389 protein-coding genes, 22 tRNA genes, 3 rRNA genes, 5 pseudogenes, 5 riboswitches and 6 other annotated features (1 of these 430 cut by a window edge) are annotated in these 461,373 nt (G+C 33.2%); of the genes and pseudogenes, 292 read left to right on the top strand and 127 right to left on the bottom strand.

Annotated elements, in window-relative coordinates; translation table 11 throughout:
- Positions 1-26: 26 nt before the first annotated feature.
- Positions 27-377 carry a PH domain-containing protein gene (locus MY490_RS01960; protein ID WP_248267752.1) on the bottom strand — a complete coding sequence of 117 codons (351 nt, stop codon included), beginning with the start codon at positions 375-377 and terminating at the stop codon, positions 27-29.
- 297 nt (positions 378-674) lie between these two features.
- Between MY490_RS01960 and MY490_RS01965 the strand changes: the two genes are divergently transcribed.
- Positions 675-1,220 carry a hypothetical protein gene (locus MY490_RS01965; RefSeq protein WP_248267753.1) on the top strand — a complete coding sequence of 182 codons (546 nt, stop codon included), beginning with the start codon at positions 675-677 and terminating at the stop codon, positions 1,218-1,220.
- 143 nt (positions 1,221-1,363) lie between these two features.
- Here MY490_RS01965 and MY490_RS01970 read toward each other — a convergent pair whose 3' ends face one another.
- Positions 1,364-2,413: an NAD(P)/FAD-dependent oxidoreductase gene (locus tag MY490_RS01970; RefSeq protein WP_248267754.1), complete on the bottom strand. Its 1,050-nt coding sequence runs from the start codon at positions 2,411-2,413 to the stop codon at positions 1,364-1,366.
- Positions 2,414-2,536: 123 nt separating this feature from the next.
- On the opposite strand from MY490_RS01970, the pseudogene MY490_RS01975 reads away from it, so the two are divergent.
- Positions 2,537-2,908 (top strand): annotated as a pseudogene (locus tag MY490_RS01975) (iron chelate uptake ABC transporter family permease subunit); the annotation flags it as partial.
- A 59-nt stretch (positions 2,909-2,967) separates the two neighbouring features.
- Here MY490_RS01975 and MY490_RS01980 read toward each other — a convergent pair.
- The 3 genes from MY490_RS01980 to MY490_RS01990 all read right to left on the bottom strand — a co-directional run bounded on the left by MY490_RS01980 (position 2,968) and on the right by MY490_RS01990 (position 5,858).
- Positions 2,968-3,555 carry a xanthine phosphoribosyltransferase gene (locus MY490_RS01980; protein ID WP_248267755.1) on the bottom strand — a complete coding sequence of 196 codons (588 nt, stop codon included), beginning with the start codon at positions 3,553-3,555 and terminating at the stop codon, positions 2,968-2,970.
- Between the two features lie 100 nt (positions 3,556-3,655).
- Positions 3,656-3,757: riboswitch (purine riboswitch) on the bottom strand.
- Positions 3,758-3,830: 73 nt separating this feature from the next.
- The gene (locus MY490_RS01985) at positions 3,831-4,397 is read right to left on the bottom strand and encodes an HD-GYP domain-containing protein (protein WP_248267756.1); all 567 of its coding nucleotides are present in this window, start codon (positions 4,395-4,397) and stop codon (positions 3,831-3,833) included.
- Between the two features lie 27 nt (positions 4,398-4,424).
- Positions 4,425-5,858 (bottom strand): BglG family transcription antiterminator, encoded by a 1,434-nt coding sequence (locus MY490_RS01990; protein WP_248267757.1) that lies wholly within the window; start codon positions 5,856-5,858, stop codon positions 4,425-4,427.
- A gap of 381 nt (positions 5,859-6,239) precedes the next feature.
- Between MY490_RS01990 and MY490_RS01995 the strand changes: the two genes are divergently transcribed.
- The 6 genes and pseudogenes from MY490_RS01995 to MY490_RS02020 all read left to right on the top strand — a co-directional run bounded on the left by MY490_RS01995 (position 6,240) and on the right by MY490_RS02020 (position 14,822).
- Entirely contained in the window at positions 6,240-6,722 is a 483-nt protein-coding gene (locus MY490_RS01995) for a hypothetical protein (protein WP_248267758.1), read from the top strand.
- A gap of 737 nt (positions 6,723-7,459) precedes the next feature.
- Positions 7,460-7,681 (top strand): heterocycloanthracin/sonorensin family bacteriocin, encoded by a 222-nt coding sequence (locus MY490_RS02000; protein ID WP_248267759.1) that lies wholly within the window; start codon positions 7,460-7,462, stop codon positions 7,679-7,681.
- A 207-nt stretch (positions 7,682-7,888) separates the two neighbouring features.
- The gene (locus MY490_RS02005) at positions 7,889-9,835 is read left to right on the top strand and encodes a putative thiazole-containing bacteriocin maturation protein (protein WP_248267760.1); all 1,947 of its coding nucleotides are present in this window, start codon (positions 7,889-7,891) and stop codon (positions 9,833-9,835) included.
- A pseudogene (locus MY490_RS02010) lies at positions 9,832-11,774 on the top strand (TOMM precursor leader peptide-binding protein). The gene MY490_RS02005 and the pseudogene MY490_RS02010 overlap by 4 nt, the downstream one beginning before the upstream one ends.
- A 23-nt stretch (positions 11,775-11,797) precedes the next feature.
- Positions 11,798-13,372: a SagB family peptide dehydrogenase gene (locus tag MY490_RS02015; protein ID WP_248267761.1), complete on the top strand. Its 1,575-nt coding sequence runs from the start codon at positions 11,798-11,800 to the stop codon at positions 13,370-13,372.
- Positions 13,373-14,015: 643 nt separating this feature from the next.
- Positions 14,016-14,822 (top strand): M15 family metallopeptidase, encoded by an 807-nt coding sequence (locus MY490_RS02020; protein ID WP_248267762.1) that lies wholly within the window; start codon positions 14,016-14,018, stop codon positions 14,820-14,822.
- 423 nt (positions 14,823-15,245) lie between these two features.
- On the opposite strand, the gene MY490_RS02025 is transcribed toward MY490_RS02020, so the two are convergent.
- On the bottom strand, positions 15,246-16,466 hold the full coding sequence (locus MY490_RS02025) for a helix-turn-helix domain-containing protein (protein ID WP_248267763.1): 1,221 nt from the start codon (positions 16,464-16,466) through the stop codon (positions 15,246-15,248).
- 423 nt (positions 16,467-16,889) lie between these two features.
- Here MY490_RS02025 and MY490_RS22040 point away from each other — a divergent pair, with 423 nt between their 5' ends.
- Positions 16,890-21,044 (top strand): S8 family serine peptidase, encoded by a 4,155-nt coding sequence (locus MY490_RS22040; protein WP_282439833.1) that lies wholly within the window; start codon positions 16,890-16,892, stop codon positions 21,042-21,044.
- A gap of 158 nt (positions 21,045-21,202) precedes the next feature.
- On the opposite strand, the gene MY490_RS02040 is transcribed toward MY490_RS22040, so the two are convergent.
- From MY490_RS02040 to MY490_RS02055, 4 genes are all read right to left on the bottom strand, one after another.
- A complete protein-coding gene (locus MY490_RS02040) occupies positions 21,203-23,233 on the bottom strand; it encodes an acyltransferase family protein (protein WP_248267764.1) in 2,031 nt (676 codons plus the stop codon).
- Between the two features lie 248 nt (positions 23,234-23,481).
- Positions 23,482-24,351 (bottom strand): anti-sigma-V factor RsiV, encoded by an 870-nt coding sequence (locus MY490_RS02045; RefSeq protein WP_248267765.1) that lies wholly within the window; start codon positions 24,349-24,351, stop codon positions 23,482-23,484.
- A gap of 24 nt (positions 24,352-24,375) precedes the next feature.
- Positions 24,376-24,861: an RNA polymerase sigma factor SigV gene (locus MY490_RS02050; protein WP_029715399.1), complete on the bottom strand. Its 486-nt coding sequence runs from the start codon at positions 24,859-24,861 to the stop codon at positions 24,376-24,378.
- A 556-nt stretch (positions 24,862-25,417) separates the two neighbouring features.
- On the bottom strand, positions 25,418-26,716 hold the full coding sequence (locus MY490_RS02055; RefSeq protein WP_248267766.1) for a polysaccharide deacetylase family protein: 1,299 nt from the start codon (positions 26,714-26,716) through the stop codon (positions 25,418-25,420).
- A 571-nt stretch (positions 26,717-27,287) separates the two neighbouring features.
- Here MY490_RS02055 and MY490_RS02060 point away from each other — a divergent pair.
- The 5 genes from MY490_RS02060 to MY490_RS02080 all read left to right on the top strand — a co-directional run bounded on the left by MY490_RS02060 (position 27,288) and on the right by MY490_RS02080 (position 31,577).
- Positions 27,288-28,043: a DUF2087 domain-containing protein gene (locus MY490_RS02060; RefSeq protein ID WP_248267767.1), complete on the top strand. Its 756-nt coding sequence runs from the start codon at positions 27,288-27,290 to the stop codon at positions 28,041-28,043.
- 19 nt (positions 28,044-28,062) lie between these two features.
- On the top strand, positions 28,063-28,431 hold the full coding sequence (locus MY490_RS02065; RefSeq protein ID WP_248267768.1) for a GIY-YIG nuclease family protein: 369 nt from the start codon (positions 28,063-28,065) through the stop codon (positions 28,429-28,431).
- 61 nt (positions 28,432-28,492) lie between these two features.
- Complete coding sequence (locus MY490_RS02070) at positions 28,493-28,891, top strand: MATE family efflux transporter (protein ID WP_348983790.1); 399 nt, start codon at positions 28,493-28,495, stop codon at positions 28,889-28,891.
- A gap of 233 nt (positions 28,892-29,124) precedes the next feature.
- Complete coding sequence (locus tag MY490_RS02075) at positions 29,125-30,456, top strand: cytochrome ubiquinol oxidase subunit I (RefSeq protein WP_248267770.1); 1,332 nt, start codon at positions 29,125-29,127, stop codon at positions 30,454-30,456.
- Between the two features lie 104 nt (positions 30,457-30,560).
- Positions 30,561-31,577 carry a cytochrome d ubiquinol oxidase subunit II gene (locus MY490_RS02080; RefSeq protein ID WP_248267771.1) on the top strand — a complete coding sequence of 339 codons (1,017 nt, stop codon included), beginning with the start codon at positions 30,561-30,563 and terminating at the stop codon, positions 31,575-31,577.
- Between the two features lie 396 nt (positions 31,578-31,973).
- Here MY490_RS02080 and MY490_RS02085 read toward each other — a convergent pair whose 3' ends face one another.
- Genes MY490_RS02085 through MY490_RS02095 form a run of 3 tightly spaced genes read right to left on the bottom strand, consistent with a single transcriptional unit; the run spans position 31,974 to position 34,075 of the window.
- Positions 31,974-32,627 carry an amino acid ABC transporter ATP-binding protein gene (locus tag MY490_RS02085; protein WP_248267772.1) on the bottom strand — a complete coding sequence of 218 codons (654 nt, stop codon included), beginning with the start codon at positions 32,625-32,627 and terminating at the stop codon, positions 31,974-31,976.
- 13 nt (positions 32,628-32,640) lie between these two features.
- Positions 32,641-33,282, bottom strand: a complete 642-nt coding sequence (locus MY490_RS02090; protein ID WP_248267773.1) for an amino acid ABC transporter permease — start codon at positions 33,280-33,282, stop codon at positions 32,641-32,643.
- Positions 33,283-33,298: 16 nt separating this feature from the next.
- Positions 33,299-34,075: an amino acid ABC transporter substrate-binding protein gene (locus MY490_RS02095; protein WP_248267774.1), complete on the bottom strand. Its 777-nt coding sequence runs from the start codon at positions 34,073-34,075 to the stop codon at positions 33,299-33,301.
- 66 nt (positions 34,076-34,141) lie between these two features.
- Positions 34,142-34,401 (bottom strand) — a binding site (T-box leader).
- Between the two features lie 1,030 nt (positions 34,402-35,431).
- Here MY490_RS02095 and MY490_RS02100 point away from each other — a divergent pair.
- The 3 genes from MY490_RS02100 (at position 35,432) to MY490_RS02110 (ending at position 37,853) form a co-directional block, all read left to right on the top strand.
- Positions 35,432-36,313 carry a radical SAM/SPASM domain-containing protein gene (locus MY490_RS02100; protein ID WP_091022907.1) on the top strand — a complete coding sequence of 294 codons (882 nt, stop codon included), beginning with the start codon at positions 35,432-35,434 and terminating at the stop codon, positions 36,311-36,313.
- Positions 36,314-36,446: 133 nt separating this feature from the next.
- On the top strand, positions 36,447-37,061 hold the full coding sequence (locus MY490_RS02105) for an acetate uptake transporter (RefSeq protein WP_248267775.1): 615 nt from the start codon (positions 36,447-36,449) through the stop codon (positions 37,059-37,061).
- 156 nt (positions 37,062-37,217) lie between these two features.
- A complete protein-coding gene (locus MY490_RS02110) occupies positions 37,218-37,853 on the top strand; it encodes an FMN-dependent NADH-azoreductase (RefSeq protein ID WP_248267776.1) in 636 nt (211 codons plus the stop codon).
- Positions 37,854-37,972: 119 nt separating this feature from the next.
- Here MY490_RS02110 and MY490_RS02115 read toward each other — a convergent pair whose 3' ends face one another.
- Positions 37,973-39,199: a sensor histidine kinase gene (locus tag MY490_RS02115; protein WP_248267777.1), complete on the bottom strand. Its 1,227-nt coding sequence runs from the start codon at positions 39,197-39,199 to the stop codon at positions 37,973-37,975.
- 199 nt (positions 39,200-39,398) lie between these two features.
- Positions 39,399-40,544 (bottom strand): metallophosphoesterase, encoded by a 1,146-nt coding sequence (locus MY490_RS02120; RefSeq protein ID WP_248267778.1) that lies wholly within the window; start codon positions 40,542-40,544, stop codon positions 39,399-39,401.
- 232 nt (positions 40,545-40,776) lie between these two features.
- Here MY490_RS02120 and MY490_RS02125 point away from each other — a divergent pair, with 232 nt between their 5' ends.
- Positions 40,777-42,051, top strand: coding sequence for an ATP-binding protein (locus tag MY490_RS02125; RefSeq protein WP_248267779.1), 1,275 nt, complete (start codon positions 40,777-40,779; stop codon positions 42,049-42,051).
- Positions 42,052-42,161: 110 nt separating this feature from the next.
- On the opposite strand, the gene MY490_RS02130 is transcribed toward MY490_RS02125, so the two are convergent.
- On the bottom strand, positions 42,162-42,938 hold the full coding sequence (locus MY490_RS02130; protein WP_248267780.1) for a class I SAM-dependent methyltransferase: 777 nt from the start codon (positions 42,936-42,938) through the stop codon (positions 42,162-42,164).
- Positions 42,939-43,084: 146 nt separating this feature from the next.
- On the opposite strand from MY490_RS02130, the gene MY490_RS02135 reads away from it, so the two are divergent.
- Together MY490_RS02135 and MY490_RS02140 are read left to right on the top strand one after the other, a co-directional pair.
- A complete protein-coding gene (locus tag MY490_RS02135) occupies positions 43,085-43,405 on the top strand; it encodes a hypothetical protein (RefSeq protein ID WP_248267781.1) in 321 nt (106 codons plus the stop codon).
- A 77-nt stretch (positions 43,406-43,482) separates the two neighbouring features.
- Positions 43,483-44,160 (top strand): Dph6-related ATP pyrophosphatase, encoded by a 678-nt coding sequence (locus MY490_RS02140; RefSeq protein ID WP_248267782.1) that lies wholly within the window; start codon positions 43,483-43,485, stop codon positions 44,158-44,160.
- Between the two features lie 143 nt (positions 44,161-44,303).
- Here the strand turns inward: MY490_RS02140 and MY490_RS02145 are convergent, their stop codons facing one another.
- Together MY490_RS02145 and MY490_RS02150 are read right to left on the bottom strand one after the other, a co-directional pair.
- A complete protein-coding gene (locus MY490_RS02145; RefSeq protein WP_248267783.1) occupies positions 44,304-45,308 on the bottom strand; it encodes an NAD-dependent epimerase/dehydratase family protein in 1,005 nt (334 codons plus the stop codon).
- A gap of 20 nt (positions 45,309-45,328) precedes the next feature.
- The gene (locus MY490_RS02150; protein ID WP_248267784.1) at positions 45,329-45,700 is read right to left on the bottom strand and encodes a DUF2500 domain-containing protein; all 372 of its coding nucleotides are present in this window, start codon (positions 45,698-45,700) and stop codon (positions 45,329-45,331) included.
- A gap of 653 nt (positions 45,701-46,353) precedes the next feature.
- Here MY490_RS02150 and MY490_RS02155 point away from each other — a divergent pair.
- The 3 genes from MY490_RS02155 (at position 46,354) to pheA (ending at position 48,989) form a co-directional block, all read left to right on the top strand.
- Positions 46,354-46,791 carry a galactokinase gene (locus MY490_RS02155; RefSeq protein ID WP_248267785.1) on the top strand — a complete coding sequence of 146 codons (438 nt, stop codon included), beginning with the start codon at positions 46,354-46,356 and terminating at the stop codon, positions 46,789-46,791.
- A gap of 259 nt (positions 46,792-47,050) precedes the next feature.
- Complete coding sequence (locus MY490_RS02160; RefSeq protein WP_248267786.1) at positions 47,051-48,037, top strand: LacI family DNA-binding transcriptional regulator; 987 nt, start codon at positions 47,051-47,053, stop codon at positions 48,035-48,037.
- 103 nt (positions 48,038-48,140) lie between these two features.
- The gene (gene pheA / locus MY490_RS02165) at positions 48,141-48,989 is read left to right on the top strand and encodes a prephenate dehydratase (protein ID WP_248267787.1); all 849 of its coding nucleotides are present in this window, start codon (positions 48,141-48,143) and stop codon (positions 48,987-48,989) included.
- A 49-nt stretch (positions 48,990-49,038) separates the two neighbouring features.
- On the opposite strand, the gene MY490_RS02170 is transcribed toward pheA, so the two are convergent.
- Both MY490_RS02170 and MY490_RS02175 read right to left on the bottom strand, forming a co-directional pair.
- Positions 49,039-49,335 (bottom strand): hypothetical protein, encoded by a 297-nt coding sequence (locus tag MY490_RS02170; protein ID WP_248267788.1) that lies wholly within the window; start codon positions 49,333-49,335, stop codon positions 49,039-49,041.
- A 137-nt stretch (positions 49,336-49,472) separates the two neighbouring features.
- Positions 49,473-50,894 (bottom strand): sigma-54 interaction domain-containing protein, encoded by a 1,422-nt coding sequence (locus MY490_RS02175; protein WP_248267789.1) that lies wholly within the window; start codon positions 50,892-50,894, stop codon positions 49,473-49,475.
- Positions 50,895-51,223: 329 nt separating this feature from the next.
- Between MY490_RS02175 and MY490_RS02180 the strand changes: the two genes are divergently transcribed.
- The 3 genes from MY490_RS02180 to MY490_RS02190 all read left to right on the top strand — a co-directional run bounded on the left by MY490_RS02180 (position 51,224) and on the right by MY490_RS02190 (position 55,409).
- Positions 51,224-52,435, top strand: a complete 1,212-nt coding sequence (locus MY490_RS02180; RefSeq protein ID WP_248267790.1) for an ornithine--oxo-acid transaminase — start codon at positions 51,224-51,226, stop codon at positions 52,433-52,435.
- Positions 52,436-52,449: 14 nt separating this feature from the next.
- Positions 52,450-53,736 carry a Glu/Leu/Phe/Val family dehydrogenase gene (locus tag MY490_RS02185; protein WP_248267791.1) on the top strand — a complete coding sequence of 429 codons (1,287 nt, stop codon included), beginning with the start codon at positions 52,450-52,452 and terminating at the stop codon, positions 53,734-53,736.
- A gap of 266 nt (positions 53,737-54,002) precedes the next feature.
- Entirely contained in the window at positions 54,003-55,409 is a 1,407-nt protein-coding gene (locus MY490_RS02190; protein ID WP_248267792.1) for an amino acid permease, read from the top strand.
- Between the two features lie 414 nt (positions 55,410-55,823).
- Here the strand turns inward: MY490_RS02190 and opp4A are convergent, their stop codons facing one another.
- The 7 genes from opp4A to MY490_RS02225 form a co-directional block, all read right to left on the bottom strand.
- Positions 55,824-57,602: an oligopeptide ABC transporter substrate-binding protein gene (opp4A, locus tag MY490_RS02195; protein WP_248267793.1), complete on the bottom strand. Its 1,779-nt coding sequence runs from the start codon at positions 57,600-57,602 to the stop codon at positions 55,824-55,826.
- Positions 57,603-57,626: 24 nt separating this feature from the next.
- Positions 57,627-58,532 carry an ABC transporter permease gene (locus tag MY490_RS02200; RefSeq protein WP_248267794.1) on the bottom strand — a complete coding sequence of 302 codons (906 nt, stop codon included), beginning with the start codon at positions 58,530-58,532 and terminating at the stop codon, positions 57,627-57,629.
- Positions 58,533-58,546: 14 nt separating this feature from the next.
- On the bottom strand, positions 58,547-59,512 hold the full coding sequence (opp4B, locus tag MY490_RS02205) for an oligopeptide ABC transporter permease (protein WP_248267795.1): 966 nt from the start codon (positions 59,510-59,512) through the stop codon (positions 58,547-58,549).
- A 15-nt stretch (positions 59,513-59,527) separates the two neighbouring features.
- Positions 59,528-60,454, bottom strand: coding sequence for an ABC transporter ATP-binding protein (locus MY490_RS02210; protein ID WP_248267796.1), 927 nt, complete (start codon positions 60,452-60,454; stop codon positions 59,528-59,530).
- The gene (locus tag MY490_RS02215; RefSeq protein ID WP_248267797.1) at positions 60,435-61,460 is read right to left on the bottom strand and encodes an ABC transporter ATP-binding protein; all 1,026 of its coding nucleotides are present in this window, start codon (positions 61,458-61,460) and stop codon (positions 60,435-60,437) included. Before MY490_RS02215 ends, MY490_RS02210 begins: the two co-directional genes overlap by 20 nt.
- 555 nt (positions 61,461-62,015) lie before the next feature.
- Positions 62,016-62,453, bottom strand: a complete 438-nt coding sequence (locus MY490_RS02220) for a Dps family protein (protein ID WP_432707057.1) — start codon at positions 62,451-62,453, stop codon at positions 62,016-62,018.
- Between the two features lie 373 nt (positions 62,454-62,826).
- Complete coding sequence (locus MY490_RS02225) at positions 62,827-62,982, bottom strand: hypothetical protein (RefSeq protein ID WP_248267799.1); 156 nt, start codon at positions 62,980-62,982, stop codon at positions 62,827-62,829.
- 485 nt (positions 62,983-63,467) lie between these two features.
- Between MY490_RS02225 and MY490_RS02230 the strand changes: the two genes are divergently transcribed.
- Both MY490_RS02230 and MY490_RS02235 read left to right on the top strand, forming a co-directional pair.
- Complete coding sequence (locus MY490_RS02230) at positions 63,468-64,451, top strand: WxLIP family cell surface protein (protein ID WP_248267800.1); 984 nt, start codon at positions 63,468-63,470, stop codon at positions 64,449-64,451.
- A 44-nt stretch (positions 64,452-64,495) separates the two neighbouring features.
- On the top strand, positions 64,496-66,571 hold the full coding sequence (locus MY490_RS02235; RefSeq protein WP_248267801.1) for a WxL domain-containing protein: 2,076 nt from the start codon (positions 64,496-64,498) through the stop codon (positions 66,569-66,571).
- A gap of 121 nt (positions 66,572-66,692) precedes the next feature.
- On the opposite strand, the gene thiT is transcribed toward MY490_RS02235, so the two are convergent.
- Positions 66,693-67,274, bottom strand: a complete 582-nt coding sequence (thiT, locus tag MY490_RS02240) for an energy-coupled thiamine transporter ThiT (RefSeq protein WP_248267802.1) — start codon at positions 67,272-67,274, stop codon at positions 66,693-66,695.
- Between the two features lie 226 nt (positions 67,275-67,500).
- Positions 67,501-67,605: riboswitch (TPP riboswitch) on the bottom strand.
- A gap of 350 nt (positions 67,606-67,955) precedes the next feature.
- Between thiT and MY490_RS02245 the strand changes: the two genes are divergently transcribed.
- From MY490_RS02245 to MY490_RS02255, 3 genes are read left to right on the top strand one after another with little or no spacing between them, the layout of a single operon-like run.
- Positions 67,956-68,432: a low molecular weight protein-tyrosine-phosphatase gene (locus tag MY490_RS02245; protein ID WP_248267803.1), complete on the top strand. Its 477-nt coding sequence runs from the start codon at positions 67,956-67,958 to the stop codon at positions 68,430-68,432.
- Positions 68,433-68,445: 13 nt separating this feature from the next.
- A complete protein-coding gene (locus MY490_RS02250; protein ID WP_248267804.1) occupies positions 68,446-68,985 on the top strand; it encodes a hypothetical protein in 540 nt (179 codons plus the stop codon).
- 17 nt (positions 68,986-69,002) lie between these two features.
- Entirely contained in the window at positions 69,003-69,884 is an 882-nt protein-coding gene (locus MY490_RS02255; RefSeq protein WP_248267805.1) for a YihY/virulence factor BrkB family protein, read from the top strand.
- A 312-nt stretch (positions 69,885-70,196) separates the two neighbouring features.
- Here the strand turns inward: MY490_RS02255 and MY490_RS02260 are convergent, their stop codons facing one another.
- Positions 70,197-72,116, bottom strand: coding sequence for a heavy metal translocating P-type ATPase (locus MY490_RS02260; protein WP_348983780.1), 1,920 nt, complete (start codon positions 72,114-72,116; stop codon positions 70,197-70,199).
- 491 nt (positions 72,117-72,607) lie between these two features.
- Between MY490_RS02260 and MY490_RS02265 the strand changes: the two genes are divergently transcribed.
- The 7 genes from MY490_RS02265 to MY490_RS02295 all read left to right on the top strand — a co-directional run bounded on the left by MY490_RS02265 (position 72,608) and on the right by MY490_RS02295 (position 79,791).
- The gene (locus MY490_RS02265) at positions 72,608-73,759 is read left to right on the top strand and encodes a C40 family peptidase (RefSeq protein ID WP_248267806.1); all 1,152 of its coding nucleotides are present in this window, start codon (positions 72,608-72,610) and stop codon (positions 73,757-73,759) included.
- Between the two features lie 135 nt (positions 73,760-73,894).
- Positions 73,895-74,839 carry a DMT family transporter gene (locus tag MY490_RS02270; RefSeq protein WP_248267807.1) on the top strand — a complete coding sequence of 315 codons (945 nt, stop codon included), beginning with the start codon at positions 73,895-73,897 and terminating at the stop codon, positions 74,837-74,839.
- A gap of 118 nt (positions 74,840-74,957) precedes the next feature.
- Positions 74,958-75,890 carry a carbohydrate ABC transporter permease gene (locus MY490_RS02275; RefSeq protein ID WP_248269304.1) on the top strand — a complete coding sequence of 311 codons (933 nt, stop codon included), beginning with the start codon at positions 74,958-74,960 and terminating at the stop codon, positions 75,888-75,890.
- On the top strand, positions 75,890-76,720 hold the full coding sequence (locus MY490_RS02280) for a carbohydrate ABC transporter permease (RefSeq protein WP_248267808.1): 831 nt from the start codon (positions 75,890-75,892) through the stop codon (positions 76,718-76,720). Before MY490_RS02275 ends, MY490_RS02280 begins: the two co-directional genes overlap by 1 nt.
- Before the next feature lie 15 nt (positions 76,721-76,735).
- Positions 76,736-78,010, top strand: a complete 1,275-nt coding sequence (locus MY490_RS02285) for an ABC transporter substrate-binding protein (RefSeq protein ID WP_248267809.1) — start codon at positions 76,736-76,738, stop codon at positions 78,008-78,010.
- 229 nt (positions 78,011-78,239) lie between these two features.
- Entirely contained in the window at positions 78,240-79,286 is a 1,047-nt protein-coding gene (locus MY490_RS02290) for a LysM peptidoglycan-binding domain-containing protein (RefSeq protein ID WP_248267810.1), read from the top strand.
- A gap of 163 nt (positions 79,287-79,449) precedes the next feature.
- On the top strand, positions 79,450-79,791 hold the full coding sequence (locus MY490_RS02295; protein ID WP_248267811.1) for a DUF805 domain-containing protein: 342 nt from the start codon (positions 79,450-79,452) through the stop codon (positions 79,789-79,791).
- Positions 79,792-79,833: 42 nt separating this feature from the next.
- Here the strand turns inward: MY490_RS02295 and MY490_RS02300 are convergent, their stop codons facing one another.
- Positions 79,834-80,232 carry a VanZ family protein gene (locus MY490_RS02300; protein WP_248267812.1) on the bottom strand — a complete coding sequence of 133 codons (399 nt, stop codon included), beginning with the start codon at positions 80,230-80,232 and terminating at the stop codon, positions 79,834-79,836.
- Positions 80,233-80,491: 259 nt separating this feature from the next.
- Between MY490_RS02300 and MY490_RS02305 the strand changes: the two genes are divergently transcribed.
- Positions 80,492-80,836 carry a DUF805 domain-containing protein gene (locus MY490_RS02305; RefSeq protein ID WP_248267813.1) on the top strand — a complete coding sequence of 115 codons (345 nt, stop codon included), beginning with the start codon at positions 80,492-80,494 and terminating at the stop codon, positions 80,834-80,836.
- Between the two features lie 235 nt (positions 80,837-81,071).
- On the opposite strand, the gene MY490_RS02310 is transcribed toward MY490_RS02305, so the two are convergent.
- On the bottom strand, positions 81,072-81,299 hold the full coding sequence (locus MY490_RS02310) for a hypothetical protein (RefSeq protein ID WP_248267814.1): 228 nt from the start codon (positions 81,297-81,299) through the stop codon (positions 81,072-81,074).
- A 282-nt stretch (positions 81,300-81,581) separates the two neighbouring features.
- Between MY490_RS02310 and MY490_RS02315 the strand changes: the two genes are divergently transcribed.
- The 9 genes from MY490_RS02315 to MY490_RS02350 all read left to right on the top strand — a co-directional run bounded on the left by MY490_RS02315 (position 81,582) and on the right by MY490_RS02350 (position 91,788).
- The gene (locus tag MY490_RS02315; protein WP_248267815.1) at positions 81,582-82,517 is read left to right on the top strand and encodes a carbohydrate ABC transporter permease; all 936 of its coding nucleotides are present in this window, start codon (positions 81,582-81,584) and stop codon (positions 82,515-82,517) included.
- Positions 82,517-83,347, top strand: coding sequence for a carbohydrate ABC transporter permease (locus tag MY490_RS02320; protein WP_248267816.1), 831 nt, complete (start codon positions 82,517-82,519; stop codon positions 83,345-83,347). Before MY490_RS02315 ends, MY490_RS02320 begins: the two co-directional genes overlap by 1 nt.
- A 129-nt stretch (positions 83,348-83,476) precedes the next feature.
- Complete coding sequence (locus MY490_RS02325; RefSeq protein WP_248267817.1) at positions 83,477-84,748, top strand: ABC transporter substrate-binding protein; 1,272 nt, start codon at positions 83,477-83,479, stop codon at positions 84,746-84,748.
- 212 nt (positions 84,749-84,960) lie between these two features.
- Positions 84,961-86,790: a sensor histidine kinase gene (locus tag MY490_RS02330; RefSeq protein ID WP_248267818.1), complete on the top strand. Its 1,830-nt coding sequence runs from the start codon at positions 84,961-84,963 to the stop codon at positions 86,788-86,790.
- Complete coding sequence (locus MY490_RS02335) at positions 86,768-88,321, top strand: response regulator transcription factor (protein ID WP_248267819.1); 1,554 nt, start codon at positions 86,768-86,770, stop codon at positions 88,319-88,321. Before MY490_RS02330 ends, MY490_RS02335 begins: the two co-directional genes overlap by 23 nt.
- A gap of 104 nt (positions 88,322-88,425) precedes the next feature.
- Complete coding sequence (locus MY490_RS02340; RefSeq protein WP_248267820.1) at positions 88,426-89,391, top strand: phosphotransferase enzyme family protein; 966 nt, start codon at positions 88,426-88,428, stop codon at positions 89,389-89,391.
- A 116-nt stretch (positions 89,392-89,507) separates the two neighbouring features.
- A complete protein-coding gene (locus tag MY490_RS22275) occupies positions 89,508-89,819 on the top strand; it encodes a transposase (protein ID WP_432707032.1) in 312 nt (103 codons plus the stop codon).
- Positions 89,780-90,688, top strand: a complete 909-nt coding sequence (locus tag MY490_RS02345; RefSeq protein WP_432707058.1) for an IS3 family transposase — start codon at positions 89,780-89,782, stop codon at positions 90,686-90,688. Before MY490_RS22275 ends, MY490_RS02345 begins: the two co-directional genes overlap by 40 nt.
- Positions 90,689-91,101: 413 nt before the next feature.
- Positions 91,102-91,788 carry a winged helix-turn-helix domain-containing protein gene (locus tag MY490_RS02350; RefSeq protein ID WP_248267821.1) on the top strand — a complete coding sequence of 229 codons (687 nt, stop codon included), beginning with the start codon at positions 91,102-91,104 and terminating at the stop codon, positions 91,786-91,788.
- Positions 91,789-92,231: 443 nt separating this feature from the next.
- Here MY490_RS02350 and MY490_RS02355 read toward each other — a convergent pair whose 3' ends face one another.
- Positions 92,232-92,354 (bottom strand): transporter, encoded by a 123-nt coding sequence (locus MY490_RS02355; RefSeq protein ID WP_248267822.1) that lies wholly within the window; start codon positions 92,352-92,354, stop codon positions 92,232-92,234.
- A 922-nt stretch (positions 92,355-93,276) separates the two neighbouring features.
- On the opposite strand from MY490_RS02355, the gene galU (MY490_RS02360) reads away from it, so the two are divergent.
- The 3 genes from galU (MY490_RS02360) to MY490_RS02370 all read left to right on the top strand — a co-directional run bounded on the left by galU (MY490_RS02360) (position 93,277) and on the right by MY490_RS02370 (position 98,412).
- Positions 93,277-94,152 carry a UTP--glucose-1-phosphate uridylyltransferase GalU gene (gene galU, locus MY490_RS02360; protein ID WP_248267823.1) on the top strand — a complete coding sequence of 292 codons (876 nt, stop codon included), beginning with the start codon at positions 93,277-93,279 and terminating at the stop codon, positions 94,150-94,152.
- A 381-nt stretch (positions 94,153-94,533) separates the two neighbouring features.
- Entirely contained in the window at positions 94,534-96,831 is a 2,298-nt protein-coding gene (locus MY490_RS02365) for a glycosyltransferase family 2 protein (protein ID WP_248267824.1), read from the top strand.
- A gap of 63 nt (positions 96,832-96,894) precedes the next feature.
- Positions 96,895-98,412: a chitinase gene (locus MY490_RS02370; RefSeq protein WP_248267825.1), complete on the top strand. Its 1,518-nt coding sequence runs from the start codon at positions 96,895-96,897 to the stop codon at positions 98,410-98,412.
- Between the two features lie 773 nt (positions 98,413-99,185).
- On the opposite strand, the gene MY490_RS02375 is transcribed toward MY490_RS02370, so the two are convergent.
- On the bottom strand, positions 99,186-99,335 hold the full coding sequence (locus MY490_RS02375; protein ID WP_175403455.1) for a BH0509 family protein: 150 nt from the start codon (positions 99,333-99,335) through the stop codon (positions 99,186-99,188).
- A 437-nt stretch (positions 99,336-99,772) separates the two neighbouring features.
- On the opposite strand from MY490_RS02375, the gene MY490_RS02380 reads away from it, so the two are divergent.
- From MY490_RS02380 to galU (MY490_RS02495), 24 genes are all read left to right on the top strand, one after another.
- The gene (locus MY490_RS02380; protein ID WP_248267826.1) at positions 99,773-100,492 is read left to right on the top strand and encodes a YveK family protein; all 720 of its coding nucleotides are present in this window, start codon (positions 99,773-99,775) and stop codon (positions 100,490-100,492) included.
- Between the two features lies 1 nt (position 100,493).
- On the top strand, positions 100,494-101,189 hold the full coding sequence (locus MY490_RS02385) for a CpsD/CapB family tyrosine-protein kinase (RefSeq protein WP_248267827.1): 696 nt from the start codon (positions 100,494-100,496) through the stop codon (positions 101,187-101,189).
- Positions 101,186-101,959: a tyrosine-protein phosphatase gene (locus MY490_RS02390; protein ID WP_248267828.1), complete on the top strand. Its 774-nt coding sequence runs from the start codon at positions 101,186-101,188 to the stop codon at positions 101,957-101,959. The genes MY490_RS02385 and MY490_RS02390 overlap by 4 nt, the downstream gene beginning before the upstream one ends.
- 341 nt (positions 101,960-102,300) lie before the next feature.
- Positions 102,301-103,182 (top strand): UTP--glucose-1-phosphate uridylyltransferase GalU, encoded by an 882-nt coding sequence (gene galU / locus MY490_RS02395; RefSeq protein WP_248267829.1) that lies wholly within the window; start codon positions 102,301-102,303, stop codon positions 103,180-103,182.
- A gap of 67 nt (positions 103,183-103,249) precedes the next feature.
- Positions 103,250-105,061, top strand: a complete 1,812-nt coding sequence (locus MY490_RS02400) for a polysaccharide biosynthesis protein (protein ID WP_248267830.1) — start codon at positions 103,250-103,252, stop codon at positions 105,059-105,061.
- Positions 105,062-105,216: 155 nt separating this feature from the next.
- On the top strand, positions 105,217-105,753 hold the full coding sequence (locus MY490_RS02405; RefSeq protein WP_248267831.1) for a PglD-related sugar-binding protein: 537 nt from the start codon (positions 105,217-105,219) through the stop codon (positions 105,751-105,753).
- Between the two features lie 5 nt (positions 105,754-105,758).
- Positions 105,759-106,382 carry a sugar transferase gene (locus tag MY490_RS02410; protein WP_248267832.1) on the top strand — a complete coding sequence of 208 codons (624 nt, stop codon included), beginning with the start codon at positions 105,759-105,761 and terminating at the stop codon, positions 106,380-106,382.
- 39 nt (positions 106,383-106,421) lie between these two features.
- Positions 106,422-107,375, top strand: a complete 954-nt coding sequence (locus tag MY490_RS02415) for a glycosyltransferase family 2 protein (protein ID WP_248267833.1) — start codon at positions 106,422-106,424, stop codon at positions 107,373-107,375.
- Between the two features lie 9 nt (positions 107,376-107,384).
- Positions 107,385-108,170 (top strand): glycosyltransferase family A protein, encoded by a 786-nt coding sequence (locus MY490_RS02420; RefSeq protein ID WP_248267834.1) that lies wholly within the window; start codon positions 107,385-107,387, stop codon positions 108,168-108,170.
- Between the two features lie 219 nt (positions 108,171-108,389).
- On the top strand, positions 108,390-109,583 hold the full coding sequence (locus MY490_RS02425) for a glycosyltransferase (RefSeq protein WP_248267835.1): 1,194 nt from the start codon (positions 108,390-108,392) through the stop codon (positions 109,581-109,583).
- A gap of 5 nt (positions 109,584-109,588) precedes the next feature.
- Positions 109,589-110,908 carry a hypothetical protein gene (locus tag MY490_RS02430; RefSeq protein ID WP_248267836.1) on the top strand — a complete coding sequence of 440 codons (1,320 nt, stop codon included), beginning with the start codon at positions 109,589-109,591 and terminating at the stop codon, positions 110,906-110,908.
- An 88-nt stretch (positions 110,909-110,996) separates the two neighbouring features.
- Positions 110,997-112,145 carry a CDP-glycerol glycerophosphotransferase family protein gene (locus MY490_RS02435; protein ID WP_248267837.1) on the top strand — a complete coding sequence of 383 codons (1,149 nt, stop codon included), beginning with the start codon at positions 110,997-110,999 and terminating at the stop codon, positions 112,143-112,145.
- 37 nt (positions 112,146-112,182) lie between these two features.
- On the top strand, positions 112,183-113,715 hold the full coding sequence (locus MY490_RS02440) for a lipopolysaccharide biosynthesis protein (RefSeq protein ID WP_248267838.1): 1,533 nt from the start codon (positions 112,183-112,185) through the stop codon (positions 113,713-113,715).
- 255 nt (positions 113,716-113,970) lie between these two features.
- Positions 113,971-115,002, top strand: a complete 1,032-nt coding sequence (gene galE / locus MY490_RS02445) for a UDP-glucose 4-epimerase GalE (protein ID WP_248267839.1) — start codon at positions 113,971-113,973, stop codon at positions 115,000-115,002.
- Positions 115,003-115,392: 390 nt separating this feature from the next.
- Positions 115,393-116,313: a polyisoprenyl-teichoic acid--peptidoglycan teichoic acid transferase TagU gene (locus tag MY490_RS02450; protein ID WP_248269305.1), complete on the top strand. Its 921-nt coding sequence runs from the start codon at positions 115,393-115,395 to the stop codon at positions 116,311-116,313.
- Between the two features lie 214 nt (positions 116,314-116,527).
- Positions 116,528-117,406: a glucose-1-phosphate thymidylyltransferase RfbA gene (gene rfbA, locus MY490_RS02455; protein WP_248269306.1), complete on the top strand. Its 879-nt coding sequence runs from the start codon at positions 116,528-116,530 to the stop codon at positions 117,404-117,406.
- 18 nt (positions 117,407-117,424) lie between these two features.
- Positions 117,425-117,985 (top strand): dTDP-4-dehydrorhamnose 3,5-epimerase, encoded by a 561-nt coding sequence (gene rfbC / locus MY490_RS02460; RefSeq protein ID WP_248267840.1) that lies wholly within the window; start codon positions 117,425-117,427, stop codon positions 117,983-117,985.
- A 5-nt stretch (positions 117,986-117,990) separates the two neighbouring features.
- The gene (gene rfbD, locus MY490_RS02465) at positions 117,991-118,851 is read left to right on the top strand and encodes a dTDP-4-dehydrorhamnose reductase (protein ID WP_248267841.1); all 861 of its coding nucleotides are present in this window, start codon (positions 117,991-117,993) and stop codon (positions 118,849-118,851) included.
- 3 nt (positions 118,852-118,854) lie between these two features.
- Positions 118,855-119,865, top strand: a complete 1,011-nt coding sequence (gene rfbB / locus MY490_RS02470; protein ID WP_248267842.1) for a dTDP-glucose 4,6-dehydratase — start codon at positions 118,855-118,857, stop codon at positions 119,863-119,865.
- 230 nt (positions 119,866-120,095) lie between these two features.
- Entirely contained in the window at positions 120,096-120,512 is a 417-nt protein-coding gene (locus MY490_RS02475; RefSeq protein ID WP_248267843.1) for a hypothetical protein, read from the top strand.
- A gap of 10 nt (positions 120,513-120,522) precedes the next feature.
- The gene (locus MY490_RS02480) at positions 120,523-122,637 is read left to right on the top strand and encodes a CgeB family protein (RefSeq protein WP_248267844.1); all 2,115 of its coding nucleotides are present in this window, start codon (positions 120,523-120,525) and stop codon (positions 122,635-122,637) included.
- Between the two features lie 12 nt (positions 122,638-122,649).
- Complete coding sequence (locus tag MY490_RS02485) at positions 122,650-123,633, top strand: glycosyltransferase (RefSeq protein WP_248267845.1); 984 nt, start codon at positions 122,650-122,652, stop codon at positions 123,631-123,633.
- Positions 123,634-123,940: 307 nt separating this feature from the next.
- Positions 123,941-125,044 carry a non-hydrolyzing UDP-N-acetylglucosamine 2-epimerase gene (wecB, locus tag MY490_RS02490; protein WP_432707059.1) on the top strand — a complete coding sequence of 368 codons (1,104 nt, stop codon included), beginning with the start codon at positions 123,941-123,943 and terminating at the stop codon, positions 125,042-125,044.
- A 201-nt stretch (positions 125,045-125,245) separates the two neighbouring features.
- Complete coding sequence (galU, locus tag MY490_RS02495; RefSeq protein WP_248267847.1) at positions 125,246-126,124, top strand: UTP--glucose-1-phosphate uridylyltransferase GalU; 879 nt, start codon at positions 125,246-125,248, stop codon at positions 126,122-126,124.
- 85 nt (positions 126,125-126,209) lie between these two features.
- On the opposite strand, the gene MY490_RS02500 is transcribed toward galU (MY490_RS02495), so the two are convergent.
- The 5 genes from MY490_RS02500 to MY490_RS02520 all read right to left on the bottom strand — a co-directional run bounded on the left by MY490_RS02500 (position 126,210) and on the right by MY490_RS02520 (position 133,911).
- The gene (locus tag MY490_RS02500; protein WP_248267848.1) at positions 126,210-127,154 is read right to left on the bottom strand and encodes a GDP-mannose 4,6-dehydratase; all 945 of its coding nucleotides are present in this window, start codon (positions 127,152-127,154) and stop codon (positions 126,210-126,212) included.
- A 129-nt stretch (positions 127,155-127,283) separates the two neighbouring features.
- Positions 127,284-129,596: a bifunctional glycosyltransferase/CDP-glycerol:glycerophosphate glycerophosphotransferase gene (locus MY490_RS02505; protein WP_248267849.1), complete on the bottom strand. Its 2,313-nt coding sequence runs from the start codon at positions 129,594-129,596 to the stop codon at positions 127,284-127,286.
- A 174-nt stretch (positions 129,597-129,770) separates the two neighbouring features.
- A complete protein-coding gene (locus MY490_RS02510; protein WP_248267850.1) occupies positions 129,771-132,083 on the bottom strand; it encodes a bifunctional glycosyltransferase/CDP-glycerol:glycerophosphate glycerophosphotransferase in 2,313 nt (770 codons plus the stop codon).
- Positions 132,084-132,172: 89 nt separating this feature from the next.
- Positions 132,173-133,198 (bottom strand): ribitol-5-phosphate dehydrogenase, encoded by a 1,026-nt coding sequence (locus MY490_RS02515; protein ID WP_248267851.1) that lies wholly within the window; start codon positions 133,196-133,198, stop codon positions 132,173-132,175.
- Complete coding sequence (locus MY490_RS02520; protein WP_248267852.1) at positions 133,195-133,911, bottom strand: IspD/TarI family cytidylyltransferase; 717 nt, start codon at positions 133,909-133,911, stop codon at positions 133,195-133,197. The genes MY490_RS02515 and MY490_RS02520 overlap by 4 nt, the downstream gene beginning before the upstream one ends.
- A 302-nt stretch (positions 133,912-134,213) precedes the next feature.
- Between MY490_RS02520 and MY490_RS02525 the strand changes: the two genes are divergently transcribed.
- The 7 genes and pseudogenes from MY490_RS02525 to MY490_RS02555 all read left to right on the top strand — a co-directional run bounded on the left by MY490_RS02525 (position 134,214) and on the right by MY490_RS02555 (position 141,692).
- Positions 134,214-135,428 (top strand): glycosyltransferase family 4 protein, encoded by a 1,215-nt coding sequence (locus tag MY490_RS02525; protein WP_248267853.1) that lies wholly within the window; start codon positions 134,214-134,216, stop codon positions 135,426-135,428.
- Entirely contained in the window at positions 135,421-136,743 is a 1,323-nt protein-coding gene (locus MY490_RS02530; protein ID WP_248267854.1) for a glycosyltransferase, read from the top strand. Before MY490_RS02525 ends, MY490_RS02530 begins: the two co-directional genes overlap by 8 nt.
- A 98-nt stretch (positions 136,744-136,841) precedes the next feature.
- Complete coding sequence (locus MY490_RS02535; protein WP_248267855.1) at positions 136,842-137,912, top strand: glycosyltransferase family 2 protein; 1,071 nt, start codon at positions 136,842-136,844, stop codon at positions 137,910-137,912.
- Positions 137,913-138,202: 290 nt separating this feature from the next.
- Positions 138,203-139,486, top strand: coding sequence for a nucleotide sugar dehydrogenase (locus tag MY490_RS02540; protein ID WP_248267856.1), 1,284 nt, complete (start codon positions 138,203-138,205; stop codon positions 139,484-139,486).
- On the top strand, positions 139,483-140,283 hold the full coding sequence (locus MY490_RS02545) for an ABC transporter permease (RefSeq protein WP_248267857.1): 801 nt from the start codon (positions 139,483-139,485) through the stop codon (positions 140,281-140,283). The genes MY490_RS02540 and MY490_RS02545 overlap by 4 nt, the downstream gene beginning before the upstream one ends.
- 12 nt (positions 140,284-140,295) lie before the next feature.
- A pseudogene (tagH, locus tag MY490_RS02550) lies at positions 140,296-141,066 on the top strand (teichoic acids export ABC transporter ATP-binding subunit TagH); the annotation flags it as partial.
- A gap of 110 nt (positions 141,067-141,176) precedes the next feature.
- On the top strand, positions 141,177-141,692 hold the full coding sequence (locus MY490_RS02555) for a VanZ family protein (RefSeq protein ID WP_248267858.1): 516 nt from the start codon (positions 141,177-141,179) through the stop codon (positions 141,690-141,692).
- 69 nt (positions 141,693-141,761) lie between these two features.
- Here the strand turns inward: MY490_RS02555 and MY490_RS02560 are convergent, their stop codons facing one another.
- Positions 141,762-142,172, bottom strand: a complete 411-nt coding sequence (locus MY490_RS02560; protein ID WP_248267859.1) for a pyridoxamine 5'-phosphate oxidase family protein — start codon at positions 142,170-142,172, stop codon at positions 141,762-141,764.
- A gap of 257 nt (positions 142,173-142,429) precedes the next feature.
- Here MY490_RS02560 and cax point away from each other — a divergent pair, with 257 nt between their 5' ends.
- The 3 genes from cax to MY490_RS02575 all read left to right on the top strand — a co-directional run bounded on the left by cax (position 142,430) and on the right by MY490_RS02575 (position 145,016).
- Positions 142,430-143,488: a calcium/proton exchanger gene (cax, locus tag MY490_RS02565; protein ID WP_248267860.1), complete on the top strand. Its 1,059-nt coding sequence runs from the start codon at positions 142,430-142,432 to the stop codon at positions 143,486-143,488.
- A gap of 25 nt (positions 143,489-143,513) precedes the next feature.
- The gene (locus MY490_RS02570) at positions 143,514-144,122 is read left to right on the top strand and encodes a YczE/YyaS/YitT family protein (protein ID WP_248267861.1); all 609 of its coding nucleotides are present in this window, start codon (positions 143,514-143,516) and stop codon (positions 144,120-144,122) included.
- A 90-nt stretch (positions 144,123-144,212) separates the two neighbouring features.
- Positions 144,213-145,016: a YfkD famly protein gene (locus tag MY490_RS02575; RefSeq protein ID WP_248267862.1), complete on the top strand. Its 804-nt coding sequence runs from the start codon at positions 144,213-144,215 to the stop codon at positions 145,014-145,016.
- A 119-nt stretch (positions 145,017-145,135) separates the two neighbouring features.
- On the opposite strand, the gene yfkAB is transcribed toward MY490_RS02575, so the two are convergent.
- A complete protein-coding gene (gene yfkAB / locus MY490_RS02580; RefSeq protein WP_248267863.1) occupies positions 145,136-146,263 on the bottom strand; it encodes a radical SAM/CxCxxxxC motif protein YfkAB in 1,128 nt (375 codons plus the stop codon).
- Positions 146,264-146,462: 199 nt separating this feature from the next.
- Here yfkAB and MY490_RS02585 point away from each other — a divergent pair, with 199 nt between their 5' ends.
- The 3 genes from MY490_RS02585 (at position 146,463) to pdaA (ending at position 149,586) form a co-directional block, all read left to right on the top strand.
- On the top strand, positions 146,463-146,630 hold the full coding sequence (locus MY490_RS02585) for an SE1561 family protein (protein ID WP_097973332.1): 168 nt from the start codon (positions 146,463-146,465) through the stop codon (positions 146,628-146,630).
- A 179-nt stretch (positions 146,631-146,809) separates the two neighbouring features.
- A complete protein-coding gene (locus tag MY490_RS02590) occupies positions 146,810-148,333 on the top strand; it encodes a fumarate hydratase (protein ID WP_248267864.1) in 1,524 nt (507 codons plus the stop codon).
- 452 nt (positions 148,334-148,785) lie between these two features.
- Positions 148,786-149,586: a delta-lactam-biosynthetic de-N-acetylase gene (gene pdaA, locus MY490_RS02595; RefSeq protein WP_248267865.1), complete on the top strand. Its 801-nt coding sequence runs from the start codon at positions 148,786-148,788 to the stop codon at positions 149,584-149,586.
- 135 nt (positions 149,587-149,721) lie between these two features.
- Here the strand turns inward: pdaA and MY490_RS02600 are convergent, their stop codons facing one another.
- Complete coding sequence (locus MY490_RS02600) at positions 149,722-152,451, bottom strand: bifunctional glycosyltransferase/CDP-glycerol:glycerophosphate glycerophosphotransferase (RefSeq protein WP_248267866.1); 2,730 nt, start codon at positions 152,449-152,451, stop codon at positions 149,722-149,724.
- Between the two features lie 563 nt (positions 152,452-153,014).
- Between MY490_RS02600 and MY490_RS02605 the strand changes: the two genes are divergently transcribed.
- Complete coding sequence (locus tag MY490_RS02605; protein ID WP_248267867.1) at positions 153,015-153,875, top strand: DNA-3-methyladenine glycosylase family protein; 861 nt, start codon at positions 153,015-153,017, stop codon at positions 153,873-153,875.
- Between the two features lie 13 nt (positions 153,876-153,888).
- Positions 153,889-155,268 (top strand): 23S rRNA (uracil(1939)-C(5))-methyltransferase RlmD, encoded by a 1,380-nt coding sequence (rlmD, locus tag MY490_RS02610; RefSeq protein WP_248267868.1) that lies wholly within the window; start codon positions 153,889-153,891, stop codon positions 155,266-155,268.
- Between the two features lie 116 nt (positions 155,269-155,384).
- On the opposite strand, the gene MY490_RS02615 is transcribed toward rlmD, so the two are convergent.
- Positions 155,385-155,852, bottom strand: a complete 468-nt coding sequence (locus MY490_RS02615) for a hypothetical protein (protein WP_248267869.1) — start codon at positions 155,850-155,852, stop codon at positions 155,385-155,387.
- Positions 155,853-156,685: 833 nt separating this feature from the next.
- On the opposite strand from MY490_RS02615, the gene MY490_RS02620 reads away from it, so the two are divergent.
- The gene (locus MY490_RS02620; protein WP_248267870.1) at positions 156,686-157,546 is read left to right on the top strand and encodes an amidohydrolase family protein; all 861 of its coding nucleotides are present in this window, start codon (positions 156,686-156,688) and stop codon (positions 157,544-157,546) included.
- A 404-nt stretch (positions 157,547-157,950) separates the two neighbouring features.
- Complete coding sequence (locus MY490_RS02625; protein WP_248267871.1) at positions 157,951-159,228, top strand: beta strand repeat-containing protein; 1,278 nt, start codon at positions 157,951-157,953, stop codon at positions 159,226-159,228.
- Positions 159,229-159,404: 176 nt separating this feature from the next.
- Here MY490_RS02625 and MY490_RS02630 read toward each other — a convergent pair whose 3' ends face one another.
- Positions 159,405-163,823, bottom strand: coding sequence for a pullulanase X25 domain-containing protein (locus MY490_RS02630; protein WP_248267872.1), 4,419 nt, complete (start codon positions 163,821-163,823; stop codon positions 159,405-159,407).
- A gap of 549 nt (positions 163,824-164,372) precedes the next feature.
- Here MY490_RS02630 and MY490_RS02635 point away from each other — a divergent pair.
- From MY490_RS02635 to pstA, 5 genes are all read left to right on the top strand, one after another.
- Complete coding sequence (locus MY490_RS02635; protein WP_248267873.1) at positions 164,373-165,599, top strand: Zn-dependent hydrolase; 1,227 nt, start codon at positions 164,373-164,375, stop codon at positions 165,597-165,599.
- Positions 165,600-165,831: 232 nt separating this feature from the next.
- Positions 165,832-166,728: a phosphate ABC transporter substrate-binding protein PstS family protein gene (locus MY490_RS02640; protein ID WP_248267874.1), complete on the top strand. Its 897-nt coding sequence runs from the start codon at positions 165,832-165,834 to the stop codon at positions 166,726-166,728.
- Between the two features lie 363 nt (positions 166,729-167,091).
- On the top strand, positions 167,092-167,991 hold the full coding sequence (locus tag MY490_RS02645; protein ID WP_248269307.1) for a phosphate ABC transporter substrate-binding protein PstS family protein: 900 nt from the start codon (positions 167,092-167,094) through the stop codon (positions 167,989-167,991).
- A gap of 69 nt (positions 167,992-168,060) precedes the next feature.
- Positions 168,061-168,957, top strand: coding sequence for a phosphate ABC transporter permease subunit PstC (gene pstC / locus MY490_RS02650; RefSeq protein ID WP_248267875.1), 897 nt, complete (start codon positions 168,061-168,063; stop codon positions 168,955-168,957).
- A complete protein-coding gene (gene pstA / locus MY490_RS02655; RefSeq protein WP_248267876.1) occupies positions 168,954-169,841 on the top strand; it encodes a phosphate ABC transporter permease PstA in 888 nt (295 codons plus the stop codon). The genes pstC and pstA overlap by 4 nt, the downstream gene beginning before the upstream one ends.
- Positions 169,842-169,971: 130 nt before the next feature.
- Here the strand turns inward: pstA and MY490_RS02660 are convergent, their stop codons facing one another.
- Entirely contained in the window at positions 169,972-170,214 is a 243-nt protein-coding gene (locus MY490_RS02660; RefSeq protein ID WP_248267877.1) for a hypothetical protein, read from the bottom strand.
- Positions 170,215-170,513: 299 nt separating this feature from the next.
- Positions 170,514-170,749: a binding site (T-box leader), on the top strand.
- A 65-nt stretch (positions 170,750-170,814) separates the two neighbouring features.
- On the opposite strand from MY490_RS02660, the gene MY490_RS02665 reads away from it, so the two are divergent.
- The 12 genes from MY490_RS02665 to MY490_RS02725 all read left to right on the top strand — a co-directional run bounded on the left by MY490_RS02665 (position 170,815) and on the right by MY490_RS02725 (position 183,601).
- Positions 170,815-172,167, top strand: coding sequence for an amino acid permease (locus MY490_RS02665; protein ID WP_248267878.1), 1,353 nt, complete (start codon positions 170,815-170,817; stop codon positions 172,165-172,167).
- A 621-nt stretch (positions 172,168-172,788) separates the two neighbouring features.
- The gene (locus MY490_RS02675; protein ID WP_248267879.1) at positions 172,789-173,781 is read left to right on the top strand and encodes a sugar-binding protein; all 993 of its coding nucleotides are present in this window, start codon (positions 172,789-172,791) and stop codon (positions 173,779-173,781) included.
- Positions 173,771-175,192 (top strand): sensor histidine kinase, encoded by a 1,422-nt coding sequence (locus MY490_RS02680; RefSeq protein ID WP_248267880.1) that lies wholly within the window; start codon positions 173,771-173,773, stop codon positions 175,190-175,192. The genes MY490_RS02675 and MY490_RS02680 overlap by 11 nt, the downstream gene beginning before the upstream one ends.
- A gap of 17 nt (positions 175,193-175,209) precedes the next feature.
- Complete coding sequence (locus MY490_RS02685; RefSeq protein WP_248267881.1) at positions 175,210-176,751, top strand: response regulator; 1,542 nt, start codon at positions 175,210-175,212, stop codon at positions 176,749-176,751.
- A 342-nt stretch (positions 176,752-177,093) separates the two neighbouring features.
- Entirely contained in the window at positions 177,094-178,242 is a 1,149-nt protein-coding gene (locus tag MY490_RS02690) for a sugar ABC transporter substrate-binding protein (RefSeq protein ID WP_248267882.1), read from the top strand.
- Positions 178,243-178,353: 111 nt separating this feature from the next.
- Positions 178,354-179,868 (top strand): sugar ABC transporter ATP-binding protein, encoded by a 1,515-nt coding sequence (locus tag MY490_RS02695; RefSeq protein WP_248267883.1) that lies wholly within the window; start codon positions 178,354-178,356, stop codon positions 179,866-179,868.
- 15 nt (positions 179,869-179,883) lie between these two features.
- Positions 179,884-181,056 carry a sugar ABC transporter permease gene (locus MY490_RS02700; RefSeq protein WP_248267884.1) on the top strand — a complete coding sequence of 391 codons (1,173 nt, stop codon included), beginning with the start codon at positions 179,884-179,886 and terminating at the stop codon, positions 181,054-181,056.
- A gap of 233 nt (positions 181,057-181,289) precedes the next feature.
- Entirely contained in the window at positions 181,290-181,547 is a 258-nt protein-coding gene (locus MY490_RS02705) for a hypothetical protein (RefSeq protein ID WP_248267885.1), read from the top strand.
- 142 nt (positions 181,548-181,689) lie between these two features.
- Positions 181,690-182,118, top strand: a complete 429-nt coding sequence (locus MY490_RS02710) for an SMI1/KNR4 family protein (protein WP_248267886.1) — start codon at positions 181,690-181,692, stop codon at positions 182,116-182,118.
- Between the two features lie 35 nt (positions 182,119-182,153).
- On the top strand, positions 182,154-182,633 hold the full coding sequence (locus MY490_RS02715) for a hypothetical protein (protein WP_248267887.1): 480 nt from the start codon (positions 182,154-182,156) through the stop codon (positions 182,631-182,633).
- 94 nt (positions 182,634-182,727) lie between these two features.
- On the top strand, positions 182,728-182,961 hold the full coding sequence (locus tag MY490_RS02720; RefSeq protein ID WP_248267888.1) for a hypothetical protein: 234 nt from the start codon (positions 182,728-182,730) through the stop codon (positions 182,959-182,961).
- A gap of 148 nt (positions 182,962-183,109) precedes the next feature.
- Positions 183,110-183,601 (top strand): hypothetical protein, encoded by a 492-nt coding sequence (locus MY490_RS02725; RefSeq protein WP_248267889.1) that lies wholly within the window; start codon positions 183,110-183,112, stop codon positions 183,599-183,601.
- A gap of 234 nt (positions 183,602-183,835) precedes the next feature.
- Here MY490_RS02725 and MY490_RS02730 read toward each other — a convergent pair whose 3' ends face one another.
- Complete coding sequence (locus tag MY490_RS02730) at positions 183,836-184,291, bottom strand: DinB family protein (RefSeq protein ID WP_248267890.1); 456 nt, start codon at positions 184,289-184,291, stop codon at positions 183,836-183,838.
- Between the two features lie 465 nt (positions 184,292-184,756).
- Here MY490_RS02730 and MY490_RS02735 point away from each other — a divergent pair, with 465 nt between their 5' ends.
- From MY490_RS02735 to MY490_RS22280, 6 genes and pseudogenes are all read left to right on the top strand, one after another.
- A complete protein-coding gene (locus MY490_RS02735; protein ID WP_248267891.1) occupies positions 184,757-185,206 on the top strand; it encodes a hypothetical protein in 450 nt (149 codons plus the stop codon).
- 223 nt (positions 185,207-185,429) lie between these two features.
- The gene (locus MY490_RS02740) at positions 185,430-186,020 is read left to right on the top strand and encodes a hypothetical protein (protein WP_248267892.1); all 591 of its coding nucleotides are present in this window, start codon (positions 185,430-185,432) and stop codon (positions 186,018-186,020) included.
- Between the two features lie 352 nt (positions 186,021-186,372).
- Positions 186,373-186,633: a binding site (T-box leader), on the top strand.
- A 69-nt stretch (positions 186,634-186,702) separates the two neighbouring features.
- Positions 186,703-187,686 carry an aspartate--ammonia ligase gene (gene asnA, locus MY490_RS02745; RefSeq protein ID WP_248267893.1) on the top strand — a complete coding sequence of 328 codons (984 nt, stop codon included), beginning with the start codon at positions 186,703-186,705 and terminating at the stop codon, positions 187,684-187,686.
- Positions 187,687-187,706: 20 nt separating this feature from the next.
- A pseudogene (locus tag MY490_RS02750) lies at positions 187,707-187,784 on the top strand (IS3 family transposase); the annotation flags it as partial.
- A gap of 214 nt (positions 187,785-187,998) precedes the next feature.
- A complete protein-coding gene (locus tag MY490_RS02755) occupies positions 187,999-189,330 on the top strand; it encodes a cytochrome P450 (RefSeq protein ID WP_248267894.1) in 1,332 nt (443 codons plus the stop codon).
- A gap of 202 nt (positions 189,331-189,532) precedes the next feature.
- Positions 189,533-189,607, top strand: coding sequence for a hypothetical protein (locus MY490_RS22280; protein WP_432707060.1), 75 nt, complete (start codon positions 189,533-189,535; stop codon positions 189,605-189,607).
- A 94-nt stretch (positions 189,608-189,701) separates the two neighbouring features.
- Here MY490_RS22280 and MY490_RS02760 read toward each other — a convergent pair whose 3' ends face one another.
- Positions 189,702-189,899 carry a hypothetical protein gene (locus tag MY490_RS02760; protein WP_248267895.1) on the bottom strand — a complete coding sequence of 66 codons (198 nt, stop codon included), beginning with the start codon at positions 189,897-189,899 and terminating at the stop codon, positions 189,702-189,704.
- Between the two features lie 171 nt (positions 189,900-190,070).
- On the opposite strand from MY490_RS02760, the gene rpiA reads away from it, so the two are divergent.
- The 4 genes from rpiA (at position 190,071) to MY490_RS02780 (ending at position 193,104) form a co-directional block, all read left to right on the top strand.
- The gene (gene rpiA, locus MY490_RS02765; RefSeq protein WP_248267896.1) at positions 190,071-190,745 is read left to right on the top strand and encodes a ribose-5-phosphate isomerase RpiA; all 675 of its coding nucleotides are present in this window, start codon (positions 190,071-190,073) and stop codon (positions 190,743-190,745) included.
- Positions 190,746-190,857: 112 nt separating this feature from the next.
- The gene (locus tag MY490_RS02770) at positions 190,858-191,712 is read left to right on the top strand and encodes a carbon-nitrogen hydrolase family protein (RefSeq protein WP_248267897.1); all 855 of its coding nucleotides are present in this window, start codon (positions 190,858-190,860) and stop codon (positions 191,710-191,712) included.
- 34 nt (positions 191,713-191,746) lie between these two features.
- Positions 191,747-192,418, top strand: coding sequence for a GNAT family N-acetyltransferase (locus MY490_RS02775; RefSeq protein WP_248267898.1), 672 nt, complete (start codon positions 191,747-191,749; stop codon positions 192,416-192,418).
- A 14-nt stretch (positions 192,419-192,432) separates the two neighbouring features.
- Positions 192,433-193,104 (top strand): GNAT family N-acetyltransferase, encoded by a 672-nt coding sequence (locus MY490_RS02780; protein ID WP_248267899.1) that lies wholly within the window; start codon positions 192,433-192,435, stop codon positions 193,102-193,104.
- A gap of 113 nt (positions 193,105-193,217) precedes the next feature.
- Here MY490_RS02780 and MY490_RS02785 read toward each other — a convergent pair whose 3' ends face one another.
- Positions 193,218-193,949: a hypothetical protein gene (locus MY490_RS02785; RefSeq protein ID WP_248267900.1), complete on the bottom strand. Its 732-nt coding sequence runs from the start codon at positions 193,947-193,949 to the stop codon at positions 193,218-193,220.
- A gap of 358 nt (positions 193,950-194,307) precedes the next feature.
- On the opposite strand from MY490_RS02785, the gene MY490_RS02790 reads away from it, so the two are divergent.
- The 6 genes from MY490_RS02790 (at position 194,308) to MY490_RS02815 (ending at position 200,613) form a co-directional block, all read left to right on the top strand.
- Positions 194,308-194,604 (top strand): hypothetical protein, encoded by a 297-nt coding sequence (locus tag MY490_RS02790; protein ID WP_069035332.1) that lies wholly within the window; start codon positions 194,308-194,310, stop codon positions 194,602-194,604.
- A 214-nt stretch (positions 194,605-194,818) separates the two neighbouring features.
- Complete coding sequence (locus MY490_RS02795; protein WP_248267901.1) at positions 194,819-196,546, top strand: AAA family ATPase; 1,728 nt, start codon at positions 194,819-194,821, stop codon at positions 196,544-196,546.
- 205 nt (positions 196,547-196,751) lie between these two features.
- On the top strand, positions 196,752-197,084 hold the full coding sequence (locus MY490_RS02800) for a VanZ family protein (RefSeq protein WP_248267902.1): 333 nt from the start codon (positions 196,752-196,754) through the stop codon (positions 197,082-197,084).
- A 543-nt stretch (positions 197,085-197,627) separates the two neighbouring features.
- Positions 197,628-198,440 carry a DUF5995 family protein gene (locus tag MY490_RS02805; RefSeq protein WP_248267903.1) on the top strand — a complete coding sequence of 271 codons (813 nt, stop codon included), beginning with the start codon at positions 197,628-197,630 and terminating at the stop codon, positions 198,438-198,440.
- Between the two features lie 158 nt (positions 198,441-198,598).
- Complete coding sequence (locus tag MY490_RS02810; RefSeq protein WP_248267904.1) at positions 198,599-199,780, top strand: cytochrome P450; 1,182 nt, start codon at positions 198,599-198,601, stop codon at positions 199,778-199,780.
- 125 nt (positions 199,781-199,905) lie between these two features.
- Positions 199,906-200,613: a M48 family metallopeptidase gene (locus MY490_RS02815; protein ID WP_248267905.1), complete on the top strand. Its 708-nt coding sequence runs from the start codon at positions 199,906-199,908 to the stop codon at positions 200,611-200,613.
- Between the two features lie 194 nt (positions 200,614-200,807).
- Here MY490_RS02815 and MY490_RS02820 read toward each other — a convergent pair whose 3' ends face one another.
- On the bottom strand, positions 200,808-201,302 hold the full coding sequence (locus MY490_RS02820; protein ID WP_248267906.1) for an acyl-CoA thioesterase: 495 nt from the start codon (positions 201,300-201,302) through the stop codon (positions 200,808-200,810).
- A 365-nt stretch (positions 201,303-201,667) separates the two neighbouring features.
- On the opposite strand from MY490_RS02820, the gene MY490_RS02825 reads away from it, so the two are divergent.
- The 19 genes from MY490_RS02825 (at position 201,668) to MY490_RS02915 (ending at position 223,807) form a co-directional block, all read left to right on the top strand.
- Positions 201,668-204,199 carry a vitamin B12-dependent ribonucleotide reductase gene (locus MY490_RS02825; RefSeq protein ID WP_248267907.1) on the top strand — a complete coding sequence of 844 codons (2,532 nt, stop codon included), beginning with the start codon at positions 201,668-201,670 and terminating at the stop codon, positions 204,197-204,199.
- Positions 204,200-204,508: 309 nt separating this feature from the next.
- Entirely contained in the window at positions 204,509-205,207 is a 699-nt protein-coding gene (vanR, locus tag MY490_RS02830; protein ID WP_248267908.1) for a vancomycin resistance response regulator transcription factor, VanR-F/VanR-M family, read from the top strand.
- Entirely contained in the window at positions 205,200-206,312 is a 1,113-nt protein-coding gene (locus tag MY490_RS02835; RefSeq protein WP_248267909.1) for a HAMP domain-containing sensor histidine kinase, read from the top strand. Before vanR ends, MY490_RS02835 begins: the two co-directional genes overlap by 8 nt.
- Before the next feature lie 101 nt (positions 206,313-206,413).
- The gene (vanY, locus tag MY490_RS02840; RefSeq protein WP_248267910.1) at positions 206,414-207,334 is read left to right on the top strand and encodes a VanY-A/VanY-F/VanY-M family D-Ala-D-Ala carboxypeptidase; all 921 of its coding nucleotides are present in this window, start codon (positions 206,414-206,416) and stop codon (positions 207,332-207,334) included.
- Entirely contained in the window at positions 207,331-207,882 is a 552-nt protein-coding gene (locus tag MY490_RS02845; protein ID WP_248267911.1) for a VanZ family protein, read from the top strand. Before vanY ends, MY490_RS02845 begins: the two co-directional genes overlap by 4 nt.
- A 257-nt stretch (positions 207,883-208,139) precedes the next feature.
- Positions 208,140-209,618: a protein adenylyltransferase SelO gene (locus MY490_RS02850; RefSeq protein WP_248267912.1), complete on the top strand. Its 1,479-nt coding sequence runs from the start codon at positions 208,140-208,142 to the stop codon at positions 209,616-209,618.
- A 221-nt stretch (positions 209,619-209,839) separates the two neighbouring features.
- Entirely contained in the window at positions 209,840-210,760 is a 921-nt protein-coding gene (locus MY490_RS02855; protein ID WP_248267913.1) for a DMT family transporter, read from the top strand.
- Positions 210,761-210,917: 157 nt separating this feature from the next.
- Positions 210,918-211,256 carry a hypothetical protein gene (locus MY490_RS02860; RefSeq protein WP_248267914.1) on the top strand — a complete coding sequence of 113 codons (339 nt, stop codon included), beginning with the start codon at positions 210,918-210,920 and terminating at the stop codon, positions 211,254-211,256.
- Between the two features lie 7 nt (positions 211,257-211,263).
- Positions 211,264-213,516, top strand: a complete 2,253-nt coding sequence (locus MY490_RS02865) for a glycosyltransferase (protein ID WP_248267915.1) — start codon at positions 211,264-211,266, stop codon at positions 213,514-213,516.
- Between the two features lie 209 nt (positions 213,517-213,725).
- Positions 213,726-215,333 (top strand): LTA synthase family protein, encoded by a 1,608-nt coding sequence (locus MY490_RS02870; RefSeq protein ID WP_248269308.1) that lies wholly within the window; start codon positions 213,726-213,728, stop codon positions 215,331-215,333.
- Between the two features lie 140 nt (positions 215,334-215,473).
- A complete protein-coding gene (gene sleB / locus MY490_RS02875; protein ID WP_432707033.1) occupies positions 215,474-216,190 on the top strand; it encodes a spore cortex-lytic enzyme in 717 nt (238 codons plus the stop codon).
- A 16-nt stretch (positions 216,191-216,206) separates the two neighbouring features.
- A complete protein-coding gene (gene ypeB, locus MY490_RS02880; RefSeq protein ID WP_248267917.1) occupies positions 216,207-217,547 on the top strand; it encodes a germination protein YpeB in 1,341 nt (446 codons plus the stop codon).
- Between the two features lie 487 nt (positions 217,548-218,034).
- Entirely contained in the window at positions 218,035-218,340 is a 306-nt protein-coding gene (locus MY490_RS02885) for a PTS sugar transporter subunit IIB (protein ID WP_069035316.1), read from the top strand.
- A gap of 22 nt (positions 218,341-218,362) precedes the next feature.
- Entirely contained in the window at positions 218,363-219,679 is a 1,317-nt protein-coding gene (gene celB, locus MY490_RS02890) for a PTS cellobiose transporter subunit IIC (RefSeq protein WP_248267918.1), read from the top strand.
- A 180-nt stretch (positions 219,680-219,859) separates the two neighbouring features.
- Positions 219,860-220,180 (top strand): PTS sugar transporter subunit IIA, encoded by a 321-nt coding sequence (locus MY490_RS02895; RefSeq protein ID WP_098233187.1) that lies wholly within the window; start codon positions 219,860-219,862, stop codon positions 220,178-220,180.
- Positions 220,181-220,196: 16 nt separating this feature from the next.
- Positions 220,197-221,528, top strand: a complete 1,332-nt coding sequence (locus tag MY490_RS02900; RefSeq protein ID WP_248267919.1) for a 6-phospho-beta-glucosidase — start codon at positions 220,197-220,199, stop codon at positions 221,526-221,528.
- Positions 221,525-222,232, top strand: a complete 708-nt coding sequence (gene chbG, locus MY490_RS02905) for a chitin disaccharide deacetylase (RefSeq protein WP_248267920.1) — start codon at positions 221,525-221,527, stop codon at positions 222,230-222,232. Before MY490_RS02900 ends, chbG begins: the two co-directional genes overlap by 4 nt.
- Positions 222,233-222,398: 166 nt before the next feature.
- Complete coding sequence (locus tag MY490_RS02910) at positions 222,399-223,658, top strand: helix-turn-helix transcriptional regulator (RefSeq protein ID WP_248267921.1); 1,260 nt, start codon at positions 222,399-222,401, stop codon at positions 223,656-223,658.
- The gene (locus tag MY490_RS02915; protein WP_248267922.1) at positions 223,655-223,807 is read left to right on the top strand and encodes a hypothetical protein; all 153 of its coding nucleotides are present in this window, start codon (positions 223,655-223,657) and stop codon (positions 223,805-223,807) included. The genes MY490_RS02910 and MY490_RS02915 overlap by 4 nt, the downstream gene beginning before the upstream one ends.
- Positions 223,808-223,953: 146 nt before the next feature.
- On the opposite strand, the gene MY490_RS02920 is transcribed toward MY490_RS02915, so the two are convergent.
- Positions 223,954-226,980: an efflux RND transporter permease subunit gene (locus MY490_RS02920; RefSeq protein WP_248267923.1), complete on the bottom strand. Its 3,027-nt coding sequence runs from the start codon at positions 226,978-226,980 to the stop codon at positions 223,954-223,956.
- A gap of 327 nt (positions 226,981-227,307) precedes the next feature.
- Here MY490_RS02920 and MY490_RS02925 point away from each other — a divergent pair, with 327 nt between their 5' ends.
- Both MY490_RS02925 and MY490_RS02930 read left to right on the top strand, forming a co-directional pair.
- Positions 227,308-229,020, top strand: coding sequence for an ABC transporter ATP-binding protein (locus tag MY490_RS02925; protein WP_248267924.1), 1,713 nt, complete (start codon positions 227,308-227,310; stop codon positions 229,018-229,020).
- Between the two features lie 220 nt (positions 229,021-229,240).
- Positions 229,241-229,450, top strand: coding sequence for a hypothetical protein (locus tag MY490_RS02930; RefSeq protein ID WP_248267925.1), 210 nt, complete (start codon positions 229,241-229,243; stop codon positions 229,448-229,450).
- 236 nt (positions 229,451-229,686) lie between these two features.
- On the opposite strand, the gene MY490_RS02935 is transcribed toward MY490_RS02930, so the two are convergent.
- Both MY490_RS02935 and MY490_RS02940 read right to left on the bottom strand, forming a co-directional pair.
- Positions 229,687-230,067: a hypothetical protein gene (locus MY490_RS02935; protein ID WP_248267926.1), complete on the bottom strand. Its 381-nt coding sequence runs from the start codon at positions 230,065-230,067 to the stop codon at positions 229,687-229,689.
- Positions 230,068-230,101: 34 nt separating this feature from the next.
- Complete coding sequence (locus MY490_RS02940; protein WP_248267927.1) at positions 230,102-231,010, bottom strand: bifunctional helix-turn-helix transcriptional regulator/GNAT family N-acetyltransferase; 909 nt, start codon at positions 231,008-231,010, stop codon at positions 230,102-230,104.
- Positions 231,011-231,223: 213 nt separating this feature from the next.
- On the opposite strand from MY490_RS02940, the gene MY490_RS02945 reads away from it, so the two are divergent.
- Complete coding sequence (locus MY490_RS02945; protein ID WP_248267928.1) at positions 231,224-231,970, top strand: TerC family protein; 747 nt, start codon at positions 231,224-231,226, stop codon at positions 231,968-231,970.
- Positions 231,971-232,062: 92 nt separating this feature from the next.
- Here MY490_RS02945 and MY490_RS02950 read toward each other — a convergent pair whose 3' ends face one another.
- The 3 genes from MY490_RS02950 to MY490_RS02960 all read right to left on the bottom strand — a co-directional run bounded on the left by MY490_RS02950 (position 232,063) and on the right by MY490_RS02960 (position 234,327).
- Positions 232,063-232,698, bottom strand: coding sequence for a FusB/FusC family EF-G-binding protein (locus MY490_RS02950; protein ID WP_248267929.1), 636 nt, complete (start codon positions 232,696-232,698; stop codon positions 232,063-232,065).
- A 155-nt stretch (positions 232,699-232,853) separates the two neighbouring features.
- Positions 232,854-233,117, bottom strand: a complete 264-nt coding sequence (locus MY490_RS02955) for a CD3324 family protein (protein WP_248267930.1) — start codon at positions 233,115-233,117, stop codon at positions 232,854-232,856.
- A 307-nt stretch (positions 233,118-233,424) separates the two neighbouring features.
- A complete protein-coding gene (locus MY490_RS02960) occupies positions 233,425-234,327 on the bottom strand; it encodes a LysR family transcriptional regulator (RefSeq protein ID WP_248267931.1) in 903 nt (300 codons plus the stop codon).
- A 536-nt stretch (positions 234,328-234,863) separates the two neighbouring features.
- Between MY490_RS02960 and MY490_RS02965 the strand changes: the two genes are divergently transcribed.
- Positions 234,864-235,550 (top strand): response regulator transcription factor, encoded by a 687-nt coding sequence (locus tag MY490_RS02965; RefSeq protein WP_098230774.1) that lies wholly within the window; start codon positions 234,864-234,866, stop codon positions 235,548-235,550.
- Positions 235,551-235,626: 76 nt separating this feature from the next.
- Here MY490_RS02965 and MY490_RS02970 read toward each other — a convergent pair whose 3' ends face one another.
- Complete coding sequence (locus MY490_RS02970) at positions 235,627-236,391, bottom strand: DUF2935 domain-containing protein (RefSeq protein ID WP_248267932.1); 765 nt, start codon at positions 236,389-236,391, stop codon at positions 235,627-235,629.
- Between the two features lie 768 nt (positions 236,392-237,159).
- Positions 237,160-238,353, bottom strand: a complete 1,194-nt coding sequence (locus tag MY490_RS02975; RefSeq protein WP_248267933.1) for a M20 metallopeptidase family protein — start codon at positions 238,351-238,353, stop codon at positions 237,160-237,162.
- A 443-nt stretch (positions 238,354-238,796) separates the two neighbouring features.
- Between MY490_RS02975 and anmK the strand changes: the two genes are divergently transcribed.
- From anmK to MY490_RS03035, 12 genes are all read left to right on the top strand, one after another.
- A complete protein-coding gene (gene anmK / locus MY490_RS02980; RefSeq protein ID WP_248269309.1) occupies positions 238,797-239,924 on the top strand; it encodes an anhydro-N-acetylmuramic acid kinase AnmK in 1,128 nt (375 codons plus the stop codon).
- A gap of 11 nt (positions 239,925-239,935) precedes the next feature.
- Entirely contained in the window at positions 239,936-241,030 is a 1,095-nt protein-coding gene (locus MY490_RS02985) for a DUF871 domain-containing protein (protein WP_248267934.1), read from the top strand.
- 175 nt (positions 241,031-241,205) lie between these two features.
- On the top strand, positions 241,206-241,514 hold the full coding sequence (locus tag MY490_RS02990) for a PTS sugar transporter subunit IIB (protein WP_248267935.1): 309 nt from the start codon (positions 241,206-241,208) through the stop codon (positions 241,512-241,514).
- A gap of 37 nt (positions 241,515-241,551) precedes the next feature.
- Complete coding sequence (locus MY490_RS02995; RefSeq protein WP_248267936.1) at positions 241,552-242,841, top strand: PTS sugar transporter subunit IIC; 1,290 nt, start codon at positions 241,552-241,554, stop codon at positions 242,839-242,841.
- Between the two features lie 71 nt (positions 242,842-242,912).
- A complete protein-coding gene (locus MY490_RS03000; RefSeq protein ID WP_248267937.1) occupies positions 242,913-243,200 on the top strand; it encodes a hypothetical protein in 288 nt (95 codons plus the stop codon).
- A gap of 48 nt (positions 243,201-243,248) precedes the next feature.
- Positions 243,249-244,586, top strand: coding sequence for a 6-phospho-beta-glucosidase (locus tag MY490_RS03005; RefSeq protein WP_248267938.1), 1,338 nt, complete (start codon positions 243,249-243,251; stop codon positions 244,584-244,586).
- Positions 244,587-244,629: 43 nt separating this feature from the next.
- Positions 244,630-244,941: a PTS lactose/cellobiose transporter subunit IIA gene (locus MY490_RS03010; RefSeq protein WP_248269310.1), complete on the top strand. Its 312-nt coding sequence runs from the start codon at positions 244,630-244,632 to the stop codon at positions 244,939-244,941.
- 50 nt (positions 244,942-244,991) lie between these two features.
- Positions 244,992-245,900, top strand: coding sequence for an N-acetylglucosamine kinase (locus MY490_RS03015; RefSeq protein ID WP_248267939.1), 909 nt, complete (start codon positions 244,992-244,994; stop codon positions 245,898-245,900).
- Positions 245,901-245,974: 74 nt separating this feature from the next.
- Positions 245,975-246,865, top strand: coding sequence for an N-acetylmuramic acid 6-phosphate etherase (gene murQ / locus MY490_RS03020; RefSeq protein WP_248267940.1), 891 nt, complete (start codon positions 245,975-245,977; stop codon positions 246,863-246,865).
- A 194-nt stretch (positions 246,866-247,059) separates the two neighbouring features.
- Positions 247,060-247,914, top strand: a complete 855-nt coding sequence (locus MY490_RS03025; protein ID WP_248267941.1) for a MurR/RpiR family transcriptional regulator — start codon at positions 247,060-247,062, stop codon at positions 247,912-247,914.
- A gap of 235 nt (positions 247,915-248,149) precedes the next feature.
- Positions 248,150-248,521, top strand: coding sequence for a cysteine-rich CWC family protein (locus tag MY490_RS03030; protein ID WP_248267942.1), 372 nt, complete (start codon positions 248,150-248,152; stop codon positions 248,519-248,521).
- Between the two features lie 536 nt (positions 248,522-249,057).
- On the top strand, positions 249,058-250,455 hold the full coding sequence (locus MY490_RS03035; protein WP_248267943.1) for an Ig-like domain-containing protein: 1,398 nt from the start codon (positions 249,058-249,060) through the stop codon (positions 250,453-250,455).
- A gap of 99 nt (positions 250,456-250,554) precedes the next feature.
- Here MY490_RS03035 and MY490_RS03040 read toward each other — a convergent pair whose 3' ends face one another.
- The 3 genes from MY490_RS03040 to MY490_RS03050 form a co-directional block, all read right to left on the bottom strand.
- Positions 250,555-251,889, bottom strand: a complete 1,335-nt coding sequence (locus MY490_RS03040) for a (Fe-S)-binding protein (protein WP_248267944.1) — start codon at positions 251,887-251,889, stop codon at positions 250,555-250,557.
- Positions 251,886-253,298: a glycolate oxidase subunit GlcD gene (gene glcD / locus MY490_RS03045; protein ID WP_248267945.1), complete on the bottom strand. Its 1,413-nt coding sequence runs from the start codon at positions 253,296-253,298 to the stop codon at positions 251,886-251,888. Before glcD ends, MY490_RS03040 begins: the two co-directional genes overlap by 4 nt.
- Positions 253,299-253,385: 87 nt before the next feature.
- A complete protein-coding gene (locus MY490_RS03050) occupies positions 253,386-254,504 on the bottom strand; it encodes a CdaR family transcriptional regulator (protein WP_248267946.1) in 1,119 nt (372 codons plus the stop codon).
- 210 nt (positions 254,505-254,714) lie between these two features.
- Here MY490_RS03050 and truA point away from each other — a divergent pair, with 210 nt between their 5' ends.
- Positions 254,715-255,458, top strand: a complete 744-nt coding sequence (truA, locus tag MY490_RS03055; protein WP_248267947.1) for a tRNA pseudouridine(38-40) synthase TruA — start codon at positions 254,715-254,717, stop codon at positions 255,456-255,458.
- 45 nt (positions 255,459-255,503) lie between these two features.
- Here the strand turns inward: truA and MY490_RS03060 are convergent, their stop codons facing one another.
- The 5 genes from MY490_RS03060 to MY490_RS03080 all read right to left on the bottom strand — a co-directional run bounded on the left by MY490_RS03060 (position 255,504) and on the right by MY490_RS03080 (position 261,269).
- A complete protein-coding gene (locus MY490_RS03060) occupies positions 255,504-256,736 on the bottom strand; it encodes an MFS transporter (protein ID WP_248267948.1) in 1,233 nt (410 codons plus the stop codon).
- 183 nt (positions 256,737-256,919) lie between these two features.
- Complete coding sequence (locus MY490_RS03065) at positions 256,920-258,110, bottom strand: MalY/PatB family protein (protein WP_248267949.1); 1,191 nt, start codon at positions 258,108-258,110, stop codon at positions 256,920-256,922.
- 20 nt (positions 258,111-258,130) lie between these two features.
- On the bottom strand, positions 258,131-259,693 hold the full coding sequence (gene malX / locus MY490_RS03070) for a maltose/glucose-specific PTS transporter subunit IIBC (RefSeq protein WP_248267950.1): 1,563 nt from the start codon (positions 259,691-259,693) through the stop codon (positions 258,131-258,133).
- A gap of 194 nt (positions 259,694-259,887) precedes the next feature.
- A complete protein-coding gene (locus MY490_RS03075; protein WP_248267951.1) occupies positions 259,888-260,658 on the bottom strand; it encodes a MurR/RpiR family transcriptional regulator in 771 nt (256 codons plus the stop codon).
- Positions 260,659-260,846: 188 nt separating this feature from the next.
- Positions 260,847-261,269, bottom strand: coding sequence for a VOC family protein (locus tag MY490_RS03080; RefSeq protein WP_098428016.1), 423 nt, complete (start codon positions 261,267-261,269; stop codon positions 260,847-260,849).
- Between the two features lie 885 nt (positions 261,270-262,154).
- Here MY490_RS03080 and MY490_RS22045 point away from each other — a divergent pair.
- From MY490_RS22045 to MY490_RS03125, 8 genes are all read left to right on the top strand, one after another.
- Positions 262,155-265,661: a S8 family serine peptidase gene (locus MY490_RS22045; protein WP_282439834.1), complete on the top strand. Its 3,507-nt coding sequence runs from the start codon at positions 262,155-262,157 to the stop codon at positions 265,659-265,661.
- 186 nt (positions 265,662-265,847) lie between these two features.
- Positions 265,848-266,702: a MurR/RpiR family transcriptional regulator gene (locus tag MY490_RS03095; RefSeq protein ID WP_248267952.1), complete on the top strand. Its 855-nt coding sequence runs from the start codon at positions 265,848-265,850 to the stop codon at positions 266,700-266,702.
- A gap of 404 nt (positions 266,703-267,106) precedes the next feature.
- On the top strand, positions 267,107-269,485 hold the full coding sequence (locus MY490_RS03100; RefSeq protein ID WP_248267953.1) for an immune inhibitor A domain-containing protein: 2,379 nt from the start codon (positions 267,107-267,109) through the stop codon (positions 269,483-269,485).
- Positions 269,486-269,694: 209 nt separating this feature from the next.
- Entirely contained in the window at positions 269,695-270,759 is a 1,065-nt protein-coding gene (locus MY490_RS03105) for a DUF871 domain-containing protein (RefSeq protein WP_248267954.1), read from the top strand.
- A gap of 593 nt (positions 270,760-271,352) precedes the next feature.
- The gene (locus MY490_RS03110; RefSeq protein ID WP_248267955.1) at positions 271,353-271,961 is read left to right on the top strand and encodes a methyltransferase domain-containing protein; all 609 of its coding nucleotides are present in this window, start codon (positions 271,353-271,355) and stop codon (positions 271,959-271,961) included.
- 89 nt (positions 271,962-272,050) lie between these two features.
- Positions 272,051-273,142 (top strand): threonine aldolase family protein, encoded by a 1,092-nt coding sequence (locus tag MY490_RS03115; RefSeq protein ID WP_248267956.1) that lies wholly within the window; start codon positions 272,051-272,053, stop codon positions 273,140-273,142.
- Between the two features lie 57 nt (positions 273,143-273,199).
- Positions 273,200-273,601 (top strand): VOC family protein, encoded by a 402-nt coding sequence (locus MY490_RS03120; protein ID WP_248267957.1) that lies wholly within the window; start codon positions 273,200-273,202, stop codon positions 273,599-273,601.
- A gap of 169 nt (positions 273,602-273,770) precedes the next feature.
- Positions 273,771-275,993 (top strand): glycoside hydrolase family 65 protein, encoded by a 2,223-nt coding sequence (locus MY490_RS03125; RefSeq protein WP_248267958.1) that lies wholly within the window; start codon positions 273,771-273,773, stop codon positions 275,991-275,993.
- A gap of 64 nt (positions 275,994-276,057) precedes the next feature.
- Here the strand turns inward: MY490_RS03125 and gloA2 are convergent, their stop codons facing one another.
- Together gloA2 and MY490_RS03135 are read right to left on the bottom strand one after the other, a co-directional pair.
- Entirely contained in the window at positions 276,058-276,444 is a 387-nt protein-coding gene (gloA2, locus tag MY490_RS03130; protein WP_248267959.1) for an SMU1112c/YaeR family gloxylase I-like metalloprotein, read from the bottom strand.
- Between the two features lie 197 nt (positions 276,445-276,641).
- Positions 276,642-276,860: a hypothetical protein gene (locus MY490_RS03135; protein WP_056468254.1), complete on the bottom strand. Its 219-nt coding sequence runs from the start codon at positions 276,858-276,860 to the stop codon at positions 276,642-276,644.
- Positions 276,861-277,082: 222 nt separating this feature from the next.
- Between MY490_RS03135 and MY490_RS03140 the strand changes: the two genes are divergently transcribed.
- Both MY490_RS03140 and MY490_RS03145 read left to right on the top strand, forming a co-directional pair.
- On the top strand, positions 277,083-278,117 hold the full coding sequence (locus tag MY490_RS03140; protein WP_248267960.1) for a DUF3048 domain-containing protein: 1,035 nt from the start codon (positions 277,083-277,085) through the stop codon (positions 278,115-278,117).
- 185 nt (positions 278,118-278,302) lie between these two features.
- Positions 278,303-279,163: a pentapeptide repeat-containing protein gene (locus MY490_RS03145; RefSeq protein ID WP_248267961.1), complete on the top strand. Its 861-nt coding sequence runs from the start codon at positions 278,303-278,305 to the stop codon at positions 279,161-279,163.
- A gap of 27 nt (positions 279,164-279,190) precedes the next feature.
- Here MY490_RS03145 and MY490_RS03150 read toward each other — a convergent pair whose 3' ends face one another.
- Together MY490_RS03150 and MY490_RS03155 are read right to left on the bottom strand one after the other, a co-directional pair.
- Positions 279,191-279,961, bottom strand: coding sequence for an FtsW/RodA/SpoVE family cell cycle protein (locus MY490_RS03150; protein ID WP_248267962.1), 771 nt, complete (start codon positions 279,959-279,961; stop codon positions 279,191-279,193).
- 107 nt (positions 279,962-280,068) lie between these two features.
- Positions 280,069-281,502, bottom strand: a complete 1,434-nt coding sequence (locus tag MY490_RS03155) for a MocR-like pyridoxine biosynthesis transcription factor PdxR (RefSeq protein WP_248267963.1) — start codon at positions 281,500-281,502, stop codon at positions 280,069-280,071.
- A 139-nt stretch (positions 281,503-281,641) separates the two neighbouring features.
- Here MY490_RS03155 and MY490_RS03160 point away from each other — a divergent pair, with 139 nt between their 5' ends.
- Positions 281,642-282,571 carry a DMT family transporter gene (locus tag MY490_RS03160; RefSeq protein ID WP_248267964.1) on the top strand — a complete coding sequence of 310 codons (930 nt, stop codon included), beginning with the start codon at positions 281,642-281,644 and terminating at the stop codon, positions 282,569-282,571.
- 104 nt (positions 282,572-282,675) lie between these two features.
- Here MY490_RS03160 and MY490_RS03165 read toward each other — a convergent pair whose 3' ends face one another.
- Positions 282,676-283,038 carry a VOC family protein gene (locus tag MY490_RS03165; protein ID WP_248267965.1) on the bottom strand — a complete coding sequence of 121 codons (363 nt, stop codon included), beginning with the start codon at positions 283,036-283,038 and terminating at the stop codon, positions 282,676-282,678.
- Between the two features lie 422 nt (positions 283,039-283,460).
- Between MY490_RS03165 and MY490_RS03170 the strand changes: the two genes are divergently transcribed.
- The 7 genes from MY490_RS03170 to MY490_RS03200 all read left to right on the top strand — a co-directional run bounded on the left by MY490_RS03170 (position 283,461) and on the right by MY490_RS03200 (position 291,685).
- A complete protein-coding gene (locus MY490_RS03170) occupies positions 283,461-284,771 on the top strand; it encodes a helix-turn-helix domain-containing protein (protein ID WP_248267966.1) in 1,311 nt (436 codons plus the stop codon).
- Between the two features lie 1,072 nt (positions 284,772-285,843).
- Complete coding sequence (locus MY490_RS03175) at positions 285,844-287,844, top strand: DEAD/DEAH box helicase (protein WP_248267967.1); 2,001 nt, start codon at positions 285,844-285,846, stop codon at positions 287,842-287,844.
- A 102-nt stretch (positions 287,845-287,946) separates the two neighbouring features.
- Positions 287,947-288,903, top strand: a complete 957-nt coding sequence (glsA, locus tag MY490_RS03180) for a glutaminase A (protein ID WP_248267968.1) — start codon at positions 287,947-287,949, stop codon at positions 288,901-288,903.
- Positions 288,904-289,347: 444 nt separating this feature from the next.
- A complete protein-coding gene (locus MY490_RS03185) occupies positions 289,348-290,097 on the top strand; it encodes a sulfite exporter TauE/SafE family protein (RefSeq protein WP_248267969.1) in 750 nt (249 codons plus the stop codon).
- A gap of 109 nt (positions 290,098-290,206) precedes the next feature.
- Positions 290,207-290,698 carry a DinB family protein gene (locus MY490_RS03190; protein WP_248267970.1) on the top strand — a complete coding sequence of 164 codons (492 nt, stop codon included), beginning with the start codon at positions 290,207-290,209 and terminating at the stop codon, positions 290,696-290,698.
- Between the two features lie 11 nt (positions 290,699-290,709).
- A complete protein-coding gene (locus MY490_RS03195) occupies positions 290,710-291,186 on the top strand; it encodes a GNAT family N-acetyltransferase (protein WP_248267971.1) in 477 nt (158 codons plus the stop codon).
- A gap of 16 nt (positions 291,187-291,202) precedes the next feature.
- Entirely contained in the window at positions 291,203-291,685 is a 483-nt protein-coding gene (locus MY490_RS03200; protein ID WP_248267972.1) for a methylated-DNA--[protein]-cysteine S-methyltransferase, read from the top strand.
- Positions 291,686-291,754: 69 nt separating this feature from the next.
- On the opposite strand, the gene MY490_RS03205 is transcribed toward MY490_RS03200, so the two are convergent.
- From MY490_RS03205 to MY490_RS03220, 4 genes are all read right to left on the bottom strand, one after another.
- Positions 291,755-292,906, bottom strand: coding sequence for an AI-2E family transporter (locus MY490_RS03205; protein WP_432707034.1), 1,152 nt, complete (start codon positions 292,904-292,906; stop codon positions 291,755-291,757).
- A 144-nt stretch (positions 292,907-293,050) separates the two neighbouring features.
- Complete coding sequence (locus MY490_RS03210; protein WP_248267973.1) at positions 293,051-294,973, bottom strand: LTA synthase family protein; 1,923 nt, start codon at positions 294,971-294,973, stop codon at positions 293,051-293,053.
- Positions 294,974-295,369: 396 nt separating this feature from the next.
- Positions 295,370-297,247 (bottom strand): vWA domain-containing protein, encoded by a 1,878-nt coding sequence (locus tag MY490_RS03215; RefSeq protein WP_248267974.1) that lies wholly within the window; start codon positions 297,245-297,247, stop codon positions 295,370-295,372.
- Positions 297,248-297,266: 19 nt separating this feature from the next.
- Positions 297,267-298,160: an ATP-binding protein gene (locus tag MY490_RS03220; protein WP_248267975.1), complete on the bottom strand. Its 894-nt coding sequence runs from the start codon at positions 298,158-298,160 to the stop codon at positions 297,267-297,269.
- A gap of 385 nt (positions 298,161-298,545) precedes the next feature.
- Here MY490_RS03220 and pflB point away from each other — a divergent pair, with 385 nt between their 5' ends.
- From pflB to MY490_RS03235, 3 genes are all read left to right on the top strand, one after another.
- Positions 298,546-300,771: a formate C-acetyltransferase gene (pflB, locus tag MY490_RS03225; RefSeq protein WP_432707035.1), complete on the top strand. Its 2,226-nt coding sequence runs from the start codon at positions 298,546-298,548 to the stop codon at positions 300,769-300,771.
- Positions 300,772-300,866: 95 nt separating this feature from the next.
- Positions 300,867-301,616 (top strand): pyruvate formate-lyase-activating protein, encoded by a 750-nt coding sequence (gene pflA, locus MY490_RS03230; protein ID WP_248267977.1) that lies wholly within the window; start codon positions 300,867-300,869, stop codon positions 301,614-301,616.
- A gap of 303 nt (positions 301,617-301,919) precedes the next feature.
- Positions 301,920-302,099, top strand: coding sequence for a hypothetical protein (locus MY490_RS03235; RefSeq protein ID WP_091023201.1), 180 nt, complete (start codon positions 301,920-301,922; stop codon positions 302,097-302,099).
- Between the two features lie 105 nt (positions 302,100-302,204).
- On the opposite strand, the gene MY490_RS03240 is transcribed toward MY490_RS03235, so the two are convergent.
- The 4 genes from MY490_RS03240 to MY490_RS03255 form a co-directional block, all read right to left on the bottom strand.
- Positions 302,205-302,330, bottom strand: a complete 126-nt coding sequence (locus MY490_RS03240; RefSeq protein WP_069035250.1) for a YfhE family protein — start codon at positions 302,328-302,330, stop codon at positions 302,205-302,207.
- Positions 302,331-302,398: 68 nt separating this feature from the next.
- Positions 302,399-302,959, bottom strand: a complete 561-nt coding sequence (locus MY490_RS03245; RefSeq protein ID WP_025671591.1) for a GNAT family N-acetyltransferase — start codon at positions 302,957-302,959, stop codon at positions 302,399-302,401.
- Positions 302,960-303,266: 307 nt separating this feature from the next.
- Positions 303,267-304,397, bottom strand: coding sequence for an amidohydrolase (locus MY490_RS03250; protein ID WP_025671592.1), 1,131 nt, complete (start codon positions 304,395-304,397; stop codon positions 303,267-303,269).
- A gap of 18 nt (positions 304,398-304,415) precedes the next feature.
- A complete protein-coding gene (locus MY490_RS03255) occupies positions 304,416-305,312 on the bottom strand; it encodes a TIGR01777 family oxidoreductase (RefSeq protein WP_248267978.1) in 897 nt (298 codons plus the stop codon).
- Positions 305,313-305,391: 79 nt separating this feature from the next.
- Here MY490_RS03255 and recX point away from each other — a divergent pair, with 79 nt between their 5' ends.
- Positions 305,392-306,210 (top strand): recombination regulator RecX, encoded by an 819-nt coding sequence (gene recX / locus MY490_RS03260; RefSeq protein WP_248267979.1) that lies wholly within the window; start codon positions 305,392-305,394, stop codon positions 306,208-306,210.
- A gap of 62 nt (positions 306,211-306,272) precedes the next feature.
- A complete protein-coding gene (locus tag MY490_RS03265; protein ID WP_248267980.1) occupies positions 306,273-306,599 on the top strand; it encodes a YfhH family protein in 327 nt (108 codons plus the stop codon).
- Between the two features lie 114 nt (positions 306,600-306,713).
- Here the strand turns inward: MY490_RS03265 and MY490_RS03270 are convergent, their stop codons facing one another.
- Positions 306,714-306,872 carry a small, acid-soluble spore protein K gene (locus MY490_RS03270; protein WP_248267981.1) on the bottom strand — a complete coding sequence of 53 codons (159 nt, stop codon included), beginning with the start codon at positions 306,870-306,872 and terminating at the stop codon, positions 306,714-306,716.
- A 118-nt stretch (positions 306,873-306,990) separates the two neighbouring features.
- Between MY490_RS03270 and MY490_RS03275 the strand changes: the two genes are divergently transcribed.
- Entirely contained in the window at positions 306,991-307,269 is a 279-nt protein-coding gene (locus tag MY490_RS03275) for a YfhJ family protein (protein WP_248267982.1), read from the top strand.
- A 48-nt stretch (positions 307,270-307,317) separates the two neighbouring features.
- Here the strand turns inward: MY490_RS03275 and MY490_RS03280 are convergent, their stop codons facing one another.
- Complete coding sequence (locus MY490_RS03280; protein WP_248267983.1) at positions 307,318-308,295, bottom strand: metal-dependent hydrolase; 978 nt, start codon at positions 308,293-308,295, stop codon at positions 307,318-307,320.
- Positions 308,296-308,381: 86 nt separating this feature from the next.
- Here MY490_RS03280 and mutY point away from each other — a divergent pair, with 86 nt between their 5' ends.
- Positions 308,382-309,479, top strand: a complete 1,098-nt coding sequence (mutY, locus tag MY490_RS03285) for an A/G-specific adenine glycosylase (RefSeq protein ID WP_248267984.1) — start codon at positions 308,382-308,384, stop codon at positions 309,477-309,479.
- 39 nt (positions 309,480-309,518) lie between these two features.
- Here mutY and MY490_RS03290 read toward each other — a convergent pair whose 3' ends face one another.
- Positions 309,519-309,743, bottom strand: a complete 225-nt coding sequence (locus MY490_RS03290) for a hypothetical protein (protein WP_056468341.1) — start codon at positions 309,741-309,743, stop codon at positions 309,519-309,521.
- 130 nt (positions 309,744-309,873) lie between these two features.
- Here MY490_RS03290 and MY490_RS03295 point away from each other — a divergent pair, with 130 nt between their 5' ends.
- The 4 genes from MY490_RS03295 (at position 309,874) to MY490_RS03310 (ending at position 313,253) form a co-directional block, all read left to right on the top strand.
- Positions 309,874-310,173 (top strand): gamma-type small acid-soluble spore protein, encoded by a 300-nt coding sequence (locus MY490_RS03295; RefSeq protein WP_282439835.1) that lies wholly within the window; start codon positions 309,874-309,876, stop codon positions 310,171-310,173.
- A gap of 305 nt (positions 310,174-310,478) precedes the next feature.
- Complete coding sequence (locus tag MY490_RS03300; protein ID WP_025671838.1) at positions 310,479-310,736, top strand: YgaB family protein; 258 nt, start codon at positions 310,479-310,481, stop codon at positions 310,734-310,736.
- 130 nt (positions 310,737-310,866) lie between these two features.
- Entirely contained in the window at positions 310,867-311,397 is a 531-nt protein-coding gene (gene ntdP / locus MY490_RS03305; RefSeq protein ID WP_088014823.1) for a nucleoside tri-diphosphate phosphatase, read from the top strand.
- 95 nt (positions 311,398-311,492) lie between these two features.
- The gene (locus MY490_RS03310) at positions 311,493-313,253 is read left to right on the top strand and encodes an ABC transporter ATP-binding protein (protein WP_248267985.1); all 1,761 of its coding nucleotides are present in this window, start codon (positions 311,493-311,495) and stop codon (positions 313,251-313,253) included.
- A gap of 196 nt (positions 313,254-313,449) precedes the next feature.
- Here MY490_RS03310 and MY490_RS03315 read toward each other — a convergent pair whose 3' ends face one another.
- The 3 genes from MY490_RS03315 to MY490_RS03325 all read right to left on the bottom strand — a co-directional run bounded on the left by MY490_RS03315 (position 313,450) and on the right by MY490_RS03325 (position 320,671).
- A complete protein-coding gene (locus MY490_RS03315; protein ID WP_248267986.1) occupies positions 313,450-314,547 on the bottom strand; it encodes an FUSC family protein in 1,098 nt (365 codons plus the stop codon).
- A 335-nt stretch (positions 314,548-314,882) separates the two neighbouring features.
- A complete protein-coding gene (locus MY490_RS03320; protein ID WP_248267987.1) occupies positions 314,883-319,274 on the bottom strand; it encodes a glutamate synthase-related protein in 4,392 nt (1,463 codons plus the stop codon).
- Positions 319,275-319,369: 95 nt separating this feature from the next.
- A complete protein-coding gene (locus MY490_RS03325; RefSeq protein WP_248267988.1) occupies positions 319,370-320,671 on the bottom strand; it encodes a glutamate-1-semialdehyde 2,1-aminomutase in 1,302 nt (433 codons plus the stop codon).
- A 272-nt stretch (positions 320,672-320,943) separates the two neighbouring features.
- Between MY490_RS03325 and MY490_RS03330 the strand changes: the two genes are divergently transcribed.
- The 6 genes from MY490_RS03330 to MY490_RS03355 all read left to right on the top strand — a co-directional run bounded on the left by MY490_RS03330 (position 320,944) and on the right by MY490_RS03355 (position 325,245).
- A complete protein-coding gene (locus tag MY490_RS03330; protein ID WP_248267989.1) occupies positions 320,944-321,957 on the top strand; it encodes an ABC transporter ATP-binding protein in 1,014 nt (337 codons plus the stop codon).
- Positions 321,950-322,741: an ABC transporter permease gene (locus MY490_RS03335; RefSeq protein ID WP_248267990.1), complete on the top strand. Its 792-nt coding sequence runs from the start codon at positions 321,950-321,952 to the stop codon at positions 322,739-322,741. Before MY490_RS03330 ends, MY490_RS03335 begins: the two co-directional genes overlap by 8 nt.
- Before the next feature lie 3 nt (positions 322,742-322,744).
- On the top strand, positions 322,745-323,530 hold the full coding sequence (locus tag MY490_RS03340; RefSeq protein ID WP_248267991.1) for an ABC transporter permease: 786 nt from the start codon (positions 322,745-322,747) through the stop codon (positions 323,528-323,530).
- Positions 323,531-323,582: 52 nt separating this feature from the next.
- Positions 323,583-323,990 carry a potassium channel family protein gene (locus MY490_RS03345; protein ID WP_248267992.1) on the top strand — a complete coding sequence of 136 codons (408 nt, stop codon included), beginning with the start codon at positions 323,583-323,585 and terminating at the stop codon, positions 323,988-323,990.
- Positions 323,991-324,013: 23 nt separating this feature from the next.
- A complete protein-coding gene (gene bcp / locus MY490_RS03350) occupies positions 324,014-324,478 on the top strand; it encodes a thioredoxin-dependent thiol peroxidase (protein WP_248267993.1) in 465 nt (154 codons plus the stop codon).
- Between the two features lie 329 nt (positions 324,479-324,807).
- Positions 324,808-325,245 (top strand): Fur family transcriptional regulator, encoded by a 438-nt coding sequence (locus MY490_RS03355; RefSeq protein ID WP_025672070.1) that lies wholly within the window; start codon positions 324,808-324,810, stop codon positions 325,243-325,245.
- 41 nt (positions 325,246-325,286) lie between these two features.
- On the opposite strand, the gene MY490_RS03360 is transcribed toward MY490_RS03355, so the two are convergent.
- Both MY490_RS03360 and MY490_RS03365 read right to left on the bottom strand, forming a co-directional pair.
- Entirely contained in the window at positions 325,287-325,646 is a 360-nt protein-coding gene (locus tag MY490_RS03360) for a YgzB family protein (protein ID WP_248267994.1), read from the bottom strand.
- Positions 325,647-325,785: 139 nt separating this feature from the next.
- Complete coding sequence (locus MY490_RS03365) at positions 325,786-326,511, bottom strand: YwaF family protein (protein WP_248267995.1); 726 nt, start codon at positions 326,509-326,511, stop codon at positions 325,786-325,788.
- 408 nt (positions 326,512-326,919) lie between these two features.
- Here MY490_RS03365 and MY490_RS03370 point away from each other — a divergent pair.
- The 25 genes from MY490_RS03370 to MY490_RS03490 all read left to right on the top strand — a co-directional run bounded on the left by MY490_RS03370 (position 326,920) and on the right by MY490_RS03490 (position 334,003).
- A 16S ribosomal RNA gene (locus MY490_RS03370) occupies positions 326,920-328,469 on the top strand.
- A 152-nt stretch (positions 328,470-328,621) separates the two neighbouring features.
- A 23S ribosomal RNA gene (locus tag MY490_RS03375) occupies positions 328,622-331,559 on the top strand.
- A gap of 120 nt (positions 331,560-331,679) precedes the next feature.
- Positions 331,680-331,795: ribosomal RNA gene (gene rrf, locus MY490_RS03380) — 5S ribosomal RNA — on the top strand.
- The 16S, 23S and 5S rRNA genes sit together here with 22 tRNA genes alongside, the layout of an rRNA operon.
- Before the next feature lie 5 nt (positions 331,796-331,800).
- Positions 331,801-331,876 (top strand) — tRNA-Val (locus tag MY490_RS03385).
- Positions 331,877-331,879: 3 nt separating this feature from the next.
- Positions 331,880-331,952 (top strand) — tRNA-Thr (locus tag MY490_RS03390).
- A gap of 8 nt (positions 331,953-331,960) precedes the next feature.
- Positions 331,961-332,036: transfer RNA gene (locus tag MY490_RS03395), tRNA-Lys, on the top strand.
- 22 nt (positions 332,037-332,058) lie between these two features.
- A tRNA-Leu gene (locus MY490_RS03400) sits at positions 332,059-332,141 on the top strand.
- Between the two features lie 29 nt (positions 332,142-332,170).
- Positions 332,171-332,245 (top strand) — tRNA-Gly (locus MY490_RS03405).
- A gap of 8 nt (positions 332,246-332,253) precedes the next feature.
- A tRNA-Leu gene (locus MY490_RS03410) sits at positions 332,254-332,340 on the top strand.
- Between the two features lie 10 nt (positions 332,341-332,350).
- Positions 332,351-332,427: transfer RNA gene (locus tag MY490_RS03415), tRNA-Arg, on the top strand.
- Between the two features lie 24 nt (positions 332,428-332,451).
- A tRNA-Pro gene (locus MY490_RS03420) sits at positions 332,452-332,528 on the top strand.
- 10 nt (positions 332,529-332,538) lie between these two features.
- Positions 332,539-332,611 (top strand) — tRNA-Ala (locus MY490_RS03425).
- A 27-nt stretch (positions 332,612-332,638) separates the two neighbouring features.
- Positions 332,639-332,712, top strand: a tRNA-Met gene (locus tag MY490_RS03430).
- 9 nt (positions 332,713-332,721) lie between these two features.
- Positions 332,722-332,798: transfer RNA gene (locus tag MY490_RS03435), tRNA-Ile, on the top strand.
- Between the two features lie 8 nt (positions 332,799-332,806).
- Positions 332,807-332,899 (top strand) — tRNA-Ser (locus MY490_RS03440).
- 196 nt (positions 332,900-333,095) lie between these two features.
- Positions 333,096-333,172: transfer RNA gene (locus tag MY490_RS03445), tRNA-Met, on the top strand.
- Positions 333,173-333,175: 3 nt separating this feature from the next.
- Positions 333,176-333,251, top strand: a tRNA-Asp gene (locus MY490_RS03450).
- Positions 333,252-333,259: 8 nt separating this feature from the next.
- Positions 333,260-333,335, top strand: a tRNA-Phe gene (locus MY490_RS03455).
- A 64-nt stretch (positions 333,336-333,399) separates the two neighbouring features.
- Positions 333,400-333,472 (top strand) — tRNA-Thr (locus MY490_RS03460).
- Positions 333,473-333,481: 9 nt separating this feature from the next.
- Positions 333,482-333,557 (top strand) — tRNA-His (locus tag MY490_RS03465).
- Between the two features lie 6 nt (positions 333,558-333,563).
- A tRNA-Gly gene (locus tag MY490_RS03470) sits at positions 333,564-333,634 on the top strand.
- 17 nt (positions 333,635-333,651) lie between these two features.
- Positions 333,652-333,728, top strand: a tRNA-Ile gene (locus MY490_RS03475).
- Positions 333,729-333,748: 20 nt separating this feature from the next.
- Positions 333,749-333,823: transfer RNA gene (locus MY490_RS03480), tRNA-Asn, on the top strand.
- Between the two features lie 6 nt (positions 333,824-333,829).
- Positions 333,830-333,920: transfer RNA gene (locus tag MY490_RS03485), tRNA-Ser, on the top strand.
- Between the two features lie 11 nt (positions 333,921-333,931).
- Positions 333,932-334,003 (top strand) — tRNA-Glu (locus MY490_RS03490).
- A gap of 319 nt (positions 334,004-334,322) precedes the next feature.
- On the opposite strand, the gene MY490_RS03495 is transcribed toward MY490_RS03490, so the two are convergent.
- Entirely contained in the window at positions 334,323-334,709 is a 387-nt protein-coding gene (locus MY490_RS03495; RefSeq protein WP_248267996.1) for a hypothetical protein, read from the bottom strand.
- A gap of 354 nt (positions 334,710-335,063) precedes the next feature.
- Between MY490_RS03495 and MY490_RS03500 the strand changes: the two genes are divergently transcribed.
- From MY490_RS03500 to MY490_RS03530, 7 genes are all read left to right on the top strand, one after another.
- Entirely contained in the window at positions 335,064-335,618 is a 555-nt protein-coding gene (locus MY490_RS03500; protein WP_248267997.1) for a bifunctional transcriptional activator/DNA repair enzyme AdaA, read from the top strand.
- Between the two features lie 821 nt (positions 335,619-336,439).
- Positions 336,440-338,371: a 1,4-alpha-glucan branching protein GlgB gene (glgB, locus tag MY490_RS03505; protein ID WP_248267998.1), complete on the top strand. Its 1,932-nt coding sequence runs from the start codon at positions 336,440-336,442 to the stop codon at positions 338,369-338,371.
- Complete coding sequence (locus MY490_RS03510; RefSeq protein ID WP_248267999.1) at positions 338,319-339,446, top strand: glucose-1-phosphate adenylyltransferase; 1,128 nt, start codon at positions 338,319-338,321, stop codon at positions 339,444-339,446. The genes glgB and MY490_RS03510 overlap by 53 nt, the downstream gene beginning before the upstream one ends.
- A 48-nt stretch (positions 339,447-339,494) precedes the next feature.
- Positions 339,495-340,514, top strand: coding sequence for a GlgC family sugar phosphate nucleotidyltransferase (locus MY490_RS03515; RefSeq protein WP_248268000.1), 1,020 nt, complete (start codon positions 339,495-339,497; stop codon positions 340,512-340,514).
- Positions 340,508-341,941, top strand: a complete 1,434-nt coding sequence (glgA, locus tag MY490_RS03520) for a glycogen synthase GlgA (RefSeq protein WP_248268001.1) — start codon at positions 340,508-340,510, stop codon at positions 341,939-341,941. Before MY490_RS03515 ends, glgA begins: the two co-directional genes overlap by 7 nt.
- 25 nt (positions 341,942-341,966) lie before the next feature.
- Positions 341,967-344,375, top strand: a complete 2,409-nt coding sequence (locus MY490_RS03525) for a glycogen/starch/alpha-glucan phosphorylase (RefSeq protein WP_248268002.1) — start codon at positions 341,967-341,969, stop codon at positions 344,373-344,375.
- Between the two features lie 63 nt (positions 344,376-344,438).
- A complete protein-coding gene (locus MY490_RS03530) occupies positions 344,439-345,233 on the top strand; it encodes a lipase family protein (RefSeq protein WP_248268003.1) in 795 nt (264 codons plus the stop codon).
- A gap of 68 nt (positions 345,234-345,301) precedes the next feature.
- Here the strand turns inward: MY490_RS03530 and MY490_RS03535 are convergent, their stop codons facing one another.
- Positions 345,302-346,090, bottom strand: coding sequence for a TIGR00266 family protein (locus MY490_RS03535; RefSeq protein ID WP_069034766.1), 789 nt, complete (start codon positions 346,088-346,090; stop codon positions 345,302-345,304).
- A gap of 472 nt (positions 346,091-346,562) precedes the next feature.
- On the opposite strand from MY490_RS03535, the gene MY490_RS03540 reads away from it, so the two are divergent.
- Entirely contained in the window at positions 346,563-346,763 is a 201-nt protein-coding gene (locus MY490_RS03540) for a cold-shock protein (RefSeq protein ID WP_088013613.1), read from the top strand.
- A 59-nt stretch (positions 346,764-346,822) separates the two neighbouring features.
- Here the strand turns inward: MY490_RS03540 and MY490_RS03545 are convergent, their stop codons facing one another.
- The 3 genes from MY490_RS03545 to MY490_RS03555 all read right to left on the bottom strand — a co-directional run bounded on the left by MY490_RS03545 (position 346,823) and on the right by MY490_RS03555 (position 349,167).
- A complete protein-coding gene (locus MY490_RS03545; protein ID WP_248268004.1) occupies positions 346,823-347,287 on the bottom strand; it encodes a TspO/MBR family protein in 465 nt (154 codons plus the stop codon).
- 107 nt (positions 347,288-347,394) lie between these two features.
- Positions 347,395-348,144, bottom strand: coding sequence for a TraR/DksA C4-type zinc finger protein (locus MY490_RS03550; RefSeq protein ID WP_248268005.1), 750 nt, complete (start codon positions 348,142-348,144; stop codon positions 347,395-347,397).
- A 99-nt stretch (positions 348,145-348,243) separates the two neighbouring features.
- Entirely contained in the window at positions 348,244-349,167 is a 924-nt protein-coding gene (locus MY490_RS03555; RefSeq protein ID WP_248268006.1) for a 1,4-dihydroxy-2-naphthoate polyprenyltransferase, read from the bottom strand.
- Positions 349,168-349,321: 154 nt separating this feature from the next.
- Between MY490_RS03555 and MY490_RS03560 the strand changes: the two genes are divergently transcribed.
- The 6 genes from MY490_RS03560 (at position 349,322) to menC (ending at position 356,903) form a co-directional block, all read left to right on the top strand.
- A complete protein-coding gene (locus tag MY490_RS03560) occupies positions 349,322-350,728 on the top strand; it encodes an isochorismate synthase (protein ID WP_248268007.1) in 1,407 nt (468 codons plus the stop codon).
- The gene (gene menD, locus MY490_RS03565; RefSeq protein ID WP_248268008.1) at positions 350,718-352,457 is read left to right on the top strand and encodes a 2-succinyl-5-enolpyruvyl-6-hydroxy-3-cyclohexene-1-carboxylic-acid synthase; all 1,740 of its coding nucleotides are present in this window, start codon (positions 350,718-350,720) and stop codon (positions 352,455-352,457) included. Before MY490_RS03560 ends, menD begins: the two co-directional genes overlap by 11 nt.
- A gap of 18 nt (positions 352,458-352,475) precedes the next feature.
- Positions 352,476-353,303 carry a 2-succinyl-6-hydroxy-2,4-cyclohexadiene-1-carboxylate synthase gene (menH, locus tag MY490_RS03570; RefSeq protein ID WP_248268009.1) on the top strand — a complete coding sequence of 276 codons (828 nt, stop codon included), beginning with the start codon at positions 352,476-352,478 and terminating at the stop codon, positions 353,301-353,303.
- On the top strand, positions 353,300-354,118 hold the full coding sequence (gene menB, locus MY490_RS03575) for a 1,4-dihydroxy-2-naphthoyl-CoA synthase (RefSeq protein ID WP_248268010.1): 819 nt from the start codon (positions 353,300-353,302) through the stop codon (positions 354,116-354,118). Before menH ends, menB begins: the two co-directional genes overlap by 4 nt.
- 215 nt (positions 354,119-354,333) lie before the next feature.
- Positions 354,334-355,776: an o-succinylbenzoate--CoA ligase gene (locus tag MY490_RS03580; RefSeq protein WP_248268011.1), complete on the top strand. Its 1,443-nt coding sequence runs from the start codon at positions 354,334-354,336 to the stop codon at positions 355,774-355,776.
- An 11-nt stretch (positions 355,777-355,787) separates the two neighbouring features.
- Positions 355,788-356,903 (top strand): o-succinylbenzoate synthase, encoded by a 1,116-nt coding sequence (gene menC / locus MY490_RS03585; protein WP_248268012.1) that lies wholly within the window; start codon positions 355,788-355,790, stop codon positions 356,901-356,903.
- Between the two features lie 40 nt (positions 356,904-356,943).
- Here the strand turns inward: menC and yidD are convergent, their stop codons facing one another.
- Entirely contained in the window at positions 356,944-357,198 is a 255-nt protein-coding gene (gene yidD / locus MY490_RS03590) for a membrane protein insertion efficiency factor YidD (RefSeq protein ID WP_248268013.1), read from the bottom strand.
- A 25-nt stretch (positions 357,199-357,223) separates the two neighbouring features.
- Positions 357,224-357,370 (bottom strand): YtzI protein, encoded by a 147-nt coding sequence (gene ytzI / locus MY490_RS03595; RefSeq protein WP_097979312.1) that lies wholly within the window; start codon positions 357,368-357,370, stop codon positions 357,224-357,226.
- 166 nt (positions 357,371-357,536) lie between these two features.
- On the opposite strand from ytzI, the gene ytkD reads away from it, so the two are divergent.
- The gene (gene ytkD, locus MY490_RS03600; RefSeq protein ID WP_248268014.1) at positions 357,537-358,016 is read left to right on the top strand and encodes an RNA deprotection pyrophosphohydrolase; all 480 of its coding nucleotides are present in this window, start codon (positions 357,537-357,539) and stop codon (positions 358,014-358,016) included.
- Positions 358,017-358,209: 193 nt separating this feature from the next.
- Here the strand turns inward: ytkD and MY490_RS03605 are convergent, their stop codons facing one another.
- The 4 genes from MY490_RS03605 to MY490_RS03620 form a co-directional block, all read right to left on the bottom strand.
- The gene (locus MY490_RS03605; RefSeq protein ID WP_248268015.1) at positions 358,210-359,016 is read right to left on the bottom strand and encodes an ABC transporter permease; all 807 of its coding nucleotides are present in this window, start codon (positions 359,014-359,016) and stop codon (positions 358,210-358,212) included.
- On the bottom strand, positions 359,009-359,773 hold the full coding sequence (locus MY490_RS03610) for an ABC transporter ATP-binding protein (protein ID WP_248268016.1): 765 nt from the start codon (positions 359,771-359,773) through the stop codon (positions 359,009-359,011). Before MY490_RS03610 ends, MY490_RS03605 begins: the two co-directional genes overlap by 8 nt.
- Before the next feature lie 11 nt (positions 359,774-359,784).
- Complete coding sequence (locus tag MY490_RS03615; RefSeq protein ID WP_432707061.1) at positions 359,785-360,777, bottom strand: ABC transporter substrate-binding protein; 993 nt, start codon at positions 360,775-360,777, stop codon at positions 359,785-359,787.
- A 156-nt stretch (positions 360,778-360,933) separates the two neighbouring features.
- Positions 360,934-361,422, bottom strand: a complete 489-nt coding sequence (locus tag MY490_RS03620) for an RrF2 family transcriptional regulator (protein ID WP_248268018.1) — start codon at positions 361,420-361,422, stop codon at positions 360,934-360,936.
- 231 nt (positions 361,423-361,653) lie between these two features.
- Between MY490_RS03620 and MY490_RS03625 the strand changes: the two genes are divergently transcribed.
- On the top strand, positions 361,654-362,097 hold the full coding sequence (locus MY490_RS03625) for a carboxymuconolactone decarboxylase family protein (protein WP_248268019.1): 444 nt from the start codon (positions 361,654-361,656) through the stop codon (positions 362,095-362,097).
- Positions 362,098-362,558: 461 nt separating this feature from the next.
- On the opposite strand, the gene pckA is transcribed toward MY490_RS03625, so the two are convergent.
- On the bottom strand, positions 362,559-364,145 hold the full coding sequence (gene pckA, locus MY490_RS03630) for a phosphoenolpyruvate carboxykinase (ATP) (RefSeq protein WP_248268020.1): 1,587 nt from the start codon (positions 364,143-364,145) through the stop codon (positions 362,559-362,561).
- A 310-nt stretch (positions 364,146-364,455) separates the two neighbouring features.
- Positions 364,456-364,569: riboswitch (SAM riboswitch) on the top strand.
- A gap of 209 nt (positions 364,570-364,778) precedes the next feature.
- Between pckA and metK the strand changes: the two genes are divergently transcribed.
- Positions 364,779-365,975 carry a methionine adenosyltransferase gene (gene metK / locus MY490_RS03635; RefSeq protein WP_248268021.1) on the top strand — a complete coding sequence of 399 codons (1,197 nt, stop codon included), beginning with the start codon at positions 364,779-364,781 and terminating at the stop codon, positions 365,973-365,975.
- A gap of 147 nt (positions 365,976-366,122) precedes the next feature.
- A complete protein-coding gene (locus MY490_RS03640) occupies positions 366,123-367,112 on the top strand; it encodes an NAD(P)-dependent alcohol dehydrogenase (RefSeq protein ID WP_248268022.1) in 990 nt (329 codons plus the stop codon).
- A 133-nt stretch (positions 367,113-367,245) separates the two neighbouring features.
- Here the strand turns inward: MY490_RS03640 and MY490_RS03645 are convergent, their stop codons facing one another.
- Complete coding sequence (locus tag MY490_RS03645; protein WP_167555368.1) at positions 367,246-367,410, bottom strand: hypothetical protein; 165 nt, start codon at positions 367,408-367,410, stop codon at positions 367,246-367,248.
- Between the two features lie 99 nt (positions 367,411-367,509).
- Positions 367,510-368,481, bottom strand: coding sequence for a hypothetical protein (locus tag MY490_RS03650; RefSeq protein WP_248268023.1), 972 nt, complete (start codon positions 368,479-368,481; stop codon positions 367,510-367,512).
- A 161-nt stretch (positions 368,482-368,642) separates the two neighbouring features.
- On the opposite strand from MY490_RS03650, the gene MY490_RS03655 reads away from it, so the two are divergent.
- Together MY490_RS03655 and MY490_RS03660 are read left to right on the top strand one after the other, a co-directional pair.
- Positions 368,643-369,098: a MarR family winged helix-turn-helix transcriptional regulator gene (locus MY490_RS03655; RefSeq protein ID WP_248268024.1), complete on the top strand. Its 456-nt coding sequence runs from the start codon at positions 368,643-368,645 to the stop codon at positions 369,096-369,098.
- 87 nt (positions 369,099-369,185) lie between these two features.
- A riboswitch (purine riboswitch) is annotated at positions 369,186-369,285 on the top strand.
- A 73-nt stretch (positions 369,286-369,358) separates the two neighbouring features.
- Positions 369,359-370,666, top strand: a complete 1,308-nt coding sequence (locus tag MY490_RS03660; RefSeq protein WP_248268025.1) for an amidohydrolase family protein — start codon at positions 369,359-369,361, stop codon at positions 370,664-370,666.
- 52 nt (positions 370,667-370,718) lie between these two features.
- On the opposite strand, the gene MY490_RS03665 is transcribed toward MY490_RS03660, so the two are convergent.
- A complete protein-coding gene (locus MY490_RS03665; RefSeq protein WP_248268026.1) occupies positions 370,719-371,228 on the bottom strand; it encodes a DinB family protein in 510 nt (169 codons plus the stop codon).
- A 171-nt stretch (positions 371,229-371,399) separates the two neighbouring features.
- Between MY490_RS03665 and MY490_RS22285 the strand changes: the two genes are divergently transcribed.
- From MY490_RS22285 to MY490_RS03680, 4 genes are all read left to right on the top strand, one after another.
- Positions 371,400-371,666: a DUF2332 family protein gene (locus tag MY490_RS22285; protein ID WP_432707062.1), complete on the top strand. Its 267-nt coding sequence runs from the start codon at positions 371,400-371,402 to the stop codon at positions 371,664-371,666.
- A gap of 38 nt (positions 371,667-371,704) precedes the next feature.
- Positions 371,705-372,127 carry a metallothiol transferase FosB gene (fosB, locus tag MY490_RS03670; protein ID WP_248269312.1) on the top strand — a complete coding sequence of 141 codons (423 nt, stop codon included), beginning with the start codon at positions 371,705-371,707 and terminating at the stop codon, positions 372,125-372,127.
- A 201-nt stretch (positions 372,128-372,328) separates the two neighbouring features.
- Positions 372,329-373,024 carry a pirin family protein gene (locus MY490_RS03675; protein WP_248268027.1) on the top strand — a complete coding sequence of 232 codons (696 nt, stop codon included), beginning with the start codon at positions 372,329-372,331 and terminating at the stop codon, positions 373,022-373,024.
- Positions 373,025-373,061: 37 nt separating this feature from the next.
- Entirely contained in the window at positions 373,062-373,487 is a 426-nt protein-coding gene (locus tag MY490_RS03680; RefSeq protein WP_248268028.1) for an OsmC family protein, read from the top strand.
- A 135-nt stretch (positions 373,488-373,622) separates the two neighbouring features.
- Here MY490_RS03680 and speE read toward each other — a convergent pair whose 3' ends face one another.
- From speE to MY490_RS03705, 5 genes are all read right to left on the bottom strand, one after another.
- On the bottom strand, positions 373,623-375,953 hold the full coding sequence (speE, locus tag MY490_RS03685) for a polyamine aminopropyltransferase (RefSeq protein WP_248268029.1): 2,331 nt from the start codon (positions 375,951-375,953) through the stop codon (positions 373,623-373,625).
- A complete protein-coding gene (gene speD / locus MY490_RS03690; protein ID WP_248268030.1) occupies positions 375,950-376,786 on the bottom strand; it encodes an adenosylmethionine decarboxylase in 837 nt (278 codons plus the stop codon). Before speD ends, speE begins: the two co-directional genes overlap by 4 nt.
- Before the next feature lie 211 nt (positions 376,787-376,997).
- Positions 376,998-378,149, bottom strand: a complete 1,152-nt coding sequence (locus tag MY490_RS03695; protein WP_248268031.1) for a glycosyltransferase family 4 protein — start codon at positions 378,147-378,149, stop codon at positions 376,998-377,000.
- Positions 378,150-378,161: 12 nt separating this feature from the next.
- Positions 378,162-378,695, bottom strand: a complete 534-nt coding sequence (locus MY490_RS03700; RefSeq protein ID WP_248268032.1) for a phosphatase PAP2 family protein — start codon at positions 378,693-378,695, stop codon at positions 378,162-378,164.
- A gap of 491 nt (positions 378,696-379,186) precedes the next feature.
- A complete protein-coding gene (locus tag MY490_RS03705) occupies positions 379,187-379,714 on the bottom strand; it encodes a gamma carbonic anhydrase (RefSeq protein WP_248268033.1) in 528 nt (175 codons plus the stop codon).
- Between the two features lie 159 nt (positions 379,715-379,873).
- On the opposite strand from MY490_RS03705, the gene MY490_RS03710 reads away from it, so the two are divergent.
- Positions 379,874-380,968 (top strand): tetraprenyl-beta-curcumene synthase family protein, encoded by a 1,095-nt coding sequence (locus MY490_RS03710; protein ID WP_248268034.1) that lies wholly within the window; start codon positions 379,874-379,876, stop codon positions 380,966-380,968.
- Positions 380,969-381,036: 68 nt separating this feature from the next.
- On the opposite strand, the gene MY490_RS03715 is transcribed toward MY490_RS03710, so the two are convergent.
- The 4 genes from MY490_RS03715 to MY490_RS03730 form a co-directional block, all read right to left on the bottom strand.
- Complete coding sequence (locus tag MY490_RS03715; protein ID WP_248268035.1) at positions 381,037-382,188, bottom strand: cation:proton antiporter; 1,152 nt, start codon at positions 382,186-382,188, stop codon at positions 381,037-381,039.
- 861 nt (positions 382,189-383,049) lie between these two features.
- Positions 383,050-383,532: a hypothetical protein gene (locus MY490_RS03720; protein WP_248268036.1), complete on the bottom strand. Its 483-nt coding sequence runs from the start codon at positions 383,530-383,532 to the stop codon at positions 383,050-383,052.
- Positions 383,533-384,246: 714 nt separating this feature from the next.
- A complete protein-coding gene (locus tag MY490_RS03725) occupies positions 384,247-384,822 on the bottom strand; it encodes a tRNA 5-(aminomethyl)-2-thiouridylate-methyltransferase MnmM (RefSeq protein ID WP_248268037.1) in 576 nt (191 codons plus the stop codon).
- Positions 384,819-385,781, bottom strand: a complete 963-nt coding sequence (locus tag MY490_RS03730; protein WP_248268038.1) for a tRNA modification radical SAM protein MnmL/YtqA — start codon at positions 385,779-385,781, stop codon at positions 384,819-384,821. The genes MY490_RS03725 and MY490_RS03730 overlap by 4 nt, the downstream gene beginning before the upstream one ends.
- A 192-nt stretch (positions 385,782-385,973) precedes the next feature.
- Between MY490_RS03730 and MY490_RS03735 the strand changes: the two genes are divergently transcribed.
- From MY490_RS03735 to MY490_RS03760, 6 genes are all read left to right on the top strand, one after another.
- Positions 385,974-386,237, top strand: a complete 264-nt coding sequence (locus MY490_RS03735; protein ID WP_248269313.1) for a DUF2524 family protein — start codon at positions 385,974-385,976, stop codon at positions 386,235-386,237.
- A gap of 61 nt (positions 386,238-386,298) precedes the next feature.
- Positions 386,299-386,448, top strand: a complete 150-nt coding sequence (locus tag MY490_RS03740) for a glycogen biosynthesis protein GlgD (RefSeq protein ID WP_098426600.1) — start codon at positions 386,299-386,301, stop codon at positions 386,446-386,448.
- Between the two features lie 234 nt (positions 386,449-386,682).
- Entirely contained in the window at positions 386,683-387,882 is a 1,200-nt protein-coding gene (locus tag MY490_RS03745; protein WP_248268039.1) for an MDR family MFS transporter, read from the top strand.
- Positions 387,883-387,947: 65 nt separating this feature from the next.
- Positions 387,948-388,164 (top strand) — a binding site (T-box leader).
- A 78-nt stretch (positions 388,165-388,242) separates the two neighbouring features.
- A complete protein-coding gene (gene leuS / locus MY490_RS03750) occupies positions 388,243-390,660 on the top strand; it encodes a leucine--tRNA ligase (RefSeq protein ID WP_248268040.1) in 2,418 nt (805 codons plus the stop codon).
- Positions 390,661-390,824: 164 nt separating this feature from the next.
- Positions 390,825-391,124 (top strand): rhodanese-like domain-containing protein, encoded by a 300-nt coding sequence (locus MY490_RS03755; protein WP_248268041.1) that lies wholly within the window; start codon positions 390,825-390,827, stop codon positions 391,122-391,124.
- 199 nt (positions 391,125-391,323) lie between these two features.
- Complete coding sequence (locus tag MY490_RS03760; protein ID WP_181869228.1) at positions 391,324-391,539, top strand: DUF2553 family protein; 216 nt, start codon at positions 391,324-391,326, stop codon at positions 391,537-391,539.
- A gap of 235 nt (positions 391,540-391,774) precedes the next feature.
- On the opposite strand, the gene MY490_RS03765 is transcribed toward MY490_RS03760, so the two are convergent.
- Complete coding sequence (locus MY490_RS03765; RefSeq protein WP_248269314.1) at positions 391,775-393,046, bottom strand: BaiN/RdsA family NAD(P)/FAD-dependent oxidoreductase; 1,272 nt, start codon at positions 393,044-393,046, stop codon at positions 391,775-391,777.
- A 151-nt stretch (positions 393,047-393,197) separates the two neighbouring features.
- Here MY490_RS03765 and MY490_RS03770 point away from each other — a divergent pair, with 151 nt between their 5' ends.
- Together MY490_RS03770 and MY490_RS03775 are read left to right on the top strand one after the other, a co-directional pair.
- A complete protein-coding gene (locus MY490_RS03770; protein WP_248268042.1) occupies positions 393,198-394,817 on the top strand; it encodes a putative polysaccharide biosynthesis protein in 1,620 nt (539 codons plus the stop codon).
- Between the two features lie 198 nt (positions 394,818-395,015).
- Complete coding sequence (locus MY490_RS03775; protein ID WP_248268043.1) at positions 395,016-395,744, top strand: pseudouridine synthase; 729 nt, start codon at positions 395,016-395,018, stop codon at positions 395,742-395,744.
- A gap of 144 nt (positions 395,745-395,888) precedes the next feature.
- Here MY490_RS03775 and MY490_RS03780 read toward each other — a convergent pair whose 3' ends face one another.
- Positions 395,889-396,089, bottom strand: a complete 201-nt coding sequence (locus MY490_RS03780; RefSeq protein WP_056473526.1) for a DeoR family transcriptional regulator — start codon at positions 396,087-396,089, stop codon at positions 395,889-395,891.
- 307 nt (positions 396,090-396,396) lie between these two features.
- On the opposite strand from MY490_RS03780, the gene pepV reads away from it, so the two are divergent.
- From pepV to MY490_RS03805, 5 genes are all read left to right on the top strand, one after another.
- Positions 396,397-397,800, top strand: a complete 1,404-nt coding sequence (gene pepV / locus MY490_RS03785; RefSeq protein WP_248268044.1) for a dipeptidase PepV — start codon at positions 396,397-396,399, stop codon at positions 397,798-397,800.
- A 130-nt stretch (positions 397,801-397,930) separates the two neighbouring features.
- Entirely contained in the window at positions 397,931-399,118 is a 1,188-nt protein-coding gene (locus MY490_RS03790) for an MFS transporter (RefSeq protein WP_248268045.1), read from the top strand.
- Position 399,119: 1 nt separating this feature from the next.
- Entirely contained in the window at positions 399,120-399,671 is a 552-nt protein-coding gene (thpR, locus tag MY490_RS03795) for an RNA 2',3'-cyclic phosphodiesterase (RefSeq protein WP_248268046.1), read from the top strand.
- A gap of 226 nt (positions 399,672-399,897) precedes the next feature.
- Positions 399,898-402,063, top strand: coding sequence for a type I pullulanase (pulA, locus tag MY490_RS03800; RefSeq protein WP_248268047.1), 2,166 nt, complete (start codon positions 399,898-399,900; stop codon positions 402,061-402,063).
- A gap of 140 nt (positions 402,064-402,203) precedes the next feature.
- The gene (locus MY490_RS03805) at positions 402,204-402,992 is read left to right on the top strand and encodes a phosphotransferase family protein (protein ID WP_248268048.1); all 789 of its coding nucleotides are present in this window, start codon (positions 402,204-402,206) and stop codon (positions 402,990-402,992) included.
- Positions 402,993-403,023: 31 nt separating this feature from the next.
- Here the strand turns inward: MY490_RS03805 and MY490_RS03810 are convergent, their stop codons facing one another.
- Positions 403,024-403,302, bottom strand: a complete 279-nt coding sequence (locus MY490_RS03810) for a YtzH-like family protein (RefSeq protein WP_056473344.1) — start codon at positions 403,300-403,302, stop codon at positions 403,024-403,026.
- Positions 403,303-403,452: 150 nt separating this feature from the next.
- Between MY490_RS03810 and trmB the strand changes: the two genes are divergently transcribed.
- Together trmB and MY490_RS03820 are read left to right on the top strand one after the other, a co-directional pair.
- On the top strand, positions 403,453-404,094 hold the full coding sequence (trmB, locus tag MY490_RS03815) for a tRNA (guanosine(46)-N7)-methyltransferase TrmB (protein ID WP_248268049.1): 642 nt from the start codon (positions 403,453-403,455) through the stop codon (positions 404,092-404,094).
- A gap of 224 nt (positions 404,095-404,318) precedes the next feature.
- A complete protein-coding gene (locus MY490_RS03820) occupies positions 404,319-405,161 on the top strand; it encodes a YtnP family quorum-quenching lactonase (RefSeq protein WP_248268050.1) in 843 nt (280 codons plus the stop codon).
- A 14-nt stretch (positions 405,162-405,175) separates the two neighbouring features.
- Here MY490_RS03820 and MY490_RS03825 read toward each other — a convergent pair whose 3' ends face one another.
- Positions 405,176-405,487, bottom strand: a complete 312-nt coding sequence (locus MY490_RS03825; protein ID WP_056473349.1) for a PepSY domain-containing protein — start codon at positions 405,485-405,487, stop codon at positions 405,176-405,178.
- A 162-nt stretch (positions 405,488-405,649) separates the two neighbouring features.
- On the opposite strand from MY490_RS03825, the gene MY490_RS03830 reads away from it, so the two are divergent.
- The 10 genes and pseudogenes from MY490_RS03830 (at position 405,650) to MY490_RS03875 (ending at position 416,426) form a co-directional block, all read left to right on the top strand.
- Positions 405,650-406,720, top strand: a complete 1,071-nt coding sequence (locus tag MY490_RS03830; protein ID WP_248268051.1) for a M42 family metallopeptidase — start codon at positions 405,650-405,652, stop codon at positions 406,718-406,720.
- A 105-nt stretch (positions 406,721-406,825) separates the two neighbouring features.
- Positions 406,826-407,341: a DUF84 family protein gene (locus tag MY490_RS03835; RefSeq protein ID WP_248268052.1), complete on the top strand. Its 516-nt coding sequence runs from the start codon at positions 406,826-406,828 to the stop codon at positions 407,339-407,341.
- A gap of 71 nt (positions 407,342-407,412) precedes the next feature.
- Positions 407,413-407,730, top strand: coding sequence for a thioredoxin family protein (locus tag MY490_RS03840; protein WP_248268053.1), 318 nt, complete (start codon positions 407,413-407,415; stop codon positions 407,728-407,730).
- A 50-nt stretch (positions 407,731-407,780) separates the two neighbouring features.
- Positions 407,781-408,545: a DUF1444 family protein gene (locus tag MY490_RS03845; protein ID WP_248269315.1), complete on the top strand. Its 765-nt coding sequence runs from the start codon at positions 407,781-407,783 to the stop codon at positions 408,543-408,545.
- 14 nt (positions 408,546-408,559) lie between these two features.
- A complete protein-coding gene (gene ytpR, locus MY490_RS03850) occupies positions 408,560-409,165 on the top strand; it encodes a YtpR family tRNA-binding protein (protein WP_248268054.1) in 606 nt (201 codons plus the stop codon).
- 220 nt (positions 409,166-409,385) lie between these two features.
- On the top strand, positions 409,386-412,670 hold the full coding sequence (locus tag MY490_RS03855; RefSeq protein ID WP_248268055.1) for a DNA translocase FtsK: 3,285 nt from the start codon (positions 409,386-409,388) through the stop codon (positions 412,668-412,670).
- 97 nt (positions 412,671-412,767) lie between these two features.
- Positions 412,768-413,883, top strand: a complete 1,116-nt coding sequence (locus tag MY490_RS03860) for a nicotinate phosphoribosyltransferase (RefSeq protein ID WP_248268056.1) — start codon at positions 412,768-412,770, stop codon at positions 413,881-413,883.
- Positions 413,884-414,184: 301 nt separating this feature from the next.
- Positions 414,185-415,477 carry a UDP-N-acetylmuramate--L-alanine ligase gene (gene murC, locus MY490_RS03865; protein WP_248268057.1) on the top strand — a complete coding sequence of 431 codons (1,293 nt, stop codon included), beginning with the start codon at positions 414,185-414,187 and terminating at the stop codon, positions 415,475-415,477.
- 147 nt (positions 415,478-415,624) lie between these two features.
- Positions 415,625-415,849, top strand: a pseudogene (locus tag MY490_RS03870) (FAD-dependent oxidoreductase); the annotation flags it as partial.
- Between the two features lie 52 nt (positions 415,850-415,901).
- Positions 415,902-416,426 (top strand): helix-turn-helix transcriptional regulator, encoded by a 525-nt coding sequence (locus MY490_RS03875; protein WP_248268058.1) that lies wholly within the window; start codon positions 415,902-415,904, stop codon positions 416,424-416,426.
- A 55-nt stretch (positions 416,427-416,481) separates the two neighbouring features.
- Here the strand turns inward: MY490_RS03875 and MY490_RS03880 are convergent, their stop codons facing one another.
- The gene (locus tag MY490_RS03880; protein WP_248268059.1) at positions 416,482-417,255 is read right to left on the bottom strand and encodes an SDR family NAD(P)-dependent oxidoreductase; all 774 of its coding nucleotides are present in this window, start codon (positions 417,253-417,255) and stop codon (positions 416,482-416,484) included.
- A gap of 129 nt (positions 417,256-417,384) precedes the next feature.
- On the opposite strand from MY490_RS03880, the gene MY490_RS03885 reads away from it, so the two are divergent.
- Positions 417,385-417,759 carry a MerR family transcriptional regulator gene (locus MY490_RS03885; RefSeq protein ID WP_248268060.1) on the top strand — a complete coding sequence of 125 codons (375 nt, stop codon included), beginning with the start codon at positions 417,385-417,387 and terminating at the stop codon, positions 417,757-417,759.
- 36 nt (positions 417,760-417,795) lie between these two features.
- Here MY490_RS03885 and MY490_RS03890 read toward each other — a convergent pair whose 3' ends face one another.
- From MY490_RS03890 to MY490_RS03900, 3 genes are all read right to left on the bottom strand, one after another.
- Entirely contained in the window at positions 417,796-418,254 is a 459-nt protein-coding gene (locus MY490_RS03890; protein ID WP_248268061.1) for a WGxxGxxG family protein, read from the bottom strand.
- A 72-nt stretch (positions 418,255-418,326) separates the two neighbouring features.
- On the bottom strand, positions 418,327-419,085 hold the full coding sequence (locus tag MY490_RS03895) for a cytochrome c oxidase assembly protein (protein WP_248268062.1): 759 nt from the start codon (positions 419,083-419,085) through the stop codon (positions 418,327-418,329).
- The gene (locus MY490_RS03900; protein WP_248268063.1) at positions 419,075-419,545 is read right to left on the bottom strand and encodes a DUF2243 domain-containing protein; all 471 of its coding nucleotides are present in this window, start codon (positions 419,543-419,545) and stop codon (positions 419,075-419,077) included. Before MY490_RS03900 ends, MY490_RS03895 begins: the two co-directional genes overlap by 11 nt.
- 154 nt (positions 419,546-419,699) lie before the next feature.
- Between MY490_RS03900 and MY490_RS03905 the strand changes: the two genes are divergently transcribed.
- Complete coding sequence (locus tag MY490_RS03905) at positions 419,700-420,935, top strand: MFS transporter (RefSeq protein ID WP_248268064.1); 1,236 nt, start codon at positions 419,700-419,702, stop codon at positions 420,933-420,935.
- Positions 420,936-420,962: 27 nt separating this feature from the next.
- Positions 420,963-421,817: a manganese catalase family protein gene (locus MY490_RS03910; RefSeq protein WP_248268065.1), complete on the top strand. Its 855-nt coding sequence runs from the start codon at positions 420,963-420,965 to the stop codon at positions 421,815-421,817.
- A gap of 74 nt (positions 421,818-421,891) precedes the next feature.
- Here MY490_RS03910 and MY490_RS03915 read toward each other — a convergent pair whose 3' ends face one another.
- Positions 421,892-422,746 carry an MBL fold metallo-hydrolase gene (locus MY490_RS03915; protein ID WP_248268066.1) on the bottom strand — a complete coding sequence of 285 codons (855 nt, stop codon included), beginning with the start codon at positions 422,744-422,746 and terminating at the stop codon, positions 421,892-421,894.
- Positions 422,747-422,891: 145 nt separating this feature from the next.
- Between MY490_RS03915 and MY490_RS03920 the strand changes: the two genes are divergently transcribed.
- Genes MY490_RS03920 through ligD (MY490_RS03930) form a run of 3 tightly spaced genes read left to right on the top strand, consistent with a single transcriptional unit; the run spans position 422,892 to position 425,943 of the window.
- Positions 422,892-423,728, top strand: coding sequence for a non-homologous end joining protein Ku (locus MY490_RS03920; protein WP_248268067.1), 837 nt, complete (start codon positions 422,892-422,894; stop codon positions 423,726-423,728).
- Between the two features lie 13 nt (positions 423,729-423,741).
- Entirely contained in the window at positions 423,742-424,686 is a 945-nt protein-coding gene (ligD, locus tag MY490_RS03925) for a non-homologous end-joining DNA ligase (RefSeq protein WP_248268068.1), read from the top strand.
- 12 nt (positions 424,687-424,698) lie between these two features.
- The gene (ligD, locus tag MY490_RS03930) at positions 424,699-425,943 is read left to right on the top strand and encodes a DNA ligase D (RefSeq protein WP_248268069.1); all 1,245 of its coding nucleotides are present in this window, start codon (positions 424,699-424,701) and stop codon (positions 425,941-425,943) included.
- Positions 425,944-425,990: 47 nt separating this feature from the next.
- Here ligD (MY490_RS03930) and MY490_RS03935 read toward each other — a convergent pair whose 3' ends face one another.
- Both MY490_RS03935 and MY490_RS03940 read right to left on the bottom strand, forming a co-directional pair.
- The gene (locus tag MY490_RS03935) at positions 425,991-427,664 is read right to left on the bottom strand and encodes a ribonuclease J (protein ID WP_282439836.1); all 1,674 of its coding nucleotides are present in this window, start codon (positions 427,662-427,664) and stop codon (positions 425,991-425,993) included.
- A gap of 150 nt (positions 427,665-427,814) precedes the next feature.
- The gene (locus MY490_RS03940; RefSeq protein WP_248268070.1) at positions 427,815-428,021 is read right to left on the bottom strand and encodes a hypothetical protein; all 207 of its coding nucleotides are present in this window, start codon (positions 428,019-428,021) and stop codon (positions 427,815-427,817) included.
- Between the two features lie 328 nt (positions 428,022-428,349).
- Here MY490_RS03940 and MY490_RS03945 point away from each other — a divergent pair, with 328 nt between their 5' ends.
- The 6 genes from MY490_RS03945 to MY490_RS22050 all read left to right on the top strand — a co-directional run bounded on the left by MY490_RS03945 (position 428,350) and on the right by MY490_RS22050 (position 440,029).
- Positions 428,350-432,639: a S8 family serine peptidase gene (locus tag MY490_RS03945; RefSeq protein WP_248268071.1), complete on the top strand. Its 4,290-nt coding sequence runs from the start codon at positions 428,350-428,352 to the stop codon at positions 432,637-432,639.
- 203 nt (positions 432,640-432,842) lie between these two features.
- Positions 432,843-433,460, top strand: coding sequence for a DUF6944 family repetitive protein (locus MY490_RS03950; RefSeq protein WP_248268072.1), 618 nt, complete (start codon positions 432,843-432,845; stop codon positions 433,458-433,460).
- Between the two features lie 308 nt (positions 433,461-433,768).
- Complete coding sequence (locus MY490_RS03955; RefSeq protein ID WP_248268073.1) at positions 433,769-434,488, top strand: sigma-70 family RNA polymerase sigma factor; 720 nt, start codon at positions 433,769-433,771, stop codon at positions 434,486-434,488.
- A gap of 30 nt (positions 434,489-434,518) precedes the next feature.
- Entirely contained in the window at positions 434,519-435,103 is a 585-nt protein-coding gene (gene clpP / locus MY490_RS03960) for an ATP-dependent Clp endopeptidase proteolytic subunit ClpP (protein WP_248268074.1), read from the top strand.
- Between the two features lie 143 nt (positions 435,104-435,246).
- Positions 435,247-435,969: a nucleotidyltransferase domain-containing protein gene (locus MY490_RS03965; RefSeq protein WP_248268075.1), complete on the top strand. Its 723-nt coding sequence runs from the start codon at positions 435,247-435,249 to the stop codon at positions 435,967-435,969.
- Between the two features lie 535 nt (positions 435,970-436,504).
- A complete protein-coding gene (locus MY490_RS22050) occupies positions 436,505-440,029 on the top strand; it encodes a S8 family serine peptidase (RefSeq protein WP_282439837.1) in 3,525 nt (1,174 codons plus the stop codon).
- A gap of 116 nt (positions 440,030-440,145) precedes the next feature.
- Here the strand turns inward: MY490_RS22050 and MY490_RS03980 are convergent, their stop codons facing one another.
- Positions 440,146-441,264: a GerAB/ArcD/ProY family transporter gene (locus tag MY490_RS03980; protein ID WP_248268076.1), complete on the bottom strand. Its 1,119-nt coding sequence runs from the start codon at positions 441,262-441,264 to the stop codon at positions 440,146-440,148.
- 177 nt (positions 441,265-441,441) lie between these two features.
- On the opposite strand from MY490_RS03980, the gene MY490_RS03985 reads away from it, so the two are divergent.
- The 4 genes from MY490_RS03985 to MY490_RS04000 all read left to right on the top strand — a co-directional run bounded on the left by MY490_RS03985 (position 441,442) and on the right by MY490_RS04000 (position 445,522).
- Positions 441,442-441,897, top strand: a complete 456-nt coding sequence (locus tag MY490_RS03985; RefSeq protein WP_248268077.1) for a GNAT family N-acetyltransferase — start codon at positions 441,442-441,444, stop codon at positions 441,895-441,897.
- Between the two features lie 158 nt (positions 441,898-442,055).
- Positions 442,056-443,039, top strand: coding sequence for a ketoacyl-ACP synthase III (locus MY490_RS03990; protein WP_248268078.1), 984 nt, complete (start codon positions 442,056-442,058; stop codon positions 443,037-443,039).
- Positions 443,040-443,267: 228 nt separating this feature from the next.
- The gene (locus MY490_RS03995) at positions 443,268-444,230 is read left to right on the top strand and encodes an NAD(P)H-dependent glycerol-3-phosphate dehydrogenase (RefSeq protein WP_248268079.1); all 963 of its coding nucleotides are present in this window, start codon (positions 443,268-443,270) and stop codon (positions 444,228-444,230) included.
- Between the two features lie 166 nt (positions 444,231-444,396).
- A riboswitch (purine riboswitch) is annotated at positions 444,397-444,500 on the top strand.
- Positions 444,501-444,697: 197 nt separating this feature from the next.
- Positions 444,698-445,522 carry a 5'-methylthioadenosine/S-adenosylhomocysteine nucleosidase gene (locus MY490_RS04000; RefSeq protein ID WP_432707063.1) on the top strand — a complete coding sequence of 275 codons (825 nt, stop codon included), beginning with the start codon at positions 444,698-444,700 and terminating at the stop codon, positions 445,520-445,522.
- A 168-nt stretch (positions 445,523-445,690) separates the two neighbouring features.
- Here the strand turns inward: MY490_RS04000 and MY490_RS04005 are convergent, their stop codons facing one another.
- Complete coding sequence (locus MY490_RS04005; protein WP_248268080.1) at positions 445,691-449,506, bottom strand: S8 family serine peptidase; 3,816 nt, start codon at positions 449,504-449,506, stop codon at positions 445,691-445,693.
- Between the two features lie 482 nt (positions 449,507-449,988).
- Positions 449,989-450,567 carry a DUF2087 domain-containing protein gene (locus MY490_RS04010; protein WP_248268081.1) on the bottom strand — a complete coding sequence of 193 codons (579 nt, stop codon included), beginning with the start codon at positions 450,565-450,567 and terminating at the stop codon, positions 449,989-449,991.
- 475 nt (positions 450,568-451,042) lie between these two features.
- On the opposite strand from MY490_RS04010, the gene MY490_RS04015 reads away from it, so the two are divergent.
- Positions 451,043-452,320, top strand: coding sequence for an MDR family MFS transporter (locus MY490_RS04015; protein ID WP_248268082.1), 1,278 nt, complete (start codon positions 451,043-451,045; stop codon positions 452,318-452,320).
- A gap of 120 nt (positions 452,321-452,440) precedes the next feature.
- A complete protein-coding gene (locus tag MY490_RS04020; RefSeq protein ID WP_248268083.1) occupies positions 452,441-453,142 on the top strand; it encodes a hypothetical protein in 702 nt (233 codons plus the stop codon).
- Positions 453,143-453,309: 167 nt separating this feature from the next.
- Here the strand turns inward: MY490_RS04020 and MY490_RS04025 are convergent, their stop codons facing one another.
- Both MY490_RS04025 and MY490_RS04030 read right to left on the bottom strand, forming a co-directional pair.
- Positions 453,310-454,413: a spore germination protein gene (locus MY490_RS04025; RefSeq protein ID WP_248268084.1), complete on the bottom strand. Its 1,104-nt coding sequence runs from the start codon at positions 454,411-454,413 to the stop codon at positions 453,310-453,312.
- 604 nt (positions 454,414-455,017) lie between these two features.
- A complete protein-coding gene (locus tag MY490_RS04030; protein ID WP_248268085.1) occupies positions 455,018-455,503 on the bottom strand; it encodes a GNAT family N-acetyltransferase in 486 nt (161 codons plus the stop codon).
- 180 nt (positions 455,504-455,683) lie between these two features.
- Positions 455,684-455,914 (top strand) — a binding site (T-box leader).
- Positions 455,915-455,959: 45 nt separating this feature from the next.
- Positions 455,960-456,186 (top strand) — a binding site (T-box leader).
- 60 nt (positions 456,187-456,246) lie between these two features.
- Between MY490_RS04030 and MY490_RS04035 the strand changes: the two genes are divergently transcribed.
- Complete coding sequence (locus MY490_RS04035; protein ID WP_248268086.1) at positions 456,247-457,575, top strand: amino acid permease; 1,329 nt, start codon at positions 456,247-456,249, stop codon at positions 457,573-457,575.
- A 45-nt stretch (positions 457,576-457,620) separates the two neighbouring features.
- Here the strand turns inward: MY490_RS04035 and MY490_RS04040 are convergent, their stop codons facing one another.
- Both MY490_RS04040 and MY490_RS04045 read right to left on the bottom strand, forming a co-directional pair.
- Positions 457,621-458,361 (bottom strand): MBL fold metallo-hydrolase, encoded by a 741-nt coding sequence (locus MY490_RS04040; RefSeq protein WP_248268087.1) that lies wholly within the window; start codon positions 458,359-458,361, stop codon positions 457,621-457,623.
- A 122-nt stretch (positions 458,362-458,483) separates the two neighbouring features.
- Entirely contained in the window at positions 458,484-459,053 is a 570-nt protein-coding gene (locus MY490_RS04045; protein ID WP_248268088.1) for a TetR/AcrR family transcriptional regulator, read from the bottom strand.
- 305 nt (positions 459,054-459,358) lie between these two features.
- Here MY490_RS04045 and MY490_RS04050 point away from each other — a divergent pair, with 305 nt between their 5' ends.
- Together MY490_RS04050 and MY490_RS04055 are read left to right on the top strand one after the other, a co-directional pair.
- A complete protein-coding gene (locus MY490_RS04050) occupies positions 459,359-460,570 on the top strand; it encodes a multidrug efflux MFS transporter (protein WP_248268089.1) in 1,212 nt (403 codons plus the stop codon).
- Positions 460,571-460,697: 127 nt separating this feature from the next.
- Positions 460,698-461,373: the 5' portion of an AraC family transcriptional regulator gene (locus tag MY490_RS04055; protein WP_248268090.1), read on the top strand. It continues 197 nt past the right edge of the window; the window shows 676 of its 873 coding nt (coding positions 1-676); it begins with the start codon at positions 460,698-460,700; its stop codon lies off the right edge, out of view.

The following is a 461,373-nucleotide window of genomic DNA, read 5'->3' on the forward strand; positions in this document are numbered from 1 at the left end:
GTCCGTTAAAGACAGTCTTATTTAAGTTATTTAATATTAGTACGTAACGTATTTTGTATCTTTTGTAAAACATCTTCAACGTGATCTAGTTCTAAAATGATTTTATCGTATTTGTGGTTAGTTAACGTTAATACTAAATTTCCCTTATTAGTACTAGTAGCAAGAAAATAGTTCACACCGTCTTTTTTGAAATGGCCATATTTAGATGCTCCTAAGTGTGTACCGTATATTTTCCAAAGAAATTCATGTATATCCTCAATCGAAACATCACTGATATCGCTATAGGGAACTACTATGGTATGTTTTAATCCTAATATTGTTTCAAGACTAGAAAGTGTAATGATTAATTTATCTTCTTCAAATAAAATTGTTTTCATAAAAATCCCTCCTTACTTCTTATACGACCAGGGACTGCATATCGTTCATTTATTTTAATTTTATTAGTAATACAAAGGTATATTTTTACTGAAAACCACTTAATTTAAAACTAAACAAACGTTTAATTAAATAAATAATGCAACGATATTATTTATATTGACTGGAATAAGTAGGATTAGTATTAGTATAAATCGAAAAAAAATGATGAAAGATAAGATAATTTTTTTCATAGTTAATAAATACTGGGGAATGATATCTAGATAAAAGAATTTTTTATTCTCAACGGGGTACATGAAATGGATCAACAAGTACAAACTTATTTTGAAAACCTTGAATCTAAAGACAAGAATTTGCAATTCGAAGCCTTTAACTACATTATTTCCGTTACAAAAGAGAAAGTGGATTGGTCATATGAAGTATGGGATCGATTAAAATCAGATCTAACTCATAAAGGAAATCACAAGCGGTCAAGAGCGGCACAATTTCTCTCAAATTTAGCAATTAGTGATCCAGAAAAAAGAATGCTAAATGATTTTCCCGAAATTTGGCAAGTTACATATGATCCAAAATTTGTTACTGCAAGACATACATTACAATCAATATGGAGAGTAGGATTAGCTGGTCCTGAACAAAGAGCAATTGTCCTTGATCATCTAGAAAATCGTTATTTAAATTGCAAAGAAGAGAAGAACTATACATTGATTCGTTACGATATCATTCAATGTATGAGAAACCTTTATGATGCATTTAAGAATGAAGAGATTAAACAAAAGGCTTTAGAGTTAATTGAAACTGAAGAGGATCCAAAATATCGAAAAAAATATATGACGGTGTGGAAATGAGATAGTGGAAATCAACATCACTCTACTTCTTTTACGAAAATTTGATAATGAATTGACAAGGTAGTTTTTCAACAGCATGTAAAAACGAATTCACATGGAATTCGTTTTTTTTTTGTTATTAGCCAAGTGGAAATTTGCTAAGATTAGTTCATCATCTGTTTAATTAAATCACGATTTCGTTGTTTAAATACCTCATTGTGAGAAGAAACCATTGCAGAACCACTAGCATCTGGTTGAATATATTGCTTCGCTTTATTAACGGCATTAGCGGCATCTTGAAATGCACCAGCAATTAATTGTAACTTTCCTTCATGCATTAAAATATCTCCAGCTGCGTAAATCCCTTCAATTGAAGTTTCACTCGTTGTATTCCCTTTAATATAGAAATCCTGAATCATTTCTACTTTTATTTCACTGTTATTTAATAATGAAGTATCTTGTTCATAACCGTGGTTTATGATTACTTCATCAATTGCCAAATGAGATATTTCACCAGTTTCGTTATTTGTTAGTTCAACTTTTTCTATTTCTTCATGATTTTGACAAGCAATTAATTTCGTAATTGATGTGTTGAAAAGACAATCTACTGAACTATTCATTAATTGAGAGACTTGTGCTTCATGACCTTTTAGAGCATCTTTTCGGTAAGTTAAATAAACTTTCTTAGCTACCGGCTCTAATTCATTAGCCCAATCAATCGCAGAGTTACCACCACCGGAAACGATTACAGTTTTGTCTTTAAAATGTTTAAGTGATTTTACTGTATAGTTTAAATTTGAAACTTCAAATCTTTCTGCACCATCTATTTTAAGCTTCGTTGGGTTTAATATTCCACTACCAACTGCAACAATAATTGTTTTAGAATAATGCTTTTGACCTGAAGAAGTATGTAAAATAAAAATGCCATTATCATCACGATTGATCGTGTCGACTTTTTCATTTAATACAACTGTAGGATCAAAAGTTAAACCTTGCTGAACGATTTGGCCGATGAATTTCTCACCATGAATTGGTGGCTGTCCTCCAACATCCCAAATCATCTTCTCAGGATAACAATGAACTTTCCCACCTAATTCAGATTGAAATTCTATTATTTTTGTTTTCATTTCTCTTAAACCACTATAAAAAGTAGAGTATAGTCCAGCAGGACCTCCTCCGATTACTGTTACATCATAAAGATCGTTCATGTTCATTATGTTCTCACTCCAGAATATTCTGTCATTGATTATCATTCTCAATAAAATATAAACCATTTTTGACAATTATTCAATGATTTCACTAAAAACTAATGTTGACAATATTAGTAAATAGACGGGTTAATTGTATTAATTCCGTTTACTTTATATAAAGCAAATACATTAAACCTTCTGAATTTAAATAAGCCTGTTGCAATCGGGGTAGGGGTCTCCTTAGAAAAAGAAAGAATTGTTTTTATGTTAGCAGCATTTGCTGTTTCAGTAACAGGAGGAATTCCGTTTATCGCATTAAGGGCACCACATATTGCTAAGAGTTTAGTTGGCACTAGAAATCAATTATTTATACCAATCGCAATTCTAATTGGTGGATTATTATTAGTTGCCGACACAATCGGAACAAATTTAATCGATCCAGAAGGAATAACAGCAGGATTTATAGTAGCGCTAATCGGTAGACCTTACTTTGTATATTTAATCCTAAAAAAGGCTTAATTTATAGAAAAAAGACATTGTGAACAATACAAATCGTTCAAACAATGTCTTTTTTATTTTTAAACAGTTAATTCTTCATTGAAGTATTTAATTTGTCCGTCTTTTAAAGATTGAATACGAGCAAGAGATTCAACTCGGTAACCACGATCACGCAGAATCTTTCCACCATCTTGGAATGATTTTTCAATTACGATTCCAAATCCAACTGTTTCTGCCTTCGCTTGTTCCAAGATTGAAAGTAATCCAAGAGCCGCCTGTCCGTTTGCTAAGAAGTCGTCTATTATTAAAACTTTATCGCCTTCGTCTAACCATTTATGAGAAACTGAAATTTCATTTTCTTCTTTTTTTGTAAATGAATATACTTTGGCAGTATAAACATCTTGCTGCATTGTGATTGACTTTTTCTTACGTGCAAAAACTAGAGGGACATTTAAAGCAAGTGCTGTCATTAGCCCAGGTCCGATACCTGAAGATTCTATAGTAACTACCTTTGTTATTTTTTCTTCAGAAAATAATCGCGCAAATTCTTCCCCAATTTCTTTCATTAAAACAGGATCCATTTGATGATTTAAGAAAGCATCCACTTTTAATACATCATTTGCTAAAACGATTCCTTCTTGTTCAATTTTTTTAAGTAATAATTCCATAATGATCCCCCTTAATCTAAAAAAAACTCAAAACATGTACTTCACTGTATAAAATGAGTGAAGTAACACATTTTGAGTCTTTGATTCACTAGAGCTAAATGTCAGATGTGTTACCACTCATAGTCGGTAAATTTACGGTTAACCGGTAGAAACTTGTGAGCCATATCCTCACTATTATACGAGTGAAATTTATAATTTTAATGAAACTATAACATGTTAATAGATCCTGGTCTAGCAATTAATAGGTGTAAATTATTAGTATTATTGGATACTACTTAATACAGTTTACAAATAAACTTAGTGAATTCCTTTATTAAATCCTGGTCATAAACAGTACCACTTTGTTTTTGAATTTTTTTTAAGGCTATTTCAATTGAACATTTTTTTCTATAAGAACGATCATGGGTTAGTGCATCAAAACTATCAATTATTCTAATTACTTTCGAATTAAAGTCAATTTCGTTACTATATAAACCTTCATAGCCAGTCCCATCAATATTTTCGTGATGATAACGTACAGCATTTAAAATATCTTTATGATATGATAAATTTTTTAATAAATCATACCCATAAATTGTGTGATTCTTCATTAGATTCCACTCGAAATCAGTAAGAGGACCTTTTTTTGTAACGATTGAATTTGGTATTTTAAGCTTTCCAATATCATGAACATAACCAATAAAATGTAATTGATTTGATTTATGCAAAGAGAAATCTAAATATCTACTGAATTTATAAGACATTTCACCTACACGCATCCCGTGTAAAAAAGTATCATGATCAAGTTGACTTAATCGTTCAACTAACTCATTTGTGACTAATGTTGACCTTTCTTTTATCATAAAATCACCTTAGAATGATTATTTAATTTATTTTAATAAATGGGAGATATGATTAATATCGCGCTGTGATAGAGTAGAACTAATTACCGCAATTGGAACAATGTCGATATCAATTTGAAAATCAGCAATGATAAAGTCCAAACGTAATTGACTAATTGTTTCAGGTCTCAATTCGCCATTTTGGAGTTCAACAAATTGTATTTTATCTCCGAATTCTTTTATTAGTTTAGTTGTTATATACTGTCTTACACCATAACCTTCACTACTTAACAGTAGCACCCTTTTTTTGACTAATGATAATTTAATGATGATTGCTTGAATATTTAATGTGATTTTAGCAATTACTTCATTATTTACTTCTGGGTATGAAAAGAAATTACACCAATTACGAAATACCGTTTTTACTTTATTAAATAAATCCGGATAACGCTTTTTAACGTATTCGGAAATGAGACAAGATCGATCAATTCTACCGTTTAAAAAAAGAACTAGGGAAAAGGCTTTAAATTGTTTTTGAAGAGTGAGAATAAACTCATTATGATCATGTAATTTTATACTAAGCTTTTTTTCGAGCATCGTAACGAGCTCGTGTAATTCTATATATTTTTTTTCTGATTTATTATGGTAGCTATTTATAATTTCATCTTGAGGTTCATTATCGCTAGAAAAATAAGGGGATGCAGATATCATTATAGAAAGTGCGTTTAGTTCATTTAATGGAATTGATACTTTATAAATGTTTTCTAGCTGTATACATATATCAGTTGCAACTGAAAAAAACTTTGAATCCTTAATATTGTTAGAAGGATTTAAATCCAATTGTATATCTCGATCGATTCTTTGAAGCATCGTACCAACATAATAAATATATTTATATATAGTAGGTGGAAATAAAAGTAAATTATTTTTTTCAGCCGACTTCGTAACTACTTTTTTTATAATAGAATACGATAGAGAATCATATGGCCATTTATTTGTATGGGAATATAGACCATACAATACATCACAGCATAAGATTCTTTTTTGAAACTCATTACCTACAATTTCAAGTGGTGCACGCTTTAAACTTAAATTATAAGACTTCAATAAGGTGTCAACTCGTTCGAGAATTTTATAAACAGTATTGTGATGCGTATATAAGACTTTTCCTAAATCACTAATGTGTTCAATCTCTTTTATTAGAATAAACATGATTACCTGAAGCGATAAAGAGTTCTTAACAAAAAGTGAACGAACTTGATCAAGCGAGGAATTAATTGGATTATTTATATAAATACCTTTTCCTTTTATCGTTTCAATATGCCATCCTTCCGGGAATGTTGAATTGATAATTTGTATGTCAGTTCGAATTGTTTTCTCAGTACAATTTAAATTTTTAGCAAGCTCCTCCGTTTTGAACCATTTTTCTTGACTACTTAAAATATCGATTAAGTGTAATCTTCTTAAACTCGCCTTATCCATCTCATCTCCTACTTTGATCTAAAATAATATTTTTACTAACATAAACTGATTATTTTTGTGATAACAATCACAAAAAGTGATGTTAAGATATTGTTTTCAAAATTATTTTAAACTTAGATCATGAATAAGGATATGACTATTTTTACCGTTAAAAACGGTAATAAATATATTTTACTCGACAATCTACTTTAATTAACGAAGGGCATGCATCATTTAATGAAACTTTATATATTAGCTGTTTTTACCTATCAAAACGGTAAAAAAGAGTATTTGAAACTTTAATAAGCGAAGCTATAATTTATTTTGAAAAGGAACTCGTTTAATTTGTATACGGATGTGATCATGAGTGTTGCTCTAAATGGAGAAATGAGGAGGGAAATGATGGGTATAGTGTTACTTTTTTTTATCCTAGGAAAACTTTTGCTAGTTCAGTCTATGTTACATAGCCGAATTACTTTGTTAGGATTATTATTTAGTATTTTTATTGTTGTTTTGCTATATATACTTCCAATCTTTTTAGAATTCAATAAAAGAGAACGATCTATTGGTTATAGTTTTACTTCATTAGTGGTTGGAACTATATTTTTAATCTGTACTGTTTATGAAAGATATGCTGTTTTTGTATTTTCTACTCTTGATCAAACAGAAGAAATCTCCAATACAATATTCTCGTTTTTTATGATAGGGGACTTACTATTCATTTTTGATTCTCTACTATTACTATATCTCGTACTATTCAAAGTACTTAAAATAAAGGCAACGAAATTAGTTTTTGGAAAAGAAATCAGGAGAAATAAAAGAGCAATTAAAAAAAATGGATATTCATATTCACCCCTTAATAACTTTAAACTTAATGAAGATTAAGTATTAACTGATTTTAATGATGAAAGAGTAGAATAAATGAAAGATATACGAAAAACAACCTTGTCAATTAAGTTATCAAATTTTCGTAAAAGGAGCAGAGTGATGTTGATTTCCACTACAGGATGCTCGCTTTCCATGGGGCGAGACCTGAGCCTCCTCGGCAAGCCTGCGGAGTCTCAGCCTTCCCGCTTATCCCATAGGAGTCGAGCATCCTTCCGTTCCAATCAACTTATTCAAACAAAAAAAGTCTGCAATAAATACTAGTCAAATAGCCTTTACTTTGAGTAACCTAACTGTTTTATATTAATCAGCTTGTAGCTCAATTAAATATCGAACATTAATTAAACTAAACAATTGAATTTGTTTTCTAAAAAAAGCTCATAATATTTTTAACTTCAAAAAAATCATTTCTAGTGTTATTGAAATAATGAAATTGCTCAAACATATTAAAAAATGCTAATTTTATCATTATCTAATGTTCAATTAAAGTCCGTTTTCCCTATTGACGATTTTATATTTCAACACTCTGAAAAACCTCACTTTTTATGTGAGGTTTTTTTGCACTTAGAATCAGCTCATAAATTGGGCAAGTGAATCGGTAACAATGCCCAAGTCCTCAACATATTTTGTTGTTGAGAGTCTGCGTTTTAGTAGATTCAAATTAGGAATCGTATTTATTTTATTTAAGTACGTTATGTTTTTAATCGCTTTCAAATTTTATGTCGGAGGTTATAAAAATGTATGATTTTCAAAGAGAGCTTCAACAATTAAACGTTGATCAGTTTCAATCTAGTCAAGTAGTTCCGTGGGATTATAATCAGTATCAAAATGTAGATGCTCGAGTTTGCTTTGCATGCTTTTTCCCTATTTTTAGTTGTTTTGGTTGTGGAGGCTGTGGAGGCTGTGGAGGTTGCGGAGGCTGTTTCCGATGTGGAGGCTGCGGTCGCTGTCACCGTTAAATGTAATGTTTCATAAAAACTATTTGTCTAGATAGACAATCAGTCCCTACTAATCTTAGTAGGGGCTATTTATAGATTTTTATTAGTTTTTGGCAACGGCTATCAAGTTAGGTTATGACATAAGGAGTACATAATATACATAGGATTATGAAGAAAGTATTTATGTAATTCAATGTACAACTCACTGTATCGAAGGGGTTGAAAAGGATGTCAAAATTGAATCCATCTGCACGTCTAAAGATTAATCGAGATACTTTTTTTGTACCTGATTCGAACGGAGGTGTTTATTTTAGGAATAACTTAAGTTCATTTCGAATGGAAGGTGCATCTGTTTACCAGTGGATTGAAAAGTTAGTTCCGATGTTTAACGGTGAACACTCATTAGAAATTTTAACAAACGGTTTGCCTGACCAATACCGAGAAAGAGTATATGAAATAGGAGAGATCTTATATAAAAATGGCTTTGCACGGGATGTAAGTAAGGATCATCCACATCAATTATCTAAAGATATTTTAACTAAGTATGCAAGTCAAATTGAGTTTTTAAATTGTTTTGGAGAGTCTGGCGCATATCGTTTTCAAACCTATCGTCAATCCAGGATATTGGCAATTGGTTCTGGAGCAATTGTCACTTCGCTAGTATCAGCATTATTAGAGTCGGGGTTAGCAAAATTTCATCTTTTAATAACGAATAATGAGAATACTGATAAAAAACGAATAAAAGAAATGATAGACATCGCACAAAGGACAGATCATGAAGTCGAAGTTGAATTAATTAAGAGAAAGAAGCTTTCATTACAAGAGATTGTTTCTACTTTTGACTCGATTTTATACGTATCAGAAGATGATCGTGTTTATGAGCTGAAAATGCTCAATGAAATCTGCAAAAGAGAGAAAAAGAGATTTATCCCAGCAATTTCTTCGCAAAAGATCTGTATGGCCGGACCACTAGTGACTTTAAATTCTGAAGCTTGTTTTGAGTCGGCGTGGAGAAGTGTGCATCAAAACATACTCTGTGAAGAAGGAACCAACCAAATAGTGTCTTCGATTACATCAGCAATGTTGGCAAATATAATGGTGTTCGAGTTATTTAAGGATATTACAAAGTCACGCGAAACAGAAAAGAATAATCAGGTTTATATTATTAACCAAGAGACGCTAGAGGGCAGTTGGCACTCATTCTCTCCTCATCCACTAGTGACTGGAAAAGCGAAAGCTAAAATAGTTCATAATTTTGATGAGAAATTAGAGCAAAATAAACCTAGAGGAGATCTAAGTAAGTTATTAACTTACTTAGGGCAGTTCAATTCGCAAGAAACTGGATTATTTCACGTTTGGGATGAGGGCGAATTAAATCAACTACCATTGGCTCAATGCCGGATACAAGTAGTAGATCCTCTTACAGAAGGTCCAGTAAAACTATTAACGAGTACGATTTGTACTGAATTAACTCATGAAGAAGCACGAAGAGAGGCGGGACTTACTGGGGTAGAAATGTATGTATCTCAAATAGCCAGTCAACTTATTATGAATTCTGAGTCTGATGTTGTAGAGTGTATTGAACCTGGAGAATATATCGCAATTGCTACTGGTCAAACTTTTTCAGAAAGTATTTGTAGAGCACTACAAAAATACTTGTCTGAAGAGCTTAATAAACAATCAGCTGATCATAAAAATCATATTCAAGAAATTAAAGCGATAAAAATTGAAGATGATTGTGCTCAATTTTATTTACAAACATTAAATACAATACAAGAATCTCCAAAAATAGCATTAGGAACAGAGATTTGTGGATTTCCAGTAGTCTGGATTGGTACAGAAATAGGCTGGTATAGAAGTGTTGGTTTAAATAGATCATTGGCCTTACAGGATGCACTAAAACAAGTACTTAAGGAATCGCAAAATAAAACTCCACTACTTTCATCAAAAGCAATCCAGAGTTCATCAGTGTTAGTGGAAGAACAGCAAGTGCCTGAAATGATTATCCCTAAATCTAATCGTGGTGTACATTCTGAATTATTAGTCACGGCGATCGATATCTTAAAACAAAATAATCTGGAATTACTAACATTGGAGTTTATGCTTGAATCGATTAATGTAGATGAACTCGCGGGAGTTTATGGTGTCTTGTTAAGAGAGGTGAGCTCGATTTGAATTCAACGGTTACCATTTTTGGAGAGGGATTATTAAGTAAGTACACATCCGAAATTCTTTTAAATAAATATAAAATAGTTAAACAGAAAGAATTAGAGTCTTCGGTTAACGCAGATACTAGTTTAATACTTATTTTGGATGATGCATGGAACCCTAAAATTTATGAAAACGCAGATGAAATTTTAAGGATAGGAACTGTTCCATGGCTTCGTGCCTGTGTATCATTTGGGGAAGGTGTAATCGGACCTTTAGTACATCCAGGGCAAAAAGGATGTATAAAGTGTGCCGATTTTAGACGTTTAATGGCTGGTAGAGAGCGCAGAGAAATGCTAGAAATAGATCATCAGTTAGTAGAAGTTGATGGAGTATCGGATGATGTATGGGGTACAAGAACGGGACTTTTACAAATGGCTTACTTAATTGCAGCTGAAGTAGAAAAATTTATGAACGGTAAAGAAACTCGTCTAGAGGAACGTATTTTTCTATTAAATATGAAAACATTCAAAAGCTCTAATCACTTTTTTTACCGAATCCTTTATGTCCATTATGTGGTGAATTAGAAGATGATACTTCTGATTCTGCTATTATTTCACTCGAGCCTAGTATGAAAGTTACTCCAACTAGCTATCGTAGTCGCTCAATGGATGAATTAAAAAAAGTATTAGTTAATGACTATTTAGGTCAAAAGACAGGGTTTTTAAATGGAAAGGCAATAGATCTAACCACGCCATTTGCAGATGTAGTCGTAAACCTACCGTTACTCCAAGGGGATGAAGGAACAGCGGGACGTACACTTTCATATGAATCTAGTGAATTAACTGCCATTTTAGAAGGGTTAGAAAGGTATTGCGGCCTCACTCCAAGAGGGAAAAAAACGGTAGTACATGATAGTTATAATAACGTAAAAGATTATGCAATTAATCCTGAAATTGTCGGTACTCATTCGAAAGAACAATATGCTCTGCCGCGTTTTCCATTTAAAAAATTTAATCCTAAACGAAAGATTGATTGGGTATGGGGCTATTCATTTATGAAGGAAGAGCCGATTCTTGTACCAGAGTTGCTTTCATACTATAGTCTAGGATGCGGACACGGTTATGTGTATGAAACTTCCAATGGATGTGCATTAGGAGGTAGTTTAGAAGAAGCTATTTTTTATGGTATTTTGGAAATTGTTGAGCGGGATTCATTCTTAATGACTTGGTATGCTCAATTGCCTCTTCCTCGACTTGATCCAAAATCGGCTAAGGATCAAGAACTCGATTTAATGATTGAACGCATGAGTTTGGTTGGCGGATACGATCTTCACTTATATAATTCGACGATGGAGAATGGAATTCCAAGTATTGTTGCCATTGCAAAAAACCGTAAAGATCATGGTTTAAATCTAATTTGTGCAGCAGGCGCTCATCTTGATCCAGTTAGGGCAGTTAAAAGCGCAGTACATGAGTTAGCTGGCATGATGTTAACATTGGATAAAAAGTTTGAAGATAATTACGCTCAAATTATGAAAATGCTTTTAGATAATAATCTCGTTAAACAAATGGATGATCATGGAATGTTATATGGGTTACGACAAGCAGAGGAGCGTTTGAAGTTTTTATTAGATGATAACCGTCCATTAAAGACTTTTGAAGAAGAATTTAAATGGGAAACAAACCATCTGGATTTGACGAATGATCTAAAGGATATTTTACAAGTATTTAAACAATTAAATCTTGATGTGATTGTAGTTGACCAAACTACATCTGAAATCAAAAGAAATGGATTATCTTGTGTAAAAGTCTTAATTCCAGGAATGTTGCCTATGACATTCGGCAATCATCTAAAACGATTGAATGGACTTGATCGAGTGTTAAAAGTTCCTGTTAAAATGGGCTATACGAAGAAGCCGCTAAAGCCGGAGCAGCTCAATCCATATCCGCACCCGTTCCCATAGGTGGTGTTCTAGGAGGTGATTGGATGAGTTTACAAACATTTCTACACAATCTTCATTTTGATATTGAAAAGGCAAATCAATTGGATTGGGAAGTAGATTGGGAGGATGCCCCACTAACTTATAAGCTTTATAAAGATTTACCTACCATTCCACTTTCACTTAACGTTCCATTATCCTTAAAAGAAAAAAGGGACTCAATTGAGCCGAATTTAGACGAAATAGGCTACTTTTTATGGTATGTATATGGAATAGCTCAAGTTGCTCAAACAGCAATAACTTCCGGTTCCAACGAAATGGTTAATATGATGTCTTCAAACCGAAGATTCATCCCCTCGGGTGGAGGATTGTATCCGAATGAATTGTATTTATATCTTAAGTCTGACCAAGTCACTCCAGGGATTTATCATTATGATGTTGCTAGACATTGCTTAGTTTTATTAAGAGAAGGAAATTTTGATTCTTATATATCAAGAGCTTTAGGAAATAGATGTAATCTTACAAAGTGTTTCGGTACTATTTTTATTTCAACAATGTTTTGGAAAAATTTCTTTAAATACAATAATTTTTCATATCGCCTTCAAGGGTTAGATTGTGGTGTGCTAATTGGACAGATATTAGAGATGGCTAAAAGTTTTGGGTTTAAAACGGGAGTATATTACCAGTTTCTAGATCGAGCAATCAACCATTTAATTGGCATAAACGAACGCGAGGAAAGTGTATATGGCGTCATTCCACTCTCTATTGAAGAATCTACCTTAATTTCAAAAAATAAGTTAAAAAGTAAAAATTACAATTCTATTGATCTAAGCAAAGAGCTACAAACAGTTTCACATAAATATTTAGTAAAATCAAAAAAGATTAAAGAGTTCCCGATGCTAATTAAACTGAACAAAGTATCGATGATCGAATCGACACAATCATTTAGAAAAGTTGAAGAAGCTGTTGAAGCTTCAGATGGACGACATCGAATAACTTTACCTAAAGTGGAGCGACTATCTTATGATTTAGCTACTATATGTAAAGAACGGTTTTCACCTGAACTTGACTTTGTTTTACGCCCTATCAGTCAAATAAACTTAGCAACACTACTAAAAGAGGCAACAGCATCCTTCTCATATATAAATGATTTAGATGGAACCTTTAAAAATAATAATAATCGGCCAAAATTATATTTATGTTTGTATAACGTTGAAGGAATTAACAATGGTGCATATTATTATGATGATCATACAAATACACTAATACAAACTAAATTAGGCGATCATCGTATGCAACTCCAATACGGAATGAATGCCCCTACCGTTAATTTATTCCAAGTGCCAATTTGTATACATGTAGTAGGGAATATAGAGCATATAAAATCGACACATAGTTATAGAGGTTATCGAATCCAACAAATGGAAGCTGGCATAATGGTTCAGCGTTTACTAATAGCCGCATCAGCATTAGGATTAGGGGGGCATCCACTACTTGGATATAATGTAAAATTATGCGATGAGCTATACAAAATAAACGAAATAGGAAAAACAAGTTTAATTCAAATTCCAATAGGTCATTATCGGAATCGACCTTGGTTAAAAGGAAATTTGCATAGTTAATAAAACTTAAAAAAGTTAAAAACTAAAACAAGAATACTTTCTGGGTATTCTTGTTTTTTTGTTCCAGGTTATAACATCTGAGGCAAAATTGAATCCGCCAAACCCAATCATGTCGCGGGTTAAATACTCAATCGACACATTTTCGACATACAAAAGTCTCTAAAATTAGAATGAATAGTTCTTTTGGATTAAAATTATATAGTATAATTAAGTTAGTTATTATGTAAATATAAAAAAACCTTCCAAAAAGAAGGTTTTTTATTTTATTCTCCAACATAGAATCTTTAGATGAATTAACTTTTTAGTGAAAATTCTCCTGAAAAATGATTATTGATAAAATTATATTAAAACAATTTTAAAATTGTTATAAATACTATTTGTTAACATAACATATAATTAAAAAAAATGTCAGATTATAAAACTTTTTGTATAATTAAATCGTCTAATTTTAGTATAACAAATTTAACTATTTTTCTTGTTAGCTTTTGTTTAATCTTAAACGTTAATTATATAGTAGTTTGATTAAAAGAATTCGTGACGATACTAGTATAAAAATAACTTTATTAAACAGCTATCAAATACTTACGACAACAAACAATTAAGAAACGATAAAAAGTATAGAAATTATAGGAGGAGAAAACAATTGTCCAGAGTTATGAAAAATCGTAGAAAAAAACCAATTATAGGGATCGCAATTTCCTTAGTTTTAGTAGCTGGAGTTGCTGGAACTCTTTATGAACAAAATAAAGAACCTAAAACTATTGTTATTAAAAAGAATGCTAAGGTAAAAAATGACATTGTAAAAAATGATAATGTACTAAATTTTCCAGATTATTATAAAACTACAAAAGAAGATGAATCTGGATTATTAGAAGTGTTAAACGTTGATTCAAATTTAGTCTTAGTTAATAAAGACCGAAAGTTACCAGATGGTTATGAACCTAACGATCTTATCTATCCATCAATACCATTAAATGGGGCAGTAAAAGAAAAAACTAGAATGAGAAGTGAAGCTGGACATGCATTAGAGAAGTTATTTGCTGGTGCAGCTGCGGATGGTTATACATTAGCAGCAATTTCTGGATACCGTTCTTATGATCGACAAGTTGCTTTATACAATAATTATATATCGGTACACGGTGAGGCATGGACTAAGGCATACAGTGCATATCCAGGAACGAGTGAACACCAAACTGGACTAACGATGGATGTTTCATCGCCGGCATTTGGTAATGCTTTAGAAGTAGGTTTTGCCAAAACGCCTGAAGGAAAATGGCTAGCAGAGCATGCACATGAATACGGCTTTATTATTCGTTACCCAGAAGATAAAGTAGATATAACAAAATATCACTATGAACCATGGCATATTCGATACGTTGGAAAAGAATACGCTACTTATTTATATACGAATCATCTTGCACTTGAAGAAGCGATGCCAGCTAAAAAATAATAATAACCAAAATGCATGTCCCATTAATATGAGACATGCATTTTTACGTTGTTGAAAAACAACCTTGTCAATTAATTATCAAATTTTCGTAAAAGGAGTAGAGTGATGTTGATTTCCATTACAATCGAATTTGTTTTCCTAAAAATAGCCCATCATATTTTTAACTTCTAAAAAAATCATTACTAGTAATATAATAAATAAAATCGCTCAAACACATTTACATTTAAAATCATTAAAAAATCATTTAAAAAATGCTAAATTCATCATTATGAAATGTTCATTTAAAGTCCGTTTTCCCTTTTGACGTCTTTATATTTCAACACTCTGAAAATGCATGTCCCATTAATATGAGACATGCATTTTTATGTAGACAACAAGAAATAGATTTTCCAAACGAATTTCTTTCGAGTTGAGTAGCCTGGATTATAGATTGATTAAAGTATTTGCCATACCTAGTGCTTTACGGGTTTGTTTGCGTTTAAAATAATAGTTAAACAATTCTTTTTCAGATTGATTGATTAAATAAGCGAATCCTAGTTTTTTAAATAATGGTAATGAATGATCCGCCAAATATTGGTGATATTCTTGTTCTTTTTCTAAGATTAAAAAGTCCAATAAGATGAATAAATTGATAAAAAGTTTGTCATTTTTTTGTGAAGCGAGAGCAAACCCTTTACCTACATATTGTAATAATTCACCTTTAGGTAATAGTTCTCCATAATAGGAACTGCGTATATATCCTTCTAGGGAAAGTAAATAGGGGATAGAATTGGAATCCTTCAATTTCATAGACTCAAAATAGTATTTTTTAGCTAACTCATAATTTTTTCTTCGGTAATATTCAAAAGCTAAATTATGATATACCCTTGCTTTTCGGTCTGATGATCTACAAATTTCACAGCTTTGGATTAAGTTTTCAAATCTCTTAATCGTCTCTGAAAATTCTTCATTATCTTTAACTTGTATTAGCATAAGCATTTCGGAGTCGATTACACGAAGATAGGAATTAATACTTTTGAAATACTGACGGGCTTTGTCAGCATAAAAGTAAGCCAAAACAGGTAAATCGTTAGAATGGTAAGCAGAAGCTAAATGATAATAATATTCCTCATTTGCATATTCTTCAATATTAATTTTCTTTAAAACTTGAATGGCAAGTAAAGGTTCATGATTCGTTAGGTGATAAATACCTAGCACATGTCTAAAAAGATTTATTTCATAAGGTGACAATTTGTGTTTTATTTTTTTTATTTCATTAATGAGCTCTTTTGCTTCATTCATTAAATTACTCATTAATAAATATCTGATGCGAAGTAATTTATATTGATTTACATAATTTGAAATTTGAATTAACTCTTCTCGCTCAAGTTCTAAGTTAATTTCTTCTATTTCGTCAAATAGCTGCATTGCAATAGACTGCTGCCAACTATTTATACGCATCTTAATATTTTTTAATTTTAAAATCTCATTTTCGATTTTTATTCCAAGTCGTACTGATAGTAGAGCTATAATTTCAGTTGCATATTCTGTTTGAGATCTTTCTATTTTACTAATATGCGTACTAGAACAAATTCCTTTCCCTAATTGTTCTTGTGTCATCTGAGATTTTTCTCGATAATATTTTATGATTTTCCCCTCATACATAACAAATTTCTCCCTTTGTAAACCTTTTTATTAATAGTTTGAGCAGTAGAAAACCACCGATTCCCCCAAGTTAATAATAAAAATTTCTATTGAATTTTAAAGACTTTCTTTCCAAACATAATCAATAAATCAATAAATTTAGTAAAATATGTGACTTTAATTCTAAAAAGAAAATTTAATTATGATGATTAATGCCGAAATATGGATTATAAATGAAAATTTGGACTGAAATAACCCCCATTTACCACGAAAAATCGCTAAATTACAATTAAATTATTAGATTTGTCTAATTATTCTAATTCTAATTTTACATCATTTTTTTAATTGGAGGAATGAATTAGATTTAGTTGATTTAATCATTTTTTCATTCAGTAACTATTTTTTACTTAATTTGACTTAATCTAGTAGAAGGAGCGCATCGAAATGAAGCTTAGAAATAAGAAAATGCTAAATGTGATGGTAACAAGTGTATTAACTACAAGCTTTTTTACATCTTATTTAATGCCTCAAAAGAAATCTTATGCAACATCTAACTCTGTAGAATCAATCTTAAAGGGGCTGACAGATGAGCAAAGACAATCGATTAAGCGTTTAACTCCTCAAGAAGGCTTTGTGATCGATCCTAGTTTATTATCTTTAAAGGATAAAACTGCAAATATTATTGTTGAACTAAAAACTTCACCAATTGAAAATGATCAAAATGGGAAAGTAAAAGAGATTTCTAAAGGTAAGAAAGAAAAAATTAAAGGTGAGCAAGAGTTCTTTAAAAAACGATTAACAGAATTATGGAGTAAGAAAAACGAAAAAGTGGAAGCAACTCAGCAAGCTAAGGAGAAAACAAACCAATTTCAAATTAAACAATCATTTGAAAATGTATTTAATGGACTGGCAATGACCATTCCGACAGATCAAATTAATTTACTTCTTCAAACAGGTGTTGTGAAACGAGTATGGAAGGATAACAAAGTTAGTGTACCGATCAATGAGCTCTCTGTTAACGCTTCTACAAAAAATAAAAGTGTTCCACCAGCTTTACCCCTTTTGGGTGTAGATCGTTTGCATAACGAGGATATAAAAGGTCAGGGGATTAAAGTAGGAGTTCTTGATACGGGTATTGATTACAATCATCCGGATTTAAAGGATGTTTATAAAGGTGGTTATGACTTTGTAGATAATGACTCGGATCCAATGGAGTCTACACCTGGAGATCTTGCTACTTCTGGTGAGCCGGCAGAAATTGATGGTCGTCCATTTGTTACTGAGCATGGAACGCATGTTGCAGGTACGATTGCATCAAACCCACGAAATAACGTTGATTATGCGATGACTGGCGTTGCACCAAATGTTGATTTATATGCATATCGGGTTTTAGGGCATTATGGTTCAGGATATGATTCATGGATTATTGCTGGTATAGAAAAGGCCGTAGAAGATGGCATGGATGTGATTAATCTTTCTTTAGGAAACAGTAATAATTATTCTTTAGATGCTACAGCAGTAGCGATTAATAATGCAGCCTTGCAAGGAGTAGTTCCCGTAGTAGCAGGAGGTAACGCAGGTCCTACACCAGGGTCATTAGGTTCTCCTGGTTCATCACCTTTAGCTATTACTGTTGGAGCAAGCGATGTTCCTACAGATATTCCAACTGTACAGACGAGTATTGGGAATGTTTCAGTTAAAAATGAGTTAATGGCTCACGGTTTAGGTAAAGATTATTTAAGTATTCTTGATAAAGAATTAAATGTAGTAGATGTAGGAATAGGTGCCGAAGAGGATTATACAAATAAAGACGTAAGTGGCAAAGTGGCGCTAATATCACGTGGTACTTTATCTTTTGATGAAAAAATCCGTCGTGCTCATGAAAAAGGAGCAGTAGCAGTGTTAATTTATAACAATATAGAAGAAGAGATTCCTTTCTTCTTAGGAGAAAACTTTGGATATGTACCAACCTTTAAAATGAGTCAAGAGGAAGGGAACAGTATTGTTAGTGAACTCAATAAGAATCCAAATGTTAAATTAAAAATGACGGATTTACAATCAAATATGACATCTGGTGACGTATTAGCAGATTTTAGTTCTAGAGGACCTGTAAGCAATAATTTTGATATTAAACCAGATGTTGTGGCACCAGGGGTTTCTATTTTTTCAACTGTACCAGAATATATTAATAATCCTGGGAAAGAAACAGATTATTCAACTAGTTATGCGAGCATGGATGGAACTTCAATGGCTACACCGCATGTTGCGGGGGTTGCTGCATTATTACTACAATCCCATCCAGAATATACTGTTGCCGATGTAAAAGCTGCACTTATGAATACAGCGGACCCATTAAAAGGAAGAACATATAATGTAAACGAAGTTGGAGCTGGGCGAGTAGATGCTTATGAGGCAGTTCATAACACTACTTTAGTAGAAGTACAAAATAAAACATACACACTGGATGAAAATGGATTTAAAAAACAAATCGATGATATATCAGGTTCATTACCTTTCGGAAGTATTACACAAACGAGCGAAGAACAAAATCGAACAACATCAATTAGTATTAAAAATTTAAGCAAAAATAATGAAACATATCATACAAGAGTAGAATTTTTAACGATCGATGATGTTTCAAAGGATGCTAGTAAAAATGGAGTAAAACTCGAATTGCCTTCTAAATTAACTGTTAATGGAAATGAAAGTGTCAATATAGACGCCAAAGTAACAATACCAAAATCTGCTGAGTTTGGCATATATGAAGGCTATATTTATGTAGAAAATGAATCAAAAACTCAGGAGTACCAAATACCATTCCACGTGAGATATACGACAAGTGGCTTTGCAAAGGTTGATTTCTTTAAGAATGCAATTACAAGTGACTTAAGTAATTTCCATCCTTATATACTACCTTTTACACCAGTTACAATAAGATTAAACAGTGATATGAAAAAAATCGATGTTGTTGTTAGTGATCTATCTGGAAAACCAATTGGCCTGTATGGTACTTTCAATTTAGATGGTGCTAATGTTGATACAGACTACTTAATCATGTATGGCTTTTCAGGTGATGTGAAATTTTTTACAGGTGACCCAAATAAGCCATTATCTCTAGAATATGAATCATTGGATGAGGGCAAATATATTGTTTCTTATATTGGTACAGATGCAGATGGAAAAACCTATAAAGTAGACAATGATATGGTAATTGATAATACACCTCCAAAAGTAGTTTTTGATAAAAAGACAGGCATTAAAGAAATTTCCGATGCAGATTTAACAACCGAAACAAACCCAATGGATGGAAAAGACTACAAAGCTTATTGGGTACACGGGAATGTATATGACGATACGATTGATTATTTAAAGAGTAGGGGACATAATTTAACTCAGGAAGCAAACACAGTTTTTGCCTACCAGGATTCTTCATGGCCGACAGCACAATTTTTCCCAACTAAAAATGGTGACTTCAAATTTGGTGTATTACCAGAAGAGTATGCAAATTACCCTACGAACGTAGCAATTTATACTTATGATTATGCAACAGCAGGAAATCCGGTTTTCCCAGATTTTACGATTATTAAAAAAGGTGATCGATATTCAACAATTAATACAGGGACTAAAGAAGTTACGCTAGGTTCAGAGTTTACAAGTACATTTACAATTCACAATGCGAAAGATTTAACTAGTGCTAACGCGACAATAAATATTCCAAACTATTACAAAGTTATGAGTGTAAAGCAATCGAAGCAATTAGATGAGTTAATGAATAAAAATAATTGGAGTATTCGCATTGGAAAACCGCAAGTAACAGAGGATACCTGGTCAAATATTACAACATTTTCAGTCGACATTAAGGATAAAAAGACAAACTTACCAGTAAAAATAAATGGAAATATTGATTTATTAGATATTAATTTAAAGGTTGTGAACGACCTTAACTATATGAGGGAGAGTGGCTTTTATTATCAAGAGTCAACATATCAAACAAATGAAGATAATAAGGTTACGTTACCGACATATGCTAATCGCTTTAAATTCATCGCCCACCATTCAGTTTTAGAAGGGTATTTCCACGGTGAGGCAGTTAACTTTTATAACTACGATTTAGATTATTCGAAGTTAGGTGTAAAAGCATATGTTGTAGATAAAAACGGAAAACAATATAAAGCGGATATTTCAGAAAATGGCTATATGACGATTTTTGATATTCCGGCAACTGAGGATGATTATACACTCGTAGTCAATATTCCAGGGCACTATCAATATAGTAAAAAAATTAAATTAGGTAAATTAATAGATGGAAAAGTCCAAGGTATAGACTATATCGCTTATACTGAAACTGCAGCTGCAGGAGACATTAATGGAGATAATGTAATCGACATTTATGATGCAAAGCTTATTGCAAATAAAGCTCTAGAAACTGGCGATATGTTGAAGGAGGATCTAAATAAAGACGGAGTAGTTGATATCCAGGACTTCAATTATGTTGAAAAGAACTTTATGACAACAAATCCATTTTTCCTTACATCAATTAAACCAGTTGAAAAAACAGGTAAGTTAACATTAGAAGAATTGAAAAAGAAATTTAACTAGAGCGCAAGATTAAGTGATTTCGATAGATAGCCACAAGGAAGCTACCTTGTGGTTTTTCTTCGTTTTAAGAGTATATTTTGAGGAATCCAATAAAAAACAAAAAACCACAAGGGAAATTTACCTTGTGGCCATTCGTCATTTAACTAAATCAATCCGTGTTACTTCCAAGATTCAATTGCATTTATTAGTAATGACGCAAATACTTTTGCACCATCTGGTTTTAAATGAACACCATCTGGAGAAAAATATGAATTATGATTCGCGCTAGCACTATGCCAGTCTACAACGCTAGTATTTGAATATTTACTTGAAACTTCTCTTAAAGTTTTATTAACAATCGATTCCCAAGGTCTTGGTACACGCGTGTTAACAAATAAAATTTTTCGATCTTTTCCAATCAACTCTATGAGAGAAGACATTTGTTTTACTGTAAACGGACCGTTTGTACCGAGTTCTATGACAACAATATTACCAAGCGAATTTGTATTTTTTGCTTGTTGAATAATTGCAGATGCTTCAGTAAATTGTCTTCCAATTTTAGCATTTACCGAAAGAGATGAATATGTTTTTTTGAGTTGAGGAATTGAATTAATAACGACAGAATCTCCTATGATAAATACACTATTGTTTGAAACAACCGGCTTATTCGTTTCAGCAGGTTTATTTGTATTAGTAGTAGTATTTGGAGTTTGGTTGTTATTTACACCTGGTTTAGAATCTGCAGTTGTTTGACTATTATTATTTTGCTTATTTGTATTGTCAGTAACTGGCTTTTCATCTTTATTTACTGCATTATCTACATTATTTACTGTTTTTTTGTCATCATTTTGCTGAATTGGCTTAGACACCTGTTTATCGTGATCAACTATAGCTGTTGAAGGAGGTTCTTTAGTATTATTTTCAACAACAGTTTCAGAAGATTGCTTTGATACGGATTGAACCGATTCAATTTCTGAACTTGCTTTTACACCTTTTGCATCAGGGAGCGCAGATAGCCCAAAGCTTGCAATACCAGATAGTAAAATAAACGTGCTAATGATCACAATATGTTTATAAAAGAATTCTTTTAAATTAATATTTCCTGCAAGGAAGTTCTTCCAAAGTATACCTAGTTTACCTTTTCTAATTGGGTCTTCAATATAGTGGTAGGATAGTGCTGCAAGAACAAATATTAAAGTAATTTGACAAATTGCTCTAAAAAGTGAAATATCGCCAGTGTTAACCTTAGGGGAAAATAAAATAATGACAGGATACTGCCATAAATAGATTCCATATGAACGTAATCCGATCCATTTCAATGGTCTCATTGCTAGGAATCTACCAATCTTACTTGTAGGGTGAGCGAGTCCTGCGATTAGCATTGCAGCGGAAATAGACAATAGGAACATTCCTCCGCGATAAAGGAAACTATCATATTGATTTGTTTTACCGACCATAAGTAGAAAAATAAGTAAACCTGTAATCCCAACTAGATCAATTAGTATCTTTCCAGAGGTTGTAACGTTATTTGTAAGTTTTCGGCTAGGCCATACTAATGCTAAAGAAGCCCCTATTAATAATGAAAAAGCTCTCGTATCAGTACCGTAATAGACCCTACTAGGATCACTACCCGGATGGAATAATATTGCCATCAGTAATGCAGAAACGATTGCACCAACTAATGTATACAAAAATAGGCGATCTTTATTTTTAATATATTTTAAACCTAATAAAGTAAGGATTGGCCAAATAATATAAAATTGCTCTTCAACTGCTAATGACCAAAAATGATTTAATATTGAAGGATTAGCAAAAGACTCAAAATAAGAAAGATGATGGAAAATATACCACCAATTACTGTAATAAAAAATTGCAGCTATTGAATCTTGTTTTAAGTTTCCGATCATTGATGATTTGAATAATGAAACAAATGCAATGACGATTAATAGTAAGGTGAACATTCCAGGTAAAAGTCTTTTTGCGCGGCGGTACCAAAAACTTTTTAAGTCGATCCTTTGATTTGTACTCCACTCGGCAATTAATAAATCAGTAATCAAATAACCTGAAAGTACAAAGAATACTGTTACTCCTAGAAACCCTCCAGAAGCCCAAGAAAAATTTAAGTGATATGCAATGACCGATAAAACTGCTAATGCTCTAAGCCCGTCTAATCCAGCCATATAACGAAACTGTTTATTAGTATTAGACATAAGCAGAACCCCTTTGTTTAAACACCTCGTAAACAATTTCTTTTTCGAACAAATGTTGAGCTCTTATAAAATTTAATTTCTTAACCGCCTGAACCGCGAAGTTCATTAATAATTTCCCCTTCCCCTAATTTTACTATTTATGTCAGCCTTCTTTATATATCTGGCTTTTTGTTTAATGTATTTATTATCTTAAAAGAGAGCCAAACCTAATCAAATAAGAATGGCTCCTTTATTCGTTTGTTTAAAGTTTATCTAATATAATGATGTCCAACTAAAACTTTTGAAAGAACGTCAGTTGGAATCGTGAATTCAACAACACCCATATAACCAGGGGCAACTTCATATTTATCAAATGAAATAACAAGCTTATGATCTTTATTTATATAAAAATTTTGATTGTCTTTAATGGTTACGAAAGGATCAATTGAATAGTCAAGATTTGCCTCTGGTATCCAGTATATCTTACTTTCATCTTTTTTCATCTGCTCTATCATTTGTTCTTTAATGTTTTCGCTAATTATTTTTACATATGATTTATCTTTAAAAAGAATAGGTAATGACAATAAAATTTCTTTTTTCTTGTCAATTGTGTCAAATTTCATAGTTGTTGAGGAGGAAGCAGCAGTATTAACAACATATCTTTCAATCGACAATATGTCCTCATTATCTGTTTTAACTTCATAACCACTATCAATACCTAAGTGTGCACCAGAATCTTTCACAGATTCCGTTTCTTTCATAAATTGATCATATAGCTTCTTATTTTCTTCTAAGTATTTTTTGTTTAAGCTTTGCTCTAAATCTTTATTTTTTAAATTTTTAACTGCTGGGACTTTTAAATCTGCCTTATAGGTTGGCTCATCTACAGTATATTCAGTAAAAGTTAGTACTTTAACAACATTTCCAAGTATTGGAACATTTGATAATGTCTTTGCAAAAGTCGAACTAGTATTGATTGATAAAACAAAAAGTGCAGCAGTACAAAAAACTGTTATTGACTTTAGAGGGAATCTTTTTTGTATAGAACGTTTAATTGCTTTTTTAACAATAATGTCCAAATTATCAGGGATAGGGACATTTTTATAGTCCGATCTTAATTTTTCTAATTTTTTATCCAACTAATTGGCCTCCCAAAAATAAATTCATTTCATTTTAATCCGGAGTATTTCTAAAGCTTTATATAAACGAGTTTTTATAGTATTTGGACTCTCCTGTAAAATTTCAGCAACTTCTTCAATCTTTAAGTCTTCGAAATACCTGAGGACAATTACAGCCCGATATTTAGTTGGTAAAGATTCTAATGATCTTTCTAAATCAATATCCGTATAATTATCATCCTGTCCTGAAGAATATAACTCAATCGTTTCTTCATCCATTACAGTTACTTTTTTTTGTTTTCTTAAAAAATCTAACGATGTATTTACTACAATTCTATAAAACCAACTTTTTAAAGATTGTTCATTTTTTAATTTATCTTTTGAGGAAATGGCTTTATGAATAGAATCTTGTAATATATCCACCGCATCTTCTGAATTTTTAACGTAGCTATAAGCTAATCGATAAAAATCATCTTTATTATTTATAATAAAATCTACAAGTTCCTTTTCTAAGTTAGATTTCCCCTTCATTTAAAGAGCTCCTTTTTTGAGATACGTATCTAAGAAGGTACACATTATAAAAGACGTATACCTATTCGAAAAAGTTTTATAAAAAGTAAAAAATATTCAAGGAAATTTTTACTAAAAATCAGCCTATCTGTTTAATGGAAATTTGGCCTGAATTAGTAGTATACAGATGGCATACTTATTCGTAAACAAACTATAAACAATTAATTTAAAAAAAGAGCCAAGGAATACTTCTGCTCCAATCAACTAACGCTTTAAAGTATAAAAAGAACCAAAACAAAAAAAGCAAGAATCTTAAAATCTTGCTCTTTTATAGTCGTTTTTTTGAAACTGCTGATCGTAAAAATATGTTTTCTACACACGGAAGCATTACTTTTAGAAGTGTTTTTTCTATGATAGCTATTTACATATTGAGATTATAGATATTAGGAATAAGGGACTGAATACTGTACTAAACTTACTAATATAGGTTTCTATTTTTTCACATATTAAGGATTTTAAAGTTTAAACAAACGTTTGAATAAAAAAGTAGTCGCTAAGTTAATAGCGACTACTTTTTTTAATTTAAACTAACAATTTTTAAATTTCTTGATTGAAGATATTCAATAATTTGTGGTAACGCATCTAAAGAAGGTTTAGTTTCGTGAAGTAGAATGATACTTCCAGATTCGGTGTGGCTTTTAACATAATTTATAATTGTATTTGTATTGCGGTTCTTCCAATCTTCAGTATCTTTATCCCATAAAACCATTTTAAATTGATGTTTTTGCATTAATTCAATAGTTGCTTGGTTTTTTGCACCGTATGGTGGTCTGAAGAGAATTGTGTCTTGTTTAGTAATAGTTGTTATTAAGTTACTTGTTCTAACCATATCATCTTCTTGATTTTTATAAGATAGTTTTAAGAAGTCATTGTGGTGCATGGAGTGGCTTCCAACTGAGTAACCGTTAGAATATGCGTATTGTACACTATCAGGATATCTTTGAACGTTATCTCCGATGTAGAAAAAAGTACCGCCTACTTTGTATTTTTTTAAAACATTTACAATTTCCTTTGAATATTTCGAGGGACCATCATCAAAAGTAAGGGCTACGCTACCTTGTGGGATACTATAGTTAACTACATTGTTTAATTTTACAGTCGGATAAATTGATTGGACAGGTTTATTGATTGGTTCTTGCTTTATTGCATATCTAACATCCGGCTCATTTGTATGCGCATTCGGTTGAGCTACGTTTTTAATATCAGTTTTTTTGGGATCTTGTTTATCCTGATTTGTTTTAATTGGTTTCTCTGGAGATTTTATATTTTGTGCCTTTGAAACACTTTCAGCTTTTGCTGGTTTTTTTCCGCAAAATAAAGATTCTGATTTACAAGTTTGACTTTTATAAGCTATTAAACTAATCGATAGAATACTAATAGCAGCAACAGTAAGCCAACCATAAAGTTTATATCGTTTCGAATTACTCTTTTCTTTTTTTGAACTGGACCGACTAATTGATAAATAAGGTAGATCAATTAAAATCCTAAGATCCTTCATATTTTTTATGGAGTGAAGTTGAAGATGAAACTCCTCTGAACAAGTAAAGTAGATTTTTTCACTCTCATTATCGTTTGATTTAGTTACAAAACTAGTAAACTGATTTTTACCCTCATCCCAAGTACTACATAAAGAAAGGCTAAACTTATAGTTTTCATCAAAAATAATTTTTGATTTCATAAGATTGGCCGTTTCGTTGTCAATTTCCCAATGAAGTTCTATTTCTTGATTAAATAATAGTTTTATATGCAAAAAGGATTTATCGAAGTTTTGTTCGATTGATAAAAGTTCAATAAGTTTTTCATTGTAAATTGACATAACTTCCTCCTATCTTGTAAAGAAATCATTAATTTTCGTTTATTCAAAGACAGTATAGAATGACTAAAATTATATCTTTTGTCATAATTATTTCTACGTGTTTTTCTTTAAATATATTAGTCTCTAAGGAAAATAATATGTAAAGATTTTCCCTATTGAGAACAGGTTTTTTAAATACATTAAAATATGTCGAATATTAAATTTACCTTACAATTTAATTGTAAAGTACTGTAAGAAATTGTCAATTGAAGATTTGAAATTAGTCCCTTTGGAATAAGAAAATTAGGTTGGAAAGTATAGAAAGTACCATTTAATAATTTTTAATAAATGTAATGGCATCTCATTAGGAAAAAAGTACTTTTGAGGTACTTTTTTTGTGTAATAAATAGTTCTAACAGTTTAAAAGGTCTTTTGAGGCATACTTTTTATAAATAAGAAAGTATTAAAAAACCTAGTATTTAAAAAGTAAAATTGACATTTTTCAAACGATAACATATTATGTTTGTAAATAAATAAACATTTTAAAAGTTTGTTTGGTTAATAGTAAACAAAAAAGGGTTGTGTTTGTTAAGTGGAAAACTTAGATGTTTTTTGGAATGCAGATCTAGAAGAGTTAAAACAAGGATATATCGAAGAGGAAAATCATTATTTATGTTTACTCTGTAGTAAAAAAATTGAAAAAGGAATTATTTATCAAGATTCAGGAATTTTATATGAAGCCGAAAAATACATGAAAGTTCATATAGAACAAAGTCATGACTCTGTTTTCGATTATTTAATCCAATTGGATAAAAAACTAACAGGATTAACAGAACATCAAAATCATCTTTTACGTCTTTTCTATCATGGGAAGAGTGATACGGATATTCAAAAAGAAACTGGTATCGGTAGCGCTTCTACGATCAGGAATCATCGCTTTGTGTTAAAGGAAAAAGAAAGACAAGCAAAATTATTTCTTGTCATGATGGAGCTTTTGAAAGAAAAGGATCAGCATGCCCCAAGTTTTTTACCGCTTCATAAAACAGCAAAAATGGTCGATGAGCGCTATAACATTACAGAAGGTGAAATGGAAAAAACCTTAAAAAAATACTTTCCAGAAGGCATAGATGGACCACTAAAAAAATTTCCATTAAAGGAAAAACAAAAGCTTGTTGTTCTAAGAGAAATCGTTAAAAAATTTTCACCAAATAAGAAATATACAGAAAAAGAGATAAATGAAGTACTGACAGCTATTTATCCTGATTATGTCGTGTTAAGAAGATACTTAATTGAATATGGCTTTATTGATCGAAAGTCAGATGGCAGTAGTTATTGGTTAAAAGCTTAGAAGAGAAAGGTTGTTAAAAATGAGTAGAAAAAAAGAATTAAAAATGCAATATAAAGAAACGAAAGTTCAAGCAGGTATCTATCAAATTAAAAACATAAAAAACCAGAAAATATTCATAGTAAGTACTAAAAATTTAAAAACAATTAATGGAAAGAAATTTGAATTAGAGGCAGGGTCTTGTACAAATAAAACTCTTCAACAAGAATGGAATGAATATGGAAAAGAGTCATTTGTATTTGAGGAATTAGAATTTTTAAAGGAAGAGGACATTAGTCCATTAGGTATCAAGGGAGATCTAAAAAGACTCGAGGAAAAATGGTTAGAAAAACTTCAACCTTATGGTGAAAGAGGATATAACACATACAATAGCAAGGGTGATCAGACTTGATTACATCTGAGATTAATCTTCAGGAGCAAATGAGGTTGATCGATTAAACCAAGTTTTTAAAATAGGGCTATTACTTAACTATGTGCTCGGTGGAATTGTAGTATTACTCAATTGTTTTTTTTCGAAGCCTTTTAAATTTATTTCTAACGATCTTACTGTACAAATAGCGAATAGTTTATTGGTGATTACGTTATGGGGATATTTAGTACTCGGACATTCATTTATTTTATCGTCCACAATGCGTGCTAGTGGAGCAGTACTTTGGCAAACGCTCATTAGACTATTCGTAATATGGTATATTGAAGTTCCTGTAGCCTATCTTTTATCTCATTATACAAGTCTCGGAATGAAAGGTATTTGGTTCAGATATCCGGCAACTTTTTTAGTTGGACTTGGATTAAACTTTTTATATTATAAATTTTATTGGAGAAAGAAACGTATAGTCAGTTTAGTAAATTAATTTGAAATTCACTATTTATATGAACTAAAACCACAAGGAATTCCTTGTGGTTATTTGTTTTCCCTTTAGAAATACCGTATACCTTTATTGTTATAGGAACATACTTTTATAGATACAAATTAAAATGCAATTTGGCTGATTGTGTTCATAAAATCGTAACATTATCGGTCATTTGATTAGAATAATTAATTTAATTGGACAATAAGATATTACATTATAGGGGGCGATTTCAGATGGAGTTGGATAATGTCACACTCAGTAGATTACTAACAAGTATGACACTAGTATTTCACATTATTTTTGCAACAATTGGTGTAGGATTACCCTTAATGATCGCAATTGCAGAAGGGTTAGGGATCTTAAAAAAGGATCCACATTATACGTTAATGGCAAGAAGGTGGGCCAGGGGTTACACAATTACTGTTGCGGTTGGAGTAGTGACTGGTACTTGTATTGGTCTACAACTATCTTTATTATGGCCGAGCTTTATGAGAATCGCGGGTCAATCAATTAGTTTCCCATTGTTTATGGAAACATTCGCTTTCTTTTTTGAAGCGATATTCCTAGGGATCTATTTATATACTTGGGACCGATTTAAAAAACCTATTTATCATTGGTTGATCATTTTACCTGTTATATTAGGTTCCACTTTGTCGGCATTTTTTATCACCACAGTAAATGCGTTTATGAATACTCCACAAGGTTTTACTCTGAAAAATGGAGTAATTAAAACGGTCGATCCAATCGCTGCAATGTTTAATCCAGCTGCTCCTTCTAAAACTTTACATGTAATTGTTACTGCATATGTTGCATCCGCTCTTATATTAACATCGATCGCCGCTATTCAATTATTAAGAGGAAAGAATTCAGAATACACACGAAAAGGCCTTCGATTAGCAGCAACACTAGGATTAATTTTTGCCGTTTTAACAGGTGTCACAGGAGATGTTTCAGCGAAATTCCTTGCTAAATATCAACCAGAAAAACTAGCAGCAATTGAATGGCATTTTGAGACAGAAAGAGGGGCAGATTTTGTCTTATTCGGAACACTAGATGATAAAACACATGAAGTAAAATACGAAATTCGAATTCCTAAACTGCTAAGCTTTTTATCTTTCTCAGATTTTAATGCCCCAGTAACTGGATTAAATGAATTTCCAAAAGATGAGACGCCACCTTTGGGCATACATTATTTATTCGATATTAAGATGACATTTGTCGGCTTAATTATATCGATGACCTTCATATTTGTTGTGTTTTCTATTAAGAAGAAAAATTGGATGCATAATAAGTGGCTTTTACGTGGACTAGCGCTGACTGGCCCATTAGCGATGATCAATATCGAACTTGGATGGATGATTGCCGAAATTGGCCGCCAACCATGGATATTAAGAGGATACATGAAGGTTTCAGAGGGAGCCACAACTGCCAAAGGACTAGGCGGTATGTTTTGGTTATTTTTTGTATTGTATGTATTTTTAGGAGTCTTTTGTACAATCGTTATTCGAAAAATGTTCATTCATAATCCACCCGAAGATGAACTTCAATATCGTTTTAAAAAATAGGCTCTGTTAGATTTCAATTAAAAAACTCTCGGTAAGTTACGAATCGTAGCTTGAAGGAGTATTACTGGAATTTGAGACAAAGCCAATGAATAGGAGGGTGAACATTGAATATTGAGTTATTAGGAATAATCGTTTTATGGATATTTCTATATGGATATATCATTATTGCATCTATTGACTTCGGTGCTGGATTCTTTGCTTATTATGGAAAAGTAACAAAAAAGGATCACTTAATAAATAATTTGATTAGTAGATATTTATCACCTGTTTGGGAGATAACGAATGTATTTTTTGTATTTTTCTTTGTTGGCATTATAGGTTTCTTTCCAAGTGTTGCATATTACTATGGAACGGCGCTTTTAATCCCAGGAAGTATTTCGCTAGTCCTATTAGCAATTAGAGGATCGTTTTATGCCTTTTCTAATTATGGATCAAAGGAAAACAAAGTTTATTTATTCCTATATGGAGCGACTGGCCTATTGATTCCAGCTTCACTTTGTACGGTTCTGACCATTTCCGGAGGAGGCTATATAGTTAAAAAAAATGGAGTCGTCCAATTTTTAGCTAAAAACCTTTTAACAAGTATCTACTCTTGGAGTGTTGTAATCATTGCAATTATTTCAGTCTTATATATTAGCGCAACATTTTTAACCTATTACGCAAGTAAAGCGAAAGATGAAAGTGCGTTAGCAATATTAAGACAATATGCTTTATTCTGGACCGTTCCAACAATCCTATCAAGCTTTCTTATATTTGTAGGATTAAGAGATAATAATGTTAGATTTTATGAAAATATCGTTAATCATTATTGGTGGATGTTTTTATTATCATTAGTTTGTTTTCTAATAGCATCTTCATTAATTTTACTAAAACGAAATTACGGAACAGCCTTTCTATTTGTAATGCTTCAATTCTTCTTTGCATTTTTCGGCTATGGAGCAGCGCACTTGCCATATATATTAGATCCATATATTACGATATACAATGGCTATACCAATCAAACATCCGGTACGATGCTAGTAACTGTATTTGTCTTAGGGTTACTACTTTTAGTCCCATCGCTATTGTTCTTATTTAAACTATTTTTATTTGATGCTGAGTATGTTCAAGGCAAAAAGTAAAGTGGGGGAGATGAAATGCACTCTTCTAATAAACATGAAAAGCGGCTTGTTCTTTTGTGTTTTATTGTAGCTTTTATTATGGGATTATCTTTTATTAGTAAATTTTTTCATTGAATAATGAGTGGAGAGGCGCCTATTTATTGAGGCGCCTTTTTTAGAATAAAGGAAGAGGTAGGGGAGAACTACAAATAAATTTTATGGAAGTCCATTAAAGCGACGGGGTGCAAATAAATTTTATATAACTGCAAATAAACTGATGAAACTGCAAATAAAAAAGGTGAATCTGCAATTAACATGCTATATTCACCTGGAATTATGTTCGAATTATTTAGATAGATAGAAAAAAGAGGGGAATCTAAGCAAATATTTTAAAATATAACCTAGTTTCCGCTATATTCATGCACTTTCTAAAACTTTTCCTTCTTTTACAAGTAGCGTCCGAGTTGAAACATTATTTGCGAATTCCATGTCGTGAGTAATGACAAGAATGCTCATTCCATCATTTGCTAATTTTTTCATAATCTCAGCAATTCCGTTCGATAGTTCAGGATCCAGTGCTGAAGTAGGTTCATCAAAGCAAAGAATTTTTGGCTGTAGTGCACACGCTCTAGCGATAGCTACACGTTGCTGCTGGCCACCGGATAACTCGTTTGGTAATGAATTTGCTTTATCACTTAGACCAACTTGTTTTAATAAATCCATTGCTCTTTTTGTAGCTTCTTCTTTATTCATACCTAATACAAGAGTAGGGGCTTCAATGATATTTTCAATTACTGTTTTATGTGGGAATAAATTATAGTTTTGAAAAACGAGGCCAACGTTTTTTCTTACATTTAAAAGATCTTTTTTAGATTTTATCATTTGGCCATCTATTTCAATTGATCCACCATCGAAGCTTTCTAAGCCATTAATACAACGAAGTATAGTCGTTTTACCTGCTCCTGATTGTCCTAGTAGAGTAACGATTTCTCCTTTATTAACTTCAAAAGAGACTTCATTTAATACAGTTTGTTTATTAAATTGTTTTGTTAAGTTGTTTACTTTTAACATTTTTAGTCTCTCCTTATTTATAATATGAATATCGATTTTCTAATCGTTTAAATAAATTCGTTAAGATTGCTGTTAGTAATAGATAAATAATACCAACGAAAACCAGGGGTATTAGTGATGCGCTTGTATTTGATGCGATTTTAGCTACTCGAAGCATATCATCAAGTCCAACAACATATACAAGAGCTGAATCTTTTACTAGAGTAATTACTTCGTTTGAAACAGGAGGTAATACTTTTTTAGTCATTTGAGGCAGAATAATTCTTTTAAAAGTTTGACTGCGACTCAATCCTAAAACCTCTGCTGCTTCATATTGACCTTTATCCACTGATTGGATACCAGCTCTGAATATTTCTCCAAAATAAGCTGCATAATTAAGTGCAAATGCAATAATAACGGTTGTAAAACGGTCAAAGACAATTCCGACTAATGGTAAACCAAAAAAGATAAAGATTAATTGTAAAAGTAGAGGTGTACCACGCATTAATAAAATATAAGAACTAATAATTGATTTGATAGCTGTAATATTCGAAAGTCTTCCTAGTGCAATGATGATTCCAAGTGGAATTGCTAACGCTAGAGTAATTAGGAAAACCTCTAGCGTTACTTTTAATCCATCAAGCATGGAAGGTAATAAAGATGTAATTTGTTCCATGATTGTAAGCTCCTTTTTATTTCAATGTACCGAACCATTTTTTATAAATTTTGTCGTAAGTACCATCTTTTTTCATAGCACTAATTTCTTTGTTAATTTTTTTAAGTAAATCAGCATCATCTTTTCTAACGCCAATCCCATATTCTTCTTCACCAAAGTTTTCTTCTAAAATTTTGTATTTGTTTTGGCCTCTTTTGTTCATGTAATATCTAGCTAATGTTTCATCCGCTACAACCACATCTACACGTTTTGATTCTAAGTCCATTAGAGCTTGGTTGTTATTTTCATATAATACAGGTTTACTCCCGTTAAAGGATTGTACTAAGTTTTTATCTTTATTAACTGCATCTAAAGAACTTGATCCTTCTTGAATCCCAACATTTTTACCTTTTAAATCTGATTTTGTTTTAATTTTTGAATTTGCTAGGGTGATAATAACTTGTCTATTTTTTAAATATGCATTTGTGAAATTTACTTTTTTCTTACGCTCATCTGTAATTGAATAGCCGTTCCAAATTGCATCAATATTTCCTGATTTTAATTCAGTCTCTTTCATTGACCAATCAATTGGTTGGAAAGTTACCTTCATATTTTCACGTTTAAATACTTCTTTTGCTAAATCGATATCAAAACCTACAACCTTACCTTTATCATCTTTAAAACCCATTGGAACGAAAGTATCATCTAATCCAACGACTACTTCGTTTGCATTTCGTTTTTCTTTTCCACAACCAGTTACAACTAATATTGAAATCATACAAATGATCATTGCTGACATTAATTTTTTATTCATTTTACTCTCTCCCTTAAAATATTCTTGAAAAACAAAAAACTCCCGTCCTCTAGCTATATGAAATAGCTAGAGGACGGGAGTATTACTCACGTGGTTCCACCTCTATTTATTGATACCTCACGATACCAACCTCTTCAAGTGCAGCAATTAAGCTATACTCTAGCACGATAACGGGTGCAGGGAATCCGGAAACAGTCTACTACCAAAAAGGGTTCGGTGCTCAGCTCAGAGATGTGTTCAAAATATTGTCTTACGCCCCTCGCACCAACCGGGAACTCTCTGTTTAAGAACTTAATATTTTTACTATTTCTCATCAATGCTTTTAAAATTAAATTTTCAAATATGTTCAATACTGCAGTTTTTATAAAATCAAACTAGTTTGCTTTGCGATGAACAAATAATATTACAGATGACAAACAACTGTCAACAAATTTTATTTAAAAAAACTTTGATTTTGTCAAAACTTGGGTAGGAAATTTCTCGGGAAATATGGAAAATTGTCGATTGAATGCTGATAAAACTGCTTGGGATTGTAAAATATTATCAATTCACAAAAATAACATATACTTTATAAATTTCGATTACAAATTATGAAAATTAAGATTGAGAGGGATATCACTGGTTCTAAGCAATTAAATAAGCCGAGATGGTTTTATCTAGTTATATCATAAGAAGTAGCCCATGCCAGGTCAAAGCATAGGGTCTATTTTTTTTTGTTGCGTTGATCGTACTAACTACTAATTGAATCAATGCAACGACAAAGCGATAGATATAAGAATTTTCTTAGATTTAACAAAAAATTCATGCGATTAAAGTATAACTAAAGAATCGTATGATATAATAAACATATATAAAAAAAGAACGAGTGCGCTAACACTCGTTCTAGGCAACTAAATAAGCCGAGATGGTTTTATCTAAGTAAATCAAAGAAGTAGCCCATGCCGAGCGAAAGCATAGGGGCTATTTCTTTTTTGTTGCGTTAATCATACTAACTACTAATTGGATCAATGCAACGACAAAGGTCATTGCGATGAAGAGTAGAGTAAGTATTTCAAGTGTTTGCATTGGCAGCACCTCCTTTCTACAAGAATGCGTAGAAAAGAAGATAAAACCAATTCCCCTATGCTATTCAATTGCCTAATCTTATTATAATAAAATAATTATAATGAAACTGTGGTTGTAATTATAAAATTTAAACAAATTCATGAAGTTTTAGAATGATTACAATTCTGTTCGGTTGGTAAAAATTGAACAGAGTGTTGAAATATTAATATCTTAAAAATTATTGTATGATAGGATTATAGTTTTTTTAGAGCGAAAAATATGGATATAGATAATGAAAAGTAGGAGAGTAGAATGAGAAAATTTAAGAAAGTTTATATAGAGATTACAAATATATGTAATTTGAAGTGTAATTTTTGTCCGAGCCCAACGTTGGAGAGACCGTTGAAGTTTTTGGACGAGAAAGCATTTACTCATGTTGTAAATTCGGTTAAACCTTATACGGATCATATTTATTTTCATTTGATGGGTGAGCCATTTTTAAATACAAAGCTCGGTAGATTTTTGGATATTAGTCATGAAAATGGTTTGAAGGTTAACATAACAACGAATGGTACGTTAATTAATAAAGTAAAGGATTTATTAATTGAATCCAAAGGTTTAAGACAAATCAATTTTTCACTTCATAGTTTTGAGGCAAATGATTTAACAAAGGATTTGCACGATTACGTTGAAAATATTACGAACTTCATTAATGAAGCGAATGAAAAAAGTGATATGATTTGTGCAATTAGGCTTTGGAATATGGATAGTGAAGAGTTAAGAGCAAGTAACTCACTGAATATTGATATATTAAATTTACTTGAGGAAAAACTAAACTTAGATTTTTCTTTAAGTGAAAGACTTCAGGAAACACATAATATTAAACTGCGCGATAAAATTTATTTAAATATGGCAGAAAAGTTCCAATGGCCAGACATGGGGAATGATATCATCGATGAAAATGTATTCTGCTATGGGTTAAGGGATCAGATCGGTGTATTAGTTGATGGAACAGTAGTACCATGTTGTTTAGATAGCGAAGGGAAGATTCCGTTAGGGAATATTTATGAGACATCATTAGAAGATATTTTAAATTCTGAACGTGCAAGAGCAATTTATGATGGTTTCTCAAGACGGTGTGCGGTGGAAGAATTATGCAAAAGATGCGGTTATGCAAAACGACATAAAAAGTAATTTTTGGTAAAAAGCGCTTTCTTTTTAAAAGAAAGTGCTTTCTTATTTAAAATCGAAAAAAAGCTATATTAATCCTTAAAATTTTATAGTAGTATAGTTTAGTCTGTTTAAAATTTTAGGAGGATTTACATCAATGAAAGAAGTACAACAAATTAAAATAACTACTGCAGATCCATCTGCAATTGGTTTATTCGGTTTAGCGATGGTAACGCTTGTTGCCTCAACACAAAAATTAGGAATTACTGATGGTGTTTCATTAGTATTACCGTGGGCAATTTTTTTAGGTGCTATTGCACAATTATTTGCTAGTATCCAGGATTTTAAACATAATAATGTATTTGGAGCAACAGCATTTGGAGCATATGCCTTCTTTTGGTTAGCTGTTGGGACTACTTGGTTAATCCAATTAGGTGTTTTTGGAGAAGCTTTAATGAAAGCTGCTGATGTTAAACAACTTGGTTTTGCATTTGTAGGATATTTAATCTTTTCAATTTTTATGACAATTGGTGCAATGGAAACGCATAAGGTATTATTTATTATTTTTGTATTAATTGATTGTTTATTTATTGGATTATCATTAAGCACATTAGGATTTATGGAAGAAGCTACACATACTTTTGCAGCATATAGTGAATTAGGAATAGCTATTATGTCATTTTATGGGTCGGCTGCAGCTGTATTGAATAGTCACTTTGGAAGAGAATTCTTACCTGTAGGGAAACCTTTTGGGATTTTTAAAGCGAAATAAAAGATCTTAAATTAATTTTTAGACTTTGTCTATACACAAAAACCTTTACCATTGGAGTAAAGGTTTTTTTTATAAATAGTTGTATAGTTTAGTTGGAAATGACAGATGATAATATCGTGCTTTTTAAAAGGTAAAGAATGAAAGGTGGAAATTCGTTTGACAACACTATTGTATATCACAGCACATCCTCACGATAAGTCTACTTCATACAGTATGGCGGTTGGTGATGCTTTTATCGAGAGTTATAAAGCCACACATCCTAATGATCAAGTAGTACATATTGACCTTTATAAAGAAACGATTCCTCATATTGATGCTGAAGTGTTTGCAGGTTGGGGGAAACTTCAATCTGGAGGATCTTTTGATACACTTTCTTCAGATGAGCAATCAAAAGTAGGAAGATTAAATGAGATTGTAACTCAATTTGCTGAAGCAGATAAATATGTATTTGTAACACCTTTATGGAACTTTTTATTCCCCCCAATTATGAAAAACTATATTGATGCAATTTGCGTTGCTGGTAAAACTTTCAAATATACTTCTAATGGTCCTCAAGGATTATTAGGTGGTAAAAAAGCATTGCATATCCAAGCACGTGGTGGGGTTTATTCAGAAGGTCCAGCTGCAGGCCTTGAAATGGGACATCGCTATATTGGAGTGATAATGGGCTTCTTAGGTGTTCAAGACTTTAATGGAATTTTTGTAGAAGGTCAAAATCAATTCCCAGACCGAGCACAGGAAATTAAAGAACAAGCAATTCAAAAAGCTAAGGAAACTGCAAAAGATTTTTAATATGTTTAGAACAAAAAAACTCACTTTTTTGGTGAGTTTTTTTGTTCTGACAAGGAATTTCCTGTGCTGAGTAACTAAATTACAAAAATTAGCGCATATATATGTTTGTGGTTTTTCCTTCACTCAATTTCACATTGCCAAATCGGTAAATAAATCCTGAATATGGATCCTTCGTTTTCTTTACTACTTACTTTAATTTTACCTTTAAATTTTTCGATTATATTAAAGCAGACGGTTAATCCAATCCCTGTGCCTCTTTCTTTTAATGAGTAGAAGGGAGTGCCGAGCTTTTCAATTGTTTCTTGTGACATACCCATTCCAGTGTCTATGATTTCAATAAGTGCATATTCATTTTCTTGTAATAGATTGATTATTATAAAACCGGCATCGTGCATTGATTCGATTGCGTTTTTCATTAAGTTAACGAGAACTTGTTTAAATTCAATCGGATTTATTTTTGTGTAAAGTATTTGATTTAAGTTTAATTGGAAACCAATACTTTGGCTATTTGCCATCGATGCAAGCAAATCAGTTACATTCAATATTTCTTTATTCACTTCAACGACTTGTAGCGTTTCAGTTTGAGGCTTTGCTAGTGATAAATAATCATTAATAATAATTTGAGCGTATTCTAATTCTTTTAGCATTGTATCGACATAGTATTGTTCGTCTTGGTTCATTGTTTTTGTTTGTTGAAAGAGTTGTGCAAAACCTTTTACGACAGTAATTGGATTACGAATTTCATGTGCGATTGTTGCAGCTAGTTGACCAATTGAATTTAATTGTTTCGCCTGTTGTATTTCCTTGTGATTGGCTTCTAGAGCTATGACCTTCGTCTCTGTTTGTAAAAATACAAATAAGAGTATTAATTGAATCGAAAGGAATTCTAATATATTGCCGACAGGGTCTAATGCTATATAAGAATATTTTACTTTTAGATTGGTGAATGAGATTAGTAATACAAAAGTAGGTCCAATTAGTATATTTAATGCCCAACCGATATAAAATGCTATGCGATTATATAAAAAAATCGTAAAGATTGGAATGATTGCTACAAAACTATACATTGTTGATGTGTCTGGGTATGTCCAAAATTTAATATACACATATAGTGAAGAAATGGTCGTAAATAATACTTTTGAAAATGTGTTATCTTTTTTTATAAAATTGAATAAAGCAAAAATAACAATGAACATTAAAATAATTTGAGTTATAAGTTCAATTGGATGATCCTTAAAAGTTAAAGGAGAGAGTATAATTCCTACTAGTAATAAGGAAGTGAGTGAAGCCATAAAAAAAATATAAATTCGACGACTCCTTTTGTTGTAGTACTCTGTATTTTTCATGCTTCAATCTCCGTTCTGAAAAGAAACTTTCAATAATATTTTACACTTTTCAGAAAATTTTTTATAGATAAATTATGACAAATTTAATATAAAAGAGACCAAAAAAGTTTTTTTGGTCTCTTCAGTGTTTAGACAAGGTTCTAAAAATTTGATTTTCAGACTGATTGCGATCGCTTGTCAACAGTCTGAAAAGATTGAGTTAATTAGAAAATGAAACAGTGATCGTAACAATCTCAGAAGGGTTACCCGTTCTAATTGGAGGTCCCCAAGTTCCAAATCCTGATGAAACGACAAAGTGTGAGCGTTCTTTTTGTAAATAGCCCCAATCAACTTCATAAAGTCGACGGGTAATCAAGTGATTTGGCATAAATTGGCCACGATGGGTATGTCCAGATACTTGTAAATCTACGCCTAATTGAGTTGGAATTTCTAAATGATAGGGCTGATGATCAAGTAAGATGACTGGTTTTGTATGATCGATTCCTTTAAGCAGTTCATGTAAATCTAAGCGCTTTTTACTTGCAAGGTCTTTGCGACCAACGATATAGAAATTGTTATCAACAAGTTCTTTCTCATCTAATAAAATATGAATACCGGCATCCTTTAAATGCTGGGCAAGTAAATCTAAATGTCCACCGTAATAATCATGGTTACCAGGGACTGCATATATACCAATCTTCGGCTTTAACTTTTTTAAGGTTTGAATCATATTTTCCTCAACAAAAGGAGTAATATCTTCATCAATAATATCTCCGGCAATTAAGACTAAATCAGGAGCAAGCTTATTAATCTTTTCAACAAGAAACGCTAATCTTTTATTCGTGACTAATGTACTTAAATGTAAATCCGAAACTAGTACAATAGATAGTTCTTTATACTTTTCATTTGGTTTATCAACATTAATGTCATAATGAACAATCTGTGTGTCTAGTGCACTTTTTCTTCCTTTTGCAATAAGGTTTGCGACACATAATATGACAAGTGTTCCAAGTACCATGGTTATATTACTTGTTTTGAAAGATGTAAATTCTCTTAAAATCAGTCCAATCAAATCAGCAATGATGACAAAGAAAATTAAATAATAAAAGATGGCTAACCAGTATGCTCCAATTTTATGAATCGGTTTAAAGAATGAAGTAGGAAGTTTACTCTTTAAAACTCTTGAAAGAATGTACGCAAAAGTGATTAACAGAAATACGATCCAATAGATAATTTTTATTGTTGGATTCGTCCATTTACTTAGCAGAGCATTAATATAAATCCATCCATTAAGACCTATGTAAAAATTAATTAGGAAAAAGAAAGTCATAACCAAAATAATATTTAATACGATTCTTTTATTCATAATGATCCCTTTCATACGATAGTGGTAAGGTACTTCTAGTATATATGTTTAAACTTATAAACGCATCTATTTCACTTTCTATAAATTGAAAAATAGCATAAAAATATAAATCGACAGAATATGAAAAATACTGTGAGTTAATAGGGTAAAATAAAGGATTTTTGGAAGTTTTGTCGTATTATATTTATGTTAATTACATTTCGAAAACTTCGAATCTAGTGAGGATAAAAACGTGTTAATCGAAAAACTTTTGCTACATGTTTTAATCATATTAAGTCCAATATTAATATACAGTATTATTTATGAAAGGCATGGCTATAAAGATAAAATTTATCTTTTTGGCATGTTTCAGGCTGTAGCAGGTTTTTTTTGTATGGCCTTTCCATATCCAGCATATGGGTTATTTTGGGATTTAAGATATATACCACTAACGATCGCGTTTCTTTATTGTGGCTATCGCTGGGGAATCGTGACTTTTTTAGCGATCTTATTAGCTAGAATAATTTTAGGTGGAGACGCTATCATATTTGGTATGATCAGTATTACCTTATCCTCACTAGGATCTTTAATTTTATTTAAATGGTTTTGGACATTTAAACCTAAACAGAGAATACTTGCAACAGCTCTTATTAGTTTATGGCCCGCTTTAGTTCAACTAGGAATCTTACTTACTTTTTTAATCGTGAATAAGATTAGTTTTAAAAGTGATTATAGACTATTTGGATTAGTTCTTATATTTATTGTAATAGAGTTAATCGCAATTACTTTAGGAGCAAAACTGATTGAAACACTAATTGAAAATAAAATATTACATAAAGAAATCCAAAGGGCTGAGAAACTTAATACGTTAAGTGAAATGGCAGCTTCTATTGCTCATGAAGTTAGGAATCCACTTACAGTTGTTAAAGGTTTCTTACAATTAATGCAAGAAAGCAAAGACAATCAGTCTATGGAATATCTACCGCTAGTATTGAGCGAATTAGGTAGAGCAGAAGGAATCATTAATGATTATTTAAACTTTGCCAAACCACAATTCGAAAAAGTAGAAACGTTCAATTTAAAGCAATGCGTTTCAGATGTAGTCACCTTATTAGTTCCTTTAGCTTTAAAGCAAAATGTTAAATTAAAAGGGGATACAGAAGTCGAAACATTTATAAATACAGATAAAAATCAATTTAAACAAGCACTAATAAACCTAATTAAAAACGCAATAGAGGCAACTAGCTCAGGGGGATATGTACATACGAAGCTTCACGAAGAAAAGGATAAAACGGTCATTACGATTAGAGATAATGGAAAAGGAATGACCAAAGAACAGCTTTCACGTATTGGTACACTATTCTATTCAACTAAAGAAAAGGGAACTGGCGTAGGAACTACAGTTTCTGTTCGAATCATAGAAGCAATGAATGGAACAATCACTTTCGAGAGCAGCGTTGATGAAGGAACAAAAGTAACAATTAAACTACCAAAAGTTGAGCCTGAAGATGGTAAAGTGAACGGATAATTGATTCTATTTTTAAAATGGTTACTCGATTGGTTGCACTTTAATGGGAATGTAAAAACGCTTAGAATTTAAACTAAGCGTTTTCTATTAATATGAGCTGTGTCATAATATTATTTCTTTCTAGCAAACCAAACCGTCCAACAGTCTTTTTCAATAATAGTAGATTGATACTGAAGCTTATTTTCGATGAATTTTACTAATTGATTTAGTTCTTCATCAGTGAGTTCATGAAGAATTGATCGACCTGTTCTAAGTAATAAATCACTCCGAAGTGATTCTAGGTCAGTATAAATGCGTCTTGTTTCCCACAGTTTTACTGTGTTTTCTATATCAAACCCAGCTAATTCTAATGCTGAATTCATTTCTTGTGTATCATATCTTCTTGCTATTTCTTTCGTTTTCAATTTTGGGTACAGGTCAAAAAAATAACCTCGTATATGGCTATCGTCTCCAGGAAGTAAACAATCTTCTGGCGTCCGGTCTTGTACGATTAATATTCCATTCTTTTTTAGTAAACGATTTGCCTCATTGAAACAGGCATTTAAATTATCTAAATGATGAACTAAAGCTCTTTCCAAAACTACATCATAACTTGAAGATGGAAGTTTAGTATGATATGCATCTCCTTTACTAAGAGAAATATTACTGTAGTCTTTACAGTTTTCACTAGCTCCTTTAAGCATTTCCTCTGAAAAATCTACCGCCGTAACGTGGTTTACTTTTAATTTAGTGAGAGCTTTTGAATAGATCCCTCCACCGCAACCTATATCAACTACGTCTTTTCCATACAAATCAATGTTATCCATCATTAATTGAATCCAAGATTGATCAGCCTCTCTAGTTGTATAAGTCTTATTATTGTGTGCATCGTGGAAGTTGATGGCCATGTGATTACCTCCCCAAATTTGATTCAGGTGCTTCTATTTATTAGTATAGACGGTGATATTACATTGAATAATATCAATAAGTTATTGGTATTAATAAGATATTTTTATGAAGAAAAGCGTTAGATAAAAAGGAATGGTGAAAATGAATGGAAGGTACAATAGAAAGATTTGAAAGCTTAAGAACTGAACTAATCAATCACTATGAAGCATCAAAAGGAAGTATCTTTGGCCATAAAGGCTTAAAAATACAAGGTAAAGTTTTTGTATTCTTTAATGAACCTAATATTGTCGTAAAGTTAAAGAAAGAGGATGTTGCAACAGCTTTAAAAATAAGCGGGGCAAAAAACTTTGACCCAATGGGTGGGAAACCTATGAGAGAATGGGTTGAAATTCCATACGGGGATGAACAGTGGTTTAATTATGCAATAAAAGGTATGACATACGTTAAAAGTTTACTAAAAAATTAATAACTTAAAAGTTTTATAAACTATGGATGGAAGTTTAATTATTTCCATCGCTTTAATGTTAAGGGAGAGTGATATAAGTGAACAATCGTAAAGTAGCAGTTTCTTGGAGTGGTGGGAAGGATTGTTGTCTAGCATTAGATTTACTAATTAAAAATAAATATGAAGTGGCATGTCTAGTTTCAATGGTATCGAAAAGAGATGAAAGGAATCATGCGCACGGAACTCCGCTTAATTTCTTACAAATGCAAGCTGATGCAATTGGAATTCCACTTGTCATGATTGACTCAGCAGGAAAATACGAGGAGTCAATGATCAATGGACTAAAAGCAATAAAAGAGCAATTTGACCTTTCAGCGATTGCATTTGGTACTTTATATGTAAAGGAAGATCGACAATGGAATGAACTAGTTGCAACTAAGGTAGGACTTGAGCCGATGTTCCCAGTGTGGATTAAGAAAAGTGAAACGACTAATTTACTAGACAGATGGCTTGCGACTGGATACGATGCAATTATTTGTAGGGCAAAAGAGAATATTTTTGATTCTATGATCGTTGGTAAGAGCCTAAATGAAGATTTAAAACAACTATTCATTAGCAAAGAAATCTGTCTAATGGGCGAAAGCGGAGAATATCATACGTTTGTAATTGATGGACCACTATTTAAAGAACGCTTAAATATAGTAGCTGCAGATACTATTCTAAATAGTGGATTATGGTCTTTAAATATTAAGGAGATCCAAACAACTATTAAATAGATTTCTACTGAATTTTATAGAGAAAATATAGTTTGAGATTGCTATTAACATTGCTTTAGGGTAAATAAACAGCCTGTTGCAGCTAAGAGAAAACAAGCTAAAATCACTTGAAAATAATTAATTTAGGTGACTTTAGCTTGTTTTTAGTTTGTCTTACTCTCGGTCAATGTAGTTAAGTACCAGTCAGCATAACGCTTAATACCCTCACTAATTGATACTTTAGGTTCATAATTTAAATCATTTTTGATTTTTTCAATGTTTAATGTATAGTCATAACTCAAGAAATTGGCTATATGCTTGGAAACCTTTGATGGTTTGTTAGTAATCTTCGCAATTATTTCTGAATTCAACGCGATAAATGACAGTAGTTTTGGTGAGAAATTTTTGGTGTTCAGCTCTTTATTTAAGGCAAAGAAGAGCTGTTTAAGCACATCAATTAAATAAATAGGCTGATCATTTGTAATATTATAGTATTCACCATTAAAGGCATTATCTGCATTCATACAAGAGACGATCATATCAACAACATTATCGATATAAGTAAAATCCATTAGAACTTGTCCTTTATGAACTAACGGAATTCCTCCATTTTCATTTATCTGTATAAATCTTCCGAAAATCGTATGATCAAAAGGACCGAAAATTTGTCTAGGTCTTAGTGAGATTGCAGGTAATCCTTTTTCAATTGCATCTTCAATAATTAAATCTGCCATATGCTTTGTTTTAGCGTAGTAATTAGAGTGTTTTGATGGCAGCGGATCACTTTCTTTAACATCTTTACGACTCTCACTAGTAAAGTACACACTCGGGGTCGAAATATTAATAAACTTTTTTAAATCTGTTGAAAGTGAAGCTTTAACAATATTTTTTGTCCCTTCAACATTTGTTTTCTCAAATTCAGAAAAACGTCCAAAAGGTGCTGCAAGTGCAGCACAATGGATTACATAGTCTACATTCTTTATATTTTCTTCTAATAAGACAGAGTCATTCAAGTCTCCTTTGACAAAGGTGACATTCTCCATCTTGTTGAAAAATTTAGCTGCTTCTTCATTTCTTCCAAAGGCTATAACAGAATAGCCCATTTCACTTAATTTTTTTGTAGTATGTTTTCCTAAAAAACCAGTAGCGCCACTTATGAAAACATTCATCATTCCACCCCGAAAAGAAATTATTGTCGCTCAAAGTTTATGAATCTCGTTCCTTGGAACGTTAATTTTCCCGCATCATTTTCTACTAATTGACCATAAATGAATCCATCAATTTGAAATTCAATTCTGTCTCCCGATTCGACCTCAAGTGTAACATAATAATGTGTAGAGGAATGAGCGAACTGATTCGTATTAGCACGCTGAACGTAATCTATTCTTTTAGTAACTATTTTTGCTGGGACAATTAATTTAGGTTGTTTATTATTATAATTCCATTGCTTTAATCCTTTTATTAGTGCAAAAAATATACCTGCAAAAACGAAGACGAAAATGATTGGAAATACGAAAGCAATAATTTTAAAAATATCAAAACCTGCATCAAACCCTGACATTATTAAGACCCCCCTTTTTATAAATTGTAAGTCTTACACTTCATGATCCTTTTTTATTCAAATCGTCCTATATATATAGTTTATTAAATTTTCTGAAAGTAATAAACCTATTTCTTTCAACAAGTTAATAAAATTGGAGCCTGTATTGTAAACGTTAAATTATTTTAGTGAATTTTATTTCGTTTATTATCTAAATATAACGCTAAAATCGTTCAAACTAGTAAAAAATGTAAAATAATTACTATTAATAATCTAATAGAACTACTATCCAAGAAGCTTTAAATTAAGTGGAAATCCTGTAATTTTCCTAATATGAACATTAATTGTGACAGAATAAAAAACTAAGTAAAAAATCCTTCCATTTTAGTAAATTTTAATTCGATTAATTATTGACCAATAATATCTAGGGGAGTAGGATACTTTTAATAGAACTCTTTTTTCTCTTTATTATGTTCCATCGCTAAGGTAGTAGCTTTTAAAACTAGTATGGTGAACAGTACTAGTAAGATTGGTATCTACTAACAGTAAGAATTGAAATAAGGCTAGAGAGGAAATACAGGGTTAAATAATTAAATGTTTGGTTTAAATCTATTTCTATCTGATCGAAAAGCGGGTAGGGATCATGGAAAATTAGTTATAGGAGTGATAAGGAAATGAATGTTAAAGACTTAATATCAGTTTACAATCAGTATTACAGTCATTCTAATTTACGCGTTTTTTTTGTATCTGGCCATACGGACGAAATCGAAGAAATTACAGATTTTGATGGAAACGGTCACCATACTTCACAATCATTTGGCATCTATGTGCTTTTATCTAGAACAGAGACGCAACTAATTAAATTAGTATCCTTAAACTTTGAAGATTTAGGAATCATTGAAATTTCTTTAAATGATTTAGGTGACGAAATAAAGCATGACTGGACTAGCTACTTAAAGAAAGTGATATGTTATTTAAAACAAGCAGGGTATCGGATCAATAGGGGGATGGACATACTGATTTACAGTAATCTGCCAAATGAAGTAGGGCTATCCTCAACTAAATCAGTTGAAGCTTTAACAGATACAATGTTAAAAACTTTATATGAATAGAAACGTAAAACCACATCAATATTTTCAATAATTAAAAAACAGCTAAGATTACTCCGGAAAAAATTAAATTCTCCTCATGTAAATTATAATATTTCAAATTTGCTTAAATAAAACTTAATTATACAATCTTGATTTAAATAAAATAAAATATGTAAGAAATTCTCCATATTTAATGAATAATCGTACAACCTTGAACTGTTAAAATTAAAGTAATAGTTTCGAAAACAATTCAGATTGGAAGGTTACGAGGAGAGTTGTAATGACTACAATTAAAGATATTGCCGAAAAAGCAGGGGTATCGATTGCTACTGTATCAAGAGTGCTTAATTATGACCCTGCACTATCAGTAAGTGACGATACAAAACAAAGAATTTTTGAAACAGCAGAAAAGCTTTCATATAAGAAAAAATCGAAAGTAAAAAAGAATATTGCAAAAATCGCACTAGTTAAAGGCGATAATGGAAATGAAGAATTAAGCGATCTCTTTTATATGCTAATTCGTTTTGGAATTGAAAATAAGTGTGAACAACATTCCCTGCACATTTCTACTTTTTTTCGTGGAAATGAAAAAGGGATGTTAGATGAGCAAATACTTGGTGTGATTGCATTAGGTAAGTTTGATGATCAGCAAATTAGCTCATTGAAAAAAGTTTCGAAAAATATCGTTTTTGTTGATTTTTCACCAGATGAAGAAAAATACGATTCTGTTGTTACAGATTATGAGAATGCTATTAGAAAAATTTTAGATCATTTTATATCGCATGGACATCAAAAAATTGGATATATTGGTGGACGCGAGTATGACAAGAAGCAAGGTCAAAAAATTAATTCCAGAGTGAAAACATTTAAAAATTATTTGGAAGAAAAGGGGCTCTTTCGAAAAGAGAATCTGTTCTTAAGTGATTTTACAGCTGATGCAGGGTTTAATTTGATGAACAAAGCAATTCGAGAACAAGGTGGAGATTTACCAACAGCATTTATAGTTGGTTGTGATACGATGGCTGTTGGATGTCTAAGAGCACTTCATGAAGCAAAAATATCAGTACCAGAGCGTGTAAGTTTAATCGGCATGAATGATTTTGTGTTTTCAAAATATCTTTTTCCTAGCTTAAGTACTTTGAAGGTATACACTGAATTGATGGGTGAATCTGCAGTGGATTTAGTAATGGAAAGACTTTTAGGTAGGAAAGTAGCTAAAAAAGTGATTGTTCCGACGACGTTAAAGATACGTCAAAGTAGCCTTTAAAACAAATATTTGCGAAATTTGTAAGATAATTGCTAAAAATTAAACATTTTGCTTTTAATCTTAACTCTTTTTAGTATAATTAAAAATTAAAAGGAGTGGGAACGTGAAGGTTGGGTATTTAGGTCCTGAGGCGACTTTTACACATGTTGCTGTTCGGTCTGTTTTTAAGAATGATGAACATATTGCTTATTCTAGTATTCCTGTTTGTATGGATAATGTAGCAGAAGGTGAAGTTGATTTAGTTGTCGTTCCAATAGAGAATTCTGTTGAAGGATCCGTGACCACAACAATTGATTATCTTGTACATGAACAGCCATTAAAAATGGTTGGTGAAATTATTATTCCGATAAGACAGCACTTATTGATGGCAAAAGGACAAGCACATCGAGTAAAGGATATTGAGGTAATTTATTCTCATTCTCATGCGTTAGCTCAGTGTCACACATTTTTGCATAATCAATATAAATATACAAAGTTAGAACCAGTTACTTCTACAAGTGCTGCGGCTAAAATGGTTAGTGAGCAATCTGATGAGTGTATAGCGGCTATCGCTAACGAATTTGCTGCAAAGAAATATGGATTAGAAATTGTTGCTTCAGATATTCATTCAAATTCATATAACCACACAAGATTTGTTGTTTTGCAAAGACAAGATGTTAATTTAGAAACAAGTTATTTTCAACCTAAACATACAAAGGCAACTCTAGTTATTAACATGCCGGAGAATCGTGCTGGTGCGCTTCACCAAGTACTTTCTGCATTTGCATGGAGACAGATTGACCTTTCAAAAATAGAGTCACGTCCGACGAAAACTGGATTAGGAAATTACTTTTTCATTGTTGATGTTGAGATGGGCTATGATGAAGTATTATTACCTGGAGTAAAGCAAGAATTGGAAGCTTTGGGCTTCTCAGTTGAAGTTGTGGGAAGTTACTCAACAATCTCATTATAAGAAAAGAGAAGGTATAAGAACCTTCTCTTTTATATTTTTTATTTTTACTTTAATAGTAGTAATACGGGGGAGGACAATAGTAACCTGGTGGGCAATAAGAGTAAGGATAGCCATAACCATAACCATAACCCCAAAATGGGAAAAATGGAAAAAATGGACGGAAGAACGGACGGAAAAATGGACGTCCAAATCCAAATCCAAAGCCAGGTCTACCGAATCCAAACCCAGGTCTTCCAAATCCACCAAATCCACCATGAAAGCCTCCGAATCCGCCGTGTCCAAAGCCGCCGTGTCCAAAGCCACCGCCACCAAATCCATGTGGACGAAACTCATGTTCATTCGACATATAAAAAACCTCCTTTACTTATGAGTCTTACATAATCAAAATATGCAGGACAAAAGTGGAAGGTTTGGGCATATTGTATTTTATATTGAATTAAAAAATTAGAATTAGTTAATATAAAACTTTCTATTTATTAAAACTTAATCATTTAATAAATTAAACTTACGAATACGATATTGTAAGTTTTGTCTACTAATGCCTAATTTTTTTGCAGCCTGTGTAATATTGCCATTATGATCATTTAAAACATTTATAATATGTTGTTTTTCTTTGTTCATTAAAGTATTTTTTAAATTTGATTTGTCATCTATTGATTCTGGTTGATGTAATGTAACGTCTCTATGTTGTTGAACGATAGGAGTAGCATTTGTATTTCTTTTTTCATTGAAAAATCTAGATGGTAAATGCGTTGCAGATATAGTTGTTTCATTTTCTACTAAGTTCATTGCACCTTCGATCATATGTTCAAGTTCGCGTATATTACCTGGCCAGTTATGATTCAGGAAAAAGTTTGTTACATTTTCATCTAAGTTAGTTACCCGATGGCCGAAAAGACGATTATATTTTTGAATAAAGAAGTTTGCTAACAATAATATATCTTCGAAGCGTTCACGTAGTGGCGGTAGAAATAATGAAACGACACTTAGGCGGTAATATAAGTCTTTACGTAAATGATTATTCGCGATTGCTTCAATAGGGTCTTCGTTTATCGTAGCGATAATTCGAACATCTAATTCTTTTTCGTTAATTTCACCTATTCTTCTAACTTTACGTTCTTGAATAACCCTTAAAAGTTTAGCCTGTAAATTAGGGCTAAGTGAATTAATTTCATCTAATAATAATGTTCCACCATTTGCCTCTTCAAATAATCCAGGCTTATCAATTGCCCCAGTAAATGCTCCTTTTTTTGTCCCAAAAAGAATACTTTCAATTAAGGATTCTGGAAGAGCGGCGCAATTTTGAGAAATGAATGGCTTTGTTGCTCTTTTGCTAGCATTATGAATACTTTGAGCGAATAGTTCTTTACCTGTTCCAGTTTCTCCTACAATTAATACTGATGAAGAAGTTTTGGCAGATCTTTTTGCATCTTCAATTATGTTTTTAAATGACTCGGATGTTCCGATTAATTGCTCAAATGTATAACGTGTATTTCGATTTTGAAGAATTCCTTCCTGCACAGATTGCTTTAATTCTGTCACGTCGCGAACCATTTCAATTGCGCCAATAATTTTATTTTCTTTCATTATTGGGTAAGTATCATTGATTGTCGTAACTTCTTTTCCTTTATTATTAAAATAAGATTGTTTAATATTTTTTCGTACTTTTCCTTTTTGAAGGGCATCAAGTAAGGTGCTCGATTGGTTTTTTTGAAACGTGAAGACATCTAAAAGATTTTTATGCAAGACATCCTCTTCATTCATCATTTCGATTTCCATCATTTTACGGTTATACACCATTGTATTTGCTTCTTGATCAACTACATGTATACCGATATCTATTTCTTCTAATATTAATTGTAATAATTCATCAACAGCTAAAAAGTTTTGCTTATCATTTTTCATATAATTCTCTCTTTTCATAATAACAATAGAAAAAATTTGCACTTCTAACTATTTTTGGTAAGATAAAAAGGCAGTTTTTTCCGAATGTGCTAATTTTCTATGTTAATCGGTTTTTTACTGCAAATATTCTATGCTTATTTTAATTAATTTTGCACCTGAATGCAAAAATATTTTGCGGTAAATTGAAAACGGTATCATGCTTAAGGAAGAATAATGCTTAGAATTAGTACATTTTGTGAATTTTAGTTTATTTAACATGTTTGGCACGGAAATTGCTTATTCTTTTAGTAAGAAACTATAAATTAATCAATAATATTGGGGGAACTCAAATGACAACTAATTCTCAAAAAATCATTGAACAAACAAATCAATATGGCGCAAATAACTATCATCCACTTCCAGTAGTAATCTCTAAAGCTGAAGGTATTTGGGTTACAGACCCTGAGGGTAACAGATATTTAGATATGTTAAGTGCATATTCTTCTGTAAACCAAGGGCATCGTCATCCAAAAATTATCCAAGCTTTAAAAGATCAAGCTGATAAAGTTACTTTAACTTCACGTGCTTTCTATAGTGAAAACATGGGTGAGTGGTATGAAAAAGTAGCAAAAGTTACTAACAAAGATATGATTTTACCTATGAACACTGGTGCTGAAGCTGTTGAGACAGCAATTAAAGCTGCTAGAAGATGGGCTTATGATGTTAAGGGTGTAGAAGAAAACCAAGCAGAAATTATTGCTTGTGTTGGAAACTTCCACGGTCGTACGATGGCTGCAGTTTCTTTATCATCAGAAAAAGATTATCAACGTGGATTTGGACCATTCTTACCAGGAATTAAGTTAATACCGTATGGCGATATTGAAGCATTAAAAGCTGCGATTACGCCTAATACAGCTGCATTCTTAATTGAACCAATTCAAGGTGAAGCTGGAATTAATATCCCTAGAGAAGGATTCTTACCTGAAGTAGCTGAAGTTTGTAAAAAAGAAAACGTATTATTTATTGCAGATGAAATTCAAACAGGTTTATGTAGAACTGGTAAAACTTTTGCATGTGATTGGGATGGAGTAATTCCTGACATGTACATTTTAGGTAAAGCACTTGGAGGCGGAGTATTCCCAATTTCATGTGTTGCTGCAAATCGTTCAATCTTAGGCGTATTTGAGCCAGGTTCTCACGGATCTACATTTGGTGGAAATCCATTAGCTTGTGCAGTTTCTGTAGCTGCTTTAGAAGTTCTTGAAGAAGAGAAGTTAGCTGAGCGTTCAAATGAGCTTGGAAACTACTTTATGGAAAAATTAAAAGAAATCGATCATCCTCATATTAAAGAAGTTAGAGGACGTGGATTATTTATTGGTGTTGAACTTCATGTACCAGCACGTGTTTATTGTGAAGCTTTAAAGAAACAAGGTTTATTATGTAAAGAAACACATGATACAGTAATTCGTTTTGCACCACCATTAATTATTTCAAAAGAAGATTTAGACTGGTCAATTCAACAAATTAACGAAGTGTTTAGCCAATATAAAGCAACTGTATAAATGGAGCGATAAAAATGACAACTACAATCCCACAAAATGAAGTACAAAACAAAATCAAAGAAGAAGGCAGAGAATTAATTGAGTCTACTCAAGAAGTAATCTCAGAAGCTCTTCATAAACTTGGTTATTCAAAAGAACTTTATGAGTTATTAAAAGAACCATTACGATTTTTAACAGTTCAAATTCCGGTAAGAATGGATGATGGCTCAGTGAAAATTTTCACTGGCTATCGTTCACAGCATAATGATTCTGTAGGTCCAACAAAGGGTGGAATTCGTTTCCATCCTGAGGTTAATGAAGACGAAGTAAAAGCTTTATCAATGTGGATGAGCTTAAAATGCGGTATCGTTGATTTACCATACGGTGGGGGAAAAGGCGGTATCATTTGTGATCCAAGAAAAATGTCAACTTTTGAGTTAGAGCGTTTAAGTAGAGGATATGTTCGTGCGATTAGCCAAATCGTTGGACCAACAAAGGATATTCCTGCTCCAGATGTATACACTAACCCACAAATTATGGCTTGGATGATGGATGAATATAGTAGAATTCAAGAATTTGATTCTCCTGGATTTATTACTGGTAAACCACTTGTATTAGGTGGCTCAGAAGGACGTGAAACAGCTACAGCTCAAGGTGTTACAATTTGTATTGAAGAGGCTGCTAAACGTAAGGGAATCGATTTAAAGGGTGCTAGTGTCATTGTTCAAGGATTTGGAAATGCGGGTAGCTTCTTAGCGAAGTTCATGATTGAAGCAGGTGCAAAGGTAGTCGGTATTTCTGATGCACTTGGCGCATTATACGATCCAGACGGTTTAGATATTCATAGCTTACTAGAAAAAAGAGATAGCTTCGGAACAGTAACTAACTTATTTACTAATGTAATTTCGAATAAAGAATTACTTGAAAAACCTTGTGATATTTTAGTTCCAGCTGCAATTTCAAACCAAATTACAATTGAAAATGCTCACAATATTAAAGCATCAATCGTAGTTGAAGCTGCAAATGGACCTACTACTCTAGAAGCTACTAAAATATTAACAGAGCGCGGAATTTTACTAGTTCCAGACGTACTAGCAAGTGCTGGTGGAGTTTCTGTTTCTTATTTTGAGTGGGTTCAAAATAATCAAGGTTATTACTGGTCTGATGAAGAAGTTGCTCAAAAACTTCGTGAAAAAATGGTACGTTCATTTGATAGTGTTTACCAAACTTCAGTTAATCGCAAAGTAAATATGAGATTAGCTGCATATATGGTTGGTATTCGTAAAATGGCGGAAGCATCTCGTTTCCGTGGATGGGTTTAATAGACTAATAGGTTTGCTCCAGATGAAAATTTCATTTGGAGCACTTATATTGTATTGACAGATAATAAACTCTATTTTTATAATTAAGATATTATTTCGGTACAATAAGTTTGTATACGCTTACAGATATTATCTGAAAATTTAGTCTTAAGATACGTTGATTTAGAACGCTTTAGTGTTCGTTAAGAAAATAAGTGAACTTATATTCTGTTATATCAGAATATTTTAACTTATACACACAATTTACAACTAGAGGAGGGAATTTCATGACACAACAAGAACAGGGGTTAAAGAAAGAGCTTAAAAGTAGACACTTGTTTATGATTGCTCTTGGGGGAGTAATTGGGACAGGTTTGTTTATGGGATCAGGTTATACAATTAGTGAAGCTGGCCCAGGTGGAGCAATATTAGCCTACTTAGTAGGTGGATTAGTAATGTATTTAACAATGCTATGTTTAGGAGAATTAGCAGTTAATTTACCAGATGCTGGTTCTTATCAAACTTATGCAACTAAGTATATCTCACCAGCGTCAGGCTATGTAGTTGGATGGATGGCATGGTTAAACTGGTCGGTAACAATCGGTTTAGAGTTAATTACAGTTAGTATGTTAATGAAGAGATGGTTTCCAGATGTACCGACTTGGATCTGGTGTGTAGTATTTGGTGTAATATTATTCTCAGTAAATGCACTTTCTACGAAATCCTTTGCTGAAGTTGAGTTTTGGTTTGCAAGTATTAAAGTAGTAACAATTGTTCTTTTTATTATTTTAGGAGGAGCAGTAATGTTTGGCATTGTACCAATGGAAGGGACAAAGGCTCCAATGCTTTCTAACTTTACAGACCACGGCGGACTTTTCCCGAATGGCTTTTTAGCGATTATGGTCACCATGGTTGCAGTTAACTTCTCATTTCAGGGAAGTGAATTAGTAGGGATTGCTGCTGGTGAAAGTGAAGATCCAGCAAAAGCTGTACCTAAAGCAATAAATAACACTGTATGGCGAATTCTAGTATTCTTTATTTTATCAATCTTTGTTTTAGCAGGCTTATTCCCTTGGGAGAAAGCTGGTTTAGTAGATAGCCCCTTCGTAGTAGTATTTGATAATATTGGTATTCCATATGCAGCAGATATTATGAACTTTGTCATTATTACAGCAGTTCTATCAGTTGCTAACTCAGGTTTATACGCAACATCTCGTATGATGTATTCAATGGCTCAAAAAGGAATGGTTAGTTCGAAATTAGGAAAACTAACTAAAAAAGGTGTACCTTTAAACGCTTTAACTTTTAGTATGTTTTTTGGATGTTTATCTCTATTAAGTGGAATTTACGCAGAAGACACGGTTTATCTATGGTTACTATCAATTGCAGGATTTGGCTGCTTATTTGTTTGGGCAAGCATCGCATTATCAAATCTTTTAGGTAGAAAGAAATACATTCAAGAAGGTGGGAAATTAGAGGATTTAAAATATAAAACGCCTCTTTATCCAATCGTTCCAATCGTTGCTTTTGTCTTAAATGTAGCTGTAATTATTAGCCTTGCATTTATCCCAGATCAACGCATTGCATTGTATTGTGGTGTGCCATTTATGATTTTGTGTTTAATTTATTATCACTTCTCGGCTAAGCATAAAATTGAAAAACACGAGCAAGAAGAAAATAAAAAAGTAAGTTAATAATAGTTTTGTGATCGTCTCAAAAAATGGTGAAACTCGCTAGTAAGTTACTACTGGCGAGTTTTTTGTTTTTCTTGAATTGTGGTTGAACAGGTTTAGCGTAAAGAATAAAAATGACTACTTTATTAACAAATTTCACAATTTTATCAACAATGTGCATATTTTCGTTAATTTTTTTTTGATTTTGAATAGGAGAGCGACTACTTATCCACTGTTTTGATAATGGAATTACTGTTTATAACTGAATCTGCCTTAAATATTAACATTTATTCGAATGTACTTGTTAATAACAAGGTAGGGGGAGTTACTTATCCACATTTTACGATTATCATTATTTATTCTTTATGAGTTATACACAAAAAAGAACTGTCCCAAAAGTACATTGACTTAAGGGACAGATACATTTTTTACAGCTTATTTATTTTTTTCAGATTCTGCACTTGTTACAGTGATGTCTTGTAAGTGACCTTGGAAGCCTTGACCAGCTGTTAAGTCGTAGCCTTTAACGCGCTTATTAACTCCATCTAAACCGAAGCGGAATAGAGTAGGGATAACTGGCACTTCGTCATTTACAAGCTCTTGCCATTTATCATATACTTCTTGACGGTATTTTTCATCAAACGCTTTTGGTGAAATACCTTCTTTTAATAATTTATCATTGTCGTCATTTACCCAACGAACGTAGTTGAATGGTGCATTTTTCGCCCAAATTCCAGATGGATCTGGGTCAGAACCTGTTCCCCAAGCTGCTGCGAAAATATCGATTTTTGGATTATCTTTTTCTACCATATCGTAGAATGAGTTGAACTCATGTAAACGTCCATCTAATAATTGAACATCTAAGCCAACTTCTTTCCAAGATTGTAAGTAGAATTGTGCTAATGGCTCAGCGATATCGCCACCACTCATAGAAGCGAAGTTGATTTTAAATGGTTTTCCGTTTGGATCTTCACGTAAACCATCTCCAGTTACATCTTTGTAACCAGCTTCGTCCAGTAATTTTTTAGCTTTTTCAGGATCATGAGTATATCCTTTTAATGCTTTATCAAAGTATTTAGGGAATGATGGTGGAATTACAGATGTTGCAGGCACTCGTAATCCTTTGTATAATTTTTCCCCAACTGCTTTATTATCAAGGGCATAAGCCATTGCTTGACGTACACGCTTATCTTGGAATTTTGGATTATCCATTACGTTTACACCATTTTTCGCATCGTAATGACCTAATTTAAATCCAATGTAAGAGTAAGCTAACTCTGTTTTACCGATTAATTGGATATTTTTTAATTTTTTAGCTTGATCATATTGGTCAGCTGAAACTGAAGCGATATCGATATCTCCGTTAGCTAGAGAAGATGTAGCAATCGTTGGATTAACAACTTTTAAAAGTACACCATCAAGTTTTGGAGCACCGTTCCAGTAATCTTTGTTCGCTTCGAACTCTACAGCTTCACCTGGAGTGATCTTTTTAATTTTAAATGGTCCAAAGCCAATAGGAGCTTTACGAATTTGGTCACATGATGCTAATTTATCGATTGGCACATTGCCTAAATATTTTTTAGGTAGTGGGTTAGTCCATAATCCAGTAAGTACAGATGGGTTAGCTTCTTTAAATGTAATTGAAATTGTTTTAGGATCAATTACTTTAACACCGGAAATGTTTTTTGCCTTTCCGTTATGGTAATCTTCCATACCTTCAATCATAGACATTTGTGAATCATAACGTACACCTGTATATTTTGGATTACCAATTACTAGATAAGAATATTCTAAATCCTCTGCTGTCACTGGATCACCATTCGTCCAATTTACATTATCGCGAATTTTTAATGTAATTGTCTTTTTGTCATCGCTTAATTTATATGTAGCAGCACCATCTTGGTCATAAATATAGTTTTCATCTGTTGAAAGAAGTGCTTCGTCAAAAAATTGAAGAACTTGAGAATCTGGATCGCCTTCATAGAAAACTGTATTTAAGATACCTTCAAATGGCGTATCTGAAACTAAACCATATTTTAAAATGCCACCTGAAATCGATTTTTTGTTATTTGAAACTTTAATTGGAAAAGCAGCTTGATCGATTTGCTTAGTAGTAGTTGAAGTCTTTGTGTCGCCGCCTTTACATGCTGAAAGAATCATCATAGATACTGCCATTGCGCTTAATACTTTAGTAAAGCTTTTTGCATTTTTCATATTTCCACTCTCCTTATTTTTTAATTAACCTCTTCTTTGTCTAGCATCAGCTGCACGCTTTAGCGCTTCACCGATGAAATTTATACTCAGCATGAGCACTAAAATCATGCACGATGCAGGTAACCATATCCACAGCTTATTTTGTAAAACATCAGGATTTGTTGCATAACTAACTAGTGTTCCTAAACTTGGTGTACTTTCTGGTAAACCAAATCCAAGGAAGGTTAGACCAGATTCAATTCCAATATTTCCTGCTAGGTTTAAAGTGAATGCAACGATGATTAATGAACTTACATTTGGTAAAACGTGTGAGATAATGATTTTCCAATTCGGTGTGCCAATTGCTTTCGCTGCTGCCACATAATCTAATTCGCTCTCTGATAAAACTTTTGAACGAATTAACCTTGCTTTACCTGTCCATAAGAAAAGACTCATAATAAGGACAAAATTTATGATTGAGAACTTAGGTACAACTGTTACGAATACTATAATTAACATTAATGTTGGTAAGGATAAGAAAAAGTCAATAATACGCATTACGACACTGTCTACCCAACCACCAAAATAACCAGCTATTAAACCCAATGCTAGGCCAAGTAGATTTGTAATAATTGTGATAAAAAATCCAATAGTAAAGGAATTTCTTGTCCCAATTATTAGTTGTCCAAATATATCGCGTCCCCCGTAGTCAGTACCTAACCAGTGAGTAGAGGAAGGAGGCTGATAGATTGATAGAAAGTCTACTTTAACAATTTGATCTTGATCTAGAATAAGGGAAATACCATACACACTTATTATTATTAGGCCAAGCACGATAAGAGAACCTAAAGCTAATTTATCTCGTCTAAATTCAGCCCAAATGACACTAAATCCTGATGGACTTTTTCGTTGCTCAGTAATATGAGTTTGATTTTCGATTTTTAATTCCATAAATTTCACCTACCCTATTCAATCCGTATACGTGGATCTACGATGCTTAGAATAATATCTGAGATTAATGTCCCGAAAAGTGTTGCAAGACATGTCATTAAAACAAGCGCATTTACAACGGTAAAATCACGTAACATAACGGATTTGACGAACAGTTGCCCAATTCCTGGATAGCCAAAAATTGATTCTAAAAATACTGAACCAGCTATTAACCCAGTAATCTCATAACCTAAAAATGCAGCGATTGGTAAAAATGAATTTCGTAAAATATGTTTAGAATAGACCTTTGATTCAGGAACACCTTTTGATCTAGCTGTTCTAACAAAATCTTTTACTTTTGTATCAATAATTTCACTGCGTAAATATTGAGAAATTCCAACAGTTGAAATAAGTGCACCTGATAAAGTTGGTAAAACAAGATGATCTAATTTGCTTACGTAATAAGCAAAAGTTCCGTCAGCAATCTGAGGGTCTACGCTACCACCCGTAGGAAAAAGATCAAAATAAAATCCAAAAACAAACAACATAACAATTCCAAAAATAAATAAAGGGGTAGCAAAACCTAAATAGTTATAACCGGTTATCAGCTTATCCGCCCACGTGTCGCTATACCGCCCACTTATAATACCAAGTGGAATTGCCAGTAAATAAGTCACAATAAGCACGCAAAGGGCAAGTAATACAGTATTTCCAATACGGTCACCAATTACATCAACTACATTGATTTTGTGTGTATAGGAAACACCAAAATCTCCTTTTGCAACATTTTTAATCCAATGATAATACTGGACATAAGCAGGATCATTTAAACCCATTTCTTCACGAATTTTTTCAATTTCTTGTGGATTAGCTTTTGGGTTAATTGATCGTCCAGTTAGAGCATCACCAGGCATTGCTTTAGCTAGTGCAAAGATTAGTATACTCAAGATCACAAGCTGAGGAATCATGATGAGTATACGGCGAATGACAAATTTTAACATATTCGTTACTCCTTTCTAAGGTAATGCTACTCGATGAGTATCTGAGATTGCTTTTAAATCAAAAGGTCGGCCATTTGCATCAAAGTAAGAAGAAGCATTTTGTTGATATTCTTGTCTAACTGCTTGTCTTTCTTTAATTTTTTCATCTCGAACTTCTGGACGAATATCTGGAATTGCTGCAATTAAGCGTTTAGTGTATATATGTTGTGGGTTGTTTAAAATATCTTCAGTAGTGCCTTCTTCAACAAGTCTCCCTCTATACATAACACCAATTCGGTCACATAAATGGCGAATAACGCCTAAGTCATGTCCGATAAATAAATAAGTTAGTTTGAATTCTTCTTGTAAATCTTGTAAGAAATTAAGTACTTGTGCTTGTACTGAAACATCCAAAGCAGAAACAGGCTCATCTGCAACGATTAACTTAGGTTGTAAAGTTAAAGCTCTAGCAATTCCAATTCGTTGACGTTGCCCACCAGAAAATTCATGTGGATACTTATATAGTGATTCTGGAGATAATCCAACTTTATCAAGGTAGTAAAGTACCCTTTCACGTTCTTCTTCAGCAGTTAAAGTTTCAAAATTTCTTAGCGGTTCTGCAACTAAATCAATAATTCTCTTTTTAGGATTTAAAGAAGAGTATGGGTCTTGAAATATCATTTGAATCTCTTGGCGAAATGCTCGCATTTGCTTTTTATTTATTGTTATTAAGTCCTTGTCTAAAAACTTAATACTTCCATTAGTAGCCTGTGTCAATTGAAGTATTGCCTTACCTGCAGTAGATTTTCCACTACCTGATTCTCCAATAAGGCCATATGTTTCGCCTTCGTTTAGTTCAAATGAAATTCCATCAACAGCTCGAACATAATCTACAACTGTTCGAAAAATACCACCACGAATAGGGTAATGTACTTTTAAGTTATCAACCTTTAGTAGAGACATTTACGATCGGTGCTCCTTTCTCGTTCTTGAAATGGAAATGCTTATAACAAGAACAACGTACATAATGATTTGGTGTAACTTCGTGTAAGGTAGGTTGATTTTCATGAGCGTAATTTTGAATCCAAGGAATACGGTGGCTGAATCGGCAGCCTGTTCTAGGTAACTTGTCTAGTGGTGGTACTGTACCTTCAATAATATGAAGTCTTTGATTTTTAGAATGAGTAGTAGGAATAGAGTTTAATAGAGAGCGCGTATATGGGTGTAATGGATTATTTAGTATTTCTTCTACTGAACCAGTTTCAATAATTTGTCCAGCATACATAACAGCAACACGGTCTGCTACTTCTGCAACAACACTTAAGTCATGCGTAATTAAAATGATGCCTAGCTTCGTTTGCTTTTGTATTTCTTTTAGTAAGTCTAAAATTTGAGCTTGTATCGTTACATCTAACGCAGTAGTTGGCTCGTCTGCAATAATGAACGAAGGGTTACATGCAATGGCAATTGAAATCATAGCACGTTGTCTCATACCACCAGATAATTCATGCGGGTACTGTTTATAAGTAACCTCTGGCTTTGGAATTCCAACTTGAGTTAGTAACTCTAATGCACGTTCCTTTTTTTGTGAGCGTGAAAGATCAGTATGGAAATCTAAATTTTCTTCAATTTGTTTACCAATCGTCATTAACGGATTTAAAGCAGTAAGAGGTTCTTGGAAAATCATTCCGATTTCCTTTCCTCGAATTTTATTCAATTTACTATCATTTAGCGTTAGTAAATTTGTACCCTTGTAAGAGATTGATCCATTCATTTTTGTACGATTATTTGAATGTAGTCCTAGGATTGAGAGGGCTAGTGCACTTTTACCGCAGCCTGATTCACCCACAATTGCAAGAACTTCATTTTCATGGACAGTCAGTGATACATCATCTACAGCAGGATAGTATTGGTTATTTATACGAAACGATGTCGTTAAATGTTCGATTTCCAAAAGAGGTTTTGACATTTCGTGTCTCCTTTCGAGATTTTATGAGTGAAAATATTGCTATATTTAGAATTTTCATAAGTATAATATTATTACGCGAATGTTTCAATATGAAAACATTTTCTGTAATATATAGTCCTTTTTGACTAAATTTCATGCAAAAATCGGCTTAACTAGTAAATTAATAGGAAAAAAATGTAATTATGATTCAATTGAAAGGTTGATAGACTAGATAAAATAGGGGAGAGTAAGAAAATACAAAATGAAAACGTTTCCAAAATGGTTGTTAGAATAGATAAAAAGATGTGTTTGAAAATAAAGGAGAATAAAAGAGGTTTTTGTCGGAAATTGAAATAATTTAGTAGAAAATATAAGTTGGATGAGCAATTTGTAGTTTGAAATTCCTAGTTCAAATTACCTGTTTTCACATAGGAAAATAAGAAATACATTAAAAAATATAAGTCTACTAAACCCAATTTTAGATAAATTAGGAAAGAAAAAAGCAGTGTAACGATAAAAGGATGATTAATCCGTTTTATTGTACACTGCTTTTTTAATTTAATCTTAAGTTTTAACTCAATTTAAGTAGGCTGTTAACATCCATACATGTTTTGCAAGTTGTTCTCTAATGGCTAATAGTAAATCATGAGTAACTGAATCATTTTCAGACTCTGCAATTTCCATACCATCTTTTAATTCTTCAATTAAATAATTATAGTCTTTCGTAATGTCCAGGACCATTTCATCAGAAGTAATATTCTTATTTGCTTCTTTAAGGCTTGAAGTATCAAGATACTCTCTCATTGTAGCTAGTGGTTTTCCACCAATTATTAACACTCGCTCTGCTAGCTCATCAATATGTAAACTTGCCTCATTGTAAAATTCCTCAAATTTAGTGTGTAGAGTGAAAAAATTTGAACCTTTTACATACCAATGATAGTTATGTAACTTTACAAATAGAATATTCCAGTCTGCTATTTGCTTATTTAGCACATCAACAGTCGTTTTTGAGATGGATGATGTATCCATTAAAACCCCTCCTCCAAATGATGTAAAAGATTAAAAACCATATAAACCATCTTAACTGATATTGAGTAAAAATAGTCATGGTAATATTTGATAGCTAAGACAACAATTAGTAAAATTAACGTTAAATTGTAAATAGCTTTATATTGATATAAAAAAATGTAATGTTTGGATGGAGATAAGACTCTTACTTACATAAAAAAATCATGAGTAAGTAAAAAAGCAAAAAGATGAATAAAGCATACTCATAAAAGGATCATAAGTAATTAAAAAACATATAGACGAAAACACCTTACTCAAAACAGGCTTATATGTAAGGAAAAAACCAAAAAACCTCATCTAACTTGATGAGGTTTTTTAGCTAGGAATGAACGCTCTCTTCGGGAAGGGAGGGCTTAGGGTCAATTCTTAAAGCATCATCTACATTAAATGCATTTTTTAATACTAAGAAAAATGCACCAATCATACCTAAAAGAATAATAAAGAAAAAGAAAAAGATGATTACATCATAGACCAATATAAAACCCCCTTCGAAACTTTTCTGTATTCATATATATGATTGAAGAAAAGGACAGATAACCAAAATTCACAAAGTGTTCAAAATTTAAATGCATATTTAAAATGTGGATAAAGTATTTTTACTATTTGGTTGGATGGATTTAACTAAATGCAAGTGACATCACAATTAGTAGAAGTTACACCTAAAATATTAAGAAGAACTACCAAGACATAATACAAGTTAAAACTCAACTATATTACCGTTGACATAGGTAAAAAATGTCGTTGAACCACCGAAGATAAACATGTAACATTTTTCACATAATTAACTGTAAGTTCAGCAAAGAATCAAAGTTGGAGGTTTTGATGTGATTTTAAAAAATAAAAGACAGCTAATTCGACTCAATTTGTGTATCGCAAATAAAGCAATCGATAAAGAAACTAAATAACAGTAACCTAATCTGCATGAAATTTTTTAGTCGATATCAAAAAAAGGAGCTATCTATGAATGTACTAAAAAAATTTATTATTATTTTATTTCTTATTAATATTAATAATTTTCATGCAAGTGCAGCTAAGATGAATTTTGCCGTATCGCCTGTTATTCCAACTAATCAAATTGATCAGAGCAAAACTTATTTTGATTTGAGAATGAAACCAGACCAAAAGCAAATCTTAAAAGTTCAAATAAAAAATGATACTGATAAAAATATAGTTGTTGAAACAAAAGCTAATTCAGCGATTACAAATAGTAGTGGAATTGCGGATTACAGTATTTCAAATTCCAAAATAGACGATACGTTAGAAATTCCTTTCACTAATATAGCTAAGGTTAAAAAAGAGACGAAAATTCCAGCAAAAAGTGAAGCAACAGTAGAGATTACGATTGAGATGCCAAAGCAGCGATTCGATGGTGTTATATTGGGTGGACTCCATTTTAGTGAGAAAGAAGACGAGGGACAAGCTAAAAAAGAAGATGGAAGCATTCAAATAAAAAATAAATATGCTTATATTATTGGTGTTTTATTAAGAGAAACCGATAAAGCAATCAAGCCAGATTTAAAATTAAATGAAGTAAAACCATCACTAATCAATGCACGAAATGTAGTTACAGCTAACTTACAAAATACAGAGCCAGCCATGTTAAAAAATTTGATTGTAGAAGCGAAAGTATTTACGGAACAAGGGGAAAGAATTTTGCATGAAACAAAAAAAGAAAATCTAAGAATGGCACCTAATTCAAACTTTGATTATGTAATTGACTGGGGTGACCGAGCATTTGAATCAGGTAAGTACCGTCTAGAAATGAAAGCCACAGATGGAGAGCAATCTTGGAAATGGACAAGAAAATTTACGATTAAGGATAGATCAGCTGAAGAATTTAAGACTTCAGATCTGGAAAAGGATAGAAAAATGCGGTACTTCATTAGCGGTATTTTATTACTATTACTCGTCATACTGATGTTTATTAGACGTTTAAAAAAATAGAAAAAGAGAGAAGAAAAATTATTATTTTGGAACGGAGAAACATAATGGTAAAAAAAAGAAAGCTACTTTTTAAAGCGACTGTTTTAGCTTCCATTTTTGTCTTCATGACCAGTGGGACGCAACCGAGACTACTTGGATTAAAGGGACTACTTAAACCTACTATTACAGAAGCAGCAACATTTCCAAACTTGATCCAAAACCCTACATTTAATTTTGAAAGTCAAACAACTACTTTTCCAAATTGGTCATTTCTAGCGTATTTAAATAAAAATCAAAGTCAAGGGCCTTATAGCTCCAATTTAGAGGCTCAAGGTGACGGCTGGTATAAGGTTTTTGGTGAAGTCAATCCAAAAAGTTATGTTAAACCTGTTCCTGGGGGTGGAATTTTATTAAAAGTATTAAACACTGTAGATTCCCAAGAGTATATGAGTATGAGGCAAACGATTAACACAATTCCAGGCAAAACCTATATCTTAAAGTTTCCTTTTAAACTTATTGAAAATAAGAATACTCATCCTAGGTATTCTTGGTTTTTAACTGATACAGCAAGTGGTACCACGACAGATAGAGAATGGAGAGTCTACACAAGTCCTCAAAACGTAACGACTACTTTCACTGCGGTCGGAACTAAAGTACATCTTAGCATTGCTTTTGAAGACGGTGTAAAAGATGCTATTGATGGTAGTGGATTTCAAATCTTTCAGGTTGATCATGTTTCTGTTACAGTACTAGATACTGAGGCACCAAAAATAACGGATGCAGCTATTACCATACCAAAAGATTACAAAAGTGGTGAATCATGGACCAATAAAAACACGACAATTCACTTTACAGCAACTGACGATCATGGTGTCGATCCAACATCGTACGAAGTTTCAACAGATAATGGTGAAACATGGAGTAAAGCCGGTTTAAGTAATGCCACCTCATCAGGCGTTGATTATACAGTTTCAACCCAAGGTACGACAAATATTCTAATTAGAGCAAAAGATGATTCTGGCAACCAAAGTAATCCAGTAACCGATCCTGGAGCTAAATTTACAGTCAAAATTGATAAAGAACTACCGATTACCAACTATGCTGACGGGCAATTATATAATAAAAATACAGCAACAAACATTACATTCAGTGATGCACTCAGTGGTATTGATACTGCTAAATTAAATGGGGCAACTATTTCTTCTGGAACAATAAACCCAGCAGATGGTGAACACACATTAGATATCACTGATAGAGCAGGTAATCAAACAATTCTACACTTTACAGTAGACAAAACTATTTTACCGCCAGTTGTAAATCCGATTACAGATATTAGTGCAAGTATAACGGGCACAACAGAGGCGAATAGTACTGTGAAAATAGCATTACCTGACCAATCATTTTTAACGACAAAAGCCGGAGCAGATGGTTCATATTCGGTATCCGTAACGCCGTGGACGTTGTATGCGGGGGATGTAGTGAGTGTAACTGCAACAGATGTCGCAGGTAATACTAGTACAAATACAAATGTAACGGTAACAGCAGAAACAAAAAATCCAGTCAATCCAACGAACCCAACAAGTCCAGTCGAACCAGTTAACCCGATTGATCCAGATAATCCTCATGAACCGGGAACAAAGAGTTCATTAAGTATTGACTATGTGTCAAATTTTCACTTTGGGGAACATGAAATTTCTGGTAGTAATGAAGTTTATACTGCTCAATTAGATCAAGTAAAACAAACTTCAGATGGCTCGGTCATTCAAGTACCAAATTTTATTCAAGTAACAGACCATCGTAGAACAAATACAGGGTGGAAATTATCTGTGCAACAAAGTGAGCAATTTAAAAGTGAAAATAATGAGTTAACTGGTGCCGTATTAAAATTAAATAATCCTATTTTAAACTCAACTACCGAAGAGCAGTATAAACCAGTAGCCACTACAGTAACATTGGTTCCAGGTGGAGGTGCACAGGATGTAGCCTTTGCAGATGAGGGTAAGGGACTCGGTACGTGGACAATCGCATATGGTCTGAATTCATCAAGTGTAACTCTTTTCGTGCCAGGAGCAGCTTATAAAGAAGTAGGAGCTAAATATAAGACGACTTTAACGTGGACATTAGCAGATACGCCACTCTAAAATCAGGAAATAATTAGTTGTAAAAGGGAAGGTGAATCCCCCATTGAGTAGATCAAAAAAATCGATGGAGGATTCAGTTTTTTCTAATTAAATTGTGTAAACTTGAAGGAAGTTTCGATCCTTATGCTGCTTGATTTCGATTCTTTTTAACATGAACAAGAGCTGGTGCAGAAGAAAGTAAAATGATTAATAGAACTGCACTAATAATAAAAGAAGGAACCATATACCATGCATTATATACTAATGAATAAAGAGAAACTGGTGTACCTTTTGGAGCGTATGAACCGTAGAATACAATCCCAGCTATAAAGTGACAGATAAATCGAGCTAATGAACCGATAAAAGTTCCTAAAATTATATAGGCTGCTGCACTTTTTTTATTGCCATATGCTAAACTATTTTTTATTTGTTTATATACAAGACCAGCCAATCCGAGACTTGTAAATGCTGCAATATAGTCTAAAAATACTTGGATTGGATGAACAAAGTATAGCTTTGTAACGATTTGTAGTGCTGCTAATAATAGTCCAGTAATTAATCCTTGTTTTAATCCCCAACGAAAAGCAATTAGAAAAACTGGAATCATTGATAATGATACAGAGCCACCTTGAGGTGCAGTAAACAATGGTAAGAAATCAAAAATGATTGCTAGTGCTGCACACATCGCTATTTCTGTCATTAATTGAATCTTTGATGTCTTCATATATCTTTTCCCCCTTTATCTAGTGGACAACTTATGTAGTGAAACACTTTGTAAGTAATGATGCTTTGAGCGAATAGTCGCAAACATTTAGTAATGTCTAGGTCCAGCGCTTGCCCTTTGTGGTGTCGGGGCAAAAGCGAGCCACTTCCACATTTCAAACTAGGGAGATTTAAGTAGGAATAAATAAAAAAAGCAATACTGGGTAGCATGATGATCCCGGTGTTGCTTTTTCATCGTGCCACATCCCTACGTTAGTACTAACTAACAGGTTCAGAGGGTAAGAATAGCTAATCTATTCACTCTCAGCCAAATGGCTCCCCTTGTGGTTTAAGCTTACATTTAGTTGTCTTTACTAAATATAGTCAAGGTCTTTTAAAAATACAATTAATTTATCTTAAAAATTAAAAAAATTTGGCCATTGTTAATGGAATCTTTGTAAGAATCGCGAAAAACATTAACTGAGTTAACTTTTTAGATAGACATTAAAATTATTTTTAAAAAATGAGTGTAATCATAGCTATTATGTAAAAAATAAGCATGATAACTTTTATCTTATTTATACTGGTCATAAATTATTCACAGTGGCTTGCTTTTCATTTTAAAATTTACCGTGTAGAATGAATACGAAAGAAACAGCTAAATTTTGGCAGAAAGTGTAAATAATTTGAAGGAGACATAAAGATGATTCAAGTATTATTTGTCTGTTTAGGTAACATTTGTCGATCGCCAATGGCTGAGGCTGTTTTTCGTCATTTAGTGACAGAAAAAGGGTTAGATAAACAATTTATGATAGACTCAGCTGGTACTGGAGATTGGCATTTAGGTCACCCTCCACATAAGGGAACACAAGGTTTATTGAGTGAAAAAGGTATTAATTGTGAAGGTATGAAAGCTCGAAAAGTGACAGATAATGACTTTAAATATTTTAGTTATATTGTTGCTATGGATGCACAGAATAAAGAGGATTTAATGAATTTAGCAAGAAATAATTGTATAGGAGAGATTTCACTACTTTCAGATTATGTTCCAGCATCAATGTGGAAGGAAGTGCCTGATCCATATTATACGGGTAATTTTAATGAAGTATATGACGTCATTACAGAAGGATGCTCTCATTTACTTCAGCATATTTTAAAGCAACACCAATTAACAGTTTAGAGGAGGATGTAGAATGTCAAAACGTAACAAAGCTTTACGCAATATTCTAGTCGGAGTCGCAATTGGTGCAGGGGTTACTCTACTTAACAAGGAAAATCGTGAGAAAATCTCACGTAAAGGAAGAAGCGTAACAAATAAATTAAATCAAATTAAAGAAGATCCAGAAATCGTAAAAGGTGCTGTTCGAAATCAGTTGAGAGTAGTACAAAGCTCAGTTGAGAAATTAGAAGGCAATGTACAGCTTGTAAAAGATAAATGGATCGAAATTAAAGATTCAACATTAAATAAGTTTGATAAAGGCTCTTCTAAAGTATCAGAAAAAGCAGTTGAAGCTGTAGAAGCGAAAATTGAAGATTCAATCGATTTAGAAGAAGGCAAATCGCAAATTTCAGCAACTTCACTAGAAGTAAATCATGAAAATGAAACTTCTGAAACTGACGAGCAGTTAGAAGCTACTCTTGAAGGTATTGAAGATTTAACTGATGAAAATGCAGATGAAGTACAAGAGAAAGTAGAATCAATTTTATTGGCAGGTAATACATCTAAAGAATAACAATTGAAGGTGTCAATTTGATTAAGAAAAAGAATTCTATTGTAGCATTTGTTTGGGATTTAGTGAAAAAGTGTATGGAAGACGAAATAGTATCTCGTTCAGCGGAGCTAGCATATTACTTAATGCTATCTCTTTTTCCATTTCTACTTGTTCTAACTCAAGTCGTAACCTATTTACCACTTTCTACTGAACAAATCTTGTCATTTTTAAGTCAATATGCTCCGCCAGATGCGATGGCTATTATACGAAGTAACTTGCAGTTAATAATCGGGCAATCACATGGTGGAGTTTTATCAGTAGGGTTAATTGCGACAATTTGGGCTGCGTCCAATGGGATTAATGCAATCATCCGTGCACTTAATGATGCGTATGATGTAGAAGATAAACGAAATTACTTTGTTACAAGAGGAGTTTCAATTCTTTTAACAATTATTATGATTTTTGTTATTGTCTTTGCATTATTAATACCAGTGTTCGGGAAAGTAATTGCTAAGTCTGTATTTCAATTTTTAGATATATCTCAGGATTTTTTGTATACTTGGAGCTTAATTCGCTGGACACTAAGCTTTGTGATTTTAATGATTGTATTTACTGTTCTATATTCCATTGGACCAAGTAAAGTAGTTCACATTAAAAAGGTATTCTTTGGTTCGCTATTTGCAACATTTGGATGGATTATTTCATCTTTTGGATTTGCTTTTTACGTTGATAATTTTGGTAATTATACAAGTCATTACGGTAGTTTAGGTGGAATTATCGTCTTGATGATTTGGTTTTTTATTTCGGCAATGGTTGTGATTATTGGTGGAGAGCTTAATGCATTAATAAAGCAAAGACAATATGGTAAGCACAAATCTAAACCAAAACTAATTGACCCAAATAATCCAAATCCAAAATAATTTCTACTATCATAATAATGGAGTTTTCTTCCATGAGTAGTCTTATTTTAGAGAGGTAAACTAAAAAAGACTTCAAAAAGGGAGGAACATTAAAAATGAGTAATAATAAGAAAAACCATAATGATAAATCGAATAAGAAACAAAAAAGTAGCTCTCACCCAAAGGGAAAAACTAGCGGTTCTGCAAACGGACATAATGATTATCATTAATTTTTAGACTGATTAGAATACTCGCTTTTCCTGCTAAAAAGGCTCATTACTAGTTCAGTTTAGAAGAAAAAAGCATCGTACAAATTTTGTACGATGCTTTTTTTTAATCTCTTAATAATCTTAATGAGTTAAGAATAACTAAAATTGTACTTCCTTCGTGACCGATTACTCCATAAGGTAAATCAATGATTTGTAAGAAATTCGAGCAGATTAGTAATGCAATTACGCCTAGTGAAAAGATAATATTTTGTTTTATGATCCTGTTCATGCGTTTAGATAAAGTGATTGCTTTTGATATTTTTGTTAAGTCGTTTTTCATCAAAACGACATCTGCAGTTTCTAGGGCAACTCCAGTTCCGCCACCCATTGCAATACCTACATTTGCAGTCGCTAGGGCAGGGGCATCGTTTATACCATCACCAACCATTGCTACTTGACCGTAGTGGTCTTTTAGCTTTTTAACAATCGAAACTTTTTCATCCGGTAAGCATGATGCAAAGTATTCATTGATTTCACTTTCGGCAGCAATTGCTTTCGCTGTTTGTTCAGAGTCACCTGTAATCATGACTGTTTGAACACCTAATTTATTTAAAGTCGATAAGGCTTGCTTTGATTCGTTACGAACTAAATCTTTTAATGAAAAAATCGCAACAACTTTATCTTGAGTACCTACATAAACAATTGTATTTCCTTCTTGTTCCCATTTTTGTTCAAAATGAATAAGAGGGTTTTGTTTCATCGTTACGAATTCTTTTTTACCAACTCTGTACTCAGAACCATTTAAAATCGCTGATACTCCGAAACCTGGGTGGTCATCAATTTGTTCAAATGACGAAGATACTGTGATTCCTTGTTTCGTTGTGTATTCAACAATTGCTGCAGCTAGCGGGTGAGTTGAGTATCTTTCAATTGAAGCAACGATTGATAATAACTCTGTACGATCAAAATCTTCTATTTTCTCAAAACCAGTTACCTCGGGTTTACCAATCGTTAAAGTACCAGTTTTATCGAATGCGATTGCTTTTAATACACCTAATCGCTCAAGATGAATACCACCTTTAACAAGAATTCCCGACTTTGCTCCATTCGAGATTGCAGATAAAACAGCTGGTGTAATCGATGCTACTAATGCACAAGGTGATGCAACAACTAATAAAATCATTGCTCGATAAAATGTTGTTGTCCATGACCAATCTAATGCAAAATGTGGTAAAAACATCATAAAAAATACAGCAATTAATACTCCTTTAACATAAACACCTTCAAATTTTTCAATGAATTGTTGGGAAGGAGTTTGTTCACTTTGAGCTGTTTGAACAAGATTAATGATTTTTTGGAAAAGAGTTTCATCACTATGTTTCGTAATTTCTACTACAAGCGTTCCTTTAATGTTGATTGTTCCTGCAAACACTTCATCATTTAAGTTTTTAACAACTGGAACTGATTCACCTGTAAGAGCAGCTTCATCTACTAATGTTTCTCCTTTAACGATCTGTCCATCAGCAGGGATACGTTCTCCAGCTTTAATTAAAATATAATCACCAATGTTTAAACTTTTAATGCTGACAACTTCTTCAACTTCATCGACTAATCGAATTGCAGTTTGTGGCTGAAGAGATAATAGTGAAGAAATCTCTTTATTTGTTTTATTTAACGTATATGTTTCAAGTGCGCCACTTAAAGCAAATATGAAAATTAGTACTGCACCTTCAGTCCAATATCCAATTGCAGCTGAACCAACTGCCGCAATAATCATCAGCATTTCAACGTTTAGTTCCTTTTCAGCAATCGTATCTTCAATACCTTCCTTTGCCTTTGCGTAACCTCCAATACAAAATGCTAAAACATATAAAATAATCGACATGATTGAATTATCATTCTTAATGAATGAAGCAATTAGAATTAATACACCAGAAACTAAAGCGGCAATTAATTCTCCATGTTTTGAAAGAAATGATGGAGATTCCACATGGTCTGCTTCATATGTAGCATGAATCGTAGTAACTTTTGGACTTGCTTCCATAATAAATACCCCTTTCTTATTTTCAATTGAGAAAAATAATCAAATTCACTATCCTTATAAAACGACGAAAGCTGCCGTCCTAGGACAGCAGCGTACATTTTATAAGACCTTACTATTTATTTAATCTCTTAGATGTGTAGTTCACAGATTTGTTAATTAAAATAATTCTTATTAAATATATATTACCACATTACTTTATATGTGAGAAAAAAATTTGCTTTTAAATTAAAAATTTTTTAATGAGTGTGATCGAGTTGTGAAAATAAAGGTAGAGATGGGCAGCCAGTGCTTCAGTCTGCCTATTTCATTTTAACGGTTCTTTCTATTAATAAATTTTCTGATGTTTATTAAAGAATTTTAAGCATCCAACCGATATTTATACAGTAAGCACATTAAAATACATATTTGTTACTACATTAAAAGCTAGTTCATCTATTTAAAATTCAAAAAGTATAGCAAATATAAATAAAAATAAAAAGCTGGTGGAGATTTTGAAAAAAAAAATTATACAATCGATTGCAATCATAGGATCTGTTTCATGTATTAATTCTATGGATCTATTAGAAGCGGATGCAGAAGGTACAATCACAAATCAACCCAAAGAGTTAATCACATACGTGGATCATTATATCTCAACTGGGAATGGGGTACGTATTCGTTCAGGGGCAGGTACGAATTATAGTATTTTAGGAAATGTAAATAAGAATGCTAAATTAGATGTCATATCTTCCTCAAATGGTTGGTATAAGATTAATTACGAGGGAAGAGTTGGATACATCAGTGGTACTTATGTTAAAAAACAAAGTAGTAATGTTGAAAATGAAACAATAGATAGTAATACCTTCATTTACATCTCAACAGGGAACGGTGTACGTATTCGATCGGGAGCAGGAACGAATTATAGTATTTTAGGAAGTGTAAATAAGAATGATAAATTAGATGTTCAATCTTCCTCAAATGGTTGGTACAAGATTATTTATCAAGGAAGAATTGGTTACATAAGCGGCACTTATGTTCAGAAACAAAAGAAAATTGAAGATGAAAAACCAGTATATAGTACGATTAAATATATTGTAACTGGAGCAAGAGTAAATATTCGCGCAGGGGCAGGAACGAATTACAATATAATAGGAAGTGCGACAAAAAATCAGAAGTTAGATGTTATTTCAACTTCAAATGGTTGGCACAAAATAATCTATCAAGGAAAAACGGGTTATATAAGTGCTGGATATACTGATAAAGAAATTGATCATTCAATTGATTCGACTAGTGATGAGCAAAATATGATTTCGTTTGCAAAACAATTTTTAGGAGTTCCTTACAAGTGGGCAGGAGTTTCTCCTACGGGTTTTGATTGCAGTGGTTTTATTTATTATGTCCTTAAGGAAAATGGTAAGCCGTTTGGAAGAACAAATGTATCAGGTTATTGGCATAACAATACTTCATTCCAAAAAGTCACATCATCACAGCCAGGCGATTTAATATTTTTTCAAAATACATATACGTATGGACCATCACACATGGGAATTATGTTAAACCAAAATGAATTTATACAAGCTGGTAGTAGTACAGGCGTTACGATTTCGAATATAAATGACTCATATTGGAAAAAGCATTTTTTAGGGTATAAGCGAATTAAATAAAATTCTCATAAAAAGTTTTTCAACAAATGTCTTTACGTTCAGGCCTTTCTCAAAATCAAACAATAGTAGGAATGCCCTATAGATGATAGAATAAACTGTATTCTATAGAGAGAAAAAGGCTTATGGAGGGAAACAATGTCTGCAAAGAGATTTTTTACACATCCTTTGGGAGTGATTGCATCAGCAGTTATTACAACTTTTTTATGGGGAAGCGCATTTCCATTTATTAAGCTAAGTTATGAGCACTTGCATATTGGGAAGAATGCGATTTGGAAGCAAATGATTTTTGCGGGTTATCGTTTCTTTTTGGCCTCATTGTTAATTTTAATATTTTTTACGATATTAGGTAGAAAGTTAACTTTTAAGCGAGATACTTTTTTTGTAGTAGGAAAAGTAGGTTTGTTTCAAACGTTTTTACAATATGTGTTGTTTTATATTGGATTGAGTTTTTCAACGGGCGTTCAAGGCTCGATAATTGCTGGAACTACTTCGTTTTTTCAACTTTTAGCAGCGCATTTTATGTATAAAAATGATCGTTTAAACTTGCGTAAGATACTGGGAGTAACGGTAGGGTTTGCGGGTGTAATTATCGTAAATATTACAAAAGGCACTCTTTCTTTACATTTAGGAATTGGTGAGATTTTATTATTGGTTGCAATGGCGTTTGGTGGCTATGGTAATGTACTTGCGAAGGAAGCTGCAAAGAAAGTGGATGTTGCCTATTTAACGGCATATCAAATGATGATTGGTTCGATTGGATTGTTATTAATTGGTGGTTTAACGGCAGGGTTTTTACCGTTCCACTTTGATTTAAAAACGTTTGGCATGCTAGTTTATTTGTCAGTGCTTTCATCTGTAGGTTTTATACTCTGGAACAATGTTATGAAATATAACCAAGTTGGAAAAGTATCAATGTACTTATTCTTAGTTCCTGTTTTTGGTGTAATTTTATCATCAATCATGCTGAATGAAGTGTTATCTTATCTTGTATTTATTGGTTTAGTGATGGTTACATCAGGTATTATTATTGTAAATTATCAAAAGGATCAACGTAGCACTCATATGAAGAGTGCATCTTGACTCAAATAGAATGCATTCCGTATAAAAGCAACTCTACTTTTTAATAATAAAGTGGAGTTGCTTTTTTTTATAGATCGATATGAAGGGAGGTACATAGTTGTCAAAGTTTGATAAAGCAATGAATAAAGAAGTTGAAACAGTTGTAGATGATGCTACTGACTTTAAAGTCTCCTATCGAAAGAAACGTAGAAATAGTGGAAGTTTTATCGTATTTGTTGGTCCAGCCTTTCTAGTATTTGCAGCTTTAGTGCTTATTCCGTTTTTAATGGGTCTGTATTATTCCTTTACAAATTGGAATGGGGTAGTTGGAAATATCCATTATGTCGGTTTTGATAATTATAAGTACATATTTACGCAAGATGCAGACTTTAAACAGTCTTTTATAATTACGACAAAGTATACGTTTTTTGCTGTAATTTTAACGAATTTGATTGGTTTTGGCTTAGCTCTATTAGTTACAAAGGGGCTCAAATCAAGAAATATCCTTAGAACGATTTTCTTTTTACCTAACTTAATAGGTGGACTATTACTCGGTTTTATTTGGCAATTCATTTTTAATAAAGGTCTCACTTCATTAGGAGCTGCGCTAGGGATCGATTCATTAATGCAGTCATTGCTAGGTACTGCAAATGGAGCGTTTTGGGCAATTATCATTGTAGCCATCTGGCAAGGTGCAGGGTATATCATGATTATTTATGTAGCCGCACTCCAAGGAGTGCCTCAGGAATTGATTGAAGCAGCTCAAGTTGACGGCGCAGATCGTTTTACAACTTTAAGGAAAATCATCATTCCAATGGTAGCACCAGCTGTAACTGTCTGTTTATTTTTAACAATCTCATGGTCATTTAAAGTATTTGATCAAAATTTATCACTTACTGGCGGTGGACCATTTAAATCGACAGAAATGCTTGCGTTAAACATTTATACAGAAGCATTTGTAAACAATCGATACGGATTAGGAGAAGCAAAAGCTATTGTCTTCTTCGTCGTTGTCGCAGCTATTTCAATTCTCCAAGTTTATATAACGAAGAAAAGGGAGGTTGAAGCATAGTGGGAAATGAACGCTATACCGGACTATCGTTTTTGCTTGAGCTATTTGGGATCATTTTAGCGATATTTTTCCTTATTCCCTTCTACTATGTATTAGGAAACTCGTTTAAATCCTTTGCAGATATTTTACAAAATACATCATCGCTACCAAAATCATTAGATTTTACAAATTACTCCCAAGCGATTGCCGTTATGGATTTCTGGAGGGCTTTATTGAATTCTTTGATTGTAACAGTAGCCAGTAATGTGTTTATCGTTTTATTTTGCTCAATGGCAGCTTATAAACTCGTTCGCACAAGACATAAAATTTCAACGGTTATTTTCTTTATTTTTGTAGCAACGATGGTAATTCCTTTTCAATCAATTATGATTCCACTTGTTAAAGTTGGAAGTACACTTCATTTAATGAATAGTCATTATGGACTTGTTGTTATGTATTTAGCGTTTGGCTCAGCACTTTCTATATTTCTCTATCACGGTTTTATAAAAGGGATTCCAATTGAGCTTGAAGAAGCTGCAATTATTGATGGATGTTCACCATTTATGGTTTTTTGGAAAGTGGTGTTTCCTCTATTAAAACCGATTACCGTAACAATTGTTATATTGAATACGTTATGGATTTGGAATGATTTCTTATTACCATCTCTAGTTTTGCGTGATGAAGAGCTACGCACAATACCACTGGCAACATTTTATTTTTTTGGCGCTTATACGAAACAATGGAATTTAGCACTTGCCGGATTAGTTTTAGGCATTACGCCATTATTGATCTTTTTCTTCGCTGCCCAAAAGCAAATTATCCGAGGTATTACAAGTGGCTCAATAAAGTAAGTTAAGGAGGATCATATGAATAAAAAATTATTTAAGTCGATTGCCGTTTTATCAACTAGTATGTTGCTGTTTACTGGATGTAATAATAAAAAAGAAGAAACAAAAAAGCCTGGTGCTGGTGAAAAAGTTACATTAAATATTTTTCAATTTAAAGCTGAAATTGCAAAAGATTTAGAGGCTTTAACAAAAGAATATGAAAAGGAAAATAAAAATGTTACGGTGAAGGTTCAAACAGTAGGTGGAGGTGCAGATTATGGAGCAGCATTGAAAGCTCAATTTGCATCAGGAAATGAACCAGATATTTTCAATAATGGTGGATACCAAGAGGCCGTTACTTGGAAGGATAAACTCGAGGACCTGTCAGATCAAGATTGGGTGAAGGATTTATATCCGGAAACCGAAAAACCGATGACAGTTGATGGAAAATTACTTGGGATGCCTATGAACACGGAAGGCTATGGATTCATTTACAACAAAGACTTATTTGATAAAGCTGGGATTACACAATTGCCAAAAACATTAACTGAATTAGAAGCAACAGCAAAAAAATTAAAAGACGCTGGCATTACGCCGTTTTCAGTTGGATATGGTGAGTGGTGGATTTTAGGAATTCATTTATTAAATATTCCATTTGCACAACAACCAGATCCAGATAAATTTATCGCCGATTTAAATGCAGGCAAAGTAAAAATCCCTGATAATGATAAATTTAAGGAGTTTATAAAATTATTTGATTTAACGATTAAATATGGAAATAAAAATCCATTAACAACAGATTACAATACACAAGTTACAAATTTTGCATCTGGAAAAACAGCTATGATGCAACAAGGAAACTGGACACAAGGTATGATTGATGGCATTACGCCAAATATGAAACTTGGTCTTTTACCAATTCCGATTAATGATGACAAAGAGGCAATGGATAAAATCCCTGTAGGTGTACCAAATAACTGGGTAGTTAACAAAAATTCAAAAAACAAAGAAGAAGCGAAGAAGTTTTTAAATTGGATGGTTTCTTCTGATACAGGTAAAAAATATATCGTTGAAAAGTTTAAATTTATTCCAGCAGTTAAAACAATTGAAGGAAAAGGCTTAGGCCCGATTGCTGATGATATTCAAAAATATTCAACTGAGGGAAAAGTACTATCATGGAACTGGTTTAAGTATCCAAACGGTGCAACAAATGAATTTGGTGCTTCAATGCAAGCATATGTTGGAGGACAAAAAAATCCACAGCAATTACTGCAATCACTTCAAGATACTTGGGATAAGTTAAAAAAACAGTAGGATTAGTATAAATTTAAGACAAACCTTATTTCGAAATAATTTCGGATGAGGATTGTCTTTTTTTGTGCAATTATTAAAAAGGGTTTTATTAAAAGAATTATCGGTTGGAAGATTTTATGTGATGAACAGAGTTCATTATCGTGATATAGTAATTAACGTTACGAAAATAAATGAAATTCCTGAGTTTAACCTAGATAAATAGATTAATAGTAAGGGAGAGTAATCAAATATGAAAAAATCGATTAAAAATGTTATTTTATCAACAGCGATCGTCTTTTCTTTAGGAACAGTAGTTGTACCAGCGAATGCTGCATCTGTTGTTTATAAAGTTAAAAAAGGGGACACGCTTTCTAAAATTTCTAAAACATACAAAACATCTGTTACAGAGCTTAAAAAGCAAAATAAATTAAAATCGAATACAATTAGAATTGGACAAAAGTTAAATATTCCTGTTAAACCGAAAGTTGCAACAAAGAAGCCAGCAACACAAACAATTGCTCCAGTGAAACTTCCAGCAAGTGAATCAGTTAAAAAGATGGCACTAGAAATCACTTCATGGTATGAAACATCATCATCTGAGGCTGATGCATTTGGAGAAACAAGTGGTAATTTCGACGGTGCCGGACTATCTTTTGGCGCGCTTCAAGAAAACTTTGGAACAGAAACTTTACAACCAATTATGAAAAATATGTTCGCAAATCATAATGATGTTGTCCTGAAAGCTTTTAATGGTGATACGGATTCATATAATACATTTAAAGATGTAATTATGAACAAAACGACAAAAGAACAGGTAGCTTGGGGAGATTCAATCAGTGACCCTAATAATAAATACCAAGTCGTAGAGCCTTGGAAGACTTACTTTAAAAATCTAGGTACAAGTAAAGAATGTATTGATGAACAAATTAATGCTTCAAAATGGTACTTCGATCAAGCAGAAAAGTATTACAAAACATTCGGATTATGGACAAAAAGAGGATATGCACTAATGTTTGATATATTTGTTCAAAGTGGAGCGATTTCGGATAAAACGAAAAATTTAATCCTAGATGACTTTAAAAAAATTGATACAAAAAACCTGACAAAAGAACAAATCGAAACGAAAAAAATGAATATTATCGTTAACCGTCGTGCTGCAGATGTAAATGAACAATGGAGAGAAACATGGAAATCTAGAAAATCAGTCATTGCGAACGGTAGTGGTACAGTTGTTGGTTATGGAGATTTCTTTGATGTAACTCCTTATGGTGCTACGTTAACACATGTTAATAAATAAGTTTTTTGACGAGGGAGTCCGAGATTTTGGACTTCTTTTTTTTGTGCACTGATTATATTTCATTTTTTTTAATAAAATATGTGATTTATTTTTCTTATGGGAATATTAAAAAGGACGAATACACAAGCTTTTGGATAAAATAATTTCTTAGGAGAGATCAGTTGTGCAATGGTATTTAAAAGTATTAAAAAATTATGTAGGATTTCATGGTAGAGCGAGTCGAACAGAATATTGGATGTTCTTCTTGATTAATGCAATTATTACTTTTTTACTTAATTTATTAGATAACTTTGCTAATACAGATAACATGATTTCTGGAATTTATGGTTTGCTTACCTTGCTGCCACTAATTGCAGTCGGTGTTCGCAGATTACATGATATTGGTAAAAGTGGATGGTGGTATTTAATTAGTTTCATTCCGTTTATAGGATCAATTATTTTATTCATACTTGCTTGTTTTAAAAGTGAAGATCATGAGAATCGTTTTGGGCCAGTTCCAAGATAAGATTAATGTTCATTGGTATTAGGAAAAGACTTAATGTACATTTTATTTCTTAAATAAATTGATCTTTTGAATTCTATACCCAATGTAAGTCCCTATCGTATTTAAAATAACATCATCTATATCTGAGGTTCTAAAAGACATCATAAATTGGACAACTTCTATGCTTACTGATAAAAATAAGCCAATAAGTATTACTTTTTTTGAGCTCTTAATGGATGTTAAAATAAACCCAAATGGCACAAAAAGAATGATATTTCCAAAGACATTAACTATAAATTGTTTAATGCTGCTAAATTCATTAAACAGTTTGATTAAGGGGATTAAATTTAATCTACCCTCAGAAACACCTATTCCTAAAGAAGCGACTGGAAAAAATGTAAACCTAAAAATAAACACAAGTGAAGAAATTAACAGTAAATATTTTATGAAAATAGGTTTCAAAATAAATCTCCCAAAAAATGTTTTAATTAATAATAAGTTATTATACATTAATAATTTTGTATTTCTTCACTAAACTTTTCATTAAATGATGATCACTTTGGCCCAACACGAGAAAAACTAAGCTTATTACCGCCTAAAAGTTGGCGGTTTTTTGTGTTAATTCAAAATAAATTGTCCTATTATTAAAAATTAATAATGTTACCTAGGTAGTAAGAATAGACTTAAATGTACCGTATTTACTTCTTAGGAGGGATTCATTGTGGAATGGTATTTAAAAGTATTAAAGAATTACGCAGTATTCAACGGAAGAGCTAGAAGAACAGAGTATTGGATGTTTTTCCTGTTTAATGCCATTATCACTATTATACTTTCAATTTTACAAAGCATTGCGGATATCGATAATATATTAACTGGAATTTATGGTCTATTGACGATACTGCCATCTTTAGCAGTAGGAGCTCGCAGATTACATGATTCAGGTAGAAGTGGTTGGTGGTTGTTAATTGGAATCATTCCGTTTATTGGTACGATTATTCTTATAATTTTCTTCTGTTTGGATAGTGAAGTGGGAGATAATCGATTTGGTGCGAATCCTAAATATTAATTGATGTCTTGAAATTAATAAGGATCAATATGTAAACCGTCTTGAAAAGGGCGGTTTTTTGTTTTTTTCCGTTTTTCTTATAGTGAAAAAATAAGCGTAATTAGAACACTCTTTAGGTTAATTAATTATTTATAAAATGAATTTCAATCTTATCATTTAAAGAAATAATATTAACTATTTCTCAATCCTTGGTGAAAACCTTTCTTGCGCCAAGGGCTTCTTTTTTTACTTCATTCTAACTCAACATTTTTAAAATTAATTCATAATAATCTGGTAAACCATTTTCTTCAGATGCCATTTTCCAAATGTAGACTTCATATTGATTTTTGTAGTCAATTTTGGACTGAAATGCAGTTAACGGAATAGGGAAACCCTTATTTAATTTAGAGGGTTTATGTAAAACAACAAATAAAATAATTAAAAAAAGAAATGTAAATAAAATCTTCTTATTTATTTTATTCATTAGATAATCCCTCTTTTTTCAAGGTTTGTAAACATTTTATTATTTTTAATAAGGTAATTATTTTAAGTTAGTTAGAAGGAATTGAAACTTTTATGAATAAACCCAGTGAGTGACTTGTTTAGGAGTGTTTTGGTCGGTCATCAGCAGTTTGTAAACTAGGTAAAATACGATTAAACTGTTAACCTAAAAATTAATCTAGTCAATATATTCCACCCTACTGTTCAAATGAATACGTTTTCACAACTTGAGAGGTATTTTATGATGATAGTGGAGGTGTTACAGATGATTGAAACGAAAAAAGTGATTGATACAAATTTAACAGATGCCAAGACAAAGAAGTCATCTAAAAAATTAAGAGATTTTTTAAATTATCTTACGTTTGTAGGACCAGCAACTATAGTTTTTGCAGCGATCGTGTTAACGCCATTTTTAATCGGCTTTTTCTATTCATTTACTCAGTGGGATGGTGTAGCTGATTCTGCTAAGTGGGTCGGACTTGAAAATTATAAATACATTTTTACAAAAGATACGGATTTTATCCATTCGTTTATTTTAACGGGTAAATATACTTTATTCGCTGTGATTTTAACAAATGTGATTGGTTTTAGTTTAGCGTTAATCGTTACGCAAGCATTGAAGACTAGAAATATTTTAAGAACAGTCTTTTTCCTTCCAAATTTAATCGGTGGATTATTATTAGGTTTCATTTGGCAGTTCATTTTTAATAAAGGTTTAATTTCAATTGGACAATTATTACATTCAGACTTTTTACAAAGAGCACTTTTAGGTGAAGAAAAAGGTGCGTTTTGGGCAATTGTCATCGTAGCAGTTTGGCAAGGTGCAGGTTATATAATGGTTATTTATGTAGCGGCTCTACAAGGTGTACCACAGGAATTAATTGAAGCAGCTCAAATTGATGGTGCGAATAAATTCCAAGTGTTACGTAAAATCATTATTCCAATGGTAGCACCTGCTGTAACAGTTTGTTTATTCTTAACAATTTCATGGTCATTTAAAGTGTTTGATACAAACTTATCATTAACAAATGGTGGACCATTTAAGTCTACTGAGATGTTGGCTTTAAACATTTACACGGAAGCTTTTGTTAATAATCGTTATGGATTAGGTGAAGCAAAAGCGATTGTATTCTTCGTAGTCGTTGCGTTAATTTCAGTTATTCAAGTGTACATTACGAAGAAGAGGGAGGTTGAGGCATAATGCTAAAAGAACGATATACTGGCTTTACTTTTCTATTAGAAATAGCGGCAATTATACTTGCTCTCATCTTCTTAGTTCCTTTTTATTATGTGTTAGGAAACTCATTTAAATCATTTGCTGATATTTTACAAAATACATCTTCGCTTCCAAAAAGCTTAGATTTTACAAACTATCAACAGGCAATTGAAGTCATGAATTTCTGGAAAGCGTTAATGAACTCATTAATCGTGACAATTGCTAGTAATGTTGTAATCGTCTTTTTCTGTTCGATGGCGGCATATAAATTAGTTCGTTCAAAAAGTAAAATTTCAAATATTATTTTCTTTATCTTTGTAGCGACAATGGTTATACCGTTCCAATCAATTATGATCCCATTAGTGAAAGTTGGAAGTACGCTTCATTTAATGAATAGCCATTGGGGATTAGTAATAATGTATTTAGGTTTCGGGTCAGCATTATCGATCTTCCTATATCATGGATTTATTAAAACAATTCCAATTGAGTTAGAGGAAGCGGCAATTATTGATGGATGTTCACCAACTATGGTTTTCTGGAAAGTAGTTTTCCCACTATTAAAACCAATTACGGTTACAATTGTCATCCTTAATACGTTATGGATTTGGAATGACTTCTTATTACCATCACTTGTATTAAGAGATATGGAGTTAAGAACAATTCCTCTTGCTACATTCTACTTCTTTGGAGCATATACAAAACAGTGGAACTTAGCGTTATCTGGTCTTGTTTTAGGTATAACACCACTATTACTTTTCTACTTTGCAGCACAGAAACATATTATTAAAGGTATTACAAGCGGTTCAATTAAATAAGGTGACTGGGTGGAAGCTATCAATATATTCCACCCATCATGTCAATTTAGACTATCTAAAGTTGTTTGTTTTTAAATGTATAATGAAAGCGTATTCAAAATAAAGAATATTAAGACGGGGGTTTTTAGGATGAAAAAGATGCTAAAGGTAGCAGCAGCATTAACAACTTCAGTGATGTTATTCTCTGCTTGTTCTGGGGGATCTTCAGACAAAGGTTCAAATGATTCAAAGGATAAAAAAGTAACATTAAACGTATTCCAGTTTAAAGCTGAGATTGCGAAAGATTTAGAACAAATGGCGAAGGATTACCATAAAGAAAATCCAAACGTAACAGTTAAAATTCAAACTGTAGGTGGCGGTGCTGACTACGGTGCTGCATTAAAAGCTCAATTTGCTTCAGGTAACGAGCCTGATATCTTTAACAACGGTGGATTCCAAGAAGCAATAACTTGGAAAGATAAATTAGAAGATCTTTCTGATCAATCATGGGTAAAAGATTTATATCCAGGAACTGAAAAACCAATGACAATTGACGGCAAACTTTACGGTATGCCAATGAATACTGAAGGTTATGGTTTTATTTACAATAAAGACTTATTCGCAAAAGCTGGTATTACTGAAGCTCCAAAAACTTTAAGCGAATTAACTGCAGCAGCTGAAAAGCTTCAAAAAGCAGGTATCACACCTTTCTCAGTTGGATATGGTGAGTGGTGGATTCTAGGAATTCACTTATTAAATATTCCTTTCGCTCAACAACAAGATCCAGATCAGTTCATGAAGGACGTTTCTTCTGGTAAAGTGAAAATTCAAGACAATGAGAAATTCAAACAATTTATGAAACTGTTTGATTTAACGATTAAATACGGTAACAAAAATCCTTTAACAACGGATTACAACACGCAAGTAACAAACTTTGCTCAAGGTAAAACTGCTATGATCCAACAAGGTAACTGGATTCAAGGTATGGTTGATGGAATCACTCCAAACATGAACTTAGGCGTGTTACCAATGCCAATCAACGATGACAAAGCAGCAATGGACAAATTACCAATGGGTGTACCGAATAACTGGGTAGTTAACAAAAACTCTAAAAACAAAGAAGAAGCTAAAAAATTCTTAGCGTGGATGGTTACTTCTGACACAGGTAAGAAATACATTGTAGAAAAATTCAAGTTTATCCCAGCATTAAAAACAATTCAAGGTAAAAACTTAGGACCAATCGCAGACGACTTACAAAAATACTCTGCTGAAGGTAAAACATTATCTTGGAACTGGTTCAAATACCCAGATGGAGCTACAAATGAGTTTGGTGCATCAATGCAAGCTTATGTTGGAAAGCAAAAATCTGCTGATGAAATGTTAAAATCTCTTGAAGATACTTGGATGAAATTAAAAAAATAAATTCTTAATTTGAGGCTTCCCTAATTTTCCTCTATAGATTAAGGCAACCCACAAGGAATTAAATTTCCTTGTGGGTTTTTTATTATTCCCAGTTTGTTTTTTTGTCTTAGTGCACTCTCAACAACTAACTCTCAGTTTTCTATATTTAAAATTTAAACTTTCTGATAAACTAGATAATAGAAAGTGCAAACGTTTCCGCAAAGGATGTTATCATGAAAAACAGTATTAGAAGTAAGCTAATAATCTTATTATTAATCGCAACCATTATTCCATTTGGGTTATCAATTATAGCAAGTTATTTTTATACGAAAAACACGGTTACGAAGGAATTCGTAAATACGAATTATGATTTATTGAAGCGTAGTGGAAATGACTTATTGAATTATTTTAATGAAATTTACGGTATTCCATTGTCCATTTATAGTAATAGACCGTTTTTGTCGGTGTTAGAAAATGGTGCTACAGCTTACATCGAACAAAATTCTGCTGAAATTCAACGTAGTTTATTAGGACTTTATTTTTCTAGAAGAGAAATCGAGCAGTTGCATTTATATTTAACGAAGGGTAAGGATGATTACACCGTTTACAATGCAAAGGTGAGTAGTCGAGGGAAATTGTATAATTTCAATCAAATTCCCACATATAGAAATTTAAGTTATTCGAGGGACTCGTATTATATTCAACCGACTCATCCGATTCAAAATTATAATAATTTATCTGATTTTCGAATTGAGCCAGTTAAGCAGGTTGTATCATTTCATTATTTTTTAAATAATGTTACATCCGACCAATGGCTAGGCTTTTTATCAATCGATATTGAATTAAGTAGAATTAATGAAATTTTTGATCGGATATATAAAAAAGGTGAGGAACATCTTTTCGTTGTTGGTGATGGGAATGTTGTTCTGTATTCATCTGAAAAAAAGCTGATAGGTAAAAAGCTAGAAACAAAATGGTATAAAAAAATTAGCACAGATCAATCAGGTGAATTTAGTTTTGAATGGAAGGGCAAGGATTTTAGTGGAGTTTATGTGTATGACAAAATAAGAAGCAATCATCAACAATGGACAATCATTAAAAGCATTCCTTATAAGAATCTCTACCATAACTCGAATCAATTATTGAAAATTACAGTTACTCTCGGGGCAATTTCAGTCTTATTAGTCATCATTTTGACTATTATCGTATCATTCAGATTTACACGACCGATACGAATCTTGATTCGTGATATGCAGCGGATTGAGAAGGGAGAACTTGCGGTTTCTTTTGATACATTAGGAAATGATGAGTTTGGTCAGTTAGGTAAACATTTTACTTCAATGGTCGATACGTTAAATGATTTATATATAAAAGAATACAAGCTTCAAATAGAGAATAAAACGAATCAACTAAAAGTACTTCAGTCTCAAATTAATCCGCATTTTTTATACAATGCCTTGCAGTCAATTGGAACTCTTTCATTAAAAAATGACGGAATTAAAGTGTATCGATTAATTATGTCACTATCAAAAATCATGAGATATAGCATGAAAAATAACGAAGATTTTGTAACGCTTAAGGATGAACTAAACCATATAAAAGATTATTTATCGCTTCAAAATGAACGTTATGATGGCAAATTTGTTTATAACCTGGAAGTAGATGAAGGGTTAAATAAAGTAAAAATGCCAAAAATGATTTTACAGCCAATCGTGGAAAATTTCTTTAAACATGGTTTTGAAAAACAACAAAAGCTTGGTGAATTAAATATTTCGATTCATAGACAAGAAGATAATCGCTTAAAAATAGTCATTGCTGATAATGGTGAAGGTGCTTCAGAAGAGGAATTAGAAATCATCAATACATCGCTATCAGAAGGTGGATTAAATACTAACGAGAGTATCGGTTTAAAAAATATTTCTGATCGCATTCATTTCTATTATGGTAAAAAAGCAGAAGTAAAAATAGAAAGTGTGAAGCATGAAAACTTTGTAGTAACGATAATCTTACCGATTGAAATGACAAGAGGAGAAGTTAATCATGAAGGTTCTACTAATAGATGACGAAAAGCATGTACGAGAAGGTGTAAAACTTCTTGCAGATTGGGATGCAATTGGTGTTACTCAAGTATTAGAAGCAGAAAATGGAGCGATTGCTCAAGACATCATTATAAAGGAAAGACCGACAATTATATTTACTGATTTAATGATGCCAGAGCTAGACGGTAGAGGATTATTAAAGTGGCTTCATTCAGAAAATATTAATTGTAAAGTAATCGTTGTAACGGGATATGATGACTATCATTATATGAGAGAAGCCATTCAGTTCGGTGCGTCTGATTATTTATTGAAACCAATTGATCCGGATATATTGAATGAAACTTTGGTAAAAGTAGTATCAGATTGGAATGAAAAAGAAAAAGAGAGAATTGATGCGTTAAATGATTTTCGTTTGCTGCAGGAAGTTTTACCTGTTTATAGAGACAAAGAATTAACAAATGCTCTTTACGGTAAAGAATATAATCAGAACATGTTAAACCAATTAGGATATGATGAAGGGCAAACTTTACATGTTTCTTTACTAAAATTACGAAATCTAGAGACATTTAAAGATATTTGGCCGGAGGATTTATGCTTCTTTGCCCTATTGAATATAGTAAATGAAGTTCTTCAAAACCAAAATGGAGGAATTGCGTTTCGTAATTTACAAGGTACAAAGGAGATTTGCTTACTCTATTGGGGCGAGCAAGTAACTGATAGTATTCAGCATCTAGCTAAAATTTTATCGACAGTTGTACCTTTCCCGTTTCATTTTGCAATCAGTAGAAAGTTAACAATTGATTCGATCCAGTCTGGGTATGATGAAGTTGTAAATGTTCTACAGCACGTAAATATTTTAGAAAAGCGAGATGTACCAGTTTATTCATATGAAGATATAAAAGAGTATAATCCGATTAATCTAGTAGAAATCATCAATTTATTTGAACAAATGGTTGAGAAACAGGATATATATATTTACGATGAAGTCATTCAACTTTTTAGTAAACGAATCGCACAGAAGAATTATCTACCTTTTGCGCAGTTACTTTCATTGCATCAGGAGTTTCTAATCTTCCTTAATCATTGGATTAATAAACTATCACTTCAAACGATTCAGGAAGTGAATCTGGAATTGTTCTGGAATGCGAAAGGGCATTTTGAAATTGGTGATTATGTAGCGACTCAAAGGGAAAGAGTTCAATCGATTATTCAAGAAAAGAATCAATCGAACCAAGAACTGAATAGTATTGAAGCAATCGCAAATTATATTCAACTTAACTATGCTGAAGAAATTTCACTCCAAGAGTTCTCAGAGAAATTTTATTTAAGTCGTGAATATATATCCCGTAAGTTTAAACAAATTTATGGTGTGAATATATCAGATTATATTGTTTCAATTCGGATTGAAAAAGCGAAAGAATTATTGAAATTCCCAAATTTGAAAATCTATGAAATAGCTGGGAAAATCGGCTATCAGGATGATAAATATTTTCGAAAAGTGTTTAAGAAAATCGTTGGGATGACTCCAAATGAATACCGAAATATGAATGATTAGTCATTATTTAGTAAAAAAGTTGCAGGAAATACCTGGAAACTGAGGAATAAGTAATTAGATATTTAATCTATGTATATTTAAACTACGTTTCGGGGGATTAAAAAATGGAACAGGCAGTTGAAAGAGTTTTTACTAAAGAGATTTTAGCGAATGCAGCATCACAATTTGGGATTACAGTAGAAGAAAAACCAGTCGGAGAGTTCGAGAACTATCTATTTAAAGGTAAGCTGGCTGATGGAACGGTTCGCATTTTACGATTAACGCATTCATCTCATCGCTCAAAAGAAGAAATTGAGGCTGAGCTAGAGTTTTTAAAATATGCTAGAGAAAACGGAGCAAATGCAGCAGGTTCTTTACCTTCTTTAAACGGTCATTTAGTAGAAGTCCAAAATGCAAGTGATGGCACAAGTTTTTATGCATCAATGTTTGAATGGGCAGATGGTCAATTAGTTGATCGTACAAACCCAGCTGTGTGGAATGATGATCTAATGTACACATGGGGAAAAACAATCGGAAAGCTTCACGCGTTAACAGTTGACTATCCTGTAACAAATCATCGTGAGCATTGGGACGAAGAAGCTTATTTAAATGAAATGGTAGCTGATGATGAGCTTGGTATTTTTACGAAAGAATTAATAGAAGAAATCCAAAGCTATGACAGAAAGAAAGATTCATATGGATTAATCCATAGTGACTTGCATCTCCACAATTTCTTCGTAAATGATAAAGGTGGAATAACGGCTTTTGATTTCGATGACCTGCAATATAATTATTTCATTTCAGATATCGCAATTGTCCTATATTATACTGCTTGGGGTAGTAAGGCATCATTCGAAGAAAAATCAAATTTCGCAAAAAGACAGTTAGAAATCTTTCGAAAAGGTTATGAAACCGAATATGTATTAGATGAAGAATGGTATAGCCGAATTCCTTCATTTTTAAAATGTCGTGATCTTACGCTTTATCATGTATTGAATATGAAATATGAGGAGAAAACACAAAGGGTTATTGAGCTTTGTGCAGAACTTAAAGAGAGAATCATTAATAAGAAGACGATAATTGATCTTTAAATTAAACAAAAAGCTACGATTCAAACACGAATTGATATTATCCCCTTTAGGTAGACATTCGAAAAAAGCTTCATGTTAACATGAAGATATGAATGTGACTTGGAGGGGATTTTTCTATGGCTAAAAAAGGTCAACAGTTTCAAAGCTATACAGAAGAATTTAAATTAAAAGCAGTGATGAAGTATGTTAATGGTAGCCAAAGTTATCGAGTAATAGCTGAAGAACTAGGAATTCGACATTGCACCCAGCTTAAAGTTTGGGTTAAGAAGTGGGGAAGTGGCGAACCATTTGATGTGCGAGGCGGGGGTACAAATCCACTTAAAGGTAGACCACGAACGAAATTTAAATCAGTAGAAGAAGAAAGAGACTACTTAAAAGCGCAGGTAGAATACCTAAAAAAGCAGTATCCAAATCTGATAAAGGAGTAGATGATATCCCCCAACAAATAAAGTATGAAATGATTGAAGAGCTAAAAGTTACCCATCCAATTACTTGGTTATTAGAAATCGCGTATGTGAAGCCTGCGAGCTACTATAAGTGGAAAAGTAAAAAAATAAATAGGAAGATTAAAGTTGAAGAAAATCAAGATATACGAGAACACATGATAGGTGTGCATTTACTTAATCCAGAGTTTGGATACCCACGGATGACTGACAGTTTAAAAGAAAACGGCTACAGGATTAATCATAAAAAAGTGTATCGCCTGATGAAGGAAATGAAGATCCAATCGATCATTCGAAAGAAAAGAAAACGACATGGAAAGACTCCTTCGGTTATCTACCCTAATCGACTTCAGAGGAAATTTAGGGCTACGGGACCTAATCAAAAAATGGTTACGGATATTACCTATGTTTCGGATGGTAAACAATTTTATTATTTATCTGTCATTCAAGATCTGTTTAATAATGAAATAGTAAGCTGGCAACTATCAAAACGCAATGACCTTGAACTTGTTTTGAATACAGTTACGCAATGGGCAAGAAAAAAAGACGTAGCTGAAGCCGTTCTCCATTCAGATCAAGGCTTTCAGTATACGTCTAAGGCATACAATAAACGATTAGAGGATTATGGCATAAAAGGCAGCCACTCTCGCAAAGGAAACTGCCTAGATAACGCCTGCATTGAATCCTTCTTTTCGCATCTCAAAACAGAGAAGTTGTATATAAAACAGTGTAAATCAGAAGAAGAAATTAGACAAGCGATCGAGGACTATATTTACCACTATAATTACAAACGTTTTCAAAAAAAATTAAAAAAACGCGCGCCAGTTGAATACCGACACGCGTTAGCAGCATAGCTTTTTTTATCTGTCTACTTGACAGGGATAAGACCAAATCGTAGCTTTTTTTATATTAAAATTGGGGGTGAGAAAGGTTATTTGTGTTTAGTTTCTTCTATTTTATTGATATTGATTTCATACTACCAGTTAATTGTTTTTCAGATGTACTTAAATTAGGGTGATAGGCAATTCCACAAGCCGCTAAAGATAATCATTACTGTGATTGCGACGACTATTAAAAGTACTTTTCTCAGTGTATCTTCAGTATCCCCCAAGTTGTTTTCTACTATTTTTTTAACAATATCCCAGAAAGATTAACTTGCTTTTAACGCTACGTAAAGAATTTGTAAAGGTATAGTGAAAGTCCCCCTTTTTTGTTAATAACCAATTAAAATGACCGTATAAACAGTAAAAAATGGGAGAGATATACGGTGGAGCAAATTGTCATCATCCAAGATCAAAACGAGATTGAACATGTGCTTCAACAAAGTAAACAATTCGGACTAATTAAAATCAGCACATATCGATATGGAGATTTTAATGAAGAAATACATCTTGGTTTCTTAAAAGGATGCATAGTATTAATGAAAAGCCAAGTCTTGGCCGAGTTTATTCCATTAATCATGAGAATAAGAAGGATATCAGAAATACCGATCATATTATTAGTTGAAACTTACGATTCATACGAAGCAGCGATTTGCATTGAAGCGGGAGCGGATCAATATGTTAAATATCCGATTCATCCTAGAGACTTGTCCGCAAGAATAAAAGCAGTTATGAGGAGGGCAGGCAATGAAAAAATAGAAGAAGACCGAGAAAAAGTTTTATATTTTGGAGACATTTCCTTCTATTTAAATCGAGAAGAGGTTTACAAAAACAAAATGAGGATTGAATTAAATGGTAGGGAATATGCAATTTTACTGTTTTTAATAAAAAAAGCCGGCTTTATTGTAACAAGAGAAGAACTAATGGAAGTGATTTCTGTTTATAAAAATAGAAGATTAATCGATATTTATATTCATAGTTTGCGACATAAAATTGAGGAACTTCCAAATTATCCTAGATATATTAAAACGATTAAGGGAAAAGGGTATCGGTTTGAAACGCTTGCTTATTGAAGATGAGTGTAATTAAAAAGTTAGGTGGATTCTTTTAAAGGATGCCAGTTAGCTTTTTTATTTTTATAAGGCAAAGGTTTGGATAGAGAAAATCACTTTTATTGTTTTTTAAAAATTTTTTGTACAAACCCTATTAGACAACTAAACAACAAAAAAGTTAATCTGATTGTTTTACCATATACTGGTAAAACAAAAATACTGATATAACAAAAAATGATAGTAAATACTCTTTTAAAATATTTTTGTTACAAATTAAGGTATATAGTCGGAAAAGCAGGACTTTTGGGGTCTTTTGTAATTTCTTAAAAAAGAGGAAAAATCAGTAATTGGATACAGCATTAACCACTGAAAAATTCGTAAAATGAAAAAGCTGGGTGAATCCAAATTAGGATAGTCACCTAGCTTTTTATTTTATTCGTGCAGTAATCCAAACTTGTAAGATCTTACTCAGCGTGATGTAACATATAAGTATACGCCGTATCGTAAAAGTAGTTTAAATCAGCATCTATCATGAAAACTAAGTCCTCAGTTGAATATCCTTTTGTTAATTCCAAAAATTGAACCATATTTTACGCTCTTCTCTACTAATTATTAACAACACTCCCTTTGGATTAAATGATTGACTAATTTGTTTCCAATTTGTTTTAATACGAGATAATTATTTACTAATTGTTATATAACAGAAAAGTTGGAATGTGCTAGAGATTTTTACTGAAAAAGTAAAAAAAATAATTTAATCATTTCATTAATTATTATTCGAATTACAACACATTAATTATTTAAGAATAATATCTAATGTTACGATTTTCATTAATGAATGTAACAAAAATAGACCAGTTTGTAAGGCTTTCCAAAAATCAGGTAAAAAAAATCGACAAAAAACTTTGTTTTATGGCAAATTAAGCTAAAATTTCCTATTTTTAGCTAAATTTCTACTTAACTTTTTGTTAAGTAATTGTTATACTAAGCATTGTTGATTCTGAGGGTATATTTTAATGGAATAATAAAAGGATTACAGGATTCTTTGCTATTTATTTATAACCCCAATCTATTAATCTTCAACTCAATTATTAGTTAACTAAAAAGGAACAAAAGATTCTTTGATTTATCAGAATAATCAAATTCAAACAAATATTCAATTGATCAACATACAATGTCGTTATTAAGAGTCCAGCTATTTTATACGGAGTTATTAATCAATTTAAATTTAGATTGTACAAATGCATGAACAATATGATGAGATTCTGTTTGATGCTCCTTAATACCTCTGACAACTAGCTTCTAAACAGATTATTACAAGCCATCACACACTTGTGAAATGATATGAGCATCAGTAACTGCTAACAATGAGTGTGAGGAGGGGTTAGATGCCCTAATTATATTTATTTTAAAAGAAAATAGAGTTTCTTCTTGTGTATTTAATCACATGAGTATAGAAGTGGAAACTTTATTCATTTGGGGAAGGAAAGCAATGGAGGGAATTAGAAATTGAAGAAAGTAAGCAAAGCAATTATACCAGCAGCGGGTTTAGGTACACGCTTTTTACCTGCAACAAAAGCTATGCCGAAAGAAATGCTACCAATCGTAGACAAACCAACAATTCAATACATTGTTGAAGAAGCAATTGAATCAGGCATCGAAGATATCATTATCGTAACAGGTAAAGGAAAACGCGCAATTGAAGATCATTTTGATTATTCATATGAGCTAGAACAAAATTTATTAGAAAAAGAAAAATATGCGTTATTAGAACAGGTTAAAGCTCCATCTAATATCGACATTCATTACATAAGACAAAAAGAACCTAAAGGATTAGGTCACGCTGTATGGTGTGCGCGTAATTTTATCGGCAACGAACCATTTGCAGTATTACTTGGTGATGACATTGTTGAAGCACAAACACCAGGTTTAAAGCAGCTAATGGACCAATATGATAAAACATATTCTTCAGTGATTGGTGTTCAAACAGTACCAGATGAAGAAACATATCGTTATGGCATTGTTGAACCAATTATGCAAGAGGGTAGAAGATACGAAGTAAAAAACTTTGTCGAAAAGCCAGCACCAGGTACAGCACCTTCTAATTTAGCAATCATGGGTCGTTATGTATTTACACCTGAAATTTTTATGTATTTAGAAGAACAAAATATCGGTGCAGGTGGCGAAATTCAGTTGACAGATGCCATTCAAAAATTAAATTCAATTCAACGTGTGTTTGCATATGACTTTGAAGGAAAGCGTCACGACGTTGGTGAAAAATTAGGGTTTATTAAGACAACAATTGATTTTGCTTTAAAAAATGAAGACCTAAGAGAAGATTTACTGAAGTATTTACATGAAATGTTAACAGTCAATATTAATTAAGGATAGATGAATAGATTGAAAGCAATTGAGATTTGAACAATTAGAATATGCTTCTGTAGCCACTCTTATCGAAAGAAACAATTAAAAAGAAGGATCTATTTATTTACTAAGCGCTTAGTGGATTTATTTGGCGCTTTTTTTGGGGTCTTATACTACTATTACCAGTTCATATTATTATTGCTATTATTTTAAAGTTAGAAGATTCTAAAGGTCTAATTTTTCTTTTTTTAAACTCCGGTAAAAGTGGAAAAGAGTTTATTCGGAAAAGGATGGGAGATTTTTGACGTGACAATTTAATCTGCCCACCCAAAAATAGTTGAAACATTGTATTTTTTTATTTACCCAATAATAGGGACTTGACTAACAAGAGGGATGAACAAAATGAAAAGACAACTGTACACTGAAAGCAATTTGGAACCATTACCAAGAGTGCATGAAAAACCATCCACTGCAAAATTGACATTGAATCGAATCTATATTTTGTTTACGATTGGATTTTGGCTGCTTTATGTAGCATCCACAATTTTTGATCAACTGCATAATGGAAATGGAACTTTTAAACAAGTCGTAGAAGCGGGATTATATATCTTGATTGTTACGACACTATGTTTTTCCGCATTGATGTATCTTTTTTCTAGACAAGGGGCATTGATCCGATTTAAAGAGCATACTCGGATCCCACGGGAAACTTTATCTGCTTATTTTTCTGAGAATCAACCAGGAATTACTGTTTTGGTTCCTTCGTATGATGAAGAGGTTGACGTTATTCGAAAAACATTACTATCAGCTATATTACAAGAATATCCGGAAATCAATGTACAACTTTTGATTGATGATAAGCCAAATCCAACAGATCCGCAAAAAAGGGAAAAATTGCAAGCAACTATGAATCTTGCAAAAGAAATAACAGAGCTTTTGGAAGTCCCTTATACAAAGCTAGCAAAAGCTCGTGACGATTTTGAAAATACATTTAACAAAACAGGGGAAATCTCTTCTTCTACTTTAAATGATTTAATAAAGCAATATAAATATGCTGCCAAATGGATTAATAAATTTGCTGATGAAGAACCTTCGGAGACTCATGTAGATGATTTCTTTAATAATCATGTTTTAAGAGCTTTAGCTGAGGAATTAGAAGTAACAGCAGTAGCATTAGAGAAATCTACAAAAGAAAAATATTACATGAGCTATGAACGTATCTATCAGTTTTATTCTCGATTAGTATGGATTTTTACCGGAAAAGTAGGGTATTTCCAACGAAAACAGTATGTTTCTTTATCTGATGAAGCCAATAAAGCTATGAATCTTAACTCTTATATTGATTTAATGGGAGGGAGCTACAAGATTCGCCAAACACCAGCTGGTAAAGTATTGCAGAGAGTATCTTCAGAGGCAGAAGCAGATTTAGTTATTCCAGATACTGAATTTTTACTAACGCTCGATGCCGATTCTATTCTGCTAAGAGAGTATTGTTTACGTCTGGTCTATCTATTGAATCAAGAAGGAAATGAAAAAGTAGCTGTAACACAAACTCCTTATTCTTCTTTCCGTGGATGTCCAACTCGAATCGAACGAATTGCTGGTGCTACAACAGATATTCAACACACCTTACACCAAGGAACAACGTATTATGGCGCAACTTTTTGGGTAGGGGCGAACGCGGTTATCCGAAAACGTGCAATCGAGGAAATTGCCGAAACAGAATATGTAAATGGATTTAAAATTCGCCGTTTTATTCAAGACCGTACAGTAATTGAGGATACGGAGTCTAGTATTGATTTAGAAAAAAATGGTTGGACTTTGGCGAATTATCCGGAGCGTTTGAGTTACTCAGCAACTCCACCAGATTTCGGTTCTTTAGTTATTCAACGTCGTCGTTGGGCTAATGGTGGATTAATCATTATGTCGAAACTATTTGCTACTATTCGCCAACGCCGTCAAGAAGGGAATCCAATTAAGTTAATGGAAATCTTGTTGCGAGTGAATTACATGGCATCTATTGCTTGGGCTAGTTTTGGCTTAATCTTCCTATTAGCCTATCCCTTTGACGATCGTTTATTGAGTATTTTTATTGTTGGTGCAGCTGTCCCTTACTTTACTGCAATGGCGAGTGATTTAAAATACAATCGTTATAAACGAATGGACATCTTCCGAATTTATGGTCTCAATCTAATCTTGTTGGCTGTTAATTTGGCTGGAGTACTAAAGTCAATCCAACAGTTATTAACAAGTGAAAAAATTCCTTTTGCCCGAACACCTAAGGTTAATGACCGGACTGGCACGCCAACACTTTATATCTTAGCGCCGATCATTATTATTGTTTATTCTGCTTTTATTTGCTGGCGCTCTTTCATGCTTGGCAATTGGCCGAATGCTTTATTTTCCTTTTTTAACGCCTTTACTTGTGGATGGGCTGCATTAACTTTTATCGGACCTGTCAATATGCTTGTGGATTTAGTTCATAACTTTAAAGAGTGGATATTCGTAGAAGTAAAACCTAAGCAAACTGAAAAAGATGAACAAAATCAATCAGAAATCAATTGGCAATCGGTTTTATACTATGGTGATGAGAAAGGGCGAACAGAAGTCCCATTAAGTATTTCACTTGGCAAATTGGAAAATACAGAGACAACTGAAGTTGAAGATAAACTTAATTTCAGCAATAAAAAAATAGGATGAAAAAAGATTATGCAAAATAAAAAGAAATTGTCTATACCGCGTTTAATGTTGGTATGTTTAGTTGTGGTAGCTGTAGGAGCAAGTTATTTTTATCGAGATAATATAGTCGTAGTTAGTAAAATAGAAAAAACAAAAAAAACAGAAAAAACAGCAGTAGAATCAAATCCTTGGTTTGCCGCTTATGTCGATGCTACACTGACACCGCAATATGAATTTGAAAAAACTGATGGTAATGTTGTGCTTTCTTTCATAGTAGCTGAGAATAAAAATAGTGCTGTTCCTAGTTGGGGAGGCGCCTATTCAATGGATCAGGCATCTGAGGATTTAGATATAGATCGACGAATTGCTCGCCTACGACAAAAGGGTGGGGAAGTCATTGTTTCATTTGGTGGCTTATCCAATTCCGAATTAGCAATTACAACAACAGATGTTGGAAAAATAAAAAATGCATATGCTAAAGTAGTAAAGCGTTATGATCTGAATACGATTGATGTAGATTTAGAGCAAGAAGGATTGACAAATAAGCATGCGGCTAAACTTCGTGGGGAAGCTTTGGCAAAATTGCAGCAAGAACGAAAAAAAGATAAAAAAGAGTTAGCTATTTGGGTAACATTACCAGTAACCCCGCAAGGTTTGACTGAGGATGGTACGGATGCCGTAACAACATTATTGAAAGCTGGAGTAGATTTAGCTGGCGTCAATATCATGACAATGAATTATGGGGAAAGTCGTGATACAGCACTTTCTATGGCAGACAATTCGATTAATGCCTTGAAAAAAACCCACCGCCAACTAAAGATTATTTATCAAAAACAAGGAGTTAACTTGAGCGATAAAGCATTATGGAGAAAACTCGGCGCAACACCAATGATTGGCCAAAATGATATCCAAGGTGAAGTTTTTGGTTTAGAAGATGCTGCTAAGCTGAATCAATTTGCCATAGATAATGGTTTGGGACGTTTATCTATGTGGTCAGCAAACCGTGACAGGAAGTCCAATGAAAATAGTGTTGGAATTCAAAGTGTTTCCAACTTTTACAGTGGTGTTAAACAAAACAATCAAGAGTTTGCAACAATTTTGAAACAGAATATGAATGGTAGTGTTTCTAGTGATGCAAAACGAACAACCAAGTCAGATGTAACGAATATAGATTTGAATAAACCTGATGATCCGAAAACTTCCCCGTATGAGATATGGGATGAATCGACAACCTATCTAAAAGGTACTCGTGTTGTCTGGAGGCACAATGTGTATAGAGCTAAATGGTGGACAAAAGGAGATGCTCCTGACGCACCTATCCTGGATGAAAATACAATTCCTTGGGAACTTGTTGGTCCGGTATTGCCTGGAGAAAAACCAATACCAAAAGTTAGCTTGCCTAAAGGAACCTATCAGGAATGGGAAGAAGGACAAGTCTATGGAGCTGGTGATCGGGTAATGGTTAATGGCATCCCGTATGAGGCAAAATGGTGGAACAAAGATGAAAATCCTGAAAAACCCCTTGCTAATGATGATGCAGCACCATGGGAACAGTTGACTCAGGATGAAATTAAGAAAGTGTTGAAGGAAATTCAGGAATAATAATGGTTAGGCTTTTGATTGATACGTGCTTAATTTTTGTCTACCCAAAATGAAAAACAATGAAACAATATGAAAGTCCATATACCAGAAATGCCGATAAACCGGTATATGAATGAATTTAAAAACCTTCCACATTCAAGTATGTAAAAATAGCAGATTAATAAATTGAGGAACTTCCAAATTATCTTAGATATATTAAAACGATTAAGGGAAAAGGGTATCGATTCGAAACACTGCTAATTGAATATGAGTAAAATTAAAAAGCTAGGTGAATTCTTTTAAAGGATGCATTTTAGCTTTTTTATTTTTAATAGGCAGAGGTTTGGATAGAGATATGCACTTTTATTGTTTTTAATAATAAAATAGACAAATTTTTTTATTAAAAATTAAATAAAAAAAATTTTTTTATACACACCCTATTAGACAAAATGACTAAGAAAAAACGTACAAATTGTATACAATTTTAGGCGTTAAACTACAAAAAAGTACAATCTGTCTATTTACCAAATATTGGAAAAAATAAAATTTCGATATAACAAAAAGATACATAGAAAATCCTTTACTAAAATGTATTAGACTCAAATTAAGAAATATAGTCGGAAAAGTAGGACTTTTGATGTTTTTTGTATATTCGAGAAAAAGATGAAAAATAAGTAATTCGATACAGCATTGACGTAAGAAACATTGGTAAATGAAAAAGCTAGGTGAATCCAAATTAGGATGTTCACCTAGCTTTTTATTTTATAAGTGCAGTAATCCAAAGTTGTAAGATCTTACTCAGCGTGATGTAACATATACGTATAAGCCGTGTCGTAAAGGTGCTCTAAATCAGCATCCGTCATGAAAACTAAGTCTTCTGTTGAAAATCCTTTTGTTAATTCCAAAAATTGAACCATGTTTTTACGCTCTTCTCTACTCATCATCAACAACACTCCCTTTGAATTAAATGAATGATTAATTTGTTTTCATTCTGTATTAATACAGTGTATTTATTTATATTTTATTATATAACAGAAAAATAAAAATGTGCTAGTGATTTTTACTAAATAAGTAAAAAATTAATTTTATCATTTAGTAATTATTATTCAATTTACAGTGGATATATTATTCTATAATAATATCTAATGTTACAATTTTTATTAATGAATGTAACATAACTAGACAGGTTTGTAAGGGCTTCCATAAAATGGGTAAAAAATCCGACAAAATACCTTGTTTTATGGGAAATTTAACCAAATTTCCCTATTTATAGATTAATTTTTACTTAACTTTTGGTTAAGTAATTGTTATACTAGTCACTGTTGAATCTCAGGGTATATTTTAATAGAATAATAAACGTATAGAATTTAAGGAGGAAACAATGGAAGAGACGATTAGTTTACAGGAATTATTCGGCGTTATTAAAAAACGTCTTATCATGATAATTAGTATTACAGTTGTAGCCACAGTGGTTACAGGAGTTATTAGTTATTTATTTTTAACCCCGATTTATCAATCTTCAACTCAATTATTAGTTAATCAAAAAGAGACGAAAGATTCTTCGATTTATCAGAATAACCAAGTACAAACAAATGTTCAATTAATTAATACATATAATGTCGTTATTAAGAGTCCAGCAATTTTAGATGAAGTTATTAAACAATTAAATTTAGATTATACAGTTGCAGAACTGACTAAAAATATAACAGTTGCAAGCGAAGCAAATTCACAAGTATTTACGGTTTCTGTACAAGATCCTGATCCTAAGCAGGCTCAAACGATTGTGAATACGATTGCAAATGTTTTTCAGGCAAAAATTAAAACAATTATGAGTGTAGATAATGTGACTATTTTAGCTAAAGCAGATTTAAGTGAAAATCCGATTAAACCAAATAAGAAATTAAACATTGCAATTGGTTTTGTTGTTGGGTTAATGCTTTCAGTTGGTATTGCATTCTTACTGGAGTTTTTAGATAACACAGTTAAGACTGAAAAACAGCTTGAAGAATTATTGGAGTTACCGATTCTAGGTGTTATTTCTGAAGTAACAAAGGGAAAGATCACTCCGAAAATAAAATTAAAATTGGGAAAGGGTGCGTAAAATGAGTAAAAAAACGACAAAAGAAAAATTAAAAAGATTTCTTATTACATTAACAAACCCTAAATCACCATTTGCAGAGCAATATCGAACAGTTCGTACGAATATTCAATTTTCTTCGATCGATAAAAAAATAAAATCAATTTTAGTGACATCTTCAGAACCATCTGAAGGTAAAACAACAACAATTGCCAATCTTGCTGTTACATATGCTCAGCAAGAAAAGAAAGTTCTTTTAGTAGATGCCGATTTACGTAAACCGCAATTGCATTCTGATTTTAAATTAGAGAATTTTAAAGGATTAACAACTGCAATTGCACAAGAAAGGTCCTTAAAGGACGTTATCCAAAAAACTGATATTAGCAATCTATCAATTCTAACTTCGGGTCCGATTCCACCAAATCCATCTGAACTATTATCTTCAGTGAAAATGAAGAATTTGATTGCACAAATGTATGAACAATATGATGTGATTCTTTTTGATGCTCCTCCATTGTTAGCAGTTACAGATGCTCAAATCATTTCACAAGTGTGTGATGGAACGATTTTAGTTGTCCGTAGAGGATACACGGCAAAAGAAAAAATTAAAAAAGCAAAAGAGTTATTAACACTAGTAAACGCAAATATTTTAGGCGTTGTGTTAAATCGAGCGGAACAGGGTAAAGACGGATACTACGATTATTATGGTAGCGAAAAATGATTGATCTTCACTGTCATATTTTACCTGGCCTAGATGACGGTCCAATTACAATGGAAGATAGTATTAATATGGCTCGAGCCGCAGTGGACAATGGAATTCATACAATTGTTGCATCACCTCATCATCAGAACGGACGTTACAATACAGACAGAAAAGAAATCGTAGAAAAAGTAGAAGAGTTAAATAATATATTAAAAGAAAAAGACATACCATTAACGATTTTACCAGGACAAGAGGTAAGGCTTTATGGGGAATTAATTCAAGACTATGAGCTTAATCGAATTGTTTCTATTAATGATGGAAGACGCTATTTATTATGTGAGCTTCCATCATCCTATATACCACAATTTACAAATAGGTTATTTTACGAGATGCAAGCAAATCGAATTATACCGATTCTTGTACATCCTGAACGAAACAAAGTTCTTATAAACGAACCAGACATTCTTTTTGAATTTGTCCAAAAAGGGATCTTAACTCAACTAACTGCTTCATCAATAACAGGTAACTTCGGTAAAAAAATTCAAAAGTTTGCTTTTAAATGTATTGAGGCAAATTGGGTACATATTATTGCATCAGATGCACACAACACTAAAAATCGGAATTTTGAGTTAATTGAAGCGTATGACATCATTCGTGAAAAATTTGGGATTGAAACTGAGTTCCAAATGAGAGAAAATGCTCAATCAATTTTGAATGGTGACGTTCTTTATCCAGAAGAACCTCTAAAATTAAAACAAAATATCTTTAGTCGTTTATTAGGAATCTAATAAATGATAGGTGATATCTCCTTACCGTTATCAATGGGGGTACTCGGCTATATTGTGGTAGATGATTAAATTGATTAGTTTTCCATTTATCTTAATGCAATTAGACCTCATGAAATTACTCAAACTAAAGGGCTATGTGCATTCGAGATAAGGAGTAAAAAACTTAAAATAATCTGCTTAGACGCAAGTCGTCAGAGGTATAGTGTGAGGAGGGGTTAGATGCCCTAAAATATATTTGATTTAAAAGAAAGTAGAGTTTCTTCTTGTGTATTTATTCACACATGAATGTAGAAGTGGAAACTTTATTCTTTGGGGAAAGAAAAAAATGGAGGGTTTAATGAATGAAGAAGGTAAGAAAAGCAATCATACCAGCCGCAGGGTTAGGGACACGTTTTTTACCTGCAACAAAAGCAATGCCAAAAGAGATGCTACCAATCGTAGATAAACCAACAATTCAATACATTGTTGAAGAAGCTATAGAATCGGGAATCGAAGACATTATCATCGTAACGGGTAAAGGAAAACGTGCAATTGAAGATCATTTTGATTATTCATTTGAGCTAGAGCACAACTTATTGGAAAAAGAAAAATATGCATTGTTAGAACAAGTAAAAGCTCCGTCGAATATTGACATACATTACATACGACAAAAAGAACCAAAAGGATTAGGTCATGCTGTTTGGTGTGCGCGTAATTTTATTGGTAACGAACCATTCGCCGTATTACTTGGAGATGACATTGTTGAAGCTGAAACTCCTGGATTAAAGCAGTTGATTAATCAATATTACAATACATACTCATCAGTGATTGGTGTTCAAACTGTACCAGAAGAAGAAACGTATCGATATGGGATTGTGGAACTAATTACGCAGGAAGGTAGAAGATATGAAGTAAAAAACTTCGTTGAAAAACCAGCGCCTGGTACAGCGCCTTCTAATTTGGCGATTATGGGTCGTTATGTTTTTACACCCGAAATTTTTATGTACTTAGGAGAAAAATCTATCGGTGCAGGTGGAGAAATTCAATTAACTGATGCAATTCAAAAATTAAATTCTATTCAACGTGTGTTTGCATATGACTTTGAAGGAAAACGTCATGATGTTGGGGAGAAATTAGGATTTATTAAAACAACAATCGAGTTTGCCTTACAGCATGAGGATTTAAAGGAAGACTTATTGAAATTTATGGATGAAATTTTAAGAAAAGAACCGATTTTAGTTTAAGAGAAATAAATTAAAGTAATGTGAGTAATTTAGTTGATTTTTTGGAATTGAGTGAGGGGGATATATAATGTCATATCAAAAAAGAATTTCACTTTTAGCATTTCTCGATTCTATTATCGTTCTTACCTCTGTTTATTTAAGTTATTGGTTTTTATATCCCAACATTATGGATAATTTCCCACCTTTTTTAATTATAGGTTCTGCTACTATTTTAATTTGTCATCATATTTTTGCATTCTATTATAAGCTCTACAAGAAAGCGTGGGAATACTCAAGTGTTGGAGAACTATTCCATATTTTTAAAGCAGTATCGTTATCAATTATGATTACTGCAATTGTTCAGTTAGTTTCTACAAATGGAATTTATATACGTGTCTTAATGATAACTTGGATGCTTCATATATTACTAATCGGGGGTTCTCGTTTTGTTTGGCGAATGTTCAGGGATTCATTTATTGCTAAGTCTACAAACCAAAAGAGAACTTTAATTATTGGGGCTGGAAAAGCAGGGACTATGGTAGTGCGTCAGTTACTTAGAAGTAGTGATACAGAACTTTGTCCTGTGGCATTTATTGATGATGATCCAGCAAAGTTTAAATTAGAAATAATGAATATTCCAGTCGTGGGTAAAACAAATGAAATCAAAAAAGTTGTTGAAGATTATAATATCGAAACAATCATAATTGCTATTCCGTCTTTAAATAAAAAAGGAATTAATTCTATTTTTAAAGAGTGCAGTAAAACTAGGGCTAAAACTCAAATTGTTCCAATGTTAGAGGATATATTACAGGGGAAAGTTGCAGTAAACGAATTTAGAGAAGTAAAAGTAGAAGAGTTATTAGGAAGAGAACCCATTCAACTAGATGATGAAGGAATTTTGGATTCTATTAAAAATGAGACAATCCTAGTAACAGGAGCAGGTGGATCGATAGGATCAGAAATCTGCCGTCAAGTTTTAAAATATCAACCATCAAAAATTGTTCTATTAGGTCATGGAGAAAACAGTATTTATACTATTGAAATGGAGTTAAGAGAAACATATAAAGATAGTGTTGAAATAATTACCGAAATTGCAGATATTCAAGATCGAAATAAGATATTTGAGGTAATTGATAATCATCGACCATATGTTATTTATCATGCAGCCGCACATAAGCATGTACCGTTGATGGAAAGAAATCCTGAAGAAGCGGTAAAAAATAATGTATTTGGAACAAAGAATGTGGCAGAAGCTGCAGATACATTTGGAGTGAATACGTTTGTTATGGTATCAAGCGATAAAGCAGTTAATCCTACAAATGTGATGGGAGCAACAAAAAGGGTCGCAGAAATGGTAGTCCAACAAATGGCTTCTGCAAGTAATACACGGTTTGTTGCTGTTCGATTTGGAAATGTCCTTGGTAGTAGAGGTAGTGTTATTCCTTTGTTTAAAAAACAAATTCAAAAAGGAGGCCCTGTTACGGTAACCCACCCAGATATGATTCGTTACTTTATGACAATTCCAGAGGCTTCACGATTAGTAATACAGGCTGGTGCCATTGCAAGGGGTGGAGAAATTTTTGTCCTTGATATGGGTGAGCCAGTTAAGATTGTGGATCTAGCAAGAAACTTAATTACAATGTCAGGCTTTTCAATAGAAGAAATTGATATCGAATTCTCAGGAATTCGCCCTGGAGAAAAATTGTTTGAGGAATTATTGAATGAAAATGAAGTTAATCCAAAGCAAATTTTTCCTAAGATACATGTAGGTAAGGCAGTTCTTTTGGATCGTGAAATTATTGAAATGTTTATGAATGATTTTGAAAATATGAGTAAAGAAGTAATACGTGAAAGACTCTTAGCTATGGCTAATAATAAATCTCTAGTTCATATTCAATGAAATTGATATTATCGGGTCAAAGCTTTATGTAAGTATTGAAAAAGTTATGAGAAAGTAGTGAGAGGTTATTAGTAATTTAGTAGATTTTAAAAAGTTCTTATTTCTAATTAAACTCTAAGCTACTCTCCTAGGAAATAATAATGGAGCTGATTTTCTTGAAAGAAAATTTACTAATACTGGGCGCCGGTGGTCATGGAAGAGTAGTTAAAGAAACTGCCATTGCAATGGATTGTTTTGCCAAAATTGATTTCCTAGATGACTATTCTGATATAGCGATAGGCAATTGCAATGATTATAGATTGTTTGTTAACAAATACAATTATGCTTTTGTTGCTATAGGTAACAATGAGCAGAGAATGAGATGGCTTGAAGAATTGATTGAAGCAGGCTTTCAGATTCCAGTGCTTTTGCACCCTACTGCTTATAAAAGTCCGTTAGCGATGGTTGAACTAGGATCTATAATTTGCGCAAAGGCAGTTGTTAATACAAATGCAAAACTAGAGAAAGGCTGCATCATTAGTATAGGAGCATTAGTGGATCACGACAGTTTTGTTGGTGAGGGATCACATATTAATTCAGGTGCTATTGTTAAAGCAGGCTGCAGAGTTGACCGACTAAAGAAATTAGATGCTGGAAGGGTTTATTCTAACAAAAAGAAATTAAAAGAATATAGTTTTGAAGTTGAGGTGTGAGAAAAATGTATTTGAAGGTAAAAAGGTTTATAGATATTATTCTTTCTTTATGTGGGTTATTCTTTTTATCACCAGTATTTTTACTTCTTATCTTGGCGATAAAATTGGATTCAAAAGGTCCAGTGCTGTTCAAACAAAAACGTATCGGTATTCATAAAACTCATTTTCATATATTAAAATTCCGAACAATGAGTATAGATACACCAAAGGACACACCAACACATCTTTTGGAAAATCCAGAGCAATACATTACAAAAATGGGTAAATTTATGAGGAAAACTTCTTTAGATGAGTTACCACAAATATGGAATATATTTGTTGGACAGATGAGTATTATTGGTCCAAGACCAGCACTGTGGAATCAGTATGATTTAATTGCTGAACGAGATAAATATGAAGCTAATAATGTGCTACCTGGACTCACTGGGTGGGCGCAGATTAATGGTAGAGATGAGTTACCTATTAAAATAAAGGCAAGGCTTGATGGGGAATATGTTAAGAAAATAAGTTTTTGGATGGATGTTAAGTGCTTCTTTGGGACCATCCTGAGTGTTGTAAAGAGTGAGGGCGTTGTTGAAGGTAAGACTGGAACATTGGAAAATAAAGAGGTCGAAGAAAGTGCCATATAAATGACGTCCATTAATTCAAAATAGGAGGAAATTAAGATAATGGCAGTGGGGATTGTTAGTTGTAAGAGCCGCAATGATTTTGAGGATGGTAACACAGTGGCTGTACTACCGTTAGTTAGCGTAATCGTTGCAACCTACCGACGGGATACATCCTTGGAAAAAGCACTGGTCTCACTTATGAGACAAACATATGAACATGTAGAGATTGTTGTGGTTGATGATAATGCAGACGATACATGGAATAATAAGGTCAAATCTATCATTGATAATTTTGAGTCTAAAATAAATAAGAGGATTAAATATATTCAGAACAAAGTTAATAAGGGTTCAGCGGAAACCAGAAACATTGGTATTAAAACTGCTTCTGGTGAATATATTACATTTCTTGATGATGATGATATTTATTTACCGAACAAAATTAAAAATCAGGTAGAGTATATGATAGAAAACGAGTCTGATTTTTCCATAACTGATTTATTCCTTTATGGTGAAAATGGCAAACTGCTTGAAAGACGTAATAGGAAATATATCAAGAAAACAACAAAAACTGATTTACTTAGGTACCATCTTATGCACCACATGACAGGAACGGATACAATAATGTTTAAAAGAGAATTTATAGTGAGTATCGGGGGCTTCCCTCCAATTAATGTAGGCGATGAATTTTATTTAATGCATAAAGCTATAGAGTCGGGAGGTAAATTTGGCTATCTAGCTGTCTGTGATATTAAAGCATATGTTCATACAAATACAGATGGACTATCAAGTGGGAAAAGTAAAATCGAAGGTGAAAATAATTTGTTTGAGTATAAGAAGCAATTCTTTTCACAGCTAACTAAAAAGGATATTCGATATATAAAGATGAGACACTACGCAGTACTGGCTTTTGCAGAGTTAAGAAGAAAAAATTATACTGACTTTGCTAAGTATTCAATTAACGCATTTATCACATCACCTATTTATAGTTTAAAACTATTTTTAAAGATAGGATAGGAGAAAAATATGAAATTAGAAGTTTTAGTTTCAACCATGCATCAGAAAGATAATAGTTTGTTAGAAAAAATGAACATTCATTCAAATGCAATATTTATTAATCAGTGCGATAAAGTTATATTTGAAGAATTTCGATATAAGGGAAATATTATAAGATTTTTATCTTTTAATGAACGTGGAATTGGTTTAAGCAGGAATAATGCACTTATGAGGGCAACAGGAGATATTTGTTTATTTGCTGATGATGATGTTATATATAATGATGACTATGAAAATATTGTATTAAATGCATTTAAGGGTGATCCAAATGCAGACATAATAATTTTTAATGTACCAAGTTTAAACAAAGAAAGAGAGAACACTGCTGAAATTAAAAGAAATTCACAAGTCAATTATTTTAATTTTATGAGGTATGGGGCAGTTAGTATAGCGTTTAAAAGAGAAAGTATAAAAAAAGCAAATATATATTTCTCCTTATTGTTTGGTGGTGGAGCTAAATACAGTGCAGGTGAAGACACACTCTTCTTATTTGAATGTCTAAAAAAAGGATTAAAAATATCTACAAATAGCGCTCAAATAGGTACAGTTAGTCAAGAAGACTCAACTTGGTTTAGAGGTTATAATAAAAAATATTTTTATGATAAAGGGATTTTATATGCTACTCTTTCCAAAAAACTCTCTTATTTGTTAATTTTACAGTATGCGATAAGAAAGTATAATTTGTATAAAAACGAAATGGGCATGATTCAAGCAATAAAATATATGCGTGAAGGTAGAAGAGATAATTTTGTATAATGTTAATTTATCCAGAAGTAAGAAAATTAAAATCATATAGGTTTGATAACTTGTATGAAGATACAAAATTATTTCTTATTTTTATACTAAAATACCGAATATGAAAATATTTTATAAGAATTCAATAAAAATTTCTATTAGTAATGATTCAAAAAAATGATTAATAGATTTATATTATATATTTTTTATTCTAGAAATGAAACAAAGTTGGAGGTTCGTATGGCTAATGGAAAGAAAAAAGTGCTTATTGTGAATAATAACCTTGCAACTGGTGGAGTACAGCGTTCTTTAGTAAATCTTATTAACCAAGTAAAAGACCAATATGATCTAACACTATTTGTATTTGATTATAGTGGAGACTATTTAAAATTAATACCTTCACAGATAAAAGTAATCGAGGCACCACCGTTATTAAAATTGCTCGGTATGTCACAAGCACAAACAAAAAAAATGGGGTTTATGTTCTATGCTACTAGGGCTGTTTTTGCTTTATATACAAAAATTTTTAGTAATCATTTACCTATCTCCTTACTTGTTTCGACTCAGAAGAAGTTATTAGGGTTTGATATTGCAATTTCATTTTTGCACAATGCTGATAAAAAATCCTTTTATGGTGGGTGCAATGAATTTGTATTAAAAAGAGTAAATGCAAAACAAAAGATTACATTTTCTCACTGTGATTTTTTAAATTATGGAGGGAATACAACACGAAATCGGGAAGTATATAAGCATTTTGACAAGATAGCTGCTGTATCAGAAGGGTGCCGACAAAGTTTTATAAAAGCCATTCCAGAGCTAGCGAAGAGAACTCATTGTGTTTATAACTGTCATAACTATAATGAATATATTAATAAGGCCAACATTAACCCTGTTAAATACCCCAGAGAAAGTTTAAATATTGTGACAGTTGCTCGACTAAGTCCTGAAAAAGGGATTTTAAGAGGGATAGATGTCATAAATAGACTCGTCAAAGAAAATTACAAAATAAGATGGCATCTCGTTGGTGACGGTTCACAAAAAAGTGAAATTGAGAATCAAATTTTAATTAATGATTTGTCAGAGCACGTTATTTTATATGGTAATCAGGAAAATCCATATCAGTATATTAAAAGCGCAGACCTATTTTTTCTTCCTTCATTTCATGAAGCAGCACCAATGGTATTTGCTGAGGCTAAATGCTTAGGAGTACCAATATTTACCACAAATACTACATCTGCAAAGGAAATGGTAAGAGAGGGATTTGAAGGTTTTGTTTGCGAAAATAATGAAGAAGAAATATATAACAAATTAAAAAGTGTTCTTGACGAGCCTCTTTTTATTGAAAAGTGTAGAGAATATCTAAGTGCACAAAACCATACAAACGAAACAGCAATCGAACAGTTTAGTAAGTTGGTATCAGATGAGGAGCTGTAACAAAAATGGATCAAGTTAGGAAAAAAAATGTAAAATTATTAATTTTAGCCTTAATAAGCGTACTTAGCCTCTCAATTGGACATGCTTTTAACAATCAAATATTGCTGTTGGGTTCATTGCTGTTGTTTGCAGGAGTAGCATTGGTTCCTCACAAAAAATACTTTTTACCAATTATGCTGTTTTATCTTCCATGGTCCCCAGTTCTAAAGACAAATCCAGGTACGCTTACATTGTTCACTCTAGTTGTACCTTGTGTCTTTCTTCTTATGATCTTGAATGGGTCTACCAAGTCAATATCTTCAAAAGTGCATATATTTCTGCCACTTTTTTTTATAGCATATACACTGGTGGTTAAAATGTTGAAGGGCCTCTCCATTGATATGTCTTATTTGTTTTTTATCATGATGCTCTTTTTTATTCCTATTTACGTCAATAGATATAGGAAGGAGATGGACTTTGAAACGTGTGTATTGTATTTAACGGCAGGCGTTTTGTCAGCTTGTATTGCTGCAAAAATACTTATGAATTTTCCACATATGCTTGAATATATAGATGTTTATGAATGGAAAAACATTGGTTTAACAAGATTAAGTGGTTTTTATGGTGATGCTAATTTTTACTCAGCGAACATCCTTGTAGCAATCGGATCACTTCAAATAGTTATGTACAAAACGAGAAATAAAACATTGATAGCATTTCAAATTTTTTCGATAATGGCGTTATTATATTATGGTATGCTTTCTGTTTCAAAAATGTTTATAATATGTATCGCTTTAATAGCTGTCCTTTGGATGTTTTGTCTTCTATTAGGAAAGCGTAATTTTTCATATAAGATTGGGATGGTGTTGACCATATTTCTTGTTGTGGGAATCGCTGTTGCAAGTAATTTGTTCTCTGAACAGTTTGGCCTTTATTTATTAAGATTTGGAATGGTTACAGATACTCAGTCATTAACCACCGGGAGAAGCGGATTGTTTGATATGTATATTAATTATTTGTTTTCAAGTAATTTAAGGTTGTTTTTTGGAGTTGGACTTTCTTCATTGGAATTTGTTAATGAAAGGGCCTCTCACAATACTTTAATACAAAGTATATATCAAGTCGGTGCAATTGGTTCGGTTTTTTTAATTGTTTGGTGGGGAATGGTTTATTCTTCCTTATCTAATAAAGTGAAACTAGGCACTTTTGAAAAATATTACTTTTTGATATTAATAATTGCTTACTTTTTTTCATGGTTTTCACTAGATATGCTATTTTTTGATGAGTTTTTCTATATAACGCTCTTATCCATATTAGCAAAAAATTATTTGGCGACAAATCATTAGGTACGGGGGTTTGTAAGAGGTAGATCTTTTAAGACTTTAGGTGATTTCACAAAAATATATTAATAATTAAGTACAAGGCGGAATTCTCATGAAATATAAACTTATTGGAATATATATGATTTTAAAATATTTCCTTTTTTTGATATTGGGGTCGCTACTTAAAATACATCCAGGTTATAGAAATATTTGGATTATAGCGGAAAGAGGATATGATGCACGTGATAATGCATACCACTTTTTTAATTATATTATGTCGACTACTAATCGACATAATATTTATTACGTAATTGACAAAAACTCTGAAGATTTTTCAAAAATTCGCCAACACTCAAATATTATACAACATAATAGTTTTAAACATTGGTTATATTTTGCTACTTCTTCCTTTAAAATCAGCACACATATAATGGGCTATTCCCCTGATATGTATATTTTTTATTTGCTAGATAAATATTCTCTTATTTTTGGTAAAAAGGTATTTCTACAGCATGGAATAATTTATAATGATTTTCCACAACTATATTATCCTAATGCTAAATTAGATTTATTTATATGTGGTGCTAAGCCCGAATTTGAATATGTTAGTAAGAATTTTAATCATCCCCAAGGAGTGGTGAAATACTTGGGCTTATGTAGATATGATAATCTGTCAAATATCAATACTGATCGCATTGTTTTGATTATGCCAACTTGGCGCAGCTTTCTATCAAATTGTAAAAGTGATATTGAGTTCATGGAAACAGATTATTATAAGAAGTATAATAGTTTAATTTGTTCAGAGAAGTTATTAGAAGTTTTGACTAGGAATAATTATCGGCTATTATTTTATCCGCATTATGAAATGCAAAAATTCGTACATTGCTTTAATAATATAAATGATAGAGTTATTATTGCAAGTAAGAGCCAGTATGATGTGCAGCATTTACTTAAGAAGGCACAATTATTAATTACTGATTTTTCAAGTGTGTTCTTTGACTTTGCTTATATGAAAAAGCCTATTCTTTTTTATCATTTTGATAGTGATGAAAATTATAGAAAGCCTGGATATTTAAATTTGAAAAGTTGTTCATTTGGAGATTGGTACTCTAATGAAAGTAATCTAATTAGTACTATAAGTGATATTATCGAGAAAGATTGTAAATTGCCTGAGAGTACAGAGAATGAAATTAATGATTTTTTTATCCTACGTGACTCTAATAACTGTAAGAGAACCTATGAAGCAATATTAGATTTATGAAGAGGATAAAGGAAAAGAACAAGAGGTAAAGAAATAAATGAGAGTGGAAAATTCGGTTAAAAATTCATTATTTGCAATTTCTTTGCAGATTATAACAATAATATCAGGTTTTGTTGTTCGTACAATTTTTATAAAAATGTTAGGTACTGAATACCTTGGTATTAATGGATTATTCAGTAATCTACTTCAAATGCTGTCTCTTGCTGAAATGGGAGTTGGAACAGCTATTGTTTATTCGATGTACAAACCAATGGCTGAGGATGATAAAAAGAAACTGCGGCTCTTAATTAATTTATATGCTAAATTATATAGTTACATTGGTATGCTAGTAATTACAATCGGTTTATTATTAATACCGTTTCTAGAAAACTTTACCTCTGATGCATCTAATATACCGCATTTAAGATTATACTTTTTTATATATGTATTAAATTCTGCATCCTCATATTTCTTTGTTTATAAAACATCAATAATAACTGCTGCACAAAAAAACTACATCATTTCAGCTAATAGAATGAAGTTTATATTACTAATGTATATTTTTCAAATACTAGTTTTATTGTTTTATAGGAGTTATGTTTTATTTTTGTTAGTTTCTTTAATTATAAATATTATTATTAATATTAATATATCATTAAAAGCAAATAGAATGTTTCCCTTTATTAAACAAAAAACAAATTCAATACTTCCAAAAAAAGAAAGAAATCTTATATTTAAAAATATAGGAGCATTATTTTTTCATCGTATTGGAACGGTAGTAGTAAATGGAACTGATAGTTTAGTAATATCTAAATTTGTAGGGATAAATATGGTTGGTCTATTTTCCAACTATGTTCTAATTATCGAAGCAATTAATACAATTATTACATTAATATACAACGCATTAACTGCAAGTGTAGGGAATCTAAATGTTACGGAATCGAAAGAGAAAACATACACCATTTACAAAAATATTCTTTTTTCGAATTTTTGGATTGGGGGAGTATCTTCGATTTCTCTCATTATTTTGCTTAACCCATTTATTTCTCTTTGGATTGGTAAGGATTTTACCTTTAAAATATCAGTTGTAATTTTAATTGTAATAAATTCTTATTTAACAATTATTAGAAAAACTACATTGGTGTTTAGAGATGCGATGGGGCTTTTTTGGAAGGACAGATATAAGCCTATATTTGAATCCGTTATTAACTTAGTAGTATCAATCATTTTAGCACAAAAAATTGGATTAGCTGGTGTTTTTATTGGTACCTTAGTATCAACACTATCTACTTGTTTTTGGATAGAACCATTAGTTCTATTTAGATATGGTCTTGAAGTTAGAATAAGAGAGTATTTTAAAAGTTTTTTTGTATATTTACTTGTTACTCTTGGGGGAGCAATTTTAACTTGGTCACTTGCAAATACTTTTAATAGTACAAATTTTTTAACTTTTATTTATAAATTAATTATTTGTTTAATTGTACCAAATGTAGTGTTTTTAATTGCTTATTATAAAAGATCAGAGTTTATTTATTTTAAAGTTTTATTGTATGGTTTACTAAAAAGAATAAACTTAACTTTTAAAAACTAATGTTCAATATTGTTCATGGAATTTGAAGCTTTGAAGATTCATATCGCATGTTCATTAATACATGCTTTTTTCTCCTGTTTGTTTCTCATTATCACTTAAGGTTATTTATACTTATTAGTTACATTAATTCTAGTACCTGACACCTCTGGAAATTTATCGAAAAATTGTGGGTGTAGTATAGAAAAGTGTAAATTATTGTATTATTACATGTTCTAATGCCATTAATCATTAATAGAAAAGAGGAGAAATTTAATCATGGCTATACTTGTTACAGGTGGAGCAGGATATATCGGTAGTCATACTTGTGTTGAACTGCTAAATTCCGGATATAAAATTATCGTCCTAGATAATTTTTCAAACAGTAAACCTGAATCATTAAATAGAGTAAGTGAGATTACAGGTAAAGATTTTAATTTTTATGAGGTTGACCTACTTGATCGAAATGCCGTTGAAGAAGTGTTTTCCATTAATCAAATTGATGCTGTTATCCACTTTGCAGGATTAAAAGCTGTAGGGGAATCAGTATCGATTCCACTTCATTATTATCATAATAATATCACAGGGACGCTTATCCTTTGTGATGTGATGAAGAAGTATGGGGTAAAGAATTTGGTATTTAGTTCTTCTGCTACGGTATATGGTATGCCTAAACAAGTACCAATTTCGGAGGATTTCCCACTCGAAGCAACAAATCCTTATGGCCGGACAAAGCTCATGATTGAGGAGATATTACGAGATTTATATGTTTCGGATAATAGTTGGAGCATTGCCCTATTACGTTACTTTAATCCAATTGGAGCACACAAAAATGGTATGATTGGAGAGGATTCAAATGGAATACCTAACAATTTAATGCCATTTATTACCCAGGTAGCTGTTGGGAAGTTAAAAGAACTCCAAGTGTTTGGTAGTGATTATCCAACTGTTGATGGTAGTGGTGTAAGAGATTATATCCATGTAGTGGACCTTGCAAAAGGACATTTAAAATCACTAGAGAAAATAATTTCTTCTAATGGCGTTAAAGCATATAATTTAGGGACAGGAACTGGTTATAGTGTATTAGAAATTGTTTCGGCATTTGAAAAAGTATCAGGTATGAAAGTACCTTATCGAATCGTGGATAGAAGACCAGGAGATGTGGCAGTATGCTATGCAGATCCATCAAAAGCTAAAAATGAATTATGCTGGGTTGCTGAAAGAGGAATTGAAGAAATGTGTCGGGATTCTTGGAGATGGCAAGAAAATAATCCGAACGGGTATAAAACCAAAGTATTAATAGAATCATAATTTTTATAATAAGCGTACAGGTGGCAACACAATAGTGTGCCTGTTCGCTTACGCTTATTAATTTAAATACAAAGTTAATCTATATTATTATATGTTTATTGTATTGTAGAACCTTCAATTTAATTCTATTTTACAGTACCAAAAGGATTGCTTTGTTGTTATACATATTCAAAACACATAATTCAAAAATAAAATATATCAGTAAATATCTTAATAATTTTACCAGTCAATAATGAAAAATTAAAAAATTCGCTTACCTTGTTAGGATATTTAGTGTATATTTCCAAATTTATTCTTATTTGGTAAATAAATATACATCTTTAAACTAAGATAAACTAATTTTCAAGGAGAAAATAAGTGTCCAGAAAAGATAAACATACATATAAAAAAATGTACACAACAAAAAAAGTACTAATAATCGTACTTAGTGTACTAGTTGTAATCGGTCTAGGAATAGGCGGTTATGCATATTCAATTTACCACAATGTAAATAAAACAACAGACGCAATTTATAAAGACATAAAGAAAACAGATAAACGAAAAGAAGAAGTAAATGTTGAAAAGAAAGAACCTTTCTCTATTTTACTATTAGGGGTTGATCATCGCCCAGGTGATAAGGGTCGTTCGGATTCGATGATTGTGTTGACGGTTAATCCGAATACAAATACAACAAAAATGGTTAGTATTCCACGTGATACAAGAACTGAAATTGTTGGAAAAGGTAAAGAGGATAAAATTAACCATGCGTATGCATTTGGTGGAATTCAGATGTCTGTTGATACAGTTGAAAACTTCTTGAACATTCCTATTGATTATTATCTTGAAGTTAATATGGAAGGCTTTAAGGATATCGTTGAAGCAGTAGGTGGAGTTGATGTGAATAATGACTTAGACTTTACTTATGGTGGCGTTCACTTTACGAAGGGACCAATTCATTTAAATGGTGATGATGCCTTAAAGTTTTCTCGTATGCGTAAGTTGGATCCACGTGGAGACTTTGGTCGAGAGCTTCGACAAAGAGAAATTCTTGAAGCGGTTATTAAAAAGGGAGCTTCAATTTCTTCTTTAACAAACTATCAATCGATTTTACAAGCGATTCAAAAGAATGTTGTAACAAATATCACTTTAAATGATATGGTTTCAATTCAAAAGGATTACCGTGCAGCTGCGCAAAATATTAGTAAGACCCAAGTTAAAGGTGAAGGCAAGATGATTGATAAAATTTATTATTTTATTGTTCCGAAAGAAGAAAAAGATAATATATCTAATGATCTTCGTCAGCACTTGGAACTACCTTCAGAAACAAAATAACATCTAAATCTCAAGAACCATCGTTAAAAAATTAACTTTTTAACGGTGGTTCTTTTTTTATGTCTTTTTTTCCTCTATCTCTCTACTTTCCCTCCACCTAGATTTCAACTGAACTCATCATTTCATTCCAATCCTCTAAGAATTTAACCTACACAACCCCTAAAGCATCATCATAATAATATATATATTCCTAAATGTTTAGGAGGTCTTTACGATAAAAGGGATTATACTTGCAGGTGGCAGCGGTACTCGTCTTTATCCATTAACGATGGTGACTAGTAAACAACTATTACCTGTATACGATAAACCAATGATTTATTATCCGTTATCTACTTTAATGCTGGCTGGTATTAGAGAGATTTTAATTATATCGACTCTAGAGGATTTGCCTCGTTTTGAGGCTTTATTAGGTGATGGTTCTCAATTTGGAGTTTCGTTGAAATATAAAGTACAGCCTAGTCCAGATGGGTTGGCACAGGCTTTTATTATTGGTGAAGAGTTTATAGGAAATGATTCCGTTGCGATGATACTAGGTGACAATATTTTTTATGGCAGTGGGCTGCGTGGTATTTTGAAAAAAGTGTCGATGAAGGAAAAAGGGGCAACAGTGTTCGGATATCATGTCCAGGATCCTGAGCGATTCGGTGTTGTTGAGTTTGATGAGTATGGAAAAGTTTTGAGCATTGAGGAAAAGCCAAAAGCTCCAAAATCTAATTATGCAGTGACGGGATTGTATTTTTATGATAATCGCGTCATTGAGATTGCTAAAAACGTAAAACCATCCAATCGTGGAGAAGTGGAGATTACTTCTATAAATGAAGCTTATTTAAAATTGGGTGAGTTAGATGTTGAGTTACTAGGTCGCGGCTATACGTGGTTAGATACAGGAACACATGAAAGTTTAGTATCGGCAACAAATTTTGTCAAAACAATTGAAGAGCATCAGGGAATAAAAATCTCTGCTCCAGAAGAAGTTGCATATATAAATGGTTGGATCGATAAAGAACAGTTATTACGTTTAAGCGAATCGCTTAGTAAAACAAGTTATGGTAACTATTTACGAAAAGTTGCAAATGGAGAGATTAAATATTAGCTTGAGGGGTCATTATCAATGAAAATTACAGAAACTTTTATAAAAGGAATTGTAGTGATTGAACCAACTGTTTTTGGTGATCACCGTGGTTGGTTTATGGAAACATATAATGATTCTAAAATGAAGGATTTTGGAATGGATTTAAATTTTGTACAAGATAATCAATCATTTTCTGCATTGAAAGGAACATTACGTGGGTTACATTATCAATTGTCTCCAAAAGCACAAACAAAGTTAGTTCGTTGTATAAGGGGTTCCATTTTTGATGTGGCTGTCGATATTAGAAAAGGGAGTCCGACATACGGGAAGTGGTTTGGAGTTGAGCTAAGTGCCGAAAATAAAAAACAATTATTCATACCAAAAGGGTTTGCTCACGGTTTTATGACTTTAACAGATGATGTGGAAGTTCAATATAAGGTTGATGAGTTCTATTCACCTGAATGTGATCGAGGCATTGTTTGGAACGACCCATTTATTCAGGTGCAATGGCCAATCAATATTTCACCAATAATATCTGCAAAAGACAAAATCGCACCATTATTAAAGGATGCTGAAAATAATTTTATCTATAAGGAGTAAGATAAATGAAGGTTTTAGTAACTGGTTACGGTGGGCAGTTAGGCTATGATGTCGTTCGAGCATGTGAACAACATGGTTTAGTTGTAAAAGCAATCGGACGAAAAGAACTGGATATTACTAAAAGGGAATCTGTTTCTTCTATTATAGATTCATATAAACCAGATGTAATTGTTCACTGTGCTGCCTATACGGCGGTGGATCATGCTGAAGATGATAAAGAGAATTGCTGGAACGTGAATGTAGAAGGAACGAGATATTTAGTTGTAGCTGCGAAAAAGCATCATTCAAAGTTCATTTATATTAGTACGGACTATGTATTTAATGGGAAAGGTGAAAGTCCTTTTGATGAAGATGACCAACCGGACCCAATCGGTTATTATGGATTAACAAAGTATGAAGGTGAAAAAGTTGTTCAATCATTCATCGAAAACTATTTTATCATTCGTATATCGTGGGTATTTGGGAATAATGGGAATAATTTCATTAAAACAATGTTAAGATTATCAGAAACTAGAGATGAATTAAATATAGTCGGAGATCAAATTGGTTCACCAACCTATACAGTTGATTTAGCTAGATTAATAGTAGATTTAATTAAATCCGATAAATATGGAATCTATCATGCAACAAATGAGGGCTATACTAGTTGGGCTGAATTTGCAAAAGAAATATTCAAACAAACTGATAGTAAAACTTTAGTAAAACCCATTGCTTCCGAAGACTATCCTACTCGAGCAGCTAGACCGAAAAATTCGAGATTATCAAAACAAAAACTAGTAGAAAATGGCTTTCAACCCTTACCTTCATGGCAAGATGCATTAACTAGATATATAGTTCAATTAAATAAAAGAGACGAGGTTCAGTAAAACATGAAAGTAGCTGTTACAGGCGGTGCCGGATTTATCGGTGGAAACTTTGTTCAATACATGATCAATAAATACCCTGCCTATTCAATATACAATCTGGATGCTTTAACTTATGCAGGTGACTTAACAAAGCATAAAAACATCGAACAAAATGAAAACTATCATTTTATCAAAATTGATATTTCAAACCATGAAGAAATCATGACATTATTTAGAAAAGAAAAGTTCGATTATGTCATCCACTTCGCAGCAGAAAGTCATGTTGATCGCTCAATTACAGACCCGGGTATATTCGTGACAACAAATGTAGTAGGAACTCAAGTTTTACTAGATGCTGCAAAGGAGATAAACGTTAAGAAATTTGTACATGTATCTACAGATGAAGTGTATGGTGATCTAAATTTTGACCCTACAACCTTTTTTACCGAAGATACACCTCTACAACCGAATAGCCCGTACTCTGCAAGTAAAGCATCATCTGATTTATTAGTTCGTGCCTATCACGAAACGTATGGATTTCCGATGAATATCACCCGTTGTTCAAATAATTACGGGCCATATCACTTCCCTGAAAAATTAATTCCATTAACGATTTCTCGAGTTCTAAATGACCAAAAAGTTCCTGTTTATGGTACTGGTGAAAATATTCGCGACTGGTTACATGTTCTTGACCATTGCTCAGCAATTGATTTAGTTTTGCATAAAGGAGAAAATGGGGAAGTTTACAATGTAGGTGGACATAACGAGCGCACAAATTTAGAGGTCGTTAAAACAATTATTTCTACTCTTGGAAAATCTGAAGACTTAATCCAATTTGTACAAGATCGCTTAGGTCATGACAAAAGATATGCGATTGATCCAAGTAAACTAGAAAAACTAGGCTGGAAACCAACCTATAATTTTGATACAGGGATTGTTCAAACCGTTCAATGGTATGTAGATAATAAGGAATGGTGGGAAATGATTGTTTCTGGTGAGTATAAACATTATTTTGAAAAACAGTATGGGAAATAACCAATAAAAGGATCACAGGAATCAAGTCCAATAATATAAAACTTATTTAAAATAACCCCATTGCAAACTATGCAGTGGCGGTTATTTTTTTTTACATATTTTTAACATATTTTAACATGGATACTCATTAAGATTCACAAAAAATCGTTAATCTTTAATTAATATAATTATCCTTTTTTAATAAACACGTCATACTTACGGTGTTTATCTTATTGTTCTGGAGGTTTGAAATGAAGAATAGTGAATTATTGAATAGTAGTCATGTTGATTCAACAACTGTAAATTTTAAACCAAGTTTAATAGAGGTTTCGACTGAGGATTTCGATGCTAATACTCTACGAAAAAATGAAATGTTAATGAAAGAAAATGAATTTCTTTCTAATAAAGTGATGGAATTAGAAAAGAGAATGGAAGAACAATTATTCCGTCAGTTGGATTTAATTGTAGAGCATGAGGAATTTATGATGGGACTCGATGATTATGTTCTTGTAAACGAAGTAAAGCAGTCATTTGGTTCGTATGAATATGAAAAATTGCAAGAAGAATACCAAAAGCTGCAATTAAATTATGAAACGTTTAGGAACTCGAAGTTTGGCAAATTAGCAAGGAAGTATTGGAAGCTCTTGAAGTATTTAAAAAGAAAATGAGGGGTCATTTATGTTAAAAGAATTAATCGAAAAACAAATTACTAGATTACGTAATGATAAATATGACACAAAGATGATGCTGTCTGAATTAATGAATGTGGATGAACCCTTCTATTTTCAAAATCATGAGTTACTTCCATTTTCAGCTGATGATTTTATAGTCTCAAAAGGCATTCAAAAGTTTCAGAAGGAAAAGAAAACACTATTTCATAACAAACTTATAAAGCAGACTGCGGTCATTGATTATAAAGACGAAAAAAAATTAATGGAACTACTTTTTAATGAAGGAAGAAGTCAGTTATTTACTAAATTTGGCGTCACAGGCTTTGTCAGCGGTAAGTGTGAGGTTGTTTGTGAATTACGATTGGTGGATCATGAGAATAACCCAAGTACAGTGAATTTTCATATGGACGAGTTAGTTGATCTATCTCAATTTAAGCAAAATGAGATACAATCGGCTTCTTTTTCGATTTACATGACAGGTGCTGCTACACTCCATTTATTCCATGCTAAATTAATGGGTTCATATAAAAATAGTACGATAGACAATAGTCACTTGAAGAAACAAAAGAAAGAAATTAAGGACTTTCGGGTTGGATTTATTGCAGATGAATTCACGACAAGATGCTTTGATTATGAGTTTCAACTTGTAAAAATTACGCCAGAGAATTGGTTGACTGAATTTAAAAAGCACCGAATTGATTTATTCTTTTGTGAGTCTGCGTGGCTTGGAAACGATGGAGCTTGGAAGGATAAAATCGGTACGAAAAATCACAGAAATCATACAAAACTATTAAAACTAGTTTATTGGTGTAAAGAACATAATATCCCGACTGTCTTTTGGAATAAAGAAGATCCATTTCATTACCAAGCTTTTATTGATACAGCTAAGCATTTTGATTATGTATGCACGACTGATTTTGAATCAGTTCAAAACTATGTAGATGAAGGCTGTGAAAATGTTTATTGCTTACCTTTTGCAGCTCAACCGAAAATTCACAATCCAATTGAATATATTCCACGTAAAGAGAAAGTAGTTTTCGCTGGAGCTTATTATGGTAAAAAGTTTCCTGAGCGTACGAGTGCAATGGAGAAACTAGTCAATTCTTCAAAGGAATACGGACTGGATATATATGACCGAAACTATCATAATCCAATAAGTCCTAATCAATTTCCAGATGAGTATAAACCATATATTGTTGGAAACCTAAAACAAAATGAAATCGATCTAGCATATAAAGGATATAAAGTAGCGCTAAATGTAAATAGTATTACAAAATCTCCGACAATGTTTGCCCGGAGAGTATTTGAGTTGTTAGCAAGTAATACCCCGATAATTAGTTCCCATTCAGAGGGGATTCATAGAATGTTTGGAGACATTGTAACAGCTACTGATGATGAAAAACTGATGAAGCAACGACTTTCAAACTACTATGCAGATGAGACCTTCTATAAGAAAAATCGTTTACTCACATTGCGAAAAGTATTAGAAGAACACACTTATACGAATCGAGTGGAAGATTTATTCAATATTATTAATCTACCTTACGAAAAATATGAAGCGAGTGCCACATTAGTAGGGATTGTACGAAGTAAAGCTGATTACAAAAAATTAATCGCGATATACAATAAACAAGGAATTAAACATAAAAAGCTAGTAATCTTACTCGATTTGTTTGATGGTTATTTAGACATATTTAATCAAAACAATCATGGTGAAGTAAAAACCTACCTAATTGATTACTGCCATCATTACTTTAGCTTGAATGATCTTGTGGATTCAAATTATATTGCTCCAATTAATCTAGATCATTACTATGGAGAAAATTATTTAAGAGATTTAATGTTAGCTACTAAGTATACGAATGATACGATTATTGCTAAAGGCAATGGAAATAGCTATAACTACGTAAATGATTGTCATATTGACGAAGCATTAATTTGCAAAAAGGCGACTAGATTTCTTCATCCAAATGAATTTATAAAGCTATTAGATCATAAATCTTCAATTGGACATTTTTCAAAAGCGGGTGTTCAATTTTTTGAAATTGATGAGTTTAATTTTTATCGAGATGCCTATGAACAAGCCATTAGCCGAGACAAAATTGAGAGTATTTTAGTATAAGGAGCTGTTTTTATGAAACTGGCGATTATAGGGCATGATTTAAAATTTATTAACGAAGCGATAAAGAGGTTTGAAGCTAGGAGTGACATAGAAATAAAAATAGATTTATGGGAAGGCCATACAATTCATCAAGTTGGTAAAAGCTTAGAAATCGTTAATTGGGCGGATGTTCTTTTTTGCGAGTGGGGACTTGGAAATGTCATTTGGTATCAGGAGCATAAAAAGGATCATCAAGTGTTAATTGTTAGAATGCATCGTTTTGAAATGAATACTCCTTTTCCAGAACGATTTGATTTTACGAAGATTGATAAGATTATTGCAATTTCTTCTTATATATATGAGGAGTTCCATCGTGTTGCAAAAATTCCTAGAGAAAAGATGATTGTCATTCAAAATGGTGTTGATGTTGGTCGATTCCATTTGCCTAAGCAATATGATGCAGATTTTCGAATTGGATTACTTGGTTATGTACCGAAGTTAAAACGATTGGATCGGGCGCTTGAGATATTTGAAAAGTTATACGAAAAAGATAACCGATATACTCTTTCGATAAAAGGAAAGCATCCGAAAGAGTTTCCGTGGGTTTGGAATAATCAACAAGAGCAGGATTATTATACAAGTTTATTTCGAAAAATTGAGAAATCCCACTATCGTAATCAAGTTCAGTTTGAAGAGTGGGGAGATTCAGCGGAATGGCTCGAGTCGATTGGTTATGTCTTATCAGTTAGCGATTATGAAAGTTTTCACTTAGCACCCGTTGAAGGGATGGCTTCTTGCGCTGTGCCAATTGTATTAAATCGTGAAGGGGCTCGTACGATATTCCCTGATGAGTATATTTTCGAATCACTGGATCAAGCAGCGCAGTACATTGCGGATAGTAGAAAAGGATCTAGGAAAGAACTAGTTGAATTTGTGAAGGAAAATTACTGTATGGATAAAATGTGTTCAGAGATTTTGAGTCTCATTGATGAGTTACAAGTAAAATTAGTTCATTAAGTTTTCAGAGCACAGTGAATTCTTGAGTAGAAGGAACTGTGCTTTTTTCTTCTATTATTAGTTACTTCGAGTATGAATGATTTCAAAATGTGGGAAACTAAGTGTATAGAATCGAATAATAACTATAAAGAACTTATTAGGGATTTAGAAGATTAATTTTTACAATTAGTCATGTAAATAGAGGAATAAATGGTATTTTCAATGGGAAAAAATGTCTTTATTTCCTCAGTTAAGATACAATAGATAGATACATATTTCAATAAGCCGATTTGTTTTGAAAGGGGAAAGAATTTTGACTGTTAAAGTAATGACAATTTTTGGAACAAGACCAGAAGCGATTAAGATGGCGCCACTAGTGCTTGAGCTTGCTAAACATCCTGATCAAATAGAATCCATTGTGACGGTTACAGCTCAGCATCGCCAAATGTTGGATCAAGTTCTTGAAATTTTTGAAATCACACCTAATTATGATTTAAATATAATGAAGGATCGCCAAACTTTAATCGATGTAACAACACGAGGTTTGGAAGGTTTAAATAAGATTATGCAAGAAGTAAAACCGGACATTGTATTAGTTCATGGTGATACGACAACTACTTTTATTGCTAGTCTTGCAGCTTTTTATAATCAAATTGCTATTGGTCATGTTGAAGCTGGTTTACGTACTTGGGACAAGTATTCACCATATCCAGAAGAAATGAACCGTCAATTAACTGGTGTTATGGCAGATTTGCATTTTTCTCCTACGACAAAATCAGCACAAAATTTGTTAGCTGAAAATAAAAAGGAAGAAACGATTTTTATTACTGGTAATACTGCGATCGATGCACTTAAAACAACTGTAAAAGAAGAGTATTCGCATCCTGTTCTTGACCAGATTGGGAATGACAGATTAGTCTTAATGACTGCACATCGTCGTGAAAATTTAGGGGAACCAATGAGAAATATGTTTAAAGCGATTAAGCGCTTAGTCGAAAAACATAGCGATATTCAAGTTGTATATCCTGTACACATGAATCCTGTTGTTCGCGAAATTGCAAATGAAGTTTTAGGAAATGATACTCGAATTCATTTAATCGAGCCACTAGATGTGATTGATTTCCATAACTTTGCTGCGAGATCACATTTAATTCTAACTGATTCTGGTGGTGTACAAGAAGAGGCACCATCATTAGGCGTACCAGTACTTGTTTTACGTGATACGACAGAACGCCCTGAAGGAATTGATGCGGGTACATTAAAGCTTGCTGGAACTGACGAAGAAGTCATTTTCTCGTTAGCTGACGAACTGTTATCGGATGAAGAGGCACATGCAAAAATGTCTAAAGCATCTAATCCATATGGAGACGGCGAAGCTTCTAGAAGAATTGTTGAAGTCATTATTCAACATTTTAATCATAAAACAAAGTAATCATGTGCAAGGAAAGGCTATCTTTGAAAACTATTCAAGGATAGTCTTTTTCGATTAAAAGAACTTGAATTTTTATCTCATCAAGAACGATAGGCATGTATTCGTTTTTAAAGTAAACTAGATTTATAGTCTTTCAATTCTATATAATGGTTTAGCCATTCAATAAAGGGGTCTAATGATTAAACTTTAGGAGTGATGAATATGAAGAAAGTCAGAAAAGCGATTATTCCAGCTGCGGGCCTTGGTACGCGATTTTTACCTGCAACAAAAGCCATGCCGAAAGAAATGCTACCGATCGTAGATAAGCCAACCATTCAATACATCGTTGAAGAAGCGATTGAATCGGGTATAGAAGATATTATTATTGTAACCGGTAAAGGTAAGCGTGCGATTGAAGACCATTTTGATCGAGCATTTGAGTTAGAAAAAACTTTATATGAGAAAGAAAAGTACTCTCTTTTAGAAGAAGTAAAAATTCCTTCAAATATTGAGATTCATTATATACGTCAAAAGGAACCAAGAGGATTAGGTCACGCAGTTTGGTGTGCACGCAATTTTATTGGAGATGAACCATTTGCGGTTTTACTTGGTGATGATATCGTTGATGGAGAAGTTCCGGCTTTAAAGCAATTAATTGATCAATACCATATAACTTACTCATCAGTTATTGGTGTTCAACCTGTAGCTAGTGAAGAGACTCATCGATACGGTATTGTTGACCCATTATTACAAAATGGTAGAAGATACGAAGTAAAGAATTTTGTTGAAAAGCCAGCTCCTGGAACAATTGATTCGAACTTAGCCATTTTGGGTAGATATGTACTGACACCAGAAATATTTATGTTTTTAGAAGAACAAAATATTGGTACTGGCGGAGAAATTCAATTAACTGATGCAATTCAAAAATTAAATCGAATTCAACGTGTATTCGCTTATGATTTTGAAGGAACAAGATATGATGTAGGTGAAAAACTAGGATTTATAAAAACAAACATTGAATTTGCATTAAAAAAAGAAGAAATAAGAGAAGACTTGATTCAATATTTAAAAAAGATTCTTTCAGTAGAAGTTCAGCTTTAATCAGTACAAATAAAAACGACTAAACCTTTTGTTAGTAAAACAAAGTTTAGTCGTTTTTGTTTTCGAAATGGTTTAATTTAGTTAATCATTCAACGTCCTTGTTAGCTTGTTGAATGTAATAGTTCAATGTTTTTTCAAGACCTTCATACAAAGTGTAGGCTGGTTGCCAATTTAATAATGAGTGTATTTTTTCGTTTGTTAAATAGCTATCACGAATATCGCCACTTCGTTCATCTTGGTATTGAACTTCAATTTTTCGGTTAAGAATTTGTTCTGTAACCTCTAATAATGTATTTAAAGATGTTTTTACGTTTGTACCAACATTACATACATCATTTGCTGGTTTTTCACCTGCATTGAAGTTTGCTGAAGCAACATCTTCTACGTAGATATAATCTCTAGTTTGCTCGCCGTCTCCGAAAACCGTAAAGGTAGAATTTGATATGATTTTATCCATCAGAATACTAATAACTCCACCTTCACCTTTTGGATCTTGGCCAATACCATATACATTGGCATATCTAAGAATAGTAAAAGGGATTTCATATAATTGATGGTATACATTTATGTAATATTCAGGTGTTAATTTTGAAATGCCATAAAAAGAAATAGGGTGTTTTTGATGATTCTCATCCACTCCTAAATAGACCGGATTACCATAAACAGCTGCTGAAGAAGCATAGACAAGTGTTACTTCTTTTTCTTCTTTTAGTTTGCGTACAGCCTCTAATAAATTGATTGTACCTAAAATATTAATTTTTGCGTCTTCTAAAGGATTTTGGATTGAAAATTGAATATCGATTTGTGCTGCGTGATGATTGATGATATCTGGTTTTTCTTTAAGTACGATATCAATAAATTTAGAATTACAAATTCTCTCTTCGTAAAAAGTAACATTTGGTGGAAGAGTAGTTATGTTTCCACTTGAAAGATCATCTACAACTACAACTTGGTAACCTTTGTCTATATACATTTTTACAAGATTTGAACCAATAAAACCAGCACCGCCTGTAATTAAGATCTTTTTCATAAAACTTCTCCTTAAATAATGGACTAGCAATCATAGACTTCTTTATATTTTAACTAAAATTATGATATTAATTTTACCATAGTAATACAAACTAGACCATGTAAAATAACTAGTACGGTAGGGCTATCATTATTTAATTAAAGTTTGAATTAATCTTTTAGCTGATTGACCGTCTTGATATTTGTTAAATCGATGATTAAATTCAGCTACTTTTTGAAGATCATAGTTACCTTCTTTTATAATGTTAATGATTTCATCCGTTGTTCTGACAATCGGTCCTGGAACAAATTCATCATAATCATAGAAAAAGCTTCTTTCATCTAAGTATTCTTCAAGGTCATATGCATAAAAGATCATTGGTCGCTCCAAAATTGCATACTCAAATACAAGTGATGAGTAATCACTGATTAGTATATCTGTAAGATAAAGTACTTCATTCATATCATGATTCCCTAAATCAATGACAAAGTCTTTTGCTTCTTGTGGAATGACAATCGCTTTTTTTACGGCTGGATGTAGTTTAAGGACTAGTACATACTCATCTTGAAGGTTATTGGCCATTTGGATTAGATTTAATTGTAAATTAAAATTCTTTCGCTCTTTAGGACTACCTCTAAATGTAGGAGCATAAGTAATAATTTTTTTGCCTTTCAACATTGGATACTTATTAAAATAGTTATTTTTTACTGACTCTAACATCTCGTCATTATAAAAAAAGTCGGTTCTTGGTAATCCTAAGGCTAAAACCTTCGATTCAGGAACGTTAAATGCCTCTGCATAAAAAGGAATAATCTCATCGCAAGAAACGATCACATTGGAATAGGAAGTATGTGCTTTTATTTCAAAATCCTTACTATTACTATCTTTATAGCCTACTGCGCTAAGTCCAAATTTTTTGAAGGCTCCACACGCATGCCATACTTGAATGATTTTCGTATCTTTTCGTAAATTTACATTATAAAGAGGTCTGTGATAATCATTCAGTATGACATATTTAGCACGTCCAAAATCATAATACATTTTACATAACTCAGAGAAATTACGCTTTCTAATAAAATGACCAATAATTTTGTACTCTGGTTTTGTTTTAATCAGTTCTTCGTATATAAAATAATAAGAGTCTTGAAGTCCAGTTGATTTATTTGAAGCAAATATAATCTCATCTTTCATTGGTAGCATTTTTGCAAAATTTAGGACAACCCGTCTAGCGAAGGCACTTTTTAGCCGACTTGAGAATTTGTTTTTCCTTTTTTTATTTGCTTTCATTCTAACCAGGCTATTAATCGGAGATAAACTATTTTTTCTGACGGCCTCCAAACAAGAATTAACCTCTTGTTTAAATTTAGAAGTTATTAATTGATGAGCCATTTCTGGATTTAATCTTTCTTCCCAAACCTTTAGTAAGTCTAAATGAATTCGTTTTGCTTCTGGACTCATAAAATGATATCGATTAACGAATTCGTAGGATAGAATCCGAGGGATAGCTGGGATTTTGTTATAAAGATGAATATCAATTTTATTTACAAATTCCAAAAAAAGTTTTAAACTCTCAACTTGGGTCTCAGTGTCCATACTTCGAATCGCGCTGTTAACTGCTGGCCATATATCTGCCATTACGATTCTTTGGTAGTAATGCGCTTTTAATTGATTGCGTTCAAATTTGTTTACAACATATTGATCCCAAAGAGGATCGGAAATTGAAAGACTCTTTAAAATATCATTTATGACCTTAACAGAATTAACTCTGACAATTTGAGATAAAGAAATATTATCTTCATCTTCTCTAGAACGATAGTAATAAATAACTTTATCAACGGTGAAAATTCGATTGGCCTTTAAGTATGCTTCTATTATAAAAGGATGGTCCTCGGTTACTTTAATGTTTTTAGGAAAATTGATATTTTTGACGTGGGTAGCTTTAAAAAGTTTATTACAAGGTCCAAGAGAATAGAGTAGTCCAGGGGTTGAGATTAATGACTTTTCTCCAGGTATATTTACTCCATTACTAACATGACTGCCAATAAACCATTTTTGAGTACTATTAAAGCTTAAAGATTGCCCTGTAACAACATCTGCATTTTCATCAATTGCTGCTTGGTACATTGCTTCGATTGCATCGTGAGGTAATAAATCATCAGAATCGACAAAGCCGATATACTCACCTCTAGCAATCTTCTTTCCATTATTTCTAGCAGTACCAGGTCCGCTATTATCTTGAATTCCTAATACAATATTAGGATAATCTTTTGCATATTGTTTTATTAATTCAACACTTTGATCACTTGAACCATCGTCTACAAATATAATTTCGATATTTTTAAGTGATTGATTAACTAAGGATGAACAGGTTACTTCAATATATTCCTCTACATTGTATACAGGGATGATTAAACTAACTTTAACGTCCTTTAAATCAGGGTTGATTATTAATTCAAAACTCATCAATTTTTCCTCATTTCAAACGATTAAATAAAAGTTTATTTATTAGTTAAAAGTAATTTTGTCAAAACTATTGGAAATTATTCCTTCTTAAAGGATTTATGCATAGGGTAAATTAAAGAAAAGGCAAGTAATCAATAAATCCACGGATTTAAATGCTTACTTGCCTTTCATAAATTATTTAATTAGCGTTTCTACGAATCTTTCTGAAGCTCGTCCATCAGCTATTTCATTGAAACGTTGGTTGAATTCTTTCACTTTATTTAAGTCAAACTGATCTTTTTGGATTAAATCGATAATCTCATTTGTAGTTGAAGTAATTGGACCTGGTACAAAATCATGATAATCATAGAAGAAACTTCTTTCTTTCATGTAGTTCTCATAATCATATGCAAAGAAAATAACAGGTCTTTCAAGTAATGTATACTCAAATAATAAAGAAGAATAGTCACTGATTAAAATATCTGTCATTAATAATACTTCATTAATATTCTCATTACCTAAATTCAATACAAAATCACGTGCAGATTCAGGGATTTTTACATTATTTGTAACTGCTGGATGCAACTTTAGAACAAGTACATAATCTTCCCCTAATTTTTCTTGCATTGCAGCTAAATCAAGTTCCAAATGGAACGTTTTTCGATCTCTTGGGTTTCCACGGAATGTTGGAGCATAAGTAATAATTTTTTTATCTTTTAACTTTGAAAATCTATTTAGGAATTTTCTACGAACATACTCCTTTGTTTCATCGTCAAAGAAAAGGTCAGTTCTAGGTAATCCTAAAGGTAGAACATTTTTTGGATCAATATCAAATGCCTCAGCGTAATGAGGTACAACTTCATTCGTTGAAACAACAACTTTTGTATAAGGTTTGTGAGCATTTGTTTCAAACTGTTTTGGATTACTATCTGCAAAACCTACTGCACTATGTCCAAACTTTTTAAATGCACCACAAGCATGCCACATTTGAATAACTTCTGTTTCTTTTCTAAAATTCATTTTATAAATTTGGCGGTGATAGTCGTTTAGAATAATATATTTAGCACGGCCAAATTGGTAGTATGTTTTACATAAATCAGTGAACTCACGTTTCTTAAAGAAGTCATCAACTACTTTATATTGTGGACGTTTCGTTCGAATTTGTTCGTAAATAAAAGGATATGAATCATCAAGGCCTTTCGATTTATTTGATGCAAAAACGATTGTATCTTCTGCAGGTAGCAAACTAGCAAACTTAAAAACTACTCGACGTGCAAATGCACTCTTAAAACGGCTCTTAATTTTATTAATACGTTTTCGACGATCTCGTTTGCTGATATGATTCTGAATGGGCTTAATCGAATTTTTTTGTAATGCTTTTAAACACAATTGTGTATCAAATTTTCTATTCGAGTTTTTCAATGTATGCATAGTACCTGGGTTACTAAGTTTTACCCATTCTTTTAACCAGTTTAAATGTAGTTCCTTTGCCTTTTGCGATAATAAACCATAATGAGGAACTAACTCGTATGATGTGATTCTAGTTAGAGCAGGTACTTTATTATATAATTTAAAGTCAATTGTCTTAAGCCAATCATAAATTAATTGAAATGCTTCTTCTTGCATTGAAGCATCTTTCGAACGAACCGCGCTCATAATAGCAGGCCATAAATCAGCTGTAACGATACGATGGTAATAAACACCCATCACATCTAAACGCTCTAGCTCATTCGGTATTAAATTATTCCATAATTGGTTAGAGTAGCTCAAACTTTTTAAGATATCACGTAAAACTTTAACAGAATCAACACGTACTACTTGTGAAAGAGAAAGATTTGATTCTTCTTCGCGATTACGGTAATGATAGATTACTTTATCAACTGTAAAAATTTTATTTGCTTTTAAATAAGCTTCAATAATAAATGGGTGGTCTTCCGTTACTCTAATATCAGTTGGAAACGACATACCTTTAATTAGAGTAGCTTTAAACATTTTGTTACAAGGGCCTAATGAATATAATAGTCCTTTATTTGCAATAAGTGATTTAGTTCCAGGAGTATATACACCATTGTTGACATGGCTAGCAATATACCAAGAACGAGTACTATTAAAGCTTAAAGAAGCTCCTGTAACTACTTCAGCATCTTCAGATTTTGCTGCTAGATACATAGTTTCTAATGCATCTTCAGGTAATAAATCATCTGAATCGACAAAACTAATGTATTCACCTTTAGCCAATGTCAAACCATTATTTCTTGCAACACCAGGACCAGCGTTTTTCTGAATTGCATATAGTATATTTGGATATAAGGCTAAAAGGTCATTAATAATGTTTGGCGTATTATCAGTTGAACCATCATCAACTAATATAATTTCAATTGGACTTAATGTTTGTTTTGCAAGTGATTCAATTGTCTCTTTAATATAATTTTCTACATTATATACAGGTATGATGATACTAACCTTAGGTTGATCTATTTTAGATGGTCTTACTACTTCAAAATTCATTTTAGGTAATTTCTCCTCATTATTAAAATAGTGTATGAGTTATATGATTAACATAAAAAAGAGGAGAGCAGTATCCCCTCTAATTTATATTATATTTTCCATTCCATAACTGATTTTCCCCAGTTAGTTGTTAAATCACGTTCGAATGCATTATGAATATCATCGATACTACGAATTTCATTTACATCTCCAATTAGAGTCTCTAAGTATTCGACTACTTCAGGGTACTCATGAAGGAAGTTAACCGTTTCAACGAAGTCAGAACGTCCGCTTCGACTGCTACCTATTAAAGTAATTCCTCTTTCAAGGATCATTCGCGTATTAATTTCAACCGGATATTCAGATACGCCAAGTAATGGAATCGAGCCTTCAGGTTGAATGTGATTAATAATTTGTTCTACAGCGTATTGACTACCAATACCACCAACACATTCAAAAGCATGGTCGACTGTTACATCTTCAGGAACTTCATCAATTTGATACGTTTCATCTGCAAATGAGAAGTAACTTAATTTTGAATGGTTTTTACCAAATACATATACTTTACTTTCTGGATAACGCTTTTTAAGGATTAGAGCAGTTATAAATCCTAAGTTTCCATCACCCCAAACGCCTAAAACATCGCGACGTTGATGTGCGCGTTCTTCAAATCGGACAATTGCATGCATACTTACACTGATTAATTCAGAGAACGCTGCAACTTGTAGGTTTATGTCTTCTGATAATCCTACTACACGGTCTCTTTCAAGAAATACATAATCTTGCATGAAACCATCATAGCCACTTGAACGAAACTTGCTCGTTTTTAAATAATTTTCAGCAATAACATCATCAACCTGAGTAGGTGTATTTGGAATCATCACGACATGAGAGCCTACTTTGAAATCACCTTTTGGATCATAAACAACTTTTCCGACACCTTCATGGATCAGTGCCATTGGTAATTTTTTAGCCATCGCTTCTTTGCCACGAGTACCAGTATAGTATCGTTGATCAGCAGCACAGATTGATAAATGTGTTGGACGTACAACGATATAGTCACCTTCTAGAGATTGTTCTTTATAAGTGATCTCAATTTGTTTTGTTGAAACTAAACGATAGATTTGATTAATCATTTTGTCGTCACCTGATCCTTTAAAAGTGCATTTGCTACTTTTAAGTCATACGGAGTCGTAATTTTCATATTAAAAACTTCACCTTTAACTAGCTTTACGTCTACACCTTTAAGAAGACAAATTTTACAAGCATCAGTTAAGATTGCTTTTTGTTCTGAATCTAATTCAGAATAGTGTTTCGTAAGTAGATTAATATTAAAACTCTGAGGAGTTTGTCCTTGATACATTGTATTTCTTACTGGGATATCTGTAATCGTATCGTGATTAGAAGATTGAATGATTGTATCAACAGCCTCAATAACAGTATCAACAGCTCCGTATTTTAGAGCCGCATCAATATTTTCTTCTATAATACGATGAGTTAAGAAAGGTCTAACAGCATCATGCGTTACGATAATATCTTCATCAGTAATTTCAAAGTTTTGTTGTAAATAGCGAATACCACTCATGATTGATTCATTACGATCGCTACCACCCTCAACAACAGCTATACGGTCATTCATACCGATATATTTTTTGATGATATCTTTTGTATGTTGAATCCATTCTTTTGGCGTTACAACTAAAATCTTTTTAAATTCGTCATTTAAGATGAATTTTTCTATTGTATGGATAATAATTGGACGGTTATTCAGTGCAAGAAATTGCTTTGGCATACTAACATTTCCCATGCGAGTACCTTTTCCACCCGCTAATATTTCTGCATAAATCATTCATTTCACCTGCTTTGTTATTTTGGAATTATTATGTCAAGTAAGGATATTTTAATAAAATACCCAAAGTATACAAAAAAATTACATTTCGTCAATTGTTGAATTTACATAACTATAATAATATCAAATAAAAAATAATTAGTCGACATTATACTATATTATTCGATGTTATAGTACAAGTAGCTTCGAATAATATGATTGACTATTAGAAAAATGGTAAAAAAGGATGGTTTATGGTAAAATATCGTATATTTTGTCAAGTTAGAATTGATGATTAATTCTATTCAGGAGGTAAGACATTCTTGGGTTTACATAAAAAGAAGATTCTACTTATTTCGCAACACTTTTATCCAGAAATAGGTAGTGCAGCAAACCGTATGAAAAATATTTATATAGAGTTAAAGGAAAACGGTTTCGATGTAAAGGTACTAACATTAGAACCTAGATATCCTAGTCGTGAACTATATGAAGATAAACAATTTTGGAATGAACCACTAATCGACGAAAAGGATATTATTCGAATTGATCCTTCTATAAAAAAACACTCTGGAAGTATTTTAAAGAGATTATATTTATATCTGGAAGTTATGGTTCGATTTATCGGTACTATTTTTAAACAAAAGGCTGAATTTGATTATATTTTTGTGACCTCTCCACCAATATTTGTAGGTGTGGCAGGTTTAATTGCTAAATGGAAGTTAAAAGCTCCACTAATTTTAGATATAAGAGATTTATGGCCAGAGTCTCTAACTGGTGTACAAGTTTTCTCTAATCCTCTAATCTTAAAAACTGCATATAAAGTAGAAGATATTTTATATAAAAAAGCAACGAAAATAATCGTTAATAGCCGAAGTTTTATTCAATATATGACAAATAAAAATGTCAGTAATCATAAAATTACATTTCTACCTAATTCATTAACAGAAAGTGAATTAGCATATAAAGAGGCTCAATTAGAAAAAGAAAATATAACTGTTATTTATACTGGGAATTTAGGTCTAGCACAGGATTTGCATAAGTTTATGAAAACTGCTGCATTATTAAAGGAAAATACATCAATTAATTTTTCAATTATTGGCTATGGAAAAAATACAAATGAAGTTAAGAATTATATTGAATCGAATGGATTATCAAATATAACACTACATACTGCAAAATCCCGAAACGAAACTTTAAAACTTGTAGCAAGTGCTGATATTGCTTATGTAAGCCTAGTAAACCAAGAAGTATTTAAAACCGTTTTACCAGGGAAAATAATTGACTATATGTGTGTTAAAAAACCAATCATTGGAGATGTAGCAGGGTATGCAAGTGAAATTATTCATGAAGCAAACTGTGGAATGATCTTAAAAGAAGATACGCCTGAAGAATTGGTTGAAAATATATATAAACTTGCAAATGATCCAAATCTCCGAAAAAATTATGGAGAAAATGGCTATCAATATGCATACAAAAATCTACGATGGAAAACGAATATTAATGTGTTATTAAACGTGATGGAGGATATCCATGAATAAAAAGGTTTGTGCGTTTGTATTTAATCATTTTACGAATGATGCACGCGTACTGCGTGAATGTTCTGCATTAGCAGAAGTCGGATATGATGTTGATTTAATTGCTTTACATGATGATTCAAAAGAATTACCAAAAAGAGAACGTATGGAAGAAGGATTTAATGTTATCCGTGTAAACAATCGTTTACCATTTGGACTCTATCATCTAGTTCATTATTGTGCAAAGATCTTTAATTTAGTAAAAAGTAGTTTATTAATGAAACTAGTTGCTATTTTATTGATTTTACTTGGATTATTTTTAAATGCAGTTGCAACGATTATGATTGCAGCTATTATCGTTCTTTTTGGTAATCGTTATATGAAAGTACTGTTAACTAGAGGCTATAATATTTTACAAATGATCTATCATGGGCTTAAAAGGGATTACGATATTTATCATGCGAATGATTTAAATACTTTACCTCAAGGAATCATTTGTGCAAAGGTATTCAAAAAAAGTAAATTAATTTATGATTCACATGAAGTTCAATCTAGCAGATCTGGTTATGAGAATCCGATCTTCGGAAAAATTGAGAAGTTTTTAATTAAATATATTGATGTGATGATTCACGAAAATAATACTAGGGCAAAATATACTCAAGATTTATATGATATTGAATATCCTGAGGTAATTCATAATTACCCATTTGTGTCTAAGCCGGAAGAAAGTAATGCGATTAATCTTCATGAAAAACTAGGAATTAGTGAAGACGAACCAATACTTCTTTATCAAGGCGGTATACAAAAAGGGCGTGGATTAGAACTAATTGTAAAAGCTGCACCTTTTTATAAAAGAGGGATCGTTGTTTTTATTGGTGATGGAAAGATAAAGCCTACACTCTTAAATCTAGTAGAAGAGCTACAACTACAAGATCGAGTGAAATTTATTGATAAAGTGCCAGTAGATGAATTACTTAATTATACAAGAAATGCTTATTTAGGGTTTCAAGTATTAAATAATATCAATTTTAATCATTATTCAGCGTCATCGAATAAATTATTTGAGTACATGATGAGCGGAGTACCAGTTGTTGCTTGTAGCTTCCCAGAAATTCAGAAGGTAGTAGAAGGTGAATATACTGGTGTATGTGTAGACTCCCATGATCTTGATTCAATTGCTGAAGGTGTGAACTATTTATTAGACAACCCTGAAGTTCGAGACGAAATGAGCAAAAATTGTTTAAAAGCAAGACATAAATACAATTGGAATAATGAGAAGAAAGTTTTCATCGGAATTTACGAAAAAGTTTTATACGGTGAAAAGGCAATGGTAAGCTAAAAGTTTGATTATGTGAATATTTTAGTAGAGAAGGTAAAAAGAACTAGGGATTATGCCATATTTCTTTTTACCTTTCTATGCATAGAGAGGTAAGCTAAATGACCAATTATAAGTTAAGTGTAGTAGTCATTAACTATAACAAAGAGAAATTTATTGAGGAAAGTTTACAATCTGTCATGGATCAGTCATTAGAAGATATTGAACTGATCGTTGTCGATGATGGATCGACTGATCAAAGTAGCGTATTAGCAGAAGAATTCACAAAAAAGTATCAAAATGCAAAGTTTATTAAACAGGAAAATAAGGGACCAAGTGCTGCTAGAAATACAGGTTTATCTCATGCAAGTGGTGAATATATTGCATTTTTGGATGGAGATGATATTGCTTACCCTGATGCATATGCCCAATTATATTCTTTAGCCAAAAAATATAACGCTGATACGGCAGTAGGTAATATTTTATGCTTTAACGGCGAAAAAACGTGGCGTTTAAATTATATGAAAGAAATTTTCAAAGAAGGTTTGCCTGAAAATAGACAGATTCTTGAGAATCCAGAGCTACATCTTACACCATCTGCTAGTAATAAATTATTTAAAAAGGAACTACTAGAGCGAGAAGGTATTCGATTTCATGAAGAACTTCGAGTCGGCGAAGATTTATTTTTTACGGAGAAATCATTGTTGAAATCAAACTGTACAGTTGTATGCAATGTAGATGTAATTGGTTATCGAATTGAAGATCCAGAAAATAGTTTAATTAAAGCTGGAACAATACAATTTTTTAAACAATTAGTCATGCTTCAAAGAGAGCTACGTTCTTATTATGAAGAAAATGGTTTTACAAAAGATTTAATACATATTGAAAGAAGACAGCTTAAATTCTTTATTAACTCAATTAATATAAAGGCAAATAAACTACCAGAAGATGAGAAGGTGAATCTTGCATCTGTTGGGAATGATTTTATGAAAACAATTCGAAATGAATCGATTAAAGATGAGCTTAGTGTTGTACCAAAGTTTGTTGCAGAGACATTGCGATTAAAAGATAAACGAGCTTTAAAAATTTATTTATCCTTAAAATCAAATCCTAAAATGACGAATAGTAAATTAAGAAAAGTAGTTTACCTTCTTTCACTATTTTCATTAAGATACAAGTTTGTTAAATCTTAGTTAATTTAATGTAAAATAGAGTCGAATCGTGAAAATTAATTGTAAGATTAATTAATAAGATAAATAGATATTTATTGAAATATAATTTCTACTAATTTAAAATGATGATTGGTGCTTTTTCTATTTTATTAGTTTCCTTAATAGAAAAGGTAAGATATAGCGATTTATGTTTTATCCAATTATCCAAAAAGTTTACTAATAAGACGTTTACTATAATCTAAATATCAGTAAACTATTAGTAAAGCAAAAGAGTAGAAATTAGTAAAATTTCTGAAAGAGGTTATAGTAAAATGAAAATTTGCACAATTGGACTAGGGTATATAGGATTACCAACTTCTGCGATGTTTGCGAAATATGGCGCAAGTGTTGTAGGTGTAGACGTACAAAAAAGCGTTGTAGATAAATTAAATTCTGGAGAAATTCATATAGAAGAGCCTGGATTAGGCGAAATGGTTAAAGAAGTTGTAGAAAAAGGATTTTTCAGAGCATCTTTAACACCTGAAGAGGCAGACGCATTTATTGTTGCGGTACCAACTCCTAATAATGACGATGAGAATAAATCTTGTGATTTATCATATGTATTAGACGCGGTTAATAAAGTAATTCCTTTCTTAAAAAAAGGGAATGTTTTAATCGTTGAATCAACAATCGCACCTAGAAGTATGGATGACTTTGTAAAACCACTAGTAGAACAAGCTGGATTTACTGTAGGGGAAGATATTTATCTTGTTCACTGTCCAGAACGTGTATTACCAGGCCAAATTTTACACGAATTAATTCATAATAACCGTATTGTAGGCGGAATAACAGCTGCATGTAGTGAAGCTGGAGCAAAAGTGTATCGTGCATTTGTAGAAGGCGAAATTATTCAAACAGATGCAAAAACGGCTGAAATGTCTAAACTAATGGAAAATACATTCCGTGATGTAAATATTGCGTTGGCAAATGAACTAACAAAGATTTGTAACACATTAGAAATCAACGTATTAGATGTTATTCAAATGGCAAACAAACATCCACGTGTAAACATTCATTCACCAGGTCCAGGTGTTGGAGGTCACTGTCTTGCTGTTGACCCATACTTTATTGTAGCTAAAACTCCTGAATTAGCTGGTATGATCAAATTATCTCGTGATACAAATGTATCTATGCCTAAATATGTTGTTGATTCAGTAAAAGAATTAGTTTCAGGTGTAGATAATCCTAAGATTGCAGCATTTGGTGTGACATACAAAGGTAATGTAGATGATATGAGAGAAAGTCCTGCAATGGAAATTATTGAGTTATTACAAGAAGAGGGACTAAATGTCACAATTCATGATCCGCATGTAACTTCTGAGAAAATTAATGTTTTATCTGCTGAGGAAGCTGTGGAAGATGCAAGCTTAATTCTTGTATTAACAGATCACAATGAATTTAAAACAATGGACTACAATAAACTTGCTAAACAAATGAAGCAAGCTGTGCTATTTGATACACGTAATTGTGTACCAACTTCAAGTGATTCTGATATGAAATTTGTTAATTACGGAAATTTATATAAAGAAATTAAAAAGAATGTGGTTGATTTATGAGTAGTATAAAAACAGTTTTACAAGAACATGCTAAAAATTTATCATTAATCTTACGTCTTTCATCTTATGAAACACGTAAAGAGTATGCAGATAGCCAACTTGGCGTAATTTGGGTATTTTTAAACCCACTTTTTCAAATAGCTGTTTACTGGGTAACTTTCGGAACAGGGATAAGAAATGGGGCTCCAGTAAATGGTATTCCGTTTCTTATTTGGATGCTTTGTGGTTTAATTCCGTGGTTCTTTATTAGTGCTGCGATCATGCAAGGTTCAAGTTCGATTTTTAACCGAATCGGAACCGTATCTAAAATGAATTTTCCATTAAGTATTATTCCATCTTATGTCGTTTTATCTAGGTTCAATACGCATTTATTTATGATGGCAGTCTTAATAATCGGTGTAATAATAAATCGAGGAATCGAACATATAAATATTTTTGCACTAATTTATTTTATGATTGTGGGCTTACTATTTAATATCGCACTTGCATTACTTACATCTACTTTATCGACAATGGTTAGAGATGTTCATTTATTAATTCAATCATTAACTAGAATGCTTTTATATTTATCACCTATTTTATGGGAGCCTAAGGGTGCAAATATTTTAACTAAATTAATGAAGTTAAATCCACTCTACTATATTATTGAAGGATATCGTGGCGCCTTATTATATGGACATTCTAATTTGATTTTTTCTAAAATAACTATTTACTTTTGGTGTGTATTGCTAGCCTTTTTCATAATCGGTTCAATTTTTCATGTTAAATTCAGGAAGCAGTTTGTTGATTTCCTATAGAAGGTGAAATGTATGACAAAAAAAGTTGTCTTTAAAAATGTTACTAAAAAATTTAAAATTTATAATAAACCGACTGACAAGCTAAAGGACTTATTCTTTGGTGGAAGAGGCGGAGAATATTTTCATGCGTTAAAAAACATTTCATTTGAAATTGAACAAGGTGAAATTGTAGGGATTATTGGTTTAAATGGTTCAGGTAAAAGTACAATGTCTAATTTAATTGCTGGTGTAACAATGCCAAATGATGGCGAAGTTGAAGTAAATGGAGTTGCTTCACTTATTGCAATTCAAGCTGGATTAGATAACCGATTAACTGGTTTAGAAAATATTCGATTAAAAGGTTTGATGATGGGTCTTACGATTAAGCAAATTGAAAAAATCACTCCTGATATTATTGAATTTGCCGAAATTGGGAAATTTATTAATCAACCAGTAAAATCATATTCAAGTGGTATGAGATCAAGACTTGGGTTTGCGATCTCTGTAAACATTGACCCAGACATCATGGTAATCGATGAAGCATTATCCGTTGGAGATCCTACCTTTACAAAACGTTGTTTAGATAAAATGAATGATTTTAAAGAACAAGGAAAAACAATCTTCTTTATCAGTCACTCACTAGGTCAAGTTAGAAACTTCTGTACAAAAGGCTTATGGATTCATTATGGAAAATTAGTTGAGTATGGTGAAATAAATGAAGTATGCGATAACTATCAAAATTTCCTAAATGAATATAATAAATTAACACCTGCAGAACGTGCAGCAGACCGTGAAAAGAATATGCATGTAAATCAATAATGTAAATAGACACTTTATGAAATAGATTTCTTTTCATATAGTGTCTATTTTAATAGAGTTTTATAGATACTAAAGTTGTGTTGGAAAGGAATAGTATGGAATCCAAAAGTAAATTTAGAATTTTTATTGGATATTGGATACCTGTGATTCTTATAGCTGGCATTATCTTTTATTCATCAGCGACGCCTTATGAAAAACAAGATATAAGACCAGAAATAAGTCATTTTACATTTTTATATGATCTAATGAAGCATTTTACATTTGTCCACTTTAACTATGCTGGACATGAAGTAAGTATAAAAGAGCTTGGAGTAGCAGGATTTACAGAGTTCTTTATTCGAAAACTATCCCATTTTACAATCTATCTTCTACTTACCTTTTTTGCTACAAGATTAGCAAAGCTTTATGGGAACAGAGATTTTATAATTGGCGTAATTTTTTCAATCCTTTATGCAGCTTCAGATGAATTTCACCAATCCTTTACCGCTAACCGAACTCCACTAGTTCAAGACGTAGTAATTGATTCGATAGGAGCACTAATAGGAGCATGTTTATTTTTATTAATAAGTAAGAAGCGAAAAGCAAAAGTTCAAAAATCCATTCGTGTTTGATCGAATGGTTTTTTTTGTATAACAAAAAATAAAATCTTATCTAAATTCAATTAGATAAGATTTCATTTTTTAAAGCTTTATAAAAGTAGGTTCTGTACCTGCTTTCTCTACATAACCAATTTTAACTGGATTCATTTGAATCATTACATAGTTAGGATCCTCGGGACCTTCAAGCCATCTAGACAATTCCTCGGTCCATACTTTCTCTTCAGGACTTGCATTTTCAATTACTTCAGCTCTTGCAAACATCTCTACAAAGTTATCATCTAATTGGTCACCATCATGGCCAAGAAGTATATGTACGTTTGGATTCTTTTTTATATCTTCTACTTTTTGTGAATTCTTATTTGTAGCGATATAAGGTGTTAGGCCTTTAAAGAAAAATACCATATAACAACTATGCGGAAAGTCTTCACGAATGGTTGTAAATAGACCTAATTGTTTCGCCTTAAGCACTTTCATAATATTTTCTTGAATCATTTTTATTAACTCCCTCCTAGTTCAGAAGAAGGGAAGGTAGAAATTTATTCTACCAACCGAATCTCCAACATAAGTAATTCTAGTTCTCGAGGTCATAATCCTTTGAGCAATATAGGTGAAATCGAAACTTTTATCCGTGCAATCGATGATTTTTGTCATCAACACTTTAAGTGTTTGTTAATTGTTTTACATTTAAACCTATTTTTTTAAGTCTTTTGCATATGATATTTATAAGGATATTTATTTAGGAGGTTATTATGGCTCATCGTTTATTTTTTATTGTTACATTTATCGGTGTACCATTATCGGTAATTGGGAGCTTGATGCATTGGAGCGAGATTTTATTATTTATCATTTACTGTTTAACGATTATTGCATTAGCTGGCATTATGGGAAGAGCTACTGAAAGTTTAGCGATTGCAGCTGGCCCGCGAATTGGGGGACTGTTAAATGCGACATTCGGGAATGCGGTAGAGTTAATTATCGCGATTTTTGCATTACAAAATGGTTTATCGGAAGTAGTATTAGCATCATTAACAGGTTCTGTAATAGGAAACTTACTACTTGTAGGTGGACTATCCTTTTTTATTGGTGGATTAAAATATAAACGTCAAAGCTTTAATGTTTACGATGCGAGACATAATTCAGGATTGTTGGTTTTCGCAGTGGTACTAGCCTTTGTCATTCCTGAAATTTTTTCAGTTAAAATGACTGCAAATGATAAGATGACACTTAGTGTAGGCGTATCGATTGTGTTAATGGTTTTATACTTAGCAGCACTTTACTTCAAATTAGTTACACATCGTGGGGTTTACGTAGCTAAAAATCAAGAAATCGTAGAAGAGCATGAAGAAGCTGAGTGGAGAACAGGGAAAGCCATAATTATTTTAGCGTTAGCTACTGTAGCGGTTGGATATGTTTCAGAGAAGCTAGTTCACACGTTTACGACAGTGGGAGATCAGTTCGGATGGACTGAATTATTTATCGGTATAATCGTTGTTGCTATTGTTGGTAACGCGGCTGAACATGCATCTGCGATTGTGATGGCATATAAAAATAAAGTAGGGGTTTCGGTAGAAATTGCTGTTGGGTCATCCTTACAAATTGCCATGTTCGTAGCACCAGTGTTAGTGATTTGTTCATTGTTTATCGGGGATAGAATGCCATTAATATTTTCCATGCCGGAATTAATTTCAATGATTACTTCCGTATTTTTAACAATTGCGATTATGAATGACGGAGATACAAACTGGTTTGAGGGGTTAACTTTATTAGCTGCTTATCTGATAATGGGGATCGGTTTCTACTTATTATAAAAATAAAAATTGAAGGTGGTAATACATGAAAATAATAATAAGAATTCTATTTTATTTAATTGGATTACTATTTTTAACTTTAGGAATTAGTTTAGCGATTAAAGCTGGACTAGGAGCTAGTGCATGGGATGCATTAGCTGTTGGAGAATCGAAAACCTTTGGCTTATCTGTTGGAAATTGGATTATTATTAACTCATCAATACTGTTGTTTGTAAATGCTTTTTTACAAAAGAAAAGACCGGATTGGCTTGCTGCGATTACGTTTATTTTAATTGGACGATTTCTTGATTTTTGGCTTACTGTAGAGTCGGAGCATTTATTTGATTCAAATATGGTCACTAGATATATTCAATTAGTACTAGCTATTTTAAGTATGACTATAGGTATTGCGATATATTTGCAAGCTAAGTTTCCGTTAAGTCCAATAGATGATTTAATGATCTCGCTTAACAAACGGTTTGGAGTAAGTTTAGGCGTGGCAAAAACGATTGGTGAAGTGTTTGCTTTAGTATTGGCATTTCTTCTAAAAGGTCCAATTGGAATCGGAACCGTCTTAATTACATTCAGTATCGGACCTATTTTGCAGAGGTTAAGAGGTCCTATTGAGAAACTCTATAGTAAGCTGAGCTCATAGCAAAATTTTTCATTTTAAGGAATACATATATTTACATAAAATGTTCATGCTAAGAGTAATAATTTCCTTATTTGTGAAAGGGGCATGAATATGTCTAAATGGTTTAAGCCATTCGTTCTTATTAATATAGCTATTTTAATTATTTCTTTAAATAATGGACAAACAACTTTTGCAGCTAATTCAGATATTAAAGTCCCACGTTCGGCTGCAAATGTGACAAAAGAGAATACTTACCCTAATCCTACTCAGGACCTGCCAGAACTTCAACCAGGGGGATTAGCTAAGCAGTTATTAGATTCATCAAATGTAAAAATTGAGAATCCGAATCTCATTCGTATGTTTAATGAATCCTCTGTCAGCAAAGCACCATTTGCAGTAGGCTATAATGCGAAAATTTTCTTAGGTGTTTGGCCGTTAAATTACGAATCAAATGAGACAACAATTAATTGGCAATATAAAAAAATTAATACAAACTTTTTAGATAATAGAGGAGATAAAGCGTATAGACGAATAAAATACTACCAAAATTCACAACAGATTGTTAAAGGTGGATTAACTGCTAAAGTAAGGAATGCGGATGATGTGATTAATTTAATGATGCATGATGCATCAGAGAAAACAACTCTCCCACTTGCATTCCAAACAGTAGTTGGAGCTGGAACTAAAAACGAAAGAGTATATAATGTACCACCAAAGCAACTCGGCTATTTATATGCTTATGCTCCTGCAGTTAATGAAAAAGGAAAAGTTACATTTGGAGAAGTGTACCTAATCTTAAAAGGTAATAAAAGAAGTCTTCAAGTTAAAAATGTAGTATCACAAGGTGTAGGTGCATGGATTCCCGTTCAGGATTATGTTTCATTCGGTTATTTCACTTCACCACACCCTAGATAATAGAGAAATCCCACAAGGTAATTATTTTCCTTGTGGTTTTTTGTTTTGGACAAATACTTGGCTTTCTTTTTATGTACAAAAAAACATGCCATAAATATGACATGCTCTTTTTTAAGGAATTAATTTCCCTTTAAAATCTTAGTACTTCTATTCGAAAAATCAGTTTCAGGATAATAGCTGTTTTTTACAAGAATATTAGGTCCTAAGCATTTAACTGCTGGACAATGACAGCTTAGTTCATTTGCAGTTTTTGATAATGTCCAAGTATCATATGCTTCTTGTAATGTATGGGTTTGAATATTTCCAAGATGAGGTACATCACCAAAGTCAGTAACGATGATGCTACCATCAAATACATTTACATTTAAGCGAGAACGACCATCAGGGTCATTTCGTAATGTTACATTTTTACTATTATATAATCTCTGAATGATGTCTAAATCGTTTTGATCATCGCTACATGGATAAAATGGCAGAGTACCAAATAGCATCCAAATATTTTCATCACGTATATCAAGTAAAGTTGCAATTGCTTCGCGAAGCTCTGATTTTGTCAGGACTTCTAGTGTACTAGCGAAATCGCTGGCATACATAGGGTGAACTTCGTGCCTCTGACATTTCATTTCTTCTATAATTTGACGGTGAATTTTTTCTAAGTATGGAAGAGTACGTTTGTTTAACATTGTTTCAGCAGATACCATAACGCCAGCATCAGCAAGTCGTCGGCTATTTTCAATCATATTTTCGAATAATTTGGCACGCTGCGCATATGTCGGCTTACGTTCCATCATCGCAAATCCTGCTTCTACAAATTCATCAACAGTTCCCCAGTTATGAGAGATATGTAGCACGTCTAAATAAGGAATTATTTTTTCGTATCGTTCAAAATCTAATGTTAGATTTGAATTAATTTGAGTACGTACGCCACGGTCATGTGCATATTTCAATAAAGGTACAACATATCCGTTCAACATTTTATTTGAAAGCATCGGTTCTCCACCAGTGATACTAATACAACGAAGCTTCTCAATCTCTTCTAAGCGATTTAAAACTAGCTCAATAGGTAGTGGGTTTGGATCCTTAGGTTGTAAAGTATATCCGACAGCACAATGCTCACAGCGCATATTACAAATCGTTGTAGTCGTAAACTCTACATTTGTAAGCATGTTCTTACCATACTCTTCAACATCTAAATATGCTTCCCAAGGATCATATGTAGGTGTTATTTGTTGTAATAATTTTTTCATGTGATAACTCCTTTAGGCACAAAACTGTACCCATAAGTATTAGACTAAATTAATTTTCCTCAACTATTATAAGAAAGAAAGTGAAACCTTGTATAGGAATAACTTCCTAAAATTTAAAAAAATGTCGAAAGTTTTCGATATATAGGAGAATAAGGGTATAATATAATTAGCAATTTGTATTAGAAAGGACGATCATTTCATGTCAAACACAGAACAATTATCCTATATTAAAGAACGTTTTAATTCAGTAATGGAAACAATCGAATCATTAGAAGCTGAAGAAGTAAGCTTAGAAGAGCTAGATCAATTATTATCAGTACTAGATGACTTAGAAAGTAAATGTCGTGAAGTTAATCGCTTAGATTGAGTCCATAGTAATGGGCTTTTTTTATTGGAAAGTGATGTTAACAAGAGAAGTAGCTAAATATTTGTCCAAATCAGAAACTAATACTGAAGGGCTTTTTTTATTCCGTTTATTAAAAATTGTATTATAATGAAGAGGGGAACATTCAGTATTTTTATAAAGGGTTTTAAGGGGGAGCATGAATGCAACACATACAGGAAAGTATTTATCAATTAATTGTAGAAACATCAACAAATCTACCAAAAGACGTACGTAAAGCAATCAGACAAGCTAAAGCAAGTGAAACTGCAGGTACAAGAAGTGCCATCGCGTTGGAAACGATTACAAACAATATTATGATGGCTGAAGGCGATGTTTCACCAATTTGCCAAGATACTGGTATGCCAACTTTTAAAGTGAAAACGCCAGTTGGGGTAAACCAACTTGTGATAAAAGAAGCAATTTATGCTGCAATTGAACAAGCTACAAAAGATGGTAAGCTTCGTTCTAACTCTGTAGATTCTTTATTTGGTAAAAACAGCGGAAATAACTTAGGACCAGGTACTCCAGTTGTTAAATTTGAGCAACATGAGAGTGACTATATCGATATTCGCCTAATCTTAAAAGGTGGCGGATGTGAAAATAAAAACATCCAATACAGCTTACCATGCGAACTTGAAGGACTTGGAAAAGCAGGTCGTGACTTAGATGGTATCCGTAAATGTATTTTACACAGTGTATACCAAGCACAAGGACAAGGCTGTAGCGCAGGTTTCATCGGAGTTGGTATTGGTGGTGACCGTACTAGCGGTTATGAGCTTGCTAAGGATCAATTATTCCGTTTATCTGATGATGAAAATTCAATTCCAGAGCTTAAAGCAATGGAAGATTACATTATGGAAAATGCTAACAAGCTTGGCGTAGGAACAATGGGCTTTGGTGGAGAAACAACTCTACTTGGCTGTAAAATCGGTGTGATGAACCGTTTACCAGCGAGCTTCTTCGTATCAGTAGCTTATAACTGCTGGGCATTCCGCCGTTTAGGAATGAAAATTAATCCTGAAACTGGTGATATCTCAGAATGGTTATATCGCGAAGGTGAAGAAATTAGCTTTACAAATGAAACTGATGAAACAACTGAAGCACCACGCGAAGTGAAATTAGTAGCTCCAATTACAGAAGAACAAATTCGTGATTTAAAAGTTGGAGATGTCGTTTCCATTAGTGGCATGATGTACACAGGACGCGACGCAATCCACCATCATTTAAAAGACCACGATTGTCCAGTTGATTTAAATGGACAAATTATTTATCACTGTGGACCTGTAGTATTAAAAGATGAAGAAGGCAAATATCATATTAAAGCAGCTGGTCCAACAACAAGTATTCGTGAGGAGCCATACCAAGGCGATATCATGAAAAAATTCGGCATTCGCGCTGTAATCGGTAAAGGCGGAATGGGTGCAAAAACATTAAAAGCTCTAGAAGAACATGGCGGCGTTTATTTAAATGCAATTGGTGGAGCAGCACAATACTACTCACAATGTATTAAGGAAGTAAAAGACGTAAACTACCTAGAGTTTGGTATTCCTGAAGCTATGTGGCACTTACAAGTTGAAGACTTCAAAGCAGTCGTAACAATGGATTCTCATGGTAATTCATTGCATAAAGATGTAGATAAGAGTTCACTTGAAAAATTGGCTACTATGGCTGAGAAGGTATTTTAATAATTGAGTTTAAAGAGCAATGTCATTTTTTTGGCATTGCTTTTTTTTGTTTTTGGTTGGCGGGAAGAAGCTTCAGGTGGAGGAAGAGAGCTGCAAATAAAAATACGAAAACTGCAATTAAAAATAGCATATCCGCAATTAAAAATAAGAAACTGCAATTAAAAAATTCATATCTGCAATTAAATAAATGAAAACTGCAAATAAACCCCTCCAAGAGTACAAATAAGTAGTTAAATCATGAAGAAAAAGTCTTATTTTAGGGTAAATTAATTGTCCTAAGTTCAAAAAAGTTCAGATTAAAAATAGAAAAACACAACTAGTTCGAGAAGCATCTCCTTTTCATCAAAAATTCAATTCTTGTTAGAAAAATTTAGTTTCTTATCAAAAATGCACCAATTCTGTTCATATTTCTAATTTATTTACAGATACTATTTTTAAGTGAGGTGAATGAATTGAAAAAAATTATTGTATATATTCTTACTTTCTTCTTAGTATTTCCTAGTACAACATTTGCTTATAGTAATACGCCACACGGCTGGGGGATTGTTCGTGCGAAGAATGAGGTTCCACCTGATGCTGGTGCGCAACTTAATAAATTGCTATCAAATACGGGGTCAGTTTATTTAGGGGATACTACTAAAAAAGATGTTTATTTAACTTTTGATAATGGGTATGAAAATGGTTTTACACCAAAGTTTTTGGATGTTTTAAAGAAGCATGGTGTTCACGGGACTTTTTTTATAACCGGGCATTACATTAAGGAAAATCCTGAATTAGTGAAACGAATGGTTAATGAAGGGCATATAGTCGGAAACCATTCATGGAGTCATCCTGATATGACAACGATTGGTGATCAAAAGATCATTGAGGAATTGGAACAAGTTAAAATGGCATACCAGGAATTGACGGGCCGATCAGATATGAAATATTTCAGACCTGCGCGAGGCGTTTTTAGCGAACGTACTTTGCAATTAGTTAATAAACAAGGATATGAAAATATTTTCTGGTCATTGGCGTATGTTGATTGGAAGGTTGATCAACAAAGAGGTTGGAAATATGCTTATGATAATGTGATGAAAATGATTCATCCTGGAGCAGTTATCTTAATGCATACTGTATCGAAGGATAATGCAGAAGCGATGGATGCGATTATTACTGGCTTACATAAACGAGGGTATCAATTTAAAAGCTTAGATGAATTAATGATGCAAAGAAGCGGATTTGATTCGGACTTCTATCTACCTAAAAAATAAAAAGCTAATGATTAAGTAGTTTTATTAACTGCTTAAATCATTAGCTTTTTTATACTTTAAGAAATTGGCAACGAGGAGTCGAACTCGACGTAGTAGCCAATTTTAGGAGTAGGCTTGTCAATCGACGAGTTTTCTTTAACGGTTTGCGATCGCTTCATAGTTTAGTTTAGCATGTTGCTTAGGTGTTTTGATGACAAATGGATTTTCGACTGTATTTTCTAGGAATTGTTTATCTTTATTGGCGAATTTTTTTATTCCATTTAAAACTTGCTCTTCTTCAGTTACAACTTCTCCAAAAAGTAAATCTTGTGTAATTGGTCCTTGGTTGTAATGTTCATAATAAAATCGCTTATAGTCAAACTGATAGAAAATAACTGGTTTTTCCATATATGAAAAATCAAATGAAACTGTTGAGTAATCAGTGATTAGTAAATCTGATCTTTTTAATAGAGATTGAACGGTTTCTTCACCTTGACGGATTACTTTTATCCTTTTATGGAAATCTGGAACATCCTTCATATAAATTTGAGTCTGGTAGTGCGGATAGAAAATGATATTTAAATCATTTTTCTCTAAGATTTGATGTAACTCGGGATTACTTAGTAAAGATAAATAACGGTTAAAGTATTCAGAGTTCATTAATTGTTGAGTACTTTTATTCCAGTTTCTCCATGTTGGCATGATTAAAATGGTTTTGCCATTTCCTGTATTTTCAAGGGCATCCCATCTAGCCAATCCGGTAACAGCTACCTCATTTTCAGCATAACCGAATTCGTTAACAATATGATCTTTTTCAAAATCAGATGAAACGATAAATAATGAATAGCCCATTCGATTCTTATTCAGTACATGATTTACACGACTAACTCCAATAACGCCATGTTGAATAAGGATTTTTTGATTTTGCTGCCACTCAGGATGACATTTTAAAACTTGTAAATACTCATGCGTGTACATGTTGGCACGCTCTGAATAGGCGTTAATTGTTTTATCACAAGTTAATAAGTAAAGTGTGTGCTTTAAACTTCCATATTGTACAATGTTTCCGAATTCTTTTATATATTCGTAATCCTTTGCCTTTTTATCAATCAAATAGTAACAGTTATCTCTTATTTTATTTTGCTGAATGTACTTGAATAAATGATATGAGTTATCTTGTGCTGTATCTTTTCGTTCTCCAATTAACCAAATATGCTTATTTCGATAGTATCTTTGGGTTAAACGGTAAAGGTAAAAAATAAGGAATGACTTCCATTCTCTTCTTAGTACAAGTAATCCAAATTCATAAACGATATCACGGAATGATTTTTGGATCTTTGTTTTTAATTTTCCAAGTAGGCCTGTTTTTTTAATTCGAATGTGTAAATTTTTCTTTGGAAAATAGGGTACGATACTATGTGTTTTAGTTGTAGCTGGTTTTGAATTTGCCTTTGTTGAAAAATAAAAAATATGAAGTGGTTTTTTTAATGAAATATCTCCAACTTTTACTGAAATAAACACTTCATAATCGCCATCAGGTAAAATTTTACTTAGCTCAAGTGTAGTTGTTTTATAGCCACCATCGTTATAATTGATACTATTTTTTGAGAAAAGATAAGACAAATCAGAACGCTCAAGAGTTTCGAGTGTAACTGTAATTAGCTGACCATTTGATTTATTTTTAAACTGTAATTCTTTAATAGAATCTACATTATTAATTTCTTCGATAAATGCGAAGCCACCAACTTGCAAGCGGTCACCTCGTAACGAAAGGATTTCAATTTTTTGATGTAAATTAAATTCTTTAATTTCTAGGTATTCTTTATATTTCGGAAAATACTTTGCAAAATAATGATAATATTTTCCCTCTATCTTCACAGCTCCTTTTTGTAAGGTACGATCTGATAATAGAGACATCAATAAATGAAATTCTTCTGGATTTTGATTAAGAAAAATAGTATAAAATACTTTACTGATTTTAGAAGTATTATTTTCCATTAGATTTTCAGATAAGTTTTTAGCAAAAACTGATGAAATCCTTAAAAGTCCATTGTATTGTTCAGAAGGGAAATAATATGCCTTTGTCAGTAAAGACGTTAAATAATAATCCCATAATTTTTTCTCAACATGCGAGTAATGAGAGGTGATTTCTTTCAAATTATAATAGTTTATTAATTCAGTTTGAGTAACGAGAAGGTTATCAAAAAATTCTAACGTACTAGTTTGTTTAATAACATCACTGTTTGTTAAATCTCTCACTTTTATTACGATATCAGAAGTTACATAAACTTTATTTGAACAAATAAAAGATTGTTGAGTAAATAATAAATCTTGTTGTTCTGTTAAAAGCTCATTGAATTGCAATTGATTGTCGTTTAATAAACTTCTTTTAATAATCATATTTTTAATAGAAGGATTTAACAATAGTTCTGGATGTTTATGAAACTCACGTATTGTTGGTAAATCTTTTTTTATGATTGATTTTAATTCATGGTGCTCCCATTTTCTTGTACCATTAAATAATTGTATATTTCCTAAAGCAATATTAGTATGATCCTTGATTGCACTGTTATATAAATTTTCATAGGCTGAAGGATTTACAATATCATCCGCATCGATAAATGCCACAAATTCTCCAGTAGCTTCATGTAAGCCAATGTTACGAGCTTTGTTTTTTGTCATTAGTTCTAATGATATGAAGCGAATATTTTTATGTGAATTTGAATAGTTCTCAATTATTTCTTTACTATTATCAGATGAACCGTTGTCTATAATAATCGTTTCAATATCAGTTAATGATTGACCTTGTATACTATTTAGGCAATCTTTTAAGACATCTTCATGATTATGAGCAACAACGACTACACTAACTTTTGCTTTTTCCATAATAGTCTTACCTCACTAGTCTCTACTTTCAATTAAATAGTTTATCATAAATTATAACCTAATGCGTCTTCGAAAGAACATAATTTACGAATGGTAAGTAGGTATCGTCCTTGTATTATCTCCAATTATTAATAGAGATATTTTAGGAAGAAGAGAGTAGATGTGAATAATAGTTTTGAAAGAGTAGCTGCAAAAAGTATGGAAAAAAGATTGAAATTATTTTTATGCAACACTTGACTTTGAAAATGATAATCGTTATCATTTAAGTATAGCAAATATCAACACCGCTGTTGTGATATTTGATAAGTTTTGAAACCTGATTGGACTTGAAAGTTTCCCCATTCCCTTAAAATTTAATGTGTCAAAGAAAGCTTGACTAGTCCCCAAGCTTTTTTTGAATTTCAGACTGGTGACAAGCGCTTGAAGTCAGTCTGAAAATCAAATTTTTATGCACACCTTAACTAGAGATCATTCTCTAGCTTTTTTGCGTTTCACACAAATTTTCTTAAGCGGTACTTGTTATGCTATAATACACTTCAGAGTAATTAAGGAGGAACGGGAGAATGTGGAAGGAAGAGGTTGCTTTAGAAACACAATATCAATGGGAAGAAGTGCTAAAGAGATTAGAGCATGAACCAACATTTACAGTGCATTATGCTGAAAAGCGGTTAAGCATTCCACTTTATATTGATGGGGATCAAGCAGTTGTAAAGGTTAAGAAAATAAATGATGCTCCGGTTCAGTTTGAAGTCATTAGTGAACATGAAAATAAAGAGAAAATTCTCGAAGAAGTTGCTACTATTTTGCAATGGCAAACAGAATTTGAAGAACTACATCATCATTTAAGACAAACTACAATTTCTCCTCTAATTGACCTTTTTGGACATACACCAATTACCGTTTCAAATGATCCTTTTGCCTGTTTAATTACATGTATTATTCATCAACAAATACAGCGTACATTTGCTATCCAAGTAACAAAACGATTTGTTCGAATGTATGGTGAAAGAATTGGTAATTCGTGGTTTTTTCCATCTCCTGAAATAATTGCTAATTTAACAATAGATGAGTTAAGAGATTTGCAGCTTAGTACTAGAAAAGCTGAATATATGATTGGAATTGCTAAAGCTTGGAGTGAAGGAGTTTTAAGTCATCAAGATTATCGGACATTATCTTCGGATGAAATTTCAAAGGAGTTAATCAAACTTAAGGGAGTCGGTCCTTGGACAGTTGAAAACTTCTTATTATTTGGTCTAGGTCGAAAAGATATTTTCCCAGTTGGTGATGTTGGAATTCAAATCGCACTTCAAAAGCTTTTAAATTTAGATGAAAAGCCTTCGAAAGAAATAATGGATTATGTAAAAGAGCAGGTTTCTCCGTTTGGAAGCTACGCTGCCCTTTATCTTTGGAAGAGCATAGAATAATGGAGTTGTATATATGAGCAATCAGTTAGAAAATAAATTAGAAGTAGGCCAATCCTTTCCTATTACAATTAAACGTATTGGGATTAATGGTGAGGGTGTCGGTTACTTCAAACGACAAGTAGTCTTTATTAAAGGAGCATTACCTGGTGAGGAAGTAGTTGCAGAGGTAACGAATGTTCACAACGGTTTTGCAGAGGGGAAAATTCAACGTATTCGAAAAGCATCACCAGATCGCGTAGAACCAACTTGTAAAATCTACGAAAAATGTGGTGGTTGTCAAATTCAGCATGCATCTTATGAAGGACAACTTCGATATAAACGCGACATTGTCATCCAAGCAATGGAAAAGTATGCGAAAGATTTACTAGAAAAAACACCAATTAAAGAAACGATTGGTATGGAAAATCCTTGGAATTATCGCAACAAAAGTCAGCTTCAAGCTGGGTTAGAAAAAAATAAAATCATCGCTGGACTATATACACAAAACTCTCATAATGTAGTCGATATTGGTCATTGCCCAATCCAACATGAGGATTTAAATAAAATTACAGGTAAAGTGAAGAAAATTTTAACTCGTTTAAATATCCCTGTTTATAATGAACGAAAAAATAAAGGGGTAATTCGAACAATTGTAGCGCGAGTTGGTTTACGTACTGGTCAAATCCAATTAGTACTAGTAACTGGAACGAAAGATTTTCCTCAAAAAAATGATTTAATCAGTGAAATTAAAAAACGAATTCCTGAAGTGACAAGCTTAATGCAAAACATTAATAATCAAATGACTTCAGTGATCTTTGGTCGTGAAACTGTCTATTTATCAGGTGAAGAAGTAATTGAAGAAAAGCTTGGAGACTTATCATTCGAACTATCGGCAAGAGCGTTTTTCCAATTAAATCCTGAACAAACAGTTAAGCTATATAATGAAGTCAAAAAAGCAGCGGCACTTACCGGAACAGAAAAAGTCGTAGATGCTTATTGTGGAGTAGGGACAATCGGACTATGGCTAGCAAAAGACGCAAAAGAAGTTCGAGGCATGGACGTAACGAAAGAAGCAATCATCGATGCGAAAACAAATGCCCTAAGCCATGGATTTACAAATACTCATTACGAAGCAGGTAAAGCTGAACAAGTATTACCGAAATGGTTAAATGAAGGCTGGAAACCAGACGTTATTATAACTGATCCACCGAGAACTGGCTGTGATGAGGAGTTTTTAAATACTGTATTAAAAATTAAGCCGAAGAAATTAGTATATGTTTCTTGTAATCCTTCTACTTTAGCTAGGGATTTAAAGGTATTGAGTAAGAGTTATGATGTGAAGTATTTGCAGCCTGTTGATATGTTTCCGCATACTGCACATGTTGAGTGTGTGGCGGAGCTTGTCTTAAAATAATAAACCTTTGCTAAAATCAGAATAGACATCTGAGAAAAGGCACGAACAGGGGAAAAGATGGAGGGACTAATGTAGTCACCTTTATCCATTTTCCTGTTATTTTATGAGTTTAAACTTTATTTATTTTCTATTTTTTGGGTACCCATTCCATTTGTGTAGTATCCATGATCATAGGTAATGTTGCATTTATCATACCACTTCCCACGAATCTCACCATCACGTTTAAATGTTTTTGTACAGAAATCATAATCCGATGATTTCAACACTTTCACATGTACATCAAAATTTGTTCGCAATTTATTTTGAACATGATCAAATGCAAGAAGAAGTGGAACGATGTAAAACTTTTTCGTGCCTTTCACAACTGTTTCGACAACCACTTCCTTATTTTCAGATGTATACACATTTGTTTTTCCGATAAATCCTTCTTCTTTGTATACTTTGTCGAACACCTTTTCTGCCGAATGGTTTCTTTCTTGAACTTCAAAATTGGATTTAATTGTCGTTCCTTTACAACCACTTAACAACAAGCATATTATAGTTGCAAAAGATATCGCCATTGATTTCTTTTTATTAAGTGACATTAAAACACCTACTTTTCTATTTCTTCCTTCCTTTGCATTATGCAATCTTTAATATTACAAACTTACCTTTTACTGAAACAGTATCGTTTCATAAAGTCCTGTAGTAGAGGGTATCAAGATTAAATGCAAGATATAAATTAGCCATGTTTTTTTCGTATTTTTGTTTCCCAAAATATGTTTGAATATAAAGTTCAATACCGTTGAACCTGATAAACTGATAAATGCTAAATATCCATACCACATCCAATCAATTGTTGAATTTGTAACAGACAGATCATCTGTCATAAATGTCAAGATTATCATGAGTGGTATACTGAGCGGAAATACCACTAAAAATGACCCAAAATAGATAATTGTTATAATTATTCGTGACCTTTTGTTTTCAATCATATGGCTAGCCTCCTATTCATTAGTATACTGAGTATCTATATATCTTTAAATATCGAACAACAATTTAGTTCAATAGTCTAAAAATTTTATTTAGATTTTAATTAAGGGTGTTCATTATGTGTGAACAGTATTTTTTCGGAAGGTGATCTTGCACCAACTTTGTTGATATCAATTAATAAAAACTATGTATCTCCAATTCTTAATCCTACATTGAATAGTTAAAAAATCCCCCTAAGAGAGCTTCTAAATAAATTTGTAAAAAAAGAAAGATCAATTCTTTTGCTGCTAAAGGTGTATTGAATCTACACAGAAGTCTTTAATTTAATAAAGGTTTTTTTCGAAGCATATATATGATACTAGTAAAAATAGGTTAAAAGTAAATAATTTAAAATTCAATAAAGCAATACATTGAAAATAATAGGGTAGAAGAGGGGGAGATTTATATGATTGTTGATTGCCATTTTCATGTGGATGAATCTATGCTGACTTTAGAAAAAATGATCGAGGGGATAGATAAAAATAATATAGCAAAAACTGCTCTAATCCCTCATATGAGTGAAACAATGTTTGAATCGGATAGTACCATTCAGTATCATATCCAACGATTATTCCGTTTTCTAATACTTAATACACCTCAAATTGGGCACAAAATTTATAATGGTCTTGTGAAAGATGGCTATTTGAAACTTTATGGTAATTCATATAAGATTTTTACAAAGCCGCAAAATGATATCGTGGCTAATGCAATTGCAAGATTTCCAGACCGATTTCTTGGTTGGGTAGCAGTGAACCCATTGATTCCTTATTTTATGGAAGAAGTAGAATTCTATCTTAAAAACCCTAGTTTTATTGGGGTAAAAGCTCATCCATTCATGCATGGTTATAGTATTAAAGCTCTTGATCCAGTCGCTGCTTTATGTGAATCAAAAGGTGTACCTATGATTATTCATCTATCTTCTGAGATTGACTCCTATAAATATCTACCAGAAAATTTCCCTAAACTTAAATTAATATTTGCTCACGCTGGCCTACCATTTTGGAAAAAGTTATGGAAATATGTTAAGGAAAAACCAAATGTATATGTTGATACGTCAAGTGACTATCTTAATCCGTTAATTGTAAAACAAGCAGTGGAGGCTTTAGGTTACCATAAAGTTCTTTTTGGTTGTGACGGTCCATATGGAATGAAACAATTTAATGAATATGACTATTCGGACAAGAAAAGTTGGATTGAATGCCTTCTAATTCCTGATAATGAAAAGGAATACATACTTGGAAAAAATTTTTTAGGATTAATTGAATAGGTCAATCTTATCTACTATTTAATGAAGGAAACTTAGTTAGGTTTCACATATTAATATAAAAAATAGACTTATTGATTAAAATGTACCCTTTGTAAAGGACATTGAAAAAAAGTCTATGCAACTTTAAGGAGATGATTTCTGTATTAAACAGGGGGCATCTTCTTGTTTTTGCATTCCTTTAGAATCCTCCTGGAAAACATTTTCCAAGAGGATTAATTACTTTACTAATGTTGTGGCTACGATACATTAGTATTTTAAGAGATAATTGGAGAATTGTGTTGCTTATTAATAAAGTAAAAGGTCGGAAATTGTCACGATTAGCTTCACTTTGAATAGAATAAATTAGGACAAGTCTAAGAACAAAATAGGACAAGTCCAAGAATAAAAAATAAGGAGAGGATAATATGGCAACAATTACGGTGACCAATACTAATGATAGCGGTCCGGGTTCACTTCGAGATGCAGTTGCAATAGCAAACCCAGGTGACACAATTGTCTTTGCGGGACCTGTGCGATCTGGTACCATTATTTTAAGCAGTCCTATAGTTATTAATAAAACCTTAACGATAAGTGGCCCTGGTCCGACAATCAGCGGTAGTAGTACGCGTATCTTTAATATTAGCGGTGCAAATACAGTAACAATTAGTAATCTAACCTTCGAAAATGGTAATGATATTACTGGAGGAGCCATCCTTAATGATGGTGCCACATTGAATGTGATAAGGTCTACGTTCTTAAACAATCATTCATCCCAGTCTGGTGGTGCAATAGCGAATCAGAATTCTGGTGTAGTGAATATTTCCAATAGTATGTTTTCTGGCAACACTTCTAATTTTGGTGGAGCTATAGGAAATTTTCCTAACAGTACTGTCAATATTACAAATAGTATGTTCTTTAACAACAGTGCTACGTCTAATGGTGGAGCTATCGCAAATGATGGGATAGTTAACATCACAAATAGTATGTTCTCTGGTAATACTGCTTCTGGTAGAGGGGGGGCTATTGCAAATGATGGCACACTTACTATTATGAGAAGTACGTTTACTGGCAACAGCGCTCCGAATGGTGATGGTGGCGCTATAGCAAATTTTGGCTCAGGTAAAGTTAGCATTACAAATAGTACGTTTACTAACAATAGTGCTCCAAATGGTGTTGGTGGAGCTATATCGAATAGTGATTCTGGTTCTGAAGTTACTGTTACAAATAGTACGTTCTCTGGCAACAGCTCTAATTTCGGTGGGGCTATAGGGAATTTTTCTGGCAGTACAGTCAATATTACAAATAGTACGTTCTCTAACAATAGCGCTACGCGTAATGGTGGTGCTATAACAAATGATGGTACACTTATCGTTATGAGAAGTACGTTTACTAATAACAGTGCTCTTAATGGTGATGGAGGAGCAATATCCAATACTGGAACAGCAACGATTGATAGAAGTACGTTTACTAACAATAGTGCTCCAAATGGTGTTGGTGGAGCTATAAAGAATGCTGGAACAATGACAGTCGATAGAAGTACTTTCAATGGCAACACAGCTACGAGTGGAGGGGCTATTGCGAATACTGGTACAATCACTATTACAAATAGTACGTTCTCTAACAACAGTAATCCGCAAATAACTGGTGCATCTGACCCAACTTGTAACGACGATGACGATGACGACGATGACGACGATGATTAGGGACACCTTTCCTTATCATCAATGTGGAAAACGCTTCCTTTCATTACTCGAAGCTTAGTGAGGAGCGGATTTTCCTGAGTACCGCGGCCAGACATGAGAAATAACAAAGAAAGCGAGAGTTTGCGGTGAATCTAAAAGGCCTGCCGATTTTTTGGCAGACCTTTTATTTTTTTTATTTACTTAGACTCACTAATCGTTTTATTCATAACATCAATCACGTAGTTTTTTGTGTTTTTGTTGATCGAACCACCATCACCTTTAAAAATCGTGGTTTTAGTTGAATCAGTTGGTTCAATGTGTACTGGTACTTGTGTTTGACCTTCTTTTAGATTAAAAGATTGGGTGAAATTCATATCATTATTTACAGTTACTTTTTCTCCATTGATAGTGAGGTTAGCGCCTTTAATAGAATTCCCTTTGACAGTCAAGGTTGAACCATTCACATCAATTTGGCTTACTACAAGTGGCTTATCAATCCAACGTAAAATCGTATCTTGGACTGTCATTTTGTTACCACCTTGATTTGAAACAACTATTTTCATATCGGTTCCAGTCGCACCGTAACCATAGTAGCTGATATCATCATCTGATGGATCAGATGGTGTATGGTCAGCTAATCCTTCATGATCCCATGTGTTGTCTCTTGTGTATTTGTAAGTAATTTCAGTTCCTTCCTCAAGCTCAACTGAATATTCCCAATCTGGTGTAACTGCACCATTTCTGCTCATTGACCAAGCACCTGTATTCCAACCGTTTAAGCTGTTAGGTATATTCATTTGTGCTGACAATGGAGTGTCAGCCGGTGCATGAACCTTAAAGGTGACTTGTACCATGACAATATCTGGTGTGACAGCTACAGTATTTGAGTCCACATAGTTTCCTGCTTGATCAAAGACTCGGATTTGGTAATTATAAGTTGTACCGTTTGTGACCTGATAGTCACGGAAGGTAGTAGTGTCCCCATTTACTGAAGTAAGTATATGACCATCACGATAAATGACAGATTTATATGGCTGATCTGGCTGCGTAAGTTTCCAGTTTAAGTTAACCTGACCAGATTCCTGAATGGGTGTTTCCAAAGCGACCTTACTAGCAGGGGGAGTAGTATCTAAACTGCTACGTGTATAATTCACTTCTTCTGTTTCAGAGTATACCCATGTATTTCCTAAATCAGGTGTAAAGGCCATTCGATATTCATATATGCCAGCCTCTAATGGTGTGAAGCTACCTTGGAACTCATTAGCTTGATTTTCATGAGATTGACCATTATATAGAGCCTTGTATGATTCCCAAGCAGTCTGGCCTTTCATTCTTACCTGAAGTTCCGCCATAATTCCTTCAGCTGGGCCTGTTTCTGTTGCACCTTGCAAGTAAAAAGTAGCTTTAACAGTAGAATCAAGCGCTAAATTCAGTTCCTGATTGGCTAAGGCTGTCATGTCGGACACGCTAGCTTTGCTAACATCGTAATGAGGAACGAGACCAACTGAGACTGCAGGTTCAGATTCGTTCCCATTAGAATCTACAGCAGTTACAGAAAAATAGTAGTTACGGCCATTATTTAAATCTGAAATGGTTACATTAGTGTCTTTCGTTTCTTTTACTTTTGTCCATAATCCGCCAGCAACTGTTGATTGATAGACATTGAATTTTGTGCCAGTTCCTGTCCAGTTTAACGTAATTTGTTTAGAGCCTACAGTACCGATTACATTTTTAACTGACTGTGGATTTTTCACGTCATTACTAGAAAGTAACATTCTTCCTGATTCAGCAGGTATGGTCAATGTTAACTTGCCATCCTTCACTGTAGCAGCGTATTTTTTATCTAATTGGTCTTCTAGACGAATTCCGTTTGCAATCAGATTTTTTGTGTCAACATCAACAGTTTGTGCAGTTTTCCCTCTGTTGATGATGATAAGAGCTGATTTTGTGCCTTTAGTACGAACGTAAGCTAATACATCATTTTTAGCATAAATATGGTGAAGATCACCATGACTAAATAGATCGGAATTTTTACTACGAATTTGACCAATATTTTGATAATGTTTAATCAAATCTTGGTTTTCATTTCCCCATGGATACGTACGGCGATCATCTGGATCTTTTGAACCTGTTTGACCTGCTTCATCTCCATAATAAATGGTCGGTGCACCAGGGTAACCCATTTGAAGGATAGAGGCTAGCTTTAATCGTTTCACACCTTCATTGTAATTATAGTTCGGATCTTGTTCAGCTCTGTTATAAGTATCTGTTCCGTTGCCTAAAAGGAATATAGCTCGGGCAGTATCATGAGATCCCATTAGATTCATGAGAGCATAAAAAGCTTCCTTTGGATAATCCTCTTGTACTGCAAGGAGTGAGTTTTGTGCATTTTCTGCATTACCATTCTTTAGATAATCTAATACGGCACCTCTGAAACGATAATTCATTACGGAGTCATATTGATCTCCTAAAAAGTATTTGGAAGCATCATCCCAAATTTCTCCTAAAATAAGTGGTTTTTCATCTTTTTGAAGAGTTTGTCCTGAACCAGTCATCGTTTTGGATTTAATTTCTTTTCGAAATTCCTGCCAAAATGCGCTGTCTACTTCATTCGCTACATCTAAACGCCAACCAGAAGAACCTCGATCAATCCATGATTTGCTTACAGAGTCCTTATCGTACATTATATAGTTAGCCAATTCAGTGTTATTAAGTTCACTAAGGTGGTCAACTTTTGAACCTTCTTTTGATTCAAATACTGGGAGACTATCATAGCCCCACCAACCTTCATACTTATAATGTTCTCCAGTTGATACACCGTTTACTTTTTCGTTTGGCACTTTAACATTTTCAATATGAAACCAGTTTTCAAAACCGTACGGGCTAAAAGATTGGCCTTCGGAGATAAATTGCTTTTTCGCTTTCTCTTTAGCAGTAGCTTCGGACAATTTTTCATTATTCATTAAATCATAAATGCGAGACCAATATTCATATGCACCTACTGTATTATATTTATTATAGCGGTCAAAATAGATTGAATCGTCTGAGACGTGGTTAAAAACACCGTCTAAAATTAAGTGCATATTACGTTTTGCTAATTCTTTTGTGAAATCCTTAAATTCTTTTTCTGAACCAAACATTGGGTCAACTAATTTATAATCTGTTGCATCATATTTATGATTAGATGGTGCAAGTGCAATCGGATTTAAATAGAGTGTGTTGACCCCTAGTGATTGAAGGTAATCAAGCTTAGATTTGATTCCATCGATGTCTCCTCCATAAAAATCATTACTAAACTCTCCATCTCCAGTATATGTTCCAGTTCCTTGTTCATTAGGATTATCAGGTAAGCTTGACCAAGAAGCAGGATGTTCGATTGGCTGATTACCACGAGCACCAATTTTATCCTTGACATTGTCATTGGCCTTATTTCCGTTAAAAAAGCGATCAGGGAAGATTTGATAGACTACAGCTTCTTTCATCCAATCTGGTGTTTGATAACTAGGGTCATATACTGTCAGTTGGAAAAGGCTTGCATTTTTATCTACTGCTTTTCCAGTATGACCTTCTTGTGTGTCTTCTCCATATTCTGCTGTTGTATCTTGATCTCTGACAATGAACTTATACCCATGAATCCCTTTGTCAGTTGGCGTAAACGTAGCTTCCCAGTATTCAAGGTCACCTTTGCTATTTGTATTTGACCAGCCTACATTTTTCATAGCCAAGACCTTTGTTGTGCCAGAATTATAGTTTTTTACATAAAGGCTCGCGCTTGTTAAATCTCCTTTTTTAGCCGATATCCGGAAGGTGACAGGTGTCTTTTCTGGAACGGCACCAAATGGCTTTTTGTATACTTGGTCCCATGAATCATGATAGAGTGCATTCTGATCAATCAAGCCATCAGAGCCTGTTGGTTTATAATCTGTATAAACTTCTTTAGTTTGGTAATTAAAGAAAAATGTAATAGTAGTTTGAGAGAGTACAGTTAACTTCTGATTGGAAGTAGGGTAGGACTCTGTCCAATCTTTTCCTAGTACAATCTTGTATTCGTAAGTACCACTTGGCACTTTTGTAGTAAATGAATAGATATTTTTAAAATTATCATCTTTTAAAAAGGCTGTTGAGTCTGCTGGACTCCAAGCTGATCCTGCATTAATAGCAGGCTGGATCGTTCCAACAAGACGTGGTTGTTTTTCCTCTGCTACAGCGGTGTAGTGAGTGCTATCAGTAATTGAATGAGTGTTATCATTATAGTAGAAAGTGACATCCTTTTGTTCGGATAGTATTAGTTTAATGTTGTTGCCACCAGGATTTCCGCCTTCACCGTAATTTTCAGACCAGTTTCCACCAATGGCGATTTTGTACTCATATTCACCAGCCGGTAAAGTACCAGTAAATGTATAGAGACCATTTCCTTTATATACCATTTCAGTTTGGTGCGAAGATGGGTCCCAGTCACTTGAATTTCCTAACAACTTTTGAAAGCTTCCTACAAGTACAACTTGTCTAGCTGTCGTTTCTGCTGCTTTTACATTTGTAAAAAATCCCGGAAACATCTGGAGAACTAATCCTAATACAGTAACAAGCGATAATATTGATCTCTGTTTTCTCCTCATGAAAAAACCCCTTTCTCTTTCTAAATTAGGAAAACGATTAGACAAAAGATGCAATAAAAATATGTATGTAGGTAATGCTAATTTATTGCAAACGTTTGCACAAATTGTTTTCAACATAATTATATCTTTTTATGAACACAAATCAATGGGAAATAGCAAAATAATACAAATTTTCTGAATTATGGACACGTAATGTCAGTCTTAGAAAGGGCTCAAATAAATAATGTTAATTGTCCTTTAGGGATTAGGTAATTAATTATAGTTTAAGACGATTAGGGTTCTAAAATAAGGTAGAAATCTGTTAACGGTCTTCATACATTTAAAAAAATAAAGATAAATGCAGTCAAAAAATAGGAGCACGTCTGTCTTAGTTTTGAATGAATAAGTAAGGTGGAATTCCTAGTATTATAATAGCAGTTTCCATCGTATTATCTAATGAAACAACTTTATTTAAATTGGTAAATATTTTCTCGAATATTTCTAGTTCACTAAATGAATGATCAGCAATTGTTATTGAAGATATTACCCATTATTAAAGGAGGCGTTCATATGATCAGAACGAATGCTAATCGGCTTCAAAAATTAATTGAGTTGTTTAGTGAATATGGTAAAACAGAAAACAACGGGGTAACAAGATTAGCATTATCTGCTGAAGATATTGCTGCAAGGGGAAAATTTCAAGCATTATGTGAAGATGTGGGAATGACAGTAAAGCATGATGATATGGGGAATATGTATGCTACTTTACCGGGGAAACAAAACTTGCCTCCAATTGTAATTGGTTCCCATTTGGACTCAGTTATTAAGGGAGGACGTTTCGATGGCGTACTAGGCGTACTCACAGCTTTAGAGACTGTTTATACAATAATAGATGAAAAAATCGAATTAGATTACCCAATTACAATTGTCAATTTTACAAATGAAGAAGGGGCAAGATTTGAGCCATCTCTAATGTCTTCGGGAGTACTGTCAGGTAAATTCGATAAAGAGAAGATGAGTACTTCAACTGATAAAAATGGGATATCATTTGCTCAAGCATTGAATGTAAGTGGTTTCGAAGGTTCTGAAACAAATCGATTAAAAGAAGCAACTGCTTATATCGAACTACATATTGAACAAGGACCTGTACTGGAACGGAAAAACTTAGAAATCGGGGTAGTAGAAGGTGTACTAGGAATGGTATGCTATGAAATCTCTATATTTGGAGAATCCAACCATGCAGGTACGACGCCAATCAGTATGCGCAAAGATCCGATGTTCACTGCTGCTAATGTGGTAGTAGATTTACAAAAGAAATTACAAAGACTAGATTCAGATCTAGTTTACACAATCGGTCGAATAAATGCATATCCAAATATTCATACGGTCATTCCTTCAGAACTAACCTTTACTTTAGAGGCGAGACATAAGGATCCGAGTGTTATTGCAGAAGTTTCACGTATGGTGGAAGAACTGCCAAAAAATATTAGTGGCTGTCAAGTCAAATCCACACGCCTATGGGATCGAGACACAGTTGACTTTGATGAAGAAGTCGTCAATGCTGTGGAATATGCTTGCAAAGAGCTAGGTTATAAAGAAAATCGCATGTATAGCGGTGCCGGCCATGATGCTCAATTCATTGCTTCCTATATTCCAACGGCTATGATTTTTGTCCCAAGCGTAAATGGGTATAGTCATCGTGAAGATGAATTAACTTCATATGAGGATTGTGCTAAAGGGGCGAATGTATTGCTTAATGCTGTATTAAAGCTATGCCTAGAAAAAGTGAATAAATAAGGCTTATTTCAAAACTACTAGGGTTAAGTGGTTTGTTTTTCATTAATCGTAAACGAAATAAATTGATTCTCTAGACTCTCTAAACTAATTAGAGAGTCTTATTTTTATCATTAATTGATCCTCCTATCCCAACTTTACGAATTATTTACAATCGTTTAAAACTAGGTTAACTATTCTTTTCTATAGTTAGAGATGTAGAAAATAATAATTTTCCTTAGGAGGACAAACAATAATGAAACGTGGATTAAAATTAACATTTGCAGCAATGGCTATTACAGGTATGTTAGCGGGATGTTCTAATAAAGATGAGAAGACAACTGGCAAGACTAGTACAGATGATAAAAAAGTACAATTAACAGGAACAATCGGTGCTGCAGGATCTACAGCATTACAACCACTAGCTGACGAAGCGGCAACTGAATTTATGGCAAAGTTTCCACAAGTTTCAATTACAGTTCAAGGTGGCGGTAGTGGTACTGGTGTAAACCAAGTATCAACTGGAGCAATTCAAATTGGTAACTCAGATGTACCTGCTGCTGATAAATTAGAAGATAAATCATTAGCAAGTTCATTAGTAGAAGCTAAAGTTGCTGGTGTTGGTTATTCAATGGTAACAAATAAAGATGTTGGTGTAGATTCACTTACACTTCAACAAATTGAAGATATTTTCGCTGGTAAAGTAGCAAACTGGAAAGAAGTTGGCGGTAAAGATGAGAAAATTAATGTAATTAACCGTCCAGCATCATCTGGTACTCGTGCAGCGTTTGAAAAGAAAATTATGAAAGATGTTAAGATTAATGATGGAGTAGGAACTGTTCAAGACTCAAACGGTGCAGTTGAACAAGCTGTAAACTCTACACCTGGTGCAATCTCATACCTTGCTAACTCATATTTAATCGGCGATAAAAAAGATGCTTTAAAAACTGTGAAAATTGATGGAAAAGAATCTTCAACTGAAAACATTACTTCTGGTGCATACCCATTCTATTCATATGAGTATATGATTACAAAAGGTGATGCAAAATCTCCAGTAAAAGAATATATTGAATTCATTAGTGGCGATGAATTTGCTAACAAGTTAGTTGAAATGGGTTATATCCCAGCTTCACAAATGGCAGGTTTACAATAATAATGCAATTTAAGCTGACTCAAGAGGTCTATGACTTTTTGAGTCAGTTTTTTTATTTCCTTTAGAATCCACTATATGTTTTCAGTATTCCCAACTTGTCATAGATCAGCACCTGAAACTACTTAAAAGTTTAGCTGCTTTTAAGTAGTTTCTTTTTTATATTTAGCAGATTTAATAAGTAATTAGTATTTTATCGCTACATGCCCATAAATCAATTAAACATACTACCTCTTAAAAAGATTTACAATTTCTTTACGATTGATTAAAACTTGCTTAACCTAAAAACTTTAAAGTAGAGATTGTAAGAGATAACAAACAAAAATTAAATACAAAATTAAAAATAAAAACAAACATTTTAGGGGGATTAAAATGAAACGTGGATTAAAATTAACATTTGCAGCAATGGCTATTACAGGTATGTTAGCAGGATGTTCTAATAAAGATGAAAAAACAACTGGCAAGACTTCAGATGATAAAAAAGTAGAATTAACAGGAACAATTGGTGCTGCAGGATCTACAGCATTACAACCACTAGCTGACGAAGCGGCTACTGAATTTATGGCGAAGTTCCCAAAAGTATCAATTACAGTCCAAGGTGGCGGTAGTGGTACTGGTGTAAACCAAGTATCTACAGGAGCAATTCAAATTGGTAACTCAGATGTACCTGCTGCTGATAAATTAGAAGATAAATCATTAGCAAGTTCATTAGTAGAAGCTAAAGTTGCTGGTGTTGGTTACTCAATGGTAACAAATAAAGATGTTGGTGTAGATTCACTTACACTTCAACAAATTGAAGATATTTTCGCTGGTAAAGTAGCAAACTGGAAAGAAGTTGGCGGTAAAGATGAGAAAATTAATGTGATTAATCGTCCAGCATCATCTGGTACTCGTGCAGCGTTTGAAAAGAAAATTATGAAAGACGTTAAGATTAATGATGGCGTAGGAACTGTTCAAGATTCAAACGGTGCAGTTGAACAAGCTGTAAACTCTACTCCTGGAGCAATTTCTTATCTTGCTAACTCATATTTAATCGGCGATAAAAAAGATGCATTAAAAACTGTGAAAATTGATGGAAAAGAATCTACTACAGACAATATCGTTGCAGGTGATTACCCATTCTATTCTTACGAGTACATGATTACAAAAGGCGACGCGAAATCTCCTGTAAAAGAATATATTGAATTCATTAGTGGCGACGAGTTTGCTGACAAGTTAGTTGAGATGGGTTATATCCCAGCTTCAAAAATGACAGGTTTAGAATAATAGAAAAAATGGGAGTTGGTTTTATACCAACTCTCAAACTAATTTATTAATGGATGATAGGGGTTTATCATGAATTTCAAAAAAAGAAACTTATTTCTAATTGAATACCTTGGAAGAACTCTTGTAACTTTATGTGGTTTCTTAATGATTGGTATTACAATAGCAATAATAGGATTTATTGTTAGTAAAGGAATCCAATCATTTACAGTAAATGATATATCGTTAAGTGAAATTTTGTTTTCAAAACATTGGAGTCCAAATAATGCTTCAAACCCAACATATGGTGCTTTAATTTTTATTGTTGGCTCAATTCTAGTATCTGTTGGTGCTGTAATTATAGCTGCACCAATTGCGATTGCACTAGCAATTTTCATGAATTTTATTTCACCGAAGTTTGGTGAAAAAGTATTAATTCCAGTATTGGAAATTCTAGTTGGTATTCCTTCAGTAGTTTATGGATTTCTTGGTGTAACAATATTAGTTCCTTTTATTAGAAATACAGTAGGTGGCGTAGGGTTTAGTTTAATTGCAGGGATTATTGTGCTTAGTATCATGATTTTACCTACAATTGCAAGTATAGCATCTGATGCTGTCCGAGCTGTTCCTAAAACCTACTTAGAAGCATCATACGGACTAGGTTCAACTAGATGGCAAGCAATTAAATTGGCAATTGTACCAGCTGCAAAAACAAACATTTTAACTGCGATCGTTTTAGGTCTTGCTCGTGCTTTTGGTGAAGCATTAGCAGTACAAATGGTAATCGGTAATACAGTTAAGTTCCCAAATGGTATTTTCGATCCAACAGCAACTTTAACAGGAATATTAACAATGGATATGGCAAATACATTAAACGGTACAGCTTGGAATAACACGTTATGGACCCTAGCAATGATCTTACTTCTAATATCCTTCCTCTTTATACTAGTCATTCGTTTAATTGGAAGAAAAGGAGGATATGAATCATGATCGCAAGAAAAATGGATAAGGTATGGACGGGAATACTTTGTTTAATAGCTGGTTTAGTTGTAATATTATTATTATTTTTATTAAGTGAAATTATTTTAAAAGGTTGGGGATTCTGGGACTTTGATTTCCTATTTGGAAAACCTAGTAATATTCAAGCAGGTGGGGGAATTGGACCACAACTTTTTAATTCATTTTATATCTTAGTGTTAACATTAATTATTTCAGTTCCGATTGGAGTAGGAGCTGGGATTTATATGGCAGAATATGCAAAACCAGGTCGTTTTTTAAATTTCTTAAGACTATGTATTGAAACGTTGGCTTCTTTACCTTCAATCGTAGTAGGATTATTCGGTTTATTAGTATTTGTAACGATGACTGGATGGGGCTACACTTTAATTGGTGGTGCACTTGCGATTTCAATTTTAAATCTTCCAGGTTTAACAAGGGTAAGTGAAACAGCGTTATTAAATGTTCCTAAAACTAGTAAAGAAGGTAGTCTTGGATTGGGAGCTACAAAGTGGCAAACAATTACTAAAATTAGTATCCCAACTGCAATTCCACAGTTAATAACAGGAATTATTTTAGCAGCTGGAAGAATTTTTGGAGAAGCAGCGGCATTAATCTATACTGCTGGACTTACAACGCCTATTCTAAATAATGCTGCTCCATTAAATACACCGATGAATCCGTTTAATATTTTCAGACCAGCAGAAACATTAACAGTTCATATCTGGAAATTAAATTCAGAAGGTATAGTTCCAGACGCGCAAAGCATCGCTACAAAATCTGCAGCAGTCTTAATTGTAATGATCCTGTTATTTAACTTATTTGCTAGATTATTTGCTAAGTTTTTAAATAGACGCTTCACAGGAGCAAAAAGATAATAAAATCTTTATTTTAAAAAATCTCTATGGAAAATCCGTAGAGATTTTTTGTATTAATTGGCCCTGTCCTTTATACATGTTGGGAGTGCTATTTTGATTGAAAATATTATTGTTATGTAACAATTAAAAGTTAAGCGTTTTTTATTTTATCAACCTCACTAAGTAAAGTTTCTAAATGGTTTAAAATTGTCTTAGCTATTTGGTGTTCTTTATTTTGTTCTAACTGTTCTTTAGCAGCTTTAGATAATTCAGTATAATCGTGATGTGAATTTTGGTTATGCTTATCATTTGCTTCAGAGAAGTTGGAAGCATTGCTAAGCTTATGACTTATTTCATCGTGTATACTTTTCAAACTTTCAATCATTTCATTCATTCTTGGCACTCTCCATTTCATTTAGTAATTTTATTCATAGTTGGTATTTACATGTGACTAAAAACGAATTGAAAAATATTAATATTTGAATCAAATATCGTTTGATTTATTTGGATTTAAGGATTAACGAAATTGACAGATGATACTTGAATAAAAGGGTTTTACGGATCTATTTTGCTATTGAACCAATAAGCTTATAATTTGTTTTATCAAAAATATTATCCTAAAAAAACGGTTGACAAGTTTGCTTCACGTCCGTATAGTATTAGTTATTATAAAAAATATTCAGAAATATTTATCAAAACGCAAAGATCAGGAGTAGTAAAAGTTAATGATTAGGTTAAGAGAGCTGCGGGTTGGTGCAACGCAGTCCAATGATACTTTGAACTTGCCTGGGAGTGGTGAAGCGAAAGATTAGATTTAATCTTTTCTCTTGTTTTAACGATTGACCTTCGTTACAAGGTTTTTAAAGTAGGGCTCACAAAAGAGCCAATAAGAGTGGTACCGCGGTAAGCTAAGGCATATCGTCTCTTTCTTCATTTGATTATGAAGAATGAGATGATATGCCTTTTTTGATTTTTTGGGAGGTTAGGATAAGATATGAAAACGGAAAAACGGGATTTACAAAGGACAATGACGTCAAGACATATTACGATGATGGCATTAGGAGGTGCCATTGGGGCAGGTTTATTTAAGGGAAGTAGTTCTGCAATTGATATGGCAGGCCCATCTATCATAATTGCTTACTTGCTAGGAGGCATCATCTTATTATTTATCTTGCAAGGTTTAGCTGAAATGGCGGTTCGCAATAGCGATGCAAGAACATTCAGGGATCTTGTCCAATCTATTTTAGGAAAGTATCCTGCTTATTTCCTTGATTGGATCTATTGGAAAATGTGGGTCCTGAACATCACGGCCGAATCAATCGTTGCTGCCATTTTCATTCAATATTGGTTGCCTGACTACCCAATCTGGATACTGGCATTAATTGTTTCGGTGTTAGTTACAACAATCAACCTGCTATCAGTAAAGGTTTTTGCTGAAACGGAGTACTGGCTTGCCTTAATTAAAATTACTGTCATCATTGTGTTCATCCTAGCTGGATTAGTGTTGTTGCTAGTGAATTTTGGTGATCACAAAGCAGTAGGTTTCCATAACTTAACAGATCATGGCGGTTTCTTTCCGAATGGATCAACAGGTTTAATCTCAGCTATGCTGGTGGTAATTTATTCATATGGTGGCACTGAAATTATCGGGGTCACATTAGCAGAAACGAAAAATCCCGAAAAAGTAGTTCCAAAAGCCGTTCGAAGTACATTGGTCAGAATCATTTCTTTTTATATCATTCCATTTTTTATCATCGTTAGTTTAATTCCTTGGAACAAAGTAAACGGGGTGCCTGAGAGTCCATTTGTGATGGTCTTTAAAATGATAGGGATTCCTGGTGCTGACCATATTATGAACGCCGTTGTTTTAATAGCGATTATTTCATCGATGAACTCTGGATTGTATGGTTCATCTCGCGTTCTGTATACGCAAGCTACGGACGGCCGCATTCCGAAAATCTTTTCAAGATTATCTAAGAGGAAAGTTCCTGTAAACGCAATATTAATGTGTACTTCTACTTTACTTGGCGGTGTACTAATTTCCTTATTTGCAGGAAGCAAGACCTTTGATTTCCTAATGGGCTCGCTTGGATATACCGTATTATTCATCTGGTTGATTATTGCCTTTGCCCATTTGAAATCACGTAAACAGTCATCTGGAAAAACAAGTGACTATTTAGTTAAATGGTTCCCATATACGACTTGGGCTGTGATCATCGCTTTAATGATGATTCTAATTGGAATTATATTCACGACACCAATCATCGTAACGATTATTACACTTTGCATCTATATCTTTATTACGATCACGTATTTATGGAAAAACCGCCTTAACAAAAACTTGTAGAAATTAGTTGGTAAGTTTGGTTTACTTAAGGCAGTTCATGTAGCTACCCCACTTATGCTATACTTTTTCTTCAATTAATAGGTGCTTTACTCTAATGAGTAAAGCTCTTTTTTTGATTATAGATCAAAAAGTTAATTTAACTGTGACTATAAAATATAAGATGTAAGTTGCCATAAATAGTACTCTTCCAAGGCGATTGACTGGGTATGGACAAACCTAGGACAGCGCCACCATATTTTCTAGTGCGGGAGCTGTCGTTTCGGTAAAATCTTTTCAAATAGATGGGGCAGGTGTGCTTCGTCGATACCTGGACCGTTATCATTAATTATGATTTCTGCAAATGGGGTATTGATAACAAGTGATCATTTAATGATACCTTTTGTAGGATCAGTGTTTTGGACAGCATTTTGAACATGATGATTCCCCAATTATAGAAAGGGGATTTTTTTTTGAAAAAATTCCAATATAACGATTTAAAAGTAGCTTAAAGACCATTTTTATGAAGATCTATTTATAAAGCCATTTGTTCATTTAAATAAAAGGGAAAAAATTGTAAAGTTTAATAGTCTTGTAAACTGTATAATCAAAATGTACTATTTTAATATAGGACTGGGGGACGTTATGGAAGAGAAAAAATGGTCGATTATTTTAAGCGTACTTTTTTTATTGTTTGTTTATGTACTTATTCATTTTGAAATAAATGCTAGAAATATTGAAAATTCAGTTCAAAAATTACAGGATCGGGAAGTAGTACCGAAGAAAAAACTCCATTTTGTCCTTATTTCGCAGGAGTTTGATAATCCTTATTGGAGGAAAGTACAAGAAGGGGCAGATGTTGCTGCAGAAAAATATGGAGTAAATGTTGAATATATTGGTCCTTTACGTACAAGTCCGGAAGAACAAATTAAGTTATTAGAAAAGGCAATTGCTTCTCAGGTGGATGGTATTATAGTACAAAGTCTGGATGAGAATACTTTTTCGCCCGTAATTAATAAAGCGGTTACACAACATATTCCTGTTATTACAATTGATACAGATGCGCCTAAAAGTAAGCGTATTGCTTATGTTGGTACAAATAATTTTAACGCGGGAGAGCAGTTAGGAAGAGTTGTTGTAGAGGAAACGAATGGTGTTGGGAAAATTGGCGTTATTATAGGGAGTGAAAAATCAGAAAGTCAGCAGGCGAGGCTAAACGGATTTTTAAGTATTGTTAAAAAGCATCCGAAATTAGTCGTTAAGGATATTGAGTCCTCTAATATATCGATTATTCAAGCAAAGCTTCAAACTGAAAGTATGCTTCGTAATAATAAAGACATTTCAGTTATGGTTGGTACTAGTGCTTTAGACGCGATTGGCATTTTGAATGCATCGAAAAATTTAAAGTTAAATCAAGTTGAGATATTTGGATTTGATAACATTGAAGGTACACTCCAAGCAGTTCAAGATGATGCGATTAAAGCAACTGTTATTCAGAAGCCATATGAAATGGGCTTTCAATCTGTAGGATTATTAATCGATTGGTTACATGGAAACGTTATTAATAAAGAAAATTTTACACCAACCGAGGTGGTGACGAAAGAAACGTTGATCAGGAGGAGAAACGTTGAAAATTAGGACAAAGTTATTTATTTTTATCCCTATTCTAGTTATTTTATTAAATCTAGTTTCATTTTTTGTTTTTGAAAATGGTAAGAAAGTTCAAGAGAGTTATAATTTAATGATTAATAAAATATTTTTATATAAACAAATCTCTTCTGAAACTCAGGAGAATTTAAGCTTGGTGAGTAGTTATATTATTAATCCACAGCCAAAAAACTATCGATCGATTTTGCAACATAAAAGCAATTTACAAAAATTAAAAAAGGAATTGTTAACACATAATGCTACTAAAAATAATCAGCTTGTGTTAGAAAACTTTACCCATATGATAGATTCTTTTCTAGAGTTAGAATCATCGATTACAGATAATTTAGTTTCGCAAAATTTTTCAAGTTATACAGATCAATACCGAGATATAGAGAAAATATCAGGTTTTATTAGAGAGGATAGCCAAAACTTAGTTGATTTAGAGCTTAGTAATTATCAGCCTATTTTTCGAAAGATTATTGCAAATACTCAGTCAATGAATCAATTAGGTGTCCAGTTGTTCGTTATAACGACGATCATTAGTATTGTTTTTGCCATTTGGTTGTCTAGAAGTATTGTCATTCCAATCAATCGATTAGTTTATATGGCTAAACAAATTGGTAAAGGTAATTTTAATGTGGATCCACCCACATTGTATCGAAATAATGAAATTGGTATTCTTGGTAAAATCCTCAATGAAATGTCTAAGAACTTAAGTAATTTAATGATAAAAAATATTGAAATAGTAGAGAAGGATCGCCTTGTAAAGGAGCTTGAGTTAAAAGCTTTACAAAGTCAGATAAACCCGCATTTCCTGTTCAATACATTAAACGTTATATCTAAGTTAGCTTATATTGAAGGGGCTGAGCAAACGAGTGATCTAACTGTATCGACCTCGAATTTGCTACGTTATAATTTACGAAAATTAGACGAGCCTGTAACTCTTTTGGAAGAAGTTAGAAATGCAGAGGAATATTTTTCAATTCAAAAAGCGAGGTTTAGAGATCGTGTACGCTTTGAATTAAATATAGATGAGTCTTGTTTAGGAAATAAAGTTCCTTGTTTAACATTGCAGCCACTTCTTGAAAACGCATTTATACACGGTATCGAGGGGATGGAGCAAGGAGCAGTAATAGGGATTACGATCAAGAATCATGAAAAGTATATTGTCATTGAAATTTATGATAATGGTGCTGGTATGAAAGAAGAGACTAGAGAGGCCCTTTTAACATCGTCTATGCCGATCATCTCTCAAAAAAGCTCAACTGGATTAGGTACAACAAATGTGTTTAAACGCTGGCGTCTCTTTTACGGAGAAGAAGATACTGTTGATATTAAGAGTGAAATAAATAAAGGGACAACCATTCTATTAAAGCTTCCTGTCTCATCAAAAATTTAAAATCAAAGGAGGTACCTATGTATCGTTTATTAATTGTTGATGATGAACCATTAGAGCGCGAGGGACTTGAACTGATGATTAACCGTTCAATGCCTAATCGATTTCAATTTGAACAGGCTGAAAATGGACGAGTTGCGATTGAAAAATCAATAGAATACCAGCCTCATATTATCTTTATGGATATAAAAATGCCTGGAATTCAAGGGCTTGAGGCTGTTTCTGTTATAAAACAAAAACTACCTGATACGAAAATATTCATTGTCACTGCATATGACTATTTTACGTATGCACAGGAAGCCATTTCATTAGGTGTTAAGGATTATATTTTAAAGCCTGCTAAGAAGGATCATATTATTTCATTACTTCAAAAGATGATCGATGAAATCGAAGACGATCATAAGAAAAGATTACAAGAATTAGAGGCTATTGAAAATTTATCTATTATACGTCCGCTCACTGAAAATGAATATACGTTAATGTTAATGTTTAATACTGTACAAGAAATAAATGTGTCTCAATTGTCTAGTATTCTTGGTTTTGAAATTGAGTTAGGTTATGCGAACGTCATTAAATTGCCTAAAGAAATTAGTCAAAATGACAAGGAGCAGAGGAGAATTTATGAATGTGTAAGGCATTTTATGAAATCTTCGAGAAATTGTTTAATTAGCCCTGTTGTAGATGGCCAATTAGCCATATTTATTCCAGTACAGCCAAATCGAGCAGCCGATCTTCAATCGCTTGTACTCTATCAAGATGCTTTAAAAACCATTGAATACATAGAAAATCAAACTGGTTATCAAACAGTGATTGGTATTGGGTCTTTAAAGCAAGGAATTGAAGGGTTACGACAATCTTATAATGAGGCATTCCATGCAAGTTTAGAATGTGATGAGTTAACACGTGTTAATCTGCATTCAGAAAATCTTTCTTTAAGTATACCGGACGAGGAAAAACAAGTTTTAATTGATTCTTTTAGAAAAGCTGATTTAGAAGAAATTATGAAGCAATTTAATAATTTGTATGAAAGATTTGTTAATTATAATGTTAAGCAAGTTAGAGGGGAATTAAATTCACTATTTAATCAAATTTTCCAATCTCTCCGTAGTTCATCGATTGAAGTTGAGAAATTTCATATTCCAGACATTAATGAAATTAGTCAATTGAAGATGATTGTGGAGCAACAAATCATTCATTTAATTACAAAAATCGATCGAGAAAAAGAAATCAAAACGAATCATCTCATGATATTGGCCAGGGAATATATCGCTCATCACTTCATTGAGGATCTCTCACTTGAGCAAGTGGCCAACTATTTAAAATTGAATCCAGTTTACTTTAGCAAACTATTTAAAAAGCAAACAGGTGAGACTTTCAGTGATTACCTAATGAATTTGAGAATTAATAAAGCAAAACAATTAATGGAAAAAAGAGAATTGAATTTAAAAGAAATTTGTTATCAAGTAGGCTATAATGATCCAAATTATTTTAGCCGAGTATTTAAAAAATGTACGAATGAATCTCCTAAGGAATATCGAAAAAAGGTATTAATGAATATTTAATAAGAGGAGAATTTGAACTTTACTTTATTTGAATAATTATTGTTAAAAGAGTCTAACGACGTACTTTATGATCGTATTTACGAATTGCTTTTTAATTTGTACATACTTTTATTGAGTTTCTGTTTGACTCTTTTTTGTTTTGAATCGAAATTTAACTGCACTAATATGTCCTAAAGTTAAGATAATGCTAGTTTTAATATTCTGAATGTAAACGTTTTCTGAGGTTAGGAAAATGAGTGCAGATAATAGACAAAAGAGTGAAGGAAATGGGTAAGCGTTTCCAATGAAAATCGTGATAACCTTATTTATGTAAGCGTAACCAGAAAAAAAGGGGGAAACACTTTGAAAAAGTTATCAAAGATTTTTGCAATCATTTCAGTATTTTTAGTAATGACTCTTGTTGCAGCTGGATGTGGATCGTCAGCAACATCAAGCGATAGCACTTCTGCTGGTAAGAAAAGTAAAGATGGTAAAGTTGATATTGGTATCGTTTTACCTACGAAAGATGAGCCACGTTGGACTCAAGATGAAACTCGCTTTAAAAATGCTTTAAAAGATACAGATTATTCAGTTGAAATTTTATTCTCACAAGGTGACTCTGCTAAAGAAAAAGCAAACGTTGATTCTTTAATTGCAAAAGGCATCAAAGTTTTAATTATTTGTCCTCAAGACGGTGCTGCTGCTGCTGCTTCAGCTGAAGCTGCAAAAGCTGCTGGTGTTAAAGTAATTTCTTACGATCGTTTAATTACAGGTACTGACGCAGTTGATTACTATGTATCATTCGATAGCGTTGCTGTAGGTGCTGCACAAGCACAATATCTTGTAGACCATGCTTCAGGTAAATCAGGTCAACCTTTATACCTATACGCAGGTGCTGCATCTGATAACAATGCATTCTTATTCTTCCAAGGTGCTTGGAAAGTTCTTCAACCAAAAATTGCTGATGGTACATTCAAAGTTGAGAATTCAGCAGCAGCAAATAGCTTAAAAGCTAAAGCTGATTTAACTCGTGATGAGCAAGCAAAAATTATTGGTCAAGTTACAACTAACTGGGACTTCAATGTAGCTAAAAACTTAACTGCATCTAACTTAACAAAAGCTTCAAAAGCTGATAAAGGGGATGTATTAGTTCTTGCTCCAAACGATGGAACTGCTCGTTCAATCGCTGATACATTTAAATCAGATAAAGACGTATCTTCATATGTAATTTCTGGTCAAGATGCTGAAAAAGCTTCTGTACAATACATTATTGATGGAAAACAATCTATGACTGTTTTCAAAGATGTTCGTACTTTAGTTAAAGATGCAATCGCTACTGCAACTTCAATCTTAAAAAATGAAACACCTGATGCTTCAGGCGTTACAAACAACGGTAAAGCTGATATCAAAACAAAACAAACAGATATTATTGTTGTTGATCAAAGCACAGTGAAGAAAGACTTAGTTGATTCTGGATACTATAGTGCTTCAGACTTCACTGGATTGAAGTAATTAATAGAAGGAAAACCTTGCAAAATAGTGATGGTCTAACCGTCACTATTTTGTTAATTATTCAATTTAATCAATGACTCAAGTAGAGGGCAAATTTGGGAGACTGATCATATGAGTGAATTTATTTTAGAGATGAGAAATATCTCAAAAGAGTTTCCAGGTGTTAAAGCATTAAGTGATGTTAACTTCAAGGTTAGAAAAGGGGAAATACATTGCTTAGTTGGTGAAAATGGTGCTGGAAAATCAACCTTAATGAAAGTTTTAAGTGGTATTTATCCATTTGGAACATATACAGGCGATATTGTTTTTGAAGATGAAGTGCAAAAGTTTTCAAAAATAAGCGATAGTGAAAAAAAGGGTATCGGAATCATTTATCAAGAGTTATCTCTTTTTCCAGAGCTGTCTGTATACGAAAATATTTTTATCGGACATGAAATTAAAAAGGGAATGACTGTTGATTTCAATGAAACAATTGTAAAAGCAATTGAATTACTTAAAAAAGTAAAACTAGATGTAAATCCTGACGTGCAAATTAAAGAGTTAGGTGTAGGGAAGCAACAACTTGTTGAAATAGCAAAAGCACTTAGTAAAGATGTTAAATTACTTATTCTTGATGAGCCCACTGCTGCCTTAAATGAAGATGATAGTGAAAACCTACTTTTCTTGATGGGAGAATTAAAAAATCAAGGAATTTCTTGTATTATGATTTCACATAAACTTAAAGAAGTAATTGCTGTCGCAGATACGGTTACTGTACTTCGCGACGGGAAAACGATTTGCTCTTTAAATAAAGAAGAAATCACCGAAAACACAATAATAAAGCACATGGTTGGTCGCGAAATTGACGATATATATCCGAAACGTCCAAACCAAAAGTTTGGTGAAGTTTCATTAGAATTAAAAGACTGGAATGTATACGATCCAAAATTAGGTCGAATGATTCTTCATAATATCAATCTAAATGTTCGAAAAGGTGAAATTATCGGTATTGCTGGATTGATGGGATCAGGTCGAACCGAACTTGCGAAAAGTATTTTTGGAAATCCTACAAATTTCAAACTTGATGGTTCTGTTTTAGTGCAAGGTGAGCAAAAGCGTTTTAAACATCCAAAAGATGCAATAAAAGCTGGAGTAGCCTATGTGACAGAGGATCGTAAAGGCGATGGATTAATTCTAGAACAAGATATTAAAAACAATATTTCAATTACGAACTTATTTGAAATTTCGAAATCAAGTGTAATCAATCAACATGAAGAAATCGTCGTTGCAAATGATTACTTAAACAAGTTAAACATAAAAGCTCCTTCAATCACTTCAATCGTTGGAAAATTAAGTGGTGGTAATCAGCAAAAAGTATCATTGAGTAAATGGTTATTTACAAATCCCAATGTACTTATTCTCGATGAACCTACTCGTGGAATAGATGTAGGGGCAAAATTTGAAATCTATAGTTTTATGAATCTACTGGTTGAACAAGGCATGAGCATTATCATGATTTCCTCTGAACTTCCAGAAGTCCTTGGTATGAGTGACCGAATTTATGTTATGGCAGAAGGTAAAATAACAGGGGAATTATTAAGAGAAGAAGCAACTCAAGAGAGCGTTATGGCTCTAGCTACCGTTTAAGAGAGGTTGAATAAAATGAACTTTTTTCAAGAAGCAGGCATGTTATTAAGGAAAAACATCCGTGAATATGGAATGTATATTGCTCTTGCAGTAATAATGTTAGTGTTTACTTTAAATACAGATGGACTATTTATGTCATCTCGTAATTTAAGTGATTTAATCAATATGACAGGTTATGTAGCTGTTCTTGCTGTAGGGATGACATTAGTAATTGTCATTCGTCATATTGACCTTTCAGTTGGGTTTGTTGCTGGTTTTCTAGGGGCAGTGGTTGCTCTATTTCTAACACATGGAATGCCGGTTTGGATCTCAATTATTGCAGTTCTAGTATTTGGAGCTATTATTGGTTTAATAAATGGATTCTTCGTTGCTAATTTAGGAATTCCATCATTCGTAGTGTCACTAGCAGGCATGTTAATATTCAAGGGATTACTACTAATGTCTCTTGTTAAAACTGGTACGATTATCGTTGCTAACGAAAGCTTTAAAGCAATTGGAAATGGCTATATTCCTAGTTTAGGAGATTTGAACGGTTTACACATCTCAACATTATTAATTGGAGCGATCTGTATTATTCTTCTTATATGGAGCGACTTTAAAAAGAGAAGCGTAAACATAAAGTATGGTTTTGAAGTACTTTCAATGCCAATGCAAATCATAAAATTATTATTTATTTCCGGTATCATTGGTTACATTTGCTATATACTTGCAGGCTATCAAGGAATTTCTTGGACTGCTGTGATCATGTTTATTGTAGTAGTAGTCTACCACTTCATTACAACAAGAACTCCTTTAGGGCGTCACATTTATGCAGTTGGTGGAAACCCTGAAGCAGCACAGTTAAGTGGAATTAGCGTAAAGAAAATCACTTACATTGTATTCGGTTCAATGAGTATGCTTGCAGCCCTTTCAGGCGTATTGTTTACAGCTAGACTTGCATCTGCTTCTCCCCAGGCAGGTACAATGTTTGAGTTAGATGCAATTGCTGCAGCTTATGTAGGTGGTGTTTCTGCTGCGGGTGGTGTTGGTAAAGTAACAGGTACAATTATCGGTGCATTCGTAATGGCTTCATTAACAAGTGGGATGAACTTAATGGGTATTGATATCTCATACCAATACATCATTCGAGGAGCAGTACTTGTTCTTGCGGTTGTGTTTGACGTAATGACACGTAATAAAGGGAAGTAATATTTAAAAACAGAAACAGTCGATTGTATGACTGGTTTCTGTTTTTTTATTTTGAATTTGTTAGAGCGGATTGATTTTTTTTAATGTGACTAAATGGCAGTTTAGTTACATAAGAATAGTTAAATTTAGGTGAAAAAGTGGAAATTCCCCCAAGTTACAAATACACGTTATGACAGTATAATTTTCTAAAGTAATTAATATATAAAAGAAAGATTTTATTTAGGAGGGGTATTTTGAAATTAGGTGTACTAATTGTAATGAGCCTAACAATCCTGTTTGTGGAAATTGAAGGATTTATTAAAGATAAATTGCATTATCATTTCCAATACGAATATGTATTCTATCCTATAATTGGCGGTGTTTTGGTAGGATTAACTATATTTATAATGCAAAAAATAAACCCATCTATTTCAAATGAAAAGATTAACGGCATCATTAGTACTTGTGTTTTGTTTTTTCTTATTATCATAGTTCCATTTTTACTTTTTTAAATCGTTATGTAACTAACGCATGCGATTCTTCAATAACGAAGGATCGTTTTTCTTATGCAGCTAAATGGCAGTTTAGTTGAATAAGAAATGTTATAATAATTCAGATATATCTATTTATTTGAAGTTAGAAAGGATTACTAACATGTGGAAAAATTTAATAAATAAAGTCTCAGAAGAACCGTTGTTTAATGAACCAGCGACTCAGGAACAGTTAGAAGAAATTAATGAAAAGTTTAATCTTGAAATTAAAAATGAATTAGCTAATCTTTTAAAAGAAACAAATGGATTTGATAGTGGAGGCGTTAGATTTTGGTCTTCGAATGAAATAATCGAAGAAAATGTTGAGCGAAGAACACTTGAAGTGTATAAAGATTGTTACATGACTTTCGATAGTTTATTATTTTTCGCGGACGCTGGCAATGGTGATTTTTTTGGATTTTCAATCATTAACGGTGACATACAAAAAGATGATATCTATGTATGGAATCATATAGACGATAGCCGAACATGGATTGCACCATCATTAGAAGAGTTTTTTATTTGGTGGAGCGATGGTTCAATTAGTATTTAATTTTTTGTGAAAGACTTGGGAAGGGAATAGTTGCATTGAAGAAAATTATTGTTAGTGTATTACTTTTAATTATACTAGTGGTTGCATACGTTGTTTTAATAAAACAAAAACCGCCAATTGAAACGGGTAGAATCGTTCCGAGTGATAATGGAAAAGGAATAGCTATTGAAATTGGTAATATAGGTTTAAGTGATATTCATCTAAAGAAAATATTGATTAATAATGAAGAAATTCCTAAAGGAACAAAGATTCGAGTTGGAAGTGGATTACAAGAGTATGATAGCTCCGAGGTATTTGATTTTGAGAAACAAAATACAAAAGTTAAATCAATGGTATTAAAACCAAATATATCACCAAAAAATTTGATTAAGAAGCAAAATCAAGGTACTGCTTCAGCAAAAGATAAAGTATACGAGATAAGCATATTACATAGTAAAAAAATAAATAGAATTACTATTAAATATAGTTATCTAGGTGTTTCTTTTAAGCAAGTAATTAGATTAGCAATACATTAGTTGAACAACCTAAAGCTGCTTCGATAGCTTTTTTCTTATGCAACTAACTCATGCTTTAGTTGTATTTGCACTTTTTTATTAAAGGATGATTTTTATGAATTATTATAAGAATAAAGTAGCTTGGTGTCCTATTTGTGATCAAGGTTGGGTAGAGATAGTAAAAGATGTTGTAACCAACGACCTTTTTGTTTATTGTAATGAATGTGAAAGTGAATGGAATCAACCATCAGAAGTTAATTCCTTAAATGACAGAACAGAATTAACGATAATCGAATTACTACACCAACAGATGAAGAGATTCGAAGTCTCGATTGGGAGAAATATATAATTAAAAACTAGTATCTTTTTTATACAACTAACGCATGCGATTCTTCAATAACGATGAATCGTTTTTCTTATGTAGCTAAATGGCAGTTTAGTTGAATAAGGGATGATATAATAGTGCTGTAAAAAAAGATGACGATGGAGAAAATAAAATGGAAATTAATAAACTATATTTAAATTTTCTAACTAAAAATATACCAGATTATTTTTTATTAGATGAAGTTGAACGAATATACAAAGAAAAATATAAGGCGAATGAATTAGATAAAACGAACTTTATCGATTTAAAAAAGGATATATATGTGGATTACGCTAACATCGTTAAGTGTTATGAAATTACCGATGAAAAAGTATTAGACGATTTGTATTGTAAAGAAGAAAAAGAAAAACATCAGCGATATGCTAAAAAATACGCTCCAAGATACCCTGAAGAAGATCATAGATTATCAGAAGGAAAATTGATAAATGTTATCTTAGAAAGTAAAGATGGCAAACGAATAAGTGGTTATACAGTACAAGGTAGCTGTTCATATATTTCAAGTGAATTGGTTGTTTTTATCGGAACAGAACAGGAAGAACAAAATATAGATAATCACAGATTTAGGTATTATTTAGAGTGCCTTGAAGAAACGGGCTATTTATAAACCATAATGTTGTGCAACTAACGCATGCATTAGTTCCATAAACATTAAAAAGACTGTTTGGTGAGTACAGCCTTTTTTAGTAAGCAAAAATCAACATTTTAGATTAACAGAGTCTAATTTTTAATTGCAAAAATTAAAGAAGCGAAGAATTTGTCAAATATGACTTCTTCGCTTCTATTCAGTAAGAGATTTTTTTTTGAATCTATTTTTCCAATCTCTTCAAAAGACTGTCGTTTATTGTGTCAATTTTGTCATTATGATAATTTGACCTTGATGAAGCATTTCATGACTAATAGAGAAATGAACCATTTCGCCGACTGTTTTAAAGTTAGCAATTTCGAATGGTGCAGCAGTCTCGTTTGTTTCATCAGCCAATTCGATAACACGCGCCATTTGACTATGTAATTTTTCTTTTAATTCTTGTAATGTTGGTACCTCGTCTGTCCAGTTTGCAGGGCTTGTTCCATTTCCAAAGAGATCCTTATAACGAGCTGGTAGTTGCATTTTTTCGGGGCTGCCCAAATGCATCCCCATTTCAGTGACCGTATAAATATGTCCGAGTTGCCAACGGAGCGTGTTATTCAGTCCATCAAACTTTACATCTGCCATTTCCTCTGTTATTGTATCAAATTTTTTCAGTGTACCCATGCGAACAAATTGAAATTGCTTGATTAAACCTTGTGATTTCATAAGATTATCCTCCTTATTTCCATCCAATAATTATACTTACGATGCAATGGAAGAGTCAAATAGTCTTTAAAATATCCCCTTATTGATCGATAGCTAAACATTTAAATTGTCTATAAAATTTTTATTAAATGAACCAAAAGACTTTTACTAAAGGAAATAGGATTTCTCAGAATTACTTATTTAGTTTATCTTCTTATGCAACTACCATGGGAGTACGATATAAACTTCCATTCACTGTTGTGAATCTGAGGATTCATGGATGGCTAACGCACGCATGCGTTAGTTACATTAGAATACTTTTAATAAATTGGCTCTGTTAAACTAAAATTTTAGTTTTTGCGTACTAAAAAAGACTGTTTTCAACAAACAGTCTCTTTTTAAGTTGAATAAAAGTTTTATTTAAGAATCAAATAATTAAAAATTAATGATAAAATGGAAAAAAATAACAAACTAGGTAGGTGTTATATGAGGATTAAACTTTTTTCTGTATTTTTAATAATGATTGCACTAGTAGTAGGTTGTAGTAAAACTACATTAAATATTTCTACCAGTGATATCGAGAAAGTAAAAGTTGAACTACTAAAAGAAGAAACTCAAAAACAAGGAAAACTATATACTCTTAAATTAATTAATGGTAGCGATTTTGTAATTAAACAAAATAATGTATATGTTTCGTTTCCAATAGAAATAAATCAAAACGCACACAAAGGCAACGATTATAAGGTAGAGGCAAAGGGGAACAAGTTAGACATTCAACCTGGAGAAGATAGAATATTAAATGTATATATGCCATTTGATGGACTCGATAAAGAATCTTTAGCGATTGATGATCCAAGTTATCAATTAGTAGGTTATTTGAAACAAGTAGATGGAAAACATCTTTTTACTATTGGAGGGGACCTAAAAAATAAATAAATAAATAATTCCTTATTAACTAACTCATAGCTTTAGTTGAAGATCACGAGTTACTTGCAGCTCGTTTTTTTATTACAGTAAATGGCAAATTAGTTTCATAAGTATAATTTTAAAATCTAAGGAAAAAGCAAAAATCCCCCAAATTACAAAAACATACTGTGCTGATATAATAAAAAAAATTAAGAATAAGTCTTTTAGATCAAAGAAAGAAATGGTGAACGAAATGAAAGAAATTGGTCTTTTCAATAGTAAAAGTGGCTTTACAAGTATACTTATGTCGTTTCTTTTATTAGGAATTATTTTAGTAGCTGGATGTTCTTCAACGACATTTAAATCTACACCTCAAAATAAAAACATTTCAACGATTAAAACTGTACTAAAAAAACAATTTACAGGACCTGATTTAAAACTAGTTGGATTGTATGAATCAGATGAAAATTTAACTGTCGTCGGAAAAGATGAAAAAGTAACACAACCTAAAAGTCCTACAAAACTAGAAAAATATTATGAAAAAATGTACCGGGGTTATTTTACTGAAAATATGTACAGCAATTTTATCAGAGCATATGCTTTTCAATATCAATTTCTAGCACACAATAAGGGATATCAACTAACGGTAGATCACATTGATGTTGAAAAAATTGAGAAAACAGAAGGAGCCTATGACTTTAAAGTTAAAGTATTGTACGAAAAAGAAGGAACTGAACAAAAGAATGCTGTAGTTTCAGGTAGAGTGTATTTTAACAAGGATGGCAAAATAACGAATATTAGATACTTAGATGAACTCGAATTAATAAAAGCGTTGAAAAATTAAAGAGCGAACTATAAGTATTAGCTAAGAATTCTTATGTAACTAGCGCATTGCTTTAGTTCAATAGAAGTAAGGTCTAGAATTAAAGCATAATTTTTCAAGTGTTGAAGCAGTTGTGTTTCTTACCGTAGATATTTACTACTTTGATAAAGAGATTGGTACATACTCCCTTGAATTCGTTTTGGATGGAGTAGTGACAGACGATTATTTAGTTTTTGACCATATTTTACAGCTTAAGTCCCTATTATTATCTTGGTTATTTGTTTAGAATAAAATAAAAATTGAAAAAAATGTTGACTTTCTCATTTTTATCTATAAAATAATCATTAATAAAATGTTTCAGAGATGTGACAACAAAACGACTGTGAAAGGACGAGTAGTAGTAGGACGTAGACAAAGCGAGTCAGGGGTGGTGTGAGCCTGATACGAAGCCTGTTATGAAGAACCTCCTGGAGTCGCTAACCGAAATCCTTTTTAAGGAAAGTAGACTTAGCCGTGAACTTCGCCGTTAAAGAAGAACAGTATCGAGATCTCTCTAATCTCCGTACTGAATAAGTGAGCAACCTCTGTTGCTAATTTGGGTGGTACCGCGGAACCAAAGCCTTTCGTCCCAGTTTTTTGGGAAAGAAGGGCTTTTTTTGTTGGCTTCTTTTACTACATCCAAACATTTTAGGAGGAAATAGGCATGTATCAATCATTAATGACAGTAAGAGAGACACAAATCGCAATTAAGGAAGTTAAAACATTTTTTGAGGATCAATTAGCAAAACGTCTTGGATTGTTCCGCGTATCTGCACCGTTATTCGTAACGAAAAAATCGGGTTTAAACGATCACTTAAACGGTGTAGAACGCCCAATTGAATTTGATATGCTACATTCAGGAGAAGAGTTAGAAATTGTTCACTCACTAGCGAAATGGAAACGATTTGCACTGCATGAATATGGTTATGAAGCTGGTGAAGGTTTATATACAAACATGAACGCGATTCGCCGTGATGAAGAACTTGATGCAACTCATTCAATTTATGTTGACCAATGGGATTGGGAAAAAATTATTCAAAAAGAATGGCGTAAAATAGATTATTTACAAGAAACCGTACAAACAATTTATGGAATCTTCAAAGATTTGGAAAATTATTTATTTGAAAAATATCCGTACCTTGGGAAGTATTTACCAGAAAATATCATATTTATTACAGCCCAAGAATTAGAAGATAAATACCCAGAATTAACACCGAAAGATCGTGAGCATGCGATTGCAAAAGAGCACGGTGCAGTTTTTATTATTGGAATTGGCGATGTGCTTCGTTCAGGTGAAAAACATGATGGACGTGCAGCTGACTATGACGATTGGAAATTAAACGGAGACATCTTATTCTGGCATCCAGTATTGCAATCCTCATTTGAATTATCATCAATGGGTATCCGTGTTGATTGTAAATCACTTGATGAGCAGTTAACGAAGACGGGTGAAGATTTCAAACGCGATTATGATTTTCATAAAGGGATCTTAGAAGAAGTGCTACCACTAACAATTGGTGGTGGTATTGGGCAATCAAGAATGTGCATGTTCTTCTTACGTAAAGCGCATATTGGCGAAGTTCAATCTTCTGTATGGCCTGATGAAATGCGAGAAGCATGTAAGAAGGAAAACATTCATTTGTTTTAAGAAAAATAAGACCATAGCAGTACATTAACTTTTACAATCACAAACGACTTAAGACAAAATTAAGGGGATTGAGTCTTGTACAATACAGGATTCAATCCTCGCTAACAACTTTATATTATGTGTCTAACTTTTTGGGACGGTTATTTAAAAAGATAACTGAAAGATTGTCTAAATTAGGCAGTCTTTTTTTAGTTCTAAATAACCTAAATTTAAGTACATGAATATCAAAATATAAAAAGCATTAGTCTCCGCCCCTTCTTAATATAATAAGAGTATCCTATGATTAAACTTTCCTGAAATGGAGTGAATTTTATGCTTGAAGTAAATGGACTGGCTTCTTATTCACCTTTAGGGCATTTGAATGAGTTTCGGAAAGATCCAATATTTTTTTTAAGTGAACTTTATAGAAATCACGAAACGATTGTCTCGTTTCGATTTGCTCATCGTAAAATGAACTTGCTATTGGACCCCGATTTAATTAAAGAGGTATTAGTAACTAAGCAGCGTTCTTTCCATAAATCAAAGCCATTTCAAGAGATGAAAACTTTGCTTGGTGAGGGATTGTTAACGAGTGAAGATGAAGTACATATGAAACAGCGGCGTTTGATTCAGCCGTCATTTACGAAGCAGCATATACAATCTTATGCTGAGGATATGACATTGCTCACGGAAGAGTTTATTAGTTCATGGAAGGATGGTGAAGAGCATCTCATTAGTAGAGATATGATGGAGCTTACATTAGCTATTATTGCTAAAACTATGTTTAGTATGGATCTCAATCAAGGACATGATCGTGTTGGGAAACACTTTGACATTATTATGGATATTACAACGAAGCGAATTCGATCTGTTTTAAAAGCTCCACTCAAACTGAATACACCAAAAAATAAATCTTTAACAGAGGCTATTAAGGCGATCGATAAGGTGTTATATGAAATTATTGAAAAAAGAAATAACTCAGAAACAAAAGAAGATTTACTAGGACTACTAATGCAAGCAAGGGATGAAGAGTCTAATGAAGGTATGACGAAACAACAATTAAGGGATGAAGCAATGACAATTTTCCTTGCAGGTCATGAAACGACAGCGAATGCATTATCTTGGTGCTTATATCTTTTATCCCAGCATCCCGACAAAGCTAAATTATTATATGAAGAAGTAGATCGTGTTCTAGGCAAAAGACGAGCAGATTATCATTCTATGAAAGATTTAATCTATGCTCAGCAAATTATTTGGGAAAGTATACGCCTCTATCCCCCTGCATGGCTTATTAGCAGAAAAGCTATAGAAGATGTCAGCATTGGCGATTACAGAATTCAAAAAGGTGAGACAGTCATGATGAGTTCTTATATCATGCAGCGTTCAGAAAAGTATTTCTCTCATGCAAAAGAATTTCTTCCAGAGCGGTTTAAAAATGGAAAGGTTGAAGGTGTACCTGAATATGCGTATTTTCCTTTTGGTGGTGGGCCACGTGTTTGTATTGGAAATCATTTTGCAATTATGGAGGCTACTTTAGTATTAGCAACGATCGTTCAGCATTATACGATTGAACTAGCTCCTAATCATCATAAAGTGGAGACAGAACCGCTTATCACTCTTCGTCCGAAAGATGGTTTGCGTATGATTGTAAAAAAGAGAAAATGAGCGGGATTTTAGTATGCACATTAGGCAAGTGTCTTTTCTAGGAGCTTTTCATAGAATATAGCATTCTGCGGATTATGAACAGGCTAGAACAAATAATAATTTAAACAATCCAAAATTCCCTAAAATAATTGTATTTGCCAAAAGAAACGAGATGTATTAAATGCTTTGAATGGGTAAAGGGGAAATAAATCGCCTTAGAGTTATGAAACGAGAATATGACCCATTCAATCTATTTAAACTTCCTCAAAGTATTTCGCCTTTTAGTAGTTGGTTTTAAGGTGAAAAATTCAAAAAATACTAGTAAAAAACCGATCGATTGAATTTCCAAATTGGTCGGTTTTTCCATAACTGAAGTTACTAGAAAAGGGTTCTTATTGCTCCGATTTACTATTTTTATTGCCTTTTGTAAAGACAAAGTAATTACCGAGTATTGAAAATAATAGCAGTGCAAAACCGAAAATAACTATTTGGTAGTTTTTATCTAAGTATCCAAAATAACAACAAACGATTGTCACAGGTAATATCATTAAAATGATACAAAACTTTAGTACAAAATTAGGGACATCCATCTAATCTTCACCTTACTTAGTATTTTTTCATTTAGTATTTCTTAGTTAAAATTCTTTATTCAAACTATTTTTATACAGTACGATTAAATGGTTCATCCTATCGAAAAATGAAATTTGGAATAATTACTTATACTAGTTAAGAAATAGAACATTAAAATAGAAGGTGTAAATATGAATGAGAATGATAAGCAAATTGTAGGAGAAAAGGCAGCAGAATTTGTAAAAGATGGTATGGTTGTTGGATTAGGTACGGGATCCACAGTTTTATATACGATAAAAAAGCTTGGACAATTAGTTCAGGAAGGACTGAATATAAAGGGGATTCCAACCTCCATACAAACTGAAAAGCTTGCTAAAGAGGTGGGGATCCAACTCGTAAACTTTAGTAAAATTGAACAGATTGATATTGCAATAGATGGTGCCGATGAGATTAATCCAAACTTTGAGTTAATTAAAGGTGGGGGAGGCGCTCTACTAAGAGAGAAAATCATTGCGAAAGCAGCTAAAATATTTATAGTAGTTGCTGATCCAACTAAGATGGTAGAGAGATTAGGGAAGTTCCGACTTCCAGTAGAAGTTATACCATTTGGCATGGAAATGACAATGAAACATATTAAAGCAATCGGTTTAAGTCCCCAACTTCGTTTAAATGGAGCGACTCCGTTTATTACGGATAATGGTAACTATATTTTTGACTGCAGTATACCTAATCATATACAAACTCAAATCATAGAAAGAGAGCTCAATTTGATTCCAGGAGTGGTAGAAAACGGATTATTTGTTGGAATGACTGATTTAGTTATCACGCTGGATAAATATGAAAATATAGAAATATTAAGTAAATAATGAAAATTTAAGTTATTTACTAGATGCTAATAAGAGTACATACTTGCCCGTTCCTTCTATTTATTAAATAATGATAGTAAGAGATATAGAGTAATGGGAAGAGGGGGATTATATGCAATTAAGAGTTTCAGCGGTTCAATATCATCTTCACACAATAAACTCCTTTGAAGAGTTTGAAAAACAAGTAGAGCATTATATTAAGACAGCAGAGGAATTTGAAGCGGAATTTATCATTTTTCCTGAATTTTTTACAACTCAGCTTATGTCAATTGGTAATGAAAAAGGTGAGGCATTAACGATTCAAGATTTACCTAACTTTACTGAACAATATCGTTCTTTATTTTTAAAGCTGGCAAAACAATACAATATGCACATTATTGGAGGAACGCATGTTATTAAAAAAGGCGATCGACTATATAATGTTGCACATTTGTTCTATCCAGATGGCCGAATTGCTGAGCAAGCAAAGCTACATATTACACCAACAGAAGTAAATGAGTGGAATATGAGTGCAGGTGACGGTCTAGAGGTTTTTGAGACAGATAAAGGAACAATTGCGATGTTGACTTGCTATGACATTGAATTTCCAGAAATCGTACGAATGGCAAAAGCTAAAGGTGCAGATGTCATTTTCTGTCCATCATGCACAGACGATCGCCATGGGTTCCACAGAGTTCGTTATACATGTCATGCAAGAGCAATTGAAAATCAAGTATATGTTGTAAATACAGGTACGATTGGTTCACTTCCAACTGTTGATTTTATGCGTGCAAATTTCGGTCAAGCAGTTGTAATCACTCCTAACGATATCCCATTTCCTCCAAAAGGAATTATGGTAGAAGGTGAAATGAATCAGGATATGATAGTTACAGCCGATCTTAATTTAGATTTATTATACAAAGTTCGGGAAAAAGGATCCGTTACAACATGGCGCGACAGACGTACAGACCTTTATCCAGATTGGTAAACTAATTCTTAAATAGAAAAGAGAGTTTTAGCACATGTATCGAAAGGAATTTTTTGTTTTCGACCAGGACAAACCAGTCCCAGTGGTAATTCGAAATTATAATGAGAATGATTTTACTGATTTAATTCGTATTCAACAAGAAAGCTTTCCGCCACCATTCCCATCGGAACTATGGTGGAATGAGGAGCAACTTAAAAACCATGTAACTCTTTTTCCAGAAGGAGCGTTATGTATAGAAGTAAATGGTCAAATGGCGGGTTCTATGACAGGTCTACTAGTTCAGTTTGACCCTAGCCATCCTGACCATTCATGGGAAGAGGTTACTGATCATGGTTATATTCGTAACCACAATCCAAACGGTAATACACTTTATGTCGTTGATATTGGCGTCAGACCGACCTATCGAAAATTAGGTTTAGGCAAATGGTTAATGTTTTCTATGTATGATGTTGTTTTACATCTTGATTTGGAAAGATTGCTTGGTGGAGGTAGGATGCCAGGATATCATAAAGAGGCGCATAACTTGTCACCCGATCAATACATAGATGCTGTAATAAAAGGGGAGCTAAAGGATCCAGTTATTAGTTTTCTCCTTCGATGTGGTCGTACCCCAGTTAAGGTAGTAGCGAATTATTTAGAGGACGAAGAATCATGCAATTATGGAACTCTAATGGAATGGAAAAATCCATTTAAACATTCTAATTAAAGGGAGAGAAAGAAATGGAATATAAAAGAATTACAAATATCAATGACCCATTATTTAAACAAATGCATCAATTAATGCAAGATGTATTTCCTCCAGAAGAAGTATTAGAATTCGATCTTTGGAAAGAGCCTTTGGAGGATCCAGGAATTCGTGTTTTTGTTGCAGTCCATGAAGATAGAGTAGTAGGAGCTACAGAATACCGCTATTATGACGATTTTAATGTTGCCATGACAGACTTTACAATAATTGGCCAAGCTGGTTTGGGAATCGGCCCATATTTAGCAAAAAATAGATTAGTAGATTTACAGACATTAGCATCTGAAAATAATAAAACGTTATCAGGTATGTTTGCTGAAATTTACGATCCATATCAAGTAGAACACCATGAGTTTGGCGGCGTTAAACCAATGAATCCATATGTTCGTAGAGAAGTATTAGCTCACCTAGGTTATAAGCGTCTGGATTTTGAATATATCCATCCATCATGGAACAATGACGGTGAAGCGGTAACTGGTCTAGATCTTTGTTTCCTTCCAATGGATGGGGAGATTAATGAGCTTCAATCAGACTTGATCGTAAAGTTTTTAAAGCGTTATTATACAGTGTTATCTAATAAACCATCCTCTTGGTATTCAATGATTGAAAACTTAGAAGAAAAAGAAAAAGTCGCATTAGTCTTCTTTTAAGTGAACATAAAAAAAGCTTTTCGATAAAGATTTCGAGAAGCTTTTTTTATATTCGATCTAATTAAACTAAAAAAGTTTTCGAACAATCCATTCATTGAGCATTTACCATATTTTTAGTCTACTTGTTTTTGTTTTTCCTCTTTTTTATTGCTCACTGTAGTAGTGTAGGATTTTGGCTTATCGGATCCATTTATAAGTTTATAAATATAGTCAGTTGTTAGTTTATAGCTGTCTTCAAGTTTTGTCGTGATATAGCTTGCTCGTTCAAAAATAATTGAGCGTAAATTATTGAGCTGGTGAGAGATTCTATCCATCATTGCTTCTTGAGTATCAAGACGATCTAAAACCCCATGTTGAAATTCCTCTTGCTGTAATAATCCATGAGCTACTTCATTTTGTTTTTCAATTAGCTTATCTAGTTGTAATGAGAGAGCCTGGTTATCAGTTTCACTTTTTTCCAATCGCTTTGCCAATTCTGTATATGCTTCATTCAAACTAATCATTTGAGTAATTAATGTTTGTTTTTCCAGACTGTCATTTGCATCTGATGTATTTAACCGCTGGATCATGATTCTTTCAAATTGTTCACGCTCACGGTTACTACCTATGAGACTATTTATTTGATTTTTAACATGATTCCACTGATTTGTTTGCAATTCTTCTAATTGCTCATATCGTGGCTTCAATTCAGAGATTGATTTCTCCAGACTCATGTTATTTTTTTGTTGTTCTTCCATTAGTTCAGCTAAGTAATTATGCCGAACAAGCCCTTGATTCGGTGTGTGTATTGTTTTATTATTTTTAAAGACATCAGGGTGTTCATTCTTATTAATAAATAATCCCACTACTATTTCTCCCTCTCTATATTTTTTTACTAATATTTTATGTTCAAGTACAGATGGGGGAACTTGGGTATGTTTAGTTGGGCTATTGTGTAGCAGAATATCAACGATTGGTTAGGAAATTTGAAGAGTGAATTGTCTGTATTTTTCCGTATAATAAATTTTAGTAAAAGAGTATTTTTAGTAAATATGAAGTGGGAACTTAAGCAATTAATCTCTTATTAAATTAATATGATAAACACTAGGATAAAGAACAGAACAATGGTCTTTAAAAGGTTTAAAAAATATTATCTGAAAATTAAGTGAATTTATATCACCAGCCTATTTTCTTTGAATAGTATGATGTAAGGTGGTGATAACTATGGATTTAGGCTTCGGACTTGCGGATTGGATGTTATATACTATTTGGGCAGTTACTGGATTAATGATTCTTGATTTTGTAATAGCATTTATCCGTTCATTCTGGAAAGGTTCATTCGATACATCTTTTATACTAGGATATTTAAAGGATATTCTATACTTCATTTTTCCACTGAAGTTTTTAATAACAATGTTTGGACTTGATCCTACAGGATGGATTTTAATAACATTTTATTTCATTGCTGGAATCGCAATCGTTATTAAGTATTTAAAAGACATTTTTAGTAAATTTCAATAAGTATTGAAAGCCCTCTTTTAAGGAGGGTTTTTTAGTTTGAAATCAAATATTTTGGACTTTGTAAACAAACTAAAAAGTCTGTGTCAAAGAGGTTATTTTATTTTATTTAAATACACAAATTTATTTAATTTTTGCATACATATATTTCTAGGCACCAATGGGCTAATTTTTTCATAGAATATTCAAAAAATTCCCCTAGAAGGAAGTAATGTTTATGACAAAATATCAATGGGTTAAATGGCGAAGAGTATTAATTTGGTTAGCTGTTATTGTTTTTATTGGTGTTGTGCTTACTAAAGGGGGGCCAACATACTGGAGTGTAGCAATATCGATTGTTAGTCTTTTATTTCAGTTCGCCGTTATGATTTTCATGGCGATCATCCAATTTGTAGCAATTTTCTGGTTTCTAGCCAGAGGTCGGACTTATTGGATTTTACCTGGTGAGACTGGATCGACGTGGGATGATTATCGTGGAAACCCTGAGATTGTTGAAAATGCAAAACGGATCGTAACATTACTAAAAGGTGTTAAAGAATTTAAGGAAATGGGTGGAGAGGCGATTCGTGGATTGCTGCTTTGCGGACCTCCAGGTACAGGGAAGTCTTATCTTGCACAGGTTATTGCGAATGAGGCCCAAGTACCTTTTGCTTATGCCTCAGCTCCAAGTTTTCAAAATATGTTCTTTGGTGTAGGGAATTTGAAAGTAATGGGAATATACAAAAAAGCTAGAAAGTTAGCTAATATTTACGGAGCATGTATCATTTTTATTGATGAAGTCGACGCAATTGGAATGTCTCGTCAAGGAGGGGGAGCCGGTGGTGGCGGATTGTTTGGTATGGGAATGGGTTCTGGATTATTGAATGAGCTTTTACTGCAAATGGATCCTCCCAACATTGATAGTTCTAAAATAGCAAAATTTCTTCGCTCACTCGGGTTACGTAAAAAGAAAGCAGAGCGCCCGGCAGTTCTGACGATTGCAGCTACAAATTTACCTGATGTACTTGATCAAGCATTACTACGACCAGGGCGTTTTGACCGAAAACTCTGGGTAGATTCTCCAGATTATGATGGTCGGATTGATGTTTTCCAATATTATCTAAAAAAGGTGAAAATCGATTCATCATTAACACCAGAGCGAGCTGCTCTTGATACAATTGGATATAGTCCAGCACAAATTAAACATATTGTGAATGAATCTGTCGTAATTGCTCATCAGCGAGGTGCTGATGTTGCAAATTACACTGACTTCCGAGATGCGATGGAAACGTATGAGTGGGGACTTAAGCAGCCACTTAGATCCATGAGTGAAGATGAGAAGAGAAATGTAGCTTATCATGAAGCAGGTCACGCCGTAGCTCAATATTTGTTAAAGCCACATGATCGAGTATGGAAGGTAACCATTATTCGTAGGGGGGATGCACTTGGCCTGGCTGCGACTAAGCCAACAACAGAAAGATATAATCGAAGCGACAGCGAAATCCTTGCAGCAATCCAAGTTTGTTTGGCGGCTAGAGCAGTAGAAGAAGAGTTTCTCCACAAGAAATTAAACGGTGTCACATCTGATCTGCAACAAGCAACCCTACTTGGTGGTGCATATTTAGGTTTAGTCGGAATGGGTGATGAGTTATTCAGCTGGAATGCATTAGGCTCACAAGCAGAAGGGCTTAGAGCACTACGACCAAAAATTAACCTTCTTCTAAAGGACCAAATGAGCCAAGTAAAAAAACTTGTTACTGAACACGCGGATTTCGTACACTCAATTGCACAAGAGCTGCTAAAAAGAGGCGACTTAACGGGAGAAGAAATAGAAGATATTTACGAAAGCATTTATGCACGTACGCGTCCCGAACCACCTATTGTAAAGATTGGTTCTATTTATGAGAAAAATATTCAAGGATTGCTGAAGGATTTTGATAAATTTCCTGAAAGCGATCAGAATTAATGGAAAGTGCTTCATTGATTATATATAAAGAAAGTCCACAAGGTAATTACCTTGTGGATTTTTTTTCAATTGTAGTCATTTCGAGAAATTGTGAACAAATCTAGAATAAAGATTTAATTTCATCTTTCCTTCACATTATTGAAATCAATTTATTGTGTATCTGAAATATAATAAAAGTCTAATACATACCAAGCAGTGAATTAAAATGAAGATTTTTTTAGGTGATAAACATCCATTTAATATTTATGTACTAAATCAATATATCGAACTTTTAGCATTTCGTAGTATTGTTATTTCTCTAACAAGAGGATTATGGATCCAGGTTATTGGAAATATAATTATGTTTGTACCATTAGGTGTTTTTATCGGTTTATATAAATCTAATTATTTGTTTAACAATGTAATTTTACTAGTTTTTTTATCTAGTTTACTGATTGAAATTACCCACTTATTTATTTCATTAGTAACTGGTTATCCAAGCAGAGTTTTTGATACAAGTGATTTAATTCTAAATACAATAGGTGGTTTAATTGGTTAGTGGTTTTTAAAAAAATTATCTAAAAATCTGCCAACAAACATAATTAATATTTACTAGTCAAATAGCCTTTACTTAGAGTAATCTAACTGTTGTATATTAATCAGCTTGTAGATCAATTAATATCGAACAATTATTAAATCAAACTATAAAATTTGTTTCCTAAAAATAGCCCATAATATTTTAAACTTCTAAAAAATCATTACTAGTGTTATTGGAATAATGAAATTGCTCAAACACTTTTACATTTAAAACCATTAAAGATCATTCAAAAAATGCTAATTTATCATGATTGTCATTTAAAGTCCGTTTTCCCTATTGACGACTTTATATTTCAACACTCTCAAAAAGAGCACTCATTATGAGTTGCTCTTTTTTGTTTTTTAAGCAAATTCATGAACTGTTCGCCATACGAAGGAATTCTCAAAAGATGTACTGAATATCAAAAGATATCCCCACGATTAAAAGTATCTTTTTAAACCAAATAGAATATTGATTAACAAATTTAATACAGCACACTTGTCACTAAAGATAGGAGAGTGAGTAATGGATAGTCTTTCAATGCAAATAGGGAATGCAAGTAAAATCGATGAAGTAATTGAACAGTTGGATGAGATTATTTCAATGAGTAATAAAACAAAATCCAAACTAGGATATTTTGCTTCTTTATATCGGATGGTGACGATTAAAGTGAAAGAAGGGATATTAAATAATCAGTTCGAAGACGGGGTCAGAATGGAAAGTCTGGATGTGAATTTTGCAAATTTCTATTTAAAAGCACTTAAAAACTATTTAAATGGTGAATCTGCTAGTCTCAGTTGGCAGTTAGCGTTTCGGCAAGCTGAAAACCGTCAATCTATTTTATTACAGCATTTGTTGCTTGGCATTAATGCACATATTAATTTGGATCTAGGAGTAGCTGCAGCGAAGGTATGCCAAGGATCTGATATTTTGTCACTTTACAATGACTTTATGAAAATAAATAGTATTTTGGCATCGTTAGTGGATGAGGTAAGGGATGACATGGATCGAATTTCACCATGGATTGGTTTTTTAGACCACATTGATTCAAAGGCATCAAAAGCAATCATAAACTTCAGTCTAGAAAAGTCTCGAAATTATGCTTGGAATTTTGCGAAAAAGCTTGCTGCTGCAGATGAAGGTGAGTGTGAAGGGCTAATTAAAGTGCATGATAGTGAGGTTGCATCGATTGGAAACATGGTCGCACGTCCAAGAAATTGGATGCTGAAAGCGGGTTTATGGGTAATTCATTTTCGGGAATCCAAAAATATTGAAAGAAACTTAGATCTCTTAAATCATAATCGGTTTGAAACAACATCTGCTGGTATTCAAATGTAGGTTGAAAGTGAGTAAGAAGATTACTTGAAAATTGTTCTTTTTATGAGGTCATAAGAAAAATGCAAATTGCATAAATTGTATGGTTACATAACACTTCTAGGTATCATTATTTGATTGGAAGAATGAGTTATAAGCTACATATCAAGGAGGGAATAAAGGTGGAGGAACAACAAAAGAGCTATGGACTATTAGTTCAACCAAGAGGGTTAGTTGGAACCGATGACCCCCATGGTTGGTTTGAAAAAATGCGGAAAAGCTCTCCCATTTCATTTGACCCAGATCGAAATTGTTGGGACGTATTTTGCTATAAGGATGTTCAAATGGTCTTACAGAATTTTAAGCAATTTAGTTCAAACAGAAATGGACTATTTCCAACTTTACTAGATTTAGATCCGCCTACCCACCGACGATACCGTAATATTGTAAGTCAGGCATTTACTCCAAAAGCAATTCAATCCCTTGCACCAAGAATTGAGTCAATTACAAAAGAATTATTAGCACCATTGAAAGTCAAACGTGAGATCGATATTATTGCGGATATCGCTTTTCCACTCCCTGTTATTGTAATTTCAGAAATGCTTGGGGTTCCGAGTGAAGATCGAGAAATGTTTAAAGAATGGTCTAATATTGTAGTGTCTAGTACTCAAACTCAATCACCTGATGAGATGAATGAATTAATGGCACAGCAAGGTAAAGCGGTACAGGACTTACAGACATATTTTTATCATATCGTTGAAAAAAGACGAAATAACCCTCAAAATGATCTTGTATCTACTATAATTGCTGCAGATGTAGATGGTGAAAAAATATCTGTTGAAGAGCTATTAAACTTCTGCTTCCTTTTACTTGTTGCAGGAAATGAAACTACTACAAATCTTATTGGGAATACAATGCTTACTTTGTTTGAGCATCCAAATATACTTGATCAACTATATAAAGATAATTCTTCAATATCAGCAGCTATAGAAGAATCTCTACGTTTTCGCTCTCCTGTTCACTGCATGAATCGATTTGTAACGGAAGATATGAATTTGAATGGGATGAATCTAAAAAAAGGTCAAGAAGTAATGGCATGGATAGGCTCAGCAAATAGAGACGAAGCCGTATTTAACGAATCTAATGATTTTGACATTAATCGCTCTCCGAATAATCATCTAGCATTTGGATCGGGAGTACACTTTTGTTTAGGGTCACAGCTTGCAAGGTTGGAAGCGAATATATGTATTACTGAGATGCTAAAGGCATTACCAAATATGAGGTTGGATAAAACAAAAGAGCTTAGAATTATACCTAGTACATTTGTGTATGGGTATAAAGAACTGCCAGTTATAATAGATTAAAAATTTTAAGGCAACACTCGTTTATTAGAGTGTTGTTTTTACTATTTTAAAATTAAAACTTCTACGGTAGTATATTATATAATTGTAAAGTTTCAGGATTAAGGTTAATGATAGGTGATAAAAAAATGATACATACTTATTTAAATGAAACAATCAGTTTTAATCTAAAGTATAAAAAGCGGAAATCAATCGGTATTTATATAGATGCTTATGGAAACGTTGATGTTCAGGCTCCTAATGGTACACCTGATAAAAGTGTTATTGAAGTTTTAGAGGCTAATTGGGAGTTGATTCTTCAAAAATCAAATGAAATGAAGGAGCGACTACGTGGTCCTAAAGAACGGACTTATGAATTCGGTGAGACATTTCTTTATTTAGGGAATTCATATCCTATACAAATTTCACACGATGAAAGTATTCAGCAAGATCAAGTAGTTTTTGAAGGAAATAGGCTAAATATTATTGTAAAACAATTAGAAGATGATCGAATAAAACAGGCACTTAAAAGGTTTTATTACCAACAAATTAAAGCAATAGTTGAAAAGAGTATTCAGAAGTATCAAAGTAATTTTAAAGTAAAGCCATCATCAATTCGTATTACTGATAGTAAAACAAACTGGGGGACTTGTGATTCAAAAAGGCAACTAACATTTAATTGGAAACTAGCAATGGCACCTCAAAAGGTGATTGACTATGTTGTTGTCCATGAAATGTGCCATATGGTTCATATGAATCACGACAGGTCATTTTGGCGACTTGTCGGTAAAATTATTCCAGAATATAAGGAAAGAGAAAATTGGTTAACGTTATCTAGTTGGAAAATGACAGTATAGGTTTCAGACTGTTGACAAACGCTCGCTTTCTTCGTTACTTCGCCTGCCTTTTGTGCTCATTACCGTCTAAGGTAATTCCGTTCTTCACCAGACTTAGTGCCTCGAAAGACAAGCGCTTTCAATCAGTCTGAAAATCAAATTTAATGTAGTTTGTCTACAAACTAAAATGGGAACGACATTGGTCGACCCATTTTTTATTTTTTGTCAAAAAAGTCTGCTAATTCCTTACTTTTAAGTCTTCTATTTTTACGGATTTTAGCGCGTTCTTCTCCGCCTTGATATAGGAATTTTTCTTCCTCGGTTTCGGGAACGATTTGAGGAACTTTAACTAAATTCCCTTCTTGATCCAATGCAACAAAAGTTAAAAAAGCAGTTGCAGCGATTTTCTCTTCTCCAGTTTTTAAGTTTTCTGCAGTTACTTTCACGAAAACCTCAAATGAGGAAGTGCCAGTCCAAGTAACATAGCTTTCAAAAACTACTGCATCTTTCATCGTAATCGGGTGAAGAAAGTCAACTGAATCAGTTGAAGCAGTTACGATTGAAGATCGGCAGAATTTCATTGCTGATATACTTCCGATAATATCTAAGTCATTCATTAATTTTCCACCAAACAAAGTGTTATGACTATTTACATCATTGGGAAGAACTAAATTTGTTCTTATGACTCTTGTTTCATTACAAGTTACCATGTGATTTCTCCATTCTTTAATATCTATAAATTGTACACTATTTAATAGAGAAATTAGCATACTTAATTTAAAAAATTATATGAACAATCTTTCCATTGAAGGATATTTAAGAATAAGGAATTCTGATAGTTGGTTTTAAACATGCCTTAGTAAAATTTATCTTTGTCAATGAAATTTGTAGGAATTAGTGCAAATTTAAATAAGTTTATTTCAGTCGTTTACATTGACTTTTACTTCTTAAGTCGGTATATTTATATCTTGTTGAGACGGGATAAATACTACATATGGGTGTTAAAAAGAAAGAGAACACCTATATATCGATATATGGTAAAATCGATATAATCTTTTACGAGGAGGAACAGGTGATGATAAATACAATAATTGATGCTGAATTACCTGCTAATATACAGAAATTAAATCAAGACATAATGCATTTTCCAATGATTACACCGATTAATCCAAAGATGCATAAAACAACATTTAAAGGTGTATCTAGAACGGTTATGTTAGATCGATACGCATTTAAAGATATTAAGCTTGTTACATTAGGTGTAGGTGACCTAGTTGTACTAACATATAAGGATGATCCAAAGTTTCCTCGTCGTGGTTATGGTGAAGTAATTGCTATTGATAATAGTCAGGAAGAAGTAACTGTTCAATTAGATTCTCAGTTCGAAGACGGAGCAATCATTACAGTTGCGTTTAATAAAGTAGACAAACCACTTGAAATCTTCTACGAACAAATTGCAGACCGTGTTGCACGTGGACTTGCATCTGCAGAAACTCCAGAAAAATTCTCCGAAGTAAAAGAGATGTTTTATGAAATTTTAGCTAACAAAACTTTTGTACCAGCGGGACGTGTTTTGGCTGGTGCCGGTACAGGTGCTTCAACAACATTCTTTAACTGTTATGTAATGCCTCATATTCACGATTCTCGTGATGGGATTGGTGAACACCGTAAGAAGGTAATGGAAATTATGTCACGTGGTGGTGGCGTTGGAACAAACGGATCAACTTTACGTCCTCGCGATGCGATTGTATATAGTGTGAATGGACGCTCAAGTGGATCAGTTTCTTGGTTACATGATTTATCTGAATTAACAAATCTAGTTATTCAAGGTGGTTCAAGACGTGGTGCGCAAATGATTATGATGAACGTCAATCATCCTGATATTGTAGAGTTCATCGTATCAAAGAACCAGAATCCAAAGGTTTTACGCTATATCGCGCAAACTACAAAATCGAAATTAATTCGTGAAGAAGTAGAACGAAAATTAAAGTTCGAACCAATTAGTGCAACTGAAAAAGCAGCTTATGAAGCTTTAATTCATCTTGCAACAATTGAAGGGAAATTAAATACACCTGAAATAGAACAGGCAAAAGAACTGCTTAATGACGGTGGTAAGTACTCAGTTCACAATCCTGAGTTTTTAACAGGTGCAAATATATCTGTTTGTTTAACTGATGATTTTATGGAAGCAGTTGAAAATGATGGAGTATACAAGCTTCAATTCCCTGATTTAGAAAACTATGATGATGAAATGCGTTTAATTTATGATCAAGAATGGCAGGAATGTGGAGATGTCCGTGAATGGGCTGCACGTGGATATGGTGTACGAACGTACCACACAATAAAAGCAAAAGAACTTTGGGATTTAATCAATGTTTGTGCAACTTATTCTGCTGAGCCAGGTATTTTCTTCTTAGATAATGCGAACAAAATGACAAACGCTGTATCTTATGGTCAAAAAGTAGTTGCAACAAACCCTTGTGGAGAGCAACCACTTGCTCCATTCTCTGTTTGTAATTTAGCAGCTGTTAACTTAGCCGAAATGACGGAAAATGGTCAAGTTAACTGGGAAAAGTTAAAGCGAACTGTTCAAATCGGAACGAGAATGCAAGATAACGTAATCGATGCAACTCCGTATTTCCTAGAAGAGAATACGAAGCAAGCAAAAGGTGAACGCCGTATCGGATTAGGTGTAATGGGGTTACATGATTTACTAATCCGTTGTGGCCTAGTATATGGATCGGAAGCTGGTAACAAACTAGTTGATCAAATTTTTGAAGTGATTGCAACTACTGCTTATCAAACTTCAATTGAATTAGCGGAAGAAAAGGGAGAATTCCCATTCTTATCGACTTTTGAAGATGGACGCGAACGTTTTATTAACTCGGGATATATGCAGAAAATGCCTGAAGAAATTCGTGAAGCTGTTTTAGAAAGTGGCATTCGTAATTCACACTTATTAACAATTGCTCCTACAGGAAGTACTGGAACGATGATGAATGTCAGCACTGGACTTGAGCCTTATTTTAACTTTGTATACTTCCGTTCAGGACGTTTAGGTAAATTCATTCCAGTTGTAGCTGATATCGCCCTAGAATGGTTAGAAGCAAATGGATATGAAGTAACTGAAGAAAATGTTTATGAAATGATTGAACATCTTCCTGAACAATTTGTTGGAACAATGGACCTTTCTCCGGAGGCGCATGCTGATGTTCAATGTATAATCCAAAGATGGATTGATTCTTCAATTAGTAAAACAGTTAATGCTCCTAAAGGTTATTCTGTTGAACAAGTAGCAAAAGTGTATGAAAGATTACACAAAGGTGGAGCAAAAGGCGGGACTGTTTATGTAGACGGTTCACGTGATGCCCAAGTACTATCGCTAACAAATGAAGAAAATGAATTTACAAATGTAGAACTAGAAACAGTTGAAAATAGTAAAGATGCAACGACAAACCATACTGATGAAACTGCTCAAGTTAAAACAGGTAACGTAGGTGTAGAAAACGGAGACACTTGTCCAATCTGCCTAGCTGGTACTGTAGTTGAACATGGTGGTTGTAATACATGTGATAATTGCCAAGTTCAGTTGAAGTGTGGAATATAAAAGTAAGAATTAAATACTGTGAAGAATTACCTCTTTAGATGAGATGATCTAAAGGGGTTTTTTATGTCTAAAAGAATAAGGACATTAGTTAGAAGAAATTATAAAAAGTTCAGTCATATTCCCAAAATGGCCATATTCTTGAAGAATAAGAGGAAATAATAGAAAATAATATAGAGCCTAAAGTTTATTGGACAACTAAAGCTAGCTGTAACTTGAAATTGCTAATTCGAGTTTTTGGGAGAAATCATCGTTAGGATATTTAATTGGATAATCATCCACTGAATGTAACGATAAATAGGAGGGAAGTAGATGAAACCTATATCTATTTTAATAGCGGATGATGAACAGGAGATTGCTGATCTCATAGCCTTACTTTTAGAAAAAGAAGGGTATCAAGTTATTAAAGTTTCGGATGGACATGAGGCTGTTCGTGTAGTCGAGACCGGGTCAATTGATTTGTTGATATTGGATATAATGATGCCAAAAATGGATGGATATGAAGTAACTCGGCTTATTCGCGAGCGGCATAATATGCCAATAATATTTTTGAGTGCTAAAACATCTGATTTTGATAAAGTACAAGGATTGGTTATTGGAGCAGATGATTATATTACGAAACCATTTACCCCCATTGAATTGGTTGCACGTGTGAATGCTCAATTGCGGCGCTTTATGAAGTTAAACCAACCGAAAGTAGATGATCATAAAGTTCTTTTGGAATTTGGTGAAATAGTGATTTCTCCTGATCAGCGGACAGTTTTGCATTATGGTGAAAACATCGAGCTAACGCCGAAAGAGTTTGATATTTTGTATTTATTAGCTAGTCATCCAAAGAAAGTTTTTAGTGTAGAAAATATTTTTCAGCAGGTTTGGGGTGATGCATACTTTGAAGGTGGTAATACAGTAATGGTACATATTCGAACTTTGCGGAAAAAACTCGGAGAAGATAAGCGAAAAAATAAGTTAATCAAAACGGTTTGGGGAGTGGGGTATTCATTTAATGGATAAAATTATACGCAGTTTTCGCTCCAAAATCATCGTATTATTTGCTTTAAGTATGACTCTAGCTGGTCTTATAACTTACATAATTTTTAAAGGATTACAGCTTTATTATCACACGATGGTTCGTTATGGTGATCCCTTAGCTCAGCTTCGTCGATTCATACAGAGTATTGGAGACGTTAACTTCTTTTTATTTCTGTTTATCCCACTTTCGATATTGTTTTTCTATTTACTAACAAAACCCTATTCTACTTATTTTAATGAAATATCAAACGGGATTCATAATCTTGCTCATGGCAACTTTAAACACCGGGTTTCGATCCAGTCAAATGATGAGTTCGAAAATATTGCTCAAGCAATTAATCTAGCAAGTGAAAAATTAGAAGAAGCCGTACAAAGAGGCGATTTTTCAGAAAACAGTAAAGAGCAATTAGTTGTAAATTTGGCACATGATTTGCGTACTCCGCTAACTTCTGTGTTGGGTTATTTAGATTTAATCCTTAAAGATGAGAAGCTAACTAAGGAACAAGTCAAACATTTTTTAACGATTGCCTTTACTAAATCTCAGCGTTTAGAAAGACTGATAGATGAATTATTCGAAATAACTAGAATGAACTATGGCTTGTTACCTCTTGAAAAAAGGCAAATTAATTTAAGTGATCTACTTTTTCAACTAAAAGAAGAATTGTACCCTGTTTTTGAGAAAAATAATTTGATTGCGCGAATGAACCTTTTGCCGAATTTACCTATTTTGGGAGATGGAGAGATGTTAGCTCGTGTGTTTGAAAATCTATTAACCAATGCAAATCGATATGGATACGATGGTCAGTTTGTAGATATTAACGGGTTTGTTGATGGGCAAGAAGTGATTGTTCAGGTTGTTAATTATGGGGATTGTATTACTCCGGAGGAACTTCCCTATCTTTTTGATATGTTTTATACAGGTGACAAAGCACGAACTCATCAAGAAGATAGCACAGGTCTTGGTTTATTCATTGCAAAGAATATTGTGGAGCAACATAATGGAACAATTACGGCCGAAAGTAGCATAATCCGCACTGTATTTGAAGTGCGATTACCGCAGGAAAGTACCCAAATTAACCAAGTTTAAACGTTCATAAAGAATTTAAGAAAAATTTAAAGTTTACCCCACTTTTTATTTAAAAAGTTTTTCCTATTCTAAAATCAATCAGAATTAGGAGGAACGGGATAATGAAGAAGTGGGGATTATTAGTGTTTATAGTTATATGTTTGAGTTTTGTGTACGTTGATAAAGAAATTTCTCTTCAAGATAAAGTAGAGATTCAAACATATAAAAAAATTAACAAAGATCAATTAGATAATAAAGAGACTTCTGAACGTTTCCAATCGAAGGGCATTACAAAAGAACAGGTCTACAAAGGAAACTTACTCTTAATAAACAAAAAATATCCTGTGCATCAGGAAAGTATAAAATCAGATGTTGTAAACTTATTCACTCACAAAGAATTGAAAAAAGGATACGAATTGCTTGATACGAAAATTGAATTGTCAGAGGATGTTGCCCGTAAATTTTCAAAGATGATCGTTGATGCTAGAAAAGAAGGAGTTCTTAATTTTACAATTAATAGTGGCTTTCGTGACTTTGATGAGCAAAATGCACTTTATCAACAAATGGGATCAGACTATGCCTTACCTGCAGGCCGTAGTGAACACAATTTAGGTTTATCACTTGATGTAGGATCTACTGAAATGAAAATGAATGAGGCACCTGAAGGTAAGTGGTTAGAAAAGAATGCTTGGAAATACGGCTTTATTATACGCTATCCAAAGGATAAGATAGCAATTACTGGCATTCAGTATGAACCTTGGCATATTCGCTATGTTGGATTGCCACACAGTGTGATCATGGAGGAAAAGAATTTTTCTTTGGAAGAGTATTTGGATTTCTTAAAAAAACAAAAGTCTATTTCAACTACTATAAATGGCGAAAAATACGAAATATCTTATTACCCTGTTACTAAAAATACGACCATTCAGGTGCCTACCAATCTTCGTTATGAAATTTCAGGCAACAATATGGATGGTGTGATTGTGACGTTATTTAACAGCTCCACATATACGAATCTTAAGGAGGATAGTCTAGCGGAATGAAGATAATAAAATTAATGAACAAAATTATTGTTTCAGCACTATTTGTCCTTTATATGTATGCAATAATTAGAGTTATTCTATTTAAGTTCCGCTGGAGAGATATATCCTTTCTTTGGTATCAACTTCAGACTAATCTCGGGAATCCTGTTAATCTCATAAACGAATTAAAAATGGGAAATCTTATGCCATTTAAAACAATATTCATTAATATTCAGAGTCTATCTTCGTGGCCTGATTTTAGTAATTTAGTTGGGAATATTGTAGCATTTATCCCATTTGGAATGTTTCTTGTACTTTTGTCTAAAAATAGAAGGATGTCATTCATAAGCGTATTCATTAGTTCTTTTAGTTTTAGTTTGTGCATAGAAAGCTTACAGGTTGTTTTTTCTCTAGGGATTTTTGATGTGGATGATCTAATACTAAATACCTCTGGAGGATTGCTTGGTTATTGTGTGATCAAGCTTTGTGATAAGGTTTATAATATACTTTTCGTAAATTCATCAAGCAGTGTCGGAGATAGAGAAATAGTTGATAAACAAGAATTTTAAAATTTCGAGGAAGATGAACTGTAATTTTAAACGGGAAACGATACTAGAAACGGCTGCTGTAGAGTAGCCGTATTTTTGTTAAATGAACTAAATGAAGTATCCCTTTTTCATTTAATGTTAGAATAGATTGAAGTTGCGGTGTAGACACTAACCTGAGAATTGGATTATAAAAACAAAATCATAGTAAATCGATGTTTTTTTTGTTATATGTTAAGAGTTAAATACTAAAATAGAAAAAAGTGGAAAAGGGGGATAAAATGACTCAGGGAAATGTAAAAAGTGATGCAGGATGGAATTTTGATAATAGTTATTCAAATTTACCGGAATTCTTTTTTGCTCTTCAAGACTTAAATCCGGTAAGTTCACCGAAATTGGTTGTTCTAAATAAACCAGTGGCATTATCACTTGGTCTAGATATTCAATCACTTCAAAGTGAAGAAAGTGTAAATGTGTTTGCTGGGAATCAAGTGCCAAAAGGTGGATTGCCGCTTGCACAAGCATATGCAGGGCATCAGTTTGCACACTTTAATATGCTTGGGGATGGAAGAGCATTATTACTCGGTGAACAGATCACTCCAAAAAACGAACGATTTGATGTACAACTTAAAGGTTCAGGTAGAACACCTTATTCACGAGGTGGGGATGGTCGTGCAGCACTTGGACCGATGCTTCGCGAATACATTATTAGTGAGGCGATGCATGCACTAAAGATACCAACTACACGAAGTCTTGCTGTTGTAACGACAGGTGAACAAATCCAGCGTGAAACTCGATTGCCTGGGGCAGTTATGACCCGAATTGCTGCTAGTCATATTCGAGTTGGTACGTTTCAGTATGTTTCAAGATGGGGTAGTGTGAATGAACTTCAAGAACTTGCTGATTATACAATTCAAAGGCATTATCCGGAAATTGAATTAAATGATCCAAATCGATATCTTTCACTACTCCAAGGGGTCATTAAGCGCCAAGCTTCCTTAATTATCAAATGGCAATTAGTCGGTTTTATACATGGTGTAATGAACACTGACAATATGACAATTAGTGGTGAAACAATTGACTATGGTCCGTGTGCATTCATGGATGCGTACGATCCTGCAACTGTATTTAGCTCAATTGATCTCCGTGGTCGTTATGCATATGGAAACCAACCAAAAATGGCTGGTTGGAATCTTGCCCGATTTGCAGAAACATTATTACCTTTATTGCATGATGATCAGGAAAAAGCTTTAGAAATAGCACAGAATGCAATATCAGAATACCCAATTATTTATGTTGATAATTGGATTGCAGGCATGAGGAGAAAATTAGGGATACTTAATGAAGAAGAACAAGATAAGTCTTTAATTGATGAGTTACTTGAAATTATGGAAAAGTATAAAGCCGACTATACGAATACGTTTAGAGCATTATCATATGGTAATCAAGATGAGCTGCCTTTGTTAACATCATCTGAATTTAAACAATGGGAGAAGAAGTGGCAGGAGAGATTAAGTAGACAACCAGAATCAAAAGAAGTATCTCTTCAATTAATGAGAGACAACAATCCGTATGTAATCCCAAGAAATCATCGCGTAGAAGAAGCTTTAGAAGCAGCGGTAGAGAACGGAGATTATAGCGTGATGGAGAAATTGCTTAAAGCACTTTCTAATCCTTTTACTGAATCGAAAGAACAGATAAATTATTGTACACTACCTCCTGATCCGGATCGTCCTTATCAGACTTTTTGTGGTACATGATGATTCCTATATTTTTTATAGTACAAATACTACCTTTTTCTAGGGTAGTATTTATTTTTACGTAAATTGAGGAACATATTTTTAGTGAATCTGAGCATACACTTTGAATAAACCTCAAAAATTTACTATATTAGAAAAAGTAAAATTAAAAGTTATCTAAAATTATAAGAGGGGAATTTGCCCTCTTTTTATATTTAGGCCAGTAGAAAGAAGTGGGGAAGTTGAAGAAGCAACAAATTTATATCATTTTATTTTGTATTATGGTGGTATGGGGATTTAATGTAATTGCAACAAAAGTTCTAGTAGAGAACTTTATGCCAGTTACGATGACAGCTATCCGTGTTTTCACTGCTGGAGTAAGTGTTTTTATCATTTTGTTTTTAATAAAAAAAGTTCGTTTGCTTACAAAAAGAGAGTTTGGGTATGTATTTTTTGCGATGCTATTAAATGTAGTTGCACATCATTATTTTTTATCAATCGGTCTATCCCAAACTTCAGCATCTAACGGGGGCCTAATTCTCGGAATGGGACCACTTTTAACAGCCTTATTGTCAGTTTTCTTTTTAGGTAGTGTAATGAATTTTGTTAGAATTTTAGGTGTTTTATTTGGTTTTGCGGGTGTTGCTTTTATTGTTTTCCAGAGCGGCGGAGGTTTTCATGGTGTTTCGCATGGAGATTTTTATGTGTTTTTAGCAATCTTGGCTCAAGCATCTAGTTTTGTTTTAATTAAAAAAGTTTCGAAAACATTAGATCCCAGATTAATGACTGGATATATGCTAGTTATGGGTTCGATTATTTTATTTGGAATTAGTCAAATTCTTGAGCCAGGTGGAATGGCTAGTATGGTGCATCATTCAGTAGGAATTTGGGCGGTATTTTTTGCATCAGCAGTTGTTGCAACAGCTATGGGGCATATGCTATATAATTTTGCTCTTGGGAAGGTTGGCACAACAGAGGCAGCAATTTTTTTAAATTTAAATCCATTCTTTTCACTTATTGGTGCGGTATTATTTTTAGGTGAAAAAATTGTTATAACCCAAGTAGTCGGATTTATTTTAATTTTAATAGGTGTCTTGTTTGGTTCAGGAGTATATGAAGATGTAACTCGCAAATTTAAAAGAGATAATCAAATCCAATTCTAATTTCAACATAATAAATGTTTCATAAGACAATTTACCGATAAGGTGATTGTCTTTTTTTATCTTAAGAAAAGAGCTCTAATTCATCATTTCATGAAAAAAAACTGCTTTTTTAGGGCATATTATAAAGTATTCAAGCTATTAGGAAGGACTCATCAAGATGACAATCGATCCAAGAACACATTCATTAAATGCGGAAACAATTGAGAATGAATTAGAAATACCTAGTTGGTTTATAAAATTAAACAAGTTTAAATCTAATTTAAATAATTTGGACATGGAGTCTCAGTTTTATGAGCAATTCTTAACCTTATTAACTAATGAAGAAACAGCGTTAGAGCTGCATTATAAAAATATAAAGTATATTGAAAAGCTAGAGAATGAAATTCAAATAATGGAAGAGCGTTATCGGAAAGTAATGCACTCAAAGCTTGGCAGATTAATTCAGTTTTATTGGAAAGCTAAAAGATGGCTTTTTAGAAAGATAAGAGGTTGGTGAGTAAGTTTTGAACAAGTTTGAAATTCAGCAAAGATTAGAAGAAATTGAAAGAATAAAGATTGAAATTTACCAACGAATGAATAAGGAAATCCCGGAAGACTTAATATTTTCAAAATATCATTTTAAAAAGTTGATAAACGGTATTAGCGTAGTCATCCCGACATACAAAGGTGAAAAAGTGATAAAAAAATGTATTGAATCATTAAAAAATCAAACTTTGTCACCAAAATATTTTGAAGTGTTCTTTATTATCAATGGAGAAAAAGATCAAACCGAAGAGATATTGATGAATTTCATTAAGGAACATAATATTAATCATTTCAATATTCTTCATTCAGAAGAAGCTAGCGTTTCAGCTGCAAGAAATATGGGGATTCAACAAGCATCAAAAAAATACATTACATTTTTGGATGACGATGATTACGTTTCACCTAACTTTCTTGAAAAACTATTCAATCATGCTGATGAAGAATCTGTTGTCATTTCACAAGTTGTCGACGTAGATCTAGAAGGTAATTGTAATCCTAATAATCCTGTTAACTCCCAAATTAAAAAAGCGTTAGATACTAAAATTTATACTTATACTGATTTAAATAGTGTTTTAACAATGAATGCTTGTAAATTAATACCAACAAAGAAAGTGAAAACTCAACGCTACGAACTCGGTTTAAAAAGTGGAGAAGATGTAATGTTTTTTACTAAATTATTTGCTTTGCATCATTTTCATTTAAAGATTGTTCCATTAGAAGAGCAGGCAATTTATTATCGAGTTTTAAGAGATAACTCAGTTTCTAGACGTCAAAATTCATTTGAGTTTAATGTAAAAGAGCGTTTAGAAGTAATGAAGCATCTTGATGTTTTACTAGGAGAAACGAATAGTCCTACGATTCAACAATTCATTAAAGGAAAAATACATGCTCAATATGGATTTATAGACAGGTATATTAACAATAGCAATGAATTGAGAGAAAAAGTAATTGAAGAAGTAAATAAACACAGTTTCGTCTATTTTCCTTATTTTAAGCTCTACAATGGAGATACGCGTTCTTTAATTATTTCTTATTGTTTTCCACCATATGTTGATACAAGTGGAACTGTAATGGCTAAGCGTATTATCGAAAATAATGAAGTGGTAGACGTAATTTATAATAATATGTCGAAGGTAAGAGAAACTGATTATCGACAAAATGCAATGGTGGATGGTTTTATTAATAATCGGATGGAAATATCATCTGCTAGTAGTTTTAAACAATGGAAATCAATGAAAGACTTTATTAAAAAATCTCTTAAAGAAATTAAATTCAAAGAAAGAATACATGGTGCATACCATAAAATTTATAGCCGAGCACTATGGCCTGCTTCACACTTTTTAGCATTTGAATATAAATTAAAAAATCCAAAGGCAAAATGGGTTGCAGAATTCTCTGATCCGATTCTATTAGATATTCATGGAAAAGAACGGAAGTCAGCAATTATTGATTTAGGGTTTTATAAAAAAGTAAATGCACTTTTAAAGAAAAAAAACTTTCCACTAGCTTTAAATAACAATATGTTTTTTTGGTGTGAGTACATTGCTTATGCATTTGCAGATGAAATTGTTTTTACAAATGAAAATCAATTGAAATACATGTCAGAAATGTTCCCAATGAAAGAAATGAAAGAAGTTATTTTAAATAAAGCTAGAATTTGTAATCAACCGACATTACCGAAGCAATATTATCACGTTAAAGCTAGTAAATATAGAATGGATGAAAACAAAGTAAACCTAGGGTACTTTGGAACGTTTTATCAAACGAGGAAATTAAATGAAATAATTGAAGGACTTAAATTAACGAAACCTGAATTAAGAGATAAAATTAAACTTCATGTTTTCACATCAGATCCAAAATCTCTTGCAAATGAACTTTCGGGAGAAGTAATTGAAAAACATGTAAAAGTGAATCCATATGTTAACTTTTTAGAGTTTTTAAATTTTACAACAAAATTCGATTGTCTAATTGTTAATGATGCATTTACGAAGGATTATAAAAATATTAATCCATACTTACCTTCTAAGTTGAGCGATTACAAAGGTAGTGGGAATAATATATGGGGTATTTTTGAAGAAGGCAGTATTCTCAGTAGATTTGAAACGAAATATAAATCTGAGATTGGCGATATTGAAGGTGCTTCTAAAGTGTTTGAAGCAATAGTTACGGAGAAATTAATTCAACAATACAACCAGCTTGATGAAGCATTACCGAATGAGAAATTAATGTAAAACCAAAATAAACAAAGTTAATGATAAATTTTGTAAAGGGTAGATACTTCATGATTAAAAAGAGTTTCAATTTGCTAGGACCAATTCTAATCGGATTGGTCTGTAGCTATTTACTTGTTATTTGGTCTCATAATTATTTGTGGAAGAACAATGTAAATCTTTATGAGAATTGGATTATCACAGATTTTTTTAGGTGGAACTTTTTGATTGTGTCAGTTATTGTCTCAATTCTAGTAATTGGGCTTTCTGTTCTAGGCTTTAATGTTTGGTGGATTTTAATTACGATTGTAGGTTCAATAGGAATTTTCTCATATGCTTTATCAGAGAAAATAAAATATACCGGAGAGCCGTTTCATCCAAGTGATTTATTTTTCCTACGTGATCCAATCGTCTTTTTACAATTTTCAAAGCTTCCATTTCTTCTCAAATGGGGAGGTTTAATTGGAATCATAACATTTCTTTTTTTAGGAACTTTCTTAGCCTATAAAAAATGGAGAAATGCTTCTGCAAGGAAAAATAGTTTGCGTTTTTTACTAATCGTATTGCTTGGGGTCTTTTTTACATTTGGATCAAAAGAAGGCTATGCTTATTTTGTAAAAAACTCAAATGTAAAATATATACCTTGGAATTACGAGACTAGTGTTGAAAGATATGGTATGTATCCAGCATTTTTAGTAACTTATATGAATAGCAAACGTGAAGAACCTAAAGTATCTAATAAAGTAAAAAATGAGGTCATTAAAGAAATCAATTCTTTAAAACCACTTTCTAAACCAAAACAATTACCAGATATTTTAGTGATTCAAAGTGAGGCTTACAGTATTTTAGATGACATGAAATTAAAATGGCAGACAGATCCAAATGCACCGCTTCGCTCTATAAATGAAGGTATTCATGGAACCCTAATAAGTAATACATTTGGAGGACGGACGGCTAACGAGGAATTTGAAGTACTAACTAGCCTAAAATTAAAACGTAAATTCGAAGATCGGACACCATACCAAGAAGGAAAAATGGGGAATAGACAATCACCTAGTTTCATTCAAGATGTTAGACATTTTGGCATGGAGACGATAGCCCTTCATCCATTTAAAACATCATTTTTCAAACGAAAAGAAGTTTATCCTAACATAGGATTTAATCAGTTCTTGTCAGAAGCAGATTTATCTTCTTGCCAAAAATTTGGTTCCTATTTATCAGACGAGTGTAGCTCGAAAAAAGCATTATCTCTAATTAATAAAAAGGGGAGTCAATTTGTATTTTTTGTGACAATGCAAAATCATTTTGATTGGCGTAAAGGTCATTTTCCTGAAGAAAACATGAGAGTTAGTGGAGTACCTATGGATGAGGAGTTAAAAGGAAAAGTAGAGAGTTATGCAAGTGGTATTTATAAAAGCGGCAATTCTCTTGTTTCAGTATGGCAAGAAATAAAAAAACGTAAGAATCCTACAATCGTTCTTTTTTATGGCGACCATCGTCCAACATTTGGCGATATAAAGGAAACCTACGAGCAGTGGGGAGCACCAATTGTGAAAAAAGAAGGAGAAGATTGGTATAATGAAACACCGATGTGGATTTGGAGTAATGACAAAAGTACAATGGACAAGATTAGAAACTATTCGAAGCCATTTTTAGAAAAAGGAAAGCTTAAATTAGAATCCTACGAAATTGCACCTCTTTTAATGAAAGTTCTAACAAACGGTCAGATTGAACATTCATGGTATGATTGGGTACTTCGAAATCATTCAAATGATATTTGGGATTGGGTAATATACGATCGAGTATATGGTGATGGTATTACCTTTAATAGAAAGTAAAAATGGGGCCAAAAGGTCCCTTTTTTATTGGGTAAAAAACTGACTTGTTTTTAACTTCGGAAAGAATTCGAAAAGTATTTACATAAATTGGTGGTTCTTGAAAAAAATACAAAAAGAGATAATTATACTTTAGGAGGTTTGTGATGAGGAAACTAGTTTTCTTAAAAGGCCCTTTAATATTACTAATCGTATTATTTAGTATCTTTTGTAATGTTCAACTTAATAGTGTAAATGCGTTTACAAGCCAAGTACTTCAAATGGGTGCTACAGGAGAAGATGTTATTGAATTACAATCTCGGTTAAAATACAACGGTTATTACACTAGCAAGGTCGATGGGGTGTTTGGATACAACACATATTGGGCGGTTAGGAATTTCCAAAATAATTTCGGAATGCCTGTCGATGGGGTTGTTGGAGCTAAGACAAAAGCGATGCTCGTAAAAGCAACAAAATATGAAAAAGGTGAAAATGCAGGTGGTGGATCAAATGTTCCGAATGGTTATTCACAAAATGATATTCAGCTAATGGCTAATGCGGTTTATGGTGAATCACGTGGTGAACCATATATCGGACAAGTAGCAGTTGCTGCAGTAATTCTGAATCGCGTTAGCAATCCATCGTTTCCAAACACAGTGTCAGGTGTTATTTTTGAGCCAGGTGCATTTACCGCTGTGTCAGACGGGCAAATTTATTTAACACCAAATGAGACAGCCAAAAAAGCTGTTTTAGACGCTGTAAATGGTTGGGATCCGAGTGAAAGTGCACTTTATTATTTTAATCCAGACACAGCGACAAGTGCTTGGATTTGGAGCAGACCACAAATAAAACAAATTGGTAGACATATATTTTGCCGATAAGAAAGGAGTGTTTTAAGTGATTAAGGAAGCTGCAATAGGCGTGTTAGCCATTGGACTGATCGGAACATCATATTGGGGTTATACAGAGCATAAGGCTAAAAACGAAATCAATATCCAGGCAGAAAACAACTATCAACGGGCATTTCATGAACTAACTTATGAATTAGACTTATTACATGATAAAATTGGCGATACTTTAGCAATGAAATCAAAGTCATCCCTCTCTCCAGCACTAGTTGAAGTATGGGGACTAACTTCTCAAGCTAGATCTAACGTAGGGCAACTTCCTTTGAGACTATTACCAGTCAATAAAACGGAGGAGTTTCTAACAAATATTGGCGATTTTAGTTATCGAACTGCGGTAAGAGATTTAGATAAAGAACCATTGACCCAAAATGAATACGCAACACTGCAAAAGTTATATGATAACTCTGCTGAAATTCAAGGAGAGATTAGGAAAGTTCAGCATCTGGTATTTGAGAATAAATTACGTTGGATGGATGTAGAGCTTGCTTATGCAAAAGATCAACATCCGAAAAATAACGTAATTATTGATGGATTTAAGACAGTTGAAAGGAATGTCATGTCATATTCCGATGCAAATGCAGACCCATCACTGACAAATTATAAAGTAAATCGTGCTAGCCTTTCAAATGTAAAAGGAGAAAAAATAACGACAGAGCAAGCGAAAGAAATTGCGAGGAAATTTCTTGAATTAAATAGTACAGCACAAATAAAAGTTGATCTTACAGGTGAAAAATTAGAAGATCGGTATTATAGCATAGAAATTAAGGAACCAAAAACAAATAGCGAAATTTATATGGATATTACCGAAAAAGGTGGCTATCCAGTTTGGGTGATTGATAGTCGAAATATTAAGGCACAAAAAATCGATTTAAATCAGGCTTCTATTAATGGACTTAAATTTTTAGAACGAAATAAATTCTCTAATATGGAGCTAACTGAAAGCTCACAATATGATACGATTGGTGTATTTACATATGTAACAAAACAGGACGGTGTAAGAATCTATCCTGAATCTGTTACGATGAAAATTGCTCTTGATGACGGAAGTATTGTAGGTTTTTCATCAAGAAATTACTTGGCAGCATATACAAAACGAACGATTCCAAAGCCGAAAATATCGGTTGAAGAAGCCAGAAATAGTATTAGTTCTAACTTAAAAATAATGGAAGAGCGCCAAGCGATTATTTTAAATAAATTGAATCAAGAAGTACTTTGCTATGAATTTGTAGGAATACGAGGTAATGACACATATCAAATATTCGTGAATGCGGATACTGGTGTCGAAGAACAGATTAAAAAACTGAATGTCTTAGTCGAAAACTACGACTGAAGCTCATAATTTTTTAACGATGAGGACTTAAGTATATAACTCAAGTCCTCAATTTATTTATTAAATAATAATGTCGATAAAAAAAGGAAACGGTTTGAGTTAAAACTATTTCCTTTTTCATTTTTACTAGATTTAAAAGTGGTAGAAATTTTAAACTAGCATTTCGGGTCAAATTACATGGATTATTTATTACAAATACGAGACTTTTTTACAGTTAGTTTAAATGTAAAATTCTGTTAGTTAGGTCCGGCAAGTTATCATACTTTAGGCTTGTACAAAGCTTTATTTTAAGCGACTTTAGGAGCAGGGATTTATAGAGTTCAATTAGTAAAAAATATTTTTTATATTTGTCCTAATGTCCAAAATAGTGAATATATATTTCTTGAGATTAAAATTCTAGAGGGAGCGAGGTAAGGGGTAGATTCTGTTTGTTAGTAGAAGTTTAATTGTATTGTAAGCGTTTTCTTTAGAGAGAAAGGGGGATTAAATGAACATATTACTATGTTGTGCTGCCGGCATGTCTACAAGTTTATTAGTTACTAAAATGGAAGCTGCTGCAAAATCTGAAGGAATCGACGCAAGGATTTGGGCAGTGAGTGCTAATGATGTTAAAAATCATCTTGATCAAGCAGATGTATTACTTGTAGGTCCCCAAGTAAGGTATCTACTCCCACAATTAAAAAAAGAAGGTTTACAAAAAGGAATACCAGTTGATGCCATTAATCCGGTTCATTACGGGATGTGTAAAGGAGCAGAGGTACTGAAATTTGCAATCGATTTAATAGGTTCATAATTTCATTTAGGGGTGATTTGTGATGGCCAACTTTACTCAAATGTTAGAAGAGAAAGTAATGCCTATTGCTGGAAAAATTGCGGGTCAAAGACACTTGCAAGCATTACGTGATGGAATTATTTTAACACTACCTCTTATTATTGTCGGTTCTATTTTCTTAATCTTAGGCTTCTTACCGTTTGACGGATATCCAGATTTTATGGCAAAAACATTCGGTGCCGCTTGGCAAACAAAGCTTCTTTATCCTGTTAGTGCTTCATTTGATATAATGGCGCTCATTGCAGGATTTGGTATCGCATATCGACTCGCTGAACATTATAAAGTAGATGCATTGAATGCTGGTGCGATCTCAATTGCCTCGTTCATTTTATCAACACCATACTTCACAATGTTTACGCCAGATGGAGCCACTGCTGCTATTAAAGTAGGCGGAGTGCTACCTATGGCATTTTTAGGAAGTAAGGGTCTGTTTGTTGCTATTATAATTGCGTTGTTCTCAACTGAAATTTATAGATGGGTCATTCAAAGAAATTTTGTTATTAAGATGCCGGATGGTGTACCACCTAGTGTAAGTAAATCATTCGTTGCATTATTCCCTGCATTTCTAGTTATTCTCTTAGTATGGATCATTCGATTATTAATTGAACATACACACTATGAAACTTTACACAATGTCGTTGGGGATCTATTACAAGATCCACTTAGTAGACTTGGTGGATCATTAGCTGGCGCTTTAATTGCCGTTTTATTAATTCAATTATTATGGTCAGTCGGATTACACGGTGCGGCAATTGTCGGTGGTGTAATGGGTCCAGTATGGTTAGCAGCAACTGATGCAAACCGTTTAGCTCTTCAAGGTCATCATGCAATGCCAAATGTTGTTACACAACAATTCTTTGATATCTTCATCTACATGGGTGGTTCTGGTGCAACAATTTGTTTTGCTCTTATGATGCTATTATTTGCAAAGAGTCAGCATGCAAAACAACTAGGAAGGCTATCGATTGGACCTGGTATTTTCAATATTAATGAACCAATTACGTTCGGTGCGCCTGTAGTAATGAATCCATTGCTTTTAGTTCCGTTTATTCTAACGCCATTAGTACTTGTTGTAACCACATATATAGGAATGAAAACGGGGTTTGCTCCAAAAACACATGGTATTGCCATTCCTTGGACGACTCCACCAATTATCGGCGGTTGGCTAGCAACTGGAGGTAACTGGAGAGGATCTGCAATGCAATTGATTAATCTTGTTGTAGCGTTCTTAATTTACTTCCCATTCTTTAGAATGTGGGATAAACAAAATTTACAAACTGAACAAGGCTCACCAAAATAAGAAATGTATAATGCATAAAGGGGCTTGCTATCTAGCAAGCTCCCATACTGTTTAAAAAGTGCTGGCTTTCAATCAGTCAGGACAAAAAAAGTTTTAACTCTTGGTAAAAACACATGTAGCTTGCCAATAGGCAGGCTCTTGGTATTGTTTTTTTACATTCTAATAAAGGGTGTGATTCTAGTGACAAAAGAAGAATTGTACAACCTTTCCTTTCAGTTAATCTTGCATAGCGGAAATGCTAGAAGTCTTTCAATGGAGGGAATCTATGCAGCAAAAGAAAAAAATTTTGAGCTAGCTTTTGAGAAGCTTGCAGAGGCAGATCGCGAGTTTAGTCAAGCACATCGTTTTCAAACACAATTGATTCAGGCAGAGGCTGGCGGAGAAGATTTTGATACTCCAATTCTATTAATTCATGCACAAGATCATTTAATGACAGCAATGACGCTTAAAGATTTAGCAAGGGAGATTATTGAACTGCGGCAAGAAGTAAGCAACCAATAAAAGGAGGTTACATAGGATGGGAAAATCAATCAAAATTACGACAATTGGTGGAGGGTCAAGCTATACTCCAGAGTTAGTGGAAGGTTTTATTAAGCGGTACGATGAGCTTCCATTACGAGAGCTATGGCTTGTAGATGTTGAAGAAGGCAAAGAGAAATTAGAGATTGTTGGTCAATTAGCAAAACGGATGTTTCAAAAGGCAGGCCTTCCTGTAGAAGTTCATTTGACACTTAATCGAAAAGAGGCACTTAAAGATGCTGACTTTGTTACAACGCAATTTCGCGTTGGTTTATTAGATGCGAGGGCAAAGGATGAAAGAATACCTTTAAAATATGGTGTACTTGGTCAAGAAACAAATGGACCAGGAGGATTATTTAAAGGCTTGCGAACAATTCCAGTCATTTTAGATATTGTAAAAGATATGAAGGATTTATGTCCAAATGCGTGGTTAGTAAATTTTACGAACCCCGCTGGTATGGTTACTGAGGCTGTACTTCGTTACACCGACCATCGAAAAGTAGTTGGTTTATGTAATGTCCCAATTGGAATGGAAATGGGAATTGCCAAATTATTAAATGTCGAGCATTCTCGTGTACGAATTGACTTTGCTGGATTAAATCATATGGTTTATGGGTTAGACGTGTTTGTTGACGGAGAAAGTGTAAAAGATCAAGTCATTGAATTATTAACGAATCCAGAAAACTCTAGTTTTGTTAAGAATATTCAAGGATATGGATGGGAACCTGAGTTTCTTCGTGCTTTAAACGCACTTCCTTGTCCGTATCATAACTATTATTATAAAACTCGTGAAATGGTTGAAAAGGATATTAAAAATGCCGAAACTGTAGGCACTCGTGCTGAAGTTGTTAAAAAATTGGAGGATGATCTTTTTGAACTTTATAAAGATCCAAATCTATCAATTAAACCACCTCAGCTCGAAAAACGAGGCGGAGCTTACTATAGTGATGCAGCAGTTAGATTAATTTCTTCTATTTATAATGATAAAGGTGATATTCAACCAGTTAATACGATGAATAATGGATCAATTGCTAGTATTCCTAATGACTCAGCGGTAGAGGTTAGCTGTGTCATCACAAAGGATGGACCAAAACCAATCGTAATGGGGGATCTACCGGTTTCTGTAAGGGGGCTCGTTCAACAAATCAAATCATTTGAAAGAGTAGCTTGTAAAGCAGCGGTAACAGGTGATTATGATTTGGCCATTCTAGCGTTAACGATTAACCCACTAGTTGCATCAGATAAAGTTGCAAAGGAAATTGTTGATGAAATGCTAGAAGCACATAAAAAATATTTACCTCAATTTTTTAAAGAGGTGAAAGTTAAATGATTAAATTAATTGTGAATGCAGACGATTTTGGTTATTCAAGGGGAATTAATTATGGAATCATTGATGCACATAAAAATGGAATTGTTAACTCAGCTACAATGATGATGAATATGCCAGGCGTAAGTCACGCAGTAGAGCTAGCAAAAGAAAATCCAAGCCTTCAAGTAGGAATCCATCTGGTTTTAACTTGTGGAAAGCCACTTTTAAAAGATGTTCCAACACTTGTTAATGAAAATGGTCATTTTAAAAGTAGACATGAGTTCTTTGAAGATAAAAATATCTCACTAGATGAGTTAGAAAGAGAATGGACTGCACAAATAGAAAAATTCTTAGAATCAGGACTAAAACCAACTCATTTTGATAGCCACCACCATGTTCATACCGTACCTGAGTTTTTACCAGTCGTACAGAAGTTAGCTCAAAAATATAATTTAAGTGCTAGACGCATTTCTGAAAATGCTTTACAAGGGGTCGTTCCTTTTACGGATGTTTTTCTTCATGATTTCTATGGGGAGGGCGTGACGAATGACTATTTTGAAAAGATATTAACACAGGTACAGGACGATCAATCTGTTGAAGTCATGTGTCACCCTGGTTATCTTGATCATGAGATATTAAACAATTCTTCTTACGCTAAAGATCGAGTAAAAGAGACGCTAATTTTATCTACTGTTAAACTATCAAAAGAGATTGATTTACTATAGAAAATTTATTTATTAGCATAGAGCCTGAATTCGACTCTATGTTTTTTTGGTATAGATATATAATTAGAGTTTTATAATCTTGGGAAAAAATGTAAGATGAAATAGGAGTAGTTTTACACTATAATGAATATTAACAATATTAAAATAATATTTAAGGAAAATACCTATGAAAATTGGAAAAATTATTAATTACCATCGAAAAAAACAACAGATGACACAAGAGCAACTATGTGATGGAATTTGTTCAATTTCTCATTTAAGTAAGATTGAGAACAACTCAAAAGAGGTTAATATCGAAACTTTAAACTTATTGTGTATGAAGTTAGGTATATCAGTTGAAGCTGAAAAAAATAAAGTTAGTCATATTAAAATAAAACTACAGGAGTTCTATGACGCAATTGAACGACTGCACCATAAAAAAGCAAATACACTCTATCAAGACCTCACGGAATATAAGGAGTTCGTCCAGTATACGGAATTGCTTTATGTATATGAATTATACATGTTGAGGTATACTTTGTTTTTAAATCAGGTCGATTTGGCAGAGCAATTAATAGAAAAAATAGGTCAAAATACAAAGATGTTTTCTGAGTTTGAACTATTTGTTTGGAATGTATTAAATGCAATTTTTAATCATAAAAGGAATAATTTTATTAAATCTTTAGACTTACTAGAAGAGGTAAAGGATTTAAGGAAACTGTATCGAGATGACATAACGGAATATTATTATTTAAAATCCTTAATGCATTGTAGATTAGGACAATCTGCATTAGCAATCTATTTCGGTAATAAAGCTCTAGAAGTTTTCAAAAAAAGGAATAATATTATTAGAATGTTAGATGTGAAAACAATTTTATCAATCCATTTAACTGAAACAGGTGAATATGAAAGAGCAGAAAATTTATTAAAAGAAATACTAGATGATGCAGAATTAATTCAAAACACAACAATCGAAGAGATGGCGTGGCATAATTTGGGCTTTTTGTATGGTACTCAAAACTTTTCAGAAAAAGCATTGGAGTGTTATTATAAATCACTTACGTTAATAGAGAAATATACTGACAGTTATTACCTTACATTAGGAAATATTGCCACTCATTTGCTAAAGCTACAAAAAAATGAACAAGTAGTGAATATGCTAGAACATGAACTAGAGTCATTCGAAGATACAACAAGATTAGAATATGTGAAATTACGAGTATTATATTTTGAAGCAAAAAGTGAAGAGAAGGCACTAATCCGGTATTTAATGGCAGACGGCTTACCAATTATGGAGAAACACGGTAATCGAATGAAGGTTTATGAATATAGTGAACGAATAGCAGAATATTACCAAAGACAAGGCGACCCACTTTTAGCTAATAAGTATTTACAAATCAGTTTACATCAAATGAAGAAGACACATAATACAGGAGTTCTCAGATGAAAAAGAAGATTAAACTTATCGCTCTTTCCCTAATGATTACTGTTCTGGTGAGTTTAGGAATAAATACGATTCAAAGTCATCACTCGCCTAACAATGAAATTTATGCATCTAATAAGCAGGAAGATGATCCAAAACCTCCAGGAAGTTGATGGTAAGTATAAACAAGAAACACAAGGTTAATTAATTTTCCTTGTGTTTTTGTTTTAATTTAAATTAAGCCGAGTTTATAAAGTGTTCGTGACTGGTCTCTACGCTAAAAAGGGATATCTCGAAAAACGAGATATCCCTTTTCTATTTACAAACTTACTGGTTTACTAGTATCTTGCTGTTTACGTTGATTTCTAGATTTTCTAAAATAAAGTAACTCATAAATAACAGGGATAACAATTAATGTTAATAATGTTGAAATAGTTAATCCGCCAATTACTACAACTGCAAGGCTTTGGGATACAAGGCTACCGGTTTCGGCTTTTTTGAATAGTAATGGTAGCATTGCACAAATTGTAGCCACAGCAGTCATAAGAATTGGTCGAATACGAGTTACTGCAGCATCGATAATTGCTTCACGAAGAATCATTTGTTTTTCTTTTTGCTTTACTCGGTCTAGTAATACAATCGCGTTTGTCACAACAATTCCAATGAGCATCAGTGCTCCTAATAGTGCTGTTGGTTCAACGGATATACGACTTATAATTAATCCAAGCACAGCTCCAATCGCCGCTAAAGGTAAAGAACATAGTATAGCAATTGGTGCACGGAATGTTTTAAATGTAATAATCATGATTAGGAAAACTAATCCGATTGAGACAAGCATGATCATATAGAGATCTGAGAAATCTTGAGATTGTTGTGCAAGGGCACCACCAATGTATACATTTACACCATCGGAAATTTTCATGCCCTTTGATTTTTTATCACCAAAAATAACTTTATTTAAATCTGCATTAATTTTTGAAAGTTTATCTGGTTTTACTTCGGCAGATATACTTAAATATGGATCGCCATCTTTATGGTATAGATTAGTAGACTTTTCTTCTACTTTTAATGTAGCAACTGATGATACTGGAATGATTCCAGTTTTAGTCACAATTGGTACTGATTTTATATCCTCAGGAGTTTTAGGTTCTAATATTGGTTCAAGATAAACATCAGTCGGTTGTTGATTAATTGTAACTGTTCCAAGTGGAGTTCGATTCAACATAACAAATAATTGTTGCGAAAGTTGCTCAGCATTACCTTTTGAAGGGTCAACCTCTAATGAATAAACCGTTTTTTTATCTTCCTCATTTGTTGTTACCTTCTTAATTCCATCAATATTTTTAATTTTATTTTTAATTTCACTTGCGGTATTCTCTAAATCATGTAAATTATTTCCGACTACATCGATCGTAATTTGAGTTTTAGAACCTCCAAATAAACTAGATGCCATCGTACTTAATTCTGCATCAGCATAGTTAGATTTTTGCGTATTGATTTTTTTTACAACTTGATCAGTAAGTTTTTTATCATCTAATGTAATTAAAAAGATTGCTTGGGTAGAAGAGCGGACATCCCCATATTTTGCAGCATCAGCTGTACTACCCAATTGAGTATAAACTCCTTTTATACCTTTTTGTTCAAGAATATACTTTTCTAGTTTAAGAGTGTTTTCTTTTACTTTTTCGACTGGTGTATCACTAGGATACGTTAAAGTTGTTTGAACAAAGTCTGAAGAAGAATTATCTGTTGCACCTTTTGGCATAGCGAAATAAGTACCAATTGAGCCGACAAATAATAAAAAAGAAATGACTACAATTACCCATTTATGATTCAATGACCAAGTAAGAACTTTTTTATATCGTACTGAAGGATTATGAGCTTTTAATTTAGCCTTTTTAAGGAAGAATGCACTTAATAATGGAACAACTGTCAATGCGACAAATAATGAAGCTAATAAAGAGTAAGTAATGGTTAAAGCAAATGGAAGCATGAAATCTTTAAGCCCCGTGCTAATAATTCCTATTGGTAGAAACACAGCAACAGTCGTTAAAGTAGAGGCTGTGATTGCACTTCCGACTCCTTTCGTAGCATCAATAATCATTTGAACTGAAAATTTCTCTGATTGTGTTTTTCTAAAAATATTCTCAATAACGACAATACTATCATCAACTAATCGTCCAACTGCTACTGCTACTCCACCGAGTGTTAAAACATTCAGTGTAATGCCAGACTCTGTAAGTAAAAATAATGTTAAACAGAGCGATAGCGGAATTGAAACAATGGTAATTAGTGTTGAACGTACATTTCTTAAGAATAACATGATGACAATCGTAGCAAATAATGCACCAAGTAAAACTTCCTTAATCATTGCATGTACAGAAGTTTTAACCATATCCGATGTTGCGACCATGACATCTGAATTCATATTTTTATATTTTTTATTTAAGTATTTAGTAGCTTTTCTTACATCCTTTGTAATACTAACTGCATTAGAATTACTATCCTTCGTGACGATTAATAATAATCCGTCTTTTCCGTTGATTCTTGTTAAATTGTTTGCTGGCTTTTTCACTTCAACAGTTGCAATATCAGCTAATTTTACCTGATCAGCGACCATAAGACTCTTTACTTTCTCTATATTATCTAAATTCCCAACAACTTTTATATTACTAGTCTTATCATTTATAATACCTTCGCCAACTGAAACTGCAGAATTTTGGCCGCGAATAATACCCATGACAGTTTCTAGTGATACTTTATTCTGTGCAAGCTTTGCATTATCGATTTTTACAGAAACAAAAGATTTTTCTGTACCGTATGTTTGAACGTCAGCTACGCCTTTTATATCTTTGAAATAGGGAATAACTTTTTTGTTTGCAAAATCTATGTTAGTCGGACTTAATCCATCCTCGAAAGTGATTGCAACATCTGCGATAGGGATCATGGAAGTGTTTAATTGAACAATTGTAGGTTTACTAACATTTTGAGGTAGTGTGACTTTATTTAAAGATTCTTGGACTTCTTGTTTAGCGTCCTTCATATTTGTTCCTGAATCATAATATACATCAATTTTTGAAAAACCATTGCTTGTGCTTGAATAAATATGACTTTTGCCCTTCACACCAGAGACGGCAGTTTCAATCGGAGTAGTTACTTGATCCTCCATTGTTTTCGAATCAGTACCTTGGCCCATAACAATGACAGAAACAATTGGTTGGTCTGCAGCAGGTAGGAATTCCATTGGAAGCTTTTTATAACTTAATACTCCAATTAATAAAATGAGAACGGATAAAAAGGTAATGGCGGCTTTATTATTAAAGGCCCATTTTGTAAACCACGACATTAAAGTTTTCCTCCCTTATGGTAAAAATATCCAGTAACACACAAGTTGAATCGTAACATACTAAAGTTGAAAATGAAATACATTTTATTTAGAATTTACAAAAAAATTATGCGCACAATTCGACAGTTAAACCGGTAAATGAATTAGTACATACTTTATTAAACTATGAGACAAATAGTCTTTTATACTTGTTTAATGAAATTCAGTATTATGATATTTTTGTTGGTCAGTTGGAAAATTCTGAAATAATAGCACACTTAAATCACATGTGGTAAGGTATTAACATCTAACGAACTAGAAATTCAATAGAACTCGAGGTGCAGTATTTTGATTAAACGTTTTTTTAGTTATTATCGCCCGCACAAAAAGCTATTCTATTTAGACTTTTTCTGTGCAATATTAGTAGGATTAATGGAGCTTGGATTTCCTTTAGCAGTATCTTGGTTTATTGATAAACTGCTTCCGGAAGGGAATTGGAGTAAAATTATCTCGATCAGTATCGGACTTTTAGTACTTTATTTAGTAAGTTCTGGTATGCAATTTGTTGTGAATTATTGGGGCCATAAACTTGGTATTAATATTGAGACTGATATGCGTCGTGAGTTATTTAATCATGTACAACGTCAATCTTTTCGTTTCTTTGATAATACGAAGACTGGCCATATAATGAGTCGTATAACAAATGATTTAATGGATATTGGTGAATTAGCGCACCATGGTCCAGAGGATTTATTTATTGCAATTATGACCTTCATCGGTGCATTTTGGATAATGCTAACAATTAATGTGAAGCTTGCATTAGTAGCAATCATAATTGTTCCATTTTTAGTTTGGTTGATTTCCTACTCAAACATGAAAATGAATAAATCATGGAGTAAAATGTATGGAAATATTGCAAATGTAAATGCTCAAGTTGAAGATAGTGTTTCAGGCGTAAGGGTAGTTCAATCTTTTACGAATGAACAATATGAAATGAAACGATTTAATAAAAATAACCAATACTTCCGTAAAACGAAACTAAAAGCTTATAAAGTAATGAGTGTGAATTTATTAGGAATCTATGTATCTACTCGATTAATGACACTTGTTATTCTAGTTTTTGGAGCTTGGTTAAGTTTTACGAAAATTTTATCGTATGGAGAATTAGTAGCATTTATTTTATATTTAAATATTTTATTTAAACCGATCGATAAGATCAGTGCATTACTTGAATTATATCCAAAGGGTATGGCGGGCTTTAAACGTTTTACTGAATTGATTGATAATGAGCCAGATATTGTAAATACTCCCGATGCAATTGAAGTAATTAATCTAAGAGGGGATATTAAGTTCAAAAATGTTTCTTTTGGTTACGAAAACAAACGTAGAATCTTAAATAATCTTTCCTTCTCTATTGAGGCCGGTAAAACAATTGCCTTTGTAGGTCCTTCAGGAGCTGGAAAAACAACAATCTGCTCATTAATTCCAAGATTTTATGATGTTTTAGACGGTGCGATCACAATTGATGGAATTGATATTCGAAACATGACGAAAGAATCATTGCGATCAAATATCGGAATCGTACAACAGGATGTGTTTTTATTCACAGGTACATTAAAAGAAAATATAGCTTACGGTAAGTTAAATGCAACTGATGATGAAATAGAAGAAGCAGCTAGTAAAGCTCACTTAACTGATCTAATTGCTTCATTACCTGATGGTTATGAAACTCAAATCGGAGAAAGAGGATTAAAGCTTTCTGGAGGACAAAAACAACGATTAGCAATTGCGAGAATGTTTTTGAAAAATCCACCAATCCTAATATTAGATGAGGCTACCTCGGCATTAGATACAGAGACAGAAGCCATAATTCAAGAAGCTTTGAATGATTTATCAAAAGATCGAACAACATTAGTTATTGCCCATCGATTAGGTACAATTAAAAAAGCAGATCGCATTTTAGTAATTACTGAAGAAGGAATTGCTGAAGATGGTACTCATACAGAACTACTATCACAGGAAGATGGGATTTTTGCTAGACTTCATGCTCATCAAATTTAACCAAAAAAACATTTCTCCATTACGTGGGAAAAAGAATTTGAGCCATAATACTGCACTTGCAAATTTATTTTATAAGTATAGTTTAGATGGGAAATCGTTTATCCGTATATTAAAAAAAGTTAATTAGGTTTTGTGTTGATAGAACAATAAATTACTTCAATATTGTAAATCTCACATTTCTTCAATTAAAAACCTTTATCCGCATTTAGTAGAAGAATATTTGGAAGAAACAAGACAAATCTATGAAAAATTAATTGAAAGTGAAGCAGAACAAGCAACTGAACGGAAAATGTATAAAAAAGTTTGTAAAACAATCGTAGAGTTTAATAAAATTTTTGGTAGCCAATATGCTCAGAATATTATTAGTGACTTTAAACAAAAATACGTTAAAAAACCAGCATTTATTGATGAATTAGGTAAATTAAAGTAAATGGATATGGGAACTTTCGTTTTTATAGGAAGAATTGTAAGAAAAAATGATAGGACTGCAAATAAAATCCGGAAATCGCAAATATAATGAGCAATGAGCAATCCTGCAATTAAAATTTACGAAACTGCAATTAAATTCTAAGGTATCGCAAATAAAAAAAAAAAGAGGCGCCTCCGTGTCAGTTTATCTGAGACAGCCTCTTCTTTTTTTTGTTAAAAAATTCAAAATAGCGTTGTTTATTCGCTTACATACACAATTTTAGTCCCGTTCACGTGTCGATCCATTTCATATGTCTCAGTGGACTTCGGATAATTAACTTGTATTTTCTTATTATTTATCCAACTTATTTTAAAAAAATCGTCTGAAACAAATGTATTTCCTGATTTATTGGTTAGCTTCTGATCTGAATCCATTAGATGATACGAATATCCAGTTGTAGCACCACAATTTCTTTCGAAAATATAAGCTACCTTATCACCTTTAGGAGAAAGTTCCTTTTGGGTAATTTCGTTTCCACACATATCTCTAAATAGAAAATCTAAAGTATAATAACCAGCTAAAGCTAGAACGGTTATAACCCCCGCAATGATTGAAAATATTTTAATAATCTTTATCAATTTGTTCTTATTTTCTCCGTCTTAAAGTTATCCCTTAAAGTACTAAATCCCATCTTTCCTCAATTAACTCAAATCCAGTCCAATCAAAGTTAGGTTTCTCTTCAGTTAAAGTAAAGTTATATTTTTTATAAAGATAACGTGCGGTCTCTAATGTGCTTACAGTCCATAAAAATACATGTTCGAATTGATTTTCCTTACAGAAGTTGAGTGCTGTTTCGATTAGTTTTTTACCGATACCTAATCCTTGGTATTTTTCATCTAAAACATACCATCTAAGCTGTGCGACTGACTCATTTGCCTTCGTAATAGCAATTGATCCGACGATTTCTCCATTTACTTCTGCTATCCAAAGTTCACCACCGTTAGGGTTCAATAAAAATTCACTTAACCCTTTCATTACATAATATTCAAATACCCGTCCAAATTGGTAGGTTGTACTATAAATCTTTCCATGAATATAAGCGACATACCCAACATCGCCAGGTTTAAATGGTCGAATTGAAAGTTTAGGAATAGATGTCTGATTTAATGAGAAAATAGATTCAATTGTTTCCATTGATTTTACTAGCTCTTTTACTTCAGGAGTAGAAAGGCTTTGAATCATACTTTCTACACCAATGTTCGCATCATTAACCAATTTATTGTAGATTTCGTTTCCTTTTGCTGTTAAATGAAGAGTATATTGACGTTTATCTTCAGTAGATTGGATTTTTGAAATGATGTTTTCGTCATCGAATCGTTGAATAATGCGACTTAAATAACCACGATCAATGCCGAGTTTTTCGATAAGATCTGTTGCAGTACATCCGTGGTTTTCGTTGATTTCTGTAATGATTCTCGCTTCAGTTAATGGAAAAGGGTGATTATAGATTTCTTGATCAATTTTTCCCAATACATTAGCATAATGTCTGTTAAATTTGCGTATTTTTTCAACATAATTCATATTTTTATCCCTTTGAATATTCTGAAATTTTAGATTACTAATAATATAAATGAAAAAAGTTGACTAAGTCAACTAATTTGAAGCAGATAAAAGTGTAAATGGTGAAAATTGTACTAGAATATTCAAGAATTTGGATAAGGAATTTATAAAAAAGGGAATATAATTAAAAAGTGGTTAAAAAAAGATTAAAAGAAAATTAAATAGGGGGAAAACATGGAACTATCTTTGTTATTAGAGTACGGTTGGGTATTAATTATTCTAATTTTATTAGAGGGTTTATTATCGGCCGATAATGCACTAGTACTTGCTGTTATGGCAAAACATTTACCAGAAGAAAGACAAAAGAAAGCAATCAATATTGGTTTACTTTTAGCTTTTATTTTTCGAATCGGTGCCATTTTTATTATTTCATTTCTTTTTAATGTATGGCAGGTTCAAGCAATCGGAGCGGCGTATTTAATTTTCATCGCATTAAAGCATTTATTTAAAAAGCATGATGATGATAAAGGAAAAAAAGAAAAAAGCTTTGGTATGACAGTTGCTCAAATATCATTAGCAGACATTGCATTTGCGATTGATTCTATTTTAGCAGCAGTAGCCCTAGTAATTGATCTACCTAATACAAAAATGGGTAATATAGGTGGCATGGATGGTGCTAAATTTATCGTCATTGTTATTGGAGCAATTGCAGGTTTAATCGTTATTCGCTTTGCAGCAGGTATTTTTGTTAAATTGCTGACAACACGTCCAAGTTTAGAAACAGCAGCTATGCTTTTAGTTGGATGGGTAGGGGTGAAACTACTAATGCATACTTTGGCACATCCATCTCTACACATTATTTCACATCATTTTGTTGAAGGACCAATCTGGAATACTATTTTCTGGTCAGTCATGCTTTTAATCGCTGTAGGTGGTTGGTTTCTCTCTAAAAAGAAATCAACAGATACTAACGTAGAATAAATGATAAATAATAAAAATCGCTTAGATTTGTAGCACTAAGCGATTTTTTAGAGTGTTGAAATATTAAATGGTCATACGTATATCAGTTTTCACTATTTAACCAACAGAATAAAATCATGTAGTTTATCAAGCGACATAATATTTTGATTGCATACTTGGCTATCCTTGCAAATGTAATTTCCTCTTTGTGTAAAAGTACCTTCAATTTTTCCTTTTGTTTTTGTCATGAATAATCCTAAGTCACCATACTTATTACATATTGTGCAGTTGCCTCTTTTTTTCATTGGATTAAAAGTACCTTGTAAACCAATTAGTTTGTCATTTAAATATGTGACAATAAACTTTGAATTAGAGCCTAAGTCATCCCATCCAATATATGTTGTCTCAACTAAATCAATATCTTGTAATAAAGGAAGCTTTAACTTTTTAGCTTTAGGAAAAAGCTTTTTGATGGATTGTTCTGATACTTCTTTAAAAGGAATTATATAAGGCTTTAGTCGGTTCAGTAAAGCATCTGCTTGATCAGAATTTTTAATTGAACTTATTGGACTGAAGAGTAGATGTTGATCTTCAGATAGCTCAGGAAATAAACTTAGGATCTTGTCATTAACTAGTGAATGTAAAGCATTTAAAACAGTTTTATCATTTACTGTAGAATGTCCATTTGTTAAGACTTGTAGTTGATGTTTAATAAAATTATATTGCTCTGTTCTAATAAAGGGGTTCATTTATATCACTCCTAATTTGAGAGGAAAGTTCGATTTATAACATAACATCTTTAATTTACATCAAAAAAGTGAAATTATATAGGTTGAGTTTATGTAAGAAACAAAGTTGCCATAAAAAAACACTGATGAGGTTATCAGTGTTTTTATTTATTTATTTATTTAGTATATACAATTTTTTTTATTGTTTCGATTGAGAGAAAGTATTCCTTCGCTAAATGCTCAATTGATTGACCATTTTTAAATGCTTCTTTAATAGCTTTATTTCGATTATCAATTAGCTTTCTTGTACCTGAACGTGAGCCCCATTTTTTGTGAACTTTTTCAGATTTTGGAATATAAAGTGTTTCTCCCTGTACGTATTTTTGTATTTCCAATAATAACTTTTCAGGTAAAATAGCAGTTGCTTTTATATATGCCATCTTTGCCAGCCCCTTATTCTTATTTAGTAAATAAGGTGCAAAGCCGTTGAATCAGAACTGCTTACTTGGGCGATTAGTAAAACCTACCCATGCAAAGTATCGCCTTTCTAAATCTAGGCTTTGCATGGGATGTTGATTTATCTGACAAACTAACAATATTTGTCATAATAGATCACCTCCTAAAGAAATCATGAAAACTTTTTATTTATTATAAATTATATCTGTTCAGATTGCATTTGTTACTGATGAATAAAATGAAAAAGGAATAGAAAGCCGTTTTAGATGGGATTGTTCCTATTCCTTTTCATTATTTATTTAACTGAAATAGCATGTGCTTAATAATCTCATTGGAAGAACTTGATAGTCCATGTTCTCGCGAATAAATAGCCCATATATCCTGATAGATGTAATTCGTTTCATCAGTATATGTAATTGGTATTACTTTGAGTTCATCATTACGAAATGTTGGGTAGTTTTTTACTGTAAACTCATGAATAAAAGAAAAACCAGCACTTTCCTTAACGACGTTTAATAGTAGTCTAGGATTATTTGTCGTTAAGATAACATGATTAGTAATACATTTTGAAAACTTTTTTACTATGCTATTTTTTGTATTTTTTAATATTACTATTTTCTCATTATTTAAATCTGCAGGTGTTACATATTCATAATTGAATAATTTAGAATTCTTTCCAACTACAATACCTACTCTTGCTCTACTGATTAACTTTCTACCCAATTTTGGATATTTATCTAATTCTTCTTTCTCCATTGGTAGGAAACCAACATCATAACGATCTGGATGAAAACTTTTTAGTAACTGTTCTTGAAGCATTTCCTCAACGTCAATGGAGATTTGAGGATTTTCTATATTGAAGTTTGTTACTGCTTCTTGAAAAATATCAAAAAATGCTGTTGCTGCAACGATTTTTAACTGTTTTTCCTTTTTAATATTTAAGTTAAAAAGTTCCTCATTTAATTGCTTAATATTCGATAATATATTTATTGCTTTCATTATTACAATATTTCCTTCAGGTGTAGGAGTAGTTCCTATCCTTGAACGATTAAATATTGTTATATTTAATTCTCTTTCTAGTTGTGAAATAGATTGGCTTATAGCTGATGTAGAGATATATAACTTTTCGGCAGCTTTAGATATTGATTTTTCACTTGCTACATAAACAATATACTCTAATTGTTCGAAATTCATAGTAATCTCCTAATAATAAAAAATTCTAATACATGTAGTAATTTAAGAACATAAAACTTAAAAGATAATGGACATCGTTGGTTAAAATTTAGTAATTTCATTAATTTTGAGGAGCTAATAAAATTATATAGTGGATACGGTATGAAGGAAAACTTAAGATAAGAAAACAGTTTAATGATACACCTTTTTTATTGGAAAATCTTGTATATAGTTAAATTTATATTATTAAAATAATTCTTAAATTTAGTAAGAAATCTCTTTTTACTAAAAAAGCAATAAGTTGAACCGTTACAAAGTAAAATATTTCCTTGGGAAAGTTATAGTAATAAAAAATATCTGTACATAGATATCATAATATAAGACCGTAAGTTTTTGAATCTTTTATTTTCAGGATTTAGTTTAAATTTTAATAAGAAAAATCTTTTGTTTAAGAAGTACTTAACTTTAATTTCAAAAATATTAAATTTATTTAATCAATTCAAATATGTACAATACAAATGTTGCTATAAAAAATTTGCAAATTGGAGGTGGCAGTAATGTTAGCAAAATTAGTTCCCAATCATCCAAGAAATAATAATACTGTTATTTTTGTTGAAAATTCGCTTTTCGTTGCGGGTATTCGTACAATATTAGAATTTAATCGAATAAATGCTATTAAAATTAATTTAGAAGATAGTTTTTCTTTCCAGGAAGTTAGTAATTCAATTCTTATAACTCAAGTTTCGGGAGAAGAAATGGTAAAGTATGCAAGAAGTATTATGTTACATGATGATTCTTCGAAGATTATTACTATTAAAAACTCTTTAGACTTTTATGAAATAGATCGTTTATTGAATGTAGGAGTAAAAGGTATTTGTTTAACAGATGTTGACGAGGCCTATTTAGTGAATACTGTTAAGCTAGTGCAGGGTGGACAATTCATGGTAGACAATCGCTTTACGAATGAATTGATAAAAGAATACAAGTTTCTTAAGGATAATTCAATCCATTTTATGCCGCCCAATGATTCATATATAAAAGAGCTACTTACAAATAGAGAATACGAAATACTTCACCTTTTAGTAAAGGGATTTTCGAATATCCAAATTGGTAAGGAATTATTTATTTCGAATAAAACAGTCAAAAATCATGTTGCCAATATTTTGATGAAATTAGACGTGCCAGATCGCTTAAATGCAGTCATAAAAGTAATTAAAAATAACTGGATTTCAATAAAACAATAGTTTAATTAAAGTAAAAGAGCACTCTATTTAACACATCATACTACGTGATAAATAGAGTGCTTTAATTTTTAAAAAATTAATTATTAATGGATGAAGATTCTTCTAATTTTTTTAAGAAATACATTTCTTCTCTGTACATATGATCTGCCATTAAAGCGGAAAAGTTACTCAACATTTGGCTGGAAATATCTAATTCTTCAATTTCTTTTAGAAATATTTGAAAAAGCTGAATTTCTAATTTTACGTCTTGGTTCATTCTTTTTAATGCAGGAAATGTACTTAGTTTAGTACGTAAATATCCGGTCAGTTCTACTGCTTTTAAATAGAAGTGTTCGAAATGTTTTGTAAATTCATGACTTTTCTTTCTTAGCATTTTTTCTGTACCATCGAGATTCGTATAAATTGCATCTGCATGACCTGCTGCATCTAGCACCCATAATAAATGATGATGAAGTTCATTGAAGATAGGTGGGGTTTGATTTTGTTTTAAGTAGGATAGCACTAATAAATATTCTTCCAATTCATTAACCATATGGTTTAAAAATGTAGGTGTTAAGTAAATCGTAAAATTAGCGTCAGTAATATGCTTCGTTAGCAATGAAAGTTTGAAGTCGCGTAGTGCTAAAGCACTTTTTTCTGCTTGAATTGTAATTTCGTTCATATTTTCATTATTATTTACCCTAGTAAATAAATTATTAAAAATTACGTAAAATGATTTTGCAATCTTAATTTCTTCCTCTTGCTTAGACGGTAAAGCATCCAATATAAATTGAGAATGATCTCTTAACACATGTAACCAAAACGAATGCTCAAAATTGGCTGTTTGTACAAAATCCGGCATATAATCCCCCCTATAAACTCTACAAGTTAATTATATTAATAAATGTCCTAAAATATTGCAGGAAGGATTGGAAAAGGTAGTGGGGAGACGGAGTGTCTAAAGTTTATTCCTTTGGTTTTAATTGGTCTAATTGGCTGTATTTATTAACATTTAAGCCAATAGATGAGAAATAAAAAAAGTGAAAACATTATACAATTAATGATTTCACTTTCATGCTGTTGAAAAACTACCATGTCAATTAATTATCAAATTTTCGTAAAAGGAGTAGAGTGATGTTGATTTCCACTACACGGTGCTCGCTTTCCATGGGGCGAGACCTGAGCCTCCTCGGCAAGCCTGCGGGGTCTCAGCCTTCCCGCTAATCCCATAGGAGTCGATCACCCCTCCATTCCAATCAACTTATTCAATAAAAAAAAGTCTGTAAAAAATACTAGTCAAATAGCCTTTACTTAGAGTAATCTAACTGTTGTATATTAATCAACTTGTAGATCAATTAATATTGATCAATTATTAAACTAAGCTATAAGATTTGTTTCCTAAAAATACCCCATAATATTTTTTCCTTCTAAAAAAATCATTACTATGTTATTGGAATAATGAAATTGCTCAAACACTTATACATTAAAACCATTAAAAAATCATTCGAAAAATGCTAATTTTATCATATTAAATGTTCATTTAAAGTCCATTTTCCCTATTGACGTCTTTAAATTTCAACACTCTGAAAGTGAAAACATTATTCAATTAATGATTTCACTTTTTTGTCTATTATTTATCAAGAGTTGTATCCGTTAATAGTTTTAATACCGATTTTACCATTAGTTTTACACCAATTTTTATTGCATCTTCATCGACCATAAATTTTGGGTGATGCCATCCATAGGTTATATCTTTTTCTTTATTTCCAGAGCCTAACCAAATATAAGAACCAGGCACTTTTTGTTGATAGAATGAAAAATCTTCTCCGCCCATTGTCGATTCTGCAGTCACAACATGTTCTACTCCGACTGTTGAGATTGCTGCTTCTCGTACTATTGATGTTACTTTCGAATCGTTGAATACTGCGGGCAGTAATACTTGATAATCTATTTCTACTTCTCCTCCAAGTGAATGGACGAGATTTTGAACTAGTGTTTGAAAGTTTTCTTGAATTTGCTTTCGAATTGTTTCACTTGAAGTTCGAACTGTGCCTTTTAAGACTGCAAATTCAGGGATTACATTATTTGTGTTCCCAGCCTGAAATGATCCAACAGTTATGACAGCAGAATCTTTTGGAGAAATTGTTCTGCTAACTAGAGTTTGTATAAGGTTGACAACAGCACTGCCAATCACAATCGGATCAATTGCTTTTTCAGGAAGTGCCGCATGACCGCCTTTCCCTTTAATCTTAATTGCAAAATCATCGACACTTGCCATTAGGAAGCCTTCTTTAATTCCAATCGTACCAACTGGAAGATCCGGCATATTGTGAAGTCCGATAATTGCTTTTACATCGTTAAGTAAGCCCTCAGCGATCATTTGCTCAGCGCCACCTTCAGACTCCTCAGCAGGTTGAAAGATCAATCGAACTGTACCAGGAATCAGGTGTTTTAATTCCTGTAAAATAAATCCAACTCCGAGTGTAATAGTCGTATGAACATCATGTCCACACATATGAGCGATTCCATCAATAACTGAACGAAACGGTAAATTGGATTCTTCTTGTATTGGAAGTGCGTCAATATCAGCTCGGAGTGCAACAATCGGCCCCGATATACCACAGATTTCGGCTGCAGTTCCTGTTTGACTATTCAACTGTATTTTTTTGATATTAGCTTTTTCTAATTCTTGATTGATAAAATTCGTAGTTTGAAATTCTTGATTACTTAATTCAGGATACATATGCAAATGTCTACGGATTTCTATTAGTCTTGTAAAATATTGATCTGCTAATTCATCTATTAGTGTTTCTAAATGATTCATCTTAGATTCTCCTTGTTGTTAGATAGGGTTTTGTTTGATTATGTAAAGAATTGTATAATTATTCTTTTGTTCATTCAATACTTTTTTACTATTTACAGATTTTGATAAGATAATTATGCTTATTTATCAAAGTGATGAATGTGTTTTTAGAAAATAGTTTATTTTTGGTTTTTATTAAGTGTTATTTTGTGGGAGAGGGTGAAATGAGTATTAATACATTATTAGGTTATAGATATGAAATAAAAAATGGTAGATGTTTAGTGACTAAATCTGCCTGTAAAAATCTCATTCTAATTATTGATTTCTTAAAATATTAACAATTACTTTTTGAAAAATTCTAAATAAACTTTCGCTCTTTTCTTTTACAAAATTGAAATTCTGTTTTAATGTATTATTAATAAAAATATGAAGGAGTGAATGAATTGGGATATGCAGTTGGATTAATGTCGGGTACATCTTTAGATGGCATCGATGCAGCTTTAGTAGAAATCACTGGATATGGACCTGAGACAGAGGTAAGATTGATTGATTTTATGACAGTTCCTCTTGAGGAAGGTTTATTAAATGAAATTCAAAATGCTATTACACTTGTTTCCTCAAACGCTCAGCATTTATGTAGTTTAAACTTTAAGCTTGGCTATGCTTTTGCAAATGCAGTAAAGCAAATTTGTAGGAAAAATGAATTTTCGCTAGAGCAACTTGAGTTTATTGGGTCGCATGGTCAAACGATTTATCACCAGCCTGAAGCTCATGGAAATTTCATTCAATCTACTTTGCAGTTAGGAGAGCCTGCGGTTATTGCATATGAAACAAACACGCAAGTTGTTTCCAATTTTCGAGTGATGGATATGGCAGCTGGTGGGTATGGTGCACCTTTAGTTCCACATTCTGAGTTATTACTTTATAAAAGTAAAACTAAAACACGTTTATTACAAAATATTGGTGGAATCGGTAATGTTACGATTATTCCAAGGAATTCTACTATCGACGATTTGGTAGCCTTTGATACAGGTCCAGGTAATATGATTATTGATGAAATTTGTAAGCGCTATTTTAACGTGCCATATGATCCTAATGGTGATTTAGCTGCTAAAGGTAATGTAAATGAGAGATTACTAGAAAGATGCATGAGTATTCCTTATATTTTAGCACCTATACCTAAAACAACAGGAAGAGAGTTATTTGGTACACAGTTTGTTGATGAAATATTAGAAGAGTTTAGCGATATTTCACCGATTGATTTAGTGACAACAATGACGATGTTTACTGCAAAATCGATTGCTGAAAATTATAAAAAGTTTATTTTACCAGGCCATCCGATTGATGAAGTAATTGTAGGTGGCGGAGGTAGTCATAATAAAACGCTACTATGCATGCTTCAAGAATTATTAGGTGAGGATTCAAAAGTATTAGTTCAAGAAGATATTGGTTTTTCTTCGGACGCAAAAGAAGCCATTGCCTTTGCGATTTTAGCAAATGAAACTTTAAACGGTTTACCAAGTAATGTACCTGGAGCAACAAAGGCAAATCGTTTAGTTGTTTTAGGAAATATTACACCAATACCATACTAGGAGGATTCATCGTGAAAAAATTAGGAATTTCAATTTATCCAGAGCACTCAACGGTTGAAAAAGATAAGGCCTATATTAAATTAGCTCATCAATATGGTTTTAAACGAATCTTTACGTGTCTATTATCAGTTAATGGAGACAAGGAACAGATTATAAAAGAATTCAAAGAAATAGTTGATTATGCAAATAGTTTAGAGATGGAAGTCATTGTTGATATTGCTCCTCGAGTATTTGGCATATTAAATATATCATATAATGATTTATCATTTTTTGCTGATTTAGGAGCTTATGGAGTTAGACTTGATATGGGATTTACTGGGAATGAAGAGTCCATTATGACTTATAATCCATATGGGTTGAAAATTGAAATTAACATGAGTAATGCTACGAAATATCTAGAAAATATATTAGCCTATAAGCCTAATCAATCTAATTTAATCGGATCTCATAATTTTTATCCGCATCGTTATGCAGGTTTGAGTTATTCACATTTTGTTAAATGTAGTGAAGAGTTTAAAAAGCATGGTATTCGTACAGCAGCATTTATTAATTCACAGGCTGCAACATATGGACCTTGGCCTGTGTCAGAAGGTCTTTGTACTTTAGAGATGCATCGTAATTTATCAGTCGTAACTCAAGCGAAACATTTATTTTATTCAGACTTAATTGATGATGTTATTATCGCAAATGCTTATGCATCTGAAGAAGAGTTCAAACAGCTTTCGGAGCTAAATCAGAACGGTAAAGAATTATTTACACTAAATATTGACTTACATGATTCAATTACAGATTTAGAGAAAAAGATTGTTTTAGAGGAGTTTCATTTTTATCGCGGGGACGTATCAGATTACTTAATTCGTTCAACTCAGTCTCGCGTTAAATATCGAGATGAAGAGTTTAAACCTACTTATACTCCACCTATTCGTAGAGGCGATATTTTAATAGAAAATGAATTATATGGTCAGTATAAAGGTGAATTGCAAATAGCACTACAGAATATGGAGAATTCAGGGAAAACGAATGTGGTTGGACGTATTGTTGAGGAAGAAATCTTCCTACTAGATTTCTTACATCCTTGGAGTAAGTTCCAGTTTAAAGAAAACTAAACAATCATTGTTTGAGAAGATGTGAAATTTTTTTTACATCTTCTTAAAATTTTATTTCATTTTTTTGAACAAATAATTGAAATTTAATTTTATTAAGAATATAATAGCTTCATAGAAAACGTTTTCAGTTTTTCGAATCTTTCATATTATTAAATTAGATTAGGAGGATAAGAGTATGAAGGTATTATTTGTATGTGCAGGCGGGATGTCAAGTGCAATTGTTGTGAATGCATTAAGAAAAGAAGCGGAAAAAAACGGTATCCAAATGGAAGTACAAGCAGTGGGAACTCAAGAGTTTGGTGAAGAAGTTAAAAACGGTTGGGACGTAGCCATGGTAGCACCACAAGTTCGTCACCGATTTGATAGCTTTAAAGCTGAGGCAGATGCTGCAAATGTTCCATGTGAAGTAATACCGCCTATGGCTTACACACCACTTGGTGGACCAAAACTATTAACAATGGTACAAGAGATTACTAAAAAATAATTTTAGTAGTTATTAAAAATGAAAAAGGGGGAGAATTATGAACGGTTTTATTAATTTTATGGAAAATAAACTTTCTGGCCCAATGGCAAAGATTTCTGAACAAAAACATTTACGTTCAATTCGTGATGGAGTTATTTCTGCACTACCTTTTATTATTATTGGTTCTTTATTCTTAATAATTGCTTTTCCTCCATTACCAGAAAAGTGGGCAATCTCACTTTGGGCAAAAAAACATATTTTTGAGATTTTAATTCCATATCGTTTAACGATGTATATTATGTCACTATATATAGCCTATGGTATTGGATATAACTTGTCGAAAAACTACAAGATGGATCCTTTATCAGGTGCTCAATTATCGGCTGCTGCATTCCTTTTAACTTTAACACCTCAACTAGTTGATAAAGTTGGAATGGTATTACCGATGGGAAATATGGGTGGCCATGGATTATTCGTAGCAATGTGTACATCTATTTTTTCTGTAGAATCTTTACGATTTTTTAAAGAGAAGAAAATTACGATTAAAATGCCAGATTCGGTTCCACCATCAGTTGCACGTTCATTTGAATCATTAATTCCTGTTGCCTTTGTTGTATTCGTATTAACTTTAGTAACTGTTGTCTTTAAAATTGATTTACATACTTTAGTGGATAAAGCAATTTCTCCTTTAGTTAGTGCTGGAGACAGTCTTGGAGGAGTATTAGTACCGGTATTCTTTATTACGTTTTTCTGGATTTTTGGTATTCATGGTGACTCAATTGTTGGTACAGTGGCAAGACCACTTTGGGAAGTATATTTAGCAAAAAATGCTGAAGCTGTAGCAGCTGGACAAACTATTCCTCACGTAGCACCTGAAACTTTCTTTCAATGGTTTATTTGGATTGGTGGCTCTGGAGCAACAATTGGACTAGTATTAGCAATGTTATTTTTCTCAAAATCACAATATACAAAAGCTGTTGGTAAATCAGCAATTATTCCTGGTATCTTCAATATTAATGAACCAGTAATTTTCGGTGCACCAATTGTTTTAAATCCAATTTTAATTATTCCTTTTGTATTAACACCATTTATTACAGCAACTTTATCATATTTTGCTACAGTTGCAGGTTTTGTAAGACCTACATATATTATGGTTCCTTGGACTTTACCTGCACCAATTGGAGCTTATTTATCTACTGGTGGAGACTGGAGAGCGATTGTACTGGTGTTTATTAACATCGCAATTTCATTCTTTGTGTATTTACCATTCTTTAAGGTTTATGACAATAAACTTGCACAAGAAGAAAATGTAACGACTGTAACTGAAAAAAATAGTCTTACTTTATAAAAGCGAAAAGGTTGGACTGTTTTATAAAACAGTTCGACCTTTCTTTATTACTTATTTAGAGGGTGATCAGATTGAAAGAAACTAGTTGGTTTATCAAGTTTAATTATAAAAGCGCAATTATCTTTTTCTCCTTCGTAATAATCATCAATTTATTACTTTGTCCTCTGATTCAACAAATAGGCTTTGCCTACCAAACATCATTATTTATTGCAAATAGTATTGCTTGTAGTATAGGTTTACCTTTTGTCGTCTTAAAGCTAGAAGGGAAATACAAGAATAGAAGACAAGCACTAAAGTTTATTTTAATTTCTACCGCTGTTTGCACATTAATGAGTTATTTTCTGTTATTCCCACTATAAAAATGACTACTATTTTTGGTACTTAAACTATTATGAGGTGAGACAATCATGAGTAAAGAAGGAATTAAAATTGTAACAATAGGTGGAGGGTCTAGTTATACGCCAGAATTAGTTGAAGGTTTTATTAAAAGATACAATGAACTTCCTGTAAGTGAGTTATGGTTAGTTGATATAGAAGCAGGGAAGGAAAAGTTAGAAATCGTTGGTAATTTAGCTAAACGAATGGTAAAAGAAGCTGGAGTTCCAATGGAAATTTATTTAACGTTAGACAGAAAATTAGCGCTAAAGGATGCTGATTTTGTTACGACTCAAATGAGAGTAGGCTTACTAGAGGCACGCATTAAAGATGAACGTATACCTTTACAATTCGGTATGATTGGTCAAGAAACGAATGGTGCAGGTGGTTTATTTAAAGGGCTAAGAACAATACCTGTATTACTTGAAATTGCTGAAGAAATGCAGCAACTATGCCCGGATGCATGGTTAATTAACTTTACAAATCCTGCAGGAATGGTTACAGAAGCATTACTTCGATATAGTAAACATAAAAAGGTTATTGGAGTTTGTAATGTACCAATTAATATGACAATGACGATTGCTAAACTCTTAGAAGTGGATCAAAGTCGTGTACATATTGATTTTGCTGGATTAAACCACATGGTTTATGGACTTCATGTATATGTTGATGGAAAAGAAGTGACTGAACATGTATTAGAATTATTAGCAAATCCGGAAATTCAAATGACAATGAAAAACATCGCTCCATTACCATGGCAAAAAGAATTTCTGATGTCATTAGGTGTACTTCCTAATCCATATCATCGTTACTATTACAAAACCAAACATATATTAGATGAAGAATTAGAATCTTTTAAAACTGGCACTACTCGAGCAGAGGTCGTTAAGAAGTTGGAAGATGATTTATTTGAATTATATAAAGATGAGAATTTAGCTATTAAACCGCCACAGTTGGAAAAACGAGGTGGAGCTTATTACAGTGATGCCGCTTGTAGCTTAATTACATCTATTTATAATGATAAAAAGGATATCCAAGTATTAAACGTTCAAAATAATGGCTCAATACAAGGGATTCCGAATGAATCAGCTGTAGAAGTAAATTGTATCGTTACAAAGCAAGGACCAATTCCAATATCAGTAGGTGAATTACCACCTCAAATAAATGGATTAGTTCAGCAGATTAAATCATTTGAACGAGTTGGAGCTGAAGCAGCTGTTACTGGATCTTATGAAAAAGCATTATTGGCACTAACGATTAATCCTTTAGTTCCGAGTGATGAAGTTGCAAAAGAAGTACTAGATGCCCTATTAGATGCTCATAAAGAATACTTGCCATTATTTTATAAAGAAGAAATGGTGAATCAATAAGGCTAAATTATAAAAACAAAAATTAAGGAGTATAAATAGAATGATGACTAACGAACAAGAAATTTTTGAAATTATATCACATGGTGGGAATGCAAGATCACTAGCTTACGAGGCATTAGAGGCCGCAGAAAAAAATGATTTTGAAACAGCAGATCGCTTAATCGAAGAGTCTCACCAAGAAATTGGTCATGCACATAAAACACAAACGACTTTAATTCAAGCAGAATTAAATGGTCAGCCATGTGAAAAGTCTCTATTAATGATTCATGCTCAAGATCATTTAATGACTGCAATGAGTGAACAAAAGCTTATAGAGCATATCATTCGTTTACATAAAAAATTAGCCGAGAAATAATCAATTCATATAGTAATAGAATAGACGAAAGATGGTAGGGGGCAGTTTTAGTGAAATATGTTATAGGTCTTGATGGTGGAGGAACAAAGTCAGAGGCTATTGCTTATAATTTAGATGGAGAAATTATTAGTCAAGGTTATTCTGGTTTTAGTAATTTACTAATCAATGAAGAAGATGGAATTAATCACATTATAGAAGCAATTGAAAATTGCTTAAGCCCTTTACCAAAAGAGAATTGCTTGTTTTTATTTTTAGGAATTGCTGGAATTGGTGGAGTAAAAGACCGAGGTCCGTTAGAAAAGGCACTAAATGATGCATTTCGTATCCCATTTAAAATTGTTAATGATGCACAAATTGCACATGCAGCATTACTAAATGGACAAAGTGGTGTATTAACAATCGCCGGTACGGGTTCTATTTGTATTGGAATGCATAAAGAACGGACTGTTACGGCTGGCGGATGGGGACATCTTCTAGGGGATGAAGGAAGCGGATATTGGATTTGCATGGAGATCTTTAAAAAGATTACACAGGAATTTGATGAAGGTGTTCCATTAAGTTATTTATCTTTGAAAATGCTGGAGAAATTGCAGTTAAAAGAAGTAGAAGAACTTAAGAAATATATTTATCACAATACAAAAGCGGAGATTGCTTCACATGTTCCATTTATAGTTGAAATGGCCAACATAGGTGATTTAATGGCCTTATCAGTTCTACAAAGAGCTGGTCAACTTCTTGGGAAAACGACTATCCAAGCCATAAAAAAATTAAATCTTCGAGAAGAGCCACGAGTTGCATTAAAAGGAAGTATTCTAAGTCGAATACCAGTCGTTCAGAAAACGTTTATTCAAACAATTCTTGAGCACTATCCAACAGTAACATTTTACACGGACGAAATCTCTTCGACCTTCGGAGGATATCTATTAGCTATGAAAGAAGTTAATTCACGTAAGGAATAATTATGTGCGATAAAAACAGGAAAAGCAGGAATGACAAACGAGTTAAAATCCTGCCTTATAATTGAGGTGTAATTGTGTTAGAAAACTTAACAACCGAAATTAGAAACGATCGTACGAGTAACTTAGATCAACTAAGCGTCGATGAGTTTTTAAATATAATGAATGAAGAAGACCAAAAGGTGGCTCTAGCAGTTAGGGAACAAATTCCAATGATTTCAAATGTAGTTCAGCTAGTTGTTGAAGCATTTCAAAACGGAGGACGATTAATTTATACAGGTGCTGGTACAAGCGGAAGAATTGGTCTACTAGATGCAGTTGAATGTCCACCTACATTTGGAACGAATCCTAATGAAGTCATTGGATTAATTGCAGGCGGAGAGAGGGCCTTTATTAAAGCTGTTGAAGGTGCCGAAGATAGCGAAGAGCTTGGGAAGGAAGACTTATTACGAATATCCCTTACAAAAAATGATGTCGTGATCGGTATTGCAGCATCAGGACGAACGCCTTATGTAATAGGTGCTTTAAAGTATGCAAATGAGATTGGAGCAAAAACTGTAGCACTATCGTGTAATAAAGGTTCAAAAATTGGAGAGGTTGCCCTCCAAAAAATTGAAGTAGATAATGGTCCAGAAGTGTTAACAGGCTCTACCCGATTAAAAGCTGGAACATCTCAAAAGTTAATATGTAATATGATTTCGACAGCTTCAATGATTGGAATTGGAAAAGTATATAAAAATCTAATGGTTGACCTGCAATTAACGAATAGTAAACTAGTTGATCGAGCAAAAAGAATAATCGTTGAAGCTACTGACTGTGATTATGAAACGGCAAGTAATTACTTACTGAAAGCAAATAATCAACCGAAAGTAGCAATCGTTATGATTTTAACTGGAATGAATTACGATGAAGCAATGGTCAGTTTAAATAAAGCTAGTGGTTTTATTAGCAAGGTAGTAAAAAAATAAATAGAAGGCGGCAACTAGTACTACTAGTCTGTCGCCTTCTATTTCATATTAAAATATAATTCAGATTTTATTCCTTATATTTTATAATTTGTTTATAGTCATATTTCGAATCCGATTAAAAGAGGGGAAAATGTCGGTTGGAAATTTCCGAAGTCATCATTTTATATAAATAAAGAGAGAGTTGAGTAGATTAAATGAATGCACTAAATGGCGGTTTAATCATGTTAAACGAAATGCTGTATAAACTTCCACCATCTGAAAGAAGAGCAGCTAAATATATAATTGAAAACCCAGAAAAATCGATTCAATATACAGTTTTTGAACTTGCGGAAAAAAGCCAAACAAGCAACTCTGCAATCATTCGATTATGTCGTTCACTTGGTCTAAAGGGTTTTCAAGAGCTTAAGCTGCGAATTGCAGGTGATATCATTACGACAACAGAAGTAGGATCAAGAGATATTAATTTAGGGGAATCAACAAGTTCAATTATTAAAAAGATGATGAATAATAATATTCAGGCCATCAAAGATACTAGCGATATTATTAATGTGAGTGATTTAGAGGAAGCCGTTCAAGCTTTAACAAAAGCAAGAAATATTTATTTCTTCGGTGTAGGTGGCTCAATGGTAGTTGCCTTAGACGCACAACAAAAGTTCTTACGTATTAAAAAATACACCTCTGCATTTACTGATTTGCATTTGTTGGCTGTTCAAATAGCGAACCACGAGGAGAATGATGTCTTAGTAGGAATTTCATTTTCTGGAGAAACGCTAGAAGTTCAAAAAGCTCTTCAAATTGCCAAAGAAAACGGCGTGAACACCATTAGCATCACGGGCTTTGGTTCCAATTCTGTATCAAACTTAGCGGACATTAAATTATTCAATTCTCCACACAGGGAAGCAACATTTCGAAGTGGAGCAACGTCATCAAGGATGGCTCAACTACATGTCATCGATATCTTATTTATGGCTGTTGCGACACAAGAGTATGATCAAACAATTCAGTATATCGATCAAACAAGAACGGCTATTTCATCATTAAAAAAGTAAATAATTCAGGATCAAGGATATAACAGTGTTAGGTAATGAAAGAAAAAGCACAAGGCAATCATAGTTCCTTGTGTTTTTTCTTTTTAGTCTCTGTTAAAGTAAATCAACTATATGGCAGTTTAGAGTAACAAGGAATGATATAATTAAATGGATAAATTTAGTAAACAAATAAATGATCGAATAGTATTAAATGATAATTCCTTTTTTTTAGCCAGATTATTGAGGAGGTTATTTAATGGCAATTAAGCTCTGTCCCTTGTGTGGTAATGAGAATAAGTGCTCAAGTGGGAAGACTTGTTGGTGTAATAATGAGTATTTCCCAAGAGAGATCTTTAATCAGATATCGCCTGAAGAGGTAAGAAAATCTTGTATATGTAAGTCGTGTTTAGATAAGTACAAAGAAGATAATAGAATAGAAGACTTAAAACCTTCTGATATCGGACCAATGGTCTTTGGTAGAAAGAATGCACCTAAACAGGACGATGAAGTATGTTACTGTTATGAGAAGTTTAAAGATCAACTTAAACCAGGAACAGTAACTAAGTGTTTCAAGGAGAAATGTGCGAATTATCTAAGGTGCACCTCTGAAAATTCCGGAATATTATAATCGTCTTTATTCATTTTTAGGAATATGTGAGGAATCTATACTCGTAAACAACTAACGTAATGCATTAGTTGAATAATCATTAAAAAGACTGTTTAGTATAAAACGGTCTTTTTTAGTACAAAAAAATCACCATTTTAGTTTAACAGATTCTATTTTTAAGAGAGTTGATTTGAGGATTAGTTTGGTATTCAAAAAAATGAAAGGGTATGTAGGTAGAATATGATTAACATCAAAAATTAAAGGAGGTTTGGAAGCCTTGGGGAAGGCAGAAAAAACGCAAATGCTATTGTGGTTAGTGTAATCCATTCACTAGGGGAGGTGATATCAGAAAGGAAGTGGTTAGTTACAATCACAACAAGTTTTGATACCACTAAAAGGGTAATTATGTGATCAAATCAAATCGAAATTAAGCATTGTTTAGCGGGCATAAAGTTTTATTAGTATTATGCAAAATTTTTATTGCGCTTGGGAAATTATTAAAGGATACTAATAAGAGGTTCACTATAACGAACGAAATAAAGAGGGGAAAGAATATTATGATGAAAAAGGGAATTTTATCTTTAGCAACTTTAGGTTTATTAGCTTCACCATTATCTTTCACAACTGCTCATGCAGAAGGAAACAATTATAATTTATTAAAGAAAAGCAGTGAGAGTCACGTTGAAAAGCTGTTTCCGAAAGGTGCAAAGGAGTTTCATACATTTAATAGTTTAAATTTAAACTCACATCTTACTAGCTTTACTAATAAACCATCTATAAATCTATCAAATTATACTACTGAAGCTGATGAGATTGAAGAACTGTACGAAGAAGAAGTAAATGATGATTTTGATGTAGCAAATGATTTACCAATTGGAGCAAATATGTATGGCCAATTGCTTCCTTTGTATGATGAAGACCTTTATAAAATCGTTGTACCTACTGATGGAAAAATTACTTTAGGTGGAACTGCTTTTGGTTCTGAAAATATTATATTAGCAATTGGCATTTATCAAAAAGATTTTGTTGAAGATAATAAACTAGTTTATTTGGGTTACGATTATGATGAAGATACTGATCTTGAACAACAATACTATCAAGCTAAGGCTGGTACATATTATGTAGCTGCATGGGATGATGATAATGATGAATACGACGATAATACCGAAGATGATTATTATGGAGTCTATACATTATTCAATGTTGCACCAAGTAAACCTACTGTAAATAAAGTTGATAATAATGATCTAGTGGTTACAGGTAAGGCCGAAGCCGGTTCTATTGTAACAGTTAAAAACGGTAGTACGGTATTAGGAACTCCTATAAAAGCAACATCTAATGGAACTTATTCAGTTAAGATTCCTGTTCAAAAAGCTGGAGTAACGTTAAGTGTTTATGCTAAAGACTTTGTTGGGAAAACGAGTGTAGCTGGAACAACAAAAGTTGTAGACGTAATTGCGCCTGCAAAACCAGTTGTTAACAGAGTTGATAATAACGATGTAGTTGTAACAGGAAAAGCTGAAGCTGGTTCGACTGTTGCGATTAAAAGAGGGACAACAACACTAGCGACTGTAAAGGCTACATCTACTGGAACGTTTTCAGCGAAAATCGCCGTTCAAGTAGCTGGCACTAAATTAACAGTAACTGCTAAAGATGCTGCAGGAAATATAAGCGTAGCGACTACTGTAACTGTTGTTGATGTAATTCCTCCAGGCAAACCAACAATTAATAAAGTAGATGATAATGATTTAAAAGTTACTGGAAAAGCTGAAAAAGGTTCACTTGTGACAGTTAAGAAAGGTACTACGGTGTTAGGATCAGCAACAACTAACTCTAGTGGGGTTTATTCAGTTAGTATCAAAGCACAGAAAAAAGGAACAGTTATTTCTGTCACTGCAAAAGATAAAGCAGGAAATACTAGTGCTGCTGCAACATATACAGTTGTAAAACATTAATATTTATAAGGAGCCAAGGATTTATTCCTTGGCCCTTTAAATGTAGAGTAGGGCAGTAAAAAAACACAAGGGAAATTAATCTCCTTGTGTTTTTTTAAATTAATTTGCTTTATATTCAGCAGCTTTTAAAAGTAAATCAACTATGTGTACGACTTCCACATGTTCCGATTGATTCTCTCGATCTACACCTAGCTTCATTTGTAATAAGCATCCAGGGTTTGCAGTTACAATTGTAGTAGCTTGTGTTTTTGTTGCTTGTTTCATCTTGTAATCTAGTATTTGCATCGACATTTCGGATTCGACGATATTATAAATACCAGCAGAGCCACAGCAACGATCTGCATCTTTCATTTCGTGATAGTGTACATTTTGAATTGACTTTAATAATGTTCTTGGAGCAGAAGCTGTTTTCATAACATTTCTTAAATGGCATGAATCCTGATACGTAATAATTTGTTCTGGTAAACTTAATTTTACTTTATTATGAAACTCAACTTCTACTAGAATTTCTGATATATCTTTTAGTTTATTTTTAAACGCTAGAGCTCGATCTTTCCAATTTGGATCGTCTTTAAGAAGATGATCATAGTCAATTAGAAAACCACCACAGCCACCTGCATTTGTAATAATATAATCTACACCGAGATTTTCGAAGGCCACAATGTTTTTCTTTGCCATATCTTTCGCAATCGACTTTTCTCCACTATGGCCATGTAATGCACCACAACACGCCTGGTCTTTTGGAATGACAATTTCACAACCAGCTATTTGTAAAAGCTTCATCGTTGCATTATTTGTTTCTAGAAACATTGTATCCATTAAACATCCAGAGAAAAATGCAACTTTCTTTACTTTTTCTTTTAATGGTGGCAAATAGTCAGGGCGTGACTTCATTTGTTTCATAGTCGGTACCTTTGGTAAGACCTTTTCCATTGCAGATAAATTATTTGGAATCAACTTCATAATTCCAGCTTTTCTTGCTACGACTTGAAGGCCTGTTCGTTGATATAAACCTAATAAACCAACTGCAAGTCTCATGCGTTTTTGATGCGGGAAAAGTTCTTTAAATACAACTTTACGAACAGCTCGTGCAGGAAGTGAATGTTTTTTGTGTTGAGCAATAATATCTCTAGCTTCTTCTAGTAGATGACCATATTTCACACCAGAAGGGCAAACAGGCTCACATGCACGACATCCAAGACAAAGTTCAAGTGTACGTTCCACATCTTCATCCGGTTCAATTAATCCATCCGTTACTGCTTTCATTAATGCGATGCGACCACGTGGTGAGTGAGATTCTTTTTGACCTGATTCAATATAAGTTGGACAGCTCGGTAAACAAAAACCACATCTCATACAGTTTAAAAGCTCATCTTCGTTCATACGCTCTTTAAATTGTTGACCGATCGCTTGTTGTTCTTGAAGTGTTGTCATTTTGACACCACCATTCTTTTACGACTGTCTTTTGCAAAGACTTTGCCTGGGTTCATAATATGATTCGGATCTAAAGCTGTTTTGACAGCGAGCATTGCATTAATGCCTGCTTTACCAAGCTTTAATTCAAGGTAAGGAGCTTTTACAATTCCAACACCGTGTTCACCTGTTATTGTGCCACCTAGTTCAATTGCTTTTTCAAATATCTCTGCAAATGCCATTTCAACGCGTTCCATTTCTTCGTGATTACGAGCATCGGTAGGACAAGTAGGGTGTAGATTCCCATCGCCTGCATGGCCGAATGTACAAATTTTTACATTATGTTTTTCAGCAATCACATTAATTGCAGAGACCATTTCAGCAATTTTAGAACGAGGGACAGTTGCATCCTCTAAAATTGTTGTTGGTCTTAATTGTGCAAGAGCTGAAAGAGCAGAGCGTCTAGCCGTGCGTAATGCTACTGCTTCTTCTTCGGACTTGGCTACGCTAACTGAAATACATTTTTCTTTTTGGCAAATTGATTTTATTAATTCGATATCTCTATCAACAACTTCATTTGGACCATCTTGTTCAATTAATAGGACAGCTTTTACATCGGTCGGTAGCCCAATCTGCGCAAAATTTTCAACAACTTCGAGAGTAGGCTGATCCATAAATTCAAGGGAAGTAGGAATAATTTTATTAGCGATAATTTTAGAAACCGTTTTGGCTGCATCTTCCAAACTATCATATAATGCAAGCATTGTTTTTTTCGTTTCTGGCATTGGAATAAGTTTTAATGTAGCCTCGGTAATAATACCTAAAGTTCCTTCAGAACCAACAAATAAACGAGTAAAATCATATCCTGCAACATCTTTTGCTAGCTTTCCACCAGTTCGGATAATATCTCCGTTTGCTAATACAATTTCAAGTGCGATGACATAGTCACGCGTTACACCATATTTTAATCCACGTAATCCACCTGAATTTTCATTAATATTTCCGCCAATTGTAGAAATTTTCATTGAGCTTGGATCTGGTGGATAAAATAAACCTTTTTCTTCGATTGTATTGATCATATCAAGAGTCACTACACCAGGCTGAACTGTAATTGTTAAGTTTTCTTCATCTATCTCAAGAATATTGTTTAAGTGTTTAAATAAGATTACGATACCGCCATCTGTTGGACAAGTACCACCGCATAAATTCGTTCCAGAGCCTCTAGGAACGATTGGAATGTGGTTTTCGTTACAGATTTTAACGATTTCGGATACTTCTTTAGTAGAACGAGGACTAACGACTGCATCCGGAAGAGCTTGCAAATTTGGTGTAGCATCGTAAGAATATACGAGTCTCTCTACTTTTGAGTCATCATAATTTTCTTTTCCAACAATTGCTATAAAACTTTGTGCAATGTCATTTGTAATCATAAATAAATTCCCCCCCATTATCTTAATTCAAGTATAAAGAGTGAATAGATGTATTTACTATAGAGGAACATACAGAAAAAACACCATTTATCGGTGTTTTTTTGTAGAATCATCTAGTAGGTATGTTCCGATATACAATTTAACTAAATCTTGGATATCTTTCGGATTCAATTTCGTTAATTCAGTAATTTTACCTAGGCGATACAGAAGTGTGTTTATATGAATATGTAAAGATTGGGCGGTATTTTTAAGAGATTGATTTTGATTTAAATACTCTTTAATTGTAATAAGTAAATCCTCATCATTTAATAGAGGTGCAATTGTCCTTTCTATAAATGTTTTCTTAATCTCCTGTGAAAGTTCCTGCAGAATTAGATCAATTGTTAAATCTTCATCAAAAATAATTGAACTTGTTTTTAATGCAACTTTTAATGCTCGATCCGCTTGATGATAAGATTTATGTAATTGTTTTGGAGTGACTTGTTGCCCAACGCCTGTAGCAATGGGTGAGTTTAGTCGACTTTTTATGATTTCATATAAATCATGCAATCTTTGTAGTTTATGAGCATCTTTATTCGTATCGTCAACTTTCATCAAAAATACAATTCGATTATTGCCCCAACGAACAAATATGTCATTTTTATTTCGATTCGATAAATCAATTATTAGTTGTCTTGTATCGATTGGGAGCTTATTATTATTTTCCCATTCGAAAATAATAACCTGCCTAATATAATTTAAATCAATATTTAGCATAGTAGAACGTTCATAAAAATAATCATCCCACTCAATATCTTGAATCCAATCAAATACAAATGCTTCTAACGTTCTTTGTTGCAAATCAATTTGAACTGTATAATAGTTTTCTCTAATTAATAATTCTGTCATCCTACGAAGCATTTCTCCAAAAGGGGAAATTTGCTCGGGATTTCCTGTAATGCCAATTACTCCGACTATTTCATTTTGAAAATAAATAGGAAGATTAATTCCAGCCTTCACACCGCTTAAGCGATTTTCATCATCAGATGTGATCGTGAACGTTTTTCGTTCATTAATTGCTATTAATGAGCCTTCATGAAATGTGCCAGTTCGTGCTGGGTCCGTACTTGCTATAATGATGCCATCTGTATTAATAATAATGATATCTTCTTGTATTAACTTTCTTACTTCATTAATGATCTTTAATGCCAACTCATCAAGTACCATGTCAAACTCCCTCAATATTGTTACTATTAGTATAATGTAAAAAGTCTTATTTCTACTATATCGTCTTAAAGTAGTTTGCGAAAAAGTGAAAAAAGTTATGAACTTCGCTTGAATGGGCTAAAAATAGGATATGTGATAAAAAAGTGGTAAAGTGTTAAGAGCAGGAAGTAGGAAAAAAGTACATACATAGGTTAGATAAAGGAGCAAGAGATGAACAATTATAAATTAGTCATTCAATATGATGGTGGCCGTTATAAAGGCTGGCAGAGGCTTGGTAATGGTGAAAATACAATTCAAGGTAAAATCGAAAATGTAATATCAGAAATGGTAGGAAGAGAAGTTGAAATTATTGGAAGTAGTCGAACGGATGCAGGTGTACACGCATTTGAACAGGTTGCTAATTTTAAAATAAAAGAGAACATGCCGGAAATAGAAATTAAAAGTTATTTAAATCGTTATTTACCTAAAGATATTAGTATAAAGGAAGTTTCGATTGAATCTGACCGTTTCCATTCAAGATACAATACTAGTGCAAAAACGTATATATATAAAATTTGGAATGAGGAATATACGAATCCATTTATGCGCAAATACAGTATGCATGTAGAAGAGAAACTAGATCTTAATAAAATAAAGGCTGCAGCCAAGTATTTTTTAGGTGAACATGATTTTACAGCCTTCTCAAATGCCAAATCTAAAAAGAAGTCGATGGTACGAGAAATCTACTCGATTGATTTTGATAAGATAGACGGGTTTATTCAAATAAGAATTAGCGGAAATGGTTTCCTATACAATATGGTAAGAAAAATCGTAGGAACACTAATTGAAGTTGGAGCAGGTAGATTACAGGCTGAAACTATATCGAAAATAATTGAATTAAAGGATCGTGCTCAAGTAAGTAATCTTGCAGATCCGGGTGGGCTATATTTGGAGAAAATAGAATTTAAGTTATAACTTTATAAAAAAAAGCATTGGAATTTATGGATTCTAATGCTTTTTTTATTTTTGTTCGTTAATATTTTTTTTGTTATCACCCACCAAACAAGCTCTTTCTTTAAATAAAATCATAAGGAAAAATCCAATAAGCATTAATATTAATATGAAAAAAACTGAATGATTCCATGATGACTGCTCGCCTTTAATCAGTTGCATCGCTCCAATTACAATTACAGCTCCTAAATTCCCTGCCATTAAAAGTAGTCCTGTTGCTTCACCGGAAACTTTTTCACCAACTAGCTCTTCCGTAGCTGACAATAATAAAGCAAAAGCTGGTAAAAATATGAAGCCAAGGAAACTACCTATTACAACTAGAAAAGTAAAATTCCCTGAAGTACAAACAGGATAGATTAATAGAAGGGAGCCGATTATTGTGACTAATAAAAAGGGCTTTCTTTTACCAACTCTATCTGAAAACAGCGGGATAACTATCGAACCAATAATACCGCCGACTATTAAGGTTCCTCCTATAATTCCGGCTTGTTCTGATGAAATTCCGTACGGTTTTAGGATTTGTTCAAGCCAGGATGTTAGTCCATTAAAGACTCCTAAGCCTAGAAAGGAAACAATGTTTAATAGTAAAAGATTCTTGTTTTTCAATAATTTAAATGTAGTATTAAAACTTCCTGAGGTACTGGAATTTCGATTGAAATCTGAATTTTGTTGACCGATGAAGTAAAAGACGAGTGTTGCAAGTATTGTTAAAATGGCCATGATGACTAATGTCGGTTGGAATCCAAAAAGATCTACAAGAATTGGTGTCCCCGCTAAGGCTACTGCCATACCGACGAACATACCGACTGTGCCGATGCCAGTGGCGGTAGCTTGTTTATTTTTCGGAAACCAATCAACTACTAAACTTGATATTGCATTTAAAATATATGGTTGGCCAATCGCAATTCCTATTTGACCAATAAGTAAAAATGAGAAGCTTGAATCAAAAATTCTAATAATAGAAAAAACGGACATGAAAACGCCACCTAGTAAAATACTAAATCGGTATCCAACTCGATCAATTATTTTACCTGAATGGATAGAAAAAACAATATAAATTAATGGAAATACAATTAATAACCAATTAATATCTAACTCTGAAACGTCATAATGCGATTTTAAATATGAAATGAGAGGTGCAAAATTTAACCAGAGCATTTGACTAATTCCAGCAAGTGCAGCAAACGAAAGTAAGACATACCAGTTCAATGAGAATGGCTTAATAACTTTAGTGGATGTCATTCTAACACTTCCCTAATTTATATTCTAAAAAAAGCGACTTTATAGAATATATGTTAATTTGCTAATTAATAATTACTTGTTCGAAAATTGAATAAGCAATTTTTTACTATTTTCTCAAATGAATAACCCTCTAAAAGTAGTTTACTGAGCTTCTACCTTTAGAGGGTTATTAAAATTAACTATCTATTTATTACTTTCTAGGTAATCTATTGCTTTTTTTAGACGATTTAATCCTTCAATAATTTTAGACTTGGGACATCCAATATTCATACGGATAAATCCTTTACCAGCCTCGCCATATGTCTCTCCGGGCATGATGGCAACTTTTGCATGATTAACAAGTGCATGTTGTAGTTGCTCACTAGAAAAAGGTAGCCCGGTAATATCAATCCATGCTAAATATGTTGATTCTGGTAATGAAAATTTAAGTTTTGGAAGATGATTGTTAAGATAATTTTCTACTGTTCTTAAATTATCATGAGTATACTCGGCTAATTCATCAACCCATTCCTCACAGGTTTTGTAGGCTTCGATGGTCGCAAGTGTCCCAAAAATGCTTGCAGATGAAAGGCCATCTCGATTTTTTAAAGATATAAGAAATTCTTTGTTTATCATTTGGTTTGGTAAAATCAAATATGATCCACCTAGACCAGGAATGTTAAACGTTTTACTTGCAGAGGTACAAATACATACATTCTCCAAATTGATGCTAGTGTTTATAATCGGAATATGGAAATTAGGTTCATATATGATATCCATATGAATTTCATCAGAAATGATAAATACATTATGTTTATTACATAAATCTACAATTCTTTCCAATTCATGCTTTGTCCAAACACGTCCTGAAGGGTTATGCGGACTACATAGCAGAAGAATCTTGGCATACTTGTGAGATAGTTTTTGTTCTAAATCATCAAAATCGATTCGATATTTCCCATTTTCATAGATTAATTGATTGTCAGAAATGAAACGATTGTTATCTTGAATAACTTTAAAAAAGGCATCATAAGCAGGAGTTTGGATCACGACTTGATCACCTTCATTCGTCAAGTATTCAATTATTTTTGAAATTGAATAAATGACACTAGGACTATAAACAATCCAGTCTTCTTTAATATCACAGGAGAATCTCTTACGAAACCAATCTATTATTGATTCTTTAAATTCAGCATGATTCCATCGCGTATAGCCAAATATACCGTGTTTCATTCGCTTTTCTAACGCATGTATTATTTCATCAGGACTTTGAAAGTCAGTATCTGAAATCGAGAATGGTAGTAAATCTGGCACTCCAAATCGATCTTCAATATAGTCCCACTGTGTACAATACGTACCGGTCCGATCAACTACCTGATCAAATTTGTATTTCATTTTGTACAACCCCAATTTATTTAAGATGATAATTTTTCTAATTGTGTTTTAAGAATACCAACCTGTGGACCAATAACGACTTGTAAATTGTGTTCGTCTAATTTTACAACACCAAGTGCACCACAATCCTTTAGAACTTTTTCATTAACAATATTCATATTATCTACAACAAGTCTTAATCTTGTAATGCAGTTATCTAGTGATTGAATATTCTCTTTGCCCCCTAAAGCAGTAAGAATTTTTAATGCTTGGGCATTTGTACCTTTCACCAATGGTTCCTCACTTTGTTGATCATCCATTTTTTCTTCTCTACCAGGAGTTTTTAAATTAAACTTCAAAATTGCATATCTAAAAACTGAATAGTATACGGTAAACCAAATTGTTCCTATTACAGGTACAAGATACCACTTTGTTTTTACTCCTTGTAAAACGCCAAAGATAATAAAGTCTAATATTCCACCATCTGTGTTACCAATTGTTAAATGTAATAAAGCCATTACCATAAAACCTAGTCCCGTTAAAATAACGTGGATGAAATATAAAGGTGGAGAAACGAACAAGAATAGGAATTCGATTGGCTCAGTAATACCAGTTACAAAAGTTGCAATAACACCAGAAATTAATAGACCTTTAATTTTATTACGATTTTCTGGACGGGCAGTGTGATAAATTGCAAGCGCTACTGCAGGTAAACCAAACATGAATGTAGGCATTTTTCCTTGAGATAAGAAAGCTGTCGCTGATGGACTGATCGGGGCTCCAGCTTTTAATTGTGCATAGAAAATATTTAAAGCTCCAGAAACCGTTTGACCATTAACGACTTCAGTACCACCAGCTTCTGTGAAACGAATCATTGCAACTAAAATATGGTGAAGACCGAATGGCAGTAGTAAACGCTCACCGGCACCGAATAAAAATGGTCCAAAAACGCCAGATTTTTGAATTAAACTTCCGATTCCTGTAATGGCAATCGCAAAAATCGGCCAGATCATCGGAATGATAATCCCAACTACTGATAAAGCAAGTGTCGTTATGATTGGAACAAAGCGGGCACCACCAAAAAATGCAAATGCATCTGGAAGTTTAATACTATAAAAGCGGTTGTGTAGTAAATAAACAATGATACCGGCGATGATTCCTCCTAATACACCCATTTCAATTGTTTGTATCCCCATAACCATACCTTGACCAGCTTGGCGCATTTTATCTGCCGCTACTAATTGATTTGTTTCTGTTAAATAAAAATTAATCGATAAGTGCATGATGACGTAGCCAACAAATCCAGAGAAAGCAGCGACACCTTTTTCATATCGTACAAGTCCAAACGGAATTGCCATTGCAAATAAAACTGGTAAGTATGAAAATGCGAATCCACCAATAGTGGACATAAAGCTAAAAATAATTTGGAGTACAGAGTTTCCTAAAAATGGGAAAGTCTCAATTGTTGTCGGACTAGTAAATGAGCTTCCGATTCCTAATATAAGACCCATAAAGGCTAATAATGCTACAGGCACCATAAAGGTCTTACCTAGCCCTTGAAAAAATTCCCATAGTTGTGATTTAACGGACTTCTTCTTTGCCATGTTTTTAGCTCCTTCGTTTTTTTATATGTCTTAAGAATACTCACGGCAAAATCGTTTAACAACAGTTTGAGGTGTTTATGTAAGCGTGTACATTTTTTGTATATTGCTTACTTAAAGTAGATTAAAAGAAAAGAACATAAATAAAAGAGTCAGTAGTGGTCTGGTAATAGACGACTTCTGTCTCTTTTGATTAACTAACATATTTTCATTTCGTTTAAATAAGCAATAATAATGAAATCTAGTACCATACTTAATGGGAATCTTGAAGTCATATCAAGCTCACCAAAGTAAGTGTTTGTAATATAAGCTTGAAGAGATAAAGTCACTTCTTTTTGTAAACGATTTGAGTGGCTTCCAGTTATGGCGATCGTTTTAACGTTCCTATTCTTTAAAATATGGGCAAATTCTAACATATGTAAAGTCTCCCCACTATATGAAACTAGTATGGCCAAATCATTTTCTGTTAAACTATTAGCAGCACTACGTAGCTCGTCCCAATCAGTTCGGGCATTACATAACTTTCCTGCAAACATAAGTTTTCTAGAAGCGTCAACACAAGCGGGAAGTGAGTTACCAACTCCGAATATTTCAACATGTGTGCTTTGGTTTAGATAATTAGCAGCTAGCTTAATCTTTTCTTCATCAATATTTCCCAATGTCTTTTCCATTTCTTCTTTCATTCTCACAATATGTGTATTAAGTAGATAAGAAGTAGAGGATACTGGACTTTGAACTTTATTTGTTTCCATTGAAAGAGTATATTTTAAATCTTGAAACCCACGAAAGCCTAATTGCTGACATGTTCTACTAATTGTTGCCGTAGATACATAAAGCTCTTTTGATAATTCATCAAGATTCAGCTTCGTAATATAATCCGTATTTTTTAAAATATAATCCAATACTTGTTTTTCAAGCTGGCTAAGTTTTTCTCTATTTTGTGATAATCGTTTTAATAGTATTTGCATAAAATTTCACCTACTTTTAGAGAACTAGAAATATACTTTATTATATAGTAAAAATTCTGAATGAAAAGAATTATAGATTGAGGAGCGAGATTGGAGTTATCTCAATTGAGGAAGTGTAGTAGAGATATGTAAAAAAAAGGAAATGAATCCTATTAATAAAGGGTTCATTTCCTTTTTTTATCTATAAATTAAAATTCACCAGTACCGTGATTAAACATCCAATGAATGCCGAATTTATCTGTTAGGCTACCATAAGCTTTACTCCAAAATGTTTCTTGAAGTTCCATTTCTACTTTGCCACCATCACTTAATTTAGTAAAGACAGATCTAAGTTCTTCTAAGTCCTCACTTAAAAAAGATAAATAAATATTATTGCCTTGGTTAAAAGGGAAACCAGGGAATGTATCTGAGAACATAACGTTGCTACCGCTAATGTTCAGTCTAGTATGCATAACTAAATTTTTCGCCTCTTCAGGTAATGGGTATTCTGGATTTGGGGGTGCTTCACCAAAAGTCATAATTTTTGGTGTTTCTGTGTTAAATACAGCCGCATAGAATTCAACTGCTTCACGTGTATTACCATTAAAATTTAAATAAACATCGATTGGCATTTTTTTCACTCCTAATGTTATGTATTAAGACTTTAAAAGCCTACAAATCCATTCTATCCAAATATAGGTAATTTAACAAACAAAGAATTGTAAATTATTTCGAAAATTTCGATTTTTGTTTGAGGTGGGAAATTGTATTAATCTCAGGGACATATTAAAAATGGAAAACGTAATTAAATTCTTGTAATCTAAAACGAGAATTAGCAATTAAAATTGGAGAATCGCAATTAAATATGAAATGGCAATAAAAATAGCAGAATAGCAAATAAACAGTAATAAAAACAAAGGCATAACCCAATAAATACATAAAAATCATCAAAATACTTCCTAGATTAAAGTATTTTTTCTGAAATCTACTCATTGATAAGCTAAAAACAATTTTTACACAAAAATGCTCCATTTTAGATCAACTCACCAATCCTACCATGTTCAGGTGAAAAAAGTAGAAACTTGTCGTAATTATAGTGAAGACAGATTATTCCGACTACTATTAATACGATATTATTACCTATACAAAAAATAATAGACCTCGATTGAAAATGACAAAATGCTTCTTTTATCTAATACAAACGAATATAACCTTCAAATTGTCTCAACCAATTAATACATTTTTCCCGAGTTAATAAACTTTTTTCGAACATCCTCGACTGAATTTGTCAAAATCCTCTTTCTTTCTACTTGAATTCTTTAAGTTTACTTCAAACAGAATATGCCAAAAGTCCGGTTTAATAACCCAATATGAATATAGGGGCAACGTAATTAAAATTAAAATAGTATCGAGTTTCTTAGTAATGCATTAGTCATTAATTAAATCAGTTTTGATTTGAATTTATTTTATTTTAATAGATTCAAAAACATTAAAGTTTACTGTAGAGGAGATTAAAGATGAAAAAGAGAAAAAGCTTTCCTTACAAAGTCCTTGCAACGACAACTTTAGCTTCAATGTTATTTACATCAACTGGATTTGCTGAAGGAACAAATGAAAATCAGGTGCCAGCTCCAAGTTTAGATGAGATTGCAAAGCAGGGTCAAAAGATTTTTGTTGAAGAACAAAAACAAACTGGCGAAAAAGCTGTAGACCCATTTGGCTATAAAGATTTAAATGATGCTCATGCTTATAAACCAAATGACAAAGTCCGTGTAATCGTTGAAGTAGAGCAACCAACAACTTCTGATGATTCTACTCAAACTAAAAAAGTACGCTTTAAAGAAAAGCAAGATCAAGTCATTTCAAAGATATCAAAGGAAAGATCCGTACCTAAAATAAATCAACGCTTTTATGAAGGCTTTAATGGTTTTAGTTTGGAGACAGAATATCGTAACTTAAAAGAAATTCTACAAACACCAGGCGTTACGAATGTACATATTGCAAGAAAGTTTCAATCTTCAATGGGAGCAAGTAAAGAATTAGTACAAGCTCAAAAAGTTTGGCAAAGTTATGGATACCAAGGTGAGGGATTGTTAGTAGCGGTAGTTGATACTGGTATTGACTATACGCATAAAGACATGACAATCACTGAAAAAGGAAAAGCAAAAGAAAAATGGAATCAAGAAAATATTAAAAGTAAACTAGCTGAAACAAGTGTAGGAGAAGTTTGGTACAGTGACAAAGTTCCAACTGGATATGACTGGGCCGATCATGATACAGATGTCATTCCGCATGGTTTGGGAAATGAACATGGCATGCACGTATCAGGAACAATTGGTGCAAACGGTGATGACGCAAATGATGGGGTAGAAGGTATTGCACCAGGCGTACAGTTACTAGCAGAAAAGGTATTCTCTGATACAGCAAATGGGGCGTATGAAGACGACATCATTGCAGGGATTGAGCATGCGGTAACAATGGGAGCAGATGTCATTAATATGAGTTTAGGAACTGATTCAGGATTTGTTAGTGAAGTAGATGATCCGATTCAAAAAGTTATCCGTGAAGCGACTGAGCAAGGTACGCTTGTAGTTGTATCTGGTGGGAATTCTGCTTATAGTACACAAAATAATTTGCTGCAATCTTCTTTAAAACCATATGCCGAAAATCCGGATATTGGTACAGTTGGGGAACCAGGAGTTAGTCCTTTTGCGTTATCTGTGGCTTCATATGAAAATACAAGTATCCATATGAATACGTTAAAAGAAGAAAATGGATTGCAACTTCCATACCAAGATCAATCACAATATAACTTTAATCTATCAAAAGTATTATCACCGCTTGAATCTTATGAATTGGTTTATGTAGGAGAAGGTAAAACTGCCGATTTTAAAAATCTTCCTGATTTAACTGGTAAAATTGTAGTAGCAAAACCAAATGTAAGATATGCTACTTACTCCTATATTCAATCAGAAGCGAAGAAGAAGAACGCAAAAGCAGTAATTCTAGTTCCTGCTGCTGATGATCTTGACTACCCATTAGTTTATTGGAGTCCTTATTTTAATGTACAAGCAGCCACGACAAGTAAAGAGATAGGTAATGCATTAATTTCTAAGTTGAAAAGTGGATATGTTGTAAAAATGAAACCATCTAAAGGGGTGTATGTTGATAACCCGGATAAGAATATGATGTCATATTTTTCTTCATACGGAGCACCACATACATTAGACTTTAAACCCGAAATATCTGCACCAGGAGGAAATATTTATTCTACTGTACCAGGGAATGGCTATGAGGTTATGAGCGGTACATCAATGGCATCTCCACATGTTGCTGGTGGTTCAGCATTAGTTTTACAATCACTTTATGAAAAAGGATTAAAACGTTCAGAGAGTACAGCTTTAAAGGCTAAAATTGCTTTAATGAACACTTCTAAATTAATACAGGATCCTAGTATGAATAATGAAGTACCGTATTCTCCGCGTATTCAAGGATCTGGTTTAATGCAAATTCAAAACTCGATTAAAACGCCTGTACTTGTGACAAGAGAGAAAACGCCACTTGAGCAAGCAGGAGCAGTTGCACTTAAAGAAGTTAACAATAATATTCACTTCAAATTAAATGCAGAAGCGCTTCAAAATCTGAATGTAAAAGATTTAGAGTATCAAGTGTATGTAGATGTATATACAGATGGCAGAGAAACAAAAGAATTTGACCTAGACAATGATGGAAAGTTAGATTCAAAAGAATATTTAACATTAAAAAGTGAGCGTGTACAAGGTGCTACGGCAACTGTAAATGGTGAAACAGTTACAAGCACAGAAGGAAAGACATTAAAAATTAAACCAGGACAAGAAAAAAATCTTGATGTTCAGATTCAACTTCCATCAAGCTTAAAAGATGGTTCATTTGTTGAGGGATACGTACGTTTAGTTCCTTCTGGACAAAATAGCGATTCAGCAGTACCGTTATCAGTACCTTATATGGGGTATTACGGAAAATGGGATCAATCAAAAAATATTGATCCAGCAGCATATGAGAAAGATGCATTCTTAGGTTATACAACACTTTGGAATGATGAAATAGGAGCAGAAGGGGTATTCCCATTAGGTTATGATCCAATCACAGGAAGATTTAATATGGATCGAATTGTAATGTCTCCAAATACTCCATTGAAAGAAGTATACCCATCATTTACAGTACTTCGTAACTTAGCTAAAACAGAAATGTACGTAGAAAATGATAAAGGTGAATTACTTCAATACTTAGGTGATTTTAGTGAATACACTGGTAAGCCATGGAAATTCCGTAAAAACATTATGTCTTTTAGAGACTATTTGAATACTGGATATGGTTGGGATTTAAAAGATCAAAATGGACAAGTAGTGAAGGATGGCGTATACAACTATGTAATCAAAACAACGCTTGATTATAATGGTGCGAAGCCACAAATCGTAAAACTTCCATTGCATATTGACTCAGTTGCTCCAGTTGTTTCGGATATAAAAGTAACACCTAAAGATGGCCAATACGAAATCTCATTCAAAGCGAATGATGTTGGAAGTGGTTATAATGGTGCAATTGTCTGGTATAACGGTAAATATAAGTCACTACCACAAGGAGCAACATCTACTCTAGTAAAAGAAGAGCCAAAGAGCGTTGTAGTATTAGGAGCGGACTATGCACTAAACCAAAGTTATACAGTTTGGGGTGATCCTTCTTATATTAACGAGGGAATGCTTGTTAGTTACTTCAGTGTATCTCCAAATAAAAATGTAAATGCAAAAACACCAGCAGGAATCAATGCTTTTGCAAATAACAATGTAAATTGGAAAATTTATATTAAAGATGTAAATGGAAATATAATTGATTCAATGGATGTACTAGATAAAAATGAAATCCATTTAAAATGGACTCCAGAAGCAAATGTTCCAAATGGTACGTATACAGTATCTGCTGATGTATCTAGTAAAGATGGATTTAAAGTATCAGTAGCACCAAAAACAATTACAGTACAACAATAAATAATCAAAAAGTAAAAGTGTAGGGAATATTTTTTCCTACACTTTTTATTTTAACAAGAATTTTAAATGTAGAAAGAACTAAAAAAACAACTTTAATTTGGTTATTAATATGATTTTATAAACATTTGGTTCATAATAGAGAATAATAGTATTTTGTATGTTTTTTAGCAGAAAGGTGTTTAGTAAATGAAACATTTAACAATCTTATCAAAAATTGAAAATTATATGGATCGATTTACGCAAGCCGAAAAGAAAATCGCTGTATATATAATGGAGCATGCTGAAATTGTCCCCAACTTAACGACTAAAGATATTTCTAACAATACTGGAGCCAGTGAAGCAAGTGTTGTTAGATTTTGTAAAACAATAGGAATCGGTAGTTTTAAAGCCTTTAAAATAGCATTAGTTCGAGATTTGACTGTAGCTGAAATGAATATTAATGATTTTTCTGTCATGGATAAGAAGGACACGCCTTATGATTTATTTAATAAAGTAACTTATGTAAATAAAGCTGCTATTGAAGCTACGGTATCAACTTTAGATAAAAGAGAATTAGAAAAAGCAACTGATGAAATTGTAAAAGCTAAGAAGATTATATTTTATGGAGTAGGCGGTTCTGCCGTATCAGCTATGGACGGAGCATATAAATTTGGGAAAATTGGCTATCATGCCATTATGTCTCCCGACTTCCATATGGTAATTACTTTAGTAGGTCATATGGAAGAAGGCGATATTTTTGTTGCCGTTTCTAATTCAGGGAAAACAAAGGATGTATTAGAGCTTGCTCGTTTTGCTAAGAAAAAGGGAGCAACGATCATTGCGATTACTAAGCTTGGCAAGTCTCCGTTATTTAAGGAAGCTGATATCAAGCTATGCACACCTGACATGGAACAAGATATTCGAATAGGAAGTATAGGTTCTAAAATGGCACAACAAAATATAATCGATTCATTATATGTCATATGCTTTAACCGAATCGGTAACAAAGTTTCTCGTAAACTTCATGAGTATAGTGAAGAAGCAGGAAAACTAAGAAGGTAATCTGAATCTAGTCAAGGGAAGATAGGTAAAAAACTTTTACTTATCTTCTTTTTTGTTAATAGATATAGGAAAAAAATGTAAAAATTTGAAGAGCGATTTTTCGGTATATAGTTACAATTACATGTATTACATGATTAAATTTATTTTTAATGTAATTTTAATAATTCTAAAGTGCTAAATTTAAAAATTAGTTTAAAAGAATAATATAAGACTAAAGAACGTAATGTCGAAAAAGCAAGTTATAAAAACTGACGAATTTCGTCATTTTTCTTTGATGTATAGTAAATTTTTTGTAAGATTATTGCGAATTTTGTAATTATTTGATGAATAAAACCCTCTATAATCACAAGAATTTTTAGAATATTATTAAAATGTACTTTGAAAATTATTAAGGGGGGCTTATTTTGAATAAGTTTGTTGTAACTAGTTTTGCATCAGTAATGGTTGCCGGAACTTTATTTTCTGGAATTCCATTAAAAACAGCATCATCTGAAAGCTTAAGTAAAGTACATAGTGCATTAGCTAAGCATTCAGAAAGTACATTAGATTTGTCATTAGTTAACGATGAAAAGTTATTAGCTGCATTAATTAAACGTGGTGTGGTTTCTGAGAATGCTTCTGAAGCTCAGAAACAAGCTGCATTACAAAGTTATTTAGCGGTTAAAGGTCAAGTGGATCAAGTAACAGAAAAAGATCCAATTGCAAGCAAAGTAAAAAAAGCAGATGCTGCTAAACACAGTGAATTCAAAGACTTTAATAATGGCCTATTACACGGAAACGGTAATAAATTTGGTCAATTAAAAGGTACTCCTGATCCAGTTCAAGAGTCAGCTTCACCAGGGGTTCAAAAGAAGGGTAAACTTCTAACATTAATGGTAGAGTTTTCTGATGTTCCTCATAACAATATTAAGAAGAATGAAACAGACAACTGGTACCCAGATTTTACTCAACAACACTATGAAGATATGATTTTTGGTAAAAATGGTGTGAAAGGTCCAAACGGAGAAACTTTCCTTTCACAAAAACAATATTATGAACAACAATCTGGTGGAACTTATACAATTGATGGTAAAGCATATGGTTGGTTAAAAGTACCAGGAACTGCTGCATATTACGGAAAAGATTCTGCAACTGGACATGATAACGTAACACCAGGTGGATCAAAACAACTAGTAATTGATGCTTATGCTGCTGCTAAAGCTGCCGGCGTTCCTTTACAAGATTACGATTTAGAAGATCCACATGATTTAGATGGAGATGGCAACTATTGGGAGCCAGATGGTTTAGTTGATCACCTTCAAATCATTCACTCAGGTATGGGACAAGAAGCTGGCGGTGGAGCACAAGGAGACAATGCAATTTGGTCTCACCGTTCTGCTAAATTCGTTGACCCAGATGGACTTGGAAAAGGTTTACCTGGTTTCTATGACTACACAATGATGCCAGAAGATGGTGCAACAGGCGTATTTGCACACGAATATGGACATGATTTAGGTTTACCAGATGAGTACGATACAATTTACTCTGGTGCTGGTGAAGCTGTTGAATATTGGTCAATCATGTCAGCTGGTTCTTGGGCTGGAACGATCCCTGGAACAGAGCCAACAGGTTTCTCTCCATGGGCAAAATCATATTTCCAATCAACTTTAGGTGGAAAATGGACTAATCCAACTGTTGTAAACTGGGAAGATGTATCTACAAAAGGTACTCAATTCTTATTAGATCAAGCAAATTCACCACTTGGACAAAACAACCAAGCTATTCAAGTGAATTTACCGAAAAAAGTAACACCTATTAATAAACCAGCTGCTGGCACTTATGAGTATTGGGGTGGACAAGCAGATGAAATGGATAACAGTATGGTTACTTCTGTAGATTTAACTGGTAAAGCTTCAGCAACTTTAACTTTTGACGCTTGGTACGATATGGAAGAACAATGGGATTTCGCGTTTGTTCAAGTTTCAACTGATAATGGAGCAACTTGGAAATCATTAGGTAACAGCCACACTAGAAGTGATGTTGTAGCTGAAGGATATCCAACAATCCTTAATTCAATGCCTGGTTTCACTGGGAAATCAAATGGATGGGAAACACAAAGCTTTGATTTATCAGCTTACAAAGGTAAAAAAATTCAGCTTCGCTTACGTTCTGCAACTGACTGGGGTACTTCAAACGTTGGTTTCTTCGCAGATAATATCAAAGTAGTAGCAGATGGAGCTACAATTGTTGATGATGGTGCTGAAAATGCAACTTCTCCATTTACTTTAAAAGGATTTTCTAAATTTGACGGTAACAAATATTCAAATCATTACTACTTATTAGAATGGCGTAACCATAAAGGTGCTGACGAAGGTTTAGCTCATATCAAACGCGGAAACTCTCTATTAAGCTATGATGGCGGTTTAGTAGTATGGTATGTTGATGATACATTTACTGAAAACTGGACAGGTATTCACCCAGGTGATGGTTTCTTAGGTGTTGTTGATGCTCACGACGATACAAACTTATTATGGAACTATGGCGCTGAAGCATCTTCTCGTTTCCATGTAGCGGATGCAGCATTCGGATTAAATCCAACATCAGGTTATGACATTTCTTATGCAACAGGACAAGCATTTACATCTCCAAGTCAAGAAGCTGTCTCTTTATTTAACGATAGCAAAGACTACAATAATGCATTCTTACCAGATGCTGGTCGTAACATTGGACACTATGGTTTAAAAGTTCGTGTTAATGGTCAATCTACTGACAGATCAGTTGGATCAATCGTAGTTTATAAATAATGATGAACTTAAGAAAGGCAACTTAATGTTGTCTTTCTTTTTTTGTTTTTAAGTGATTAATAGCAAACCATTAGGCAAACTAAAAGTATATTACTTTAATGTGAAATGTAATTTCGTGTATTTATAGAGTTGTATTGACTTTTTATTTCGGAAGTTTAAAATGATAACCAAATAGTATAAATCTAATAGTAGGAAGAAGGAAAGAGACTATGCTAGGTATATCAATCTATTTATCTGAAAAAAATGTTGAGAAGAATAAAAAATATATCGAAATAGCAAAACAAAATGGATTTCATTCAATTTTTACATCGTTACACATACCAGAAGATGACCCTTCAACTTATAAATCACTTCTTCAACTACTTGGTACATGGGCAATTGAAAATGAAATGGAGCTTATGGCAGATATTTCAGCAAAATCGCTTACACATTTAGGGTTAGATTACTCATCCGTTAGCGAATTACAAAATTGGGGAGTTACCGGATTACGAGTAGATTACGGATTAAATGAAAAACAAATAGCAGACCTTTCTAAAAAAATGAAGATTGCACTGAATGCTAGTACACTTACGTCTGCATTTTTAGACGAATTGCTTAAGTGCGGATTACAAACTAAAAATGTAGAAGCTTGGCATAATTTTTATCCCCGTCCAGAAACCGGATTAGCAACGACTTATTTAATCGAAAAAAACAAATGGTTAAAAAGCTTCGGAATTACAACAATGGCATTTATCCCTGGAAATGATGAAATGAGAGGACCGCTTTTTAAAGGACTACCAACATTAGAAAAACATCGTGGAATGAACCCTCTGTTAGCTTACCTAGACCTAACTCAAAACTGTTACATTGATAAAGTTTTAGTTGGTGATATTAGTATAAAAATAGAAACGATGAAGTCTCTTTCAAAAACAAAGGATCTTATTGAATTAAGATATAAACCATCTTCACAAGAAGATGAAATCCTTTCCATTGTAGAGCAAGTTCATACGAATCGAGAAGATCCCGCACGTGATGTCATTCGATCTATGGAGTCTAGACTATATGGAAGCTTTGGTAAGAATAGTTTAAAGCCAGTAAATACGATTACTCGCTCAGTTGGCTCTGTGACAATTGATAATGAATTATATGGTAGATATGGGGGTGAGCTACAAATTATGCTTACTAATCTACCAAGTGATGAGAAAGTAAATGTAATAGGAATGATTATTGAAGACGATTTATCGTTATTACAATATATTGGAGCGGGTAAGAAGTTTAAGTTAAAGCGTGTTTAAATAACACGCCAGAGTGTTGAAATATAAAGACGTCAATAGGGAAAACGGACTTAAAATGAACATTTAATAATGATGAATTTAGCATTTTTATGGTTTTAAATGTAAATGTGTTTGAGCGATTTTATTTTCTAACAATACTAGTAATGATTTTTTTAGAAGTTAAAAAACAAATTCGATTGTTTAGTTTAATAATTTTTCGATATTAATTGATCTATAAGCTGATTAAATACAACAGTTAGATTACTCTAAGTAAAGGCTATTTGACTAGTATTTATTGCAGACTTTTTTTGATTGAATAAGTTGATTAGAACGGAGGGGTGATCGACTCCTATGGGATTAGCGGGAAGGCTGAGACCCCACAGGCTTGCCGAGGAGGCTCAGGTCTCGCCCCATGGAAAGCGAGCACCCTGTAGTGGAAATCAACATCACTCTACTCCTTTTACGAAAATTTGATCATTAATTGACAAGGTAGTTTTTCAACAGCATGGCGTGTTTAAATAACACGCTTCTTTTTGTAAGGTTAGACTGAACTATTTAGAAACGGTATGATAAAGATACTTACAAAAATATTAGTTCTGAATGGTCGTGAAAAAATGGACGATAAGTATTATGATGACCTACTGAATATAAAAACAGAGGGAGAGCAAAAAGGATTTAACGAATCTTTTCATTATCATCGGTATGAGCCAACACCTTACAGCGCTTTACAACAACTATTTAAACAATACACACTTTCTAGCAATGACAGAATAGTTGATTTCGGATGCGGTAAAGGACGATTAAATTTCTACATTAATAGCTTGTTTAATGCTACTGTTGTTGGGATTGAAATGAGTGAAAAATATTATAATGAAGCAACGGAAAATAAAAAGAAATACATAAAAAAAACAAAGACAAGCGAAGACAAGATCCTGTTTTATTGCTGCTTAGCTGAAGATTATCAAATTAATCCATTAGATAATTGTTTCTATTTTTTTAATCCATTTTCAATCCAAATATTTATGAATATCATAAATAATATTTTAATTTCAGTTGAGCAATCAAAAAGACAGATTGAAATTATTTTGTATTATAGTTCTGATGATTATATTTATTTTTTAGAAAACCAGACTGCCTTTGAATTGAAACAAGAGATTCTATTAGCTGATACTTATACGAAAAATCAAAATGAAAGATTTTTAGTCTATCGATTAACTTACTAATTTTATAAGTTTCAAGGATTTATTGGTCGTTATGGAGAATTTTTAAGTGGGATAACAGTAAATTAAATAGTCGGAAGGAAGAGTTCAATTTGAAAAACATTAATCCTTTTATAGAATCATTTAAAAGTACAAACCAACAATTAGCGGGTAATGGATTCAGAAATATTCAAGTACTAAAGGATGCTCTAAACGAATTCAATGGTAATGAAGAAAGCGACCTTTATGGAGCAGGTAATTTTATTGAAGATTTTCAAAACAAAATGGCAGAGTTTTTAGGTAAGGAATCAGCAGTGTTTTTTCCGAGCGGTACGATGGCACAGCAAATCGCATTACGAATTTGGTGCGATCAAAAAGGAATTAATAAAGTTGCTTATCATCCTTTATCACATTTAGAAATTCATGAAGAAGATGGTTTGAAAAAATTACATAATATACAGCCTATTTTATTAGCAGATAAAAGTCGTGTTATTGAGTTAGAGGATGTTTTAGCAATGGATGAGGAAATCTCTTGTTTATTACTAGAATTACCACAACGCGAAATTGGTGGACAACTACCTTCATATGAAATACTAGAATCAATTTCTTCATACTGCCGTGAAAAGGGAATTAAATTGCATTTAGATGGTGCTAGATTAATGGAAATTCTCCCATACTATAAGAAGACAGCTTCTGAATTATGCAGCTTATTTGATAGTGTATATATGTCATTTTATAAAGGGATCGGGGGAGTAGCGGGAGCAATTCTTGCTGGTGACCGAGATTTTACAGTAGAATCAAAAGTTTGGAAAAGAAGACATGGAGGAGATTTAATTAGTCTTTATCCTTACATAATAAGTGCAAATTTTTATTTTGATCAAAGAGCAAATAAGATGGGGCAATACTATGAAGATGCAGTAGAGTTAGCCAATTTTTTTAATAGTTGCCAAGCAATTAATACTGTCCCAACTATTCCTGTTTCTAATATGTTTCATGTCCATTTTAATGCTCCGATCGAAAAGGTTAAAAACATACTTCAAGCGATTCATGAAGAAACAAAAATTGGTATTACAGGTAACTTAAGACCAGTTAATGAGGAAGTTTGTTATTGCGAAATTAGTATTGGAGATTTATATTCAACAATCTCTAAAGAGGATCTTCACAGTATTTTTAATAAATTAAACCAAGAAATGAAATCACTATAAACCAAAATTGTTTAAGCAATGAATTTTTAATATAAACGAAAAAGGGAGTTGACTTAAATGCAAAAAATTACAACGTTCTTAATGTTTGAAGGACAAGCAGAAGAAGCAATGAATTTTTATATGTCACTATTTAACAATTCAGAGGTTATGAATATGACGCGTTATGGAGCAGATATGGGTGAGTTTGAAGGGAAAGTAATACACGCTACTTTCACATTAAACGGCCAACAATTTATGTGCATTGATAGTACCGTTAAACATAAATTTACGTTTACACCAGCTGTTTCATTATATGTGACTTGTGAAACAAATGAAGAAATTGAAAATGCATATAAACAATTAAGTCAAGATGGTGAAGTATTAATGCCTTTGCAATCATATCCATTCAGTGAAAAGTTTGTATGGGTGAATGACAAATATGGTGTTTCTTGGCAATTAACTCTCGCGAAAAATGAATAAAGAACTGTAAGAATAAATCGTGTTGGAAACAGTGACACGATTTTTTTTATTGTCAGTAGTCCTATTTTTAACAAATCGGCCACTATTTTTATAATAGCAAGTTTAAAATAAGAAGATTTATTGCAAACTTTTACTATATGAATTTTTATAAAGGTGAGAAATTAACTATATGAATGAAGTAAATATGATTACTGAAAAACAATTTGACGAGCAATTAATTAATAAATATGCAAGTTTAATGGCATTAGGTAATGGTTACTTAGGTTTGAGATCTTGTCATGAAGAAGACTATAAAGGACAAACTAGGGGGATGTATATAGCAGGTATCTATAATCAGTTATCTCCAAGTCAAACGACAAAGATTGTGAATCTTCCAGATCTGATTGGAATGGAAATAGAAATAAATGGTGATATTTTTTCAAATGCAACTGGTCAATTTACATTTTATGATCGAAAATTAAATATGCTGACTGGCGAATTAATAAGAGAAGTAATTTGGAAGAATAAAGATGGAAATCGATTCCACTTTTTATTTCAGCGTTTTGTTTCAAAGGATGATTTGCATTTACTTGCTTCAAAGATTACTGTTACAGCTTTAGATTGTAACGCCATAATTAAAATAAAAACAGGTATTAATGCAGAGTGTGTCAGTCAACAAAAGAATGAACTTACAGAAGAATTAGTAAGAATAATGGATAAAAGAATTATGCATGGTGTTTATCAAACGACTGAGACTAAACATAAAATTGCGATCGCAACATGCTGTTTAACTCCTGATGAGAGTGAAGTTTCATATTTTACGTTAAATAATCAGCTTCTAGCATCAATTACACAAGATCTCGTAGTTGATCGAACTGTTGAGTTTTCAAAAATTAGCTCAGTTTATACCTCAAATGATATGTTACGAGAAGAACCTTCAGCAGCTAGTGTTAATACTTTACAGAAATTTTTATCAGAGGGTTATGATAATTTGAGAAATAGTACGGCAATCAAATGGCAGGATTTTTGGAAACAAAAAAGAGTAGTCATAGCATCAAAGGATCAAGCTGATCAGTTAGCTCTTGATTTTTCTTTATACCATATAGAAGCAATGACTCCTGGACATGATGATCGATTGAGTATAGGCGCAAGGGGGTTAACTGGTGAGGGAAATAATGGTTTAATTTTTTGGGATACAGAGATGTTTATTGCACCGTTTCACTTATTTACTGAACCAGATATTGCTAAAAGATTACTAAGATATCGCTATCATCATATTAAAGAAGCAAAAGTAAATGCATTCCAATCAGGTTATGAGGGTACTTTATTTCCTTGGGCAAGTGCTTTTTCCGGAAAAGAAGAAACGCAAAAAGGTTCAGCGAATAATACAAAACCCGAGATCGTACATAGCTCAAATTTAGCAAAATCAAGTGAACATATTGTAGCTGATATTGCATTTTCTGTCGTACAATATTATGAAAATACGCTAGATGAAAGCTTTATGGCCAATGATGGACTAGAGCTACTCAAAGAAACTGCACGCTTTTGGGTGAGTAGGACAACAGATACAAATGGCGATTTAATGATTAAAAATGTCATCGGCCCAGACGAGTACACAGATCAAGTAGATAATAATGCTTATACAAATTACATGGCTTTTTATAATGTGCAGAATGCGTTAAATTATATGGGAAAATATAACGATCCTGATGCAGAATTACAGCAAAAATGTACTGATTTTTTAAAACGATTATATTTACCAAGCCAAAATGATGAAAATGTCATCCCACAAGATGATACATTTTTAAGTAAACCCGAGATTGATTTAACGGAATATAGACAATCCATTGCAGGTCGGGAAATTCTATTAGATTATTCCCTACAAGAACTTTATGAACTACAAGTGTTAAAACAAGCTGATGTTGTCATGCTGCTCTATCTTTTCCCAGATTTATTTTCAACGGAAATCGCTAAAAAGAACTTAGAATACTACGAAGAGCGTACTGTTCATGATTCTCCAATAAGTAAAGCTATTCATGCAATTGTTGCTGCAAGATGTGACTATCAAGAAGAGTCTTACCAATTATTTCAAGAAGGATGTTTAATCGATTTAGGCCCGAATCCAAAATCATCAGATGATGGAATTCATGCTGCGCCTATGGGAGCAAATTGGCTAGTTGCAATCTTTGGCTTTGCAAATATCTCCATGGACATAAATCGTTTAAAAATTGATCCAAAATTACCTTCAAATTGGGATAAAATGACTTTTCCTTTCCTATGGCAAGGAGCAAGACTTGAAATAACAATTGCCAAAAAATCGATAACAGTCACAAAGGAATACGGTCCACCAGTAGCATTAGAAATTAATGGTGAAACATTTAATTTAACAGATAAGATAAAGGTTTCTCTTTAAGAATCTAGGGAAAAGTGAAAAAACAAAGCACAATCTTACATTTAGATTGTGTTTTGTTTTAAATCTACTCTTCATACAATTCTAATGGTAAACCATCGGGATCATGGAAAAATGTAAATCTTTTATTCGTTAACTCGTCAATCCGAATTGGTTCTACAAAGACAGCATTTTGTTTTAAGTATTGAATACTTTCTTCTATATTAGTTACAGTAAAGGCTAAATGGCGTAACCCAGCTGCTTCTGGATTTGTATGTCGTTTCGGTGGATTAGGAAATGAAAATAGCTCAATTTGTCCATTTTTTCCTATACTTAAGTCCAGTTTATAAGAGTCGCGCTCCTCTCGATAGGTTTCCTTAATTACCTTACAACCTAATAAATTTATGTAAAAATGCTTAGACATTTCATAATTAGAACAAATAATTGCAACATGATGGATATTCTTAATTTCCATATTAAAACTCCTTTATTACTTTCATTAACTAAAACTTTCCTTAGTTTAACATGATTAGTCCGGTTTGAAAAAAGAATACATTCCATTTAGACAGTATAGTTCATAGTTTAAAGTGGAAAAATGAATAGTAATACTGTGAAACTGGACAAAAATTCAAAAAAAATAATGGGAATAATCTCCCATTAAGTTTTAGAAATTTATCTTCTTCTTTTTTTATCATCTTTTGCTAAAACCTGTACTTTCTTAATAACTTCTAGTTCTACTATTACATGCACATGTTTATCATTTATTTGATTAACACTTAATACTTTACCTTTTCGACCTTTAATGGAAATAGTATCTCCTTCAGAGGGGACATTTTTGAGTAGTTGGTTTAATAGTTCAACGTTTTTCTCGATATAATGAACTACAATCATATAGCTTCAACTCCTCTAATCATTCTTATCTTTATACCATATTTAAGATTAAATAAAATAAGAACAAATTTAAGCTGATTATTTAACAATACAAGTTCATATATTAAGGAATAACTTCAAATATAAGACTGCTGTTTTATTTTTAAAAAATTCTAACAAATTCTTTCTATTTTAAAAGTTATTTAATACAATTTAAGAAAATAACAGATTGTGAGGGAGCCAATGCATAAGAAAATTTTATCAATAATTGTGATAAGTATGCTTTTAGTAGGATGTAAGCATGGCGAAAAGTCTGTAAAAACAGTTAAAAATGATGATAAAAATCCTTCGAATGAACATGTAATTGATAAAGGAGAAATTGATACGATTTATGCTCCTTTAAGTGGATTACCAATAAGTCAGGCTAGTGAACAAAGACCTGTTGCAGTTATGGTTAATAATTATTATTTAGCTAGACCTCAAAGTGGATTAAGTAATGCTGATGTTGTTTATGAAATTTTAGCAGAAGGAGATATTACAAGATTTCTAGCTATTTTTCAAAGCAATATACCAGAGAAAATAGGTCCTGTAAGAAGTGCGAGAGATTATTACATCAATTTGGCAAACGGTTATCATGCATTATTTATATGTCACGGAAATAGTCCTAAAGCGAAACAAATGATGGATTCAGGGATGATCGATGCATTAAACGGACTGATCTACGACGGTACGTTATTTAAAAGAGACAAAACGAGAAAAGCACCTCACAATTCTTATATTTTAAAAGAGGGGATTGAAAAAGGAGTTGCTCAAAGACATTACTCTTATTCAGAAAAAGTTACTCCATTAGATTTTACGCAGAAAGACCTAGTATTTGATAACTCTTGGAAAAATGCTGGTGAAGTATTTATAAAATACTCTCATGATGCGAGAAATAACGTGACTTACAAGTATTTGAATTCAACTAAGCAATTTCAGCGAGTTCAAAATGGCATTGTCGCAATGGATGCTTTGAACGGGAAAGAACTTCAAATTAAAAATATTTTAGTTGTAGAAGCGCCCCATAAAATTATTGATAGCTATGGTCGCCGTTCAATAGATATCGAACATGGAGGAAAAGGATATTATATTGTAGATGGAAAGTATATGAATATACAATGGAAGAATGTAGATGGTCGAATCATTCCGTTTACAGTAGATGGAACTGAAATAAAACTTTCACCAGGTCAAACTTGGATTAACTTTGTTCCATTTTTAAAAGATGTAACAATTAAATAAAGTACACTAAAGCAGATAATTTATATAATTATCTGTTTTTTATTGTTAAAGGATGAAAAGTAACACCGCCTAATGAATGTTTAAAAGTTGCATTTAATAAGCTGTAACTATGTTTGACCAAATAAATTTACGATGTTACGATAAAAAATATTATTCGTATATATGGTAGGAAGGGGGCGCAGGAAGTGGCTAGTAAAATTGAAAATTTAGGATTAGTAAATGAGCGTTATCAAAATCTAAAAGCTGACTGTGAGAGTTGTTTTGGTCTATGCTGTGTCGCTTTACCTTTTGCTGCCTCGGCTGATTTTGCTAATGATAAAATTGCAGGCAAAGCTTGCCATAATTTACAATCAGACTTTCGTTGCGGAGTTCACAAGAATTTAAGAGAGTTAGGTTTCAAAGGCTGTACTGTTTTTGATTGCTTTGGAGCGGGACAAAAAGTCTCACAAGTAACCTTTAAAGGAAAAGACTGGCGACAAAATCCAGAATTGGCTAATGAGATGTATGAAGTATTTCCAATTATGAAGCAACTGCATGAAATGCTTTGGTATTTAAATGAATGTTTGACGATTAGTGCTGCAAGTGGGATTCATAATGAAATAAAAACAGTTTTAGATGAAACTGAAAAATTAACACTTATGGATCCTAAACTAATTCAAAACTTAGATATCACAGCCCACCGTGCAAAAGTTAACTCATTACTTTTACGTGCTAGTGAGATAGCAAGGACCGTGGCTTTGAAAAAATTTATCAACAATAAGAAGCGTCAAAAAACTACCGGTAGAGCATTAGACTTTATTGGTGCTAAATTAAAGGATGCGAATTTTGTCGGTGCTAACTTAAGAGGGGCCTATCTAATTGCCGCTGATTTAAAGGGAGCGGATTTAAGAGGTTCTGATCTAATTGGTGCAGACTTACGTGATGCTAATTTGAGTGGTGCGGACCTTACAGGAAGTATTTTTCTTACTCAAGCTCAAATTAACTCAGCAAAGGGAGATTATCACACTAGAATACCTGAAACACTTAAAAGACCATCTCATTGGTGAGAAAAAAAAATGGACCATTTTAATGGTTCATTTTTTATTATATACATACCAAGAAATAGCAATTAAGTAACCGATAAAAGGCGATATTCCATAACCCATAATCGGTACTGGGAAGTTTCCAAAAAAGCTTGAAAGAATACTAATTGAAAAATAGATCCCTAGACTAAATGATAATGGTTTTGCACTGGTTGGCGGAAATAGGAAAAATGGCATTAGTAAAATAAAAAGTGAAATTACCGCTAAGACTAGCCACCCGATTCCCATTTCCTTTACTAAACTTAAAATGTCCTCTACATAAGAAACTGGAGCAAGTTGATCTAAGTGAGACCAGCTAAAGATAATTAAAAGTATAAAAACAATTAAAAGGAGTATTTGAATGCTTTTATTCTTTTTTATATTTAGTAATAAAAATAAGATAGCAATTGTAAAAGCTGTTAGTTGAGATGCATCTGGTTGGAAAAGTAATAATACTGTAAAGAATATTGTAAAAACAAAAGGAACCCAAAATGGTTTTAATTTTATTAAGCTTGACAGTTGAATTATTAATAGCGGAACTAAACCTAAAGCGATATTAAATCTTAATGGACCAATTGCTATCCAGCGATGTACACCGTGTAGTCCATTGTCCAAAAAGGTAAGTAAAAATAATATGAGTATGCATGTAATGACAATGATATTTGTCTTTTTCGTTATGGTTCTCTTATCTCTTAACAGTACTAAAAAGGAAATGATGCCTCCTACAATACCAATTAAAATATTGTGACCGTAAATGGACGGGGACACTTGGTTATTAATCATGGCAAGTACTCCGATTATCATTGCTGGCATGGTTATGAGGAGTGGTAATATGTTTATTTTTTTGAAATTAAGCATCTCGTTCTAAATGGCCTTCCTTTACAATAGTTTTATATTTGTTGAATTATATTGCGTAGTTTCTCTAAACCCTCGGCTAAATCATTTTCGCTAACTAATGAGTAACTAATCCGAAATGAAGAGGTATCTGTATTGTTGTTAAAACAAGCTACACCAGGTAAAAATGAGATATTTTCATGATTAGCTTTTCTTAATAAATTAAAAATATCTAGATTGGATTTATGAAATGTAAGCCACAAATTAAAGCCCCCATCAGGTATCTGAAAATTCAATTGATCATTAAGTGATGAAAGTATTTCAACACTTGTATCACGCCGAATTTGTAGAGCAATTCGTAGTTTTTCAACGTGACTTCGCATTCGATCGGTTCGTAAAAATGGTAATATCGCTTTTTGGGTTAGTAAAGGGCTACCGACATCCATTGAAGCTTTAACTGCAAGTAGCCATTCCAAAACCGGTCCATTTGCTAGCATCGCAGCAATTCTAACTCCGGGTGCTAAAGTTTTACTAAATCCTTTAATATAGATGACGTGGTCTGATTGATCATAATATTTAATTGGGTAATATTGAAATGCTTTTTCGAAATAAATATCACTAAATGAATCGTCTTCAAGAATAAAAAAATGATACTGTTGTGCAAGTTCTATTAATTCTTTTCTACGATCATTACTCATTGAGATTCCAGTTGGGTTTTGAAAGGTAGGGTTAACATATATTAATTTTGGTGTAAATTTAATGCACATATCTTCAATTAAGTCTGATCGAATTCCCTCTTCATCCATCTCAACAGGTATAATATGAATCCCCTTATTTATAAAAATATCAAGTGCACCACCATAGCACGGACTCTCAACTATAATTGAATCCCCAGGTTTTAATAGTGCCTGTGCTACCAAGTCAATTCCTTGCTGAACCCCGCTTGTAATAATTAGATTTTCAGCTTTAGTTCTTATTTTTTGAAATTGATATAAATGTTTAATAATTTCCGTTCTTAATTCAATATCTCCTTGAACCGGTCCGTAAGTTGTTAATATTGACGCATCTTCTCTTAAAAGTTTTTGCATTTCATCTGCTAAAAATTTATTAGGAAGCAGACGTGGATACACAACTGCTTTTGAAAAATCATATTTTAACTGTTCTCTATTTATTAAATACTGAGATCTTACAATATTGATTCCTAAAGTCTGTTGCCAGTTATTACTTGGATCAACTTGTGATGTTTTTTTTACTTTCTTACTAATAAATACTCCTTTACCTGGCACAACCGTTACATAGCCGTTTGTTTCTAACCATTTATAAGCCTTTCTAACAGTTAAAAGGCTTATTGAAAGTTCTTCTGCCAATTTCCGTAAGGATGGTAATTTTTCGTTAGGTAAAAGTAGACCACTTTGAATGCTACCTGCAATTTGAGTGCTTACTTGGAGATAAATCGGAACTGTTGATTTTTTATGGATTTGAATTTTCATCTATTCACCACTAGTGTTTTAGTTTTAAATTAATTAAAAAAAGATCAATCGTCAATGGAAAAAGAGCTAACTGTTATATGCTCTATTATACTGTTATACTCCGACTTTAATATAATACTTTTATCAAAGGGGTGATGAGATGATCATTGTTAATTATATTTTTATTTGTCTTATTTTCGGTACAACTTTCCTAGCAATAAAATTCGGAATTGAGTCAGGCGTTTCACCATTATTTTCAGCAGGCATTCGATTTACATTAGCGGGACTGATTGTTATTTTATATTTCCTTCTTAAAGGGGTAAATGTGAAGAAATTTATTTTTTCAAAACGAATTATGTATATTGGATTTTGCTTAACTTTTATGACATTTTCAACATTATATTGGGCTGAGCAATATATAACATCCGGGTTAGCTGCAGTTTTATCTGCAACTGGTCCAATGATGATATTACTTTTCCAATTAAGGAGAGATAATAAGGGAATTGAGCGGAAACAACTAATTGCATTATTAATGGCTTTTGCAGGTGTAATTTTTGTCTGTTTACCTGGTATAAGTCAGCATGTCTCATACTTATGGGTTGCTGCTTGTATCGCAGTATTATTAGGAGAAGCTTTTTACGGATTTGGATCAATTTCCTCGAAAGAAATATTAACAGAATACAGTACTGTATCACCATTTTTAATCAATGCTTTTCAAATGTTATATGGAGGAATATTTCTACTATTCGTTTCGTTTTTAATAGAAAAACCGAAAATTGAAAGTTTAAGTTCTTGGGACGCCGTGTGGCCAATATTGTATCTTGTATTTATAGGTTCGATAGGGGGACATGGATTATACAGTTGGTTATTATCTAAAACGAACCCGGTCTTTCCCTCAACATGGCTTTATGTATCACCATTAATTGCAAGTGTCTTAGGTTATTTCGTAATGGACGAACCAATCAAACCAATTATGGCGATTGGTGGCATACTAATATTATCCGGTGTATTCATTGCAAATTGGTCAACGTTTTCTATGTATAGAAAGCAAGGTAGGCTTTTAAAAAAAGAAGTGAATATTTCAAAGTAATATCGTTAATTTGGAAACTGGAATTTGCAGTCTGTTCTTGAACGTAAAAAATCAAAGAAAATCCACTGGAAAATGAATAATCCTGTGGATTTTCTTATAATTAATTATGATTTTTGAACAAATGCCCATATGTAACCGTCTGGATCTCTTAAGCAAAATTCCTTATAGCCCCATGGTTGAACAGTAGGTTCTATAATGACTTTTTCTCCATTTGAGAAATCTAATGGCGTCAATTCTTTTTCCATTACACTTTCAAATAGTGGATCGACTTCATTTACGACTAATTGAAAGACTGCATCAGTTTTGGATTGCGTATCAGTAGGATGGAGCATTAGCTCGCCATTCCCTGCTTTAAACCAATACATACCATCGTGTCCTCTTAAATAGTCAAATCCAACTTTTTCATACCAGTTCTTAGAAGAGTTTGTGTCTTTACAAAAAATTACAATATCTAAAACTCCATTCATTTAATCAGCTCCTTTATATTTACTTTATTAACTATTCTTTGCAGAGCATATCCTAACCTTTTTTATCATTTAAAAATTAGAAAAGGATCATATTTCTAGTATTTCAGGTAAAGAGATTTTAATGCCTAGGGTTCTTGCAATCATCTCGTAACTAGCGTCAGTAGTTTCATATTATATTAACAAATTAATAGGGTTTTCTATACATTATCAGGCGACTAATGGAAAGTCTATTTTGATCGTTTGCCTATTAAAAATAGATTATGTTTAGAAGATTAATATAAATTGACAAAATTTTTCAGAAATAAAATGATATCAAGTCTCGTTATAATGAAATTGTAAATTAATAGCTTTAAGAGAATTAGGCATTTATAACGCTCGGGAAAGAGCAGTAGTAAATATGAAGAAAATTGTAGGTGAGAAGAATGAACGCAGCTCTATTTAAAGAAATTCAATCTATATGCCTAGAGAAAGGCTGGACAAAAACTGATTTGGCTCAGAAGTCAGGTATTCATATTAGTGAAATAAGTCGTATTTTCAATCATAAACGCTCGCTCACACTAAAATATTTGGATGCCATTTCAGAAGCTATTGGGTTAGAGGAAGGCGCACTTTATTCATATTTTTATGAGGAGTGTTTTAATGAAGAACAAATTTTGGACAAGCGTAAAAGTGTACAGTTTTTATTCAAATGCTTTACGAATGGTTACGAGGAGCATTGTCAAAATCTGTTACATGTTATGACAACTGAAAAATCAGTTACGATTCAAATCGATTATTTAAATTATATTTTTTTTGTTGCAGAAGAGCTTTTTAAAGCTGGAAAAGAAGAAAAAGCTTTGACTTTGTACGAGATTATTATTGAATGTGATTCGAAGGACGTTTTAGAACTGTTGGCAATTAGTTATTATAGGCGTTTTTATATTTTAAGAATGACAGAGGATGGTCATCATGCATTGACATTTGTGTTGGAGTATCTGTATTGCATGCCGAAAAAAGTTAGAATGGAAGCATATTTATGGATCTCAGCTTTCTATTATAGGCGCGAGCAATGGGAAGAGGTGCTTTACTACGCTGAGAGATTAAGGAAATTGGTTAAAAACGGAGAGTATTATGGAAGAGCACTTATGTATAAAAGCTTTGCACTTGCACGTCTAGGGGGCTCATTAGAAGAAATTATAGAACTTACAAACCAGTATGCCGGGGTTAATGATTATTTTGCTGATTTAGCTATAGGAAATCGACTTGCTTCTTATTTAGATTATGGACAGCTTGAGTATGTAGATCAATATCTTAGTTGGTTAGAAGATCGAGAAGATGTATATGTTGGATTACCAAAGGTGCTTGAAGCTTTTATTCGATTAAAACGATTAGATGATGCTAAAAGAATCCTAGATTTATATCAACATACAATTGAAGAATTGATAATAGTTGCCGAACCATGGTTAAAACAGAAGGTGCATTTGGATTTTCGTTATGCATATGCTTTTTATCAGTGTGAAAGCCTACTGTTGCCAAATGGTTTAGATGAATTACTGGATGTAGCTTATAAGGCAAATCAAATAGGCAACTTAGAAAGATTTAATAAATGTCTGTTAATATATTGGAGATATAAGGAGCATGCGACTTCGGACCAAATAAATAAGTATATACAACTATTAAGTATTGATGGTATTAAGGAGAGTTCCTTACGCAATTTTACATCGTTCTATTCCGTTGGTTTGACGAAGAAATAACATATAAATAAATTTTTTAAAAAATATAATTTGACATAATTTTCACGAAATAATATGATATCAAGTTTCTTTATAATGAACTTAGCAAAATCTAGGAACGACAATTCACCAAAAGCTGCGACAAAGTATAAACGTAAAACATTAGCTGATGGTTTAGAAGCACAAGGATTAGGGTAATTCAATAACTAGTCAAACGGTAACCTCCATAGGGTTACCGTTTTCATGCTGTTGAAAAACTACCTTGTCAATTAATTATCAAATTTTCGTGAAAGGAGTAGAGTGATGTTGATTTCCATTACAGGATGCTCGCTTTCCATGGGGCGAGATTCTTTAGCCTCCTCGGCAAGCCTGTGGGGTCTCAGCCTTCCCGCTTATCCCATAGGAGTCGAGCATCCCTCCATTCCAATCAACTTATTCATCTAAAAATGTCTGCGATAAACCCTAATCAAATAGCCTTTCCTTAGAGTAATCTAACTTTAATCAGATTGTAGATCAATTAATATTGAACATTTATTAAACTAAACAATCGAATTTGTTTTCTAAAAAAAGCTTATAATATTTTTAACGTCTAAAAAAATCATTTCTATTGTTATTGAAATAATGAAATTGCTCAAACATATTAACATTTAAAATCATTCAAAGAATGCTAATTTTTTCATTATTAAATGTTCATTTAAAGTCCGTTTTCCCTATTGACGTGTTTATATTTCAACACTCTGCAAACGGTAACCTCCATAGGGTTACCGTTTTTCATGCCAAAGAAAAATGAATGTGTCAACTATACATGGGTTCTTTATTCTTAAGGGGCATAGCAGACTTCTTTCTTAACAACAGATTGTTTGTAGTATCTGGTCCTTAAATTTAAATAAATTATTGATTATTTTACCAAGGAATTGTGAAAAATAACTTGATGCAGAAGAAATCTGATCCATTATACTTAAACAGTTAAATAAGAATAATTTTAAAAGATTAATAAACGATGTGATACAATGGATTAGTCAATTTTTTAGTAAATATATGAAACAACCATTATTATTTATAATGATAGAAAATAGAAAGTAAGGTAAATTTAATGAATAAATTTTCTAGTTTAGGTTTAAGTGAGGAATTAACTGAGTATTTAACTGAATTAGGGATAACTGAGCCTACTCCGATTCAAGAGAAGGCAATTCCAATTGTATTTGAAGGTAAGGATTTAATAGGACAGGCGCAAACAGGAACTGGTAAAACATTTGCGTTCTTATTTCCAATCCTAGAAAAAATTAATGTAGAATTACCACATACACAAGCATTAGTCGTTGCTCCAACAAGGGAGTTGGCCCTTCAAATAACTGCTGAGGCTAAAAGGATTGTTAGTGAAGATTTTGGAGTACTTGCTGTATACGGCGGACAAGATGTTGAACAACAAGCTCGTAAACTAAAAAGTGGTGCACATTTAATCATTGCAACACCTGGTAGACTTTTGGACCATCTAAGACGAGGAACAATAAAATTAGATAAAGTTGATTTTCTAGTGCTCGATGAAGCAGACCAAATGTTACATATTGGATTTTTACACGAGGTAGAAGATATTATCAATCAAACTCCTGTTTCGAGACAAACCTTATTATTCTCTGCTACAATGCCAGACCAAATCCAATCACTTGCAAAGCGTTACATGAAAAAGCCAGAAATTATAAAAGTAAAAGCTAAAAGAATCACACTAGATGAAATTGAACAATTAATCATTGAAACAACAGATCGAGGAAAATTAAATGCCTTATTGAATCAAATCAAAGAAGCAGAGCCGTTTCTAGCAATCATTTTTTGCAGAACAAAAAGAAGAGCTAATAAATTAAATGAACAGCTAAAAGGAAAAGGTCTTTTATCTGAAGAACTACACGGAGATTTAACCCAAGGCAAGCGCGAAAAAGTTATGAAATTGTTCCGTGAAGCTAAAATACAATATCTTGTAGCAACAGATGTAGCAGCTAGAGGAATTGATGTCGAAGGTGTTACTCACGTATTCAACTATGATATACCATTGGATACAGAAAGCTATGTACATCGAATTGGAAGAACAGGACGTGCAGGAGATACTGGTATTGCGATTACATTTGCTACTCCAAAAGATTTTCAAGATATGAGAGTAATTGAAAAAGAGCTTAATCTTTCAATTAAGAGAATAGAAATGGAAAGAGGAGATAGTTCAGGCAGAGCGGATCGAACAGAAAATGCAGGCAGAACAGGAAGACCGAGAAATGCAGGCAGAACAGAAAGATCGAGAAATGTAGGCAGAGCGGAAAGATCAGCTAGTGCAGGTAGAGCAGAAAGAACTGGAAATTCAGGCAGAGCGGAAAGATCAGCTAGTGCAGGTAGAGCAGAAAGAACTGGAAATTCAGGCAGAGCGGAAAGAACTGGAAATGCAGACAGAGCGGAAAGAACTGGAAATGCTGGTAGAGCAGAAAGAACTGGAAATGCAGGCAGAGCGGGAAGAACTGGAAATGCAGGTAGAGCAGAAAGAACTGGAAATTCAGGCAGAGCGGAAAGATCAGCTAGTGCAGGTAGAGCAGAAAGAACTGGAAATTCAGGCAGAGCGGAAAGAACTGGAAATGCAGACAGAGCGGAAAGAACTGGAAATGCTGGTAGAGCAGAAAGAACTGGAAATGCAGGCAGAGCAGAAAGAACTGGAAATGCAGGTAGAGCAGAAAGAACTGGAAATTCAGGCAGAGCGGAAAGAACTGGAAATGCAGGTAGAGCAGAAAGATCAGGTAGTGCAGGCAGAGCAGAAAGAACTGGAAATGCTGGTAGAGCAGAAAGAACTGGAAATGTAGGTAGAGCAGAAAGATCAGGTAGTGCAGGTAGAGCAGAAAGAACTGGAAATGCAGGCAGAGCGGAAAGAACGGGAAATGCAGGCAGAGCAGAAAGATCAGGTAGTGCAGGCAGAGCGGAAAGAACTGGAAATGCAGGTAGAACGGAAAGAACGGGAAATACTGGGAATTCCACACGAGGCGAAAGAACAGAAGGTGTTGGAAGAGCAAGAAGTACAGGGAGAACAAGAAATGAGGGCAAATCTGGTAGGAGAAGTAGATAAGAAAAATACGTGAAGAGTAGGTAGGGAGATTGTTGTAGTTATACTCCTAAAGTGATTTTGGGAATGTCTTTTCCCTTAAAAATGAAATAAACAGGTGATTATATGACGCAGAATGGATTTAGAGAGGAAAAAGAAGTTCACGACATGGAGGAATTGAAAGTCCTTATTGAAGAGGCAAAGGAGTTTATTCAGTATGGAAAAGTAGCCAACTATATTCCTGCTCTTGCAAAGGCAAATAAAAAGGATTTATCGTTGGCTGTGTTTTTACCTGATGGACGACATTTTGAAGCTGGTAATACGAGCATTCGTTTTACTTTGCAAAGTATTTCGAAGGTAATTTCGCTAGCTTTAGTTTTAATGGATCGCGGAGAAGATTTTGTATTTGAGCGAGTAGGAATGGAGCCCACAGGTGATCCGTTTAACTCAATTGCAAAATTAGAAGTTAGGTCTGCTGGAAAGCCGTTAAATCCAATGATTAATGCGGGGGCTTTGGCAGTTACAAGTATGATTAAAGGTCATAGTATAAAAGATCGCTTTCAACGACTTTTAAACTTTATGAGGGTTTTAACAGATAATAAGGATCTTTCTTATTCGAAAGAAGTTGCTACATCTGAATTTGAAACAGCGCACTTGAATCGATCGCTCTGTTACTTTATGAAAGAGCATGGAATTATTACTGAAGATGTAGAATTGTTATTAGATTTATACACAAAACAATGTTCAATCGAAGTAAACTGTTTAGAAATGGCTAGAATAGGACTTATTTTCGCGCTTGATGGTTGGGATCCAATTTCTAAAGCGCAGCTTATACCTGAAAAAATAGCAAAAATTTGTAACACTTTTATGGTTACTTGTGGGATGTATAATGCATCGGGTGAGTTTGCGATTAAAGTTGGAATTCCTGCTAAAAGTGGTGTTTCTGGCGGTGTTATGGGTGCGGTACCTCGCCGATTTGGAATTGGTGTCTATGGACCGTCACTTGATGAAAAAGGAAATAGTATAGCCGGTATAAAATTATTAGAATTACTGGCTTCACGATATAATTTGAGTATTTTTTAAGATAGAGGGCTGTCCATAAGTTAGGTTGATTGACAAGTGGGCAAGCCCTTTTTATGTGATGTAGGGTATCTTGTCAGTATTGTTCATTTGTGGGGGATTTTACTGCTACTTCTTATAGTAAACTAGCAAATTTTTTTCGTTTTTTATTCGAATAGAGAATACTTAGAGCAGTTTTGGCTATTATTCCATTTGAAAAGCAACTTCAGTACAATTATTATGTTCTAATACCTTTACCACTATAGGTATTTATCAAACTTATTTGCGATTTTCGAAATTTAATTGCAGTTCGTCGTTTTATTTGCACCAAAAGTCCCGCTCCTCCTATAATTTCTCTCCTTAGTCCTGTTATTCCATAATCATCCATATATAATAAGGTCTTTAGTTTCCCTTTTTTTGAATATTTTGTGTATAGTAAGGGTAGACGCAAAAAAGGGAGATAGGAAAATGGACTCACTATTATTACTTTTTATTTTAGGAATCGGCGCAGCAGTAGTTGGAACATTAGCAGGTGGTGGAGGATTAATTACACTCCCGATGATGATTTTTCTTGGCATTCCTATTCAAACGGGTATTGCCACAAATAAGTTTGCTTCAGGTTTGGGATCGTTTAGTAGTATCCTTTATACAATTAAAAAGAAAGATTTTAAGGCCTCAGTCATTTTTCAATTTATATTCGTTTCGTTTATAGGTGGGGGAATTGGTGCATTTGTAACGAGTATGTTAGATGAACATGTAATGAATATTGTAGCGTTAGTTTTATTAACTGGTTCGTTATGGCTAACATTTGCAAGTAAAAAGTGGAACTATGAAACTACGAATAAAAGTGGTGTTGAAAAGCAAACATTGCTAGATAAGGGCATCTTAACGGGGATTGGTATTTATGATGGGGGTTTCGGTCCAGGTTCTTCGACATTTGCAATCTTGTATTTTATTAAAAAAGGATTTACTTATGTTAATGCAGTTCAGTTGGCTAGAGTATTAAATTTTGGGAGTTGTTTATCAGCATTTATTATATTTTATATGACAGGTCATTTCCAATGGAAAATTGCTGTGACGATGGCTGCTGCTTCAATTGTTGGTAATCAAGTAGGGCTAAGATTTGCAGAATTTGTTCCAATGAAGCTAGCCAGAATTCTATTAATTTCAGTTTCTGTTTTATTAATTGTTCAAGTAAGTTTAAAGTTATTTGTATAAACGAAACAAGGTCTGTAGTATATATAGGCCTTTTATTTTTTTACTTAAAGGTAATTTTTTCCACTTAGTAGAATAGCTTAAATAATCAAAATTGTAAGAGGTGACTGTAGTGAATCTGAAGGAATATCAATGGGTAAAAGAAAATCGTGAGGCATTGTTAAATTTTTGTGGTGAATTAAAGCCAGAGGATTTTACTCGTAAATTAGACGGGTTTGGATTCCAAAGTGTTAGAGAAACTTTACTACATATAGCTGAATGTTATATTGCATGGATTGGATCATTTATATTATTGAAAACGAAAAGTCCAATTACGCCAAGGGAAAACGTTGTAAATCTTAGTCTTGATGATATTAAATCAAGATTTGAACAAGCTGATTTATTCGTGGGTGAATTATTTGATATGAATGTTGACTGTTTGAATAAACCAATTGTTAGAAAGATTCCATGGAGAGTTCATAATGAAGAAATAGCATTCACACCAATGAAATTGCTAGTACATACGATCACACATGAATATCATCATAAAGGACAAATTGTCTCGATGGCTCGACAGATGGGTTATATTCCACCTAATACCGATGTTTTAGGTACAGAGGATTAAGGGGGGATAAAATGAATTTGAGGTTGGCTGAAATAAAAGATATTGAGCAGTTAATTAAGATGAGATGGGATTTTACTTTAGAAGATTACGAGACGGAAAGAATTAAAGAGAGCGAATACAATGACTTTTTCAGTGAATGTCGTGAATTTTTACTAAATGCAATTAACAGTGAACAGTGGCATATATGGGTCGCTGAAAGAGAAGGTACAATTGTTTCCCATATTTATATTGAGCTTATTCAAAAAGTACCCCGACCTGGTAGAGTGACTAATCCTTTTGCTTTCATGACGAATGTATATACATTAAAGGATTATCGAGGGAAGGGGATTGGAGGGAAATTAATCTCCCAAGTTAATCAATGGGTAAGCGAAATGAAGTTCGAATTTGTTATTGTGTGGCCAAGCGAGCAAGGTGTTAATTTTTACAAGCGAAACGGTTATAATCAATGTATTGAAGCAATGGAGTATTTTCCAAATTTAGATAAATAATCTAGGAGAATGATTTATGAACCAATTAGATACAGCTTATATAGACACTCCGTTAGGTACATTAAGGATCGTTGGAAATGAAAAAGGAGTAGCGTTTATTGATTTTGTCAAAGAAGAGAATGACGAAATTGAAAAAAAGGTGCCACCTTCATTAAAGGATGCAGGAAATGAATTGATTGAATATTTCAGTGGATCTAGGAGGGAATTTAGTATTCCATCAATTGCAAAAGGAACTCCTTTTCAAGAAAGTGTGTGGAGAGAACTAGTCAAAATTAAATATGGGGAAACTGCTTCATATGCGGATATTGCAAACCGAATAGGGAACCCAAAGGCAGTAAGGGCAGTTGCGAATGCAAATGCAAGAAATCCATTAAGTATCATCGTTCCATGCCATCGCATTATTGGGTCAAATGGTAAGCTAACAGGCTATGCTGGTGGACTGTGGAGGAAAGAATGGCTCTTAAATAGAGAGCAGGGAAGAGAGACGTTTAAATTATAAAAAAAAGAGCAGGAATAATGGAAGCGTGAAGAGTCAATATTACTCCGACTTCATTATTCTTACTCTTTTTTATTCTTTTTGGTCGTTATCGTTATTAATGTTTATTTCGATATTTGTTTCAATGTCGTCATCAATAATCTTATCTGCGAATTTTGCTTTTTTCCTTAAATTGATGATCCTAGATATATTAACAATCACTACTTTACAAATTGCATAGGTTGGCACAGCTAAAACCATACCAAGTACACCAGCAAAGTTACCAGCGAATAATAATAATAAAATAATCGTTAAAGGATGAATATTTAACTTTTTTCCCATGATATATGGTGAGATTAAGTTTGAATCAATTTGTTGAACAATTACAATGATTAGTACAACGAATAACGCTAATTTTGGAGAAATTAGAGCTGCAACGATCACTGCAGGTGCTCCACCGATAAACGGGCCAAAGTAAGGGATAATATTTGTAATAGCAGCTACTAACGCTAAAATTAAGGCATTAGGTATTCCGATAATACTATATCCAATAAATGTTCCAATTCCAACAAAAATACAAACAATCGTTTGTCCTTGAATGTATGAAGCCAATGTTTCACTTGTTTCATTTGCAATATGAATTGCTTCATTCCTTAAGCTTTGCGGTAAAAAACGAGACATCGCAGCTGGAAATTTATGACCATCTTTAAACATATAAAACAGTATAAATGGAGCTGTTAATATGATTAACGTTACATTACTTAAAATATTGAAAAACGCACCAATTCCACCAGTTATGCCACCGATAAATACTAGGGCATAGTCTGCAACTTTCTTTTCTAAATCTTTAATCTCAACGTAATTTTGACTTCCTAACCACTTCTCTAATAGGCCAATCTTATTTGTTGCTTCATTTACAATTGTTGGCATATTATTTACTAAATCTTTAAATTGTTCAGTTAAGGTTGGGAATACATTAATGATAGATACTACAGCAATTAAGATTAATCCTAGATAGAGAAGAAGAATGCCTATAGAACGGGGCACTTTTTTTCGCTCTAAAAAATCAACTATTGGTGCAAATAGGAAGTATAGAAAGATTGAGACAAGTATTGGCGCGAATAAAGTACTTATTAAAATAGCAATTGGTTGAAATAAGAATGATATTTTTGTTCCAACGAATAAGACTAAGAATAATAATAGTAGTTCGATCGTCCAAAATAATAACTTAGAGTTTTTATACAATTAATATCCTCCCACTATATTTTAATTAAAAAACTTATGTATAAATACCATATTATAACAAAAAGAGATGCTTGTAAAAGCATCTCTCGATGGATAAAACTAAAAATTTAATTACTCGACTGTGCGGTTCTTTTGAAGTACCTTTTACTGATTTGGTTCAGTTATTGTTTGCATTGTACCTGTTTTATGCTTGTTGCCACTATAGAAACGGAATAAATCACCGTAAACAATATTATCTGAAAGTGTTAACTCTTTTTTTGCTTTATCAATTAATAGTTTCGCTTCTTGATCAGGAACTTCTACTTTCTCAGCAGTTAGTCGATTAAAAAATTCATTAGAGCCAGCTACATAATAGTATTTACTTGTAACAAAGCTTCCATCACGGAAAACAATGAATTCCGAATAATCTGGGCTAAATAAATCTTTACCAAATTCAATATCCGTTTTTGTATCAACGCCTAACAGATGAAGAATCGTAGGTTTTACATCAATTTGGCCAGCAACCTTTGAGATTGTTTGACCTTGTTTTTGCTTAGGTAAATGAATAATAAGTGGCGTACGTTGTAAATCCATATGGTCATATGGAGTAATTTCGTCTTTACCTAAGAACTGAGCCATTGCACGATTGTGGTTTTCAGAAATACCATAATGATCACCATACATAACAAGAATTGTATTATCATATAGACCTGATTTTTTCAGACCTTCAATAAAATGTTTAATTGATTCATCCATATATCGTACTGTCGTTACATAACGATCAAGTGTCTCGTCACCAGAATTATATTGATCAATGTATTGATCTTGTGGATCAAGTACGAAAGGATAGTGGTTCGATAAAGTTAAGAATCTAGTATAAAACGGTTGTTTCACTTGTGATAAAAGAGGGATTGATTGTTTAAAGAAATCTTCATCCTTTAATCCCCAGTTTACCGAGTTTTCATCAGTAATATTATAATCCACTTCATTAAAGTAGCGATCGTAACCTAAAGAAGGGTACATTACATTTCGATTCCAAAAGCTTTTATTATTTGCATGGAAAACAGCTGAGTAATATCCTTGATCTTTTAAAATTTCAGGAGTAGCCATATATTCGTTATTTGCATGTGTAAAATAGACAGCACCGCGGTCTAATGGATATAAAGAGTTATCAATAATGAACTCAGCATCTGATGTTTTTCCTTGACCAGTTTGGTGATAGAAGTGGTCAAAATAATAACTTTCTTTAATGTATTTATTTAAAAATGGAGTTATTTCTTTACCATTAACCTTTGCGCCAATTGTGAAATTTTGCATTGATTCTAAAGAAATAACAATAACATTTTTACCTTTATATTTACCGAAAAGCTTTGCATTTGCTTTTACGCCGTTACTATTTACATAGTTTTCAATTTCAGTTAATTTACTACTATCTGCAAAGGCCTTTTGTGTTGAAGTCTTTGTTTGAAGTGATAAATCATAACCTTGGTAAACATATAATCCAAGATTTTTTACAAGCATTTCACGATCAAACGAACGAGTAAGCAATTCAGGTCTTTCCATTTCAGCTAAACCTAAGTTTAAAACGGCAATTGCTATCGTCATTAAATAGTAAGTTGACTTCATAAATGAAGGGACACGACCAGTGTTTGAAAATTTAGGAAATTTCTTTGAGATCAAATACAAGATAAGAATATCAATAAACATAAATAGAATTTTAAAGCTTGCTAGTTCTTTTACACTTGATCCTAAATCACCCATATTACTAGTTTGGAACAGCACTGGTAATGTTATGAAGTCGTTAAAGAATCCGTAAAATAAAACGTTTGCACATAATAGCAAAGTTAAAATGAAATTAATCAAAAGCGCGATCGTATTACGTTTTTTCCCTTTGAAAAAAAGTGAGATCCCTACAAGGAATAATGAGGATGCCAAAGGGCTAATAAATAATATTACATTTTGAAAAACTGTATCAATTTTTAAATCGAATCCAAACAGAGTAACAATATACGTTTTTAGCCAAACTACTAACGCAACCAGTAATACGAATCGTACACGTGAAAATGTTGCTTTAATTGAAGTAGGCATAGTCCTAATCCCCCTTAAATACAAAACAAACTAGCGGTCATTCACTAGCTTTTCTTTAAATATGCATCTCTCTAAGTCGTCAAAATTTATCGTACTCCGTTTAATTTTAAAAATCAATAGGAAATACAATTTCGTTATGTAAATCTGTTCGACAAAATATTCTAACTACTTATAAAAAAAAAGAAATAGGCTACTAGTAAGCCGATCAGACTGTTGACAAGCGCTCGCTTTCTTCGTTACTTCGTTTGTCTGCGGTGCTCATTACCGTCTAGGGTAACTCCGCTCCTCATCAGCCTTCGTGCCTCGAAAGACAAGCACCTGCAATGAGTCTGATCATCAAGTTATTAGAACTTTGTCTGCTACAACCTATTTCTTTCCATTTTATGGACAACTATCTTATTCTATGCTTCTTAATAATAATTTTTTTAACATTGGTTTTAATTGAAGTCTTAAATCTTCTGCATTTGAGGCAATTAAGTAATGGTGCTGATAAATATTTTTCATTAATTGTGAAGTTTCTTCTTGATGTTCTTCTTCCTCAATGAATGTACCGATTACCTCAATTCCAAGTTTTCTAGCTTGTTTAACTGCTTCATGCGTATCGATAATCCCATCCTGGAAATAATCTAATGCTGAAGGCTCACCATCTGTAAACACGAGCAAAAATTTATGCTTTTCCGAACGTTTAGCGAGCTCTTCTGAAACAATTCGAATCATTAAGCCGTCACGATTATCCTCTTCTTCTTGAAGCTGCATGATATTTGGACCTACAGAAGGTGATAAAGAGCTTGAAAACGGAATGACTTGATGTAAAATATTTGGTTTGTTTTCTTTTGTAGCATTTGAAGCATCCTCCCAAAAGCCACTAATGCTATGAGAAATTTTTAATTGTTTTAATGTTTCATGGAATAAAATGACGCTTTTTTTTACTTCATCCATTTTATTAAACATCGATCCGGAGCAATCAACTAATAAGTAAAAAACAGCATCTAATTCTTTCGATTCAGTTTGTTTTTTATAAAACATTTTAGGATTTTCTTCTGTGAAAAGTCGAATCCATTTTTTATTTAATTTACCATAGTATTTATCAGTAGGTGCATTTTGTTTATTTTCTAACGATTTTTCAATCGTTTTTCTTAGTTCTTTAACATCTTTAGATACCATGGAAGACAAAGTAGAATACTGTTTCTTTTCAGTAACTGTTTGCCCACTTGCTTCTTTATATTTAATAGAAACATTACTATTGTATTTACCAAAAGTATTTTGCTGTGAAGAGGATGAATTCGTAGCCTCATATGAATTAGTTTGTTTTGATTTTTTATTCTCTCCTTGTTGGGAGGAACCAAAAGCATTTGCAATTGCCTGATCGCCGGCTTCTTCTTCTCGTGCAAAATTTGCTTTAATAGAAGTTTTTGTACCACTTTCAACTTCAAATCGTAAAAAATTATCATCTGTTTCATTATTTTTACTTTCTCTATGCCAGGTTGATAATCTTTCATCTTCGCTATTCCTTTCATCAAGGCCCTCTTGCTGGTCATCATTTTGAAGCTCTTTTACTTTACTATTACATGAAGCTAATTCGTTAATTTTATTTAACGGTAAATAGCCAAAGTATGTGTGAATCATATCTTCTTTATACAGTGAGAGTAGTCTCTGCTGCACCCTAAATACAATAGAAGAAATATCACTTGTTTTCTTAGCTTCAAACGCTTGGAAGAGGATGGGTAAAATATCCTCGAGGTGTTCATTCGTTTGATAAGTTAATTGAGTAGAAGTAAGTGAAAGATAAATTAAACAAAACAATTGATCTATTTGGAAATTACGCATTTCATTTGCTTTGAATTGTGATTGGAAATAATGTCTATATATTTTTTTTCTCGTAGAAAATAATTGTCTTGTACCTGGTCTTTGCTGAATAATTAACTCTTCAAGTCGGATATCTTCAAGAAGGACAAACAATTGTGTGAAAAAACTTTTTAAATGAGTTTCTTGTAATTCCTTTAGTGTTTCTTTGAACTCACTAAAATCTGAGTAATGTTTATTACCTAAAGCTTTTAAGTACACATCTGATTTCAAACCTTGTAACTGTGTACTATGCTCTTGTGTATCCCAAAAATGACTTACAGTAAATTTTTGTTCTTCATCGTCGTAATACGCCTGAAAATCAAATTCTAAAAATGAATTACGATCTTTCGAAAGAGAAATCGATAAATTTTCCATTTGAAGAAAAGTGGAAGCGTCGATTTTTTTATTGTTAAAAATGATTTGTTTCATATGTTAATCATCACTCATTTCAAGAAAGAAAATAACTTTCAGCTAGTTCTCTAACAGTCTGGCGCTCAATGTCATCACTTAATTTAGCGATTATTGTGCGTTCAATTGCTCGAAGTACTGGTATATGAACAGATAAATCACATGCGTCAAGAACACCGCGAATACTTGCCGCATCTTCACTAATTCTGCCTTCACTTGCTAATGGAATTAAATCACTTGAAAAGCTTGTGAATTTCTTAAGTAAATCTTCATCTTTTAGCTCAGATTCATCTTTTAATAATTGAAGTAATGATTCCCCGTTAATATATGGAACATCTATAATAATGAAGCGATTTTTTAAAGCTTCATTTAATTCACTTGTTCCTACATAACCTTCATTTATTGCAGCGATTACTCTAAAGTTTTCGTCACCTTTTACTACTTCTTGAGTAAATGGATTTGTAATCATTTTTCGATAATCAAGTGCACCATGTAGTAATGGTAATGTTTCTGGTTTAGCCATGTTAATTTCATCGATATATAAAATATGACCTTTTTTCATTGCTTTCATTAATGGTCCATCGATGAATACTACTTCAGATCCGTTCGTATTAGAGGCAATTGTGTTGTATCCAACAATACCTTCTAAATCTAAATCGACTGAACAGTTTATGCTATGCATCGGTTGATAAAGCAATTTTGAAAGAGTCTCAGCTAAAACCGTTTTACCACTTCCTGTTGGACCTTTTAATAATATATTTTTACCAAGAAGAAGGGCAGTAATAGCATCTTCTAAAATCGTTGTGTCTTGAGAAACATATTGTTTTGTTCCGATTAATAATTGCTCTTCTTTTAAAACTTTTTGAATTTGTTCATTATATATTAAATTTAATTTTTCATTAATCGAATTAGAAAGATTTAGTTTTGTATTCATAATTACTCCTTTAAAGAAACATTGTTCAATTTGAGATTATTCATTTTTGTATTAACCATTGTATTATCGTATATCCGGATTGTGAATGTCTTGTCCACTTTTTTAGTGAATTTGCTAATACAGTAACTATCTTTTGAGTATAACAGTTTGTTGTTTAACTGGAAAGTTTTCAGAGTGAATTACTATATATATGAAGCAAATGTAATTTAGTGGAAAGAATTAGTTGTTTATATGAGTTAACTTCTAAATTATTTTGTTCAATGTTTCACAATATGTTCATAATATAAGTGAAAGTTTCAGTTCATCGTATGATAAATTAAATACGTAATCTGTTATATACTTAATTAACTTTCTGTATTATATGCAGAAGAGGAGGAGTAATACGATGGAACAATGGAGACAATTTGAAACTGGACGATGGGAAAAATCGATTGATGTAAGAAACTTTATTCAAAAAAATGTTAAATCTTATGTTGGGGATGAATCTTTTCTTGTTGGGCCAACAGATGCAACTAGCAAGCTTTGGGATATAGTACTTAAATTATCTAAAGAAGAACGCCAAAAGGGCGGAGTTTTAGATATGGATACGAAAATTGTATCTACAATCACTTCACATGAACCTGGTTACTTAGAGAAAGAATTAGAGCAAATTGTTGGATTCCAAACGGATAAACCTTTTAAACGATCATTACAACCATATGGTGGGATTCGAATGGCTGAGGCAGCTTGTGAATCCTATGGATATAAAGTTGACGAAGAAATAAGCAAAATATTTTCAGAATACCGAAAAACACATAATCAAGGCGTATTTGATGCTTATACAGCAGAAATGAAAGCAGCAAGACGTTCGGGTGTTATTACAGGTCTACCTGATGCATATGGTCGTGGAAGAATTATAGGTGACTATAGAAGAGTTGCATTATATGGTGTAGATCGACTGATTAAAGATAAAATTGATACTTTAAATAAAACGACAAGTGTTATGTCAGAAGAAGTAATACGAGATCGTGAAGAACTAAATGAACAAATCCGTGCATTAAATGAATTAAAACAAATGGCTGCAAAACATGGATTCGATATTTCTGGACCTGCAACAAATGCAAAAGAAGCTTTCCAATGGTTATATTTTGGCTATTTAGCAGCAATAAAAGAGCAAAATGGAGCAGCAATGAGCTTAGGCCGAGTATCGACATTTTTAGATATATATATTGAACGCGATCTTGAAGAAAATACTTTAACTGAACAAGAGGCTCAAGAATTAGTCGATCATTTTGTAATGAAACTACGATTAGTTATGTTTGCTCGTACACCTGATTATAATGAATTATTTTCTGGTGACCCTACATGGGTAACTGAATCAATCGGTGGAATTGGAATAGATGGTCGTCCACTTGTAACGAAAAACTCGTTCCGCTTTTTAAATACATTAGATAACTTAGGACCGGCTCCAGAACCTAACTTAACAGTACTTTGGTCAGCGAAATTACCAGTCGGATTTAAGCAATATTGCGCTAAAATGTCAATTAAAACTAGCTCAATTCAATATGAAAATGATGATATCATGCGTCCGGAATATGGTGATGATTATGGTATTGCTTGTTGCGTTTCTGCTATGACAATCGGTAAACAAATGCAATTCTTTGGTGCACGTGCAAATCTAGCTAAAGCATTGTTATATGCAATTAATGGTGGTAAAGATGAAAAGTCGAAAGCACAAGTAGCACCTATGTATGCTCCGATTACATCAGAGTATCTTGAATATGAAGAAGTAAAAGTTAAGTTTGATGTTTTATTAGATTGGTTAGCAGGCTTATACGTTAATACATTAAATTGTATTCACTATATGCATGATAAATATAGCTATGAACGAATTGAAATGGCACTACATGATGCAAATATAAAACGTACAATGGCAACAGGTATCGCTGGCTTGTCAGTTTGTGCTGATTCATTATCTGCTATTAAACATGCAAAAGTTAAAACAATTCGAGATGAGAATGGTATTGTCGTTGATTTCGAAATTGAAGGAGAGTATCCAAAATACGGAAACAACGATGATCTTGTTGATGACATTGCAGTTGAACTTGTTGAAAGCTTTATGGCTAAAGTAAGAAAACATAAAACATATCGTAATTCAATTCATACAACATCAGTTCTAACGATTACGTCAAATGTTGTATATGGTAAAAAGACAGGTAATACACCAGACGGAAGAAAAGCAGGTGAACCATTTGCCCCTGGTGCTAACCCATTACACGGACGCGATACAAACGGAGCGTTAGCATCATTAAGTTCTGTAGCAAAATTACCTTATGAAGATGCACAAGATGGAATTTCAAATACTTTCTCAATCGTTCCAAAAGCATTAGGTAAAGATGAGAGTACACAAAAATTAAACTTAGTAGCTATGTTAGATGGTTATACAGAAAAGGGCGGACATCACTTAAACGTAAATGTATTCAATCGAGAAACATTAATGGATGCGATGGCACATCCTGAAGAATATCCGCAATTAACGATTAGAGTCTCGGGTTATGCAGTTAACTTCATAAAATTAACTAGGGAACAACAAATTGATGTAATTAATAGAACTTTCCACGGTTCTATGTAAAAATCCCTGTAATTCATGCCTAGTGAGGGAAATGCTTCACTAGGCTTTAATGTTTTTACTAAATTAGGAAAAAAATAGTTAAGAGGTGAATGACAATGGTTTCAGGAAATATACATTCAATTGAAACTTGTGGAACTGTTGATGGACCAGGTCTTAGGTATGTAATCTTTACTCAAGGATGTTTATTAAGATGTCAATATTGTCATAACGCAGATACGTGGAAAATTGGAGTAGGTAAAGAAATATCAGTTGATCGAGTAATGAAGGATATAAAGACCTATATCCCATTTATGAGATCATCTGGAGGTGGCGTTACGGTTAGTGGTGGAGAACCATTATTACAATTAGACTTTCTATTAGAACTGTTTAAATCTTGTAGAAAAAATGGGATTCATACAACGATTGATACATCTGGTGGATGTTTCAGTACTGATCCAAACTTTCTATTAAAATTAGACGAAGTATTAGAATACACAGATTTAGTATTATTAGATTTAAAGCATTTTGATGAAAAAAAACATATAAAACTTACGGGAAAATCAAATGAGCAGATTAAATGCTTTGCTAAATACTTGGACAAGAGAAACATCCCGGTTTGGATTAGACATGTCTTAGTTCCTGGAATCACCGACTCTGAAGAGGATCTAATAAAACTAGGTGGCTTTATAGACACTTTAAGTAACGTGGAAAAAATAGAAATTTTACCATATCATCAATTAGGAGTTTATAAATGGGAAGTATTAGGATTAAAATATCCTTTAAAAGATATTCAACCACCATCAAATGAAAGTGTAAATCATGCTTATCAACTATTAACTCAAATGAAAGAATGTCAAACTTGTTAATACAACTAATTACTTTGAACTGTCCTTTAAATTTTAGTAGGCGTCTAACATTTAAAGGGCAGTTTATTTTACACTTTAAGTATAAATTGGCAACGAGGAAGTAAATTCGACGAGGTAGCCAATTTTAGGAATAAAGTATAAGTGCAACTAAACCTCTGTCTTCGCCTTAAGGCTTGCCAATCGGCAAGTTTTCTTTATAAGCTTTTTATGATTATTTAGACGATTGACTAAAATAAATTTGAGGTAAGTGAATATAATGAAAAATAGTTATTTATAGTTTCTTATTTTAAAGGGTGAAGAGTTATGAAGGAGTTTCGATTTTCTTGGTATGTTTTACTAGATGATCAGAATGGAATCGAAGGGGGATCTTTTGTTCGAGGAGAAAAAATTGAAGATGAAATGCATCGAATAAAAGAAAAACTTAGTAAGGAATATTATGTTAGACCGTCCTCGGTTTATATTATTGAATCAAGTGAAATTTAAATAAGATATTGTAAATTTTTAAGGGGTTTATACGGAGCATTATTGGTTATAAAGTTATTCTAGAAAAACAAAAAAGGCTTCCTAAGAAAGCCTTTTTGAATAAAATTATTTGCCTATGCCATTAAAATTAGTATAACCTGCAGCACGATCAGCTCTCTTAAATTCTTTTGCATATAATACTTCTTGAGTAGAACTTAAATTACGTCTCGTTTTATCTTTTCGTTTATCCACAAAAAACACCTCGCTAAGTTATAAAATCCTTAGTAAGTCTCTCCATTTTTTGTGGCTGATATACTAGTTTATGCTTCTTTTAAATGTGTAACTTCATGTTGTTGGTAATCTTCACGCATTGTATGCAATAAATAATTGTCTTTAGTAATTTCAAATAAATCGTATATTTCTTCATTTTGATTTATTTCATCATATAAACATTTACGTGATTCATTTGCTAATGATGCGTATGGTAGTTTACTTGCAGCATAAAAAGAGCGTTTATTAACTTTACGAATACGCATAAAAATAGAGTTGATTCCTAAATCGTGAAATAACTCATGGAAGAAAGCGTCTTTTGCTGGTTTGTTGTAACCCATTCCGTGAAAAGGTTTGCCTAACCAAGTTCCTAAAAAGCCATATCCATCTTCAATATCATGTAAAGAAATGTTACCAATAGGGTTACCCCACTCATCTAAGATTGTTCTTGATATCATTTTTCCTTGTTCTTCTAGTTCGATTGCTTGTTTTGTGATAAATAAGAATTCTTCGTACGAATTTGCTTTATGGCGCACAAAGGGAAAGACATCAGGATGCACCATAAGTTCAAAAAGTACAGAACAATCTTGTAAATCTCGCTGTTTCAGCATCTCTACTCCTCCTCATAATAAGGGTAGCGAAAGAAGGTTACGCCACCCGCGAAATTTTTGTGAGGACTAAAACAATAAAATGTAAAGTCCTGTGAAGTGCATTAATTATGAATAATTTTTAAATGCACCCTAAAATTTCGGGGTGGGAATCGAACCCACTAGGACCAGCGATTTACTGGTGGCTCACCATTTGCCTTTCCCGTTAAAATACTATATAAGAAAAGTGATTTAACACTTTCTATTTAATTTACCGCAAACGTTCTTACTATACTATAATAAACGATTTTGTTCAAATTGCAAACTAAAATTATTCGATATTTTTATACACAATTCTACCATCTATGACAGTGAGTAATGGTTTAGCCATATAATGAAACGGGTGATGGGACCATAATACTACATCACCATCTTTACCAATTTCTAAGCTACCAATTCTATGAGATAAATTAAGATTTTTTGCTGGATTAATCGTAATTGCTTTTAAAGCTTCGAGCTCAGGTAAACCTTCTCGAACTGCTATAGCTGCACATACATTTAAATACTGAATTGGCGTATAAGGATGGTCAGTTGTAATTGAGACACTTACCCCAATATCAGCAAGAGCTTTGTATGTAGTCCAGGATTTATTTTTTAATTCGATTTTTGAACGTCTAGTTAATGTAGGACCAACAGATACTTGAAGGTTTCGATCCTTTAGATGGTCAATAATTAAATGACCTTCTGTACAATGTTCAATTCGTATATCTAAGTTAAATTCTTCACCAAAACGTATAGCTGATAAAATATCATCTGCACGATGAGCATGAATTCGTACTGGAATTTCTCTATTTAAAGCTTTAATAATTGGTAAAATTCGAAAGTCATCTGGGTTATGCGAGTTTTTAGCTTCATAGAACGCTTCACGAAGCATTCCCATAATACCCATTCTAGTAATTGATTCTTTATTCCCGTTACTGTGAGTTCTTTTTGGATTTTCACCAAATGCAATTTTCAATCCAGACGGTTCTTGAATAATCATTTTATCGACACTTTTACCATATGTTTTAATTGTACAAGTTGTTCCACCAATTACATTTCCACTACCAGGCATAATATGAGCTGTTGTTATTCCATGTTGGATCGCATCAGTAAAAGCAACATCAAGTGGCAATATTCCATCCATTGATCGAATATGTGGAGTTAATACTTCAATTGTTTCATTCGCATCATTTCCAGCCCAACCAGTTCCTTCGTCATATAGTCCTAAGTGAGTGTGTACATCTATAAAACCTGGAAAAAGTGGTTTTCCTGCACATTCTATGACAATTGTTTGATCTTCAATCGAAAAAATCTCAGGTGCAATTTCTTTAATTTTCCCATTTTCAATTAACAAATCATGGTTATATAAAACTTGAGATGTAATGGGGAAAATGGTTGCATTTTTAAATAATAGATTCATGATAAATCCTTTCAAATACTAATTTAAAGTTAACAGTAAAGCTTCTTTTAAAGATGGGAATTGAAAGTTATAATTAGTTTGAATGGCTTTAGAAGGCATAACTTTTTGACCTTCTAAAACTAGCATACTCATTTCACCTAGTAATAATTGAAGGGCAAAATTTGGAACTCTTAATATATTTGGGCGATGTAAAGCTGCTGAAAGGGATCTGCTAAACTCGTTCATTGTTACTGGATTAGGTGACACTAAGTTGAGTGGGCCTCTAATTTCAGTATTTTTTATTGAATGAAGTATTAGTCCAACAACATCCTTCTCATGAATCCAAGATATCCACTGAGTACCTTTTCCGATCGGACCACCAATAAATAATTTATAAGGCAAAATCATTATTGGAAGGGCTCCACCGTTTAACCCTAAAACAAGACCAAATCTAGCGAGAATAGTCCGAATTCCCAGTTCTTCAGCTTTTCTGGCAACAGTTTCCCATTCTCTTACAGTTGATGCTAAAAAATCATTTGAAATAGGCTTGTCATGTTCATTAAAAGTTATTGATTCCGAGGTTCCATAAAACCCTATTGCGCTAGCATTAATAAAAAGGTTTGGACGATGGGCTTGTCTTTCAAACCATGTAATTAGAATATTTGTAGACTTTATACGACTGTGTAGAATTTTGTCTTTTAATTGTTTAGTCCACCTACCGCTGTTTATTGATTCACCGGCTAAGTTAATGACGACATCAATGGACTCCCCAAAAGAATTAGAGGTTAATTGATCCCAATTAATATAAGTAATAAATGGATTAGATGAGGTTTTTATATTTCTTGTGACAATATAACATTGAAATTCATGTCGAATAAATTCATTTATTAATTGAGATCCAATAAACCCTGTACCGCCTGTAAGAAGAATTTTCATCCACGCATCTCCTTAATACATAATATGATATTATTATTTTTATGTGTACATAAAAACAAAATTTATTTTGAGGTAAATTATGTCTATAATAACAAAAATTCAAGTTCAAAAATTAAATAAAGAACGATTTAATATTTACACAGATAGTGGTAATGGTGAAGAGTATTCATTTAGTGTAGATGCTGATACTCTTGTTAAATTTAACATAAAAAAGGGTCAATCATTTGAGCCATTTGAACTAGAAGAGATATTAAATGCCGATCAACTTAGAAAGGCATATCTTTCTAGCATTGTTTATTTATCGAGAATGATGAGAACAAAAAAAGAAATAGAACAATATTTAACAAAGCAAGAATTCTTAATTGATACAATACAAACTACAATTATCCGACTTGTCGAAGAAGGGTATATTAATGAAGAAAAATACGCTGAAAGTTATGTCCGTACGTCTATTAATACGACATTGAAGGGACCAACGATCATTAAGAATGAATTACTAGCAAAAGGTATTCACAATTCTGTAATAGAGAAAAGCTTAATTTTATTTTCAAAAGATAAACAAATTCAACATGCTCTTTCACTGTGTCAAAAAAAGGTTTCTGCACTTTCGAAGTACTCAACAAATCAAAAAAAGACAAAGCTTGAAGAACTGTTGAGAAGAAAAGGATATTCTGCTAACATCGCTTCGATTGCAATTGAAGAAACACAATATGAAAGTGAAGAAGATGATGAATTAGAAGCTCTATTAATACATGCTAGAAAAGCGAAAAAGAAATATGAAAAATTAAGTGGCTGGGAATATACTCAAAAAATGAAAACAGTATTATTTCGTAAAGGTTTCCCAATTGATTTAATTGAAAAAGCAATATTAATTTTAGAAGAGGAAGAACTAAATTAATTGGTTGTCTGTTATTAGCTTGATATAATAAAACTATCTAAATGATTTAGAGGAGACATAAAATGGAAATTCCAAAACGATATAGTGACTTAACGAAAGATGAATTAGTTCAAGAAATCAGCAATTTGAATCATCAAGCTAGAAAAGCTGAACAAATGGATATGATCAATGAACTTGAAGTTATACTTCGTAAAAAAACGATGGCTCAATCATATTTATTAGACGCAAGTCAATTTATTCCTGGCGAGCAATATGAATTAATTGAAGAACCTGGTGTATTATTTATGATCACATATATGAATGGTATTTTTGCTTGGGGTCATAAAAGCACTAATGAAGAAGAAATTGGAATCCCAATCGCATTATTAAAGAAACAAGGAACAAACTAATTCAAAAATATAAAATCAGACTGATTGAAAACTGACTACTTTACTAACGAGCGTTTGGCTGGCATTCAGTCTAAAACCAGGGACGAATTGCCCCTGGCTTTTTATTTTAAAGAATTAATCATTACTAGGATTACTTTTTGCCATTCTTCTTTGTGGACTTGTATTTATTTGACCATTAGGACGTATAGAAGCATTTTTTGATTTATAATCGATATTACCGTCAATTTTCATATCGTGCTTTTGTGCTGAAAAACGTTCGCTTTTTGTTGTCATTAAAAAAACCCCCTAGTTATTAAAACTAATTGATGAAATGAACCATCATCAATATGATGACCATTTTGAATTTAGATATGATGATAATAAATGTTTAAAAATTGGAAGGTGTAATTATATGGAGAAATATTTAGAGCAATTAACTGAGCTTTTATTAAAAGAAAACAGTCATTTAACATATTCACAAGCAAAAATTTGGGTTGAATGGCTATGGGAAGATTTTGAAGCTACTTATGCTAAAGCTGGAGAATATCATGGAGAACAAATGTCTAAAAAGGTTGTTCAACAATTTATATTCCAATATGGAAAATATTTGCATGAAACAGATATAAAAATTGCAAAGCCACCAGGTATAGAAATTATAGAAACGAAAGAGAAGGATAATCTTCTTCATTAATTAAATAACCCTTAGCAAAAAAATTGCTAAGGGTTATTTTTTGGTTTTTCAAGATTCTGCTTTTAGTTTTTTCTGTAATTTTTTCTCACTAAAGATCCAGCCTGTGAATGAACTGATAATATTATGTTCGTAGTCGAATTTAACTACTGCCACAAATGGATAGTATGTTTCTGTCCTGTACCTTAAATCGATTAGTCTTAATTCTTTATGATCATCATGTCCAATCAATTCCCAAATATAAACTGGTGAAAATGCCAGGAATGATTTAACATTTTCATCCTTAAAGGCTGCTTTTACGTCTTCAATTACTGGTAAAGGGATTCTTTTAAATACGTCATTGATTTTAAAAATTCTTTTCTTTATTTTGCCAACGTAATGATGAGAATCTGTACTTGCTACAATATGATAATGAGTGTATTTTATAGAAGGTGAAACATAGACACGTTTTACATCCGGTAATTTTTTTGTGACTGTTTGAATCACGATTTGTTTTTGTCGATATCTAAACGCATAGTAAAAAATCATAATGAAATAGAGCATGACACAGATCGGACCGGCTCTAAAATGAAAAATTACAAATGGAACTCCAACTAAATGGATTGCAAAAATAATTGGATCGAAAGTATTTATAATGCCAAAAGCAATCCAGCGTTTTGAAAAAGGCCTTAGTGCTTGGGTTCCATAGGCATTAAATAAATCAACAAAAACGTGTACACTTACTGCCAGGAAAGACCAAAATAAATAGAGACCAAAGTGTTCTTTATTATTAAATAATGTCATAAGCGCAGAAAGTGATAATGTCCATAAAATGACTGCTGGAATTGAATGCGTAATTCCACGATGATGTTTTAAATATTTTGCGTTATTTCTTAATTTTAAGATCGTATCACTGTCTGGTAATTGTGATCCGATAATGGTTGTTAATAAGAGTGAGTTTGTCAAATGTGGTTCATGTAGGACAATTGGACTCAGGGTTGCTAATCCGCCAAGTGTAAATCCCATTACAAGATGAGTTCCAGTATCCATTTAGTTCCTCCCTTTACTTACCCTTTTAATTTTTATAGTATTGACTATTAACAAAAACATATAGATGTTAGAGAAAGGTATAAGTTATGAATAATGATTTAAATAAGACATTAGAAGTTTTCCCCAAAAATGACTTTAAAAATAATTTAGTTAATTGGTTTTTAGCAGAACAGAGATATTTACCTTGGAGAAAGAATAAAGACCCTTATCGAGTATGGGTTTCAGAAATAATGCTTCAGCAAACACGTGTAGATACAGTAATTCCTTTTTATAATAAGTTTATGCAAAATTTCCCTACTATTGCTGACTTGGCGAATGCCGAAGAAGAAAAAGTACTAAAAGCATGGGAAGGACTTGGTTATTATTCTAGGGCTAGAAATTTGCAATCGGCTGTCCGAGAAGTCCATGAAGAGTATTCAGGTAAAGTACCAGATACGCCAGAATTAATAAGCAAATTAAAAGGTGTAGGACCTTATACTGCTGGAGCAATCCTTAGTATTGCTTACGGTAAACCAGAGCCAGCGGTTGATGGGAATGTAATGAGGGTATTATCTAGAATATTAACAATTTGGGAAGACATTGGAGTACCTAAAAATCGAAAAATATTTGAACAAGCTGTAAGAGCTTTAATAAGTCATGAAGATCCGTCTGCATTTAATCAAGGTTTAATGGAGCTTGGTGCATTAATTTGTACACCAACAAATCCTGCATGTTTACTATGTCCTGTAAGGGAACAATGTTTAGCCTTTGAAACTGGGGTTGTGACTGAGTTACCTATAAAAAGTAAAAAGAAGGCACCTAAACCGATTGATTTAGTAGTGGGTGTCATTAAGAATAGAAATAATCAATATTTAATTCAACAAAGACCTTCAAGTGGATTACTTGCTAATATGTGGGAGTTTCCAACTGCTGAATTACAATCAACCATGTTATCTAAAAGTGATACACTTAGCTTTTTCTTAAATCAAGAATCTCAATTAGTAGTTGAAGGATTATCTTATCAATTTAATATTGAACATGTTTTTTCACATCTTGTATGGAAAATGGAAGTATATGTTGGGGAAGCAATAAATGAAGGTAGTTTATCAAGTAATCAGAAATGGGTAACATTAGATGAGTGTAAAGAGCTCCCGTTTCCAGTAGTGCATCAAAAAATTTATCAGCAAATCGAAAAACTTCAGTAATAAACAAAGAACCCCAACAAATAGTTGGGGTTCTTTGTGCTAGTCAATAGTAGGGCGTGTACCACTAGTCCAGTCTGCTTCATTTCTATGAAGACCACCACGTGATTCAATTTCTTTTATTATTTCTTTTTGCATTGTGCTACCTTCGATATTTAAATAACCAGTAATTTGCTGAAATGAATGATGATAGTATTCCAATTCACTATCTTTCCACTGAGTTTTTGGAGTCATGGATAATTCTGAAAGATCTCTGCCAACGTACATAATAAGCCTCCTTATAATTTTTTCTCTTAGTTTTCCACTCGAACAGTTCATTAAACAAAAAAATAAAGTAAAGTTTTTTACATATTACTCCGACTAATGGACATCATATTATTCGTGGAGGTGATAAATCATGAACAACAACAATCAATTCAATGCTGGAAAAACAGCATCTGGAACTAACATTGGCAAAGTAAGACAACAAAACCAAGGTTTTGGACAAGAGTTTTCAAGTGAAACTGATGTTCAAGCAGTTAGAGAAGCTAATGCACAATCTACTCAAAAAACTGCTTCTAAAAATTTTGGACAACAAAACCAAAGTTTTGGACAAGAGTTTGCAAGTGAAACTGATGTTCAAGCTGTAAGAGAAGCAAATGCAAAATCTGCACAAAGATCTTCTTCTGGCAACTTTGGTCAACAAAACCAACAATAATTACCTAAAAGAAAATTACTAGAAGTGCGCTGTTGATGAAAGTTAGAGAGTAAAGACATTTACTTCCTATACTCATCTTCCTGTCTGATGTGAGATCATGCAGTCTAGTTGTTATAAAGAACGTTCAAAAAGAGCACCCTTATGTTAAGGGTGCTCTTTTACCTTTGTGTAATGTATGTCCAACAATTTAAATCCTCATAGAATTATAAATTCTTCTCAATAGTCAAATATCGTCAAATGTAGTCAAAGGGATTATGTTAGTTTTCAAGAAATAGTGTAATAATGAAATAAGGATGGTGAATGGTATGCAAGTATTCGATGAATTGGTAAGTCGTCAGCTTGAAACAATGGATCAGTTAATAAAGATTCAAGAAGAAATTGAACGATGTCAAGAAATTGAAAACCAACTATTTGAATTAGAGGATTTGTCAAAGTTGTCTTCTATCCAAGATGAAATACATATAATGAGATCTGAATTAAAAGCTATCCAAGACACCTTTTTAATACAAACACAACAAATTATTAAATCTTTCTCAGATGAGAGAAAAATAGCATTAAAATAAAAAAACAATGGGGCATTTTACCAAATTAAACTCCCTTTTGTTTAAAAATGGATAAGAACTAGTTATAATAGAAATGTAAAGTATAAATAAAGTGTTGAAATGCGTCCACACTAGAAAGAAGGGAGAAACAATGAACGTTCCCAAACCAGGAGAAAAAATACAGATACATAGTTACAAACATAATGGACATATTCATCGTATATGGGAAGAGACAACCATTTTAAAAGGGACGCAGCAGTTAGTAATTGGCGCAAATGATCGCACGCTTGTAACTGAATCGGACGGTAGAACATGGGTTACACGAGAGCCAGCAATTTGTTACTTTGATATGGATTATTGGTTTAATGTTATTGGAATGATTAGAGAAGATGGAGTTTATTATTACTGTAATATTAGCTCACCATTCGTCTTTGAAGATGGTGCCATTAAGTATATTGACTATGATCTAGATATTAAAGTTTTTCCAGATATGACTTACGTGCTGTTAGATGAAGATGAATATGAGAATCATCGACAAATAATGAATTATCCTCCTATTATTGACCCAATCTTAAAAAAGAACTTAGGTTATTTAAAGGAATTAATTCATCAACGAAAAGGGCCGTTTGCTACCGATTTTATTGATAATTGGTATGAACGATTCTTAATGTATCGTGATTAAACGAAACTGTTGAGCGGACTTAGTCTTTTGAGAATCAATCATCTCAAAAAGATTGCTCAACAGTTTCTTTTTGAATGATATGAAAGGATGAAAATATGGGAAGTATTAAACGTTATTTAAAATTTGTTAAACCATATCGATTTCATATTTTTTTAACGATTGCTATTGGTATCGTTAAATTTGGAATCCCATTGATATTACCGTTTTTATTAAAATATGTAGTTGATAACATCATTAATTCATCATTACCAATTGCAACCAAAAGCTCACATCTTATCTACATCATGCTAATTGCATTTGGAATTTTTGTTATTGTAAGACCACCTATTGAGTATTTCAGACAGTATTACGCTCAATATATCGGTAGTCGAATTTTATTTGATATTAGAGATCATTTATTTAAACATTTACAAAAACTAAGCTTAAGATATTATGCTAATGCAAAGACGGGTGAAGTCATTTCACGAGTAATAAATGATGTTGAATCTACTAAAGACTTTGTTATTACTGGGTTGATGAATGTTTGGTTAGATTTAATAACAATCTTAATTACAGTTACAATCATGTTAACAATGGATGTAAAGTTAACGCTTGTATCATTAATCGTTTTGCCGTTCTATACATTAGCAGTAAAGTACTTTTTCGGTCGACTTCGATTTTTGACTCGCCAAAGATCTCAAGCCTTAGCTGTTTTACAGGGGTTCTTAACAGAAAGAATTCAAGGGATGCAAGTAACACGAAGTTTTGCATTGGAAGATTATGAAAGCGGACTATTTAAAGAAAAAAATGGTGAGTTTTTAGATCGTGCTCTTAAACATACAGGTTGGAATGCGAGTACGTTTACAATTATTAATACATTAACTGATATTGGACCATTATTAATTATCGGTTTTTCTGCATATCAAGTCATTCATGGTCACTTAACACTTGGTGAGATGGTGGCATTCGTCGGATATATTGATCGTTTATATGATCCACTTAGAAGATTAGCGAATTCTTCAACATCATTAACACAATCGTTTGCATCGATGGATCGTGTCTTTGAATTAATGGATGAAAAGTATGATATCGTTAATCGGGATAATCCAATTTATGCCAAGAAGTTAGATGGTCAAATACACTTTAATCACGTATCTTTTCAATATAATGCCGCTGATGATGAAGTCATTCAAGATGTAACTTTTCAAATTGAACCTGGTCAAAAGATTGCATTGGTTGGATCGAGTGGTGGTGGAAAGTCTTCGTTAGTTAGTTTAATACCACGATTTTATGACGTAACAAAAGGTTCTATTAAAATTGATGGTGTTGACATAAGGGACTTTGATTTAAAAAGTATGCGTGAAAAAATCGGTATTGTTTTACAAGACAATTTTCTTTTTAGTGATACTGTAAAATCGAACATTCATTATGGCAATCCGAGAGCTAGTGAAGAAGAAATTATTGCAGCTGCCAAAGCAGCCAATGCACACGATTTTATCATGAGTTTACCAGATGGATATGACACGCTTGTTGGGGAAAGAGGAGTAAAGCTTTCAGGTGGTCAAAAACAACGTGTAGCAATAGCCCGTGTATTTTTAAGAAATCCTTCTATTCTAATTTTTGATGAAGCTACTTCAGCTCTTGATTTAGAAAATGAAAGGTATATCCAAGACGCGATTCATGAATTAGCAAAGAACCGTACAACAATATTTATTGCACATAGATTATCTACCATTACACATGTAGATAAAATCGTTTATATTGATCAAGGTCGTATTGTCGAAATCGGTTCTCATGAGGAATTAATGGCAAAAAAAGAAGCTTACTATCATTTGTTTGAAATTCAAAATTTAGAAACTAGTTCGAGTTCAGTATAGAAGATTAGCACAAAGATATTCTTTGTGCTTTTTTTATTTGAAGAAGTAAGTGTAAATTAAACAACGAACTGCAAATAAAATCCGAAAATCAAAAATGAAATTGGCAGAAATGCAAATAAAATACTAGAATCGCAAATAATATCAGCAAAACTGCAATTAAAGTTTCAAGAATAAAAGCCTCCACAATTGGAGGCTTTTACATTGTTTCGACCTGTTCAACTTGAACTTGGTATTCTTTGTGATAAGTTTGATGGCTATCAACGAGCGTATTTAAATGCTCAACATTTTCGCTATATTCTAAAATGGCAGATACTACTTGGAATAAATGTAACCATGTTTTTTGTTTTTCTTCGTCATTAAGATCATGGTGGTCCAAGAATGCCTTTGTTAATTTATCTTTTAATATATTTTCTTCTCTATGAAGTGGAGCAGTTTGATCAAAGTTTACTTTACCGATTAATTTCATTAAAGCATGTTCGTGAAATTGCATTAAGCAAGTTAGTTCATTTTTTACTAAATCTTGGAACTCTTTTGGAGATGCGTTAATTTCATATTCTAATCGGTTTAAAGCTTTTAACGTATCAAATGCATTATCGGCTGTGACAAGCATTTGTCTAAACAATACGATTTTACGAGATTTTTCATGCTCTTTTTTCTTACGACCAACAAGAATAATTCGGTCTTCTTTGTATAATCGATATATTTTTGTAACATTTCTCATGATTTCTTTTAATTGATAAATTTCATCTTTTAATCCATTATGGCTAACAGTTTTGTGTAGAGCCATCATCATTAATTTATTTGTTTGTTCAGTAATGGAAATCATACCACGAGATAATTTTTTTTCATAATTTGGAGGCATTAAGAAAATATTTACAAATGATGCAGCTAAAACACCAATTGTTACTGCCAAAATACGATCGAAAGTAAAAATGGCAAAGTGTTCGGTACTTGTACTTACCTCCATAATAACGACTACAGTAACTAAAGTTGTAGCAATTGTATTTTCGAGTTTTAGTTTTAATGTAATGATAATCACGAGAATACATGTAAATCCTATAATTACTGGATTATTCCCTAGAGTAATCACTGCAATAATTGCCAGTATCGCACCAATCAAGTTAGCTTGAAGTTGTTCAATTAACGATTTATATGATTGGTTTACTGATGATTTTAATGCCGAAATAGCAGAGATACCTGCAATCGAAGCTGTAGATAAATCAAAAAACATCGCGCTATAAATGGCGAGCGTAATAGCTATACCAGTTTTTAGAACACGCGCTCCTAATCTCATTGTATTACTCCTTTTTGTTTGTCTAGCTTAATGCTTGTAATGAAATATGAACGTTTAACTATATTACTACTAAACTACTTTTTATTACATTGAGTGTTTTTCAAAATTGCTTCAATTAAAAGTAATTTTTATTTTTTCTCATGTAACATCCTGTAACTATACAATGAACTACACGCATTATCAATACAATTTTTTAAGAAATTATGTTAATTATATGATTGAGAAAAAAGATTAAATTGTTAGTTAAATTAAAAGATTTCGAACTTAAAAATGAAAGGGCTTTACTATTAAATAATGAAAAAAGAAGCGAAAGATTTCGCTTCTTTTTTATAAAATCATTCAGTTGAAACAGACGGATCCGCTTGTTCTTTTTTAGGTTTAATTTGTAAGAAGTTTTGTTCAATGTCGTCTAATAAACTTTGAACAAATTCAGCTTCGTCATGCTGATTATGCTGAGTTAAAAGTGATATATATTTCACTAACAATTCATTTAGATCGTTTTTACCAGTTTCATCGACAGGTACAATACTTACACTTGCACCTTTTGCGATTCGATTTTGGTAAGCTTCCTTAGTAAGGCCTAATTCAGATGAATTTCGAACGTAAATTACTCCGCCAGTCATACCAGCACACATCCATGGACCTGGATCTCCTAGAACAACTGCACGACCACCAGTCATATATTCAAAAGCAAAACCGTTTATATTTGCTTTTGCACCTAGACGAGTTTTCTGTGAAATAGGTTGACTAGATTGATTACGGCCACCAATTACAACATCTGCTCCTGATAAACGAATGCCTGCTCGCGAGTCAGCGTTACCCTGGATAAAGAATTGTCCTTTTTGTGCTCCATATGCAAAGCATTTTCCGACTGAACCACCAAAGTATTGTCCGTTAGCACCTAAAGCTTTACTAATAAAAATCGTTCCACCAAAAGCAGTTTTCGCTACTCCATCTTGAGCTCCGCCTTGAACGAATACAGAATAATCTTCTACTGTATAAGTTCCTAAGCCATTTCCAGGAATGGATTGATCCTCGAAGCTAATTTCGACAGGGGAAGCTACACCTTTGGTTTGTTTTTTTACTACTAGGTCATGGATTAATAAACTGCCGGCATGGCGATATTCATTGTCAACCTTTGCAAAAACACCAACGTCATTACTTTGAAGTACTTTAGCAGATTCTCCATTCGATAGTACGTATTCTTTTTTCTCAATTTTAATAGAAGATAATAAATTAGTTAAATTTAGCGTATCTAAAAATCTTGTTTGTTTTAAAAATTCAGTTTTACCAACAAGGTCTTGAGCATTTTTTACTCCTAGTGAACCAACAATCACTTGCAATTCATCTTTGAATGCAGTGAAGAATTGTACTAAATTTGTCACTGCTGTTTCTAGTTGTCTAGGTGTGAATTTTCGTAAACCGTGACGCATTGCTTCAATTTCGGATTCGATTTGTGTTGCAATACCAACGTGACATGTATCTAAATGACAACCACGACAAGTCGTACAACCGATTGCAATCATTGATAAAGTTCCAAATCCGATTCGGTTTGCACCAAGTATCATCATTTTTACTACATCATTAACACTTTTCATTCCGCCATCCGCCCAAATCTCGACAGAATTACGTAAACCAGATTCCAGTAGTGCATTGTGGGCTGCACGAACACCAATTTCAACTGGTAAACCTACATTTTGAATTGCATGAACACGGGCAGCACCCGTTCCTCCATCAAAACCGCTAATATTGATAAAGTTTGCACCTGCTTTTGCAATACCAACAGCAATTGTGCCGATATTTGGAACAACAGGGACTTTTACAGCAACTTTTGCTTTAGGATTAACAGCTTTAATCTCACTTATCATTTGAGCTAAATCTTCAATGGAATAAATATCATGATTATTTGAAGGTGAAATTAAATCAGAACCAAGTGTTGCATTTCTCGTTTCCGCAATTTTCTGTGTAACCTTTGAAGCAGGTAAATGACCACCTTCACCAGGTTTTGCACCTTGACCAATTTTAATCTCAATTAAGTTAGAAGAGTGAAGTAAATTAGCATTAACTCCGAATCGACCTGAAGCAATTTGCTGTCCACGAGTGTTTGGATATTTTCCAATCATATCTTGGATTTCTCCACCTTCACCATTTAAGCTAATCATATTCAGCCGATTTGCACCTTCAGCATATGCTCTAAAAGCAACTTCATTTTGAGATCCGAATGACATAGAACTGATAATAAATGGTAGTGAGTGAGTACCTATTTCTAATGAAACCTGACTAGAATCCACTGGTTTACTACTCTCAACTAAAGAAAGCGCATGACGTACTGTAGTTGGTCGCTCTTCTTCAATTTGATTTAATTTTTGACGGTATGTTTCATAACTACCTGTTTGTGCCGTTTCTCCAATAGCTTTCCAAATTCGAGGGAATACATGGAAAGATTTTGGCATAGTTGCGTTATTTGCGTTGTAATCTTCAGAACGTTTTTTCGAATCAGCCTCTAATAATTTGAATCCAGAAACAGTTTGATCACCGAAGAAATTTATAACGCCTAAAGACGAAGCGATATCTTCTTGTAATCCAATGCTACTGAACATTTTTGCGTAGCCTCGTAGCTCATGCATACCTATTGTTGAAATTACTTTTTCGATTCCTTTATTTAAAACATCATAAAGTTTTACTATTTTTTCAGGAGCTTCCAATTCTGAAATAGTTCCAAAAAGGAAATGAGGATTAATTGCATCTGCTCCTAAACCTTTCATTACCATTAAATCGTGAAGATTACGCACTGCAGCTGTCTTTAAGATAATCGAACAGTTTCTTCTTAACTTAGCATTCACAAGTCCATTATGGATTATTGCTGTAATAAGAGCAGGATCAATCCAGTATTGATTATTTTTATGAGCTTCATCATCGGTAATAACAATACATTCTGCACCATTTTTTACGGCTTCAATTGCTTCGTATTTATATTGGGACAATGTTTCTTCTAAAGGTAAATTAGAAAATGTACTTTGAATTTTATAAAGTTTATTTTCTAATTGATATAGATTTAGAATCTCTTCATACGAAATTTGTTGACGACTAGCTTTTAACGTATTTCCTACAAAACCATCACCTATTATCGGAGAAGGGAGTTGTAAAACAATTCCTGAATCTTTCTTTGTAATGGATGGCCTTTTTCCTAATATGACAGAAATAGAGAAATGCTCTGTTTCACGATCACGATCGATTGCAGGGTTTGTTACTACTGCAACTGTTTCTTTCATAAAGTCAGAAAGATTTTTTCTAGCTTCATCTAAACATGCTAATGGTGCGTCATGCCCTAATGAACGAATAGGTTCTGCACCTTTTTCTGCCATTTGTTCAACTAATTGGATTTGTTCCTTTTGCCATCCGAAAGCTCCATATTCAAACGGATGAATTGAAGGAGGTGAGTGTTCTACGTAATCGGTTGAATTTGCTTCTTTATTTGCTAGATTCATTGTTAATTTTTCATTTAATTTCGTTGTAACGAAATGCGATAATTCACGGTGTGTTAATAGTTGAGCACGGTCTTTTAATAGATTAATTCCGACTTTTTCTCCAGGCGAAAGAGCATGTGGCTCAGATATAAATAATTCTGGAGAAAGGATGCCTTGCTCGGATGAAAATACATAATAATCATTTGTTTCTAATAACCAAACAGGACGTAAACCTAAAGCGTCTACACTAGCAACAAATTCATTTCCTTCTCTTGTAAGTACACCTGCGGGACCTTGACAATATGGACCGAATGTACTTCGAATCGTGTTGTAAATGGAGTTTACTTCTGGATCTGATTCATATTCTGCAGGTACAGGTGGGAATAACAGTTCCATTGCTTCTTTCAAAGAGTAGTTATATTTATGAATAAGCGTCTCAAGTGTTATATTTACATCTTGTGAATCACTATTTCCATGCTTAATATTTGCGCCTATTTGTTTTGCTTCAATTCTTAATTGTTCAATTGTATTAATTTCTCCGTTATGAGCTAGCATGCTAAATGGTTGAACTCTTGAAAACGAAGAAGATGTGTTTGTTGAGTAACGATTATGACCTACCACAACAGATGATTGAAAATTAGGATGCTGTAAATCTGAATAGTATGACAATAAAGTATCGATTGTTCCCATTACTTTATAAACACAAGTTGATTGACTGAGAGAGACAACAGTTACATTTGTTTTTTTGCTAATAATATTTGTTAAATCAAATAGAGTTGTAATTTGGTGATTTTTAATTGGGAGTAGTGCTACTTGTAAGAACTCAGGTTCTACTGCTTGAGCGATTGGCCCAAGTGCTGAAGTAAAGGTTTGATTACAACTATGATATAAAGTTTCATAACCATTTTCTTCAAAAATTTGGAGCAATGTTTGTATTTCAGATTTATCATCTAAGAAGAAATGTCCAACTGTAAATGAAGGGTGTGAAACGACTTCTGGACTAATTCCTACAGATGTAAGTTTTTCTTGCCAAAGTAGAGTAGGGATGTCAGTCTGAATTCCTACACCATCGCCTTCACCGTTTGTAAATCCTGCTCGATGATTCATCTTTCGTAAACTTTCGGCAGCAATATCGATCGTATCTCTTGTTTGAGTTATAGAACGATTGATAAAGGCAACGATCCCACATGCATCGTGTTCATTATTGTAATAATCTCTAAATAAACCTGGTGACCATTCTGTTTTTGTTTGAAATTTCATTTAACTACCTCCTATTTTATGGTAAAAAAATTGATTATTCAGAATTAACTATGTATGAATAGAGGTCACTTCAAGTTGTAGTGACCTCAGATATATCATAGTTTAATCGTAGATAATTTTAGGAACGCGTTACCAACAGCGTTAATAGTTTGATGAACATCTTGTTCAGTATGAGCTGTAGTTAAGAACCAAGCTTCATATTTTGATGGCGCTAGATTAATACCTTCTTCTAAAAGTAGCTTAAAAAATCTACCGAAAACTTCTCCATCTGATTCTTTTGCTTCTTCATAATTTGTTACTTCGTCAACGTTGAAATAGACAGTTAAGGCCCCTTTTAAGCGGTTGATTTTTATATGGATGTTGTGCTCATCAGCTTTTTCCTGAATACCTTTTTCAAGAATAGCTCCTAGACGATCTAATTCTTCATAGACACCTTCTTGTTTTAATACTTCAAGACATGCAATTCCAGCTGCAATTGATGCTGGATTACCTGCCATCGTACCAGCTTGATATGCAGGACCAAGTGGGGCAACTGTTTCCATAATTTCTTTTTTACCACCATAAGCTCCAATTGGTAATCCACCGCCGATAATCTTGCCAAGTGCTGTTAAGTCTGGTTCAATTCCCAATAAATTTTGTGCTCCTCCATACATAAATCGGAAGGCAGTAATTACTTCATCATAAATGACTAATGCACCATGATTATGCGTAATTTCATTTACAGCTTCTAGGAATCCTTCTTTTGGTTCAACGATTCCAAAGTTACCGACGATTGGCTCAACAAGTACACCAGCTACTTCATGACCCCATTTTTCCATTGTTTCTGCATATGCTTTGGCGTCATTAAATGGAACAGTAATAACTTCATTAGCAATACTTTGTGGTACACCAGCGGAATCAGGAGTACCAAGAGTAGATGGTCCAGAACCAGCAGCAACAAGAACTAAATCTGAATGACCGTGATAGCATCCAGCAAATTTAACTATTTTAGTACGACCAGTGTATGCTCTCGCTACACGAATAGTTGTCATTACGGACTCAGTACCTGAATTTGTAAATCTGACTTTATCCATACTAGGAATCGCTTCTTTTAACATTTTGGCAAATTGTACTTCAAGTTCATGAGGAGTACCGTAAAGGACACCATTTTCTGCTGCTTTTGTGATTGCAGCTGTAATATGTGGGTGAGCGTGGCCTGTGATAATAGGACCGTATGCTGCTAAATAATCTATATATTGATTGCCATCAACATCCCAAAAATATGCGCCTTTTGCACGCTTCATTGTGACAGGAGCTCCGCCACCAACTGCTTTAAACGATCTTGAAGGACTGTTTACTCCTCCAACGATGTGTTCTAAAGCTTCATTATGTATTTCAATTGACTTTTGATTATTCATGGAGTACCTCCCATTATTGATAAAAAAATGAAAGAATTTAACCGGCATCTTTACATTATTTATGTGGTTAAATTACATTCTAGCACGAAATTTTAGCTCGTGGTAAATGTAAGCCTTTACAATTTGAAAAGAAATTTGAACATTTTGTAGAATCTATATTTTTTACAAAAACAGGCCGAAAAAAATTGGAAACTACTTTTTAGTACTTTTTTATTGTACTTAGTTCGTATTTCAAATACACTAAGCGACGGAATAAAAAATGGAGGCAGTCTATGGAAAACATAATCGAAGTTCAAAGCTTACACAAAGAATTTAAAACCTTCTTGAGTCGCTCTGGTGTAAAAGGTGCATTTAGAGATTTGTTTACAAGAAACTATAAAACAAAAACAGCCGTTAATAATATAAGCTTTTCTGTTAAAAAAGGTGAAATGATGGCTTATATCGGGGAGAATGGTGCAGGGAAGTCGACTACAATTAAAATGTTGACGGGAATATTAACGCCTACTTCTGGAGATGTAACAGTTAATGGTTACCACCCTCAAAAAGATCGAGAGCGTTTTGTTAAATCAATAGGTGTCGTATTTGGGCAAAGATCTCAATTGTGGTGGGATATTGCAGTACAAGAATCATTTCGATTACTAAAAAAAGTTTATCAAATACCAGATAAGCAATATGAAGAACATATGGGTTATATCATAAAGACTTTGGATATTGAGCCTTTATTAGATCAACCTGTAAGAAAGTTATCTTTAGGTCAAAGAATGAGATGTGAATTAGCTGCTGCGTTAATTCATAATCCACCTTTATTATTCTTAGATGAGCCAACAATTGGATTAGATGTATTAGTAAAATTAAAAATTCGCGAGTTTTTAAAAGAGTTAAACCAAAAATATGGCACAACAATTCTTTTAACAACCCATGATATTTCTGATATTGAGGCATTATGTGATCGAGTAGTTATGTTAGATGAAGGAAAAATCATTTATGATGGAAAACTTGAACAGTTAAAAGGGCAATGGGGCGAAGAGAAAGAAATTCAATTCCAGTTTATTAAGCCAGTAAATCATACTACATTAAATGAATTGATCGGAAGAGCTGATGTAAAATGGAAGGAAGAGGAAGGCGAAAATAGTTGGAGTGTTACATTACCGAATGATGAAACACTTATCTCTATGATTATTGCAAAAGTAGTTCAATCAAATCCAGTTAAAGATATGAAGATGTTAGAGATTTCGACAGAAGAAATTATCCGAAACATCTATCAAGAAGGTATTAGTAATGAGTAAGTATATTGAAATCATTCGAATCCGTTTTTTAATGATGTTAGCGTATCGTACTAATTATTACACTGGGATTGTTATTTATACGATTAATATAGGTGCTTATTTCTTTTTATGGAAAGCGATCTATGGTCACCAAGGATCAATTCAAGGTGTGTCAGTAAACCAGATGACTACTTATGTAGCAATTGCCTGGATGGCAAGGGCATTTTATTTTAATAATCTTGACCGTGAAATTGCTGAAGAAATTGTAGAAGGTAAAGTGGCAATAGAACTTATTAGACCTTATAACTATTTACTTACTAAAGTGATGCAAGGGTTAGGTGAGGGGATTTTTAGATTCTTTTTCTTTTCAATTCCAGGCTTTATTATAGTTGCTTTAATTTTTCGTTTAGATGTTTCATTTAATTTAAAAACTTTAGGTTTATTTTTAATTGCTTCTATTTTCAGTTTTGCAATTAATACACAATTGAATTTATTAACAGGTTTAATGGCATTCTTCCTTCAAAATAATATGGGATTTATTCAAGCTAAACGTGTCATCATTGATTTATTTTCAGGTTTAACGATTCCGATCACGTTCTTTCCGGTTTGGGCACAAGATGTAATGAAGTACTTACCATTTCAAGGGATCAGCTATATTCCTAGTATGATTTTTGCTCACGGCATAAAAGGTGAATTGATTTTAAGGGGCCTTTTATTTCAAGTAATTTGGATCATTATTTTATCTATCCCTATTACTCTTATATGGTATAAAGCTAAAAAGCATCTTGTTATACAAGGAGGTTAAAGAATGTTTTATTTAAATATATTTCTTCAATATTCAGGTCAATATTTAAAAACGAAATTACACTATAGAGCAAACTTCTTTTTATCATTTTTATCAGACTTGATGGCTCAGGCTGTAAATTTAATTTTTATATTATTAGTTTTCAATCATACTTCACTTATTGAAGGATGGAACCGAGACGAAATTGTATTCATCTATGGTTTCTTTTTAGTTCCGTTTGCTCTTTTTGCTTCATTTTTTAATATATGGGATTTTAATGATCGTTACATTGTAAAGGGAGAGTTTGATCGTATTTTAACTCGACCAATTCATAGTCTTTTTCAAGTAATATTAGAGAAAATGGAGTTAGAATCGTTACTAGGTGCTATTACTGGATTGATTATTATGATCTATGCAGGTTTTAAATTAGGACTTTCAATCACTTGGTATGATCCATTATTATTTCTATTAATGGCTTTTGGTGGAATGTTTGTATATGCCGGAATCTTTATTGCTTTAGCAAGTATCGGTTTTTGGTCAGATGCAAGAACGTCAATTATGCCGTTAATGTATAATATAGGTAACTATGGTCGTTATCCGATTAATATTTATCATCCAATCATTCGCTTTGTATTAACATGGATTTTACCATTTGCTTTTGTTGGTGTTTATCCGGCTGCGTATTTTTTACGTAGAAGTGAATGGTATGTCTATTCATTTTTAACGCCTGTTATGGGATTAGTTGTTTTTGTTATATCTGTTTTAATTTGGAACCAAGGTGTAAAAAAATATAAAGGTGCAGGTAACTAAGCAGTATTCTATTTCAATAGCTTGTTTCATAAATTGAAATGAGGTGATTGGAATGGGAACTGCTTTTTTCTTTTTTATTGCTATCTTTGCAATTTTGTATAGTCTAGTGTATTTATGGAATACTTCAACTACAAAAGTCAATAAAAGTCTTATTTCAATTAATAATTACATTCTTCTATTTTTAATATATGGAACGGTACTTATCGGCTTTAGCGCAGTGTATTTTATACTAGAGCACGGGCCACATCCAATTTTAATTGAGCATTCTATTCCTATTGAAGGGACTAATTACCATATAATGGGGTTATGCTTATATTTTAGCGCAATCACCCTTTTGTCTGTAGGCTATGGGGATATTGTACCAGTGGGAATCGGCAGATGGGTTGCCATGGTTGAAGCGCTCATCGGTTATACGATGCCAGCGGCTTTTGTTTTACAAGTATTTAAAGAAGAACATTAATATTTATGATTAAGGAGATTATTATGACTGTTGAAATTGGAATCAAAGCACCGGAATTTACTTTACCAGCAAGTAATGGAGAAGATGTATCTTTATCAGACTTTAGAGGTAAGAAAGTAGTTCTATATTTTTACCCAAAGGATATGACACCAGGTTGTACTACGGAAGCTTGTGACTTTAGAGATTCATATGAAAGGTTTATGAATAGTGGAACTGTTATTTTAGGAATAAGTCCTGATCCGATAAAAAGACATGAAAAATTTATAGAAAAACATCAATTACCATTTTTATTACTTTCAGACGAAACAACTGAAGTTGCAAAGTTATATGATGTATGGAAGTTAAAGAATAATTTTGGTAAGGAATATATGGGAATAGAACGTACAACATTTTTAATTGATGAAGAAGGTTGTATCGAAAATATATGGCAAAAGGTTAGAGTAAAGAATCATGTTGAAGATGTTTATAGTGTGATTAGTCGTTCTTAAAATTTGTACAAACTATTTGGGTTAATTAACTTGATATATGTTAAGTTTTTTTGAGAAAGAATCGTTTTATCTAAAATAATCGAGCTTTTCGTCTATACCTATATTGCTTTAGAGAATATATTGGAGTATAGGGCATACCTCCTCAGATGATAGCATATTGAAGTGCGAGAGATTTCTCGCACATTTTTTTTGTTTTCGTATATAAAATACAAGCATTGGCTAATTTTTTTAAGAAATTCTCAAAAAGTTGACAAATATTCTTGCAGTTGAATAAACTAATAATAAGTAATTAATTTTGGAACTATTTTATAGAAACGGGGAGAGCGGCGTTGCATAAAGAAAATATTCAAGATGCAATTTTACATTTAAAGAATAGCGGCGTACGTATTACACCTCAGAGGCATGCAATTATAGAATATTTAATAGGAAGTGGAACACATCCAACTGCTGATGAAATCTATAAAGCACTTGAGGGAAAATTTCCAAATATGAGTGTGGCAACAGTTTACAATAATCTCAGAGTATTACGTGAAGTAGGAATGGTTAAAGAATTAAACTTCGGTGATTCTTCTAGTCGTTTTGATTATATAACAACTGATCATTATCATATTATTTGTGAAAAATGTGGTGAAATGAATGACTTTCATTACGACGGGTTAGAAGGAATCAATCTTTATGTTGAAAAGGAAACGGGATTTGAAGTAACCAATCATAGAATGGAAGTATACGGTATTTGTCCTAAATGTAAAGAAAAAACATTATCATAATAAAGCACATTACATAATTGTAATGTGCTTTATTTATTATGCTATTGTTTAGCATCGCGTTTGCTATTATATTTTTCATTAAATTCTTTTCCTTCTAATGAAGGATCTAATGTAAGTGGCTCATTACAATACATACAGATGTCAACTTTACCAAGCATTTTAGTCGTTTTGTTACAATTCGGACAGATGACCTGAATTGTTTTTGTAGACAGCATTCCGATCCAAAAATAAACAACTGTACTACCAATAATCGCTAAAAATCCCACAAGCATAAAGACTGTCATGACAATCTTATGCTCTCTGAAAAATACACCACCATACATAATGATGAAGCCAATAAATAATAATGAAAGTGCAAACGTTCTTATATTATTAATTTTACTACTTTTCTTTTTTGCCACTTTGTCCACCCCATTCATTGTAAATATAGCATAAATGAGATAGAAAATGTTAGTGCCAACATGGAAAACAATTCGAACTTATTTAATGAAATTGATGAATTTAGAATTTAAGTGAAATACAGGACATTCCTAACTTTAATTAATTGATAGTATGATCGGATGGTACTTGGTTTAACTGTTGCTTTTTGTTAGAAAAATGAATTGGGAGATATAAAATAAAAAAATACGGGATAAGAATTATGCCTAATACAATTAAGTAATATGGCCATTGCCCAAAAAAGTCTAGCAAGTTTGCTCCAGCAGGTTTAGCTCTTAAAAATAAGTAGTTTCCTTTTATGACATAATCCAGTGAAAAAATAGGTATAGCCAATAAAATTATATAGAGGAAGGATTTCAATAATGAACGGAGAGTTGGAGTATATCTAAAGATAAATGTCATATAACAAATAGAAATAATGATTCCTCCGTGAGTAGTGAAAAATTGTATATATTTAAAATGAGGGAAGCTATATTTGATGTCTGGAGTAAGTACAGCTTGGATAGCCCCAGATAATCCCCAAAAATAGATAATCTCATAAACTTTATAATTTTTTGTAATAAGTGTATAACAGCATAGATACATACTTATACCGCATAGTTGGAGAGGTAATGAATCGCCCAAATCCCACTTGTTCGTTTTAATAAGCCATCCATATAATAGAAATTCAACTTTAAGCATTGAGACAATTAATAGAGTGCGGATGAATAAATCTACTTTCTTCTTATTGATTATTAAATTTCTGAAGTAATACAAACAGATTAGAAGGACGAGAATGATTAATAATGTAATAATATGTTGCTTTGAAAACAATACGAAACCATTCATAATTTACACCTCTCTCAAATCGGATAGATGATATTGGACATTCGCTACTGTTTGGATCCTTTGATTGTACTTTTTAAGTGTATTCAGCTTGTTTGTATTAAAGTATTATGACTTACTATTCATATGTCCAAATACATGTGTATTCTTTTTAGAAAAGAGTTTTTATTTTTTGAAAAAATCTTTTAAAAAGTGTTGACGGTGTGATTTATCAATGTTATATTATTCTATGTCGCCAAGAGATGACGGCGTCGAAAAAAAGATTTTAAATAAATGTTGACAGGCTCTTCTGAGAATGTTAATATGAAAAAGTCGCTAATGACGCGGCGAAGTGAACTTTGAAAACTAAACAAAACATGAAGTAAACGTCAATTATTAGTTTTTTGAGCAATACAAGATTTAAACTTAACTTTTATGGAGAGTTTGATCCTGGCTCAGGACGAACGCTGGCGGCGTGCCTAATACATGCAAGTCGAGCGGACTAATGGGAGCTTGCTCCCGTTAGTTAGCGGCGGACGGGTGAGTAACACGTGGGCAACCTACCTGTAAGACTGGGATAACTTCGGGAAACCGGAGCTAATACCGGATGACATAAAGGAACTCCTGTTCCTTTATTGAAAGATGGCTTCGGCTATCACTTACAGATGGGCCCGCGGCGCATTAGCTAGTTGGTGAGGTAACGGCTCACCAAGGCGACGATGCGTAGCCGACCTGAGAGGGTGATCGGCCACACTGGGACTGAGACACGGCCCAGACTCCTACGGGAGGCAGCAGTAGGGAATCTTCCGCAATGGACGAAAGTCTGACGGAGCAACGCCGCGTGAGCGATGAAGGCCTTCGGGTCGTAAAGCTCTGTTGTTAGGGAAGAATAAGTGCTAGTTGAATAAGCTGGCACCTTGACGGTACCTAACCAGAAAGCCACGGCTAACTACGTGCCAGCAGCCGCGGTAATACGTAGGTGGCAAGCGTTGTCCGGAATTATTGGGCGTAAAGCGCGCGCAGGCGGTTTCTTAAGTCTGATGTGAAAGCCCCCGGCTCAACCGGGGAGGGTCATTGGAAACTGGGAAACTTGAGTGCAGAAGAGGAAAGTGGAATTCCAAGTGTAGCGGTGAAATGCGTAGAGATTTGGAGGAACACCAGTGGCGAAGGCGACTTTCTGGTCTGTAACTGACGCTGAGGCGCGAAAGCGTGGGGAGCAAACAGGATTAGATACCCTGGTAGTCCACGCTGTAAACGATGAGTGCTAAGTGTTAGAGGGTTTCCGCCCTTTAGTGCTGAAGTTAACGCATTAAGCACTCCGCCTGGGGAGTACGGTCGCAAGACTGAAACTCAAAGGAATTGACGGGGGCCCGCACAAGTGGTGGAGCATGTGGTTTAATTCGAAGCAACGCGAAGAACCTTACCAGGTCTTGACATCCTCTGACAACCCTAGAGATAGGGCTTTCCCTTCGGGGACAGAGTGACAGGTGGTGCATGGTTGTCGTCAGCTCGTGTCGTGAGATGTTGGGTTAAGTCCCGCAACGAGCGCAACCCTTGATCTTAGTTGCCAGCATTTAGTTGGGCACTCTAAGGTGACTGCCGGTGACAAACCGGAGGAAGGTGGGGATGACGTCAAATCATCATGCCCCTTATGACCTGGGCTACACACGTGCTACAATGGATAGTACAAAGGGTTGCAAGACCGCGAGGTGGAGCTAATCCCATAAAACTATTCTCAGTTCGGATTGTAGGCTGCAACTCGCCTACATGAAGCCGGAATCACTAGTAATCGCGGATCAGCATGCCGCGGTGAATACGTTCCCGGGCCTTGTACACACCGCCCGTCACACCACGAGAGTTTGTAACACCCGAAGTCGGTGGGGTAACCTTTTAGGGGCCAGCCGCCTAAGGTGGGACAGATGATTGGGGTGAAGTCGTAACAAGGTAGCCGTATCGGAAGGTGCGGCTGGATCACCTCCTTTCTATGGAGACATCATGAACCGATGGTTCATGTATGAAATGTTTCTTCATTGTTTTGTTTAGTTTTGAGAGTTCACTCTCAACTTTGTACCTTGAAAACTAGATAATGTCATTCATTAAACTGCGTAAGTTTAATTCAATTAGTTTTAAAATTAGTTAAGTTAGAAAGGGCGCACGGTGGATGCCTTGGCACTAGGAGTCGATGAAGGACGGGACTAACACCGATATGCTTCGGGGAGCTGTAAGTAAGCTTTGATCCGGAGATTTCCGAATGGGGAAACCCACTACTCGTAATGGAGTAGTATCTTTACCTGAATACATAGGGTACTGAGGACAGACCCAGGGAACTGAAACATCTAAGTACCTGGAGGAATAGAAAGCAATAGCGATTTCCTGAGTAGCGGCGAGCGAAACGGAAGATAGCCCAAACCAAGAGGCTTGCCTCTTGGGGTTGTAGGACACTCTATACGGAGTTACAAAGGAACGGGGTAAATGAAGCGACCTGGAAAGGTCCGTCAAAGAAGGTAAAAACCCTGTAGTTGAAACCTCGTTCCCTCTTGAGTGGATCCTGAGTACGGCGGAACACGTGAAATTCCGTCGGAATCTGGGAGGACCATCTCCCAAGGCTAAATACTACCTAGTGACCGATAGTGAACCAGTACCGTGAGGGAAAGGTGAAAAGCACCCCGGAAGGGGAGTGAAAGAGAACCTGAAACCGTGTGCTTACAAATAGTCAGAGCTCGTTAACGAGTGATGGCGTGCCTTTTGTAGAATGAACCGGCGAGTTACGATCCCGTGCAAGGTTAAGTTGAAGAGACGGAGCCGCAGCGAAAGCGAGTCTGAATAGGGCGATATAGTACGTGGTCGTAGACCCGAAACCGAGTGATCTACCCATGTCCAGGATGAAGTTCAGGTAACACTGAATGGAGGTCCGAACCCACGCACGTTGAAAAGTGCGGGGATGAGGTGTGGGTAGCGGAGAAATTCCAATCGAACTCGGAGATAGCTGGTTCTCCCCGAAATAGCTTTAGGGCTAGCCTTATGTGTTAGAGTCTTGGAGGTAGAGCACTGATTGGACTAGGGGCCCCCAACGGGTTACCGAATTCAGTCAAACTCCGAATGCCAATGACTTATCCATAGGAGTCAGACTACGAGTGATAAGATCCGTGGTCAAGAGGGAAACAGCCCAGACCGCCAGCTAAGGTCCCAAAGTATACGTTAAGTGGAAAAGGATGTGGAGTTGCTTAGACAACCAGGATGTTGGCTTAGAAGCAGCCACCATTTAAAGAGTGCGTAATAGCTCACTGGTCGAGTGACTCTGCGCCGAAAATGTAACGGGGCTAAACGTATCACCGAAGCTGCGGATTGATACCGTATGGTATCAGTGGTAGGGGAGCGTTCTAAGGGCGTTGAAGCTAGATCGTAAGGACTGGTGGAGCGCTTAGAAGTGAGAATGCCGGTATGAGTAGCGAAAGACGGGTGAGAATCCCGTCCACCGTATGCCTAAGGTTTCCTGGGGAAGGCTCGTCCTCCCAGGGTTAGTCAGGACCTAAGCCGAGGCCGAAAGGCGTAGGCGATGGACAACAGGTTGATATTCCTGTACCACCTCATTTCCGTTTGAGCAATGGAGGGACGCAGAAAGATAGGGTAAGCGCGCTGCTGGATATGCGCGTCCAAGCAATTAGGCTGATGTGTAGGCAAATCCGCACATCATAAGGCTGAGTTGTGATGGCGAGGGAAATATAGTACCGAAGTTCCTGATTCTACGCTGCCAAGAAAAGCTTCTAGCGAGGAAATAGGTGCCTGTACCGCAAACCGACACAGGTAGGCGAGGAGAGAATCCTAAGGTGAGCGAGAGAACTATGGTTAAGGAACTCGGCAAAATGACCCCGTAACTTCGGGAGAAGGGGTGCTCTTTTGGGTGTATGCCCGGGAGAGCCGCAGTGAAAAGGCCCAAGCGACTGTTTAGCAAAAACACAGGTCTCTGCGAAGCCGCAAGGCGAAGTATAGGGGCTGACGCCTGCCCGGTGCTGGAAGGTTAAGAGGAGGGGTTATCCCTTACGGGAGAAGCTCTGAATTGAAGCCCCAGTAAACGGCGGCCGTAACTATAACGGTCCTAAGGTAGCGAAATTCCTTGTCGGGTAAGTTCCGACCCGCACGAAAGGCGTAACGATTTGGGCACTGTCTCAACCATAGACTCGGTGAAATTATAGTACCTGTGAAGATGCAGGTTACCCGCGACAGGACGGAAAGACCCCGTGGAGCTTTACTGCAGCTTGATATTGAATTTTGGTACAGCTTGTACAGGATAGGTAGGAGCCTGAGAAGCCGGAGCGCTAGCTTCGGTGGAGGCGTCGGTGGGATACTACCCTGGCTGTATTGAAATTCTAACCTAGAGCCGTGATCCGGCTCGGAGACAGTGTCAGGTGGGCAGTTTGACTGGGGCGGTCGCCTCCTAAAGAGTAACGGAGGCGCCCAAAGGTTCCCTCAGAATGGTTGGAAATCATTCGAAGAGTGTAAAGGCATAAGGGAGCTTGACTGCGAGACCTACAAGTCGAGCAGGGACGAAAGTCGGGCTTAGTGATCCGGTGGTTCCGCATGGAAGGGCCATCGCTCAACGGATAAAAGCTACCCCGGGGATAACAGGCTTATCTCCCCCAAGAGTCCACATCGACGGGGAGGTTTGGCACCTCGATGTCGGCTCATCGCATCCTGGGGCTGTAGTCGGTCCCAAGGGTTGGGCTGTTCGCCCATTAAAGCGGTACGCGAGCTGGGTTCAGAACGTCGTGAGACAGTTCGGTCCCTATCCGTCGTGGGCGCAGGAAATTTGAGAGGAGCTGTCCTTAGTACGAGAGGACCGGGATGGACACACCGCTGGTGTACCAGTTGTTCTGCCAAGAGCATGGCTGGGTAGCTATGTGTGGAAGGGATAAGTGCTGAAAGCATCTAAGCATGAAGCCCCCCTCAAGATGAGATTTCCCATAGCGTTAAGCTAGTAAGACCCCTGAGAGACGATCAGGTTGATAGGTCAGAGGTGGAAGCGTGGTGACACGTGGAGCTGACTGATACTAATCGGTCGAGGACTTAACTAACAAGTTTGATGATGACATTATCTAGTTTTGAAGGTACAAAAATTATTGTAAAAAACTTCAAAAAGTTATTGACTTTTAAATGAAATTTGATATAATAATTAATGTCTTAAAGAAAATGAATCAAGTGATGATAGCGAAGAGGTCACACCCGTTCCCATACCGAACACGGCAGTTAAGCTCTTCAGCGTCGATGGTAGTTGGGGGTTTCCCCCTGTGAGAGTAGAACGTCGCTTGGTTTGATGGAGGATTAGCTCAGCTGGGAGAGCACCTGCCTTACAAGCAGGGGGTCGGCGGTTCGAGCCCGTCATCCTCCACCATATGCCGACTTAGCTCAATTGGTAGAGCAACTGACTTGTAATCAGTAGGTTGGGGGTTCAAGTCCTCTAGTCGGCACTCTTTATGAGCCATTAGCTCAGTAGGTAGAGCATCTGACTTTTAATCAGAGGGTCGAAGGTTCGAATCCTTCATGGCTCACCATTTTCTAAAAAAAGAAAATATTGCGGGTGTGGCGGAATTGGCAGACGCGCTAGACTTAGGATCTAGTACTTCGGTGTGGGGGTTCGAGTCCCTTCACCCGCACCATTTAAATTAATAAGTTTTAAGCAGTATACGCGGAAGTAGTTCAGTGGTAGAATACAACCTTGCCAAGGTTGGGGTCGCGGGTTCGAGCCCCGTCTTCCGCTCCAAATATGCTGCCGGGGTGGTGGAATGGCAGACACACAGGACTTAAAATCCTGCGGGGGTTGACCCCGTGCCGGTTCGAGTCCGGCCCTCGGTACCATTTATAATATGCGCCCGTAGCTCAATTGGATAGAGCGTTTGACTACGGATCAAAAGGTTATGGGTTCGAGTCCTTTCGGGCGCGCCATATTATTTCACCTGTTATTCTAAACGGGAAGTGGCTCAGCTTGGTAGAGCACCTGGTTTGGGACCAGGGGGTCGCAGGTTCAAATCCTGTCTTCCCGACCATTTAAAACATGGGGCCTTAGCTCAGCTGGGAGAGCGCCTGCCTTGCACGCAGGAGGTCAGCGGTTCGATCCCGCTAGGCTCCACTTAAACAACTTAAAGAAACTTATTATGGCGGTGTAGCTCAGCTGGCTAGAGCGTACGGTTCATACCCGTGAGGTCGTGGGTTCGACTCCCTCCGCCGCTACTTATTTAAGGACCTTTAGCTCAGCTGGTTAGAGCAGACGGCTCATAACCGTCCGGTCGTAGGTTCGAGTCCTACAAGGTCCACCACTTATAATGGAGTAATACCCAAGTCTGGCTGAAGGGATCGGTCTTGAAAACCGACAGGGGTGTAACAGCCCGCGGGGGTTCGAATCCCTCTTACTCCTCCATTTTTATTAAATTTCATATTAATGGATCTAACTTAGTTAGTATTCATAATTATCGCGGGGTGGAGCAAGAACGAATATGCTTCGAAGAAATTACTTCAGCATACCAATCGAGCTACTGCTTGCATAATCATCCTGAGATTGGGATGGTCTTAACTAAATACTTTCATGGAACTATATTAAATAGCATCCATATTATCGCGGGGTGGAGCAGTCTGGTAGCTCGTCGGGCTCATAACCCGAAGGTCGCAGGTTCAAATCCTGTCCCCGCAACCAAATGGTCCCGTGGTGTAGCGGTTAACATGCCTGCCTGTCACGCAGGAGATCGCCGGTTCGATCCCGGTCGGGACCGCCATTTAAGATGGCTCGGTAGCTCAGTCGGTAGAGCAGAGGACTGAAAATCCTCGTGTCGGCGGTTCGATTCCGTCCCGAGCCACCATCTTAAAAGTTTGAGTGAAATAAATTATATAAGTAATAAAACAAAGTGAATTAATTAATAAAATGCCGACTTAGCTCAATTGGTAGAGCAACTGACTTGTAATCAGTAGGTTGGGGGTTCAAGTCCTCTAGTCGGCACTCTTTATGGCGGTCGTGGCGAAGTGGTTAACGCATCGGATTGTGGTTCCGACACTCGTGGGTTCGATTCCCATCGGTCGCCCCATATTGTGCGGGTGTAGTTTAATGGTAAAATAGAAGCCTTCCAAGCTTCGGTCGTGGGTTCGATTCCCATCACCCGCTTTTTTATAAAATTTAATGGGCCTATAGCTCAGCTGGTTAGAGCGCACGCCTGATAAGCGTGAGGTCGATGGTTCGAGTCCATTTAGGCCCACCATTAAATTTAAAATTAATTTTTCCGCAGTAGCTCAGTGGTAGAGCACTCGGCTGTTAACCGAGTGGTCGTAGGTTCGAACCCTACCTGCGGAGCCATATGATAGAGAAGTACCCAAGTGGCTCAAGGGGCGCCCCTGCTAAGGGTGTAGATCGGGTAACCGGTGCGAGGGTTCGAATCCCTTCTTCTCTGCCATATTTTTTTTTGGCCCGTTGGTCAAGCGGTTAAGACACCGCCCTTTCACGGCGGTAACACGGGTTCGAGTCCCGTACGGGTCATATCTAAAGCTCAGTTATTTGTGATAACACAGGTAACTGAGCTTTTTATTTGTCTTTTATAATGACTTTCAGATAGAGATAATTACTGAATCCGCTTTTCTCCATTATCTTAGAAGGTTCTTTGTTTGATTTTAGATGTACAGGATCGTTTTAATTTAGAGCTTTTATCTTACTACCTAAGAATAGAAGTCAATTTCATATACTCGGAATATTTTTTTATCTTATTTCTCTTTAAAGTGTAATTTAATAATGATCTTTCCCTTGTATATGCAAAAAAACGGACTAACTGAATTGTTAATCCGAATTAGTAAACTTTGCTTTAAACAGTTACTTGATCATTTTTTAACATTTTTTGATACGCTTTAATTTCATCATCTGAAAAGACATTAGTTGCTAACCGTTTCACTCGACTCCAGTATTCTTTAAATTCGTTATATTTAACCCCTTGTTCCTCCATAAAATCAACTAAACTGCCACCTGTAAAGAAAATATGTGCTTTTGGGTAAGCTGCATCCCAATAAATATTCCCTCGTAGATTCAAAATGTTTTCTGTCTCTTTTACAAATATAGTAATGGAAACAGCACATCTCAGTCTTAGTTCTCCTCGATCTCGCCCTTCTCCTTTTCCATTAATCTTCATTCGGGTCACATATTCTTCATTTTCAAAACTTATAGCCTTTTCACTCATTGTAAATTCCATCATCATTATATCCTCACCCTTTAGTTACAACGTCGTTAATATTCATTTATTTAAGTATACTTCAAATAATATTACTAGAGTGAATTATAAAGCCTAAGTTGTTTTTTTGTTAAAGTAAAAAATAGATTTCATTTAGTTTTAAAAAGTTAGGATAAGTTATGTTTTTCAATTTTTAAGGTTGTAAAATTGTTGGGAAATAAAGAGGCCTACTGAGATTGGAAAGTTGTAGGTATTATTCAAAATGAACAGATGGTCTACTAACGATTTATCCTTCTTCCAAAGAAATTAGAAAGCAAGAAATTGAAAGCAAGCACATGATCTTAGTGTTAAAATATGAATAGCTAAAGATGAGGTGATTTAATGAAAGGATTTAATAATCAGGTCATGTGGGATGCTGTTGAATCATGCGATGAAAACTACGATGGAGTATTTATTTATGCAGTTAAGTCCACTGGAATCTGTTGTAAACCTTCGTGTAAGTCAAGAACCCCATTAAAAGAAAATGTATCATATTATTCGTCAATTTCTTTAGCAATAAAAGATGGGTACCGTCCATGTAAAAGATGTCGTCCTGATTTACTTCACTCAAATGAGGAGGATATTATTTTATCTGCAAAACATTTTATTGAAAAAGAATATCGAAATAGCTTAACATTGGATCGGTTAGCAATTGAAGTTGGAGTAAGTAAATTTCATTTACAAAGATTATTTAAAAAATCCACAGGTTTATCGCCGTTAGAATACGTAACTAAGTTAAGAATGAAAGAAGCTTTGAGATTATTGCGAGATACTGAGAAAAGCATAACTGAAATAGCGCATAATCTTGGTTTTAAAGGCTCTGCACATTTTTCAAGCATGTTTCGTCACCATTTTAATTACACTCCAACTACATTCAGACAGGGGTTAAATAAATGAAGTCTGAGGTGTTCTTATTTTGAAAGAACATATTACATTAGGGATGTTGTTTGGTTTTCTTGTCATTTTATGTGGTGTATTCCTGATTTCAGATTTTCGTTTACGTGTAATAACATCAAATAAGCGAATGCAAGTCTAATAAGATTTTAAATAAGACAAAAAGGATTTTCGTAAAAACGAAGATCCTTTTTTACTATATTACGATTGTTATTTTATACAGCAAATAATAACTACCAAAGTAGGTAAATAAAAATTAAGATTTAGGTAACCTTGAAGCGAGCGAATCTACATGAATCTAAATAATATTATTGTAATTGCCTAAAATGTAAGTCAGGTAATTTAAATTCACTATTTTGATCCAATATGTATTGTTGCAGGTCTTCCATATTACCAAATAAATTGAATTCTGTTTAGAGTTTTTTTTATTTTCCATCTAAATTTTCAAATAATTTACTAGTGGTTGTTTCTAAATATTTTCTAAAAAAAACTTTCCCTCTTAATCCGACAATCTTCTACAATTCTTTTTAAAAATAAAGTTTTTTTGTTATAAAAGTGTGAAATATGTATGGAATTTTATGAAAAATCAAAAATTTACAAATTGTTATAAGGGAATTTTGAAATGTTATGTATAAATATACATAAATATTCGTTCGACAAATTCGACATTTTTACGACAAACGCAATAATGACAACGGTTTCATGAATGGTTATTCATTTTTGAAAAAAAATTTTGAATTTTTTTTGCATAAAAACAAGGTGAATAGATATATTTGTAGAATATTAAGAGATAGAAGAATTTAAGAGATTGTAATGAGGTGAGGATGTTGCTTTTGACACGGCCAACTGAGTTTGATGTACATTTATTCCATGAGGGAAGTTTATTCCATAGCTATGAATGCTTTGGGGCACAAATTGTAAAAAAAGGGAATAAAGTTGGAACTACTTTTACGGTGTGGGCTCCACATGCGAAAGGTGTCTCAGTTGTTGGGGACTTTAATAATTGGAATGGTTCTGAACATAAAATGGAAAAGCTGAACGATCAAGGGATTTGGACGATATATATCCCCGAAATTGGTCATGGGACGATATACAAATATGAAATTTCAACCAAGCGTGGTGATGTTTTATTAAAAAGTGATCCTTTTGCTTTCTATAGTGAGCTAAGACCAAGCACAGCTTCGATAGTTTATGATCTTTCGGGCTATAAATGGAAAGATGCAAAATATCGTAAGCAGAAATTTAAAAAGTCTGTATATGAAGAACCAGTTTTAATTTATGAGGTACATTTAGGTTCTTGGAAAAAGAAAGAAAACGGTGATTTTTACACTTATGCAGAATTAGCGACAGAACTAATTCCATATGTAAAAGATCATGGTTTTACACATATTGAAATATTACCATTAGTCGAACATCCATATGATCGTTCTTGGGGGTATCAAGGAGTAGGATATTTTTCTTCTACTAGTCGATATGGAAATCCTCATGAGCTAATGAGCTTTATAGACGAATGTCACCAGAACGGATTAGGAGTCATTATGGATTGGGTGCCTGGTCATTTTTGTAAGGATTCTCATGGATTATACATGTTTGATGGTGAACCGACATATGAATATGAAGGTTATGATGCTAGAGAAAATGAAGTATGGGGAACAGCGAATTTTGATTTATCAAAACCAGAAGTAAAATCATTTCTTATTTCAAACGCCTTATATTGGATGGAATATTTTCATATTGATGGTTTCCGAGTAGACGCTGTTGCAAATATTTTATATTGGAAAAATAGAAATGAAGAGAATCCTTTTGCAACTCAGTTTCTAAGAAGATTAAATGAAGCGGTATTTGAACAGGATCCACAAGTATTAATGATTGCTGAAGATTCTACTGATTGGCCATTAGTTACTGCACCTACATATGAGGGTGGATTAGGTTTTAACTTTAAGTGGAATATGGGTTGGATGAATGATGTTTTGACTTATATGGAGACTCACCCGACGGAAAGAAAGCATCATCATAATAAGATGACTTTCTCGTTTTTATATGCTTTCTCAGAAAACTTTGTTTTACCTTTTTCACATGATGAAGTAGTACATGGTAAGAAATCTTTGTTAAATAAAATGCCAGGTACATATGAAGAAAAGTTTGCTCAATTAAGGGTACTATTTGGTTATTATTTATCTCATCCAGGTAAGAAGCTCCTATTTATGGGAAGTGAATTTGGGCAATTTGATGAGTGGAAGGATTTAGAACAAATTGATTGGATGATTAAAGATTATGAATATCATTCCAAGATGAACAAATATTTCAAAGAATTATTATCGATTTATAAAAAAAATAAATCGCTTTATGAAGTTGATAATCATTGGGATGGATTTTCATGGATTGATGCAAATAATGCAGATCAAAGTGTATTTTCATTTATCCGTAAAGGAAAAAACAAGGAAGATTATGTCATCGTAATCTGTAATTTTAGAGAGATTTCTTATGACACATATCGAATTGGAGTACCTGCAAAGTATCGTTATAAAGAATTGCTTTCAAGTGACTATGTACAATTTGGTGGCGAAAGTAAAATAAACCGTTCTTCCATTGAATCAGAAGAAATACCATACCATGGTTTACCATACAGTATTGAAATAGCATTACCTGCCTTTAGTTTTACAATCATTCGTCCAGTTAAAATGCGAAAGGGGATTAGCAGCAATGGTTCAGAAAAAATGCGTAGCAATGTTACTAGCAGGGGGAAAAGGGAGTAGATTAAGTTCATTAACAAAAGAACTAGCAAAACCAGCCGTAGCTTTCGGAGGTAAATATCGAATAATCGATTTTACTTTAAGTAATTGCACAAATTCAGGTATTGATACTGTTGGGGTACTAACTCAATATCAGCCACTTGTACTAAACTCATATATTGGTATAGGAAGTGCATGGGATTTAGATCGCTTAAATGGTGGGGTAACTGTTTTACCCCCATATTCAGAAGCATCTGGCGTTAAATGGTATACAGGTACTGCAAGTGCAATTTATCAAAATTTAAATTATATAAAGCAATATCAGCCTGAATATGTTTTGATTCTTTCAGGTGATCATATTTATAAGATGGACTATAGTAAAATGCTAGACTATCACATTGAAAAAGAGGCAGATGTATCGATTTCAGTTATCGAAGTTCCGATAGATGAAGCAAGCCGTTTCGGAATTATGAATACAAATGATGAAATGGATATTATAGAATTTGAAGAAAAACCTCAATATCCGAAGAGTAATTTAGCATCGATGGGAATTTATATTTTTAAATGGAATGTTTTAAAAGAGTTTTTAGAGATGGATGATCGCAATCCAGAATCAAGTAATGACTTTGGTAAAGACGTTATTCCTCTTTTATTGGAAGAAAAGAAAAAAGTAGTTGCTTATCCTTTCAAAGGTTATTGGAAGGACGTTGGCACAGTAAAAAGCTTATGGGAAGCAAATATGGATTTGTTAAATGAAGATAGTGAACTAAATATATATGATCGTGATTGGCGCATATATTCAGTTAATCCAAATCAACCGCCACAATATATTGCACCTACAGCAATCGTTGAAGACTCGTTAATTAATGAGGGTTGTGTTGTTGAAGGGTATATATCACATTCTGTATTATTCCAAGGTGTAACAATCGGAGAAGGCAGTTTGATAAAAGATTCTGTCGTTATGCCAGGTTGTGTTATTGGAAAAGATGTTCGAATTGAAAGTGCTGTAGTAGCTCCTGGAATGGTTATTCCTGATGGAAGCCTTTTAGGTCCTGAGAAAGATTATGAAGAGGTAATTCTAGTTACAAGTGAAGAATAAGAGGTGGCTCATTCCTCAAATAGAAAAATAGATTGAGAGGGTTATTTGATGAAACATACTATGCTAGGAATAATTGAGGCGTCAACACATTTTGAATCTTTAAAGCCGTTAACACAGCATCGACCATTAGCAACACTTCCTTATGCAGGCCGATATCGTTTAATCGATTTTATGTTAAGTAATATGGTGAACTCTGGTATTACGAGTGTCGCTGTATTTCCTGATCAACCTTATCGATCAATCATTGATCACTTAGGCTCCGGTAAACATTGGGACTTAAATCGTAAAAAGGATGGACTATTTATTTTTACGCCAGAACCAACTGATGGAGCTTTTGGTACATTCGATTTCATTGAAAAGCATATTCAATTTTTACAACGTTCTACTCAAAAGTATGTTGTAGTAGCAAATACTTATACGATTTGCTCTGTGGATTTTAGACCAGTTTTAAAGAGACATATCGAAACTAATGCTCAAATTACTGAGTTAAAGCAGTTCGGTAAATCTTTAAATATCTATATCCTTGAAAAAGAGTTATTGTTGAAGCTTTTTGAAAACTTCCATGAAAAAGGCTATGAAACAATTATGGACGTTGTACGCGATCAAAATAATGAGGTTGATCTAAGTGCGTATGAAATACCTCAACAAGTTTCAATCATTCAAACAATTGAGGATTATTTCGAGCAAAGTATGAAATTATTAAATCCTGAGATATGGAATCAATTATTCTTAAAATCTTATCCTGTCTTTACTAAGGTTAAAGATGAGCCACCAACAAAATATTCAAAAGATGCAATTGTGAAAAATTCAATTGTAGCTAATGGATGTGAAATTGAGGGAACGGTTGAAAATAGTATTATTTCAAGAGCTGTGAAAATTGGAAAAAATACAATTATTCGAAATTGTGTTGTTATGCAAAAATCAAACATTGGAGATAATTGTATATTAGATGGCGTTATATTAGATAAAGATGTTCGAATAGAAGATGGTGTCGAAATAAAAGGAAGCTTAAGTGAGCCAGTAGTGCTTCAAAAAGGTTCAGTCCAAGGAGCGTTGATTCAGTGGTAAATGTTTTATATATTGTTTCAGAATGTGTACCATTTGTTAAATCGGGAGGGCTTGCAGATGTTGCAGGCGCTCTCCCTAAGTATTTAAATAAACTAAATACGAATGTCAGAGTAATGCTTCCATTCTACTCGTTAATTCCCGCTAAATATAGAGATGAAGCTAAGCTAGTAAAAGAGCTATCTATAAATCTAGGCTGGAGAAAACAGTATTGTGGTTTATTTGAATTGAAAGTAGAAGGAACAACTTATTATTTTATTGATAACGAGTACTATTTCAATCGAGAAAAGTTGTATGGTCATTTTGATGATGGAGAGCGTTTTGCATTCTTTTCTCTAGCTGCAATTGAATGTATTAAAGAATTAGACTTTAAACCTGATGTTATTCACTGTCATGACTGGCATACAGCAATGATTCCATTTTTTATGAAAGAGTATGGCGCATTAAAAGATATTAATCCAAAAATGAAATCTGTTTTTACAATTCATAACCTTCAATTCCAAGGCGTATTTTCAAAAGAAGTAATGGACGATATGTTAGGAATTGATGAACAATATTTTCGCGATGACTATTTAAAATTTTACGATTGTATCAACTTTATGAAAGCTGGAATCATTTCAAGTGATTTCGTAACTACTGTTAGTCCAACATATAAAGAAGAAATTAAGCATGAATTTTTTGGAGAGCAATTAGATGGACTATTACGTGAGCAAGATCACAAACTTTTTGGAATTGTAAACGGGATTGATGAAACGATTTATAATCCTGCTACTGATCGGAAAATTTACTCTAATTACGATGAATTTACAATCGAAAATAAAACAGAAAATAAATTGAAATTGCAGGAGTCACTTGCATTAAAAATGGATGAAAATATTCCTATTATTGCAATGGTTTCTCGATTAACAAGTCAAAAAGGCATTGATCTTATTCAACACGTATTCCCTCAAATTATGGATCATAATGTCCAAGTAGTAATTTTAGGTTCTGGTGATGAAGAATTCGAGAACTTTTTTAAAGCAATGGAGCATAACTACTACGATAAAGTTAGAGCTTACATTGGATTTGATGAAGGCTTTGCTCATCAGATTTATGCAGGTGCAGATTTATTCCTTATGCCTTCACTATTTGAACCATGTGGACTAGGTCAGCTTATTGCGATGAAATACGGGTGTGTTCCAATCGTAAGAGAGACTGGGGGGCTAAATGATACTGTCCAGTCATATAATGAAGAGACGAAGAGTGGAAATGGTTTTACTTTTACTAACTATAATGCTCACGATATGCTTCACACAATTGAACGTGGATTGAGTATTTATGAGAATAAAAAACATTGGAATTCAGTCAGAAGGAATGCAATTAGAAGAGATTCAAGTTGGTTAAAATCTGCTAAAGAATATGCAAAACTATATATGCAGTCTTCAAAGTAAAAATCTTTTAGGGCGAGGTGATTCCATGTTTTCTAGTGTGGAGGAGTTTGAGTGGAGTTTTAAAGAGAAGCTAGAAAGTATGCATGGAAAGAGTACTGCAGATAGCACTACTCAAGAGCAATTTCAAACACTTGGAACGATGATTCGTGAACATATAAGCGGTAATTGGTTAGGTACGAGTGAACAATACCGCTTAGAGCGAAAAAAACAAGTTTATTATTTATCAATTGAATTCTTATTAGGAAAGCTTTTGAAAAGTAACTTAATTCATCTAGGGCTTAGGGAGTTATGTGAATCTGGCCTCGAGAGATTAGGAATTTCTTTAAGTGCTCTTGAGGAGTTTGAAAGTGATGCTGGTCTTGGAAATGGCGGACTTGGACGGCTAGCATCTTGTTTTCTGGATTCTCTTGCATCACAAGACTTGCCTGGTCATGGATGTGGCATCCGCTACAAACATGGCCTATTTGACCAAAAAATTGTTGATGGATATCAAGTTGAGCTACCTGAACAATGGCTGAAATACGGAAATGTTTGGGAAGTTCGAAGAGATGATGAAGCAATTGAAGTTTTATTCGGTGGAGAAGTAGAAGCATTTAATAATAAAAATCGACTGGAATTCCGCCTTCATGGTGCAGAAGCAATCACAGCTGTACCATATGATTTACCGATTATCGGCTATCATACAAACACGGTAAATACTTTAAGATTATGGAGTGCTGAAGCGTCTACTCATTCCTCAAATAAATCACTGATGAAATATAAGCGAGAGGCTGAAGCAGTTTCAGAATTCTTATATCCAGATGATACACATGATGAAGGAAAGATTTTACGTCTAAAACAGCAATATTTTTTAGTTTCTGCAAGTATTCAAAGAATAGTAGATTCATATAAGGAACAGTACGGTAATATTCGTAAGCTCCATGAAGAAATTGCTATTCATGTAAATGATACACATCCAGTTTTAGCGATTCCAGAGTTAATGAGAATTTTAATCGATGTTGAAAAGCTATCTTGGGATGAAGCGTGGGAAATTACTACTCAAACGATTTCATATACGAATCATACGACTTTATCTGAAGCACTTGAAAAATGGAGAGTTGATTTATTTAAGCCTTTATTGCCAAGGATTTATATGATTGTAGAAGAAATAAATGAAAGATATTGTAAAGAGCTCTGGAACAAATACCCAGGTGATTGGGATCGAATTGAACAAATGGCTATTATTGCTCATGGAGTCGTTAAAATGGCTCATTTAGCAATTGTAGGCAGTAAGAGCGTTAATGGAGTTGCTGAAATCCACACTGAAATTTTAAAACAAAGAGAAATGAAGCTTTTTTATGAGTATGAACCATTCAAATTTAATAATAAAACAAATGGTATTACTCATAGAAGATGGTTACTCCAATGTAATCCTGAGCTTAGTAGCTTAATAAATGATTCGATCGGAGACGGTTGGATACATGAACCAACTCAACTTGAGAATCTATTAGAATATCAAAATGACGAGGCATTCTTAGAGCAATTTATGAATGTAAAGAAAAAGAGAAAAGAAGTTCTCGAAAATTATGTTCACTATACAAATGGAATTGCATTAGATACAGATTCAATTTTTGATATTCAAGTAAAGCGGATGCATGCATATAAAAGACAATTACTAAATGTATTACATATCATGTATTTATATAATCGTTTGAAGGAAGATTCACATTTTAAAATGCATCCTAGAACTTTTATTTTTGGAGCAAAGGCATCTCCTGGCTACTACTTTGCTAAAAAGATCATTAAATTAATTCATTCAGTGGCTGATATTGTCAATAATGATCGCTATATAAGTCAATTTATTAAAGTAATTTTTATTGAAAATTACCGAGTTTCATTAGGTGAAATCATTTTTCCAGCAGCGGATGTTAGTGAACAAATTTCGACAGCAAGTAAAGAAGCTTCGGGTACTGGGAATATGAAATTTATGATGAATGGTGCTTTAACGCTTGGTACACTTGACGGTGCAAATATTGAAATTTTGAGAGAAGTTGGCGAGGAGAATATTTTTACATTCGGACTTACAGCTGATGAGGTATTAAATTATTATCAATACGGCGGATATAAAAGTAGTGATTATTACCATCATGACCTGCGAATAAAAAAGGTGTTAGATCAAATGCTTCACGGATTATTTCCGTTACCAAGAGAAGAATTTGAACCAATTTTTGATTCGCTCATGTCTTATAATGATGAGTATTTCTTACTTAGAGATTTCTCTTCATATGTAAAAGCGCATGAATGTATCAATCATACGTATCAAAATAAAAGGGATTGGGCTATAAAAAGTCTTAACAATGTTGCGAAATCGGGATTTTTTACGAGTGATCGCACGATTCGTCAATATGCATCAGAAATATGGAATATTCATCAAAGAACATTACACCATTCTTAACCTCCTCTTAGATGATTAGGAGGTTTTTCATATAATGATGAAAAGCAAGAAAGGAGAGATACGTTGAAATTCCTTTCAGTTGACTATGATATGGCCTTAGAACTATTACTTTGCATTGAACAGGCATATGCTCAGTTTGATAATGATGGTAAATTTATGATTCCAGCAAGCTATTCATTAGTAGATACAATTAAAGCATGTGCAATTAGCCAGCTCGAATGGTTTGGCTACATTATTGAAAATGATGAATCTGTCATCATTGTGTTTCGTGGAACGAAATCAGATTTGGATTGGTTAGCTGATTTAAAAATTGATCAAGATTTATTTCCTTATGTGATGAACGGTGGGAGTGTCCACTCGGGGTTTCTATCAATTTATCAATCTTTTCGAGAAATGCTTTTAGCAATTGTAAAGGAAAAGGCTCTTTCAAAAAAAATATTCATAACGGGGCATAGCTTAGGTGGTTCATTGGCCACGTTATTAGGATATGAAATAGCAATGACTGGAATTTGTAACCCGAATGTCTATTCATTTGGCTCTCCAAAAGTAGGAAATATAAAGTTTAAAGAAAACTACGATGAAAAGGTTCGGCATAGTTTAAGATTTGTAAATTTATATGATATGGTCCCTCTAAGCCCACCCTTTAAAGTAGAAGTGAAGCCATTAAACATTTATTTAGAATACGTTCAAGTGCAACATCCAATCACTTTTTCATTAAATAAAGGGTCTATTAAAAATAGTCATCATTTATCGACTTATATTGAAGGCGTAAAGAAGATGCAGTTGGATTATGATTATACTCCAACCTTTACTTACAAATTACGTGAGGCAGAGGCAGTAGAAGAAGAAGTAATCTAATAGTACAGAAAAAAACTAGTCAAATTACCTTGACTAGTTTTTTGTATGTAAACAAAAAAACGTCTGAATTAGTCATTACCATCCAGTAGATTTCCAAGGCCACCTAATATACTTCCTTCTTCCTTAGAAGAATTTGGTAAGTATTGACCGATTCGGGAAGCTAATCTTGCTAAAGTTAATGACTGAACCCAAATTGTTCCAGGACCTTGTAATGTAGCGAAGAATAGACCTTCTCCTCCAAAAAGTGCAGTTTTTACATTTCCAACATATTCAATTTCATAATTAACATCACCAGTGAAGCCAACAATACATCCGGTATCGATTTTAATTTTTTCACCTGGTTGAAGAGTTTTTTGGTAAATCGAACCACCAGCATGTAAGAAGGCAAGGCCATCACCTTCAAGTTTTTGCATGATAAAGCCTTCACCACCAAATAGGCCGGTACTTAATTTCTTTCTAAACTCGATCCCAACTGAAGTGCCTTTTGCTGCGGCTAGGAAAGAATCCTTTTGACAAATAATTTTATTTCCATACTCATGTAGGTCTAATGGTATGATCGTTCCAGGGTATGGAGCGGAGAAACTAACTGTTTTTAATGAGCTTGATCGGTTTGTAAAACTAGTCATAAACAAGCTCTCACCTGTAACAAGGCGCTTACCAGCTCCAACTAATTTTCCAAATAAACCACCTGATTGCTGTGAACCGTCACCAAAAATTGTTTCAAGTTCGATACCATCATCCATCATCATCATTGCTCCAGCTTCAGCAACGACTGTTTCCTTTGGATCAAGCTCTACTTGTACAAACTGCATATCATGGCCATGAATTTTATATGTAACTTCATGAGAATTTTTCATTTTTATGCCTCCTTTTAGTTTAACTATACAAATATTCTAATACTAAAATCTAGTTATTAAATTATAAAAAATTTGATAAATTATTACATAATCCTCATTTATTTTACTATTTATTGAGAAAATATGCCATTTTTACAGTTTGGCTACGTAGGTCTAAATGTATAAAAGATAAATTATAAGAATTATATAAAAAATTCTCTCAATTAAGCTTAAGTGTCATTGACGCACTTTTTTAGATATGATATATTTAATTTACTATTAACTGCATATTTATTTGAAGGTAAGAAATTAACGATACATTTGCACTACAAATTTTTAGTAACGCTCATTTTTCTTTGTCTTGAAAAGAAGTTTTGACCACTTTCAATGTTGTAGCAATCCTTTAGCTGATTGGACAATGACGTTCTTTTTCTTTATCCCTCTTTTATGCACGCATTAATAGTGTATATATGTATTTTAGGAGGTATTATCGATGGAATTCGGTAAAGTTAAATGGTTTAACAGCGAAAAAGGTTTTGGATTCATCCAAACTGAAGGTGGAAACGACGTATTCGTACACTTCTCTGCAATTCAAGGCGAAGGTTTCAAAACTTTAGAAGAAGGTCAAGAAGTTGAATTCGAAATCATCGAAGGAAACCGTGGACCACAAGCAGCTAACGTAAACAAAAAATAATTTTTGTTATGTTCAAGGCATCCTTTTTTAGGATGCCTTTTTTATATTAATCTAAAAATCTATCTATTTAGTACGTAGATATTGTAGTTTAAAAAGGTTGCAAATAATGACCAAATAGAATATGGAATGAGTAATACAAATGAAGTTTTAGAATGTTTATATGCGATGGTTGTTAAAAGAATTGCTGTAACAAAGACGAGTCCACAGTCAATTGTAGCCATAAGTAAATCTTTTTGTTTGAATTGAAAATAGCTAAACAGCTGGTTAAATAGATAATTAATAATAAATAGAATATAAAACCATTTTGTTTTTTTAAATGATTCTCCTAAAGAAACGATTATACATACGCTTAAAGAAATGAAAGAATACAAGAATGCCCAAATGATGCCGATTGTTTTTCCTGAAGGAGTATAGCTAGGTTTAATTAGATGACTATACCAATCGTAGTCAATCGGAAATAACATAGAAGAAATAAAAAATAAACAGTATAAGGAGAAAAATAAAACAATTAATTTAATATTCATAAAACCTCCTCAAGTAAGTTGTCTTGATAAGTATATGTATTTAATTTAAAAATATAAAAAAAACGACTACATTGTAGTAATCGTTTTTTAATGAAATTTTAACTTATTTAGTACTTTTCAATGTCTTTCACATCAATTTCAGATAATTCTCCGTTTAATGCTTGTTCTTCATAGTCATCCAGATCTTGTTCATATTGTTCATGTTTTTTCGTAGGATAGACAGTTTGATTTTTTCCGTAAATATCAGTACCGATAAAGTTCTCAAATTCCTCAACATAACCTACATTTTCATAGCTCTCAGTAAATGTGCTTCCATACTCCTCAATATTATTGAATTCAAAATCTTGCGGTGTTTGAGAATTTCCATATCTTTCAACATCTTGTAAAGCGTCTTCAGCGTCATACATCATTGAGCGATCTTTAGGATCTCTACTAAATGGAGGGTTTAGTACTTCTTCTTCAACAGGACGATCGTATCTAATACTAGAACTTGAAATATGCTGATCGTGAGTATGTTCGATCATCGCTTTTGCTGTAGGAAGAGCTTGTAAGCGTTCAAAAGGTATTTCTTCACCACTTACTTCACATATGCCATATGTTCCATTTTCAATTTTTTGTAACGCTATATTAACGTCATCTAATTCGTTTCTTAAATGCTCATGAAGAGATATGTCTTTTTCACGCTCATATAATTCAGTACCTAAATCACCTGGGTGATTGTCTGCAAGTGAAAGCTCATCAACAGAATCTCTAAGTGAGAAAGGTGTAAATGCTGGATCGTTTAGTCTTTCTTCTATATGTTTTTTTTGTTTCAGTAGTTCGTTTTTAAATGTTTGGATTTGTGATTGTGAAAGCATCATGCTCCCCCTTTTCAATAAAAGAATATGCCTATCCATATTTTGTTCAAAAAGGAGGAAAACATGAATTAAGTTTTTTGAGGAATTGTTCTGCCTTAATTAGGAAAAAATATTTCCAATTATTAAGCCTATAACAAGAAGGAATCCCATTATAGTATTTGTTTTTGCTGTTGCTGCCATGGCTGGCATCATTTCCATTGGTTGGGTCTTACCTATAAATCCTTTTGTTGCTTTTATTGCAACTGGAATACTTATTAATGAAATAAGTGCAAAAGGTGTAATTAAATTCATGATAACAAATAAAATAACTAAAGCATATGCAACTGCAAACAATGAACCAATAAAGATAATTGCATTCTTTTTACCTAATAAGATAACAAGTGTTTTACGTCCATTTTCTTTGTCATTATCTAGGTCACGAATATTATTTGCTGTTAAAATTGCTCCAATTGTAATTGAAGTAGGGATAGATAGTAAGATCACTTTTGATGGTAAATTTCCAGCTTGGATATAGTAGGTAATACCGATAATGACAACTCCCATAAAAAAGCCCGCAATTAACTCACCAAATGGAGTGTATGCGATAGGGAGTGGGCCTCCAGTATAAAAATAAGCTGTTGCCATACTAATAAGTCCTATAACTGCTATCCACCAACTACTTTGATTACAAATATAAATGCCCAGTAGAAGGGCGATACCAAACAAAGTAAATGCAAGATTTATGACAGTTGAAGGTTTAATACCATCTCGTACGATTGCTCCGCCGATACCGACAGAACCTTCATGATCTAGCCCTCTTTTATAATCATAATATTCATTTATCATATTTGCAGCGACTTGGATCAATAAACTTGCGATAAGCATTGAGAGAAATAAAAGTAAATGAAATGAGTGATCGATGTGCGCTAACATTGTTCCAATCGCAACAGGAATGAACGCTGCGGTTAATGTATGTGGTCTTAATAAATTCCACCATGTTCTAAAACCTGTTGAGGAAGTTGGAGATTGAACAGTTGGTTGCATTTTAACATCCTCCTTTTTAATATTATTTGAAAATGTAGGTCATTTTACTTTAAAAAAGTATGGACGAACTTCATAAAATTGACAGTCTACATTCATCGTTGTATCTTTAGTTATATCATGTATTTAACGTATATTTAAGCTAGGGGGAACTATTATGCTTAGAACAGGTCAACTGGAATCGATTGCCTTCTTTGAGCATTCTCTTCAAAAGGCAAAAGCTTGTTCAAAACGCTTCATTTGTAAAGTGGAAAAAATAATGAATATCCATCCCCTAAGTGTTTACCATTTTTATCAAGAATTGGGTTTTACTGAACGCTTTTATTGGTCAAACCAAGAAAACTCGTTAATTCTCACAGGAATTGGTACTTTAGTTCCTTTTCATCATAGTACAGAAGAACAGTATTCTGCAATAGAAAAAGAATGGAAACGCTTTGGAGAGCAAGTGTATATCGAGCAAGAAAATTGCTTTGGTACAGGACCGATAGCTCTTGGGGGTTTCTCTTTTTTTGATACCTATAAAAATGATCAAGATTGGAAGAATTTTGGTACCTCTCATTTCTATGTACCTAAATTAATGGTGACGGTTACAAACGAAGGGACATTCATCACCTCTAATTATGAAATTAATGAACAAACAAAAGTTGAGGATTTATTGCTTCAATATAAAGAATATGATGACTTTTTAGAAAAGTTTGGAATGAAGCAACCAAGCTTTACACAATCAGAATGTATTAACAAAGATGAATTTGAACCAAATGAATGGATTCAAAGCGTAAAAGAAGCAATTAATCAAATGAAAAACGAAGAATTAGAAAAAGTTGTATTAAATCGGACTTTAAATGCAACATTTTCTGCAGAAGTAAATTCAACAAAAGTAATTTATGAATTAGAAGCAACAAGAAATGTTAATTATGTTATTTCTTATCAATTAAAAGATACTGTATTTATAAGTGCTACACCTGAGCGATTAATTTCTAAGAAAAATAATACAGTTTCTTCGATGTGTCTTGCCGGATCTGCCGCAAAAGGAATAACTAAGGAAGAAAACACAGAAGCCGCCAATTGGTTATTTAATAGTAAAAAAAACAATGGTGAACATGCTTTTGTTGTAAACTATATACGAGAAATTCTACAACAATATTGTAATGAATTATCAATACCTTCAACACCAAGAATAATGGCGACTAAAAGCTTATTGCATTTATTCACGCCAGTTGAAGGGAAATTATATAATCATGTTTCTTTATTTGAATTAATTCAAGCATTACATCCAACTCCAGCACTTGGAGGTTTTCCTAAGGAAGAAGCATGTAAATTAATTCGTAAACTTGAACCTGTGGACCGGGGATGGTATGGTGCACCGATAGGGTGGATTGATTTAAACGGAAATGGTGATTTTGCTGTAGGCATCCGTAGCGCTTTAATTAAAGAAGATAAAGCAAAATTATATGCCGGTTGTGGTGTTGTACAAGATTCAAAACCAGAGGAAGAATTTTTTGAAACTGGTGTAAAGTTTCTGCCAATGCTAAATGCATTAGGAGGGTTACGAAATGAAAGATAATGAAGCACTAACAAAGTATATTGGTGCTCTTGTAGATGAAATAAGTGCATTAAATATTAAAAACGTTGTAATAAGTCCTGGATCACGCTCTACGCCAATATCGATGTTAGTAAATGAACATCCAAAATTAAAGTCTTATATTGCAGTAGATGAAAGAGGGGCAGCATTTTTTGCATTAGGAATCGCTAAAAGTACGAAACAGCCTACAGTTTTAATCTGTACTTCTGGAACAGCTGCTGCTAATTATATGCCAGCCATTTCTGAAGCAAAGGAATCTAGAATTCCATTAATCGTACTGACAGCCGATCGACCACATGAGCTTAGAGATATAGGTGCACCACAAGCTATGAATCAAATTGGTTTATACGGTTCATTTGTAAAAAAATTCATTGAGCTAGCCTTACCAGAGGCTTCGGAAGCTATGTACGAATACGCGCGTTCTAGTGTTAATCGACTGTACCGTTCATGTGTGACTGCTCCAATGGGGCCTGTACATATGAATATACCACTTCGAGAACCTTTAGTTCCTAATTTTGCGATTGATGACGTATTCTCAGCAGGAAAGCGTAAAAATTCTGCTCACACAATCCTTACTGAAACTCTTGCGACAATTTCAAATGAAACAAGTAATAAGTTCACCAAGCTTTTTCAATCAAAAAGAAAAGGCTTATTAGTTTGCGGTCCTTATGTTGAAGAAGGAGCTTTAAAGAAAATTAAGTCTTTAGGGAATTTATTAGACTATCCAGTTCTATGTGATCCTCTTTCAAATGGAAGAACGATTAGTAGTAATGAAGAATCGAATGTAATTGATACATATGATACATTCCTTCGTTTTGAAGATATTGTTGATTTGCTTGATTCTGAAGTTATCGTACGATTCGGGGCAATGCCTGTATCTAAAACGTTTAGCCAATATATACAAAAGCAAAAAGATTGCGAGCTAATTGTAATTGATGAAGGAGACTTATGGAGAGATCCGACGTTGAAAGCAACTCAAATGATTTCTTGTGATGATATCCAGTTTTGTAATGCAATTTTGGAGTCTTATCAGAAAACAAGTAGTCTAGAAATAGAATGGTTGAATAAATGGAAAACAATTAATGAAAAAACAAAAAATGGACTACAACAAGCAGAACAGTTTGATGAGCTTTTTGAAGGGAAAATTGTTCAAGTTTTAGCAAAAAATTTACTCGAAGAAAGTACATTGTTTGTTTCAAACAGTATGCCTATTCGTGATGTGGATACGTTTTTACATAATCAATCTAAAAAGTTAAAAATTGCTTGTAATCGAGGGGTAAATGGAATAGATGGAACAATTGCAACTGCATTAGGGATGGCAGCAGCTGGAGAGAGTGTCACTTTATTAATTGGAGATTTATCTTTCTATCATGATTTAAATAGTCTAGTCCTTTCTAAACTACATCATTTACCTTTAAGAGTGATTCTTGTTAATAATGATGGGGGTGGAATCTTCTCATTTTTACCTCAATCAAAAGAAGAAAAACATTTCGAAGATTTATTCGGAACTCCTTTAGGATTGGAATTCGAGCATGCAACTACCCTTTTCAGTGGAGTTCATACAAAAATTCATAATTGGTTTGAACTTGAAGATGAATTAGCTAAAAAGAATAATGGATTACATGTTATTGAAATTCAGACAAATCGTAAAGAAAATTATGATCTTCATCAAAAAGTTTGGAGCATGGTAAAAGCAGAATACGAGAAATGAAATTAGGTGTTCTTGTTCATGGAAATAAAAATAAATGAGGTCACATATTCATACATTGAATCTGGCCAAGGGCAAACTATACTATTATTGCATGGTTTCACAGGTTCAAAGGAGACATGGGGAAGTTTAATAAGTAAACTAGAACGATATTATCATGTAATCGCAATTGATTTATTAGGACATGGAAAGACAGATTGTCCAATTAATGATGAGCGGTACAGAATGGAATTTGCTGCTAAAGATTTACATGATTTTTTAGAACAAAAGCAAATTGTTTCTGTGCATCTTTTAGGCTATTCGATGGGAGGTAGACTAGCCCTCTATTTCGCTTTAGCCTATCCAACAAAGATTAAATCGCTTATTTTAGAAAGCTGCACGGCTGGTCTTAAAACTGAAAATGAAAGATTAGCTCGAATCGAACAAGACAATCATTTATCTTCTATGATCCTAAATGAAGGCATTGAAGTATTTGTTAATTATTGGGAAAACATTCCGTTATTTTCAACTCAAAAGAATTTGACATCAGAATCACAACAAAAGATTAAACAAGGAAGATTAAATCAGTCACCAATTGGCTTAAGTAATAGTCTAAAAGGGATGGGCACGGGCATTCAACCATCTCTATGGAGTGAATTGAATCAATTTAAAAAACCTTCTTTATTAGTTTGTGGAGAATATGATGAAAAGTTTTGCCTAATAATGGGGAAAATGAACGAGAAGCTAGAAAAAAGTGAAATTATTAAAATTCCACATGCAGGCCATGCAATTCATGTGGAACATTCGGAAAAATTTGCTACAATAGTAATTGGGTTTTTATTGAAAATTGAAAAGGAGGAAATTTCATGACTATTGAATGGGTACAAGAAAGAAAGTATGAAGAAATTTTATATTCTACATATAAGGGAATTGCTAAAATTTCAATCAATCGTCCACACGTACATAACGCATTTACACCATTAACAGTATCAGAAATGATTGATGCTTTTGCTTATGCAAGAGACGACGAAAAAATTGGTGTTATTATTTTAACAGGTGAAGGTGGAAAAGCATTCTGTTCTGGTGGTGACCAAAGTGTTCGCGGACACGGTGGTTATGTTGGACAAGACCGCATTCCTCGCCTGAATGTATTAGATTTACAACGCCTAATTCGTGTTATTCCAAAACCTGTAATTGCAATGGTAGCTGGTTATGCAATTGGTGGAGGTAACGTATTAAACGTAGTATGTGACTTAACAATCGCAGCTGATAACGCTAAATTTGGACAAACTGGTCCTAAGGTTGGTAGCTTTGATGCTGGTTATGGCTCAGGCTATTTAGCTCGTATTGTAGGGCACAAAAAAGCTCGTGAAATTTGGTACTTATGCCGTCAATATAATGCACAAGAAGCATTAGATATGGGCTTAGTTAATAAAGTAGTACCTTTAGAAGAATTAGAAGCTGAAACAGTTAAATGGGCTGAAGAAATGCTCGAAAAAAGTCCAACTGCACTACGCTTCTTAAAAGCAGCAATGAATGCAGATACAGACGGTTTAGCAGGACTTCAACAGCTAGCTGGAGATGCTACGCTTCTTTACTACACAACTGAGGAAGCAAAAGAAGGCCGAGATGCTTTTAAAGAAAAACGTACACCTGATTTCGATAAATTCCCACGTTTTCCTTGATCTGAAAGAAGATAAAAGCTTGATGAGAAATCATCAAGCTTTTTTTGCACATTAAGGAAGTATAAACTGACAGCTGAGAAGAAAGCTCGAAGTAGTTGCCTAATTTAGGAATTAAGTATAAGAGTAACAACGCCTCTATTTTAGCCAACGCCAAACGAAGAGTTTTCTTTAAATAAACTTTTGTAAATTTTGATAATAGTCAGGAAGTGTTTTTGATGAATCAAATTCCGAATTTTTTGCTTGAGAGAGTCAGATTAACTCCTAATCGAATAGCAATTGCAACAGACGGGGAAGAAATTACTTTTAAGGATTTACATGATCGTGTTCTAAATCTTGCCTATAAATTTCACCATTTTGGCATAAATGACGGATCTCACGTTTCGGTTTTAATGAATAATTCTGTTCAATTTATAGAAGTTGTTTATGCACTTCATTATATCGGAGCAACATCAATTTTACTGAATATAAGATTAAGTGATGACGAAATAGGATATCAATTAGAAAATAGTGATTCTGAATTTTTAATCGTAGTGAAATCAAATACGGTGAAGATACCTGAAAATATAAAACTGTTAAATATAAATGAGATAGAGAACAGTGAAGCAAAGGAATTTCCGATTAAGTCTAATTTTGATGGTGATAAAATCGCAACTATGATGTACACATCTGGTACAACTGGTTTCCCAAAAGCAGTTTTACAAACTTATTTTAATCATTGGAGCAGTGCAATTGCTTCAGTACTAAATTTAGGTTTAGATCATAAAGATGTATGGCTAGTCTGTTTGCCAATGTTCCATGTGGGTGGTTTGTCTACTGTATATAAAAGTGCGATTTATGGCATGAAAATTGTGTTAACGAATAAAGCTGATGCACATACCATTAAGGACTGTGTCATAAAGCATAATGTAACAATTCTATCTGTTGTAACAAAAGTATTAAATGACCTATTAACCATTGTTGAAGATACAAATGACTTAAACCGTATAAGAGTAGCTTTACTTGGTGGAGGACCCGCTCCGTTACCTCTTTTACAAAAGGCAAGAGCATTAAATGTGCCAGTCTATCAAACATACGGAATGACTGAAACTTGTTCACAAATCGCAACGCTTTCTCCTGAATACATGCTTTCTAAAATTGGTTCGGCAGGTAAAGCTTTATTTGGATGTACGCTAGAAATAAGAGACGATCAACGAACTTGTTTACCAAAAGAAGTAGGAGAAATTGTAGTTAAGGGGCCGAACGTGAGTAAAGGTTATTATAAGCTTACAAAGTTAACTGATTCATCTGAGTATCTTTATACGGGAGATTTGGGTTATGTAGATGAGGATGGTTTTTTATTTGTCGTTGACCGTCGAAGTGATTTAATTATTTCCGGTGGAGAGAATATATATCCGGCAGAGATTGAATCAGTCTTATTATCGCATCCAGATATCATTGAAGCTGGTGTAACAGGCAAAGAAGACCCAAATTGGGGAAAAGTACCTGTCGGATTTGTTGTTAGTAAATCCTCTAATCCTTTGTCTCAAGAAGAACTAATCGAGTATTGTCGAGATAAAATCGCAGGGTATAAAATTCCAAAGGAAATATTTTTTGTAGACAATCTACCAAGAAATGCAACAAATAAGCTAGTTAGAAGAGAACTACTTAAGCTTCTATAAGGGGAATAAAAATGTTGATAAGGCAAATTGAATTATGTTTAATTGAACAGCCTCTAAAAGTACCTTTTAAAACAAGCTATGGTACATATGAAAAACGGGAAAGTATAATTGTTAAAATTTTAGATGTAAACGGAATATGCGGTTATGGAGAAGTCGTTGCTTTTTCAGAGCCTTGGTATACAGAGGAAACGATTCAAACAGCCCTTCATACTTTACAAGATTTCTTTATACCGATCTTATTAAAAAAGCAGTTTAATCATCCAAGTGAAGTTGCTACACAATTAAATCAATTTAAAGGCAATCAAATGGCTAAATCTGGGCTTGAAGGTGCATATTGGGATTTGTATAGTAAACTAAATTCAATCACTTTAGCAAAAGCTTTAGGGGGCAATAAGGCAGAGATACCAGTAGGGGTTGTAATTAGTATAGACGAGCCAATCAAAATGTTGAAACAAATTAGTGCATATATAAAAGAAGGCTATGAACGATTTAAAATTAAAGTTTCAAAGGAAAATGATTACGAAATTGTCTCAACTATAAGAAATAGCTATCCAACAATCCCTCTAATGATTGATGCCAATTCAGATTATTCGATTGAAGACATTCCGAAACTAAAAAAATTAGATGAATTTAATCTGTTAATGATTGAACAGCCCTTCGGCGAACGCCAATTCATCGAGCACGCTATCCTTCAAAAGGAAATTTCTACTCCAGTCTGCTTAGATGAAAGTATATGTTCCCTAGAAGATGTTCAAATTGCGTATGAATTAAACGCTTGCAAAATTATTACTGTAAAGCCTGGGAGAGTCGGGGGATTAACTAAATCAATTGAAATTCATGATTATTGTGTTGAAAAGAATATTCCAATTTGGGTCGGAGGCATGATTGAAACCGGGATTTCTAGAATTCAAAACGTTGCATTAGCATCTCTTCCTGGATTTACAATACCTGGAGATATTTCGGCCTCATCTAGACATTGGGAGCATGACCTCATTATTCCAGAGGTAGCTTTAATAAATGGAAAAGTTAAAGTACCAGTTGGCCTTGGTTTAGGGGTAGAAGTGGATGAAGAACGAATCAAAAGCATATCTAAAAAGATTTATAAATATACTTCTCAGCAGAAATAACCAAATAAAAAATACGATCAAATTAAACTTGTTATTCGTTTCAAGTTTCTTTGACCGTATCTTTTTTTGTTTCCTTATCTATTTTATCAGGTACAGGATCATATCCACCTGGATGTAGTGGGTGACACTTAAGTATTCTTTTAGTCGTTAAATAAGTTCCTTTAAGCGCACCATGGGTTTCTATTGCCTCTAGTCCATAACTAGAGCAAGTAGGATAGAATCTACATGATGGTGGCGTTGCAGGTGAAATCCATTTTTGATAAAATCTAATGATTCCAATTAAAATTTTATTCATATACAAACCTTTCGTCTGTTTAGAATTATTTCTCATCATGGTTATTTTTCATTTTTACGTCTTCTAGCTTATCGACTTTATGTTGTACACCATAGCCTTTATTTACAGTAAGAACGAAAGCACCGAATACAACAACGATAATTATTCCACTAACAATAAATACTCCAGTCATACAATATCCTCCTAAATAGTTATACTACTATGATATAGTATACTGTCCAATATGCAAGGCAATCAAATATTTTCATAAACTTTCAGGAATATTATTTCAATAATGATGAAACATTTTAATAGAAATAGTACAATGGAAAAATAAGTATGAATGTAGGAAGGTTAAAATGTACATATTTAAAGATTTTTACCATAATACAGTTGAATTATCGTTTGAGAAACATCCATTTTCACCCGATCCAAAACATGTTTGGGTTATTTGTAAATACAATGACCAATGGTTACTCACAGACCATCAAAGAAGAGGATACGAATTCCCAGGCGGAAAAGTCGAGGAAGGCGAATCACCTGAAGAAGCAGCTAAACGTGAAGTTTTAGAAGAAACAGGTGGAAATGTATCTAAAATTAATTATCTAGGTCAATACCGCGTTACAGGTAAGGATAAAATTATCATAAAAAATATTTATTTTGCCGAAATAGGAGAACTTTTGACACAAAAGCACTATTTTGAAACAAACGGCCCTGTACTGTTAGACGAATTTCCACCAAACATAAAAAAAGATCGCCGATTTAGTTTTATCATGCGTGACGAAGTATTTTCACAAAGTTTAAGTTACTTGAATACTAAAAATAGCTCACTTTTATAAGGTGAGCTTTTTTAGAGTTTCATGAGTGAATAAAACAGCGATAAAAAAATAGATTCCTCATTAGGGGTTCATGAGAAAGTAAGAAAGCTCAATAAGAAAGAAAGGTTACTCATAAAAGGTTCATGTGTAAGATAAAAATTGCATGAAAAAAAGCTCACTATATTAAGCGAGCTTTGACTCATATTACACCAAATTATTTCTTTATTGTTTTTCTCTCAATATATTCAACAATAATATACATCAAAGCAGCACATACACTTATGATTAATACACTCATTAGAACAAGAGTGAAATTAAATACTTGGAAGCCATAAACGATTAAATAGCCAAGTCCGTTTTTTGAAACTAAGAACTCTCCGACAATCACTCCTACCCAAGCTAATCCTACATTTACTTTTAATGTTGATATGACGGTAGGTATACTAGCAGGAAAGATGACATTTTTAAAGATTTGAGTTTTTGTAGCTCCAAAACTTTTAATCACTTTTACATAATTTTCATCTACCTGTAAGAAGGCTTGATAAATAACAAGTGCTGTTATGACAAAACTTATTATGATCCCCATGGCAATAATGGACGAATATGAGGGGCCAAAAATTACAATGATGATTGGTCCAAGCGCGACTTTTGGCATGGCATTAAAGACTACTAAAAATGGATCAAGTACCTTTGAGGCAAATGGATACCACCAAAGAATGATTGCTAGAATGACCCCGATAATTGTTCCTAAAATAAATCCAACGAGTGTTTCAGTGATTGTAGTCATAGCATCATGATAAACGGATCCATCTCCCAATTTTGCGATGAGTAAATCGTAAATTTTAGTAGGTGAACTAAACAATAATGGATCAATTATTTTTCGATGACTTAAAAGCTCCCAAGCTATAAAAAAGATAATAATAATTACTAGTTGGAAGAAGAAAATGAGTAGCTTTTTACGGCGATTTTTTTTGACGATACTGGCGTGATAGGATTTTAGTTCGTCATTTACTTTATCCACGTTTCTCCAACTCCTTCCAAATCGCAGAAACATAAGAAGAAAAGAGTGATTGGTGTCGTGTTTCAAAAGGAGAGCGAATACATAATTCTTCTGGTAAACTGAAAATTTTTGATATTTTTGTAGGAGCATTTGTTAATGTAATAACCCGATCACACATAGCTACCGCTTCTTCAATATCGTGAGTTACTAAGATAGCAGTAGTATTTAACTTCTTAAATAAGTTGAAAACTAATTCTTCAAGCTTTACTTTATTTTGATAGTCTAGAGCGGAAAATGGTTCATCTAATAATACAATTGAAGGGCTTGTAGAAAGAGTTCTCACTAATGCAACGCGTTGTCTCATCCCACCTGATAATTCTCTTGGGTACGCATTTTCATAATCCTTTAATCCAACTTCATTTAGCAATTCTACCGTTCGATTTTTATTTTCTTCGGTATCCTTATCTAGAATCTGAAGACCTAGGAAAACATTTTCTTTAATTGTTTTCCAAGGGAATAAATAGTCATGCTGAAGCATGTAACCAATTTCTCCCGATTTTATATCATAAGGCTTACCTTTAAACTTTACTGAACCGTCATATGGTGTAAGCAATGAAGAAATGATTGATAAAAGTGTGCTTTTTCCACAGCCACTTGGACCTAATACAGATACAAATTCTCCTTTTTCAACTTCAAACGTTAAGCCATCCAATATTTTAATTGCCTTTTCTTTCGATAAAAATACATGAGAAATATCATTAACTGTTAGATAACTCATTTTTTTACCAACTACTTCTCCGTAGATTTTTCGGCAAATTTTGTATCAACTAAAACTGAGTGTGGAACTTCTTTTGGTAATACACCAGAGTTCTTCATAATCTTTTGAAGATTATTCCACTCATCTTCTTCTAATATTGGATTTGTTGAATAAGAACTTTGAGACTTATAACGATCAATAACTTTTATTGAAATGTCTAAAGGAGTATCTTTAAAGAATGGTGCAACACTTTTTGCAATCTCTTCTGCTGAATGAGTATCAACCCATTGTTCTGCTTCATAAATTGCATCTGTAAACTTTTGAGCTGTTTTCGCATTCTTCTTCAAATAACTTTCTTTTGCTATAAAAGCAGTATAAGGAACTTTTCCAGACTCCAAGCCGAATGAAGCAACGATTTTACCTCTTCCTTCTTTTTCCATAATACTTGCTGTAGGTTCAAACAATTGAACATACTCTCCAGTACCTGAAGCATATGCATTCGCGATATTTGCGAAGTCAATATTCTGAATAAGGTTCAAATCTTTATGTGGATCAATCCCATGTTTACTTAGGACATATTCGCCAACCATTTGTGGCATTCCACCTTTTCTTTGACCTAAAAATGTTTTGTCTCTTAGTTGATCCCAATTAAATGGTACAGTTTGATTTCTAGCTACTAGAAATGTTCCATCAGTTTGAGTCAATTGGGCAAAGCTTTTTACTGGGTCATTTGCACCTTGTGCGTATACATATATAGTTGTTTCTGGCCCAACTAATCCTATATCTGCGCCGTTTGACAATACAGCAGTCATAGTCTTATCTCCACCAGCAGTAGTTGTTATTTCAACATCCAAACCATGCTTTTTGAAGATTCCTTCACTAATGGCCACATATTGAGGTGCATAAAATAATGAATGCGTTACTTCTGCAACCCTAACCTTTGTGGTACCATCTTTAGGTTTATCTTTCGAACATGCACCTAAAATAGAAGCAACTAATAAAAACAAAATAACGAGCCATTTGATTTTCATTTAATCCCTCCTAATCGAAAATATACAATTAGCCTATGCAATAGGAGAAAATGGGTGAATGCGGAGTATTCTGTGCTAAAATCGCTCGGTTAGATCAGTTATCAAAGAAAAACCTCTCTTACTTCCTTTTTTAGGAAATGAGAGAGGTTTTTATCTATTCTTTGAAAAATATTGTCGAGTATCTTCACGTATTTCGTTAGGTAAAACACTTTCTAATTCTTTGTTTAACCATGAAAGTGTTTTACTGCGTAAATACTCATGCATTTTTTCTTCGGCAGAGAGCATGACTAAATTGATCGTGCAGGTGGCACTTGGGGTACAACCTTTTTCTCTAAAAAGATAGCCGTTATCTTTAATATTTTTACATTGAAATATAGGCTTAGAACCTTCAATTGCTTCAATTACATCCCAAAAAGAAATTTCATCTGGAGATTTAGCTAGTTTAAAACCACCTTTAACTCCTGGAACTGAACTGACAATACCGGCCTTAGAAAGTTTACTAAAAATCTTTGAAAGATATGTATCTGAAACACCTTGAAAGAAGGATAGGTCTTTTATTCCAATCGGAGAATCTTCAGGAGTGTCAATAAGATAAACAAGGCAGTGAAGTGCATACTCAACTCCAACGCTATACTGCATTAAAACACCTTCTTCATACATGAGATTATTTTTAATTAATCTTAGAAATGTTTTAATTTTTTGTCAAACATTTACTTTTAGGAGCAATTCAAAGTTAAAAGAAGTTTGACATTATGAAATAAACACCTTATTATAGATGATATAAATCGGCGATTGATATTGTCGTTAATTTATTCTTTCCAAAACTACAATTAATTATGTTTAGAATTAACTTTTTTAGGGGGAATTAAAATGGAAAAACAAATTAATTATTCAAAATTAGCGCCAGAAGCACTTAAAATAATGTTAGAAATGGAAAAGTATATTAAATCAACAGGGATAGACCATAAAATTCGTGAACTTATTAAAATTCGCGCTTCACAAATAAATGGTTGTGCATTTTGCCTTGACATGCATACTTCTGAAGCGAGAGAAATAGGAGAAACGGAACAGCGTTTATACTGTATTAGTGCATGGAGAGATTGTGATTTTTACACAGATGCAGAAAAAGTAGCTTTAGAGTTAACTGAGTATATAACACAAATTTCGAATAAAGGTGTATCTGAAGAACTATATAATCGTGTAAGTAAGCACTTTAGTGAAGAAGAATATGTCAATCTTGTATTTATTATCAATCAAATTAACAGTTGGAATCGCATTTCTATTTCTATGGGGAATAGACCAGCTGAAAAGTAAGAACCTAATAAAATTAAAAAAATAAAAAATGAGCCGAAGATTGGCTCATTTTTTTAATATAATTTTTTCATCTATTGTCATATTTGAAGTAGCTATAGTACTAAAGAGATTAAAAACTGCTCTTCCATTAATGATTTCAAATACTTGATTATGATTTATTTCTTCAATATCGATACAAATATTGATTGGCTTTTTTAGGAAGTTTTATTTCTATTCGACCATTTTTTATATCGTTTTTATAATGTTCTGGTACTGAAACGACCAAATCATATTCATCTCCATAAAGTAATTGATTGTCAGAATTTTTTATCTCAAATTATCTTTTGGATAAAGATTCAATATACGGCTCATTTTCTTTAAAAGATAGTGAATCTTGCTTATCTAAATTTTAAAAATAAAAAGGGGCTGCCAAAAGTCATAAATCTCGACTTTGGACAGCCCTTACATTTTACTTTATTAGATTATTTTAAAGGTCCACCAAGTTCAGCTAATTGAGCATCAAAGCCTTCAAATTTTTTGAAGTTTTCTTTGAATTTAGTTACTAATTCAAGAGCTTTTTGATCATAAGATGATTTGTCTTCCCAAGTTGTTGAAGGAACTAATACGCTATCAGGTACACCAGGTACATGAGTTGGAATTGCTAAACCGAAAAACTCATCTTGTGTAGTCTCAATATTGTTTAAATCACCTTCAAGTGCAGCATGAACCATTGCTCTTGTGTAAGAAAGATTCATACGTTTACCAACGCCGTATTCTCCACCAGTCCAACCAGTGTTTACTAAGAATACATTTACATTATGTTTTTCAATTTTTTCACCAAGCATTTTTGCATATTCTACAGCTGGAAGCGGTAAGAATGGTGATCCGAAACATGTTGAGAATGTTACTTGTGGAGAAGTAACACCACGTTCAGTACCTGCTAATTTACTAGTAAATCCACTTAAGAAGTGGTACATAGCTTGCTCTTTTGTTAATTTACTGATTGGAGGTAATACTCCAAATGCATCAGCAGTTAAAAAGATAATTGCATGCGGATGTCCAGCAACGCTTGGCTCAATGATATTTTGAATTGCTTGCATTGGGTATGCAGCACGAGTATTTTCTGTTAAAGTTGTATCATCATAGTCAGCTAAACGGCTATCAGATTTAACAACTACATTTTCTAAAACTGTACCAAATTTAATTGCAGAGAAAATTTGAGGCTCTTTTTCAAATGTTAAATTGATACATTTAGCATAGCATCCGCCTTCAATATTGAACACACCATTATCTGACCAACCGTGCTCGTCATCACCGATTAGCTTACGGTCTGCATCTGCAGATAATGTAGTTTTACCAGTACCTGAAAGTCCAAAGAATAATGCTACATCGCCTTCGCTACCAACGTTAGCAGAACAGTGCATTGGTAAAACATTATTTTGTGGTAATAGGAAATTCATGATTGAGAAAATGGATTTTTTCATTTCTCCAGCATATTCCGTACCACCAATTAAGATAATTTTCTTTTCAAATGATACAATAACAAATGCCTCTGAATTTGTTCCATCAACTACAGGGTCTGCTTTAAATGTCGGAGCTGAAACAATTGTAAACTCTGCTTCATGAGTTTGAAGCTCTTGCTCAGTTGGGCGAATAAATAATTGATGAGCAAATAAGTTGTGCCATGCAAATTCGTTAATTACTTGGATAGGTAAACGATACTCCGTATCAGCACCAGCAAATCCTTTAAATAAGAATAATTCGTTACGATCTTTTAAGTAGTTAAGTACTTTGCTATATAATTTTTCGAATACGTCAGCAGAGATTGGTTGATTTACTGAACCCCAATCGATTAAACTTTCAACAGATGCCTCTTTAACAATAAATTTATCTTTAGGTGAACGTCCAGTATATTTGCCTGTTGAAACGCTAACTGCTCCTGTTGACGTTAAAATTCCTTCTTGTCTTGTTAGGACTTTTTCAACTAACTCAGAAACGCTTAGTTGGTTATACACTTGATTACTAGTAAGTAATTCGTTTAATTCAAAGTTTACATCAACTGTCTTCATATACTAATACCATCCTTTAAATATAATTTGTCTGCCATGTAGGTATCTCGATAAATAGTATAACACATTTATTTTAATAGTGTATACTATTAGTTGGCAAAATGTGTTATGAATTTGATTAAAAAATAAATTTGAGTAAAATTTACTTATTAAATGAAGTAAGTTATTTAAATGTAAGTAATAATTAGTAATTTCCAATTAAATAGAAATGAATGTAGAGATAAAGCTATTGTAGAATTATGTCTAAGTTGTGATGAAAATTGTTGACAAGAAAGTGAAATTTTAATATGATACTTTTCATACGGATACTCTCTTATCCCGAGTAGGTGGAGGGATACAGGCCCTACGAAGCCCAGCAACCTCACTTTTAGTGAAAGGTGCTGAACCTGATGCAAGACTTTTTTTATGTCTTGGACGATAAGAGCGAAAGGCAAATAACCAAGAACCCTTTCCTCATGTAATAGTTGATAAGAGGAAGGCTTTTTTTTTGCTCAAAACTTAAATACAGTGGCAATTTCGTAATTTACACTGAGTTATCTTTATCTTAAATGGGAAACATAGGAATAGGAACAAACTTTTTATTCTTATGTTGAGAAAAAAGAGATCCGTCAATTCAATTTAGGAGGGGACTCAATGTCACAACGTCGTTTATTTACTTCAGAATCAGTTACAGAAGGTCATCCAGATAAAATCTGTGACCAAATCTCAGATTCAATTCTTGATGCAATTTTAGCAAATGATCCGAATGCTCGTGTAGCAGCGGAAACTTCAGTTACAACAGGTTTAGTACTTGTTGCAGGTGAAATTACAACTTCTACTTATGTAGATATACCAAAAATCGTTCGCGAAACAATCCGTGAAATCGGTTATGACCGTGCAAAATACGGATTCGATGCAGATACATGTGCAGTTTTAACTTCTATCGATGAGCAATCAGCAGATATCGCTCTAGGTGTAGATCAAGCGTTAGAAGCTCGTGAAGGTAGCATGACAGATGAAGAAATTGAAGCAATCGGTGCAGGAGACCAAGGTTTAATGTTCGGTTTTGCTGTTAATGAAACACCTGAATTAATGCCACTTCCAATTTCGTTATCTCACAAAATTGCTCGCCGTTTAACTGAAGTTAGAAAAAATGAAACAGTTTCTTACTTACGTCCAGACGGTAAAACTCAAGTAACAGTTGAGTATGATGAAAACAATAAACCAGTTCGTATTGATGCAATTGTTATATCAACACAACATGGTCCAGAAGCTACTCAAGCTCAAATTGAAAATGATATGAAAGAACTTGTAATTAAACCAGTTGTACCAGCTGAGTTAATTGATGAAAACACAAAATTCTTTATCAACCCAACAGGTCGTTTCGTAATTGGTGGACCTCAAGGGGATGCTGGTTTAACAGGTCGTAAAATTATTGTTGATACTTACGGTGGATATGCTCGTCACGGTGGTGGCGCATTCTCTGGTAAAGATGCAACTAAAGTTGACCGTTCTGCTGCTTACGCTGCACGTTACGTTGCGAAAAACATTGTAGCTGCTGGCTTAGCTGATAAAGCTGAAGTTCAATTAGCATATGCAATTGGTGTAGCTAAACCAGTTTCAATCGCTATTGATACTTTTGGTACAGGTAAAGTTTCAGAAGAAAAATTAGTTGAAGTAATTCGCAACAACTTTGACCTACGTCCAGCTGGAATTATTAAAATGCTTGACCTACGTCGTCCAATTTACAAACAAACTGCTGCTTATGGTCACTTTGGCCGTACAGATATCGATCTTCCTTGGGAGCGTACTGATAAAGCAGAAGTTTTAAAAACTGAAGCAGGTCTATAATAAAATGATTAAGGCTGAATATGGCATATGCTATATTCAGTCTTTTTTTTAGTTAGAATCACACTGTTTTATTCTACATATAGGTATACTTAAAAATATTTTTCATAGGTTTAAATGACTAAATTAAAGTTTGTAATGGAGGAACCTATGAAGGCGATTATATGTACAAAATATGGTCCACCAGAAGTTCTTCAATTAACAGAAGTTGAAAAACCAAAAATAAAAGATGATGAGGTATTAATTAAAATACATGCAACAACTGTAACCGCAGGAGATGTAAAACTTCGAAGCTCCGATTTTCCTTTTATGTATTGGCTGCCTTCACGCCTTATGTTTGGATTTACTAAGCCGAAAAATCAAATACCAGGTTGTGAGCTTGCAGGAGAAATAGTCACAGTTGGCAAAAACGTAAGAAATTTTAAAACAGGTGATCAAGTTTTTGGATATAGTGGATTTACTTTTGGAGCTAATGCTGAATATATCTCTTTACATGAGGAAAGTGTTCTGGCTAAAAAACCAAAAAATATGTCATTTGAACAAGCAGCAGCTATTCCTGTCGGAGCGCTTACTGCGTTACACTTTCTAAGGAGAAGTATTATTCAAAATGGACAAAAAGTACTTATTTATGGTGCTTCAGGAAGTGTTGGAACATATGCAATTCAGCTAGCTAAATATTTTGGTACAGAAGTTACCGCATTATGTAGTACATCAAACGTAGAATTGGTAAAGGCTTTAGGGGCAGATGAAGTAATCGATTATACAAATGAAGATCTAGCTAAGAGTAAGAATACTTATGATATTATTTTTGATACGGTAGGTAAAAGTTCCTTTTCTAATTGTAAAAGATTGCTTAACAAAGATGGCGTCTATTTATTAAGTGCTGTATGGAAGCTTTCAGTTTATTTTCAAGCTATATGGAGTAATTTGATTAGTAATAAAAAAGCCATATTTGGTGTAGCAAATATGAACTATGAAGATCTAAACTATATAAAAGCACTAATTGAAGCAGATAAATTAAAAGCTGTTATTGATCGAGAATACCCGCTTGAACAAATTGTTGAAGCACATCGTTACGTAGAAAAAGGCCATAAGAAGGGGAATGTCGTTATTAACATTCGAGGGAGTTCAGACTGTTAACAAATACCTTTATTTCTCCGCCTCTATGTACTGTGCTTTTTATCTTTGTAGTTATTCTTACGTCTCGGAATTTAAGCGAACTTTTTTATCTGCACAAAGAAATCCCTCAAAATGACCTTTTGAGGGATTTCTTTTATAGATTTTCGTTTTGCTGTCTAATTTCTTCTCCAGCTAATATTATATTGGCTGTTTCAATTTTACGATGCTCATCCACGGAGTGACCTGGATCGAGATTATTAAGGTCTGCTTGAATTTTCATTTGCTCTTCGTTTATGAGGGGCTTATTTTTTTTGCTCAATTTTATTACCTCCATATATAGTAGAAAGTCAATGAAACTCTCGTTGTTTTAGTCTTAACGAATTGACTAACTTCATTCAAATTTATAGAAGTAATTGATTTACTTGCTTAATTCACTTATTAATTTTTTAAAGGTAAGAAAAGCAGGCTTAATAGTATAATCGTCCTTCATAATTCCAAATTGATGAAAAAGGTCTTCTTTTGAACTATCAGCATCCCTTAAACCAAAAAATTCATAATGAGTAATATTTAATTCCTGGCGCAGTGAATAAACTATTCGAATAATTACCTCAAGTACAATCGATTGTTGCTCATATGACCTTTCGATTTGTATAAATGGATTTTTGCCGGTAGGCCATCCATTCTCTGTAATGTGTATTGGAAGAGAGGAAGGGAAACCATTATTATTCAAAGTTTCTCGAAATTTACGTAGTATGTTTTCTACTGAAACAGCAACTTCCTCAATTTTTAATGGTTCCTCAAATACATCCACATAAAAATTATGTCCTACATAATCAATTGAGTGAAAGAGTTCATCCCCACCAATTTTTATTAGATTTTCCCAAAAATATGGAATTGTCTTTTCTCCCTCAGGAACCGATCCAAATCCAACTTTAATAGGTAAATTGCTTTTTTTAATTTCTTCTTTTACAGTTAGAACGCCTTGTACGAGCGCTTCTAATACATATGGTTTGGAGCCATCCATAAATGATAAATTAGGCTCATTCGTGATTTGAATTGAATCTAGGAAGGTGCCATACTCTTTAATTACATTACGAACAAAATTTAACCAATAATTTAGAGATAGACTTGGATCCATGAGGCAGCCAATTGTTAAATCACCTAATAAACCTGCGTTTTTATATTGATTTAGAGCGTTAAATACTTTTTCTTCTGTTTCAGGTCCCATATAGACAGCATACATTCTTGGTAAAAACTGAGTATTCCCCTGTAGCTCTTTAAGTGCAGAAGCTATTTTTTCATAATTATCTTCAGGACCAGTAGCTAATCCTATAGGTGTACCAGCTACGCTGAGGGGATAGATACCAAAAGTTAATCCAGTTGAATTCATCTACACCACTCCTTTAGTTAAGATAGTAAATATTTATTTACTTGTTGAAATGGTTTAACTTATAAAATTATGATATTATCAAATTAATTCTGGATAAATAATAAACTTTTATTTACTATATGTCAATTTAGAAATTTTTTCCTAGAAAGGTTTGAAATAAAATGAATTCAAATCCAAATCAAATCGCAGAGAAGTTTATCCAACTACTTCCTCTAGTTTTTAATAAGTTTAACAAGACGGGCTCGAAAAATTCTTTAAAGAATAAGAAGTCCGAGCTAACGCATTTACAAAGTCATATACTAGATGAATTGTTTCAAACAGTTGATGGAATATCAATTACAGAGCTAGCTCAAAATATAAGCATTTCTAAGCAACAAATGACTCCGTTAATTATGAAATTAGAAGAAAAAGAATATGTATCTAAAATTCAAGATCCGAATGATAAACGAAGTGTAATAATTATACTTACTGAAAAAGGAAAAAAAGTTGTCACAAAACGCTGGGAAGATTTTTATCATTTTTTTTGTGAACGGATCGGTCAACTTGATGAAGAAGACTTGCTTGATTTAGACTACTCAATGCATAAGATAATAAGAATACTTGGGAAATTAGACTAGATAGTATATGAAAGGGAGGTATCCCGATTCGTTTTTGTTAAATTATAGAAATCCTTGAACATTACTTACTAATCGTATATTATGTTTTTATATAACAACATACAAAAATGTATAACCTCATTGATATGGTATGAGGGTCTCTACCAGGAACCGTAAAATCCTGATTACGAAAAAGAATGTAATTTTATTTACATCCTTCTTCGTAATCAGGATTTTTTTTATTTTCACACAATTATGAAAGAGACTAGGGAGGAAAAATAATGAAAACAGTTTATATAAATGCTACTTTTTTTACAATGGATCAAGAAAATAAAATCTTTGAAAACGGTATGATGATCGTTCAAGATCAAATCATTACTTATGTCGGAAATCATTCTGAAATGTTAATGAAGGATGTAGATCAAGTAGTTAATCTGCAAGGGAAATGGGTAATGCCAGGACTTGTAAATACACATTCTCATATTCTTATGACGCTTTTACGTGGTATTGGAGATGACATGCTACTAAAGCCTTGGTTAGAAACTAAAATATGGCCAATTGAAAGACAATATACTACGGAAATTGCTTCTATAAGCGCACAGCTTGGTATTTTAGAAATGGTTAAATCGGGAACTACATCATTCTCAGATATGTTTAACCCTAATGGAATCGATCCAAATGTTGTCATTGAGACAATTGGTGAAACTGGAATTAGAGGAGCATTTTCATATTCAATATTTAGCTTTGGAACAGAAGAAGAGCAAAGATTGAATCTTAAAGGTGCTGAGCAATTTTCAAAGGACTATAAAAAGTTCGCTGATGGCCGTCTAACAACGATGGTTGCACCTCATAGTCCTTATGCATGTACACCAGAAGCTCTAATTGAAAGTGCGCGTATTGCAAAAGAAAATGATTTAATGGTGCACATTCATGTATCTGAAACAGATTTTGAAATTCAAGATATTGAAACACGTTATTCAAACCGACCTGTAGAACATCTTCGCAAATTAGGTGTATTTAATCAACCGACAGTAATGGCTCACGGTGTAGTTCTAAATGTTGAAGAAAGAGCGATCCTAAAAGAATATGATGTTCGTGTTGCTCATAATCCAATTAGTAATTTAAAGTTAGGTTCTGGGGTTGCTGATGTGGTTAGTTTATTAGACGCCGGAGTAAAAGTAGGTATAGCTACAGATAGCACAGCATCTAATAACAATCTTGACATGTTTGAAGAAGTGAGAATAGCAGCACTGCTACAAAAAGGAATGTATAAAGATGCTACGAAATTCTCAGCACAAACTGCATTAACTTTGGCTACTCGAGGTGGCGCGGAAGCTATAGGAATGGGACATACTGGCTCACTTGAAGTTAATAAAAAGGCAGACTTTATTACAATTTATCCATTCGATAAAGAGCATTTACAACCATTAAGTAATGCCTATTCACACTTACTATACGCTGCACGTGGTAGCGATGTATGTGATGTTTTCGTTGATGGAAAAGCAATTGTAAAAGACCGTATTAGTTTAACAATTGATGAAGAAAAAGTAATCGCAGAAGTTAACCGATTACAGAGTAGATTTGCTTAAAAAGCAAGTATACAAAGAAGAGCAGGAAAAGGATTGTCCTGCTCTTTCTAGTTTAAAAATATCGTTCATTGATGATTTTTATATGATGTAACTCGTGGCCTGCAATAATATAAGCAATAGCTCGTGGTGTCGTTGGGTGATTTAGAACATTTCCTTCATTTTCTAATGTTTCATTAGATAAGTTTTCTAGAAGAGATAAAGTCGCTTGACGAACAGTTTGATATTCATAAATAATTTGCTCTAGCTCAAGTTGATTAAAATTTGCATTTTCATTATAGGCATTCTCATCAAAAGATGGTAAAGGATTATGATCCCCTCTTGCAATTGCCAAAAGACGATAGCACATTATTCTTTCAGTATCTACTAAATGTCCAAGAACTTCCTTAATACTCCATTTACCTTCCGCATATCGATATTCGGATTTTTCTTTCGAGATTGATTTAAATAAGTTCATTGATTCCTCTAATTGCTTCTTCAAAATAGTTTGTAAGTCCCCTTCAGGTACTAGCTCAATATAACCTTTAAAGTGTGAATTATATTCGTTTGAATTTGGTCTGGACATCAATTAATCACTCCAAAGTTTTTATTTAAGAATCAAAGAGTAAGTAGTACAATAAAGAAATTATAACTAATGGTAAAATTTTGTAAATAGAAGTTTGAAAAATAAAAATATTAATGTTGATTAATATGAATATTCAGCTGAAGCAATTTAATAGAAGCAGACGGTAGTAAAATCCTACATGAAGTAGTCAACCAATTATCAAATGATTCAATTCTATGTATTTTTCATACACTTGTCGCAAATCAAATATCGTTAAAGGGAAAACAAAGTTTACTAAAGACTATTGAAGTTATTAGTAAAAATAGAGATGTGTTTCATCTATATAACAATATTTGGGATCGGATGCTACATCTTGACTATTATATTAATGGGATAAAGCATGAAAAAGTAATTGGTGAAAAAGAAGGTCACGGGAAATGGTTTGAATGGAGAATTTAGTAAAAACATTAATAAATAGCAATGAAATGAGGGAGAAAATGGAGATCAAAGGGATCAATCATTTGTTGTATTCAGTATCTAACCTTGAAAGAGCAATCGATTTTTATAAAAACGTATTTGATGCAACTCTTTTAGTGAAAGGTAAAACAACAGCATATTTTGATTTAAATGGAATATGGCTCGCTTTAAATTTAGAGGAGGATATACCTAGAAATGAAATTCATCATTCATATACCCATATGGCTTTTACAATAGACGAAGACTCCTTTGAAAAAATGTATAATAAATTAGTTAAACTTAAGGTAAATATATTGAATGGTCGTGACAGAGATATTCGAGATAAAAATTCAATTTATTTTACTGATCTAGATGGACATAAATTCGAATTTCATACTGGTACTATGCGAGATCGGATTGAATATTATAAGCAAACAAAGCCACATATGGATTTTTATATTTAGTTGTTGGATAGAAAGTTTAAATAAACTTTCTACGAAAAAATATCTTGAATTAAAGATATTTTTTGATACAATATAGTTAAGAAATCGGTAAAATTATATAGAAAAAATCTTGTTAAATAGATGGTTTAATAAGATAACTAGATAGGGTTATTTTTTAAAAAATATCTCGAATTAAAGATAAAATAAAAGGAGCGATAAACTATGTTCGAAAAAATCAATCGTAATCAATTAGGTCACGCTGATCACGGCTGGTTAAAAACAATTCACCATTTTTCATTTGCAAATTATTATGATCCAAGTAATATGAACTTTGGTGTATTAAGGGTATTAAATGATGATTTAATTAAAGCACACAGAGGATTTGGCACCCATCCACATAGTGATATGGAAATCATAACATATGTCATTAATGGGAATTTAACTCACGCTGATAGTATGGGGAATAAACATGAAATTGGACGTGGTGATGTTCAGTACATGAGTGCAGGAACGGGTGTGTATCACAGTGAACACAATATGGGCAGGGATTTATTAAGGTTAATTCAATTATGGATTATTCCTGACAAAGCAGGTCATACTCCAAATTATGGAGACTTAATTTCGGATTGGGAAGAGAGAGAAGGAAAATGGTATCATATGGTATCTTCAGTTGAAGGGAATGCCCCAATTAAAATTCACCAAGATGCAAATATTTACTCGCTTGCATTAAATGAAAATGAAGAAATTACTTTTAAAATGAAAAAGGGTCGTCAAGCGTATTTAGTCTTATTAGAAGGAAATGCCATTGTGAATGGAGAACTAATGGAAGCAAGTGATGCTGCAAAAATAATTGAAGAAGATATTAAAATAAAATCAAAAGATTTTTCACATTATTTAGTAGTAGAAATGAAAAAATAATAGATGAAAGAACTTATTGTTGGAGGGGAAATAGGTAATGAAAACAAGTATTAAATGGGATGGGAAGTTAGCCTTTTCAGGAATTGCACCATCTGGCCATGAGATAAAAATGGATACTGCTGAGTCTTTAGGTGGAGACAATAGTGCACCTACACCAGTTGAACTTTTAATTAATGCTGTCGCAGGATGTACAGCGATTGATATCGTATTAATCCTAGAAAAAATGAGATTAAAATTAAATTCATTTGAAATTGAAGTAAATGGTGAACGGGCTGAGGAGCATCCTAAGCGTTTTACTGATATTCACTTGCATTATATATTAGGTGGAGAGTTAGATACTGAAAAAGTTCGAAAAGCAATCAAATTATCAAAGGATAAATATTGCTCAGTAGCTCATTCTTTAAACGCTAACATTACAGCGAGTTTCACTTTAAATGGATCGAAGGACGATGAAGTACTGTAATAAAATATAGCTGTCCCTTAAAGTAAAGTTACTTTTGGGACAGTTTTTTTAATTGCAATTTAAAAAACCAGCAGTTGCTGGTTTTAGTTTGTAGATCAAGTACATTAAATTTGATTTTCAGACTGAAGCGTTTACTTACTCTTCATTATCTAATTGTTTTTTTACATAGGTAGGAAGCATAAAACACCCAACATGTAGGTCTGTATTATAATATTTTGTTTCGATCCCTAGCTTATTCCATTCATCTGCTTTAATGTCTTTAATTGGGTCGTATTTTTTTGAAGCAAATCCGAATAACCAATGTCCAGATGGATAAGTTGGCATATGGAATTGATAAACTCTTGAAATCGGAAATGTTTCTTTAATTTTGGAATGAGCACGTTTCATTTCGTGTGCGTAACTAGCATAATATGGACTTTCATGCTGGTTAATTAGTATCCCTTCTTCACTTAATACCCGTTTGCAATTGTTATAGAAAGCAACTGTAAAAAGCCCTTCACCAGGTCCAATAGGATCAGTTGAATCTACTAAAATCAGGTCGTAGTAACCTTCATCAGCTTCTTGTACGAACTTTAGGCCATCTTCGAAATATAAGGTTAATCGATTATCTTGATCTAATTTTGAAGCTGTTAAAGGTAAGTATTGTTGGCAAAGCCTTACTACTCGCTCATCAATTTCTACCATATCAACAACTTCCACCCCAGGGTAACGTAGTACTTCACGAGCAGTACCACCGTCGCCCCCACCGATAATTAATACTTTTTTAATGTTTGGATTAACGGCCATTGATACGTGCGTAATCATATCATGGTAGATAAATTCATCCTTTTCAGTCACCATCATATAACCATCTAGAGTAAAGAATGTTCCAAATGTTTCACTTCTAAAGAAATCGATTTGTTGAAATTCACTTTTTTCAGAATGAATATGTTCTTGAACCTTTATGGAGAACTTCGTATCCTCTTGGTGATTCTCTGTATACCATAAATCCATTAAATTTTCCTCCAAACTTCGATCGACGACCTTTATTATATAAGGATCATCATCATCGTTGATTGTGATTGTTCCTTCTGATTTTAAATAAAGATAATGCTGAATCAATTCGGTTGAAATTAGTTCACCAGGTATACAAAGAGGGATACCAGGAGGGTAAATCATGATTGATTCACCACTAATTAATCCACTAGCATCATGAATTGAAATAATACGTTTAGGATGATAGTATGCTTCTCTAGGAGTCATGACCATTTTAGGATTTTTTAATGCAACACTTATATCTGTTTCAAGTTTTGGAAGTTTACCGTAGTATCGGTCACTGATATCTCTTAATGCATCAATTAAGGTTTGAATGGTGTGTTCATTATCACCTAGCGAGATAATTGCTAAAATGACATTAGGTTCGGCAAGTTCGATTTGAATTTTATATTCTTCTGCAAGCATGTCATAAACTTTAAAACCAGACATTCCTAAATCTGAAACTTTAACAACGAGTTTTAACTCATCGTAATCGAATACGCCAACTCCATTTCGATATGAATCTTGCGTAATACATTTTAATCCTTTTATGGAGTTAATTTCTTCTTTAGCTTTTCTTGTTAAATTTAGTAATTTTTCAAACCGCTCTTGACCTTCTAAAACTAATTTCTTTCTTGCAACATCGATTGAACACATCAGTAAATAGGAAGCAGATGTTGTTTGAAATAAATTAATTGTAGATCGGACCCTATTTTTAGTAATAATCCCATCATTATGTAGTAGAACTGATGCTTGAGTTAAAGCGCCACCAGTTTTATGCAAACTAAGGGTAACAAGGTCAGCACCAAGTAGGGCAGCGTTAGTTGGTAAATCAGGGTGAAACGAAAAGTGAGCACCATGGGCTTGATCTACTAAAACAGGAATCCCCCTAGAATGACCAATGTCGATAATTTGTTTTAAATCTGAAGTTGCTCCAAAATAGGTCGGATTTATAATCAGGATGGCTTTAACATCCGAATTTAAATCTAGGGCATGAAGAACGGATTTTACTGAAACGCCATTTACAATTCCATACTCAAAATCGATTTCTGGTTCAATAAATACTGGTTTAGCACCTGCTAAGATTAATGCATTTATTGCAGATTTGTGTACATTCCTTGGTAGGAGAATTTTATCTCCTTGTTCAAGGGCGCTCATAATCATATATTGAACTCCAGAAGTCGAACCATTTACTAACATATATGCGTTATCTGAATGAAAGGCATCTGCTAATAAAGCTTCGGCTTCTTGGATTACACCTGTTGGATGCGATAAGTTATCAACACGCTTTGAAGAATTGACATCCATTTTAAGAGCCATATCACTCCAAAGCTCTCTTAATTCCTCAAGTGAATTACCTCTTTTATGCCCGGGAACATCAAAGCTAGTTATATCTTCCTTAGCATAACGGACTAATTCAGTTAAAAGCGGTGTTTTGCTGTGATCCATCATCCATCAATATCCTCCACATCAGGACCATTCCATAAATTTTTACCGTAAAAGATTTCATCCATCTCATACTTCACTTTTTCTTCTATTTGTGAAATTTCCTCCGCGTCTAATTTTTCTTTTGTGTAGCCAAAAAGATAATTGTCTAAATTAAATTGCTTCAACTTACATTTCGTATGAAAAATATTTTCTTGGAACACATTCACATCAATCATCTGATACATTTCCTTTATTTTTTGAGGAATGTAATTTTGGATTGAGTTTATATCATGATCAATAAACAATTTATAACCGCTAACATCACGAGTAAATCCTCGAACACGATAATCAATTGTCATAATATCGGCATCAAATTGGTGTATTAAATAGTTTAAAGCTTTTAAAGGAGAAATTTCTCCACAAGTAGATACATCAATATCTGCTCTGAACGTGCTGATTCCATCATCCGGATGATATTCTGGGTAGGTGTGAACAGTAATATGACTTTTATCTAAAGCCGCTACTACTAGCTCCGGTAATGGACCAGGTGATTCGGAATAAGTTTCAGATGAAGGGTTATCAACCGGACCTTCTGAAACGAGAATCGTAACACTTGCTCCTTGAGGGTCATAATCTTGTTTTGCAATATTTAGGATGTGAGCTCCAATTATATGCGTAACTTCAGTTAAAATTTTTGTTAAACGGTCAGCGTTATATTGATCATCGATGTACTGAATATATGCTTCACGTTCTTCTTTCGTTTTTGTAAAGCAAATATCATACATATTAAAACTTAAAGATTTCGTTAAGTTGTTGAAACCATAAAGTTGAAAATTATTTGACGATGAAATATTCATCTATTGTCCTCCTAATTTTACAAAGTAAAAAAGTACGTACGAAAAAGTAAAAGCGACTGTACAATAGTCGCTAGTGTAACTACTCAATATATATTGTTTGTTTTTGAATTATTCATTATTCACATAAGTTAATGATTGGGGAGTTACTAATCGATAATGTTATTTGTTGTTTTATTTAAAAAAATCAGAAAATAATAATCCTGAAAATTTTTTAAGCCTTCTTAGTTATGAGGATTGGTGGATGTGATGTAAAGATTAGTTCGAATTCCTGTACTAATTTTTTAAAGATACTATTCCAATCCTGTGTTAATGCGTAATCTCTTGCTTTTTTTGACATATGCTTTAACATCTCGCTTCCATGTAAGCAATCCTCAATTGCTTGGCAAAATGAAGATGTATTTTGTGGCTCACAAAGGACACCAGTTGAATAATCTCTAATTATATTTTTAACTCCGCCTGCATTTGCACCAATCACTGGTGTTCCACAAGCCATTGCTTCAAGTACTACATTCCCAAATGTTTCAGTATGAGAAGGAAAGACCATTAAATCAGACACACCATAAATATCAACTAAGTCCTTTTTTTGAAGGTAGCCTGTATAAATAATTTGATCGGTACCAGTTTTCTTAATCATTTCTTCTTTTTTTGGACCATCTCCAACGATTATCCAAGTTAAATTTTTGTTAAAACGTTGTTTAGTGTAGTTTATTATTTTGGATAAGGTTTCTAAATCCTTTTCAGGTGCAATTCTGCCGACAAAACAAACCGTATATTTAGAAGTAATATTATATTTTTGTTTTATTTCATTATGATTCAAAGTTGGACGAAAGATCGAACAGTCAACGCCATGGGTCCAAATAGAGAGATTGTTAAAACCTTTTGTCTCTAAATGATTGAATGTATCCTTCGAAGGAACAAATATTTTTTGAGTAGGTTTATGAAACCAATCTAAATACTTCCATAAAATATTTTCTAAGAATGTTAAGTTATAGTACTGAAGATAATGATCAAAATTTGTGTGGTATGAAGCAACTAAAGGAATTTTCATTTTTTTAGCAATATGGAGACCACTTAATCCAATCGTAAATGGCGTTGCGATATGAATAATATCCGGATTAAATTCTTTTAGCGTCTTTTTCATTTTAGAAAGGTTTGGAAATGAAATTTTACATTCAGGATAAATTTTAAATGGAACAGATTTTAATCTTGTTACATCTTGCGTTGATAATAAACCGTAGTCTTCAGGAGCAAACACATGGTATGAATGGCCATGATCTTTTAAGTAATTTGTAAATCGATTTAAAGTTTTGGCAACACCATTCACTTGTGGAATATAGGTGTCTGTAAAAATAGCTACTCTCATAACTTCTCCTCCTCACAAATGGTAGATAAAAAACTGTGAAATAAATGTAGTAAATATACCAAGTAATATTCCGAAAAACACATCTGTTGGATAATGTAAGCCAAGATAAATTCGAGAGAAAGAGACACACAAAACTAAAGGAAGTAAAATAAATGACGTAAATGGTAAATAAATCATTATAGGAAGTGCAACAGAAATTATTGCCGTTGTATGACCAGAAGGAAAGGAATGATCTTTTAAAGGATTTTTCAGCACAAAAGTACCTTCTAGTTTAAGATAAGGTCTTTTACGTGGATAAAAGCGCTTAAGAAAATGAACAGGAATATGGCTAAGAGAAAGGGTACAACAACATAAGATTGATGCTTCATGCAATTCACCCTTGGAATAAAGTAATAAAATTAGTGCTGATGCAATTGTAAAAGTAGCTCCGCCAAGATGTGTAATATTACGAAAGAAAAAATTCAAGGAACGCTTCTGGAACAATGAATTAACGCGATAAAACAGTTGACATTCATATGTGTGAATCTTTTGAAGAATAGCGCTCATTTTTCATCCTCCATTATGCTGATATGTGTAACTTCATTATAAAAAGGGTTTATGGATTTAAATAGAAGCTTTTGTAAATGAATAATTTAGATATGTAAATTTTTATTAAACGAATCGGAGCGGGGATGAATAAGGAATGCTGGGATAGTTAACATCTGTCTTAAGACTGCAAATAATATCTGAATAAGTGCTATTAAAATAATGGAAAGTACAATTAAAAAGCTGAAACTAAATTAATTTCTTGAAGGTGCAAATAAAATTAGTGGAACTGCAAACAAAAAAGTCAATTCTACAAATAATATCGCTTTAACTGCAAAAAAGACAGTTAATCCTAAATAAGAATGAGCAGAAAGCACAAAAATTAAAAGAAAAACCTTAAAATAGATTCAGAGAACACCAAATGAAACAAGATCAACCACAAAAAAAGAGAAGGCATGAATTCCTTCTCAGTGTGGAAAGTTTTATAAATAAATCCTTAAATTCGTCCTTCACTATTTTGACTGATTTCCTTCTTCTACCTTTTTATAGAATTGTCCTTTTTCAATATATTCTCTACGAATTCGATCCATATCAATGATGTCTTCCTCTGTTAATTCACGTACTACTTTAGCAGGTCTACCAAACGCTAATGTGTTAGGAGGTATTACTTTTCCGCCTGGAACTAAGCTACCTGCACCGATCATTGCACCTTCACCGATTTCGGCACCGTCTAAAACGATTGAACCCATCCCAACTAATGCATTCTTTTTAACAGTACAACTATGTAAAATAACACTATGTCCAATTGTTACGCCATCTTCTAAAATTAGAGGGCATTTTGGACTTTGGTGAAGAACAGATAAATCTTGAACATTTACATCATTTCCAATAATTGTATCATTAACGTCGCCACGGATTACTGCACCAAAAAACACACTACTATTTGCTCCAATTGTGACAGAACCGGTAACAGTTGCAGTTGAAGCGATAAAAGCTGATGGTTCGATTTTGGGTTGCTTCCCTTTGTATGGTAATATCATACTATACCGTTGCCAAGCATATAAAAAAATACGATGATTGTTTAGTGAAATTGTCTAAACAACAAGGCAACGTAATTCACCTCCATAATATTTACTTCAATATGAGTATAACTTATTTTACCAATATGTAATTAATGAAAAATAGGGAGGAGTGAAAAAATGTCACTACCTAAAAATCCGATCCAATTAATGCCGAAAGTTTATAAAGCTGTTTTTCCTTTAGTGCACCAAGAATTGAACTATTGGAGAAATTTTGCAACGACAATCCCAGATCCAGAACTTAGAAAACAAGCATTAATGAGTATTGATACAAAAACATTTCATTGTGAAGGTGGTGCAATTTTAGCATTACTTTCTGAAAAGAATTTAAAACCAGTAATAGAATTTATCGTTGCATATCAAACAATTAGTGATTACTTAGATAATTTATGCGATCGTAGTACTTCGCTTGATCCAATTGATTTTGAAGCACTACATGAGTCAATGATTGATGCAGTAAAATGCCAAAAATCCGATCAAATGTATTATCGCTTCCGAGAAGAACAAGATGATGGTGGATATTTACGTGCACTAGTTTCAAAGTGTCATAGTAGTTTAAATCAATCGAAGCATTATGAGGGAATTAAAGAGTACTTAGTTCAACTTGCTGATTATTATTGTAAGTTACAAATACATAAGCATGTAAAAAAAGAAGAGCGAGTGCCTAGATTAACAAACTGGTTTGAAAAATATCAACCAGACCTTTCTGACTTAGAATGGTATGAATTTTCTGCGTGCGCAGGTTCAACACTTGGGATTTTTTGTTTAGTTTCTTATTCATTTAACGAAGCGATTTCTGAAAAATTATTTGAACAAGTCTATAAGAGTTATTTCCCTTACGTGCAAGGACTTCATATACTACTAGATTATGTAATTGATCAAAAGGAAGACGAAGAAGGCGGAGATTTAAATTTCTGCAGTTATTACCCTTCTAAAGATGTCATGTTAAATAGGATTGAGTATTTTTCAACTAAAAGTGATCAAGCCTTAAAAGATTTAAAAGACTATCGTTTTCATCGAATGATCTGTCAAGGATTGCTAGGCATTTACTTAGCCGATAAAAAAATGGCAGGGCCAGACGAGATGAAAAGGATTAGAAGAGGAATTGTTAAGAACGGTGGCTTAACTTCATTCTTTTTCTATGGCAATGCTAAGTTATATTTTAAATTAAAAGAGTTAAAGGCTAGTAATAGAAGGATGAAGGAATCGGTTTAAAATGGAATAAGAAGGTAAACACGAAAAAGGATAGTAAATAAAACTATCCTTTTTGTCCTTTTTCGTGTTTACACATTTACATTTAAAACTTCACTTTTTTCTGTAAAGAATAACTTCATAAGTGGTGGAGTTACAATCGTTGTGATTAGTACCACAATAACAAGGATGGCAAACATTTCCTTACTTAAAAGATTATTTGCTAAACCTGTTGATGCCATAATCAGTGCAACTTCTCCACGTGATACCATTGCTGATCCAATTCCGAGCGAATTTTTAGTTGGAAATCCCGCTAGTTTTGCTCCTATTGCTCCACCAATTAGTTTCGTTAAAATGGCGATCATACTTATCACAATAATAGTCGGAATTGAATGACTTAATCCCTTAAATTGAACTGATACACCTATTAGAGTGAAAAACACAGGTACAAATACAGAGTAAGCAATCGTTTCGACCTTTTCAAAAACCTCATGTTTAAACTTAGTAACGGATATCGATATTCCTGCGATATAAGCGCCAATTATTGCAGCAATACCTGTTTGGTCTGCAAAAGCTGAGAATAAGAAGCAAACTATTAAAGCAGCAGAGATTAATGTTTCTGAAACGTTTAGCTTTATAAACTTTTTTAGGAACCAAGGTACAATCTTCCAACCGATTATTATGGCAAATGTAAAAAATATAAATTTTTTAAATAAAAGAATTGGTAAACTAACGGCGCTTCCACTAAAACTCATAACAAATGCTAATGCTATGATGACCACAATATCATCGATTACGGCCGCTCCTAAAATTGTTGCTCCATCTTTTGTTTTAAGTTTACCCATTTCTTTTAATGTAGCCACCGAAATACTTACACTAGTTGCAGAAAGAATCAGCCCTAAAAAAATGGCTTCAAATTGATTTAAGTTTATGGATATTCCATAAAGATAACCAGAGAATAATGGGAATAGTATTCCGAGTAACCCTACATAAGAAGAAGCTTTCCCAGTTCGTTTAAATTCATTAAGATCAGTTTCTAAACCTGCAATAAACATAAGTAAAATGACGCCAATTTCGCTCATTTCATGTAATGTCTCTGTTTCAGTAATGATTCCAAGAACAGCCGGCCCTAGTATAATCCCTATTAATAGCTTTCCTAAAACTGCAGGCTGACCAAGCTTTGTACTTAAATCCCCAAATACTTTAGAGGCAATTAAAATAATCGCAAGTTGCACATAAAGCATAAATTCATCTCCCGTCTGATCGCATAAAAAAAGAACCTGCCACGATTGGGTAAGTAAATTACATACTTATCCCAATCGTGACAGGCTCCTCCGAACAATGCATTAAATTTAATCTAAGTATAAACTAAAATTGAGTTAAAAACCAGCTTAAGTATTAAATTGGTATCAATTTAAATAGAAACTTAGTTTAATAGAATTAATAAAATAAGTGAAATAAAATAAGCAAAATGAATGAGTATAAACAAAATGGCGCTTTTTATTTTTCGAAAAAATAACATATGTTTAAGTACAAAAGAGTGTACATAAATTAAAATCATACTCCCGAAGAAACCATAAAAATACCCGTAAATTACCCAAAGGGTCATCTGATTGACTTGTGAAGATTCTGTATGAAATCCTCGATATAATGAAACAAGATAAAAAACTGACCAGTAATTGATGAACGCAATTAGCCCAATTAATAATAATATCCAATTCGAATTCCGTAAAATGAACTGAAAAACATTACGAAGTATTTTTTTCAAATTGTTTAGGTTGGTAGTCAACTCTTCACGCCCCTAGAGTTGGTTTATCACAATCAACTACGAATTGGTTTGTATAAACAAATCAATTAAATTGGTTAGATCTTTACATAATATTCAATTGATTATATGAATACGCCGTAATTAAATATTATTAATAATTTTTTGGAAATTTTTATAGGTCGATAAAGTTACTAGTTATTTTATGTTTTATCAAAAGGGGATATGTTCTTAAAAAAACTGATTGGTGTTTACTAAACTCATAGTTAAACAAGTGATTTAAACAAAAAAAGAGGCCCAATAAGTCCAATGGCTTAAGGGGCGCTCTGTTTAATTTAATTTAATTTTTAGTTGGTTCGATTTGAGTAAATATATCTCGGTGAACTCTTTTCATTTCTTCAAAAAATTGCTCTCGTTTAATATTATTATTATCTAATATTTCTTTAAATGAATTTGTTTTACCTTTTTGAGCGATGATATTTTCCAAAGGTTTATTTGAAAGTTTTGATACAACAGCGATAAATATTAATTTCTTCATTTCCATTTTATGTTGCTCAACAGCTTTATTTATATTAGCTTCAGGTTGGTTTAAGTAATTAGAAATATACTTAACAACTTCTTTTTTGTGGTTTTCTAACATTTTGTTCGCTTTATTGTTATGGTGATGATGATGTCTATGATGCTCACCATCTTCTGTTGTTACATCATGATCATGATGTGGATGGACATAATAATTTGCTGCCGCGATGTTTTGGGCATTTACTGTAATTGTACTTAACGTAAAAAGACTAACTACTGCACCTGCAAAAATAGCTTTTTTCATTTTGATTACCTCTTTTCTTATTTTGATTTTTTTATCTTTACCAATTTTCCAAGAAAAATTTACCATTAATAAATTTTTAATGAATTTTTAAGGTGTTTATAAGTTTTGAGGAAATCAAACAATATGAAGAATTGGGTACAAAATAAAAAAACTGTCTTAAATTAGACAGTTTTTTCATGCTGTTGAAAAACTACCTTATCAATTAATTATTAAATTTTCGTGAAAGGAGTAGAGTGGGGTTGATTTCCATTACAGGATGCTCGCTTTCCATGGGGCGAGACCTGAGCCTCCTCGGCAAGCCTGTGGGGTCTCAGCCTTCCCGCTTATCCCATAGGAGTCGAGCATCCCTCCATTCCAATCAACTTATTCATCTAAAAATGTCTGCGATAAACCCTAATCAAATAGCCTTTCCTTAGAGTAATCTAACTTTAATCAGATTGTAGATCAATTAATATTGAACATTTATTAAACTAAACAATCGAATTTGTTTTCTAAAAAAAAGCTTATAATATTTTTAACGTCTAAAAAAATCATTTCTATTGTTATTGAAATAATGAAATTGCTCAGACATACTAACATTTAAAATCATTAAAAAATCATTCAAAAAATGCTAATTTTATCATTATTAAATGTTCATTTAAAGTCCGTTTTCTCTATTGACGTCTTTATATTTCAACACTCTGAAAAAACTGTCTTAAATTAGACAGTTTTTTCTTAAGCTCTTTTTTCAATTGCTAATATAAAAGGAGGATTATTTGCTTGATTAATAAATCGATAAGTTAATACATGTGCTACGTCTTGAGGGATGTTTTGAGCAAAGTTCATTAATGCATCTTTTTCAATTTCTCCGCCTTCATGACCATGATAAATTACAACTACGATAATCCCTTCTGGAGCCATCATTTCAAGTATTTGTTCAATTGCTGAAATGGTAGACTCGGGTATAGTTACAACTGATTTATCACTACCAGGTAAATAACCAAGATTAAAAATTGCACCTTTTAATTTCTCTTGTGATGAAGCTGGGATTACTTTTTTTACTTCTGCATGACTTCTTTGGAATAGTGTAACCTGATTACTTAAATTTTCATTATTTATTCTTTCAGTCGTCTTTTCAATAGCTTGTTCTTGGATATCAAATCCGTAGACGTGTCCAGTTTCACCAACCAATTTTGCTAGAAATACTGTATCATGACCATTCCCTATTGTGGCATCAATGGTAATATCACCTTCATTAACAGTCGATTGGAGAAGCTTTCTAGCGTAAGGTAAAATACGATCTAGAATCATGTTAATTGTACTCGATTATTTGCGTATTTACCTTGCCAGCTATTTCTACGTTCAAACTCACGATCAATTGCATTCAGTACTTCCCATTTTTTTAAGCTCCACATTGGCCCAATTAATAAGTCAGGTGGACCGTCTCCAGTAATACGATGTACGATTACATCACTTGGAATAATTTCAAGCTGATCAACGACTAAGTTAATATAAGCGTCAAAATCCATGAATTCAACTAGTCCTTTTTCATATTGCTTCATCATTGCAGTTCCTTTTAATAGGTGGAGTAAGTGAATTTTAATTCCTTGAATATCAAGTTTAGCAACTTCCATAGCAGTTTCCATCATCATTTCTGGAGTTTCAAGAGGTAACCCGTTAATAATATGAGAACAAATACGGATGTTGTGCTTTCTTAATTTTTCTACGCCTTCTACGTAAGTTTTATAATCGTGTGCACGATTAATAATATTTGCAGTTTTTTCGTGAACAGTTTGTAATCCTAATTCAACCCATAAATAAGTTCGTTTATTTAAATCTGCAAGATATTCAACAACATCATCTGGTAAACAATCCGGTCTTGTTGCGATTGATAAACCTACAACGCCTTCTTGCTCTAATATTGGTTCGAACTTTTGTTTTAATACTTCTACTGGTGCGTGAGTATTTGTGTAAGCTTGGAAATAGCCTAAGTATTTTCCGTTTTGCCATTTCTCATGCATTTTATCTTTTATTTTATGAAATTGAGTTACAACATCTTCAGCTCGATCCCCTGCAAAGTCGCCCGAACCAGATGCGCTACAAAAAGTACAACCTCCAAATGCAACTGTACCATCTCTATTTGGGCAATCAAATCCAGCGTCAATTGAGACTTTAAAAACTTTTTCGCCAAATTGTTGTCTTAAATGATAATTCCATGAGTGATATCTTTTATGATCTATTGTATATGGAAAAGGATTGTTTTTTGTCATTCCTCATCCCTCCCTTAATTTAAGTCAATATTATCGATTTTATCATGCTCTAAAAAGAAAACCAAATGGAAAAACCTTTCTTATTTGTAAAGAAATAATTGTACTCTGATTGAAAGGTTCGGAAATACTATCCTTGAGGTAACCTACATATCGGATACTTCATTAAAGTCTGAAGGGGGTATTTTCTTGGGAATAACGGATCGCAATTTCGGACAAGAACAAGTACAACAAGCTAAACAAGCCTATGATTATGCAGTGCAACAATTAGAAATTGGCATGCGACAAGAGCATTTTAACGGAATCGAGTATTCTGAAGCACAGGCAGGGCTTGAGCAAGCAATTATGATGTTAGAAAAAGTAGAAAACCTTGCAAATTTAGAAAATAGAGATGAATTTAATCGTTTACGTAGACAATTAACACAGCTACAACATCAAATGATTATTACTCCGCACTAAAGGAGATTAGAATATGCAAGAATACGTTCAAGAATATGCAATCCTTGGGAGGAAACCAAAAATGGTTAAAAAGAAATCAAAAAGTAATAATCCTGAACAAACAACTAAGAATAAAACGAAAACAGAATTCTCAGGTGAACTTTCAGCAGTAGATCAAGTCAAAATGAATAACTCTAAAAAAGGTCAACCACAAAGATCAAAGCAGGGGTAAGCTTGAAAGGGAATAGGGAGTAAAGGAAAAGGAAGGTTTGCCTTCCTTTTTTCTTTTTATTTTGGTAATTTTAGGGATTATATGGTTCTTTTCTAATATATTCTAGGTTTTTTGTCCTTCTTATCTATCCCCACTTAATGCGTGCCTCTTGAAACTAGGAAGATTCTCCTCTACAATTAATGAGTTAACGAGATAAAAATAGATAAAAAGGGACAGCTTTGAGGGGAGTACGGGATGCCAAAAAAACTATGGTTTTTGTTAATCGGTATGATTTTAAATGTAACAGGTAATTCTTTTTTATGGCCATTCAATACAGTATATATCCATATTTATTTAGGAAAGTCCTTGTCTGTTGCGGGGCTTATTTTAATGTTTAATTCATTGGCCGGTGTATTTGGTAATATGCTGGGAGGCTGGCTTTTTGATAAATTTGGAGGATATAGGTCAATCCTAACTGGTATTATTATTACGTTTTTGTCGATATTAGGTTTGGTTATTAATCATTCTTGGACATATTACAGTTGTTTCTTCGTAATATTAGGGTTTGGTGTTGGTATTGTATTTCCATCAATGTACGCGATGGTTGGAGCGGCATGGCCAGAGGGTGGTCGTAAAGCTTTTAATGCAATTTATGTAGCTCAAAATCTTGGCGTTGCGATTGGTACGGCTTTAGGTGGAGTAGTTGCAGCCGCAAATATTAATTATATTTTCTCCGCTAATTTGCTATTATATATTATTTTCTTCTTAGTAGCTTTATTTGGATTTAGAGATATTGGTGAACCTAAGCAATTAAAAGAAACACATGTAGAAAAAGCAGAGAAACAAAAATTTTCATTTACTCCTTCAATGAAAGCTCTGATGATTGTTTGTGTTGCGTATGTTTTATGTTGGTTAGTCTATGTTCAATGGCAAACTACGATTGCATCAGAAATGCAAAATCTACACATTGGATTAAAAAAATATAGTCTGTTATGGACTGTAAATGGCGCGCTTATAGTCTTAGCTCAACCAATCGTATCAACCGCGATACGAAAATTTGAGTTAAGTATGAGAAAGCAAATGTTGTTTGGAATTGGATTTTTTATCGCTTCGACTATTCTTGTGAGCACTGCCGATCATTTCTCAATGTTTATGACGGGTATGATCATTTTAACGATTGGCGAAATGTTTGTATGGCCAGCAGTACCAACTATTGCAAATATGCTTGCTCCAAAAGATCGCATAGGGATGTATCAAGGGATTGTAAATAGTGCAGCAACGGTTGGAAGAATGCTTGGACCTGTTATTGGAGGGGCACTTGTTGATACATTTAATATGAGGGTATTATTTATCATATTAGTTCTCTTTTTAGTAATAAGCATGGTCTTCTCTGTGCTTTATGAAAGATTAGTAAAAAAAGTAATAAAAGCTGATCATCAAACTTTTGCTTCTTAAAAATGGGCAATGTATAATTGACCTTTTTCTTTGGTTATAATAAAATGGTATAAATTAAATCTAAATGATCGGCAATGATTGGGAATAGTAGTGAATATGAAGAGGTTTAGAGAGTTGACGGTTGGTGAAAGTCAATCCATTCTATTCATGAACTCGCCCATAAGCCACATTTGTGAACGGTTTTTACCAAGTAATAAATGTCGTGTTCCACGTTACGGAAACAAGTGAATGTATTTTTACATTAATTTGGGTGGTACCGCGGGAAATCCTCTCGTCCCTTTAGGGATGGGAGGATTTTTTTATTTGTAAACGCTAGGGCCACAGCCGAGCCATTTATACATGAAAAAAGGAGGCAATAATATGAGTTTTAATCATGGTACTATTGAACAGAAATGGCAGAAGTATTGGTTAGAAAATAAAACGTTTAAAACAACTGACGATACAAGCAAGCCGAAATTTTATGCACTTGATATGTTCCCTTATCCATCTGGAGCGGGATTACATGTGGGTCATCCAGAAGGGTACACAGCTACTGATATCCTTTCAAGAATGAAAAGAATGCAAGGCTATAATGTACTTCATCCAATGGGGTGGGATGCATTTGGTCTACCTGCAGAACAATACGCATTAGATACAGGTAATGATCCAGCTGAGTTTACTGAAAAAAATATTAATACTTTCCGTAATCAAATTCAGGCACTAGGATTTTCATATGATTGGGATCGTGAAATTAATACAACTGATCCTAATTATTACAAATGGACTCAATGGATTTTCCTAAGAATGGTTGAAAAAGGATTAGCTTATGTAGATGAAGTTCCAGTTAACTGGTGCCCAGCTCTTGGTACAGTTTTAGCTAATGAAGAAGTAATTAATGGAAAAAGTGAGCGCGGAGGACATCCGGTTGAGCGTCGTCCAATGAAGCAATGGATCTTAAAAATTACAGCTTATGCTGATCGATTATTAGAAGATCTAGAAGAATTAGATTGGCCAGAAAGCTTAAAAGAAATGCAACGTAACTGGATTGGCCGTTCTGAAGGTGCTGAAGTTTACTTTAATGTTGATGGATTCGATGAAAAAGTAACAGTATTTACAACACGTCCTGATACATTATTCGGTGCAACTTATGTAGTATTAGCTCCAGAACATGATTTAGTTAATCAAATTACAACAGCTGATCAAAAAGATGCTGTCGAAGCATACATTGATTCAGTTAAATCTAAAAGTGATTTAGAGAGAACTGATTTAGCGAAGGATAAAACAGGTGTTTTCACAGGAGCATATGCAATTAACCCTGTAAATAACGAAAAGCTTCCAATTTGGATTGCTGATTATGTACTTGCAAGCTATGGAACTGGTGCAGTTATGGCAGTACCAGGACATGATGAGCGCGATCACGAATTTGCAGTTAAATTTAAATTACCAATCGTTGAAGTTGTTGAAGGTGGAGACGTTCAAAAAGAAGCTTACGCTGGAGATGGCAAACATGTTAACTCTGATTTCTTAAACGGTTTAAATAAACAAGAAGCTCTTGATAAAATAATCGATTGGTTAGATTTTTCAAAAGCAGGTGAGAAAAAAGTTACGTATCGTCTACGCGATTGGTTATTCTCTCGTCAAAGATATTGGGGAGAGCCAATTCCAGTAATTTTCTGGGAAGATGGTACTATGACAGTTGTTCCTGATGAGGAGTTACCATTAATTCTTCCGAAAACAGAAGATATTCGTCCAAGTGGTACTGGAGAGTCACCATTAGCGAATATTTCTGAATGGGTTAATGTAGTTGATCCAGTAACAGGTAAAAAAGGAAGACGTGAAACAAATACAATGCCACAATGGGGAGGAAGCTGCTGGTATTACTTACGCTATATTGATCCAAATAATAACGAAGCAATCGCAGATTCTGAATTACTAAAGCATTGGTTACCAGTTGATGTATATATTGGAGGAGCAGAGCATGCAGTTCTTCACTTACTATACGCTCGTTTCTGGCATAAATTCCTTTATGATTTAGGTGTAGTTCCTACAAAAGAGCCATTCCAAAAGTTATTCAACCAAGGAATGATCTTAGGAGAAAATAATGAAAAAATGTCTAAGTCTAAAGGGAACGTTGTAAATCCTGATGATATCGTTGCTAGCCATGGTGCTGATACATTACGTTTATATGAAATGTTCATGGGTCCATTAGATGCATCAATCGCTTGGTCAGAAAATGGATTAGATGGTTCTCGTCGCTTCTTAGACCGAGTATGGCGTTTATTTGTTACTGATAATGAAGAGCTTTCAGATAAAATTGTAGAAGACGTTACTTCTAGCAGTCTTGAAAAAACATATCACCAAACAGTAAAGAAAGTAACAGAAGACTTTGAAGGTTTACGCTTTAACACTGCAATTTCACAAATGATGGTGTTTATTAACGAAGCATATAAAGCTGACAAATTACCAAAAGAAATGGTTGAAGGTTTTGTAAAATTAATAGCACCAGTTGCTCCTCATATCGGTGAAGAACTTTGGAGTAAGCTAGGTCATAGTGATTCAATTGCATATGCTACATGGCCAGCATACGATGAAGCTAAGCTTGTAGAAGACGAAATTGAAATTGTAGTACAAATTAATGGTAAAGTAAAAGCGAAATTACTTGTTGCAAAAGATGCTTCACGTGAGCAAATGGAGCAAATTGCATTATCAGACGATGCAGTTAAGGAACAAGTTGAAGGAAAAACTGTTCGAAAAATCATTGCTGTACCAGGTAAATTAGTAAATATCGTTGCAAACTAAATAGTTAATTCGAAAAAACCTCTTTTGAGGTTTTTTCTTTGTTCATTTCTTGTGTTTGCTTTCTTATAAACTCATCCTCCCCCTCAAGTGGGAAAGAATTAAACTTACTTTTTGCATAGAAAATAATTAGTTGTTAAGATGTTCCTATAAAGAAAGGATGAGCAATGATGAAGACAATTTCTGCAAATGAAGTTAAAGAGCGTTTAGAGTCAGGAGAAACGCTATTTTTAGTAGATGTACGAGAAGACTATGAGGTTGAGTATGGAAAAATTCCAGAAGCAGTTCATATTCCAATGGGGCAAATTCCTAGCAAATTAGATGTTTTTAATAAAGAATTTGAATACATTTTTATTTGTAAGGCAGGCGTTCGTAGTGAGAATGTTTGTGAGTATTTAAATGAGCTAGGCTATAAGGCGATCAACATGGAAGGTGGAATGATGGCCTGGGAAGGCGAGATCAAATAAAAAAATTTATCTGTATCAATATTTTGTCTACCTACTGAAATCCAACGTTTTTGTTGGATTTTTTTGATTTAGACGGTTTAATTTAGGCTAATGTTTTTTGCCATAAGGAATATTAACCAGGGAGTTGTGACATATATTAAAGTAGAACCTCATATATTTTTTCATTGAGGCTTTGCTTGTTAGAAAGGAGGGGGTTGATTTGCCTAAAACATTAAAAATTGATATTACCGATAAGATAATTGGTAAATTTAAAGATGGGCATATGGAGTTGTATTCTTCAAAGTATTTAATTGGAAAGTTTTACTTTAAAGACTTAAAACAATCTTTCCAATTGGCAGAAGGGTATGTTGAAGAGGATGGACGATTCTATTTATTAGTGAACTTGCAACACGAACAATCGAACGCTCGCCTTTGACCTTTAAATTAGGGACGGTGGATTTGTGCCAAAGAAAAATAAAATAAGCGAAAAGCATAAGTTAAAACTAGAAAATCAGTTTGATTGTTTTTCGAATACAACTATGGCAATAAGCTTGGGGAATAACAGGTTAACTTTTATAAAGTTGCTTAAGAATCAATCCTTATGCTTTTCTATATGTAAAGATTATAGGACCTAGCGAAAAAATAAATTCGTTCGGTCCTTTGTTTATTTCTTAAAAATTCGTTTGAGAGTATTCTGCAGCTGATGCTCCTGCTAATCTACCAGTTACCAAAGCTGCGGTTATGTTATAGCCACCAGTGTAACCGTGAATATCTAATATTTCTCCACAAAAATAAAGACCATTCATGATTTTAGAAGACATTTCTTTTGGATGAACTTCCTTTGTTGAGACACCACCGCCTGTCACGAATGCTTTTTCAATTGAAAGAGTTCCGTTTACTACAAATGAAAAACCTTTAAATAATCGGACAAGCTCTCTTAATTTCATAGTAGCAATTTCATTACAAGGAGTCGCCTCTTCAATTCCACATTTTGAAAGCAAAAATAGTAAATATCTTTCAGGTACATAACCTTTTAGAACGTTCTTAATCGCTTTTTTAGGTTCTTCTTTTAGCATACTGTTTACGTCTTGGAATAGTGATTCCTCATTTTGCTCGGGGAAACAATCAATCGCCATCGTAACATTTTTTGTTTTAAACTTCTGTTGTACTTTATAGACAAATTGGCTACAACGTAGTGCGGCAGGGCCTGAAATTCCAAAATGAGTAAAGAGCATGTCCATTTTATGGGCTATCACTTTTTTACCTTTTGGATTTAATACACTTAATTCTACGTCTCTTAAAGCAAGGCCTTGTAATGATTTATTTTGAATAAAATCTTCACTTGAAGTGATAGGTACTTCTGTAGGAAAGAGTTCAGTTATTGTATGACCAGCTTTTTTTGCCCAAGCATATCCGTCACCTGTCGAACCTGTGTGCGGAACAGATTTACCACCTACCGCAAGGACAACACTTTTTGAGTGAATGACTGTTCGGTCATCCAATAGGATTCCTACTACTTTTCCATCTTCATAGAGTACGTCTTTAACAGATCTATTGGTCTGAATATCTACATGATGTTTTTTTAGTTTTTGCATTAATGCATTTAATACTGATTTTGAGTCATTTGATACAGGAAACATTCTCCCGTGATCCTCTTCTTTTAATGCGACTCCCATGTTTTCAAAAAACCGTATGATATCCTCGTTATTATAGATGGAGAATGCGCTATATAAAAATCGGCCATTTCCAGGTATATGTTTAATAACTTCCTCTATAGGTAAGCGATTTGTTACGTTACAACGACCACCACCTGATATAAGGAGTTTTTGTCCTAATTTAGTTCCTTTTTCAAGTAAAAGTACTTTAGCTTTGTTTTCAGCAGCGCTAATTGCAGCCATCAGGCCAGAAGTTCCGCCACCAATTACAATCACGTCATAAACCATTATTTCACTACTTTCGTTACAAATTTCTTTTAGTAAGTTTACCATTATTTCAAGTAAGCTCCAACTTCTTATCATTTTTTAATTTTTTCTTTTTATATGATATGGTAAGATAGATTAGTTAGTTTGATCGAGAATTGGTAGGAGGCAGTTTATGTCAGATTCAAAATTGCTACGAGGTACCTTCATATTAACTGCTGGTACATTTTTAATAAAATTTCTAGGAATGATTTATACATTCCCTTTTTATGCGTTAGTTGGTTCAAAAGGGTCTGCATTATATAATTATGGTTACGTTCCATATACATTGTTCATCAGTATAGCTACTGCAGGTGTACCGTTAGCTGTAGCAAAGTTCGTTTCGAAGTACAATGCTATTGAAGAATATGAAACAAGTAGAAGGCTTTTTCATGCAAGTCAGTTACTTCTAATTTGTACGGGTATTTTTTCATTTTTAACGTTATATATCATTGCACCTTATATCGCACCTCTTATGATTCCAAAGGATACAAAAGGTAATAGTGTAGAAGATGTAGTTACAGTTATGCGAATAGTAAGTACTGCATTAATATTAGTACCTTCTCAAAGTTTGTATAGAGGTTTTTTTCAGGGGCATCAATCAACAGGTCCAACTACTGTTTCACAGCTAATTGAACAAATTGTACGTATTGTATTTACATTAGTTGGAAGTTATATCATTCTAAAAGTTATGGGTGGAACAATTACTCAAGCAGTAGGGTTATCAACGTTTGCAGCTACAATTGGTGCTGTAGGTGGTATTTTAAACTTACTATGGTATTGGAGAAAGCGAAAAGTTCATTTAGATGAACTTCTTCCAAAATCAAAAGGATTGATCTATCCTACTAAAATAGAAATGTTCAAAGAATTATTTTCTTATTCAATTCCGTATGTGTTTGTTGGACTTGCTATCCCGTTATATCAATTGGTGGATCAGTTTACTTACAATCGAGCAATGGAAGCAATTGGATTAAAAGATATTGCAGAGAATACTTATGTAATGTTTTCATACACAAGTCACAAGCTAGTAATGATTCCAGTATCATTAGCAACGGCATTTGGTTTAACACTTGTTCCCGCTATAACTGAAGCATTCGTAAATAAAAATCATAAAAAGCTACAAAGTCAAATTACCCAAACCTACCAGGTTGTATTTTTCCTAACACTTCCTGCAGTAGTAGGTATATCAGTTTTGGCAGAACCGATTTATAGTGCTTTTTATCAAAAAAGTACACTTGGTGGAAGTATATTAGGTTTTTATGCTCCAGTAGCTTTATTGTATTCACTTTTCACAGTAAATGTAGCCATTTTACAAGGTTTAGATAAACAAAAATATGCGATTATTGGTTTAATAGGCGGAGTAATATTAAAAATAATATTAAATGTACCATTAATTCATATATTTAAAACATATGGCGCGGTATCAGCGACTGCATTAGGCTATTTATTTTCAATCGTATACAATTTCTATTATATCCGTAAAAATGCGCAGTTCTCTTTCAATAAAGTGTTTAGAAGGATTATCTTTATGATTATCTTATCTGGCTTAATGGCCGGAGCGGTTTATGCTGTAGAATACGTATTAGGATTCTGGTGGACTTATAAAGATGGTCGAATGATTTCAATGTTCCTTATCATCATTGGAGCAATTGTAGGGGCTATTGTTTACTTAGGTGTTGCATACAAATTAAACTTATTTGAAGTGATTTTAGGAGCTCGTTTAAAGAATCGTTTTAAGTTTGGAAAAAGAGGATAAAAATATATGGTGAACCTTCTTTTGTAATGGTTCACCTTTTTTTACACATTAAGAGTGTATAAATTGACAGCGGAGAAGAAAAACGGCGTAGAAGGCAATTTCAAGAATTAACGCGACTACGCCTCTAGCTTCGCTAAAAAACTCGCTAATCGGCGAGTTTTCTTAAACTTTTATTTTAGAAAGAAAAGGTGCTAATTAATGAGAATTGATAAAATTTTAGCCAATATGGGATATGGCAGTAGAAAAGAAGTAAAGTCTCTACTAAAACAAGGTGTTGTCAAAGTTGGAGATCATATTGTAAAAAGCCCAAAAGAGCATGTAGATATTGAACAGCAAGTTGTAACGGTAAATGGTGAAGTAGTAGAGTATAAAGAGTTTGTTTATTTAATGATGAACAAACCACCAGGTGTAATATCTGCTACAGAAGATTCTGAGCATGAAACTGTAATCGGATTATTAGAATATGAGGATATCATTTTCGAGCCATTTCCAGTTGGGCGTTTAGATAAAGATACGGAAGGATTGTTATTAATTACGAATGATGGTCATTTAGCACATCAATTACTTTCTCCTAAAAAACACGTACCAAAGAAATATTATGCAACGATTGATGGAGTAGTAACTGAATCTGACATTAAAGCATTTGAAAAAGGCGTAACACTAGAGGATGGATATTTAACAAAACCTGGCTATTTAACAATTCTTAAATCGGGAGAAGAATCTGAGATTGAATTAGTTATAATGGAAGGTAAATTCCATCAAGTTAAAAGAATGTTTGAAGCAGTAGGAAAGAAAGTTACTTACTTAAAAAGACTTGAGATGGGTCCTTTAAAGTTAGATGAAAATTTAGAGTTAGGTGAATATCGAGAATTGACTGATGAAGAGATTGACCTATTAAAATCAGTTAACGAAGTAAATAAGTGTTAAGTATAAATAGGGTTAGATGAATCAAAATGTAAACTTAAAGTTTAATCGGATATCACTAATAGATTATTAATAGAGAGCCAAAAGAAAAACAAAAACCCTTGATTAGACGTCAGACAAGACAATCATAGGTTTTTGTTTTTCGTTTTACGAAGAAGCTTTTACTTTTTTCCCTGTTACGGCCCATTTTCCCCTACTTGGACTATAAACTAGATTATTAAACTCTAAAATGTTTAAATCACGTTGGATTGTTCTAGGTGTAATACCAAACTCCTCCACTAGGTCTTTTGTAGAAACGGTGCCATTTTCACTAATGTACATGTAAATGGCTTTAATTCGAGTCAGCATTCGAGAAGTTCCAGAATTCAAAAAACCACTCCTTTACCTACCGCATTGTTTCATAACAGGTTAGTTAAGTATTTTACTAGTTAAGCTTATATTTTCATTTTACTCTTTTTCAGTAGTTTCATAACGAAATTTATGAAAATAATACAAAAATTTAATGAAAATTTGCGCAAACGTAATCATTTTGCAAGTTTAAGGTAATATATTCTACAAAGAATGTCATATTCCTTCTTTTTTCGTTCCATTTATGAATAAATTATGTTTAAATTTTAAAAGATGATAAACTATTTATATTAAAGGAGGTATTTCTATGACACAAATTAATTGGATGGAAGAAGTTTTAAAACGTAAAGAAGATTATTTAAAGCAAACGATTGAACTTCTTAATATTGAAAGCGTTTATGATGAAGCGACAATTACAAAAGAAGCACCTATGGGTAAAGGTATTAATGAAGCACTTACATACATGTTAAATTTAGGTGAAAAAGACGGGTTTATTCCTAAAAATGTTGATGGATATGCTGGCCACTTAGAAATGGGAAGCGGCGAAGAACTAGTAGGAATTCTTTGCCACTTAGATGTTGTACCTGCTGGAGATGGATGGTCTCATGATCCATTTGATGCAATTATTAAAGATGGCAATATTTATGCACGAGGCGCAATTGATGATAAGGGACCTACAATGGCTGCTTATTATGCAATGAAGATTGTTAAAGAATTAGGTTTACCAATTAATAAACGTGTTCGTATGATTCTTGGAACAGATGAAGAAAGCCAATGGCGTTGTGTTGATCACTACTTTGAAAAAGAAGAAATGCCTACAATGGGCTTTGCACCTGATGCAGATTTCCCAATTATTTACGCTGAAAAGGGTATATTAGATATTAATTTCAAACAAATGCAGTTAAATGAAGACAACGAGAGTGAATATAAATTAGTTTCATTTTCTTCAGGTAGAAGAGTAAATATGGTACCCGATTATGCAAAAGCGATCGTTTCAGGACCAAACTTTGATCAAGAAGCATTTACAAAACATATTAGTGAGCTAGGATGTAAAGCTCAAGTTTCTCAAGAAAATGGACACCAAGTTTTAGCAGTAGAAGGCGTTTCGGTTCATGGAATGGAACCTGATAAAGGTAAGAATGCAGGTATTGCATTAGCTAGCTTTTTAAATCAATTTGAATTTAATGTTAATGCTGATCGATTCTTAAAGTTTATCGTTGAAAACTTTAAAGGTGACTCTCGTGGTAAAAACATGGGCGTTGCGTTTAATGATGATATTACTGGAGATTTAACAATTAATTTAGGAATTATGCAATACGAAGAAAATAATGGTGGTTCATTTGGGTTAACTTTACGTTATCCAGTAACAACTGATATTGACTTTGTTATTTCAACACTTACTGAACGTGGAAATAAATATAGCTTTGAATTTAATGAAATTAAAAATTCTAAGCCTCACCATGTACCAAAAGATCACCCATTAATTCAAACTTTACAAAAAGTATATGAAGAGCAAACGGGTGAGGAAGCAACATTGTTAACAATCGGTGGTGGCACATACGCTCGTTCACTAAGTGCAGGAGTAGCTTTTGGACCATTATTCCTAGGGAAACCAGAAGTAGCTCACCAAAAAGACGAATATGCTGAAATTGATGATCTATTAAAAGCAATTGCAATTTATGCACAGTCGATTGCTGAATTAGTTAAGTAATATAGTTTTAGACTGATTAAACGACTCGATATTTTGAGACAATAAGGTTAAAACGAGCGTTTTTCGTCAGTAAGGGGGAGAAAATTTCCTCCCCTTTTTTATGTATTTTTTTTAGGAGTTGAGAATAATTTTGAACACATTACAAGCACGTAAAAATAGCATCTTACTTATTTTTAAGGGCTATTATTTTTGTTTATTTTTTGCAATAGGATCATTAGGACCTTTACTTTCTTCTTACTTTAAAAATGTGTTGGATTTATCAACTTCACAAATTGGAATATTAATGTCTCTAACACCAATCGTTGCTATTTTTTCACAGCCTCTATGGGGAATGGTTAGTGATATGACGCTTAATCCTAAAAAAATGTTGCTTATAGCGCAAATCTCCACAATAATAATTGCACTTTTCTATTCCACAATCACTTCGTATGGCATGCTTTTATTTGTTGTCATCATGTTATCGATGACACAAAGTGCTTTAATCCCTCTTTCAGATAGTATTGCACTGAATTATGTCCAAAAAATTGGTGGGAATTACGGAGCTATACGATTATATGGCTCAATTGGTTTTGCATTAGCTGTATTAGTTTCGGGAAGATTAGCTGAAGTTTTCGGTTTAGTCATTATATTTTTCGTATTTGCTTTTTGTATTCTTGTCGGCTTAGGTATTTCAATTTTTATTCCTAACGCTACAACAATTAGTAAAAGGGAGCCGATCTTAAAAGGAGTCCCGATTTTGCTATCTAATAAAAGATTTTTATTATTTTTAATTTGTGCCTTTTTAGTTTTTGGACCAATTAGTGCAAATAATACTTACTTCGGTTTATATATTCAATCTTTAGGTGGAACATTAACAGGTGTTGGTATTGCATTTCTAATTTCTGCAGGTAGTGAGGCACCATTTTTGCAAGTAGCCAAGAGATTAATTAATCGTTTTGGGATATATAATATATTAATTGCAACCGCTTTAGTATCGGCTTTAAGATGGTATTTTTATTTTACAAATCCTCCGATTTCGATACTTTTTTTATCTTGTCTTACACAAGGACTATCGGTTGGGTTATTTATTCCAGCAGCTCTCCAGTTTGTAAGAGATCAGGCACCGGATTCTTTAAAAGCAACGGCTATTACAATTTATTCTGGTTTAGGCTTAGGGTTGGGCGAATGGTTCTGTACTTTCATAAGTGGATTTATATCAGAGGCATTTTCAATTAAAGCCATTTATATTTTATTTGGTTCTCTTAGTATAGTTGCGGTTGGAATCATGCAATACTTAAAAAAGGATTCTAATATTAAGGATAAAAAGGAGATTGCCTAATTTGAGTGAACATTATTTTCTTGCTGTTCCTTTGCCAATACAAATAAAAGAAATTTTAGATGATTATTCAAAAAGATGGTATACAAAATTACCTTTAAAGAAATGGACTTTTAAAGATGATTTTCATATTACTTTATCATTTTTAGGTCCAGTTACATATACAAAAAGTGTAGAGCTTATGGATCAACTAAAAAATGAGCTTAACGATTTTAAAAGTTTTAATTTGTCGATACACCAGTTAGGTATTTTTGGAAGTACAAGACAGCCACGTGTATGGTGGTTTGGTATAGAGAATAGTGTTGAATTATTGGAGTTACAAAATAGAATTAGTAAGATATGTGAAGAAAGCGGTTTTTCAATTGATAAACGACCATATAATCCGCATATTACAATCGCAAAGAAATATAATGATAGGTTCGATAAAGACTTTGAAATCCCACTTAGTTGGGAAGAAGAACCTTTAAAGTTTAAAGTGAATGAAGTCATTTTATATAAGATTCAACCTTCTCAAAAACCAAGTTACCATATTGCTGAATCCATTTCATTAAAGTAAAAAATAATATTTGAAATCTTGAACAAATTGATGAAATATAAGAAATATTTGAAGAAACTAACGAATATTTTCAGAAGAAGCATGAAAGCAGAATGTTAACATCATGTTTGTTTTGAATCCATTTTAACTATTTGTGAATATACTAATCATATCGATTTAATAAATAACGAAAATGCGTAGTTTTTATGTAAAAGTTTTAAATTTATAGTCTGGATGGTGAATAGCGTTGTTTCATATTAAAAGAGCTTTTGAAGCTTATATAGATGGATTTCAAGAAATAACAATGATTATTCCCAAATCGAACAAACATACAGTGCATTCATATTTTGAACTAATTGAAGAGGATGGTCGGAAAACTAGGCTTCCTGTTGTATCTCGAATAGAGTTTGAAAGATTTTTTAAATATACTGTTTTAACTACTGAAGTTCTTTTGTTAGAAAAAAAGTATGAGATTGAAGATGAATTTGGTATTCGCACAGATTTACAAGTAGGTGGAGTTATTCGTTCGAAGGATTTTGATGAAAAATATGCTTATGATGGAGAGGATTTAGGTGCGGTTTACACACGTAAATCTACACAATTTAAATTATGGGCACCTACTGCTTCAAAGGTTAAGTTAAGAATTTATGAAGAATATGGTGAAGAAGAAAAGTTTACTGAAATGTCTATGGATAGAGATGGAAGAGGGACATGGAAAACAGTCATCGATCTTGATTGTGACGGATTAGTTTATAATTTTTTAGTATGTGTGAATCTGATTTGGCGAGAAGCGGTCGATCCTTATGCAAAAGCAGTTACTGTAAATGGTAAACATAGTGTAGTTATCGATTTATCGAAGAGTAGCAAAGTTAGTAAAGTAAATAGTACACCACCAAGTAAGTATACTGATTGTATTATTTACGAAGCCAGTATTCGAGATTTTACCTCACATCCACTAAGTGGGATTCAAAAAAAGGGGTCTTTTCAAGGATTTTATGAAAAAAATACGGTGTACAATGGTTTTTCAACAGGTTTGGATTATCTATGCAAACTAGGAGTTACACATATTGAATTATTACCATTTTTTGATTTTGAAGGAATAGATGAAAATAACCCTTTCCAAAGCTATAATTGGGGCTATAATCCTTTGAATTTTAATGCACCAGAAGGTAGTTATAGTTTAAAACCGGATGAACCAATCGAAAGAATAAATGAATTAAAGAAACTTATTTCAGTTTATCATGAACATGGTTTACGGATTATTATGGATGTTGTTTACAATCATGTGTATGAATTACAAACTAGCCAATTCGAAAAAATTGTACCAGGATATTATTTTAGACAAGATGAACGTGGTTTACCATCGAATGGAACAGGAGTAGGAAATGATTTTGCCTCTGAAAGATTGATGGCTAGACGTTTTATTCTACAATCAATAAAATATTGGACTAAAGAATATGACATTGATGGGTTTAGATTTGATTTAATGGGAATATTGGATACGGATACAATGAATGAAATTGTAACTGAACTGACAATCTTAAAACCAGAAATAATCATTTTTGGAGAAGGTTGGGATTTAAATACAGCATTAAATCCATCTTCTCGAAAAGCAACAATAAACCAAAGTCATCAATTATCAATGGTTGGATTTTTTAATGATAAATTTCGCGATGGAATAAAAGGAAGTACTTTTTCATTTCAAGAAATAGGGTTTATACAGGGCAATAATATTCATAATGATTACTTGTCCGATTTACTTTTAGGAAGCGTTGGGATTAATAAACAAGTAAATTTATTTAAAGAGCCATATCAATCGATCAATTATGTTGAATCACATGATAATCATACTATGTGGGACAGATTAAAGCTTTCCAATCAGAAAGAGCATGAGGAAATACTTAAGAAAAGGCATTTACTTGGAACAAGTATTGTATTATTTTCGTTTGGTGTACCGTTTCTTCATAGTGGCCAGGAGTTTTTTCGAACAAAAAAGGGGATCGAAAACAGTTATAATTCAGGCGATACAATCAATAGTATTGATTGGGCAAAAGCAGAACGTGAAGCGTCATCGATTGAAATTGTTAAATATTTTATCGCAATTCGAAAGCGCTTTAATAGTTTCCGTTTTTCTTTAAAAGAAGAAATAGAAAAGTATGTAACGCCAGTCAAGATTCATCGAGATTTAATTGGGTATCGAATAAGCGGATTAGAAGAAATCGATCAAGTTAAAGAGATAATGGTGTTATTTCATAATGGCCTAAGTGATATTTATATTGATTTAGGAAATGAAGAAGACAATTGGGAATATATATGGGATGGTCATAATCATTATGTTAATAAAGGGATGAAAGTGGATTGTAATAAATTACCAATGCCATCACTTTCGACTGTTGTATTAGTAAAATACTAGCAACTACTTGCAGATTCTAATTAAACAATGTAAACTTGTAAAAGATGGCTTATTACAGCTGATTGTAATAGGCTATCTTTCTTTTTGTAATAAAATAATTTTAAATACAAACATAGATAACAACAAGGAACGGAAGAACAATGGATAATCATATACAAGAAATACTCGGAAAAGAATGGACAATCTCGCCAGCCGGTGGCTTTACTGGTGAAGCGTATATAGCAGAAAATAATGATAAGAGATTATTTCTAAAACGAAATTCTTCTCCTTTTTTAGCAGTTTTATCAGCAGCTGGCTTTGTTCCAAAATTAGTTTGGACTAGAAGACTAGAAAATGGTGATGTACTTACTGCTCAAGAGTGGGTGATTGCACGTAGTTTAGAACCTTATGAGCTCTCTGTGAAAGGGGTTGCGCAATTTTTATATCGTATCCATTCCTCCAAAGAATTGTTATATATGTTAACGAAGCTCGGGATCAATCCTTTAGAACCTCAGGATTTACTACAAACTATTGTAGGTAATCTTACTGAAGAGTTTACACAAAGTCAGATCATTGTAAAAGGTATCGAATATTTAGAGGAAAATATGCCATCTTTTGATTCAGAGGATTTAGTCGTTTGTCATAGTGATTTAAATCATCATAATTGGTTACTTACTGAGACAAATAATCTATATTTAATCGATTGGGATGAGGCAATTATTGCTGATAAAGCATTTGATTTGGGCATGTTTTTATTCACCTATGTAGAACAAAACGATTGGGACAAATGGCTTCGAAATTATGGAATAAAATTAACGGAAGACCTATTAAATCGAATGACTTGGTATGTAGTCGCTCAAACAATCATTTGGATTAAATGGTATACTCTTCGTGAAAATGAAAAGCAGACTCAAAAAATGAAGAGCCTGCTAGAGAAGATATTAGATTAAATAAAAATTTCCTCGGAAATTGTCATATAGATTAAGAATAAGTATTGAAATCAGTCACCCATTGAGAGAGTTGATTTTGGTGGTTTGTAATGTGCTGATCTAAATCAGCAGAATACTTTCCAGACTGACTATAATAATAAACGTCATTTAACATGCTTTTTACATCATCTGTTATTTGGTCGTTCGTTAATAAGGATTGAACAAGTCTTTCTAATTGCTCACATTCTGATATAGTTCCACAACAGTCAGATTGGTGATTCATTAAAATATCTCGTAAAATTGTTAATTGATGTTCATGATTTAAAGGCATAAATTCACATCCTTTTTTTATTAAGTACACTTGAAATAGTTTGTGTTACAAGAAATGATTTTATACTATACGTGAATAACCGAGTGCCATCGTGCTTGGTTTTTTCTTTGAGTAATTATAAATTGCAAAATCGAGAGGGAGTAAAATCTTATGAGATTAAGACATAAGCCAGGTGCGGCAGATCAAGTTAAACAAAATGCTCATTATGTAATTCCAAATCCGTCAGAACAAAAAGGGAAATGGAATGAAGTTTTCCAAAATGATCAACCAATTCATATCGAGGTTGGTACGGGTAGAGGTCGTTTTATGGTCGGTATGGCTAAAGCCAATCCTCATATTAACTATATTGGCATTGAGAAATATACAAGTGTAATTTCTGATGCATTAGATAAATTAATTGAAGCTGAAGTTCCAAACTTAAAGCTGTTAAATGTAGATGCTCAAAAATTAACGGATTTCTTTGAGGACGGAGAAATAGATCGAGTATATTTAAACTTTTCTGATCCATGGCCAAAGGTTCGTCATGAAAAGCGTCGATTAACATATAAAACATTCTTAAAAATGTATCAACAAATCTTGAAAAATGATGGGGAAATTCATTTTAAAACAGATAATCAAGATTTATTCGAGTTTTCAATCATGAGTATGGCGAACTACGGAATGACAATGCATTTCTTAAGCCTAGATCTTCATAATAGTGATTTTGAAGGAAATATTATGACTGAATACGAAGAGAAGTTTTCTTCAAAAGGTAACCGTATTTACCGAGTTGAAGCTGCTTATCGAAACTAATTTAACTAGAAGACTATCGTGATATATTTATCAGGATAGTCTTTTTTAATTTGCACAACACACAAGTTTTAATATGAATGTATATATTTAGGCAATCTAAAACAATTTTCATTTCGTATTCACTATTGTTCCCTTTCTTTTACCTATTCCTGCTCTTAAAATATTCAGTAAATTTGTAAAAGTGGTATAATATTTAAGGCAAGTAAATAAGAAGGGGGATAAGTATGGAACAGTTGAAAATTGGGACTTGTACAATTCATTGGCTTACTGGAGGAAATACCCATTTAGATGGTGGAGCAATGTTTGGAGTTGTTCCAAAGGCGCTTTGGTCAAAAAAATATATTGTTAATGACAAAAACCAAATTCCTTTACGTACTGACCCAGTATTTATTCAAACAAATGGTTTAAATATTATCATTGATAGTGGCATTGGTGTTAATAAATTAAATGAGAAGCAAAAAAGAAATTTTGGCGTTACCGAGGATTCAGCGTTAGAAGAGTCATTAGCGATGCACGGATTAAAACTAGACGATATTAATTATGTCATTATGACACATTTGCATTTTGATCATGCAAGTGGATTAACTAAATTTGAAAATGGTGAATTCAAACCTGTATTTTCGAATGCAAAAATTATTACATCTCAAATTGAATGGGATGAAATGAGAAGTCCGAATATTCGTTCAAGTAATACATATTGGAAAGAAAATTGGGAAGCAATTCAGCACCAAGTAATTGCATTTGAAAAAGAATATTCTTTAACAGATGAAATAACAATTATTCACACAGGTGGACATAGCGATGGGCACAGTATTATAAAAATTGAAACTGAAGATGAGCTATTATTGCATATGGGGGATTTAATGCCTACACATGCACATCAGTCACCATTATGGGTTATGGCATATGATGATTACCCGATGACATCTATTTACGCAAAAGAAAAATGGGTTAATTTTGGTTTGCAAAAAATATCTTGGTTTACGTTTTATCATGACGATGTATTTAGGGCAATAAAATGGAGCGCTGAAGGACAAGTATTACAGTCGATCGAACGCTCCAAATAATTTGGCTATTGTTGTTAAACAATTTGAGCAGAAATTAGCTCACCATTTACAGCATTAATGATGAATGAATAGTTTGTAGTGTCATTATCTGATTCTACTACTGTAAAACCACCTTCATAAACATCACCTTCATAATCAGGTAAATCTGCCCACTTTGGTTCTGAATGAATCCAAGTTCCAGTTACATTACCATATGAAAGAAATACTGGTTTAATTGTTTTTAATGCTTTTTCTGCTGGAATATATTGTGAAGATAATTTTTTTTGTAAATATAGTCCACCAGCAACACCTAAACCTAAGCCAATTAAGACGCGTTTAAGTTTCATTTGTACCACCTCTATTTATGTATTATGCGCTTGAAAAAATATTCTACTACTTATCTTAGTCAAACCGGGGCAACATTTCAACGGTTAGCATTGGTATTATGTGTTATTTTTAGATAAAATAAAAAAAAGAAGATATGTTTTGTACAGAGAGGAACTTTAATTATGAACCAAGACACTCTACAGCTTTTTAAATTTTTAACAGAATTACAAGGTGCACCAGGATTTGAGCATGAAGTGCGTCACTTCATGAGAAAAGAACTTGAAAAATATACAAATGAGATTGTGCAAGATCGTTTAGGAAGTATTTTTGGAGTTAAACGTGGAACTGAAGATGGACCTACTGTAATGGTGGCAGGTCATATGGATGAAGTTGGTTTCATGGTTACACAAATTACAGAAAACGGGATGTTAAGATTTCAACCACTTGGTGGGTGGTGGAACCAAGTATTGCTTGCTCAAAGAGTTCAAGTAATGACAGAACAAGGACCAGTTATTGGTGTGATCGGTTCAATTCCACCGCATTTATTAAGCGATGAGTTAAGAGCTAGACCAATGGATATAAAAAATATGCTAATCGATATTGGTGCAGATAACAAAGAAGATGCACTAAAAATTGGCGTTCGTCCTGGTCAACAAATTGTACCAGTATGTCCATTCACTCCTATGGCTAATGAGAAAAAAATCATGGCAAAAGCTTGGGATAACCGTTATGGTTGTGGACTTGCGATTGAATTATTAAAAGAAGTTCAAAACGAAACGTTACCAAATATTTTATATTCAGGTGCTACTGTTCAAGAAGAAGTTGGACTAAGAGGGGCACAAACAGCTGCAAATATGATTAAACCTGATATCTTTTACGCACTAGATGCAAGCCCAGCTAATGATATGTCAGGATCGAAATCCGAGTTTGGTCAATTAGGTAAAGGTGTTTTATTACGAATTTTAGACCGTACGATGGTTACTCATAAAGGAATTCGTGAATTTATTTTAGATACTGCAGAAACGAATAAAATTCCTTACCAATATTTTGTTTCACAAGGTGGAACAGATGCTGGACGAGTACATGTTTCAAATGATGGCGTACCTTCTGCTGTAATTGGTATTTGCTCTCGTTATATTCACACTTCGGCATCAATTATTCATGTTGATGATTATTTAGCTGCAAAGGAATTACTTGTTAAGCTAGTTAAAGCGACTGATAAAACAACTGTTGAAACATTACGTAATTATTAAGTTAGGGAGCCCTATAAAAGGGCTTCTTTTCTGTTTGAGTAATAAAACATTCGTAAAAAATAATGAAGTTAAATAGTTGAATTTCAAATGAACGGAGTAGTTGTAATGAAAATAACGATTGGTTCTCTTAATCCAACTAAGGTAGGAGCGGTGGAAAATGTATTTAAACATTTTTCAATTTTAGGGCTAAATGTTCCATCAAATGTTTCGAATCAACCTTTGAGTGATCAAGAAACTATGCAAGGTGCTATAAATAGAGCGCAAAATGCTAGAGTCGCAGGTGAGTCAGAAATCGGTATTGGATTAGAAGGCGGGGTCATTGTAGAAAACGAACGGCTTTTTCTTTGTAACTGGGGAGCGCTTGTGTATGAAAACGAGGTAATACTAGCAAGTGGAGCAAAAATTTTATTACCTAGCGAATTTATTAATGAGCTAAGAAATGGTACAGAGCTTTCAATATTAATGGAAAGATATACAAATGAAAAAGATATACGTAGTAAAGAAGGGGCAGTAGGGGTATTTACAAATGGGCGAATTAGTAGGACCGATATCTTTGAACATATTTGTGAATTACTATTTGGACAATATGAATTCAAGAAACGAAAAGAAGAAAACAATTGAGAGGCGTCCTTTTTGCATATCGATAAAAATAAGATAAAATAAAAGAAAATGAATTAAGCGAGGGAAAAAGAATGGAAAAAATTACATCAGTTGAACAATTCGAACAAGCGAAACAAGGAGAAAAAATAGTTTTCCAATTTTCAGCAGATTGGTGCCCAGATTGCAGATTTTTAGATATGTTTTTTCAAGAAATAATTGATGAAAATAAAGATTTTACGTTTTATTATGTAGATCGTGACCAATTTATTGAGTTATGCCAAAATCTAGATATCTTTGGTATACCAAGCTTTGTAGCGTTTAATAATGGTAAAGAAATTGGTCGTTATGTAAATAAGGATCGAAAAACAAAAGAACAAGTAGAAGAGTTTCTTGAAGGATTAAGAGGCTAATAAGGTAGGTAAAACAATTGGCTAAAAAAACAACACTAGACTTAAAAAAAATGATAGAAAACCGTCTTGGGAATGAAGATTGGCGTTTTATCTATGATCGTGAAAAAGAAGACCTTCGAATTGAAGGGATTGAAAGTAATAAAGGGATGAGTGTCTCTTTAAATAGTGCAGTAGCAAAGTATGAAGCTGAAGGTGAAGAGGCATTTAATGAATTAATTTATTATATAAAAGAAGCACTTTCTGCTATGCACTCTGAAACTATATTTCTTGAAGAACAAATTCGTCCAGTTATTCGAGCTACATCGTTTCCGTCTGAAAAGGAAGAAGGAAATTTATTTGTAACTGATGAGCATACTGCAGAAACTAGAATTTACTATGCTATTGATTCAGAAAAAACGTATCAACTTATCGATGAAAAATTATTAGTAAAGTCAGGGTATACAAAAGAACAACTCCATTCTATTGCTTTATTTAATTTAAGAAAAATGCCTGTTCAAGTAAAAGAAGATATTGTTGCAGATAATACTTTTTATTTTGTACGCACAAATGATGGATACGATGCGAGTAGAGTACTAAACAGTACTTTTATAAAAGAAATTCAATCAAAAGTAAAAGGTGAATTATTAGTAGGAATTCCTCATGGAGATGTACTAATCCTTGCTGACATTCGAAATAACATAGGTTATGATATAATGGCGCAAATGAATATGAGTTTCTTTGCAAGTGGGAAAATACCAATTACATCATTGTCATTTGCTTACGAAAATGAGAAGTTAATGCCAGTATTTATTTTAGGGAAACAAAAGAAGCAATAGAGAGGAAGAAATCAGTGAATATTTTTTATAACAAAGAAGGAATCGGCGATACGCTATTAATTACATTAAAACAAATTCCATCAGAAGATCGTAAAGTTGAACGAAAAGGGAATATTGCACGCGTATATAGTGCCGTTACGAATGAAACAGTTGCTATTAATGTGTTCGAGGCATCTACTTATGTAGATGTTCAAGAAAATGGAATCGTTACGATTACTGAACACATTGTTAATACGGTTAATGAATTACTAGCAAAAGAAGGATTTGAAGATACATTAGTATTAGACCTTTCACCTAAATTCGTTATTGGATATATACTCGAAAAAGAAAAACATCCAAATGCTGATAAATTAAATATTTGCAAAGTTGACGTTGGAACAGATACATTACAAATCGTTTGTGGTGCTCCAAATGTTGAACAAGGACAAAAGGTTGTTGTTGCAAAAGTTGGTGCAGTAATGCCATCAGGATTAGTCATTAAGGATGCTAATTTACGTGGAGTGGATTCATTCGGTATGATTTGCTCTGCACGTGAACTTGATCTACCTGACGCTCCACAAGAAAAAGGAATCTTAGTTCTTGAAGCTGATGCAGAAGTTGGAAAAGCTTTTTTTAACTAAATAATATATATTTTCTTATAAATACTAGGCCATTAATTGGTCTAGTATTTTTTCTGTTTTTCAATAAAAGAATTATTATTTTAATATTAATTTGATTAAATTATATATTTGATATCGAAATATGATTGAACTAGCGCAATTTGTAATAATAATGTGTTTTTTGTCATTATGTCACATGGTAAAATAAAAGGTATGAAAAGAAATAGAGAGAGTGAGAAAAATGAAAAAATGGTTAAAAAGCCTTTTTAAGGCGAATAGCCTTAATGAGATTGAAGAAGAGTTTGAAGAAGGTTTTGAAGAAAAGCCTGTTGAGGAGAAAGTATATCAATCACACTCTATCGAAAAAAAGAGAAACGCTTTACATGAGCGTCCAAAATTTAGATTTCCAATTGAATTAGATGAAGAATTACCATCACCAAAGCCAATAAAGGAAACAAAAATTGAATCAGTTTTTAAACAAGAAAAAAATAATGATATTTGGAATAAGTCACCAAACAATTTAAATAAAGAATATAAACCTACATATAACCAGAGTAATAACTTTGTAAGAAATAGTTTTCAAAGTAATCAATTCGATAAAAGTAATTTATCTAGTCGGCTTGAAAAAAATCAGGTCTCAAAAAGTGAGGAAGAACCAGTAAAAGTAGAAAAAGAAGAAAAGGTCGATATTGTATTTCGTCCCAAACGAAAAACACCATTTCGACCAAGTGAATATATTTCACCAATTTATGGTTATCAAAAGCCTCCGATAAAAGAAGAAAATGATACTGATTCTGTTCTTTCTTCTACAAAAGAAGAAATGAGAGTTGAAGCTTCTAATATTAATAATGTATTTGAAAATGTTGAAATGAACACTTTCGAAAAAGGAAGTTTCGGCAATCAAAATCATGAAGTGTTAAATCTAGTAGAAAATGCAGACATTCAAACTGCAGCTAATCAAGTTGAAAATGAGGATTTACAAACTGAAGTTCATCATAATGAAATTAAACTTGCATTAAAAGATGAAGAAGTACAACTTGAAACTCAAGAAATTGAAGCTGAAGAGACGAATGAAGAATTAGAAGCTGAAGTTCTTCAATTCGAAGCTGAGGTGGAAGAGTCGGATGAAGTTGTAGAGCATGGTGCCTATCAAATTGAAACAGAAGTAGAAGCGATAGTTGAAGAAGTACAATTTGAAACTCAAGAAATTGAAGCTGAAGAGACGTATGAAGAATTAGAAGCTGAAGTACTTCAATTCGAAACTGAGGTAGAAGAGACGAATGAAGTTGTAAAGCATGATGCCCATCAAATTAAAACAGAAGTAGAAGTGAAAGATGTAGATGAACAGCTCGAAGCCCTTAAAATCGAAACAGTGGCTGAAGTTCAGATTGAAGAAGCACAGCCTGAAGTATATTTTCATGAGTCAAATGATCACAAAGTTGAGACTTTGGTCCAAATTAATGAAAACGAAGACAAAGGTTTTGATCTCGTTAAAAATAATGAAGAGAATGATGTTAAGTCGGAGTTAACAGGCGAGTCAGATGTGAATCTAAAAGGGATTAAGGAAGAAGCCGTACAGCATGAAAATTCAACTGTAAAATCTAATGTAGAAGAATCCGTCGAAATTAATCAACATTCTGTTACCAATTCTAACGAACAGATCAAGACTGAAAATGAAGCTAATAAAGAAGAATCTGAACCTAAACCAATCGAGAAACGTCAGAAAAAACGCCATTTTCCTTTTAATGTAATGATGCTTCGAAGTGATGTTGAGGCTTCAAGAAAAGCAAATATAATGAGACAACTTCGTGAATTACAAAATGAATCTGCTGCAACAGTAGAAAAGGTAAATGAAGAAGTCGAGATAAAACAAAATGAAGAGTTGAGTGAGGATGCTAGTTTATCTGAACAAAGTGAAACGCTATCTATAGGGAGAGTTCAACAAAGTGAAATAATTGCTGAATCAATCACACATGAAATGACTCCAGAAGGAATTCAAGATCAGACAGTTCTTGAAACTGAAAAAAGTAAAACAGAAATAAACTTAACGATAGAGACTAAAAATCAGATTGATCAGGCTGATGAACCTCAAAGTTTAGAAGGACAACCACCAGTACTTTATGAATTACCAGAATTAGACTTATTAGTTGAACCCCCAATTGAACAATTTAATGATGGGGATTGGGTTGAAGATCGAAAGCAACTACTACAAGAAACATTACATAATTTTAATGTAGGTGCTAAAGTAATTGCCGCAACTCAAGGTCCAACAGTAACTCGTTTTGAAGTTCAGCCTGACCCTGGCGTGAAAGTAAATAAAATAACGAACTTACAAGATGATATTAAATTGAGCTTAGCAGCTAGAGATATTCGAATTGAAGCCCCGATTCCAGGTAGAAGTGCCATTGGTATAGAAGTACCAAATAAAGAGAGTAAGCCTGTCTACTTAAGAGAATTAGTTAGCCAGGAGAAATTTATGCAAAGTGAATCACCTTTGACTGTTGCTCTTGGACTAGATATAGCTGGAGAGCCTGTCTATGCAGATATCTCAAAAATGCCACACGGGTTAATTGCTGGGGCAACAGGATCTGGAAAAAGTGTATGTATTAATTCAATTTTAGTTAGCATTTTATATAAAGCGAAACCTCATGAAGTGAAATTAATTTTAATTGATCCTAAGATGGTTGAGCTAGCTCCGTATAATCATATTCCACATCTTATTTCACCAGTTATTACTGACGCTAGAGCCGCGACTGCTGCTTTAAAGTGGGCATGTGAAGAGATGGATCGACGTTATGATTTATTTGCTCATGCTGGGGCAAGAGATATTAAGCGTTTCAATGATTTAGCGAAGAAAAAAGGTGCTTATAATGATGAGTTACCATACTTAGTCATTATTATTGATGAATTAGCGGATTTAATGATGGTATCTCCTGGGGATGTAGAAACTTATATTTGTCGTATTGCCCAAAAAGCGAGAGCATGCGGAATCCATTTATTAGTTGCAACTCAAAGGCCTTCAGTTGATGTCATTACCGGTATTATTAAATCAAATATACCGACGCGAATTGCGTTTACAGTGTCTTCACAAGTAGATTCTAGAACAATTATCGATATTGGCGGAGCTGAAAAGTTACTTGGACGAGGAGATATGTTATTCTTAGATAATGGAAAATCTCAAGCAATTCGATTACAAGGCGTTTATGTTTCGGATGATGAAATCGAACATGTTGTAGAGATTGTTAAAGACCAACAAAAACCGAATTACTTATTTAACCAAGAGGAACTTGTAGCAAAAGCGGATGCACAGGATGTTGATGATGAACTTTTTGAAGAAGCGGTAGAGTTTGTCATTGATCAAAAAGGTGCTTCTGTTTCAATGCTTCAAAGACGTTTTCGAATTGGATACAACCGTGCAGCTAGATTAATTGACCTAATGTTTGATCACGGGATCGTATCAAATCAAAATGGAAGTAAACCTCGTGATGTACTGATTACATCATTTGAGGAGTTTCGTTCTGAGTGATAAATTAAAAATTCGATAAAAATTAAGTAACGAATGTTAAAGTTTTTTTAACCCATACTAGAAAAAAAGAACGATACTTTTCAGCAGGTGAAGATTCATGGAAAAAGAATTAGATTTAAAATTAAAAGGTAAAATAAGCCGATTAACGAACCAAACATTTAAATTTGATGAGAGAATCGGAGAAGGCTGGTTTTCAGCTGTATATTTTTTAAAAACTAGAGAAATCATTCGAAAAAAGAAGCCAGATACTGAAGTAACAATGCAATTTTTCCAAAGAGAAAGTGCAGTATTATGTGGAACGGATGAAGCAATTGCTATTTTACAAACTTTTGCCGATCATCCAGAAAATCTTATTGTTCATTCATTAAAGGATGGAGATATGATTGAACCATTTGAAACTGTCCTAACAATTAAAGGTAAATATGCTGATTTTGGCTACCTAGAAGGAATTATTGATGGTATTTTAGCTAGACGTACGTCTGTTGCTACAAATGTATATAATGTAAAACATTCTGCAAAATCCGCAGGCATTAAAAAGCCTGTTATTTTCATGGGAGATCGTGATGATCATTTCACAACTCAAGCAGGTGACGGCTATGCTGCATTTATTGGTGGTGCAACGGCACAAGCAACTCATGCAATGAATGAGTGGTGGGGTAATGAAGGTATGGGTACAATGCCTCATGCACTAATTCAAATGTATAATGGTGATGTTGTAGAAGCTGCACGTGCATATACAGAAGTTTATCCACAAGATGATTTAATTGTCTTAGTAGATTATAATAATGATGTCATTACCGACGCGCTAAAGGTTGCACGAGAATACGGTAGTAAATTAAAGGCTGTACGTGTAGATACATCAAAAACAATGATTGATCAGTACTTTATTGGGAATCCAGAATTATTAGGAAGTTTTGACCCTAGGGGTGTAAATCCTCCATTAATTTTTGCTTTACGAAATGCACTAGATCAAGAAGGATATCAGCATGTGCAAATTGTAGTAAGCGGTGGATTTACTGTAGAAAGAATTTTAGCTTTTGAGAAACAAGGTGTACCAGTAGATTTATATGGTGTAGGCGGAAGTTTATTAAAAGTTAATATAGGCTTTACAGGTGATAATGTCGAGTTAAATGGTGTGCAACAAGCGAAAGCTGGAAGAAAGCTTCGTGAAAATCCTCGATTAGAAAGAGTAGAAATGAGCCCTAGACTATAAAGGGACTAAATATCAATTTAAGATTGATAGTATTTTAATATAAGCAGATAACTTAAAGTATTTACTTTTCCATCTATTTCCTCATAGTGCGATTTAAAATAAATAGTCCTATGGGAGTTTAAGTGATATAATACTAATTGCGTAAAAATTTAAGTTAGTTATCATTAAAAAAATAACTAGACTCGGCAAAGTAACAATGCATCAAATTTATAAAATATTGATGCCATTTCTTTTATTTACACATATACTGTCTAAGAGATAGGCCGTTGTATTAGTGATCGATTTTGGAGGTTCTTTTAATATGACAGTTTACCATTTTGTAGGGATTAAAGGTACTGGAATGAGTGCTTTGGCACAAATTTTACATGATTCTGGTTTGACCGTTCAGGGATCAGATTATGAAAAGCACTTTTTCACTGAAAATGAATTACGAAAAAAAAATATTACGATTTTACCATTTGATAAAGCAAATATTAAAGAAGGCCAATTCGTTATAGCAGGTAATGCATTTCCTGATAATCATGAAGAAATTGCAGCTGCTATTGAAAAAGGAATTCCGATGGCACGCTATCATAAATTCCTAGGGGAATATATGAATAAATTTACTAGCGTTGCAATTACTGGAGCACATGGTAAAACCTCTACGACAGGTTTATTAGCCCATGTAGTTTCTGGTGCGCGTCCAACTTCTTTTCTAATTGGAGATGGTACTGGGAAAGGTGAAAAAGACAGCGAGTATTTCGTGTTTGAAGCTTGTGAATACCGTCGTCATTTTCTTTCATACTTTCCAGACTATTGCATCATGACTAATATTGATTTTGATCATCCGGATTATTATAAGAGTGTAGATGATGTATTCGATGCTTTCCAACAAATGGCTGATCAAGTAAAGAAAGGTATTATTGCATGTGGAGATGATGAACATCTTCAACGAATTTATGCAAAAGTACCTGTAATGTATTATGGATTTAACGAGGACAATGATTTCCAAGCTCGTAATATCGAAAAACATACAAATGGTACAACATTTGATGTATTCGTCCGTAATACGTATTACGCTACTTTTGATATTACTGGATATGGTGATCATAGTATTTTAAATGCTTTAGCAGTAATTGCGCTTTGCCATTATGAAGAAATCGATGTTGATATTATTAAAGCTAGATTATTAACATACGGTGGCGTAAAGCGTCGTTTCAGTGAAAAACGCTTCGGAGATCAAATGTTAATTGATGACTATGCTCATCATCCAACTGAGATCCAAGCGACGATTCAAGCAGCACGTCAAAAATACCCTGACCGTGAAATCGTAGCAGTGTTCCAACCGCATACATTTACACGCACAAGTAAATTTTTAGATGAATTTGCTGGTACATTAGAAAAAGCAGATAAAGTTTACTTATGTGATATTTTTGGTTCTGCACGAGAAGATAAAGGTACTTTAACAATTGAAGACCTTTCTTGTAAAATTGCAGGTGCTGAACTATTGACTGATGATAATATCAGCAATTTACAAAACCATAAAAATAGCGTATTAATTTTTATGGGCGCTGGAGATATTCAAAAATACCAAGCAGCATACGAAAAACTATAAAAACTATTAAACCCGTTTATGTATGATCATAAACGGGTTTTTTGTTATTTTGAAAAAGCTTGTTTTACAAAAAATGCTTAATAAGAAGGTAAATTGTAAAAACAAAAAGAATATGTCATACGAATGAAAGGGTAAGGAGTGAAAAGATTGAATAATCACTATGATCTAATTATTGTTGGAGCAGGCGCTATGGGAATGGCAACAGGATATTATATATCAAAAGGAAATCAGAAAATATTATTAATAGATTCTTTTGATCCACCACATAGCTTTGGTAGCCATCACGGCGATACTAGAATCATTCGTCATGCATATGGAGAAAGTAGAGAATATGTACCTTTAGCATTACGGGCACAAAAATTATGGGAAGAATGCATGTCGATTAAATGAAGACGTATTTAAGACTGAGGTAGTCGATTTAATTATGTTAATTTCTAGGGTTGTAGTAGAGTCAGGCGTGAATGCAACACTCATCATGTCAAAAAATGCTCAAATGATCCAGGAATTATATCACATTATTCGCTATGATAAATTTGTAAAAAAGGTTTGCGAATATGCTTACTGGCTAACGATTCAAATAGCCAATTCATTTAATAATCAGATGTCTCCTATGATTCGTAAAGCAACTAAATATATACGAGAAAATCATCAATCTACTATAACATTGGAAGAAATTGCTCAATATTGTTGCGTAAGTAAATATCATTTCAGTCACCTATTCAAAAAAGAAATTGGCACAAGTGCGATCGATTTTTTAAATAGAATAAGGATTGAAAAATCAATGTTTTATTTAGAAATGACTGATTTAAGTATGCAAGAAATTGCTATACGAGTTGGTTTTCAAGATTCAAATTATTTTAGTCGTATATTTAAAAAATACATAAAAAGTAGCCCTTCTGAATATAGGGCTACTAAATATCCACATTTAAATTTAGTGTTAGAAAATTAAAATTAGGATGCAGTGTTTAAGGTTAAGGTGAAGATTGTAAAGACGCTTCTTACCCTTAATCCTGCCTTTCTAATCTTGTTGCATAAGGATAAAGTGGATCTAATAATTGGAATTCATAGGTAATTCCATCGACTTTTCCAACCACCTTTTCACTGTCATAAAGCTCCAACATGAAACCGGCCATTTCTTTTGCCGTATGATATTTTGGTAGGACGCCTTCGAATTTAATGTTTTCTTCTAAATCATAGGATACTTTTGCAAATTCTGTTTCAGTTGCAGCTGGTGCTAATACTTTAGCTTTCATTTTTGCACCTTTTTCTTTTAATTCATGAGCTAGCCCTTCTGTAAAGGCACTAACATAGAATTTAGTCGCACAATATGTGATGGCATTACCAATAATTGTATACCCTCCACCAGATGAAACATTGATAACTTGTGTACCTTCGACTGATGAATAATCGCGTACGTATAGTGAAGTTAAAATCGTTAAAGCTTCAATATTCAAATTAAGCATACTTTCAATTTTTGCTAAATTTTGTTCACCAACAGAAGCGAAATTACCAAAACCTGCATTATTAATCCAAGTCTCAATATTATATTCTTTAAGTTCTTCATATAAATCATAAGCATTTTTAACAACAGATAAGTCAGCCGTTTTTATAATCACATCAAGATCAGAATTCAAATTAGTGATTTCTGATTTTAATTTTTCAAGTTCTTCCGTTCTGCGAGCAACAATGATTAGGTTTTTTCCACGTGTGGCAAACGCAAGAGCTGTTTCATAACCAATTCCTGAACTAGCACCTGTAATGACAGTATATTTTTTCATCTAAATTCCTCCTAATAATTTGGTTTATACTAAAATTAAATTAATTGTGTATCAGTTACGGATTCATTATACTGGTTAGAGTAAACTCTAAGTCAAACTGTTTTTATTCTATTCAAACTGGAGGTACTTATGTATTCAATTGGTGAAGTCGCTCAGATGTTAGGAATAAGCACACATACATTACGTTATTATGAAAAAGAACAGATCATTCTTCCTGATCGAAATGCAAATGGTGAGAGGTTGTATTCTGAATCACACATTCAGTGGTTAAAATTTGTCCTTAAGTTAAAAGAAACGCAAATGCCAGTTAATAAGATTAAAGAGTATGCACATTTATATACAGAAGGTGAGCACACTTCTTTGGCTAGGTTGGGTCTATTAGTTGAGCATAAAGAGTCTATTGAACATCAGCTTAAAACATTAGAAGAAACAAATAAAATGTTAGAGCAAAAAATCAATTTTTATAAAGAGGTAATTCATAATAAAAACATAGTCCATAAATAAAACCTTATTGGAGAAAGCCCCAATAAGGTTATTTTTTTATTCGACTCTTTCTTTTTTTCGAAGTCCCGCAAATCCTAATAATCCAAGAAGTCCAAGCCATCCGTAATTGAAATGATTATTATCGTTATTGTCAGTTGTATTTAGTGTGTTAGTAACAGGGGTAGGCGTTACATTTACATTTCGTCGATAGTAATTCCCATCATTACTTACCGTATTATTCACTCCATTGTTATTGTTATTTAACATGTCATTTGTAGTATTTTTTATATTATTTTTAGTATTATAATATCCTTCTTTAACCGTATTTTTCGTGTCATTTACAACGTGGTTTGGATCATTAAAATCATTGTTAAAATCTCTTTTTATATGTTTACCATTATGGTCATAGTTTGGTTCTAATTGTGTAGCGTCAGGTCCGGTAGAAGCAGCATGAACATTGGCAGAAATGATAAATGATAATGATACTGTGCATAATGTTAGACAAATTTTATTCATCTTTAACCCTCCTTCTTTATGCATTATTATTTTGTACATCTTTAGAAGGAATATATGTGGCAAAAAAGTCCATTAAAAAATAGCACTTGTTTTATTCGAATTGGCTGAAAGATACCAAAAATAACAAAGCGCCAAAATCAATAACAAATCAACAAAGTCCCCTCCATAATACATTAAGACTGCACCATTTTGAACGTCATTAAAACTGAAACTGTCTAATGGATTTGAAAAAAGAAACTTCGATAAAATATCATGACCTGCTAGTGCAAGTATCATAATTAATGAACGAAATAAAAAACTGAATTTATGAGAGAGAGGTTCAATACCAATGATTGAAATTGTAAAGAGATATCCTGAAAAAAACAAATGAATATGAACAAAAATTAACCAAAAGGTACTCTCATGAATTAAGTTAAACACTGTGGAGTTATACAATACCCAAAGTCCCCCGATATTTAAAATCATTGTCGTTATAGGATGAGTTAATAGTCGAACAGGAGCACTTCTTAAAAGACGTGTCACACGCCTTGCATGTTGAGTTTTTAATGATGTTAACAATAATGTAATCGGTCTAGATAAAGCGATAAAAAATGGAGCGAGCATTCCTAGTAATAAATGCATAACCATATGGAAAACAAAAAGGTGATGACTTAGTTTTGCTATTGGTCCAATAACCGAAACGAATATACAAACAAACCCAGTTACCCATAATATAGAGCGAGATTTTGGCCATGGCTTTTTTTTATGTTTTTTCGCAGCAACCAAATAGCCAACAATAAAAAGTAAAATGAATAAAATAATGGGTAGATCAAACGAATAATTATCCCTCAAATTGACCACCTTTATTTCGAGTTTTAAAAATTAGAATGCAACCTATTAGTGTCATAATAGAAGCAGTAATATTCCAAGTTAAATCATAAGGCATAATATCGACGTTATATCTAATTTGATGAAGCTTCATCCATTTATGCTGAACTGTTCCATCATAAAGTTGAAATAAACCTGCTCCGAGTAAAACTCCGCCAATCCATCTTTTAATATAGAGTGATTTTTTTCTCCTTAAATTCGCAAACATAAATAAGGAGCCAATCGTTGCGAACCAACTAAAGGCATGAAAAAGACCATCAGAGATAAGTCCCAAAGCTGTTGTAGACTTATCGTAAAAATGATGCCAATGAAGAAGCTGATGAAAAACTGCTTCGTCAAAAAATGCCACTAATCCAAGGCCAAATAAAAATCCAGACCATAAATTTAAATGTAAATAATTAGTTGAATTTTCTAGAGTAGTCATAGAGACTCCACCTTTCGAAATGGTATATTATTCATTTTGCCCCCAATTTTACCGAACAAATCGTAATTAGTAAAAATTACAATTCAACCAAAAATGATACTTGGGAAGGATAAGGTTTGTGATTGTTTCTAGTTACACAAAAGGCGGAGGTAATATGGATAAAAAACAAAAGGGCAGTTTATGGGCGCTTTCTACAGTACCTCTTGTAATGACTTTAGGTAATTCAATGTTGATTCCCGTACTTCCCAAATTAGAACAACAATTAAATATATCTGGCCTTAAAGTTTCAATGATTATAACTGTTTATTCAGTTTTTGCAATCATTCTTATCCCTATTGCCGGTTATTTGTCGGATTTATTTGGAAGAAAAAAAGTAATTATTCCAAGTTTAATTATTGCGGGAATAGGAGGGGCCTTAGCTGGCTTTGTTTGTTGGAAATTAGAAAATCCATACATGTGGTTAATTGTTGGGAGAATCATTCAAGGGATTGGTTCTGCTGGGGCAATGCCTGTTGTTATTCCGTGTGTGGGGGATATGTTTAAAGATGAAAATGAAGTTAGTAAAGGATTAGGCTTAGTGGAGACATCGAATACATTTGGAAAAGTTCTAAGTCCGATACTTGGTTCTGCATTAGCAGCAGTAGTTTGGTATTTACCATTTTTATCAATACCATTCCTTTGCTTACTCTCAATTATATTAATATTAATTTTTGTCAAACCTCCAAAACAACCTATGAGATCAAAAAGAAAAGATAAAAGAAAGAAAAAGTTTAAAATGTTTATCAGATCAATTCGAAAAATATTTCGAAATAATGGTAAATGGCTTTATACCATATTTATACTAGGTGCCATTATCATGTTCATATTATTTGGTATGCTTTTTTATTTATCAAAAATATTAGAAAAGCGCTATCACATAATTGGAATATGGAAAGGATGTGTGTTAGCGGTCCCGCTAGCTGCTTTATCCTACACATCTTATAAGACAGGTAAAAAAATTGGAAATAAAAAAGGTGCAATGAAAAAATGCATTGTGATTGGATTTATCTTAATAAGTATTTCTTTTGTCATACCGATTTTCAACAAAGATATTTATATGATTATCATGAGTTTATTAATTAGTGGGATTGGAATTGGAATGTCGTTACCAAGCTTAGATGCATTAATAACCGAAGGAATTGAGAAGGAACAAAGAGGGACTATTACATCTCTTTATAGTTCTTTACGATTTGTGGGGGTAGCTGCAGGACCTCCTGCTTTTGCCTATTTGATGAGTAAACCTGATAATTATATGTTGTATTGTTCCATAATTTTAGCAGTGCTTGGACTTGTTTTGTCCATCAAATATATTAAGCCTAACCAAGGTACAGTTACCGCTAAATCTAATTAAAACAAATCCATAGAATAGGGGAATATTATGTATTATTACAAAGAAGAATTAATCAATATGATAAAGCCAGATAAACCAGATCCGGCAGCTGCAAAAGTTTTACAAGAAGCGTTAGGTGGACAATTTGGGGAAATGCGAACAATGATGCAATATTTTTTCCAAAGCTCAAATTTTCGAGGAAAAGCTAAACAATACAAAGATTTAATTCGAGGAGTTTTTCTAGAGGAAATTAGTCATGTAGAGCTTGTTCAAAATACAATTAACCAGTTGTTAAATGATTCGGGTGCACCTGGTGTCGGTAATTTTGGTACTGATGGCGCACCATTAGATGAAGCAATAAAACATGCCAACCCTCATCACTATATAATGGGGGCACAAGCATCTCTTCCAGTTGATGCAGGAGGTAATCCATGGAATGGTTCTTGGGTTTATAGCCATGGGAATTTAGTCGCTGATTTACTAAATAATTTAATACTTGAATCAACAGGAGTTCTACAAAAAACAAGAATTTATGAAATGAGTTCAAATCAAACATTAAGAGAGACATTAGGATTCTTAATTGTACGTGACAATGCTCATCAAAATGCTTTTGCAAAGGCATTGGAAACTTTAGGCGTAAATTGGGGTAAATTATTCCCGGTTCCGAATTACGATATAAATAAATACCCTGAATGTAGAAAATTTGTAGATATGGGATATCATAATGCTCAATTCAATTTTAGACTTGATGAGACACTTATGGGAGAAATATTCAAAGGTAAAACACCAAGTAGAAATGGTGGAGACTTAAACGTTACGGAACCTCCAAAAGGTTTTCCAGTTCCTGAATTTCCTGATATGCCGAATGAACATAGCCCAGGTTTATATGATTTAAATAATTAAATTTAAAAACTCCTTACAAAAGTAGGGAGTTTTAATTTTACCTATAATTTTTGCTGATTAAGCAAAGCAAAATTTTAAATATATCGACCATAATCAGGTTTGGCGATTGAGTTGAAGTTTTTAACTAAGTAGTCTAATTGTTCATTTAACTCGTCTTCTAGCAATGGAAAGCCGTGACCTGTTATTGCTCTTTTAGGGTGTAAAGCTTGTAGTTTTTTAACAGAATTAAATGCTGCCTCCCAATCTGTTGTCAAATATCTAGGAGGACCATTTATTTCTTTTTGTTGAGTTAGAACGGAATAAATAGAGTCTTGTTTAACATTAACAAAGGCGTCTCCCGCAATCAGTAATTGATCATCATCTCTAAAAAGTGAAATATGTCCAGGTGAATGACCCGGTGTATGAATCCATTGCCAATTTGGCATTTCGGGTACAGAACCATTTGCAGGAAGAACATGGATATATTCTCCTAAATTAATTCCTTCGTTTGGGAACAATGGGGATAACTTTGCTATTAATCCACCTTCAACTGTTCCATCTGGCTCTGGGTAATTCTTTTCTCCTGTTAAATAAGGTAACTCCTTTTCATGCGCATAAACAGGTATATTGAATTCTTTTATTAAGTCAAAGATTGCACCGATATGATCAAAATGTCCATGAGTAAGTATAATTGCTTTTAATTTGTGTTTTTCACCGAATCGTTTTTCAGCTAACTCCATAATATTATCAAATGATTTTGGCATACCGGCATCAATTAATACCCACTCACTTGTTAAATTAGGATTACCGTATAAGCAAAAATTCACAATTTGGTTAGTTTCATAAAATAAATCATTCGCTAATTCAAACCCATTCCCACTCGATTTAGAAGTAATAGGCATATAATGAAATTCCTTATTCTTTTTTTGTAGATCAATTGAATTATTCATAATATCCTCCATTAAGTGTTGATTAACTTTTTTAGTCTTCTTTTATAAGTGTTTTTTATTCTAATAGAGATAACTAAATGCAAATTGAATTAAACACTTTCATTTAACAAAAGCTAATCATAAAAATAAAAAAGGTAGTGAATATATGCATACAGTTTGGAAAGGTACAATCAGTATGGGACTAGTTACAATCCCAGTAAAGTTGTTTTCAGCAGTTGAGGATAAGGATATTAAATTTCGTCAATATCATAAAGATTGTAAAACACCTATCTCCTATAAAAAGGTTGCTAGTTGTGACGATGAAGTTACTCCCGAAGAAATTATTAAAGTATTTGAAACACCAAATGGTAGAGTTGTGGAAATTACAGAAGAGGAAATGAATAAATTAAAAGAAGAATTTGAACTAAAAACTGTATCAATCATTGATTTTGTCAAACTAGCAGAAATTGATCCAGTGTATTTTGATCGAACTTATTATATTGGTCCGGATTCTGGTGGAACAAAGGCATATGCTTTACTTTCCGAAATATTGAAGAAAAGTAAGAAAATCGGTCTTGCAAAAATTACAATTCGTAGCAAACAGCGTTTAGCTGCTATTCGGCCATATAAAAACGCAATTATTCTTGAAACATTGCATTTTCCAGATGAGATTAGAGCAATTGAAAATCTGCCAGGTGGTGTTCCTGAAAAGGCAGGATTAGCGGAGCGTGAATTACAGGCTGGTATGATGCTAGTTGAACAATTAACGACAACGTTTAATCCAGAAAACTATACCGATACATATCGTACAGCATTAGAGCAATTAATTTCGGATAAAGTTAATAAAAATGATTATATCGCGACAGGGCAGGAGAAACCGGCAGAACAAAAAAATGTTGTTGATTTAATGTCTGCATTACAAGCGAGTATCGATCGAACAAAAGGACAAGCAACACCTCCGAAAAAGCCTAAAACTAAAGCGCCTAAAAAAGCAACGAGTTAAATAGGAGGTAGTAATGGAGCTAGATCCAATTTTTCCTTTTGAGCCTATTTCTTCAGATATTGTACCAAATGGTCCTGAGTGGATTTCGCAAATTAAATGGGACGGTGTTAGAATCCTAACCTATTTTGATGGGAAAGAAGTGAAATTATTTAACCGTAAATTAAATGATCGTACAAATATTTTTCCAGAGCTAACGGATATAAAATCCTATTCGACTGCACACTCAATCATTTTAGACGGGGAGGTCATCGCTCTCGATCAAAACGGTAATCCATCGTTTCATGAAGTAATGCGAAGGGATGGAATTAGACGCATGGATCGAATTGATTCAGCTATAGAAGCTGTACCTATTTACTATATGATTTTTGATATTCTTTTTTACAATGGAGAATGGGTTACGCAATTATCTCTCCAAGAGAGACAAAATTTATTATTAGAATCAATTCAACCTAATAAGCAAATTCAGTTAGTTCCAAATAATACTGATGGTGTTGCCTTATTTGAAGTTGCGAAACAACATAATTTAGAAGGTATCGTATGTAAAAATTTAAATAGTAAATACTTGATCAATGGTAAGCACAATGCGTGGCAAAAAGTAAAAAATTATAAGGACGTTATTGCTGTAATCGGTGGGGTAACGTATCGTTCTGGAATTGTTAATTCTATTTTAGTAGGACTTTATAACGAAAATAATCAACTTGTTTTTATAGGGCATGTTGGAACAGGAAAATTAACGAAATCAGAATGGAAAGACCTTACTACAGTCATTAATACGATTAAAATAGAAAACAATCCATTTAGTAGCCAACCAAAAAGAATAAAGGAAATTCAATGGATTCAGCCATTGCTAACTGTTAAAGTTCAATTCATTGAATGGACTGAAGGTCATTCATTAAGACAACCAAGTATCCAAGCTTTTATCGAAAAAGATCCGAAAGAATGTACACTTACAGATTAGGGGAAGTAAGATATGAATCATTACTTTTTTCAAAAACGTAATAAAATTTATACAGGCATTTTCTTTATTTTAGGATTCAATATAAAAGATGAAAGCTTTTTAGTAGGACTGAAAAAAGAAAATGATATTTTGCAAATGGGGACCTTTTCAAATGGTCTTAGCGAAGAAGAGAAGGGTATATTGATTAAAGCAATTGAAGCAAATAAAAAAAGCAAAAAAGGTAATATAAAATATGTTGAACCTGGGATTTGTATTGAACTTGAGTTTCAAAGTATAGAAAACAACCAATTAACAAATGCAAAATTTATATCCTTTCAATTAAAGCATGCATGGAATGAATGTACTTGGGATGGCTTACTATTGGGTAATCTTAATTTGGAGGAAGAATTAACACTTACCAGTCCTGAAAAAGTAATATGGAAGGATCCATATATAAATAAAGAGAGCTTTGTTTCGTATTTAGCTCAAATATCCAGTTATATGCTTCCATTTCTAAAAAATCGTTTATTAACATCGATTCGTTTTCCGAATGGAATAGACGGTGAATCTTTTTTTCAAAAAAACTGTCCAGATTATGCTCCGGGTTTTATTAAAACTGAAGAACATGAGGGGAATAATTTTATTATTTGTAATGATTTATCAACTTTGCTGTGGTTAGGAAATCAATTAGCAATCGAATACCATATACCTTTTCAAACATATAGAGCCAATAATCCGATTGAAATCGTATTCGATTTAGATCCACCTAATGCAGATGCATTTCCTTTAGCAATAAAAGCCGCATTGGAAATGAAATTAATCTTTGATTCTTTTCAAATAAAAAGCTACCCAAAGGTATCTGGAAGTAAAGGAATTCAAATTCATATTCCAATTAAAGAAAATTCTCTTACCTATGATGAAACAAGAGTATTTACATCTTTTATTGCACATTATTTAATTGAAAAATTTCCAGATGATTTTACGATTGAAAGATTTAAAAAAAATCGAGGGAAACGTCTCTATATTGATTATGTTCAGCACGCAAAAGGAAAAACCATTATTTCCCCATACTCAACAAGGGGAAAAGAAAAACCAACTGTTGCAACTCCTCTATTTTGGGATGAGGTAAATAATCAATTAAAAATCGAAACTTTTACAATCCCGTTTGTACTAAATCGGTTAGAAAATAGTTCTTGTCCAATGGATGATTATTTTGATCAAGAAAATAATTCTTTAATTGACTTAATTTCAAAAATTAAAGAAAACGAATCAAAGTAAAAACTCCCTAATTAGATTAAATAGGGAGTTTTTTTATTTCTATATTTCTATATTTCAATGATTATTGGTAAAATCATTGGTTTTCTCTTTGTTTTCGTAAATAAAAATTGTCCAAGAGACCTTTTAATATTTTGCTTCATAACTCCCCATTGGAGTTTGTTTTCATCAAGTAATTCGTTTATGGATGATGTGACGATTTGATTTACTTCCTTCAATAAACTTTCTGAATCACGCGCATAGACAAATCCTCTTGAAATGGTATCAGGACCTGAGATAATTTTTCTTTCCATTTTATTAATGGTGATGACGATTACAAGCATTCCATCTTCAGCAAGCTGTTTTCGATCTCTAAGGACAATGTTACCAACATCTCCTATGCCCATTCCATCAACATAAATATTTCCTGCTGGAATTCTTCGGCTTTGAATTGCTTCTGATTCTAGAATATCGACAACATCACCATTTTTAATAATAAAAATATTATTTCGTTTGACACCAACAGATTCAGCAAGAGAACGATGATGGTGGAGCATTCTGTATTCACCATGAATTGGAATAAAATATTTTGGCTTCATTAATGTAAGCATGAGCTTAAGCTCCTCTTGATAAGCATGACCAGAAACATGCATTCCAGTTGAGCTTCCTGAACCATATATAACATTTGCTCCGAGATTGTAAAAATTATCGATAATTTTAGAAACGCCGCGTTCATTACCAGGAATTGGTGAAGCAGCTAAAATCACAGTATCACCAGGATAAATGTCAACCCCTCTAAAGCTGGAGCTAGCTAGACGAGCAAGAGCTGCAAGCGGTTCACCTTGACTACCTGTACATAAAATTGTAATGGCTTCTGGTGCGAAATTATTAATTTCTTCTGTATCAATCAACATACCTTCAGGGATTGATAAATAGCCTTGCTCCATCGCGACTTGAACAACATTTACCATGCTTCTACCAAGTAGAGCTAACTTCCGATTAGTGATAATTGATGCATCAACTATTTGTTGCACGCGATGTACATTTGAAGCAAATGTTGAAATAATGACTCTCTGTTTTGCCTTCATAAAAGCATCTACTATATGCTCTCCAACAATCCGTTCGGATGGTGTTGAACCTGGCCGTTCAGCGTTTGTGCTCTCTGATAAAAGTAATAAAACACCTTTGCTACCTATTTCGGCCATTTTATGAATATCTGGATATTGATTGTTAACAGGAGTTAAATCAAATTTAAAATCGCCAGTATGTACAACAGTGCCTTCAGGTGTTTCAAATACGATACCTAAACAATCAGGTATACTATGATTTGTTTTAAAAAATGAAATCGAAAAATGCTCAAATTTAATAACTGAATCAGAATCGATTAAAATTAGTTCAGTTTCTCCTAATAATCCATGCTCTTTTAATTTAAGCTCAATTAATCCAAGCGTTAATCTCGTTGCATAGACTGGAATATTCAATTGCTTCAAAAGATAAGGGATTCCACCAATATGGTCTTCATGACCATGTGTAACAAATAAGCCTTTAATCTTTTCTTGGTTTTCCTTTAGATACGTAATATCTGGAATGATTAAATCAACACCTAATAAACTCTCGTCAGGAAACTTAGAACCGCAGTCTATTAAAATAATCTCTTTTAAGTATTGAATAGCATACATATTTTTTCCAATTTCATTAATTCCACCTAAAGCAAAAACCGATAGCATACTTTTTGTTGGACTCAAAATCCTATTCCTCCTAGTACATTGAAAAGTTTAAACATTTTCCTTAAAGAAATTGACATATATTTCTTAGTATGTGCGTATACGTAAAAATCATTCAATTGTGGGTCTGTATAAAAAAATGAGCCGGCATAGACCGAGCTCAATTTTGAATCACTCTTCGAAATAATTTTTAAATGGTTTTTTAGGTGTATGTGTTGCATTACGATAATAAGGATTATCCACAGTAGAATCTTTAGGATCCAAATTTGTTTTAATAACTAATGACGGTCCCGTTGTACCATGTTCAGCAATAATCCGATCGTTTAATTCATTAAAATCAGGAAGTTTTTTATTCCCTGGTTGTAATGGTTCAGACATATAACCACCTCCTGACAATAGGATGGTTTCTCTAAGGAAAATTATGTATTTGAGTAAGTAAAAAGAAGAACATAAATAAGGATCAAAGGATATGTACTTGCTTTTTGCCATTTACATACTGATTTAAAGAGTTAAGCTATCTAAAATAAAAAATCAACTGTTATAAAAATCGATAGGATTGCTGATTTTATTTTTGTTTCTCTATCTTTTTTTGTTGAAAATGTTGGAATTATAAAAAAATTTGTAGTTGATAAAATTTATGAAATCTAAAATTCTGTCAAATTTCAATATAATAAAACTATCAAAAGAGAGAGGAAGATGGGGGAAAATGAAAAAGAGAATCAAAAAAAATGTTACGACCCTAGCTGTAACAACAGGGCTTGTAACTAGCGTATTTAATCCGATTTCTATTCAACACAGTGTTCATGCACAATCAACGTCAAAAGTTGAACAAGTTTTATCAGCTCTTACACCAGAACAACGTGAGGCGATTAAACAATTAAAAATCAGTGATCAAGAAGGACTTCAAGTATCTCCTGATTTAGATCTAACAAGTGATTCGCCAACTTCTGTCATTGTTGAATTTAAGGACAAGCCAGCAAAAACAGCAGTAACCGTAGCAGAAACTGAAGGAACAACTCTTTCTGAAGCAGATGCACAAGCAAAAGTAGATGCTTCACACGAATCGTTTGATCAAGATTTAAAAACGATTTTTAGTAAAGAGTTAAATGAAAAGAAAAATCCATATAAAATTAAACGCTCTTACAAAAAAGCATTTAATGGGGTTTCAATGACACTCCCTGCTAATAAAATTAAATCATTACTTAAATCGAATGCTGTTCAGGCAGTTTGGAGTGATTTACAAGTTCAATTAGATGATCCAACTGTTAAAGAACAAGCGTCTGGACAACAAGGTCCAACTCATAATATGGTAACGTTCCCTGGCGTTGAAAAACTTCATGAAGAAGGTTATACAGGAAAAGGTGTAAGAATCGGTATTCTTGATACAGGAATCGATTACAATCACCCGGATTTAAAAGGTGCATTTAAAGGTGGATACGACTTCGTCGATAATGACAATGATCCGATGGAGACAACCTATGCGGATTGGCAGAAATCGGGACAACCTGAAACAAGTGGTGGTGAAGCCTACTATACTGAGCATGGAACGCATGTAGCCGGAATTATTGCTGGACAAGGTAAAAATAATGCGGACTTTTCTGTGACTGGTGTTGCACCAGACGCTGATATTTACTCTTATCGTGTTCTAGGAGCATACGGATCTGGGCAAACTTCAGCAATATTGGCAGGTATTGATAAAGCAGTTTCAGACGGAATGGATATCATTAGTATGTCATTAGGAGCAAGCTACAATGACCCGTTATTCCCTACGGCAATTGCAGTTAATAATGCCGTCCTTTCAGGGGTTACAGCAGTAGTGGCAGCAGGAAATTCTGGAAATAAGATGTATTCGCTAGGTTCTCCAGGAAATTCACCTTTGGCAATTACGGTTGGAGCAAGTGATACGTCTGTTACCATACCACAATTTTCAGCAACTGCTCATCCGTCAACAGGTGATACGCCAGTGGATATGAAGTTAGCTGCACAAGGGTATTCTGATAATGTAGCAGATTTACAAGGTCAAACATTTAAATTGGTAAATGTAGGATTTGGTAAAGATACTTCATACTATAAACGTGATTCGAATGGTAATTTGATACCAAGAGATGTTGATGGAAAAATTGTTGTTGCAACACGTGGTAGCGTAAGTATAGCAGATATCGTCTCTATTGCTAAAAAGCATGGAGCAAAGGCTGTTATATTAAGCAATGCAGATAATGATCCATTTCAAGATGTATATTTAGGAAATACATTTGGATATATCCCAACATTTTTAATAAACAGTAAACAAGGTCATGCTATTACAGGTGATTTACCGCTAACAAACGCAAAGTTAGATGCTTCGATCGACTTTACATTTGGTAATATGAGTCAAACTGTCACACAAGGTAATAAATTAGCAGACTTTAGTTCTAGAGGTCCATCTCGTGTGTTATATGATATTAAACCAGAAGTAACAGCACCTGGTGTATCTGTATTCTCGACTGTACCTGCTTATATGCATAAGGATGATAATGGCAATGCACTAACTGATTATCAAAATGCGTATGAACGTTTATCCGGAACATCGATGGCTACACCAAATGTTTCTGGGGTAGCAGCTTTATTAAAACAAGCTCATCCTGACATGACGCCAGCCGATATTAAGGCAACATTAATGAATACAGCTGATCCATTAAATGATAAATATAGCGTATACGAAGTAGGTGCTGGTCTAGTTAATCCGTATAAAGCTGTTCATACACAAACAGAAATTCAAGTGAAAGACAAGACGAAAACGTTAAGCAGTAATGCGAAAGATTCGAGTGATACTACTCTAGCAAGTAAAGGAATTAAAACAATTAAAAATATTACAGGTGCATTAAGCTTTGGGGAGCAAGCAGTTAATGGTAAAGATCTGACTGATCAACGTTCCATCACTTTATTTAATAAAGGCTCTGAAGATAAAACGTATGATGTAAAGGTTCAATTCCAGACATTGGATGGCCGATTTACAAATGACTCTAGAGCGGATCAAGATGCTGTAGCTAATGGCGTTACGCTAGATGTGAAATCATCTGTAAAAGTAAAACGATATAGCAGTGCGAATATGGATGCCACAATCAATGTGCCTAAAACTGCTAAACTTGGAACGTATGAAGGATATGTTGTTTACACAAATCAAAAGAATCCTGATGAAACGTATAAAATTCCATTTGCAATTCATACAGTTGAAGAAGGAATTGATTATGTAAAAGGTGAACCATCTGCTTTCACAATACCTTACGAAGCAGCTAGCACTGCAACAAGATGGTCAGTGGGCTTGGACTTCAAACTGAAATCTCATATGCGTACATTTGACTTCTTCCTTGTTGATCCAAAAACAAACGAAGAAATTGGATATCTTGGTACAGCGGACGGAATGGGAGCGGATGAGAATATTGAATATTATTTCAAAGGTATATTGAACCAAGGACAATATTATCCATTAACAGGAAACCCTGATAACCCAATTACATTTGATTATAAGGAAGTTGACCCTGGATTATGGAAAATACGAATGGTTGGTACTAATGATAAAGGTGTAACCTTTACGAATGACGCTCCAATTTTTTATGGAGAGAAAGAGCCAAAGGTTACAATGAACTATGAAGCAGGTCAAATCGTTGAAACAGCGAATGCAACTGACAAAACTGTTGCCGTAACAGGTAATGCGTTTGATAAAGATATAGCTGAAATGAAGGCAGCAGGTATTGATGCTTCACAAGGTGATAATAAAATGTATTATTATAATCCAAACAATTCTAGTGAAATTAACTTGCCTGTAGACCAAAATGGAAACTTTAATTCAACAATTCCTTTAGCTACAGCTGGTCCAATTACATTGCCTATTACTGAGTATGATTTCTATGACCGAAATAAATCAACAGTTGAAAATTACGGAAGTGTGAGAGACGTTTACTTTGTGAAAAAAGGAACTGCATATTCTACAGCAATTTCTGATAAACAACGAATCAACATGGGAGATTCAACAACAGTAACGTTCTCAACAAAAAATATGGCAACGAAAGTGAAAAAAGCTGAATACTCATTCTTGTATCCTAAGCAGTACTTAGATATTGTGAGTGTTAAGCCACATGGAACATATAATGGAAATCTAGACGTTCAATATACAACTACTTCATTTAACAGCTCTTACGATAAAATGACAATTACAGCAACAGCACTTGGAGATCTTGCGACTACAGGCATTACTGGAGATACTTCTTTAGTAGACTTAACGTTTAAAGCAAAAGATAAATACTACAAAGGTCCAATGCAGTTTGAAGATCCGAATGGTTCAACTAGATTCTTTAAAGCAGTCTATACAAATGTGGATAATAGTACCTTAACAACACAAGGTATTCAACCTTACTTCTATATTACTCCTACTTATTCTCTAATGAGAGGGACTGCTTACCCTGAAGGATTAATTAACGGAATCGACACTACAGGCCAACCTACTATGAAAAAACTTGACTATAATATAACTGGTACAAAAATTAGTGTGAAAGATTCGGATGGAAAAGAATACGGAGTGACTGATCCATTTGGATATAGTTCAATTTCCGTAACTGCTTTTACTACTAGATTACCGGTTACAGACAAAACATTTACACTATCAATCGATGTACCAGGTCATTTCACATTTAAGAAAGATTTCACAATTGGTTTGAAGGAAGACGGTAAAGTTACCGCTGGATCTAAACCAGTTGATTATCCTTATATCCCTGGTGGAGATGTCAATAAAGATAATGTCATTGATGTGAATGATGCGTTATACATCCAAACAAATTGGGGTACAAATAATCGTGATGCTGATATTAACTATGATGGTGTAGTAAATGAGCAAGATATGCAATATGTAATTAATAACTACTTAATGCAAAATCCTTGGGATGACAATGCTGGCAAGCCTGTTAAGAAGTTTAAAGGTAAAACTTTAGATGATGTTTTAACGGATCTTGGATTAGAGTAATTGAATAATAGTTTTATAGTAAAATCGGTGATGATGCAATGTCGTTGCCGATTTTTTTAGATGATCGAGTATTAAGTCAATTAAGTATCTAGCCTATGATTATATGTTTTTAAGAAGGATCTTATATTTAATAAATAAGCACACAATCGTAAATTGGTTCATATTACTACGATAAGGTTTCTTTTAGTAGGCTGGTGGTTGAAATGGGAGGCGAGTCTAAAGCAATAGTAGGATCTGTAATCGTATCAATTGGAACAATAACAGCTGCAATTGGTTCTACACCATCCAGCTACATAAAAAGTAGTGTTCGTGATGACTTAACTCTAATAGGAAATGTTTTGCAGGCTACAGGAAATGGTATTGATGCTGAAGCAGAAGGGACTGTACTTAGGGCAGTTGGAAAAGAAATAACAGCAAGTGGAAATATTACTGTTACTTCAGGACTTGTATTTGACATTCGAAAAGAAGCAACCTACAAATTATTCATTGCAGGTAACTTGTTACAAGCTTTAGGATTAGGTGTTAATGTTGGAGAAGCAATTGAGCTTGATCCATTTCCCGGTCAATCTGAAAATATTGTAGGAAGCATAACACAAATCATAGGAAACACCTTACAAGCATTTGGATGGTCAGAGGCACTATTTGAAATTAAAGTGGAAGAAAATAAACAAAAAAATAAAGGCTATTATGAGGACTATATTAAAAAAAGTAATGGACCATCCGAATCAGAATCGTTGGTAGCTACGGGGAGCTGGATCCAAGCAATTGGTTCTGTCATTTCTGTAATTGGAGCAATAAAAGAAGTAACCGAATCTAATTAAGTGGAAAAAGATTTACACTTTTTTATTGATCGAAGCTTCCAATTATCTAATGCTTAATCATTGAAAATTAATAATAATGTGTAGGTTAAATTTAACAGAAGCGGGAATAAATAGTTCACGCTTTTTTGTATTGTTAGATTTTTTTCTAATTATGTTAAAATGCATTAAAAGAAGCAAACAAAGGATAATTTTAGAAGAGTTTTTATATAAATTACATAAATTAAATAAAAAAACTTTTTGACCCCGTATCTTTTTATACTTTTTGAACGTTTATAGGGTAGAGAGTGTTGAAAAAGGAGTGAACAGAAATGTTTAGTAAGTATAATCTGCACAGTATAGAAAAGGAAAATCAGGATGAAAAGTCTGATGAATTCTATTGGAAGGAGTACTATCCTAAATTGCAACGCTATTGTCGTTTTCTAGCCCAAAATGAATGGGACGGTGACGATATCGCTCAGGAAGCCTTTTTTAAAGCAGTAAAATATTATAATAATGAAAAAATGAATTCTGCTTTATTAAATAAGATTGCTTACAATCATTGGATTGATACTTTACGAAAAAGAAAAGAAGAAACAGCAATTCCTGATTTTGAACTTTCTCGATTTGCAGCTAATCATTCAGTTGATCATAAAATCAATAGTGTGGAACTCTTACTGAAGCATTTTACTCCAAAACAAGCAGTCATCTTTTTTCTAAAAGAAGCATTTCAATATAAATCTAAGGAAATTGCCGACATCTTGGGTACAACAGAAATCGCCATAAAATCTAGTCTGCATCGTGCTAAAAAACGTCTTGAAAAAACGAACAAAGAAGAGGACTCCCTTTCTGTTGAATATTTTTGGAGTGAGGAAGAACCCGAGAAGCTTGAAGAACTTTTTCATATAGCTTTGGAAGTCCAAGACCCTACAGTCCTAATCCATGCAATTCCTTCCTTAAAAAATATTGTGGAAAGCCCAAAAATGTTTTTCTGTAATTTCCAGTCATCTCGAACTCAATCTCCTTCAAGCACTCTCTATATGGCTGCATAGCCAATTAACGCTTTCAAGGAGGATTCTTAAATGACGACAGTTCCTTATGTAATTGAACAATCTAATCGTGGTGAACGTTCATATGATATTTATTCCCGTTTGTTAAAAGATCGGATCATTATTATCGGTGACGAAATTAATGATCATGTAGCAAATAGTGTAGTTGCACAATTGTTATTTTTAGCTGCAGATGCACCTGATAAAGAAATTTCACTTTATATAAATAGCCCTGGTGGGTCGACTTCAGCAGGATTTGCGATATACGATACGATGCAATATATAAAGCCTGATGTTAGAACAATTTGTACTGGAATGGCAGCATCCTTTGGTGCAATGCTTTTGCTGGCGGGAACAAAAGGGAAACGTTTTGCCCTTCCGAACAGTGAAATCATGATCCATCAACCATTAGGTGGGGCAAGAGGCCAGGCAACAGAAATCGAAATATCTGCTCGCCGAATCTTAAAATTACGTGAGCATATTAATCAAATAATTTCTGACCGAACAGGTCAGTCAGTTGAAAAGGTTGCAAAGGATACTGATCGAGATTATTTTATGAGTGCAGAAGAAGCAAAAGAATATGGAATCATTGATGAGATTCTCTATTCTAATAATTAACTTTATAATCTAATGAAAAAGGTTAGCGGTGCTAGCCTTTTTTTTTGATTGCTTAACCAAGTTTAGAATAGAAGACTATGCTCTCATTGGAATCTTATGTATTCTTAAAATAAATGGTTTTATTTAGGAAAGAGGATTCGATAATGAATGATTTAAATAAGCTAAATCCAATTGAAGCAGCACACCACTTTGTAAATAAATATTTTCCAAATTGTCAGGGAGCATTATTAGCAGGTAGCGTAGTCCGCAACGAGGCAACAGAAACATCAGATCTTGATATCGTTATTTTTGATAAAAGCATTAGTTCTTCATATAGAGAGTCATTAAAAGAACTTGATTGGGATATAGAGGTTTTTGTACACAACTTAACATCTTATAAACAATTTTTTGAAAGTGATTATGAGAGAGCTAGACCATCACTGCCAAGGATGGTTTCAGAAGGAATCATCTTAAAGGATGATGGAGTAATTGAAGTGATAAAAAAAGAAGCAAATGATTTATTAGATAAAGGTCCAGAAAAATGGTCAGAGGAAACAATCAAAATAAAGCGATATTTTATTACAGATGCACTAAATGATTTTATAGGTTCCTCTAATAGAGCGGAAGAATTATTTATAGCTAATACACTAGCTGGACTAGTAAGCGAATTCGTTTTAAGAACAAATCGTAAATGGATTGGTTCTTCGAAATGGATTGTACGTTCAATGGAACAATATAACGAAGACTTTGCAAACCGTTTTGTAGAAGCTTTTGATGCGTTTTATAAGACTGGTGAAAAGAAACGCATAATCGAATTAGTTGATGAAGTTTTGCGACCATTTGGAGGACAATTGTTTGAAGGTTTTTCTTTAGGAAAAAAAATGTAGATTCTTAATTAAAGCATCAGATTCTTAAGGAAAAGGAGTCATATTTGTGGCTCTTTTTTATTTTGGAAAGATTTAAAGCGAAAGAAAGTGCTCTTAAGTATTGAAATTTTCTAATAATATAACAAACGTTCAGCGAAATTCATAATTTTTAGGTATTTCTGATGCGATTAGATAGGATATTTTTCCTATTTATTCGTCAAGGTTATAGAATTTCAGATAAAAAATATCTTATTTCGTTTGAATTTACCCAATTTTCAGGTTATTTTTTTAAACAAAAAAATAAAAATTCCGACAAAAAGATGTATTTTTTTCCATGATATAACATATTTTTTTATATATTTGACAGTGTTTCTTACGGATTTTATAAAAAGTTTGTTAATAAATAATGTAGAATTTCCCCCAATACACGTTAACTTGCGTGGGATGTAAAATTTGAATGTATTTAATTAATAGCCTTAAGTACCAGAATAGTAAAACTTTATTCGATATTTAACTATTAATCTATTAAAAAATAAGTATATATAGGAGAGTTGTTATGAAGAACGGAAAAATGAAAGCGTTTAAAGTTATGTCTACAGCTGCATTAACATCATTACTTTTTACATCCTTAACGGCATTTGCTGATAATGATAACATTACATCTCAATCTGACTCAACTGATGATATTGTTGAACAAGCGTCACTTTTTGCCAAGGACAATTTTGATAATTCGCAAGAAGATTCAATGTATAAAGACAACCAAAAAGAATCTATGCAATCATTTAAACCAGATGAGGAAGTTCATTTAATCGTTGAAGTGGAACAGCCAACAGATAGTGAACAAGCAACTCCTGAGAGTAAAAATGCAATGTTTAAAGAAAAGCAAGACAATGTAATTGAGCAAATTTCAAAAGAAAAAAAATCAAAAGTTGATTTTAAAGTTAAACATCGATATTTTGAAGGTTTTAATGGATTTAGTGTTGAAACTCAGTATAAAAATTTAGATGAAATTAAATCGATCCCTGGAGTTAAACATGTTTCTGTTGCTAGAACATTCCAAGAAAATATGGCAGCAAGTAAAGAATTAGTACAAGCTCAAAAAGTATGGGAGCAATATGGCTATAAAGGGGAAGGCTTATTAGTAGGTGTTGTAGATTCTGGTATTGATTGGACTCATAAAGATATGACACTATCAGATGCAGCTAAAGCAAAAGAAAAATGGACTAAGGATAAATTTCAAAAGTTTGCAGATACAACAGCTGTAAATGAAACTTGGTATTCAGATAAAGTACCATCTGGTTATGACTGGGCAGACAACGATACTGATGTCATTCCTGGACCAAAAGGTAGCTTACATGGAACACACGTAGCTGGAACGATCGGAGCAAATGGTGATGATGCTAAGGGTGGAGTCGCTGGTATTGCACCAGGCGTACAGCTGTTAGCAGAAAAAGTATTCTCTGATAATGGTGGCGGTGCTTATGAGGATGATATTATCGCTGGGATTGAGCATGCGGTTACAATGGGCGCAGATGTAATCAACATGAGCTTAGGTACTGATGCAGGCTATGTAGACGAAAACTATGATCCGATTCAAAAAGCAATCAGAAATGCAACAGATAAAGGTACCCTAGTTGTAGTAGCAGCAGGAAATTCTGCATACAGTTCGGAAGCTTTGCTAACACCTGCAACAATAAAACCATTTGCTGAAAATCCTGATATTGGAACGGTTGGCTCACCTGGTGTAAGTCCGTTTGCTATATCAGTTGCTTCTTATGAAAATTCTAAAATTCATATGAACGCAATTTCAGATGGAAGCTTAGCTGTACCATTCAAAGACCATTCTCAATATGGACAAGCTTTCAATGTATCTAATAATCTATTACCTAATACAAACTATGATTTGGTATACGTGAATGAAGGTAAAAAGGCTACTGATTTTCCAAAAGGTAAAACGAATTATATTGCGGTTGTAAAACTTTTAAATTCATATAGTTCTGTTTCGAGTATTCAATTTACTGCAAAAACTGCAGGAGCGAAGGCTATTATTATGATACCACCTTCAAACTGGCCTGATTATGTAACCCTACCAGTTTCTGGATCTGCAACACCGACTGCTTCAACAAGTAAATCAATCGGTCAAGCATTATTAGATAAAATGAGTACTATGCCTACTGGTCAATATTTAAGTATGAAAAATATCGGCGATTATTGGGTAGATAATCCTGATAAAGATACGATGTCATATTTTTCATCAATGGGCACAACTCCAACATTAGATTTTAAACCTGAAATTTCGGCTCCGGGCGGAAACATTTATTCAACAATTCCTGGAAACAAATATCAAGTATTGAGTGGAACATCAATGGCTACACCACATGTTGCAGGTGGCTCAGCATTAGTATTACAGTCACTTTATGAAAAAGGATTAAATCACTCAGAAGATACAGTTTTAAAAGCAAAAATTGCATTAATGAATACATCTAAAGTTATTATGGATCCAAGAACAAACAGTGAAGTTCCATATTCACCACGTATTCAAGGGTCTGGTTTAATGCAAATTCAAAATGCGATTAATACGCCAGTTATTGTGACAAATCGAAACGCACCTTTAGAACAAGCTGGTTCGGTAGCATTAAAGGAAATTGGACAAAATACAAGCTTTAAATTAAATGTAGCAGCTTTTGATGCACCTAAAGGGAAAAATAATAGTGCTGATATTGAATACAATGTATATGTTGATTTATTAAAAGATAAGACAGAAACAAAGCAATTTGATTTTGATCATGATGGACAATTAGATTCAAAAGATTATTTAACTTTATCAAGTGAACAAATTAAGGGTGCAACAGTCACTGTAAATGATAATATCGTATCAGAAAAATCAGGATCTACATTGAAAATTAAACCAGGTCAAACAAAAATGTTAACGGTTAATGTATCATTACCAGATTCATTAAAGAAAAATAGTTTTGTAGAAGGATATGTTCGTCTTGTACCAGTGGCAAAAGACCAAGATAAAGCAGTACCGCTTACTGTTCCTTATATGGGCTTTTATGGAAAATGGGATGAGCCACGTAATATCGATGCTCCAGCGTGGGAAAAAGATTCTTTTGCAGGCCGTACAGCACTTTGGAATGATTCTACAGAGGGGGAAGCGCCATTAGGATACAATGGAGTAGGCTTTGATTTAAACCATATTGCTTTCTCTTCAAACTATTTTGATAAGGGAATTGCTGGTGGAATGGGCGTTTTACGTAATTTAGAAAAAGCTGAGATCTCTATTGAAGATTCTGCTGGAAAACAGCTTAGATATTTAGGTGACTTCAGTGAATATACTGGCACTGGAGAACCTTGGAAGTTTAGAAAGAACATAATGTTTAACAGAGATTATGGCTATAATTTATACCAATGGGATATGAAAGACGAATCAGGAAATTTTGTTCCTGATGGTACGTATTATTACGTAATTAAAACAACTTTAGCATATGCAAACGCTAGACCTCAAACTGTTAAAATGCCAATGATCGTAGATACGGTTTTACCAACAGTTTCCGACATTAAGGTAACTCCAAAAGACGGAAAATATGTCATTACATTTAATGCGCAAGATAATGCAACGGACTTTCACTCAGCTACTGTCTTTGTAAATGGTAAAATTAATCAATTACAGCCTGGACAGAAAACTCTAACAGTAAGTACAGAGCCAAAAGGTATGGTTATTCTAGCGAATGATTACGCAGGAAACATTTCTTGGACTAGATGGGGAGATCAAAGCTATAATATACAAGGAATGGGAATGCAAACATGGTCTGTTTCTCCATCTACAGGTGTTAACGAATCTAAACCTGCAAAAATTACTATTTTTGGTTATAACAGAGCAGACTGGACGATTAATGTTAAAGATGCTAATGGAAAACTTGTAGATTCAGCTACGTTTGAAAATGAACATACATTAAGAACGCCATGGGCACCAGATAAGGATCTTCCAAATGGCACATATACGATTACAGTAGATGTTGTAACAAAAGACGGTTTTAAACTAACATCATCACCTAAGACTGTGACAGTTATTCAATAACTTAGAAGTTTTTTAGTGAAACAAGAAAAAGGCTCTAGTGAAAACTAGAGTCTTTTTCTATTCCCTTTTAGCTAGTTGAAAAATTAATTACCACTTCTAATAATCTAGAAAGCATTTTATTTACCATAATTCAAGTCTTTATTACTTTTTAGTTTCCCTTGAATTAAAAGAACTAGTAATAAACTAAACGGAATAATTATTTGAAGTGGAATGTGAAGTAAATACGGTACTATATGGATCCCTTCTAAATGGTGCTCTAGAAAACTCGAAGCTACCCATAAGGAACTAACAACTGTAATAATGCCAATAGGATAGACTAGCTGGTCACTTTTCTTTACATTAAATAAATCTGCAGCCCCAGATACCGCACAATAAAAGTATATTGTAATTTTTACAAAGGCATTGCATACTGCAATTACAACTATGAAAGTATCTAATCTTTGGATGAAATCGGCAATATTAATATAGCTAACTGATGTTAGAAGTGGGTAGGTTGTTCTTTCAATAACGGACGGGCCTAATATTGCAGTATTTAAAACTGCAAATAAAGTTAATATAAGTCCCGAAAATAATAAGGCTGGTATTCCTACTTTTATTGCTAAATCTTGTTTTTTTAAATGTGGCATAATCATTGTAAATGTCAAAATCTCACCAAATGGTATTGTTAAAGAAATAGGAAAAGCTTTAAATATTGGTTTCCACCCGTTTTCTAAAACCGGTCTTAAATTATCAATTTTTATTAATTTAGAAATGATTTCAAACCCTATAAATATTACAGTTAGAAACATGATCATGATAAATATAAATTCACATGAACGAGCGAACGTTTCTAGTCCTTTAGATATTGCATACATAATTAATAACATCATAATTAATCCTATAGAAATTAGAGAAGAAGCATTATATAAAGTGATTGTTAATAAATCCTCAAAATCACGTAATGCACGTGCAGCGATGTAAAGAAAATATAAGATATATATTAATGCAAACATTTTTCCTACATATTTCCCTAAAATGATTTGAATATAATTTGTTAAGGGAAGTTCAGGAAATAATGAATATAACTTAATATAAACAGCAAAGATTAAACAAGCTGCAATGAGTCCGATCAATAAACTAATCCATCCATCTTGTTTAGCTCTAGCAAATATTTCGACTGGTGGGGAAGCACCGACCCCAAACATAAAAATCATGCAAAAGAATTGAAAACCACTTATATTTAATTTACGATTCATTTGAATTCCTTCTTTTGACTTCTAATTTTTCTTCTAGATTATTTATTTTTTCCATAAAATTCTATTTTATTTAAGAGTTAATTAAGTAATTTTTTTTGACTAAAAAACTAGCTAGAAGTTTATCAAAATTTAGTATAATAATAGCAATCATAAAAAAAGGAATGAGGTGGTCATTACGTGGATATTAAGATTGATGATTTAACGGGAACTGAAGTTGCTATGTTGATTAGTGAGCATCTACAAGGTATGACACAGCATTCTCCACTTGAAAGCATACATGCTATAAATCTTGAAGGATTAAAGAAACCGGAAATTACGTTTTGGAGTGTATGGGAACAAAATGAATTAGTTGGATGTGGAGCTCTAAAAGAACTTGACCCTTTACATGGGGAAGTAAAATCAATGAGAACATCTTCAGCTCATTTAAGAAAAGGTGTGGCAAGACATATGCTTCAACACATCATCGAAGAGGCGAAACGTAGAGGCTACAAGAGAATAAGTTTAGAAACAGGTTCAATGGAAGCATTCGATCCAGCAAAAAAACTATATGAACTCTTTGGTTTTAAGTATTGTAAGCCCTTTGCTGATTATAAAGAAGACCCTAATAGTGTTTTTATGACACTAGAATTGTAAATTCTTAAAATAAAGTTGCTGTTGTAGCAACTTTATTTAGTTTAATCTCCCCTAAATCAAAAAAATGAAAAAATTTTAAAATAAAATTAGTACCTAGTATTAATATCTGGTGATATAATATTGGGAAGATATTAAAAAATATGACTGAGGTGACCATAATGCAAAATTCGAAAGCACGTATCACTGCAATAGGTTCATATGTACCAGAAAAAGTATTAACAAATAAGGATTTAGAAAAAATAGTTGAAACAAATGATGAATGGATTGTTAAGCGAACAGGGATTAAAGAAAGAAGAATTGCAAATGAAAATGAATATACAAGTGACTTAAGTTTTATGGCAATTAAAGACTTAATGGAAAAATACAATAAGTCTGTTGAAGATGTTGATATGATTATCGTTTGTACGTTAACGCCAGATTTCAAAACGCCAAGTGTTGCTTCGATTATTCAGGCAAAGCTTGGGATAAAAAATGCTGGGGCAATTGATTTAAATGCTGCTTGCGCAGGTTTTACTTACGGTTTGTATATGGCAAATGGATTAGTTACATCCGGATTAAATCGAAAAATTTTAGTAGTTGGAGCAGAAACCTTGTCTAAAATAACTGATTATGAAGATCGCACTACTTGCATTTTATTTGGTGATGGCGCTGGTGCGGCTTTAGTAGAGTATGACGAAGAACAACCTAGCTTCATTTCCTCATACCTAGGATCAGAAGGCGAAAAAGGAAAACATTTATATTGTTCAAATTTATCAAATCAAATATTCGGTGAAGAAATAATTAATAACAATAATATCATTCAAAATGGACGCGAAGTATATAAATGGGCAGTTACGACAGTACCAAAGGGAATGCAAGCTGTACTAAACAATGGATCCACTTTATTAAATGAAGTCGATTGGTTTGTTCCACATAGTGCAAATTTAAGAATGATTGAATCAATCTGCGAAAGAAGTGAATTCCCAATCGAAAAAACATTAAATAGCTTAGTAGATTGCGGAAATACATCCTCAGCCACGATTCCATTATCTTTAGTTAAGGGAGTAAAGGAAGGAAAACTTAAATATGGAGATAAGGTATTACTGTATGGATTTGGTGGTGGATTAACTCATGCAGGATTACTTATTAATTGGACTTTGTAAAATAGCATTAGGTTACCCATGAGGGGTTCAAGAGGAAGTAATAAAGCAAAAAGAAAAAAAGGTTACTCATAACAGGCTTCAGTAACAACCGACTTATTAAGAGCCTAATTGACAAACACATTTTTCAGCAATCCGAAGAAGTCTAATAGGTTACCTAATTAGACTTCTTGTTTGTTTTTTTGTTTAGTCCAGTTACTCGATAATAAATTTTGGAAGGAAGAGTAATGAATGAATGTATCTGTCTTAGGCTGCGGTAGATGGGGAACTTTTTTAGCCTGGTACGCTAATCGAGTTGGCCACGATGTAATTTTATGGGGAAGAGAAAGCTCTAGAAATTTTAATGGCTTAAAACAGACAAGAAAAAATGACTATTTAAGCTTACCAGATGGAATTGAATTAACGAGCTCTTTAGAAGGTGCATTATTATTTGCAGAAGTCATTATTATATCTATTAGTGCCCAAGAGCTAAGAACATTTACAAACCGCTTAAGTCAATATAATGAAATACAAGGTAAAACTTTTATCCTCTGTATGAAGGGCATAGAATCTACTACTGGAAAAAGACTCACACAAGTCTTTCGTGAAGAGGTTGGGAAAAATAGCAATGTAGCGGTTTGGGTAGGACCTGGCCATGTACAGGATTTTGTAAGAAATATACCAAATTGCATGGTCATTGGTTCGGAGAATATTGAAGTAACAAAACAAATTGCTAAAGCATTTAACAGCGAGTTAATCCGATTTTATTACGGCCAAGATTTAATTGGTAATGAAATTGGAGCTGCAACAAAAAATGTGATGGGGATAGCTGCAGGAATGCTAGATGGATTGAAATATAGTAGTTTAAAAGGCACATTGATGGCTAGAGGCACTAGAGAAATTTCTCGTTTAATAAGAGCGATGGGTGGAAATGATTTAACAATTTCCGGTTTAAGTCATTTAGGAGACTACGAGGCAACACTCTTTTCAATGCATAGTCATAATCGAAAGTTTGGACAGGCATTTGTTGAAGAAAAACCTTTTGATAAATTAGCCGAAGGGGTTTCTACAGTTAAGGCTTTAAAGGAACTTTCTGACCAGTATGATGTTGAACTACCGATTTGTAACGCATTGTTTGAAATTATTTATGAACATAAAAATGCGCAAGACACATTAGAGGAATTATTTTTAAGACCAATAAAATTTGAATTCTAAAAAATGAAATTTCATTTCGGTTATTTCTGAAAAAAACAAAAAACCATTGTTTTATACAAATTAAATTGAATGTTTTCTATAAAATACGAACATTATTGTTATTTTAAATAAAAAAAGTTCAGGTTTTATATTGAAAATATATTTCAAGTTTGATATATTAGCAGTGTAATCATTCATAAACATTACTCGTATATGCTCAGTAATATGGTCTGAGCGTTTCTACCTGGTTCCCAACGAAAGAACTAGACTACGGGTTAAAGTATAATTGGTTTATTTTTTGTAACCAATAATAATGATTAGCATTTATTGCTGATCTATACTTTAACTTTCGTAGGTCTAGAAGGTAGAAATATTCTACTTTTTCTAGACCATTTTTTTTGACTAAAACATCGAGTGTGATCATCATCAAGGGGGAAAAGACATTGTTAAAAAAATACGGTTTATTAGGAATCATTTCGGCACTATTAATTTCTGTATCTGTAGGTTATAACTTTAAATCGAACACTGCAGAAGCAAAAACTAAACATCTTAAGCCAATTATAATTGAGGGACCAATGCCAATTGAGGCTGAAAAGTTTGCAAGTCAGCTAAAAAATGTAAAAATTGAAAAATCAGGTAGTTTCGTATTTTACAAAGGTACTTTAGATCATTATCCAGTTATTGTAGCAAAAACAGGTAAAGGTATGGAAAACACTGCTGCTGCTACAGCGATTGCAATTGAAAAATATAAACCAATCGCAATTATTAACCAAGGTACATCTGGTGGTCATGATGCAAATTTAAATGTTTTTGATATCGTATTAGGTAAAAATACAACTAATATTGGTTCTTTAAAAACAGAAACGAAGGACGAAAACCAAGGTATTGATGCTACTCAATGGAAACCAATGGACTTAATGGCTTCAGAAGGCAGTGCAGGTGAAGATCCAAATGCTGAAAAACCACGTTTTTACGAAGGGAATAAAGATTTATTAGCAGCTGCAAATGCTGTGAAAAACAAATACACAAAAGGTAAGGTTGTAGAAGGTACAATCGGATCTGCAGACGTTTGGAACAATGAAGTTGATCGCATTAAATGGTTCCATACTAAATACGGAACTTCAGTAGAAGAAATGGAAGGCGCAGCTGCAGCTCAAATCTCTCAAGCATATAATGTAGCTTTCTTAGGAATTCGCGTATTATCAAACAATAAAACAAACGGCGGTAAATATAATCCTACTACAGCTGATGCTTGTCAGGAGTATGTAATGGAAGTAGTTAAGAAATATATTTCTACAAATCCAAGTAAATAATAAATATTGAAAAAGCACCTCGCGCTATCACCGATATATGATGTGACGAGGTGCTTTTTTGTTTATTGTTCAACGCATAAAAAGATAAAAAAGAAGATGAACATCTACAAAAGATAGAGTTCATCTTCTTTCATGAGCAAATAACACGAATTTCAAAATAGCTGATTTTTAATCTTGAATTGGTGGATATCTGTCCGGTGTTTTTAGTGAATAAGCTCGAAGAATTGTCTGCTCTACTTGGTTGCCTGCAGAGTCAGATGCTTTCAAGCGAATTGATACATACCCTGAGTCAGGATGATTCACAGTAATATTGAATTTATTCTCGTTCCGTTTGTTAACTATAGCAGGAATCCATGTAGTACCATCATCAATTGAAGTCCACATTTCCGTTTGAACAATGTCATGAACATCTGCTCCAGGTTGAGTAACTATAGAAACGTTAAATTTATTAGGTCTTCCTCCAGAAATTGAATTCCCTAGGTCAACCCCTAAGTCATATTTAGGCCACAGTAATGGTAATACTGAACGTCCACTAGTTGGCTTAGCTGATTGGAATATCCAGTTTGTACTGATCGATGTAGCCCATGGGAACCAACCTGTACCGTTATGGGTACCGTTTACCTTTAGTTGATAGGTTGCCGCTTTTTCGTCAACAGTGATTGGACCATATTGCGTAATGTTTTTACTATTATAGATTTCTTTACCATCTGCTAAAAGCGTCGCAGAACTAGTCTCTCCGTTCCTGTTGAACCAACCATAATGTGAACCGTCTGAATCACCAATATTAGGAATGTGTAGTGTCATTAGATTATCATCTCGGTAGGCTTTAGATGATTCCATTCCAGGTCCTTGCGCTGACTCAAACCAGTTCTCTGTAATTCGTGTGTTAGGAGTAAAATATTTATCCCATGGACCGCTCAACGCATAGGAGATATTTTTGTTGTTTGGAAATACATTATGCAAAAAACGAACCTGATCCATCGCTGGATATTCTGAACCAGTACTATACCACTCTTCCCGTTGGAATTGAGAAGGGAAGTAGTCAACTGTGTCGACTGTAATATCCTGCCAAGGGCGTAACACAGGGTTTGTGTCACCAATAATACCTTCTTTACCAAAGTAGTTGTTTGTCACGATTTTCGAATTCTTCTTCGTGAAATTGATAACTGGCTTGGAAGGCAACTCCCCTTTAACATATAACGAACCATTGTAAGCATAAGGACTGTTTGCAATGCCATCAAGTTTTATCATAACTTTTTCCTCGGTAGCTCGCTTAATCAATACTTTACCTTCGTCTTGGTCAAGTGACCAAGCAGGAATTGCAGATCCCGCAAAATTTGGAAGGATGCTTGTGAATAATCCAGGTCGATCATTCACAATAATGACTCCTTGTGCGCCAGCCGTTGCAAGTTCCGCAATTTGGTCGGCATATTTCATACTGATATCACGCTTAATAATCGCGAGCTTTCCGGAGATATCTACCTTAGCGATTTCGTCAGCATGTGCAGATCCTACATTAATTGCTTGTAGTGTTTTTTGTCCGTCCAATCTTTGCGCATAAATGACTGGGTGAAGCGGAATCGCAGTTTGGGCAGAATCTACATAGGATGCGCGAATAACTGGAGCATAACGCCTCGTGTCATACATGAACTCAAGTTTGCCCACATCCACTTTTTTGCTTGGGATTACATATGCATGGAAGATAAAAGAATTGGTACCACTCCAAAAATATGCTGTAGGCATTTTAGTAATATCTTGACCTTGACGGAAAAATCCAATCTTGTATCCATGAGCTTCTGACTCATTAGGGGTAAGAACATCAATCTCTTTACCTAATCGAGCGTCTACTGTCATATTGGTGTTTTTCGTAACTTCAATATTAGGATTTCCACCTAATGTAACAGACTCTCCAAAAGTATTATACTTATCTGTTGTTACGACTCTAGCCATAACCGAGTAGTTACCAGGATTTACCTCGATATTTGCGGTTCCTTTTTGGTCAGCCTTCGGAATAACTTCGTAAACTCGTCCTGTATCCAGATTATAAGCTACCACAGTCGTTGCGGTGCCACCTGGGTTTCCATTTCGGTCAATTGTCGAAACGGTTAAATTGACTAATGGTTCTGTCTTCGTTGCACCGATTGTAGTGTTAAATTTTTTTCCGTCGTCTCCAGTAGCTGTGACAACTGCTTTATAATCCCCAGCAGTACCAAAAGATGGATTAAAAGTAACCTTTACTTCGCTACTACCATGAGCTGGTACAGTAACCCCTGATTTATTGAGTGTAAACATACCAGAAGGTGCTACAACCCCAGTCTCTCCTCTAGGGATCATACTAAGCGATAATGTGACATCACTATTGGATGGGTTGACATATTTAAAGGATTTTTCGATCGGTTGGCCTTCTGCCATTGCACTTCCTAGACTAACTACTGCAGGGCTACTATAAACATTAGCGTTAAGAGCATTAGCGATATCTACTCGTCCTCCACCTTGTTGGTAAGCAGAATAAGTTGTTTGCGGTTTTGCTGTTCCAACTAATACTTGCTTGACTTGGTCAGCTGACCAGTCAGGGTATTTTTGACGTAGAATCGCTGCAGCACCAGCAACATGTGGTGTAGCCATTGAAGTACCATTGAGAGACGTGTAATAGTCATCTACAACTGTACCTATAGCAGTTCCAGCAGCACGAGCAGCCACGATTCCGACTCCCGGCGCTGTAATTTCAGGTTTAACTCTGTAATTCTCAATGATCGGTCCACGGCTGGAGAAGCTGGCCAAAAGGTCATTCTTATCAACTGCACCAACTGTTAATGCTTTTTCAGCAGCACCTGGTGCCCCTATAGTTTTTTTACCTGGCCCTGCATTACCTGCAGCGATGATAAATAGAGTGTTACTAGATTCACTTAATTGATTGACTGCTTGGCTCATTGGATCCGTACCATCGCTCGCCTCAGTACTTCCCAAGCTCATGCTCACGATATCAGCGCCTTCCTTAACAGCCCATTCCATCCCAGCAATAATCCAAGATTCTTCACCGGAACCACTAGTGTTGAGTACCTTTCCAATCAAAAGGTCTGCACCTGGTGCAACACCTTTTAACCGTCCACCAGAGGCGGAGCCAGATCCAGCTATAGTCGAGGCTACATGAGTACCATGACCGTGGTGATCAATAAAATCGGCCTCATCGGTAAAATTCTTCGCCTCTTTTATAGAGGCTTTAACGTCAGGGTGGTTCGAGTCTATACCCGTATCTAAAACAGCGACCTTTATGCCTCTTCCGTCATATCCAGAGGCCCAAGCCACAGGCGCACCAATCTGTGGAACACTCTTATCAAGTACAACTTTTACTGGCTTGTCTAACCAAATCTTTTCAATACCTTCAGTTAACTCAACTTGAGACGATTTTACGTTTGCCTCTCCATCAACTGCATCCCAGAATTTAGCAGTCTGCTTTTTGTCAGTATTTACTGCAACAGCATTTACACTAGGGAGATTTAACTGTCGTGTAGCCCCAGTCGAGACGGCTTTGTTAGTTGACTGAGAAACATTTTTAGATTCCTTCGTTACAATTAAAGGTACGCTTGAGCGATGAGCATCATCATACTTATACTCAATCAATTTTGTAATATTAAATAGCTCCTCATCTAATTGGCCAGAAGCTAGGAAAGCTACGGCTTTATCAGGAATTAAATAGTAGTCTCCATTAACTAGTTTGGTAGTATACGAAATTGGCATACCATCCTCTTTAGGCTGCAGGGTACCAGCTAATTTTCCATCAGAGTAGCGATTAAGGATTACTACGTCACCAGTAATTAAAGTTATTGTGTTAGTAGAAACGATATGTGATGGAGAAGAGGTTTGTTGGTTTAACTTAGCTTCTGAAGTTGCAGTATCTGGACTTGCTGTCGCCGTTGACTGGGAAATACCAAAGATAAGTGAAGTAGCAGCTAACACATTTAAAACTTTGAAACTATTTTTCATTGTATTCCTCCCTTTAGAATCATTAGAAATATCCTTTCTGTTACTAAAAACGAGTTAATCCCCCTTTATTTTTCATTTTGTATCCTAGTGTGTGTATACAATCTTTACTTAATAGAATGACCGAATTTCGCCAGACTAGAATAAACTCGATCTACAAAAGATCTTGCCTTATTTAAACTTTTCTAAGAGTCTATGAATCAAGTGGAATTTGCGCAACTCTATATCAAAGCGAAAGTATATTAATTCTTTCATTCTTGTTTATAGCAAATATTGTAACTTGCAAGCTGGATACATAACTCACAAGTTAATTTTAAAGGGAGTTTATGGGATATTTTGTTTATGAAAAATTCATCAAGTTTCCATTTTAAATAAAAAAAGTGTTCTTAGAAGGAGGAACTTACAAATGATACTTCCTTCAGGGAACACTTTTTAATATTATTTAATCGTCATTAATTGAGCTTATTAAGATGAGAAATTCCGTTTTATTTCAACCACCATAATTCAACTGGATTTAATTCATACTGATTATTTTCGCGATACATATATTGACACATAATGAGCTCTCGTCTCAAAGTAGCGTAATCTTCATGAAATTCCTTTAAATATTCATTGATTTCTTTTTCTTGATAAACTTTACCAAATTCTAAACCTTTAATCATATGCGCTAAAACGACAAGCTTTTTCTTTCGCTGAGCAGGATAGATTTTAAGTTTGCCTTCCTTAGTAAAGAAATTATTGATAATGCTTGAGCGTTCACTTTCAGTAACTGACATTTCCATATTGGAATCTCCTCCTGTTCCTACTGTAAAAATAGCTTTCGCATTCATTTCTAAAATTTTTGTATTTAGAGAGAAGTAGATTGTATTTTTATCTCGGCGCTCCTTAATTAGACCAACTTCTCTAAGCTTTGACATATGATGGGTAATTGTTGGGGGTTTAAGACTTAATTTACTGGCAATTTCTTGCCCACTTAAATGACCTTGCTGAAGTAAAGCAATAATGCGTACACGAGTAAGATCACCTAAAGCTTTATGGAAATCTACAATTTTACTTAATTGCACTTAATATACACCTGCTTTTATATTCGTCTAATTAGATAATAGTCTAATTAGATATTCATTTCAATATGTAGTATTCAGAATACGTAAATTTAGTTATTTTTTACTAAAAATGTTATTTAAATTAGATATTTTGTTGGGCAGTAAGTGAAAGAATCAGGAATTTTACATCGAAGGCACTAATGTAAAGAAATGTGGTGAAAATAGTGAGGCTGCTATCTTTTATGAACTTGGAGCAATACAAAACAATCCTCATTCAGGTTTGAAACAAGTCAAATTAGTTTACTTTCGGCATTCCAATTTTTCTCATTTATATAGGGAAAAAGTATTAGGGTTGCATATTGGCATAATCGGAAATAACTGCTATGCTAATTAAGTGAAAAATTTAAAAAGGGGGAATTTTCATGCAAATAATCAGTCAATCTAGTACTAATTTAAAACGTTGGGGATTCAATAGTTAAAGAGAGGTTGAAAGAGTTTGGGGATACTTAATTTTCATAAAAATATAAAAATTCGATTGCTCGAATCGTTTTTAAGTTCGTCAATTGGAAGTATGGTTTTTCCATTTATGGCGATTTATTTATCAAAGCATTTTGGGGTAAAACAAGCAGGATTACTTTTGCTTGTAAATGTATTTGTCGGCATTATTATGAACTTTTTTGGTGGATATTTCTCAGATCAGTTTGGCCGAAAAAAGACGATGGTGTTTGCCGAAACAATTCGGTTACTTGCGTTTATTACGATGATGCTTTGTAATTCACCTTGGTTTACATCACCTCTTATTACATTCTTTATGATGACTTTAAATAGTATTTGTTGGGGACTAGCAGGGCCAGCTAACCAGGCAATGTTAATAGATGTGAGTAAGCCAGAGGAACGAAAGCTTATGTACTCAATCATGTACTGGTCGAACAATTTATCAATTGCGATTGGTGGCATGCTTGGAGGATTTTTATTTAAATCATATTTATTTGAATTATTATTAGCTCTGTCAGTTGCTTCACTTGTTACATGGGTCTTAATTACCTTCTTTGTTGAAGAAAGCTTAATTACTGAAAAGACGGAAACAAAGACAATTGCTCATCATGCTCAAAAAATGATTTCTAATTATCGTGATGTTTTTCAAGATAAGCTCTTTATTCTTTATGTACTAGCAGGTTTGCTAGTGCTTTCAATGGAATTCCAATTAACAAATTATATAAGTATTCGATTAGCGAATGATTTCCACACACAACATTTATTGAACTGGACATTTGGTGGAATCGAGATGAATGGTTTTCTGCGTACAGAAAATACGATACTAGTAGTTGTCATGGCACTTTTCGCTTCTAAAATAGTAGGGAAATTGGATGATCGAAAAACATTAATTTGGAGTTGTATTGCATTTGTTGGTGGATATGCTGTGATTTCATATAGTAACTCTATTTGGCTATTATTTATAGCAATGTTCATCGCAACAGTTGCGGAAGTATTAAGAGTACCAGTTCAACAAAACTATATGGCTAACTTACCAGCTGACGAAACAAGGAGCTCCTATATGGCGGTTGCAGGTTTAACATTTAATTTAGCGATGTTTATTTGCTCAATAACCGTTTCACTTAGTGCATACTTATCGAATTTCGCGACATCTTTCTTTTTAACAAGTTTAGGTGTAATCGGTATTCTTATATTTGTACGAATTACTCCTGCATTAGAAAGAAGAATTAAGGGAGAAATATTGCAGGAGCAGGGACAGACTGCTGGAATAAATTCTTAAGTTACAGGGAGTTGCCTTTTGCAGCTCTCTTTTTTTGTGGAGAAGGTGAATAGGCAAATCCTTTTGCTTGAGGTTATATTTTCCATATTAGGACAACTTAATGGTAAAGGTGGTGTTTTTATGAAACGACGTTTAATCGTTGTTTTAATCAGTACTTTTACATTTTTTACTTGTTCTTCCGTAAGTGCGCGACAAGCTGAACGAGTGGTTATGAATGGGATTCCAAGTGATGTGTGGCAGGAAAATATCTATTTAATCGCTGATCGAATTGATCAGAAAGAATACCGAAATTTTGATGTTCAAATTGGAAATGAAGGTTTTTTATATCACTTCCCAACATGGAAAAGTGGGAAGTATGGTACGAAAATATTTAGTGAGGATTTAAATAAAGATAAACAAAATGAAGTTATTATCGTATTGGATAATTTTAATGATCCGATTCATTTATTGCAAATTAGTACGAACGATGACCAAAGCGAAGAATATAAGGAAGTTCCAATTGAATCGGTGCCTGAGGCCGTTAAACGTCTTGTGGAAATGGAGAAAAAAGGAGATATAGTAACGATCACAACTAAACAAAAAACTTATAAAGTTAATTTGAAATCGTTAGGGTTTAAAGATACGTCTTCTGACGATAGTGTATATACCCACGTGCCAGTGGACTATATTGTTGAGAAGAAAAAACTAGTTGCCGATGCTGTCGTAATGATTTCAACCGACGGTGGCGGAGCAATTGGAAATTTGAAGCTTTTATATGATTGGAACGGAAAGAAATATGAGGTTCAGACGATTATTTTTGAGAAGTATAATCGGAAAAGATAGTAAGAGCACCTGTGGAGGTGCTTTTTTTTGTTAGGCAATTTGTATTCAGCTAACGAACGCTTAAAATAATTAATTACAAATTTTTTATAAACATTTTCTAGTTTTTTTGAAAAAATTGAACCATATTCTAAAGAACTAACAGTAAGACTAAAAGAAACCATACTTTGTTATGATTTTACTTTATACATCCTCTTTTTCAATTTTAAGACAAGCAGAAGTAGCGGCGGTTGTATACCAAATAAAAAAAACGCAACATTGCCCATCGTATCCCCAAGTTTAAATAGGTCATTCGTATTTTTCGGGGTCATGGAAATGATATAAATAACCGAAAGCAAGCCAAACATAAATGGATGAATGTTTTTTTTAAAGAGTTGGGCAAGCCCCAAAGAAGCAGCATAATGACTAACGTTAAAGCAAGTAAACATTTGCATAATCCATATTACAAGCAACAAAGACTCAAACCGTTCAAATAGCAAACCAGGCATTTCAAAACCTCGCATGAGATCAATCGTTGGCCAAGTTTTGGTTACCACACCATCGACGGATAGTGCACCGATGACCATTACGATAGTTATCACGTAAAAGATCAGTGGGATGAAAATTCCAACTAAAACAGCTTTTACTGCTTGGTTTGGCTGTTTCATAAACGCCATTATAATCAACAGGCTTTCAAAACCTATATATGAGAGAGCCGTTGTTTTGATTCCTTTTAGTACGGGCATGATCCCCAACCCCAGTACCGGGCGCAGATTATCCACTTCAAATATTTTAAAACTCATAAAAGCAACCACCAAAAAAACGCCGACCGTAATGGGGAAAATAATTTCAAACAGACGGGCAATCGGATTTATGCCGCCCATAATTAAATAGAGACCTGTCCACATAAATGGCATCGCGATGGCCCAAGATGGGGTACCTTTCAACAAAAATAAACTTGTTACTTCTACTAATGCACGGATATGAAATCCACCCATCATTACAAAATAACATACAAGGATTAGACTTAGTAACTTACCCATCCATTTCCCTACAATTTCTTGGCTGTATTGATAAAAGGTTTTTCCTGGAAACCGTTGTCCTAATTTGACCATAATAACTCCTGCCACCATCGCAATCAGCCCGCCTAAAATTACAGTTAACCAGGTATCTGGTGTTTTCACTTTCTCTGTAGCTGTTCGTGGCAAGGTCAGAATTCCCGTTCCAAGTATATAATTGATAATGATAACAACTACTTGAATTGTTGTAATACGGTCTTTGGGGCTAGTAATCATCGCAGGTCATCTCCTTATTCACCAATTCAGGATTACTACTTTCTGAATGCTCATTACTTCATTTTTCCACATTTCTTCTTATAAATGGTACAATTTTACATTTCCAAAAAAGAATAAAAATTATGCATATTGTATTCATGTGAAGTTAACATAATAGCAAGCCTTCCAAGAGCATTACTTATTTTATTTCCCGTCTTTTTTTGTATAAAACTTGTATAAAATTAAAAAGAAATTCTCTTTTAGGAATTTGAATGTTTCAACTAATTTCTGAAAATACTCCTTCTTTACGCTTGTTGCAACTGGACAGTAATCCCTAATTTCAGAACTAGTAAACCGTTCTTCTATATGTATTTCATAATAATCTTCTAAATTAAAGTTCGGTTTCTTCATGTCTCTCATGTAAATTTATAATTTTTTTATATGATTGTGTTGTGTTATGTTATTCTCCCTTATACATTGTTACAACTAATCATAATTAAAAAAGATAAAAAAGCTACCAACATTTAAATAAGAATTGTTGGTAGCTTTCATTTATTTTTCCGCTAATTATTTATGAGTTCTGGTTTATCAAATAGCCCACGATAAAACTGTAATAAGGCTCTTATTATAGTTTTTTTATCATGTTATACCATTTTACTCCACCATGTGTTGAGCTAGAAATCCCGTTATTGATGAAGCCATGTTTCTCGTAAAAATGAATTAAGTTTTCTTTACATGTAAGAGTTATTGAATCACGTTTATTTTCTTTTGAAACTTTTTCAATATGAGAAAGCAATTTTGATGCGATCCCTTTATTTTGGTTTTGTGGTGCAACTGCTATGCCTAAGATACTTTGATGGCCACCAGTAGATGGATTTTTTTTAATTTCGCTAAATAAATCATCTGTAATAAAAGTCTCATTTATAACAGGACCGTTTATTAAACCAACTATTTTACCATTTTCCTCAGCTACAAAAAAACTATCGGGAATTATGTTAATGCGTTTTTCGAATGCCTGTTTTGTTGCTGCCTCTTCTTTTAAAAAACAAAGATTCTCAATTTCTACTAGTTCAGTCAAATCTTCCAATCTTACATTTCGTATGTTTAGCATGATTTTAATCCCTCCATTTTTCATAATTATATTATATTAGCTTACAAACTATTTAAACTAGCATTTTGTATAGTGGTTGAACAAAATGAAATAAAAAGATGTTGACAGAGTTATGACATAACCCCTATAATACAAAACATATTAAAAAAGAAACAAGCTACTAATGGTAGATTAATATAGTTTTAAGCAATGAAGGGAATTTAAGTAGTACTTATCTCAATGTAATAGAGAGCTGATGGTTGGTGGAAATCAGTACAAAGATAAGGATGAATTTCGGTCCTGGAGCTATTTTTTTCGAAGTAAGGTTTATCTTTACTGAGGGGAAAACGGTCAAATTTGATCGTTATCAAATTCTTAAGAGGCAGAATATTTCTGCAACTAGGGTGGTACCGCGAATAATTCGTCCCTACTGATACAATCAGTAGGGACTTTTTTATTAGTTTAAAACTGAATATAGAAAATGCAATGAAGGGAATACAGTAATGTTTGTTTCACTGTTTAAGAGAGCTGGTGGATGGTGTGAATCAGTACAAAAATAAGCATGAATTACAATCCTGGAGCTTCTTTTTCGAAGTAAAGGTCGACATTTACTTTGAAAAAGACGGTCATCGATCGTTAAATAAAACAAGTGGCAGATTTAATTCTGCAATTAGGGTGGTACCACGGTGAAAATCGTCCCTGTCGTTAGTGGCAGGGGCGATTTTTTTTTAATAAAATTAAAAACTAGAAAGAGGAGATAGAAAATGGAATTACAAAAAAATTTACTACCAAGACATATCCGTTTCATGGCACTCGGTGGAGCAATTGGCACTGGTATTTTTAAAGGAACATCAGAAACTGTATCGATTGCAGGACCTGCAGTTATTTTTTCATATTTGTTTGCTGGATTATTACTTCTTGTTGTGATGAGTGCGATTGCGGAAATGGCTATTGCGTTTCCAGGTTTGAATATGAAAGGATTTATACGTAAAGCGTTTGGTACAAGAGTGTCTTTCGTAATTGGTTGGTTGTACTGCTTTATGTGGTTAGTTGTTTGTGTTATTGAAGTAATCGCAGCCGGCAGTTTTCTACAATACTGGTTTCCTTCAATGTCGTTATGGTCTTTAAGTTTTATTAGTGCTATTTTTATTGTGGCTGTTAATTTTATGAATGTGAAACGATATGGTGAAATAGAATTCTGGTTTGCAGGAATTAAAATAACAATGATTGTTTTATTTATTGCGTTAGGCGCAGGAATTTTATTTGGAATTATTCCAAGTGATCATAGTGGTTATGTTCATAATTATGTTCAGCATAAAGGATTTTCCCCACATGGCTGGTCAGGAGTATTTTCTGCTTTATTAATCGTCATTTTTTCTTACGGTGGTTCAGAACTAATTGGATTGACTTTAACAGAAACAAAAGATGCTGAAAAAGTAATACCAAAAGTTATAAAAGGGGTTATTTGGAGAATTGTTTTATTCTACACACTTCCAATTCTGATTATTTGTGGATTAATTCCATGGAATGAAATTGGTAATCAGGAAAGTCCATTTGTTCAAGTTTTATCAACAGTAGGTTTTCAAGGTTCAGCTCATATTATGAACTTTGTATTGATTACGGCGGTATTATCTGCTGCAAATTCAGGTATTTATGGCTGTACTCGTATGATGTATTCGTTAGCAACTGAGGGAGAAGCGCCAAAGGTTTTTGCAAAAATTTCTAAAAATGGTGTACCGATTTATACTGTTATTGTAAGTGCAATTATTTTGATTGGGGGCACTTTTGTAGCTTATTTTTCTCCAGATCGCGTATTCGGTTATTTAATGGCAATCCCAGGATTTACAGTTTCTTTAGTATGGATCAGCATTTGTTTAGCACAATTAAAGCTTCGTAAAACTTATACTAAGATGCCACACTTTAAAGTATGGGGATTTCCGTACGTAACATCATTTACAGTAATTGCATTAGGTATGAGCTGTATAGCATTTGCATTCAATGAACAGAATAGATTAAGTATTTTTGTATGTTTAGGAATGTTAGTTGTATTAATTTTATGTTCATTTATAAAGGGCAAAAAACAAACTCAATAAACAAAAAAGGGCACCTTATTTGGTGCCCAAACTTATTACAGTATATTATTGATTGTTAGCCAATGCTAAAAGCTGTTCATTTACATTTTCATTTACAACTCCGCCATGGTAACAAATGATTGTTTCAATATCATATTTTGTTAATTGTTTAATGGATAAAAGAGCCGTTTCCATATCAGGTGTAGCATTTGGATTTGGCCCCATAATTAGGCCATCAGCCGCGACAACAGCATCACCTGCGATTAATGTTTTGCTTTGTTGATGATATAAACAAATGTGACCAGGAGTATGGCCAGGTGTAAAGATCACAGTGATTCCACCAGCATACGGTAAAACTTCTTCGTCAGATAAAGTTGTATTAACTTTAGCATTTAGTGGTGTATCATAGATTGCTTTTATTTTTTTTCCAATTTCTTCAGGAACAGATTCAATCATTTTTGCAATTCGTTCTGGATTTACTTTCATTAAAGCTTTATCGCCTTCAATATATGGCTTGTCTTCTTTATGTGCTAGTACTTCAATTTCTTGATCAGCAGTTTTTAAAAGCTCAGCAAGGCTCCCGATATGATCAATATCTTGATGTGTAAGAATAATTTTAGACAGCTTGTTAAATGCCAATCCCGCTTTTTCTATCGCTTCACGAATTTCTCCAGATTGCCCTGGTATTCCTGTATCTACTAAGATCACTTCTTGTTCATCCCAAAGTAACGTTGGGTGAATAATATTTACCTGTCCTGTAAAGTTCATTTCTAATTCGATTGTTTCAATATCTTTAGCTATTTTCATTTGAATGGTAAAAGCATTAAATGGCCTTTACCACACCTCCCTTTGTTAGATGTGAGCACTAAACTAGACAATCTAAGGAAAGTTGCCTAGTTTAGTGTTCACTTTTTTTTGCTAGAAACTTATTACTTTTCCGTTTTTGAAACAGAAGAAATAAAGTCATCAATCATAACGTCAAAGCTGTCATCTACATTTACAGGATGTTGGAAATATCCAAGGAAATTCATCGAGACAAATCCGTGTAAAATGCTTCTTAATGCTCGACCTTGATGAATTAATAAAGTAGGGTCTGTAATATAAAACTTTAGAATTTGATGAATAATACTTGTTGTTTCCTTAGCAAGTCGTTTAACATCATCATTTTCCGTACTCGGGATATTCATAAAAAGTCCATAACCAGTTCTATTATCAAATGCAAAATCACGGTATACATAAGCAATTTCTCTAATCGCTTGTTCACCACTTTTTCCGACTAATCTTTGCATTAAAGTCGAATTTAATTTATTTAAAAGTGAAATCGTCATTTTCAATTTTAAATCGTCCATATTTGCAAAATGGTTATATAAAGATGGATATTTTATATCTAGCTTCTCTGCAATTTTTGGAAAAGTAACTTGATTCAGTCCGATTTCATTAGCCAATGAAAAAGCCACTTCAATAATTTTTTTTTTTGTTAAATTTCTTTTTTGAACCATTTTTTTGCTCCCGTCTCATGTTTAGGTAAATTGTTTTTTAAGAATATTTAGGCTGATTTTCCACTGCAATCAACTTTTGTCCTTAAAGATACAATACCTAAATACAAAGTATTTTTAAAGAGAGACTATATTACTGAAAATAGTTTAACACTTCTGATGATAATTATTAAACTATATAATATAATTTACAAACTATAAAATATAGTTTAGTGTTATGTGTATATAGAAATTTATTGTTATTTTTTATTTGTCTCATTCTCGAGACTTTTTTTGTTTTAATTTTTATCAAAAAGGAGGGGGAAATCATGTTATTGTGGAAAAGAAATTTAATTGTTTGTTGGTTTGGAATGTTTGTAACGAGTATTGGATTGAGCCAACTTGGTCCGGTATTACCCCTATATATTGATAAACTTGGTGTTCATAATTCGGCATTAATTAGTCAATTTTCAGGGATTGCTTTTGGGGTAACTTTTATTATTTCAGCCATTTTTTCTCCTATTTGGGGTTTGGCAGCCGATAAGTTTGGACGAAAACCAATGCTGCTAAGAGCAAGTCTTGGTATGTCTATTATTATTTTTTGTATGGGTTTCGCACATAATGTTTATGTTTTAATTGGTTTAAGACTTTTACAAGGTGTCATTACAGGTTACGGAACAGCTTGTACAACTTTAATCGCAACACAAACAGATAAAGAGCATGCGGGATCAGCATTAGGTACTCTTTCAACTGCAAGTATAGCAGGTTCATTACTTGGTCCGATGATTGGAGGTTATATTGGAGAGACTATAGGCTTACAAAATGTGTTTTTTGTAACAGGTGGACTCATGATGGTTGCGTTTGTTACAACAGCATTATTTGTAAAAGAATCATTTACTCGTCAAGATAAAAAAGTGCTTAAGTTTAAGGAAATATGGAGTATTATTCCAGATAAGAGTTTAATGATCACAATGTTCATTACTTTTTTTGTTTTAACAATAGCGCTTTATTCGATTGAACCAGTAATTACTGTCTACATTTCTCAGCTATCTGCAAATTCTACACATGTAGCATTGTTAGCGGGTATGGCATTTTCAGCATCAGGCTTGGCAAGCATTATTGCTGCTCCGAGATTAGGTAAGATTTCAGATCGAATTGGTCCACATAAAGTTATATTCGTTGCACTGATTGTTTCAGGTCTGATGGTTATTCCCCAAGCATTTGTAAAAAACGCTTGGGAATTGATGGGACTACGATTTATTTTAGGTTTGGCAACGGCGGGCTTAACTCCGTCTGTTAATACATTAGTTAAACGAATTACACCTGATGCTATTACCGGTCGAGTATTTGGATTTAATATGTCAGCTGGATATTTAGGGGTATTTGTCGGTTCCATTTTAGGTGGGCAAATTGGAGCATATTTAGGTGTGCAATACGTATTTTTTGTTACAAGTGCATTATTGCTTCTTAATGCAATCTTGGTTTATGTTAAAGTTAATCGAAAATTAAATGTAAAGGAAGATTTTAAATTATCGATGTAAACAGTTAAAAATTTTGGGAGCTACTTAATGTGGCTCCCTTTAATAATAGTATCCTACATAACTTAGCAAGAAATGTCGGATTGGTTAATTTCGTTCCTGTTATTCTATTGATGAAGGAGGTTATAAAATGGATTTGTTAAAGAATATGAATGATGCTCTAGTATATATTGAAGAAAATCTGACAAGTGAGATTGACTATAAAGAGCTTTCTAGACGGGCTTTTTGTTCCGAGTATCACTTTAAAAGAATGTTTTCGTTTCTTGCTGGAATATCTCTTTCAGAGTATATCCGTCGTCGCCGTCTTACCGTTGCAGCATTTGAACTGAAAGATCATCACAAGAAAATAATTGATATTGCTTTAAAATACGGATACAATTCTCCGGATTCCTTTACGAGAGCCTTTCAAAACTTACATGGAATTACTCCGTCAGAAGCTAGAAATAACGGCAATTCGCTCAAAGCATTTCCACGAATGACCTTCCAATTATCAATTAAAGGGGGAAATGAAATGAATTATCGTATTGAAGAAAAAGAAGCATTTCGAATCGTAGGGATAAAAAAGAGAGTTCCGATTATTTTTAATGGAGTTAATCCGGAAATTGCATCCATGTGGAAAACTTTAACGATGGAAAAAATAACGAAACTAAAAGAACTCTCCAATATTGAACCGAATGGCATAATCAGTGCATCAACAAATTTTTCTGAAGGTAGAATGGAAGAAAAAGGAGAGCTTGATCATTATATTGGTGTTGCCACTACAAATAACTGTCCAAATGAGTTCATTGAACTTGAAGTTCCTGCAT

Source organism: Gottfriedia acidiceleris, from assembly GCF_023115465.1.
GTDB lineage: Bacteria > Bacillota > Bacilli > Bacillales > Bacillaceae_G > Gottfriedia > Gottfriedia acidiceleris_B.

Coding starts and splice junctions, on each gene's coding strand:
- MY490_RS01960 (WP_248267752.1), bottom strand. CDS start 377: ATGAAAACAATTTTATTTGAAGAAGATAAATTAATCATTACACTTTCT.
- MY490_RS01965 (WP_248267753.1), top strand. CDS start 675: ATGGATCAACAAGTACAAACTTATTTTGAAAACCTTGAATCTAAAGAC.
- MY490_RS01970 (WP_248267754.1), bottom strand. CDS start 2,413: ATGAACATGAACGATCTTTATGATGTAACAGTAATCGGAGGAGGTCCT.
- MY490_RS01980 (WP_248267755.1), bottom strand. CDS start 3,555: ATGGAATTATTACTTAAAAAAATTGAACAAGAAGGAATCGTTTTAGCA.
- MY490_RS01985 (WP_248267756.1), bottom strand. CDS start 4,397: ATGATAAAAGAAAGGTCAACATTAGTCACAAATGAGTTAGTTGAACGA.
- MY490_RS01990 (WP_248267757.1), bottom strand. CDS start 5,858: ATGGATAAGGCGAGTTTAAGAAGATTACACTTAATCGATATTTTAAGT.
- MY490_RS01995 (WP_248267758.1), top strand. CDS start 6,240: ATGGGTATAGTGTTACTTTTTTTTATCCTAGGAAAACTTTTGCTAGTT.
- MY490_RS02000 (WP_248267759.1), top strand. CDS start 7,460: ATGTATGATTTTCAAAGAGAGCTTCAACAATTAAACGTTGATCAGTTT.
- MY490_RS02005 (WP_248267760.1), top strand. CDS start 7,889: ATGTCAAAATTGAATCCATCTGCACGTCTAAAGATTAATCGAGATACT.
- MY490_RS02015 (WP_248267761.1), top strand. CDS start 11,798: ATGAGTTTACAAACATTTCTACACAATCTTCATTTTGATATTGAAAAG.
- MY490_RS02025 (WP_248267763.1), bottom strand. CDS start 16,466: ATGTATGAGGGGAAAATCATAAAATATTATCGAGAAAAATCTCAGATG.
- MY490_RS22040 (WP_282439833.1), top strand. CDS start 16,890: ATGAAGCTTAGAAATAAGAAAATGCTAAATGTGATGGTAACAAGTGTA.
- MY490_RS02040 (WP_248267764.1), bottom strand. CDS start 23,233: ATGTCTAATACTAATAAACAGTTTCGTTATATGGCTGGATTAGACGGG.
- MY490_RS02050 (WP_029715399.1), bottom strand. CDS start 24,861: ATGAAGGGGAAATCTAACTTAGAAAAGGAACTTGTAGATTTTATTATA.
- MY490_RS02055 (WP_248267766.1), bottom strand. CDS start 26,716: ATGTCAATTTACAATGAAAAACTTATTGAACTTTTATCAATCGAACAA.
- MY490_RS02065 (WP_248267768.1), top strand. CDS start 28,063: ATGAGTAGAAAAAAAGAATTAAAAATGCAATATAAAGAAACGAAAGTT.
- MY490_RS02075 (WP_248267770.1), top strand. CDS start 29,125: ATGGAGTTGGATAATGTCACACTCAGTAGATTACTAACAAGTATGACA.
- MY490_RS02085 (WP_248267772.1), bottom strand. CDS start 32,627: ATGTTAAAAGTAAACAACTTAACAAAACAATTTAATAAACAAACTGTA.
- MY490_RS02090 (WP_248267773.1), bottom strand. CDS start 33,282: ATGGAACAAATTACATCTTTATTACCTTCCATGCTTGATGGATTAAAA.
- MY490_RS02095 (WP_248267774.1), bottom strand. CDS start 34,075: ATGAATAAAAAATTAATGTCAGCAATGATCATTTGTATGATTTCAATA.
- MY490_RS02100 (WP_091022907.1), top strand. CDS start 35,432: ATGAGAAAATTTAAGAAAGTTTATATAGAGATTACAAATATATGTAAT.
- MY490_RS02105 (WP_248267775.1), top strand. CDS start 36,447: ATGAAAGAAGTACAACAAATTAAAATAACTACTGCAGATCCATCTGCA.
- MY490_RS02115 (WP_248267777.1), bottom strand. CDS start 39,199: ATGAAAAATACAGAGTACTACAACAAAAGGAGTCGTCGAATTTATATT.
- MY490_RS02120 (WP_248267778.1), bottom strand. CDS start 40,544: ATGAATAAAAGAATCGTATTAAATATTATTTTGGTTATGACTTTCTTT.
- MY490_RS02130 (WP_248267780.1), bottom strand. CDS start 42,938: ATGGCCATCAACTTCCACGATGCACACAATAATAAGACTTATACAACT.
- MY490_RS02135 (WP_248267781.1), top strand. CDS start 43,085: ATGGAAGGTACAATAGAAAGATTTGAAAGCTTAAGAACTGAACTAATC.
- MY490_RS02145 (WP_248267783.1), bottom strand. CDS start 45,308: ATGAATGTTTTCATAAGTGGCGCTACTGGTTTTTTAGGAAAACATACT.
- MY490_RS02150 (WP_248267784.1), bottom strand. CDS start 45,700: ATGTCAGGGTTTGATGCAGGTTTTGATATTTTTAAAATTATTGCTTTC.
- MY490_RS02155 (WP_248267785.1), top strand. CDS start 46,354: ATGAATGTTAAAGACTTAATATCAGTTTACAATCAGTATTACAGTCAT.
- MY490_RS02160 (WP_248267786.1), top strand. CDS start 47,051: ATGACTACAATTAAAGATATTGCCGAAAAAGCAGGGGTATCGATTGCT.
- MY490_RS02170 (WP_248267788.1), bottom strand. CDS start 49,335: ATGTCGAATGAACATGAGTTTCGTCCACATGGATTTGGTGGCGGTGGC.
- MY490_RS02175 (WP_248267789.1), bottom strand. CDS start 50,894: ATGAAAAATGATAAGCAAAACTTTTTAGCTGTTGATGAATTATTACAA.
- MY490_RS02180 (WP_248267790.1), top strand. CDS start 51,224: ATGACAACTAATTCTCAAAAAATCATTGAACAAACAAATCAATATGGC.
- MY490_RS02185 (WP_248267791.1), top strand. CDS start 52,450: ATGACAACTACAATCCCACAAAATGAAGTACAAAACAAAATCAAAGAA.
- MY490_RS02190 (WP_248267792.1), top strand. CDS start 54,003: ATGACACAACAAGAACAGGGGTTAAAGAAAGAGCTTAAAAGTAGACAC.
- opp4A (WP_248267793.1), bottom strand. CDS start 57,602: ATGAAAAATGCAAAAAGCTTTACTAAAGTATTAAGCGCAATGGCAGTA.
- MY490_RS02200 (WP_248267794.1), bottom strand. CDS start 58,532: ATGGAATTAAAAATCGAAAATCAAACTCATATTACTGAGCAACGAAAA.
- opp4B (WP_248267795.1), bottom strand. CDS start 59,512: ATGTTAAAATTTGTCATTCGCCGTATACTCATCATGATTCCTCAGCTT.
- MY490_RS02210 (WP_248267796.1), bottom strand. CDS start 60,454: ATGTCTCTACTAAAGGTTGATAACTTAAAAGTACATTACCCTATTCGT.
- MY490_RS02215 (WP_248267797.1), bottom strand. CDS start 61,460: ATGTCAAAACCTCTTTTGGAAATCGAACATTTAACGACATCGTTTCGT.
- MY490_RS02230 (WP_248267800.1), top strand. CDS start 63,468: ATGAATGTACTAAAAAAATTTATTATTATTTTATTTCTTATTAATATT.
- MY490_RS02235 (WP_248267801.1), top strand. CDS start 64,496: ATGGTAAAAAAAAGAAAGCTACTTTTTAAAGCGACTGTTTTAGCTTCC.
- thiT (WP_248267802.1), bottom strand. CDS start 67,274: ATGAAGACATCAAAGATTCAATTAATGACAGAAATAGCGATGTGTGCA.
- MY490_RS02245 (WP_248267803.1), top strand. CDS start 67,956: ATGATTCAAGTATTATTTGTCTGTTTAGGTAACATTTGTCGATCGCCA.
- MY490_RS02250 (WP_248267804.1), top strand. CDS start 68,446: ATGTCAAAACGTAACAAAGCTTTACGCAATATTCTAGTCGGAGTCGCA.
- MY490_RS02260 (WP_348983780.1), bottom strand. CDS start 72,116: ATGGAAGCAAGTCCAAAAGTTACTACGATTCATGCTACATATGAAGCA.
- MY490_RS02270 (WP_248267807.1), top strand. CDS start 73,895: ATGTCTGCAAAGAGATTTTTTACACATCCTTTGGGAGTGATTGCATCA.
- MY490_RS02275 (WP_248269304.1), top strand. CDS start 74,958: ATGAATAAAGAAGTTGAAACAGTTGTAGATGATGCTACTGACTTTAAA.
- MY490_RS02285 (WP_248267809.1), top strand. CDS start 76,736: ATGAATAAAAAATTATTTAAGTCGATTGCCGTTTTATCAACTAGTATG.
- MY490_RS02290 (WP_248267810.1), top strand. CDS start 78,240: ATGAAAAAATCGATTAAAAATGTTATTTTATCAACAGCGATCGTCTTT.
- MY490_RS02310 (WP_248267814.1), bottom strand. CDS start 81,299: ATGAATAAAATAAATAAGAAGATTTTATTTACATTTCTTTTTTTAATT.
- MY490_RS02315 (WP_248267815.1), top strand. CDS start 81,582: ATGATTGAAACGAAAAAAGTGATTGATACAAATTTAACAGATGCCAAG.
- MY490_RS02320 (WP_248267816.1), top strand. CDS start 82,517: ATGCTAAAAGAACGATATACTGGCTTTACTTTTCTATTAGAAATAGCG.
- MY490_RS02325 (WP_248267817.1), top strand. CDS start 83,477: ATGAAAAAGATGCTAAAGGTAGCAGCAGCATTAACAACTTCAGTGATG.
- MY490_RS02330 (WP_248267818.1), top strand. CDS start 84,961: ATGAAAAACAGTATTAGAAGTAAGCTAATAATCTTATTATTAATCGCA.
- MY490_RS02335 (WP_248267819.1), top strand. CDS start 86,768: ATGAAGGTTCTACTAATAGATGACGAAAAGCATGTACGAGAAGGTGTA.
- MY490_RS02340 (WP_248267820.1), top strand. CDS start 88,426: ATGGAACAGGCAGTTGAAAGAGTTTTTACTAAAGAGATTTTAGCGAAT.
- MY490_RS22275 (WP_432707032.1), top strand. CDS start 89,508: ATGGCTAAAAAAGGTCAACAGTTTCAAAGCTATACAGAAGAATTTAAA.
- MY490_RS02355 (WP_248267822.1), bottom strand. CDS start 92,354: ATGGTTCAATTTTTGGAATTAACAAAAGGATATTCAACTGAGGACTTA.
- MY490_RS02365 (WP_248267824.1), top strand. CDS start 94,534: ATGAAAAGACAACTGTACACTGAAAGCAATTTGGAACCATTACCAAGA.
- MY490_RS02375 (WP_175403455.1), bottom strand. CDS start 99,335: ATGATGAGTAGAGAAGAGCGTAAAAACATGGTTCAATTTTTGGAATTA.
- MY490_RS02380 (WP_248267826.1), top strand. CDS start 99,773: ATGGAAGAGACGATTAGTTTACAGGAATTATTCGGCGTTATTAAAAAA.
- MY490_RS02385 (WP_248267827.1), top strand. CDS start 100,494: ATGAGTAAAAAAACGACAAAAGAAAAATTAAAAAGATTTCTTATTACA.
- MY490_RS02390 (WP_248267828.1), top strand. CDS start 101,186: ATGATTGATCTTCACTGTCATATTTTACCTGGCCTAGATGACGGTCCA.
- galU (WP_248267829.1), top strand. CDS start 102,301: ATGAAGAAGGTAAGAAAAGCAATCATACCAGCCGCAGGGTTAGGGACA.
- MY490_RS02400 (WP_248267830.1), top strand. CDS start 103,250: ATGTCATATCAAAAAAGAATTTCACTTTTAGCATTTCTCGATTCTATT.
- MY490_RS02410 (WP_248267832.1), top strand. CDS start 105,759: ATGTATTTGAAGGTAAAAAGGTTTATAGATATTATTCTTTCTTTATGT.
- MY490_RS02415 (WP_248267833.1), top strand. CDS start 106,422: ATGGCAGTGGGGATTGTTAGTTGTAAGAGCCGCAATGATTTTGAGGAT.
- MY490_RS02420 (WP_248267834.1), top strand. CDS start 107,385: ATGAAATTAGAAGTTTTAGTTTCAACCATGCATCAGAAAGATAATAGT.
- MY490_RS02425 (WP_248267835.1), top strand. CDS start 108,390: ATGGCTAATGGAAAGAAAAAAGTGCTTATTGTGAATAATAACCTTGCA.
- MY490_RS02430 (WP_248267836.1), top strand. CDS start 109,589: ATGGATCAAGTTAGGAAAAAAAATGTAAAATTATTAATTTTAGCCTTA.
- MY490_RS02435 (WP_248267837.1), top strand. CDS start 110,997: ATGAAATATAAACTTATTGGAATATATATGATTTTAAAATATTTCCTT.
- MY490_RS02440 (WP_248267838.1), top strand. CDS start 112,183: ATGAGAGTGGAAAATTCGGTTAAAAATTCATTATTTGCAATTTCTTTG.
- galE (WP_248267839.1), top strand. CDS start 113,971: ATGGCTATACTTGTTACAGGTGGAGCAGGATATATCGGTAGTCATACT.
- MY490_RS02450 (WP_248269305.1), top strand. CDS start 115,393: ATGTACACAACAAAAAAAGTACTAATAATCGTACTTAGTGTACTAGTT.
- rfbC (WP_248267840.1), top strand. CDS start 117,425: ATGAAAATTACAGAAACTTTTATAAAAGGAATTGTAGTGATTGAACCA.
- rfbD (WP_248267841.1), top strand. CDS start 117,991: ATGAAGGTTTTAGTAACTGGTTACGGTGGGCAGTTAGGCTATGATGTC.
- rfbB (WP_248267842.1), top strand. CDS start 118,855: ATGAAAGTAGCTGTTACAGGCGGTGCCGGATTTATCGGTGGAAACTTT.
- MY490_RS02475 (WP_248267843.1), top strand. CDS start 120,096: ATGAAGAATAGTGAATTATTGAATAGTAGTCATGTTGATTCAACAACT.
- MY490_RS02480 (WP_248267844.1), top strand. CDS start 120,523: ATGTTAAAAGAATTAATCGAAAAACAAATTACTAGATTACGTAATGAT.
- MY490_RS02485 (WP_248267845.1), top strand. CDS start 122,650: ATGAAACTGGCGATTATAGGGCATGATTTAAAATTTATTAACGAAGCG.
- wecB (WP_432707059.1), top strand. CDS start 123,941: ATGACAATTTTTGGAACAAGACCAGAAGCGATTAAGATGGCGCCACTA.
- galU (WP_248267847.1), top strand. CDS start 125,246: ATGAAGAAAGTCAGAAAAGCGATTATTCCAGCTGCGGGCCTTGGTACG.
- MY490_RS02500 (WP_248267848.1), bottom strand. CDS start 127,154: ATGAAAAAGATCTTAATTACAGGCGGTGCTGGTTTTATTGGTTCAAAT.
- MY490_RS02505 (WP_248267849.1), bottom strand. CDS start 129,596: ATGAGTTTTGAATTAATAATCAACCCTGATTTAAAGGACGTTAAAGTT.
- MY490_RS02510 (WP_248267850.1), bottom strand. CDS start 132,083: ATGAATTTTGAAGTAGTAAGACCATCTAAAATAGATCAACCTAAGGTT.
- MY490_RS02515 (WP_248267851.1), bottom strand. CDS start 133,198: ATGATTAATCAAATCTATCGTTTAGTTTCAACAAAACAAATTGAGATC.
- MY490_RS02520 (WP_248267852.1), bottom strand. CDS start 133,911: ATGATTTATGCAGAAATATTAGCGGGTGGAAAAGGTACTCGCATGGGA.
- MY490_RS02530 (WP_248267854.1), top strand. CDS start 135,421: ATGAATAAAAAGGTTTGTGCGTTTGTATTTAATCATTTTACGAATGAT.
- MY490_RS02535 (WP_248267855.1), top strand. CDS start 136,842: ATGACCAATTATAAGTTAAGTGTAGTAGTCATTAACTATAACAAAGAG.
- MY490_RS02540 (WP_248267856.1), top strand. CDS start 138,203: ATGAAAATTTGCACAATTGGACTAGGGTATATAGGATTACCAACTTCT.
- MY490_RS02545 (WP_248267857.1), top strand. CDS start 139,483: ATGAGTAGTATAAAAACAGTTTTACAAGAACATGCTAAAAATTTATCA.
- MY490_RS02555 (WP_248267858.1), top strand. CDS start 141,177: ATGGAATCCAAAAGTAAATTTAGAATTTTTATTGGATATTGGATACCT.
- MY490_RS02560 (WP_248267859.1), bottom strand. CDS start 142,172: ATGATTCAAGAAAATATTATGAAAGTGCTTAAGGCGAAACAATTAGGT.
- cax (WP_248267860.1), top strand. CDS start 142,430: ATGGCTCATCGTTTATTTTTTATTGTTACATTTATCGGTGTACCATTA.
- MY490_RS02570 (WP_248267861.1), top strand. CDS start 143,514: ATGAAAATAATAATAAGAATTCTATTTTATTTAATTGGATTACTATTT.
- MY490_RS02575 (WP_248267862.1), top strand. CDS start 144,213: ATGTCTAAATGGTTTAAGCCATTCGTTCTTATTAATATAGCTATTTTA.
- yfkAB (WP_248267863.1), bottom strand. CDS start 146,263: ATGAAAAAATTATTACAACAAATAACACCTACATATGATCCTTGGGAA.
- MY490_RS02585 (WP_097973332.1), top strand. CDS start 146,463: ATGTCAAACACAGAACAATTATCCTATATTAAAGAACGTTTTAATTCA.
- MY490_RS02590 (WP_248267864.1), top strand. CDS start 146,810: ATGCAACACATACAGGAAAGTATTTATCAATTAATTGTAGAAACATCA.
- MY490_RS02600 (WP_248267866.1), bottom strand. CDS start 152,451: ATGGAAAAAGCAAAAGTTAGTGTAGTCGTTGTTGCTCATAATCATGAA.
- MY490_RS02605 (WP_248267867.1), top strand. CDS start 153,015: ATGTGGAAGGAAGAGGTTGCTTTAGAAACACAATATCAATGGGAAGAA.
- rlmD (WP_248267868.1), top strand. CDS start 153,889: ATGAGCAATCAGTTAGAAAATAAATTAGAAGTAGGCCAATCCTTTCCT.
- MY490_RS02615 (WP_248267869.1), bottom strand. CDS start 155,852: ATGTCACTTAATAAAAAGAAATCAATGGCGATATCTTTTGCAACTATA.
- MY490_RS02620 (WP_248267870.1), top strand. CDS start 156,686: ATGATTGTTGATTGCCATTTTCATGTGGATGAATCTATGCTGACTTTA.
- MY490_RS02625 (WP_248267871.1), top strand. CDS start 157,951: ATGGCAACAATTACGGTGACCAATACTAATGATAGCGGTCCGGGTTCA.
- MY490_RS02630 (WP_248267872.1), bottom strand. CDS start 163,823: ATGAGGAGAAAACAGAGATCAATATTATCGCTTGTTACTGTATTAGGA.
- MY490_RS02635 (WP_248267873.1), top strand. CDS start 164,373: ATGATCAGAACGAATGCTAATCGGCTTCAAAAATTAATTGAGTTGTTT.
- MY490_RS02640 (WP_248267874.1), top strand. CDS start 165,832: ATGAAACGTGGATTAAAATTAACATTTGCAGCAATGGCTATTACAGGT.
- pstC (WP_248267875.1), top strand. CDS start 168,061: ATGAATTTCAAAAAAAGAAACTTATTTCTAATTGAATACCTTGGAAGA.
- pstA (WP_248267876.1), top strand. CDS start 168,954: ATGATCGCAAGAAAAATGGATAAGGTATGGACGGGAATACTTTGTTTA.
- MY490_RS02660 (WP_248267877.1), bottom strand. CDS start 170,214: ATGAATGAAATGATTGAAAGTTTGAAAAGTATACACGATGAAATAAGT.
- MY490_RS02665 (WP_248267878.1), top strand. CDS start 170,815: ATGAAAACGGAAAAACGGGATTTACAAAGGACAATGACGTCAAGACAT.
- MY490_RS02675 (WP_248267879.1), top strand. CDS start 172,789: ATGGAAGAGAAAAAATGGTCGATTATTTTAAGCGTACTTTTTTTATTG.
- MY490_RS02685 (WP_248267881.1), top strand. CDS start 175,210: ATGTATCGTTTATTAATTGTTGATGATGAACCATTAGAGCGCGAGGGA.
- MY490_RS02695 (WP_248267883.1), top strand. CDS start 178,354: ATGAGTGAATTTATTTTAGAGATGAGAAATATCTCAAAAGAGTTTCCA.
- MY490_RS02700 (WP_248267884.1), top strand. CDS start 179,884: ATGAACTTTTTTCAAGAAGCAGGCATGTTATTAAGGAAAAACATCCGT.
- MY490_RS02710 (WP_248267886.1), top strand. CDS start 181,690: ATGTGGAAAAATTTAATAAATAAAGTCTCAGAAGAACCGTTGTTTAAT.
- MY490_RS02720 (WP_248267888.1), top strand. CDS start 182,728: ATGAATTATTATAAGAATAAAGTAGCTTGGTGTCCTATTTGTGATCAA.
- MY490_RS02725 (WP_248267889.1), top strand. CDS start 183,110: ATGGAAATTAATAAACTATATTTAAATTTTCTAACTAAAAATATACCA.
- MY490_RS02730 (WP_248267890.1), bottom strand. CDS start 184,291: ATGAAATCACAAGGTTTAATCAAGCAATTTCAATTTGTTCGCATGGGT.
- MY490_RS02735 (WP_248267891.1), top strand. CDS start 184,757: ATGAGGATTAAACTTTTTTCTGTATTTTTAATAATGATTGCACTAGTA.
- MY490_RS02740 (WP_248267892.1), top strand. CDS start 185,430: ATGAAAGAAATTGGTCTTTTCAATAGTAAAAGTGGCTTTACAAGTATA.
- asnA (WP_248267893.1), top strand. CDS start 186,703: ATGTATCAATCATTAATGACAGTAAGAGAGACACAAATCGCAATTAAG.
- MY490_RS02755 (WP_248267894.1), top strand. CDS start 187,999: ATGCTTGAAGTAAATGGACTGGCTTCTTATTCACCTTTAGGGCATTTG.
- MY490_RS02760 (WP_248267895.1), bottom strand. CDS start 189,899: ATGGATGTCCCTAATTTTGTACTAAAGTTTTGTATCATTTTAATGATA.
- rpiA (WP_248267896.1), top strand. CDS start 190,071: ATGAATGAGAATGATAAGCAAATTGTAGGAGAAAAGGCAGCAGAATTT.
- MY490_RS02770 (WP_248267897.1), top strand. CDS start 190,858: ATGCAATTAAGAGTTTCAGCGGTTCAATATCATCTTCACACAATAAAC.
- MY490_RS02775 (WP_248267898.1), top strand. CDS start 191,747: ATGTATCGAAAGGAATTTTTTGTTTTCGACCAGGACAAACCAGTCCCA.
- MY490_RS02780 (WP_248267899.1), top strand. CDS start 192,433: ATGGAATATAAAAGAATTACAAATATCAATGACCCATTATTTAAACAA.
- MY490_RS02790 (WP_069035332.1), top strand. CDS start 194,308: ATGGATTTAGGCTTCGGACTTGCGGATTGGATGTTATATACTATTTGG.
- MY490_RS02795 (WP_248267901.1), top strand. CDS start 194,819: ATGACAAAATATCAATGGGTTAAATGGCGAAGAGTATTAATTTGGTTA.
- MY490_RS02800 (WP_248267902.1), top strand. CDS start 196,752: ATGAAGATTTTTTTAGGTGATAAACATCCATTTAATATTTATGTACTA.
- MY490_RS02805 (WP_248267903.1), top strand. CDS start 197,628: ATGGATAGTCTTTCAATGCAAATAGGGAATGCAAGTAAAATCGATGAA.
- MY490_RS02815 (WP_248267905.1), top strand. CDS start 199,906: ATGATACATACTTATTTAAATGAAACAATCAGTTTTAATCTAAAGTAT.
- MY490_RS02820 (WP_248267906.1), bottom strand. CDS start 201,302: ATGGTAACTTGTAATGAAACAAGAGTCATAAGAACAAATTTAGTTCTT.
- MY490_RS02825 (WP_248267907.1), top strand. CDS start 201,668: ATGATAAATACAATAATTGATGCTGAATTACCTGCTAATATACAGAAA.
- vanR (WP_248267908.1), top strand. CDS start 204,509: ATGAAACCTATATCTATTTTAATAGCGGATGATGAACAGGAGATTGCT.
- MY490_RS02835 (WP_248267909.1), top strand. CDS start 205,200: ATGGATAAAATTATACGCAGTTTTCGCTCCAAAATCATCGTATTATTT.
- vanY (WP_248267910.1), top strand. CDS start 206,414: ATGAAGAAGTGGGGATTATTAGTGTTTATAGTTATATGTTTGAGTTTT.
- MY490_RS02845 (WP_248267911.1), top strand. CDS start 207,331: ATGAAGATAATAAAATTAATGAACAAAATTATTGTTTCAGCACTATTT.
- MY490_RS02850 (WP_248267912.1), top strand. CDS start 208,140: ATGACTCAGGGAAATGTAAAAAGTGATGCAGGATGGAATTTTGATAAT.
- MY490_RS02860 (WP_248267914.1), top strand. CDS start 210,918: ATGACAATCGATCCAAGAACACATTCATTAAATGCGGAAACAATTGAG.
- MY490_RS02885 (WP_069035316.1), top strand. CDS start 218,035: ATGAACATATTACTATGTTGTGCTGCCGGCATGTCTACAAGTTTATTA.
- celB (WP_248267918.1), top strand. CDS start 218,363: ATGGCCAACTTTACTCAAATGTTAGAAGAGAAAGTAATGCCTATTGCT.
- MY490_RS02900 (WP_248267919.1), top strand. CDS start 220,197: ATGGGAAAATCAATCAAAATTACGACAATTGGTGGAGGGTCAAGCTAT.
- chbG (WP_248267920.1), top strand. CDS start 221,525: ATGATTAAATTAATTGTGAATGCAGACGATTTTGGTTATTCAAGGGGA.
- MY490_RS02910 (WP_248267921.1), top strand. CDS start 222,399: ATGAAAATTGGAAAAATTATTAATTACCATCGAAAAAAACAACAGATG.
- MY490_RS02915 (WP_248267922.1), top strand. CDS start 223,655: ATGAAAAAGAAGATTAAACTTATCGCTCTTTCCCTAATGATTACTGTT.
- MY490_RS02920 (WP_248267923.1), bottom strand. CDS start 226,980: ATGTCGTGGTTTACAAAATGGGCCTTTAATAATAAAGCCGCCATTACC.
- MY490_RS02940 (WP_248267927.1), bottom strand. CDS start 231,010: ATGAATTATGTTGAAAAAATACGCAAATTTAACAGACATTATGCTAAT.
- MY490_RS02945 (WP_248267928.1), top strand. CDS start 231,224: ATGGAACTATCTTTGTTATTAGAGTACGGTTGGGTATTAATTATTCTA.
- MY490_RS02950 (WP_248267929.1), bottom strand. CDS start 232,698: ATGAACCCCTTTATTAGAACAGAGCAATATAATTTTATTAAACATCAA.
- MY490_RS02955 (WP_248267930.1), bottom strand. CDS start 233,117: ATGGCATATATAAAAGCAACTGCTATTTTACCTGAAAAGTTATTATTG.
- MY490_RS02960 (WP_248267931.1), bottom strand. CDS start 234,327: ATGAATTTCGAACAATTAGAGTATATTGTTTATGTAGCAAGTGAAAAA.
- MY490_RS02965 (WP_098230774.1), top strand. CDS start 234,864: ATGTTAGCAAAATTAGTTCCCAATCATCCAAGAAATAATAATACTGTT.
- MY490_RS02970 (WP_248267932.1), bottom strand. CDS start 236,391: ATGCCGGATTTTGTACAAACAGCCAATTTTGAGCATTCGTTTTGGTTA.
- MY490_RS02975 (WP_248267933.1), bottom strand. CDS start 238,353: ATGAATCATTTAGAAACACTAATAGATGAATTAGCAGATCAATATTTT.
- anmK (WP_248269309.1), top strand. CDS start 238,797: ATGTCGGGTACATCTTTAGATGGCATCGATGCAGCTTTAGTAGAAATC.
- MY490_RS02990 (WP_248267935.1), top strand. CDS start 241,206: ATGAAGGTATTATTTGTATGTGCAGGCGGGATGTCAAGTGCAATTGTT.
- MY490_RS02995 (WP_248267936.1), top strand. CDS start 241,552: ATGAACGGTTTTATTAATTTTATGGAAAATAAACTTTCTGGCCCAATG.
- MY490_RS03005 (WP_248267938.1), top strand. CDS start 243,249: ATGAGTAAAGAAGGAATTAAAATTGTAACAATAGGTGGAGGGTCTAGT.
- MY490_RS03010 (WP_248269310.1), top strand. CDS start 244,630: ATGACTAACGAACAAGAAATTTTTGAAATTATATCACATGGTGGGAAT.
- MY490_RS03025 (WP_248267941.1), top strand. CDS start 247,060: ATGAATGCACTAAATGGCGGTTTAATCATGTTAAACGAAATGCTGTAT.
- MY490_RS03030 (WP_248267942.1), top strand. CDS start 248,150: ATGGCAATTAAGCTCTGTCCCTTGTGTGGTAATGAGAATAAGTGCTCA.
- MY490_RS03035 (WP_248267943.1), top strand. CDS start 249,058: ATGATGAAAAAGGGAATTTTATCTTTAGCAACTTTAGGTTTATTAGCT.
- MY490_RS03040 (WP_248267944.1), bottom strand. CDS start 251,889: ATGACAACACTTCAAGAACAACAAGCGATCGGTCAACAATTTAAAGAG.
- glcD (WP_248267945.1), bottom strand. CDS start 253,298: ATGATTACAAATGACATTGCACAAAGTTTTATAGCAATTGTTGGAAAA.
- MY490_RS03050 (WP_248267946.1), bottom strand. CDS start 254,504: ATGGTACTTGATGAGTTGGCATTAAAGATCATTAATGAAGTAAGAAAG.
- truA (WP_248267947.1), top strand. CDS start 254,715: ATGAACAATTATAAATTAGTCATTCAATATGATGGTGGCCGTTATAAA.
- MY490_RS03060 (WP_248267948.1), bottom strand. CDS start 256,736: ATGACATCCACTAAAGTTATTAAGCCATTCTCATTGAACTGGTATGTC.
- MY490_RS03065 (WP_248267949.1), bottom strand. CDS start 258,110: ATGAAATACAAATTTGATCAGGTAGTTGATCGGACCGGTACGTATTGT.
- malX (WP_248267950.1), bottom strand. CDS start 259,693: ATGGCAAAGAAGAAGTCCGTTAAATCACAACTATGGGAATTTTTTCAA.
- MY490_RS03075 (WP_248267951.1), bottom strand. CDS start 260,658: ATGCAAATACTATTAAAACGATTATCACAAAATAGAGAAAAACTTAGC.
- MY490_RS03080 (WP_098428016.1), bottom strand. CDS start 261,269: ATGCCAATCGATGTTTATTTAAATTTTAATGGTAATACACGTGAAGCA.
- MY490_RS22045 (WP_282439834.1), top strand. CDS start 262,155: ATGAAAAAGAGAAAAAGCTTTCCTTACAAAGTCCTTGCAACGACAACT.
- MY490_RS03095 (WP_248267952.1), top strand. CDS start 265,848: ATGAAACATTTAACAATCTTATCAAAAATTGAAAATTATATGGATCGA.
- MY490_RS03105 (WP_248267954.1), top strand. CDS start 269,695: ATGCTAGGTATATCAATCTATTTATCTGAAAAAAATGTTGAGAAGAAT.
- MY490_RS03110 (WP_248267955.1), top strand. CDS start 271,353: ATGGACGATAAGTATTATGATGACCTACTGAATATAAAAACAGAGGGA.
- MY490_RS03120 (WP_248267957.1), top strand. CDS start 273,200: ATGCAAAAAATTACAACGTTCTTAATGTTTGAAGGACAAGCAGAAGAA.
- MY490_RS03125 (WP_248267958.1), top strand. CDS start 273,771: ATGAATGAAGTAAATATGATTACTGAAAAACAATTTGACGAGCAATTA.
- gloA2 (WP_248267959.1), bottom strand. CDS start 276,444: ATGGAAATTAAGAATATCCATCATGTTGCAATTATTTGTTCTAATTAT.
- MY490_RS03135 (WP_056468254.1), bottom strand. CDS start 276,860: ATGATTGTAGTTCATTATATCGAGAAAAACGTTGAACTATTAAACCAA.
- MY490_RS03140 (WP_248267960.1), top strand. CDS start 277,083: ATGCATAAGAAAATTTTATCAATAATTGTGATAAGTATGCTTTTAGTA.
- MY490_RS03150 (WP_248267962.1), bottom strand. CDS start 279,961: ATGATTAATAACCAAGTGTCCCCGTCCATTTACGGTCACAATATTTTA.
- MY490_RS03155 (WP_248267963.1), bottom strand. CDS start 281,502: ATGAAAATTCAAATCCATAAAAAATCAACAGTTCCGATTTATCTCCAA.
- MY490_RS03160 (WP_248267964.1), top strand. CDS start 281,642: ATGATCATTGTTAATTATATTTTTATTTGTCTTATTTTCGGTACAACT.
- MY490_RS03165 (WP_248267965.1), bottom strand. CDS start 283,038: ATGAATGGAGTTTTAGATATTGTAATTTTTTGTAAAGACACAAACTCT.
- MY490_RS03170 (WP_248267966.1), top strand. CDS start 283,461: ATGAACGCAGCTCTATTTAAAGAAATTCAATCTATATGCCTAGAGAAA.
- MY490_RS03175 (WP_248267967.1), top strand. CDS start 285,844: ATGAATAAATTTTCTAGTTTAGGTTTAAGTGAGGAATTAACTGAGTAT.
- glsA (WP_248267968.1), top strand. CDS start 287,947: ATGACGCAGAATGGATTTAGAGAGGAAAAAGAAGTTCACGACATGGAG.
- MY490_RS03185 (WP_248267969.1), top strand. CDS start 289,348: ATGGACTCACTATTATTACTTTTTATTTTAGGAATCGGCGCAGCAGTA.
- MY490_RS03195 (WP_248267971.1), top strand. CDS start 290,710: ATGAATTTGAGGTTGGCTGAAATAAAAGATATTGAGCAGTTAATTAAG.
- MY490_RS03200 (WP_248267972.1), top strand. CDS start 291,203: ATGAACCAATTAGATACAGCTTATATAGACACTCCGTTAGGTACATTA.
- MY490_RS03210 (WP_248267973.1), bottom strand. CDS start 294,973: ATGCCTACTTCAATTAAAGCAACATTTTCACGTGTACGATTCGTATTA.
- MY490_RS03215 (WP_248267974.1), bottom strand. CDS start 297,247: ATGAAACAAATCATTTTTAACAATAAAAAAATCGACGCTTCCACTTTT.
- MY490_RS03220 (WP_248267975.1), bottom strand. CDS start 298,160: ATGAATACAAAACTAAATCTTTCTAATTCGATTAATGAAAAATTAAAT.
- pflB (WP_432707035.1), top strand. CDS start 298,546: ATGGAACAATGGAGACAATTTGAAACTGGACGATGGGAAAAATCGATT.
- pflA (WP_248267977.1), top strand. CDS start 300,867: ATGGTTTCAGGAAATATACATTCAATTGAAACTTGTGGAACTGTTGAT.
- MY490_RS03235 (WP_091023201.1), top strand. CDS start 301,920: ATGAAGGAGTTTCGATTTTCTTGGTATGTTTTACTAGATGATCAGAAT.
- MY490_RS03245 (WP_025671591.1), bottom strand. CDS start 302,959: ATGCTGAAACAGCGAGATTTACAAGATTGTTCTGTACTTTTTGAACTT.
- MY490_RS03250 (WP_025671592.1), bottom strand. CDS start 304,397: ATGAATCTATTATTTAAAAATGCAACCATTTTCCCCATTACATCTCAA.
- MY490_RS03255 (WP_248267978.1), bottom strand. CDS start 305,312: ATGAAAATTCTTCTTACAGGCGGTACAGGGTTTATTGGATCTCAATTA.
- recX (WP_248267979.1), top strand. CDS start 305,392: ATGTCTATAATAACAAAAATTCAAGTTCAAAAATTAAATAAAGAACGA.
- MY490_RS03265 (WP_248267980.1), top strand. CDS start 306,273: ATGGAAATTCCAAAACGATATAGTGACTTAACGAAAGATGAATTAGTT.
- MY490_RS03270 (WP_248267981.1), bottom strand. CDS start 306,872: ATGACAACAAAAAGCGAACGTTTTTCAGCACAAAAGCACGATATGAAA.
- MY490_RS03275 (WP_248267982.1), top strand. CDS start 306,991: ATGGAGAAATATTTAGAGCAATTAACTGAGCTTTTATTAAAAGAAAAC.
- MY490_RS03280 (WP_248267983.1), bottom strand. CDS start 308,295: ATGGATACTGGAACTCATCTTGTAATGGGATTTACACTTGGCGGATTA.
- mutY (WP_248267984.1), top strand. CDS start 308,382: ATGAATAATGATTTAAATAAGACATTAGAAGTTTTCCCCAAAAATGAC.
- MY490_RS03290 (WP_056468341.1), bottom strand. CDS start 309,743: ATGTACGTTGGCAGAGATCTTTCAGAATTATCCATGACTCCAAAAACT.
- MY490_RS03295 (WP_282439835.1), top strand. CDS start 309,874: ATGAACAACAACAATCAATTCAATGCTGGAAAAACAGCATCTGGAACT.
- MY490_RS03300 (WP_025671838.1), top strand. CDS start 310,479: ATGCAAGTATTCGATGAATTGGTAAGTCGTCAGCTTGAAACAATGGAT.
- ntdP (WP_088014823.1), top strand. CDS start 310,867: ATGAACGTTCCCAAACCAGGAGAAAAAATACAGATACATAGTTACAAA.
- MY490_RS03310 (WP_248267985.1), top strand. CDS start 311,493: ATGGGAAGTATTAAACGTTATTTAAAATTTGTTAAACCATATCGATTT.
- MY490_RS03315 (WP_248267986.1), bottom strand. CDS start 314,547: ATGAGATTAGGAGCGCGTGTTCTAAAAACTGGTATAGCTATTACGCTC.
- MY490_RS03320 (WP_248267987.1), bottom strand. CDS start 319,274: ATGAAATTTCAAACAAAAACAGAATGGTCACCAGGTTTATTTAGAGAT.
- MY490_RS03325 (WP_248267988.1), bottom strand. CDS start 320,671: ATGAATAATCAAAAGTCAATTGAAATACATAATGAAGCTTTAGAACAC.
- MY490_RS03330 (WP_248267989.1), top strand. CDS start 320,944: ATGGAAAACATAATCGAAGTTCAAAGCTTACACAAAGAATTTAAAACC.
- MY490_RS03335 (WP_248267990.1), top strand. CDS start 321,950: ATGAGTAAGTATATTGAAATCATTCGAATCCGTTTTTTAATGATGTTA.
- MY490_RS03340 (WP_248267991.1), top strand. CDS start 322,745: ATGTTTTATTTAAATATATTTCTTCAATATTCAGGTCAATATTTAAAA.
- MY490_RS03345 (WP_248267992.1), top strand. CDS start 323,583: ATGGGAACTGCTTTTTTCTTTTTTATTGCTATCTTTGCAATTTTGTAT.
- bcp (WP_248267993.1), top strand. CDS start 324,014: ATGACTGTTGAAATTGGAATCAAAGCACCGGAATTTACTTTACCAGCA.
- MY490_RS03365 (WP_248267995.1), bottom strand. CDS start 326,511: ATGAATGGTTTCGTATTGTTTTCAAAGCAACATATTATTACATTATTA.
- MY490_RS03495 (WP_248267996.1), bottom strand. CDS start 334,709: ATGATGATGGAATTTACAATGAGTGAAAAGGCTATAAGTTTTGAAAAT.
- MY490_RS03500 (WP_248267997.1), top strand. CDS start 335,064: ATGAAAGGATTTAATAATCAGGTCATGTGGGATGCTGTTGAATCATGC.
- glgB (WP_248267998.1), top strand. CDS start 336,440: ATGTTGCTTTTGACACGGCCAACTGAGTTTGATGTACATTTATTCCAT.
- MY490_RS03510 (WP_248267999.1), top strand. CDS start 338,319: ATGGTTCAGAAAAAATGCGTAGCAATGTTACTAGCAGGGGGAAAAGGG.
- MY490_RS03515 (WP_248268000.1), top strand. CDS start 339,495: ATGAAACATACTATGCTAGGAATAATTGAGGCGTCAACACATTTTGAA.
- MY490_RS03525 (WP_248268002.1), top strand. CDS start 341,967: ATGTTTTCTAGTGTGGAGGAGTTTGAGTGGAGTTTTAAAGAGAAGCTA.
- MY490_RS03535 (WP_069034766.1), bottom strand. CDS start 346,090: ATGAAAAATTCTCATGAAGTTACATATAAAATTCATGGCCATGATATG.
- MY490_RS03540 (WP_088013613.1), top strand. CDS start 346,563: ATGGAATTCGGTAAAGTTAAATGGTTTAACAGCGAAAAAGGTTTTGGA.
- MY490_RS03545 (WP_248268004.1), bottom strand. CDS start 347,287: ATGAATATTAAATTAATTGTTTTATTTTTCTCCTTATACTGTTTATTT.
- MY490_RS03550 (WP_248268005.1), bottom strand. CDS start 348,144: ATGCTTTCACAATCACAAATCCAAACATTTAAAAACGAACTACTGAAA.
- MY490_RS03555 (WP_248268006.1), bottom strand. CDS start 349,167: ATGCAACCAACTGTTCAATCTCCAACTTCCTCAACAGGTTTTAGAACA.
- MY490_RS03560 (WP_248268007.1), top strand. CDS start 349,322: ATGCTTAGAACAGGTCAACTGGAATCGATTGCCTTCTTTGAGCATTCT.
- menD (WP_248268008.1), top strand. CDS start 350,718: ATGAAAGATAATGAAGCACTAACAAAGTATATTGGTGCTCTTGTAGAT.
- menH (WP_248268009.1), top strand. CDS start 352,476: ATGGAAATAAAAATAAATGAGGTCACATATTCATACATTGAATCTGGC.
- menB (WP_248268010.1), top strand. CDS start 353,300: ATGACTATTGAATGGGTACAAGAAAGAAAGTATGAAGAAATTTTATAT.
- MY490_RS03580 (WP_248268011.1), top strand. CDS start 354,334: ATGAATCAAATTCCGAATTTTTTGCTTGAGAGAGTCAGATTAACTCCT.
- menC (WP_248268012.1), top strand. CDS start 355,788: ATGTTGATAAGGCAAATTGAATTATGTTTAATTGAACAGCCTCTAAAA.
- yidD (WP_248268013.1), bottom strand. CDS start 357,198: ATGAATAAAATTTTAATTGGAATCATTAGATTTTATCAAAAATGGATT.
- ytzI (WP_097979312.1), bottom strand. CDS start 357,370: ATGACTGGAGTATTTATTGTTAGTGGAATAATTATCGTTGTTGTATTC.
- ytkD (WP_248268014.1), top strand. CDS start 357,537: ATGTACATATTTAAAGATTTTTACCATAATACAGTTGAATTATCGTTT.
- MY490_RS03610 (WP_248268016.1), bottom strand. CDS start 359,773: ATGAGTTATCTAACAGTTAATGATATTTCTCATGTATTTTTATCGAAA.
- MY490_RS03620 (WP_248268018.1), bottom strand. CDS start 361,422: ATGCAGTATAGCGTTGGAGTTGAGTATGCACTTCACTGCCTTGTTTAT.
- MY490_RS03625 (WP_248268019.1), top strand. CDS start 361,654: ATGGAAAAACAAATTAATTATTCAAAATTAGCGCCAGAAGCACTTAAA.
- pckA (WP_248268020.1), bottom strand. CDS start 364,145: ATGAAGACAGTTGATGTAAACTTTGAATTAAACGAATTACTTACTAGT.
- metK (WP_248268021.1), top strand. CDS start 364,779: ATGTCACAACGTCGTTTATTTACTTCAGAATCAGTTACAGAAGGTCAT.
- MY490_RS03640 (WP_248268022.1), top strand. CDS start 366,123: ATGAAGGCGATTATATGTACAAAATATGGTCCACCAGAAGTTCTTCAA.
- MY490_RS03650 (WP_248268023.1), bottom strand. CDS start 368,481: ATGAATTCAACTGGATTAACTTTTGGTATCTATCCCCTCAGCGTAGCT.
- MY490_RS03655 (WP_248268024.1), top strand. CDS start 368,643: ATGAATTCAAATCCAAATCAAATCGCAGAGAAGTTTATCCAACTACTT.
- MY490_RS03660 (WP_248268025.1), top strand. CDS start 369,359: ATGAAAACAGTTTATATAAATGCTACTTTTTTTACAATGGATCAAGAA.
- MY490_RS03665 (WP_248268026.1), bottom strand. CDS start 371,228: ATGTCCAGACCAAATTCAAACGAATATAATTCACACTTTAAAGGTTAT.
- fosB (WP_248269312.1), top strand. CDS start 371,705: ATGGAGATCAAAGGGATCAATCATTTGTTGTATTCAGTATCTAACCTT.
- MY490_RS03675 (WP_248268027.1), top strand. CDS start 372,329: ATGTTCGAAAAAATCAATCGTAATCAATTAGGTCACGCTGATCACGGC.
- MY490_RS03680 (WP_248268028.1), top strand. CDS start 373,062: ATGAAAACAAGTATTAAATGGGATGGGAAGTTAGCCTTTTCAGGAATT.
- speE (WP_248268029.1), bottom strand. CDS start 375,953: ATGATGGATCACAGCAAAACACCGCTTTTAACTGAATTAGTCCGTTAT.
- speD (WP_248268030.1), bottom strand. CDS start 376,786: ATGAATATTTCATCGTCAAATAATTTTCAACTTTATGGTTTCAACAAC.
- MY490_RS03695 (WP_248268031.1), bottom strand. CDS start 378,149: ATGAGAGTAGCTATTTTTACAGACACCTATATTCCACAAGTGAATGGT.
- MY490_RS03700 (WP_248268032.1), bottom strand. CDS start 378,695: ATGAGCGCTATTCTTCAAAAGATTCACACATATGAATGTCAACTGTTT.
- MY490_RS03705 (WP_248268033.1), bottom strand. CDS start 379,714: ATGATATTACCATACAAAGGGAAGCAACCCAAAATCGAACCATCAGCT.
- MY490_RS03710 (WP_248268034.1), top strand. CDS start 379,874: ATGTCACTACCTAAAAATCCGATCCAATTAATGCCGAAAGTTTATAAA.
- MY490_RS03715 (WP_248268035.1), bottom strand. CDS start 382,188: ATGCTTTATGTGCAACTTGCGATTATTTTAATTGCCTCTAAAGTATTT.
- MY490_RS03720 (WP_248268036.1), bottom strand. CDS start 383,532: ATGAAAAAAGCTATTTTTGCAGGTGCAGTAGTTAGTCTTTTTACGTTA.
- MY490_RS03725 (WP_248268037.1), bottom strand. CDS start 384,822: ATGATTCTAGATCGTATTTTACCTTACGCTAGAAAGCTTCTCCAATCG.
- MY490_RS03730 (WP_248268038.1), bottom strand. CDS start 385,781: ATGACAAAAAACAATCCTTTTCCATATACAATAGATCATAAAAGATAT.
- MY490_RS03740 (WP_098426600.1), top strand. CDS start 386,299: ATGGTTAAAAAGAAATCAAAAAGTAATAATCCTGAACAAACAACTAAG.
- MY490_RS03745 (WP_248268039.1), top strand. CDS start 386,683: ATGCCAAAAAAACTATGGTTTTTGTTAATCGGTATGATTTTAAATGTA.
- leuS (WP_248268040.1), top strand. CDS start 388,243: ATGAGTTTTAATCATGGTACTATTGAACAGAAATGGCAGAAGTATTGG.
- MY490_RS03755 (WP_248268041.1), top strand. CDS start 390,825: ATGATGAAGACAATTTCTGCAAATGAAGTTAAAGAGCGTTTAGAGTCA.
- MY490_RS03765 (WP_248269314.1), bottom strand. CDS start 393,046: ATGGTTTATGACGTGATTGTAATTGGTGGCGGAACTTCTGGCCTGATG.
- MY490_RS03770 (WP_248268042.1), top strand. CDS start 393,198: ATGTCAGATTCAAAATTGCTACGAGGTACCTTCATATTAACTGCTGGT.
- MY490_RS03775 (WP_248268043.1), top strand. CDS start 395,016: ATGAGAATTGATAAAATTTTAGCCAATATGGGATATGGCAGTAGAAAA.
- MY490_RS03780 (WP_056473526.1), bottom strand. CDS start 396,089: ATGCTGACTCGAATTAAAGCCATTTACATGTACATTAGTGAAAATGGC.
- pepV (WP_248268044.1), top strand. CDS start 396,397: ATGACACAAATTAATTGGATGGAAGAAGTTTTAAAACGTAAAGAAGAT.
- MY490_RS03805 (WP_248268048.1), top strand. CDS start 402,204: ATGGATAATCATATACAAGAAATACTCGGAAAAGAATGGACAATCTCG.
- MY490_RS03810 (WP_056473344.1), bottom strand. CDS start 403,302: ATGCCTTTAAATCATGAACATCAATTAACAATTTTACGAGATATTTTA.
- trmB (WP_248268049.1), top strand. CDS start 403,453: ATGAGATTAAGACATAAGCCAGGTGCGGCAGATCAAGTTAAACAAAAT.
- MY490_RS03820 (WP_248268050.1), top strand. CDS start 404,319: ATGGAACAGTTGAAAATTGGGACTTGTACAATTCATTGGCTTACTGGA.
- MY490_RS03825 (WP_056473349.1), bottom strand. CDS start 405,487: ATGAAACTTAAACGCGTCTTAATTGGCTTAGGTTTAGGTGTTGCTGGT.
- MY490_RS03830 (WP_248268051.1), top strand. CDS start 405,650: ATGAACCAAGACACTCTACAGCTTTTTAAATTTTTAACAGAATTACAA.
- MY490_RS03835 (WP_248268052.1), top strand. CDS start 406,826: ATGAAAATAACGATTGGTTCTCTTAATCCAACTAAGGTAGGAGCGGTG.
- MY490_RS03840 (WP_248268053.1), top strand. CDS start 407,413: ATGGAAAAAATTACATCAGTTGAACAATTCGAACAAGCGAAACAAGGA.
- MY490_RS03845 (WP_248269315.1), top strand. CDS start 407,781: ATGATAGAAAACCGTCTTGGGAATGAAGATTGGCGTTTTATCTATGAT.
- MY490_RS03855 (WP_248268055.1), top strand. CDS start 409,386: ATGAAAAAATGGTTAAAAAGCCTTTTTAAGGCGAATAGCCTTAATGAG.
- MY490_RS03860 (WP_248268056.1), top strand. CDS start 412,768: ATGGAAAAAGAATTAGATTTAAAATTAAAAGGTAAAATAAGCCGATTA.
- murC (WP_248268057.1), top strand. CDS start 414,185: ATGACAGTTTACCATTTTGTAGGGATTAAAGGTACTGGAATGAGTGCT.
- MY490_RS03875 (WP_248268058.1), top strand. CDS start 415,902: ATGTTAATTTCTAGGGTTGTAGTAGAGTCAGGCGTGAATGCAACACTC.
- MY490_RS03880 (WP_248268059.1), bottom strand. CDS start 417,255: ATGAAAAAATATACTGTCATTACAGGTGCTAGTTCAGGAATTGGTTAT.
- MY490_RS03885 (WP_248268060.1), top strand. CDS start 417,385: ATGTATTCAATTGGTGAAGTCGCTCAGATGTTAGGAATAAGCACACAT.
- MY490_RS03890 (WP_248268061.1), bottom strand. CDS start 418,254: ATGAATAAAATTTGTCTAACATTATGCACAGTATCATTATCATTTATC.
- MY490_RS03900 (WP_248268063.1), bottom strand. CDS start 419,545: ATGACTACTCTAGAAAATTCAACTAATTATTTACATTTAAATTTATGG.
- MY490_RS03905 (WP_248268064.1), top strand. CDS start 419,700: ATGGATAAAAAACAAAAGGGCAGTTTATGGGCGCTTTCTACAGTACCT.
- MY490_RS03910 (WP_248268065.1), top strand. CDS start 420,963: ATGTATTATTACAAAGAAGAATTAATCAATATGATAAAGCCAGATAAA.
- MY490_RS03915 (WP_248268066.1), bottom strand. CDS start 422,746: ATGAATAATTCAATTGATCTACAAAAAAAGAATAAGGAATTTCATTAT.
- MY490_RS03920 (WP_248268067.1), top strand. CDS start 422,892: ATGCATACAGTTTGGAAAGGTACAATCAGTATGGGACTAGTTACAATC.
- ligD (WP_248268068.1), top strand. CDS start 423,742: ATGGAGCTAGATCCAATTTTTCCTTTTGAGCCTATTTCTTCAGATATT.
- ligD (WP_248268069.1), top strand. CDS start 424,699: ATGAATCATTACTTTTTTCAAAAACGTAATAAAATTTATACAGGCATT.
- MY490_RS03940 (WP_248268070.1), bottom strand. CDS start 428,021: ATGTCTGAACCATTACAACCAGGGAATAAAAAACTTCCTGATTTTAAT.
- MY490_RS03945 (WP_248268071.1), top strand. CDS start 428,350: ATGAAAAAGAGAATCAAAAAAAATGTTACGACCCTAGCTGTAACAACA.
- MY490_RS03950 (WP_248268072.1), top strand. CDS start 432,843: ATGGGAGGCGAGTCTAAAGCAATAGTAGGATCTGTAATCGTATCAATT.
- MY490_RS03955 (WP_248268073.1), top strand. CDS start 433,769: ATGTTTAGTAAGTATAATCTGCACAGTATAGAAAAGGAAAATCAGGAT.
- clpP (WP_248268074.1), top strand. CDS start 434,519: ATGACGACAGTTCCTTATGTAATTGAACAATCTAATCGTGGTGAACGT.
- MY490_RS03965 (WP_248268075.1), top strand. CDS start 435,247: ATGAATGATTTAAATAAGCTAAATCCAATTGAAGCAGCACACCACTTT.
- MY490_RS22050 (WP_282439837.1), top strand. CDS start 436,505: ATGAAGAACGGAAAAATGAAAGCGTTTAAAGTTATGTCTACAGCTGCA.
- MY490_RS03980 (WP_248268076.1), bottom strand. CDS start 441,264: ATGAATCGTAAATTAAATATAAGTGGTTTTCAATTCTTTTGCATGATT.
- MY490_RS03990 (WP_248268078.1), top strand. CDS start 442,056: ATGCAAAATTCGAAAGCACGTATCACTGCAATAGGTTCATATGTACCA.
- MY490_RS03995 (WP_248268079.1), top strand. CDS start 443,268: ATGAATGTATCTGTCTTAGGCTGCGGTAGATGGGGAACTTTTTTAGCC.
- MY490_RS04005 (WP_248268080.1), bottom strand. CDS start 449,506: ATGAAAAATAGTTTCAAAGTTTTAAATGTGTTAGCTGCTACTTCACTT.
- MY490_RS04020 (WP_248268083.1), top strand. CDS start 452,441: ATGAAACGACGTTTAATCGTTGTTTTAATCAGTACTTTTACATTTTTT.
- MY490_RS04025 (WP_248268084.1), bottom strand. CDS start 454,413: ATGATTACTAGCCCCAAAGACCGTATTACAACAATTCAAGTAGTTGTT.
- MY490_RS04030 (WP_248268085.1), bottom strand. CDS start 455,503: ATGCTAAACATACGAAATGTAAGATTGGAAGATTTGACTGAACTAGTA.
- MY490_RS04035 (WP_248268086.1), top strand. CDS start 456,247: ATGGAATTACAAAAAAATTTACTACCAAGACATATCCGTTTCATGGCA.
- MY490_RS04040 (WP_248268087.1), bottom strand. CDS start 458,361: ATGAAAATAGCTAAAGATATTGAAACAATCGAATTAGAAATGAACTTT.
- MY490_RS04045 (WP_248268088.1), bottom strand. CDS start 459,053: ATGGTTCAAAAAAGAAATTTAACAAAAAAAAAAATTATTGAAGTGGCT.
- MY490_RS04050 (WP_248268089.1), top strand. CDS start 459,359: ATGTTATTGTGGAAAAGAAATTTAATTGTTTGTTGGTTTGGAATGTTT.